Genomic DNA, 461,373 nt, shown 5'->3' on the forward strand with positions numbered 1-461,373 from the left:
TCTTGTTCGCCTACCAAAATGATCAACCTTTTTTATTCTCCTATAAATGTTGGGGAATATAATTTCTAATCAGGTTTGTTCTTCAAACATCACACCTTATGTTTCCAAATATAAGATATTCCGTATCAATTAAATCAAATAAGAGTAGGCAATTCCCATGTAAAGTTAAAAAGGAATTGCCTCTTTTTATTTGGCGCAAATGATGAATCATATAGGTTATAGAATAAGTGTTATGAACATACTTCTGAATTAGAGATGCCCTTATATAAACCATTTAAAAATATTGAGATAAAGCCTTTACTCTCTTGCAATAAATCGAAATCCTTTCCAAAAACTAGCCAGTCGTATAAAGAACCACGCATACAACGAGAAATATAAATAGCAGTTTGCTGAACGTCCGTTTGTACAGATAGTTCGCCATCCGTAATGGCTTTTTGTATAAAAGAATGGAGAATTTTATAGAGTTTGCGTTCGGAATGGGTAAAGAAATTTTCTTCGTTTTCAATTAAGCCACTTTTGTAAACGGACCGCATTAAATCCATTCCTAAATCTTCTTTTAAATACTTCATTTGTGCCTCAATTAATGCAATAACCTTTTCCTTGAAGCAAAGATTTGCTGGTAATGTCGTTGTAAATTCCTCGTAAAAAAGATCAATTTCTTTAAATTTCTCTAAGAAAATATCGTACTTAGAAGAGTAATGACCATAGAATGCTCCTTTCGAGCTTTTGCTTTCTAGAACAATTTCATCAACAGTTACTTGATCAAAGCCTTTCTCTTGGAATAATTGAAGTGCTGTTTCGTATATATGTTTTTTTGTTTCTACCGCTTGTTGTTGTCTTGTTTTTTTCATTTTCTGCTCACCCAATTTTTATCAATTTCGCCTTTGCGTAAATCCATGACATCCGCCGGAAGCTACATCTTCATTCAATAAGTGTTTGAACACCAGTTGAATGAAGATAATATATTCTACTTAACTTTAACATAATTTGCGCCTGTGAATAATTTTATTTTTTGGAATAATCAGAAAAATATTGACAAATAATCGTCTTGCCAATTAATATACAGACTATAGTCTATGAAACTATTTTAAAAGGGGTGTACATAATGGATTTAATTGGAAATAGAACATTATGTTCTGTTTTAAGAGAGAGCGCTGAACAACAACCTGAAAAAAGTTTTCTTCATTTCGAAGATCAAAGTGGCATACTTTTTGAAAAAAATTATGAGGATTTTTTTCAAGAGGTCCTACGTTTCAGTAATGCACTTCTTAAGCTTGGCATAAAAAAAGGGGATCATGTGGTGTTACATTTACCAAATAACATGGAATTTTTTACAGCATGGTTTGCTCTTGCTGAAATTGGAGGCATTATGGTGCCAACTAACATTTTATCACCAGCAGATGAGATGAAGTATATGATTACACATTCAGAAGCTGTCCTTGTTATTACGGAAGAGGCTTACATCGAAAAGTTTGTAAGTATTAAGTGCGAAACGCCAACTATACAAAATATCATCATAACGAGACATCAAGGTAAACTTGAGGGAGTGTTAAATTTCAATGAGCTTATTAATAATGAAAGCGTTAACAATTCGCATTTTCCAACCGTTTTGTCAGAGGACATTGTGGCACTTCTTTATACCTCTGGCACAACATCGAAACCAAAAGGTGTTCAACTGACACATGCTAACTATATTTTCACAGGTGAATTAATGGCTCGTACCATTGCATTAACATCAGAGGATCGAACTTTTATTGTCTTACCGCTTTTCCATGGCAATGCACAATATTACTCAACGATGTCTGCCATCATGGTAGGAGCGAGTATTGCTGTGACTGAGAAATTTAGTGCTTCGCGATATTTTAAGCAAGCAAAGACATTAGGAGGAACAGTTGGTTCGTTATTTGCGGCACCTATTCGGATGATTTTAGCAAAAGATTATGACGAAGATATCAAGGATAATCCGTTACGACTTGTCCTTTTTGCACAAGCAGTAGCCGAACACCAGCTAATTCAATTCGAAGAACAATTTGATGTGAAATTATTGCAACTTTATGGTATGACCGAAACAGTTGGGACACCGCTTATTAATCCTCTATTCGGTAAACGAAAAAATATGAGTATAGGTAGACCAAGCATTGGCTATGAAGTTCAGCTGGTTGATGAACATGGGTTCCCGGTGAGACAAGGGGAAGTTGGTCAAATAGCTGTTAAAGGGATTCCAGGAAGAACTTTAATGGAGGGATACTTTAAAAACGAAGAAGCGACTAATGACACATTGAAAGATAACTGGTTACTGACAGGTGATAATGCACGAATCGATGAAGAGGGATATTTTTATTTTGTGGATCGTTTAAAGGATATGATTAAACGTTCAGGAGAAAATATTGCAGCGCATGAAGTAGAGGGTGTATTAGCGAAACATCCAGCGGTATTTGAAGCAGCAGTCATCGGTATACCAGATGAGATGCGTGATGAAGCTATTAAAGCTTATGTCATTTTACAGGCCGGCGCTACTGTCAGTGAAGAGGCGCTGATCGAGAATTGTCGAGAACGTCTCGCAAAGTTTAAAGTGCCAGATAGCATTGAATTTATGATGGATTTCCCTCGTACAGCTGTTGGCAAAATTCAAAAGCATGTTCTACGTAACTCGTATTTGATGACCAAAAATTGAATGTAGAGAGAAGGGGCTATATGAAAAATGTCAAAATATTATTAGCAAGTTTAGCGGGCTCGATCATTGAGTGGTACGATTTTTATTTGTATGGGACTGCAACGGGATTAGTTTTTACTACATTATTCTTCCCTTCGACTAACCCTGCAATCTCTATTTTAATTGCTTTTGCTACATTTGGAGCTGGGTATGCAGCACGTCCAATTGGCAGTTTAATTTTTGGACATCTGGGTGACCGTGTCGGTAGGAAAGCCTCGCTAATGCTTACTTTAATAGGAATGGGCGGTAGTTCGTTCTTGATAGGTTTATTACCTACCTATGCACAAGTCGGGATACTCGCGCCAACGCTATTAGTCATTTTGCGACTTATTCAAGGAGTTGCTCTTGGTGGTGAATGGGGTGGTGCGGTGTTATTAGCTACTGAATCCGCTACGAAAGGTGTGCGTGGTTTTTTCGGTTCCATTCCACAGCTTGGTGTACCGATTGGCTTAGTGTTAGGAACATTTAGTTTTACACTTATTTCTTCATTAACGACAGAAGCGCAATTTATGGCATGGGGATGGCGCTTACCGTTTCTTTTTAGCGCTGTTTTAATTGTTTTAGCCATTTGGATTCGAAGCGGAATCGAAGAAACACCTGAATTTAAACGCAAAAAGGACAATGGTGAATTAGCTAAATTACCAATTGTCCAAGTATTTAAATATAACAAAAAAGATATTTTTCGCATTATTGGCTTAAAAATAGGAGACGGATTTTTCAACGTATTTTTAATGTCCTTTATTTTGGTTTATGCGACTACGTATATTGGCTATACAAGAGATGTCGCACTGTTTGCCCTGACAATAAGCTGTGCCACAATGATTGTAACGATTCCAATTGTAGGGTATTTATCAGATTTTATTGGTCGTAAGAAAATTTATATTGGCGGACTTATATCGATGTTACTCCTAGCCATTCCATATTTCGTCATGATTCCGATTCATTCAACTTATTTCTTTATTATGCAAGTCGTTTTACTAGGTGTCGTTTGGGCAGCTATTTTCGCAACTCAAGGTACGTTTTTCTCTGAATTATTCCCGGCGAATGTTCGATATACAGGATTATCCTTTGGCTATCAAATCGCTGCGGCTATAGTTGGTTTCGGACCTATGCTATGGACATCTTTAGCAACAGAATATGGGGCATCACCTTATTTATTTGGTCCATTAATGATCGTAGGCCTCCTTCTATCACTGCTACTTGCCGTATTTTCACCTGATACACGTACAATCACGCAATATGAAGAACCTGTTGAGAAAGTACATGAAGATGAACAGGTGGCAGATGCTCAAGTAGAAGTGGCGATGACCTCGGCAAAGTCGTAGCTTAATAAAGGAAATACGAGACAAGTAAACAATTAGGGGTGAAACAAATGGGAAAAGAAGTGGCAATTATTACAGGGGCTGCAAGTGGTATTGGACAGGCAATTGCTATTGCTCTATCAGAAAGAAAGATAAGTACAATTCTAGTAGATAAAAATCCATGTACAGAAACGATTCAGCAGCTTACAGGTGATTTCTTTGAACATAATGGTGATATCAATATTGAAGCCTTTATCAATGAGGTCATTACGAATACAATCAAGCATTTTGGCAAAATTGATATTTTAGTAAATAATGCAGGAACGTGCGGTAGAAGTTCATTGGAAACAATGACACTCGAAGAATGGACACGCGATATTTCAACAAATTTACAGAGTACCTTTTTATTTATTCAAAAAGTAGTGTATCCGCATATGAAAGAACAAAAATATGGACGAATTATCAATATTAGCTCTATTTCAGGTATGAATGGCGGTGCTATTTCTGGGAACGAAACAGTAGGAAGATCGGGCCCAGCCTATGCTGCATCAAAAGGTGGCATCATTGCGTTAACCAAATGGGTTGCAAAAGAAATAGGGACCCTTCATATCACGTGTAATTCTGTTGCACCAGGGGCTACTGAAACAGGCATCACAAAAGGTGTCAATTATGAAATTAGCAATCAGCCGATTAATCGTATGGGGCAACCAAGTGAAATAGCTGCTGCCGTTGCTTTTTTAGCAAGTAAAGAAGCAAGTTATATTACGGGGCAAGTGCTTGCGGTAGATGGCGGGTTATATATGTAGGAAGGATGACAATCTATGGAAGCGGGGAAGTAGTGATTAAAAGATTGAAGGTACTAGTTACTCAAATACAATCATTCATAGTTCAACATGATTCATTTACTTCATAAAATAACAGGGTTCTCCTTTTTGAATAGGAGAACCCTGTTTTGTGCATTAGTTTAAGCCTTGGCTATCTTTCCACTCTAAGAATTCATCATAAGTTAATAGTTTATCTAAAATTGTGCCGTCTTCACGGATTTCGATGACACGGTTCGCAATTGTTTGGATGAACTGATGGTCATGAGATGTGAAGAGCATCGCACCTTTGAAGCGCATAAGTCCTTCGTTTAGTGCTTGAATAGATTCAAGGTCAAGGTGGTTCGTTGGTTCATCTAATAAAACAACGTTTGCTGTGGCAAGCATCATTTTAGATAACATACAACGTACTTTTTCTCCCCCTGATAGTACAGAAGGGGATTTCTTTACTTCCTCACCAGAGAATAGCATACGACCTAAGAAGCCGCGTAAGAAGCTTTCTGTTTCATCATCAGGAGAGTATTGGCGTAACCATTCAACTAATGATTTCTCTGAACCTTCGAAGTATTTATCGTGATCATTTTCAAAGTAACTTTGAGAAGTTGTTACGCCCCATTTGAACGTACCAGCATCTGCTTTTCTTTCATCCATTAAAATATCAAGAAGAGCCGTTTTGGCCATTGGATTACCAAGTAAAATGATTTTATCTTCTTTGTTCATTGAAAAGCGAATATCCTTAAATAGTGTTTCGCCTTCATTGCTTGCTGTAAGACCTTCCACTGTTAACACATCGTTACCGATCTCACGTCCAGTTTGGAAGTTAATGAATGGATATTTACGGCTAGAAGGTTTAATGTCGTCAAGCTCGATTTTATCCAACATTTTCTTACGAGAAGTCGCTTGGCTTGATTTCGAAGCGTTCGCAGAGAAACGAGCAACGAATGCTTGTAGCTCTTTAATTTTTTCTTCTTTCTTCTTGTTTTGGTCTGCCATCATTTTTTGTGCTAATTGGCTAGACTCATACCAGAAGTCATAGTTACCAACATATAATTGGATTTTAGAGAAGTCTAAATCCGCGATATGCGTACATACTTTATTTAAGAAGTGACGGTCATGGGATACAACAATAACCGTATTTTCAAAGTTAATTAAGAATTCTTCTAACCATTGGATTGCTTTTAAGTCAAGGTGGTTGGTAGGCTCATCTAGTAATAGAACGTCTGGTTTACCAAATAAAGCTTGTGCTAATAATACTTTGACTTTGTCAGAACCTTCAAGGTCAGCCATTAGCATATAGTGAAGCTCGTCGCCAATCCCTAACCCGTTTAATAATGTTGCTGCTTCTGAGTCAGCTTCCCAACCATTTAGGTCAGCGAATTCACCCTCTAATTCAGCAGCACGCATGCCATCCTCATCAGAAAAGTCTTCTTTTGCGTAGATTGCGTCTTTTTCAGCTTTTACTTCCCAAAGACGTTTGTTCCCCATAACAACTGTATCTAATACATTGTATTCATCGTATTCAAAGTGGTTTTGTTTAAGGACTGATAAACGTTCGTCCTTACCCATTGATACGTGACCTTCTTGCGCTTCAATTTCACCAGAAAGAATTTTTAAAAATGTTGATTTACCAGCACCATTTGCTCCGATTAAACCGTAGCAATTCCCCGGTGTGAATTTTATATTTACGTCTTCAAATAGTTTACGATCGCCATAGCGAAGACCTACATTACTTACTTGAATCATGCAAGTTCCTCCTTTTTTTCACAATGCACCTAGTATATCATGAAATATGTTCCATAGTCTATAAACATTATTAAATCAACGTTTGACGTTATATAAACTATTTACAGTACGAATTACACCAAGATAAATTACCTTAACAGTATGCGTATGATGCAATACATTGAAAACGTATCATCAAAGGCATGCACGCTTGTATGTGTGCTACTGAATCGGTCGTCTCTTTGTATAATTATAGTACATTCCATTTATACTATCGTGTAGGTGAATGGAGGTGTTGACTAATGGAGTATGAATATAAAATGAAGTTTTACTTTGACGAAGGTCGTGAAGAAGATTATAAAATCAAGACAAATATTGAACAAGAAACATTTACAGAAGAAATGTCGAATAGATTCAATGAGAAACCCTGGTATTCATTTACGGAGACAGAAAATTATAAAACGATTTTTATTAGTACGAAAGATGTTTATAAGGTAGTAGTAGAAAAAGATGTTTTAACATTTGATTAATCCAATGTATTTAGTCACATCTCAATCAGGTGTGGCTTTTTATTATGTCTTGAAAGATCGAGTAGGATATAGAAAAAGGAAAGATATTAAAAGGGTTTTCGTTCTTTTAACAGATGCACATATTGCAAGTACTGATTCACCTTGATTTGTTAGCGTAGCATCAAACAGTTGGAGCTGTTTAGGCATTGCTCCTAAGTCAGCAAATATTAGTTTTTCTGTGATTGTGTTCGTGTCATGCAATACTTACAGTACATTAGTGCATATAAAAAAGCCACTTGAAGTGACTTTAAAAAACTATAACCCCGTTGAGTCAAAATAATCTTTTTATCGAATTATTGCGTTGTACTTTTTCTAACAAAATAAAGAAAAATCAGTTGAAACAGTACAACCACTATAAATACAATACCCAAAACTGCGAATGATATCATTTTAATTTCTGGCGTTTGAGCTACTCCTGCAGCATCGACTTCTCTTACTCCTATAAATATTGCTCCAACAGCAAAAATAATTAGCCACACAATATTTATAGCCCACCACATGATTTTAATAATAATCAACCTCTTTCTATAATTGTATTTGGTTCATCACCATAAATTAGAGTTGTTTTCCGTTCCAGCGGGGCACTTTCTAGGGTGCTTCCTGTAATCACTTTGGAGAAACCAGGAACGAAATCACTTAGTACTCTAAAATTCATACGCTCTTTAACCAAATGTCACTTTCGACTATTGGTGACGAATCGCAATCTTTTTTCGTATTTTTCCTTTTATGGTTTAATTATAATTCTTCTTCTTTTTATTGGAAACGAACTTGAGTCGGTGCTACCACTCAGCCTTAAGACTGATTTTCTTATCATTCACAAAATAAATGCAATAAACAGACAACCAAGAGTAGTTATCTGTTCCTTAATCTTAAATATTTCATTTATGTCTGTTTTTTAAATTAGTTCTTGCAAGACTTTGTTATTCAAGCACCCAAAAATCCTCGATATAGTTAGATGACAGCACTTTCTAATCCAATTCTGCGTTAACTCGATAGTACATCATGAAATATGTTCCATAGTCTATAAACATTATTGAATGAATGTTTATCATAAAATTAATGATTTGTCCTAGTTATTTGAAAATTATTGATTAATTCACCAATTTTGGAAATTATTTATGTATAATGAATTTGAAGGAGGGGAATTTTAACAAAAGTCTGACTGTAATGGTAAATGGATTGGCTTGTGACAAATAGCTGAGTTACTTCATTTCGAAATACGTATAGTTATTATGATAAGTATTCTTACATTATTTTCAAACAGACGCAAAAAGAAAGATAGCAAAAAATATACTAGACATAAATAGTAGGAGGAAACAATGAAACTGAAAACAATCGCAGCATTATTCGTTATGCTACTTTTAGCATTCAATTTTGAGGTAGCTGATGCGAGCTCATTTAAAGAAGTTAAAGTTATTACAAGTTCATCTATTGAAGTATATGAAAAACCCGATGCATCCTCAAAAGTATTAGGAACTGTGACAGAAGGAACGCTTGTAACACAAATCAGCGAGGGACATAATGGTACATTTTCACGTATATCCTATCTAAATAAAGATGGGAAAATAGTAAATGGCTATATAGCTGATATTGCACTTGATGATGCTCTATACGGTATTCAGATAGCTAGTTCTAAAAGTGGTTTGGTAGTGAAACAAACACCATCATTGAAAGGAAAAACAGTTGCGACTCTACAACATAAAATGGTTGTGAAAGACTTCGGTTCTGTTGGAAACGGATGGTCATTGGTACAATACGGTAATGTCATTGGCTATGCTACTACAAGTTTTATGAGTGAATCTAAACCAACAACAAAATATGTAGTAACACAAGGTCTTGTTGTTAGAAATATCGCTAGTCCTTCTGGAGATAATATCGGAGAACTTTCGAAAAACGAAGAAGTTTTAGTTCATTCTACAATTGCTGGTTGGTCATTTGTAACAACGCCACTGTACGGAGGTTATGTAATAGATTCACATTTAACTTCTAAAAATCCGTCGGCTAAAACTAGTAATGGTTCAAGTGGCTCATCAACACCTTCAAACGGAAGTAAGTCAAAATATAAAAATTGTACAGAACTTCGTAAGGATCATCCAAATGGAGTAGGTAGCGATCACCCAGCTTATGAAAAAAAGCATGATCGTGATGGAGATGGATGGGCTTGTGAAAGATAATAAAATTAGCTACCTGTAATTGGGTAGCTTTTTTTTGATCAATTATTTAAGTTAATAATGCTCGATTTTTTAAATATATGATTTTCTTCGATAAATACTCAGCGTCAAGCCGATAGCAACGCTTCCTAGGAGCATTGGAAAAAGACCATAGCTAATAAATGGGATTGGCATTGACATAACGGGTACAAGGCCAAATAACATGAATACTTGGTAGACAATTTGTGTTGTTAAAAAGGCAAGCCCACCTATAATTAATAAACGACCATATTCGTTATGAATGAAACCTAGTGTGTGTGCTATACGATAAATAATGAAGCCAAGAATACATAAAACGATTACTCCTGCAATAATCCCATATGATTGTAAAATCGTGAGTAATACAAAATCAGTATGTGCTCCACCCGCAAATGTTTGACTGCTGGAGCCAAACCAAGTGAGGTCCTTCATCGCAGTTGAAATAAATAGTACGTTAGAAGAATCTTCTAAACCTGGTGTAAAGATCGTCTTCATTCGTGCAAGCTGATACGGTTCTAATGGCGCAACCATTAAGTATCCGATAAAAACAACAAATAGAAAACTAAATGCTGCAGTAATGGCTAGCTTGTGCTTACGAGAAAAGCTGCTTGTAAAAAATAATGTGGCAACAATCGCTGTATAGGTACTGAGTAAAGAAATGTCCGATAATCGTAAGTAAAAATATACGCCTATCGCATAAAGAATAAGTAGAAACCATAATGATTTTTTTTGTTTAGCGAAAAGCCCAGCAAAAGAAATTAAAAAGAGAGGCAACGTCATCCAACCTTGAATTTCAAGAGGACCTGCTTTAAAGAAAATTACACCATTGATCGCTTCGTTCCCATTTAAGACAATGAGAAACAAAAGAAATGCAAGTATATACATATGCGTTGAATAGCGCTCTAGCTTGCGAAAATCGAATCGCATTAAGAAAATTGCCACAGCAATGCCAGCAATAACAATAACGAAATTACGTATGATAAAATCTCGTAACGAGAGCTCTGCCGGCAGGAGCGGTAAGAAGCTACACATTGCTGCCAGCACAAATGGAATAACTAGTAGCCAATCGATTTTCGGCTGATGTATCTGATTGAGCGAGATACCAAGTTTCGTTGCATTACCCATTTCAAGCACCGCCTGATGTTCCGCATCGGTATCGTTGTATCCATTTTCCTGCCAAGCCTGCTTCGACTTCGCTAAATGATACGTCAACTCCTTTTCAACCGAATCATGTGCCTCCTTATTGCGAATATGTCCCTTTACGTGTTGAATATAGTCCTTAATCGTTCGCATAGCGTGCCTCCTTCAGTAATTGCTGAATAGAAGGGAGTTTGTGCGTTTCTTTGTTAAGCTTTGTCAATAGCTTGACGCCCTTATTAGAAAGTACATATCGTTTTTCGTTCTCCTGCCATTCACTAACGACTAGCTGCTGTTGTTCGAGGCGATGAAGCATGGCATAAATCATCCCTTCATTTAAATGGACTGTCTGTTTGTTGTTAGTATAAAGTAGCTGCGTGAGCTCATAGCCTGTGCGTGTCGTTTGTAGCATTGATAATAGCATTTGATCAGAAAATTCCTCATGAATGCCTTTACGTATCGCTTCCCGATGTTGTTCTGTAAACTGCACTTTTTTAAAGTGATTTTTCATCGCTTGTTTAAAACGTGTTTCCGTCAAATGGATTCCCTCCTAACGCTTTTTGTAACAAAGTACGTGCCTTATGAAGTCTCGTTTTCACCGTGTTTTTATTCATTGATAAAATACTGGCAATTTCCTGAACCGAATACTCCTCAAAATAATAAAAGTAAATCACTTCACGATACTTAACAGGGAGTGCCATCACAAGGTCAAACAATGCCTCGTCCTCACTATTTTGAACGACCTGTTCTAACAAATTATCCGTTTCCAGTGTTTCCGCTAACACATTCGTTTCGGTAACATCAACGTTTTTCTTGTACCAGCTCTTGAGATAGTCCTTTGAATGATTTATAGCAATACGCCACAACCAAGTCTTCATACTAGCTTTCCCTCGGTAGCTAGGAAGGGCCTTATAGCACTTTATAAAAATCTCTTGTGTTAAATCCTCAGCAAGGGCCGCATCATGTACATATGTATAAACGAGCTGTAGAACTTCTTGACCATAGTCTGTCATTAGCTCCTCAATCACCGAATTTCGTGATAATGCGCTTATTTGAATCGTTTCCTCCATTTTCATCCCTCCTTACCTGTTCATACATTAGACGACTGCCAAATAGTACCGGTTTTGTTTTTATTATATAAAAAATCATCGATACTACTTCATTTTTAATTGAATCGAAGGATAGGCAATCATTTCATAGGATTTTTGATAGGAGTTGCGAGCCTTTGGAAAGTGTTCTAGATGTTTAATGTGAGGGGTACATTAATAGAAGTATGAACCAATGGAAAAAATCTAATAGAATTACCGCCATTAGAGAGGTTAAAGAATCAAAACTATTAGGAAGAGGGGTAAACTTTGAATAATTTTTTCGTTTTTTTGATAATTATTGTATTTATTTGTATAGTCTTTAGTAATAAAATATTTTCAATTGCTAATAGTCCTTCCGAATCTAAGCTTTACATAAATGTTTTTGATCCTAATAGCTTGATGTTTACATTTTATCAATACGACCAGATTCAAAATAAAAGTAAATTATTATTAAGTAAGGAAACGGCAGATTATACTTCTTTCGCTTATACTGAAGGTAATAATAAATTGTATTTTGCAGATGGTATATCAGATCGTACAATACAATTATTTGAAAATGACCTAAATACTAATCAAATGAAACAGTTAACCACTGTATTTAATAACGTTGACTTTATCCAAATAGACAAAGAACAAAAAATGATCTTTATGAGAGTCTTATTAAGAGATGAATTTAAAAATTTTCATATGGCTACCTATAATCTTGAAACACAGAAAATACAAATTTGGGAAGAAGAAAATAAGGATAGAAGTGTTTTAGATTTTAATTATAACCCAAACAATAATCAATTAATTGTAGTATCTTTCTCCCAGGACGAACATCAGAAGAAACTTGACGAGGCTAATAAAAATCAAACCAAATTACAACCAACCAAATACAGTTTAGATATTTATGATATTGAAGGACAAAAAAAGAAACATATAGCGAATGTGGAGAGATTTATAAGTGGAGCATCATTGGCGCCAGATGCTAATTCGGTTATCATCAGCTATGATGAAGCTATAGACAGTCCTATTTCGCATGTTGTAGAAATAGATATTAAATCAAAAAAGGTAAAGCCTTTACTAGATCGTAGTGGTATTTATTCGAAAATTCGCTTCGTAAAATTCGATGAAAAAAAAGAAGGGTTTTTTTTCTTATCTAGTGTGATTGATGAAGAAAAGGGTTATAGTATTTTGAAAATACCTAAAGAGAGCGTACTTTCATACTATGACATTACGAAACAGAAAGTTAAAAATATATGGCGGGCTGAAAAAAGTGTCATTGTAAACTATTCAGCTGATAATTTTTAATGAGTAAAGAGTGCTTAGTACAACGCCCAAATATAAAGAGAGCAATCTAGCTAAATTTTATTTGCGCGAAAAACATTACAAAAATACTCTCCATTGCCCTGAGAAGATGTTTTGGCGTTGTTTAATTAAATCAAATAATTCAGAAAAAACCATTGACTTTAGAAAGTTGTGCCTGTAAAATATTTCAAAATCAATAAAAAAATTCGATGAAAAAGAGAGTAGTTTATGGTGGGACTGGAAAGCGATTTAGGGACGGTGTGAGCCTAATGCAGCAGCCATAAATGAAACGCACTTTGGAGAAGATTCTCGAATGAGTAGTAGAGAATACCGGGGAGTCACCTCGTTAACAACGGAAAGTGGTCATATAATTTGGCAACTAGAGTGGTACCACGGGATAACTATGCTCTCGTCTCTATTTTAGAGACGAGGGCTTTTTTTATCTTCATTCAGCAGAAAACGCTTATCTCTAAAGGTAAGAGATGAAAAGGGGATTTGTTTCTTTATCAGTGAGTTTCCAACTCCATTGAATGAAGCCTTCGGACGCAATTCCATCAAGGCGAAATTGATTATATATTGGGAGGAGAAAAAAACATGCATACACAAATTGCGAAAAGCATTGCTGAGGCATTAAAGAATGAGCTTTCTGTCAACGAAATTCAACATTTACTGGAGAAACCGAAAAAATTGGACTTAGGGGATGTGGCATTTCCATGCTTTATACTAGCTAAGAAATTAGGGAAATCGCCTCACAGTATCGCTTCCGAAATTAAAAACAATATAAGTTGTGAAATAGTGCAAGATGTTCAAGTAGTAGGTGGTTACGTCAATATTTTTTACGATCAGCCGATGATTACAAAACAGGTAATTAGCCGAATAGTAAAAGAAAAAAATTTATATGGAACCCAACAGGAATCAAAAGGAAATGTAGTTTTTGATTTTTCTTCCCCTAATATAGCGAAGCCTTTTTCAATGGGCCATTTACGTTCTACAGTAATCGGTAATGCTTTGGCAAACATTGCCGAGAAAAATGGCTATAAAGCAATTCGTATTAATCATTTAGGGGACTGGGGAACACAATTTGGAAAATTAATCGTGTCCTATAAAAAATGGGGAGATCAACAAAAAATTGAAGCTGCTCCCATAAAGGAATTATTAAAAATATATGTGCAGTTCCATGAAGAAGCGGAGCAGGATGACACACTCAATGAACAGGCACGTGCCGCATTTAAAGCATTAGAGGATGGGGATGAAGGGACATTAGCTCTTTGGCAATGGTTTAGAGATGCATCACTTGTAGAATTCAAGACCATTTATCAACTGCTGGGCATTGATTTTGATTCATTTGATGGGGAAGCTTTTTACAATGATAAAATGGCTGCTGTTGTGAAAGAGCTAGAAGAAAAACAACTGCTAGTGAAATCGGATGGTGCGTATGTCGTTGAATTAGACAATATGCCACCATGCTTAATAACGAAAGCAGACGGTGCTACGCTTTATGCTACCCGTGATTTAGCAGCAGCTTTTTACCGACAAAAACAATATGGCCCTAAAAAGATATTTTATGTTGTAGGAAATGAACAATCTCTCCATTTTAAACAACTATTTAAAGTTATTGAGAAAATGGGCTATAACTGGGCAAAAGACTTACAGCATGTTCCTTTCGGGATGATTCTGCAAGAGGGGAAAAAAATGTCGACGCGTAAAGGCAAAATTGTTTTATTAGCAGATGTACTGAAGGAAGCGATTGCTACAGCGAAGCGAAATATCGATGAAAAAAATCCAATGCTTGAGCAGAAAGATAGCATCGCACATCAGGTCGGTGTTGGTGCAGTCATTTTTAACGATTTAAAAAATGATCGTCTACACGATATTGAGTTTTCCATTGAGGACATGATGAATTTTGAGGGAGAAACAGGGCCATATATTCAATATACTTATGCACGTATTTCATCTCTTTTAGAAAAAGCAGAAGACAACGGTAACGAAGTATTTTGTGAAACATTAGGTGAGCAAGCATGGCCAGTCATTTTATTACTAGAACAGTTTCCCAATGTAATTACCAACGCTTTTGAGCAAGCTGATCCATCACAAATTGCTAAATATGCCCTACAATTAGCGCGTCTATTTAATAAATATTATGCACAAAATAAAGTATTGGTCGATGACAACCAAAGAAGTTCACGATTAGCATTTTGTCAATGTGTATCTGTTGTTTTAAAAGAATCGTTAGCATTGTTAGGAATTGAAGCGCCTAAAAATATGTAGGCACTTCTATATCATCGTTGTAGATGCATTTTCAGTCATTTATTGCCATGAAATTGACCGCAACTAGAAAAAATGGTACAAGGAAATAGTGTGAAATTTAAGGTCTTATCAGCATGTTAGACTTTAGTGGAATTTTTCGAATTATATAGAGAGAAGGTTTTTAGAAAGTATGAAGAAAAAGCAATGGCGTGTTTCCGCGCTACTTGTGATTGTCAGTATTTTTTTCGTTGCACTCAATATGCGGCCAGCAGTCACAGGGATTGGACCACTATTTAATGTACTTTTGGAGTCACTCCATGTATCCAATACAAAAATGAGCTTTTTAACGTCTATTCCGGTGTTTTGTATGGGACTCTTTGCACCATTCGCTGTACCCTTACAAAGGAAACTCGGAACAAAAACAGCGATCACGCTACTACTAATCATCATCGCATTAGCAAATGGGCTACGCTTTTTTAAAGAAAGCTATGGACTACTTGTTGTCACAAGCTTTGCTGCAGGGTTTGCCATTGCGCTTATTGGTCCAATGTTAAATGCCTATATAAAAAAGAAATTCCCGACCCGTTTTACAACAGTTGTAGGTATTTATTCGTTTGGAATAGGAACAGGGGCAACATTAAGTGCAGCACTAACAGTAACATTTTATAATCATTTTCATGAGAGCTGGACTATGGCGCTTGGCAGTTGGGCAGTACTAGCAATGATCGCTCTTGTCATTTGGTTACTGACAATACAAAAAGACCAGGACGAGTTATCAGAAACAGATGTATTGAGTAAAAATGATGCGCGAAATCCATGGAATAATGTTCGTGCTTGGACTATTTTAATTTATTTTGGTTTACAAACATCTTTGTTTTTCTCAATGATGTCTTGGTTAGTACCGATGATACAGGATAAGGGCTATTCACTTGTCGCTGCAAGTTCTATGCTAACTTTTATGTCGATCGTTCAAATGATTGGAAATATCACTGTCCCTATACTAATGGAAAAGTGGGCGAATCGAATGGGTTGGCTTTTCTCTTTAGGAATCCTAGGTATTATCGGCTTTGCACTACTATGGTTAAGTTCAGGTGCTATGTTGTGGATTGCCGTATTAATAATAGGGATCGTTTTAAGTGGCTTATTTCCAATTGGTCTATTGTTACCATTGGACGAGGCAAAAAATGATGAGGAGGCCAATAGCTGGTCATCAATGGTGCTTTCCGGAGGCTTTATGATAAGTGCCATCATTCCTATACTAATCGGTTATTGCTATGATGTGACGGGTAATCATACATTTACCTATGCCATATTTATGCTGTTAATGCTTGGCATAGTAGCTACTACAATTATTCTAAAGAAAAAATAATTTTGAGGCATGCGAGAATTTATGCGCATGTCTTTTTTTTATAAATAATATTTCAAACGCGATTTATAAGTCATTTTTCATAGTAAAGCTAGAAAAGAGTCGTTTTTTATAGGTATAACGAATTGAATAAAAGGGATGAGTAGTATTTTCACAACATGTCTAAACTAATAATATTATTATGTAAACTTGAAACGTATAAAAACCTTGTTTATGATAGAGAAGAAAGATCTTTAAGAAAGTTTTGGTGAACGTATGCGGAAAAAGATGCTCATTCTTGGAGCAACAGCTTTACTATTAACAGGCTGTGAAAATGATTCATTGGCAGAAATGTTTCATACTAAAAAGGCCGAGGTAAAATCGGAAAAAGTTGTTATGAAGAAAGAAGAAAAAATTGTACCAGAAGTAAAAATAGTTGGAGAAAATGGAATCGGTGCAGGCATTATTGTAAAAAAAGAGGATGCGAAGCTTTATATTGTGACAAATGGTGCGCTCGTAGCTTCAAAGCCAGCTGCTCTCGTCCAATTTAATAATAATAAGCTTGTGGAAGCCAATGTGCACTATATGTCTACAGCATATAATATCGCCATTTTAGAAGTTACATACAACGCATCGGTAAAGGTGCCAACTGTTTATAACGGGGAATTAAATCAATTAGCTGTTTTTGTCGATAGTTTACCGCACGTCATTAAAAAATATAGTGACAGAAAAGCAGCTTATTACATAGATGCAGAACAAAACATACCTTTAGGGAGCCCTGTTCTAGAAGCGGAGAGTGGTGAAATTGTAGGCATCTATTTTAAACGCCAGCAAAACGATGTTTCACAGCCGTACATACTGCCATTTCAAGATATTGAGCAGTTTTTAGATGAATGGATTGAAGAAGGTATGAAGACAAGAGACCGGCTATCTCAGTCAAAAAATTTATATCCATATATAGAACAGGGTGACAAAGAAGCCGTCCAGCAAGCGATTGATCGATATGGAAAGAACATTTTTGCTTATAATAGTGATGAAGTAAAACTATTTATAGATACATTTCATAAGCATTTACAAGCAGCTGTTGAGATTTATGATGCTAGTGTAATGAAACCTTTCGCAGGTACAGACGAGTTACAAAGCACACTGAATAATATGGTTGCGTATTACGAATCCAAACACGCGAAAATTCAATTTTCCAATACGACGATTAAAAACATTAAAATGGATGGACAAACTATTGTAGTTCGTGCAAAAACGGAATATGTACTAACGAATGCTGCTGGTCAAGAAGCACTTGCAAATTCTTTGATGGTATATGAAATAAATAAAAATGAACAGGGCGAGTATAAGCTTATTCGTCTAACAACTGAGGAGTGAAAAGTTGGATGGAGCAAGCAAGACAAATGCTACAACATCATTTTGGCTATGATTCATTTCGCAATGGACAGGCACCAATTATAGAGCAAACATTACGAGGTCAATCAAGTCTTTGTGTGATGCCAACTGGCGGAGGTAAATCAATTTGCTATCAAATTCCGGCGTTGATGCTAGATGGGCTCACAGTCGTCATATCCCCCTTAATTTCTTTAATGCAAGATCAGGTAGAAGCATTACGTGCCGCCAATATTCCGGCCGCGTATATTAATAGCACCTTATCTGTACAAGAAGTAAATGAAACGATGCAGCTTGCGAGTGCAGGTTATTTAAAGTTACTTTATATAGCGCCAGAGCGATTAGAGAGTGCAACGTTTTTACAAGTATTAGCGAATTTATCTGTGCCATTGATTGCTGTAGATGAAGCCCACTGTATATCCCAGTGGGGGCATGATTTTAGACCGAGCTACCGAGCAATTCAAAAATTATTTACATTATGGCCCCAAAAGCCTACAGTCCTAGCACTAACTGCAACAGCTACACCAGCAGTTTGTGAAGATATTAGACAATTATTAGAAATTGACGAGCATTCAACGGTGATCACTGGCTTTTCGCGTGATAATTTAGCTTTCTCTGTGTTAATTGGTGAAAATAAAGAACGTTACATTAAAGATTATTTAGTGAAAAATAAAAATGAAGCGGGCATTATTTATGCAGCGACTCGAAAAGCAGTCGACGCCATATATGAGCTTTTAAGTCGTTTGGGTGAATCTGTTGCTAAATACCATGCGGGACTACCAGAGGACATGCGTACGTCAGAGCAGGAGCGTTTTTTAAAAGATGAGGCACGTATTATGGTAGCAACTAATGCGTTTGGAATGGGGATTGATAAGAGTAATGTGCGCTTTGTCATTCATTATCAAATGCCGCGCAATATGGAGAGCTATTATCAGGAAGCAGGGCGTGCAGGACGTGATGGCTTACCAAGTGCATGTATTTTGCTGTATGCATCAGGGGATGTCCAAACACAACGCTTTTTAATTGAACAGACGCAGGATGAAGCTCGCATTACGCAGGAACTAGCAAAGCTACAAACGATGGTTGACTATTGTCATACAGAAGGCTGTTTACAAAATGCGATCTTAACGTATTTTGGCGAAGAAGCAGGGGTGCCTTGTAGTCGTTGTAGTAATTGTAATGATGGACGGGAAGTCAAAGATGTGACAGTAGATGCACAAAAAGTGTTAGCCTGTGTCGTAAGGATGGGGCAAAAATTCGGCAAGACGATGGTGGCTCAAGTGCTAATTGGCTCCAAAAATCAAAAAATGACTGAATTTGGCTTTGCAAGGCTGTCTACCTATGGCATTTTAAAAGGCCAATACTCCTCGAAGGATGTCTCAAGCTTTATAGAATTTTTAATCGCTGAAGGTTTACTGGCCGTTAAGCATGGCACGTTTCCAACTATTTATGTACCTGAGGAAGGCAAGGAAGTGCTAATGGGTAAGCGAACGGTTATGCGAAAAGAAGCGGTTACTGTGCGTAAACTTGCAGACAATGACCCGTTATTTGAGCATTTACGAGTATTGCGTAAAGAGATTGCTGATGAAGAACAGGTACCACCATTTGTTGTGTTCTCTGATAAAACATTACGTGAGCTATGCGACAAAAAACCAATGGAGCTTGAAGGGTTGCGACATGTTAGTGGGATTGGTGAAGTAAAATTCGAAAAATACGGCAAGCGTTTCTTCGATGCCCTTCAGTCTTTTTTGAAAATAACATCAAATAGTTAGTTGAAAGTGATCGAGGAAAAAAGTAAGTGCTTAATTCAAAAGAATTATGCACTTTTTTTCTAAGTAGATGTGAACTTACTCAACTTGATGGCCGAATGCCATGATGTCCTTAAATCAACAAAACAAAAAACCCGGAAAGAATTTTCCGGGCTTGATTCTCACTTACTTATAGTGCTCCATGACACACTGCCTCGCTTCCGCATTGAATCTTAAAATTTTTTAAGAAATCTGTGCTTTAGCTTCATTCAGTTTTGATGGTCCTTCTGAGTTACCGGTCAGCCCCACTCATCGGGTTAACCCTCCTTGTCATTGGATTTGAAGTGAAATCTTTACTAGTATAGACCTTTAATTATTTTTTATACACGTCATTTAAATTTTTCGATTGAAAGAGATAAATTTTTATTCCAATGCTCAGTGATGAACTGATCTCGACCTGACAGCGCACGATCTTTCTTATAATGCTCCGACTCTTTTTTATAATAGTCCTGATGATAATCTTCTGCAGGATAGAACTGTTTGGCATCGCGAATTGTGGTTACAATAGGTTTAATAAAGCGACCACTTTTTGCTAGTTTTTCCTTGGATAATTCGGCAATGCGCTTTTGCTCTTCTGAATAAGTGAAGATGGCCGTCGTGTATGATTCACCACGGTCATGGAATTGACCATAGGCATCCGTTGGGTCGATTTGCATCCAGTAAATATCAAGAAGCTGCTCATAACTAAAAACGCTAGGATCGAATTCGATTTCGACTACTTCTAAATGGCCAGAAGTACCTTTTTTGACATCCTCATAAGTAGGATTTTTTAAATGGCCACCCATGTAGCCAGAAGTAACCTTATGTATACCATCCCATTCAACAAATGGCTTAACCATACACCAAAAACAGCCACCAGCAAACGTTGCTTTTTCAATCATATTGATCATCCTTTCCACTCTATTTTGAAGAAATTATAGCATTATTTTGCTCGTTATTGGCATTTTAGGTGTAAAATAACGAAAAGGTAGTTGATGATAGGCGCAGCAACGTTTAAAATGAAACTTTCCTTACGATGAATCGTTACATTAACTATAAAAAATAGAGGAGTTATTAGTTATGGAAGAGCAAGATTATACAAGACGCTCGCAACGTCCCAAAAAACGTCGATTGCGAAAAGGGAGAGTATTGTTCACATTGTTATTACTCTGTGTCATTGGCGGCGTGGGCTATGCTGTTACGCAATATCAAAATGGGCTAGAATTAGCAAGCGATACAAAGGTAGCTCAGGAGGATTTCAGCGGCGACACAGTAAATGGCGATATTGAAAACTATTTATTATTAGGAATCGATACACGTGGTGAAGAGAAATCACGAACAGATACAATGATGGTATTATCTTGGAACAAGAAAACAAATGATGTCAAACTCGTATCATTTATGCGAGATATTTATGCGGAGATCCCTGGTTACCAATCCTATAAGCTAAACACGGCTTACTATCTAGGTGGAGTTCAATTATTAAAGGATACGATTAGCAATATGTTTGGTCTTCCGATTCATCATTATGCGATTGTCGATTTCAAAAATTTTGAATCACTTGTCGATATTTTAGCGCCAAATGGAGTAAAAATCGATGTAGAGAAGGATATGTCTGAAAAAATTGGCGTTTCATTAAAGCAAGGTGAGCAAAACTTAAATGGTAAGGAATTACTTGGCTATGCACGATTCCGCCACGATGCTGAAGGCGATTTTGGTCGTGTCGCACGTCAGCAAAAAGTTATTGAAGCCTTAAAGAATGAAATATTAGCGCCTCAAAATATAGTGAATTTACCAAAATTCGTTGGTGCAGCACAAGGCTATATAACAACGGACCTTTCATCTAAAGAAGAGGTTCAACAAGTGCTTAAAATGGTGTCTAAAGGTAAAGTCAACATAGAAAAAGCAACGATTCCAATTGAAGGAAGCTTTAGTTACAAATACTTTAGTCATGCTGGGGATTCAATTGTTATTGATGTAGAGAAAAACAAAGAATTTTTACGTAAATTTTTAGGTATTTCTTTGGAGTGATGTTTCGCCAAAGCTAACATTTTCTTGTAAAATAAAGGTATAGGATTTGTATTGGGGTGAGTACATGGAAAAAGAAAGACCAAGAGAGCGATCGAATTTCTTTTCAACGAAGTTTATTCGCTTTTTAGGTGGTAAAAACTTATTTTTTACACTAATTATTTTAGTATTACTTGCGTGCGTTATTTTTATGTTCCAAAAAGTTGCCTTTATATTTACCCCGCTAAAAGTTTTATTTCAGGTAGTAATTCTACCAGGGGTACTTGCCGGTATTGCGTATTATTTATTACGCCCATTATTAGGGCTTTTAGAAAGGTGGCGTATCCCAAGAATTTGGGGTATTTTACTTCTGTATATCGCTGTAATTGGCATATTAACGTTATTAATATTACTTGTCTATCCGTTTTTGCGAGACCAGTTTACTAATTTAGCAAAGGAATTCCCAGAGTATTTTATGGCGTTAACGCAAAATGCGGTTGATTATCTCAATAATTCACGCATTACTGAGTACTTAGATAAAATGAATTTTAATGAAGTAGTGAAGAACTTTACTACGGATATGGTGAAAACAGTAAAAGATACGGCTACCAATTTAGCGCAAGGCGTAGCATCTGGTATTACTGGCTTCGTTTCAACATTAACGGGAATTGTTCTGTCATTAGTGACGGTGCCATTTATTTTATTTTACTTACTTAAAGATGGTGAAAAACTACCGAATTTTATTTTAAAAGCATGCCCACCACGTATGCGTAAAGAAGTACATGAAATTTTCCACGATATGGACAAGCAAATTAGTTCATACATACAGGGGCAAATTTTAGTATCCATGTGTATCGGTTCAATGGTAACAATCGGCTTTTTAATTATCGGTATGAAATATGCTTTATTGCTAGGGTTCCTTGCGATGATCACGAGTGTGGTTCCATACTTAGGGCCAGTCATTGCGATTACACCAGCTGTCATAATCGCTCTTGTAACATCACCGTTCATGCTATTTAAATTAGCCATTGTATGGACAGTTGTACAGCTGATTGAAGGGAAATTTATTTCTCCTCAAATTATGGGTAAATCACTAAGTATCCATCCAATTACAATTATTTTTGTGTTATTAACGGCAGGTTCATTATTTGGCGTACCAGGTGTTATTTTAGGGATTCCAGGCTATGCCATCTTAAAAGTACTAGTGACACATTTATTCAAGCTATTTAAGCAACGTTATAATCGTTATGAAGATGAGGAACAGCAAAAATATGAGGTGTAAGAAGAGACAGTTACTGCGAAAGTGCAGTAACTGTTTTTTTGATTAAAATCAAAGTTCACAAGCTTATTCAACGTGAAGGAATGAAAGCAACTGTGTCATTTTTTTATAGGGGGAGAAGTGTTTGAAGTTAGTCGATTTGTAAAAGTATGTAGTGCATCTAAAAATTTTTCATGTTCTTCAATAAAAGGGAAGTGGTTACTATTTTCAAATATTTGAAGGCTTGAATTTGGCAACAGGTTATGTAGTTCTTCAGAAAATTCAACAGGACACTGAACATCATATTTTCCGCATAAGATTAAAGACGGAACAGGATTATTATTTATGGTTTCACTGACATCATAATAACGTAATTCAGATGAATAAGCTGCCATTCTTGATTTATTAATAGCGACGAATTGCATTTCTTTGTAGTATTCATCAACTTTATCTTTAGAATGAATGCACAACTCGAAGAATTTTTTTGCTGCAGATTCTTTACTTTTCTTACTCATAAAAGGTAACATTTTAAAGAAGATTTTTATCATATCTTTTTTGTATTTACCATTTTCCACATTGAATAAATTGTTTTTAGATCGGTTTATTCTATTTGATACTGCTGTACCACATAAAATAATTTCAGAAAGTTTGTCTGGATACATAGAAAGATAAGTTAAACCTAAAAAACCTCCTGTTGAGTGTCCAGCAAAAGCCCAATTAGAATATTTAAGTTCCTTACGAATACTTTCTAAATCTTTCACAGTTTCTTCCATGCTTAAATCTTTTTTTGATCTAATTTTAGTGGAAGACCCCGTATTTTTTAAATTTACTAATATTACTTTATAACATTCTCCAATTGCAGCGGAATATGGCTCTTTACCAGATAAAAATTCTTGGTATAAATGTGCTATGCAAATTGGGTCTTTGCCTTTTCCACCAATAAATACTTCAAATTCTCCACGATCTGTTTTAATCATTTCTCTCAGCAAAAGACTTCATCCTTTCTTATTTAGAGTGGCAAAAAAATATAGCAATAGCTATAAATACTTTTTAAATGCGTTGTATAGTTTGTAAGATACGAGTTCATGTAGAAGTTGTAAGTTAGGAATATTGCATTTTGGTTGTGGGTTATACTTGAAACATCAATTTTTTTGAAGTACTTTAATATTAAGGTTAGTAATGTTTGGTAAATATTCCACTTTTCTAAGGTTAATTATATCACAAAAATTGGAAATAAACAGTTGGTTCAAATCATGTCTTAACTTATAGGGAGGGCTTTATGGGATATATAAAGGATTTGCGTAAATTAGTTGGAAGTAAACCATTAACTTCTTTCAGCGGGTGTCCAAAAACATTCGCTGAAAGAAGTTAATGCCTCCGGCGGATGTCACGGAATCGGAAAGGAGTGGTTTGTGCAAGCACAAAGCCGATTCCGGACGCAATTATGCCGAGGCATAATTGATTCATATGCGGTGCTTGTGTATTAGTCATCAATAATCTTCAACAAGTTTTATTACAGCTTCGAATAGACAACGGGTGTTGGGGCTTGATTGGTGGTTCAATGGAGCTAGGTGAAACTTTAGAACAAGTCGCCCATCGAGAATTATTTGAAGAAACAGGGCTAACAGCTAAAAATCTAAAATTAAAGAATACTTATTCGGGACAAGAATTTTATTATCAATATCCTCATGGTGATGAAGTGTATCGTAGTTACAGCTTTTGAATGTCAAGAATATAGTGGTTTACTCACTCATGATAGGAACGAGGCAACGATGCTTCAATTTTTCCCTTTAGATGATTTACCCAAAAACATTAGTCCCCCTGATCGACCGATACTAGATGATTACATAGTAAGCTACAGCAAAAACCCTTCCAACAAGTAAAGTTAGAAGGGTTTTCATATTGTTTACGTGTTTATTTTTGTAGGGTTACTTGTACTTGTGCTAATCGATCAATAGCTTCCTGTAACAATTCTTTTGGTTGTACTAAGGCTAAACGTAAATAGCCCTGTCCAGCAGAGCCGAATACTGTACCAGGAACTGTCACAATGCCGGCTTGCTCAATTAGTTTAAAGGCTAGCTCTGTACAGTCAATGTCGTACGGATATTTTGCCCAGACAAACATGCCACCGTCAGAAGGGGCTGCATCCCATCCTAAATCACGTAAGCCGTTCATTAGTGTTTTATGACGTTCTGAGAATGTTTCACGTAAACTTGCTGTAATTTCCTCTGCATTATCAAGCGCTACGACCGCAGCATCTTGAATCGGCTCGAAAATACCGAAGTCTAAGTTTGATTTTAATTGCTTGATGATGTCAATCATTTCAACGTTGCCGGCGATATAAGCGATACGTGTACCCGCTAGGCTAAAGCTTTTCGATAAAGAGTTAATTTCCATCCCAACTTCTTTTGCTCCAGGAGCGGCTAGGAAGCTAATTGGACCATCACCTGTAAAGTAAAATTCAGAGTAAGCCGCATCATGTAAAACGATAATATTGTACTTTTTCGCAAAGGTAATGACCTTTTCAAAGTATGCTAAGGAAGGCATTGCAGGCACTGGGTTTCCTGGTAAGTTTAAAATTAATAATTTTGCCTTTTGTGCAATTTCTTCAGGTACAGCGTCAAGATCTGGTAAATAGTCGTTGTCAGCTGTTTGTGGCATATAGTATGGAGTTGCACCTGCTAAATGAATCCCTGCATCATAGGCAACGTAAGCTGGGTTAGTGGATAGTACGATGTCACCTGGGTCACAAAAGGCGATTGGTAAATGCACTAAGCCCTCTTGAGAGCCAATCGTTTGAATGATTTCAGAAGCGGGATCTAAATCTACATTACTACGACGTTTATAGTAGCGGCTAACGGCTTCATAAAAACGTTGTGTGCCTGTTAATGTATACCCGTAAGATTCTGCTAAACCTGCTCTATAGGATAAATGCTCACGGATTTTAGCGTGTGGGGGAAGGTCAGGGCTACCTAAGCTTAAATCAATCATTGACATACCTTTAGCTTCTTGTTGTTTGGCATGTTTTTTTAAATCTCCGAAAATTGCTGGTGTAAATAAAGACATTTTTTTAGATGGTACGATTTTCAAACTAGTACACTCCTTATAGTTGTATAACAGAATAGTAGTACACATTTTATCATACTAAAACACATAAAGGGAAAGTTATTCTGAAAAAAGAATATATTTAAATAATGGACAAGATGTGTGCGTAGGCTAGCGGAAATAATTTTGCTAATGCTGGAAATAATAATTATGACGGAAAATGAATAACATTTCTGCTATGATAATGAAATGGAAGGGAGGCTATGAAAACTATGAATGTTTATTCGTTAAGTGGCCCAAGCGGAACAGGGAAAAGTACAAGCGCACTTGTTTTTGCCCATAAAATCGGTGTAGAGGCTCTTATTGATGATGGACTTTTAATTGTAAATGGTGTGAAGGTAGCAGGAATCTCGGCCAAGTTTGAGAAAAATACGATTACAGCAGTTCGTCGAGCCATTTTTACAGATGATGTCCACCGTGAGGAAGTAAAAAAAGCACTTGATACATATAAAGTACAATCGATTTTAGTAATCGGCACGTCCGATAAAATGACGAAGACGATCGCTCGACAGCTAGAGCTTGATCCTATCGAGAAATATTACTATGTCGAGGATGTACGTTCGCCGAAAGAAATCGCCAAAGCTCGCTTTATTCGACAGACGCAAGGGAAACACGTCATGCCAATACCGTACCGCCAAGTCGAGCAAAACTTTTTTAAACGGCTCGTGCAAAAAGGGAAGGAGATTTTCTCTTCAAAGCGTGAAAAAATAGGGGAGACGACAATTGTTCGCCCTGATTTCCAACAGGAATATATAGCTATTGACAGGCATGTTTATGTGCAGTTATTAACGTATTGCTGTACAAAACAAAATATTGTACACAAGGTCGAGCAAGTACAATTTCACTTTGGTGAGCTAGCACAAGCAACGATTACATTACAACTTAAGCTACCAATTAATTATTCATTACCAGACCGATTGTATGAATTACAGAGAACGATACAGGCAGAATTTTCTCAGCATTTTGGTTATGAATTAGATGCGATTCATCTTCACATAAAGTCGGTAGTAATTAAGCGAAAATCATAAAAAATAGGTACTCCATTCGCAACGATTAAGGCGAGCAGAGTACCTATTTTTTATTTTGATTGACGTGTAAATTGAGGCTGACGTTTTTCCACAAAGGCACGGCAGCCTTCTTCAAAATCGTTTCCTACAAACGGTGTTGAACCGTTCCATAATGTTGGCACACTATCCACGCATTCTTGAACAGATTGCTTCACGGCTAGTAACGATTCTGGTGACATCCCAGCCACAAGCTTACCCATGCGGATCATGTATTTATTTAAATCTTTTTCAGCAACTAAATAATTAAGCATACCAAGCTTAAAGGCTTCTTCCGCTTTAAACATACGACCAGTAAATACTAAATCCTTCGTAGTTGAAGGACCTACAAGTTGTACTAAACGCTGTGCAAATTTGTTATTTAAGGTAATCCCTAATTTACCGACAGGAATCCCAAGCTTAGCCTTCTCGGAGCCAATACGGATGTCACATGCTAAGGCGAGTTCTAAGCCAGCACCCATTGCGGGACCATTAATAACGCCGATCGTTGGAATTGGTAAACGTTCAATTGTGGAGATCGTTTTTTCCATATGTACAAAGGCTTCTTCCGCTTTTTCAAGGGAAATGGCGTTAAATTCTTTAATATCAGAGCCAGCAGTAAAGTTTTCACCAGATCCGCGTAAAATCAGTACTTTATTTTTCGGATTATCTAATACTTGAAGGGCAATTTTGGCTAATTGATCCCACATATTGGCTGTAAGTGCGTTTTTAGCCTGGGGGCGGTGAATCGTAATAATCGCTAGCCCAGCTGTTTCTTGATAAATAATTTTTGCTTCTTCTGCCTCAAGACGAGTTGTTTTTACTTGCATACTTGATAATCCCCCTATAGTTGAAATTTAATACACTTATTATATAACAGAAACCGTAATAAACACTAAATTATACGAATTTTCATGTAAATTAGCCGTGTTATACAAGAAAAGGGTCATTTTAAAGAAATTGTACTACTACAGAGTACGGGAAATTGCTATTGTAAGAAAACAAAAGATGTGAGACACTGCTATAGGAACATTTGTTTCTTCATTGTAAAAGGAGCATTTGAACACTTGAAGCGGGATCGTGTTTGAATAATACAGATTATCCGACATTGCTCTTTGTATAAATAAATTAAACGTACGCACACAAAATATAGTAAACTATTGATAAAACACGCACAGTTTACAAGGAGGGAGCCAGATGATCACACTAGAGGCGGCATGGAACAGCTATTTATTACTTTTAAACTCTTTAAAGAAAAGTGCTGCTACCAAAAAGCAGTACAATATCGATGGACAGCAATTTTTAGCGTTTGCTCATGAAAAAAACTACTTACATGTGGATCGTCATTTAAAAGAATTGTTATTTATATATAGTAATTATCTGAAGGAAACCTATGAAAATGTCAACACATATAATCATAAAATTGCTACATTGCGAGGCTTTGTAGACTTTGTCTTTTTACGAGAGTGGGTGGAGCCTTTTGATTACGAGAGCATTTTACAACCAAAAAAGAGGCACAAAGAGGCTTTAAAAGTACTGACAAAGAAGCAATTGATGCAAATTACAAATGTCTGGCCGACTTATTTTCAATTTGCGAAAACGATGGAACATGCTTGGCTAGCAAGACGTAATGGTTGTATTGTCCAAATGCTGATGGAAACAGGATGTAAACCAGCTGAGCTTGTTCGAATGAAATGGGCACATCTAAACATCGACTCTTCCTTCATCTACATTTCTAACCACAATGGGCGTCGAGAAATCAAGCTTTCTCCGATCTTAATGAATATGCTAGCGCATTATCAAGAGGCAACAGAGAAATTACATGAAGAAAAACTAAGTGAATGGGTATGGGTGAGCGAGGCTAGTCGATCAAAATCCATCTCAACGAAAACAATTGAGCGAATTTTCCAAACGATGTCAAAGGATATCGGAACAAATGTGAGAGCAACAGATTTGCGCTACACGGTCATGCAAAAGGCATTTCAAAGTGAAAAAACAATCGAAAATATTCAGGAAAAGATGGGCTATGTTCGAAAGTGGGTACTTACTGAAAGACAGGGGCGTTTTGAATAGAAAAGGATAGTTTTTTCGTCTGTATTGAAATGTTATAAAGCGTCCTTAAGGAGAACACATCATAAATAGTTGAGGTTATTCTGTTTGAAAAAATAGTAATGAATCTAAGCTCAGCAAAGTGTTTAGTGTACTACTAACATAAAGGACAGTGGTTTTTCCAGAGAAGCATTTATGGGAAGACTTTATAAAAAAAACATTTGACGTTTTGTACTATTTTAAGTATTATATTGAAAAAAGAATGCCCGGACTAGAACGGGAGAGGTTCATAGCTGATACCCTCTATAAAAAACTATGGAAACATGATAATATGCCATGTCCATATCGGACGTGGCTTTTTTTATGTTTTTACTTATGTTTTATTAGAATGATTGGTGATGCCTCTCTTGAAAAGTGTTGGGAAACATTTTACAAGGAGGTTTTTTTGTTTGTCCAAAGCCATGAAGAAGGACTAACGGATTTAACTTTATTGGGTAACCAAAGTACACAATATTCATATTTCATTTAATGAACCACGATCTTCATCCAGAAAAAATTGAAATGCGGACTTGAATAGTTCAATGAAGAAAGAGGTATTTAGCTATCCTCAAAAAAAACTAAGAAGAAAGCAGTACTTTTCTTAGAGTGCTGGTTTTTATACAAGGGAGTTTTATAGATGAAGCAGGGAAAAGCAATTGTTGTATTTAGTGGAGGTCAGGACAGTACAACTTGTTTGTTCTGGGCAAAAGAACGTTTTAAAGAGGTTGAGGCAGTAACCTTTGATTATGGTCAAAGGCATCTTCTTGAAATCGAATGTGCGAAGAGGATAGCAGAGGAGCTCGGTGTCAAGCATCACATTCTTGATATGTCACTCCTAAATCAACTTGCTCCGAATGCATTGACACGACAAGACATAAAGGTAGAAGACGGAGAAAATGGTGAGCTTCCATCGACTTTTGTACCTGGCCGAAATCTTCTCTTTCTTTCATTTGCGGGCGTTTTAGCGAGTCAAGTAGGGGCAAAGCATATTGTAACTGGTGTTTGTGAAACAGATTTTAGCGGATATCCAGATTGCCGAGATGTTTTTATTAAATCCTTGAATGTAACGTTAAATTTATCGATGGATGATTCCTTTGTGATAGATACACCATTGATGTGGCTTAATAAGGCACAGACATGGGAACTTGCTGATCAGTTTGGGGCACTTGAATTTGTTCGGGAAAAAACGTTAACATGCTATAACGGTGTAATAGCAGATGGCTGTGGTGATTGCCCAGCATGTACACTGCGAAAAAATGGGCTTGATGAGTATTTGAGTTACAGGAAGGAGTCGTAAGGCATGCCAGATTTTAGAATCGTCGATAAGCTCCAAAAAATAGATGAAGATATTCAAAGAAATCAATTAAAGTATCATGCAAAGCGTGTTCTCGTAAGCAAAGAATTTACCTTCGATGCTGCCCATCATTTACATAATTATGAGGGGAAATGTAAAAACCTGCACGGTCATACGTATCGCGTAGTATTAGGACTGAGTGGATACACAGATGAACGCGGTTTGATGATTGATTTTGGCGATATAAAAGGAATATGGAAAGAAAAAATAGAGATACATTTGGATCACCGTTATCTCAATGAAACGCTTCCACCCATGAATACGACGGCAGAGAACATTGTTGTTTGGATTTACGAAAAGTTGGCTGAGGCCTTGCTTGATGAACAAAAATATAACGGAGCGCGTATAGAGTTTATCCGGCTATATGAAACCCCGACAAGCTATGCAGAAGCGAGACGGGAGTGGATGGAAGTTGAGTAAGATACCGGTTATCGAGATTTTTGGACCGACGATTCAAGGTGAGGGAATGGTAGTTGGCCAAAAGACAATGTTTGTGAGAACTGCGGGCTGTGATTATTCCTGTTCTTGGTGTGATTCATCGTTTACGTGGGATGGCAGCGGAAAGCATCTTATTGTTCAAATGACGGCGGAAGAGATTTGGTCTGAGTTGAAACGTCTTGGAGGCAGTGGCTTTTCATTTGTCACGATTTCAGGCGGCAATCCTGCACTCATCCAAAATTTGGAGAAGCTCATTGCCATTTTAAAAGAAAATGATATAAAGATAGGGGTGGAAACACAGGGAAGTAGGTGGCAAAAATGGATGTATGAGATTGATGAGTTGACAATTTCACCAAAGCCACCTAGTTCTGGAATGACCACAGACTATTCGGTGCTCTCTGATATCTTCGAAAAACTTAAAAATCGAAACAGTAATCACCATATATCCCTCAAAATAGTCGTCTTTAATCAAGCGGATTACGATTATGCTAAACAAATTCACCACCGGTATCCAATGATTCCTTTTTATCTACAGGTCGGTAATGATGATCTCACGACGACTGACAATACACGATTAATACTACATTTATTAGATAAATATCATGCGCTGATTGATCAAGTGATTAACGATGAGGAATTAAGAGATGTTAAAGTACTGCCACAGTTGCATGCCCTTGTTTGGGGGAATAAAAGAGGTGTATAGTATGCCATTACAAGAAATTGTATAGTTTTATCATTATTCATTTTAAGCTTCCATCAAATACATGCTGTAAACTTTCAAATCGAAAGGGATGTAAATGTGGAAATAACAATGTACATTTTTGCTAGTCTAAGCATGTACACTTTCGCTGATCAACTACCTTTCTATACAAGTGCGTGAATCCGAGCCTTTACTCGCATGATTCGATAGCCTAGAACTCTGCTATATCAAGAGCTGGCTAACCGGTCAAGACTATCATGCTCGCCACTCCCTATAAAGTGGTAATATACAAAGAAAATTAAAAATGTACTTGGTTAAACAAGCATTTTTGTCCATATTTATTTCAACGTTTATAGGGAAAAGATCATAATTTGGGAAGGTGTGAAAGTATAGGCTAACTTGGCCTATACTTTTTTTGTGCGCCCAGCAGGATGTATGTAATCAATAGAATATATAGCTGAACTACGAAGCCAAGTGCAAGGGTGCTCGTGGCGATGTGGAATCTTAAAAAGCAAGCCGCAATTCTCTAGTCAGAGGAACACGAACTTCACTTAGTGAACATTAACAAAACCGTATTTACACAAATAATAAAAAATCCTACCATTTTATCTACTATCCAACCCACATTTGTGTTAACTTATTATTAAATTAAGTTAACACAAATTCAAGGAGAATAGGAGGAAATAACATAAAGTTATTACAAGTTAATTATGTGCAAATTATTTAAGATGGAGGAATAAAATGATTCGAAAATTTTCTACATATGATCTTGCCCAGATTTCATTGTTAGCTTGTCTTATTATCGTTTCAGGCATGTTTAAAATTCCAACAGGTATACCAGGCTCTGAGTTTCAATTATCAGCACCCATTGCAGTTGCGATTGCAGCTGTGTTTGGATTTAAGCGATATTTTCTAGCGGGCATCATAGCAAGTTTAATTTTATTTTTACTCGGTATACACTCAATCTTAAATGTGGAGATCTCATTAATTTTTCGATTGACTGTAGGTCTACTCATTGTTGTATTTGGGACTTCTATTCCGGTACTTGTTTTGGCAGGCCCAATTGGAACAACGATTGCTAGATTTGGTTTGGCCTTTACGTTAGGGACTCCATTTTTACCATTATTCGTTTTGGCTATACCAGGCATGATAATCACAGCTGTTAGTGTTTATCCAATAACGAAAATGTTACAGACAATTAATAGGAAAGTAGCAGGTAATAATCATGTTAAAAACGTGTTATAGCATACGAATGCGTGCGGCTGAAAGAAGTCCTGAACTAGGGGAAAAGCATATATCTGGTGGTGAACGGATAGGTAGTAAATCTCAGATAGAACCAATTGTAAAACAGTTATTGAACAAAGCAAGTAATCATTCACGTGGAGATGCTGACTTTATTCAAATTACCATTGAAAAAATTGCGCGTGATCAAATACAGTATATACCACCCTTAGAAATAACGACAGTTGAGGCGGCTTCAATTGAAAAGGCCCATAGTGAAGCAAGAAAAATACTAACCTCCTTAGGTGTTTCAGAAGAGGCATTGAATGTTGCTTTTCATCAACTTAGTAGTAATCAAAATCTCCGTGGGGCCATCATCTTAAATAGTAAAACCGGCTTACGGCTTGACGACCGGGGACAAAAAGGGGTTCGTGTATCACGAATCGATTGGCAAGATGCTAATGAGGACTTAAATGAGCGTGTCCGTGAAGCGTTGGCTCTGGCGTCGAAAGTGGCAAATTCTCCGTTTACTATTGCAGAATTATGTTGGTCTGATGATCCAGAATATGTGACTGGATATGTAAGTAGTCGTGATATTGGTTATGTCAGAATTACACCGTTAAAAAGGGAAGGCTGCGAGAGTGGGGGGCGTGCTTTTTTTGTGTCAGATGAAATTGACCTAGAATCTTTTATAAACTATTTAGAAAGCGTACCGGTTCTCATCAGGAGGGATTAAAAAATGGATCATTGGTTTCAAAAGGAACTACAATTAATAGAAGAGAAAGGATTGACAAGGAAGTTACGTTCGTTTTCAACTGGAAATGAAAGCGAGGTAATCATAAATGGTAAGAAATTTTTGCTTTTTTCATCTAATAACTATTTAGGTCTTGCAACAGATTTTCGATTAATAAAGAAGGCATCTGAAGGTATTAGTAAATACGGTACAGGAGCTGGTGGTTCGAGATTAACAACCGGAAATTTCGTCATTCATGAACAGCTTGAATCTGAAATTGCCGATTTTAAAAAAACGGAAGCTGCCATTGTTTTCAGCAGTGGTTATCTAGCAAACATTGGTGTGATTTCGAGTGTGATGAAGGCAGGGGATATGATATTTTCTGATGCGTGGAATCATGCGAGTATTATAGATGGTTGTCGACTTAGTCAAGCAAAAACAATTGTTTATGAACATGCGGATATGGTGGATTTAGAGTATAAATTAAGGCAATCACATGGAGATGGAAAGAAGTTAATTGTGACGGATGGCGTCTTTAGTATGGATGGTGATATTGCTCCACTTCCCGAAATCGTTGCGCTAGCAAAGAAATACAATGCTTACATAATGATTGATGATGCGCATGCGACAGGTGTCTTAGGAAATGACGGTCGTGGTACTGCTGATTATTTTGGACTGAAAGATGCGATAGATTTTACAGTAGGCACGTTGAGTAAAGCGATTGGTGCAGAAGGTGGTTTTGTGTCGACGTCGTCAATTGCAAAGAACTATTTACTCAAAGCGCCAGATCATTTATTTTCCAAACAGGTTTATCTCCAAGTGCGATTGAAGCAGCGCGAGAAGGAATTTCCATTATTCAAAATGAGCCCGAACGAAGGGAACAATTGCTGAATAATGCTAAATATTTACGTTTGAAATTGCAGGAATCGGGTTTTGTAGTTAAGGAAGGGGAAACGCCCATTATATCTCTTCTTATTGGTGATTCCCATGAAGCTATTCAATTTTCTGAGAAACTTATGGATGAAGGTGTCTTTATTCCAGCAATTCGACCACCAACTGTGCCAAAAGGGTCAAGCCGGTTGCGGATTACAGTGATGGCCACACATACAAAGGAGCAGCTCAATACAGTCATTGATAAAATCAAAAAAATAGGAAAAGAAATGGGTATTGTATAATCCTTATATAATAAAGAATGTCAACTCTTTTGAAAGATTATTATAGTTATTTTACCTTTTTAATAGAACTTAATAATATTAAAAAGATGTTTAATCGCTAAATTGCTGTTGGACAATTGTAAAATTGAAGATTAAAATCTGAAACAATAGATCTTAATAAACCCCTGATTCTTCTGCTTAACATAGAAAAATCAGGGGTTTAATTTATACCATTGTACGTTTTACTACAAATGATTCACTGCTTTGACGCTCACTTTAACTGTTAAATCATGTTTTCCACCTGAATAAACACCTTCAACCGGACTAATATCGGAATAATCACGGCCAATGCATAAAATAATGTGATTTTCTAATACTTCCACATTATTAGTTGGATCTAAGCCAATCCAGCCGATTCCTGGTATCATGACTTCTACCCAAGCGTGGGTTGCAATATCACCGACCAAAGCAGAGTTTTCATCAACATATAAATAACCACTAACATAGCGAGCTGGAATTCCTTTTGCTCTTAATACCGCAAGCATGACATGGGTGAAATCCTGACAAACACCTCGCTTAAGGGCGAAGGCTTGACTTGCAGTTGTCGTAACATCAGTCGCACCAGGATCATATTCAAATGTCGAGTATAAATATTGCATTAAATTCAGCGAAAATAACACGGGATTTTCTGCATGACCAATCGCATGATAAACTTCCTCTAACTGATTTTCTGTCATATACGTAAAATGTGTAGACTTTAAATAGGGCAAATAATGTTCATAAAACAGCTGAGAATGAAAAATTGTTTGCATCTCGTGTGAATATTGAATGCGATGAATAAAGGGTGCACGTTGAATGCTGACAATAGAGGTCGTTTGAATTTCTAGCTCTTGATGCTGCTCAGGTATATAAAAAGTGCCAACCGTATTGCCCCAAATATCTGTATGCTCACGCGTTAAAGATGAAGGTGTAATGGCAATTCGATAGGATAATAAGCGCTGACGCTCATCGCCTCTTGGTTTCAAGCGGATAGTATTTAAGCTTTGATCGACTTCAGACTCATATTGAAAAATATTAGTATGTTGAATTTCAAATTTCATGGTGTCCGCTTCCTTTTGATTACTGACTTGCTTGTTGAAAGGGAGCTGTGGGTGATTCCTTTCAAGGTTGTACGCTGGGTTCATATAAATGATAAATTGTTGCAAATGTATTTCCAAAATCAATACATTGACACAATCTTTCCTCCATTAACAGAATCGTTTCCTCTAAGGTAATATTCCATAAGTCCACATTCATCATGGCAAATAATAAATTCTTTAATGGGGTATGAAGCTCTATATATCTTGCTGAAATAGGATCATTTTCTAAACAACTTAACGATTCCTCTAATTTTTGTAAGCAAAACATCACTGAACGTGGGAAGTGCTTATCCTGTAATAAATATTGAATGACACAAAGTAAATTTGTTTGGCGATGCTTCCGCAAATAAGACTCCGTCGCCTCCGATAAATCAAGTAAAAACGTTCCGTCCACTTCAAATAAGGAGATAGCTACCTCCTTATGTTGCTCCAGTATAATTAAAGCCATACGAATCGTCTTTTCAGCTCGTTCTAACCATTTCCCAACGTGCATGAAATAATAAGGTAAATCTCGATCCATCGAGCCTTCGATAAGCCCAGTAACCGTTAATGAAGTCTTTCGAACATTTTGCAAAAAAGAATTCAGAACGATAAGTGGAATGGGTCTTTCACGTCCGATTATTTCTTGCTGTAAAGATAAATAAAAGGCATTTTGCAATTCCCAAAGCTCAATCGGGATGCTATCTCGGGTTACCCGCGCATTTTCCCTAACCGCACGTAAAGTAGCATGAAGGGCGTTACAGTTTTTATCAGAAAATAGAAGATATTCGATCAGTAGATTAACTCGAATGGATTCATAAAAAGTCAAATACTCTTCCTTCGAGGCACAAATATCTAACACCGCTTCCCAATGGTCGATGTATTCATTTTCTTTACCTGATTGCTCCAACATATTCAACAGCTGTACTTGTAATATATGTGCATTCGTTTGTGTTCGTTCACTATATCTTGCCATCCAATACAGTGCATCGGCTACTCGACTTAGCATACTGTAATTCCTCCTTTAATATCCATGTATCTTTTGCTCCTCCGCCCTGTGACGAATTCACGACTAAAGACCCTTCTTTCAGTGCCACACGGGATAACCCACCAGGGAGTACATAAATATCATCACCTTTTATGACATATACACGCAAATCGACATGGCAAGGGTAGAATTTCCCATCCTGAAAAGCAGGTGCTCTAGACAGGTTAATCGTCGGTTGTGCAATATATTGAAACGGGTTTTCTATAATTTTTTCTTTAAATTTAGTAATTTCTTCATCACTCGCATGCGGACCAATTAGCATATCATAGCCACCAGAGGCACTAACATTTTTTATGACAAGCTCTCTCATATGTTCAAGTACCCAAGCTCGCTGCTTGTCATCATCTAAATGATAGGTCTTCACATTTCGTAAAATAGGTTCCTCATTTAAATAGTAGCGAATCATATCTGGCACATAGGCATACATCGCTTTATCATCGGCCACACCGTTACCAACAGCATTTAAAATAGTAATATTTCCAGCTTTATAAACATCCATAATATGAGGGACACCAAGTAAAGAATCCTTTCGAAAAACAACAGGATCTAAGAAATCATCATCAATTCGACGATAAATAATATCGATTTGCTCTAGGCCATAAATTGTCTTCCTATACACCTTATTATCTTGAACGACTAAATCATGCCCTTCAACAAGCTGAATATTGAGTTGCTGAGCTAGGAAAACATGATCATAATAAGCTGAATTATACATGCCCGCTGTTAATAGAACAGCCTTAGGTTCTACACCTGGCTTCATACAAGCTGGTCGATGAGCAAGTAGTGCCTTTTTCATAAAGGCCATTTGTTTGTCGAGTGACTGAATGGAATGCTTAGAGAAAAACTCTGGATAGACTTCCTTCATGACATATCGATTTTGAAAAACATAGGAGATACCTGAAGGATTTCGTAAATTATCCTCTAACACGTAGTAAATACCGTTTTCATCACGAATCAAATCAATGCCTGCTAAAAAAATATGATTATCGATCGGTACTTTTATACCAAGCATTTCTTTATAGTAGTACGGATTGTTTTCAATAAGCCGTTTCGGAATAAGCCCATCCTCAAAAATGGACTGTTCATGATAGACATCATGCAAAAAGCAATTTAAGGCTTTGACACGTTGCTTCATACCAGCTTCAATTACTTCCCACTGTTCATGTGGAATAATAATAGGGATAAAATCAAAGGGCATTGTCCGTTCTGTACCACCTTGAGCTCCATATACGGTAAATGTAATGCCTTGTCTAAGGAAGCTTGATTGTGCTTGTTGGTATTTTTCATCTAACTGTTCCTTTGGAAAAGCATTAAGCTTATGATGGAAAGACCGATAATGAGGCTTCGGTTGATTGCCATCAAACATTTCATCAAAAAACATACCAGATTCATAGAACTTCATCATATGGATCGCCCTCCGAATTTAAGTAGTAGAGAAAACGTGTTACACTAAATAAGAATCAATTTCGCCTTGGCGTAATTGTTGCTGTCGCTTCGCTTTCGCACAGATAAACAATGCGTTCAGATTTTGAATTGTGTGTGCACAATACAAAATCCGTAATATCCGCCGGAGGCTTTATCTTCATTCAGTTGGTGTTAGGGCACTAATTGAAAAGGAACCACAACTGCATTCATTCTCCACTTTTAGAGGAATGAAGATAAATACATAAAAGGAGCTAGAAAAAATGACAATCATTAATTTAATGCAAGCTTATGAGCTAGACAAGCTTTCAAAATTAGGTTTAACTGATGAGGAGATTGTAGGCACATTGCATACAGGGGAAGTATCAGTCTGGCAAGAAAAAGTACCAAACTATGAATTTTCCGAAACAATGGCACTTTTTAAAGAAGGGGAACAATTGTTCTTAGATGCTCTGCATGGTAACTATCGTATCAAATATGTAACTTTGCCAGGCATTCAGCGTTTGCTGCATCTTCGTTTTTCATTAGAAGAAGATAAGGATTATCAATTATTAGAAACAGGAATCCAACATTTAACTTGTAATGAGGAAACTATCGTGAAGCTTCAACATATGCTATCAACAAACTGGTCTCTAGCAAAACAAGTAGATGGGACGTATAGTGTTTTTGTTAAGTAATTCACTTCCGCACAGAAAACATTGCGTCCGGAATCAACAAAGCCAGATAATTCCATGCGCATTGTGAGATAAATCGACACGTATAGTTACCCATCTTTTCTTTTTTCGAATCGTCTCAAAGCATTTTAGTACACTAGATTTAAATATTCATTTTCGTTGCACTTTATGCATGAAAAGGTAGATCTTTCAAAAAATCTTTCAAAAAGGTGATTTTCTTTATAAAGAGAATCATCTTTTTTTATTCTCAATTAAACAAACATATGTTCCGTTTTGCGGAAAAAAGGCACTTTTTTCACCATAAAGTTCCCAAATTTATATTTGGGAACGTTTTTTCGTGGTAAAATAGAGAAAATAGAGGTGATTTTATGGAAAAGACCAAGCTCCCTAAAATAATGAGGGACTTCCTTGTCTATTTAACGACGATTAAAGGGAAGTCTCCGCGCACAAGAAAAGAATACGAATATGATTTGACATTATTTTTCCGTTTCTACATAGCAATCCAGAATGATCTGGATATAACAGATATAACGAAAATAGATATTTCTACTATTACAATAGAAGAAATCCGAGAGATTACACTGGAGGATCTTTATTTATTTATGGAGTATTGCGAAGTACAGCGCGGAAATTCTGCATCCGCGAGAGCACGTAAGGTGGCAACGTTAAAATCATTTTTTAAATACCTTAAAGGAAAACGCCGACTTCTTGAGGAAAATCCCGCTGATGAATTAGAAACACCAAAGATTGGACGAAAAAGACCTATTTATATGAATCTTGAAGAAGCCACTCAATTTATTGATGGCATCCAGCCAAATAGTGCATCTCCAAGAAATTATTGTATGATGATGTTTTTCTTAAATTTAGGGATTCGGGTAACCGAGCTATGTCAGCTACATAGGTCATCTATACAAGGGCGCTACTTAACTGTTGTTGGTAAAGGTAATAAGGAACGGACCGTATACTTGAATGATAGCTGTATGCAGGCACTTGCAGACTATGAAAATAGTGGAAAGGCACCGTATAAAGGTGAGGGAGAAGAGCCTCTTTTCGTCTCACAAAAGGGCACACGCTTTACACGTCAAACCGTTGCTAAAATCGTTAAACGAATCAATCAGCAATCCGGGCTACAAAAAGAACGACTGACACCACATAAGTTACGTCATACATCCGCAACGATGATGTATAAATCAGGGGCAGATATTCGAAGTCTTCAGCATATACTTGGCCATTCAAGTGTTGCGACGACACAAATCTACACACATATTGAAGATGAAGAACTGCAACATGTACTCGAAAATAATCCGTTCAATATTGTGCGAGAATGATAAATTTCGAAACTAATCTCCAAAATTTTAAAGGAAATCAAAGTAATCGAAGAGAATACTTTACATTGTATAGATTTTATACTGAACTAATAACTTTTAGTGAGGGGAGTAGTTTATGAATCCATTAATAAATGATCATCTGCGTGAAACGAGAAATACTTTAGTGAAGGAAATTGAGTTATTAAGTGATCGTCAATTGAATGATAAGCCTGATTTAAAAAGTTGGAGTATCGCCCAAATTTGCCATCACCTAGCCTTAGTGGAAGAGTCTTCAGTAAAGGCGATTACATGGGGATTAACACAAGTAGAGAGTAAGCAAACGGAGCGTAAAAATGTTCAGCTTATCGTAGATCGAACAAAGAAAATAACAGCTCCAAAAATTGTTGAACCTGCTGAAGACTTCTTTACAGTTCAACAAATCATTGAGATGCTGAACGATTCGAGAATAAAATTAACAACTTTCCTTGATACAATTGAAGATAAATCCATCTTAGCCGAAAAATCCGTGAAGCATCCTGCACTTGGTGAACTACCTCTTGATCAATGGGTCGAACAAATTTATTTACATGAGCAACGACATATCGTGCAAATATTAGAAATCAAAATGTGTTTAGAGGTTGAGCATTAATGAATTCACAGGAGACGGAATACAAGCAATATAAGCCGGTTCGTTAAAGAAATGATACTAGCAAGCAAAAATTCAATCGTAATAGAACTTGTCTGGAATATGTTGATGTTTTTTTTTAAATGGAATAATAGATGGTGAAGGGGCCGATTTCTCAGTATTACTATTGAGAAATTGGCCTTTTTTTATTGAATCAGCCACTTGACGAAAGAAACAAACTGTTATATATTAAATAAAAATAACACAGACTGTTATAAAACAGTTTGAATCAGGGAGGAATTCTAATGCTAAAGTATCGTGTTGGTTATGATTTTTATTGTGAAATGTGTGAGCGTTATGGATTGGAGCCAATTTCATTCCGCTATTATGTATTACAGTTATCACAGCAGCAACTGTCAGCTTATAATGTGCAAGCAAAACAATTAGGTATTTAATAGTTATCGTTAATAAAGGATGTGGTTATGACGGAAGCTGATGTGAATATTTTATGAAAAGCCCAGCCATACTAACTAAAATGGACTGGGCTTTCGTATATTTAAAAGAAATATCAGATAATTCGTTGAAATAATAACCAAACTGTTATATATTATTAAAAAATAATAAAACTGTTATACAACAAAGAAGAGGGATGTATATGTCACATTATAAAGCTGGATATCAATTTTATTTAGAGAAATGCGAACAATTTGATTTAGAACCGATTAATTTCTATTATTATGTCAATCAATTATCGCAAGAACAATTAGAGTATTATAACGAAGCTGCACAAATGAAAGGAAGTTATTAGGATGACAGATTATCGTGAAGGCTATGAATTTTATCGACAAGTATGTGAGACACACGATCTAGAGCCAATAAATTTTCACTATTATATTTTAAACTTATCTCATGAGCAACTAAATGCTTACAATGAACGAGCCAAATCATTGGGAGGTCCAATAGAATATGAAGTCTCTTAACTTATAAAATGCCTTACTGCCGTATTGACAGTAAGGCATTTTATGTGCAAATCATAAATTAAGAAATTGCAAAACATCGAAAAATTACAGAAAATTCATAAATATAGGCTAAATATAATACATAGAATAGGTTTAATATTTGGGTTGAATTAACTGCTTTTCTCGGATTATAATAGAACTACAAAACTATGTACCTCGCTTTAATATAAATCAAAAGTACTAAACCCTTCTTATTTTAATGAACGGAGAATGAAAATTATGAATATCATGCCTAGCAATATCAATCAAGTTACCTACAGTCTAAAAGAAAAACAAGATATCTTTTCAGCAATGAATAGTTCAATCATCGTAGCGATTACAGATCGAACCGGGAAAATCACGTTTGTTAATGATCATTTTTGCAAAATTTCTAAATATACTCGTGAAGAATTATTAGCGCAGGATCACCGATTACTCAATTCAGGATTCCATCCAAAATCTTTCTATAGAGAGATGTGGAAAACTATAGGTAAGGGTGCAACGTGGAATGGCGAAGTATGCAATCGCGCAAAGGACGGCGGTCTTTATTGGGTGAAGACAACGATCTTTCCTTTTCTTGATGACTTTGGTAAACCGTATCAATATATTGCTATAGGGGTCGATATTACTGCACAAAAGGATATAAAAAAGGTTACCCATATTGCTTTTCACGATGAATTAACAGGGCTACCCAATCGTCGTAAATTAGACCAACGTTTAGAATATGAATTCCATCAATCTCGATGCACTGGCGAAAAGTTTGCGTTATTTTTCATTGATGTAAATCGTTTTAAAAACATAAACGATGGACTTGGCTATAGCATCGGGGATATGTTCTTAGTGGAAATGGCGAATCTTTTACGCAACGTTGATTTTACATCCAATTCTATTTACCGCCATAACAGTGATGAATTTGTTATTATACTAAACGATGTTGACCGTATTGAGGAAAAGGCCAAGGAAATAATCGACATCTTTAATGAAAGTTTAATTGTAGATACACATGAATTCTATGCAAGCATTAGTATGGGGATTAGTATTTTCCCAGATCATGCAAACTCCATAGAGGTATTATTTAAGAATGCCTATATAGCCATGAATGCTGCGAAATCTTCACGTGGTAATCAATATCACTTATACCGTCAGAATATGGATGAAATCAATGATAAATGGCTCTTACTTGAAACAAAATTACATCAAGCGTTAAAAAAAGATAGTTTTGAGTTACATTATCAGCCAAAAATCAATTTAAAAACGAATAAAATGACTGGCATGGAGGCATTACTTCGCTGGTATGATCCTGAACTAGGCCATATGTCACCAGATCGTTTTATTCCATTTGCTGAGGAATGTGGTCTTATTAATGACATAGGTGTATGGGTATTAAGAAAAGCATCTGCCCAGGCACGTACTTGGAATGCGATACATAATTCAAATTTACGAGTAGCTGTAAACATTTCTCCGATTCATATTAGTACATCAGGATTTGTCGATATGGTGCAAGAAGTGATTGCAGAAACAAAAATTAATCCGCACTTTTTAGAAATTGAAATTACAGAAATGAGTATGCTGGACTATACGGAAGACTTGCTCAATACAATTAACCAATTAAGAGCACTTGGTATTACAATTTCAATAGATGATTTCGGAACTGGCTATTCGTCGCTAAATTATTTAAAGACATTCCCGGTCGATGTCTTAAAAATAGATCGTGCATTTGTCCAAGATATTGTGCCTGAAAAATCAGGAATTGCCATGATTTCAGCCATGATTTCTCTAGCGCATGCCTTAAATCTTCAAGTAGTAGCTGAAGGGGTCGAAGAAGAAGCAGAATTAAACGTGCTGCGTGAGTATGGCTGTGAATTCGTCCAAGGCTATTACTTCAGTAAGCCATTACCCGTAGAGGATTTTACTCAGTTGATTGTAGATAGTTGTATGTAGGTAATACGGAGGATCTTGTCTTTAGTTTTGGACAAGATCCTCTAAGTGTTCATAGATTATTAAGATAAAATAACAAACATATTTATTAAGCAAAATTTTACAGTTGTTGAATAGTTTATGTCCCAATGAAAATTTAGGATTTCTTTCTCCCTAATTCGTCTTTCCAGTGTCTGGCCAAAACAAAGAAACAGGCATGTGAAACCTGTGAATGATAGAGATTTTGTTTGAAATTTAAGATTGATTGCCATTCTGCTTCTGAAAGTAAGTTTTGAATGAGCGTAAAAATCGTGTTATTCTTGTTCAAGAGAGATTCCTCATTTCGTAATTGTTTGTGTCGTAACTAACATTTCACACTGAGAATCTCTCTTTTGTTCATTTTTTATTGGAAGAAATTAGATAATCAACACGCGTGATAAAATAACTGATTCAATAATATTTATAGATTTTAAATAGTCAATTTTGACATGGATGATTTTTTTGTCATAGTCACTAATTAGAAATCAACCAGATTTGTTTATGTTGTAATTTTATTTTATGATTAATATAAAAATAAGAAAGAGATATACTATGCAAGAAACTTTTTTTCAATTATTAGAACAGGCTGGTCTGTTTGCAGTCTTTTTAAGTTTATTCATTAATATATTAGTGAGCATTATAGGTATATTACCAAGTGTATTTATTACAGCAGGAAACCTAACAATTTTTGGTCTATATAATGGCTTAATCGTTTCTATTATTGGTGAGGGGTTAGGCGCATTCATTAGCTTTATTTTATATCGAAAAGGGTTAAAGAAATGGAGACATACAGATACCCAACATCCTGTTATTTTAAAATTAAAGCAGCTTGAGGGATTTAATGCATTTTGGGTTATTTTATGCTTAAGAATTCTCCCATTTACTCCATCTGGTGTTATAACGTTAGGAAGTGCATTTTCAAAAGTTTCACTTGGTATATTTACAGTTGCTAGTACGTTAGGGAAAATCCCTTCACTTATTATTGAAGCAGGCGCAATATATGGTTTTATGCAAATTGATTCTAAGTGGAAATATGTAAGCATTGTTGTTATCTTGATTCTCTTTCTATTATGGAAGTTAAAAAATAAGTCTTCATGATGAAGTAAGCATTCGAAGGGAGCATTATTCCAGTCATGAGTATTTTGTGGCTCATCACCCTAACTTTGGTGATAAACCACTTTGTGGAATAACTCTAAGATTAGCAATAAAATAGAACGCTATTTTTCTTTCACTGGATCCACTTGCTATCGCGAATACAGAAAATGTCAATTAAAATGAGTGTCAAATTGCAGATGTATTTGACACTCATTTTTTATTGTTGTGGAACCCTTTTTTGTTAATTAAGAATGCTTTGAAATATTTATGAATTAGTTAAAAGCAATTCTGTTTACAAGCAATAGAAATAATTTTCTGATATTTCCCGAAAAATAATTGATATTATTTAACAGTTTTGCTAAAGTTATATGAAATATCAATCGATGATGTGGCCAAGTAAGTAAGAAATGTGAAACAGAAAATATAGCAATGGCTGAGAGCTATATCACCGCTTCTTATCTGAAACCTACCACGGAGATGTTATGCAAACATAACCGAGTCGTTTTCGTTACAAAACGTTAGAGGGTTTTAAGATTTTTCTTAAAACTAAATTCAAGGTGGTACCACGTTTATTTGGCACAAAGACGTCCTTATTTGGAGGACAGCTTTGTGCTTTTTATTTTTTCAGTAAGTAAAGTTACAGAAATGGAGGAGAGAATATGACAACACAACAAAATGATTTTTCAAAATGGTACATTGAGACAATCCAAAAGGCCGATTTAATGGATTATACACCAGTTCGTGGCTGTATCGCATTTAAACCAGACGGCTATGAAATTTGGGAACATATTCAGGAAGAAATGGATCGTCGTTTTAAAGAGTCAGGTCACCGCAACGCTTATTTCCCTATGTTAATTCCTGAATCCTTCTTCCAAAAAGAAAAGGATCATATCGAAGGTTTCTCACCTGAGCTTCCTTGGGTAACGGAGGCAGCAGGTGAGAAATTAGAAGAACGTTTAGCGCTTCGTCCGACATCTGAAACGATGATTGGACACCTTTATTCAAATTGGATCAAAAGTTACCGTGATTTACCTGTCTTGATTAATCAATGGGCAAATGTCTTTCGTTGGGAGAAAAAAACACTTCCGTTCATTCGAACATCTGAATTTTTGTGGCAAGAGGGCCATACAGCGCATGTTGATGAAGAAGATGCGCGTCAAGAAACAATGCAAATGTTAACTATCTATAAGGAAGTTGTAGAGGAGTTGCTGGCAATCCCTGTCTATGATGGACAAAAAACACCTTCAGAGCGTTTTGCAGGGGCTGTAGATACTTATTCTATCGAAGCAATGATGAAAAATGGGAAGGCCGTACAAGCCGGTACCTCTCATTATTTAGGGACAAAATTTGCTGAAGCCTTTGATATAAAATATTTAAATAAAGCCAATCAGCATGAATATGTACACACAACATCTTGGGGGACTTCCACACGTTTAATAGGTTCAGTAATTATGGTTCACGGTGATGAGCAGGGGCTTATTTTACCGCCACGAATCGCACCAACCCAAGTTGTCTTAATACCTGTAGGTCCATGGAAAAAGACCCCTGAAATTATGGAGAAACTAGATGACATTTATGCAGTCCTTAAGAAGAAGGGAATTCGAGTACGTCTTGATGACACCGACCAATCACCAGGCTTCAAATTTAATGAATGGGAGTTAAAAGGTGTACCGGTTCGAATTGAATTAGGACCTCGTGACTTAGAAAACAATCAAGCCATGTTAAAAGCACGCGATGAAGATGAGAAACAAGCAATTGATCTTAACAACATTGTTTCTGCAATTGAAGAAGAACTAACAACGATGCAAACTCGTTTATTTGACAAAGCGCGCCAATTCCGTGATGCAAATGCTCATACACATATTGATACGCTACCTCAATTACAGCAGCATATTAATACTTCCAAGGAAAATGGATCTATTTCAGGCTGGGTGCTTGCTGGATGGTGTGGAAATGATGCGTGCGAAGAAAAAGTGAAAGAAGAGACTAAGTATACTTCTCGTAATATACCGTTTCATCCACCAACTACTAAAACAACGTGTATTTGCTGTGGAAATGAAGCGAAACATACAGTTTGGTTTGCTCAGGCATATTAAGGTCAAATTTGCTCACACGCAAGTACTCAGCTTTTGTAATATCTTCATATTTCCAATCCATATACAGATTATCTGTGACGGCTGTTATTTTTTCTAAATCTTGTTGTTTAGTCTTGTAAAATTGTTCTAATTGTTTAGATTTCGTCTGAACGATAGACTGTTTATTATTCCTTAATGACGGTGGTCATATCAGTAGGGACATTCTTTCAATTTTGTTTTTGTTTGTTTACGACTCGTTTTCCCCTGCATTTCCATCTGGAAATGCAGGGTGTGTTTTTATCTTGATTCTACAATGTTTTTTCTGTGTTTTCAAAAAAATACTTGTATGCTAAAATAAAAACAGAACATATATTCTTTTTTTCGCGGAGGGTGAAAACAATGAGTTATGATTTAATGGTCTTTGATAAAGAGCAAGCTCCAAACAATAAAGAAACATTTTTGCAATGGTATGATGAACAAACAAAATGGGCTGAACCACATGATTACGCAACAATAAGAGTTACAACACCAGCATTACAAAAATGGTATCAGGGTATGGTGGAACAATTCCCCAATATGAATCTGGTGGATGAGGAATTATTGGATGAGGATGAAGATGACGAGTTAGAGAGTCGTTTGACTGAATATAGTATTGGTTATGCCGTGATTTACACAGCTTTTGCCTGGTCTGTAGCGGATGAAGCATATAGTACGATGAAGGAGCTTGCCAAAAAGCATGGAGTCGGTTTTTTTAATGTGAGTGGTGAGGGGGAGATTTTCTAAATCTTTAAATCGTATGTCGAGAGGTGGATAAGAAATGACAGAAAATCTTATTGCGCAATGGCAAGAGCAAAGAAAGACATTTGATGCAAAGAATGACAAAGCAATTAACGCCATGCATACGCTAAGGGAGCAAGTTCAAAAAGCGGAGCGAACAGAGGTAAATTTGCGCATGCTCGTCGAAATTTTCTGCATGTTGAAAATGTATGACGAGGCATACAAAATTTTTACATCCGTCATGGATTTACGTAATAAAAAAGATCAGAAAAAATACGGCGCGATTAAATATTGGATTGACAATCCACAAACTGTAAAGCCACTATTGCCACGTGTCATTCAGGAGCAAGCGGAGATGAAAATACCATTACCAACATTTAAATATATGCCGAATCCAATACAAGCGAATATTTTTAAAACGGGTGAATTAGTTGTTTGCGACTGCTGTGCGCAAGAAGTGGACATTTATTGTACTATAGGCATTTATGCAATTGAAGAGGTGGAATATCTTTGTCCAAGCTGTATTCATAGTGGGCTTGCTGCACAAAAATTTGACGGTCAATTTCAGCAAGATTTATTAAATGCCGAGCTTGTGAAGAATGATGACTATACAGATGAAGTGTTGCATCGAACACCTGGCTATATTAGTTGGCAAGGAAATGACTGGGTAGCCCATTGCACGGATTATTGCGCATTTATTGGTTATGTTGGCTGGCAAGAGCTAGTGGAGATGGGCATTACGGAGGAGTTTGAACATTTTAATGGTCATACCAAAGATGAGCTAGCCGCTACTTTGCGTAATAATGGTTCGCATCAAGGTTATTTATTTCAATGCTTAGATTGTCAGCAATACATTCTGTATTCCGACTTTGATTAAATCTAGGTTACATAGGTGAAGTATGGGGAAGTTGACCATGGCTCTGGAGAAAATCTACCAGAGTTACTACACTAGTTAGTGTGGAGAAATGACCAAGAAACAATAGATGAATTTCATGGAGATTATTTGTTTCATTTTAGCGAAATTCACTTGTTTTATAGATTGGAAGAAGTCTTTTTCAAGCATCTGGATAGTCGGTAAGGCATCGATTTCATCCTTGCGATAATCCTCGTCAATTGGCTGTTCAGGACGAACTAGTGTAATAACTCTATGTAAAAGAATGGTGAGTAAAAGTACATTGACTTCTTTTTGGTACAAGATTAATTGATGGATTTTGAAATGTAATACAAGGATAGTCGTGGTTTTGGTGCAAAAATTAGGTACTTGTAGTTTGATAATTAAGAAATCACGATTGTCCTTTTTTTGTGAAGTGAAGATAAATACTGACAAAATAATAATTACGGAACTTTATATCCAAACAATCGAATGGGGGAAATGAATTTGTCACAGTATATAGAACAGTTTTTGGCGAATGTGTGGCAACAGTTAGAGCGCTTTTATCAGCAGGAAAACGACCGAATTAGTAAAACGAAGGACTGGAGCCGGCTCCATATAGGGGTTACGGATTTTGTAAAGGTTAAATGGACATCAGAAAAATTGAATAAATTACAATGGGGAACCCCTCATTATGGAACGATTTCGATTTATACATACGAGCCATTTAGTTGGCGTGATGATGCTTATAAGTAGCAGCGGGCGATTACATGCAAGAAATAACAGACATCAACCAAATAGAAGAATTATTTTCCGCTTTATGTGCCAAAATGGATGCGGTTTTCCAATCCGATGAATATCATGCGAGGCTTTTTGATTATCGCCTTCAACTTATATTGGAATTTGAGCATGAGGGGCGTGCGATTTGCTTTCAAAAAGAGCTACTAAATAACGGCAAATTCACATTAGCGAAACAAACGTTAGCTACTTTTATTGAAACAAAAGTGATGGCTGATTTACCTGTATATCCTGCTAAGAAAGATGGATTTTTCTTTGCTCGTTTCCTAGTCAATCCTCATTTTTTCCATCAGCACGTAGCTGATATCGAACCATTAATGCAAAAGTTATTGGAGAAGTATAGCGGGAATGAAGAACGCTTAAAACAGTGGATATATGATTATACATTGGCATTTAAAGCTTGGGCAGAGGAGTATATTTTATCGGTTTATTTTGAGGAAACAGGAGAATATGCAACGAAATGGATACTAAACTCAGAGGCTAGACCTAAACAGAAGGAGCTAGAGTTCTTCGTTTATATTGCCTTACAAATCGGATCTAAAGAACCTGATACACGTATGCAATATCTTGAATTGGCGCAGCAACTTGGGTCACAAGAGGCGGAGGATTATTTACAAAATGGCAGTAATCATTTTGAACATAGTAGGAAAAGTGCGTGCTTTCAAGGAACAGCCAATGATATTCGAAAAATCATTTCAATTCACATCATTGTTGAGGAAGAAGAAGCCTATCGTGAAGCGTTACAATACATCATCGATTTGTTACAAGCGGGCTTTATCAAAAGCTATAGCTTACAGTTAGAGAGTCAGGAAGAAAATTATTTACCGATTCAAGGCCTTGCGAAAACTGAGCTGCATCAATTTTTTGCAAATTGCCTTGCGTATCCAAACCTGTTCCCATTGATTGCCGACTATGCAAAAGTGGCAATGGAGGAATATGCATGGTATGAAGACGTGGAGCCTAGCGAGCTATCCGCTATGCCTGGAACATATGCTGTATTTGGTTTAGGGCTTTATAGTGATGCTTATTTTCCCCTTGTGCAAAGCTATATGTCACTTGTTGATTCAGAGCACCAGCTTGTACAAAATAACTATGCAGAAGCTTTTCTTAACATGCACGAACTATCAGTAGAACGGATGCCTGTACTGATTGACATTTTACTTAGCGCAAATGAGGGGGAGCTCGAGCAGTTAAAAGGAATTCACGTTGATGAACTGGAATTGCTAGCTGAATTGATACATCAACTGGAGAACAAAGAAGATTACCAACGTAGCTATGTGTTATATCAAATTTTTGGTAGTATGGAGGATCTAGCACAGCGCATTAAAAAAGAATCAGCGCCAATCCAAGAAATGCTAGAAAAATTACTAGGTTGGATGGAAGATTATTAATGGGTTAGCTTTCCTTAGTACTTTAAAAGGCAGGACATCTCTGTAGAGTAGGAAGTGCAATGTTGAGGAGATGCTAGCAAAATGTCATTTTTAGCATCGAGAGTAAAAGAGCTGCAAGATAGTTAAAATCGCAGTTGCTTTTGCTAAAAAATCAAATTTTTTCACCACCTTCGAGTTGGTGAAAAATCAAGAAAGAGGAGGATTCTATTGTTAGATATTAATCATACTACTGCTTGGATCGAGTTGTTGTCCACTTATGAAGTTAATCCGAAATATGGCAATCCTGATGTAATTGATCAGTACCTGGATCAGCGGGATGCCGATCCGTTTGATTCACAATGGATGGCTGCACATGGCGACCTGACAGCTATCATTGACAGTATATTGGTGGCGGATCGAAAGGAGATAGAGATGCTTCAGGATCGCGCCAGTAAGCAAATTTACGAAACAATCATTGGACAGACTAGTCACTCTGATCTAGCCGCCTATGCATCCGATGATGTAAGGCTGATTGTTGGCTTCCTTGTGACGGGCCGAGTTAACAGTTTTGTTCTTGAAATGAAGGAAAGTTACGAACGCGGCGATTTACCCAATGTTGAAGAGAGTCCTTTTTCATGAGAAAAACCGTACCTGCTGATGTTTTAATCCGCTGTCGCACAGTGATACCCGGCAATCTAGGCATAGTTTGTTGCTTGATTTAGAAAAAGAATGTGTGCTTGTCAGTGATGGTTGGGGTGTAGCGTTTGCTGCATGGCGACTATGGGCTTTTACCTGAGGATGGACGCGAAATGGCATCTTCTATCTGTTAGAAAAGGAGCCTCAATCCGATTTCAATGTGATGGTCTTATGCCGGATAGTTGGCTTCGGTTAGGATGCGTTCAGAATAATGAGAAAAGCGTAAAACATGATTAGGTCAGTTAATTAACAAGGAGACTACTACAATGACAAATGATACTTTACAATTATCCCAGAAATGGCGAGATGAGGGGTTACGTTATGCAAGTGAGATTAATGCCTACGTGCGCAGAGGATTAGAAAGCAACTGGGAGACACCTGGAGAGGAGCCATCTGAAGATTCACGAAGACAATTAGCTTCGCAAGTGTATAAATTTATTAAAGAAGCGAATAGAACAAAGGAACTAGAAACGCTCCGTGAACAGTTTCCAGCTGCTTCTTGGCCTTTTCAGGAAACGCACGGCCAACTAATGCGAGCTGTTTATCCAATTGCGCTTCTACGTGATGGTGCATTCCTTGTTGCAGCGCAAAATGAAGATTTATCACGCACTGTCTATGTGATGGATAAACAGGAAGCAAACCGTATCGAGCATGTACAAGCGGCAAGTTGTTCTGCGGATGGGCGCGACATTGCTTTGATGGATGACCAAGGAGTTCGTATCGTACGCGAGCCTGATCGAGAGTTGAACGGTGCTCTGCTGGCTACATACACATGGGCGACAATCATCGACCAATTGCGCGAAAAATACCCCAACATTGAGACCTTACAGCCAGAAAGCTATCGAAGCGCAGATGTCATTCCATTCGCTGATGGCACGAAGTTGTTGATGGTGTCGCATGACGGCATCTATTTGATTGAGGAAACAGGTGCCCTCTTGTTACACCCGACAGTGGAAAATATACGGGAGTGGGCAAGGGAAGATGATGACTTGACAGCAAGTTTAGCGATGCCACATGGAACTGTTTCGCGAAGCGGCAGATGGCTGGCTTATGGAAGTCAAGACAGCGAGCATATGTTGCTGGATATGGAAAAGTATGTTACCCACTCGTTTGAACCGATGTCGAGTTATCCGCATTACAGCTTGTTCAGTGCCAATGATGAGCATGTTTTGTTCAATACATGTCATTTTTACAATGGATGTACGCTAGGTATTTCACTCCATGATCTAGAACAGTACAATAATCAAGAACCCCCTTCAATAGATAATAGTATGCGTGTATATGCCGGTGTTGCAGTGCAAGGGGGCAACATTATGGGTGACGCATATGGTTATTTACGAATGATTGATTTGGAGGGGAATGAACTTTGGCGTTACTTCGTATCTGGGACAATTAGTGGTATGGCATTAAACTCTGAGAAGACAATATTGCTTGTCGGTACATACAATGGAACGCTACATGTACTTGATTTGACTAGTACAGAGCCAAGTCCGTATGAGATTAGCACAAGCTCAATACGTGAATCGTACCGCTGGATCTTCTGGGATCATCAACAACCACTGTACTGGTAGTTTTATAGGCAAAATCGACGAAACGATAAGGTTTTTTTATCAACATCATATGTAAATGGATATTGAAGACACGCATTAAGGAACGTGAATGGTAGTGTGTCATGTTTAAAATAACTGTTACGATCTACGCAATACTCTATATTATAAAGGCTTTTATAGAGGGATTTTTTACTAATTAGAAACTCAAGATAAAGGGGAATGGACTATGCAAGATATTCGACCAACATCACGCTGGCGCAATGCTAAAAGAGAAGAAGAGGAAGAATTTACTGCTGGATTGATTGAGAAAGATGACTGTATTTACGCGGAATTGTTTCCAGATAGTTTTATTCATCAGACAGAAATGGTGCTAGAGCAGTATGCAGCATCCATTGCGAAACTACCAAATCACCCAGATAGCTATCCTGCAATTATGAAATCTATTGAAACGGCGGTACTTGCCCTAAATGAGATTAATGAGGTGGGTGGAGGCGGATTAATTGAAACTGAAGAACGAGAGGAGCTTTGCGACTATTTTGACCAAGTGCTGATTCATTGTGGACTTGATGTTGATGACCTTGCTAAAAGCCAGAATCTGGGGCGTTATGAGTTAACAGATGATTGGCGTGAGTGGTAATTAAAGAGAAGTGTATGTTTTGCTTGAATTGACGAGTGCAGTATGGGGAAATCTGACAGAACCAAAGGGCTCTGGAGAGAATGTGCCAGCGTTATTACAGGAATTGAAGCAAGCATACGACCAAGAAACAGTTGATGCGCTTTTTGAAGACTATTTGTTCATCAAAATACCATTTCGGAGCAGATATTTAGTGTATTTGCTGTGGAAATGAAGCGAAACATACAGTTTGGTTTGCTCAGGCATACTACTATCCAAACACCCTCTTACCAATCGAATAAGAGGGTGTTTAACATTTCAAAGTGTTTGACCATTATCAATTGTAAAAACTTGTCCTGTCACTGATTTTTGAGTCAATTGAAATAGTATAGCCTCTGCAATATCATCTGGTGTTGAAATTCTTTTCAGTGGTAAGTTACCTGCAAGTTGATACATTTTATCTTCATTACCAGACCACCATCTCGTTTCAATTGCACCAGGAGATATACAATTTACTCTAATAGAAGGCGCTAATGCAATAGCTAACGATCTAGTCATTGTGTGAATGGCAGATTTTGTTGCTGCATAGGGGATTGATGAGCCTATTCCGGTCATTCCCGCTACGCTCCCCATATTTACAATCACACCCGATTGTTGCTTCTTCATATAAGGAACAACAGCTTTTACGCAATGAAACATTCCTTTCACATTTACACTGAAAAGGGAATCCCATATTTCATCTGTTACAGCATCTAAATCATCTAAAGCTATTTGAGCAGTAATACTCGCATTATTTATTAATGCATCAATCGTCCCGAAAGTTTCTGCAATATAGGATACTAAATCATTCACCTCTTTTGCATTCGCCACATTTGCTTTATAAGCGACAGCAGTTCCTCCTAGCTGTGTAATTTCATTTACAACTTCGAAAGCTTCTTTTTCAGAACGGCTATAATTAATGACAACTTTTGCACCTGCAGCTGCTAACTTTACAGCTGTTGCTCTTCCAACACCAGTGCCGCCACCCGTTATTAAAATTACTTTATCTTTTAATTCCATGCTAAAACATCCTTACTTTATTTGGATTTTTAATATGTTTCTAGCTCATCACTATGACGTGTGGTTGATCTCCGTTCCAACCGTACGCTTTCCTAGGGGCGTCCGATAAGCAGTTTCGCTGCAAGGTCTCGGGCTAACAAATGATGTCTCCCACAACTTTTGGTGATGAATCATGTTTCTATTATATTTTTATGAATATGAAGTGTATAATACTGAATAATGAAGAAGGTATCATTTTAAATGATATCAATGAGAGGAATATAATTCTTGGAAAGTCATGATTTGTGGATTTTTAAACATGTTGCAGAACTACAGTCAGTATCAAAAGCTGCTGAAAAATTGGGTTATGTACAACCTAATGTTAGTCAGCGTATTAAAGCGTTGGAAGAAGAACTGGGGGTAAGATTATTTAAGCGTAATAATAGAGGAGTAACATTAACGGAGGAGGGAGAAGTCTTACTAGAGTATACAATTCAAATAATGCTTTTAATGGATGAAGCCAAGTCATTAGTTAATCCTAAAAAATGGAGAGAATCTCTAGCAATAGGTGCTTCTCAAACGATTTCTGCAGTTAAAATACCACAATTATTTTCTTCTTTTTTGAGTGAACAAACAAATATTGATGTAAAAGTAAAAACGAATGATCAGGAAAAGTTACAAGACATGCTTACTTTTGGAGAGCTCGATGGTGTTTTTATAAAGGGTCCATGTAATCACGCACGGTTTGAAACCGTTTATAGCTATTTTGAGAAGCTCGCACTTATTTCACCTAAAAATAAAGATTGTGAAAAGCAACATCGTCAAACTTTAATTGTAAATAGTGATAAAAATTGCCTATATAGAAATAAAACATTGGATCTTTTCAAAGAGAATCAATCCATACTAGAGTTTGATTCACTAGAATCTATTCTTCAAGCAGTTCACGATGGACTTGGGATCAGTATAATACCTGCAGACGTCGCAAATAGTCGAAAAAAATCAATTCAATATAAGGAGCTTTCTGAAACAATCAAGATAGACTTCATTATCAAACATAGAAAACAGCAATCGCAAAGTCTAAAGAAATTTATTGATTTTTTACAGAGGATATAACTTCTACTATACAGCGAGTTATTGAAAGATTAATAGCTGCTCAAAATTACTAAAAAAGCTAAAGGGTATGAATTGATAAAGGTTGAATACGACATAAATACTAGGAGATAAAAATGCATATTGTTGAAAGAATTAGCACTTTAGAAAAGTATTTAAAAGCATTCGATTTACATGATTATTGGGTAGGGTTTAAAATGATACCTTTTGCAATTTTTAATGACAGGATTGTCTATTTATTTAATCATCCTAATTATACAGATCATAATCCTAAATCATATGTAGTTCTTGAAAAAACGGATGATTTCAACGGGTGTACACTTATCTTATTTGAGAAAATACCTACTGCTATTATCGATATTTCATATTACGATACAGATGAATTATTATATTCAATTTTAGTGCATGAATTATTTCATGGTTTTCAATATCTTAATGAGGAATCAAGGTTTGCCAATGAAGTAGTGGGCGCTACATATACAAATCACCCAGAAAATATTGAAATAAGAAATCAAGAAAGGATCGCACTATGGAATGCACTTAACGTCCAAGAAATATATGAAAAAGAATACTATACTCAACAATTTGTATCTTTTAGAAAAAGTAGACAAGAGAAATTCCCAGAATATGTAGCGTATGAAAATTTTCTTGAAACAATTGAAGGCACAGCATTTTATGTAGAATATCAGGCTTATCAAAACGTCATGCCTGATGATATACTGAGTGATTTTATCCATGATCTGCACGATATTGAAGCTTCGACACTGAATATTCGACAAAGTTGTTATTCATCTGGATTAACGTGCTGCCTATTGCTCGATATATTTGAACCAAATTGGAAGAAAGATTTTTTCTGTACATCCAAGCCATTATTTGAAATCCTTTTACAGTATGTTAGTACCATTCGGGTCCCATCCATTGAAATCAGTGAAAAAGCATTTCAGTTATCGAAAGAAATGGATATACGTAAGCAAAAGGAAATCGAAAATTTTACAAAGAAAAATGTCTCAAAAATCGTAGCAATCGGTTCTATCAAAGTTGTAGGATTTGATCCAATGAATATGGTTGTAATGAATGAGCTGACATTCCATAAAACATTTGTAAAGCTACAAGTAAAAGATGATGTCATGACAATAAATCAACCAATTGTAATTAAAAAAGTGGATGAAGAAAACACCATATTTTATTTAGAACTAGCAAATCAACCTGCTGTTGATGAACCGTCAATATGCATAAAAGAAATGGGAAATTTAATAGGTGAATTGGTTTCGATGACTGAGAAAACCTTTGTGTTAAAAGTGTAAATTCGTGACATCATCCAGAGGCTTGATCTTGTCTAGTTGTTCATAAAACAATAAATATATTATGTAAACTAATGAGAGGATCGAAAATAAAGCACGAATTAGCATAGCATTTACAAAGTGATAAACTTTTAAAAAGGGGATAAGAAAATGGCTCATTTCTATTTATCTGATTTATTACAGCGTTGCAACTATAACATGAATAAAACATTACTTATTCGTCATTCATTAAAACACGAGCGATTTATCAAAGCGTATCGCGACGGATTTTTACGTGAATATACGCAAAAACAACCGCTTCATTTTTTTGATGCTTATGATAATGTGATTGTCTTTTCAGCAGATGATCGTACAACTGCTAAGTATTTAACATCGTATGAAGTGAGACATGGAGAGGTACCAAATGTTTCCGATGATTGTTCGCCATTTTTGCTAGAGCCTTATAAAGATGAAATCATGCACCCTTTATTTGAAATCCCAAATGATCCATTAAGTCCTTATGAAAATAAACTATTTATTGAATGGGGCAAAGCTGCTGTAAAATGGTATCAAAAAGGAACGAATAAAAAATTCATCACGCAGCTAGTTAATACGAGTCAATTTGTCTTTCCAGGATATGAAAATGTTCTATTAACTTTTGATAAGCTACAACAAATCGTGGATGATCCTCAAACATTTGCGGACTGGCATATTGCTTTAAGCTCGATTAATGCGATTTACGCTATCACAGATTGCTCTAACGGAAAAATATATATCGGTTCTTCCTACAATAAAAACGGTTTACTCGGTCGATGGTCAGATTATGCGACAACGATTCATGGAGGCAATCTAGCTTTTAAGCAGCTACATGCAAACAATCCCAAAGCGCATTTACAGTTCCAATATACAATTTTAAAAGTGCTTCCAAAAGATATCACAGCATTAGAAGCGATTGAAATTGAAAACAGTTTTAAACAGAAGCTACAAACCATTCCATTTGGCTATAACCATCATTAAAGACATTGAGGTGAAGACATGCTTGCTAATGTACACGGTAAAATAAATGAATCTAGTAATAACTTATTAGATTCATTAGTGGTGCTATTAGTAGGGAGCGAGAACAAGGAATTAGAATAAAGGAGAAAGATATTATGACAGAATGTATAGATTGGAAAAACAATGCTCGAGGGCATAGATTTATAGCTTCTTTTAGCGGAGGGAAGGATAGTGTCTTAGCTCTATATAAAGCAGCGAAGGTTGGGGAAGCGATTGGACTGATCGTCATGCTGGAGGAAGAAGGGAAACGTTCTAGATCTCATGGAATGCCTCCAGAGCTTATATGTGCCCAAGCAAAGTCTATCGGGTTGCCTGTTTATACTGCCGCTTCAAGCTGGACTGATTATGAAAAAGAATTTATGCGCCTTTTAGAAAATGCTAAAAATCAAGGTGCAGAGGTGTTAGTAACTGGCGACTTAGATATGCCTGCACATGGCTGTTGGCATGAAAAGGTTACAAACAATGCTGGATTAAAGCTTGGCATGCCTTTATGGGAAATGAACCATCGGGAAGCTGTTGAAGAATTCATAAATTTAGGATTTGTAACGATCCTTGTAACGGTAAATTTATCATTGGGAATGCGAGAGGAAGATTTAGGGCGGACGTTAACCCATGAATACGTGAAGGAGCTTGAAGCTCGTGGTATTGACCCTTGCGGAGAAGGCGGAGAGTTCCATACTACCGTATTAAATGGGCCAATTTTTAAAAATCCGATTCCAGTTCGTAAAGGGGATATTATTAAAGACGGGGAATATGCTTTTTTGCCTTTAGAGCTAGTTTAGAACGAAGGAAGAGCGAGAGGATGAACTAAACCCTTTTGCTTCAGCTCATATATTAGCTTTTTAAGGTGAAATGGCAAAATAGGCCGCTTCACGAAATAAGTTGTCAAAAAGGCGATTTACTAAGCCCATCAATATTGTAGCCTTTGAAGTATTTTTCTTCTTTCGCAAGTTATTTCTTTCCTTTTCTCCTTAAAATAATTTATAGTCAATGTAGTCGGATATTTAGGAGGAAATTATGGGAAGATTAGTTCATTTTGAAATTCATGTAAGTGACATGGAACGCGCAAAAGCATTTTATGGAGAGGTTTTCGGATGGACCTTTCAAGATTGGAGTGATTATGCCGGAATGCCTTACTTTGGTGCAGTGACTGGTAATGACGATGAACTTGGAATCAATGGTGCTTTAATGCAACGTCAAAGTTCTCCTCCTGAAACAAATCAAGCTTTGAATGGATTTGCTTGTACCATGGGTGTGGAAAATTACGATAGTACGGAAGCTAAAATTATCGAGAATGGCGGCACGGTCGCAATGCCAAAGTATGCACTACCTGGAATGGCGTGGCAAGGATACTATCATGATACCGAAGGCAATATTTTTGGCATTCATCAACCTGATGTAAATGCAAAATAGAATCTTTGAACTACACTCACCTCTATGAGTGGGAGTAGTTCAAGGATTTAGGACTGAAAACCCAAATTAACACAACAAAACGAATAGTATTATTCTTTAAAATACATACTACCAATCAGCATGCTAAAAGTATTTGATTATCTGGGCTGAATAGTCGTGCCAATGTTAGTTGTAGAAGGTAGTAGCTTATACAATCATGTAAAGGGTGAGGGGAAGCCCATTGTCTTTATTCATCCTCCATGACTGACATGCACAACTTTTGTTTATCAAGTTGAACAATTATCTAAAAAATATAAAGTGATCACCTTTGATATTGAAAAGCTACCTTACTCTGTAAAATTAAAGACAAGTGAATGTATTACAAAACAGTAGTATCAAGGGGTTGTCTTTAATGTCACACATTATATTAAATAATTTTAGTACATCACTCATAAAAAGTGGTGTACTTTTTTGTTTATTAGACCTCTAAATGAACTCATTTGCTACCACATTTCCCTAACAGTACCACTTATGGTATATTAACTTCAACGATTTATTACGTCATGGTGTAGCAATCATTCAGTCGGCAGAGGTGAACAGAATGAAGAATAGCAGGCGAAAAAACTGGGGGACTTTGCAGTATCACATCTCAATGAAGGATCAGGAATACTACCGCCGCAATAACTTGATCACTTCGTGGATGTCCGTATACGATGTACGCACTGCCAAAGGGATATACCGGCTCGATTTGGAAGACTATGCGCGTGAAGTGGTTGTGGCGAATTACTTGCTAGACTGCAACCGGGAGCGCAATGCGGAGAAGGTACGCAAATGGCAGACAGCTAAACAAGCGTTCCGTACGTCGGATCGGGTGACGTTCGGTACGAAGCGGAGGCTCGTTGTTTTCGAACAGCAGCCCCCTTGTATGACAATTGGACATAAGCGGCTGGAACTATCGTCCGTTCGTCGGATTGTCGTCGATCAGCAAGCGATAGCGCGCTTAGATTTAAAGCAAAATCTCAATTTTCCCTGTCCATTTTCTTGACATAGTATCACTTAACTTCATGGGTATGGGGTAGCACCACATCGCCATCAAGCTAAAGAATCAAAATCCCCACATAACGAAAATTTTATTCATTATTGACTACTGATAATGAGATTTATGTAAATTAAACGAAAAGGTTCGGAAAAATTCCGTGCCTTTTTATTATTTCTTCCTCTAGTTGTCATTTAATCCTTGACTTAGAGTTAAGTCTAAGTAGTAGCATGTAAAGAAAGGAGGAAATGAAAATGTATAGTATATCAGAAGCGGCTATAAAAATAGGATTCACGGCTCATACTTTGCGCTATTATGAAAAGATTGGTCTACTGTCTTCTCCATTAAGAAAAGGTGGGAAAAGAAGATATACAGAAGGTGAAATTAGATTACTTAAATTCATGAAAATGTTAAAGCAAACAGGGATGTCTTTAGAAGATATCCAAGAATTTTTAAAGGATGGTTGTCTTCTAGAAAATATTGATTCTAATGACATCCAGTTAAAAAAGATTCAAATCCGAGTAGATATTTTAAAGAAACACCTACTCCTTTTAGAAGAGCAGAGACAAGAGATTGAAACGGTTATGAATGTGGCGAAGGTGAAATTAGAGACATATGAAACGATGATTGGAGACTTAAAAGGTGAAGAGTAAGATATATCTTATGTTAATAGGCTTTGCTGTATTTACAGGGGCTACTTTCAACCTGGCTAAGTATTCTGTTCACTATTTCTCAGCTGCAAGTGCTGCAGCATGGCGATTTGGTATAGCTGCATTGGTTTTGGTACTTATCTTGGGATTTCAAAAACAAATAAAGATAAGAATCATTAAGACTCATTGGAAAATGTATATCTTACTTGGTATTATAGGCATCTTTGGATTCAACGCTTTTTTCTTTTTAGGGATGAAGTATACTTCACCTTTAAATGGGGCATTGATTATGGGAACTAATCCTTTAGTAACTGCACTTTTTTCATATTTTATTTTAAAAAATTCGATTACAAAACAGCAAATGCTTGGCATGGCTTTTGCTTTAGTAGGTGTTATATTAGTGCTTACTCAAGGTTCATTAGAAATTATTCGAACTTTATTTATTTCTAAAGGTGATTTACTTATCTTAGCAGGGAATATATGTTGGGCTTTATACGGTGTATTAGGAAGAAAATATTTAAATGGTAGTTCTTCAATGGAGACAACCACGTATACGATGGTAATTGGGGCTCTTTGCCTTACGATACTAGCGGTCTTTTTACCAAGTCCTCACCCTTTATCTTACGTTACGTTCTCAGCTTGGGGTGCTATTTTATTCATGGCTCTATTTACGAGCGTTTTAGGCTACCTTTGGTGGAATAAAGGTATGGCTACTATTGGTGCAAGTAACACGTCTTTATTTTTTAACTTAGTTCCAGTAGTCACGATGATTCTTTCTATCATAACTGGTGCTACTATTTCATTACCTCAAATAGTAGGTACATGTTTAGTTATTTTAGGAGTTCTAACAGCTTCTGGATTCTTACGTTTTGATGTTAGTCTAAATAATGGACACAGAGAATTGGGAGTTTATAAAGTATAATAATCTTAACAATTTACGAGGAGTGTCTAAGATGACAAAACGAAAAAGTTATGACAAAGAATTTAAATTAGAGGCAGTACAATTAGTTGAAAGTGGCAAGAGGGTTGCCGAGGTTGCACGTGAGCTGGATCTTGCAGAACAGACATTACACAATTGGGTAAAGAAATTTAGTAAAGATGGCGAAGCTGCATTTGTTGGTAGTGGGAATTTAAAGCCTGAGGATAAGGAAAATAAAGAATTAGAAAAAAGAATACGTGACCTAGAAGAGGAAAATGCCATCTTAAAAAAGGCTATGGGCATCTTTGCAAAAGACCGGAAGTAGTTTACAACTTTATTCAACAGCACCGACATGAATTCCGTGTGGCAAAGATGTGCGAAGTATTAGGTGTTTCAAGAAGTGGTTACTACGAGTGGCTGAACCGATCAAAGAGTAATCAAAAAGAACGGAAAGAAAAGTTAACAAGCCAAATAAAACGAGTGTATTTGGACTCAAGAAGAAATTATGGTAGTCCGAAAATCACAAAACAATTGAATTCAGAAGGAGTCTCTGTATCGCAAAAAACAGTATCGCGAATTATGAAAGAAGAAGGCATTCGCTCAAAAACAGTGAAAAAATACAAAGCGACGACGAATTCAAAACATAATCTACCGGTATATCCAAATCTATTAGACCAACAATTTAAAGTAGAACGCCCTGGACAAGCGTGGGTAGCTGACATTACGTATATATGGACCAGTGAAGGTTGGCTCTATCTAGCAACGATTATGGAGTTGTTTTCAAGACGAATCATCGGTTGGGCAATGGATGAGAGAATGACAAAGGAATTAGTGATCCTCGCCTTAAAACGAGCAATCAGAACTCAGACTCCAACGCCTGAGCTCATTCATCATTCAGATCGTGGGAGCCAGTATGCGTCGAAGGAATACCAACAAGTATTACGAACTAACAAAATGATTACAAGTATGAGCAGAAAAGGAAACTGTTACGATAATGCATGTATCGAGTCATTTCATAGCGTCATCAAAAGAGAGTTAGTTTTTCATGAAAAGTATAAAACGAGAGATCAAGCCAAGAAAAGTATCATTGAATACATCGTTAGTTTTTATAACTACAAGCGTATCCATTCTTTTACAAATTATATGTCGCCCATTGCATACGAAAAGCAATATTTCAAAACTTCACAGAAAACTAAGGTCATATAATTAAACCCCTTTAACCTTACAAATAATTTAAGGGTTACGCCCCTTAAATTGTTTGTGAGGCGAGCAAGCGATAGCGCGCTTAGATTTAAAGCAAAATCTCAATTTTCCCTGTCCATTTTCTTGACATAGTATCATTTGAAAAGAAAACAAAAGTTTCAGCTTCATTATAAGAATAAATTTAGATAAAGACTATATATGGGTAGCACCACATCACTATCAGGCTAAGGTTTTACACTACCCATAAAGCAAAAAAGACGTTATCCTTTCTGTAGAATCATAAGAAAGGAGGGCGTTTTTTATGGATCTTTCGATTCTTGACGAACTTCAACCGATTGCTGAAGAATTACAACGACAGTACCAACAAAACGCGAATTTCGTACGCTAAGGTACAATCGATCTTGATTCCTAAAAACACAATAGGAAGAAATTTATCAGAAATATTTTTAGTTTATTTAAAACAGAGAAACACCATAGTAAATGTTTCTTGTCCATTTAAGAAATCCACTCCTACACGTCCTTTTTCACTTTATGTTTTTCTCTTAATTGTCTCCTTTAACACCATTATTATGTGTTTGTGTCCCACACGGTTTTTCACGGCTAATCATTTGTGACGAAGCTAACATGATGGCGATTTACCAATTCCTTGAGGGAAATAAATAAACATAGAGCTAGATTCAGAAAACTCATTTTCAATGATAACTTGCAAATGAGTTTTATGTACTCTTGAATGTTTCCAGGTCAACTTTGTTTAATATAATAACGACAACCTTTAGATAAAAACGATCTTCGCTATAGCTTTACCTTACCGTATAATAATCGTGTGCACTTTCATGAAGAATGGATGAAAGGACTCGGTCAAAAGCTGAGATAGGGGACAAGACAAATTAATGGGGGCAGCATCATTATATGAAGCTCCAAATCTAAAATGGATTGAAGGAGATTAGAAACCAAATAGTTCAAACTAGGAAACGCACTAAGAAAATGTTTAAAAAAAAGTCGAATTCCTGTACGAAAAGGAACCGACTTTGTTAGATGTATAGAAATTAAAAGAATCCACAGTCAAAAAAATTATGTATAACACATTGAAACAAATAATCTTTTGTGTTAAATTTAGATAGATAGACATTATATAAATGAAATTCAGCTGGATATCCCTATTTTAATTATATAATGAAATCTATCCTTTCGTCAACTCTTATATTTATTTTTTTAAGGAGTGGTTGCTATGAATTCGAAAATTGAGCAGGAGAAAACAGCAAACAGATTGGAGGACCTATGTAGTTTGCATCCAGAATTCTGAAGGACGTTGGATGGAGATAACAAATTAGAGAGACTTCACAAAGAAGTAATTGTGATGAAAAACATAGAAATTATATAGAAAGTAGGAATGATTTTATTGTCGGAGAAAACCCATTCTTTAGAGAAAAAAGCGCCATACGGCATGATTGCCATTTTATTTATTGGTGCCTTTGTTGCTATTTTAAATGAAACATTACTAAACATTGCCCTTCCATCTATTATGGAAGAATTCGAAGTGAAAGCCACGGCAGTGCAATGGCTCTCAACGGGCTATATGCTAATTAACGGTATTTTGATACCCGCGAGTGCGTTCTTTATTCAGCGCTTTTCTGATAAAAAGTTATTTATAACAGCCATGTCATTGTTTACTTTAGGAACGTTCCTAGCTAGTATCGCACCTGCGTTTGGTGTGTTATTAGGGGCTCGAATGATTCAAGCTGCAGGATCCGCCATTATGATGCCGTTATTAATGAATGTCATGCTTACTGCTTTTCCAGTCGAAAAAAGAGGGGCAGCGATGGGGATGTTTGGACTTGTTATGATTACAGCTCCAGCGATTGGTCCGACTCTTTCAGGATGGTTGATTGAGCATTACAATTGGAGAATGTTATTTGATCTTGTTCTGCCAATTGCCATTTTAACCTTAATTTTTGCAGCCTTTAAATTAAAAGATATAACACCACAACGTGCTATTAAACTTGATGTTTTTTCTCTTGTTTTATCTAGCATAGGATTTGGTGGCTTGCTTTATGGCTTTAGTTCCGCGGGGGAAAAAGGATGGGATAGTCCACTTGTTTACGGCACGATTATTATTGGTACACTTGCTTTAATTACCTTTACACTTCGTCAACTTCGATTGGATGAGCCTATGCTTGAGTTTCGTATCTTTAAATATCCAATGTTTGCCTTATCTTCGGCCATTTCAATTGTCATTGCTGTCGCAATGTTCTCGGCCATGATCTTGATGCCCATTTATGTACAAACAATTCGTGGGATTTCACCAATGGATTCTGGCCTACTAATGCTTCCTGGAGCTATTGTTATGGGGATTATGTCGCCAATTACAGGGAAACTCTTTGATAAGTATGGAGCAAGAATTTTGGCTGTGATCGGTTTGACCATTACCATTGTGACAACTTATTACTTTAGTAAAATTAGTATGGATACAGCTTATTCTACACTTGTTTTGCTGTATACTTTACGTATGTTTGGGATGTCAATGGTCATGATGCCAGTCATGACAAATGGTTTGAATCAATTGCCAGCGCATAATAATCCTCACGGAACAGCTATGAATAATACACTACAACAAGTATCTGGTGCAATTGGTTCCGCGGTGTTGATTACCGTAATGAACCATCAAACGACTGCAAAAGCAGAGGAACTAGCTGCTGACGCAATGGCAAACATGAGTGCAAATGCAGTTCAACCATCAGCACAGGCTGCAGCTGAAATGCAACAACACATCATGAATGAAGCGATGTTACATGGTATTAATTTTACCTTTTTCATTTCAACATTAATTGCAGTTATCGCCCTTATTCTTGCATTCTTTATTAAAAGAGTTAAACCTCCTCACGAGGTTAAGACGGATGGGGAACATTTAGAAACTGTTAATGAGCAATAATTAAGCTAGAAAACGGGTGATGCTTACCTCAAGCAACACCCGTTTTTATTTGTTTGAAATTGTGCGCAGACTATTTCTTTCATGGTTTATCGAACTGAAAATATAAAAATAATTCTGGAAATTAAATTGACAATGGAAACAAATTACAATATAATCTGATTGATTCGTCAATCATTTTCTGAAAGGAGTTTCTAAATGGAGCCTAAACTTACTATTGATGAAAAAAAGAAAATAAAAAGATCTACTATTCTAAACGCCGCAATCAAATTATATAGCGAGAATGGTTTTGCAGAGACAAAAGTTGCCGAAATAGCGAAGGAGGCAGGCGTTAGTTTTGGTACTGTATTTACGTACTTTGATTCAAAAGAAGCTCTTTATGAATCAGCGTTTTTAGAGCCATTGGAGGAAATCAAAACATATTTTATCGAGATAGAAAAACACTTTAAAGGTGAGCCTCTTGAAGTCGTGAAGGAAATGATAGATTGCCATGTACAACTGTTTTCAAAGAGAAATGAATACCTTCGTATAATTCAGCAGGTTCTTGCGAGACCTGATCGATTTCCAAAACTTTTTAATGAACTAAACGATTTCGTAAATGGCTTTATCGTCAGTATTCATCCAGTTATTGAAGTCGGGCAAAAGCTTGGTTACTTTTATGAAGAACCAACGTCATTAATTGCTAAGTCATACTTATCCATCTTAAATGGGATGCGCTTAACGTTTGTAGATGAATCTACAAGCTTGATATGGAAGGATATAACGCGACAAGCACTAAGATTATTTGGTCCTATCACTAATGAGGGGTGATTGATATGAATTTGAGAGAGATCCATCCAAATGTCAAACTTCGTCTAGCTATGCAATTTCTAGGCGGCCTTATTTCGATGGCTGTCATACCTTTTCTAGCAATCTATTTTTCTCAAAAAATCGGCGCTACAAAAACAGGTATTATTCTTATTATCATTGTGATAAGTGGGGTCATTGGTGGATTAATCGGAGGTCATGTCTCAGACAGAATAGGTCGAAAAAAAATAATGATTTATTCTGAACTGGGTCTATTGCTTTCATATCTGTTTATAGCATTTTGTAATTCCCCTTGGTTTGACTTACCATATTTATCTGCAGCATTTTTTATCATCAATATGTTCTGGGGTGGAATGTTTCAACCAGCAGCACAGGCCATGATTATTGATATTACTAATTCCGAATCGCGTAAGGTTGTATTTACAATTTGCTATTGGTTAGCTAATTTAGCAACTGCTATTGGAGGAATTATTGGCGCATTTCTTTTCAAAAATTACTTATTCGAATTATTTATTGGGATATCACTCATCTCTTTATTATCTGTATTAATAACCTTATTTTTTATTACGGAAACCTACACACCCGAACCTTCTTCTAAGACTTCAAATCAAACACAAAAATTTGCATTAAAAGCGATGTTTAAAAACTTTTCTACCGTGTTAAAAGATAAGCTGTTTATGCTGTATATTTTGGGAGCAATTTTTATTTTTTCTTTGGAACAGTCATTAACTAACTATATTGGGATTCGTCTCGAAAAAGATATACCTCATCAGTCAGCTTCATTGTTTGGAATAGATTTCATACTTGATGGCACAAAGATGCTAGGTTTTCTTCGAACGGAGAATACAATTCTTGTAGTCCTCCTATCCGGTGTCGTATTATTCGTATTTAAAAAGTGGCGTGATCGTTGGACTTTAGTTACAGGGATGTTAATATTTTCGATCTGTTTTAGTGTTTTTGCCTTTACAAATAGCGTGTTGATTCTTTTTATTGCTATGTTTATTGGAACAATTGGTGAACTGATGTATGTTCCTATTAAACAAGCGATGATAGGGGAAATTGCACCACCAAACGCTCGTAGCACCTATATGGCTTTTAATAGTATGACGATCTATGGAGCAATAGTTGTTTCTTCGCTGCTGATCATCGTTGGGGAGTGGATTCCTCCAGTATATATGGGAGGATTGCTTCTTGTACTAGGATTAACGGGTACATTTTTGTTCTACATAATAACAAAAACACTAGAATCTAAAATAAGTGAGGAAAATGAAAGGAAAATACCTGTTTAGAATGAAAGGATATCCTCCTCAGAAAACAAAAAAGTAAATTTTTGTTTTCTAGGGAAAATAATTATGAATGCAATCGAGTAGTTTTCATAGTCAATTGTCTCAGGCTTTAAGTGGGGCGAATTCTAACAGGGAAGCCAGAATAATAAATCATACGAAAGTGAGTTGCAAATAATAGTGGAGATAATGAGTAAGGTTCATGTTTGGATGGGAATTAGCAACGTAGATAACGATACTTTTAATGCGTATTTTGAAATCGATTATAGTGATCCAGACATGGATATTGATGATCCAAAATATAAAATATGTGAATTTTGTAGGGATATTAATGAAAAATTTTATGACGAGGATTGGATTGGTGTCTACTGGCAAGATAAATTAACAGACGTGGATGAATTTATTGAGGAACTATCAGTAGAGGGTGAGAAGATGGTTGAAATAAAAAAGATCTGTATTCACAAAGGAATAGAGAAAGTAAACACAATGTTTTATTATTTTGATCCGGAAATAGAAATTACTGATGTTAACAAGCTTTATAATGGACTGCATTATATCGGATTATTCGATACCGACTTTTAGTGCAGTAAGTGTGTTAAAAGAGGAGGAAATTCCTTAGTAATAGGTGGTGTTTCTGCTCAAGAAAAGGAGCTGTTTCTAAGTTGCTTGGGAATATCCTTCTGCTCAAATGGCAAGAGATACTCGACATTTATAAAAAAGTTTGATTAAAAATCCTGTGTTGATAAATGCAGGATTTTTTCTTGTACCACAAACTTGTGAGTTTTCCTCGCAAAACAGGCGGTTAATAAGTTAATTGAGACCACAATGAATATCTTTTCCTTCGAAACGTCTAAAATGTAAGAATTGTAAAAATATTCATAATATCTTATTATAGTACTGTAAATGCTTTCATTGATAAGTGAGGAGGATGACAGTGTTAAGAGCATTAAGAGTAGGTCTAGTTATTGAGCGAGCGAATCGGAAAAATTTAGTCGCACTATTAGCTGTTGTTATGATCGTTTTTGGCTTTATGTTTTATATAAATGCACAAGCCGTTGGTAATCAAATTGTCGAGAAAAAGGGTGATTATTATTCAGCACAAGCTATACTATCAAAGTTTCAAATTAAAGATGCCTCAGAAACAGGTGACGGAAGCGACTTATATAAAAATTTAGTTAAACAAAAAAGCACTATTGCTTTACAAATAGCATCATTAACGATGGACAAACAATCTATGTATTATGAGACTTCACTTAAACTTGCAGAATTAAGACAAGAAGCATTCGAATTAGAAGGATATGAAAATGTTGCAGAATTATTACCTTCTAAATTGCAAAATTCGATGGACTATCTTTATTTTAAGAGGATGGTTGATGAGGGAAAGGATACAATATCCAATTTATTTCAGTACATGCCGTTTTTATTATTTTTCTTTTTACACGTTGGAGCAGGCTGGTACATATTTATTAGCTTCCATACAAGTTCTATTTTGCTTGATGATTTTGAGCATTCTAGTATAATTCAGGGCTTTCCTGTCCGATTCGATCACTATATTTTATCTAAATGCATCATTGCTTTTTTAACCATAGTTACAAGTATTTTACTCATTTTTATTTGTGCAATTCCATTGTGGATCATAAATGGACTTGGAAACCCATCAGAGCCTGTTGGGATCTATGTAGGAAATGCCACATTAATATCTACGATTCAATATATTGCAATGAGCGTTGGTTATATGCTATTAATTTCAATTTTTGTAATGCTATTGTCGATTATTTTAAATGTGTTACTGAAAAATATGTATTTAACATTATTTGTACACTTTATTTTATTCTTTTTACCGATGATTTTTCCATCTCTTATTAGTTTATTACCCTATAATCCTTTTAATTTCATGAATTTCAATGATATTTTACTAGGCGTACCAGTAGATTTAGCGAAGCCTGTAGATATTACTATGAATTTAGGCTTAATCATTATATGTATAAGTATTATTTTAATGTTATTCGTTATTAAAACATTTTTCTCAACAGGAAAAATCAATAGGGCATAGGGGGTATTAAGCATGTGGAGTTATTTTAAATTTGAATTCAAGCAGTTTTTTACGAATAAGAAAAACGTAGCCATCTATTTTTTACTTGCTTTTGCAACCTTTTTTTATGTATTTAAAATAGCGCCAACTTACAATCCGATAGAAAGAGTTGACTATGATGAAATTGAGGCGCGCTATTTAACACGTCAGGAATTTTTAGATCATATGGAAGGACAAGATTTAAATAATGTACATCCTTCCGTTATTTATGCTATTGAAATATTTAAGGAAATTAACCCTATAGATAAAGGAAGATTAGATGCATTAGATGAGGGCAATTTTAAAAAATATGCAGATTTAACTAGCGATTGGTACTACTTTACGAATTCGATTACATATAGAAATGAGGTATTTTCATATAACTCAAAGTATTTTATAAAAAATAACAAGTATGCAGAAGATGATGCCTTTTACGCCTATTTAGAGCAGGCTGTCCGTTATGATGCTTATTCGAAAGCAGATTATGAGTTATCATTGGAAATTTTTGAACAACGTACAGCGCTTCAAACGTTCGAACGCCTATTAAAGGGTGTACTTCCTATTATTTTAATTGTCTGTGTCCTTCTTTTATCAATTGATATTGTTAAAAAAGATCAACGTCATCCATCTATTTTAAAGGGATTTCCGATTAGTGATTGGAAAAAGCTACTTGTGAAAATGTTCGTTGCACTACTAGGTAGCATGGTATTATTTGTACCGCTTATAGTTGGCGTCTTTATCATAGGCTTACAATCCGGTTTTGGGAATTTCAATTTACCATCTCCTGTGTATGCAGCTCATCTTGATTGGCGTGTGGACGGTAAATTTGAAATGATGACATTAGGTACGTTTTTAGGACAATCTTTCATTTTGCTTTTTACCTGGTTTATCGTCATGATCAACGTTGTGCTATTATGCAGTATTATCTTCCGCAACGAGATGGTAAATTTCGCTGTTGGCTTGCTCCTTATTTTCGGCGAGAATTTTTATTCCAGCCGTTACGTCGGCTATTTTTGGGACGTTCAAAACTATCCGACATCTTACATTCAAGTCGGACAAATTATTTCAAAAAGGCGAAATTTTTATTATATGAACGATCAGTTAGATTTTACTTTAGGATTACAGCTGTTACTTGGACTTGCAGGGGTGATCATTTTTTTAATGATACTGATTGCATTGAATAGGCGATATAAGCTAATTAAATAGGAGGCGTAAAGATGCTTGAAGTTCAAAATATAACCGTGCAATTTGGGGGAAATAAAGTGTTAAATGATATTTCAATGACATTTGAGCAAGGAGAAATGATCGGGCTTGTTGCACCAAATGGAACGGGAAAATCCACATTTATGAATGTATTAATGAATTATGTGAAACCTATGAAAGGAAAGGTAGTTTTCAAAGATGGTCTAAGCTACTCGAATAAATCAAATGAAGTGAAAATTCATCAATTCGTGTCGATGATGCCAGATCAAAGTGACTTGTATAATCACTTAAGTGGGCGCGAGCATTTAAAAATGTTTGCAACCATGTGGCAATCCGATATAAAACTGATTGATGAAACAATCGAAGCATTAAATATGGGGCATTATGTGAATAAAAAAACCGGCACGTATTCCCTTGGTATGCGCCAACGTTTATGCTTTGCAATGCAAATCGTCTCAAATACGGAAATTATGATGATGGACGAAGTAATGAACGGACTTGATCCAAATAATGTAGAAATAATTTCGAAAATATTAGTAAAGAAAAAGGAGGAAGGTAAGATTATTATTATTGCCTCCCATTTACTTGATAATTTAGAGAAATATGCAGACCGAATTTACTTATTTAATAATGGAAAGCTAGTTAATACCAATCAAGTAATAGAAGGATTTAGTCAATCGCATATTAAAACTATTCGAGTAAAAAACATGGAAGGTAATACTATAAAACAACTTCTCGAGCTATTTCCAAATCTAGAACTTCAAACACTTACAAATGGAATGACACTAATTCATTTACCAAGTTCTGAAGCAAGTTTATTAAGTTCGCTTACATCTTTTTTAGTTGAGAGAAATGTGGTGGATTTTGCATTTGGGAAAGTTACATTAAATGATTTGTATTCGATGTATTATCATGAAGATAGCATTGGAGACAGCCAGTTAAAAAAGAACAACCACTTTAATTATGAGGACTAAAAATCAGCTTAATATAGGGATTTAAAAAAAGAAAGTCCTAACTTTTACGCCCTTGTATTTGGACAATAAAATTAGGCCTTTCTTTACTTCGAGACATTAAAGTAGGGATATTTGAAATTGAAATCTGTAGATTCTTGTCCATATACATTAAGATGGTTCAAGCAAAACTACAAGGATTAGGTTTTAAAATTCTCGCTCTTTTTATTGCGTACATTCCAGTTTAAGTTGTAATTATTCAAACTTGCTTTTCTCTGTTAGTGAAGCTGGTGCTAAAGCGAATGCATCTGTTTAAGTTTGGCTGAAACGGCAAAAGTAAACGAGATCAATAGTGAAACTTTGAAAATATTACCATATAACCTATAATTATTTACATAAACAAATTTCTAGTAAGGGCTTGTTTATAATAATTATTCGAGGTAACTAAATGAAAAGAAAATACAATCTCCTGTTTTCACCCTTGATAGTGGCGTTAGTTACTACATTCATTATTCAATTCATTGAAGAGAAGCCAGAATCGGAATTAATCGGATTCACAATGTTTGAAAATCTCATGTATCTGCATTCATTTTTTTAGGTCTCTATTTATTTACAATAATCGTTGCAGCACCTATTGATCTTTATTTAATGAATAGGTTAAAAAACAAAATACTATACTTTATCCTATTCAATAGCATCGGTTTAGTGTTGATCGTGTGTCTTAACGTGTGGGTATTGAAAAATAACGATCTAAAATCTTTGTTTTTAATTTTCCCATTATTTGCTATACTTTCATTATCAGTTGAAGTCTATTTCAAAAAATGATGTTGTGCTTTGAATTTATCATAAATCACAACATGAATATACTTTGTTGTGATGTTTGCAGTTTCATACTTTTCATCTCGTAAAACAATGGTTAATCATACTAGTATTTTATTAAACAAAAAGAAGGATTTTTAGAATTTGAGTAGAATATTTTATAGTATCCCAGGAAATGTTTGGAGGTAGCAATGATGTTACTTTATAATTGATCGATCATCTCCCTAAAAAATTATTAAATAATTTAGGAGTTGATATATGATGATTTATAAAAAATCTATAGATGGAATTTCTTCTGATATGTTGAATGGCTTTTTTGTTGATTGGCCAAATCCGCCAAATCCACAAACTCATTTAAAGTTGTTAAAAAACAGTAGTAAAGTGGTTATTGCTATAGATGATCACACTAATCAAGTAGTAGGATTTATAACAGCAATTAGCGATGGCGTTCTATCTGCCTACATTCCGTTCCTTGAAGTGTTGCCAGCGTATAAAAAGAAAGGTATTGGCAAGGAATTAGTAAAACAAATATTAAAAGAACTTGATGATATATATATGATTGATTTGTGTTGTGATGATGACTTAATTCCTTATTACGAGAATTTTGGCATGATAAAATCAAACGGAATGCTCGTAAGAAATTACGAAATGCAGTCGGGAATTTCAAATAAGTAGCGATCAGCAATAGCTCATTTAGCAACGAAAGAATAACGATTTAGACACCAAGGATTCTGCTTTGGTGTCTTTGTCATTTTATGATTTACATATAATTATCCACAATCTTGCTTTACAGAAATAAAATATTATTTGATAATAATTGCTTAACATAGATTTAACACAAACCTTTTTATAATAAGAAAATGAGGTGATGACGATATGAGAATTCTAGTTGTTGAAGATGAGATAGATTTACAGGAAGCTATCTCAGAGGGACTTAGAATTGAAGGGTATGCAGTTGATACATGTAGTAATGGAGAAGATGCTTATGAACTGGCGTACGTTGAAAACTATGACTTAATAATACTTGACTTAAATCTTCCGAAAATGGACGGATTAAAGGTTTTAGAAAAGATACGAGAAGAAAATAACGAATTAAAAGTCTTAATCCTTAGTGCAAGAAGTAGCGTAAACGACAAAGTTAAAGGCTTAGATATTGGTGCGAATGATTATTTAACTAAGCCATTTGAATTTGCAGAATTGGAAGCAAGAATAAGAAATTTATTAAGGCGAAAATTTGTGCAGGAAAATAGCCTTTTATCTTGCGGTAACATAAATGTTGATTTATCTAAACGCACCGCATTTGTGGATGAAAAAGAGCTGATACTCACAAAAAAAGAATTCGCATTGCTTGAATACTTTCTGCTAAATCAAGAAAAAGTAGTCAGTCAAGAAGAGTTGATTGAACACGTTTGGGATGGAAATGCCGATAGCTTTAGTGGTGCTATTCGCGTTCATATCGCTACATTACGAAAAAAAATGAAAGTTCTTTTAGATTATGATCCAATACGTACAAAGATTGGTGAAGGGTATTTTATAACTAAAAATGATGGTGACGCTTGATGTTCAAAAAAATGCCAATTCGGCTGCGATTTACTGTAATGATGATCATTTTATTAACGATTTGTTGTATAGGACTTACATTAATACTGAATTTTTCTGCTGGTATAATGGCTACAAGAATTGATGCAGCCACTTTACTACCTGCACAAGTGGTTGGTGAAGATAACAATAATATGGACAGTCTCCAAACGCCACCAGATGTCATGATGCTTACACCATCTGAAGAATCACAACAAGCAAGAACGGACTTTAAGATGAATAGTATTGTTTATCTGCTTATAGTTATAGTCGGTGGTGGCGTATTGACATACTATATATCGGGCAAAGTGTTAAAACCACTTGATATACTAAATAGTCAAATTAAAAATAGGACTGTACATAATTTATCGGAAACGATGGACATTCCTTCAACCAATGATGAAATAGCTGAACTAACACAGTCCTTTAATGAAATGACGAATAAGCTAAACGATACTTTTATGATGCAAAGTCGCTTTTCTGCAAATGCAGCTCATGAACTTCGAACGCCACTTGCGGTTTTAAAAACAAAGGTGGATGTATTTAAAAAGAAACATACACATTCTGCAGAAGAATATAATGCGCTGATTTATGTTTTTGAAAAGCAAATACAGCGACTTTCTGAGCTTGTTAGTAGCCTTTTGAATATGACAAATATGAATGATGAACTTGCGAATGAAACGATTTGCTTGAAGGATGTTTTAGAAGATATTGTTTCTGAGCTTTCTCATATTGCTGAAGAAAAAGATGTTACATTATATTTGGATTGCGATGAAAGCGTTGTTTACGGTAATACCGACTTACTATATCAAGCGCTTTATAATATTGTTGAAAATGGTATTAAATACAATATTGACGGTGGTATGGTAATCATTACTGTTAAAACGGATAAAAAGCAGGTAGTCGTTGAAATTAAAGATACGGGAATCGGGATCCCTGATGAGGAAAAAAAGAATATATTTGAGCCGTTTTATAGAGTGGATAAATCACGTTCTCGTGAAATGGGCGGTTCAGGATTAGGACTTTCTATTGTGCATAGTATTATACAAAAGCATAACGGAAACATCTTAATTACGGATCATGAAAACGGCGGTACTTGTTTCGAAATTACGCTTGGCAAAATAAAATAAGAAAAAGAAAAGGCTTTGAATGGCAGCTAAAACTGTTTATTTAAAGCCTTTTTTTGTGAATTTATAAAAACTATTCCTCTTAACATGGATTTAACATGAATTATTATAAACTGGTGATATCAAGTAGAAAGGTTGCAAGCTATGCCGATGAAGTCTGTGGTACAAACGATGGCAGACTTTCTCTTGTGAAGAAAATAGATGACTAAATCAGATAGGGGGATAGTAAAAATTACAGGTGAACCAACTCTAAGGTTACAATGAACATTTTAAGAGTAATTTCGAAAATCAGAACGGTTAACATAGTTACACATCTTGGGTAGTAACTAAAAACATTCTAGGAGGAATTTATGATGAAGAAAAAATTAACAATTACGACATTGGTGCTAGGATTATCGATTGTTACAGGATCTGCATATGCTGCTAGCAACAACGACATGTGGGCAACTACTAAATCCAGCGAACCTGTCAACTTAGAAGAGATGGCGAAAGAAAAAGGAATCACAGTAGACGAATTGATTGCTCAACTTGAAAAAGAAGGCAAACTAACAAAAGCGGCTAATGTAACTGAATCTACGAAAGCTGAAGGCACAATTGAGTCAGATACGGCCAGCAAAACTAGTGAAGTCACAAATTCTAGCGAACCTGTCAACTTAGAAGAGATGGCGAAAGAAAAAGGAATCACAGTAGACGAATTGATTGCTCAGCTTGAAAAAGAAGGCAAACTGACAAAAGCTGAAAAAGTAACAGAATCTATGCAAGCAGAAAAAAATAAGTAACATATAGAGAGTACCTGGAGCTGTCTCAAAAGTTACTTCTACTATGGAGAAACTTTCGAACAGCTCTGTTCACTTTGTTCAGCAATAAATGAAGGAAGGCCCAGTGAACAAACGGCAAGTAATTTGCAAAGTAATTCTTTGGGATTTCTTTACTAAAATTGGTAATTGCGATACCATATAAGCATGGAGATGTACGAAAGGAGCATGGACTTTAATGGGAGATATTCTTTAATGGCTTAGTAATTGTATGGAGTTATTGATTCCCCCTTCATTAAAAGAGGGGTAATTTTCCATTTTAATTTACACCATTTTAGGATTGCTGGGTTCATGTACTATAAACTCACCGAGCGAATGCCTATTAGGTATTCTTTCTTATTATCGAAATTTCCGATGGGACGACTCGGTGAACCTAGAGATGCTGCAAAGTTAGTCGTCTTTTTAGCAAGTAATGAATCTGAATGGATTACGGGACAAATTATTCATTCAGATGGAGGGTTCTGGTGATTTTAACGGCTTAAAACAGTTTCGGAATAGGGTACTATTCAGAAGTACTAATAAAAGTCCAATTTCCTTTAATATGGAGAAATTGGGCTTTTTATATTTATTTATGGTGCAAAATAATCCCTAAAGTGACAGTCTAAGGAATCGTGCTCCTAGGGATTTTCACTAAGAGGAATGTCTACAATTTAACCATCATGGTAAATAGAATACTCGAATGAGTAATGAAAATGAATAATTAATAATATCAATTCTCTAATTAACATTATTGATTTTTTTAATTAAAAAATTTAAATTTTATTATTTGTATTTTCTATTCCTTGTTGTATAATCAAGTTAACTAGAAGGAAGGGATTTCATTATGGCTTATCAAGTAATCACAAATTGTCCTGTTTGCAGTAAAACATTGAAAATCACAAAATTGCAGTGCTCTCATTGTCACACTACGATTGAAAATGAGTTTGAATTATCTAAACTGGCATCGTTATCAAAGGAACAGCTTCATTTTGTGGAAGTATTTTTAACATGCAGAGGGAATATTAAAGATGTTGAAAAGGAACTGGGAATCTCGTATCCAACGGTTCGAGGCAAGCTAACAGACATCATTTCATCTCTTGGATATGTGCAGAAGAAGAAAAATGAAGTAGACGAGAAAAAAGTTGTTACCATGTTGGAAAATGGCGAAATCACACCAGAAGAAGCCATTAAGCTCTTAAAAGAGGAATAGGGAGGAATTTATCATGAACGAGGAAATTACTAAAGTGTTAACCATGATACAAGATGGGAAGATTGATGCCGATCAGGGATCCGAACTGATTCAAGTGTTAAAAGAGAAAGAAGAGACAACTAACAAGCCCAAATATTTAGATAAAACATTAAAAATCCGTGTGGTATCAACCGAAAATGATAACGTCATGGTCAATTTGCCGATAAAACTTGTCAAGGCAGTATTAATGGCTGGACATAGCATCGCAGCGAGTATTCCTCAATCGGAAAAATACGTGAAAGATATTGACATAAACCTTCTTATTGAAGCAATCGAAAACGAATTAGATGGCCAAATTGTTGATATTAAATCAGCGAACGGGGATACCGTTTCGGTCATCATTGAGTAGTGATTTGCTTATGATGCATGTAAAAGTGAAAGCAAAAGACGTTCGGATTACCATCCCAATTCCATATGCTATTTTAAATATCGTGATTTCAATTTTGTCTTCAAAATTTATTCAGCAAAATGTAAACAAGTGGACGAAAGTGCACTTCGAAAGAAAAAAACTGGACTTTACCTTTCCGCTAATAGACAAAGAAACACTAAAGCCTATCGTCAAGGAACTTAAAAATTATAAGGGAATCGTGCTAGTAGATGTCAAAGCTAAGGACGGCACTGAGGTTAAGGTTAAACTATAATTTATAATAGAATACACCAACCACTGATGAAAAATAAATCACAAAGCGGCTGGGACATAACTGGTTAAATCCTTAAAAAGCGAGGGAAATCAATTTTAGAAACGTTGATTTCTCGCGCTTTTCTTATGTGAAATTTATTTCATTTTGCTTGGAAAATATACTTATGTCCCAGCCTGTTTTAGTCTTTTGCAAAAGAGCTACGTAATTCCCACAGCTATCTAATCATTAATTCATTGAGAACCTCATCAATATTTTTTCTCCTTTTGAGTTACTTTACATTAGGAACGTTTATTTTTTTAAGGCTTCCACAATTGTATAGGCAATACAAAGACAATTGATTGAAGCGTTATGAAATTGGATTAGTTAGGCATCATTGAAAAGGTAGCTTCTACTAAACTAATCGGCATTAAAGAAAAATTTATTTCCATTCAACTATTGCAAATAAAGGAATGGAAGCATAACATAAGCTTATAGTTATATACTAATTAAGTCATCTGTCTTTATCGGTGATTTTATTTTAGATACTATATAAGAGAATGATTATATAAGGAGAGCAGATAAATGGAAAACACACTAATTGAAAAACAATTAAAGGCGGCAGCTGACTTGAACCGCATTAAATTACTTGCATGTATGAAAAATGGGGAGGTATGTGTATGTGATTTTGTGGATGTTCTAGGGATTTCACAGCCAGCAGTTAGTCAGCATCTTCGAAAATTAAAGGAGGCAGGCATAATTACTGAGCGGAAGGTTGGTACATGGAAACATTATCGTTTAGTGGAGGATCAAACGCCACTTATGAAAGGTATTTTAGAACAAATTAAGCCTGTAACGGGATGCAATTGTAGCTCTGTTTGTACAAATATAGGGGAGGAAAATTAATGGGTAATGAATCTTTAACAAAACAGCTTTCCTTTTTAGATCGCTACCTTACTCTTTGGATTTTTGTTGCAATGGGTACTGGCGTTCTATTAAGTATCACAATGCCCAATATTGGTGAAGCATTAGAATCCATGTCGGTTGGTACAACATCGATACCTATTGCTATAGGGCTAATTGTGATGATGTATCCACCTTTGGCAAAAGTAAAGTATGAGGAAATGTGGCGTGTGTTCAAGGATTGGAAAGTTCTTGTACTGTCACTATTCCAAAACTGGTTACTTGGTCCATTTCTAATGTTCTTCTTAGCCATTATCTTCTTGCATGACTATCCAGAGTACATGGCTGGACTCATTATGATTGGCTTAGCTCGATGTATTGCAATGGTGATTGTTTGGAATGATCTAGCACGTGGTGACCGTGAATATGTAGCTGGTCTAGTCGCATTTAATTCTATCTTTCAAATCTTAACGTACTCAATTTTTGCTTACTTTTTCTTAAATGTATTACCTGGTTGGTTTGGCTTAGAGAATTTTAATGTATCGATTTCCATGTGGGAAATTACGAAAAGCGTCCTTATTTACTTAGGAATACCATTTGCTGCAGGGTTCCTCACTCGATCGATCGGTATTAAAACAAAAGGGAAACAGTGGTATGAGGAAAAGTTCTTACCGAAGATTTCACCACTCACACTAATTGCACTGCTGTTCACTATCGTGATGATGTTTGCATTAAAGGGTGAGAAATTAGTGGAATTACCACTTGATGTAGTTCGAATCGCAATTCCATTTTTTATTTACTTTGTTGTGATGTTCGCTGTTTCATTCTTTTCTTCTCGTAAAGTAGGAGCATCTTATCCTGTCACAGCAGCCCTTTCTTTTACAGCCGCTAGTAACAATTTTGAGTTAGCAATTGCTGTAGCTGTAGGTGTTTTTGGACTTCATAGTGGCGTAGCTTTTGCTGCTGTTATTGGTCCACTTGTCGAAGTACCAGTACTTATTGGACTTGTATGGGTTGCCTTACGCTGGGAGAAGAAATATTTTAAAACCACTAAATTATAGGGAGTACTTTTCATGATAAATACACTTTATTTCTTATGTACAGGGATTTCTTGCCGTCACTGATTGGGCAGTTAAAAGTGCTGGTATTGAAGCACATGGCGTAAATGTAAGTGCCACCAAATGCCATTCTAGAAATTGAGGCACTTAATCATCTTTTGGTATAATAAAGTATAGATTTTTTGGAACGGAGCGATTGATATGAATGGAACGCAAAAAGCGTTTTTTGAAGAAAAAGAGCGTTCACTTGGCGTTCGTCTAAATGATGTGCAGACGCAGGCGGTGTTGCAAACGAATGGCCCGCTGTTACTATTGGCATCTCCCGGTTCAGGAAAAACGACTACGATTATTATGCGTATTGGCTATATGATTGAGGCACTTGGTGTGAATCCTTCTCGCATAAAGGCTGTCACGTTTAGTAAGGCTTCAGCCGGTGATATGAAGGCCCGTTTTGCAAAGTTTTTCCCGCATTTGCCACCGGTTGATTTTTCGACGATTCATAGTTTAGCATTTCAAGTTGTACGGCAGACACTTGAACGTCAGGGCATTTCGTACGGTATCATTGAAGAATCGGACAAGCCTGGTGTTGTTTCAAAAAAAAGAGTACTTCGCGAGATTTATGAACAATTAAATGGCTCAAAAATTACCGAAGATCAGTTAGACGAGCTACTGACGTACATAACGTTTATCAAAAATAAAATGTTGCCAGAACAAGAATGGGCAATTGCAGAAGTAAAGGTGCCAAAAAAAGTCGAGATTTTACAGCGTTATGAAGAATATAAACGCACAGGTAGTGACCGTTTGTTAATTGATTTTGACGATATGCTATTAATGGCGAACGATATTTTTACGAAAAATCGAGAGGTGCTGGCGCAATACCGACGCCGCTACGATTATTATTTAACGGATGAAAGTCAAGATACATCGCCCGTTCAACATGCGCTCATCGCGAAGCTCGTCGCAGTCCATCAAAATTTATGCGTCGTTGCAGATGAGGACCAGGCCATATACAGCTGGCGCGGTGCAGAGCCAGATTATTTGTTAAATTTCCGAAAGATATATCCGGAGGCGCAGGTTTTACTTATGACGCAAAACTATCGTTCATCAGCGACGATTGTAGAGCCAGCCAATATATTCATTCAGCGAAATAAAAAGCGTTATAACAAACAAATGTTTACAGAAAATCCTGCAGCAGAGCCAATCTCGTTTAAAATCTTAGAGAATTACAATTTACAGGCCAAATATATAGTGGATCAGTTGAAAAATCTGTCTAAGCGTGGCTCAACGGCTATTTTATATCGAAATAATACGTCAGCCATTCCGCTTATGGACGCATTTGACAGAGCAGGTTTGCCTTTCTATATGAAAGATTCCACGATTCGCTTTTTCACGCATTGGGTCGTGGAGGATATTATGAACTTCATGAGGCTAGCGTACAACACAAAAAATATTACGATATTTGAAAAAGTTTATAGAAAAATGAATGCTTATATTACACCAACGCAAATGAAGGCGCTACAGAATTTGCCGGAGGATGGCTGTGTATTCACACAGTTGTTAGAGCATGTTGAGTTAAAAGATTATCAGCCTGAATATATTAAGCGGATTCGCAAAACGTATGATAGCATTCAATTTGATAAAACAACGCCAACAGCCATGCTAGAGCATATCCGTTTTGACTTTGGTTATGAGCGTACCTTAAAGAAAATGAGTGAGACACTCGGTTTTAATTATGAAAATTTACTAGATATTGTGGATGTACTTGGTTTAATTGCTCGTCATACGCCGACGATGACCGAATTTGCGGGTCGTTTGAAGCAACTTGAAAATTTAGCACGTTCGTCTCATATGGATAATGAATTGAATGCAATTACACTGACAACATTGCACAGTTCAAAAGGCTTGGAATTTGACCGTGTGTATTTGATTGACTTGATTGAGGGGATTTTACCTAGTGAGGTGGAAGAAGAAATCGAGGAAGAAACACGACTCTTTTATGTCGGTATCACGCGTGCGATCCGCCATTTGGAATTAATCTCGTATAGTAAACGCTTTAAAACAAGTGTGGTGCCATCGATTTTCATGAAGGCGTTAAAACAAATCGTCTCACCGCAGGAATTGCCAAAGAAAGCGCCGAAAAGTCCGAAGAAAGCACTAAAGCAATACCGTAATGAGCGGACGATTACAACCGAGTCGGCGTTAATTGTTGGCTCAAAAGTAAAGCATGTGATTTTGGGAGAAGGGGAAATATTAGCCGTTACGAGTAGCACGATTGAATTATCATTTGCTAGCGGGATTAAGCAGTTTCTGACGGATACATGTTTACAGCAAGGCTATTTAGAAACGATGGAAGATTAAATGAAGCGTATTCGAGATTTTTTCGAATACGCTTTTATTATGCTATTATGTAGCGGTACCTTGCTGGAAAAATAAACGTCATTGCTCATCTTTGTCTTACCACCAAATGGAACTTCTATTTTAAAGATGGATCGTAATTTGAAAGAGAATAAATAGTTGAGAGTTTTGATCAATCTTTTTCAAAACAGGCTCTTTAGATTTGTTTATATCAAGGTTAATATCATTAATTTAATCAAACTTTATTACAAAACTACAGGGATTCGGTAAAAATTCACTCTCTTTTTATTGAGAACATTCCGGATTAAGTTGTCATTTTTCAGTAAAGGACACGCCATAAATAAAAGGTAGCGTATGATTCCCAGTTTTTCCATGGAAACGATATTTCTAAAATTTCATCTTTCGTAGGCTTTCGGTTCATATTACATAATAGTTTTATCGAATTAATAAGACCCACATCATCGATTGGAAAGGCTGTCTGGAACCTAAGGCAGCGCATTAGCACATAATTGGCTGTCCAAGGACCGATTCCTCGTATTTTAATTAAGTTTTTTTCAGCATCTTTAAAGTTCATGTTCATTAATTTTTCCCTTGATAATTCTCCACTTGCCATTAATCTCGCAATTCCAATAATATATTCACTTTTTTTTACCGTCATTTTAATATCTGCTAGGTCAGTAGGTGTTAACTGTGCAATTCGTTCGTACGTTGGGAACACCCAATACTTTTTACCATTCCATTCGATAGAATCGCCAAATCCTTCTACAAATTGCTTCTTTAAGGAGTATGCAAAGGCTAAGTTAATTTGTTGCCCTAAAACTCCCCAGCATAAAGCTTCAAATAAATCGGGAATGCCAATAACTCGCAATCCATAGAATTTTCGAGCAGGCATGTTAAGTAATGGGTCTGCTTTTGCCATTTCATAAAATGGCGTTAAATCGTTATCAAGATCAAACCATTCATGAATATATTTTACAATCACTTCCCGTTTCCACTTTTCAATAGGTCTAGACTCATTTAGGAATTGAACATGCATTTGTTTATTATTGATTACGCTTAGCTGTACTAAGGACCGAATGCCCCCAATGGCTATAACTTTTGTAATGATATCGTTCTCTATTTCATACATGCATTCATTTTTTTCCCTTGTTAGATAGCCAAGATTTGCATTTATATCGAAATTTTCAGGTAATGTAATTACAATAACATCATTCTCTTCATGCCATGTCACTTTTTCATTCTCCTCATCTTATTACGATTTTCTATACTATTTAAAACTCACACTGACTGTAATTTTACTTTATCACAAAATAATCTTTACTAATTTTGTTATCTTGCTATTACATTCTAAATACCTTATTTTTTTCTATTTATGAGGTTATAGTGTTAGTTATCAAGAATGCTAAATAGAGGGAGTGGATAAAAATGGTCCAAGATATAAAAACGCGTGTCGAAAACTTAAATTGGGATTTCATCCAACATGAATTAGATACGCAAGGATTTGCAAAGCTTCCAGTGATTTTAACAAAAGAGGAATGTGAATTTTTCATAGCATTGTATTATGAGGAAGAGTCCTACAGAACGACAATCAATATGACGAGATATCGCTTCGGGAATGGAGAGTACAAATATTTTTCCTATCCATTACCTGATATCATCCAAAGTTTAAGAGAGTCCTTTTATCTAGAATTGGCCAAAACAGCCAATCGATGGTTAGGTTATTTAAAGAAAGCAGAACAGTTTCCAGATCAACTTCAAGATTTTTTGAACACCTGTGAAGAAAATGAACAAACTAGACCGACACCTTTACTATTAAAGTATGAAACAGGCGGGTTTAATTGTTTGCATCAAGATTTATATGGCGATATATTTTTCCCGTTTCAAGTAGTATTTGTATTAAACCAACGAGAGAAAGACTTTTGCGGTGGAGAATCTCTATTAGTGGAACAAATTCCTCGTGCTCAAAGTAGGGGACATGTCATTACTTTAGAACAAGGCAGTGCGCTGATCTTTCCTACTAACCATAGACCTGTTCAAGGTAAAAAAGGATATTACAAAAATACGGTTCGTCACGGAGTAAGCACAGTTACTGCTGGAGAACGATACGGTCTGGGGATCATTTTTCACGATTCTAAATAAAGTGAAATTTTGATCAGTGGGGATTTTCTTCATCCCCCACTGATCATTGGTTAAACCAATCGGGCTTTTACGGGCTGTTCATCTCCCACTTAAACTTCTTTGATTTCTTTATGTTTTGAGGTTGGAGTCTTACAGTCCGTTAATGCGGGATAAAAAATAAACTTCAATATCTTGCTATTCCATTCCCAGAATTGTACATTCTGAATTTATAGGGAGTATATTGTAAGGAGAGGTGAGATATATGCCGGATAGTATTAATGACGGACATAAAGAGAGCCATGATCATCGAATTTCGAATGATGTAGAAATGATAACAGATGAAAAGTGGCAAGCAATTATAAATAATGATACAGCGTACAATAATCAATTTTTCTACGCTGTCAAGTCGACAGGGATATTCTGTAAACCATCCTGTAAATCTCGCGTTCCGAAAAAAGAAAATGTATGCATTTTTTCAAACGCAGAACAAGCACTCCGCGCAAATTTTCGCCCTTGTAAACGTTGCAAGCCCACTAATGAAAATCTGCCAGATAGCGAGTGGGTGGATTTAATTACGGAATACATTGATAAAAATTTCACAGAAAAATTAACGCTGGAATTGTTAGCAAATATTTGTCATGGGAGTCCGTATCATCTGCATCGAACATTTAAAAAAATTAAAGGTATCACGCCGGTTGAGTATATACAACAAGTGAGAGTACACGCGGCTAAAAAGTATTTGATTCGGACAAATAAAGCGATTGGAGATATCGCCATATGTGTGGGTATGGCTAACGCGGCTTATTTTATTACTTTATTTAAAAAGAAAACTGGACAGACACCAGCACAATTTCGTCAATTGAGTAAAATGGAGGAAAAGCACAATGGAAACAAAGAATAAACCTACCCTTTATTGGTCTTTACTAAAGTTTAATGATTGGAATTTTTATATTGCTTCAACTTCCAAGGGGCTAGTATTTGTAGGTTCACAGAACAAACCCTTCGAGGAATTGTTCAACTGGGCTAAGAAACGCTTTCCAGGAAGTCCTCTTGTTGAAGATGATGAAAAGCTTGAACCCTATGTCGTTGAAATCGCTCAGTATCTAGAAGGAAAGCGGAAAACCTTTACTGTTGCATTTGAGTACGTAGGAACGCAATTTCAGTTAGCAGTCTGGAATGCACTTTGTGAAATTCCTTATGGACAGACGAAATCCTATTCCGACATTGCAAATGATATAAATAAACCAGCAGCTGTTCGTGCTATAGGAGCGGCTATTGGGGCTAATCCGGTATTAATTACTGTACCCTGCCATCGTGTAATAGGAAAGAATGGCTCATTAACTGGCTATCGGGGCGGATTAGAAATGAAGACACTGCTACTGGATCTAGAAAAGCGAGCTTCATCTAGCAATGAGTAATTATTACCGTACTATGAATGGAGGTAGCGTCATGAAAAGTGAATTATTCTATAAAAGTCCGAAAACCATTCTAAATAAAGGGACTGGCTTTCTTTCTGGATATACTCATTCACTAAATCCTTATACAGGCTGTTCATTTGGGTGTTCCTATTGTTATGTACGCGAAATGCCTGTATCTCTTTTTCGAGAAGGAGAATGGGGAAATTGGGTCGATGTTAAAAACGGAGCTGCGAATTTACTAAAAAAGGAGCTCCATCGCGCCAAAACCAAAGGAAATGTCACCATTTTCATGTCATCAAGTACAGACCCGTATCAACCAATAGAGCATAAGGAAAAAGTGACGCGATCTTTACTAGAAGTGATGGTAGAAGATCCCCCTGACTTCCTATTTGTACAAACTAGAAGCCCACTTGTAAGTCGAGATATCGATTTGCTGCAACATTTTAAAGATAAAGTTCGGGTAAGTATGACAGTAGAGACTGATAGGGAAGATATTCGCAAGCATTTTACACCCTATGCTCCTCCTATTCCAGCAAGGCTTAAAACACTCCAATTGCTTGCTGAATCCAGTATTCCTGCACAGGTTGCCATCGCACCTGTATTACCAAGTAGCGAGCGATTTGCAGAAATATTGCGTCCCTTGGTTAACCGAATATGTATTGATGATTATTTTATGGGGGACGGCAGTGGTGGTAAACGAACACACAAGATGGGCATACAAGCGTTATATAGAAATTTGGAAATGGAAGAATGGTATGATCCATCCATCTATCAAATGGTATATAAACGAATGCAGCAGTATTTTTCGGAAGAAGAACTTTTCATTAGCCAGAAGGGTTTCGAACCCTAGCGTTATAAATAGTAATCATCAGGTCATTTTGGAACTAAAATCACTTTTATAACAGGTTTTGATTTTTTCTGTGGGACAAACATTAGATGAAATAATAGGGGTGTATTATGAAAAATAACAAACAGTTTAATTTTCACAAGCTTTGGCTAGGGCAGTCTATAAGTTTGTTAGGTACACAGTTTACAGTAGTAGCTTTGCCTCTTTTTGCATTACAGGTGCTAGAAACAAGTGAGGCGAATGCGGCCTTGCTTCGCGGAATTATATTCATACCCTACCTACTTTTCGGATTAGTAGCCGGTGCTTTGATAGACATCCTACATAGAAAAAAGGTTTTGCTAATTTGTAGTATATGTCAAGGCGTTCTATTTTTATCAGTATTCATATTGACTGTAACAAATAAAATAACCTTCCCTTTATTGGTGTTACTCATGTTTTTAAACGGAATATTTACCACGTTTTACAATATTACAATTCCTTCTTTCTTACCGGAAATAATAACAGATAAAGACAACTTAAAAAAAGGAAATGCTCAGCTAGCCCTTTCGGAGTCTCTTTCTATAGTAATCGGACCTATGTTAGCAGGAATCGTTATTACTCTAGTTGGATTAACAGGCTTATTCACTGTTGACGCAGTAACGTATTTTGTTTGTTTTGTGTGTGTATTATTTATTTCAAGGTTTAAACCGCATACAGAAGGCTCTTTAAAAAACGTAAATATAAAATCAATCTATATAAACATATATGAAGGTTTGATCTATTTTAAAAGCCACCCTGTATTGGAACCAATTGTAAGCTGTGGCGCTGTTTATGGTTTTTTTAAATACATACTAAATAGCATTTTAGTAATCTTCCTTTATAAGGTAATGGGTCTATCTGAACTTGAAATAGGCTTTGTTATAGGCTCGGCAGCAGTCGGATTCTTGATAGGCAATACGATACTCGTAAAAAGAAGCCAACAAATTAATAATACAAAAATGCTTATTTATAGCGCAACTGTATCAGTTATCGGTCTGTTCTTTATACCGATAATGGGCTATTTCGGAACCGTTTTCGGTATAGTAGCTGCTAGTATCATACATGGGATGGGAGAAGGTGTATTTGGTCCTTACGCTGCAACCATCCGACAACTCGCCTCACCAAGTCACATGCTAGGCAGAGTAAATGCTGTACAGCGTACGCTTAATTGGGGAGCTTGGGCATTGGGAAGTTTTGCTAGTGCATTTTTAGTGTCTATAGTTGGGCTTCAAACAACGTTATTTATAGGGGGTTTCGGAACAACATTGTGTTTAATAGTGTTGTTAAGGCGAGGCGTAATAAAAGGAACCAACATTGAAAATACGAGTTCAATTTAGAGGAGATGATTATGATGAATAAGTTATCAAAAGGAACTGCTGACATAGAAAATAAACCACATGTTTTATTTATAGGGGGTTGGACAAAGCCTATACAGGATGCTTTAGACAGGGGGTACACTGTCTCGTATATGGGGTCTTACACTAAACACATATATTTCGATGGAACTGTCTTAGAAAAGTGTTTTTATAAAAAAGAAATAGATACAACAAACATACCCGTGTGTATATACTATGCTGAAGAATTGTACAAGGAGAAAGCGTTTGATGTGGTTGTATCTTTCAACGAAGTAGCCTTAGATACAGCTTCTATAATTGCAAAGATTTTTAATGTTAAAGGATTTTCTTACAACGCAAATATGATCACCCGCAATAAAGACATAATGCGTGAAATTCTAGCAGGCAAAGACTTTTCGATAGATTCGATCGTTTGCAACAACATAAAAGACATAGATGAATTTTTGAACAAAAAAGATAGTATTATAATAAAGCCCCCGATTGGCGCAGGTGGTAAAGGTGTATCTAAGCTAGACATAGGAGATGACGTAGAGGTATTTATTAAAGATAACGGGATTCAACTACCTATTTTAGTGGAAGAGTACGTTGAAGGAGACGTAGTTTATACGGTCGAAGCCGTTTCTTATAATAAAAAACATTCTATACTAGCTATATCAGCTGAAATATTTAAAGAAGGTTCGTTTTTAATAAACTATACTATTATGCCGGCACCTATAGATGAATCTCAAAAAAAGGTAATCATTGAGAAAGTAATGCTATTTTTGGACGATATGCAACTGGAAGACGGCATTACTCATACAGAAGTAAAGATTAACAAACAAAATAAACCAATAATCATAGAGTCTCAAGTCAGGATAGGTGGGGGTAACATTTGGAAAATGGTAGAATTAACAACCGGCATATCTCAGTTCGGATATTACTATGATGCGTTAGCTGCTAAAACTATAGATGAATTTAGATGTGTACCTTCAAAATGTCAAGCGATGTCTTTAAGTTTGATTCCAAAACCAGGTTGCTTAAAAGAAATCAAGTATGAAGGGTTAGCTAACATATCCGAGATCGTATTAATTGATCTATTAGTAAAAGAGGGCGACACCATACAAACTATTGTAGACAGTACTGGGCGAAAAGGATATATATTATTTACGGCCAATGATATAAAACATATGTACGAAGTTGCAGATAAAATTTGTGACAATATAACGTTTGTTTATCAGGATTTGTCAGAATGGAAACCTTCTTTTAAAAGAATTTAAAAAAGAATGTAGCACATGACTGGACTATGTCAAGAAAAAGGACAATACAAGTAAGCTTAAGAGGTGATTGTTCAATTAGAGCAATCGCTTCTTGTATTAACCGGGTAGTTTAGTGGAAAAAGGAATTAAAAACTTATGTTTGCAAAGGAACATCTTTTAATGAAAAAATTAAAGCCAAATGCCTATGTATTGTCCCGCAAGCCACTAATATACCTTTTGATTATTGTCATCATTGTTTCTACTCTATTTATCCCCCAATATTATTAGGACAACCATTTGTTCTAGGTGAAATTATAGTCCGGACCAAGATTTTTATCGATACATAGAAAAACAGCTCACTAAGTGGCCGAATGTACCATTCCATCAGGACAGGAATATTTCAGATAAGTTCATACCTGGGTCAACATCTAGCCAATCGACCTGTGGAAAATCAGTAGCTGTATATCTGATGATACTATCAAAGATATACAGCTACGCGTCATATGTTTCCAGATTTTTATGTTTTTAATAACGGTTCCCTAAATAATTTTAAAATTTTTGAACGAAATGAAGCATCGATGAGTCTAATTAGGGAAGGAGGCGAAAAGGATGGAATTTGAAATCGTGCAGCGTGCTATTCGTGGGGATCATCAAGCGATACTTTCACTTATTGAAATGGATGAAGAAATTTTATATCGCATGGCTTTTACATACATGAAAAATGAGCAAGACGCTTTAGACGTGATGCAGGACCTGGTTTACAAGGCCCTGAAAAAAATGCATACCGTTCAACAGCACGAATATGCCAGAACATGGCTCGTGCGCGTCTTAATCAATTGTTGTAAAGACCATTTACGAAAACGCCAACCAACCGTTTCAATTGAGGAACATCACCTAGTTGAATGGGTCATTTACTCTGATATGGAGCGGTTATTGGAACATTTATCCTTGTCGGAGCAGCAACTCGTCTATATGAAATATTTTCAGCAACTAAAAAACAAAGAAATTGCTGAGCTAAATCAAATACCTGAAGGTACTGTAAAGTCTAAGCTTCATCACATACTAAAGAAGCTTAGAAACTTCGCTGGAGAAAAGGAGGACTGGCTATGAGTAAACTACCGATTGACGTCCCAAAGGAGAAACTTCAACAAGTTCGGATGGATATGTTCCGTAAAGTACAGCGAGAAAAACGAACAAAGAAGCGCATTTTTTCGGCTGCAATAGTCTTTTTGTTTTGCTTAAGCCTTTTATTTTCAATTCGTGTTTCTCCTACGATTGCTAGCTATGTTGAAAAAATACCAGGCTTTCAAGCAATTGTATCTGCGGTTGTAAGAGATAAAGGGATAAAAGATATTGTGGATAATGACTACTATGAAGATATCAATGTGACGCAGTCTAAAAATGGCCTATCGCTTACATTGCAAGGCGTGATTGCAGATAATTCGGGATTAGTACTTTACTATGACGCAGATGCCTCATTTGATATTTCAGAATTACACTTGGAGGAAGTTCATTTGTTCCAAGGGGACGAAGAAATTAAAGGGGGGTCATTTACAAGCAATCAATCACATCAAACACACATCTCTTCTTCAGTAGAATATAATTTTTCAGAGTCTTTTGCTTACACTTCAAAGGATTTTAAAGTGGTTTTTCTTTTTAATGACAAAGATAAGGGGAATATTGAAATTACGATACCGTTTTCACTACAAAATGAAATCGCAAAGGAAAAAATTATTACTGCGAATCAAACTGTAGAAGTCGGTGGTCAGAAATTTACGATTACACAAATTCGCCGATCTCCTTTAAAAACGGCAATTGATATTGAAGTAGATGAAGCGAATACGATGCAAATTTTAGCGCTTGATGATATTACGGTCGAGACGGAAAATGGGGAGCGAAGAGAAGGCATTAAATATGGCTTGTCATTAGGTGGTGATATTCGCGACGGCAAATTCACGATGTATTTGCAAAGTAATTATTTCCATGATTCAGATTCACTCAAAATGTTAATTGGAGCTGTTCATGCCGTTCCAAAGGGCGAGGATTTTATCGAAGTTGATTTTGGTACAAAAAAAGTACTCACGAAGCCTGATTATTTGGATTGGGATATTTCTGTAACGCAGCAAAGTGTATCAATTGCTGCAAAGAAATGGGATGATAGAAGGTCACATTCGTTTCTAAATAGTGCTGTAAAAGCAGATGGCACGACGTTAGAATATAAAGGTAGCTCGTTCTCAGATGATGAGCAGTACCTATTTGAGACGGAGAACTTTGAAAATTATGATGGCAAAGCAAAATTATATATCAACTATTTCTTCAATCCTATTGGAGAAAATATTGAACTGAATATTCCAATGCGATAAAGTAAAGATGTTCAAAAAGCAGCGCCTTTTTGAACATCTGTTTTAATATTTTTAGTCTAGCTATGATTGGAGAAGTTTTCTCCATACCAATTCATGGTCAAGAACGTCTGGACATTCAAAATGGTATTAGATAAGCAATCTTTAATAATTTGTCTAAAGATTCTTGTCCATATACATCCTAGTACAGTTATGGGGAATTGACGTACGTATCCAAGCCGTCCTCCACGCCAAATAATTTTAGTTTAAATAAAAAAAATACCTTAGCCACAACTTTCAAGTAATCGGATGTTGCCTATTTTGAGTTAGAATAATTCGTAGCATTGCTAAAGAGTTTTAACAAAACCCATGATAAGTTTGTGAAAAGATGTTTTTACACAAACGATGCAGGTTAATGAAATGATATGGGGGGAGATAATTTGCGAAAGGTGGAAGTAAGTTCATACAATGAGAAATGGATCCAAATGTTTATAGAAGAGGCTGAAAAACTGAATCTTATTTTTGGGAACGAACTCGTAGACATATATCACATAGGTAGTACCTCTGTTCCAGGGTTAAAAGCTAAACCAATAATAGACATCATGCCTGTTGTGAAAGATATTAATAATGTTGAGAAATATAATATAGAGATGCAAGAAATTGGATATGTCCCTAAAGGTGAAAACGGGATAGTTAAACGTAGATACTTTCAAAAAGGTGGGGACAATCGTACTCATCACGTTCACATCTATCAGATCGGGAGTTGTGAAATAAATAGACACCTGGCTTTTCGAGATTATTTAAAATCGCACCCAGATGAAATGAAGAATTATGGAGAATTAAAAGAAAAATTGGCACAACAATTTCCTCTTAATAAGAAATCGTACATAAATGGGAAAGATTATTTTGTTAAAAATATAGAACTAAAGGCACTGGAATGGTATGAAGATAATCGAAATAAATAATAGAATAACGGATTATGTATTGCTAAGGTGAAAAATGCTACTTAACTATCGAAAAACGTGATTGGTTGCGTTCTAAAAAAGCTAATAGCTGTTTTAGATCTGTTAAAGTCATATCGACAGTAAGTTTATCATCGGTCTTTGGTGATTCAAGTCCATGCGAAAAATCATACGTCATGTAAGTGTTCTTTTAAACAATATTTGGTGAACGATTTTAAGGCAGAAATTTTTCGGTTCACTGAACGAGATTTTTGTTTTAATGATCCTAATAGATATTGTATTAACTTAATCACTAATATAAAACAAATACGTCAATGGCAGCATGTAGTTACATGTATAAAATATCCAGACAAACATGTTAAATTTTTTATTTAAACCAATAAGAAATAAGTGTTGATGGATAGATCAATCTCAGTTGGACAAAATATTTGTGAACGTGAAAAGTTCAAATTTCAAGGATTGTGAGGACTATATATGTCATCTGAAATGGGAGAAATGCATCGTACTGGTCAAGACATTAACGACGAAATAGTACATTTTGGTGGGCAAGCCGAGAGTGTTTTTAGTTCATTGGCTGAACAAGGTCGACTTTCAATACAAAAGAAAGCAGACGAATTAGCTGCACAGTATCTTGAAAGTAATCCTAATCCAGACTATTATGATTGCGTTACAATTGTAGCAGAGGGAGTTTTAACAGCAGGGAACGAAATAAAGGCTAACAGTGGTTCTTGGGGAGAATCAGTAGAAGCAGCACTTGGTGCTGGTGTTGAAATGCCAGCAGCAAAAATAGCTTGTAAAAGAATAACAATGTCTGAACATTAATTTTTGAAAAAGCGTAAGCATAAAAGCTTATGCTTTTTGATATTTATTGATTTTTTTTATCCTCTCCTCAAAGCGGAAAATTAAAACAAGATTTTTATAGTAAATTTTTTTTAAGCTATTTAAATTTAATTGAAATTTCGAGGCACACGTCTAACATGGCTTGTCCTTTAATTATGTTGAGGAAAGTAAAAGCATATTTTTATAATTCAATTGAAGTTGTGAAGAATTAAACTTATGTTCGTTTTGGCATTCATTCTAATTTCAATATAAAAAAACGCTAACCGAAAGATTAACGTTTTATACATGATGGTAGGGATCACGCAAGTGTATCTGGTGTTTACTGTATTTGATTCAAAAAACAATCTCTAATTATGAAAGTCCGCACGTTTCTAAAGTAAATCTGAACGCTTACAAAGGTCAGGAGCGGTTTTCTAATATGGAGTCGGAGTCGGAGGAGAACAACGGAAGGAGTCAATGTCTCTTAAAGCAATCGAATATTGATTCCATCTTCCACCGAAAAACCTGTAGCCATAAGCTCTTTCGTGTCCAACAGCAGTCAGAAAGAACCAGAAATTGTCACCATTTCTCAGCCACATATACGTGAAACGAAATATACAATTTTGAAGACCCCTTGTATTCTGGCCATAGAAAGGCATTTCTTCCATATATCGCATAAGTCAGATTCCCCCTTTCTAAAAGTATACATATAACCAGTTTATGCCTAATATCTGAGTTTGGGTTGGACGTATGACCTAAATAGTTTATTTAAGAGGATAGCAGCCACTGCTCGACAAGCTGCAATTCCTTGTTAAGTGATTCGAAGGCGATTGCTTTGTCATTGTTCAACCGTATGAAGAAACATATATTACAGGTATAAAACTAGTACTTTTGAAGTGGGCAAGATAATTGACTCCTTCATTTTCGTTTTTCAATCATTAAATAAATGCAATTCTATTTCGTGTTACAATAGATTCACAGCATCCAACTGACTCCTTTTTAGGAAGGAGGTGTGCTGCTGTGTCTTATCCATCACGCGTTAAAAAGGCCAAGGCTGAAACGAAAAAGAAACGTGAAAAAAGATTAGCCATTTTCGCCAAGTTACGGATTTATTCCGTTTTATCGATACTGTGTATCTTCTTTTTCGGATGATGCTGTAAAAAACTTACGTTTCACCGCTTTGTCTAGCCAACCAAGCGGTGTTTTTAGAAAAATAATCAAAAAAAGCGATTGGGAGCCACCCAATCGCCGCGTACTGCTGTAGATCCATCACGCATGAATCTTACTATCTTCATTGTATGCAAATAGAATAAACATATCAATGAATTACTTTAATCTTTGCAACAAAAGTCCATTTTATGCATAGATACTATGGACAGCTTCTATTGTCTTATTAAAGTTTAGCATATATTTATTATTAATTCCTTTGAGGTCTATCTTATTTTGGGGTGTCTTATTAAACTAGCAATTAGAATGTTAAATTTCCTTTTTTGGAGAATATATAATTTCAGCGCATAAAAGGAGACAAGCTGTTGCTATTTTGAGATTTGTTAAATACTAATTATTAAATATAAGGGGTACGATGAGTGAAAATGAAGAAATGCATTTTTCAACACATCTTTAAAGATGACATGTAAACCTCCCCGGCTCTAATGCTTTACGATTTTTATTTAGAAAAACAGGTTCTGATGGATAAATTTGATATGACCTTAAAGAAGCTTTATAGGATGCCAGAAGCGGGATTAAGTGTGGATGAAGGGGCAATATCTGTTCTTTTTTCCTTTTCCATCTATTCAAATCGTTTCATTAATCAAATCAATTTGCTCCCATGTTTAATGAAACAAGTTCAGAGCGTCCCAGACCTGTTGTTGCTAACAATTTGCTCATTCCGCATCGAAAAACGTGATTGAGCGCGTTCTAAATAGCTAAATAGCTACTTTAGATCCGTTAATGTCATATAAACAGAAAGATTTAAATTCATACGTCAGGTAGTGTTCTTTTAAACATTATTTTGTGAATGTTTTTATTGTAGAAATTTTTTGGTTGAACGAACGAGGTTTTTGTTTTAATGATCCTAATAGATATTGGATAAAGCGATGTACTTGGGTCTTTGTGATCTCGTTTAAACAGGTTGAACAGCCATAATCCGATAAAAAGGTTAAGAAGAGTTGTAAATCGTATTCATAACTAGTGACTGTATTAATAGTTGTATTATATATAGGCATTAAACACACTTTCTGCAACACAATAACAAGATCTTATTTTTTGAACAGAGGAGTGTCAATATGGAAGTAGTATATTTGGCAGGTGGATGTTTATGGGGAGTACAAGCTTTTATAAAAACTCTACCTGGAGTTACGTTTACAGAAGCAGGTAGAGCTAATGGAACAAGTCATACTCTTGAGGGCGATTATGATGGGTATGCCGAATGTGTAAAAACAGGATTTGATCCGACAGTTGTAACAATCAGTGAATTAATGGGATATTTATTTGAAATCATTGATCCTTACAGTTTGAATAAACAAGGACAGGATGTGGGCAAGAAATACAGAACAGGCGTATATAGTGATAATCCTAAACACTTAAAGGAGGCGAAGACATTTCTTAGTGAGAGAAATGATTATGACCTTATAGTGGTTGAAGTCTTACCTCTTACAAACTATGTAAGAAGTGCAGAAGAACATCAAGATAGGTTAGCTAGATGTCCAAATGATTATTGTCATATTCCAGAAGAAATATTAAATAAGTATATAGTATAAGTACGAGATTATTAGAAGATGGTTTATGGGATCTATCGTTTCAAAATTGTTTTTCTACATAATAATGGGAAACAGAACTGTTTAATCATTTTAACTATCGGACTCATTGTTTAATTAGCTTCTATGTTCTTCTTATACTCCCATGAAAAAACTTAATCATCTCTCATCTTCTGTGATGTAGCGCTTGTTTTTGCACTACATGGATGGCTAACGGGAGTGTTTGTTCAAGAAAGATTGATTTTGAGCGCAAATACATTATTTGATGGGAATTAAACAACTTTAAAGAGCCTTACTACAATAAAATGTAGCATGGCTCTATTATTTGTTGTTGCTAAGTAAGCCCGTAATCAAATAACGCATATAAATAGCCAGGCACCTCCGGTACGATTGATATGTATCAAAATTAGAGGAGGTGCTTCTTTATGTCAACTACCAAACTAACAATTGTCCCTGTGACACTAGATCCGATCACTGACAACTCTTCATCAACAACTTCACCACAAAACTCTCCTGAGCCGAGCTGCATCATTAAAACAACTAGTGCTGAAATTTCCTTCTTTAATGGCGTAGATGAGCACATCATCCAAACGATCCTGAAGGAGTTGAATAATCAATGAAGCAAGATTTTACGAGCGTGCAGAACATCTACATTATTTGCGGTAAGACCGATATGCGTAAAGGTATCGACGGTCTCGCAGCACTCATTCAGGATTCTTTTAAACTCGATCCATATAGTGATTCCATCTTCTTATTTTCTGGAACGAGTAAAGACCGTTATAAATGTTTGTATTTTGATGGAGATGGCTTCGCCATACTTTATAAACGATTAGATAATGGCAAACTGCAATGGCCAAAAGATGAAAAGGAAGTACGTAACCTTTCACAAAAGGAACTTCGCTGGCTTTTAGAAGGTTTATCGCTTCAGCAACCAAAAGCGATTATGAAATCTGCAAAAGGTGTCTTTTAAATCTTTTCACCAAAGTGGTATAATCATCCATGACTTATACTGAACGAAATGTGGTGAATACAGTGGGTAACGTATCTTCTGACCAAAATGAACGATTCATTCAATTACTTGAGCAACAATTGGCTCATTCAAATCAGCAAAATAATGAACTGACAAAGAAGTTGGATCAATCATTGAAACAAATCGAAGTGCTAACAGAACAAGTTCGCCAATTAACCAAGGCTTTATACGGTTCAAAATCGGAAAAATCAAAGTATCAAGCACCAGACGGACAAGCTTCTTTATTCGATGACGATGCGTCTTTTAACGAATCTGAGCACACAGAAGAACAAAGCACAGCGACGATTACTTACACTGTTAACCGTAAACTACATAAGAAAAAACGGAATGATTCTTTTCATGAAGGGATTGAAATAGAAGAAATTCATCATCACCCCACCAATACACAATGCGACTGTTGCCTTGGCCAAATGACCGAAGCCGGTACAACTATTGCGCGTGAAGAAGCAAAATTCATTCCGGCAAAAATGATGCGCATCCAGCATATTGAACATGCCTACGAGTGCAAGCACTGTAAAATGGATGCCACACAAAAAGCACAAATGAAACGTGGGAAAGCCCCACAAGCTGCCATTCAGCGAAGCATTGCGGGGCCTACCGTTCTAGCAAAACTCATCTATAATAAGTTCGTCCAATACTTACCTCTTTACCGTCAGGTAAAGGAGTGGGAACGATATGGCCTGCTTACGAATGATAAGAACTTATCAAACTGGGTGATCCGTGTAGCTGAAGATTGGCTTCTACCGGTTTATGAACAGATGAAGCAGATATTAACAGCAAAATCTGTTCTACATGTGGATGAAACCTATGCGCAAATAATCAATCGTTCAGACGGAAAATCCGGTCAATCGAACGCCTATAATTGGGTGTCCCAAAGTGTGCCAAGTCAAGGGCCGATCATCGTTCTTTTCCAAAGCGCTTTATCGAGAAGCCGTTCTGTATTAGCAGACTTTATAGCTGGTTTTCAAGGAACTGTGATTTGTGATGGTTATTCTGCATACGGGAATCTACCTGATGTCACGTTCGCCAACTGTTGGGCGCATGTGCGACGCTATTGGCTGAAAGCTGATAGCAAAAACGGGCAAATTGGCGTGGATTACTGTGATCAACTGTTTCACCTAGAACGTCAATTCAAGCATCTTTCACCAGGTAAACGCCGAAAATCACGGCAAAAACATTCAAAGCCGATTGTAGAGAAGTTTCTAAAATGGGTAGACGAATCGCCTTTCTTTGGGAAAAATGCGCTCGCAAAAGCTGCAGAATACACATTAAATCGTGTACACGGATTAAAGGCTTTTCTATTCGATGGTCGAATTGAAATCGATAATAATCCGGCTGAAAATGCGATTCGTCCAAATGTGATTGGTCGTAAGAACTGGCTTTTCTCTGTTAGTGAAGCAGGCGCTAAAGCGAATGCCATCTGTTTAAGTTTGGCTGAAACGGCAAAAGCAAACGGCATCGATTTCTATCAATACCTAGTGACGTTAATGACAGAATTGCCAAATTTACCGATTCATCAGCAGCCAGAGATTTTAAATAATTACATGCCTTGGTCGAAAAAAATCCAAGCCACATGTGCAAAATAGCCATCTATCCGAAAAAATTCAGGGTAGATGGCCATTAGTCGTGCGTACCGAGAAGGTGCGCTTATTTTTTTTATATTTCGGGCTTACGTTGCTAACAATTTAAACATTAGCTCATTCCGCATCGAAAAACGTGATTGGGGGTGTTCTACAAAACAAATTCATCAATGGCAGCATGTACAGAGAGGTTACTTATACATAAAAAAACGCAGCGTCGTCAAACGCTACAGCAATGTAGAATTTCTAGTAACTGTAAAAACATTAGTAGGAAAATCATAAATTTTAGGAATACTTTGTTATTACTTAATATGTGAGCTAATAAGAATAAGTGTTATTCCCGTAAATAGGCAAATGATTCTCGCCACAGGAATTTTATCAGCTAGTCCAAATAATGCAATTGCTGTCGTTACGATTAAAACTGTTGGACCAACCAATGCAAGCATTGTATTAATATAGAATGCTTTTTCTAAATTATTCAACTTTAGCATCAACAATCCAGCACTTACTTCGATACTTCCAGACAATACACGTAATATAACCATAGCAAGAACCGATTTTTCAATTATTATCATCATCCTATCTTTATAAAATCTTTTCGCTTATATTATCATTCCATCATTAGGATAACTATAGACTTCTGTTTTAATGAAATACTAAAAACAATATATGTCTGATTCATATCAAATATTCTTGTTATATTATGCTTTATAGTATTAATTTAATAAGTGATTTTCTAATTAAAAGTTCAAAGAATGTATTAATAGAATCAGTTTTATTAATCCATTTTCTAAGGAAATAGTATAGGTGCATATAATAAAATCCTAAATATTTATGGGAAAGATAGTACTTATAAAAGATGCAAGCTTTACAAATATCTCAATTGAAACGAAAAATAATTCCAAAGAATTTTATTCGTGAATAACTATTATTCAAGGTTTTATATAAAGGGTTTAATTAACTGCAGATCCCAATATAGAAGGGAAAATATTAGCCGTTACGAGTAGTACGATTGAATTGTCATTTGCTACGGGGATTAGGCAGTTTTTGACGGATACATGTTTACAGCAAGGTTATTTAGAAACGATGGGAGATTAAATGAAGCGTATTCGGGATTTTTTCGAATACGCTTTTCGTCGAGTAGCCCTACACTACAATCAGTTAAAATGGTAATATATTGGCAAAGTGGTAACAAAAAAATCTTTTCATCGCTCAATAATAAACCTATTTTTTCCTAATCAACACGCCTGAGATATTATTTTAAATCATCGAAAACGTTTCAAACAGGAGTACTCATTATTATTTTTATGATAAACAAAAGTTTAAACATGTAGTACATTTAATTACCATATGTTATACATTAAAGTTTAATAATGGTATTGTATAAAAAGATAGACTTTTCACTCAATTTTAAAAAGGAAGGAGTTTTCAGTATGTTATCTTTTTCTAAACCAGATGTAGAACAGTTTTTACGAACATTTTCGATTGGTGATTTTGCGGTTAGTCCAGATGAAAAACAACTAGTTTTCAGTACAAATTTAAGTGGCAAGTATAATTTATGGGCCATGAATTTACCAAATACGTTCCCGACGCCGCTTACTTTTATTAACCAGAGCTGTCAAGGCCTTCTCTATGATAAACAAGGACGGTTCATCATTGCCGGTTTTGACCAAAACGGGAATGAAAATACGCAATTTTATGGACTTCCACTTCAAGGTGGGACAATGAAGAAAATTATTTATGAAGAAGGAACTCGCAATTCTGGGCCAATTTTATCCGAAGATGGGAACAAGCTTTATTATACATCTTCGAAAGGAAATCCAACGTATTTAAATGCATATGCCTATGACTTGGTGACTGGCGAGGAAGAAACAGTTCTTGAGGGAAAAGATGCGCCAACTTTTTTAATCGATTTTAGCCCAAATGAAGAGGTAGCCCTCTACTATAAACATTTTGCTAATACGTATACACTCCTATACGCCAAACGAGGAGAGGAACATATTCTTCTGACACCACCAACAGATCAGCAACATACGGTCAGTGACGCAGTTTTTGTATCCGACGAGCTCATTTATTTATTAACGAATTACGATGCTGATTTTACGTATTTGGCTTCGTATAATTTAGAGACAAATGAGTTTGTAAAATTGAAAGATTTAGAGAATGAAAGCTTTACTACGTTGAAATATAACAAAGAAAAGCAGTGCCTGTATGTAATTAGTGAAAAAGGTGTAGAAGATCATTTATACATGCTTGATTTGCTATCGAATAATTGGGAAGAACTAGATTCACCCTGCAGTGTCATCGAAAAGCTTATAGTCACAAAATCCGGTAGTTTATATTTATTAGGAAGAAGTGCTACGAAGCCGATTAATATTTATCAATTTAAGGAAAATGGATGGACATCTTTAACGGAATACACAGTTCCAGGTGTAGATCAAAGCGAATTAGTTGAGCCGGATGTGATTACTTATTCTTCTTTTGACGGACTTGAAATTGAGTCCTTATTTTTCAAAGCTAAAAAGGAAAATGATAATGGTGAAATCATCTTTTGGCCGCATGGTGGTCCGCAAGCTGCAGAGCGTAAATTTTTTAGAGCTTCCTTCCAATTCTTTTTAAATCATGGGTATAGCATCTTTGCTCCGAATTTCCGAGGTTCGACAGGATATGGATTGGCATTCACGAAAATGGTAGAAGGGGATTGGGGACACGGTCCACGCCTTGATAATGTAGCTGGTCTCGACTGGCTCATTGATAATAAGTACGCGGAAAAAGGCAATATTTTATTGATGGGCGGAAGTTATGGAGGATACATGGCCTTATTGCTTCACGGTAAACATGCTGATTATTTCAAAGCCGTAGTGGATATATTTGGTCCATCTGATTTGTTCTCATTTATCAACTCGGTTCCTGAAGACTGGAAGCCAATTATGGATCAATGGGTAGGAAACCCTGAAAGAGACAAGCAAAAACTCATTGAATACTCACCATTAACGTATCTAGAAACCATGGTCAAACCAATGCTAGTTATCCAAGGGGCGAATGACCCACGTGTTGTGAAAGAGGAATCTGATCAAATCGTGCAAGCTTTAAAAGATAAAGGTCGTGATGTCGAGTACATGCTTCTTGAAGACGAAGGACATGGGTTCTCTAAAAAAGAAAATGAAATTGCTGTCTATCAAAAAATCCTCTCATTTTTGAATCAATTCGTTGGATCTAAAGTGAAAGCATAACGGAAATACTATTTGAAGTTAAATGAAAAAACTGGGTTCTACGATGGTAGGACCTAGTCAATTACATAAACCAATCAACATCCATTGTATTGCCCCATACACTCCGCACATGTTATATAGGGGATTGAAACAGACATTTATCCCACTTCAAGATATTTCATTAGCATATAAAAATAGGGAACGTATGCATATATTGAAAAATAAATTTAGACAATTGTTTATTGCTTATCCATATATAAAAATACAAAATTTGACATCGCCACTACTACCTTTATTATTTTCTTTTAAATGACTTCCCATAATAACATTCGTGTTTTATTCGATTTATGCACGATCCAGACGATGGACAAATAGCACTTTCAATAGCGAAAAACGAACATCCGTATTTATCTTTTGCGGAAAGTTCGTTTTTAATCCTCTGATAGGATTTTAGCAAACAATCGTCGCTAACTATATCAGGGTGAATCAAATGCTTCATGATTTTCATAAATGGTTGCATAAGTGTAACTTCTTTTCAGTATCTCTCTTAGCAAAGAAATTATAACATGTTAGAATATAGATTGATATATATGGTAAATGACGTAATGAACTATAATTCAATAATCTAATGTAAGGAGCAAAAATACATATGGCGAGGAAGAGAAAAACGTTACCGAAAAATTTTAATGAACTAATTGAAGCAGGTGATATTGCGGCATTACAAGAGGTATTTACAAAGTGCGAGCTAGATGCATATGGTGGTTATAGTAAAACAACAGCCTTAAGTTTTTTCAATGTACCGGATGAATTGGTTCGCTGGCTCGTGGAACAGGGGGCAAATATAAATGCGAGAGACAATTACAAAAGTTCGGCTTTACATAATCAGGCAATAAGTCGGCGGGGGAATATTGAATTGCTTCTTGAGTTAGGTGCAGATATAGAAGCCTTGGATTATCAAAACGAAACACCTTTATTTGCTGCGGCTGCTTTTTTTAAACCAAATGCGGTGCGCACATTAATTTCTAAAGGGGCAAATATTAGCGCGGTAAATATGATGAATGAGACGCCTTTGGACAAAGCTTTAGCAGTATGTAGAAATATAAATATTGTTGATCTAGTAGAAGTTTCTGAGATTTTTCTGAGCGCGGGTATAGCTGTAACGCCGAAAATGAAAAATTCTATTAAGCGAATTGGAAAAGACTTCGAATTTCACAGAGAAGGTTTTAATAAAGAATATTTGAACGAAACGGATGAGGCACTTTCCCGTCTTTATGAGCTATTTGATGTTCCACCAGTAGAGAAGCGAAAAACGCATGATGGTACGTCTCCAATAACAGTATCTACAAAGGGCTGGCAGGCGCAACATAATGAACTATGGAATTTATTAATTCCTTCGCAAGGACATGCGCAAACTGTACAAGGAGAGGTTATTCGTATTACTGGTAAAGTCTCATACGAAATTTTAGATAACGGCGGCATCAACTGGGATAATGATTTTCGTAAAATGCTCAAAAGTTTGAACCATTACTTTAGCTTAGGTACACCATTACATCCCGCTGTACTTCAGGAGTCTATCACTTTAGCGAAAGAACTTCACAAAGGCAATGGAGATGAGGAACCTGCGAGACTATGCGAGTTGGCAGTGCAATGGGTACTTAGCAATCCGAATCCGATTATTTTAGAACAGCCCGAATATAAGCGCTAACATATTTAACGAATCCAATAAACAATTTTATAAACAATACTATCCACTTTTCTAAGCACTTAACGGCTAAGATAAGTGGATAGTATGCCGTAAGTGATGCAACGTGAAGCGTGTAGGGATGTGTTAGAAGGTTAGCATTTACATCTTCGAAAATGTGAAGTGAAACAGTCAATGAAGTCAATGGATTTTTGCGATAATTTCTAGTGAAAGGGACTGGTGAAAGTTTACCAGCTTCACTCAACATCGGATTAATCAGTAATCATTTTCCATTTATTGAGATAATTGATGTAGCATGTCGAATATGCTGTACTGAAATGGGCATAAAAGCATCTCCTCTAAACAATTTAGTAACTACAAAAATAAATTCGTATGTATCTTCCAAAAAAACATATTTTTTTCTTTCAACAATATATGAATCTAGCGTTAAAACACATGTGAAAAATGGCAAGCCATCCAAAGCAGTTTTGGGGTTCAGTTCAACTTTGTTCAAAATGAGATTCATTTTTAGCAGTAAAATCAATTAAAGTATAGCTTTTTTGATCAATTTTTTTATTAAACTAACAAAAATACTTGCAACACCTATTATAGTACTGTACAGTACTAATTATAACAAGGAGAAAATTAATGAATCAAAAACGTGTGATTGAAGTAGCTGCAACATTATTTTTAGAAAAAGGGTTTGCTTATACAAGCATGGATGAATTAGTTCGTGTAAGCAAAGTTTCAAAGTCTAATGTGTATTATCACTTCTCTAATAAGGAAGAATTGTTGGAAGGGGTCGTTGATTATTGGATTGAAATGTATCAATCTGCAATTGATGACTTACTATCTCAAAACCAATTATTAGTTGAAGATCGTATCCAACTGTTTTTAAAGCAATTATCACAAGGAGTTCAGACGAGAGAATATAAGGGGAGCTGTCCATTTATTACGCTTTATATTCAAAGCCCTATAAATGCCACAAAAGTAAAAGAAAAAATAGCTCTTTTTTTTCAAGGATTACAAACGAAAGTTTCTCTATTACTTAAACAAGGGGTAGAGAATGGTGAATTTAGAAAGACAATAAATATTGACGAGGTTGCATCTCTTTTTATTACAAATCTTGAAGGAGCGCTATTTATTTCAGAAACACTGGAGGATGCAACTGTAATCATGAAAACAGCAGATAATTTGTTTAACTTGCTTCGATAAAAGAAGCATTTTTTTTACATCAAATTAGTACTAAACAGTACTACAAGGAGGATTTTTTATGAGAACAGTATTTTTAACTGGTGGAACAGGTTTTATCGGAAAGCAATTAGTCAAGGAATTAGCCAAAGAGCATGTTACAATTCTTCTTTTAGTGAGATCGAAAAGTAAAGCAACACGCATTTATCAAGAAAGAGGCATCTTAAAAGAGACAGATATGCACTTTATTGAAGGTGATTTAACGAAAATAGACTTAGGTCTAAGTGCTGAAGATAAGGAGTTGGTATTGAAAACGGATGTGATTATTCACGCAGGAGGCCCCATGGATATTCAAGCGACTAGCAAAGAGGCAGCTTCTGTATTTTTGAATGGTGCCCAACATATTAGTGAATTCGCAAAAAATATTCATCAATTGAAGGGATTGCAACAATTTATTCATGTTGTAGGCTATATGAGTCCCTTTGATGATACAAATAGCAAGATTGCGATAGATGTGTTTAAAGAAGGAAACAATTTTTTGAAAATAAAAAATCCCTATGAGAGAACAAAGTTTTTAGCAGATCTTTATATCCGTCAGCAGGCATCAACAGTAGGTTATCCGCTTTCAGTAATTAATCCACCAACTGTAGTTGGTAGTAGTAAAACAGGGAGTACGGAGCAAACAGAAAACTTAGGATTGCTTGTGATGAGTATGCGAAAAGGGCTCTTGCCAGTGATCCCTGGAGGTAAGAAATATAGATTACCACTTATTGAAAACGATGAACTAGCAAAGTTTATTGTGCAGGTTTTCAGATTGGAGCAACCAACTATACAAACATATACACTTGTTGAAGATAAACAACATGATCAGAATATTTCAGAATTATTAGATGCTATGTCAGAAAGTATGAATATGACTGCACCTAAAATTTCTGCCCCAATGCCATTTATGAAAACACTTATGAATAGTGGCGTAAGCAAAATAACCCATATTCCTGCTGATGGGCTAAACTTTATTACAAATCGAACATTTTCAAATGGTTCAGTGAAGAAGATTATGGGAGAAGATTGGTTTAAGGAGACAAATGTAATGAAATTTTTCCCAGCGGTAATAGCTGATCTGGATTATCGCATGATGTATCAAAATGGCCAGCACAGTCATTTATTTAAACGAACATTATGTAATAATACGACCATTTACCAATCACAAGGAGAGGGTATACCGTTTATTTTATTACATGGTTTATTAAGTGATGGAGAGGATTTATTTCCTTTAGGGAAAGAGCTTCATGAAAAAACGGGTCGACCTGTATGGATCATGGACCTTCCAGGTTTGGGACGTTCTCCTTTTAAACGAGAGAAAAATCTTTTAAATATCTATTTGAATGTAGTGAAAAAGTTATTAGAGAAAGCTACTAACGGTGCCCATCTAATTGGCCATTCATTTGGTGCGTATATTCTTTTGGAAGCATTAGTACAAAAGTATATAGATGAGAAGTTTACAATTACTTTACTTCAGCCACCTGTTGCTAAAAAAAATGCTAAATCGATAAATGTTCCTCAATTTATGTACAAATGGACATTGAAATTGGCAACTACTCATTTGATCGAGCGTTATTTATTAAGTAATGGTTTATTTGAAAGTACGGAGAGCATCCCTGAACATTATATTGAAAAAATAAGTAACAGTTTTACTTCTCCTAGAATTTTAAATACTACGGTTCAGCTTAACAGCTTACTATTGAAAAACGTTCAAGGTGATTTCAATGAAGTAACAAAGTATAATCTTCGCATTATTTGGGGGGATTATGACAGAGGCTATTCTGCTCCTTCGCATCTGGGTAAGGTTGATTTTGTTCCATATGGTCATCATTTTCCTCTTAACCATCCGAGTGAAACGGCTAATTTGATAATAAAAAATAGTAGTACTAGCAGATGAGAGTGTAGGATAAATAAAAAGCGTGTAGTAAGATCGTTGTGTCTTTGAAATAAAGTCGTACTGTTTGAAAAAAAGATTGTCTACTTGAACGCTGGATATATTTACTTAAGAATCTAACAGCTAATCAATTACAGCATACATATGAGTATCCTGAGGTAGTAAAATGCGAATTGAACAAAGTATGGCTCCTTACGCATGGCATGTAATCACCTTGTGAAAGTGGAGAAGAATGCAATAGGATTTTGTATTATTTAAAAGTAAGCGCTAAATACAACACACCTTCTACTAAAAGTCTGGGCATGAGTAAACTAGTCATTTCAGGACTTTTTTAGTAGATAAGAAAGGAAGAAAGGACATCATTTCGCTCTAAAATGGGCGAGATGTGTCCTTTTAATCTTCTACGTTACCGAACGGGCTAAATACATTAACATGTGGAACTTTTCATCCTTAACATGATAATCAAAAAAAGGTCCAGGATCTGTACAATAACCGATATGATCGCTTTGTGTTATTTGAAAGCCATTTACTAGTAAATTCTCCTCTATGTAATTAGGATATAAAATGTGTTGGTGAGAATCTGGATAGATGGATGAAATATTTTTCAATGAATTGGACGAACTTTCGTAATAAGAGTAACCCCCAACGATAATTGAATCGCTGTGGAAACGATCTTTTAGAATAGGTATAGGAAACTGTGGATTGAGTAATGAAAAATCATTTGTTGTAAAACTGTCCACAAAAACATCGATACTAAGTGGTTTTAATGGCAGGTTTAAATCGGAATTCAAAATATAAAGTACGTTAAGTAAAGGATTGATACATTCAATCCTTTTTCTAACCTTCTTGAGCATCTCAAGTGAGTAGCCACTGAATACATAGGATGCACTCAAGTCAAAATTATCACTATATTTGGGTAGTGTCACAAAAGCATCGATATTGGTTTCCACAATTAATTTGTTTTTCAAATCTATATTTTGCAGTGTTTTTTGAAACCAAAAGTTACTTTTTTCAAACAAATTTATCATTCCGTGATTCATCTCTTTAATGGTTTGTATGTCGTAAAAATAGGACGGGTATGGAGAAGTCTCATACAAGTTAGCAGTGATGATAATACCTTCTTCAATAACTGCTTCGTAATCACAAGTACAAGTTAAATAACCTTTTTGAATGGAATTATTACTAATCGACACATCTTTCATTTCAAGTGGGATGTGGCACTTTGGACAATAGAGAATATTTACAAAGGATAGCGGGACACCTTTTAAATATTCCTTTTCGGACGCAGAATTTTTAGTGTGAATCGATTTATCAATTAGTTGGATTGCCTTTAATAACTCGTCTTTTTTCCGGATTAACTGGTCCTTTTTGTCAATTAGCAAGGTATTGTAGTAGACGAGATCTTCAGGGTCCATGAAATTTGTAACACGCTGATACGATAGAATTTGTTGTATTTCTAGCAGTGAAAAATGGAGCTTTTTTAGCTTAGCAATAAAAATCATATCATTGTGGCTCGATTGATTCATTTGATATTGAGTGTTTTTTTTGTCTGGAAGTAACAAACCAAGTTCGATGTAATAACGAACAGTATCGATTGAAACATTGTAAATCTTTGCAAATGTACCGATTTTCATAAATTCCCCCCAGTAAAAAAGTGGAGTTACTCCACTTTTTTTTTTGAAATGTGTCTAAAAAGTGAAAAAAGACTATTGACCTTGAGTCAGCTCCAAATATTATGATAACTCTAATAAGTTTAAACAATCAGAATATTGTTAGGGTAATTTTAACATATTAGTCAACAAAGGAGAATTACAATATGAATAAAATGGATCGAATGGATACGCTTTCATTGTGGAAAGCGACTGAAAACAGCTATAAAAAAGAGAATTCTCTTGAAGGAAATCAAGAGGCAGATGTCATTATTATTGGCGCAGGATTTACAGGTCTTTCTTCTGCGTATCATTTACAAAAATTAGGGCGAAGCGTTATTGTGCTTGAACAAGAATCGATTGGATATGGTGCTAGCGGTCGTAACGGTGGAATGGTCTTACCAGGCTATAAACCAACAATGCAGGAACTTTCTAAAAAATATGGGTCTGTCGAGGCGGAACAACTAAATAATCTTTCATTACTTAGTGTTGAGCTAGTAAAAGAAATTATAGAAGAGCATCAAATTAACTGTGATTTTAGAAGGACAGGTCATATTGTAACAGCTTTCAAGGCGAAACATTTTGAAGGATTGAAAGCTGAAAGCGAATACTTAAATAAAAATTTCGGATATGAATCAAGTGTACTTGATAAAAGTCAGTTACATGAAGAGATTGATTCTCCAATTTATCATGGTTGCTTAGTTGACAATTCAAGCTACTCATTCCATCCGTTGAACTATGCAATTGGTTTGGCAGAAGCCGCTAAATCAGTTGGTGCAAAAATCTTTGAGTTTTCGAAAGCGCTATCAATTGAATATGACCAATCAAGTGTGAAAGTTGTAACAGCAAATGGGGTTGTTACGGCGAGGGATATTATTGTGGCTACAGATGGATACTCCGGGAAAATCGTAAATGAGTTAAACAAAGGTGTACTCCCTATTTCAGCACGTATTATTGCTACAGAACAGCTTCCGGAAGCACTGTTAAATGCCGTTATTCCTAAAGATCGTATGGTTTTCGATACAAGCAATTTTTTATACTATTTCCGTCGTACACCTGATAATCGAATGATTTTTGGAGGGGGGGATATCCGACCCAACTTAGGAGATAGCGTCTACCAGAGTGTTTATAATGCTATGGTTACAACTATGCCAAAATTGGCTGGAAGCAAGATCGATTACCAATGGGGTGGATTTATTGGAGTAACTATGGACACTTTTCCGGTTATAGGTAGATCTAAAGAAGGTGCCTATTTTGCAACAGGTTATTCTGGACATGGAGCATCGCTTAGCACTTTGTTCGGTAAGTTATTGGCTCAATGGATTGTTACGGGAGATGCAGGAGGATATCGTTTTGAAAAGGAACGTTTAAAAACAATCCCATTTTATAATCAAAAAACGATGTTGGTAAACCTCGCACATATCGGATTCAAAGTGCTAGATAAAATTAGATAAGGGAGAGATACAAATGAAAATTGATATGTTTATTGATGGGCAATGGAGAGAATCGTTATCAGGTGGAAGAAAAGACATTTTAAATCCAGCAACTGGAGAGGTAATGGCTTCGGCTGCTAGTGGAACAGTAGAAGATACAAAATTGGCAATCAAGGCAGCTCGTGTAGCGTTTGATAGTGGCATCTGGTCAAATTTATCAGCAGATGAAAGAGCGAATTATCTTTATAAGATAGCAGATCGTCTTGAAGAAAAGGCGGCAGAAATAGCACTCTTGGAAACGGAAAATAACGGTAAGGTTATCCGTGCAACGACAAATGTGGATATTCCCGCTACTATTCAAATTTTCCGCTATTATGGAGACCAGATCAAACTTATTAAAGAGACATCCTATAACCGCGAGGATTCTTCGGAAACGATTATTACTCAGGAGCCGATCGGTGTTTGTGGTTTAATTGTCCCATGGAATTTTCCACTTATGATAGCTGCTCAGTCTATTGCTCCGGCCCTTGCTGCAGGAAATACAGTTGTACTTAAGCCTGCTGAAGTCACTCCTGTAAGCGCATACAAATTATTTGAAATTTTCGAAGAGGTCGGTCTTCCAGCAGGTGCGGCCAATTTGATTTTAGGACCTGGATCCAAAATGGGGAACGAGCTTGCTGAGAGTTTTGAAGTTGACCAGGTAACCCTTACCGGCGGAACAACAGCGGGACAAAGCATATTGCGAGCTGCTGCTAGCAATATGAAAAATGTCACGCTTGAGCTGGGGGGGAAATCACCACTGATAGTATTTAATGATGTGGATTTTGAAACGGCAGTCGAAAATGCAATGTTCGGCATTTTCCACAATGCGGGTCAAGTTTGTACAGCCGCTTCACGTTTACTAGTACATGAGAGTATTTATGGTAGGTTTGTAGAGAGATTGGCAGAACGTGCAAACAAAATTGTAATTGGCAATGGGGAAAGTGAGGTCATTGAAATGGGGGCACTTACAAGTGAGTCCCATATGAATGAGGTTTTACAATACATTAAAGTTGGAATTGAAGAAGGCGCAAGATTAGTATGTGGTGGTAATCGCATAACGGAAAATGGGCTTGATAAAGGATTTTTTGTCGCTCCAACGATCTTTGCAGATGTAAATTCGAACATGCGTATTGTTAAGGAGGAAATTTTTGGTCCAGTTCTTGTAGTAGAGAAATTTAAAGATGAGGAAGAAGCAGTCCAAAAAGCGAATGATTCCATTTATGGATTAGCGGCTGCTGTATTTACGGAAGATATGGATCGCGCAAGACGTGTGGTTAGTAAATTGCGGGCAGGAATTACTTGGATAAATAGTTATCACTTAGCTTATATTGATAGCCCTTGGGGAGGGTATAAGCAAAGTGGAATTGGCAGATCATTGGGTGTTGCTGGACTAGAACACTTTATGGAATTGAAGCAGATTAATATTCATCAGAAAGCTAAGCCTGTAGGTTGGTATGAAAATTAGAGTTAACTTGCTAATAAAATTGAATATATAGGGGGATATGCCTATGGGGGATAAAGAAAATCGCCCTTCTCTAAAGAAAGATCAAGGAGAAGTATTAAATAACTTGGAGAAGGATTCAATACTAGGAACAAAAAGTATTCCTTCACTGTATTTTCGGTTTGCTTTAGCAGGAATCATGGCTAACTTGATTCTGGGGGTTTTTGCCCTTATTGATGGTCATTTCGTCGGCTATTTTTCAGTTTTAGAAATTGAAGGGATCGGAATTGGTTTCACAGTCATGGTTATTACTCGTATGGTAGGGATTCTTTTTGGAGTAGGAGCAGGAGCAGTTATTTCTCTCCGACTAGGTAAAGGGAAGGTAGAAGAAGGTAGATCAATAATGGGTCAAACCCTATGGTTCACACTATTCGTCTCTACTTTGATAGCTGTATTAGGATTGATCTTTGAAAAAGAATTGATGCTATTATTTGGTGCGAGCAGTGAGTCTCTTCCTTATGCGATAGAATACAGCCGCCTATTATGGATTTCACTGCCATTAACGATATTAGCTGTTGTACTTAGTATTCTAACTACTATCGATGAAAAACCTATATTATCCATGAACAGTTGGTTAGTGGCTGCTGTTGTTGCCGTAATTGTAGAATGGGTAATGGTTACGAAACTTGACATGGGAATGATGGGGTCATCGTGGGGCAACACAATTGCTCAATCAATTCCCGCCCTACTAATATTATATTTTTGGTTTGGTAAAACAAAACTAAAGCCAAAAATGAAAGATATTAAGATTCAACTCAAAAAAATCGGTGAAGTGGCTTGGACGGGATTTGCCTCTTTCTCGGGTCTAGTTATGATGTTTTTTGCCATAATATTCACGAATAATTTACTTCAAGAACACGGTGGTGGGTTGCACGTAGCCGCTTTCACTATTCAAAACGGCTATATTACAAACCTGCTCGCCTTAGCAGCGCTCGGTGGAATGACAGGACTTCAACCAATCATTAGTTATAATTACGGGGCTGGTAATTTTGATCGTGTTAAAGAGGCCATCAAGTTCGGACTCATTTTTACGACAATATTCTTTGTAATTTCTACTACTATGCTTATCATTTTTGTGGATCCAATCGTGGCGTTTTTCGCCAGCGGAGATCCAGAATTACATCAACTAGGTGTTTGGACAACTATCGTCTTTAATTTATTGTTTACATTTAATGCGATTAATACGCTTATTTCTGGCTATTACGAAGCACAGGAGCGAAACTGGACGGCAACATTTATTGTAGCAAGTAAAATGCTAGTGTTTATGATCCCGTTAATGTTTATACTTCCGAAATTCTGGGGTGTTGAAGGTGTTTGGTACTCAGCTCCTGTTGCAGAAATACCTGGTGTACTCATCGCCCTTTATTTTATTAGAAAAGAATTTAAATATTTAAATGGCATGAGTGCGAATAAAGAATTCAAATATTTAAATGAAATGAATACGAATAAGCTAAGTTTATAGAACCCTGCTAATCTATCAAACGAAAGAGGGATGTTAAAAATGTTTTTTGCGAAAGAAGTAACAGAGGAAGAAGCTAAACAACTACGTGTTGATACGTGGGAACCATGGGTAGGTGAAACTGATAAAGGAATGTGGCACCTAGAAGAACAAGAGGTTTTCTATGTAACAGATGGAGAAGTGTTCATTACCGTTGACGAAAAAAAATATCATCTTACGAAGGGATGGGTAGTTTCTTTAGCTAAAGATCTTGTCTGTGAATGGGATTGTCCTGTCCTTGTAAAAAAGAATTTTATATTAAACCAAGAAATTGATTTGAAATAAATTTGGAGGTGTACTATGGGCGTAACAAAAGGGGAAGCTGAAGTCGTATTTATTAATGGAGAAGTAATCACAGTAGATCAAAAGAATACAGTAACAGAGGCTGTAGCTGTTAAAGATAATCGCATTATCTTTGTAGGTTTAAATAGTGAGGTTAATCGTTTTATAGGAGAAAAAACGAGTGTCATCGATTTGCAAGGAAAAACACTTCTTCCTGGATTTATAGATTCTCATATTCACTTAACGTATTATGGATTGAATCAGTTGGCGATAAATTGCAAAGCTGAGCATATCGATTCCATTGAGGTTTTATTAGATGATTTGAAAAAGAAATCCTTAGAGACGCCTAAGGGTGAATGGATACGGGCTTTTGGATTCAATGAAACCGCTGTAAAGGAAATGAGGTATCCAACAATCGATGAACTGAATGCAATTTCAGTAGAACATCCAATTATGATATCGCGTACTTGTAACCATATCAGTGTTTTAAATAGTAAAGCACTTGAACTAGCGCAAATAAACGAAAATACACCAGATCCTGACGGGGGAGTTATTGAAAGAGATCTTGAAGGGAAATTGACAGGAAAATTAATTGAAGCAGCAAATATGGAAATGAGCGATGTTGCAAGACATACAGAAGATGAACAAAGACAGGCTGTAAAAATTGCATCAGATCATTTCATTGCTTATGGCTTAACAAGTGTACATGATGCTGGAGGACAAGGACCTGATAGTTTCCGCATACTGCAACAGGCTGTGAAAAGCAGGGATATTCGTGTCAGAGTATACGCAATGATATGTCAGATAAATAACTCCCAAAAATTTGTCCATAAAATGATGGAATCTGGTGTAGTAACTGGTACGGGAGATGAAAGATTTAAAGTAGGGCCGGCAAAAATGTTTACAGATGGAAGTAGCACTGGGCCTACCATTGCGACCCGTAAGCCATACGACAGTGACCCAAACAATTATGGCATTCTATATCAAAGTGAGGAAGAAATTTACGAAGTTTTAGGAGAAGCACATAAAAAAGGATATCAACTCACTGTACATGCACAAGGTGATAAAGCCATTGAAATGTATTTAAATTGTGTGGAAAAGGCGATTGAGGAATCACCAAGAACAAACCATCGCCATCGAATTGAGCATGCAGGAATCTCATCGCCAGATTTACAAGAAAGAATGAAAAAACTTGGAATTATACCGATACCAAATCCTCCATTTCCGTATGAATTCGGAGAGATTTATGTAAGGCATTACGGTGATCGCGTTCAACATATGTACGCTGCCCGTGATTATATTGATCAGGGGATCATTGCAGCAGGTGGATCAGATGCGCCAGTTACTGATATTAACCCTTTATTAGGAATTCATGTTGCTGTTAATAGAAAAAGCCGGTCGGGTATGGATATTGGTTCCAGTCAATGCATAAGTGTTATGGAGGCTATAAAACTATATACATGGAATGGTGCTTATGCGAGTTTTGAAGAAGATATAAAAGGGAGCATCGAGGTTGGTAAGTTAGCCGATTTAGTAGTCCTTAATGACAGCATTTTAAATGTCAGCCCAGACCAAATTAAAGATTTAAAAGTAGAAAAAACTATGATCGATGGTGAAATTATCTATTCCAAAGAAAATTTTGTGGAACTAAATCGAGTATAGATTATTAAATGATAGTATGCTGAATACGCCTATACGCCAGTTTGTAAGTATAAAAATCACGTGATTTATACCTATTAAATTATCAAGGTGAACCTTACTTTGAACGGAACCCCGAATAGTGGATCTATTCGGGGATGAGTCGCTATATTTTTAGATATTCTCGAGAATATAAACAACTTCGTGCAGCACAGATTTTACTGGAAACAGTTCTAGAGACTGCGTTAGAAATGGAAGATAGATTTGGTGTACCAATGGATTTAGAATCTATCTACGAACAACTACCAACTGCATATGAAAACCTATTAAAAAATTCATCCTATATTATTGTATTTAAAGATCAGCTAATTCGCCTTACTTTTTCGAAAATGGAACACGCAATGTTATCGAATCCAAGTACTTACTCTACTAATTATTTTACTAGTTCAAACGAAGGTAATATTGAAAAATCACCATTTCAGTTTGCTGAAGTAAACCCTAATTCTTATCATCAACAAGTCGGGTTTCAATCAGAAGGATTTTCAATGCCCTCAACAAATATGAATTATCCATATCAACCGCAGTCGATGACTAATCATTATCAACCTAATTATCCAACGCATTTAAACGGTTACGAAATATTTAATAAAAGATAACTACCCAATTACGGGTGTTTTCTTTCCTAGCAAGGGATCAAAAAATTCGAAAAGAATCAATTGCTTTCTTCTTCTGCTCATATTCAACATGTGTATAGACTTGAGTTGATGTAATACTTTCATGGCCAAGTAATTCTTGCAGTGTTCGTAAATCAACGTTTTCTTTATTTTGCTGTAACATCAATGTTGCAAAAGTATGCCTTAAGTGATGTAGCGAGAAGCGGGTAGGTGGAATGCCTGCTTTTTTCAATACATCTTAAAAAATGACATGTAAACCCCGCGGATCTAATGCTTTACGATTTTTATTTAGAAAAACAGGTTCTGTTGGATAAATTTGATATGATCTTAAAGAAGCTTTATAGGATGCCAGAAGCGGCATTAAGTGTGGATGAAGGGGCAATATCCGTTCTTTTTTTCCTTTTCCAGCAATTCGAATCGTTTCATTTACCAAATCCACTTGTTCCCATGTTAATGAAACAAGTTCAGAACGTCTTATACCTGTTGTTGCTAATAATTTAAACATTAGCTCATTCCGCATCGAAAAACGTGATTGGGAGCGCTCTAAATAGTCAAATAGCTGTTTTAGATCCGGTTAGTGTCATATAGACAGGAAGTTTATCATCGGTCTTTGGCGATTCAATCCCGTGCGTAAAATCATTAGCAAGGTATTGTTCCTTTAAACAATATTTTGTGAATGATTTTAATGAAGAAATTTTTCGGTTCACCGAACGAGGTTTTTGTTTTAATGATCCTAATAAATATTGGATAAAGCGACGTACTTGGGTCTTGGTGATCTCATTTAAACAGGTTGAACAGCCATGATCCGATAAAAAGGTCAAGAAGAGTTGTAAATCGTATTCATAACTAGTGACTGTATTAACTGAGTAATTTTTTTCAATCTCGATATACAAAACAAATTCATCAATGGCAGCATGTAGTTGCAAGTATAAAACCTCCAGATATCGTATTAAACAATAATTATTATCTGTACAAAATCATCCCATTATCGTAAAAAAGGAGAGTTATCGTTCACATGAAAATTATAAGGAACTTCAGAATTACAAGTCGAAAAGTACAGATATTATGGGTAGTTGACGTATCTAAGCCCTCCTCCACGTCAAATAATTTTAGTTTACATAATATAAATTATAGGAAGTTATGTTTCAATGAAAAGTATACTAATAATATTGAGACAGAATGATAAAAATTGGTGGAATTTTAACAGCATGTCAATCGATGAATCGACTCCATTAAATATACTATATATATTGGTCCATCGATAAGTCCTCATTCGACTGCATATTTTCATGGCAATTCGTTGAAATATCAATGTTCATCTCAAGTTGAACTTTCGCTTTTTATTTTATTTAATCTCTGACTTATATAGATTGTTTCAAATCCATTAGCACACACCAAATTTATCTTCCATGTCTAATGCAGTCTCACGAACTGTTTCAGTAAAATCTCGGTGCCATACCAAGCTGTTTCAATTCTCTAGAAGATCTTAACATTTAGTGATTTAAAGCAGTTTTTATGTATTCTCCTAATAAATTGTGTTTCATTATTCAGGCGTTACATCCTTAATCAGTAAAGAAATTACTTTTATATATAATGTTCGTGTTTTATTCAATCAGTGAAGTCTCCAGCTGGTGGACAATTCGCATTTTCACGAACAAAACACGAACATTATTAATTATTTATCGCTAAATAGTTCGTTAATTATCTTTTCAGGATTGATTACGAACACTCGTCTCTAACAATTCATAGCTTCAATCCCCTTCTTTTCAATTGCCGCTTCCAGAATTTCCACATAGCTTCCATTACTGAAAGACGAGCATACGTTGATTACCCGTGGTTCCACCGAATCCTCTCATACAAATACATCAGTAGCTCATTTGAATGCAGATAACGCCTGTACACGTTGTTAATTTCCAAGCGCAGCTCATATGAAATGAAATGATTCGTGTTCGCTTCTTCGTTTTTAATATTTATTTCAAATACTTCATCTCTAACGTTCTGGCACCAAAAAAGCATCGGTTTTTACACCGATGCTTTATCCATTTAACAAATGTTTATAGTTTTTGTTGCAACTGTTTGTTGAAATGCCTGATCATGCTCAACAATAACCATTGTCGGATTAAATCTTTGAATAAGCTCTTCAATCTGCATGCGAGAATAAATATCAACGAAATTTAATGGTTCATCCCAAATATATAAATGAGCTTTTTCACATAAACTTTTGGCTATAAGCAGCTTTTTCTTTTGTCCACCAGAATAATGAGCTATATCTTTCTCAAATTGAATTCGGTCAAAATCCATCTTACGTAGGATGGATTTAAACAACGTTTCATCAATCTCATGTTCTTCAATAAAGTCCGATAACAGTCCCTTCAAATGAGAAGTATCTTGTTGGACATAGGAAATAATGAGGCCTGAACCTAAATGTATTGAGCCTGAATGCTGTATCGGATTTCCTAGAATTAGTTTGAGGATACTACTTTTACCGCTTCCATTCTTTCCATCCAGTACAATTCGATCACCTTGTTCAACTTTAAAGCTAATTGGCTTATTTACGATTTGATCATCGTACTTAACAGACACATCCGCCAAAACAATCAATTCATTTGAATGTAATTCCAATGGTTCTATTTTTAATGACTCCGATTTTTCCACATTTTTTAGCAATTGTGACTTTTCCTCAATAGCTTTTTGTTGCCTTGATTGAAGATTCTTTGCTCTTTTCATCATCTTTGCCGCTTTATGTCCTACAAAACCCTTATCCAACTCAGAACCCGAATTCGTCGTCCCATTCTTGGAAGCTTCCACTTGATTAGACCATCCTGCTGAACGCTTCGAAGACTGTGTTAATCTCCCAATGTCTTTTTGTAGACGCTGATTTGTTGCCGCTTCGTGTTCCTGCTGTCTATCAAAATTTAACTTCCAAGAAGAATAGTTACCACTTTGCACCTCAATATTTGCCCTATTGATAGATAAAATATGGTCAACGCATCCATCTAAAAAGATTCTGTCATGTGAAATTAAAATAAACCCTTTTTTCTTCCTTAGATAATCAGAGACCGTCTTTCGTGCATCCGTGTCTAGATGATTGGTTGGCTCATCAATTAATAGAAATTGACCCTCAGTCAAAAAAAGCGCAGCAAGTAACACCTTTGTTTGCTCTCCATTTGATAATGTTTTAAATGGTCTGTACATGATCTCGGCATCAACATTCAGATAGGATATTTCACGAAGATATTCCCAATCTTCTGCTTGAGGACAAATTTCTTCAAAGATTTCATAAGTATATTTGTTTTTATCCGAAACTGGATAAGGAAAATAATTAAATTCTACAGAAGAAATGATTTTCCCGCTATACTCATAATTCCCTAATAATAAATGAAAGAATGTTGTTTTACCTCGTCCGTTTCTACCAATAAATCCGAGTTTCCAATCCGTATCTATTTGAAAGTTTACTCCTTCAAAAATATTATCAAAGCTACCTGGATAAGAAAAAGTTAAATCTTGAACTTTAATCATTGACATGATAATTCCTCCTTTGTATATCAACACTTTTTACTCTTTATACAAAGTCGGCACATCCATCTATTCTAAATTTCTCCGTATAAGTTTGATGGATATTAACGACTTATACGGAGTATTACATGCGTAACAATCGTGTCTGATTCGCTCATTTCTCTAGCTCCTTTATTTATTAGATTTTAGTGACTATGAGAGAATAAAAAATCCCCCCAATTTGTCATTGGAAGGATTAGACTTTCACTTATATTAAATAAGTTTTTTTTGCCATTAGAATCATGACAAAAAAGTATAAACTGATTTATAAAAATGGACAGACTAATCCTATATTTTGTAGTTTGAAGTTATTCATTTCAATTAAAATATAGATTAGTTAATCATTGTCCATCCATCAGTCCTCTCATAAATTGTATTTTTATCTTACCAAATTTTTTTATGGTTCACTTATATTAAATAAGTTTTTTTTGCCATTAGAATCATGACAAAAAAGTATAAACTGATTTATAAAAATGGACAGACTAATCCTATATTTTGTAGTTTGAAGTTATTCATTTCAATTAAAATATAGATTAGTTAATCATTGTCCATCCATCAGTCCTCTCATAAATTGTATTTTTATCTTACCAAATTTTTTTATGGTTCACTTATATTAAATAAGTTTTTTTTGCCATTAGAATCATGACAAAAAAGTATAAACTGATTTATAAAAATGGACAGACTAATCCTATATTTTGTAGTTTGAAGTTATTCATTTCAATTAAAATATAGATTAGTTAATCATTGTCCATCCATCAGTCCTCTCATAAATTGTATTTTTATCTTACCAAATTTTTTTATGGAATACAATTGACCAAAAGCCTATCCATTCCAAATTGACTTAATTGTCACATTAGTATCTGATGTTTATGCCTCATTATCTAATTTTGCAAGTAAGTTGATTGCGGTGCATAAGCGTCCATAAAGATGTAGTCACCCTTATCAACACCGTTATATATGCCTCGCCCTCTTAAAACGCAAGACCATGTTCTTGAGCGTGTGTTTCAATGTAACCATGTGAGTACCTGGTTTGAATGAAAGAATACAAATGTTCATGTCACAATAAGTCTTGGATTAATACTTCTTTGATGTCTTTTTCATTACCTGTAACAACTACTGGTGTATGCCCTTAAATTAGAAAAGACACTTTAAGCAACTTTATTTATCTACATTCATTAATTTGCTCCTGATGTCCTTTGACTGTGTTATGTATGGTAGTAATAGAATGTTCAATTTTTGTTTTATCAATTACAGCAAAAAAATAACTCAGAGGCCCTTCAAACCTCTGAGTTATCACTTTTTACTTAGTTAACGCCTTCATATCTGCCACAATCGTCTCAACTGGTACTTCTGTGTTACCGCTATAATCCTTCACAACAATCCCATCAGCATTGACTAAGTAATAACTTCCCATATGTATAACTTGGTCAGAATTCGGATCATTTTTTACGTGTGAATTAAACGATTTCATTGCAAACTGTTCAATGAACTTTTGATCATAGCCCGTTAAGAGCTGCCATTTACTTGCATCAGGCACTGAATATGATTTTAAGTAATTTGTTAACACATCTGGTTTATCAACCTCAGGATCCACACTAAAAGCTACGATTTGATAGTCTTCTACGCCTTCATCCTGAAGTGCCTTTTGTACCTCTGTCATGTTAAACGTCATTGGTGGACAAATCGTATTACAATTAGTAAAAATAAACATGGCTAACCATGGCTTACCTTTAAAAGTATCAAGACTAACCTGTTCATTTTTTTGATTTGTTACCGAAAAGTCTTGTACTTCTATATTCATTTCTGGTTCAAATTTATAACTACCACAAGCAGTTAACACGCTACTTAATGCTAGTATCAAAACAAGCATGACACTTTTCTTTTTCATTAATTTGCTCACTTCCCTTCAATTTACCATCGTTGTTAATTGTATAAATTATAGTAATCAAATACAAGATTATGACCATATCCTTTCATTTATTTATGTCAAAACTTTGTTCATTGTATGATTTTGGCATAAGAATTTATGTTTTTTTAAAAATTTTTTCGAAGCTTTTTTTACTATTTCAATTATTTCCCGAGACACCACATCCTTTGTTATATAACAAAGTTTTTTACAATTTACTATCTTCCGTTATTTAATGACACAATAACAATTTCCACAAAATTCTCTTTTATGTACATTTTTTCTCCACCATTCGAAATTATCATTATTAAACTATTTTAATAATATTATTCTTATAGATAATTACGTTCTCTTTCATACGGATTATTTCTATTAAATCCTTAATATTTCTATGTTATTTCCACATTCCAAAAGAGATTAAAAATTATAAAAACTCAAAATTTAGTATTGCATTATAAGAAACTACCCCATAAAATAAGTGAATATAACGACGACTTAAAAAGAAATATGTCGTTTAAAACAGAAATGTAACACTTTAGGGGGAATAATAATGGCTAACGTTTCTGGGAACAAACATATAGAATCAGTTGATTATCATGCAATTGAAGCTATGGAATCGTTCAACAAGTTCGTGAAAAAGAAGAATACCTTCCTTTTCTCGATTACAGCAGGGTTTTTAATACTTTATATTTTGCTACCAATCCTTGCTTTCCAACCTGTACTACAACAAAAAGTCTTCGGAAATATTACGGGGGTTTGGATTTATTCAGCAGGATTATTCATTATGACAATTGTTCTTTGTACAGTCTATGTGAAAAAAGCTTCTTCATTCGATAAAGCTGCAGCGGCAGTGCTTGCAGAGTATCACGCGAAAGGTGGAAAATAAATGAACTTAGTATCCGTTGGTTTCTTTTTAGCAATCGTTAGTTTAACACTTGTTGTTACATATATCGCAGCAAAGCGTACGTCTTCTGCCGCTGATTTCTATACTGCTGGCGGAGGCCTTAAAGGTTGGCAAAACGGCTTTGCGATCGCTGGTGATTATTTATCCGCTGCCGCATTCCTTGGGGTGTCTGGCGCGATTGCTTTAACTGGTTTTGATGGTTTCTTTTTCTCTGTAGGCTATGTAGTAGCTAACTTAGTGCTTCTTTATGTAATTGCAGAGCCAATGCGTAATTTAGGCCGTTATACTTTAGCTGATATGCTTACATCACGATTCAACGAAAAACGTATTCGTGGTGTTGCTGCGTCAGGAACAATTATCATCGTTATCCTTTATATGATTGCGCAATTAGTAGGTGCAGGTGCCCTTATTAAACTATTATTTGGTATTGAATACTGGATTGCGGTTTTAATCGTAGGTGTTATGATGACTACTTATGTATTATTTGGTGGGATGACAGCTACTTCTTGGGTGCAAATTATTAAAGCTAGTCTTCTATTATTCGGAACAGGTTTATTAGCTGCATTAGTATTAGCTAAATTCGATTTCTCTCTTATGAAAATGTTTGATACGGTTGCTGTGGAACATGGTGAAGAATTCCTTGTACCCGGTATTAAATATACAAGTACAATTGACTCTGTTTCGATGATGATGGCGCTTGTTTTAGGAACATCTGGTTTACCACATATTTTAATGCGCTTCTTTACAGTGAAAGATGCCAAAACTGCTCGTTCTTCTATTTCATGGACAACTTGGATTACAGCTATTTTCTTCTCATTAACTATCTTCTTAGGTTTTGGAGCATTAAACTTTGTAGGATTAGATAAAATTCTTGCTGAAAGTAAGGCAGGTAACACGGCTGCCCCACTTCTTGCCCACTATTTGGGTGGTGATGTGCTAATGGCATTTATCGGTGCAGTAGCGTTCGCAACTATTCTAGCTGTTGTTTCAGGCTTAGTTTTAACAGGTGCTTCTGCCATTTCTCATGATATTTATGGTGAAATTATTAAAGGTGGTAAATTAACGGAAAAGCAACAGGTTGTAGCAGCACGTACTGGCTCTATCTCTATTGCCATTGTTTCTATTATCTTAGCGTTATTTGCGCAAAACTTGAATGTATCGTTTTTAGTATCCTTTGCATTTTGTATTGGCGCTTCTGCAAATTTACCAGTTATTCTTTACACAATTTATTGGAAGAAATTCAATTCAACTGGTGCTATTACAGCAATGGTAACTGGTTTAGTATCATGCTTAGTTTTAGGTGCTATGGGACCGAACGTATGGAGTCCTGTTGAAGGTGCAGCAATCTTTGTTGGTAACCCGATCGTGCCTTTAGCAGTACCAGCAGTCATTACGATTCCACTTGGCTTTATCGCGGGTTACTTAGGCTCTGTTCTATCTTCAAACAAAATACCACAGGAAGAAGCAGATCGCATTTATAAAGAAATTCGCGTTAAAGCAAATACAGGTGTATCTGTTTCTGACGTTTCTCACTAAAAACCATATTATTACAATTATAACTATCGTTTTTCTTATCCATTTAATAAAAATATCCTATTAAAAAACTCGATTTTCGGTCGAGTTTTTTATTTTTTTATTACAAAAAATTTACCAATTAACTTATTGAACAATACTATTCACTTTTAAAAAAAACGAAGAAAAAACAATTCTCACAAAGTAAATAGTGTTTATTTTTTAAGAAAAAATCATTCTTTTTTTCAAAATGCAACCCTATTTTTTGCTTTAAAATCTAGAATTGACCTAACTTGTTTAGTTATCTGAATTTTCTATAACCCTTTAATTTCTAGGCTTTGTTGTATATTTTCTCTTTCAAGACTTTTTTTCTGAAAATTATTTTTTCATAATTTTTCTGAAATGTATTGCAATTTTGTGAACTCTCTCATAAAATGAAGATGTGAATTCACTAAACTAGCATATTTTAGTATTTAAGCAGTAAAAATAAACACAAAATGGGGAATGTTAATGGCGAACAATCAAACAAACAAGGCCGTCGTGATTGACTATGATGCAATTGCACATCAAGAATCATTTAAATCACTTGTACGAAAAAAGAATTCATTTCTTTGGTCAATAACTGTAATTTTTTTAGCAGCTTACATGTTACTTCCAATTCTTACTTCGTACACGACGATCCTACACCAAAAGGCATTTGGGGAAATTACTTGGGTGTGGGTATATTCAGCAGGATTATTCATCATGACTTGGAGTTTATGTCACTTATATGTAGCAAAAGCGAATAACTTTGATAAAGAGGCAAAGGCGATTATCGAAGAATATGAAAACGGAGGTGGCCGCCGATGACTAACGGAATGAGCTTTACAGCGATCTTCTTCTTCGTAGCTATTGTTGGTTTAACATTAGTTATTACATGGTGGGCATCTAAACGCACTTCTTCTGCAAGTGATTTCTACACTGCAGGTGGTGGATTAACAGGCTGGCAAAATGGACTAGCCATTGCTGGTGACTACTTATCAGCAGCTTCTTTCTTAGGGATTGCCGGAGCAGTTGCATTATTTGGATTTGATGGATTCTTCTTCTCTATTGGTTATTTAGTAGCTTACTTAGTGGTATTATACATCGTTGCTGAGCCATTACGTAACCTTGGTAAATTCACATTAGCTGACATGATCACTGCGCGTTTCGACAGCTCTAAAGTTCGTGGTACAGCAGCTTTAAGCACTATTACAATTGTTTTATTCTACATGATTGCACAACTAGTTGGTGCAGGAGCACTTATTCAATTACTTTTAGGAATCGACTATTGGATCGCAGTTTTAATCGTAGGTGTGATGATGACAACTTATGTATTATTCGGCGGTATGACGGCAACATCTTGGGTACAAATTATTAAAGCTTGTCTTTTAATGTTGGGTACTGTCATTATTTCATTCTTAGTATTAAAAGAGTTCGGCTTTAGTATTACGTCAATGTTCAAAGAAATGGGAACTGCTACTGATAGCGGTGCAGCTTATTTGAATCCTGGTCTTAAATACACAAATGGTATTGATACTATTTCAATGTTAGTCGCTTTAGTATTAGGTACAGCTGGTCTTCCACATATCCTAATGCGCTTCTTTACAGTAAAAGATGCGAAAACAGCTCGTTCCTCAGTTATCTGGGCTACTTGGATTGTAGGTATCTTCTATATTCTTACAATCTTCTTAGGCTTCGGTGCAGCTTATTTCGTTGGTAAAGAAGATATTATTGCTGCAAACGCTGCTGGTAACATGGCGGCTCCACTTCTTGCGGAAGCACTTGGTGGCGACATTCTATTCTCATTCGTATGTGCGGTAGCATTTGCAACAATCTTAGCGGTAGTAGCTGGTCTTGTACTTTCTGGCGCATCTGCCCTATCGCATGATATTTATGGTCAAATCATTAAAAAAGGCAAAGTTACAGAAAAAGAGCAAGTACTTGCAGCACGTATTGGTTCTATTACAATCGCTATTGTTTCTATCTTATTAGCACTTGGTGCACAAACATTAAACGTAGCGTTCTTAGTATCACTTGCATTCTGTATTGCTGGTTCAGCTAACCTACCTGTAATCATCTATACAATTTACTGGAAACGCTTTAATACAGCTGGTGCTGTAACGGCAATGTTAACAGGTTTAATCTCTGCATTAGTACTTGTGGCAGTTTCACCAAACATCTGGAATCCAGTTGAAGGAAAAGCCATTTTCGTAGGTGAACCGTTAATTATGTTAACGAACCCAGCTTTAATCTCTGTACCACTTGGTTTCCTTGGAGGTTTCATCGGAACATTACTTTCTAAAGAAACCGATGCCAAAAAATATCGTGAAGTGGAAGTTAAAGCAAACACAGGTATTTCTGTACAGGACGTATCTCACTAATCATATGACAACTGCCTCGTAAGTTATATACTTACGAGGTTTTACTTTTTCTTCCGTATTAGGTACTATATTTACAAAACCAGTTGGAGGTAACGATCATGACACAATCAAAAGCAAAAAAGAAACGCATGCATGTAAAACGGACGAAAGGTAAGGACGTTGAAAAAAATCGTCAGTTCTCTCCTTTCAGCACACATGAACGACTAACAAAAACGAAAAAAGAAAGCATCGACCAAAATTATACAAAGCATAGAAAACCCAACCACTCTGAAGATTATTAGTGGTTGGGTTTTGCTTTAAAAGAGCTATCCTGATGTGGCTGATCATAATGATAAAGTCATCCCTAAATAAATTAATAGCTGAAGAAGGTTCTAGAATTTTAATATGAAATTACTTTTTGCATCTGATCATTAGTTGAGTTAATAAATAGATCCCTTTTTAAACTTTCGCTTAATAGTGAACGTTCCTTTAAACACCTTCGTTACCGTATACAGACTATCGTGAATCTAATATTTTTATCAGCGATGTTTGATGCTTTATCAGCGATTTCTGGCACTTTTATCAGCGATGTTAGAGATTTATCAGCGATTCTAGCACTTTTATCAGCGATGTTGGAGATTTATCAGCGATGCTGGCACTTTTATCAGCGATTCTATTACTTTTAAAAAAACACAGCTACTCTTTAAAAGAGAACAGCTGTGTTTTTTGCTATAAATTATAAAATATTGTCGTATTATTTGTTACGATGTGTGCCGCTTCCCGCGTTGTAATCCCTTTGATAGAAGCAATAACCTCAATAGAATGATCCATCATCCAAGGAGACGTTCGTTTATTGTTAAAAGGGCCTTCAAACGGCCATGGTCCATCGGTTTCTACCATCATCAGCTCAATTGGGTATTTTTTGATAAGCTGTTGAATCTCCGCTTCATACGTACAATCAGGCGTGACAGAAATAAAATACCCATTAGAAATCATCCGTTCAATCACTTTGTCATCGCCTTTAAACCAATGAAAATGTGCTTTCGTTACATGATGCTTTTCCAGCAAATCACAAGCAATAGCCGCATGCTCATAAACAGCATGTAAAACAACTGGTTTATGTAAGTCCTTTGCCAGCATAATAAAACGTTCTAACAATGCCACATAAGGACGATCATCAATAGCCTTCTCTTGTTTCAAATAATAAGGTAACCCGACCTCACCAATCGCAACCATATCTTTAGCATGCTGGCGTATCCAAGTAAATAATGCCTCTTCCTCCTCAGCACTCGGTAACGCTTGTTCAGGATGAAAACCAAATGCAGCCTTGATCTTCGCATAGGTTTTCGACAACCTCAACGTTCTTTCACACGATGGAAGGTTCATACTCACGGCAATCACATAGTCAGCTTCCTCTAGCAAAGCCGGTATAGCACTTTCCTTATACTGCTCTAAATGAATATGCGCATCAATCAACATTTACGTCATCCTTTTCTTCTTTTAAATACATAAATAACTGTTGCTTTAAAGCAGTAAACGTCGCGGAATGGCGAATTTCCTCTGTTCGCGGTCTAGCAAAAGGAACGAGTATCTCATTTTTAACCGTAGCTGGTCGTTTCGTTAAGACAATGATGCGATCGGCTAAAAAAAGCGCTTCCTCGATACTATGCGTCACAAATAGAATTGATTTTCGGTATTCCTCCCATATCGATAAAAGCCACGCCTGCATTTCAAGCCTTGTAAATTCATCAAGTGCAGAGAACGGCTCATCTAGGCATAATATGGGCTTATCACTGATGATGGCACGAATAAATGATACCCGTTGTTGCATACCGCCAGATAGCTCATTTGGATACGCATTTTCAAACGATGCAAGTCCCACTTTCTCTAACCATTCCTTGGCACGTTCAATATTCGGTTTTTGCTGGAGCTCCTCAACAATCGTGACATTTTCTACTATCGTACGCCACGGCAGTAAGCATGGTTGCTGAGGCATATAGCCAATCGTTCCTCTTTTTTGCTGGATATCTGTACCGTTTAATAAGATAGCTCCTTTATCAATAGAAGACACACCACCCATTAGTTGAAAGAGTGTGCTTTTCCCACTCCCTGACGGACCAATAATCGCAACAAATTCCCCATCCTTCACTTCAAACGATAAATTACGAATAACTTGAAGAGAATCAAATGATTTATCAATGTTTTGAATGCTGAGCATGTAATCCTCTCCCCTTCACAACAAGCTTTTCTATTAATCGAATAACACTAAATAATAGTAAACTTAAAAAAACAATGGCAAAAATCGCAACAAATACGCGGTCTGTTCGAAATGAAGACTGTGCCAATGTCATATAGACACCAATCCCCTTTTTCGCCCCTAGCCATTCGGCAATAACAGCTCCCATAACGCTATAGGTCGCCGCAATCTTAATGCCTGAAAAAATCGCTGGATACGCGTACGGCCATTCAAGCTTCCAAAAGGTTTGTGCTTTCGTCGCACCAATCATCTCAAAATAATACTTCAGCTCTGGCGAGGTTTGACGGAAGCCATCCATTGCCGAGATCACAATGGGGAAAAAGCACACGAGACAAATAATAATAAGCTTTGGCAATAAACCAAACCCAAACCAAATGATTAATAACGGTGCTAGGACGAGCACAGGAACATTCTGCGACATAATGAGAATAGGGTAAAATAGCTCCCGAATAAACGTAAAACGATGTAATATCACAGCAACCGTTAGCCCGCACAATATCCCGATGGCAAGACCTAGAATTGCTAATTGAACAGTTGCTAATACATGCGGCAAGAACGTATCATACGATTGAAAGCCTTCTTTCAAAATGGCACTCGGTGCTGGCAATAACCAATGCGGAACGTCTGCAAAACGGACAATTAGTTCCCATATAGATAAGAGGAAGGCGATAAAAATTATCGTCCTTCCTTGTTTTATTGCCGACTTCATCAATGGTATTTCTCCGTTAACTTCTCCATTGTAATACCTGATGGCTGATATAAAATTTTCACTTGTGTAATAACATTGATCGCACCAAGTTCAATCATTTTAACATTCATTTTTTCAATGATTTGTAGCAACGACGATAGCTCACCCTCCATCGTCGTTTCGAGCGGGTGTACTTCATATTTCACTCCTGATGCGTCAATAATAGCAATTGCCGCATCGACATAAGGGATCACATCTTCATATTTTTCAGTTTTCGGGATAATTTGTACGCTTACTAATGAATTCGCCATACTATTTTGTCTCCTTTTTCGGTAAAAAGTCGTTTGTAAATGCTTGTTCTGCGTTAAATTCGCCCTCTAAAACCTTGTTGCTAGCCATCCATTTTGCGTAGTTTTCCCAAACAGTCAGCTTTTGCTCACCCCATTGAGCGGCATCGTCTTGATATTTATCTGCTAGCCATTCCTGACTTTTATGCACAAGCTCTTTATCTAAGTCAGGTACCGCTTCTAATAAAATATCAGCTGCCTCACTTGGATGACTTATCGCATATTCATAGCCCTTTGTAGTAGCAGCGACAAAGGCTTTTACCGTATCTGGATCATCCTTAATCATTTTTTCATTCGTAGCAAGTACAGGCGTATAATAATCAAGTTGATCGCTATAATCTGTTAAATAAAGCATGTTCAGCTTTTCACCACGAAGTTCTGCTTCAATGCCTGTCCATGCATAATAAATCCACGCAAAATCAATATCCTTTTGCATCATTGTGAAGAAATCTAAATCGCCTGCATTAACAATATCTAGCTTATTAATATCCGCATTTTCTGTTTGCATAAGTGATTGCAGGACAGCTTGTTCAACCGGTGCACCCCAACCACCATATGTTTTCCCTTCAAAATCTTTAGGTGACTTAATCCCTTTAGATGCAATTGACGCAAAGCCAGAAGTATTATGTTGAATAATCGCTGCAATTGATACTAAAGGTACACCCTGCACACGTGCCTGTGTAATTCCTTCCTGATAGCTTACACCAAACTGTGCCTTACCAGACGCCACTAGCTGATCAGCACCCGTTTCGCCAGGTAATAAAATCTCAACATCTAAGCCCTGTTCCTTAAAGTAACCAAGTTTCTCTGCTACATATAACCCCGTGTGATTTGTGTTCGGTGTCCAATCTAGCACGACCGATACTTTTTTTAATGCATTCGCATCGTTTTTATCCTTAGTATCTTTTGTCTCCTCTTTTTCGCTACAGCCCACAAGTGTTAAAAGCGCAGCCATTAGGATCAATAACCATTTTTTCATGCTGAATCCTCCTAGAAAGTAATTTGAAAGTGTTCATGAACGAATGTTTTAACCATAAGAAAGCGTATCCATAGTCAGTATGCACCCAAGGTTATCGCGTATAACAAAAACATAAAAAAACGCCTAGGATTCCCCCAGACGTTTTACAATCAGTATCAAAAACTTTCTTTTTTTGAATAGATGTTCCCTACGCTGGTACGAGCCAAATCAGGTTCAAAGGGTCAGCGTCTATCGGACACAATCTCAGCTGGCAACTACCAGCCCCCCTACATTCTTTCCATATGAACTTTTCGTGATTATTATAACCATACCTATCTTTAAAAGACAAGGCTCTATTTCATATTTAATGTAATGTCATTTCAGAAGGCAATGTGAAACACAGCCTTTATTCTATAATAACTTTATATATAAGTGTATACATTTGTGAGTACTCATTCGTTGTATAAGTGTAAGGAGGACCAACAATGAGAAAAGAAAATGAACTGACCTCCTATCTAATCCATTTAGGAGAGGAAGTGTTCAAACTATTACGAATGAAAGGAGCTAATAAAGAAGATGCAGAAGATATCATTCAAAACACCTTTTACAAAGTTTACACACTATTGGATGACCTAACTGAGACTAATCTGCGTCCATGGTTTTTTAGAGTAGCACTCAATCAGTATATTGACTTGAAAAGGAAAAAGGAGCATAAGAACATTTACATCACCAAGGAAATATATTCAAAGCTCCAACACATCGATGATCACTTTGATACGTTGCTAAATAAGGATGAAATTTTCTATTTATTAAAAGACATAAAAAAAGAATATAAAGAAATATTCTTTTTAAAGTATTACTATGATTTTTCATATGAAGAAATTGCTACTTTGTTAGATATTCAAGTAGATAGCGTCAAGCAAAAATTATATCGCGCACGTAAATGCATTCACTCAAAAACAGGAGGTACCTATTAATGGAAACTTCGTTAAATGTCGCTTTAAAAAAAGCTAAGCGAAAACAATTATTAAAAATTATCATCACTTCAATTATTGTAGTACTACTTCTCTGCCCTATCTTTTATAAAACCGGTAACTACTTTGCAGCAAAAAGTTCTAACAGACTGCACGAACAGCTTTTTTTACATAATGCTATTGCTGAACCTAATATACAAATCGACTCTCAAGTAACGAGTAATTCTTCCATGTTTGGTGGAAACATTATCACAAACCGTTCGAAGAATATTAATGGTTATGTCGTTCCATGGAGCACGCTTACAAGTTCATACGGTTGGCTTCGCCTCAATATTGATACGAACGAGTTAGTACCAGGGTTTTATTGGTCTGATACAGAGTACTATGAGTACGATAAACAGACAAAAACTAAATCAGCGACATTTTATCATCCATCCATTCAAAAATACTTTAACGATGTACCAAACGAACTCGGCGAAATTTCGCAACTGGAGAATCACGTTGCAGAAGTTGCCGTTTCTTTCAACAAACCTTATACATTACAAGAAATACAAGAGAAAATTCCTAGCAATTTAAACATCGTATGGTTATATATGACTTCCCGAATTACGGATGAAAGTAATGGACCTGCTGGTTTAGAGGTTTATGGCTTTGATCCAGCCGATTCACCGAAAGAGGCCTACGATGACTTTATTGATACACTTCAAGAATATGATGCGAATAAAAATGACGAAACCATCCAAGAGTTTTTAAATTCAAATAAAGATAAACGGTTTGAAGAAGTGAAAATTTTAGGGGTCATGCTCACTGGCAAAACAAATAATTTTAAAGCCTTAGAGAATCAAGATTTTATCCGTGGTGCTTCAGTAGGCGCCACTGCACCAATCGTTCCTTATATTAAGCCAGAAAAATAAAGTAAAATGACCAGATATCAAAGGTCTGATCGATCCCTAGATTATTCTAAAATAAATCTAGAGTGAAAATTTTACTGTTATAGTATGATAACGTTAAAGTTTTTTTCAGCATTTAGAAGATGATATTGAACTACGGAAAGAGGAAAGTATCTTTTTCTTTTATCTGGCGTCTTATAATGCTAACGTATATGTTATTTCTTTAGGCATGTGATGAAAAAGGGTTAACGGACTTCCCTTCATTTCTTAAAAATATTTTGTACAACATCATCAAACTGACATAGTAGATTTTTTGAGAACAAGTATAAAATAGAGACCTTTCTGATTTTGGGAAAGGTCTCTATTGTTCTCCATAAGTGTCGCAACTTACTATTAACAGGTTCGATACAGGGAGAAAACTTATATTAATTAGCATATTAATCAGTATTTGTTCACCTGTGATTACTTGGTAGAGTAGCTTCTTTTAGAATATTTACTTTCCAAGAAATTATGGTAGTACTATCTCTGACATTATTTTCTTGGATGTTTGTCAACATTGATTTAATGCTTTCTTCATCTTTAGAATGAAAGAAAGCATGATCAATTGTTGTTGGGTTTGAATATGGTTCATTAGGGCATTCAATTAGGCCATCTGTGGTCAGAAATAAGCGGTTTTCCCCTTGTCTCAATTCTTTTATTCCCACACTGTAACAAGGTACCTCTTGTTCAAAAGTATTAACTTGTCCTATCCATTCATAGAATTGTCTTTGATTGATTTGATATTGACCTAGTGCAGATAGTTCTGGGTGAAATACATAAAGGACACAATCCCCAACAGAAAACCACCAAATATATTTATCTTTTCTAACAACAATCAAACAAGCGGTTTCTCCTTTAACATTTCGACAAGTAGATAAGAATTCCTTAGATTGAAACATACTTAATACCTTTTCTTCTACCATCTTAAAAGTTTTTTGAGTTGTCGACATAGACAATAAATGCCTTATTTGAGGTTTTTCATTTTCGAACAATGCTACTACTCTTTCGGCACTCTCGGCTGTGTTATGTGCATCTAAAACAATAACGAATTCCCAATCTTCTCTTTCGTTAAACCATACTAGGCATCCATCTTCGTTCTTATATTGTCCTGCATTCGAATTGCCGCCATATCGACCCACAATTATATGTTCTATATGCTGAATGTTTACTTGATCTACAAAGTTTTCTTGACTTCCAACCCAACTAAAATCTTTGAAGTGATCATTCATATTGATTGTTCTCTAAATATGTTTTAATTCGATTACAAAGTTCAATAACATCATTGTTGTCACCCATAGGTGCATCTTCCCAATCGTAAACTTCCATCGGTCCCCAATGTTCTTTTGGTGTATTAGGATAACGAGCAACTAGGTGCATATGAAGATGCGGAACAGAATTTCCTGAAACAAGTGAGTAAATATGCTCTGCGTTTTCGGCTTCCTTTAGAGCTTTGCTGACTCTAGCCATTATGACACCGAATGCTTTTGCTTCTTCTACTGTCATTTCAGCAAGTGTCGGTACGTGTCTTTTTAGGTCAATCATAATATGACCTAAATAGTTAGGTTTTCCATTTCGATCAATGTGTCCTACATATACATATTCGTCTTCATAAATCATAACTCCAGAAGTTTCAATATTTCCAACGTGTTTATTGCAAATAAAACAGTCATTCATATGAATAATCCCCCTTTTTTTTGGTAGTTATAGAATTATAATATAAAAAACGTTGCATTTGCACAATTTTCTAAATATTTTTCCCTCCATGAAAAAACACCACCAAGTATGGTGATGTTATCTCAAATTAAAATCAATTGGTATTATTTCTCTTCTTTTTTTACTGTTAACACATGTGAAATGGCACCGTCTGTAGCAATATCTACTTTAAAGGAGCCGTTTGAATGACGATCTGCTCGAGTCAATGCTTGAACATCGAGAATCTCTTGCACACCTTTTTCTGTTTCAATTATTACTTGTTCCTCTTCAGTCGCCTTTACAACAGAGACGATACGGTGAGGATTCGCTTTTAATTCTGTTAACACTTTTAAGCCGCGTTTCGCACGACTTGTCATCTCTACTTCAGCTACATTCATTTTCTTCACAGCACCACGTTGCGTCACAATGACAACATATTCAGTGTTATTTGGCTGCAAGATATTGACCCCGATTAAAGCTTCTCCCTCTTTTAGCGTAATCCCTTTAACACCGCCTGTTTTGACGCCTGTTACTGGTAACTCCTCAATTGGGAAGCGAATCGCATAAGCTGTATCTGTCGTTAATAATAATTCCGCTTCATCTGTGACGAAATCCGCAAAAATCATTTCATCTCCTGCTTTGACATTCATCGTTTTAATCGGCTTCGAATAACGAGTTACAGCATAATCTGCTAGAGGTGAGCGTTTAATTTGTCCATCTTTCGTAGCTGTTAAAATATACGTATTGGCTTGTTCGAATGTCTCAAAACCGTATACAGCAAGAATAGATTCGTCTTCGCCAGTCGGCACAATACTTGAAATATGCTGACCAAGATCCTTCCAACGAATATCTGGTAGCTCATGGACAGGCTGATAAATGTAATTCCCTCGATTTGTGAACAGCAGTAAATGATGCTGCGTATTTAAGTTTTCCTCATATAATAAATAATCGGAATCTTTCATCGCAAAATCCTGGCCATTCGATGCTGCGTGTGAGCGTGTAGATGTACGTTTAATATAGCCATCCTTTGTGACTGTAACAACGACTTCCTCACTTGGTACAAGAACATCTAATGTAATTTTGATTTCTTCAATTTCTCGTTCAATTTTCGAACGACGTGGCTCTGTAAAACGTTTTTTAATATCAAGCAATTCTTGTTTAATGACACGTACAAGTTTTGCTTCGCTATTCAGAATGCCTTCAAGCTTGGCGATGAGTTTATTTAACTCATCTTGTTCATGGCGAAGCTCTGTAATATCCGTATTCGTTAAACGGTATAGTTGTAAGCTTACAATTGCCTCTGATTGCACTTCTGTAAAGTCAAACTTCACCTGTAAATTCGTTTTCGCATCTCGTTTATCGTTGGAAGAACGAATCGTTGCAATGACTTCATCTAAAATAGATAGCGCCTTAATTAAGCCATCAACAATATGTGAGCGATCTTTAGCTCTTTGCAAATCATAAATGGAGCGGTTTGTCACGACTTCCTTTTGATGGGCAATATACGCGTCCAGTAACAATGGCAATGTCATCATTGTCGGACGACGATTATGGATAGCAATCATATTAAAATTATAAGCTACTTGTAAGTCAGTTGTTTTGAATAAGTAATTTAAAATACCTTGTCCAGGTACATCTTTTTTCAGCTCAATCACAACGCGTAAGCCTGTACGATCTGATTCATCACGAATTTCCGCAATTCCTTCAAGTCGCTTATCCACACGCTGTTCATCAATTTTCTTCACAAGGTTTGCTTTATTAACATCATACGGCAATTCTGTAATAACGATTTGCTCTTTGCCACCCTTGATTGGTTCAACAGCTGCTTGAGCACGCACAATAATTTTGCCGCGGCCTGTCTCATACGCTTTCTTAATGCCATCGACACCTTGGATGATACCACCTGTTGGGAAATCAGGCCCTTTGATGACGGTCATTAATTCATCAACCGTAGCATTCGGGTTATCCAAGCGCATTAGAACGCCGTCTAGCACTTCATCTAACGCGTGAGGCGGGATATCTGTCGCATAGCCGGCAGAAATACCTGTCGAGCCGTTAACCAGTAAATTAGGGAAACGCGCTGGTAAAACAGTTGGCTCCATATCTTGATCATCAAAGTTCGGCACAAATTCAACGGTTTTCTTGCCAATATCACGTAGCATCTCGGCTGCAATGGCAGAAAGTCTTGCCTCTGTATAACGCATCGCTGCAGGTGGGTCACCATCAACAGAACCATTATTACCATGCATTTCAATGAGCATATGACGTGCCTTCCAATCCTGACTCATACGTACCATCGCTTCGTATACGGAGCTATCACCGTGTGGATGGTAGTTACCAATAACATTACCGACTGTTTTGGCTGATTTACGGAATGGTTTATCATTCGTATTCCCCTCTGTAAACATCGCATATAAAATACGACGTTGTACAGGCTTAAGACCGTCACGTGCATCAGGCAACGCGCGGTCTTGAATAATATATTTACTATAGCGACCAAAGCGGTCACCCATTACTTCTTCTAAAGGTAAATCTTGAAACTTTTCCGTACTACTCATGCTTGGCCCTCCTCTTGTTGGATGAATTCATTGTCTAAAATATTAGAATCATCCTCCATACCGAAGTTGACATTGGCTTCGATCCATTTTCGGCGTGGTTCAACTTTGTCGCCCATTAATGTTGTGACACGTCTTTCAGCACGTGCACCATCTTCAATTGTTACGCGAATTAATGTCCGCGTTTCAGGGTTCATCGTCGTATCCCATAGCTGGTCAGCATTCATCTCTCCAAGACCTTTATAACGCTGTAATATGTAACCCTTTCCAACTTTTTTAATGGCTGTTTGTAAATCACTTTCGGTCCAAGCATATTCAATCACTTCTTTTTTACCAGTACCTTTTGACACTTTATAAAGCGGCGGTAATGCGATAAATACCTTTCCTGCTTCAATTAATGGTCGCATATAACGATAGAAGAACGTTAGTAGCAGCACTTGAATATGCGCTCCATCAGTATCCGCATCGGTCATAATCACGACTTTATCATAGGATGAGTCCTCAACAGAGAAATCTGTTCCAACGCCTGCACCAATGGCATGAATGATCGTTGAAATTTCTTCATTTTTCATAATGTCCTGAAGCTTCGCCTTTTCCGTATTAATAACTTTACCACGCAATGGTAAAATCGCTTGGAACGTACGATCTCGCCCTTGTTTAGCAGAACCTCCTGCAGAATCACCTTCGACTAAATACAGCTCGTTTTTTGCAGCATTTCGAGATTGTGCAGGTGTTAGTTTTCCAGAAAGAATCGTACTGCCTTTTTTGCTTTTCTTGCCATTTCGTGCATCTTCACGCGCTTTACGAGCCGCTTCACGTACTTGTTGCGCACGAATAGCTTTTCGTACAAGCGATGCAGACAATTCAGCGTTTTCTTCAAGTACATATAAAATTTGCTCTGAGACAACACTATCTACCGCCGAACGGGCCTCACTCGTCCCAAGCTTACCCTTTGTTTGGCCCTCGAATTGTAGTAAGTGCTCGGGAATGCGAACAGAAACAATCGCTGCTAAGCCCTCTCGAATGTCTGTCCCTTCAAGATTCTTATCCTTATCTTTTAACAGACCAATTTTTCGTGCATATTCATTAAAAACACGCGTCAACGCTGCTTTGGCACCCGTTTCATGTGTCCCGCCATCTCGCGTACGAACATTGTTAACGAATGAAAGAATTGTTTCTGAATAGCCGTCGTTGTACTGGAAGGCGAACTCTACTTCAATTTCATCTTGAATCCCTTCCACATACTTTACAGGATGAAGTACATCTTTCTCCTCATTCAAATACGCAACGAAAGCTTCAATGCCGTTCTCATAAAAGAAAACATCACCTTTGCCTTCCTCGCGTTCATCGATTAACTCAATTTTTAAGCCTTTTAATAAAAATGCTGACTCGCGTAAACGTTCTGCAAGCGTATCATAATTATATTTTGTCACCGAGAAAATCGTGTCATCCGGTAGAAAATGGACCTGTGTTCCTGTCTGTTTTGTTTGTCCGATTTCTTCAAGTGTCGTCACAGGATGTCCACCGTTTTCAAAACGTTGTCGATACTTTTTACCGTCGCGGTGAATCGTCACTACTAAAAAGGAAGATAAAGCATTAACAACTGAAGAACCTACACCATGTAAGCCACCGCTCGTTTTATAGCCGCCTTGTCCGAATTTACCACCAGCGTGTAGGACGGTAAAGATAATTTCAGGAGTTGGTTTACCCATCTTATGCATCCCAGTGGGCATTCCACGGCCGAAGTCTCGAACGCTAATACTTTGGTCTTTATGAATAGTGACGATGATATGAGAACCAAAGCCAGCCAGTGCTTCATCCACCGCATTATCTACGATTTCATATACAAGGTGATGAAGTCCACGGCCATCTGTAGAACCGATATACATGCCAGGTCGCTTTCGTACCGCTTCTAATCCTTCTAATACTTGAATGGCGTCATCATTATAGACGCTTGGTGACTGTTTATTCGCCAAATATTTCCCCTCCAAAAAACAAACGCATGTTCTATTTATGTTCTCTTCCTAATAATAATAGCATTTCTTGTCAATAGCTAGTGGCAGGTCCAAAAAATTTTTAAAAATCCTTCACAACTTTTACTTTTTTATAGAATCATTTGCCATTATTGCTTCAGCTGTCCAATTTCCTTGACGCAGGCAATAAGTTTTAGTTGCATAAATACTGATGACTAATTGCTAACTGTCAACCGCATAATGGTTTTAATATCTTCATACAGAAGCTTTTCAATACCCACTGTAAAATATTCAGGTATGTTAATAACAATGTACTTCTTCCATTCCGCGAAATTAAAGATAGACTTCTATTCTACCAAAGGAACGGGTGAATGACAAAATTGCCATTTTACCTATATTTTAGACGCTCGGCCTACTGGAAATACTCATGTCAAAAAACCTAACTTATGTTCGAATAAACAGATAGAAATCTTTAAAATACATTTATCTTTTGTATTGAATTCAAGATACACTAGGAAATCTCCTTCATTGCATTGTAGATTAGAGAGAAAAAGTGTAAAATACTTGTTACATATTATTAGTACCAAGTTATAAATGAAAGGAGTCCAGCTATGCTTAATGGACTTATTATTTTATGTGCTTATCTAATCGGCTCTATACCTTCGGGATTATGGATAGGCAAAATTTTTTATAAAACAGATATTCGTGAACATGGTAGTGGGAATTTAGGGGCGACGAATACATTCCGTATTTTAGGAAAAAAAGCAGGAATAGTTGTCACAATTATGGATGTTTTAAAAGGAACAGCTGCAGTATTACTCGTATCTCTTCCTGTTTTTTCTGAAGTATCCATTCACGCATTAATTCTTGGACTTATAGCGGTTGTTGGTCATATGTTCCCTGTCTTTGCGAGTTTCCGCGGAGGGAAAGCTGTGGCAACATCAGCAGGAGTTCTCTTAGGCTATTCATGGCCTCTATTTGTTTTACTATTTATTACTTTTTTCGTTACATTAAAACTAACGAAAATTGTCAGCTTAACTTCTATGATTGCCGCTTTAGTAGCACTAATTTATTCAATCGTTTATTATTTTGTTACAGGTGATATTGCTTTAGGTTTTTTAGTAGCATGTTTATTTAGCTTTATCATTTATCGTCACCGAGCAAATATTGTCCGCATTAAAAATGGGACAGAGCCAAAGGTGAAATGGCTGTAACGAAGAAAGGAGCATTCTATTGAATATTGCACTAACAGATGAAGCCCTACAATGGTTTAAACGAGAGATGGAAGTAGAATCCGGAGATACGATTCGTTTTTATGCAAGATATGGTGGTTCCAGTCCCTTTCACGAAGGCTTTTCACTTGGAATGACTCGTGAAGAACCAATCGAAATTGGTGTTAAGACAGTTTTTGACGATGTCACCTACTACATCGATGAAAAAGATTTATGGTTTTTCAATGATCACAATTTACATGTAGATGTAGATGCTACAATAGATGAATTAAAGTATGATTATCGCAAATAAAGCAGTGTTTCCTTCGTTTATACGAGGGAAATACTGCTTTTCTTTTTCCTATGATTTATGTTTATTCCATCCCATACTTAGTTTATCTCTTCTGAAAGTTGTACATTCTATAGGTAGTGAACGCAAACTTGAGGAGGCAAGAAAAATGTCCATTTCTAAAGTTACGAATACCTCCCAATCAAATTCAAACAATGACCTACTGTATAGCTCATTATCTCAAAATATGAAGGTGATTAAACATACACTTGGGAATAGTAATGATATTATCATACGAGAAATTTCGATTGGTAAAGCTGAAAAAAATACAGTAACAAGTGAAATTACAATTGGTAAAGCTGAAAAACATGCGATGGTGATGATCAGTATTGATGGTTTATCCGATAAAACAACCATTTCTGATTCTGTGATTGATAAACTGATACAAGAAGTTGAAGAAGCTCAAAACCCAGACGTAGAGACTATAAAACAATATGTAAAAGAAACTTGTTTAACAGTCGGCGATGTCAATGAAATTTCGAATTTCTCAACACTTTACAATTCTATTTTGAATGGAGATACAGTCATCTTATTAGATGGTGTTTCGGCAGGCATCGTGACAAGTACAAAAAGCGCAAAAGATAGAGCTATTACTGATCCATCAACTGAATCGGTTATTAGAGGTCCGCGCGAGTCCTTTACAGAAACATTACGTACCAACACCGCCCTCATCCGTCGAAAAATTAAAAGTCCAAATCTTTGGATAAAGTCTCGTGTTATCGGTGAGGTTACTAAAACGGATGTTGCGGTTATGTATTTAAACGGCATTGCCAATGACAAAATAGTAGCAGAGGTTCTTGCGCGATTAGATCGTATTAATATTGACGGAATTTTGGAAGGTGGCTATATCGAAGATTTTATTCAAGATTCTAAATTCACTATATTCCCAACTGTCTATAATTCTGAACGACCTGATGTCATTGCGGGAGAACTATTAGATGGTAAAATTGCTATTTTAGTGGACGGTACACCCTTTGTGTTAATTGTACCTGCTCTTTTTACGTCCTTTTTACACTCTGCTGAAGATTACTATCAGCATTGGATCATTAGTTCTTTAGTACGCATATTAAGATTTTTTGGTATTAGTCTTGCATTAGTGGCACCTTCACTCTATGTGGCCATCACAACTTTCCATCAAGAAATGCTACCAACACCGATGCTCATCAGTATCGCATCTCAACGAGAAGGAGTCCCCTTCCCTGCAGTTGTCGAAGCACTCATGATGGAGCTTGCCTTTGAAATACTACGAGAAGCGGGTCTTCGAATGCCAAGAACTATTGGTCCAGCGGTATCTATTGTAGGAACTTTAGTCATCGGTCAAGCCGCTGTAGAAGCAGGGATTGTCTCAGCTGTAATGGTCATTATTGTAGCATTAACAGCGATTTGTAGTTTCTTGTTCCCTGCTTATGGCTTATCGAATACCATTCGTCTTTTACGTTTCCCATTAATGATATTAGCAGCGATGTTAGGTTTATTCGGCGTGATGTTTGGGATGATGATGATCATTATTCACTTATGTAGCATTCGAACTTTTGGTGTTCCTTATTTAAGTCCATTTGGGCCATTAATCTTAAAGGATCAAAAAGATGCTTTAGTATTGTTTCCTCGTAGAGCCCTATTAACTCGACCTAGTTTAATCAGTCAAAAAAACAATGTTAGAGGGCATAAATTTTTTAGTGTTAAAAAAAGGAATTAACAATGATATACAAGCGAGGAATGGACCATGTCAAAATATAAAACGATATGCTTACTTTTGATGGTTACCTTATTTTTAAGTGGTTGCTGGAGTAAACGTGAACTCAATGAATTAGCAATTGTCTCTGCACTAGGAATAGATAAAGTAGACGATGAATTTGAAGTCACTGTTCAAATTGTGGTTCCTGGTGAAATTTCATCAAAAGCCCCTACTAGCGGTCGATCACCTGTTATTACCAATTACGCAAAGGGCAAAACGATCTTCGAAGCTATTCGAAAAATGACAACATTATCGACTAGGAAGATTTATTTCGCCCATACACAAGTAGTTATTCTTGGAGAAGAATTAGCGAAAGAAGGCATTAGTGAGGCATTAGATTTAATCTCTAGAGATCATGAATTCAGAAATGATTTCAATGTTATTATCGCTCACGAGACAACTGCAAAAGAAGTCTTAAATATATTAACACCTATTGAAAAAGTGCCTGCAAATAAATTGATCAATTCACTTAATACATCTGAAAAAGCTTGGGGTTCAACGATTGCCATTAATATTGATGAATTAGTAAGTACTTTAAGTAGTTCTGAAACAAGTCCAATCCTTTCTGCCATTGAAATAAAAGGAGATGCGACATTAGGAATGGGTGCAACCAATGTTGATAAAGTAAAAACGCCAGTGGTATTAAAGTATGCCGGATTAGCAGTATTCAAAAAAGATAAATACATTGGGCTTTTAACAGAAGAAGAAAGTAAAAGCGTAAGTTTTTTAAGTGACAAAATAAAAAGTACGATTGAAATTATTGCTTGTCCTAAGGGAGGTACATTAGCAACAGAAATTACAAAATCCAAGACAAAAATAAAGGGAAAGTTTGAAAAAGGTACGCCAAAAATTAATGTTCATATAGATGTTGAGCAAAATGTCGGAGAAGTTGAATGTACTATTAACCTTACTTCCCAAAAATCCATTGATTACGTAAATAAAAAAACTGAAGAACTTATCAAAAAACAAATCGAAAAATCCATCAGTACAATTCAGCAAACTTATCGATCCGATATTTTGGGATTTGGTGAGGAATTACATCGTACAGACCCAAAAAAATGGAAAAAAATCAAAAATGATTGGCCAACCATGTTCCAAGATCTAGCGGTTAACGTTGAAGTACATGTCAAAACAAAAGGACTAGGAACAATGCAAAATTCAATATTGAACAAAAAAAAGAAGGAATAAGCTATGTTAATAACAATTCTCATACTCATTATTTCAATTGTTATTGCCTTTGCTTTTATTCCTAAACTTCAAAAAAATAACGAAACGAAAACGCTTGTTATTTTTTCGATTTTTTTATTCATCGGTACTGCATTAAATATTGGCGTTGCTTTAAATCTCAAAATTCCAAGCCCAACAGACTTGATTACCTTTATCTTTACTCCAATTAGAGAGTTCATCGTTTCACTATCAAAATAAATGAAGTAACTTTAAAAAGAAGGGGTAGTTCATGATGGAAAAAGAAATCATTAGTTCAAGACAATTTACAATCATTACCCTTCTTTTTACAGTTGGTACAGCCATATTAATTATCCCTTCAAGTGTAACAAGTGCAGCAAAGCAAGATGCATGGATCGCAACAATCATCGGTGTCGGTTTAAGTTTTCTCTTAGTGAAGCTACTTGTTACTTTAGGAAATCAGACTCCCACACTTACATTTACAGAGGCGAATGAAAAAATACTAGGTCGTTTTTTTGGAAAACTGACCGCAATTGGCTTTATCCTTCTTAGCTTTTTTGCTGCAGGCGAATTATTATATTTTATTGGGACTTTTATGTCTACAGAAGTGATGCCAGAGACGCCTTCTATGGCTTTTTCATTGCTATTTGGCATTATCATCATTTATGCTGCATACCAAGGAATCGAAGTCTTTGCGCGTTTAGCAGAAATACTTTTTCCGGTGTTTATCTTGGTTTTTATAATTTTTGTAGTTTGTATATCACCATTAATCAATTTTGAAAATGTACAGCCCATTTTGGAAACTTCAAAAAAATCATTATTTATAAGTGTTATTCGATTTATGAGTATTTGTTCATTCCCCCTTGTCGTGCTATTAATACTGTTCCCTTCCGCTGTCAATGTTCATAAATCAGCACAAAAAGGATTTTATATTGGCACAGCTATTGGAGGCATTGTTTTAATTATCATCGTCACACTATGTATCCTTGTCCTAGGTCCAGAACTTACCTCTAATCGGACATTTCCTAGCTATGCATTAGCGCAAAGAGTTTCAATTGGGAATTTTTTACAGCGTGTTGAAGTGATTATGGCAGCCATGTGGATCTTATCTATTTTTATTAAAACGTTTATGTATTTTTATGCCTCCGTTATCGGCATAGCGCAAATATGTGAAATCAAAGATCATCGTCCGCTCATTGTGCCAATCGGAATGACTATTATTGGCCTTTCGCAAATTATTCATCCTAATATCGTTCATTCAAATATTTATAATAAAGAAATTTTTCCTTTGTTTTCTGGTACTATTGCAATTTTGTTACCGATTATTCTACTAATCGCCGCGAAAATTCGCAATATTAATGGTAGTCAAGGGAATGAAAATGTTACAAACTGTAATTGTTGTCCACAGAATGCAAGTGGTAGTAATAACGGTAATACTTCTAATAACGCTAGTAATAACAACTGCCAAAATGCTGTACAGAATGGAAGTAATTGCAATTGCGGTAATGCTTCTAATAATGCTAGCAATAGCAACAGCCAAAATACTTCTACTAATGCAAGCAATAGCAACAGCCAAAATGCTTCTAATAACGCAAGCAATAGCAACAGCCAAAATGCTTCTACTAATGCAAACAATAACAACAGCCAAAATGCTTCTACTAATGCAAACAATAACAACAGCCAAAATGCTTCTACTAATGCAAACAATAGCAACAGCCAAAATGCTTCTAATAACGCAAGCAATAGCAACAGCCAAAATGCTGTACAGAATGGAAGTAATTGCAATTGCGGTAATGCTTCTAATAATGCAAGTGATAACAATAGTCTAAATTCTACTGCTAATGCGAGTAATCATAACAATCAAAATGCCACTACTAATGCTAGTAATAAGAACAGCCAAAATTCTACTACTAATGCTAGTAATTACAACAGCCAAAATGCTTCTAATAATGCTAGTAATAGTAACAGTCAAAATGCGACTACTAATGCAAGTAATAACAACAGCCAAAATACTTCTACTAACGCAAGCAATAGCAACAGCCAAAATGCTTCTAATAACGCAAGCAATAGCAACAACCAAAATGCTGTACAGAATGGAAGTAATTGCAATTGCGGTAATGCTTCTAATAACACAAGCAATAGCAACAGCCAAAATGCTTCTAATAACGCAAGTAATAGCAACAGCCAAAATGCTGTACAGAATGGAAGTAATTGCAATTGCGGTAATGTTTCTAATAACGCTAGCAATAGCAACAGCCAAAATGCTTCTACTAATGCTAGTAATAGTAACAGCCAAAATACTGCAAAGAACAAAAGTAATACAAACAGTCTAAATGATTCAATCAATGAAAATCCGTCAGAAAATTAACAACATATTAGAATAAAAAAAGATGACCATGAAATGATCAAGGTCATCTTTTTACTTTACATTTGCCATCGAGAGTTTACAGAACCCATGAACTAAATATGATATTCAAGTTCATCAACGAAATCCCATTCATATGGTGTTTCTTGGTAAACGTAATAGTTCAACCAGTTTGAAAATAATAAATGAGTATGAGCACGCCACGTATTAATCGGTTCATTTAATGGATCATCACTTGGGAAGTAATTCACTGGAACCTCAATATCCAATCCTTTTGCGACATCACGACTATATTCATCTGCTAATGTAGTCGCATCATATTCAAGATGTCCTGTAATCATAATGTTTTTATTATCCTTTGATTGCACAATAAAGACACCAGCATCTTCTGAGTAAGATAGTAATCGTAAATCAGGATGGTTGCGTACTTCGTCAATAGAAACAGAAGTATATCGTGAATGTGGAGCCGTAAATAAATCACTGAAGCCACGTACTAAGTCCACTGTTAAATCCGTAATGACATGGGAATAAACTCCTGAACATTTAGCGGGAAGCTCAATTTTGCCGATACCGTAATGATGGTATAACGCTGCTTGTGCACCCCAACATATATGAAGGACCGATGTCACGTTTTCCTTGGACCAATCCATAATTTCTGCAATTTCCTGCCAATAGTTCACGTCCTCAAAAGCCATTTTTTCAACTGGCGCACCCGTAATAATCATGCCATCATAGCGACGATGGCGAATTTGATGAAAGGTCGTGTAAAATAGCTGTAAATGTGATTTGCTCACATTTTTCGATTCATGTGTGGCTGTGTTTAAAAATGTAATATTAACTTGTAGCGGTGTATTACCGAGTAATCGCAGTAATTGTAGCTCCGTTTTTTCTTTTTCTGGCATCAAATTTAAAATTAATATATTTAACGGACGGATTTGTTGAGTTTTCGCTCTATCCTCTTCCATGACGAAGATTTTTTCCTCACGTAAATGTTCTCCAGCTGGTAAATTTTTTGGAATATTAATTGGCATCTTGCATTCCCCTCTCTTGAATTTCTCTACATATAAAAAATTTTATTAGTCGATCTAAATTAAAAAAATCCCCCTCATTCCATTTGAGATAGAATGAGAGGGATTTTAACCACGTTCACTCTTATCTCTCAAAGGACAAATCCTTTGCTGGAATTAGCACCTTTCTAACATTTGTTAGAGGTTGCTGAAGCGTCATCGGGCCAAATCCCTCAGCTTCTCTTGATAAGATTATTTAATTAAAAAGAATTGTAACATGAACAATTAAGAATATCAATAATACATAGAATATTTTGTTATTAGCATGCATGTTCTTCTCTAAATTGATGAACACTAATCTTGATGTAAATCATGTTGACGCTATGAAATATTATGGTAAACAAGCCGTAATTATGTTACCATATATCTTTAGTAATAGAGAGGAACGTGAAAAGTTTGATTAAAATTGAATTTCCAAAACCAGATTTAGTGATTCGCCAACGCGAACAAGATTTAAAGCCAGGTGATGTACCAATCACACCGTACCATGGTTTTATTGATTTCCATAAAATCACACGTGAAAAAGGTGGCATTTTCTTATTCTACAACGAAGAAAACGAGCTATTATTTGTAGGTAAAGCACGTAAAATTCGTCAACGTATTAAAAAGCATTTTGAGGACAATGTGTCACCGATGAAAAATCATCGTAATGAAATTTTCAAAATTGAAGTGTACGAAGTGGAAGATCCAATGGAACGTGAAATTTACGAGACATACGCGATTAATTCATTCCGTGCTAAATACAATGTCGATAAAGTATTTTATTAATCTTTAGCAAAAAAACCGAAATCTCCTTTAAGGGGTTTCGGTTTTTCTTTAGGTGTATTCTTCCTATAAACCTGTTATTACATGATTAAAATGTGTGGACTTACCGTTTATGTACACCACGTTAATTTCCTGTTTTAGGGTCTTTTGTAATTTTATAAACATTGTTGTTCAGCAACATCATCGGATGGATTCATTTCTTCGAATTTTATTTTTAATGTGTCTCCCTCTACCTCCAAATCAGCATGTGCCATTCCTTTCGAATAAAAATCAATGTAAAAAGTATCTTTTCCATCACTGATTAATTGGAGCTTATCATCGGAAATTATTTTCTTTCGCACTTCTGGAACAACAGCAATTTCACTAATACTAAATGCGGAAGTATTACATGCTCCTAAAATAGTTAAGGTCAACATGAATAAAATGATGATTTTTTTCACTATGTATCCCCGCCTTCTTATAACATCCATAATTATACTTATTTATTATATTTCAGGCTCATACCATAACGTATGGTTGATTGCTGTTCCGACTTATATACAAAACATACGTCTTTACAAATGAGGTAGTTTTATAAAAAAGATTGATCATTTGAGTTGTATCTATATAGTAAAATTTAAGCGGGTTATGAAGAAATCCAAAAAAATATATTGACAAAATAATTTTTTTCTGTAAAATGAAAAACAATTCAAAAATATTTGTATAGAACAAAGGCTATGAAAAGAAATAGTATCAATTATTTTTACGAACAGAAAGTTACCAGTTGATGAGAGGTGCATGTAAAACGATTGAGAATTCATCTTGGAGCTGTGTACCGAAAGGATCATTCTAAGTAGGCTACGCCGGCAAGCACCCGTAATCATGTGCGAGAGTATCGTCAAATGACCGTACTTCTTAAGGTAAGTAATGTGAATTGCTTATAAATTAAAGGTGGTAACACGAGTTGAATCGTCCTTTTGGTAAATCCAAAAGGGCGTTTTTTTTATTCCTTTTTTGAGCAAAGTATTTGAAAATCTAAACGTATGAGGAGTAAGACATTATGAAAGACAATCATCAAGATTCACAGCTAAAGCGCGGATTAAGTACTCGTCACATGCAATTAATTGCACTTGGCGGATCCATTGGGGTCGGTTTATTTTATGGTTCTAGTTCAACGATTCAAATGGCTGGGCCATCTATTTTACTTGCTTATTTAATTGGCGGATTAGTTATTTTCACAATTATGCGTGCATTAGGCGAAATGGCAGTAGAGGAACCTGTATCAGGCTCGTTCAGTACGTACGCGAATAAATATTTAGGACGCTTTGCTGGGTTCTTATCTGGTTGGACGTATTGGTTCATGTGGATTGTCGTTGGCATGGCAGAATTAACAGTAGTCGGTGTATACATTAACTACTGGTTCCCTGATATTCCACAATGGGTATCTGCCCTTGTAGTACTTATTATTATGACGCTTGTAAACTTAGCAAATGTAAAAGCTTACGGAGAATTCGAATTCTGGTTTGCGATGATTAAAGTTGTTGCGATTATCGGTATGATCGTTCTAGGATTAGCCATTATTTTCTTCGGTGTGGGCAACCACGGTGAAGCAATTGGCTTCGATAATTTATGGGCACACGGTGGCTTCATGCCAAACGGTTTCCATGGTATTTTAATGTCACTAGTATTAGTTATGTTCTCATTCGGTGGGGTTGAATTAGTTGGTATTTCTGCAGGAGAAGCAAAAAACCCTAGCAAGTCAATTCCTTCAGCTATTAACAACATCGTTTGGCGTATTTTAATTTTCTACATTGGTGCATTAGGCGTTATGATGGTTATTTATCCTTGGAACGAAGTTGGTTCAGAAGGTAGCCCGTTCGTTCAAATTTTCGATTACGTCGGCATCCCTGCTGCGGCTCACATTATTAACTTTGTTGTAATTACAGCAGCAATGTCTGCGTTTAATAGTGGTTTATACGGTTCAGGACGTATGCTACACAACTTATCGGTACAAAAAAATGCTCCAAAATATTTTAAAACAGTAAGCAAAAATGGTAGTCCGCGCAGAGGGATTTTATTTTCTTCAGCGGTGTTATTAATTGCGGTTGTCTTAAACTATGTAGTCCCTGAAAAAGTGTTCATCTATATTTCTGCTGTTGCGACTGTTGCAGTCATTACAAGCTGGATGATTATTTTATTAGCACAATTAAAATTTAGAAAGTCAAAAACGAAAGAGGAAGTAGCCGAACTGAAATTCAAAATTCCGCTTTATCCACTTTCTACGTATATTGCCATTGCATTCTTATTAATGGTTATTGTGTTAATGGCGTTTATTCCAGATATGCGTGTTGCTCTAACCGTCGCACCTGTTTGGTTTTTAATCTTATTTGTAGGATACAAAGTAATGGATGTTAAAAAGTAGTTTAATCATTTCATTTAACTGATACTTCTTTAACGAAGACCTATATTAAAAAGTCCTTTTGGTTAACTCGATTGGTTACATCTATCTCAAGATTAATATTTTTTATACACTAGTAAACGTTAATACGTTCCCAAATGAAAGTTTGGACATACACCAAAATGCCACGAATGTTGTGATATCAACGTTTCGTGGCTTTTCCTATGAACATTATTTATACAGCTTTTTATGAAAGAATAGCAAACACTGGATACATCAATATTTACACGTTTAGGGCTTACACGTTATTTCTAAACATTGTAAGTCTGTATTTTTCTGGCGCTACCCTTTTTGTAGTATTTTTTTGAAGACTTCTAATGTGGAAATGAATTTCCACGAGGAGAATGTAAAGTGCTTGTTAAGCAATCGGGCGCGATTGTTGAGCAACACCATGACGAAATGATCAAACTTTTAAAAAAACGAAACTAATATTTGCTGATAAGGAATCCATTTTGATCAAACTTTATTTCAAAGCAACAAATGTCATCCACAACTTTTGGCGATTAGCCATTTTTCACATAAAAATAAAAGAATCTGCGCACCATCTAAATAAATATCTCAGATGTCTTACAGATTCTTTTTTAATACCATTTTATTTACTCTACGAAAAAGGCTTTACGTTCTTTTGTAATCCATTCCTCAAGCCCCTTATCATCACGCTTTAACAAACGATTGACAAGGACGTCATGCCATATATAATCCTCTAATAAATAAATATGAACTGGATCATTTGTAATAAATGCCGTTTCTTGATTGGACGGTGAATGGCCGTAAATCATTTCCTGACCATCTACAGATAAGATAAACCAATGGGGCGTGGAAGCTTTCCTCGTATATTGCGTAATACGGTGCTGGTCAATGGAAGCTTCATTATCCTCCACATATAAGGTAATCCCATGAACAGGAATATGTTTTGCCACCTGATGAATGTCTTCCCGTAACGCATCGTACATATCTTCCCACATCGATAAAATAACCTTTTTTTTCGCTTTTTTGATTAATGATTGACAGTAATTGACGATTGCCTGTTTCCCTTTTAGCATGACAACCTTATGTTCCACTTCTTGCTCTTTCGTTTCTAATTTTTCTAATTGAGTACTAATCGACGTAAAACTCGATTGCCAACGTTGCTGAATTTGCTGTAAAAACACAGCGACAGGAATGGAAGAGTAAGTCGTTTGATCTGTAGTTTCTTCTTTCAGTACTAGCCCTTTTTCAACAAGTACACCAAGTATGTCATATATTCTAGCCCGTGGAATACCTGAGTTTTTGCTCACTTGATAGGCACTTACATGACTATTTTGTACGAGTGCTGTATAGGCCTTTGCTTCATATTCTGTAAATCCCAGTTCTTTTAATTGGGCGATTAATGCATCCATCCAATTCCTCCATAACTATATTTCGGGCTCCTCACCATAAGTGTGGTTGATTTCCATTCCCACTGGGCGCTTTCATAGGGGCGTCCGATGAGCCACTTGGGCCTACACAATGTAGGTCAAGAAAGCATTATCACGGGATGTGATGCTCTTAACCTTCGTTCCTCTATCGATGATCCCTAAGAAGTCACCCAGTCTCCACACCAATCAACCTATATCAATTTCGCTTTGGCGTAATTGCGTCCAGATTTTGAAAAAAACGCTTATTTTCGGGTGTACAAATAGTTCCTGTAATAAGCTCTATAATAATTACCAGACAGGTCTTATTTTCGTTGGTAATTCACCTTCATTTATTTCATAAACTAATTTACTTAAATCTTCTTTGAGCATTTGTAGTCGTTCCACACCTATTTTTTTAATCCACTGTTGCTCAATCTCATCCAGTATCTTCTTTTTTGCATTAACTACTAACCAACCTCGTTCGGTCAAAACAATAATTTTCCCTCTCTTATCAGTGGGATGAGCTTTGCGCATTACATAATCACGTTGCTCAAGATAATCCACCATTTTGCTCACAGCTTGCTTAGTAATGCCTAAATATTCGGCTATTTCTATACCTGTAGCTCCATTGGGAATGATGCTTTTAAACATAAAGCCATGTACAGGTCTAATATCCTCAAATCCCAATACACTCAATCTGTCATGCAGTTCATTAATTGATGTGCTAAAGGATAATGATAAAAGTGATGTAAGATCCAACTCATTAAATCCTTCATGATTCATACTTAAACCCTCCTCAAATAAAGTCAATTAGGTTGACTTTATTTGAAACACATTGTACTATACACAATGTAGTCAATCAAGTTGACTATAATTCGATTACAAAATAAATAGGATACACCCAAACAAATTTAGTAAATTAATCAAATAAATTATGGAGGTTTCCATGAATACTATCGTTAAAGTTAGAGCAAGTGTATTTATTCCAATGTCTTGGACTGAACCTAAGAAGGATACTCAAACAGGAAACGTGATTCAATTTGAAGGTGACTCACGTGAATTTACACCATATGCTGTAAACGCAATGCGTTCCAGAATTGAACAAGAAGTGGTTGTAGATTTTTATAAAAAAGACATATTCACATATGCAAATACAGGCATAACAACGGAAAGAATTATAACTCCCGATGGATCCGTTATTAAAAAAACTGGAAAAGCTAGTACTGACGGTATTTTGTGTACTGATATTATAAGGGGATCAGATGACGTCAAATTTCAAATGAGTGCTAGTGCCAGCAACCCATTAAATGTATATGCACCTCCCGTTGATTATCTATTAACTGTACATGTCAAAAAAGATGGTACTGTCGATATTCACGGTGAACATGACGGATTCCCTTGTTTTGAATTTTATAAGCAAGTAAATTTTGGTCCGTTTGAGAAAATTCATACACATGACTTCAGAGAAACTGGTGATACTGCTGAAGCTCTAGGTGGAGACATGGAGTATAGTTTCACAAAGAAACTGTAAAGATATATGGTTCCCTATTTAAAACAACATAAGAGTAGCACCAGGAGGAAAAGAAAATGACAACAGTTTTATTTGTAAAAGCGAACAATCGTCCCGCAGACCAAGCGGTGAGTGTGAAATTATATGAAACATTTTTAGCAAGCTATAAAGAATCACATCCAAATGATACAGTGGTAGAACTTGATTTATACAATGAAGAATTGCCATATGTAGGAGTAGATATGATTAATGGTACATTCAAGGCTAGTAGAGGATTAGATTTAACAGTACTAGAAGCAAAAGCTGTTGCTGTCGCTGATAAATATTTAGATCAATTCCTTGCAGCTGATAAAGTTGTGTTTGGTTTCCCATTATGGAACTTAACAATTCCAGCTGTATTACACACTTATATTGATTATTTAAACCGCGCGGGCAAAACATTTAAATATACACCAGACGGTCCAGTAGGTCTAATTGGAGATACGAAAATTGTATTATTAAACGCGAGTGGCGGTGTCTATTCTGAAGGACCAAAAGCAGAGTTAGAAATGGCTGTTAAATATGTAGCAAGCATGATGAACTTTTTCGGTGTAAAATATCTAGAGAAAATAGTGATTGAAGGTCACAATCAATTCCCTGATAAAGCGGAAGAAATTATTGCAACAGGACTTGAAAAGGCTGTTAAAGTTGCAAGTATTTTTTAATTAGCCAAAACTAGCACTCTTAATGGCAGTACAACACTATTATTTTTATATAAAGTATGGAGCGAAATCTAATTTCACTCCATATTTTTTATTCTTCCTTTTATTCAAAGGCTACTTCACAATATATGCCTTTTTAACCCTATCCTCTTTTCCCTTTACTTCAAGTGATGGGAATCTCTTTAATTCAACTTAGATACAAATACAGTCTAGACTTAATTTAATAGTATCGTTTTTAAAATAATAATACCCTCAATCTGTTTACATGAATCTAAATTTTGTAGATCATTTACTTACGAAAAAGTCTTTACAGCGACTCGAAATTTAGTTACTATTTCAGTAGTAACTAAATATAGAGGTGCAAACATGGCATTTGAATTAGATTTAAATTTAGTAATCTTATTAATATCTTTCGGATTTCTAGCTGCATTTGTAGACGCAGTTGTTGGAGGGGGTGGCTTAATTGCCTTGCCTGCCCTCATGTTTGCTGGTTTAAATCCGGCTGCAGCTGTTGCGACCAATAAACTTGCCGGTACAATGGGCGCTTTAACATCAACTATTTCCTTTTATCGTTCTGGACAGCTAGAAATCCGTCCCGTACTCAAATACTTTCCACTAGCTTTTGTCGGATCGCTACTTGGGGCATGGACAGTTCATTTAATCAATCCTGAATTATTAAAACCACTCATGCTCATCATGCTTGCTGCTGTTGCAATCTATACAATCTTTAAAAAAGATTGGGGCTCTGTATCTGCAGTTAAACATTTATCACGTACTCATTTATTTTTATTTATGATTTTGTTATTTAGCATTGGATTTTATGATGGGTTTCTTGGTCCTGGAACTGGCTCTTTTTTAATCTTTAGCTTTTTACTCATCGGGTTTGATTTTTTAAAAGCGGCGGGAAATGCGAAGTTTTTAAATTTAGCAAGTAATGTTGCGGGTCTTTTGATGTTCGCCTACTTAGGGCACATTCATTATGTTTATGGATTATTGATGGGGGTAGCTCAAATTGGTGGTGCAATGGTAGGCTCGCGCGTAGCGATAAAAAAGGGAGCGGCTTTGTACGTGTGCTGTTTATTATCGTAACGATTACATTGCTAACTAAAAATGCTTATGATTACATAATAGTTCATTAAAAAAACGCTGTAGATATGTTATCTACGGCGTTTTTGCATGTCAACAAACTTTTGGGGCGTTCTCCCCTTCATTTCGAAGGTTCTTTCCGTCGCTCCAGTGGTTCTTTCCGTCAGTTCGGAGATTCTTTCCGTCGCTCCAGGGGCTATCCGTCATTTCAGAGGTTCTATCCATCATTTCAAAGGTTCTATCCACAACTTTGGACGGTCTATCCATCATTTCGAAGGTTCTATCCGTCACTTCAATGATTCTTTCCGTCAGTTCGGAGATTCTTTCCCTCGCTTCAGGGGCTATCCGTCATTTCAGAGGTTCTATCCATCATTTCAAAGGTTCTATCCACAACTTTGGACGGTCTATCCATCATTTCGAAGGTTCTATCCGTCACTTCAATGGTTCTTTCCGTCACTTGAAAGGTTTCATCCGTCGCTCCAGTGGTTCTTTCCGTCATTCCGGAGATTCTTTCCGTCGCTCCAGGGGCTATCCGTCATTTCAGAGGTTCTATCCATCATTTCAAAGGTTCTATCCACAACTTTGGACGGTCTATCCATCATTTCGAAGGTTCTATCCACGACTTTGAACGTTCTATTCATCTCCAATAGAAAACGCCGTAGATATTCTATCTCTACGACGTTTTCTTAGTTAAATAAATAGCTTTTCATCTTTAAATTTATGACTAGTTAATAAGCTAACTAAAACAAATATGAATAAAGAAGCGACAATTGGAATTGTTACGGTATGCATACCAAAGACGGATGGGTAAAAACGATCAATAATAATATATAAGGTCATACCCGAAATCATCGACGCAATTGCACCATATTTATTGGCCTTTTTCCAGTATAGTCCTAATACAACGGACCAAATAAAGACAGCCTCAAGTCCACCGAAAGCAAATAAATTCAGCCATACTAATAAATCTGGTGGATTTAGTGCAAAAACGACAACGGCTAAACCAATAACTGTTGTGACAATAAAACTTGCACGCTTAATTTCCGTATCGTTTGCTGTCGGCTTAATATAATTTAAGTAAATATCTTTTACTACAGTGGAGCTTACAAGCATCAGTAGCGCGTTGACGGTAGACATTGTAGCTGCCATCGGTGCTGCTAAGACAATGCCCGCTAAAAACGGCGGTAAAACCTCCAATGTCAGCAGTGGCATAACTTTATCACCAATTTCTATGCCCGGTAAAACTGGTCGCGCAAATACACCAATTAAATGCATCCCAAACATAATTGTCCCTATGGCAATAGTGCCAATGATAATGGCTAAATGCATACTTTTTGAATCTTTATAGCTCATGGCACGAACTGCAATTTGTGGAAGGCCTACAACGCCAACCCCTATTAAAATCCAAAATGTAGAAACGTATAATGGCGTTAATTCACCTTCTGCTCCAAAAGGAGACACAAGATTTGGATTTTCCGCAACAAGGGAGGCCATAATATTATCGATTCCCCCACCAGCAATGATTGTCCCAATTAATAAAATAATTGTTCCAATGACCATAATCGAGCCTTGTACTGTATCCGTTAATGCAACAGCACGGAAGCCCCCAATGATAACATAAACTAATACGGAAATGGCAAAAATAAAGAGTGCAGTTGTGTAGTTTAAGCCAGTTAATGATTCGATTAGACGAGCACCACCTACCCATTGTGCCATCATCGCTGAAAATAAAAAGATGATAATACTAATGGCTGATAGAATAACAATGACATGACTCTTATAACGTTCTCGTAAAAAATCAATTAATGTGATGGCTTGATAACGTCTTGCGATAATAGCAAATTTCTTCCCTAAAATCATTAAAACAAAATAACCTGCAGGAAGCTGCGCCATCGCCAACAATACCCAGCCAAGCCCTTTCGTGTAAGCAACACCTGGACCACCAATAAAGCTACTTGCACTACCGTACGTGGCAATCATGGTCATGGCCAAAATGAAGCCACCCATTTCACGACCACCTAGAAAGTACTCCTGTAAAAATGAATTGGAAGCGCGTATATGCTTATTTGACCAGATACCAATACCAAAGATGATGACTAAAAATAATAACAGTGGAAAAATAACTTGCCAATGCATTATTGATCCACCTCCTCATCGTCAAATGGTACCTCTTTGAAAAAGAGTTTCATGACAACCCAGATTAAAATAATCATGAAGCCTGTCCCTGCGATACAGCTATAGAAAAACCATGCAGGGAAACCGAATACATACGTATAGTTTGTCGGATCACCAGAGCCTAGTCCGTAAGCAAAGCCAAACCAAATGGCAAAGTTGACAATGACAAGTCCGATGCCGATAAGCGCCTCTCGATGCGCAATTTTAAAGCGTTGATCTTTCAAAATAAAATCCCCCTAACCTACACTATTTTACTTGTATGTTCGTATTATGGGAACCTTTATGAAAAAAATAAATGACAGTTAGCAAATAAATATCTCTCCTTATCCTACTACGCATCTTAAATATAAAAAACGCCTGGAAATCCAAGCGTTTTTTAGACATTTTTAATATTGGAATTTTTTTAGTAAGCCTTGAAGCTCGTGTGCTTGTTGTGCCATCTCTTTGGCTGAAGACGCCATATTATCTATGAAAGCTAATTGCTCCTTCGCTGTTAACGTAACATGCTCCGTATTTTCAGTTGCCTTGCTTGCAATGCGTGCCATTGCTTCTGTTGAGGCAGTTACTTCTTCAACACCCGCGGACATTTGCTCTGTTACAGTAGAGACGTCATGTAACTGTGTACTAACTCTCTTAATCGACTGCATGATTTTGTGGAAGACCTGCTTTGTCTCATCAACAATATTCCTACCTGCTGCTGTTTCTTTCGAGTTACTCGAAATGGCCGTAATAACATTCGCCGTATTATGTTGAATAGAATGAATAAGTGATGCTATTTGATCTGCAGATTCCTTTGATTGTTCTGCTAATTTACGAACCTCATTTGCAACGACAGCAAAGCCTTTTCCTTGTTCACCAGCACGAGCCGCTTCTATAGCAGCGTTTAAAGCAAGTAAATTCGTTTGATCGGCGATACTTGTAAACTACCTGATATAGCAATAATAGCTCCTATGAATAACACTATGAGCAACTTGCCAATAAATGCAAAAATAATAGCATTCATCTCGTCTATAGGTTCACCGACAAACCACATCCCAATAATGTCTCCATTTGCATCTTTAATTGGTGCATAGAGTGTTAAGTATTTTGTTCCTACTACATCGGCTTCACCTATGAAAGTTTCCCCTTTATTCATCACATTTTCAACGACATTTGAATCTGCCTCTTTACCAACTAAACGTTCCCCATTTAGCTGTAAATTGGTAATAAGCCCTTTCGACCTTGGAAAATAGTTACACCACCTTCGATGCTTTCTCCTACCTCATCAACAAAGGCCTTCTGGTCAACTATTTTCGTATTCCCTTTGTATAGTTCCCCGTCTTTTATCGCCCAATCTCCCTTAAATCGTTCCTCTAGTAACATATAACCAACCTTCGAAACATAGGTTATACTCTGCTCGAAATTGTTATGCATAATTTGTTTCACTTGCATATAAGAGACAATTCCAATCATCATGCTTAAAAATATGATGACTCCCACTAAAAGCAAATTAAATTTTGTACTAATTTTAAAAGTGCGCAAAAAACCCCTCTCTCCTTTTTCATATTTTCCAGGAATATTATGTATAAAATGTAAACCAATTTTATTAAACATGATTCTGACTATAGTTTCAACACTTTATCAATAAATTACTATTATTAATCGATATGGACTGTTAGTGGTAAAAATGCAGCAATAAGGGAGAGGGTTTTTTCAATATTTGAAGCAATGAGGAAAATGACTCTTGGTCAGGAAATAGCTAAAATAACCGGTTTAAAACTTTTCCGTAGCCTTCGACGATATATTTAGTTCTTCATTTGTATGTTCTTCAACTTTAAAAGAAGTAATATGTTTTCTTATGAAAGCTCCCGATACTCTATTTAGTTAGATAAATAACGTTCATCAATCGCTTGAACAGCTAGTTTCAACGCTTTCATTCTTCTTTCTAAAAGCGTTTTTTGGGGACTACCAACCTTTGACTTACTATATATGTTCTCAATTGATGGAAATAAACCAGTAAGAACTTGGCGAGCTTCTACTAAATCTTCCTGGGTATAATGATGGGGGCTTTGATTCCAAACGTATTCTAACATTGCTAAGCCAATGCAAACAGCTTTAAGTCGCTTCTTTACCAAGGTAGTATTTGCACCTTTCTGAGTCATTTGGGACAAAGCGTTTTCGAGTTTTCTAATTGTCGATTGTAAAGATTTTATTGATTCCAATTTTTCTACATTTGATACGTTTTCCATAGTAGCACTACCTTTTCTTCGTTTCCGAATTTTATTCCTTGATACTAGATAAAAACATTAAGAACCTGATTTCACTCGCAATATTTTAACATAAATACATAAAGGATTCTCAAAGGATGAATCTAGGAAGAAGTTGCCTTGAGCATTAAGGAAGCATTTCATTTATAAAAGCGAAAAACGCCTGGAGACCCAAGCGTTTTTACTCAAGAAGATGCTTTCGCATACATTTGTAATGCTTTTTTATCAATTTTCCCGACACTTGTTTTTGGCAATTCGTCGATGAAAATAATCTTTTTTGGAATTTTGTAGCGACCTAGATGCTTACCACAGATTTCTTTAATTTCCTCTATTATCGAATCTCCCTGATCCTTGCAAGCAATAATTGCCGTCACGATTTCTCCCCAATAATCATCAGCCACTCCAATCACTGCAACTTCTTGCACTTGCTGATGGCGCAAAATACATTGTTCTACTTCTTGAGGATAAACGTTCTCACCACCAGAAATAATCATCTCCTTACTGCGACCGACAATATAAAAATCGCCATCCTCATCCATCATGGCTAAATCACCCGTTTTTAACCAACCATCATGCATGATTTTTTCAGTTTCCTGCTGATTATTCCAGTAAAAGCGAAACATATGCTTTCCTCTGACCAATAGCTCTCCCACTTCATTTGGCGCACAGCTTTCTCCCGCACTATTGATAATTTTAGCTTCATTGAATTGCATGCTCTTCCCCACAGCACCCTTTTTCAAATAAGCATCCTCTCGAGAAATATAAAAATTATTTGGACCTGCTTCCGTTAAGCCGTAGCCCTCTTTAAAAAATAGCCCTTTTTTATAAAATTCATCATAAATCGGATACGGACATGGTGCCCCTCCTGATAAAAATACTTTCACGGAAGGAAAATTACTCTCCTTAAAGTAATCCGTCGCAATCATCGCTTGGTACATCGTTGGCACAAAAAGCGAAATCGTCGCCTTATACTGATTAGTTGCTTTAAGTGCGGTTTCTGCGTCGAACTTATCACCAATAACAACCGTACCGCCAGCCATTAGCAGTGGAATACATAGGGCATTCAAACCTCCTGTATGAAACAACGGCATATAATTTAACGTACAATCAGTATCATTTAAACCCCAGCTAATAATTGTATTGATCGCATTCCAATTAATAGAATTAAAGGATAGGACAACTCCCTTTGCCTTGCCAGTTGTGCCCCCTGTATAAATCATAAACCAAGGATCATTAAGGTCTACTTCTTTAATGTTGAGCGCACCTACTTCATTAGCTAAACGAAGGGGATGCATGTTTTCTAAAATTAAAGGGCAATTCATTTCTTCATCGTAAAGCAGTAAGGAAGGCGTAGCATCCGTTAAAATATCATTTAATTCCTTCGTACTCATACGCCAATTTAATGGTACGTAGATAAGACCTCGTAATCCGCAGGCAAATACGATCGCTAAAAGCTGGATGTGATTTTTCGAAAATACAGTTACACGACTCCCTGCCTGTAAATTTTGACGCTCAAAAAAACAACTCCATTTTGTAATTTCCTTTGTTAATTGCTGATAAGTCCACTGTTCCTGTGTTTCTAAATTCACCAATGCTATACGCTTAGGTGTTAACGATGCTCGTTTTAAAATCCAGGCTTGCTCTACAAACATCTTGAAAGCCCCCTTATCACATCATAATTGCTCCATCCACATGAAGCGTGTGACCGTGGACATAGGAAGCCTCATCAGATGCTAAAAATAAATAAGCGTTGGCAATATCTCTAGGTGTGCCTAATCTTTGCAGTGGCACGATAGAGCGCATTTGTGCCAGCACATTTTCTGGCATTTTTTTCACCATGTCTGTTTCTGTAAAGCCAGGTGCCACTGCATTAACGTTGATGCCCTTACGCCCTAATTCCTTCGCCCATGTTTTGGTCATGCCGACGATAGCAGCCTTTGTTGCAGCATAATTCGTTTGGCCAACATTTCCATATACACCACTAACGGAAGATGTATTAATAATTTTGCCTTCACCGGCTGCCACCATATGTGGAATCACCTCTTGTGTACAGTGAAAAACACCTGTCAAATTCACATCGAGTACTTGTTGAAACTGCTCCTCTGTCATTTTAGATAGCATCGCATCACGAGTAATGCCTGCATTATTTACTAATATATCAACTCTGCCTGCGTGCTCTATAACGGTTGACACCAGTTTCTTAACAGACTCTTTTTCCGCAACATTTACTTGCACAAATAATGCCTGATCCCCTAATTGCTGTGCCGCTGAAACACCAGCCTCTTCATTAAAATCTGCAATGACAACGAATGCACCTTCTTCTATAAATCGTTCAGCAGCAGCATAGCCAATCCCATTCGCAGCTCCTGTAATAATGGCAACCTTATTGTTTAAACGCATAATTCTTTCCTCCAATTTCTAAAAAAGCTTCGATTTCAGATGTAAGCTGTGGTAAATCATCTATTAATGGGGAGTGACCGCAGTCTTTTAAGCTGACAAACTGTGCATTAGCACCTAAATCGAGCATTGTTTCATCATTCATTTCTTCCGTTATGACATAATCGCGATCCCCTCTTAACACTAAGACCGGAATGGTAATCTGTTGTACCTCTTGAGTTCCTTTTGCGACCTCATTATCAACTGCACTAATATTAAAGCCGTTTAATGCATGATAAACTTCAGCTAAATTTCTTTGCGTCAGCATATCCTCCACATATTCCTGATAGTGTTCCGCGCTAGGTTGCTGATGTGTGTAAATAAGTGCGTTCCAAATCGACTGTAAGCCTTGCACATTTTTCGAATCATAGAAACCTTGTACTAATTTTGTTTTAGATGTATCAACGAGCACCTCTTCATAGGTAAATGCTCTCTTCAATGATGTTTGATGGCCAGTACCTGAATCTGTGTAAAATGGATAGCCTCTCGTAGATGCAGTTGCTAGTAAAATAAGCTGCTGACAATAGCCTGGATAATTTGCGACAAACTGCATACATACTGCTCCGCCCGTTGACCAGCCAATCATGTCAAAGTGTTGCAATTCAATGGCATCCACAAATAGCTTTACATCATCGCTAAAATCTTTTATCGCAGAAATTGGTTTATGATAAGATGAACTACCAAATCCTCGTAAATCCATCGCGTAAATTGTATATTTCTCATCCAATGAATCTATTAAAACATCCCAATGCTTAGAGGATGTCATATTGCCATGAATAAGTAATAAAACATGTTCGCCCCCTTGACGTTTACGATATGCAATCGTTTCTCCATTTGATAGTTGAACCGTTTTTAACATCGCATTGCCCCCTTATCCCCATCGAATTGTCATAGCTCCCCATACATAACCAATACCAGCACTCACAAGTGTGATGATGTCCCCAGCGTGAATACGACCTTCTTCTAGCGCCAGCTGCAATGATAATATTTGATCAATCTGTCCGATATGACCATACTCCTGTAAATAGATGGACTGCTCCTGCTTTAGACCAAGTTCAGATAAAATATAATCATGAGCAGATCTTTTCATATGAAGCATCGCTAAATAGCTTATATTTCCCTCGTTCAATCCACTTTTCGCTAAAGATGTTCGAATGACCTTCAAAAAATTGCTTAAAGATTTTTGTTCTAAACGTTCCTTCATCCCTATTGGGTCAATGACATCAAGTTGATATAAATTATTCTCTAAATCAAAAGACGTCAACGGTTTCTTAGTACCACCAACGGGCACGACAACATCTTCCGAGAACGAGCCATCCGTCATAATAGCTGCCTCTAATAAATGATTTTTGTCATAGTTCTTTTGTAAAAGGATGGCGCCTCCACCAGCCGCTAAATTATACATAAACCGTGTTCTCGGATTGCTATAGTCGATAAAATCAACATTTCGATAGCCACCTGCTAATAGAATGGTTTGAATAGAATCGTCTGATGCCATTAAACTTTTTGCTAGTTTAAGAGCCATAATCGTCGTGCCGCATCTTAATTGCACATCAAATGCCCAAGCATTGACGGCCCCAAGCTCCTCCTGCATCTTGATAGAGGCCGTCCACAGAGGATACTCCTTATGCTCCTCTCCCATATAAATAACAACATCAATGTCCTTCGGCTCGATATTAGCCTTGCGTATTGCCTCCTGAGCTGCCCACACACCCATTTGCACTGTATGATCATGCTCACCCGGAATAGGCTTTTCATGGATGCCCATTTTTTGTCGAATAATATCTTCTGGAATAGTAGAACGGGCTGCTATTTCTTTAGATGTCATTTTTGTTTGTGGAATATAAATTCCGGTACTTACAATACCTACAGTCATTCAAATCGCTCCTTTTCCTGCGGCTGGGCAACTGATGTTTTGTCTTTTTCCTTTAGCTTTAATCGCCATTTCCAATACATCATGCGCAGTGACCCAATAATTCCTTTCGGGAAAAAGATAACAGCTAAAATATATAGAATCCCAAAGAAAATAATCCAACGCTCAAATATTGGATAATCACGGGCTAACCCTGAGAGTGTATGTTGTGCATATTCAATTACAGCCGCTCCGAGCAATGGTCCAACCAATGTGCCAACACCACCAATAATTGTCATTAGCAATGCATCTAATGTGATATCCATTGTCATCACACTCGTATTAACGAAGCGAAGTGATATAGCATATAAGGCGCCCGCTAAGCTGGCAACGGTACCTGCAACAACGGATGCAATCACTTTATAATGCAAGGTGTTGTAGCCTAATGATTTTGTGCGTTGTTCGTTTTCTCGAACAGCGATTAAAATCCGCCCTGTTGGTGAGTTAACGAAGCGATATAGTGCGATAAAAATAAAGACTAAGCATGCTAATACAAAGAAATAAAACGTTATTCTGTCTCTAAATATGTCTGGTGCTCTAAATGTAAAGCCATCATTTCCGTATGTGATAGAGCGCCATTTTTCCGCCACTACTAAAAATAGTCCCGAAAAGGCTAGCGTCAACATTGCAAAGAAATGACTTTTTAACCGAAGTGTTAGTAACCCCACTAAGAAGCTAATGAACCCTGCGATCAATATGCCGACAACGATTGACAATAGAAAGATCGACAGCGTGTTATCCATTTGTTTCAGCATGACAGATGTTGTGTACGCTCCTATACCAAAAAACATGGCGTGACCAAATGACACAATGCCTGTGTAGCCTAATAGAATGTCATAACTCATCGCTAAAATGCCGAAAATAAAAATCTGTGTTAATAAAATCATGAGTGTTCTTGAATCATTGACGAAAGGAAGGAGCACTAAAATGGCCAGCATGAGGAAAAAGCCTACATACTTTAATGACAGCTTATTTTTCATGTGGATCGCTCCTTTCGCATTGCAAATAAGCCTTGTGGTCGGAAAATTAAGACGATAGCCATTAAAATCATATTGACCGCAAGCGATAATACGGGAACATAATAAGCCATAAAGCTACCTGCTAAACCGACTAATATTGCCGCAAGTAGAGAGCCCGAAAAGCTACCCATTCCTCCAATAACGACAACGATAAAGCCCAAAATCGCATATTCCATGCCCATTTCTGCATAGATAACACCAGAATACGGAGCCATTAACATGCCGCTAAGTGCCGCTAATGCTGCACCAACCATGAAGACATATAGAAATACTCTTTTTATATGAATCCCGAGTGCCTGTGCCATTTCTTTATCCTGTACACCGGCCCGAACGATTAGCCCAATCTTTGTGCGCTTCAACATGTACTGGAAAATACCGAAAATCACAAAACCTACAACAATAATAAATAATCGATATTTAATGATAATAACGTCTCCAATTTCCCAACTACCTGCTAAATAACTTGGCGTTTTCACTGCCACACCATTAGGTCCAAAGACAACTTTAATCATCTCCTGTAACACAAGCATGAGCCCTAAAGTAATTAAAATTTGTTGAATATGATTGCCATAAACAGGGGTAATAATTAATTTCTCTGTAATAAGTCCTAAAAGTGCACCTGTGACAACGGCCCCTATAATGCCGATTAAAAAGCTCTCTGTGAACATATACGTAAATATTCCAGCATAAGCCCCCCAGACAAATAATCCACCATGTGCAAAGTTCAAAACATCCATTAATCCAAAAATTAACGTAAGACCGGCTGCCAATAAAAAAATTAACATGCCCGTCGCTAGGCATTAACGACTAAATTTACGAATAGCTCCAATGAAGTACACCACCCTTATCCTATTCCTAGGTATTTTCTTTTTAGTTCTTCATTATGGATAAGATCCTGCATTTTACCTGAGTGAACCGTTCTCCCATCATCAATCAATGTGTAGGTATCGCCAATTCGACTCGCCATAATAAAGTTTTGCTCAACAAGGACAATGGACGTTTGTTTCTTCATTTCAACAATAGCCTCCATTACTTTCTCCACCACTATTGGCGCCAGTCCTTTTGAAGGCTCATCAATCAAAATTAACTTACTATCATTTATAAATGCTCTTGCCATGGACAGCATTTGCTTTTGACCACCTGAAAGATGTCCACCAGCCTTTTTCCAAAATTTCTTTAAATCTGGAAACAGCTCTAGCACATAATTTTGTCGCTCTAAGGTAACCGCATCCTCTTTACGCATCGCCACTTTCATATTTTCCTCAACGGTTAAATCTGCAAAGATTCCTTGGTTTTCAGGCACATAACCTATACCTAATTTTGCCACTTTATAAGTCGGGCTTTTTTTAATAGAGTGTGAGTGGAAGTTTACCTCTCCCTTTGAGGCAGGCGTTAATCCCATAATCGTTTTTAAAGTAGTCGTTTTCCCTGCGCCATTCCTTCCAAGAAGTACGCTTACCTGCCCCTCCTTTGCCTCAAAATTGACTCCCTGCAAAATATGGTATTGGCCGATATATGTGTGGACATCATTTAATTTCAGTAAGGTGTTCATCGTAAAGACCCCCTAAATATGCATTTTGTACGGTTTCGTTTTTCATGATGTCCTCCGGGGTTCCATCCGCAAGAAGCTGGCCATTAAACAACACCATAATCGAATCCGACAAATCTAGAATCATATCCATCTTGTGTTCAATAAGGAGAATGGTTTTATCCCCCTGTTTTTTTATCGTGCGAATGATCTCTAAAATCGTTGGTACTTCCTCTAAGGACATGCCGGCCGTTGGTTCATCAAGCAATAGGATTTCTGTATCCAGTGCTAATAACATCGCAATTTCAAGCTTTCTCTTTTCTCCATGAGACAGCATGGTTGTTAGGGCATCTCTTTTATTGTCGAGTAATACAAGCGTTAATAGCTCCTCTGCTTTTTCTGTAATCGCCTTATAGCTTTTATAATGGCGAAATAATTGGTAACGCACTTTCTCCTTAGATTGCACAGCCAAACGGACATTTTCTAAAACCGTCAAGTTCGGAAAAACATTGGTGATTTGAAACGATCGCCCTAGCCCCATACGAGTTCTTTCTATAGCCGATTTTTGCGCAAGTGATTGTCCTTTAAAATAGACATCCCCAGCAGACGGCATTAATTCCCCACTGATTAAATTAAAAAAGGTTGTTTTACCAGCACCATTCGGTCCGATAATTGATTTCAAATGCTTTTCTGGCATATTAAAATTCACATGGTCGACAGCTGTGTGTCCGCCAAAACGAATCGTTAAATTTTCTGTTCGTAAAATAGGCTCCATCATATTCTCCTTTCTAGCACTTCTATCACTCTTCATCCATTCTCATTGAGATTAGATGAAGAGAGACAGAATTTTCTCTGTCTCCACCTTCACTAATTCATAACTGGAGGTGCCGTTTCTTCAGGACTCAGCTCGCGAATTAGAACTGGTACCGGATAATCTACCCCCTCTTGCTTTTCAAGACGGATCGAATACATCGACTGTAATGCTTGGTGGTCTTCTTCTCGGAAAGTCATCTTGCCTTTTGGCGTTTCAAATGACATTCCTTCCATAATGCCAATCAGTTTTTTCGCATCTGCATCCCCCTCTGATTTTTTCAGAGCCTCTACAATAGAGATTGCAGCTGACATCCCTCCTGGTGTAAATAAATCAGGAACCTCATTAAAGCGTTTTTGATGTTCTTCTACTAGCCATTTATTCACATCATTTTGAGGTAACGTATGATAATAAACTGAGAAGCCTTCCATACCTATTAACGGATTCATAAATTTAAGTGCGATAATATCAGGTGCACCTGTAGAAATTTTAATGCCCTTCTCTTGAATTTTTAGATCCGCGATTTGATTCCAAGGTGAGTTTGCTCCTGCCCATACAACAAATAAATAATCTGGTTTTGCATCAATTACTTTTTGCAAATTCGATGTAAAATCCGTTGCTGCAGGATCAGCATATTCCTCTAAGACAATTTCTGCGCCTAGTTTTTCCGCCGCGCTTTTAAATGCATTTACCCCGTCCCAACCAAAAGAATAATCCGGTGCGAAAGTGGCAATCTTAACACCCTTCCCAGCAATTGCCGCGGCAGCTGCATAGGCATCCTGAGAAGAATTTCGACCTGTACGGAAAATATATTCATTAAATTCTGCGCCCGTAATACTATCCGCTACCGCAGGCTCCACAACCATAATCTTTTCGTATTCTTCAGCTAATGGTAATACAGCGAGCGTATCACCTGAGCTAGAGGAACCTACTAAGAAATCCACCTTGTCATCTTCCAATAGCTTTGTCGCTTTTTGTACCGCAACCTCAGGCTTTGTTTCTGTATCTTCATAGACAACTTCAATTTTCTTACCGTTAACCTCCACCGTACCGCCAGTAGCATAATCAATCCCTAATTCAAAGCCACGCTGCGTTTGTTTTCCATACGACTCAAGAGCTCCCGTCAATGACGCAAGTACACCGATTTTAATAGTACCCCCTTCCTCAGCAGTCCCCTTTGTATCATCCTCCGATGCCTTACCATCTGTAGAACTATCCTTCGATCCATCTGAATTACAAGCCACCATCAACATCGCCAGCATCAATAAAAGCACAAATAACCAATGCTTCTTCATCCCATAACCCCTTTCATAATAAGTTAAAAAGAAAGCGCTTTCGTTGCTAAATCCACTATATAAAACTGTAGTTACAAATTAGTTACAAGATAGTTGGGTCAGTTTACTGAGTCAACTATCTCTGCAGCGAAAGTGTAGCTTTAGCGCAACGGCAGCTGCAAAATCTTTTAATGAGCTGCCCTTAAGGGAGCTCATTTTTCTGCGACGAGAGTGCAGCGGAGCGCAACGGCAGTCGCAAGTGTTCTCCGTCACGAAAGTACAGCGGAGCGCATCGGATGGGACAAAAAGAAAAAATGTTAGACCGATTGAAATGTCTAACATTTTTTTGATTTAGGAAGGAACACTCTACTCATTGAAGCGAAAAAGTTATTATCTGTTTTCGCTATTTTTCAAAATAATCGAGTTCTGTCCCAGCCTCATTTTTCTGCGACAAAAGAGTGGTTTTTCCGGGGAGGAGGGTTTATCGAAACAGGTTTGAGATTTATCGAGAACTTTTGATTGTTTATCGACCAACTTTATCAATTTATCACACAACTTTTGAAAAATATCGACATCTACCTTCATGTACGCTATCTGACCGCACTGATAGTTTGCGGTGCTTCACTTAATCAAAGGGATATTTCTAAAGTCATTTACTTTCCGCTTTTTCAGTAGCACCCTTTTATCATCAATTCCGGGGTTGAGAATTTTATCGTAATAAATTTGTGTTTTATCGGAACAATCTTGAGGTTTATCGGAACAATTTCAGGTTTTATCGGAATGTTTTATCAACTTATCGGAACATTAGAAAATACAGTATATCTGACCACACTGAAGTTTGCGTCGCCTACATTTAATTTAACAATTTAGCGGGTATTGTATATTTCCTGTTGTTGTTTTTACTAGACACTTCAAACTTTTGATATGTTGATACACTAGCACTCTCAGATTGAAGCTGAACATCATGTACTAAATAATGCGCATCCCCAAAATAGATTTCTTGTCATTCCTGATCTACTTTGCGCTCACCAGTAAAACCCGCCCTTCTACAGTCTTCGTGCTTCCGGGATTATCCTCTATAAATTTCGTTCATGATGGGGCATAAAAAAAGGACTCACCTAATTCAGTGAATCCTTTTAGCTTGGCATAAAGATTAAACATTATATCCCTCTACCCTATCTAACCATTCATGCATATGGCTATTAAATAGATCTGCTTGTTCAATTTGCAAATTATGTCCAGCCTTATCTAAAATTGTGAAGGCCGCTCTTGGGAACTTATCGATAATATCAAAAGCATCTTTATAACCAACCATAGAGTCCTGTTTGCCAAGCAAGAAAATGCTAGGTTTGTCAAAAATCATTTCGTCAACAGCAAAAGAAAAACCATAGCTTTTTTGGATTTTTTCTAAAAATTCCACATCCGCCATTTTCTGACCTGCTAACACTTCATTTGTGTATCGATGACAATTATTTTCATTTAAAACAACTAGATGTGAGCTCAAATCATCAAGTTCCTGTTTTGTCAATGTTGATAAAAATTCCTTATCTGCCGAGACAATACTTTGTTCTGCTACTGTTCGACTTGGTTTATCAGGAATAATCAATGGACAAATAAATGCAGCCCCTAATATTTGTTCATGAAACTCCCTCAGAATCCCTCGCACTAAATATCCACCATAAGATTCCCCCACCAATAGATAACGTTCATTTGGGATTAAAGAGTATATTAGTTCTACTACGGCCACTAGCATTTCATCCGAGTTATTGATTGTTTCATAGTCTGTTGTCTTGCCCATCCCCGGAAGATCAATATAAATTCGCTTCCAGCCTTCTCTTTCTACAAAAACAGGCTCCATACAACCCTTCATTAATCTATGATCAGGCGAATAGCCGTGAAGCATCACGATTGGTGTTCCAGTCCCAATGATTTCATAGTAAATATTCGCCTTCCTTACCTTACAAAATGCCATAGTAGTTCCTCCAAATATTATTATAAAAAATGGTTCATCACCAAAACGTGTGGTTGATTTCCGTTCCGACTGGGCGCTTTGCCGCTGACGCTTCGCTTTCGCGCAGAGCAGAGCTTCCTGGGGGCGTCCGATGAGCCGCTTCACTCGCGTTGCTCGCTCCAGGGTCTCATCTGTGACGCTGATCCCCAAGGAGTCACCCAGCCTCCACTCCAATCAACTAATTTACATAGTATATGTTTTAACAAATGTCACCCACGACTTTCGGTGATGAGCCTAAAAAACGGTATTTACTCCAAATATACACTAACCCATAATTAAATCATAAACAACCATCGTCGATTCCATTGGTGTTGTATTTAACTCTTTTTTTAATAACTTTACACATTTTTCATACCATTTCAACGCAAGGGAACGGTTTTGTAATTGATAGTAACTATACATCAACAATCGATAGCCTTCTTCCCATAACGCATCCTCACGAAGCATTTTTTCTGCATATAAAATAGCTTGCTTATAATTCTGTTGCCTTGTCGCATTTTGCGCTAATCTCTCAAGTACTTCAATATATAACGATTGCAGCTTTTCACGATCCTGCATGAGCCAATCTAACTGCTTTTTTTCAGCATAGAGTGCATCGGTATAACTAATCTCAGCAAGATGCAGCCAGTCATTTGACAATTGTGGATCGAACTCCTCCATCCCTAATTCATAAAAATAGAGAAAACGTTCAACATCAATCTGCAAAAATTGAATATGCTGTAATTGATACATATTATTTTTTCGCTGAATAAAAAAGCTATCTTGACGAGCACTTCTAGTTGGCTCTAGAACCTTTAATAACGCATTCAATACCACTTTAAAATCCCGATCTAGTGAATCAACATTCCGCTCTGGCCATAAAGCCTGCGCAATCTCTTCCTTTGGCGTAAATCGATTGCGATGACAATATAAATAAACGAAGAGCTCCTTCGATTTATCGCGCTGCCATTCTTTATCCTCTGCTTTCGATTCTTTCTGATTAAGTCTAAACTTCCTAAAAAATTTACTTGCACCTCTTCATGTGGATAAACGACACTTTCATCTACTTGAAAATAACGACACATTGCCGAAATAGCCGCATTTTCACCACCACTATTTCTACTAAATTGTAAAAGCTCATAAAAAATCATTCTATTAGGCGGACCGAGAATGGTTTTTCTTTGTAAAAAATAGTCATAGCCATTGGTGATACACAGTTGTGCAAATTGCTGAAAAGAAAGATTGAATTGTTGAACATCATTTTCTTTATAGGCAATCACAGATTGATAGAATAGTACATGCATCTCACCGTTCTGGTCGCCACAATTATGGAAAAGTCGCTGTGCTTTTATTAATAATTGCCCTGCTCGAGCAAATTCATGTTGAGAAAGAATGATTTTCACCTCAGCAATTAATATAAGGGCAGTCATCCATGCATCTTGTACTTGCTCCGTTTCCTGTAGACCAAGTGCTAAATATTTTTTAGCAGAGATCATATCTCCTTGTGCATGCTTGACAATTGCTAGCCCCATAAATGGTTCAGCCTTAACCCGAGAAATATTAATGGTATTCATCAATGTTAGGGCCTTCTCATAAGCGTTACAGGCTCCTTGATAGTCAGGAAAATCTACTAATAGTAAAGCATGTGCTTTGCGAATATAGCCAACCGCCTCAATAAAAATAGACTTTTCACGTTGCCCCCTACGAATCCCATGCTGAGCGGCATACCAAGCATCCTTGCCCAACCCTAATAGTGCATAGACAAATGACGCTAACAGCTCACTCTCTCTATGTGTCGCCACTAGCTGTGGTGGTAATTCCAATCTCTTCGCCAGCAAAGTTCTAGCTTCCAATAACTGTCCAGTTCTTAACAGTATTCGAACATCGACATTCGCTCTTTGCAGCACATCCTCCGTCAAGGCAACCTCCTCTGTAAATATATGTGCATGTTTTGCTTTTCCTAAATTAACTAAATTTTCTGCATATTGACGCTGTAATTCTAAAAGTTCCTCTTTATTTAACGGTGTATGATTCGCTAACTCTAATGCCTTTTTTAAATGCGGCTCTGCCAATGCTGGCTGGATTGTATCGAGATAAATATGCGCTAAACCTGCCTGCGCTTTTGTCATAAAGAGATAATCATTCTTACTTTTCGCGAACATTGCACAATTTTCATAGGATTGCTTCGCTTTTTCATAATACGCACGGTAGCGATGGCACTCACCTTCAAAATAATATATTTTGTAATATTCCGATTTTTCGGCAGCTGTAAATCGATTTATTTTTTCTAATAACCACTCAAATTGTCCAGCACGGACAAGACTTTCAGCATGATTTTGTAATAGCTCACCACAAAAGTTCTGATCATTCGTTTTAAATGCATGATGAAGAACAGCTTGTATATTGTTTTGCTCTACATAATACAATGCTGCTTGTTTATGTAATGCAATATACTGTAAAGCATGTTGTTGCCATTTCAACTCTAAAAATCGACTGAACAAGGCATGGAAACGATATAAACCATCTGTTGTTATAGTTTGAATAAATAAGTGCCGTTGTACAAATTGACTGAGCGCCTCCGCTATTTCAATACCATAAAATTGTGTAATAAACTCCTCTGAAAAAGTGGGGAAAATCGCCAACTTTAATAATGTCTCTTGCTCGAATGTAGACATCTTAAGATAAACTTCCTCCGATAAATAGGTGAAAAGATCATTTGTAGAGATATTTAACCAATGATCTAATGTCTCGTTGTTCCATTGCTCAGCTAATAAAGAAATACTAATTGCCCATCCCTCTGTAATTTCCAAAACCTTAGCAATTTCATCTTCTGTTAAACGCACAGCTACATAATCCTCAAAAAAAACAGCAATCTCCTCTGAAGAAAATGCTAATTCTGCTTCAGAAATAACGAGTAATTTTTTTTGCAGCTTTAATTTTCTTGTAATATCCCAATTTGGCAGTGTTCTAGACGCTATTATAAAATGTACATTCGGTGGTGAAAATTCAATAATTTTTTCCATCACATAATTAATATGAAATTCATGGTCAACGAGATGGTAGTCGTCAATGACGATTAAAATTGGCTCTTCAATTTCACATAAATTATTAACAAATAATTTATATAAGCGATTGAGTTCTTCTATTTTCGGAAAACGTGATAATAGATTCCATGCATCAAATCCTTGACCGAAACCCGGAACGACTCGTTTAATACTAAAAAACAAATGCCTTAAAAACGGCAAGATATTATCATCTTCTTCCGATACACTATACCAAGAAAATCTGCTAGCTTCAGTGTGTAGAAATTGTGTAAGGATGGTTGTTTTGCCATATCCAGCACCACTATGAATAAGTGTGCAAGAATGGTCTAGGCTTTTTTTTAATGTTCTCATTAATGTAGCTCTACTAATACAATGATTGGACGGCCGCGGTGGAATACATTTCGATTGGATAATAATGTCTGTGGTCATTTTGTGATAACCTCCCCATTCAACTGGTTATGTAAGGTTACAAATCTTCAAAGTTTAAAATTATGAGCCCATCACCATAACGTGGAATTGTTCCATTCAAAAATTACTTCTCGTAATCCTTAAACTCAGGCGTTTCCATTAGTCTTTGGAAAAAGATATCTTTGGCTTCCCTGTAAGCATCCATTGATTTGGCTTCGTATTCCTTCTTCAAATTATCATATGCATCTCGATATTTTTTATTTGCCAGTAAAACTTCTCTAAATTTCCAAAAGAAATCAAACTCAGAATCAATTACAGTTAATTGAACTCCTAAAGGAGGATTACTTGTATCATCCTTAAAGGCCCTAAATGTATCTGTTTTGACACTTTCATCATTTCTTTCATATAAAATTGATAGAATTTCTATTGCTTTCGAAAATTGTTCAGCACTAACACGTACTTGGATGTCTAAATCACCTTTAGTAACACTATTAGGAATTGCCGAACTACCTACATGCTGGATATCGGCCGCTGGTAGTAATTCTGTTATTTTATTTTTGTGTATCAAAAAAGCTTTCTCAGCATTTTTATGAAATAGTTCACTATTAAAAAAATTTACTTTCTCCATATAAAACTCCCCCAAATCTCCCCTTTTTTACAAAGCAGCAACGTTACATGGCACAACCAAATTAGTAGATCTTACTAAACTAATTCTATAGAAAGTGTAATATTTCCAATCGGTACTTTATCCTTTATTTTACCATCATAGCCTACTTTTACCCTATCGCCAATATGAAACATTCCATCTGGATTCATCGCAAGATTTACAATAATTATTCTTACTACCTAGTGGATGACGGACGGTCCAGAAAAATCAGTACTTTAACCAATAACCAGGATTTAAAAGATTTTTTTCTTTAAGTTTTTAACTTTAATCAAAAGAACTTTGAAACGTAAACTTAGGACTTCAACTTTTACCTTTGAGCTTTCAACTCAGTTTGTTTAACGTATCATTTGTTGTAGGCATGCTGGTATATCCAGTTTTAGAATCCTTTATTTCACTCCCAAAGTTGAGTGATTTACTTAAAATGAAAAATCCCGATTATCAAATAACATGATAATCGGGTAGAAATAGTTTACTATTATAAAAGTTCTTTACGTAATTCAGCAGCAGATTTTGGTGATAACAGACCGAATGGAATATCGAATACTGTTTTTGCACCTTTATCTCCAGCTTTGCTTAGACGATGCGCCGCACGAGCATAAGCAACTAGAACACTGGACGTGAAGTTTGGATTGCTATCAAGTTTTAATGAGAATTCAAGAATTTGTTTATCGTTAGCGCCGCTTTCGCCACTGCGAATAACGAAACCACCATGTGGCATACCTGTGTGATTCGCTTTAAATTCCTCTTCAGAAATAAAGTTAACCGTTGTGTTATATTCGTCGAAATAGTTTGGCATTGACACAATTTCTTGCTCAATTTTTGCTGCATCCGCACCTTCTTCAAGAACAACCCAGCATTCACGAGCATGTTTTTCACGTGTCGACAGCTCAGGATTTTCACCATTTCGAACGCGTTCTACAGCATCTTTAATTGGTAAAGTGTATTGTACAGCGTTTTTAACGCCCTCAATACGACGCACAGCATCTGAGTGACCTTGACTTAAGCCATCTCCCCAGAATGTATATGTTGTACCTACTGGTAAAACGGACTCACCAAGCAAACGATTTAATGAGAATAAACCTGGATCCCAACCAACAGAAATGACTGATACTTTACCAGATTTTTGTGCTGCTGCATCTACCGCTTCAAAAAATTCAGGAATTTTCGCATGTGTATCAAAGCTATCTATTGTATTAAACCATTGTGCAAAGTGTGGTCCTTGCTCTGGTAAATCTGTTGCAGAGCCACCACATAAAATCATTACATCAATGTCATCTTGGAATTTTTCAGCATCGTCCACTAAATATACGTTGGCATTACTTGCAACGTTTACAGTTGAAGGATCACGACGTGTAAATACCGCTACTAATTCCATATCTGGATTTTGTGAAATAGCATATTCTACTCCGCGCCCTAAATTTCCATACCCTACAATACCTACTCGAATTGCACTCATTAAAATTCCTCCTCACGATTACGTGACTATGTGAAGCCCTTCACGTTAAATCTACTTACAATAATACGTCGTGTTAGGAAAATTCACAATAGTTTGAGTACGTATTTTTGTCTAGTAAATTATGCAAATTTTCTATGATATCTATCCATTCATGACATGAATACGGTTACAACTTCTTACACCGGGTGTACAAACATCAGCTGAAATAAAGGAACTCAGTCTAAGAATGACCACGTCCTGTGGCAACGACTGAGTGACCAACATCATGCTGTCGCTTCGCTTTCGCACATAAAACATTTGTTGCTGTCGCTACGTTAACACTGCGCTTTCGCACATAAAACATTTGCTGGCCTAAGCACAAAGCCGATTCCGGACGCTATTAGGCCTCGGCATAATTGATAAACTAATCTTTAAGTTTTCGTAAAAGCCTTGTAAATAAAGACTTTTCCCACCACATGTCTTGTACAATAAAACTAACGACAAAAGGGGGCATGATGAATGAAAAGTAATTGTTACTCACCAAGCACAACATTGAAACAAGGAGAATTACTTGCTTGTCCATTCCAAAATGCACAAAAATCTGCTAAAACTCATGGTACAAACATCGAAAATAAGGCAATGCGTAAAAGATTTTCAACCGATCAATACCAATGTATAGGGGTTATACCTTTTGGCGTTATGGAAGAAACCTTAGACACCTCCACACAAAAACAAAGAGTCCATGAAATAAACTTCTACCATAGCGGTAAGGAGATTGCACGCTGGTTAGTTAAAAAAAGTGAATACAATAAGCTTTAGTATTCCTCACTGAATTTCCTGTGCCAAGTGCGCAAGACGCTTCTCATTAATAATGTGATAGCCATTCTTTCTCTTCTCTAAAATTTTTTCGTCACAAAATTGTGCAAGTACATATAATAAATGTCGATAAGAAACCCCTAAATATTCACAGATTTCAGTATGCTTTTCCTTATAAATCCCTTGATCAGACGATAATTGGATAAATGCAGCTAGCCGATTTTCAAGTGGATATGCCTGATTTTGTGTATATTTAGAAGTCATAATTGTCGCCTTTTCCCCTAAAAACACACAGAGTTTACGTAAAAAGAGCACATCAGTAAGTAACTTTTCTTTACAGGCCTGAGAAATAGAAAGACAAATCGTTTCGGTCACGGTCTGAATCCCCTTTGTATATCTTGCTTCATTAAGCAACTCAATTTCACCCATAAAAAGTGGAGCCTCAAGATACTCAATAAGCGAAACTTTACCGTTTTTATGCGTCATATATAGTTTCGCTTTTCCTTCGATCATGTAGTACAGCGTATCTGGAAATGATCCTTCCTTAAAAATCCATTCGCCTTTTTCAAATTTACACACTTCCAGAAATGGATCAATATCAAAGGAGAAAAAATCATCAATTGGATATTTTTCTAGATAATAGGAACGTTCTTCAGCTGTCAGTATATGCATTTATTACTCTCTCCTACAATAAAATGTGAGATATCTCACATTATTGTAGCGTTGAACGTGCTATTATTCAACATAGTTAATGGAGGTACGTAATAAATGAACAATCAACGATGGCTTTCTCAAAATTTCTTTGCATTTTTTATTACATGGGGTATTTTCTTACCTTATTGGACAGGTTGGCTTGTAGATGTTAAACACCTTACAGTATCACAGGCAAGTGTCGTGATGGGCTGTGGTCTTTTAGCACGAGCCATTTCAAATCTTTTTTTCTTCCCGACTCTTGCTAAATATGTGCATAATAAACGACTCAGTAGCATCCTAGCAATAGGTGCCCTAATTACAACTTTACTTTACATACCAAGCACAAACTTTATCTCGCTACTTATCGTTACCCTTTTATTTAACATTTTTTATCCAGCTTTGTTACCTGCTGTAGAAAGTAGTGCTGCAACACTAATCCAGCATGGACATGTACACTATGGTAAAAGTCGCTCATATGGCTCTATTGGTTTTGTCATTGCGGTATTAATTATTAGTATGCTAACTGGTGTATTTGGTCAGAACGTTATCTATTGGAGTTTGGTCATTAGCCTTATTGGTATGCTGTTCATGCAACAATTGGCTACACCAAAAGAGTTACTTGTTGTCCCAACAAAAGAACAACGTGCAAAATCATTGTCGATGAAATCATTATGGAGTATTAAAGGCTTCCCAATTGTTTTAGTAATCGTGATCCTATTGCAGGGCGCACATGCTTCTTATTACAGCTACGGCTATATCTATTTAGGTGATCTCCATGTCGATCCATTCTATATGGGAATGATTATTAATATCGCCGTTATTTGCGAAATTTTATATTTTCTGAAGGCTGATACACTATTTAAAAAATGGCGCTCATCTTCTTTATTACTTTTAGCAGCATGTGGTTCCTCATTACGTTGGTTACTGATTTACCTGTTCCCTAATGTCTGGGTATTTATCGCTTCTCAAACCTTGCATGCGTTATCATTTGCACTCGCACATTTCGCTTTTATTGGCTATTTAACAAAAACATTGCCGAAGGAACAAATTCCAAATGCTCAAGGTCTTTACTCAGCATTAGCAATGGGATTAAGTACAGCGATCCTTACATTTTTAGGCGGCTATTTATACGAAATTTCGCCTGGACTATCATTTGGCGCAATGCTTATTTGTACGATTCCAGCAATCGTTATTTTACTTACTACTAGAAATAAATATCAATATTAAAAAACAAGCAGGTGAAGACATTGTACCTTCACCTGCTTTTCTGTATGCTCACCTTCTTGGCCCTGTTCTCCAATGATCCACCTCTTCATAAAGAAATCGTTATTAAAAAAAGTATGGATTCATTACTTGAATTATTCTTTACGTGGTTCACGAAATAAAACCACCCAGTGTTGAAAAAATAATGACTTGTTTCCCTTTTAGTTCAATCTCTCTTTCCTTTTTCATGCCCATACTAATTGCTACTTTTTGAGATGCTGAATTGCCAATTTGAATAAGGGATATTAACTTATTTAATGATAATTCTTTTTCACCATAAGCTCTCAATGCTTTCGCCACCTCTGTTGCATAACCCATCCCCCAAAAATTGGGTGCAATCCAATAGCCTATTTCGATTTGTTCTTCCTCAATAACTCTTTGAGGCACAAGACCGGCATGTCCGATTCGTTCGTTGGTTGCTTTTAATTCAATTATTTTCAATCCATATGCTTCATTCTTTTCATAAGACTCAAAAATCCAATTAAAAAAAATTCTAGCTTGTTCTTCGTTACGAGTTTCGCCGCTTCCAATGTACTGCATCACCTGTGCATTTGATAAAAGTGATTGTAAAAAATCAAAATCCGCTTCGTTATAATCTCTAAGTTTCAATCTTTTAGTTTCTAACATGATAAACCTCACTTTCTAAAACCCTTAGCAATCAACATATTTACATGGCATACGTTTTAACAAAAGTAAAAAGTCACTCATTTAAAAAATAAAACATGAGTGAGTCCAACGCTTAATTTTTCATCCAAGTAAGTAATCTCACAATTTGAAATGGGTCGTACAAAGTAATGATGAAACTAAAAAGGAAAACTGTTAGAACAGGTAAAAACTTTATTTTTCCTTGTTCTCTTTTGAACACAGCACCAAAACTTAACAATAAACTGATAAATAATAAACTGAATCCAGATATCATAAGAATCTCAAAGTTGGTTGAATAAATGTAAGAGGAACTTAATACAACAGCACCAATTACTGCAAAAATAATGGATAGTTTGCTAAACATTTAAAAGCTCCCTTCTGAAAAAATCAATTCAATTTCCAATTTATTCTAACAAACTTTTTTGTTGATTTCTTCTGAAAATTAAGAAAAAACGAATGTTTATTGAAAATATCTAATTATACAAGAGCATATGGTAATCCGCATGAAAATTAGAATTTAATTCATTTTAGGGCTCGTCACTAAAAGTTGTGGAAGACTAAATGCTCTTTTGTTCAAAAAAAGACCAAAATGATTCATTTCATCTTGGTCTCGTATTTAAATTGCAGGTTTATGAATCCAATAATGCAAAGAATTTAAAATAAGCTTTCCTGAAGGTACAGTTATTGGAAGGAGTATAATACTGTAAATGACGCCCCATATCATTGAATCTTCTAGATTAAAAGTATTTAAATTACCGCGCAATATCATTTCACTAATTAAAATACCCAATGTGCCGGTTAATAAGCTGACAATTAAAGTTACAAAGAAACTAATCAACCACATTTTTTTATTTGGGATATTCTTTTGAGTAGATAGATAATACCCCATTATGACCATGGATAGAATCATAGGAATAGAAAATGCTATATATACCCAACTTGCTCCCCAGTAGTTTATACGACCTCCTGCGAAAGTATCCCCTACACTATTAAAAAGGTATGGAATGAAAATTGAACAAAAAATTCCTATAGTAATTCCTTTTAAAACACCTTTAACTTTCATTCAAGCCTCTCCTTTTTCCCTTGTAAATTTTACCACGCTAATACATTTCCTATTCTAGAAATCATTTTTAATAATTGCAATATTTTTCACTAAAATATTATGGTAAAATATCTCTTTACTCTATAACCATTTAGAAAGAAGGAAAGATATGGCGCATAACAAAGAATACAAAAAAAACTAAGAAGGATTTTTGCCCGAAAGACGCTGCATTTGTATTCTCTTCTTTCACATTCGTTTGTGTAGCTATCATTTTCGCTTTAATAGTTTATGATGTATTCACAATACAAAATTTCCTATCAATCGATCAGCCATTCAGAATGGTAATGAGCGTAGTTCTCGCTTCATTTGCTTTGCTTATGTTTGGGATAATTTTAACATTGTTTTTTCCCTCGAAATATATTGATGAAACTAACAAAAACTATCAACACTATTCGTTATTAGGCATTTTTGCCTTTATGTTTACGGGTGCGTTATTTGAAGAAGTTTTATTTAGAGGAATTATTCAAAATTTGCTTTTTGTATTTATAGAACATCAGTGGACTGCAATTGTAATAACAACTTTACTGTTCTTAGGGATTCATATTCAATACTTCAAAAAGCCAATAATGCTAATAAATATAACCGTTCCAAGTTTGATTTTAGGCTGGATATATTTTGAAACAAACAATATTTTAGTACCAATTCTTGCACACTTTTTGATGAATTTAGGAATAACACTATTATTCAAGTACAATTTACTAAGTACTAAAAGGTAATTATCTACTATTTAAAACATCCCGTTTGAGGTCGTGTTGTAAAATGGAGATAAAGGTATTTAATTTTAAAAGCCAAACAAGCATTACCCCGTTCTAAATTTAGGATAGGCTAATGCTTGTCTAATTTTTGAAATAAGATATTTAACTACACTACAAAATATAACAATAGCCACGTTACTTCAATAATTTCTATGCTAATTTAAAGATAGTCCTTTATGTGTTTAGTCTAATTTATAAATATTCCTCAAAAAAATGTATCCTTAATTTTCTCTGGCTTTTTTACATAGCTTTCGATTATAAATCCACATTCTGTGCAAATAATGTATGCAACATCTGAGCCTAAACTCATTTTATTTTCTGGGTACATAACTCCATATCCACTATGCTTGCCTTTCCCTAGTTCCTTCCCACCACATTTTGGACATTCAATTACTTTCGTAGTATTCTTCAATTCGAAACCCTCCCCTTATATATGTGAGCCAACTATTTTTTTGATATATCCTACTATCTAATATTACGAATGAGCTGTAAATTGGTTCCATTTTAAGAGAATTCCATTTCACTTATAAATTTTTTACTAAACAATATAGAATGACTCACATGCTTTACACAATTTTATTGTCAACAAACAATTTTTTTATTTCACAGATGCTTTATTCTTTATGTCGTTTTACAACCGCTTCAACCACGCATTCGTATACTATTTGCAAGCCAATCTTCAACTCTTCATCTGTTGCATAAGCATATGATAATCGAATATGCTGGGCATCTTGCGGATCGTAAATATAGCCAGGGTTAATGAGGATTTGTCGCTGCAATAGTTTGGTAAACAATTCTTTATCAACGATTGGTTCATCAAACTTTAGCCAAATATAAAAGCCCCCTTTGGATTGACTCCAGCTAGCAATTTCCGTAAAACTCTCTTGCAATATCCCCTCAACAAAATTAGCTCTTCGTAATAATTCTTTTCGTAAACTCTTGATATGCTTTTCGTACTTTCCAGTTTGCAGCCAATGCAGTACAATTTCCTGTGAGATCGCGCTTGAACCATAATCTGTTTGCATTTTTATATCTGCTAACCGCTCAATCACAGTTGTTGGACCGATTAACCAGCCAATGCGGAGTCCTGGACTTAATGTTTTTGAGACACTTCCAATGTAAAGGACTTGCCCGCTATCATCAATTGATTTTATGGTAGAAGTTGCCGCTTCAAAGAGCAATTCGTGATAGACGTCATCCTCAATAATGGGAATGCGAGATTGTTTACACGCTTCATAAAGCTGTTTTTTTTCAAGCTCTGTCCACACTTCTCCAGTCGGATTGTTTAACGTAGGAACTGCATAATACACAGCCTGTCTTTTTCTTTTCCTTTGTACTAAGGTTTTTGCAAGCTGTTCATCACGATTAATCGGCATCATTTGCATCCCGACTGATTGAAATGGATGGACTGAATTTAAATAAGACGTTTGTTCCTGGAACACAATGGAACCCTGCTCAAGCAATCCAACAGCAATAAGTTGCAATGCCTGAAGTGCACCAGATACAATGCAAACATTTTGCGGCTTTGCATGGATTCCTCTTTTTTTCACATATTCGCAAATCGCTTCTCGAAGTTGTTTGCTGCCTTGTGATGAGGAATAACCTAAAGCTTTTGGCTGTAAGGAGAGCTCCTTTAACGATGCCTCAATTTCAGTAGTTGGCAATAGACTTGGTGCGAGCTCACCCGTACCTAATCGGATGACATCATCGCGCTGCTCGTATTCATTAATTAATTGTATGGTAAGATAATTCGGCTTATGGAGACTTGTGTCAATATAGGTTTGCCAATTTGGCTGTGTTTGTTTAATGAGCGAATGCCAAGAATTATGAGCTACATAAATACCTGATCCTACCTTTGCCTCCAATATTCCAGCCGCCTTTAACTCCTCTAATGCCTGCTGAACGGTACTACGATTTACCCCGAGCTGCATAGCAAGCTGTCTTTGTGTTGGCAGCTTTGTTCCTGCTACCCAATCTCCTCGTTCTATATGCTCCGTAATCCACGTCTCGATTTGTTGCTGTAATGTAATTTCGCCCTGTCTGCTTGGCTGCCAGTTCATATGTATCACCTCAAAATTGGATGGGTGAAAAACCAACCAATTGGTCGTTTTCTTTTAGTTATATCACAACTAGAATGATTAATGTAATGAAAGGAGGAATTTCATTGGAAGCATTTCTTCATGGAATGATTTTAGCATTTGGCCTTATTTTGCCCTTAGGCGTACAAAATGTCTTTATTTTTTCACAGGGTGCTACACAGCCACATCTAGCCCGAGCCTTGCCGGCCAGCATAACAGCTGCCATCTGTGATACGCTACTTATCATACTAGCTGTTTTTGGATTATCTCTGATCGTGCTACAATTTGAGTGGTTACGTATTACCTTAATGACTGTTGGTATACTTTTTTTACTTTATATGGGCTATTCAATTTGGCGTTCAAAACCGGCAACTACCGATCAAAACGAAGCACTCCCTGTCAAAAAACAAATTTTATTCGCACTCTCTGTATCACTCTTAAATCCACATGCCATTTTGGATACAATTGGCGTTATTGGGACGAGTGCTTTAAAATATAGCGGCACCGAACAAATTCTGTTTACTACTGCATGCGTTGTGATTTCTTGGTTATGGTTTTTAGGTCTTGCAGTCGTAGGAGCAGCATTTAAAAAACTTGATAACTCTGGAAAGCTAATGATTATTTTTAATAAATGTTCCGCTATCTTTATCTGGGCAACCGCTATTTATCTTTTCACTGGCTTACTGTAAATTTTGTTTACATAAAAACGCTCAGGATACCCAAATCTTTGGGTACCTGAGCGTTGCCTTCGTTTAAAGAGCGTTTGAGGGGGATTACTCGATTACTTCTTCTGCTGACCTGAGTAATATAGTTTTCACAGCTTAAAATATACGGTTACCTTTTCACCAAACACTTCCGTTTGCAAATACCGTTCACTTTTGCAGTCACTTACATAGTGAATATCTTTTAACAATACATTTGCTTTCAATAACGATTCGTGCCGCTGGATGATCGTTGTTACTTTGGAACTTCCAGCAATCGAAATTGATACATACTGTTCAACAGGAAGTTTCCATTTTTTCCGTGTATCTTGAATTGTCCGAATTAGTTCCCTAATTTGCCCTTCTTCAAGTAAGTTAGTTGTCAGCTGTACATTCAAAAGGACTCGACATGAAGCATCTTCGGCTAAGATGTAATGTTCCTTCACAATAGATTCAGTTAACACATGCGCTTTTAACAAGGTTACCTGTTCTCCATCGATCGTTAACGTAACTGACCCTGTTTGCTGTAATAAATTTTTCTCCGCCTCACTTAAATTCATTACGTTATCTTTTACTTTGTTCACTTTAGCTCCAAATGCTGCACCTGCTGTTTTAAAATTTAGCTTATATTGAACGGTTTCGTATGCTGAGAAATCATTTGTCCAAATGCATTCTTTCATATTTAATTCATCTTGAATGAGCTCGCTATACGGTTGATAATCAGTTAGCTCCCCATCAACAGAAACAATGATTGCACTTAAAGGCTGCTTCACCTTGATGCTTTGACTATTACGTATGCTTCGGCCAAGCTCTACAATTGTTAAAATATTGGCCATTTCTTTTTCAAGCTTAGCATTCACGAGTGCTTCGTTGTAGTGAGGGTAGTCTTGTAAATGCACACTTTTTCCAGATAATTGTCGATATAAATCCTCGGCAATAAACGGTGTAAATGGAGCTAATAATTGACAAATTGCTGTGAGTAATTCATACAGCGTACTAAAGGCTCCTCGTTTATCCTCTGACAGCCCATTTGCCCAAAATCTTGCTCTTGAGCGTCGGATGTACCAGTTACTTAGCTCTTCCACAAGCTTGCCAATTTCACGTGTTGCCTGTGTGAATTGATAAGCATCCATACAAGTTGTCACAAGCTGAATGGTATGATGTAAGCGAGACACGATCCAATCATCTAACTTTGAGCGTATGCCAGTATTGGTAGCATCGTACTGGAAGCCATCTATTTCTGCATAAAGCTGATAAAACTTGAACGTATGATCTAGCGTATCGACTAGCTTTGACTTCGCATCCATCACAATTTTCTTAGAAAAACGTTTAGGATTCCAAGGAGAACTATCTACTAAAAACGCCCATCTTAGAGCATCTGCCCCGTACTGTTGAATTAATTCAACTGGCTCTAATGCATTTCCTTTACTTTTCGACATTTTCTGTCCATGTTCATCTAAAACATGCCCTAATGAAAGGACATTTTTATAAGGTGCCTTTCCTGTAAATAAAGTAGAAACCGCTAATAAGCTATAGAAAAAGCCTCGTGTTTGATCGATACCTTCGATGACAACATCCGCTGGAAATTGATTGTTAAAAGTTTTAAGATTTCCAAAAGGATAATGTTGCTGAGCAAACGGCATGGAACCACTGTCAAACCATACATCAATCACTTCAGGTGTACGTTCCATATCACCATTGCAATTCGGACAAGTACAAACAACCTCATCGATATACGGCTTATGAAGTTCAATATCCTGTAAAGTGCCCTTTGCTAATTCTTTTAAGGCAGCAAGACTATTTGGTGCCTCTTCATGATGACAATCCTGACAAACCCACACATTAAGTGGCGTACCCCAATAGCGATGACGACTAATATTCCAGTCCACTAAGTTTTCTAAAAAGTTTCCAAATCGACCGTGTTTAATGTGCTCAGGATACCACGTTACTTGGTCATTATTTTCTAAAAGCTGGTCTTTTAATGCAGACATGTTGATAAACCAGCTGTCAGTTGCATAATAAAGCAATGGTGAATCACAGCGCCAGCAATGAGGATAGCTATGCTCATATTTCTCCTTATCAAACAATAGCTCCTTTTTAGCGAGCATTTTTATTATATCGACATCACAATCTTTTACAAATTTACCTGCAAGCTCTGGAACCTCTTCTGTATAGCAACCCTTTACATCAACAACATTGACAAACGATAGCCCATTTTGCTGAACCGTTTTATAATCGTCCTCCCCGTATGCAGGTGCGATATGGACGATTCCAGTTCCACTATGCTCTGTAACATAATCCGCTAGTACAACGACATACCCCTTCTCAACTGTTACATAGGAAAATGGTGGGGTGTACGATACACCTTCAAATTCACGCCCTTCATGTTCACTTAACACTTCAACAGAATCAGCAAAAACTTTATTCACTAGTGATTTTGCTAAAATATAGACTTTATCGTGCTGCTTCACTCGAACATACATGAGCTTAGGATTCATGGCTAATGCAACATTGGCAGGTAATGTCCATGGAGTCGTTGTCCAACCAAGAAAATATTCATCTTTACCCTTTAGCTTAAACATTGCTGTGACAGATAAATCCTTTACATCCTTATAGCCCTGTGCAACTTCATGAGAGCTTAATGATGTTTGACAGCTAGGGCAATATGGTGAGACACGATGCCCCTTATATAAAAGCTTTTCCTTGTGCACGTGACTTAAAATATGCCAAACGGATTCGATGTAGTCATTACTTAGCGTTAAATATGGGTCATCCATGTCAATCCAATAGCCAAGTTCTTCTGTAAAGGAACGCCACTTTTTCTCATAGGTAAAGACACTTCCTTTACACTCCTGAATGAATTGTTCAACACCATATTTTTCAATCTCTTGCTTCCCAGAGATACCTAGCTTTTTTTCCACACCGAGTTCCACAGGCAAACCATGTGTATCCCAGCCAGCTTTCCGTTCAACTAAATACCCTTGCATCGTTTTATAACGAGCCACGACATCCTTAATTGTTCTGCCAAATGCGTGACCTACATGTGGTAATCCATTTGCTGTTGGTGGGCCTTCGTAAAATACAAAGGGCTTATGACCAGCACGATTCGCAACAGATGCTTGGAACGTTTTTTCTTGTTCCCACAACTGGCGAATCCTCGTTTCCCTCTCTACAGCCGTTTCTTTTTTCTTTTCACCTTGCATGTAATTCCCTCCTATACAAATGTATAAAAGGCATACAAAAACCCCGTCCCAAGCAAGGGACGGGGTTAACCGCGAATACCACCCTAATTCTATTGAATCAACCGTTCAATAGCACTCAGCAACGTACAATCATACGTGTTCTTTTTAACGGTAGACACCCGGATTAGCTTACTATGTTCAGCCAATCTTCTCAGAGAGGATCTTCATGTATCATGTGCACACCGACTTCCACCATTATGTCGGCTCTCTGTAGAACAAAATGAAACACTACTCTTTCTCATCAACGAATTTGTATGCTTTTATTGTCACTCATCTTAACAAACTAAATTTTGTCTGTCAATAATTTCAAAGTACTAATATTGGTAGTAATTTCTTATAATTCATCGAGACATGCTTCGATGCATTTATGAAGTGCTGCGAACTTAGGCTTCCCATTTGTTTTAATATAAAAGCTTTTCACAAAGGATTTACAGTTAAAAACTAAAATTCTGTGATGCTGTACATCGAGCTGTTCTTTTTTTACTTTTAAAGTTGCAGGTAATTCTTGCAGTAATCTAATGATTTCTTGCTCCTCTAAACCATGCTCAAGCATTGTGAAGATAGGTACTAAAATCCGTTCATCTTCATTATGTATGAAAGCATGATTTTCTTGCAAAACGACGTTGTATAATGCGCTTACAATTTCACTATAAGAGGCTTTATTTAATTTCGGATTTTTCACCAATTCATCGATTGCATCAGCCATATGGGCAACACTATGAGCCCACCCTTTCACCGGCACGTAGCCTCTTACATCCTTTTCTGCCGCTAAATAAGCGAGTACTTTATCTTTACAATCAGCGATTTTCTTTTGGGATAAAAAATCGTCTGCGTTATCTCTAAATAATATGAGGGCGATCAATAGCGACGTAAATGTACGGGTAAAAACTAAATCTGATTCACTTTCTTCAATACCCTTACATAATATATTATTCAAAGAATCCTCTAAAAGCTCCGTTAAAAGTGCATGCTCTAGTAAGTTTTTTTCATGGATCAATTCATAAAACGATCCATAAATTAAGTTATCTCGTAGTTCACTATCTAGTGAGCCGATATGTAGCATCATTGATTGTACGAGATGTGTTTGGTCTTCTTGTTGCCACGTTTTATTTCCACTGCTTATATCTGTTAATATTTTTTTTAATTCAATTTCCTTCAGTAAGTTTTTATTTAGTATCATATTCGATCTTTCTCCCCATACCTTTTTGTTTTAGTAAGAACTTGCATAATCATCCTTTACTACTCCCCCTGATTATACAAATACTTACAATAATTGTACCATAATGCAAATGTAAAAACAGCTTTCTAAAAAAAAGCTAGACATTCTTGAAGCTTTTGAATGTCTAGCCTTGATTCATGGGTATTCTTCGAGTATTTCCATGCTATCTAAATCCGCAATCCTTATTATAGAATCAGCATTTTTCCTGGGATCCCTGCTATATTTAACTTCTACATAATCCCCAGGTGACAATGTTTTAGGAACATCAATTAATGGGAACCACGTACCATTACCATGTTTTTGTACGATTTCATCTATTGATAATTTCCCAATATTTGATTCATCAGCATGTGAAACGACTAAAAATTCATGTTCTTTGATTGCTACGACTGCCCCACGTTTTGAATAGATTCCTTTTTCGCCCACTGGAATATCATATTTTTCACGTAGGTATGCTATTTCTTGACTATAATGTTCTTCAAAATAGTTCAAAGCATCTCTTTCCACTAGGAAAAGTAGCATCATTCTTTCTACGTCTTTGTATTGATTTTTTTCCTGATCTAATAGTGAATTGATAGTAGTATATTTATAATTCATTGGTTTAGTGTATTGTTCAATATATTCTTCTTTTGTAAGATTCACCTTCTCCAATTGTTCAGTGAATTTCGCATTGTTCTCATTTATACTAAATTCAATCAATGTTTCAAGCTCTTTATCTATTTTTTCTTGAGTAGGTACTATCCCCTTTGATTGTGCGTAAGCATATAAAGATTCCAACTCTAAATAGGATTCAAATTCTAGTTTTTCATCAGACGTTAATATTGGATCCTTTTCCTCAGGATCTATTCCCAGAGAGAACTTTAATAACTTTTCATCAAAAACAATTGGTATACTTGCTGATTGCTCCTGACTTCCACTGAATTGGGTATACAAAAATATGCCAATACAAACTGTCAATATTATAGACATTACACTATACTGCCAACGCCAAGACCTTTTTTTCATCTCACGCTGTTCTAAATGCTGTACAACATTGGTCATAACACGTTTTTTGCTTTCGGTTAAATCCTTTAATACCCTCACATCGACTTTACTCATGCAGTAGGACCTCCCATTCAATATGCTGAAGCTTTGGCTTTAATAGCTCTCGTCCACGACGTAGCCTTGTTTTCACTGTACTCTCCGGGATACTTAAAAGCTCGGCAATTTCAATAACAGGCATTTCCTCAAAATAAAAATAGATGAGGACCTCACGTTGTTTTAATGGTAGTGCTAAGATGGCGTTTTCGATTAAAGTTTGTTCGTCTTGCTGCACTAGCATGTCCCTTCTCGTGACAGCCTGCTTGGCAAAAATCTTCTGTTTCACTTGTATTTTACGGTATGTCCAACTGCGTAAATAGTCTTTACTTTTGTTAATGACGAGCCTCGATAAATAGGCCCGTAATTCTCCTCTTTCTTCATAGTTTTGCTGATTATCGTAAAATTTAATAAATACATCTTGCACGATATCTTCGGCACTTTGTAAATCCTTGACGTAATAAAAGGCAAGTCGGATGAGCCTTTCTGTATGCTGCTGCATTATTTCTTCGAGTTCTTTAATTTCAAGCAACATCTCTCCCCCTCTCTGCCCTATAAACGGTGCTCATAGTATAGAGGTTTGCTTTTTTGTATTTTTTTAAATTAAATTCTTGATTTTGGGTTTTCGAGAATGTATGAATCGATGTGCTATGCTGTTCTCCTTCCTTATCCGAGCAAATAAGGGCTTTTCCTGAGCGTATCCCTTTGCTACCCGAGCAATTCCAGACTCATTCTTCTAAATTTTTATCGGAAAAAGGCGTAATGACCGTTTTTTCAGTTGAAGACAGCACAATATTCGTTGAAGGCGTTCCATAAGGCATCGCATCATCGATAAATTGCTCTAATGTTTCCACTGAATTAGTTGCAATTTTTACAATATAACTAATTTCCCCCGCTACCCGATAGCATTCAAGGACATCGGGATGTGCGTTACAAAAATCCGAAAGACTTTTACAATCAATTGATTTAAATAAAATAATAGCTTGAATATCACGATTGATCTTTTTTAAATTTACTTTTGCTCTATAACCTTCAATAATCCCCTGCTCTTCCAGTTTTCTTACACGTTCAATAACAGCTGGAGATGATAAATGAACCGTCGCCGCTAATTCCTTCATCGAGATTTTCGCATTTTGCTGTAATTGCTGTAAAATTTCAGTATCTATTTGGTCCATATGTATCCACCTTTTTTTATAAATTAGATTAATTAAAATTCCTTTTATTATAAAGCAAATCATTCAAATTACATTATACAGCTTCTGTAAATGTAAAGCTTTATTCACTACAATTAAACGTACAAAAGGAGGCAAAACAATATGAAAAAAATTTTATTACTATTAGCAAATGGATTTGAAGCTGTAGAAGCGAGTGTTTTTACAGATGTACTTGGCTGGAATAAGTGGGAAGGTGACGGCACAACAGAGGTCGTGACAGTAGGATTGCATCAGCAATTGCAATGTACATGGAACTTTAACGTTACCCCAGAAAAATTACTTCACGAAATTTCATTAGAGGACTTTGATGCTCTAGCGATTCCTGGAGGGTTTGAGGAAGCTGGCTTTTATGATGATGCCTTTAGTGAGGAATTTCAGGCAATTGTTCGTCATTTTGATGAACATAAAAAACCTATTGCTACGATTTGTGTAGCTTCCCTAATTCTAGGTCATAGCGGAATACTACATAATCGAAAAGCTACAACTTATAATCATCCAACTAGTAAACGATTAGGTCAGCTACAATCTTATGGTGCAGATATCGAGAATGAACGGATTGTTCAAACTGGGCATATTATTACATCTTCAAATCCTGGCACTGCATTCGACGTTGCATTCCGCTTACTGGAAATGCTGACCTCCGCGGAAAATACAAAAAAGGTAAAGGATTTAATGGGGTTTAACTCATAAAAAATTGAAGCTGTCTTAAGGCGTTTAGTTGAGACAGCTTCATTCTATTTAATTTGATATTAATTGATATAATTTCGCTCCAAATTCTTTATTTTTCGTAACCAATGAAATTGTTCTAGTTCTCCCAAAATTATTGATCGGTAAGGCAAAAAGCTGAAGATGACCGATATTTTTAGCCAGTAACTCTGGTACAATTGTAATCCCCATACCTGACGTTACAGCCCCAAAAATAAAATCGCCAAAGTTCACTTCACTTTTGATATTAGGCTTATAGCCAAGCGCTTGTATTTGTTCTACTATATCCTTCCTTGAATCACAAGGAGCTTGATGAACAATAAGCGGCTCCTCACACAATTCTTCCAGATCCACTGCTGTTCTTGAATTAAAACGATGATTCAACGGAAACACAGCATAGTAAGGCTCCGTAAACAACTCGCAACTCCACAAAGATTCTTCGGAATATTTCACATCCACAAAGACTGCATCAAGTCTACCTTTTTGTAAAGATTGCAACAGTTCATTTGAAGTATTTTGAATCATTAATGTTATAGGCCGATCTAGTTGCTTAAGTTCATTCATCTTGTTTGGCAAATAGTAAGTTGCTAAGCTAGGCAGACCACCAATTGCAATTGGGTTGCTCTGACTAAATTGCTGTAATTCTTCACGAATAGCTGTTATTTCAGTCAAAACTGGTGTAATGCGAGTGTAAAAACGTTCGCCAGCCTCAGTTAATTCAATACCAATGGATGTCCTAAGAAATAGCTCGATGCCAAGATTATTCTCTAAGTTTCGTATATGTTTACTTAGTGCCGGTTGAGAAAGATTAGTGATTTGAGCAGCTTTTGAAAAACTTTTCTGATTGGCTGCAGCAATAAAACTGTGTAACCATTCTACATTCATTATATTCCTCCACATCCTATAACGATTTGTTATACCCTTATAAAATAGTGATTGTTCCATATTCTTGTTTTTCTAGTAACCTATTAAATATAAAAGGTGCTTCGATTATAACATAACGTTATAGGTCGTCTATACTTAACATCTTTAATATTTTATGGAGGTTCAATATATGAAAAATGTTTTATTATTATCTTTCGGTATGTTTGCACTTGGCTTTGATGCCTATGTAATTGCAGGTCTTCTTCCAGGAATTAGCGATACGTATCAAAAAAGCACATCACAAGTCGGCCAAGCTGTGAGCATTTTTACATTATTTTACGCTATCTCAGCGCCGTTATTTTCTTCTTTACTCGCGGGAAAACCAATAAAAAAAATCTTAATATGGTCAATGCTTATCTTCACAATAGCGAATAGCATTACAGCTTTAGCACCGACCTTTTCTATTCTTCTACTATCGAGAGCAATTGCAGGGACAGGTGCTGGTTTATTTTCACCATTAGCTGTTGCGGCCTCTTCAAAGTTCGTTTCTAGTGAAAAGAGAGGGAGCGCTCTAGGGTTGACTATTGGAGGAATGAGTATGGGAACAGTGCTTGGCGTTCCCTTAGGCATCTATATATCAAACTTATTTGATTGGAAAGTAACACTTTGGCTATTAGTTATGATCGGTGTCATTGCTGTTTTATGTATGTATATTTTCCTGCCCGATTTTCCAACAATGCCTCCCCCTGCACTTAACGAACGACTAAAGATGTTCCTCGATAAAAGAGTAACTATAACTGTAGGTATAACATTTTTCGCCAGTGTTGCAAGCCTAGGATTGTATACATATCTATCTCCCCTATTAGAAGAAATAGCAAGCTCAAGTAACTTAACGATATATCTTTGGGCATGGGGATTCGGTGGACTGGTTGGAAGTATAATGATCGGTTACTTAATCGACTATTTCGGAAAACCAAAAACTTTGGTTACAATCATTTTATTTACTTTAACTTTATCCATAATTTGTTTACCATTAATGATTAACTTACCAATATTAAAGTACTTACCGTTCTTTGTCTGGGGAGCAATGGGGTGGGCATGTGTAGCCCCTCAACAACATATTTTACTATCATATCAGCCGAACAACGGGAGTTCGGCAGTGGCATTAAACAGTTCTGTAAATTATTTAGGCAGCGCAATTGGTGCAAGCTTAGGTGGAATTGTATTGTCCTTACAGATGGGAACTATAACATTGATTTATTTCGCCGTTATCTCTATGTCATTCGCAATTTGTTTACAGTTTTATAGTTTGAAGAACAAACAAATTTAGTATTTAAACTTGTTTAATAATTACGGTTCTAACTATGGATTTGATGATCCTATTCATCACTTTGATGGTTAGAATCGCTATTTCGTGTTTCTATCCTTCTTTTCAGGGTGAGGCTTTCCGTCGGTTTAGCCGTTCTTTCCGTCGCTCTGATGATTCTTTCCGTCACTTCGATGAGACCTTCCGTCGTTGGAGATTCTTTCCGTCGGTTTAGCCGTCCTTTCCGTCGTTTTGATGGTTCCATCCGTCGCTCTGACGATTCTTTCCGTCACTTCGATGAGACCTTCCGTCGTTGGAGATTCTTTCCGTCGGTTTAGCCGTTCTTTCCGTCGCTCTGATGATTCTTTCCGTCGCTCTGACGATTCTTTCCGTCACTTCGAAGGAACCTTCCGTCGTTGGAGATTCTTTCGTCGGTTTAGCCGTTCTTTCCGTCGTTTCGATGGTTCCATCCGTCGCTCTGATGATTCTTTCCACCACTTCAGCCACACTTTAAAGACCCTATCCGTCACTTTGGCGTTTCTATCCACGATTTCGGAGGTTCTATCCATCATTTCAGCAGTTCTATCCACGATTTCGGAGGTTCTATCCATCATTTCAGCAGTTCTATCCACGATTTCGGAGGTTCTATCCATCACTCATAGTTCTATTCGCCATTTCAGAAGTTCTATCCGCTACTTAATTGATTTCTATACTGACCTAGGATGGATAAAAAAACCACCTTCCCAGGAAATCGGTTTTATATTTTAATGATTACTCATCATCCAACAAAAAACAATTCCCTGAAAAGTTAAACACTGACAATAATTTCGCCAGTAGTCGCGTCAATATACCGGATAGGTGATCTAGTATGCCGATCACAAGCTTGATAGACAAGGTGATAGGACTCTTTGTCATCATCGTAATTTTTGTCCCAAGCCAATTGAAAATCGACATTTTCTAGAAATTGACGATACGCTTCTTCCATAGAAATAGCTGGAACTGTAGGAATTTGGCTAAGTTCATCCATATCAAAATTTGGTCCACTATAATAATCAATCTGACCTGTTGTACGATTCACAACGACGATAACCATATCAAGAATAGCTACACCTTGATTATGGGCATGGAATATAAATGTTTTTGATTTTCTTTCTTCCTCTTCCTCATCTTCTTGAATTAATCGTTGAAGATACGGATAGTAGTCAGGGATTATTTTCAGTAAAAAGTCTATTGCTATTTGATAACATGCTTCTTGACTAAGCTGTAGATTTCCTAAACGTTCATGCAGCCAACCAAAGCTTCGTATTTTACCAGTTTTCTTTGAAATCATAGCTTTTACTGTATCTTCTGACCGCATTTTAAAAAAGCTATTCATCGATAAATCTTTATCGCTCATCTCCCAATCCCGCTTACGCCACACAATCCCTATCTCTGGTCCCATGTCTACTTCTCGAATCAGCTCTAGTTCATCTGTTATGCCAATGATTGCTTCCTTCGTAAATTCTTTGGCAATTAAGTTAGTTGGCAAAGGAGGAAGAGCAGCATAACTTTCAGGCTCATTTTCATCATGAATAATCGTTAATGATGGTTCTAGAGAATCTGCATGATACTTAAAAATTGAATTTACTTCATAAACTAGATAAAGTCCGTCTTTCTTCACATTGTAAACATCATGACTTAGATTTGTAATTACTAGTTGAAGCATTAATGTTTTTCGTACATGCTCCATTAAAGCTTCCTTCGAAACTAGCTTTGAAGGGATTGTAGGACTTATTTTCACTCCGTTGTATCTAAATCGAACAATATTTCCTAATGCATCAACATCTATATAACAACCAGCATGTTCTAACGGTAAATCCATGAAAATTTGTTCAAAATAAAAACGATCCACTCTAGATAGTTCTTTAGCTTTTGAAAACGTTAAATCTCCCAGAGCAGATGGATAATGACTAAGTAAAAATTGTTCGGCACTTTTTCTTTTTTCATCAATAGATAAAGAATCAGCCTCAGCAACAGAATCATTTCTTTCAATTGATAAGTATATGAGGTTTCCAGTGCAATCTAATTCTACAGTCATACTTTCATCTTGTTGTTCATTTACCCACGAAAACATCACAATTTTATCTTCTGAATACTCTTCTATCATTAGTTTATAATGACTTGTTAATGGAACCATTGATAAAGCCCGTTCTTTTAGTTCACCTTTGCAAAACAAAGCCCCCCAATACGAATTTTTTCTATGTATAGACAAAAACCGACCTCCTAAGAGATCGGTTTTTATATTTAAATGATTACTCAGCAGCTTTTGCGCGAAGAACCATTTGTAGGATACCACCATGACGGTAGTAGTCTACTTCTACTTCTGAGTCGAAACGAGCTAAAGCTTGGAAAGTTTTAACTGAACCGTCTTCAGATTTAGCAGTAACTGTTAAGATTTCACGTGGTTTTACGCTGTCAGTAATGTTAACAGAGATTTCTTCTTTACCAGTTAAGCCTAAAGTTTCAGCTGATTCACCTGGCATGAATTGAAGTGGAAGAACACCCATCATTACTAAGTTAGAACGGTGGATACGCTCGTAAGATTGTGCGATAACAGTTTTCACGCCAAGTAGGAATGTACCTTTCGCAGCCCAGTCACGAGAAGAACCCATACCGTAGTCGTTACCAGCAAGTACTACTAAGCCAGTACCTTGCTCTTGGTATTTCATACATGCGTCATAGATGTACTCTACTTCGCCTGTTGGCCAGTAAGTAGTGAATCCACCCTCTGTACCAGGAGCAACTTGGTTACGGATACGGATGTTTGCAAATGTACCACGCATCATAACTTCGTGGTTACCACGACGAGAACCGTATGAGTTGAAGTCACGGATTGCAACACCGTTTTCGATTAAATATTTACCTGCAGGTGTATCTTTACCGATTGCACCAGCTGGAGAAATATGGTCAGTTGTAATTGAGTCACCGAACTTCGCCATAATGCGTAAGCCTTCTAAGCCTTTAATAGCTTCTGGCTCTTTCGCAAGACCTTGGAAGAATGGTGGGTTTTGGATGTAAGTTGATTTATCATCAAATGTGTATAGAGACTCAGTTGATGTTTCAATTGCATTCCATTTTTCGTTCGCTGTGAATACAGTTTCGTATTCTTTTTGGAATAATTCACGGTTAACTACAGTACCTAATACAGCGTTAACTTCTTCAGTTGTAGGCCAGATATCAGCGAAGAATACTTCGTTGCCATCTTTGTCTTTACCGAATGAATCTTTTTGTAGGTCAACATCCACAGTACCAGCAAGTGCATAAGCAACAACAAGTGGTGGTGAAGCTAAGTAGTTAGCTTTTACAAGTGGGTGTACGCGACCTTCGAAGTTACGGTTACCAGAAAGAACTGATGTTACGAATAAGTCGTTATCTTTGATAGCATCTTCGATTTCAGGAAGTAATGGACCTGAGTTACCGATACATGTTGTACAACCGTAACCTACAGTGTTGAAGCCGATTTGGTCAAGGTATGTTTGTAAACCTGAATCTTCAAGGTAACCAGTTACTACTTTAGAACCTGGTGCTAAAGAAGTTTTTACCCATTTAGGCACTGTTAGGCCTTTTTCTACAGCTTTTTTCGCAACTAAACCAGCAGCGATTAATACGTATGGGTTAGATGTATTTGTACAAGAAGTGATGGCAGCGATTGCTACAGCACCTGTTGGGATTTCTACATCACCTTCAGCAAATTTAGCTACAGATGTTTTAGCGAATTCAGCATCAGTTAAACCGAAACCTTGTGTACCTTGTGGTGCCACTACTGCTTCTTTGTAACGAGTACGCATTTGAGATAGTGGAATTAAGTCTTGTGGACGTTTTGGACCAGAAAGGTTTGGTTCGATTTCAGCTAAGTTTACTTCTAATACGTCAGTGTAAACTGGCTCTAAAGTTGGATCGAAGAACATGTGGTTAGCTTTTAAGTAAGATTCTACAACCGCGATGTGCTCTTCGTCACGACCAGTTAAACGCATGTAGTTTAATGATTCTTCGTCAATTGCGAAGAAACCACATGTAGCACCATATTCAGGAGCCATGTTAGAGATTGTCGCACGGTCAGCTAGTGGTAATTTAGTTACGCCAGGTCCGAAGAACTCAACGAATTTACCAACTACGCCACGTTGACGTAATACTTGAGTTACTTTTAATGCTAAGTCAGTAGCAGTAGTTCCGTTTGGAAGATCGCCAACTAATTTAACACCGATAACTTCTGGGATTGGGAAGTATGAAGGTTGACCAAGCATACCTGCTTCAGCTTCGATACCACCAACGCCCCATCCAAGAACGCCGATACCGTTGATCATTGTTGTATGTGAGTCAGTACCTACTACTGAGTCTGGGAATGTTTCGAATGTACCGTCTGTATTTTCGTTTACGTGTACAACTGGAGCTAAATACTCTAAGTTTACTTGGTGAACGATACCAGTTGCTGGTGGTACAGCACGGAAGTTGTTGTAAGCAGTTTGAGCCCATTTTAAGAAGTTATAACGCTCAGCGTTACGTTCGAATTCAAGGTCCATGTTTGCTGCTAATGCAGATGCATTACCGTATTTGTCAACTTGTACTGAGTGGTCAATTACAAGGTCAACTGGAATAGCAGGGTTGATTTTGCTTGGGTCGCCGCCCATTTCTTTCATTGCTGAACGAAGAGATGCAAGGTCAACTACTACTGGTACACCAGTAAAGTCTTGTAATACAACGCGAGAAGGTTTGAATGGTACTTCTGCTTCTGGATCTGCACCGTTACCCCATTTTGCTAATTCGTTTACGTGCTCTTCTTTGATAACATATGCATCATATTGACGTAAAACAGATTCTAATAATACTTTGATTGAGTAAGGAAGGTTTGAAACTTTTGCAACGCCAGCTTTTTCAATCGCAGCTAAGTCATAATAATTATAAGTTTTACCATTAACTTCGAATGATGCGCGGCTGTTGTGTAAATTACCTTGTGCCATTTGCGGATCCCCCTAAATATCTTTTTGAAAAGGCCTATTTAAAAAAATTAAAGCATCTTTTCTCCAATACCCATGATAACGCATTAATATTCATAAGTAAATTACATTAATATTATCTTTTTCAATAAGTAATTCTTATGACCTTAATTTCTAATCTAATGCATTTGATTTTTAGTTGTGCATAATATGAAGGTTTTGCTAAAAGGATATTTTTATACATTTGAATGTGAATGTTTTTAACTGGCGTTTCTGAATGGACCGTCTATTTTACGGGTTCTTTGTTAATTATTTTACTACGACGATCATTAAGATTCCATCCTAGCAAGATTTATTTTGAATACCCACATAACCAGCGCCGCTCGTTACACATATTATCAAAAAACACGAATCAATGATTTCAGAATGTCACTAGGTTAATATACCTTTTGTATATTTGATGATAAAAAAATATCGGTTGTTTTCAATTAGAAACTAGGCTTAGTGTATGTTTCTTCTCACGGACTCCAGATTTATCTTAAATTATTCTTCCTTTAAACCACTCACATTTCCCTTTAATTTATAACAAATTGATTAATATGACTAAAGCAATTCAATAGAGTTTGAATACTATAAAAATGTAATCTGCAGATTATAAAACTTTGATTTGGCAAGGAGGTGAATTTCAAATGCCTTTAACTACTGGTCCAATTGAAAACACAGGAAATTTACCAGCTGATGCTGCTAGCGTACGTATTAAAGTCCTCAATCTCACTGGAGGCTTACTTTCCGGATTAATCAGAGTTTTTAGACTGAACGGTACTAGACAATTACTATCAACGACTGCTTTTAATGTAGGCGCTAATTCTTCTACTTTTATAAATGCAAGCGTAGGAAATGCGGCTCAATATGAAGTTGAAATTGCTCCAAATCAACCTGGCGGATTATATAGCGTTTACGGATTAACAGCTTCAGGTGTTATCATTACTGCCCAAAGAGTAGTGAACTCAGAGTTAACACAGATTCTTTAACTTTAAAAGCAGATCTTAACGGTTAAGATCGTCCAACAAGTCTCTATTAAAATAATTTGTGTGACATTAAAAAGGCAGAAATGTTGTTAAATCAACGTTTCTGCCTTTCCCTATTTACTGTTCCTTAGCAAAAATCCTCTTTTAGGACAGCCCTTTTTTAAATTAGACTATTCTCACAATGATTTGAATTATATGTGAAATAATAATTAAACAACCTAAAACAATACAACCTGTTGCTACCGTACTCTTTTTATCATTTTTTTGCTTTACAAGACCAAAAATGATCAAGCTTAATCCAATCATTATAGATACTATTGATAAAATTATAAAAAACGGAGTACTAAATGATGGATTGAAAAAAATACTTTCTAATTGCATCACAATCTCTCCTTAAAGTTAGATTTGATAAATGACTGCCCATTTGCACCTTCCTTTGATTGTCCGTACTTCAAGTTAAATCGCACCCTCTTTTTCAATAGTACGAATGCGATAATCGACCTTTTACATACCAACCAAAATCAAAATTTCTTCAATCCCTGCTTTAGTTGCTGTAACATGTCTCTCCTCTTCCATATAGTCATCTCACTGCACGGTCATTAAAGTAAGTATTGGTAAACCATCACTATGCTTGTATTCACCCAATAATATATGGAAAAACATAACAGCTAAAAAAATGATAAATGCGAATTTCAAGAGTATATTCATGAATGCTAAATATTTTGTAACCTTCAGTCCCATCCCAACTGTAGATCCTAATGCCATAAAGCTGGATGCAAGGGAAATGACTACAACCATTAGTTTAAGCACGGATTCGCTCTCCTTTCATTTTGTACTTTAATAGTACGAATCGATTTTCTCTTTTTTCTTACTCATTCCTTACAAATTTATTAATTTTAAAGATGAATACATAAAAAAGACCAGGATCTCATTTAGAGAATCCTGATCATTTCAATTTAAAGATATTTTATAGTTGGTAGCCTGCTATAGAAGAATTCATTATATTAGTTTAAAACTTGTGTTTTCTTAAACATTGAAATCATCGCCACTCCTCCTAATGACACAATCCCTAAGAAAACTAATAAATATCCAATTGGAATCAAGAAGAAAGGTTCTTCTAAAGTGCCATCAGCAGCTACATTACCTCCAATGATTGCCTTTGCAAGCAAGCAGATTACTCCTAAAAGAATTGGTGTAGATGCAATTACATATTTTATTTTCATAATATATTCCTCCATTAAAGTTAGTTTATTTTCTAACGACTTATTTGTTTTATCCTGTTTTAATTTTGAATCGAAAAATCATACTAATGTGCAAAACACAATTATAAATTTCAACCAATTTGACAATTCTTACTGTTTTATGCCCCACCGCTTTCTCAACTTTCTATAAACATAATATCCAAACCCTAATCCTTAGTCAATACTTTTTTATCGAAAAACAATAAATTATTATTGTTATGCATCGCACTTAAAAATCATAGTTGGGCTAAAAGAATTCTTCACCCTGGAAAAATGAAAACTTTGGAATCCTACTATTGAATATCAAGCAACAGACCATGTACATCGAATGGACAGTAATTCGTATGAATCTGATTAGTAGTAAAGGCTGTAGGTATGTCCACAGTTGTAGAGTCCGTGGTCAAATAAGAACAAAGAAATTATTGATGATCGAATAATGCATGAAAAAATTCATAAAAACAACAGTATTAGCTCAAATTATAAAAGGAAATATCTCAGGATAGCGCTAGTGCCATTTTTACGCAAAAAAAAAAGCACTTCATCACCTTCTATAGGAGGAAAAAATGAACATAAAATTACGTCTAAAAATAATGATTTTTCTGCAGTTTTTTATTTGGGGATCGTGGCTTGTTACACTCGGCTCTTATATGATCAATACGTTGAATTTTACTGGCTCACAAGTTGGAATTGTGTATAGTTCAATTGGTCTTGCTGCCATTTTTATGCCAAGTCTTATAGGCATTATTGCCGATCGTTGGGTAAAAGCAAATATTTTATATGGAATATTACATTTTCTCGGTGCGATTACCTTATTTGTCGCTGCTCAAATTTCAGATCCAACTTTCATGTTTTGGATCATGTTCTTTAACTCAATCGTTTATATGCCAACACTTGCCTTATCGAACACAATTTCTTATGTTAGCCTAGAAAAAGAAGGGTTTGATATTGTAAAGGACTTCCCACCTATTCGTGTCTACGGGACAATTGGTTTTATACTTGCAATGTGGATTATCAGTCTTGCTAAACTTGAATTAAGTAATATTCAGCTTTTCATAGCTAGTGGAGCGTCGATGTTACTTGCACTATACTCATTTTCTCTTCCAAATTGTCCAACTTCCAATGCAATAAAGGATAAGTCGTTGGTAAGCCTTTTGGGACTTGACGCTTTTATTCTTTTTAAACAAAAAAAAATGGCATTGTTTTTCCTTTTTTCAATGCTATTAGGTGTTGCACTTCAAATTGCAAATACATTTGGTGATCCTTTTTTACACGACTTCGCATTGAACCCAGAATATAAGGATAGCTTTGCTGTTAAATACCCAGCTATTTTATTATCAGTGTCACAAATTTCAGAAGTATTCTTTATTCTGACTATTCCTTTTTTCTTACGTAGATTTGGTATTAAGAAAGTAATACTTATTAGCATGGTTGCATGGACATTACGCTTTGCATTATTTGGATACGGAAGTCCAGTCGGTGTAGGATTCTTCTTGTTATTGTTATCGATGATCGTTTACGGATGTGCATTTGATTTCTTTAATATTTCGGGGGCCATTTTTGTAGAAAAAGAAGCCGATCCTCGAATGCGGGCAAGCGCTCAAGGATTATTCAGCACAATGGTCAATGGAATCGGCGCCTATGTGGGGGCTATCTTTAGCGGAACAGTAGTTGACTATTTCACAGTTGACGGAGTAAGGAATTGGCAAAATATTTGGTTATTTTTCGGAGCCTATACGTTCGTTTTAGCCATAATTTTTGCGATCACATTTAAATATACAAATGACAGCAATGAAATGAAAATTCAAAAAAGAATATAGATTATGAATTGAATTCTTTTGTCTCTCTAACACCAATAATTTGTTCACTTTTCGAGATGTCAAGGATGTCACCACAATGCTTACTTTCAAGTACAAATAAGAGCCTTACTGTTCATTGGTATAAGGCTCTTTTACTTTAGTAGAAATACTTGCTACCTACAGTTACTTCAGGATGCTGTTAAATGGCTTTAACGCTTTCTCCACTCTCCAAAAGACATCATTTTAAATTCTTCATCAACATCTAATCTCAATGGTGTAATTAATTCTAATGAATTCCCATCTGGGTCTGAGAAATAGATCGCAGCATGCGCATGAGGATTGTTTGGTAGTACTAGAGGTTGATGTTCGGAAGTAAAACCAAATTCTGTTCGAATTTCAATTCCAATTGAATTTAACCACCCTGCTACACGCTCAAGATCTTCTTCATCAATTTTAAACGCTATATGTCGGATTGATGGATGGTATTTTAATTGGACACGATCACTTTCCCATAAACCTAACCAGCTTTCACCTTTAACTATCCAAAAGAATGCAACTTTTCCTTTTTCATATGCAAGTTCTAACCCTAACTTTTTATAAAATACAATCGAGTTTTCTAGATTACTAACTGGTAGATGTGCTTCATATAAACCTTTAATCATTTTCTATATTCTCCTATTTCATCTCTATTAATGAAATAAATATATTAAAAACACTTTCCATTTACATCAATCTTTAGTCTGAACCTTTAAAAATCCTATTAAAACAGATAATAGTGAAAAACATACTAATATAAGTAAAATCGTCACCGATACTAAAAATACTTGAGATTAATTTAACGAAAGATAGGAAAACAACTGGTATCAAAATTGCACCGAATAATCCAATACGTATCAATGAAATATTTTTTAATTTATAGAAATGAATCAATTTCATAAATCATATTTTTCAAAAGCCTAGACTACTCCTATTAAGAAAACTTGCGTTTTTAAAAATTATGCTGCTTGAATTTGTACTTGTGAAAAAGCATTCAGACGATCCACCGCTAACTTGCAGGCATTATAAATAAACGTCACCAGGTTGAAATGTAGTTTAGCTTTTCTTCCTGTTCTGTGACGGACATTGTTTAACTGAAAATATTGCTTTAGGTATGCATTTACACGTTCAACGGCTGTACGTTCCTTATAAAGTTGCTTCCATAGTTCGGAGCCTCGTGCTGGATAAGTGAATTTTCGTAAATCCGTGTCACATTTGATTTTGAAACCTTTCTGACAGAGGGAATCATCACGTAACGGACAGGTTGCACATTGCTTTGGTCTTGTGAATTTTAGTGTACGGTACTTTTCATCGAAGCTGTCGTAACGGTAGCTATGTTCACGTACACAAGTCGGTCTGAAATTCTCATCAAATCCAAGATATTCGCCTTCATTGCGGACATTATAGGGAATGACTGCACGCATTTGATACTTATGTAGTTGACGGTAAATTGGTTCATAATCATACCCTGCATCGAATATAGCGGTCGTGAAATGTTCAGGAAATTGGTTTTCTACTTTCTTTAAAAGAGGAATCGCGGCTTTACTATCTGACAAATTGGCAGATGTCATAAGGCGTCCAACGATATATTGCCCTTTTGTTGTCACGGCGAGATGACCTTTAAAGCCAAACCAAAACGTATTTTTGCCGTCACTGTTCTTTTTGATGCCCCAATTCGGTTCGATGGGCGCATCTTGCCACAGTGTCTCCAGCGGTGTGTCGAGTTGGTCCTTGATTTCTTTTTCATAAGTTGACTGATTGGCTTTGATTTCTACTTGTTTCGTCAGCCAAGCATCGCGTTCTTTTTTTGATTTCCGTCCTCGTTTTTTAAGTGGTGTAGGTTCTTTTTTCTCAGAAGGTTTCGCTGCATCGCGTGATTCGAAATGCGTGGCATCAATCGCGAGGTGCTCATCACAAAGAAACCCTTCTATAAAGGCTGTTTCAATCAATGTATCTTGCATGCAATCGAGGACATCTGATTGACTAATGACGTCGATCATACGCGAATAAGACGCTTCAGAAGGCACAACATCTGAAACAAGAAAACCACAATCTAAGCGGAATAAAGGGTCATTGACCAAACGTTTGATTAAATCCTTAATCGTTGGAATACGCTCGACAATGCGAATAATCAGTGATTGGATCATCGCACCATAGTTTAGTTCACGTGGGGCACCACGCAATGTCCTTTTTAAAAATAACTGAAAAATAGGTTGTACGTCGAAAGTGGCAAAAATCGCATCAAAACGACGGGAACTTTCCATTTCCAATAATTCTTGGATGTCAAATAGGCTCATTTGCTTTACAATAGTCATAGGGCATTCACCTCATTCAGTATGTTAGTTTCGTCGCTATCATTATACCGAATTTGGGGAGGTGCCCGTTTTTTATTGTTTCAGAACCCCTGATGCTAAAGGGATTAGAATTATGAAATTAACTCAAATATAAAAACACACCATTAATTAAAAAAATTAAAAATAAAAAAAATCCAGCTATAGATATATCCATAATTAAACAAACGACCTCCAAAATTTAGCGTCAAAAGAACTCATATAATCCATTAACAAAATAATCATATATTTTGTCATCAATAATATTTTCACCATACCCTTCAAAAAAGATTTGTTTTTCGATTTCGTTTTCAAAGACATTTGGCTTTGGTCGAATCGCTAGTGAGACATCATATCTTGGATCTCCATATGCTCCACTCCCCCAATCAATCACACCTTTGATTTTCCCGTTGGAAACCAATACGTTATCAATTGTAAAGTCTCCGTGAATGAACGTCTGCATATAATGATCTGGTCTATTCTTTATAACCTGTTCCAATAACTCCTTCGTTCCATCTACTTCATTATTCATAAGATGATTGTGTGCTTGACTTATCATTTGCTCAAGCCAGTTTTTATTAGAAATTAGTTCCTTCGGGCAAGGCGTTGAATGAATATCAGCTAAGAGTTTGCCAAAGTTAAATATTATTTCTTGCCTAGTTTCCTTATTTTTCTCATCTTTTAAAGCAAGTCGGATCGTATCACCCTGTAAGTACTCAAAAAGTGCCCAACTTTGACTATTTTGCTTTTGTTCAACAAATAGCTTTACTTTCGGAATAAGTAGTTTTGTTTCCTTGGCCAAGCAGTTTAGTACTGAAACCTCTCTTTTTAACAAAGAACAAAAACATTCACCTGTTGTTCTTTTGAGGACATAAGAGCCTTGATGATTGTGAATAATCCCAACATCCGAGGTGTATCCTTGTCTTGGAAACTTAATTGAGTTAATGATTTTTAGATATTCTCCTATTTCATCTGGTATTTCACCTATCTGTATTGGCTGCAATTAAAACCCTCCTCTGAAAAGACTTTAGTCAAATGTTTGTGGAAGTTACATTTTGCTCAGTCATGTTATTCAGCTTTCTATCTTTGTTTGTATTCTACGACTGATTCCCCCTGAAAAAATGAATAGACACTCAGATTGTTTTTCTATTATTATAAAAGATAACAACTAATTTTCGAGATAAAAATTGCACCTTAGAGAATATTTCATACACATTCGAGGGGGGATTATTTAAATGGGGAGAGTCCAACAACTTGCATCAAACTTTTATTGTATTGATACACATGATTTAAATCGGGAACAACGTACAAGCTCCTATTTGCTAATCGATGAAAAAATTGCATTAATTGAGACTTCTGCTAGTCCGTCTATACCCTATATAATAGAGGGTTTAGAGGAATTACATATTTCTCTAGAGGATATTCAATATGTAATTGTTACGCATATCCATTTAGACCATGCTGGAGGTGCGGGATTATTTTTACAAAGTTGTCCAAATGCTTCATTCGTTGTACATCCACGAGGTGTCTCTCATATGGTTGATCCTAGTCGTCTAATCGAAAGTGCAAAAAGTGTTTATACTGCCGAATTCGAACGTCTATTTGATCCAATTGTTCCTATCGATGCTGAACGTATTATAGAAATTGGACATGAGGAAGTACTGTCGTTAGGTCAACATCAGCTAACGTTTTATCATACGGAAGGACATGCAAAGCATCATGTTTCCATGCTTTATTCTGCGACAAATGGTTTGTTTGTTGGAGATACAACAGGTGTACGTTACCCAGAGATGGACGGAGAGGCCATTGATTTAATCATTCCGTCCGCTTCACCAAATCAGTACGACCCAGATACAATGGAACAATCTATTCAGCTTTATGAGAAGCTCCATGCTACAGAATTGTATTTCGGTCATTACGGAGCGTATAAAAATCCAGCTGAAGCTTATAGACAAGTGCGCTACTGGACACCGTTCTTTCTAGCAGAAGGGGAAAAGGCACTAACTGTCTCAAGTGATTTGAAAGAACAAGTACAATTTTTAGATACTCGTTTAAAGAAGCTTTTACACAACTACTTACAGGAAAATGGCATTGAAGAAAGTCATCCCGTTTATCAAAACATCCCACTCGATACAAATGTTTCGGCAATGGGGATTCTCGGTTACTTAGAGAAAAAGAATTCCAAAAATTAAAGCATCGGCAGTGTTGTATTTTAGACTTACTTGGAGAGGAGTATTCCTCTCTGTTTTTTTATGTTCTTTTTTCTTGAATTGTTACGATATGTTTAATTTCAGTAGGCATGCAAGTAAGTTCTGATTTAAAGAACTCTGGGAATAGAAAGGCATCCTTAAGATTCGAAATAGGTAACCATTCTAATCTTTCTTCCATACCTTCACTGGTGTAGCTTTCACTTTTTACTTCGACTTCACTTGATTTCATCAAATAAAAGAATGATATTTCATGAAATTGCGTTTCTCCATATGGACCACTTTGAACGGGGAAAAAGTTTTCATGAATAAACACTAAACGCTCAACTTCAAAATGCACTTTCGTTTCTTCAAAGCATTCGCGGATGATGGCTTCTTCCATCGTTTCCTGTAATTTTACTCTTCCCCCGACAGAATAGTAGTAAAGGTCACGACTATTTTTAACCATCAGCACGTTACCATCACGGAGAATTATTGCGCCCACCCTCATATTGAATACACCATCTTTAGTCGGGAATGTAATGTCTTGCTTTTGTTTATCCATCTAAATCCCTGCCTTTCAAATGTTAGCATTATCACTCTATATAGCCATCTTTTCTCGATATTGAACTGGACTACATTTGAGTTTATTCTTGATACGCTTACCGTTGTAGTAGTGAATATATCCATTAACAGCGAGCTTTAAATATTCAAAACTAGAGTAAGCTTCCCTCCCTCACCTATAAATAAGCATAGATTACACTCTATTTAATAACTTCTCATATTTTACCATACAAAAACGCCATTCATTAAAGTGCAAGACGAATATGCATACAATCTTTTTATTAAGATGCAGAACAGCTTTGTTAATATCTAAAAGGTATTGTTTTAATCATGATCGAATATAGAAAATATAGGTAATTTAAATAAATACGGGGTGAGTTAAATGAACGATGCATTTTATAGTAAACACTTTACGCTAGAGCAAATTAGTAAAAGTATCTTTGCAGCAATAGCCAAAGAAGGTAGCGGGGCTGTGGCAAATGCAGGTTTTGTGGATCTAGGAGATAAAATTATCATTTTTGATACATTTAACACACAACAAGCATCTGAAGACTTAAAACTCATAGCAGAAAAAATTACTAATCAAACCGTTACATGGGTTTTTAACAGTCATTGGCACGGCGACCATATTCGAGGCAACCAAACATTTAAAGATAGTATTATTATTTCAAGCAAAATTACACACTCAAAAATAAGAGACATGCATCCTTCTAGATTCAGTAAACAGAAAAATGATATTCAAGGCTTAAAAGACTATATTCAATCCTTAAAAGACCAGCTAAATCAAACCAACGATATCAAAATACAATATCAGATAAATTCACTGAGTGAGTTAAAAGATTCTATACCTACTTTGGAATTAGTATTACCGAACCGAACATTTAACAATGAAATAACCTTACAAGGAACCAAACGCTGTGCAAAACTTTTCACATTAGGAGGAGGTCATTCTTTTTGTGATGCTATGCTTTATATTCCGGATGAGAAAGTAATATTTATGGGGGACTTATTATCTGTGAATTGTCACCCAACGTTTTTCGAAGAGTCTGACCCTGTGAAATGGAGCAAAATTTTAAAAGAGGTTGAAAGACTAGAAATTGATGTGGCGGTACCCGGACACGGTCCAACGGGTACAAAAGAAGATATCTCAAAAATAATCAATTATATTTCTAAATTAACTTCCATTGCAGAAAAGAGCAGCTCAAATGAGAATATTGAAATCCCTGAAATCTTTAAAAAATGGAGTTCACCGGAGTTTTACCTACAAAATATAAAACGAATAAGAGAGTTGTCAAAACTTTAGTTTTTGTAGTATTGCATTTACAATATTCAAGTTTAGTAAAAGAGAAGGCTTATAATTTGGCCTCCTCTTTTATTCATTTAAATGATCCAAGACAGATCGAAAATCCTGCTCCTCCCCTATTTCTCGAAAATTCCGAAATGGATTCTCCATCTTTTTCATTCGATCAAGTACAGCTGGAATTGTAAAGAGATCTGGCGTTAACTGTTCATTGACCTCCTCCCAGTGTAATGGGGTTGCCACTAAACCCATTTCATTACCTCTAGTTGAATATGGAGCAATAATCGTCTTACCTTCTGCATGCTGTACATAATCTAAATATAATTTTTTATGCCTATTCTTCTTTAAACGCTCAATTGTATACAAGTCCGGTTTTTGCTCACATAAAAATCGACAAATAAATTCAGTAAATACTCGTACTTCTTCATAGGAAAATACATTTTCAGGTAACGGTATATATAGCTGCAACCCTTTACCTCCCGATGTTTTAACAAAAGATTGTAGCTTAAAATAATCGATAATTTCCTTTAAATCTAGCGCCCCACGAATGGCCAGTGAAAATTGCTCTACGGATGGAGGGTCTAGATCGAAAACAATCTCAGTCGGATGCTCTGTTTGCAACGTTTGGAATGGGATATGTAGCTCTAACGCAAGCTGATTGCCTAGCCACAATAATGTTTCTAGATTGTTACATACAAGATAATTAATGTCTTCTACCCTTCCCGTTGATACAAATGCAGGTATTTTCTCGGGACTACTTTTTTGATAAAAGCTTTCACCCGGAATCCCATGTGGAAACCGAATTAATGTAAGTGGCCGATTTCTCAGGAAAGGTAATAAATACGGAGAAATCATTTGTAAATAATGCAAATACCCATCCTTCGAAATACCGATTTCTGGCCAAACAGGCTTATCAGGATGCGTAATCTGAACAGTATCTGGAATCGGAAAAAGTTGACGCTGCATGTGCTGCCATTGACAATCCTCTGGCAACATCTCCAGGCGAAATGCATGGAAACGTGGTTCTCGAAGTTTGCTTCCATCAAAATCAATACATGCTATATCAACACAAATGGATGGCTCCAGTTCCCATGTTTCATTATTCCTCTGTCCATTTGCTTGAAAAAATGCAATGAGTGTTTTACGCTCTTCCTCTGACATTCCATGTTTAAAACTTACTATTTCTACTAGCTCGTCATGTTGATAAACAGAGCCGTGAAAATAACCATTTCCATGATCATATTTAGTAACTATGACCGTTACATAGCGCCAATTTTTAATTTTCACCCAATGTGTAGAGCGAGAATTCTCCATCCATTTACTCGTTTTCTTCTTTGCAACTATTCCCTCCCCATTGTAAACCTTTATAGCATGCCAAAGTGTTTCACTATGCTCCACACTGCTAATCGCTTGCAAAGGGCGTTGATCCTCATAATTGACAGTCACAGGGAGCTTTAAGATCGTAAAGAGCTTTGAAAGTTGCTGTTTACGTGTTTTTAAATATTTATTTGTCAGTGACTCGCCTTTAAAGCTTAGTAAATCAAAAGCAATATAATGAAACGGAAAGGAGCTTGCATGCGCAGCAATCACTTCTCTATTTTGCATCCTCCCTCTTTTTTGAACTAACGAAAAATCACTGTTAAAATCATTCGTTAAATAAACTAACTCACCATCAAATGTTAATGGTAAATACTTTTTAATTTTATTTAGTATACTTTTACAAAAATCGAGTATCTCCGGAAACAAGTGATTTAAGTTGTTGCCATTTCTGCTTATTAACAATGGCTGTTCGTCCCAAACTAACATACATCTAAATCCATCATATTTTGTTTCGTACAACCATTCCTCACCAATAGGCGTTTCGAGTACTTCTGTTAATAGCATTGGTTTCATTTGAATACCTACTTTGCTTTTTACCTTCAGTTTTTGACGATTTCACTTTAAGATACATAAAAATAAGTAAAATATATCATAGTAAGAAAAACGAGGTGATACAAATGCATACAGTTTGGAAAGGCAGTATCTCATTTGGTCTTGTCAATATACCGGTAAAACTACATGCCGCTACAGAAAATAAAGACATTAAATTGCGACAGCTCCATAAAGAATGTCATACACCTATTAGCTATAAAAAGGTTTGTGAAGGCTGTAACCAAGAAGTAAAAGATGAGGATATTGTTAAAGCATATGAATATGCCAAAAATAAGTTTGTCGTATTAGATCAAGAAGAGTTAGAGAACTTACGGAAGGAAAATGAAGATAAGGCCGTTGAAATCATTGATTTTGTGAAATTAACCGAAATCGATCCTATTTATTTTGAACGCACTTATTTTTTATCCCCTGATTCGACTGGCGGGAAGGCTTACTCCCTATTACGTCAAACATTAGAGCAATCCGGAAAAATAGGCGTTGCTAAAATTATGATCCGTTCAAAAGAGCAACTAGCAATTGTACGCGTTTATCAAAACGCTTTAGTAATGGAAACGATTCATTACCCTGATGAAGTTAGAAGTGTTGGTGATGTACCAAATGTTCCAAGCGAACCAAACATTGTTCCAAAAGAGCTAGAAACCGCACTGATGCTTGTCGATCAATTAACAACAGAATTTAATCCTGAAAAATATACAGATGATTATCGCAATGCTTTAATGGAGCTTATAGAAGAGAAAAAAGCTACGAATACAATATCGACTAGTGATAAACGTCCAGTACCTGATAATGTAACGGACTTAATGACAGCACTCCAAGCCTCATTAGAGAAAACGAAAAAGCCAGCAACAAGAAAACGAGCAACCAAAACGAAGAAAAATGCTTAAAATGTACATTTAAGAAGCGTATCCATTGTTTTTGGATATGCTTTTTTAAAGAATTTGCCTCTTACTAGATACGACCAATAGCTTGTCACAATACATTTCAAATTTATGATAAAAATTGGGTTTGACAATCTCTTCAAAACGGCGATTCCATTTAAGCAAGTTAATGAATATTGCAAAAGTAGGTTTGTAATTCGACTTTTCCAAACCTAGTTTTTGTAACGTAAATCTCTTTATTATTCGATAGATTCTGATGAAATACTTTGTATCTAAGAAAATAATTAAGTCGGCATTCGAAAAGCTTTGTGTTACCCAGTCTTCATTATGAACACCCTCAATAATCCACGCATTTGTAAGAATGATATTATTTAAATATGCAACTTTTTGTTGTTCGGTTCTTCTAATGTCACCGGAATTTTGCCTTAACCAAACAACATTATCTAGTTCATAATAAGGGATATTTAATTTCGCGGATAATTCTTTCGCTAAAGTTGTTTTCCCACTCCCAACAGAGCCAATGATATGTATTTTGCTCGGAAATTTCTTGTTCAAACGAACCCTCCTATCCTTTATAGTTTATTATTTTGTAGCTCATCACCAAAAGTTAGGATGGCAATTTAGTAAAAAGATTCACTATATACGTTGATCTAAGGTCCGGCTAGACGACTCCTTGGATTAGTTAAGATGAGACCCTGGAGCACAAGTGAAGCGGCTCACCGACGCGTCCAAGCTAGAAAGGAAATCAACCCTACATTTATGGTGCAAATCTAATTTGTGTGAATATTGGATTTATTATACAATATCTATTAAATAAAGTTAACGGTGAAGGAGTTAGAGGTATGTATCAAAATGAATTTAGTAGAAATTTAGAAAAATATAAAAATCCTATTGAATATGATGCACTTCATGAAAATTACAACGAGGATTTACTTTTTATTGAAAATCTTCTTAGCAAGAATAACGATACGATAATTGAATTAGCCTGTGGCACTGGTCGGTTAGCTATTCCACTAGCCAAGCAAGGCTTCAATGTTTATGCAGTAGATATCCATGAAGGGATGCTTCAATTGGCAATTGAAAAAGCGAAAAAACAAAATGTACATGTGCATTTTACTGTGCAAGATTGCACGCAACTTCAACTACCAATCACATCAAATTTTGTCTATATGACAGGAAATGCATTTCAACATTTTTTAAGTAATGAAAGCCAAAATGCTTTATTCCAATCCGTAAAAAAGCACTTACATCCAGGTGGAGAATTTGTATTTGATACGAGAAATGCTCTTCTAAATGAACTGTCTATCGTGGATGAATACGAAGAAAGTTCAGTCAATAGTAAAGGAGAAAAACTAACCATTCAGCATAAGGAAGAATATAATCCTGTCACACAAATCTTAACTTGTCGTTCTATAAATAAGCTAGAACATTCAACTTTCGAAGATTCAATTCTACTTCGCTATACATATCCAATGGAATTGAAAAGGCTATTAGAACAAAATGGGTTTGAATTATTAAATCTATACGGTTCATGGAAAAAAAGTGAATTTACGAAGGATAGTCCTTCTATGATTGTACATGCGCGATTAACAAAACAAAACCCATAACACAAACATTCGTTCTGCTTTTCTGTTATAATAAAGAAAAAACCAGGAGCTAAATAGATGATAAACATTCTTGAACGCATGGAGCATTATCGAATAGCAGGTCTTAGCCTTGTAGCGATCGAAAAAGGAAAAATCAGTAAGGCAGATTATTTTGGTGTTTCTGAAGCAGGTACCGATCATAAAATTAATGAGCACACAATTTTCAATGCTTGTTCGATTAGCAAGTTTTTAACTAGTATTTTAGTGCTGAAATTAGTAGAACAAGGGCTAGTAGACTTAGATGAAGATGTCAATCAGAAGCTAGTTTCATGGAAGGTACCTGACAATGCATTTACAAAGCATAAAAAAGTTACATTACGCAACTTACTCTGTCATCAATCCGGTATTGTAGACCCGGAAGGCAGTTTTACGACGGTAGAAACTTTCAATGACATGCCATCCATGGTTGAAATACTGAATGGTAAAACTCCTTATTGCAATACCCCTATTGAGGTAACGTATGAACCCGAAAGTGAATTTCACTATTCGGATGCAGGCTTTTGCGTCATTCATTTACTTATTGAAGACACAATGAGCAAACCATTTTCAATTCTTATGGACGAACTTATTTTCAAACCGTTAAACATGACAAACAGTATATTTTCTACCAATATTCCAACATTCAATACGGCCTATTTAGCTTGCGGTCATGATCTAAATGGTGCGTTAATTTTAGGGAAATATTCTATTTATCCATATCTTGCAGCTTGTGGTATATGGACTACTCCAAACGATTTAGCAAAATTATTACTGGATAATATGAATGGTGTCAAAGGACGAAGTAAAATTGGTATTACGACAAAACAAGTAAATGAATTGTTTCAACCTCAAGGATGTAAGGAATGGTCAGGCCTTGGTGTATTTCTGGATGGGGCTGACAAGAAACTCGAATTTTCATCTCTTGGCTGGGGTGTTGGGTTTCAATGTATGCTCGTAGCCTATCCACATCTCGAACAAGGACTTGTTATGATGACGAATGCTGATACAGGGGTGCATCAAATGAAGGGAATTATGGGAGAAATCTATCATTCGCTTTACAAATAACCGAAAAAAAGCTGGATGATTTATCTTAGGGTGACAACAACTCACGGAATAGTTTAGTTGAATGAGGAATTTCTTACTAAGCAGATTTAGTTATAATTGAAGAAACAGCAGATGGAACGCTTATCTTTAATTATTTTGGAGAAAGTCATGCAGGTTCACATATGATACATCCTTTAGAAATTGAAATAGATGGAGATCAGAAGCTTTGGAAACCTTACTGTCCGATTTTATTAAGTTATTTCTAGTTGAAGAATTAGCGATTGATTCAACATAATATATAAAGATCAATTTACTTTGCCAGACAGTCAATACACGGACTCTATCTATTATGAAGAATTTGATCATGACAAAGTAACGAAAGAAAAAAAGCAAACATGGGAAGAGCCTCTACAACAAATAACGTTGATTTGGGAGAGTTAAAGAGGAACTGATTTGTATCAAATAGGGCGAGAAAATCAGAAAGAATATGTCACAGTTAGTTTAGTAAGGGATAATCTTTTTAAATCGATTGCTTCACAATAAATACAAAAAAGAGAAATTGCGCTGTGCAATTTCTCTTTTTTGCTTGAACTGAAAATAATTATAACTCATCCTCGGTAACTTCATTATTATTTTTATTACCATTTCCATTACCATTGCCATTACCATTGCCATTGCCGTTTCCATTGCCGTTTCCATTGCCGTTGCCATTGCCGTTTCCATTGCCGTTGCCATTTCCATTTCCGTTGTCATTCCCTGGCTTTACAACCAACACATCAAATGTTAGTGTATGCTCACCATACGTTACCGTAACCGTCGTATTACCTTGACCTTTTCCTTTTACAGCCCCTGCTTTTACAGTAGCTATTTTATCATTCGCTACTTCGTAGGTTGCAAGATTTGTAACATCTTTTTCTGTTGTTTTACCATCAAAAGTAGTTACTTCAGTAATCTTAACTGGAACTTCTTTACCTATTCTAGTTTCAACCTGAGCTTGATCAATTTCTAGTGTTACTATTGGTTTTTCTATAACAGGTGCTTTAACTGTAACATTTAAAGTAACTTTATTATCACCGTATGAAATAGTAATTGTAGTTGTGCCCTCACCTACTGCAGTTACTAATCCATTTACTATTGTTGCAACATTTTCATTTCCAACAACATAAGTAGCTTTTGAAGTTACGTCTTGCTTTGTTGCATCACCTTCTGCAGGCGTTGTCGTTTCTGTTACCGTAAGTTGTGCAGTTTCTCCAGCTGTTAGGTTTAGCTCAGTTGGATTTACTGAAAGTGTTACTACTGGTTCTACTACTTCTTTTTCATATATCTTCGCTTCACCAACATTCCCGGCAGCGTCTTTAATTATTACTGATACAGCATTAGTTTCTGCTGTTACTGGGAATGTGAAGCTACCATCTTGATTTAATTCAAAAGCAACTGGAGCTTGTACTTCGCCATTTACCGTCGAAATATAGGAAGCTTTTAATTTATCATTTAAATTGTAATTTAAACCATATGAATATAACTCTTCATTGTAGTCGATATACTTATCTGTTACCTGTCCTGTAGCGACACCTTTAGCTACTGAACCAGTAATTTCTGGTTTCGTCGTTTTCACGATAATTGGTCCAACATAATCGGAAACTACTCCTGATGCTGCAAGACCGGTGAAGTCAATTGTATACAGACCATCTGGAATCTTTGTGGCAGATGCTGTCCCCCATGGTTTGTACTGCCCACCAACCTTCAGCGTATAAGAGCCTTTTCCTAGTGAAGTACCTGCATGTAGATAACCAATGTAGCCGTCTCCGTATTCTCCACCTTTAGGATTCATAATATCCCAAAGCTCGATATAGTTAGTTGTTACATCTCCAGTTAATGTAAATGAAAGTACAGCTGAGTCTTTTACTCCATCTCCGTTAAAGGATAGGTCTGTTTCTGTAATCTTGAAATCTTTAATTTCAGTTGCTGCCGCGCCGCCAAAGTCAGCTGCGAATGGCAATGAAATTTCTGTATCTCCACCGCTGATGTCAATATATCCCAGTATTTCAGAGCCGTTTGGTGCTGTAGCTTGTGAAGCCGTTAATGTAATATTTAAAAGTTGCTCACCATCTAGATTAAATGTCGGCTGATCTACTGTAACAGTTGCATCACCAAAAGTTTTTGTTACATCTATTGATACGTTATAATTGCCGCCGTTCCCTTTAATATCTTTTACTAAAACTTGTTTTGTTACAGAAATATCTCGGTCTTTAAGCGATTGTGGACCGAAAGTAACTGTACCTTTCAAGTTTTCTGTAACTACACCAGTTCCATCTAAAATTGCGCTATCAAGTGCATAGGCAAGAATTTCTGGATGAGCTGCTGCATAAGGATCTACACGACCTGCACCTTGAGAAAACACATCGTATTTGGTTTTATCTATAACCTTTGCTGTATTAGAAAGCGCCACTTTTACATCGAACGCATTCCAATCCGGATTTGCTTGTTTAACTAATGCTGCAATACCTGCAATATGCGGTGTTGCCATAGAAGTTCCTGTTTTACGACCATATGCTTCCCCATAATCTGCATTAGGGAAATCTTTTTTATACATTGGAATCGTTGACATAATATTTGTTCCAGGTGCACTTACATCTGGTTTAATATCAAAGTTTGGTGTAGATGGTCCACGTGAACTTGAAGAGTTTACATCATCCCCTAGTGTCTTTGTGGAAGCAAATTTACTAAAGCTTACTTTTCCGGTTCCGCCTGCTAATGCAGCGCGAATTGCATCGCCATCCGTTTGGGACATATCAAATGTTGGCAGAAATTCAAAAGAATCACCAAGGAATGTACCTGAAATGTTCGGTGCATTCGTTCCACCGGCAAAGTTATGAATAATTGTTGCGACTGCTCCATTTGCCTTTGCATTCGCAATTTTATCAACGAATGCGATACTGCCACGAGAAATCAATGCCACTTTACCTCGTACATCAATTCCTTCATAGTCTTTTACTTCTCCGTTTCCAGGAACAGCAACTAGGTCAAATTCTCCTTGAAGCTGTGTTGCTAAATTTTTCGCAAAGGTCGTTCCCATTAATGGAAGCTGCTTTTTTAAGTTGTAGTTGCCAACTGTAACATTCACTTCACCGTTATACATTGTTTCAGGGTTTGTTGTGTTACCAACAGCAATTCCTAAACGAGCGGTTGCAGGCGTGCCCATTGTTCCGCGATTTGGACCATCGTTCCCTGTTGCAAGTACTCCGATTGTTCCAGCCATCATTGCATTATTAATAGCAAATGAACCAGCATCCGTTTCAGAGTTAGCTCCCCCGCCAAGTGAAAGGTTGATAATGTCCATTTTTTCGATTACAGCAGTTTCAATTGCTTTCACAATACCAGATGTAGATCCACTTCCGTATGCTCCAAGAACACGGTAAGCATAAAGGTCTACCTTTGGAGCAATTCCTTTAATACCAAATTCGTTAGCTCCGATTGCTGCAATTGTTCCAGCAACATGTGTACCGTGAGAAGTATAGAACGCGCTTCCCTTTTCATTAAATTCAGGTGTCCCGACTGGACGCTCCGAAGGCAATGTTTCCGATGCATCGTCATCTGCCCGAGGCTTCGTGTAAGTTGCTGAATTCGGAATGAAGTTCTTTCCACCTTTATAAATTCCGGCAAACTCAGGGTGATCTACATCAATACCCGTATCTAATACTGCTACTTTTATTCCTTGTCCTTCAAGTCCTTCCTTCCAAAGCTGTTCGATGCCAAGGAAAGAATTACTTGTATTCATTTGAGCTTCTAATTGATCTTCTTTAATAAGTTCCGATGATTTCTTTGTATTATCTTCTGATGCGTAAACAATTGCATCAGGTTCGATTAATGTAATTCCTTCTACTGTAAGCAGTTTCGGGAGATCATTTGCTTTCACAGTTGCCGCAAAACCGTTTAAAACAGTATCAAATGTGTATCCTTGAGTCATCTGAACTTTTTTAGCAGCTAACTCTTGTTTAACCTCTGCTTGTTGTGCTTTTACATTTGAACGAACTTCATTTGCTCGAGCATTAGAGAATTTTTTGCCTTTGACTTGGCTCATTCCTTGCTCTAGTGCCACAGGCATTTCAGATAAATGAACGATGACTGCAACATCTTGATTGCCTGATACATTTTGTAAGCTTTCGTGAAGAGTTGGACCATCTTTAGACAAGCTTAGCTGTTCAGCGATGGCCGCCTTTAGTTGAATTATACTTTCACTTTGACTATCCTGCTTAAATGGTTTCGATTCTTCAGCACTAGCGCTCGACAATGGAACCAATAGAGAAAGCACCATAACGAAAGCTAGAATACTACTTAAGAACTTCGTAAACTTAAACTTTTTCAAATCTCATTTCCCCCTTCTGCTTTTAGTTGTCGCACTTTTCAGTATAGTGCGATATTTCAAATTTATCACAAAATTACCAATACTAATATCGGAATATTTAAACATTTTAAAATATTGATAATTAGTATCAGTTTATCAAATATAGATTAAATCTATCTTCCTAGTAATTTTAAAAAAAGTAGAACTTTCATATGAGAAATGACTTACAGTAATTCATTAATTTTTTCAATTAATCCTATCAAGGCAAGAGTTGTAGGTGCAATCGCCGGTGTAGTTGCTGATAGAAAATTAGGAGGGTAGTAAGAGGCTTGATTGGAGGTGAATCGATTTAGTATGTGATCCGGGAAATTAAAATAACTGGTGATTATTAAAAAAATCGCCAGTTAATAGGTTGTGATGAATCATATCAAAAGCTATTAGTGTTATTGTAAATAAATGATAAAGTTTATTCTTTCGAAAATGCTTATTTTTTGATGAGAAATAACTACATTATGATGAACCTAATTAGTTAGAGATTGGTGATTGAGAAAATATATATAGCTCTACGTGTAAAAAAGCTCTAAATTCTGTAACATAATTAAATTCTAGAAGTTATATATGTGAGGGAGGTGAAAAGAATGGACTTTGAGGAGATCTATCTATTCCATACCCTTATATAAATCATCAAGCCTCTTTCATGACCATATAATGCATTTGCACCATTTGTCCATAGCGAGTCGTATGGATTAACTTCAAATCTTGAAATGGATTATTATACTTAAACAGCGGAATGCCAGTACCTAATAGATGTGGTGTGATTGTAATTATCAGTTCATCTATTAACTGTTCCTTCATAAATGCATCAAGTATGTCAGCTCCACCAACCATCCAAATTTTCGAGCCTTCCTGTTCCCTTAATTTTTTCGAAAACGCTACGACATCCTCATTCACAAACTCAACATGTTCGTTTTTACCTCTTAATGAAGTCGAGAAAACATAACATTTCTTATCGGGATATGGAAAAGTCTCCGAGTGCTCTATAACGTAATCATACGTTCTTTTCCCCATAATAATGGTATCGATGGCTTGATACATGTCGGAATAGCCAGCATCCCCTTCCACCTCTGCCTCTTCCAGCCATTGTAAATCATCATTTTCTTTCGCAATAAATCCATCCACACTAGTCGCAACATATAAAATGATTTCTCGAGACATATCGTCATCTCCCTTTCTCTTTTGAAAAACTCATGAACACTATCTATAATAAACCTAAAACATGACAATTACTGGCATGATTAAATGAAAAAAGGTGAGAAAATGTCAAAAGCAAAACGTTTATTAGATATTCTTCTATTTGTTAGCGCAAAAAAGAAATTTACTGCACAGGAAGTTGCTGATGAATTCAATATATCGATTCGCACTGTTCATCGATATATTTTAGATTTAAGCGATATGGGCTTGCCTATTTACGCAGAACAAGGACGAAACGGTGGCTATACTGTCCTAACGAGCAGACTTCTTCCCCCTATTTTATTTACAGAAGATGAGGTAGTTTCGATTTTCTTTGCGTTTCAATCACTGCACTATTACCGTGATTTACCTTTTAATACGGAAATTAAATCCGCTTCTCATAAGCTTTATAGCTCACTTCAAGAGGAAGCGAAGCGTAAAGTAGATAAACTTCAATCCTATATCGCCTTTTGGAATCCTAAAAGAGCAATTGAAACACCTTTATTGAAAGTTGCTTTAGTGGCAGCCATAGAAAATAATAATCTTTATATTCAATATGAATCCAAATCAGGTACTACTACGAAACATATTCATCCACTAGGTGTTTATGCACATGATGCGTTATGGTATATGCCTGCCTTTGATTTCACTAAACAAAAAATATTACTATTTCGTGTAGATCGTATTCTTTCTATCGTAGAAAGTGAAGAAAACAAAGAAAAATTCTTAAATTTGGAGGAGTGGTTTGGCAGTCCATATGAAACTAAACAACCCATTCGTTTACACGTTTTATTATCAAGGGAAGGTGTAAGACAATGTAAAAGCGATCCAAGCCTGGGGGATTTTGTCGTCATAACACAAGACGGCACAGGCTATATTGATTCCATCATAGACAAAGGTGAGCTTAATTTTATCAGCCCCCTCTTTTACCGACTTGGTGTGCATGCTCAAATTGTAGAACCTAAAGAATTAATCAATATTTTACGACAGCAGGCAAAAGACATTCTATCTCTGTATCAAGAAAATGATTAATGTTATATGACGATTTTGTAAGATTGGCGTAACATTCATCGTTACTACTTTATGGATAATTTCCTTATACTTTGTAAGTGAGGAGGAGATAACATGCAACCAATTGAATTAAATAAACGAATTGATACATTAGATTATTTAAGGGGATTTGCTTTATTAGGAATTATTTTAGTAAATATCCCAGCATTATTGTGGATTAATCCACCAGAAACATCTATAGATATTGCATACAATAGATTTTTAACACTTTTTGTGGAAGGAAAGTTTTTCTCCATTTTTTCATTTTTATTTGGTGTAGGTTTTTATATTTTTATATCTCGTGCAATGGCTAAAAATAATAACGCAAATCTTTTATTTATTAGAAGAATGATTATCTTATTGTTAATCGGGCTTGTACATTTTTATTTCCAACCTGGAGAAGCATTAACCGTCTATGCAATTTTTGGCTTAATAGCGTTACCATTTTACAAAGTTCGTAAAGAAATAAACGTAACTATAGGACTTATATTGTTAGCTGTGACAGCTTTTTATGGCATCAAAATTGCTATGCCATTTCCACTTATTTTACTGGGATTAGCTGCGGGACAGTATCAAATTTTTGAAAAGATCAACGACAATCGTAAAAGCATATTTATCTTTACAATTATAATGTTCTTTATTAGCATCGGGGGCTTGCTGTATCAATGGCATTATGTCCCAGAGGCAATGGTGAATGTTGACAATTTGACAAAAGTTGAATTTACAGAACATGTGACAAACATTGAGAAATTTTCATTAATCGGGCTTCAATTTAGCCCATTTGTATCTGCATTTTATGTGGGATTATTAATACTTTTACTGCAACACCCTGTATGTCAGTCTTTGCTTTCACCGTTAAAAAACTATGGCCGAATGGCATTAACAAATTATTTAGGACAAACAGCGCTAATCTTACTAATCGGCAATGCTTTTCACCTGATAGGCAACATTCGTTTTATCCAATCTCTTTGGATTTGCATAGGCATTTACATTTTTCAATTATTATTTAGCGAAATTTGGCTGAAATTCTTTAGATTTGGTCCATTTGAATGGCTGTGGCGAATGGGCACGTACTTGACAATACCATCATTACGTAATAGTTCAAAAAAATAGAATGAAGAATGGCATAGACCTAACAGCAAGTTTTTCATATAAACATAATGGTAGTGAACCTAATTTAATCCAATCTTTACTCAAACCTTCGACAAAAACAAACCTCATTATTTTGGGCATTTCTACTTAGGTAGTGACCTTTTTTGTTGTCCAATGCTTATGAAGATGATTATATTAAAAAATCGACAAAACCTTTGTGGTTTTTGTCGATTTTTACTTTTTATTTAGCGGCCCAAATATCAATTTCTATTTTAATATCAGGAAGTCCTAATGCAGTAATATAAGCGATTGTCATAGAAGGATAAGGATTGCCAAACATGGTTTCCCAGTGTTGATAGAAATCATCCCAATCAATTTCTTCTGTTGCCCAAATATTAGCTTTCACCACATTGTCTGCGTTTAGTCCTTCTGTTTCTAATATAATTTGGATGTTTTTTAATGTATTCTTAACCTGCTCAGTTAGTAGTGATGGTAATTCCCCGGTTTGCCCTACCCCAATCTGTCCGGATAATGCGTACATTGTTGCATCTTTAGGGATGATGGTCAGATGGCTGTAATTGCCAACAGGGCTAGGTACTTGGATTGGATTTTTACGTGTAATTCTACTTTTCATGTTCAATCTCCTCTAGGTTTTTATTTTTCTAAAAAAGGGCAGACTTCTCCCTATAAACTCAATTTTAGAAAAAAACAGCAGTTGAGAATCCAATACCCATACTTAAAAAACGCAATGATCTTTTTTTCATTTGGACTCTCCCCTTCCACCTAAAGTAGCTTTTACATTACCATATTTTTCATAAACAATCAAATCTCTTACTTATTTTCCTTTTTGGTAAAAATGCGCAATAACCCTAACAAATAAAATATAACACTTGTCACGATCGCATTATAAAATAACATAGAAATTGAAGTTGGACCCCATACTTTAATAAATTCCCAATTTACCCCTATTACAATTTTAGGGAACATCAATAAAAGTGTTAAAAATATTGCTACAACTAAAGAATGTATAATTAGGAAGAACGTCCTTTGTGCATTGAACGATACTCTAATTCGCTGTTTTTTAACAATCTTCCTCACCGTTGTTAGCAATAAAATACTTAAAAACATCACCAGTCCAACGACAATCACACACAAAAGCGTCATGATTTTATCTATCCTTTGTAAGTTGTCAGAATGATTATTGTTAACATTTTTCCCTTCCCACAGATCCATCACACCTTGACCAATAGCTGTTGTATAGCTCGAGTTCATATTGGACAGGACGGCCACTCCTAATTGTTCATCAGGCTGCATGATGAAATAAGATGTAAATGTTGGATTTTCACCTGCATGGAGGATATATTGTTTTTTGTCGCTTTCCATTACTCCCCATCCACTAGCGTAGTATGTATCCTTATCAAAAGGCTCTACAGACTGATCAGGAATATGCGATTCTTGAATTAATTTTTTATCAATAGAATAAATTTGGCTACTTTCTAACTGTAGTTTTAACCATTTCGCTATATCATTCGTGTTGCTTATCATATATCCAGCAGGTATATTTCCACGATAGATAGGCGGTGTGTAAGGCTGCTCTCTCATAAGTCCGATTTTATAACCAGACGCCATCTCATTAGAATTAACTTGATGAAGACCAACAAATGAATCATTCATATTGAGTGGCTCTAATATATGATGTTTGATATACACATCAAAGGGCTGTCTTGATACCTTTTCCACAATGAGTCCCAAAACATCATAATTGAGCGTTGCGTATTCAAATGAGCTACCTGGTTTTCGATCTAATGGCTGATCAAGTAATTTTCTCACAGTCAACTCAAGGGCATCACTTTCATTACTTTCAGGGATATTAGCTATAGTGATAGTTGGAATCCCACTTGTATGATATAGTAACTGATTAATCGTAATCGACTGTTGCTCCCCATTATATTTTAACTTCAACCATGGGATATACTTTTGGACATCATCAGATCGTTTTAACAATCCTTCCCTTTCCAATTGTAGAATGGCTAGTCCTGTAAATGCTTTCGATGTCGATCCAAGTTCAAATAATGTATCAGAAGTAACTGGTGTTTTGGACTTAACATCGGCATATCCGAAGCCTTTTTCATAGACCGTCTTCCCCTTTTCTACAATTACTAACGATATCCCTGGAATTTTACTAATCGCCATCTGCTCTTCGACAAATTGTTCAATTTTTTGAATTTTTTCATCTGAGTTTGCATTTACGATTATTGGCGAAAAACTATAAAACGCTACTATCATGGCTATCATAAACAGATAGATTTTGGATGATTTCATTTTCATTTCTCCTTTGGATCTATACTTTCAAAAAGTATCGCTAGGTATTAGCTAACAACATTGTTTACTATAACAGGCAATTAGTAGCGGAACCATCGTTCAACATGACTAAAAACGACACTACATGACAATTTTGTAACGTACAGGTCTTTTGCTACAAATCTGTATAGACGACCACATATTAGAAAGAGATCTTACGTAAACAAAAAAGACCAAGCTCAAAATTAATTGATGCATGGTCATCATCTTTTACGCAGCAAATTGCTGTGTTATCGTTTATTTTTAATCACAACTTCTGTAACAGTTAGTAATTTTCTTGGTTTAATATTATCCATGATAATATCCGCGATATCATTAGGATCCATTAAGTTCTTTGTACGTTCCTCCGAAAATATCCCGTCCCAAAACTCTGTTCTCATGCCACCCATGTATACAGCACATACATTAATGGCTGTTTCGTTTAATTCCAATGCTAGGCTCTCTGTAAATCCTTTAACTCCAAATTTACTTGCACAATAAACAGATTCCGTTACTTTCCCTTCTTTACCAGCTGTGGAAACTATATTGACGATCGTTCCTTCATTACGTTCTTTCATACCTTTTAACACTTCTTGTGTACAAAAAATTGTTCCTTTTAGATTAATATCAATCATTTGATGCACTGAATCTTCACTCAAGTTTTCAGCATTATCAAAATACCCAACACCAGCATTATTAATGAGTAATTGAATTGATCCAAATTCATCTTGTATAGTTTGAATGATCTGAGCGACCATTTGTTTTGAAGAAACATCAACCTCATAAATAGAATAACCATTGCTTAAAGTTTTAGCCGTTTCCTCAAGCTTTGATTTCGTTCTACCAAGCAAACAAATGTAATAGCCTAAACCTGAATATTTTTTTGCCAGTGCAGCACCTAATCCACTGCCAGCGCCTGTTATAACAACGATATTTTTGCTCAAATTTATCATCCTCTCTCGCAGTTAATTATAACAGAATAGAAATTTCTATCAATAAACGAGCGTTGAATTGTATGAGTTCCCTTGCCCTAGAACTGGCATGGTAAATCTCATAAATAGGATAAAGACATATCATTACTTATGTATAGTTACTAAAATACATGGATCCAGAATAGGTTTGCTTTCATATGTTTTCTTTTTATTTATAGCAAATTGATTCATATGTCTAAAGCATTACAATAGAGTTTGAATATTATGATTATGTAATCTGCAGATTATAAAACTTTTATTTCGCAAGGAGGTGAATTTCAAATGCCTTTGACTACAGGTCCAGTTGAAAATACAGGGAATCAACCAGCAAATGCAAATAGCGTTCGTATTAAAATTCTTAATCTCACTGGAGGTACGCTCACTGGAACAATCAGAGTTTTCAGACTGAATGGCACAAGACAACTACTATCAACAACTTCCTTTAGCGTAGGTGCAAATGCTTCTACTTTTTTCACTCGAGGTTTAGGACTCTCAGCACAATATGAAGTAGAAATTTCTCCAAATCAAACTGGCGGATTATTTAGTGTTTACGGGCTAACAGCTTCAGGTGTTATCATTACTGCCCAAAGATTTGTTAACTCAGAATTAACACAAATTCTTTAAGTGTTAGAACAGGATTTTTCATTTAAAGGTTAAAGTTAATTCAACACTTCCCTTTGTACCCACTCGAAATTTTTAAATATAATAGAAGAAAGTCACTTATTTTTATTTTTAAATGAGTGACTTCTTATTGTTCTAAGAAGATTTCTTTTCAACCTTGCTTGCTTATCTAAATATCCCGAATTGCTTGGATCATCTTTACGCTCAAGTCATTTCTTCTTTTTGTGAAAACCCCTCACTTGTACCCACTCAAAATTTATATATTAATAGAAGAAAGTCACTTATTTTTTAAATGAGTGACTTTTTATAGTTCTTATAAGGTTTCTTTTCAATCTTGCTTGCATATCTAAATATTCCTAATTACGTGGATCATCTTGACGCTCAAGTCATTACGTCTAATTTTTATTCATTTTTACGTATACAAGTTTCAAGTCATCTCGACTTCTTTCTATTAGTATTATTTTGTAATTTTTTGGGTATGCAATGCATATAATATTAATTAATATAAACGGCATACATTCATTGAATGAAGAATATAATTCTGGAGGGTGTTAAATGAATACAATTAAATCTTTAATTTTCCCCCAAGACTTGAATAGATTGACCAAAACTCTACTTAAAGAGGTTTGTAGTGATATGACTTTAGAAGCAACAGGTAATGTAAATGAACTAGCAAGTAGAGTATGGAACGCTTTTGAACGTATTGAAGGAGATGTTCTTACAACGATAAGCAATAATATTTTTACTGGGGCCGTTTCTTTAGTTTGGTATCGAACTACAAATCCAGCTGGTTTAACTGGGCTTAAACAAAGTATTATTAATAAAATGCCATTTAACCCTTTCGAAACAGTAATTACACCAAATTGCGAAAATGTTCCCATTGAACCTGCCATTATTGCTGCTACTGAAATCGATGGTTCACAAGCTTATTATTTAAGGTTTATTCATAGAACCGGGGTAAATGTAGATTACTTTTTAACTCATCGAAGAGAATACATTAAACATGAAATTACGACAGTTTATATTGATGAAGTTAAGGGAATAATTGAAGTACGAGCAAGTTCAGCAGTTGCAAAGAAAATTATTGCTGGATTAGCTAAAATTGTAGATGATGAATATGAATTCAAACAATATGATTTCTTACAGAAGTATGGCGGAACTCTTGAGCCTTTAGCTGATATTCTTCAAGGAAGGCTTATTGATGCTACAGGAAGACCAGCAGGATTAGTAAATACATTTGAAGAAACGCAAGGTAAATCTATTGTAAGAATACTTTCCGCAATTGATGAATACTATACTAATGGTGAATTATCAGCTCTTGAGCAAAACTTAAATAGCGAAGATATTACCAGTATTTTAGAAACAACACCTTTTACTTTGTTACTTTTAAGTGGTCTTGAAACAATAGGATTAGGAAGCATTAGAGAGTTAAGAGGCTTACCATTGTATAATTATTTAGAGCCTTATTTATCCAAACAAAAAGGATCAATACTATTTGAACATAGTGTTGGTGGTGTGGTACAAGAATATTCTATTCGAATTGGCGTAACTACAAAGACATTTAAGTTCAATGTATTTGCGTCTGAACATGTATTGGATTATATTAGAGAAAAATTGATTCTGCGAGGTAAAAGTTTTGAGCAATTTAAAACCATGGGAAATTTCTCAAAAAATAGATAATGCACTCGAAGCAATTGCTATAAGTAAAGTTGATAAATTTTACCATAGTTATATTGCAGAAATAACTGGCTTACCTCTTGGAGTAGTTATTGATAAATTATCTGAATTAGAAAAACAAGAAGCGCTCGTTATAGAATTAGAATTCCACTGTGAGGAATGTAGTAGAAGTATTTTAACCGCCAATAAACATGAATTGGAAAATATGGATTCACTTACTTGTAAGTATTGTGGGGCCGAAAATTGTTTTGATCCTTTAAACGCTATTCCAATCATCAAATTAAGTGAAGATTTCAAACAAAGTTTTTCTAAAAAAAAAATAATAACAAAAGGGCTAATGTCGGGTTAAGTAAAGAAAATAAACCTGAGAGTTTAAGAGAAATTATTGATATTTTAGCAAAAGAAAATTCTGGTCAATTATTAGATACAGTATCGAAACTCGGGCAAGTCACTATTATTTTAGGAGATGGTTATATGGGTGAATCTAGTAAATATGGTGGTTTAACTTTCGGAGAAAACAAAGGTAATATAACGATTGAGAACAACGGTACACTGAATCAAGGAATAGCTAGCCGATCTGATGATATTATTCTTGCGTTAAAACAACTTCACGAAGATATTCAATGCCTATCAGATGAACAACGAGAAATTGCAGAAGCGCATTTTGAACTCCTTCAAACTCATATAAACAATGGAGATAAAGAGAAAGCTAAAAAACCATTAGAGAAATTGACTGAAATACTTGGTGTAATTACCTCTCTTATAACTATTGCTTCTGCCTTAGGACTTGGAATTCCTTTAAAATAATAATTTATATGAGATTCAAAATTAAACTGCCCTTCAATTGTCGGACATAACTAACCCTAGGACACTAGGAGGTGCAATTTTTATGTGGAGAAATATAGTATATAACTATGGAATGATAAGCCTGACACACAGTCACGCTCAAGTATTTTGGACGCTTTCTCCACTTTACAATTGCCCTTTATTCTATAATTGTCATGTTATTAGATCCCTTTACATATATTAGTTTCGGGATAGCTTCTTTACATCGCCCCAAGCTGTAATCGCATTTTGCTATCCCACCACTTTTGTTAATTCCTTAGATCGGTAAGATTTTTGAAAAACAACTACCTATGGGGATTGAAGCTGGGACATAAGTATCCTTTCTCAGCAAAATAAAAAAGTCACATCAGAAAAGCGCGAGAAATCAACGTTAAAATTGATTTCTCGCGCTTTTTAAGGTTTTGACCAGTTACCTCCAATCCCCTTTCATTTAATCCTCATATTGTTTAGTAATAGAGGTATTAAAGTTCGCGTTATTGTGCTAATATTTACACAAATAAGAATATTAAAAGGAGACCTTTATGAATTCATATGAAACTAGAGTTAAAGAATTTTTAGACTCTAATAATGTAAAAGCTGAACACTTCGTATTTAATCAATCATGCCACTCCGTAAAAGAGGCTGCTGAAGCAGTTAATGGTTCGGAAGACGATTTTGTAAAAAATATTTGCATGATTGACTCAAATAATGAATTAATAGTTGCTATTGTAAAAGGAAACAATAGAGCTAGTACAACTCGTGTTGCCAAATCATTAAACATAGAAAAACCAAGACTTGCTAACGGAAATGAAATTATTGAACATACAGGTTTCCCCCCAGGTGGAGTTCCTTCGTTTGGTTTTCAAGCAAAGTTTTTAGTTGACCCCAAAGTAATAAATATGGATTACATATATACCGGTGGTGGTTCTGAGAACTCATTAGTTAAAATAAGTGTTCAAGACTTATTAAGAATCAATCAAGGTACTATCATTAAAGTAAGTAAATAGCAGTGCAAAACAACCGTATAAAATGACGGTTGTTTTGCATTGTAAGAACAACATACTCTTCTCTACTGCACATTTTCTTTCTGTTGCCCAAGCGGCTCATCAGACGCCCCTAGGAAGCTCTGCTCTGTGCGAAAGCAAAGCGTCAGCACCAAAGCGTTAAGTCGGAACGGAAATTAACCACACGTTATGATGATGAGCCTAAAAGGCAGAAACATTTTCCAATTATAATCGTTTATTACTTTGTAAAGGAGATATGAAAAAGTTCAGTTTACTTAATCTAGGAAGTCTTGTTCTTGGAATAATCGCTTGACTATTACCAATCGGAAATCTTTTGCATTCTAATAAGCAAGTTCATAATAATGGGATAATAATTTGTATGTTGAGCTACAGTGCTTGTACGACATCGATAAGTTTCCAGTTATTTTATTATGACCAACTAGTGAAAATTGAGGATTGGACTGCTCTTATGGATACATCAGGAAGTACAGTTGTTGCTGTAACCATCCTGCTCATCGGTACGATTCTCTTAAATATTTTAACTATAATTGTACATCGTATTAAAAAAGAAACCTATATTCGTAAACGGAGTGAAAAAATGTACAGAAATAACCGTTCCTACTACATAGTTGCTATAACAAATATAATTATTGTTTGTTTAGCCCAAATTTTTTACCAGTCACTACTTGAAGAATCAATAAATATTGCAATTTTTGAATTTTTGATTTTCCCTTTACTTTTTGTACTTATCAATTTTTTTCTTTGGTTTAGCCAATTCAAACTAGAATTTTATGAACACACATTATTTGCCTATCTAGCCTTCTTTGTTTACGTCATTGTATCTTCTATATTGAAATTAGTAATCATAGGACCTGCTCAAGAACTACCTCCAGGCGAAATCGTATTAGGGGCAGATTTGATAATGATTCTTGCCATCTCAATAATACAGTGTCTAATTTTACTGTTTTTAAATTTCATTTGTTATATAGGTTATCGAATCTTTGGAACTCAAAAAAAATAATAATTATTTCCAAATAAAGAATGATACGGGATCAGTAATTTTCCTTAATATAGAAAAGTAAATTACTGATAAACACCCTAATTCCTTTCTATCAGCAGCGAATAATTAATCATCAAGCTTTAACGATCTGTACTTCAATCCTGCGTATACTTATCTTATTCTAACTTATTACTCAATTTGTACTTCCACCATTTCCACTTCGCCATCTTTTGTTATTTTATCTGTCCCAGATTCTTTATTTGTTTTATTTCCCATTGCACATAATAAGCATTATTTTTTACCTCTACGAATACAAAATATTGTAACGGCAAATTTATTAATTAGTTCCATCAATATGTGTTACAATTTTCACGAAATTCATTATGAGGTGATATTATGGAGAGTAATAAATTAGTCTGCAAGGCTTGTGGTTACGACTCTTTTGCAACTGGTCAACTTGGTCATGGTAGTTTTACTACAGATAGTAATATTAGGCCTATAGGATCTTTAATTGCTTCTGGTTCCCCCCTCATTTTGTCATTTTGCAAAAATTGTGGGGAAGTAACTTCAATCAAAGTTGCTAAGCCCGAAAAATTCAAATAATCAGTTTATTATGGTCACTTTCAGCCGAGTGACCCTTTTCCCTCATACTTGTTCATTAGTTTTTATTTCCCTTTTTACTAAGATAACTTATACTTCATAGTAACGAAAGGGAAGATTTTCAATGAACAACAGTTTAATATCAAAATTAAAAGCCTTTGCAAAAAAATTAAAACAAAATTTATTTGTACTTTATCTGTCCTATAAAGATCCCAGAACACCATGGTATGCTAAGCTTGTGGCAATGTTCGTAGTTGCATATGCTTTTAGCCCAATAGATTTAATTCCAGATTTCATTCCAGTTCTAGGATATCTAGATGATTTAATAATTGTACCTTTTGGAATTATCCTCGCTTTAAAATTAATTCCTCCACATGTAATTGAGGATAATAAAGAAGCTGCTGAGAGGTTGAAACTATCTGCAAAACCAAAGAATTGGTTTGTTGGAATACTTTTTATAATTATCTGGATTATCTTTGCTGCTTGGATTAGTAAAATTATTATTCAACATATTTAAAGAAATGTGCAGCAAAATTTTTCCTCCCTTGCTGCACATGTTCTTTCAAGTATTCACTAAGAGAGCCTCATTCAAAATGCATTTACTAAGGCTCTCTATTATAAACCTCACTTACATATGATACGGTTCACCGAAACTAACTAACCTGCTTAATTAGCTCAATAAGAAAAGCTGCCTTTGACTTCGGCAGCTTGATCTTAAACTCTTGCCTTCGATAGTAGAACAAAACGAGCCTAACCTTTTTGTTACTTCACCTAAATTTATCCTTATTTATCGTAAGTGTTTCTTGTAAGATTGAGCTTTGGCATATAAGTACCTCCACCTGCTACCGTTTCTTTTGTTTCAACATCATAAATTGCATATCTTCCTCTAAATTCTTTTTCTGTGTCTTTAAAGGAATAAAAGAAATAAACTTGCCTATCAGGGCTAACAGTCTGATGGTAGTTAATATCTATATCAGGGTAGGAGCGAAGAATATTTCCATCCAAAGTTATATAATTTAATCTTTCTACCTCTTTAAACAATAACTTTTTTCTAATACTTACAGATGCATCAGGCATTTCTTTAAAAAGAACCGTATCCAAATGGATTTGCTGTTCCTTTGACCGTTGCTTATATCTTTGATAAACCTCCTGATGTACAGGATACTTTAAGTCCCTTAATGCCTGGTAAAATTCATCTACAGTTTCATCAAAAACTTTTTCCTTATTTACAGGATATAAATATTCAATTTTATCTGAAGGTGTAGATTGTGAATAAACAGAATTTCCTATTAACATGGAAAGACTGCACGAAAATATAAACGTAGACAAACTAATTAAGAATGGATTTTTCATATAGGTTACTCCCTTTTTAAAAGTAACGTACCCTAAATGTTCTTTAACTATCCTCCCTCTATAAACATTGATGTATCAACGGTTTCCACCACTCAGTGATGAAGAAAAAATATTTTTCCACTTGATTTATTAATCGTATTTTTAATTTATAGTTATAATTTACATTCTGAGTGTACGCTTCGCTAAAACTAATGGAAATCATTAGCTTTTTAATCCACTATGTGATGTATAATGGATCTCTGCGTTACTTATGACGACGTACCCTCCCCATCCAGTAGTGACCTATAGGCTCAATCCCTATTATTTCTTCAGTTCTCTTAGTTCCTTCATCGTTTGAAGAATCTTTTCATACAAGTTTTCGAAGCCTTCTTTCGATTGATGTACCGCAAAGGCTTTTTCTATTATTCACCCGCGTTCATCGACAAAGCATGCGTAATGAATACGCTTTGCAATATCTATACCGACAACGAGTGTATTTTCAGTAACTTGATTAAATTTATTATTCCATTTAAAATGCATAAAGGAGTCCTCCTTGTTTGATGATGGGTCAATGGTCGTTGACACTCATGCATCATACTAGAGAGCTCCTTTTCTTTTCAAGACCTTGAATATCCTTCAAACAGGACAGGAATGCTGCTCCGTTAGAATAATAAGAAAAAGAGCTACCTAAGCAGCTCAATGACCTTCAGTAAAGTATTCGATTAGTTCTTTAAGACTTATTCTAACCTTTTTGTTTTTGGTATTACTCTGACGGTATGAGATTCTCCAACCATTGTAAAAATACTTCCTCTGTATTTTCATTGACGTCTATCTGAATCCATCGTTTATCTTTTGGTATTCGACTGTACCAACTTAGTTCTTTAACGTTAAAATGTTGTTTTCCATTGTCACTGTATTCTTGTAAGAAAAGTATCTTTTTATCTTCATTATCTAAATAATAACAATAACCTTCATAATATACCCCTAGAACCCAAGCATATGGATGCTCGTGTTTTTCTTTACATAAGGACACATTTCCGTTTAAAGCTTTGAAGATGTTTAAGAATTTAGATAAATATTCTTTCTTCACTGGGATGACAGGACAAGCGTAAATAGGCTCTCTATATGTGAGACCAGTATACTGTTCCTCTATCCTTACATCACAATATCTATCTTCTTGAAAGCCTTCCCTGTTCATATCCCTTAAATAGTATTGACCATACTTATTTAGGATTTTCAAAATATGTTTAGATGGAGGTAATACATCACCGTATAAAATCATTACTTTTGTCACCATAAATTCATGATCATTCTCGTTTCTGTCCAATATTTACTTTTAATCACTATAAGAAATCTAATCATTAAATGCTGAATTTGATAATATCATACGAACAAATTAGTAAGCTAACCTGCTTCGTCGTAAAGATAATTCAATTTCTTTCATGGGAGTTGAATTAACGATTGGGATTACGGTCAATAAACTCATCGATTTCATCCGATAACATAAAAACAAGGTGAAAATAATCTTTTTCTGTCATTGGACCTTCAACTCTCCACTTTTGCATTTCTTTATAGTGGAAATCATAAAAATAACCCACCAAATCATGTCTCGATACTCCCTGTTTCTTTGCCATATCCGAAATAGAAAGTCCCTTTTTCCAATATTTTTTATATTGATCAAGACTTATTCCCAAAAATTTAGATATTGCATCATAATCGTATTTGACATGGTAAACTATAGTTCCTTCGTCACTTTTCCCTTGTTCTTGTTCATTTTTTTCCGCATGGACTACTAATGAATAAAATAAAGCTAAGGTAAAGAAAAGAAGTAATCCTTTAAAAATAGACTTCAATATCGAACCTCCTTTTTCTTTATTGTGTGAGGTTTTTGATATGTTATGTCCATCGTTTAAAAAACTTAAATATGCAATAGTAAACAAGCCTGCGCAGTTAGTTGACCCTATTAACTACCTAAAATGATGGATATCTCTAACTTATTATTAACCTAAATCGTCCGATAGCTTATATTGAATAAAAATGAAATATTTGGTTGAGATAAATTAATCTTTTACGAACAAAATAAACATAAAAAAGGAGATGCAAAAATGAAAAAAATTATTATAGTTCCTTATTTTTTTCACTACTATTACCCAATATCCAAGAAGCAGTCCTTTGGTGTATCTATAAGAAATAAAAATTATAAATTTGGAAATAATAGGAACAAGTTTTATGTTTTTAGTAACCCTCGAAGTCACTCCAGTTTTAGGTGCACATAACTCAGTAGGAAGAGACCAACTAACGTTTTCTATAAATCCAAATGAAATCAAGCTTAAAGATTTTAAACACATGGAAAATTTTGGACTTCCACCGCATTTACAAAATATCATAAAGAAAAAGTAAATGATTAATGATTAGAATTTTTGGATTCACTTCCCATTTTTTGGGTTTTTTATTCCTAACCTTCAAGTAATTTAGCCAATATCTTCAATTATTCTGCCTGTTAGTTCAACAATGAATTATAATGATCTTTTACAAAAATCCCTATATTCCGTAATACTTTTTATAAAAATTCAGGACTTCTTCTACATTATAATCCTCAAAATCTTCTTTACATTTCCGTAAATAGCTTAATTCTTCCTTTGCCTCTAAAGTATTCATTTTTTTGAGAAAACCCATTGTCTTTTCCAATCCTGCACCACATAATAGTTGAACATCAACATAGCCATGTGTATCAAAGTCCTTTTCCTTTGCTCTCCAAATTAACAGCGTATCGTCAACACATCCTAAAGCAAATAATTGAATACATAGTGTTTTTAAGTATTCATTATCTTCAGATGATTCATTCTCTATTTCTTCTTTTAATAAATTTCTGATTCTATCAACAAAATCTATCTTAGGTACTAAACCAAAATTTTTTAAAAGTTCTTCAGTTTTATCCATAAATCACAGTTCCCCCTGTTTTCCATTTGATGAACTAAATTCTCCTAATTCATTGTACTCCTTCTTGAACTAACCTTCCCGTTAGCCATCCATGAAGCGCAATTGTAGTCACTCCTATCAAATTTGTTACAGAATTTAAAAAACAATATCGTTGAAGTAAATTTTCTTACGTTACCTTGTTTTGGCCTTGACATTCCACCTTTTAACATAGGTGTGCTAATATTTTTGAGAACCTCAAACCCTGAGCTGTAGCGTGTGACGACGCTACGGCTTTTTATTTTATAATCTTATCCATTCAACTTTAAAAGAATCTAGCTCACCATCTTCATCAATCAAACAGTGTTCCGCGTAACCAATTTGATCAACAATTTTGCCATCTTCGTCATTAAAGCTGGTGGTCTCGTATAAAAGCAGCTTTAAGTGGAACTTCAGCAGAAGCACCTGTTAAAAAGTTAAAACTAACAAATAGTATTAATAATAATACCCTAATTGCCATTAATCACATCTCCATTTAATAGGATGTCTTGACGAATGACAAATATTCGACCAGTGAGCCTAACAATATCTGGCACCAATCAGTGACAAATAAATCATTTTGTCCACGAGTGTTTACGTCACGTGGTTCTATAATAAATAGTCGTTACTTTCCACCGCTTCCATATTGAACAACCTCCATCGTTAGCTCAAAAGCGATTGCTCTTATTGCAATCGCGCCCGTTTGTTGAATTAGGAAATTCCTCTTAAGGTTACAGAGTAGGTCTGTCCTTTTGCGTTAATCCTCGTCAATGATGTAAGAAAAAGAAACGTTATTCCAAAGCCAATCTCGGAAAAAAGACTCTTATTTCTTCCATCCTACCGCTATATCATTAGAGGGGAATTCAATAACCAATTTAATTTGAGGTGAATAAATATATCTGCCCCAATTTCTAACTTCTTCAATTCTGTGTATAATTCTAATCAGTTTTGTTTTAATAACATGTTGATAGTTAAGGTCAATAATATAGCATATTTCATTATTTACATTATGATTTTTAATGACTAGTTCTGCTAATGCACCTTCATAGTCAACAAAGTTAGAAAATAAAGTTTTGTAAAACATCAGTGTCCATTCAATTCCATTTCTGTAAAATGGAAATTCTTTGAATAATTCATCAGTAATTTTTTTTGAATCCTCTTTTGATAATATTTCTACTTTCTCTTCAGAACCAGTATTCGGAAATAACTCTTTAACTTCCTCTAAAACAGTTTCGTATTCTCTTTTTTCCTGTTCTTTAATTCCTTTTTGTTTTTGCTTGTCTAGCAACTCTTTTAAACGTTCCTTTTTATCCTTCACCATATTCACCTAACTATTTTGTTTATTATATTTGATAGTATATCAATTCCACCTCTCACTAACCTCCCCCGTTATTTCAATAAAAAAAGAGCTGCATATGCAACTCTTTGATCTTCAAGTAAATGTATCCGTTAGTTCAGAAAGTTCTACACTATCGGGTCTAGTAGTAAGTTTGTTTTAGGTTTTGCATTTGTTCCTTTTGCTGCAACAACGCATTACTTGTCCTGTAGCGTTTTTTTACAAAAGATAAAATGATCATTAGGGTTCCAAACGTGTAGATGATCAGCACAATATCCTCGAAGCCACAAAACACCGTTAATTCGTCTTAGGTAGAAGCCTTTCGGAAACTCATCATCTTCAGTTAGTATCTCTGATGCTATTGTGATGGAGCCTGATGGAGCTTGTTGTTGCTTTAAAGGATTTCCTGAATTACCCTCAAGCTGATCCAGATACTCCATCCTTAGATGCGGTCCCAGCTCAAGTGGACACAATTTCAACCCAAGTTCATCAGCTTTTTTAAAGATTCGATTCGTATTAGCTCCATCAGGAAAGCCAAGATTTCCAACAGTTAGTTCAACAGTCTGCAGGCTGTACTTCTTATTAGAAGTCGTAAATTTATCATCAGCAAATAACTTCTCTCCATACTCATTCATCAAAATAGAGTACTGTTGCAATTTCTGAATAAGCTGTGATTTAGTAAGTCCGCCAACTTCCACTATTCTGGTGATAAATGGACAATGAGGATATATTTCACCATCGTTTTCAAAGTGCAATGTATTCACTCCTATCTAATTTGTTACTGAATTTGAAAAAACAATAAAGAAGATTATATTTAATCATTTACAAAACCCATAATCCCCTTGTTCAACTGTAAGCCCGTAATCAAATAACGCATATAAATAGCCAGGCACCTCCGGTACGATTGATATGTATCAAAATTAGAGGAGGTGCTTCTTTATGTCAACTACCAAACTAACAATTGTCCCTGTGACACTAGATCCGATCACTGACAACTCTTCATCAACAACTTCACCACAAAACTCTCCTGAGCCGAGCTGCATCATTAAAACAACTAGTGCTGAAATTTCCTTCTTTAATGGCGTAGATGAGCACATCATCCAAACGATCCTGAAGGAGTTGAATAATCAATGAAGCAAGATTTTACGAGCGTGCAGAACATCTACATTATTTGCGGTAAGACCGATATGCGTAAAGGTATCGACGGTCTCGCAGCACTCATTCAGGATTCTTTTAAACTCGATCCATATAGTGATTCCATCTTCTTATTTTCTGGAACGAGTAAAGACCGTTATAAATGTTTGTATTTTGATGGAGATGGCTTCGCCATACTTTATAAACGATTAGATAATGGCAAACTGCAATGGCCAAAAGATGAAAAGGAAGTACGTAACCTTTCACAAAAGGAACTTCGCTGGCTTTTAGAAGGTTTATCGCTTCAGCAACCAAAAGCGATTATGAAATCTGCAAAAGGTGTCTTTTAAATCTTTTCACCAAAGTGGTATAATCATCCATGACTTATACTGAACGAAATGTGGTGAATACAGTGGGTAACGTATCTTCTGACCAAAATGAACGATTCATTCAATTACTTGAGCAACAATTGGCTCATTCAAATCAGCAAAATAATGAACTGACAAAGAAGTTGGATCAATCATTGAAACAAATCGAAGTGCTAACAGAACAAGTTCGCCAATTAACCAAGGCTTTATACGGTTCAAAATCGGAAAAATCAAAGTATCAAGCACCAGACGGACAAGCTTCTTTATTCGATGACGATGCGTCTTTTAACGAATCTGAGCACACAGAAGAACAAAGCACAGCGACGATTACTTACACTGTTAACCGTAAACTACATAAGAAAAAACGGAATGATTCTTTTCATGAAGGGATTGAAATAGAAGAAATTCATCATCACCCCACCAATACACAATGCGACTGTTGCCTTGGCCAAATGACCGAAGCCGGTACAACTATTGCGCGTGAAGAAGCAAAATTCATTCCGGCAAAAATGATGCGCATCCAGCATATTGAACATGCCTACGAGTGCAAGCACTGTAAAATGGATGCCACACAAAAAGCACAAATGAAACGTGGGAAAGCCCCACAAGCTGCCATTCAGCGAAGCATTGCGGGGCCTACCGTTCTAGCAAAACTCATCTATAATAAGTTCGTCCAATACTTACCTCTTTACCGTCAGGTAAAGGAGTGGGAACGATATGGCCTGCTTACGAATGATAAGAACTTATCAAACTGGGTGATCCGTGTAGCTGAAGATTGGCTTCTACCGGTTTATGAACAGATGAAGCAGATATTAACAGCAAAATCTGTTCTACATGTGGATGAAACCTATGCGCAAATAATCAATCGTTCAGACGGAAAATCCGGTCAATCGAACGCCTATAATTGGGTGTCCCAAAGTGTGCCAAGTCAAGGGCCGATCATCGTTCTTTTCCAAAGCGCTTTATCGAGAAGCCGTTCTGTATTAGCAGACTTTATAGCTGGTTTTCAAGGAACTGTGATTTGTGATGGTTATTCTGCATACGGGAATCTACCTGATGTCACGTTCGCCAACTGTTGGGCGCATGTGCGACGCTATTGGCTGAAAGCTGATAGCAAAAACGGGCAAATTGGCGTGGATTACTGTGATCAACTGTTTCACCTAGAACGTCAATTCAAGCATCTTTCACCAGGTAAACGCCGAAAATCACGGCAAAAACATTCAAAGCCGATTGTAGAGAAGTTTCTAAAATGGGTAGACGAATCGCCTTTCTTTGGGAAAAATGCGCTCGCAAAAGCTGCAGAATACACATTAAATCGTGTACACGGATTAAAGGCTTTTCTATTCGATGGTCGAATTGAAATCGATAATAATCCGGCTGAAAATGCGATTCGTCCAAATGTGATTGGTCGTAAGAACTGGCTTTTCTCTGTTAGTGAAGCAGGCGCTAAAGCGAATGCCATCTGTTTAAGTTTGGCTGAAACGGCAAAAGCAAACGGCATCGATTTCTATCAATACCTAGTGACGTTAATGACAGAATTGCCAAATTTACCGATTCATCAGCAGCCAGAGATTTTAAATAATTACATGCCTTGGTCGAAAAAAATCCAAGCCACATGTGCAAAATAGCCATCTATCCGAAAAAATTCAGGGTAGATGGCCATTAGTCGTGCGTACCGAGAAGGTGCGCTTATTTTTTTTATATTTCGGGCTTACGTTCAACTAAACTTAAATGTTAGGAAGAAAGGAAGAAAACAGACTAAAAAGAAGCAACCTTTTGGCTACTTCATCATCTGAACTAAAATATTGTTTCTTACTTTACATTAATGGTTACCCAAAATGATGAATTAATAGAATCGAATTTTATTTTACAGTCATCTATATAGTTTGTTCAGCTGGTGTACTTCATTAGTTACTTCTTAAGAAAATCAACGATCATTTTCTTTTCACGCTTTGGCAACATATGCATGTGTCCGCACCCTTTTAGCATATGAACTGTGTTATTTGGTATGATTCTTTTTGCTCTTGGTAATACTTTTCTCGCGGGAAATAAACAATCTTTTTCTCCTGCCATAATAAGTGTCGGTGCTTTACACTGTTGCATTAATCTCTCATTCACATTGGATGGCATCCCTACTTTTGTTTTCACATGATCAAAACTATCTTTCACCATATCCAAAGTATCTTTATCAAGAACTTCTTCTTTAAGAGCCATAAATAAAGCCGTTTCTTTTATATACTTTTCTATCTTTGTTAGTTTATATTTGAGTAGTGGTATCATCATTTTCACGGTACTGATTGGAAAGGCATTATTAATACCTGATGGCACAATTAATACGGATTTTTCTATCTTTTCCGGTGCGAAACACATCAGTTTTGCCAAAACTCCACCTCCAAACGAAACCCCAAAACAAGCTATTTTATCAAATCCAAGTCCTATTATAACGTCATTTGCCCACTTTCCATAATCATAATTTCTAGGAGAGAGGCTCACTTCATCGCTTTTTCCAGGGTGACCAATAATATCAACGCCATAGATGTGAAAATCCTTAAGCAAGAATCTATACATTAGTAAATTATAGGCAGTCGTACTATTCCCGCCATGAAATACAAGCAATGGTTCACCTGATAGATTGCCAGTTTCAATGATATGGGTTCTTCCAAAACGAGTATGAACGTAAACATCCTTACATGAATAATCCAATTTATTCAATTGAGCTTCATAAAGCTTTAAAGACATTTCTCTTCCCGATTGTGTTTTGTATATACTCATCTGGTCCTCTCCCTCCTATCATTGAATATTGCAGCGTTTTTAAACCAATCTTTTCTTTTTACATCTAACTGTGTTAAATCAGATTTTTCACCTAAAAGATATGCTGTGATAATTTCCTTACTTAGAATCATACAGTTTACATATTCATAGATCCCTATATTAGAATTTCTTGAATTCCCATGTGAAGCAGCGTTATTCCGAAGTCTAACTAATTTACCGCAATAATCAACCTCCCTCTCCAATTTTAAAAAAAGGAGGGTATTTTTAATTTTTCTACGTTGCGTTAATATTCCTTCTAACATCGGAACTATCAAGTTATTAATATCATCATCTTTTCCTTCCTCTTTAAATTCTTCATCAAATAATTCCTTGAGTAAATTAGGCATTACTGAAGATATGGCATCGTTAAAATCTTTTTGATGATGATTTTTGTAAACATCATTAGAAATTAATTTAATAGGTTTGTATACAGATAAAATGCTTCTTCATACAACTCAAGTTCTGATAACTTTAAAGAGCGAGAATAATAATGTAGAGATTTTTTGATAAGTTTTTGTTTCTTAGATTCCGTCTCAAATAACAGAGTTAGAGCATTATTTATTTTAATTATGTTTTTGTTTTTAGTTTCGTTAGAATGGATCCAATTGGTCATTGGTAAATTTTTCGTTTCTGAGATCATATAACTGGTAGTAATAGTTAAATCTATATTGTACATAAAATTTAATAAATCTATCATAAAACGTATATCTTTATTCGCTTTTTCTTTATCTTCTACATCTACATAAATAGATAAAGTATTTATAGAACCTGAACGATTAGTACTCCATTCACTTAGTAGATAAAAATTATGTATTTTAAACAAATTATTACGAGGTAACTTGATTAAAATCTTATTATCACTTAAATCTTCTAATTTTAATGTTGTGACAAACATTTTTATCCTCCCCAAATAATGAAAAGTTAAAATTCCAACCTCCAGAAAATTATACAACATTTAACAAAAACAAAGAACTGATGGTAGATTCTGTCTTTAAATAGTTTTCTCTACAGTAATATGTGTATGTCTTCATTCCATATTAGATGCTATCCATAAAGGGCATAAACCAATTCGAGCTGTAGCGTCTGATCAAGCTGTGGCTATTTTAAATGTATCAGTAACTTTAATTTGCATACACTAATATTGAGTGTATCGCACGCATTTAGAAAGGCTGTGGCGTTGGTTGACCGCCGTGGCTTTTTTTATGTATAAATAAACAAACTGTGTATTTATATTGTCATGAAGTTTTCTCTTGATTTAAAGCAACAGCTTTTCCCTTCGCTGTTGCTTTTTTTATTTTTTAACTAACTTTTCTCAAAACGTTCAAAACATAAGTTTTTCCATAACGGCCCAGACTTTATTGCATGTTGTATCACATTTATTTCGATTAAGCGTTTTGAATCGTTCGTTTTGAGTACCACGCCTTACTAAACGAAACCCTCTTGCTTCAAGATCAGCAATAGCAATATCTAACTCTGTGTCGTTTTTCCGCTGTATTGGTGGTAATCTAAATACGCCATTATGTGCTGATAAACGATTGAACATTAAATCCATCTCCTTGAGAAAATATTCAGCTTATCGTGAGCAACATTGCCATATTTTATTCTGTGAATATCTATGGATTTTTGGTTATTAAATATAGTTTGTTGATTCAGTAATTTTTCAAATCAGAAAAAATCTAAGGATAATAAAACATTTTCTGAACAGACTAAATTCGGGAGGTGAAATCCATGCCAAATAATAACAACAACCAATACGTTAACCAAATCAAACAACAAATCCAACAAGCAGAAGCTAACAAAAATCAAGCATCCGGTCGATTCGCAACTCCGAATGCAATGAACTCAATGAACGAAGAATTCGGGACTGAGACTGATGTTAACCAAGTCAGACAACAAATCCAACAAGCAGAAGCTAACAAATACCAAGCTTCTGGTAGCAATGCAAATAATGGTTACGATAACAATACAAATTAAGTTGATTGATCCTAAACCGGCAACCTTTTTTGCCGGTTTTTTGTTTTCACCTGCTGAACACTGAAAGTTGCTTACGCAGAAGTTTATAAGAAGTTATGAGGGAGGATTCTCCCCTTCTTATTCAACTAACGGTGCAGGTTAGTTAAATTCATAAAAAAACGCCATCCTTTCTTATAATTCCTACAGAAAGAATAACGTTTTTTGGGCTTTATGGATAGTGTAAAAACCTTAGTTTGATAGTGATGGTGGATGTATGGTGCCTGCCTCCTACTAGAGTGCATATCGAGTCTGTGTTCTCTTACTCTTACCATCTTTTTAAAGTCGCTATTACTTTAATTAATTTATAAATTAGTTAGCAACTTTTTAGCAACTTCTCTAGTTGAAAATGGATTTTGACCAGTTATTAGGTTGCCATCTTGCACCACAAAAGAACGAAAGGCTCTAGCTTTCTGGAAAATTGCCCCATGCTTAATAGCTATATCTTTGTTTAAAAATGGTACAATAGATTTTTTAGTACTTAAAATTTCCTCAGTTGTAGTAAAGCCTGTAATCTTCTTATTTCTGATAAGATAATCACCATTCTTATCTTTAATATTTAATAAACCTGCTATACCATGACAAACTGATGCAATATAACCACCGTTATTATAAATGGTTAAGCTAATTTGTTGTAATTCAGGATTATTAGGAAAATCCCACATAACACCATGGCCACCTGTATAATAAATCGCAATATAATCATTGGGATTAACATCTGAAGGGTGCATAGAATTTCTTAATGCTCGATTTTGAAAATCTTCACTTTCATAGATAGAAAATGTGGATTCATCAGCATATTTCATACTACGTGGATCAACAGGTACAAATCCTCCCTTAGGACTGACATAATCTACTTCAAGTCCACTTTTGGTAACTTCCTCAACAAATTCAGTAGCTTCACCAATCCATAATCCTGTAGCCTCAGTTGTATTTGCGTATCTTGTTATGTTAGTTAAAACTACTAAAATTTTCTTCATTATTTCCCCTCACTTTTTTCAATAATAGTTGTAACGTGATTTAATAAATTTTTTAACTTATCAATTTCGGTAGTTGTATGCGATAGAAAATAATAATTTTTAGTTCCTTCACTACGCATTTCGATAAGCCCAACTTGTTTTAAAATTTTCAAATGATGTGACACTGCTGGCCGTGATAATTGAGTCGCATCAGTTAAATCGTTGACACGTAGCCCTTTACATGAATTATTTTGTAAAAGCGTAATGATAATAGATTGACGTTTCTCATCACCTAAAGCAATGAGAAAGTCGCTAACATCGTTAAATTCTTTTTTTAATTGTTCTAATCTTTCCATAAGCCCTCTCCTTAGTTTGTATTTTTAAACCATTAAACCATTAAACCATCGGTCTTTATTATTGTCAAAAAATCAGTAGATGCTGCTATGGTTGACAATTTAAATATTCCACCGTAATATGTTTATTAGTTTAAATGATTAAACCTTTAAACCGAAAATGGAGGTTACAACAATGAATAAATATATGAATGCCGCAGTAATCCATCGCTATGGTCAAAAAAATTTAGAATTAACAAAAATAGAAATTCCGAAGATTTCTTCTGATGATGTATTAGTAGAGATCCATGCAGCAAGTATAAATCCCATTGATTATAAAGTACGTGATGGTAAAGTAAAGATGCTGTTAAGCGTAAGCCCGTAATCAAATAACGCATATAAATAGCCAGGCACCTCCGGTACGATTGATATGTATCAAAATTAGAGGAGGTGCTTCTTTATGTCAACTACCAAACTAACAATTGTCCCTGTGACACTAGATCCGATCACTGACAACTCTTCATCAACAACTTCACCACAAAACTCTCCTGAGCCGAGCTGCATCATTAAAACAACTAGTGCTGAAATTTCCTTCTTTAATGGCGTAGATGAGCACATCATCCAAACGATCCTGAAGGAGTTGAATAATCAATGAAGCAAGATTTTACGAGCGTGCAGAACATCTACATTATTTGCGGTAAGACCGATATGCGTAAAGGTATCGACGGTCTCGCAGCACTCATTCAGGATTCTTTTAAACTCGATCCATATAGTGATTCCATCTTCTTATTTTCTGGAACGAGTAAAGACCGTTATAAATGTTTGTATTTTGATGGAGATGGCTTCGCCATACTTTATAAACGATTAGATAATGGCAAACTGCAATGGCCAAAAGATGAAAAGGAAGTACGTAACCTTTCACAAAAGGAACTTCGCTGGCTTTTAGAAGGTTTATCGCTTCAGCAACCAAAAGCGATTATGAAATCTGCAAAAGGTGTCTTTTAAATCTTTTCACCAAAGTGGTATAATCATCCATGACTTATACTGAACGAAATGTGGTGAATACAGTGGGTAACGTATCTTCTGACCAAAATGAACGATTCATTCAATTACTTGAGCAACAATTGGCTCATTCAAATCAGCAAAATAATGAACTGACAAAGAAGTTGGATCAATCATTGAAACAAATCGAAGTGCTAACAGAACAAGTTCGCCAATTAACCAAGGCTTTATACGGTTCAAAATCGGAAAAATCAAAGTATCAAGCACCAGACGGACAAGCTTCTTTATTCGATGACGATGCGTCTTTTAACGAATCTGAGCACACAGAAGAACAAAGCACAGCGACGATTACTTACACTGTTAACCGTAAACTACATAAGAAAAAACGGAATGATTCTTTTCATGAAGGGATTGAAATAGAAGAAATTCATCATCACCCCACCAATACACAATGCGACTGTTGCCTTGGCCAAATGACCGAAGCCGGTACAACTATTGCGCGTGAAGAAGCAAAATTCATTCCGGCAAAAATGATGCGCATCCAGCATATTGAACATGCCTACGAGTGCAAGCACTGTAAAATGGATGCCACACAAAAAGCACAAATGAAACGTGGGAAAGCCCCACAAGCTGCCATTCAGCGAAGCATTGCGGGGCCTACCGTTCTAGCAAAACTCATCTATAATAAGTTCGTCCAATACTTACCTCTTTACCGTCAGGTAAAGGAGTGGGAACGATATGGCCTGCTTACGAATGATAAGAACTTATCAAACTGGGTGATCCGTGTAGCTGAAGATTGGCTTCTACCGGTTTATGAACAGATGAAGCAGATATTAACAGCAAAATCTGTTCTACATGTGGATGAAACCTATGCGCAAATAATCAATCGTTCAGACGGAAAATCCGGTCAATCGAACGCCTATAATTGGGTGTCCCAAAGTGTGCCAAGTCAAGGGCCGATCATCGTTCTTTTCCAAAGCGCTTTATCGAGAAGCCGTTCTGTATTAGCAGACTTTATAGCTGGTTTTCAAGGAACTGTGATTTGTGATGGTTATTCTGCATACGGGAATCTACCTGATGTCACGTTCGCCAACTGTTGGGCGCATGTGCGACGCTATTGGCTGAAAGCTGATAGCAAAAACGGGCAAATTGGCGTGGATTACTGTGATCAACTGTTTCACCTAGAACGTCAATTCAAGCATCTTTCACCAGGTAAACGCCGAAAATCACGGCAAAAACATTCAAAGCCGATTGTAGAGAAGTTTCTAAAATGGGTAGACGAATCGCCTTTCTTTGGGAAAAATGCGCTCGCAAAAGCTGCAGAATACACATTAAATCGTGTACACGGATTAAAGGCTTTTCTATTCGATGGTCGAATTGAAATCGATAATAATCCGGCTGAAAATGCGATTCGTCCAAATGTGATTGGTCGTAAGAACTGGCTTTTCTCTGTTAGTGAAGCAGGCGCTAAAGCGAATGCCATCTGTTTAAGTTTGGCTGAAACGGCAAAAGCAAACGGCATCGATTTCTATCAATACCTAGTGACGTTAATGACAGAATTGCCAAATTTACCGATTCATCAGCAGCCAGAGATTTTAAATAATTACATGCCTTGGTCGAAAAAAATCCAAGCCACATGTGCAAAATAGCCATCTATCCGAAAAAATTCAGGGTAGATGGCCATTAGTCGTGCGTACCGAGAAGGTGCGCTTATTTTTTTTATATTTCGGGCTTACTGTTAAGCTATAAAATGCCACTAGTTTTAGGTAATGATTTTTCAGGGGTTATTGTAAAAGTTGGGAAAAGTGTAACTGAATTTCAAGTAGGTGATGAGGTATATGGCCGACCAAGAAAGTCTAGAATTGGAACATTTGCAGAATACATTGCCATTCATAAAGATGATATTGCTATAAAACCAAAAAATTTATGTTTTGAAGAAGCTGCCGCTATTCCATTAATCGGCTTGACCACTTATCAAGCATTTTATGATATTATGCAAATAAAACCGAATGATAAAGTACTTATTCAGGCTGGTTCAGGTGGTGTAGGAACATTTGCTATTCAATTAGCAAAGTTAATGGGAGCATACGTAGCAACCACTACGAGTAGTAGAAATGAAGCACTAGTTAAACGTTTAGGTGCGGATAAAGTCATCAATTATAAAAACGAGAATTTTGAAGATATATTGTCTGATTATGATTATGTTTACGATACATTAGGCGGGGAAGCATTACAAAATTCGTTTAAAATTCTTAAGCCTGGTGGGAAAATTGTATCTCTTTCAGGTACACCTAACTATCGCTTTGCCAAAGCGTATGGTTTAAATTTATGGAAATCATTACTGCTTAAATTTGCTACTAGAAAACTGACTGATCTGGAAAAACAGTATGAAGTAGAATATCATTTCTTATTTATGAAGCCGAGTGGAACACAACTAGAAATTATCCGGGAATTTATTGAAGCAAAAAAAATTGTACCTATTATTGATCGAGTAGTATTAATGGATGACATTCAAAAAGCTTTTGAATATTCCGAGTCCGGTAGAGCTAAGGGGAAAGTTATTGTAAAAATAAAGTGATAGCTAATATAAATAAATACTTTGTAAGAGTAGAATTATTAGTGAGTGTACCTTTATAAGGGGAGCACTACATGCTCATCAACTTAATTTCACATGGAGATGCCAATTTTCTCGTTTTGGAGGATTAGCTTTTCTTAACAGATATTAGTGTGACAGAACCCCCATATAGATAATTCTTTGAACAAATTTTTAAAAATGCACTTAAAACAAGGGTGGAGAATTATATCATAAGTAAATACGTTTCTTTAGTAAGATTATCTTTTCTTATTCAACGGGTGCTTTAGTAAAAAAAGAAAGAGTTCTACATATTAGTCCTATCTAATATATAGAACCCTTTAAATTTCCTATCTTTTTTAAATGAGGTCTTGATAAGAAAGAAATTGTTCAGTAACCTTGTTTTTTTATAAGAATAAATTTTTTCATTTCATCCATACTATCCTTGTTTAAAAAAATGGCGAAAAACCAGAAAAGGAAGTGTAGGATGGGAATACTTAGCGGAAATCCAAAAGATGAACCATTGCATTATGGTGAAGTGTTTAGTGTTTGGTCAGGCTTAGTTGCAGACTATGGTATGATTGCTGGATATCAAACATTTTATAATCACGCAGGTGACGAAGATCTAAAAAAAATTATTGAAGATATAATCGAACTTTGCAGGGAAGAAGTAAAACAATTTGAAAAAATCCTAAAAACTAATGGTATTGGTTTACCTCCTGCTCCACCTGAACGACCTGTAGCCAGACTGGAAGATATCCCTCCAGGAGCAAAGTTTAATGATCCAGAAATAAGCGCAGCGCTTACTGCCGATCTAGCTGCTGGATTAGTTGCATGCAGTCAAGCGATGGGCACTTCTACTCGAGAAGATATCGCATTAATGTATGGTCAATTCCATGTAGCAAAAGCTCAAATTGGCGCTAAACTACTACGTCTTAATAAAAGTAAAGGTTGGTTAGTTCCACCACCATTACACGTAGATTATCCAGAAAAATAATATTTATTTACCTGACAAACCGTCTCCCCAGTATAAACTGGGGTTTTTTCCTTTTTATTACCTTATTCATCGCTCCAGAATGTTTTGTACAACGCTATCCCACTACTGCACATTTTCTTTCGATTAATCACAACGTCCATGTTTTTTCATCACTTCTACAATCACATCGATTAATGGCTCATCTGTATTAATCACAATGTAATGTTACTGCCACCTGGCTCTATTCCGTCTCTTCTCGCCCTTTTTCAATATTTTCTAAAAGATAAGTACTACCCACATTTCTTTTGGAGTGGATGGATCAAGTTCGTCTTATGGCTTAATATCGAGTAATTTCTTGATTTCCCTTCCAATACTGTTCCTTAGAAAACTTCATCTGTTTACTGCGCAATTGCTTCAAAAGCATTTTGCAATCGGCTTTTCTTTATGTTCTTTAGTCTCTTCACCAAAAGTTGCTGATGACATTTGTTTAGATATATGCCTTGGATATAAGTCCTAACGGAAATCAACCACACGTTATGATAATGAGCCGTTCTTTAACTTTGTTAACCATTACCAATAAACTAGTTTTCAAATTTGTCCTCCTGCACATTGTCTTTCCGTTATTTCGAATCTTTATCAAACAAGCACCAATACTTTCCAAAAACATATAATGCAATTGAAAGGAGTGGCAAACATGCCTTGGCAATATAAGATTAGATTTTTATTAGGTCAGCCAGTTGGTGTTTCCTTTACAAATGGTCAAGGAACTTCTGGAGTATTGTGTGGGGTTTCTGGTGGGAAATTACAAGTGATGGAATACTTATATCAAAGTCAATTTGCAATAAAACAATACGACTTTCGGATGATTAGCGATGTTAACGGGTTCCCATCTTGTCATATGTAACAACCGTTATATTAGCCGAATATAAATCAAAAGGCTGAAGCTTAAGCATCTCAAAAACGATATAAATATTGGTGTGCGGAAACAAAAGAAAGAATATGATAGTGAATTAGAAGAGGACAGATTACGTATTACTACCGCAAATCTAAAACCAATAAGTAGAGTTACATTGTGATAATGTTCAATGCCATAAAAAAACATCAAAGCGAAAGCTTTCTTCCCATATATTGAGTCACACTTTTTCTAAGCATTTGATTATGACATACTTTACATGAAAATAAAAAACACTCAGCTCTCTTAATAAGTGGCTAAGTGCTCATTTCATTATATTCTTGAATGGCTTCCTGAATCAGTTTATTCACTTCAACCATTTCATCATCTTGAATAGCTTCGTTCAAGATGTATTTCATTCTCTCAATCGTATATAATTTCAAAAATTTACGGTACTTTTGCATCGAATAACCTTCTCCTGCAAAATCAATCCATTCTGGAACACCATCGAGCGTATGTTGATATTCAAAAAGATTTTCAATGTATCGCTCTGGTAATTCTAAATTCATAAGTTCTTTCTTCACTTTATATTTCCTCCGTATAAACTACATTCCATAATATCTAGCAATCGCAACTTTTACATCAGCTTCAAAGAGCGAGTGCTTTCAAGATAATCATCAATGCCATCAACACCTTGAATACTTTGGTAAAATCATCAGTGAAATAGGCTTAGAGTTGTAAATACGCATTTTCCAGACGCTATCCTTTGAATTTACGTGTTCCGTCCGTTTTTGACCTACATTTCCAAGGGTATTCGCGGCGAAATTTTGCGCTCTCGCCTTGCACTACTGGATGACTTTCTCTCCTTGGGGGTTTTTGATCCTTTTGCATTTCCTGCCAAGTTCGATTCCATGTGGACCAATCCTTGATATCAACAGTTGTCACTATACTCCTATTTTTATTTTACTTACTTGTACTCAGTTCGTCCAATTGCTCTGAATATCTGAGCCGCAGACTTATAAATACTAAGACCAATGCAATGACCGTTAGGAAAACTCCAAGCAAACGAAATCCTGTAAAGTTGAACTCCCCTCCCATGATGATGCCTGTCATCAGTGAAGATAAAATTGTTCCCAAGTATCTCGAGGTATTAAATAGGCCAGATGCTACACCAACAATTTTTTTTGGAGAGCTATTAAACAAAGCCGCCTGCATACCAACAGCGTTTAGCCCGTTGCTAAAACCGAATGCAGCTAACGCCAGGCACACACTGATGACCGGTGAATTTTGCGTCCATGTCACGATCCACACTGAACCAACTACCATCAGTAATGAGGATACGATCAATGCAGGTCTGGGTCCCGATTTACCGACCCATTTTCCAGCTATCGGCGAAGCTACGATCGAGCTCAAGCCCAAGGTTAACATAAGAATACCTGTCTGAAATTCGCTGACATGCCGCACCATTTGCAGGTATGATGGGATCCCGAAAAAGAGTGCATAATAAAGCAAGTTAACGAGCATGTATTGTATATTGACCCAAGTCATCGCCGGATATTTGGCGAAGGTGTGCAAAGGAATAAAGGGCGACACCGTTCTTAACTCATGTCGTACGAATATCCCCAACGCAACGAGGCCGATTATCCCAACAACGATATTCCACATAGAGAAATGCCCGGATGATTTCGCTGACAGCAAGCCAACTAGAAGGGCAATCAGTCCCACCGCAAAGAGCAGAATTCCTGACACATCAATTACACTCCATAATTTTCGAAGCGACATGTCACGTGAAACCGATGCTACCGGCTCGTCTTTAGGAATCATTTTCCAAGCTAAAAGAAAGCTCGCCACTACAAACGGAATATTGACGATGAAGATCGCTGGCCAGTCCCACCACTGAATAAGTACTCCTCCTACAAAAGGTCCTATAGCTGCCGCACCGGATAGAAAAATCGATAATCCTGCCAACGCATCTGCTTGCTTATCTGTAATATGAATGCGTACAATTGCTGTTCCAACTGCGATCAGCATACTAGTTCCGATTGATTGCACGATTCGGGATACGATAAGCCATCCAAAATTCGGAGAAAACGGGGCCAGAATAGAAGAAACCAAGGATACAACAAGACCAGCCAGAAATATCTTCCTTCGACCAAATAAATCGCTAGCCTTCCCCATTACAGGTTGCGCGATAGCACTAGCAATATAAAAAGAAAATACAATCCAAGAAACAGTGGTAAAATCAATGCGATACACATGTTGCAACCTAGCAATAGCAACAGAAATCATCGATGAATTTAAAGGGTTTAATAATATTCCTAGTCCAACGGATATCATTAACCACCTACTGCAAGAATTCATTTTTATCCCCCCTCGTATATTTGTTATATTGATATCTTACTTGAAATTCAACATTCACTCCAACGCATTTCAAGTTATGTTATCATTGATCAAAAGGAATGAATGGAGAGAAAAAAATGGAACTTCTTCAACTACAATATTTTCTAGCGGTAGCTCGATTAGAGCATGTAACCGAAGCTGCACGAAGTCTCCACGTTACGCAATCATCGCTAAGTAAAACGATTCAACGCCTGGAAGAAGATTTAGGGGTACCATTATTTGATCGAACAGGGAGGAAACTGCGATTGAATGAGTTTGGCAACAAATTCCTTTGTCGCGTGGAAAGGGCTTTGTTCGAGTTGGAACAAGGGAAGCAGGAGATTAGCGATTTGTCCAGCGCAGAATTTGGCACACTCAAGCTGGCAGTAACCACAGCAAGCACATTGCCCCAGATTCTGCGAGAGTTTCGTAAAAAACGGCCTAATATCCAATTTCATGTGCAAATGCTCACCACGCTGGAAATGGTCACGCTTTTACATCGAGGTGAAGTCGATTTTTGCTTATCGTCCCCTCCTATCCAAGGGGAAGACATCGAATGTCAAGTTGTCTTCGTTGATCCCATTCTTGTAGCTGTTCCTATTGGGCATCGGCTAGCAGACCGAAGTAGCGTAACTTTGACAGAACTAAAGGATGAATGCTTTGTCGGTGTGAAGAGAGGCTACGGCACTCGCGATTTAGTGGACTCTGTATGTAAATCGGCCGGAATTGACCTTAAATATGTGTATGAGGGCGATGAACCTACACGGCTGATCAATCTTGTAGAAGCTGGAATAGGACTTGCTTTCATACCAAGCACAGCAAAGATGCCATGGGAAAAAATTAAATACCTTCAAGTTGAGAATCACGAACTTGTACGCGATATCGCTTTACTATGGCATAAAAGTCGGTACATGACGCAAGCTTCTTTGGAATTCCGCGAGGTCGTTCTGGACTATTTTGAAACAATATCGAACCAGTCCGATTAAATATTACAGCATGATTCATACTGATTCGATTGGTTATTATGTGGGTTGAGCACAATAATTACAACGGTAAAATTTTATTCAACTACTAAATCAGAACTTTGAGATTTTATGAGAAGAATGGTCGGAAGAAGAACACATCCAAAGTGAAAGTTGAAATGTTCAAAAAGGTTCGCGTCATCAGCCATTAATGAATCACTTTAATTACCCAAATTTGGGGTGCAAAATGGGGTACAAACATATATAACGTATTACAATACAAAAAGAATTAAGGCAAGATAAAAAGGCATGAGCCCGATACAATATCGAACTCATGCCCAAACCGCTGCTTAATGAAATAACCGTGTCTAACTTTTAGGGGTCACTTCAACTAAGAGTGGTTTTCTTCATTAAAAATTAAAGTTTTACGATGTTTGCAGCTTGTGGTCCACGTTGGCCTTCTTCTACTGAGAATTCAACTTTTTGACCTTCTTCAAGTGATTTGAATCCGTCACCTTGGATAGCTGAGAAGTGAGCGAATACATCATTCCCGCCTTCCATTTCGATGAAACCAAAACCTTTGTCTGCGTTAAACCATTTCACTGTACCTTGTGCCATTTAAATGACCTCCATTAATTGTATTAAATAAAATCATACTACTTCAAAAGAAAAAATTCACATATTACAAAAAGTATCTAACAAAACACGATTACTCTTTGTAATATGTGAATTCATTGTTCCTTTGTAAACGATTCTATTACATCAACTATATGTTAAAAAAACATATTTGTATAGTGTAAAAGCAAATTTATTAACTATCAACTAAGCTAAATGACTTTTAAGCGCTGTTCCAGCATCAGTAAAAGACATAGCTCTTAAAAGAGAAAGACGGACCGAACTTAGCTCTAGTCGCATCTACCGTATGCTGGGAGATACACCTGAAATGGCAATGAAAGCATATGCACATTCGCTTGATGATGAAGAATTAAAAGCCACTAAAATTCTTACATCATTAATAAAACTTGAGTAAATTACTTATTTTCACTCAAATTCAGGGGTACAAATTTAATTTGTACCCCTGAAACATTGATATATAAGCATTTAAAAGGCTATCTAAATATATTGTGTTCATAAAGGTAATCATAGGAAAGATCGACGAACAAATACTCATGCTCGTTGATAGCAATCGAAAACGTTCTCGTAATTTCCCCTGTCTCAATATCTCGATAAAGCTCTGAAATTTCCCCGCTTTGATCGTTGCGCATTTTAATGATGGTTTGTAGGAAATATGGACGCCAACTCCAGTTTTTCTTAATAGCACTAGGCTGCAATTCCCACTGTCCATCTATACGCATTACGTTTGGAGATAGCTGGAAGCCATCTTCATTACAAATATATAATCTGAATGAATAACTATCCAACAACTTAGCTAAATGCTCTAAATGTGAGATGTTATCACTAGAAGGTTTAATACGATGAACAATTGCCTCTAGCTCCTCCCGCAGTTTTTTCAGTTGAAAATATTGCGCATTTAATATTTTCTTTTCAGTAGTAATAAATTGCTGACACTCCTCTTTAAACCGCTCCTTTAAGATATCCTTCTCAACAAATGTTAGTGCAGGATTTGCTAAGTATCGCCCTTGATAGAAGCGCCCCCCATTTTTCCAGGCAAACTGTAATTGATAAACAGTTTCGATTCCTTCAAATAAGAGGTTTGCGCCAATTTTATAAGCTAGACTACCTATTGCTGATATCATATCCGACTGCGCAGACCAAGAATCATAATTTAAATCTCGAATATTAACCTTTAAAATTTGTGGGGATAATAGAGCAATATGTTCTAAATGACTCTCCGCTCCCACTTCTTGCACAGCAATTTTCACACCAAAAGTCGTAAAATAACGTAGTGCATGATGCAACTTATTAATGTCACCTAAAAAACGGTGTTCAGAAACAACTAACACAATACGATGTAACTCTTCTTCACTTATATATTGTTGAATAATATTAAAGTGACTTTCGCCAAAATCCTGCATCAGTACGTTCGGATTACTTGGAATATAAATATCAAATTCCGGTGCAATTTCTTCTATTCTGGCTAAAGCAGCATGTAGAATTTTATGTTCCATGTCAATACGGTACTCTTCTGGAATATCTTCATTATTTAAAAAATCTTTTAAATTAATTTGTTGACCCTCAATTTGTAACTGTCCGGAAATTTCGTAGGCAATCACCGTATGCGCATCTGCGCTAAATATAGGTTGAAAATACCCATGTATTTGATCTAAATTTGTTAACACTTCAATTGCGTCCATTGTCGAAACCCCCATACATGAATAACGCCAAAACTGTTACTCAAGAATAGCATTACATTCACAGCTCATTTCATAAAAAAAGCTCTCTGACTGTATAATAATTCGTTTATGGTAAATTCGCAACTTCACTTGGCAAAATTTGATGGGAATAACAGTTCTGAATTTTCAGATAAAAATCACCAAACTCTTTTTAAAACGAGGTAGCTACCAATTCATTTTCACAATAAGGGATCCTAAAACTTTATTAAGTTTCTAATACATTAAATTTGCTAAATTCACCATCACTTTAAATAAGGATCACTGTTTTTCTTGTACTGTTGAGTAAAGAATGTAAAAATTTCTTTATCACTATAATTTATGCAACTAACCGCCACGAATGCCGTGATAATTAGAGTTATTCATCCAATTTACTTATATTTTCGGTCGTTCACCCATTTATTCAGAGTAATTGAGCTATTGTCGCATTACCTTTTTTTCATGTTAAAAAAGTAAAATCCCTCACAATGATAAAATGATAGCCATTCTAACACGAAGCGGTGAAATGAAGGGATCTCCATATGTTTCATATTTTTCAAACAACATGCAAAAAAACGAGGTCATACCATCTGCTAGTATACCTCGTTTAATTTTGTTTAGATCGATATTTAATTGTTTCTTAAGCAAATGCTGAAATAGCAACTAGCACCCAGGCAACGATAAATAACATACCGCCTATTGGTGTAATCGCTCCAAGCTTTTTCACGCCTGTAACGGCTAAAACATATAAACTTCCAGAGAAAAACACAATACCAGCAAACATTAAATAACCTGCCCACGAAAGCATACTAGATGCTCCTAAAAGGGCGTCACTAGATAAAATACCAAGTCCCAATAAACCTAATGAGTGATACATATGATATTGTACCGCACTTTCCCAAATGGCCGCATAATGTGGTGACGCAAATTTATCTTTAAGTGCATGTGCCCCAAAAGCACCTAGCACAACACCAAGACAAGCCATAATAGCCCCTAAAACTAATAACATTTCCATATATACGTCTCCTATTTCGTCTCACATGCGATTTCTTTATATTTCGCATCCCATGCTGGATCAATTTTACTCAGGGATACCGGACGTAACGTATCTTTATGCGCTAAAATATGTACGGACTGAGCAGTCGCAGCTATTGTGCCATCTTCATGTAAAATTTCATAGCCATATGTTGTACGTAAACGATCATGTTTTTCCACCCATGTACGCACAGTTGCTACTTGACCATAATGCATAGCTGCCTTATAAGAAATGGATAAATCCATCACTGGTGATACATAACCATCTTTTTCTAATGCTGCATACTCAAAGCCTGCATCATTTACTAACTGTGAACGACCAATCTCCATCCAAATGATGTAGTTGGCATGATACACCACGCCCATTTGGTCAGTCTCAGCATATCGAATTTCAATTTGTTTCTCACTAACAAACATTTTCTTCACCTCGTCCTTCATTATAGCGTAAAAATATTGATTTGGCGGGTTTTTGCTCTATTGAATTTTGTGAGGTGAAAAACAATGGTTCGATTAAGTGTGATGATTAATGAAAAAACAAATTTATTATATGTTTATCTCTATTCCATATAAACTCGTATAAAATCTTTTAATTGGAGTACTTTCTGGGGTACCATTATTTTAAACATAAAATACAACAGCATTGAGCAGGTACAATACTATAAATATAAAATCATTAAAAAATCACTCATTTTTTTCGAATAAGTGATTTTTATGTCCATTTCTATTATCTGAGAACAACGAACTATCCATTAAATTAGTGGGTACCTTAAAAACAATACTGACAACACTTACCAATATTGATATAATTTTAATGTTGCAAATATATACAATAGAGGAGACTACTTTACAAATGAAGAAAAAACTAATTTTTAGCGCAGCACTGGTACTATCTTTAGGACTAGCTGGGTGTGGCGCAGATTCAGCTAAAGAGGAAAAACCGAAAGAAGAAACTCAAAAAGCTGTATCAGCTGAGGCTGAAAAACCTCAAGAGAAAGCTAAAGAGGACAGTGTTCCTAGAGAATATAAAGCAGCGTTAAAAAAAGCCGAGTCCTATGCAGAAAATATGCAAATGTCAAAGGCAGGGATTTACGATCAGTTGACTTCTGAACATGGAGAGAAATTCCCTGCAGAAGCAGCTCAATACGCTATAGATAACATTGTTTTTGATTGGAAAGAAAATGCATTGAAAAAAGCACAATCATACGCAGAAAATATGAGTATGTCAGATTCAGATATTTACGACCAATTGGTTTCTGAACACGGGGAAAAATTTACTGCAGAAGAAGCGAAATACGCAATTGATAATTTAAAATAAACTCAACTTCAATAACATATATGCGGTAGAAACAAAATGAGGCTGGGACATAACTAGCTTCAATTAGTGAGAAATCCGAATTTGAATTCATTCAAATTCGGATTTCTCTATTTTTTATGTTGTCTCCGGATAGTCCTTAGCTAATGGCTGTGAATTTTCTTAAATTCACGGCCATTAATGCGAGACCAATCTCGTTTTCAACCTTCGATTTTCCTCGTACAGAAAATCGAGTGAAACGCAAATTAGCCTTGAAGAATCCAAAAACTGGTTCCACGTCAATTTTACGTTGACGATAAATGGTACTCGTTTTTTCTTCTGAAAGCTTTGCTCGCACATATTCTTTTTGTTGTTCCCACTTCTCATTCACCATTAACTTACGATTATTTCCTTCTTTTGCTTTTGTACATAATGAACGGAGGGGACATCCGGAACAGTCTTCACATTCATATATCTTAAACTCACGCGTAAAATCAAATTTAAAACCGGTGAAATTTTACTGATCGTAAAATTTCACCGGCTTTTAGTTTAGAGATGGGTTTTGTCCCAGCCTCGTCTGTATGCTTTTATCCCATTTTCAAAAGGTTTTTTATTTCATTTTCGAGACACTCAACAGATCCACTTAAAGCTTCCTCTAAATCTTTATGAGCAGCATCATAATCTTTTATTAATTTATCTTGTACAACTCGTAATTTATCTGTCCGCACTCCTGTTTTTATGTCTTTAAATTCATTTGAATCAATTTCATAAATCATATTTTTCAAAAGCCTAGACTACTCCTATTAAGAAAACTTGCGTTTTTAAAAATTATGCTGCTTGAATTTGTACTTGTGAAAAAGCATTCAGACGATCCACCGCTAACTTGCAGGCATTATAAATAAACGTCACCAGGTTGAAATGTAGTTTAGCTTTTCTTCCTGTTCTGTGACGGACATTGTTTAACTGAAAATATTGCTTTAGGTATGCATTTACACGTTCAACGGCTGTACGTTCCTTATAAAGTTGCTTCCATAGTTCGGAGCCTCGTGCTGGATAAGTGAATTTTCGTAAATCCGTGTCACATTTGATTTTGAAACCTTTCTGACAGAGGGAATCATCACGTAACGGACAGGTTGCACATTGCTTTGGTCTTGTGAATTTTAGTGTACGGTACTTTTCATCGAAGCTGTCGTAACGGTAGCTATGTTCACGTACACAAGTCGGTCTGAAATTCTCATCAAATCCAAGATATTCGCCTTCATTGCGGACATTATAGGGAATGACTGCACGCATTTGATACTTATGTAGTTGACGGTAAATTGGTTCATAATCATACCCTGCATCGAATATAGCGGTCGTGAAATGTTCAGGAAATTGGTTTTCTACTTTCTTTAAAAGAGGAATCGCGGCTTTACTATCTGACAAATTGGCAGATGTCATAAGGCGTCCAACGATATATTGCCCTTTTGTTGTCACGGCGAGATGACCTTTAAAGCCAAACCAAAACGTATTTTTGCCGTCACTGTTCTTTTTGATGCCCCAATTCGGTTCGATGGGCGCATCTTGCCACAGTGTCTCCAGCGGTGTGTCGAGTTGGTCCTTGATTTCTTTTTCATAAGTTGACTGATTGGCTTTGATTTCTACTTGTTTCGTCAGCCAAGCATCGCGTTCTTTTTTTGATTTCCGTCCTCGTTTTTTAAGTGGTGTAGGTTCTTTTTTCTCAGAAGGTTTCGCTGCATCGCGTGATTCGAAATGCGTGGCATCAATCGCGAGGTGCTCATCACAAAGAAACCCTTCTATAAAGGCTGTTTCAATCAATGTATCTTGCATGCAATCGAGGACATCTGATTGACTAATGACGTCGATCATACGCGAATAAGACGCTTCAGAAGGCACAACATCTGAAACAAGAAAACCACAATCTAAGCGGAATAAAGGGTCATTGACCAAACGTTTGATTAAATCCTTAATCGTTGGAATACGCTCGACAATGCGAATAATCAGTGATTGGATCATCGCACCATAGTTTAGTTCACGTGGGGCACCACGCAATGTCCTTTTTAAAAATAACTGAAAAATAGGTTGTACGTCGAAAGTGGCAAAAATCGCATCAAAACGACGGGAACTTTCCATTTCCAATAATTCTTGGATGTCAAATAGGCTCATTTGCTTTACAATAGTCATAGGGCATTCACCTCATTCAGTATGTTAGTTTCGTCGCTATCATTATACCGAATTTGGGGAGGTGCCCGTTTTTTATTGTTTCAGAACCCCTGATGCTAAAGGGATTAGAATTATGAAATTAACTCTTAGGTATCTTTTATAACTATCAATTAAATTACTTGTGTTGTCATAGATTAATTGATAATCCAAATCATCCAGAACAAATATCTTATATTTTTTTAATGAATCCTTATACGAATCCAATTCTTTAATATCTAAGAGAGGTCAAATGCTCATCTTTAAAATCAAGTCATTTTCTTATTCTGTTCTAACTGTTGGTATATTAATTGGAGTAGCACTAGTAGCAATGTTTAAATTAATAGATAAAGAATATTTTATTTATTATGTAATGCTTGTGTTTTTCATTCAAAGTATATCATCATCTATTTATTTGGCCGTTGTTCGGAGAGTGTAAAACATTTTGTAAATAACCCTGTCTTAAAATGAGGACAGGGTTATTTTGGTTTACTTCATCATCATATCTAAAATACGCTCACGCACTCTTTGCACACTTGTATGACTCTTATTAAGTTTTGCACCAATCCAATGGAAAGGCATGCCCTCTAGCAACCAAAAAAGCACTTCTTGTTCAATGTCGCCAGTAACCTTGTCTGTTAGATTTTGAACCATTATTAATTCATCTTTAATTTTATTAATACGAACCTCACGTGAAGCTCTGATTTGAACATGAGCATGCACTGGATCACTTGTACTTCCTACAGCTTTTGGCATTGTTGCTTCAATTCCGTATTGTGCTGTAGATGCAGCAGCCGTTAAAGAATCAAGCTCGTCCTTCATCCTCATGAACTTACACATGATGTCGTGGTACTTCTTAATTGCCTTGTCTAGTTGGTAGCGATTTAATTCTGTTTTCTCTTTTAACATAGGTTTGCCCTCCTACGGTGTGTTATAATAATTTCGAGAAACCTCAAAGGGCATTACCAATTCTGAGCTGTAGCGTGTGACGACGCTGCGGCTTTTTTAATGTATAAGGAACTTCAATTTGCACAAATTAACGTTGAGTGTATAGCACGCACTTACTAGGTTGTGACGCTAGTTGACCGTCACATCATCCCTCTACAGGGTCACTTCCATCTTGAGTGACCCTTTCTTAGTTTCTTTCTTCAAAGTGTTCAGTAGTTTAATTTATAAATATATCTATTAATCAACCAATAATGTAAAATATTACTTAATCCAATTTATCAGTCTTCTGATATAAAAACACACAACGGAGGTATACTATGGAAATAAAAATTGCAACACTAGATGAAGTTCAACAAATTGAGGTTCTATACCAAGAGCTTTTTTTAGAAATGTCAATCTTACAACCAAAATATATGCAACCTGCTAAACAAGATGTGAACTTTATTAGGAACTCAATAAATGAAAACGAATCAGATATTTTAATTGCTGAAAAAGATAATCAAGTATTAGGCTTTTTGCTTATTAAAGAAACGATAACACCTCCATATTCATGTCTGGTTGAACACAAATATGCCTTTATTATCGATGTAATTGTTGGAAACCAATACCAAAGTAAAGGAATTGGTTCAGCTTTACTTTTAGAAGCCAAAAAATGGGCAGAAAATCGCAATTTGGAATACTTGGAGTTAAACGTATTATCTGAAAATATTGGCGCTATAACTTTATATGAAAAACATGGGTTCAAAGATATGAACCATAGAATGCGTTTTGAATTATAGACGTTGAACACAGAATTCATTATGATGAGGAGCTGTTAACTACGGCTCCCAATACATCACTTCTCCTATCCCTTCCTGCACAATTTCTTTCAATCGTTCAACAACTATTTGCTTTTGATTTCTATAATTTCGACTTCTACATTTTGTTCACTTTGGATAATTACCTGTGCATCTTCATCAGAATGCCGGTTTCTAAGCCCTTTACATGTTGTGTACCAATATGTGATGCCACATATCCCAATACTTCTTCTTGTTCATATCCTTTTAAGCCCCAATAATTTCGAACTTGTTCAATGGCTCCTGATAGGTTTTAGATTTTTTTGATCACTTACTAGTGTCATTGGTAAATGTTGGTAACTTAATGAGTATTACATAATAATTTCTAGTGATAATAAAACCTCTTCTGAACAGACTAACTTGAGGAGGTGAAATCCATGTCAAAAAATCGAAACAAGAACCGAACTGCTGACCAAATTAGACAAAGAATCCAGCAAGCTGAAGCTAACAAAAATCAAGCTTCTGGTCGTTTTTCAAATCAAAATTTTATGAGATCAACGAACAACGTAGAATTCGGAACTGAGACTGATGCGAACCAAGTAAGACAACAAATTCAAAATGTGGAAGCAGAGTACCTCCAAGGAGCTTCTGGCCCTAAAGCAAATTATGGTTTTGGAAATAACTTAAATTAATTTTTTATTCGGCAGATTTTTTCTGCCGGTTTATGATTTTAATCCCCAAAATTTACCACTCAATCGTCACCTCTGCTCTAGGCTGCTCTGAATAAAATTTTCTCACGGTCATATCTACAATCTGAGAATCATCATGCCAAATAATTTTGTTACACCCATCCTTGATACCCTTAATCAAGTTGTCGAGATTAGGCTTTGTCAATGGACGTAATTCACCACTTGCTATAAGCTTTCTCTTTGGACCTGTATGGTATTTCTTTGGAGGTATGAGAAAAATATCAGCTTTTAGTTTAATAGGCTCTGTAATCAGTTCAGACGGCTTATTTTTGCCATGCTACGATCTTTACGAAGTCTTTGAAGTCTTTGCTCTTTGGTGCGTCATGTGTGACAACTTTCTTACCTCGCTTACTAAATCGAGGTCGCTCTTGCGGTTGAATGACCCCTGGTATTTCAAATGTTAAAGTGTTCATATTTGTATCACCTCTTTTAAAATGGGAGATCGTCCTCAGATACCTCAATCGGTCCCTTGCTATTAGCAAACGGATCTTCATCTGCTCTCGTATAACTCGGCTGATTATTACCGCCATTTTGCCCCTGTAGATTACCTTGATACGCTTCACCTGTATTTGTTCTAGATTCGTAGTTTGAAGTGTTCTGTGAGCCTCCTGTGCCGTTTTTCGGCTCTAAAAACTGAATGCTGTCGGCTACAACGTTCGTAAAATAGATTCTTTGCCCGTCTCTCTCATACGAACCAGATTGTATCTTTCCATCAATCCCAAACAGTGATTCTTTCTTCAGAAAGTTAGCTGCATTCTCCGCCTGTTTTCTCCAAGGTTGTATTTGGATGAAGTCAGCCTCTCGTCACCACTCTGATTAGCAAATGCTCTGTTAACTGCTAATGTAAATTGAGCCTTTGCAGACCCTTGTGGTGTATATGCAAGGTCAACGTCTTTTGTAAGCCGACCAGTAAGGCAAACTCGGTTGATCATGCTGTTCCCTCCAGTAATTCAGGGTTTTCGTAGATGTTGCCGATTACTTGCAATCCATCGTTATATGCAGCAGGTGTAGATCATTCATCATAAGAACCACGGTAGTAATTTCCTGTATAACCAACAAGCCATTTGTAAGTTTGGTTCCAACCTTCTTCAACTAGGTTTTCAGACCATTTAACAATAGCTGCGTAACTTTCGATTCCTACGCCGTTGTCGATTTCCCAATAAATAATATCCCCCTCATAAATCTCTTGCCGTTCTTGTCCTTTAAGCCTGTGTATTGAATGTAAGTAATTTTGTTGTGAAGTTGATTTAATGGCTCTTTACCACTTGTGGCAAAAATATCGTTTATTAGCCCTCCCATAAATTCGATATGTTGGTTCATAAACGGATATGGACCATTTTTGACGTGTTCATTTTCAACCCAAGCACGAAACTTAATCTCTCTACTCATGCAGCAACCTCCCTTTCTCCAGCTTGGTAATAAGCATAGCCTCGTGGATCGTTTTAAACCCTTTGAATTCTTGAAGACGTAGCATCCACTTTTTAAACTCATTGAAGTAATGTTCATCACCATAGACGTAATGATTTCGATGATTTAAGACGATTTGAGTTATGATGTCCTTCTCGTTATTCATGATCTTCACCACCTAAAGCTTCACGAGCAATTTTGTAAGCAGGTGTTTCCAACCTTCCATGATAGGTGCAGCTAGTCTCTTATAGATTAATGCTTCCTACTGTCCAAGGAGTATTTCGAGTTTTTAAATCAGCGGTTTCCTATGCTGTTGAAGAAGAAATTCTTATTCGTGATCGTTTTAAAAAAATGGACTTTAGTGCTGCACCTACCAGTGATAAAGAAAACTACTATAATGAAGAAGAGTTAGAGGTTTTCTTATTACGTGTTAAAGAAAATGACCCTACTACTCGATATTCATCTATTTTAACTTTAGCAATGACCGGGATGCGTAAAGGAGAAATGATGGAATTAACATGGAATGATCTTGATTTTAAAAACAGGATTATTAACATTAATAAAGCGCGCACACGCACTGGACTTGGGCCACCAAAAAGTGATAATGGTTATCGGAAAATTAGTATGAATGATGAATTATTTGCCCAATTAAAGAAGTATAAAGCGTGGTGTATTAAAATGAAATGGGAACGGAGTTTGAAACACGAAGATTCAGACTACGTATTTATATCTCGTCAGGGCTGCCGTCCGATAGGATTGACTTATGTTGAGGATGCAATTGATATGATATGTAAAAAATACGAATTGAGAAGAATCTCTCCTCATGGATTAAGACATACAGTTGCGTCTGTTTTACTTTCACGTGGAGAAACACTTGTCACTGTGGCAAAGGTATTAGGTGATGATCCTAATACTATTCTAAAAGAATATGTTCACTCATTTGAAAAAGACGAAATAAAATCAATTGAATTAATGAATCAATTTGCAACAGGTGGATAACGAGAAAAAAGCCATATTTAGATGAATTTGGGGTACAAATTGGGGTACAGACTTTTTACGCAGCATTTGACTGACTTAGGTGTTAATAATGTAGTAGAAAATAACAGGCGGAAAGAACGCTATTGGAAATTAGTGTCCAGAGGGATTGAAATGATAAAATCGCTTAAATTGTAGTACCCCAATATTTAGATTTTTAGTCTAACTATTGGGGTGCAGTTAATGTCATCTTTAACAGTTGTATGAACTCTATCCTTTTTCACCACTTGCTTGTGCTAGCTTCGATAAATAATACTGTTCCTCCCTCCACATATGATCTGCCATTGGCGCTGTAAATGTTCCTAATACTTCAGCGCTAAGATCCATTTCCTCTAACTCTCGTAAAAAGGTCTTAAATAAAGTCATTTCTATCTCTACATCTTTATTAAAGCGCGTTAACGCCGGAAATGATTGTAAATTGGAACGTAAATAACCAGTTAGCTCTACTGCCTTTAAATAAAAGTGTTCAAAATGTTGGGTAAAAGCATTACTCTTTTGTTTCAGTCTTTTTTCTACACCATCTAACCCGTCATTAATGGCGCCAGCATGTCCTGATGCATCTAATAGCCAGACTAAGTGATGATGTAGTTCATGAAAGATCGGTGGAACTTCACCTTTTTTTAGATAACTAAGAACATTTTGATATTCCTCTAATTCATTGACCATATGATTGACAAAAGTAGGTGTTAAATGAATACCAATATCACCTGTCAGTTGGTGTCTAAGAATATGAAACTTAAATTGCTTGAATTGTTCAACAGTCTCATCGACAGTGATTGAAAAGGAAATTGCTACATCAGGGGCATTAAGTGAATTTACAAAGGCAAGTAGCTGGGAAAATTGCTGAATAAATGAATTTGCTCTTTTTATATCCTCCGTCTCTGAAGGATACAAAGAATCATGAATAAATTGACCATGATCTTTCATTATTTCTAACCAAAATCTATGTTCAAATAATGCATGCTGTACATAATTTGACAACCATTCTCATCCCCTTTATTCTTTACGTCCTTCCATTCTATTCTTCTTTAATATCTAATATTAATTCACAATATAAGTTGCTTAAACGTATTTCTGCTACTTGTTAAAAGGCCTCTGCTTTTTTCTATTACACTTGCCTATACAGAATTTATTTAAATAGCATATGTTATGTCTACATGACAAAGACAGGCAGAAGTTAATGGATCCACGTTTAGCACAATTACTTCAAAAGGTAAGTTTATATCTTTGGCAAATTACTATGAACATATTGATCCAGAAAAACATATGTATTTTTACGAAAAGCATTTTAAGTATGAAACCCAACTAGCTCAACTTTATTGGCAACTTCACAGAGAAACTCCTTATGTATACTAATCTAAATGACCAGGTACTCATTTTTGAAGTGAGTCCTGGTCATTTGTTTATATAACTTAAAATTAATTCCTCAACCTGTGTTTTCAGAGCATGATTGGCATATCGTAGCACTTGGTCCTCTTAAAAATGACTAAGATTTCAAGAAGTTGTTATTATCTACCACTTGATGTTTGTTTGGTAATTTTTAAATGTTGCTCTATTTTATGATGTACATTTTTCAGTCGCGCACTTAAAATGGGGATTGAAAGGAAGTGTAGGGAGTTGAAAAAACTATTTTATATTGGGGCATTATCCACACTACTACTTACAGCTTGTGGCGATGAAGCTGAAAAGCCAATTTCTGAAAATAAAACAAATGAAACATCGAAGCAAGAAGAAAAGGTAGAAAGTAAATACCCTTTCCCAAATAGTGAATTAATTGGGGACGCATCATTTATTATTAGCACTCCTGAAGATGATAGCTTAGATGGGAATGTACCAGTGCTATTTGTATCAAAAGATGATGTTCTAAAGGAAATTAGTATCTATTATGAAAACTTCGATAGTAGTGTTGAAACATACATATATATTAACGAAATATTTTATACTAAAGAACAAGTTGGAGAACTATCACAATCTGTATTGGAATTAAAAGAGGATAATTTAAAGGCTGGGGACTATACTATTACAGCTGTTCAATTCCCGGATAATGATCCAACCAAAAAGCCTATTAATTTAACTCAATCTAAATTTAAAATTGAAGAAAAATAAAGTAAATAAAACACAAAAAGCCCAGGCTCAAAATTAAATTGAGTACCTGGGCTTTATTGTGTCAATTTTGTCATCTTACTGTCATGTATAGAAAGTTTAAACGTTAACCCGTTTAGTTATAGTTAAAGTAATTACAATATCAAGGAGAGAAAGAAAAATGAAATTAATAAAAATATTAACTTTACTGAGCTGTTTAACTATTTTTACTTTAGTAGGCTGTAGTTCTAACGATGTAGCACTTGAAAAAGATTACTATGTTCAAATCCAAGGAAAAGCAGAGAAAACAAATAACGAAGGACAGTATGTATATAATTTAAACGGATATGATAAAGATGGAAATGAGAAAATAGTCTCTTTCTTCGTTGAAGAAATGTTCGAAGAAGGAACAATTCTACTAGTTCCAAGAAGCTATGATGGATACACAGGAGAAATTAAAGTCATTCACGAAGATGAATTACCTAAAGAAATTAAAAAGAAATTTAATTTTTAACAAAAAAGGCCCAGGGCTCAAAATTAATTGAGTACCTGGGCTTTAATCGTAAATTTTATTATAACGTTCGTTTCACTACTGAAATTAGTAAGCTTAACGCTTCTCCATCCGTCATAGAGCCTACTCTATTACTATGATCCACCTTTAAAATACCTCGTTTATGAGTTTCTTTCAGTAATCCTTTTAAATCCTCTTTACCTGTTGATGTTAATGAATTTGCCATCTATGTTTCTTCCTTTGGTTTAATAGTTGTTGCTGGCTCCATAGCCTGTTCGATTCGTTTCACGAAGCTATTCCAGCGGTTTTCACTCAAGATACGGTGCCGACAGTATTTCCCGTTCCAATCCTGATGTTAGGTGGTTCACTTGAGTTTTGAAACTCAAATGATTCAATTAAATTTTCAATAGGTATTTCTTTTAGTTGTTTTGTTATTTCTTTGTACTGTTCAGGTGAGATTTCTCCAAATGGATGAGCTTCCGTTTTTACTGCTAATCGCAATTGCGCTGCTGTCACCCATTTATACATAAAAGCGATTTGCCAGAATTTCATTATGCCCACCACCTTTCAAGGCCATTACTTCTAGCTTTAGCTTAGTAACTAGTTTCACCAAGACTATTAATAAGCAAATCTTTCTGAATACCCTTTAGTTTTTCTTGTGCAAGCTGCTCCCCTAGAGATGCCACTCGTTCCTCCAATTTCAATCCTGTGCCAATTTTGATTGGCTCACCAAGAGTCCCATCTTCTGTGCGTTTTTTATATTCCATTACTCAACAGCCCCCGATATTAAGTGGATTTTGTGACTCAATGATAAGTCAGTGAGCGAAACTTCAAACTCCCACTCTCCACCTTGGCCACTGTAAATTCCGACAGTATTTCCTGCATTAATGCGTCTTGTCACTTTTACACTTGATTAGCATCTTGATCCGATGCGGTACCGGTAATTTTGAATATATCAGCATCAACTACACCTAACGTGTGAAGCATCAACCTACGCAATATTTTTTAACTGTTTTACCAAAAGCTATATGGAAAGTGGTTTCTCAGGTAAAGAAATAAGAAATAATTTCCCGGGTAAGCGCAAGAAATGACAAGTTTAGTCTTACATTCCAGCAACAAGCGACTGATTTTATCATCACCCTCCGCATTTCTGAAAATCCAAGCCAGAAATAAATCTCTGGTCTGTACATCATTCATCCAATTGCCCCACCTAATCTAGTAAATTCTCAATTTCGAATGTACTTTCTAACTTCTTTGTAGCCGACAGTATTCGCACTTATCACATCGATGAGGTTTTTTATGTCCTAGTTTCGCTTTTACAATGCTAGGTAGCATCTTTTGGTTCCTTGTTCTTTTCTGCATCTGCTTGTACGGGTTGTGTAGTGTCTTTTTCTGTTTCTCCGCATCCAGCTAAACCTAAACTTAGTAATCATATGCTTTAGATAACAGTATAGGAGCCGTTGCCAGTGGTAAGAAAGTTCAAGAGTTCAACACTTTGGTATAATGGAAGGTGGAAAAATCGAAATTCATTATAAGCCTGTTATTTCATTCGATGATGCCACAGTATTTGAAATAGAAGTTAAATAGCATATCATTCTTCACAGACAATTGCGGTAGGCTTATCACAAGTCACTCAAAATAAAACACCCCAATCGTTAGATTTTTAGTCTAACGATTGGGGGTGGCAGTTCATAATGGGTGGTTTTTTTCATATAAAGCTATTCATGGCTTCTTTTGTCTCGATTGAAAACGACTCTTCCTCATGGAAATCTTTTTAGTTCTTTTAATAAACCTTCTATACTATTGGCACCTTAATTCTCTAAAGTAGCTTTTTCAATTACATAGCTTTGAGGTATGAAAAATGTTCTGGTGTAAAATTCTGGATGTGGTTCAGTTAAATTCACTGCGTAATAGTTGCCAATTTTAAAGCCTTCACTTTTTAGAACAGTTCCTGCTTTCAATTTACCAGCAATTCTTTGATAATAATCATTATTGTTAATTAAATATGGTTTTATATGCTGCACTGTATCCTTTGTTACAATAAATAATTTATCCGTATTAACAAGTTCAGGTTCTATTATTTGAATGTCAGTTGGATCAATTTTATTTCTTTCAATACCGCCACCTACAAAACCCATATTATAGGTATGGACAAGCTCTCCTTGTTCAATTTCAAAATCTCCCCAAATATTTAAATACGTGTAATAGGAATGTGTATGAGTCCCCGAACTATCATCTTCCATGTAAAATGATTCAAATGGTTTATCTCTATTTATCCACAAATATGCTGGGTTATCATAAAATTGTACACGCTGTTCAAATGGAATCGCCGTAAATACTGTTAAATTTGTGGCTTGTACACGATATCCAGAGCTCATCCAATAATACGTTTGCCCATTGTATTTTTCGATATTATATACGCGGAAGTAGTTTCCCTTTTTAACTAACATCGATTCAAACTGTCCATTGACGTTTTTCTTGTACACTTTCACATCTTTTGAAAACGTCATTTTCCCTGTTTGCCCTTTGACAATTTCTGCTCCATTATACACCACTTTTGCTTCTGATTTTATTGGATTTACTACCGCAAATACAAATGCTGCTAGGAACACAATAAATAATTTTTTCATTATTCTCCCCCTCACCTTTATTTTAGAAAGGATAATTTATTAGTACTATATACCAGTAAAGCTAATATTTTACCAATAGAAATTAAGGATGTCAAAAATCTAAAAAGTTGATTGTTTTTCCATAACATAACTTCATCTATCGACCATTCAAACCAATTTTCTAAATTTGATCTACTATTTATTTGTGTACGACTATCACGTTATGAAGCCAGTTATATAACGGCACTGGTTGTTCTCTATTTGCTGTTTCTTCCACAAACTCATATTCACTAATGCGTTGTCTTGCTTGCATACACTCGTAGTTGTATCTCAATCCATATATTTCACATTCCCCCAATTCTTTTAATTGTTTTTTAGCCATTTCTTCATTATTGTATTTTTAATACTAATCTTATAAAATACCAATAATACCCATTATTGATAGGAGTTAATTAAATGAATCCAATACTTGAAAAAATGAATCTACTACAAACAGTTTCTGATATCTCAGAGTATACAAATTTTATAGTCTCTGAAGTAAATGATCATGTTGTAAGAATAGCCGTTATAGACGGTGAGTATCATTGGCATGAACATGATACAGATGAATTATTTATGGTTCTTGAAGGAGAGTTATTTATTGATCTAGAAAATAACGAAACTATTTCTTTACTTCCAGGTGAAATATTTAAAGTACCAGCTTTCACCCAACATAGAACACGTTCAACTGGAAGAACAGTAAATCTATGCTTTGAAAAAAAAGAAAACGATATTAAAGGAAAATCTTAAGTGCCAGTAAATGGCGCTTTTTTTACATTTTTTTATTATGAATACTCCTCAAAATCCTCATATTGTGCAGTAATATTGATAGTCAGGAGCATATCCAGCTTTACTGTATAGCCTTTATTTTTTTCTACTCGTACGATGCTTCTACTCCATTGCGCCCTCTGTAATCACAATATTCTGAACTTATTCACAGACTTATTAACAAAATCCACAAATACTAGAAATAACAACCACCAGTATAAAGTTGACATCTAAACCAAAAAATATTAAGTTACAATAATCCAATAAGGAGGTTTTTATACAATTATGGAACTATTACTCGGTTTTATACCTATTCTATTTCTATTACTTTTCTATCTTGCACCATTAGTATTTATAGTTTGGTTTGTATTTAAAATTATTAACATACAAAATGAACAAACTGAAATTCTAAAACGTATAGCGGATAAACTAGATAAGTAATGGACTAATTGGAGATTACCTATAACAAGCTTTCTAACCTCTCGCATACCGCGAAACTATTACTTACTATGATAATTCGATAGTTTGGATACCTAGTCATGTATTCCAGCACCAAAAGTCTGATTTCAACTTTGGGCTCATTATAGTTGCAAAGATCTTTGCTTTTTTACATTGCCAGAATGAGAACAAGAGGTAGAGACAAAGCTGAACAAATCCTAAAAATGCGCGAGAAATCAATTTTAGAAACGTTGATTTCTCGCGCTTTTCTGATGGGATTTTTCGAATATGTACCTATGTCCCAGCCTCTTTTACATTTTTTTAATACCTACAAAACTAAATAATATTGAATATTAATAATGTACATTGTTAATTTTATTTTCAGTATAAAGCTGTTTTGAAACGTTTCGCGACATCAATGTCTGATTAAACAGCTTTTATGGTACGAACGTTATTTTACAAAAGTGATGCAGAAACCTTTTCCAATTCTTTTCGTTCTTTAATATATAAAGGGAAATGAATATGTTCGGTTTGCTTAATCTTGGACGCCCTGTACTTGGTTATTTCCAATCGGAATTCTTTTACGTTCTAATAAGCAAGTTCATACTAATGGGATCGTATTTTGTAAGATTTAAGGGGTTATATTAGTACATAAAAATACTATTATAATATGATAAACTATTACATTTTTGTATAAAACGATGTAATTTTTTATAAATTTCTTTTAAAATCATAGGAGGCTTTTATTATGGGATTATTTGATATGTTTAAAGGTGACAAAGAACACAACGAACAAGGTATGAACCCTCACTTCGCATTCGCAACATCTTTACTTTATATGATGGGTGCAGATGGAGAATACGATAACGAGGAGTTAGGTCAATTATTAGCAGTTCTCGGTGGGGCGAAAAAAGGTAACTCTGTATATATCGGTGGTAATAATGGTGATTTAATGGACAAAGCTATAAAATATGTGCGAACTAATTCTGTAGAACAATTTTTAAGCGAAGCTTCACCAGTCTTAACGGATGCTCAAAAAATGTGTATTTTAGTTAATATTATTGATTCTTCATTTGCTGATGGCGAAGCTGAAATTGAAGAACAACAATTATTCGGCAAATTCTTAAATGCTTTCGGAATTTCTGAAGAAAGATTCAAACCATTCTTTGAAGTTATTGTACTAAAGAATGACCGTTCTGTATTCATTAATCCAAACCACGCTAAAAATCAACCAGGATTTAAAGTAGAGCTTCCTGTTGGGTGACACTTAAAAAGACTAGGTACTCATATTAATGAGTACCTAGTCTTTTTATTTAGATGACTAGTAATTCTTCCACTTGTCTTTTAAGCGAATTAAATCTGCGTTTTTTGGAAATATAAACCTTGTCCTACTGGTTGAACAGTTTCAAGTACAATGTCAACCATTTTTTCATTAACAAGAGTTTTTATTATCCATGCTGATAAATCTTGTGCTGCAAAACAGCCAGCTGCAGTAGAGACATTGCCTTCATTTACGAAACTTTGTTCAATTACATCTACATGAAATTGTTTAAGTTGATCTACTACAGTCGGATATGTTGTTGCTTTTTTACCCGTTAACAAATTTTTAGCTCCTAGTAGCAGAGCACCTGAACACATAGAACCTATTAATTGTCTTTGAGGATCTATATGAATTTTATCGAGATATTCTTGATTTTTATATAAGTCTTGTATTCCCTTACCACTGGCAAATATTACAGCGTCAGCAATAGGAATATCGGATATGTTTCCTGTCATTGGTATTCTCAAACCTGACATAGATATATGTGTTGTTTCTGTCCCCAATAATTGGACATCCCATTCTGACATACCACCAACTAGACGTACACGATTTAATATATCCCATGGTAAAAAAACATCTATATCAGTGAAGTTATCGAAACAAACAATGGCAATTTTCATTCTCTAATCCTCCATTATTTTAATATTAAAATATTTCTATTATATTAATTATAAGCATAATCAAGGGAATTTAAGGCCCCTCATCATATTTTCGTTCCGACTGGGCGTTTTTATTCTGTAAGTCCTTCAAGGTAAAGCCTCTTGCTAAATTCGTTTTATAAAAGTGAATTATATTTTTTTACAACTAATGGAATAGATAGTACATATAAATCAATAGCATACGTAATAATCGTTATCCCTTTACCTTCTTCAGTAAATTTTGCTTGTTGAAACTCTTCTGAAACCTTTCTTTTTCCCCATTTTTTAGGTAACCATTCAAATCCTAAAAACATAACATTAATCTACCTTCTTTTCGCATAAATTGCACCATAAAGGGCCATTAATTCAAATTCCACTACTACACTGACTTATGTATGTAAAACTAAGAAATTTCCCACAATCTTTTGACCTCCACCAATTCTTGACCATCAAATTCCATTCTGTATATGTCCGGTTTTGTTGTTTGAAGTAAAAAGTTCAAATCGTACTTACTGTCATAATACCCCATCATCAAAGTCATAACAGCCCCATGCGTGCCAATCACTACTCTCTTTCCTTGATATATGTTTAATATATCTTTCAAAACTGTTATAGCTCGTTTCTGGCAATCAGCATTGGACTCTCCTCCCTTTAAAGCAAAAGTTGAATCAGAAAATGACTTTTGTATTAAAGGAAATAATTCCTTGTCAGACATCCGCGTGTCTTCAGCATTAAAAATTCTCTCTTTAAGGTCTTCAAAGACAATTACTTCTTTTTCAATTAGCTCAGCTACTTTTTGAACAGTTAGGATTGACCGACGATACGGGCTTGAGATAACAATGTCAATCCCCTCTTCTTGTAATATGTCAGTTATTAGATGAGCGTCTAATCTGCCTTTTTCAGATAATTCTCTTGTTCTTTCGTCCCCATATTTTGGCGAATCACCGTGTCGAACCATATATATGAATGTCTTCATAAATGCCCCCTATATTTTCATTGTTATTTACTATGTATTCTAAATCTTTACATATAAGAAAACAAAATGATATGCTTAAAAAAATTAACACTTATAATTTTTTGCCCCTTGACTATATAGTTACTATATAGCTTAAAGTGTGAAACGAACATAATTGATTGTATGTAAAACATACAACTTTATCATTTTAGGAGGATCATTGATTATGGGAGAAAGTATTAAGTTAAGACCGTTAGAAAGAGAAGATTTAAAGTATGTTCATAAATTAAATAATGATTCTAGAATCATGTCCTATTGGTTTGAAGAACCATATGAATCTTTTGTAGAACTCCAAGACCTATTTGAAAAGCATATCCATAAACAAAGTGAAAGACGTTTTATAGTTGAAAAAGAAAATGAAATTCTTGGATTAGTCGAATTAGTTGAAATTGACCTGATTCACCGCAATGCAGAATTTCAAATTATTATTGATCCTAATTGCCAAGGAAAAGGATATGCCTATACTGCTACTACTTTGGCAATGAAATACGCCTTTCATATTTTAAACCTACACAAATTATATTTAATTGTTGATAAGGAAAACGAAAAAGCTATTTACGTTTACAAAAAAGCAGGATTTCATATTGAGGGAGAACTTCAAGAAGAATTTTTTACGGAAGGCAAATATCGAGACGCCTTTCGCATGTGTGTATTCCAATATGAGTTTGATAATAAAAAATAACTATACATTTAATTGTATTTTTTCTATAGTTATGCCCTCCTATGACGAACAAGCCATAGAAGGGCATAACCAAGCTAAGCTGAAGCGTATTACGAAGCTATTCGAATAAGGAGATGATTGCAACAATCCACGCTGCTATCACAAGTAATAAAAACCACCAACCCATAAACTTTATAAACATCTTTAAAAATGGTTTCTTTTTGAATTTATCTGAAAAGGAACTCATCTGTATTGCACCCTCAGGATGCTTCAACAGCATATAAGAAATACTGCCAAAAATTAATGTAATCAATATTGCCACTATAAACAATTCCAATAGTCCCACCTTTACGTTTAATTCATTATCCCTCTGACAAGAACCTCGAAGTGTTTGTTCATTTTCATTAACACTCGTAAATTTCCCAAACAAATACTCTTTTGGCTATCAACTTGTATATTTTACTATTTTCTACTCTATAAATCTCCCCTTTTTTCGTAGAATAATTATTCTTCCATACAATCTTCATTCCATTTTGTTAGCAATGTAGCATTATGGATGCTTTTGGATTCGATTAGTGAGTCTCGACATTAACGATATTATTCCTTTTAAGATGACTTTCTCTTTACCCTTCTTGTTCCGCCTGAGCGTTTTTCCAATAAGTGTTTGCTCCATTACTTGTTAAAGTTGCATTTTTCGGTACTTGTTTCATTATTAGTAGAACATTTAGCAAATCCACTGATGATCCCATTGAGTTTAGTATGATCAAGAATTTTATTGTCGCAGTTAATAGTCCACATATACTTAAAATAAGTGGGAAAATTACTGAAATAATCGTAAAAGGAGCAATAGTAATGAACATATATCTTGGTTTTGAAATCTTTTCTTCTGTTATTACAAATGCTCCGAATAGAGTAAGCCCTATAGAAGTTTTTTTCGATTTCATAAAATTAGGAATGAACATCAAATGAAGTAATTCGTGAATTATTAATAGAAAGACTATCCCCAAAATTGCGCTTAAGTTTATGTTTATTGATATTCCACCGGATGTAAATCCAAAATCTCTCCAAGAAATACTAGAAAAAATATTAATTACCCCAATAGAGATCATTGAAGCGACAATCATTAAAGGGATAGATAACAATATAGCACTTATTAAATTCTTAGGTTCTTTCATAGGAATCCAACCATTTTTAATTAAATCTAAATGTAGATTTGGGTTACTTTTTGGCAATTTGTATAGTAATTTCATTTAACCCCTCCATCTAAATCAAGAACTTTACAATCTATTGATTTTTAATAATTTCTCTTAATTGAAAAATCCCTTCGTTAATTTCGTCGAGTGAAGCATAGCCATAAGAGATTCGTATAAACTGTCCTGATTTTTCAGCATAAATACTACCGGGATTTAGAAGAATATTGTTGGATAATGCTTTTTCGAATAGTCTTTTTACTTTAAATTCAGGTTTTATTTTAACCCATATGAACAATCCACCTTTTGGGATGTCCCATGTAGCGTAAGGACTCAAATATTTGTCCATTGCGTCTAGAGCAACTTTTCTACGAGTCTTAAGTTGTTCTCTTACTTTATGAAGGTGATCATCATAGAAATTACTAGATAACCACTCTGCTGCAACTAGCTGAGAAAGCGTACTTGATCCATAATCGGATTGCATTTTTAAATCTGCTAATCGATTAATGACTGACTCCGAACCAACTATCCAGCCAATTCGTAATCCCGGACTAAGGGTTTTTGATAAACTCCCAACATATAATACATTTCCGAAATGGTCCATTGCTTTCAATGGTATAGGTGGTGGATTATCAATCCATAAATCACGGTACACATCATCTTCTATAACTGGCAGCTGCTCTCTTTCACAGTATGCAATTAATTTTTCACGTCTGTCTTCCTTCATTAAGGCGCCGGTTGGAATCGTATATAAAATATTCTTCCCTTTTTCCTTTGTCGGATAAATGGAATCAATAATAATCCCCTCATTGTCCATCGTTAATCCTTGCAGCTCCATCCCTGCAGACTCAAAAACAGTCAACGAGTAAAGATAGGACGGCATTTCTAACAATACCGTCGAACCTCTTTTTAGGAGTCCGATTGAAATTAGATGTAAGGCTTGGAGCGCACCAGAAACTACAAGAATGGACGACGGAGATGCCTCTATTCCTCTTACCTTTAAATAGTCACTAATTGCTTGGCGTAATTTTATATTTCCTTTTGGCTCTTCATAGCCAAATGAAGTTAATTGATTCGATACCTTCTGCACGATGACTTTCATCTCTTCTAACGGGAACATCTCAGGTGATAGCTCCCCTTTACTCAATTGAATAAGATTCGAATTCGATTCCGCTTCGTTAATCTCCTGCACCATAGAAACACTAGGCTTATGAATGCCTACAGTGACATTTTCATTCCAGTTAGTTGAAGATTTTGACCCCATCAAAGTCCAAGTATTATTAGTGACGATTGTTGCCTTCCCTGCTTTACCTTCCAGTAGCCCGTCTGCCATTAGTTCCTCTAATGCTGTAATAACCGTACTGCGATTAACATCAAACTGTTTTGCCAGATTACGTTGACTTGGTATGGGGCTGCCGATTGCCCACTCCCCTTTAGCAATTTTTTCTTTAATAAAATCAATAATCAATTGATATTTTGGTTTTTTCATATGTATGCCCTCATTTAAATCAATTTTGCCTAGGCATAAGTGTGTCCGGAATCTGCTATGTGCTTAGGCCTGCAAATGTTCTTTGTGCGAAAGCCTAGTGCTAACGCAGCGGCAGCGGCAGCAACAGATGTTTTTTGCGCGAAAGCGTAGTGATAACGTAGCGGCAGCATCATGATGTTGATACTCAGTCGTATGTTGTTGTTGCTGTCGCTGCGCTTTCGCACAGAAAGATAACCTGCTGCTGTCGCTGCGCTTTCGCACAGATAAATTGCCACAGGACGTGGCGTTCTTAGACTGAGTTCCTCTATTCCGGAGGATGTTTACCTAACAGCTGAAAGAAGTTAAACTGGTTGTTTTTTTTCATTTTTACCTGTTGGAGAAATTTTACCAAAATCCTATTAATATTGAAAACATGAATTTAATTAGTTGGATAAAGAGGTGTATTCATGTTAAAAACATTAGATATTAAGATTATTTCGGCTCATTTCATAACAATCATTTTATGGGCTTCAGCTTTTCCAGGAATACGGGTGGCATTGACAGCATATTCTCCTGAACATATATCACTTTTACGATTATTAGTCGGCTCATTCATATTAATAATCATAGCAATTATTACAAAAACTCCTTTACCTGCGTTAAAAGATATCCCCATTATTTTATTTCTTGGCTTTTTAGGTTTCACCGTGTATCAAGTAGCGCTAAATTATGGAGAGCAAACGATTAGTGCTGGCGTTGCAAGTTTACTTGTTTCAACTACCCCTATATTCACCGCTTTATTAGCAGTAGTCTTTTATCGTGAGAAGCTTGGATTATGGGGATGGGTAGGTTCGTTGCTTAGCTTTTCTGGTGTAGCATTTATTACAGTTGGAGGTTCAACAGAAGGTTTTTCTTTTAATACGGGGATTATTATTGTTTTAGTAGCATCTCTTTCAGAAAGTATTTACTTTGTTTTTCAACATCGTTTTCTAGAAAAATACGGAGCTATTCCCTTCACAATGTACGCCATTTGGTCAGGTACCATTTTTATGTTAATTTTTTCACCTGGCCTTGGTGAAGCAATTTTGAATGCGCCGTTAAATGCAACATTAGTCACTTTGTATCTTGGAATTTTCCCAACAATCATTCCTTATTTTATGCTAGCCTATGTTACCTCACGAACAGGAGCAGCTGAAGCAACAAGTACGCTTTATTTAACTTCTGTTTTTGCATTTCTTATTGCATGGATTTGGCTTGGTGAAGTTCCGCATTCTTCTGCCATAACAGGTGGCTTAATTACTTTAGCAGGTGTAATTATTTCAAACATAAAGAAAGAAGATGTTAATAATGCTCAAAGTTTAAACTAACTTGAATAATTGCTCCGTTGATCATTACAACAGGTATTATTTCCATACCTGTTGTCATTTTTCAAGAGGCATTTTCTAACCTTTGTAGATGATGCTTGATTGGAACATGTACACCTGTTTGCCCTATTTAACTTTAAAAATGCTTGAAAATCATTACGCCCTCTTTTTCTCTTAAACCGCATAATAAAAACCCTTCACAATTATGTGAAAGGCAATTAGCGATTTAGATGCGAAAAAACTCACTTGAAATAAAAATTCATCGCGTTTTGATAAAGAATTTTTTCCGCAGCCATTGCATCAAACAATTCTTGAATTAGTTCAACATCCTCATAAGCAAAAGGTCTTTTTGCTCGTGTGGATGGCAAGTCTGTTCCGAACATTAACACCTCAGGATTGGTAGCATAAATGGATTTCAAAGCATTTTTTACATCAAGCTCCACACGACCAAAACCCGTCGCCTTTACTCGTACACCTTTTTCTACGAGCTTTAACAAATGAGGTAAGCCTTCCTCGGATAACCCTAAATGATCAATCGAAATAGCCGGTAATTTTTCAATCGTTGGGGCAATGTCAGGCAAGTCTTTTGCGTCTATATATAGTTCACTATGCCAACCGGCTAAATCATGAACTCGTCTCGCAAAGTAATCGAGCTTCGATAAATCTTCGGAGCCCCCACGCTTCACATTGAATCGTAGTGCGCGTACCCCTTTTTTATGTAAATCAATAATCTCATCATCGGTCACCGAAAATGGTAGTTGCGTAACACCACAAAATGCCGAACCCATTTTCTCTAAAGCATTCACTAAATAACCTTGGTCAAAACCTTGGAAAGAACCAGATACAATGGCACCCCCTCCAATAGTATAAGTCGCTGTGTCTTTTTGGTAATCTTCTACAACATAACTCGGTGGTACATATCCTTGATTTTCAGTAATAGGAAAATCAAAATCAATAATGTGAAAGTGTGCATCAAAAATTTTCATCTTTCCGCCTCCTTTCTTTTACGTTATCAAATATAAAACATAAAGAAAAGTGATGAATATTTATAGAATCACATAAGTTTATCTTATTAAGATACAGGTCATCTTAATAAGCCGCTCTGCTTAGCCACCAGATACAACTTTATAAAGCCCAATTTATCAAAACGAAAAAAGGGCAGGCTCACAAAAATTTGGTGATTGCCCGGGCTTTTGGTTTTATGCATGCTCATTTGTTCACCATGACATTGGTTTCCACATCATTCACAATTGATTCTGAACAGATCATGAAATTATTTACTGTAGATCACTTATTTTTAGATTGTTTGAGTTCTACGACCATATTAGAAAGCTTCATAAGCGTTTTCCAATTACGGACCGTTGCTGGAACCTCAAGCTTTTTTAGATTATTAATAAGTTTGGCATTGCGAATGCTGTCATAGAATAAAAGATACACATCTCTTCCATTTATGACACTGAGTTCTCTTTCATTTGTAAAAGATAAGAACTTGTCACTATCGACCTTAGTTGGAGCTTCAGGTAACAAAGCAACATGCAAACATTCCCCATTAGAGGAATTACTCGCTGCTGAAACCTCTTCCTCTGAAAATGGAGATTGACGAACAATTTGCTGTAATTCTTCTGCTGTCCTAATGACAACAACACTAGATACCCCAAAATCTTCTTTAATTTTATCGTGAATTTTCTTTTGCAAAATGTCCTCATGTTCATTTGATTCAAAAAGGATGTTTCCACTTTGGATATATGTCTTCACATTTTGTAATCCTAGTTGCTCCATGGAACTTCTTAATTCGGCCATGATTATTTTATTGTGTCCGCCTACATTTATGCCTCTAAGTAGTGCGATATAAATGGTCATACGATCCCGCCTTTTTATCTCCATTTTATTTACTAAAAATTTCTACATCCTTATATTCCTTCAAAGGTTGATTCTCTAGAAAGTCAATAATCATCTCGTTAAATATATCTCGGCGCATCGTACTTAATGGATCGAATGCATTTTTGAATAATGCCAGTTGTGCATGTTGAATATGGTTAAAAATAGTTCGGGATCCTTTCCCTTCATCAACGCCCGTCATCATTTTTCCTTCACCACCCATTACAAGCGTAGGCGATTTTATTCGATGCAATTGATCAGTATGCGTTGGAAATGGTGCTTTTTTCATTGCAAGAAGCATTTTCTTATCAATTGAAAAAGACTCCCTTAAAATCCGCTGAGTATAAGCGTCGTCCTTATAAAATTTCATCATGAGATTTATAATTGTACGGTATGGAAGTAGACTGAATATAAAATTTGATATGGATAGTACCCAGTTAGCTGCAATTGTCGGCATCTCACTATAACTATTAGAGACTACGAGCTTATCTACATATGTTGGATATTTTATCGCGAGCAGTGTAGCCAATTGGCCGCCTTGCGATACACCGACTACATGAATTTTGCTAATTCCAAGTACATCTAGAAAACATTTGATATCCTCCACAATAATATGATGATCGTATTTATTATTAGGGAAATCCTTTGTCGTTTCACCATGTCCTCTATAATCGGGCATAAGCATTTGATAGCGCGAAGAAAATGCTTCAAATTGAGGCTCCCACATTTTCCATGATGCTCCGCTCCCGTGCAAAAACAATATAGGCGTCCCTTGACCTTTAATTTCGTAATGGATCATGATACCGTTCGCATTAACTTTTGGCATAAAGATTCCTCCTACTTACTACCCTTTCGTTCTTCCCACTGAACTAAAATTTGCTGCGTCTGTTGAATAACAAATTCAAAAAACTCGATACTCTCATCGATGGTTGATACAGCCTGTTCCTCAAGAACTAACTCTTTCGCTCGACGCAAATATTGTCCCATCAATACACCCTGAGCAATGCTCGTATGCAAAGTTGATGCCCATGCGTCTGCATGCAGTTGATAGAAATCTCGTTTGCTACCAGGAATCCCTACTTTACGAAATAAAGAGATTTGAACACCCTGTCGAACGGACAATGACGCCATCCCTTTGCTAATTTGCAAATCGTTCACCATGTCATCGAGTGACTTCGGAATACCCGATATCAACAAGTAGCCCCATATCTTGCCAAGTGATCTTGCACCACCTGAGGATTCTATATAAGTTCCAAAATCCTCTATTAATACCTTCTGCTCATCGTTTAATAGTATGTTTTTCATGTCGTCCACCTCTTTATATTCATTACGTTTAATATATATTAAACATAATGAATGCAATTTGCAATAGGCGATATAATGTACAGTAAAGTTTTAATGCGCTAATTAGCATACAAATTAAAGTAGGCTAGGATAACATAAAAAGCGCGAGAAATCAATTTTAGAAACGTTGATTTCTCGCGCTTTTTTAATTTGAAATTTTTTATTTTTACTTTAATTATATACTATGTCCCAGCCTCTGTTAAAACATGTGCCAAAACTGGATAAAATAGTATAAATAACCATCGCAATCCGTCGAACCTATTATAATTTTTGTTTCGCATATAAATCTAACAGAACAATGGAAACGTCCGAACAACGATTAGGAATTGCTGATAAAAAATTCGATTTAAAAGATATAATTTATCTAAGGTGTTTAACTTTTTTAAGAGAATTAATTTTTTAATGTAATGGGAAATTTATGTTAAAATATTTTATAGATTATTAACGTCAATTGGTGGGGAGGATGACTTGAAGAAAAAGGTTATAATTATTGTTTCTTTTTTGGTTGTAATTATCTTGATGCATTCAACACCAAGTATGGCATTAAGAACACATATATTTTTTATGGGTTATCCAAAAGCCGCAATTTCTTCAGGAATTATTGAAGATAAAGAACATAATGAAATAGATAAAGATAAATTTGCTGAATTAAATGCCAAAGCGTACACCCTAACAAATCCTCCAATAGAAAAAGCTACTCAGGGCGAATTAAAAAACTTTCTTGTAAGGAAATTTGGATTTTTACATTTTGCAGAATACTACGGTGATACTTAATAACCTTAGTCAGTCAAACGGGGCATTAGTTCAATTAGGTTAATAAATTATTACACAAAAAAACGCTTAGATTACTAAGCGCTTTTTTTCTGCCGTTTATGCTACTAACTTACTATTAAAATGAGTGTCAATTAAGTTTTTTTTCACATTACTTTTAGTGTTTTTCTCCCCATCAGCCGAACCCGTAATCAAATATGAGTGCCTTTTGATATTTTTATCGATAAGAATCATGTGTAGGTTGAAATAAGTCTTCTTCTGCATTCCTAACAACAGAAAAACGGTCAACATTGTAATGACCATGAAGAGTTCTGTTATGATGCTTGATAATTTGCTCCGCACTTAAATCATCACTGTCCACTGTTGAATGCCCATCACCCACTAAGGTAACATCTAAACCATTAATTGTCGCGGTTCTTACTGCACTATCAATACAATGTTGCGTTGAACAACCCATCACAACAACATGTATAATCGATTGAGACTGTATATGATTTAGAAGCCCTGTCCCATGAAAGCAATTTGTTGCCGCTTTATCGAAAATCTTTGCTTCTTTAGGTACATTAATTCCATTATGAATATCAAACCCAGTACCTTTCCCTTCTGCAACATCGAGATCCCTTACAAACACAACCGGAACATTGGATTCCTTTGCTTTCTCAATCACTAAATTGATATTCCTAACAAGCTGTTCTTTATTAAAAACAGCTCTTTCCTCCTGATTACCGTCAATTAACTCTTGTTGAGCATCAATAATGAGTAATGCTTGATTCACACAATTTTCCCCTTTCATTTTGAGGAAACACTATATAATCAATAGTTAGACGTTTTCCTCTTTTTATTTATTACGTTAACATTATTTTTGTTTGTCATCATACATACCCCCTAAACAAAATTGTCTTTTAAAAATTTTCAGACAATAAAATTTTATCATAATTTTCCATGACAAGAAACTTAAATAACAGGTATTTGATTAACCATTTTTATCCACTCCGATTAATTTGAAGGCTCTAATTTCCGCTACGTTAGCACTCACGCTTTCGCACTGAAAACATCCGCTACGTACAAGGTCTCGTCTGTCTCGCTTTCCCGCGGGAAGCTTTGCTCTGCGACGAAAGTGAAGCAACTGGAGCACTCGAGTAGCCCTACGCTACAATCAATTAAAAATGAGAATATATTAGCAAAAATAGCGGAAAAATCCTTTTATCGCTCAATAATAAACTATTTTTCCCTAATCAACACGCTTAATAAATTTCTATTAAATTGGTTATGTGAAATAATGATGATTTCCTACTATTTCAATATTAATCACTATGAGGTAATCAATAGAAGATATACAGCATCCTCCGTTACGGCCTTTTTTTATAAGCCCTTCTAATACTTCCGTCATTACATTACTTTATTGTTGTTTTGGCAAAATTAATTTAATTGTTCATAGACAAATTGCCAATCAATCTTCATCTTAGAACCATATCTTACAAGTGTAAGGCTATTATTTCTTTAATAAACTAGTAAGGAGGATTGAATATGAGCATTAATAGAAATATTAATAGTAATACACGGAAAAAATGTTTATCTTGCGGTGAAAAAGAAAACCATGTTCAGAAAACTATTCATCGTTGTAGAGGTTGTGTTTGTAATCAATTAAGGAAATTACCAGTTCAGACAGAAGTAGATCTTTTCTTATTGGGGGTCAAATAATTGAAGATGTTGTATTTATTAACTTCGATCAAAAAGATTGTTGCGCGTTTTTCACAGATCCAACCACTGAACCTGGTTCAACGATTATTGTCGATTGCCAAGATATTCAAGCTTTCCGAATTGAATCTGACTAGTTTAAAGAAATGGTTCTTTCAACTAATATAGCCCTTACACCTATGAAATTTGTTACTAGGGTCACTGAAATCTATGTGGCTCTAGTATTTACTTTCGCTTACATGGACCTTGCGAATGGATTTTTTGGAAATTTACGAATTAGGAAACCAAAATCTCAATGATCCCAAGACCGAAAACTTGACAAAATAATTATTTTATGCAATAATTTACTTTTATAGAATAAATTTATATAATAGGATTCTCCTGGCCAGGGGAATCCTATTTTTTTTTAAAGGAGTGTATTAGCATGAACAAAGGTGAATCCAGTTTAACTTCATTAATCTCAGCCTTTAGCAGAGCTTATCATAGCCAATTCGATACCCCTAAAATTTTTGATGACTATATAGCAAAAGATTTAATCACAGAAAAAGAATTTAATGATATTCAAACAAATATGGTGCAAGGCATACAGTTTTTCAACAAAGAAATCGCAGAAAAACTAAACGGAAATACGAAAGAACTATTGAAATGGATTGTGCAAATTCAACTCTCCCCTACGCCCTTAGCACGTGCAGCATATTGTGAAAAGGTTTTACTGAATGAAGTAATGCTAGGCTTACAACAATATGTCATTCTCGGAGCAGGATTAGATACTTTTAGTTTTAGACACCCAGAACTTGAACATATTTTGGAAATCTTTGAAATCGACCATCCAGCAACACAGCAATTTAAAAAGACAAGATTAAATGAAGCTCATTTTAAACTTCCTAGTAATGTACATTTTGTTGCGATGGACTTCACAAAAAAATTTTTACATCAAAATCTAATAAATAGCGGCTTTGACAACAATAAAACTTTCTTTAGTCTACTAGGTGTTTCTTATTATTTAACGAAAGAGGAAACTTCAAGTTTGATCGAGCATTTGTTTGCCAATTTACCATCTGGAAGCTCTATAGTAATGGATTATGCAGACGAAAACTTATTTAAAGAAAAAGGACTCTCTAATCGAGTGGACAACATGGTGAAAATGGCTGCAGCAAGTGGTGAACCGATGAAATCGTGTTTTACTTATGAAGAAATGGAAAAAATGTTAGAAAATTCAGGACTACTTATTTATGAACATTTATCTCCAAGTAACATTAATGAGCTTTACTTTGACAATCGAGAAGATTATCTAACAGCCTTTGAAACGATCCATTACGTGCATGCTGTGAAAAAATAAATTGAAATTTTGGGAGGAATTTAATGAAGTATTTGTAAAAACATCTCACAGTTTAACTCAAAATTTATCATGTCTCGGATTATAAAAACCGATGCATCAGCTAGTATCGGTTGCATGTATTTAGAAGAAAACGGTATTATAGGCTATCATCAAGCTGTAGTCCCCCAGCTTCTCTTAATTTTAGATGGTGAGGGGTATGTAAGAAATGAACAGGAACAATATTTTAAGGTCCAAACAGGTGACGCAATTTTTTGGGAGAAGGACTGGAACAAAATTGGATAAAGGATTAACTGCCATCGTGATAGAATCTGAACAATTGAATCTTACAACTTTTATGGCTTTAAAGTGAGTTACTTATTTTCAAAATATTTCTCAGGCAATTAACTATGTAAGAATAACATCGTATCATATGTTAGTAATGTAAGATGGTTTAGTCTTACACCTCCAAAGCTTCGTTACTATGGGTCACTTATAATAATAAGTGACCCTCTATAAATATACTGTTCAGGAAATAGAGTTGCTAGATAGTTAATTGACAAACTCCCAGTGGATTTCCATCAGGATCATAAAAGGTGAAAAATTTTGTCTGTCCTTCTCCATCTATTTCATTAACTCTTACATTCTTTTCAATTAATGATTGATAAGTTTCTTCAATGTTTTGCGAAATAAAATTAAAGTATTTTCCGACGCCAAAATAATTGTCTTGGAAATTTAGTGGTGTATGATTTTTTGCTTTTACTAAACATACGACCGTTTGAGATTCTTCATCAATTTTCATAACTGCCGCGCCTTCTTCTATATATAGAAGTGTAAATCCCAGTTTCTCTTCATACCATGTAGCAGATAATTCAGGATCCTTAATCGGAATAAAAATGGCTTCTACTCCTTTCAATATAGGTTTACTCATTCTTCTCCTCCTTGAATTTTTCTTTAAAAGTAGGACTCAGCTCACTCCACACATCGAATTTATTTCCATTTAAATCCCAGAAATCAAAATTTCTTCCCGCATGTCCCCTATTTTCAACTTCTCCAACTGTAATACCTTTAGCGATAAAATCTTTATGGATAGTCGTTAATGCACTTAATCCATCCACCTCAAATGTTATCGAAAAATGTTCTTCCCCATAGCAATCAATGAAATTTGAACTTTGATTGCTCATTGACCTAACAAGAAAAAAACTTTGATTGGCAAAATTTAGAATGGCTTTATCATTATCTTGATAACTACATTTTGCTCCCAGATTATTTACATACCAATCACATGACAGTTCTACATTGTTAACTGGAATATAAGTAGTTCCTATTTTTATTAACGTTTCACTCATCCCATCACCCTCTCCTATGTCCTTAGTGAATTATTCTATTTTCGGGTTTTATATCCCTTTTAAGTCAATGCTACAATTTCATCCTCACAAAATGCTAAGTTTAGTCTGGAAAACAGTGTTTGACTACAGTCTAAAATGACCAGACTCAATTCCGAGTTCTGGTCTCATAAACTTTAAAGAATCTATAACATTTTCAATCATAAATAATTTATGTGTGCGTCTAATACGTAAATCCACTATCTATTATTTTTTTATCTATATTTCTTTTTTGTAGATTAACTATACTAATAAAAAAATTGATTCTATATAATATTGAGAGAGGATTGTATAAGGTACTTTAATATCCGAGTTATTTGATTCATAAATTTTTTGGAGGATGGATATGTACTGTCGGAGATAAACTATATTCTTTAGCATGGAGGAATTTTGAAATATGGAACAAAAACAATTAACCTTATGGCGCCCTAAAGGTTTTTTTCAGTGGCTACTTACAGGCTTTTCAATAGTACTAACACTTCTTATTGCCATGATAACATATGCCATTTTTAATACAACTAATATTCTTAGTGTAGTTGGTTTCCTTGGATCGCTTGCATTGTACACTCCATGGTTTTTATTAATGCTAACATTTTTTATCATAGTGCTATTAATACTTGCTTCTTGGAAGAAAGCTAGAATCGCTCAATTTATTTCGATCCCACTATTGTTAATAAATACATTTTTAATTATAGAGCCAATTATAGAAATGGAGAACTATGCTAAAAAAGAAAATGTTCAAGTTTCACTTTACTCTCACTTTTTTTACAAATCAGAAATATCATCAACGTTTATAAAAGATATCGTATACGGAAAAACTACAGATGGCGTTGAGTTAAAGCTTGATATGTGGCCCGCCAATGAAAAATTTAAAAAAACACGTACCCCCGCTGTTATTAAGGTACATGGAGGCGGATGGGTTGAAGGTAGTAAAGGGAGTGCCCCTTATTGGAATCAATGGTTAAGTGAATTAGGATTTACTGTTTTTGATATAGAATATCGCATGCCTCCCCAAGCAGAATGGAAAGATGAGGTAGCTGATGTAAAATCTGCAATAGGATGGGTAGTAGAACATGTGGATACTTACAAAATTGATCCTGAAAAAATAAACTTAATGGGTGATTCAGCAGGTGGAAATCTAGCTATGCTTGCTGCTTATAGTATGGGTGACACAACTTTACCACCGTCCACCGATGTACCTTCAGTACCTATTAATACCGTGATTAACTTTTATGGACCGTCAGATATGACAAAGTTTTATCAGAATAACCCTAGTCCGGGCTATGTGCAAAAGGTTATGAAAGAGTATATAAGGGGCACACCTTCACAATTTCCTGATCGTTATCAAAAGCTTTCTCCTGTCAATTATATTGGTGAACACACACCACCTACCATTATGTTTTTAGGAACGAGCGATAGTCTTGTCCCAACAAAACAAGCTATAATATTGGACAGGGAACTTTCAATGAATAATGTTTCTCATGAAATCTATTATCTTCCGAAAGCTGAACATGTTTATGATGGAGTACTAGGAAGTTTGAATACCCAAATTACTTACGAGAAGCTCAAGGTATTCCTTCAGAAATATAACAAATAAAATGATACAGAAAAAATTGTAGATAAAGTTGATTTTCAAAAGAGCCCTGAATATATCAATTATGCCACGGCATAATTACTTCCGGAATCGGCTTTGTACTTAGGCCTGTACGATGCAGGTCAGTTAGCCGTTATCGCATGGATGCGATGATTTTAGGCTAACATCCCCTAAGAACGCCTTTCCGATTCCGTGACATCCACCAGAGGCTTTAACTTCTTTCAGTGGGTGTTTAGATTCCTATTGAAAGAAGTTAAAGTGACCCCTGTCAAGTAGACAAAATTTTAAAAAACGAAACGAAGTAATCTGAGCTATAAAGCCTGTAGTGGACTTTCACCACCTAGTTGTTGAGTATGCTGTTGCACATTACAAAATGACCAGACTTAGAGTTCTGGTCATTTAATTTATTGCTTTTACAATTATTGATCACTATACTTAAATGTTTTTAAGGAAATAATTAGTGTCAAAGTAAGGCATCCTATTAAGAGGAGCAAAGATTCCCCCCATAAACTAAAATTATTTAGAAATGCAGCTTTAATGCCATTTAAAAACCATTCAAATGGATTTACTAGACTAATATATTGTATAAAGTCTGGCGCCTTTTCCATTGTAAAAAATGCATTACTACAAAGGAGCATTGGAATCATCAGAACATTAGCTGTCATACTCAAATGTCCCTCATTTTTCACGAGACTTGAAATAAAAAAGCTTAAAAATACAAAACTTAACGAAGCTATTAGAATAATTGGCGTCATATATAAGAGGACTGTAAAGGAAAATTTCAGTTGATTGACGACTAAAGCGAATAAAAGCACTATATATGATAGGATAATAGCTATGACAGACCATGAACTCGAAACACTGACGATATATTTCCATAAAGGCAAGGGTGTTGCGTGCAGTAAATTATAAACGCCTCGTTTTCTTTGTGATAACGCTATAAAAGCTGTAGTCATAAATGAATAAAAAAATACACTAACAGCAATGATTCCTTCTATATAATCTCCTGAATAGTTCGGTAAAAAAATCCTTAACGCAATAATTGCAGCGAACGGCATTAAAATTGACCAAAATAGTAAATACATATCTTTCATGCTAGATTTTAAATTTAATAAAAAAACAGTTTTCATCCTCTCGCTCCTCACTTTGTTAATTCAAAAAATAAATCCTCTAAATTTTGAGTTTGATATTGCACTATTAAACCATCAGGTGAACCATTTGCCATAATTTTACCGTGATGCATAATTAAAATTCTGTCAGCTACATTCATAACCTCCAACATATCATGGGAAGAAAATAACACGGCAACGCCACTTTCTTTTAAGCGCTTAATGATATGTTGAATTTCCTTTTGCCCCCTTGGATCCAATCCTGCAGAAGGTTCATCCAAAATGACTAGCTTTGGATTATGCAAAGTTGTCACGATAATGGCTAAGCGTTTTTGCTGTCCTAGTGACAGTTTGATTGCAGGCGTTTTTTTAACATGCAGTAGATCAAAGGCTGCGAGCTTGTCATCAATCTTCTTATTCGTTAATGTAATTCCATAAAATGCAGCAAATAATTTCATATTATCTTCTACGGAATAGCCTTCGAAAAATGGTGTTGATTGAAGTTGCGTGCCTATTTCCTTTTTATAATCGGATGTCCAGTATTCAATTGTTCCACTGTCCTGAGGAACAATACCAAGAAGCATACTGATAGTTGTTGTTTTCCCTGCACCATTTGAGCCAATTAAAGCAACTATCTCACCTTCTTGAATGTCAATATTTATATGATCAACGACACACCTTGCCTTATAATTTTTCGTTAATTGTCTAGCACTAATTAGCCTTTTCATATTTTCTCTCCTCCTATCAATTTTGCCTCGACATAATTGCGTCGAGAACCAGCCAAGCTTTAACTTTCTAAACACCTGCAGAAATGATTCAACGTTGTATATTCAACGTTGACTATATGGCTATTTTTTAACTCCCTCATTCGAGAGAGTTATTTTTTTTCATAATGTCAATCGCTTGATTAACAAACTTCGATTGTACTTTTACAATTTCTAACATATTATCAAATACTAGTTGTGTTAACGCTGGCATTTCACCTTGCATAGCAATCAGTTTAGCCTCATAACCAGCATTGATAGCCTTTTCTTCATGTTCTAAAATCTTTTTCTGCTTTTCTAATGCTTCAATAGCTCTATCATTTGGTAATTTAAACGCAAATGATACACCAGAATACAAAGTTGTGGGATAAACTACAGAAGATTTTTCAAGAGCCTCGATAATCAATTCTTGCTCATGTGCCCTTCCCTTTTCTGTAATTTGGTAAATTGCTTTTTGCCTATGACCCGTCGATTCAATACTAGCCACCTCTATATAGCCATCTTTTTCAAGCTTTTTTAAGGCATTGTAGATAGAGCCGATTAGTACACCACCCCATCGTTCAGCATCATTTAATTCAAGCATTGTTTTAATATCATAGCCAGTCATTGGTTTTAGACCCAACATAGCAAGAACTAATAACCTTGTCATAATAATCACCTTTTTATATTCAACGTTGAATAAATTGACTATAACGATTCTGCATTTTTTTGTCAATAGGTTTTTAGAGGTTAAGTTAAAATTTCGGAAAAAACAAAATACAACACAATAAATATTTTTATGATATAATAAATGATATTGCACCATCAAAGGGCATGAATCAATTTTAGCTGTAGCAAATTTATTTGCTACAGCTTTTTACATTTATGAAGGAAAATCGCCAAACCTCAGTTAAAGGATGGGTTTAACCCACCAGCATCCCCCTGTGTTCAATTAAATCAATTATCGCCCAAACATAATAAAAGTGACCGTTAGTCAAAATTAATGCTTGAGATCGATTCTTTGATCCAAACCCCTATCTGCTATTGAAATAATGTTATAGGCATTTTTTGGCATATCAGCCTCCACTAATACAAATTCACTTTTATTAGGTTCAACATAAAGCACAATATGAACAATTTGAATCGTATGCTGGTATTGATCAGACAATACTTCTATACCTTCTCCACTTAAAATTGAAGTTCTGGGAATATATTTAAAGTTGCTACCATAGTTCATATCTTTATGCATGGAAAACCCTACTTCCCATTGGATTGTAAAGAAATATAGCAAGCAAAAATTCAAAACTAGTGACTTTGTTAGCTAACTTCCTCTTCATGCCCCTCCCTTTAGTTCCTTTTAACCCATCGTGCAAACACCTCTACACCAATCAACAAATGTCATCCTCAGTAATGATAATAAGTAATAAAATAGTCACATTGTAAAACTATTTCTACAATTGTATAATTTTACTATACTTTACTGAAAGTGAGTGATTCTAATTTAAATGGCGCAAAATAAAAATATGGAGAGGAATGTGACAGTTTGAAGATTTTTTTAGTTATTGTAGGGATTATTGTAGCAATTGTAATTTTACTTATCGTCGGTTTAATCTCAGCGAGCAAGAAAATTGAAAAACAGAATAAAAAAATGCGAGCAGAAATGGAAAAGGCTAACCCTTTGCCGAAGGAAAAACAGCATTTGCTTGCCTACGGTGCTAATCTCGCCCTTTACCGCTCTGAGTCGCCACGGGTACTGCAGATGAAGGTAGATCACGAAGCTTTGAAAGAAGGCCTTTCTTCATATTGGGACATTAGTAATCCGGAGGAGGCTGTTCAAACGCTGGAATGGCTGCTTTCGGAAGGGCACCGTACGAAGTATGATGAGCTTCTTCTGGCGTTGAAAACTGGCCAATCTTTTACAGAGGAGGAAGTGGGTAAATCGCAGGAATGCTATGAATCAGCCCAAGAAGCGATGATAAAGAAGCTTTCCTTTACGAAATCCGATTTTGACCGGGTGGACACTATTGCTGCCTGGGATTTTGATAGAGCCATAAATATTGCAAGATGGAGCTACATACTTGGTTATTTAACCGAAGAACAGGCATGGAGCTATATAGAGAGAGCTGCTGATGCCGCTAGTCCTTACTTCCAATCTTGGAAGGACTATTTTATTTCATTTGCATTTGGCCGAGGCATTGCTTATGAGGGTGACATCTACGACATCATTTGGAATGGAAAGGAATTGCTGGGTGAAAAGGACTCAATCTGGAATGAATTTAGCATTAAGCTACCCGTAGCAGAAAGCCGATAATTTAGTATTGGACAAGTTTATACACTTAGAAAAATGGAATATGATAAAAACTATTAGAAAAAACCTGCTAGATTTTAGCGTTTTACTTAGCTAAAATCTAGCAGGTTTATTTATTTACGAACAGCTTCAAATGTAAGTAATGAATGTTCTTTTGAAGGTTTCTTGTTGTAAACATATTCAGCGGAGCAAGTAATATCAGAAAAACCTATGCTTGTTAATATATGCTGGAATTCTTCTATTCCGTACCATCGTAACGGAAACCTTTGTAATTCTGTATCCATTAATTTACCATTTCTCCATTTTTCATATTTTAAAATGGTTAACGTATATTGATCGATCCAGTTCATTTCAACGGATTTTCTTTCTAATGCAATTCCTTGCTCTTTCGAAATCTCATAGTAGGATGAAGCAATTTCCCCTGTTCGCCAGTCTGTAGGTAAAAGCAAGTCTACAATTAGGCGGCCTCCAGGTATTAAATGATTATACATACATTTTAATGCATCCATCGCATCTTTTGAATTCTCTATTAAACAAAACGAACCTGTCGGCATTACAATCGCTTCATATATCGAGCCTAATGAAAAATTGCTCAAGTCACCTTCATATAGATTTGGTTTAAATCCTCTTTCTTTACAGCGTTTTCGGCATAAATCTAACATTTCAGGCGAGTAGTCGATTCCCTCAACATTATATCCGTTTTCAAGTAAAGGGATTAAGAAGCGTCCAGAGCCTACTCCTGCTTCAAGTACTCTTCCCTTTGTTCCGTTTAATCGTTCAAGATAATATTCAATATCTCCACCAATAGAATATCCTACCGGTTTTGTCAAATCATAAAGTTCTGTACATAAAGGACCGTAATAACTATACATAAAATCACTCACTATCAGTAAAATATAGGAAAATTATACACTTTCAATCAACATAACACAATATGACTATTTTATATGTGCGAATGATTTCAAATTTGATTAATTTGAAGACCTTCCTTCTAAAAAAGGATTTATTTTCAATCATTTCTACAATATAATGTACGAATTAACACAAATTATCAAAAAAATATTGCCCGAACGAATCAGGCATTTACTAGCAGTAGTCTTCGTTGAATCGCTTTGATTCAACTTCATCAACTAAAAGTGGAGTTCTTACTCCCAGTTATTTACGATAAAAAAGCAAGGAGAGAATCATATGAATGTAGAAAAAGTGTTTGCAGCTTTCCCATTATTAAGCTCAGAAAATCTAGTGCTGAAAAAAATTGAAGATGCACATTTACAGGAAGTATTTGCAATCTATGATAATGACAAAATCTTTGAATATTGTGGGATAATCCCTAAGCATAATATCCAAACAGTGAGTAAAATGATTGGTCATTTTGACAGGGATTATCAGAAAAAACACAGAGTAAAATGGGGCATTTTCCAAAAGTCTCAATGCGATACGTTGGTTGGCATAATCGAAGCAATGGACTTTAATCAAAAAGTGAACATGGTGACGATTGGTTACTTTTTGGCAGAGGATTATTGGGGTAAGGGCATTGCATCTGAAGCTGTTAAAATTCTCATAAAATTTTTATTTGAGGAAGTTAATATTAACCGAATACAGGCTGAGGTTATGCCTTTGAATGAAACATCCAAAAAGGTTCTCCTGAAAAATGGCTTTTTAAAAGAAGGACTTTTAAGACAAGCAACGTTTTGGTCTGGTAAAGGCGTAGTGGATTTAGAAATATACGGATTGCTTAAAGAAGAGTAAAATGGAAATCATTAAATAGATAATTTTCTTAGAGTTTATTGGCTTGAATCTAAATTTATAATATCCCCCCTCTTATCACAATAGTATTGGGCCTTTGCTGATAGACATATTACCAATTCAGCTAGGTTTTTCAACATAAACTAATAATGTCTGGCTGGCGCTAGCATTACTTTCATACAAAAAGGGTGAAAAAATGGGTGATAATCGATATTTAGAGCGGATGGATAGGGATTTTAACAATTACCATAAATTTGAGAAATGCTATTATGATCCATGTCATAGCAAAGTAGACGACTATGAAGCTGTCGAAGATGATTATGATAAAATAAAATATTACAATCATAAGGATCTCAAACAAAAACGCAAGGACCTTGATAAGAAATATAGTCAAGAACTAGAAAAAAAAAATGAAAAATAACGATCATTGTAAGGGTTGCGTTTGCAATCATTTAAAATGCGTTGAACCTGGAACATTAGTAGATGTTTTCTTATCGAATGGCAGTAGTTTTATCAACCTATTCTTCCTATATTTTGATAGCCAAAGCTGCAGCGCACACTTCCTAGAAATTGGAGAAACTGCAATGCGACTGATGATTGACTGCGAAAAAATAGAAGCCATTCGTAATTAATATCTTTCTGGCTAAAAAGGATAAAAAAGTAACAATCTAGGCTCTTCTAATCTAGAAGCAGCCTTTTTGGAATGAAATAAAACCATCACGTCCTGTGAGAATGCCTTCGTTACTTGTTCGCTGACGCTTCGCTTTCGCACAGAAAATATTTTGTCCTTGGAAAGCGCCGAGTCGGAACGGAAATCAACTATATGTTATGGTGAAGAGCCAAATTAATACATACTATCCACACGCCGAAAGAGTGATTCTATTGACTAAAGAGCAAAAACCTATTAACCACCAATATCGTAACATGCGAATAGCTTATTTGATCGCTATTGTGATCACCATTTTATTAGGCCTAGCTTCTAGAAAATTTAGCCATCTACTTCTGTCATTTGTTGCGCAGAACGCGGGGGACATATTATGGGCTATGATGGTCTATTTCGGATTTCGATTGTTGCTAGTGCGTAAGAACACCCTCCCAGCCATTGTGCTCAGCTTTTTGTTTAGCTTCGGCATTGAATTTAGCCAGCTGTATCAGGAAGACTGGATTAATCAGATTCGTGGGACATTGCTCGGGGCTTTGGTATTGGGCAAAGGTTTTCTTACAATGGATTTGATTCGATATACAGCAGGGATAATAATCGCTACTGTATTAGATAAGGTGGTACTTAGGTTTACTCTTCGAAGATAAATAAACATTATAATTTTAGAATATAAAAAAACAACTCACCTTTTTTAACATTATCATTTCACTAGGTTTTATAGTCACTTTATATTTGGATTATTATTTCACTGACTACCCGCTCCTTGTGAATTGATATATGTTTTTTACAAAAAAATGTAATTTTCGTTTTAATCCTTATTCAACTATAGCCTCCTATAGTTGAATAAGGAAATTGGTTGTCTCTATCTTTTTTTGTGATAAAAATTCGTCAGATTATTTTATTACAGGCAATGTCATCTGATTTACCCAATCCTTTATGAATCGCTCTTGATGCGAATTCAAATGAGGTAGGTTATTACGAGGAAAGAATCGATGTTCGTGACTTTCTTCTGTGTTATGAGTTAATTCTCCTGAAAAACAACTTGAATGGAAAATAATCTGAACGCTAAAAACCTTATCTCCATTCTGGTATTCTGAAAATCCTTCTTTACCTGAATAAAGACCAAACAACTTTAATTGTTCAACTATCAATCCTGTCTCCTCAAATGTTTCTCGTACAGCAGTTTCAAGAAACGTCTCTCCAGGCTCCATAACGCCCCCTGGGATGCCCCAAACATCTCGATCTTTTCGATGTTGTAGTAAAATCTGATTCTCATGTTCAATAATAATTCCACAACCTACAGTCATTAGCATGTCATTTCCAATTAACTGGCGAATTGTTTGTATGTAGTTCATCATTTCCTCCATGAATCTCTAATTTTTAATTAATATACAAAGCATTTTACTTGGGATCCTACTTCAACTATCCTGTTCCTATAATCAGCTTTAAATTTGAGTTGCATAAATCTGTTTTTCTATTGGATCCCATATGACAATCCCAACATCTTGTTTTTGATCTATAATACGAATAGTAACCGGGATATAATCAGATAAAATAGTATTTATTCTAGTGCCAACCAACTGTAAAAGACCAATCAATTCGGTATCATTTATTAAAGGTACATTAACATCTATTTTTAAATCAATTAATTTCCCATTTTCATATCGAAGTTGACCAGTTATTTTAGGATTTAAATGTTTAAAACCTTCTTGAATATCTTCTTTGAAAATTAATAATTTTTCATATGTATCTTTGTCTAAACTAAATAATGAATCTGAAGGGAATGTATAATTTTTTATATCTATATCAGTCCATTTATCTATTTTATCCTCTTCTTCAGGAATAAATGTTTCAGCTAAAAATATTCCTGGAATTATATCATTTTTATTCGATTCTTGATACAAAGTTATATAAATAGGAACATTAGGTATTTTTTTGTTATTTCTAATATCTTTTATTATAATTTCGGCTATTTCCTTCCCATATTTTTCTACATCGTTTACATTATCATCGTTAGTATCTACTTTTACTTGATCTGTATAAATTAAACCTTTATCATCCGCTACCTTAATGTCATAAAATTCATTTAAGGATATGGCTAAAGACATCCCTTCTATTTCTCCATTTTCTTTGTTAATAAAATTTTGTTCTAATACATGAGATAATATCTTAGGATTATTTTTTTCATCCTCTAAAACATCTCCAGTACTATTTTTTATAGATGGGTTTAAACCAAAACCGTCTTTTGATTTTCGATCTAACCACTGATTAATAATCTTTTCATCTAAATATTGACCTTCCTGCATATAAAATTTTTTTGTAGAAAAGTAATTTACTGATAAATTCATTAGTCCTTTCTCAATTTCATTAATATTTAATGAATTGTTCATATTACCCAGTATCAATCCTCTAGAAACATTAACCTTTGCGGGTTGTTTAATTTCATATATTTCCTTTTCTTGAATTGATGATATATACGTTTTCTCATCACTTTTAACTTGTTCCTCTCCACTACAAGAAACTAAAAAAAATAGTGGCGATATAAAAAGCAACATACTCTTCCTCATATCCATTTATTAAATACTCCTTACTAATTTTGATACTAATGAAAAACCTTTAACAATATCAGTATACCAAAATTTACTATAATTTTCATTTTCATATATGTATAGCAAATTTTTAAAACCTAAAAAAACAACGAAAGGTGTTTTTTTCTAATTTAAGCTAGCCTTTTTACTTATAGAATCGAGCAAAGCGACAACACTGCACGTTCATTTTTTCCATTTTCCAACACACGCTTCATCATCTGTTTCTGCTCACTAGTCATTAAATGATCAATAAAAATGTTTCAAACTAACTTGGTATAAATTTCTAATTTACTTATCAGATGTTTACAAATAAAATGTATTGGTGCTAATTGATTTGAGAATTTACGGGGGAACAAAATGAAAGACAAGGGTTTTATATACGTACTAAAATTATTGCTTATACTCGTGTGCCTATACATGCTAATGCTTGTATTAGAATGTATTGTAGGTTCCATTTTGAATATTTTGTTATTTATTTCAATCATTCTTACAGTAGTATGGTGCTATTATAGAAAGAAAACAGAAAAAACATATGCCAAAGGAATCCTTTTACTTATAATATTAATTTTATTAGCCATTTGGTTTATTGGCCCCTGTGTCTACGAACGACATATTGCTGAAATGAAGAAAACAGAGTTAGAAGAAAAGCAAAAAGAAATTGAAGGTGAAAAGTACTTAAAAGAATTGGAAGAAGATATGAAGAAAGTTCATGAAGAAACACAGGAAGATCTTGCTAAAAGAAAGGTACAAGAAGACGAATCTAAACAAAATGAAAAAGCCAATGCCTCGTCTACTCCTATTTACAATTTTAAAGAAGATAAGGATTGTTCCGATTTTAGTAACGCTTCTGAAGCAACTAAATTTATGAAAGAATCAAAGGCTGCTGGCTTCGGAGACCATCGTTTGGATGCAAACCGAGACGGAATTGCTTGTAACTAAGAAATATTAAGAAATGTGCTCATCTTAAGGAATTGGGTCATTAACTTTAAATGGAAAATCGCTAGAGAATTATATTACTTCTCTAGCGATTTTATTTTTAGGGTGCCTGCCTACAAAACGACACGTCGTCTATTTGTACAACAAACATAAATGTTACTTGACCTTCTGATAAATAATGATCACCTATAAAGTATAACTACGATTTATTCATCCAATCAATTAATTCTCGATCAAAAGTATCTGGTTCTTCAAACATTGGATTATGGCCACTTTTTTCAAAAACGACTTTCTTCACATTTTCATAGGCATAACCAATTGAATCCCAGAGTGAAACTGGAGCTACTAAATAATCATACCGACCTAAACCTAAAAAAATAGGTTTATCGAAATGAGCCATTGATTGGATTAGATTTCGTTCAGCAAATGCTATCCCCCAGAGGTAATCAATAACTTCCATATTGGTATATACACCATCCCACATAGAAGCAGCGTTGAACGTATAATCATAAAAGCTATGGGCTCCCATCCGGATACACATATGCACAAAGCGTCTTTCCGGATCATTGTGTATATCATTTTCTAAGATTGCAATATCATGCTCAAATTGCTTTTTTCGTTCCGTACTGGCCGTCTCAGTAAAAAAGGAAAAACTTTGATTTTGTCTGTCTTGACTGTTTGTTGGTGCCGAATTTAATAAAATAACCTTTTGTACATACTGGATGCTTTGATAATTATTCATAATAATAGTCCTCTTTTCTTTTTATATAGAAGAGCGATCGTAAGTGCTCTTCTTTCTATCACATCCTTTCTTTTTTACATTCCCGCGTTTTCTCCATAGAACGTTCTAGCATTCGACTCACCTCGATTAAAATTTTCTATGTAATATTTAAAGTCAAAATAGAATTTTTAAAATAAGCACTTATTTCCTAATTATGCAATAATAAATTATAGCCTTACATACGTTTTTAGTAAACTTTAAGAGAAAAAGCCGACTAGAAGAAGCAAATGAACTAATGGTAGCACTAGTTAAAGAAGATCCTGAAAATGGATACTATCAATATCAATGTGCATGGACTTATGATTCATTAGGAAAAGAAAAAGAAGCTGCTCCCCAATATGAAAAAGCGATTCGATTAGGGCTTAATAAAAGCTTATTTAGGATTGGTTAGCACCTGTCGTAAATTAGGGCAATATGGTCAGGCAAAACGTTTTTTTGAACAAGTAATAAGCGAATTTCTAGCAGCTGAACATTTAGAGGTTTTTATACTATGGCGCTCTATAATCTCGGTGAACATTCAAATGCTATGGAAACTTTATTAAATACAGTAATTCCCACAACTAATCATGAAGGAATAAAAATTTAAGGTAGTTATTCTTTATTCACTTTAATCGATGTGCTTGTGTACCCACTGCTCAAATACTTTCAACTGTTCTTCAGTATGAAAGTAATGTTCACCTGCTTCCATGACTTCTAATTCACAACTGTGTTTTTTTGTAAAATAGTTAATAGTTTCATATTCGCACAGTTCGTCCTTGGCTCCATACATAATATATGTATTTGTATTCCATGTATTAATAGGATGTTCTTTTACATAGCATAAATAATCCCAATATAACTTTTGACCAATAGGTGTTTCTATAGTCATTTCTTTTTGCAAAAGCTCTGGTGTTACATTAAACCATCTCATCATATTTTCGATCATTCGTTCCATATTAATTACCGGTGATAAAAATAATGCCTTTTTTAACACATCGTTTTGATAAGCTAAAAGGCTAAAATAAGCTCCCATACTACATGCAAACACGCTTACTTCTTTCCAATGTTCTTTTGCGTAATTCATAATTATAGATAATTCACTAACACAAAACTGTACTTTACAAGGAGTATTATCATTTTTTCTTTCTCCATGCTCAGGTAAATCAAAGCTTAATACTTGATAACCTTTTTTATTGGCTTCTTCAGCTACTATTTGAATCACTGTATCTTCTTTATTTGACATATTTCCATGTACTGCAATAAAAATTTTTTCACTCTTTTCTCCCCATAAAACTGCGGGAATATTACTAATTTTAAAATTGTCTTTAAACATATTTCCTCCATAGAATAAGACGTATGGGATTTGCAAAAAATCACATACATTTTTTATTCTTCTACTTAGTTTCAAATCAAACTATTCATAACTTACCGCAAATTAATTATAATATCTCTCTATATCTGTATAACATAGTCTACTTTAGTTCAGTAACAGACAGTATGAAGAAAACAGTAAATTTAGCGGAATGTCTCCCATTCTTAATTCAGTTAATAATTGACGCATTTTCGTGTTGCCTCGCACATGCACTTAAATAAGAACCTTCCATCACTTTGTTTGGAATATGAACACTAATCTTCCGGCATTTGCCAACCCGTTTCCTCATCCCAAATGGCATCCGTATCATCTAGATGCACATGCCAATCCCCATTAGAAAGTCTTCTTCTAATATCCGTCAAACAAGTCAACCAATAAAACAGCGCATGCAATGTATCTTCAAAATCATCTGAAAAGGGTAGCTTTGTTGAACCTGCAAAAATCACTGTTGGTTCATCCTGATCATAGTCATAAACACAAAATGTTTCTCCAATATCCTTCATTTCAAAACCCGCATTGTATTTATCAATGATGGCCGTTATCTCTTGCTCCTCACTGTTGGTAAGGTTAAGGTTTCTCATACAAGTGTAATAAACAGAAACTCCCATGCTACATTTCTCCTTTTTTTGGTTTTTACAACAATCATTCATGAACTTACATCATCATTATTATTCCATATTAATCCATTTTAAGTATATATTCATCACATTAAACTGCCCGTTAGCCATCCATCTAGCGCAAAAACCAGCGCCACACCACAGAAAATGAAAGATGATTAAGTTCTTTCATGGGAGTTTAAGAGAACAGCAACGCTTATTAAACAATCGCTCCGATTGTGGAAGATCATAAGTACATGTCTTATACAATTAATCTGTCGTTAGTTGAAAAAGTTCACTTTATCCCTTTATATTCCCAGTAATTTTTTTCAAAAAAATTAATTATCTCATCTTTATAGTTAAATTTATCATTGAGCTTTTGTAATAACTCAATATCATGGGTATGAGTTTTACCTGTCTCAAGCATTTCTCGATATAAGTCAATATAAGGAAGTTTATTATTAATAGCGTTGTTTAATTCCTTTTCTACATCATAGGAAATTTTTTTAAATCTCACCTCAGCAATCCCCGTCTCATCAATTTCAAGAATTGCATACTGAGCACGTAGGTCAGTATGCAACTTGTCCCATTTATAAAAGGGCTGTCCTATAGTTCCTGGGTTAATAATCAATTGATCCTTGCTACTATAGCGTAACAATTGGTGATGGGTATGAGCATAAATTGCAATATCGTAATCATGCTCAAATAACTGATCAAAATTTTTCTGATTATTCGTGGGCCATAAATCCCCTCCATAATTTTTGTTTTGTAAATTATGGCTAATACTGATAGATAGATTATTAACTTGTCTTGTTAGATGTAATGGTAAATTCTTAATAAGATTAATATAGTTTTCATCCAAATTTTCACACTGATACTGGACTAACCTAGAAACATAGATATCAGAAGCATTATCAAAGTCAATCTCTTTATTCAGTACGTCAAGGAAGCAGTCCTCCCAATTTCCTTTAACATACGTAGCAACTTTAATACTATCTAATATTTCAAATAAATCATTTGCCCCAGGCCCAGGCATGATTAAATCCCCTAAAAACCAATATTCAGTGACACCTTCTTTGATCGAATCTTCGATAACTGCTTTTAAAGCACTTGCATTCCCATGGACATCTGCTAGTAAAGCAATCCTATGTTTCATGTCTTTCATTTGCCCTCCCCTAAAATTGACAATATAATCAAAATAGAATGTATATTCTTATTTTATCATTTTATGGTATTTTATGAAATTTATTTAACCTGTCCCCTTAGTTTAAGTACAAACCTTATAATGCTGGATTAATTACTAGAAGGGCAATTTTATCGTGAGGATAATCATACTCTAGAGGGCCATCCAGCGAGCAAAAAAAGAAATAAGAGATGCACAAAGTCAGCTAAATGGATGTTTTCTTAAGCACTATGTGCATTTTATTCAAACATTTGGCGGGGCATTTGCAGGACTAACAGTTCATGTTTTTCCAATGGCTTAAGTCTAGAAAAGGAAATGGTTGGTGATTTAACGCTTGAATTCCGAGAGCAATTCAAAAATCATTTTCCTGCAAAGATTGTAAATACCAGTTATGTAATCTCTTTGGAAGGTTCAGGCAATCCGATTTTTACCAATCAGGCAGGGCAAGTTTTTATTTGTTATAACGATATGGGAGAAATCGAGTTATTAGCTGATTCATTCGAGGAAATGATTGTTGAAAATTTTTTTGAATGGTAATCAGCCTCTTATTTAAATTAGATTCTAGAAACACAGATTGATACTTTTACTAAAAATAAAGCAAAGGATAAATGGTATGGATAAGCGATTACAACACATAATCACATTAAGAGAAACAGGTCGACTAGAAGAAGCAAATCAATTAATGGTAGCTCTAGTTAAAGAAGATCCTGAAAATGGATTCTATCAATTTCAATGTGCATGGACTTATGATTCATTAGGAAAAGAAAGAGAAGCAGTTCCTCACTATGAAAAAGCAATTCAATTAGGGCTTAAACCCGAAATATTAGTAGATGCTTATTTAGGATTAGGTAGCACCTATCGTACATTAGGACAATATGAACTGGCGAAAAATATTTTTGATCAAGCCATAAGCGAGTTTCCAGAAGCTGAACATTTAAAGGTTTTTTATGCTATGACGCTCTATAATCTTGGTGAACATTCAAAGGCGATGGAAACTATATTGAATACTTTACTACTTACAACAAATCATAAAAAGATTAAAGATTACAGTACGGCTATTAAATTTTACAGTGATAAGCTAGATCAAACGTGGGATTAGTAGCACAAAAACATAAAAGATCAGGCTCCTATTTGTGAACCTGATCTTTTGTCTTTTGAACATACTTTGAGTTTCTCGATAAAATGAGTAAAGAAAGTGAATCTTATTGGAAGAATTCATTTTCTCACAATTTATGTTGTGAACATTTTCTTCATGAATCATAATATGATATAATAAGAACATACATTCCCACTCTTTTAATTTCTTCACGGGAATATTTTGTTTTTTTATAAAAATAAATTTGGTGCGAGTATATATACTTAAGTATAATATATACTGTCGGATAATCTGTATTTTTCCATTTTAGGTTTATAGCTCCTTATTGGATGAAAAATGGTATTGTAAAGAAAATTCATTCACAAACAACAGTTCTTGTATAAGGAATTGTTTTCATACAATAGCTTTATCTTGATCTTCTAGTGCTCAAAAAACTGCACAATATCCGTAAGTAATTGGCGAATAGCCACAGGTAGATGACGATTTTTTAAGTACACTACATACACATTGCGTCGTAAATTTGGACAGTCTATTTCTTTTTGTACAATCGTTTTAGCTGTCGGGCCTTTTAAATAATTTTCAGGTAGAATGGTAATCCCTAAGTTTTCACGAACGAGAGACACAGCCGTCTCAAAACGTTCGATTTCAAATTGGATATTAATGTTTTTTTCAGCCTTGTCAAATGCATCTAAAATGTCACGTCTCGTTTGAAAGCCCTCTGTACCAATAATAAAAGGCTCATCACTTAAATCACCGATCGTCAGTTTATCTTTCTCCGCTAAAGGGTGATTTAATGGTAAAACAGCTACAAGTCGCTCTTCATATAAGCTCTTCACTTCGAGCTCTTCATCATTCATGATCTGGTTGGTAATAATTAAGTGTGTTTTATAGCTTTTGAGCGATTTTTTGACACGCTTACTTCCTAAAATGTCCACTAGATGAATCATCATTTGTGGATATCCCTTTTTATATTCTGAAATGACTTTTGGCAGCCAATGCTTAATCGATTCCATAGCGCCAATCGTTATTTCACTTGTGCCATGTACAATTACCTCATCCATTTCTATTTTTAAAACTTCCATGTTTTTCAATATAACTTTTGCCCGTTCATATAAAAGCTCACCTGCTTCTGTTAATTGCAGATTTCTCGTATTTCTTTCAAGTAATGGTGAACCAACTTCATGCTCTAACTTCTTTATAGCATTGCTTAAGGAAGGCTGTGAAATATGTAGTTTTTCAGCTGCCTTTGAGAAATTCATTTGGTCCGTCACTGCTATAAAATATTGTAATTGTTTAAAATCCAAAACATCCTTCTCCCCTATTTATAGTTAAAAGCTATAGATTAATATTAATTATATATTAGTAATTATAATTATGCGAATATATAATAAATTTATAACAATATTAACACTACAATAATATTGAAAACGGAGTTGATATAACTATGTATACAATGACAGAACAAAAACAATGGAAAGGTCGTATAGATTCAACGACAAATTTGAGTAGCTTTCGTTTACATCAAAAAGTAAAGAGAATTCCTATTAATGATGTAAGCGCTTCAAATCATCAGCATGCCGGAATTGTTGGCTTTATATGTGATGAAGGTGTACGTCGAAATCAAGGACGTATAGGGGCAGCGAGTGGCCCTAATGCTCTGCGTGAAGCTTTATCTAGCTTACCTTGGACATTTAATGATGAGCAGCAAATTATAGATGTCGGTAACGTTATTTGTCTTAACCATGCATTAGAAGAAGCGCAGCGTGAGCTCGGCGGAATTGTCGAAACATTGCTAAATAATAAATTACAATGTGTTGTGCTCGGCGGTGGACACGAAACACTATACGGACATTATTTAGGCGTTCGTGCCTCATTACCAAAGGACGCGAAAATCGGCATTGTCAATATCGATGCTCATTTCGATTTACGACCTTATGATGAACAACCATCGTCTGGTACAATGTTCCGTCAGATTTTAGAGCAGGACCCACATGCAGATTATTTTGTTCTAGGCATACAACGATACGGCAATACAAAAGAGCTATTTGAAAAGGCCGATGAATGGCAAGTGAATTATGTGTTAGAAGAAAATATGACACCAGAAAATAATGCGCAAATTATGGATGAGCTGCAGCAATTTATGGATAATCATGATTATGTTCTTTTAACACTATGTATGGATGTGCTAAATGCTGCATTTGCACCGGGTGTTAGTGCCCCATCACCGTTCGGCCTAGATCCAACGACTGTACGCATGATACTTCAAAAAGTAACTTCGCACCCAAATACACATTCTTTTGATATTTGTGAGGTCAATCCTTCACTTGATGAGAACGGACGCACAGTTAAATTAGGTGCTTATTTTGTCTATGAAGCACTTAACAACTTACTTAGGGGGCAAGGTTAATGATCGAATTCAATCAAATCACAACAATATTTCTAGCAGTCGCTCTATTCGCATTGGGCGGCTGGCTCATAAATAAAATAAGTTTTTTAAAACGCTTTTGTATTCCAGCACCTGTTGTTGGTGGCTTACTATTCGCCGCCTTGGCTACTATTTTAAAGACAACTGGCGTATTAGAAATTTCGCTTGATACGTCATTACAAAGCTTATTTATGATTACGTTCTTCACAACAATTGGCTTAGGGGCAAGCTTTAAACTTGTTAAGCTTGGTGGAAAATTATTAGTTATTTATTGGTTGGCTTGTGGTTTCCTTGCCTTAATGCAAAATGTTATTGGTGTCTCACTTGCATCGCTGATGGGCATTCATCCATTAATCGGGATGATGGCTGGTGCTGTTTCTATGGAAGGTGGTCATGGTGCAGCAGCAGCATTTGGACAAACTTTAGAAGATCTAGGTATTTCATCAGCCATGACAATCGGTGCGGCTGCAGCTACATGTGGTTTAGTCGCTGGTGGCTTAATCGGTGGTCCTATCGTGAAGTACTTAGTTAGTAAATATAATTTAACGCCAGATGAACAAGAAACGGAAGAAATTGAATATGAAAATAAACATGAACAAATTACATCTGATTCATTCTTTACACAAGTATTATTAATTACGTTCTGTATGGCAGTAGGTACATATGTTGGAACATTATTCTCAGAAGCTACTGGCTTCGTATTACCTAGCTATGTCGGTGCAATGTTTGTAGCTGTGCTAGTGCGCAATATTATGGATAAAGTAAAACCTGAAGCAATTAACATGAAAAGTATTTCTTTAATTGGTGATGTTACTTTAGGGATCTTCCTTTCAATGGCACTTATGAGTGTTAAATTATGGGAAATTGCCGATTTAGCACTTCCACTATTTATCATTGTGTTTGCACAAGTATTCTTTATTGTCATATTTAGTATCTTTGTATTATTTAAATTACTTGGGAAAAATTACGATGCTGCGGTTATGGTGGCCGGTTTTGCAGGTCACGGTTTAGGGGCAACACCAAATGCAATGGCCAATATGTCAGCGGTTGTCCAACGTTTCGGTCCATCTAAAAAAGCATTTCTTGTCGTACCAATCGTAGGAGCGTTTTTAATCGACGTATTCGGTATTCCGATTATTATTACGACGATCAATTTATTTAAATAATCAAAAAGCCGTGCAATTGTCATGTAGTGACAGTTGCACGGCTTTTCTATTAACCTATAAATTATTGTAATATTTCACTAACAGTAACAAATTCATAGCCTTGCTTTTGCAAATAAAGAATAACATTTTCAAGACCATTGGCTGTCGATTGATGAATATCATGCATTAAAATAATGCTTCCATCTTTCGCTGACGCTTTCACATACGATAAAACTTTATCAGCATTGCGATGTTTCCAATCTAGTGTATCGATTGACCATAAAATAGATGGCATCGTGATGACTGAACGAACTTTATCATTCGTTGCCCCATATGGTGGACGGAAAACTGTTGGATATTGACCGATTGCGTTATATATAGCATTGCTAGTTTTATCAACTTCTTGTTTAGCAGCTGCTGTCGATAAGCTTGTTAACTTCGGATGGTTCCATGTATGATTGCCTATCTCATGACCAGCCTCATAAACTTGTTCTACGATTGCCGGATTTTTCGATACATTTGTCCCAACCATAAAAAATGTGGCCTTTGCATCATACTTCTTTAAAATCGCTAAAACTTGAGGCGTTACTTTTGCATCCGGCCCATCATCAAACGTTAAAGCCACACGCTTCTTTTGCCCTTTCGCTACTGGTACACCTTTATTGTATACTTTGTTATCAAGTATTTGAATATTTGCTAGCTCTGAAGCTTTCACATAACCCTTTTGGTCACCTGCTTCTACATAAGCCCATCCTGCAATCGTTGTATAGTGCTGAACGACCGTTTTATTGGCAAGTGTCCCAACAATCTCGCCACTTGGACTAGCAGTTGCATGAAGCACAGCACCATTTACAGCATTTATTCGTTTCTTTGTTGCAACTGGTTTCTTTATTGAATTCGTAGCAACATAGCCTGTTTCATGACCATATTGGACAAAAGACCAACCTCCAGGTGCTGATCCATAAACAAAAATTAGCGTGTTTTCATTAAGCTGTCCTGTTTTTTGTGCACTTGGACTAGGATATGTAAATAAAGTTGTACCACCTTTTTTCGTCACTACATATTTTTCAGACGTCAGGTCTTTTAATGTTACCGTTTCTACGTATCCCTCAAGCTTTTGAACTTTAATATAAGTCCATTCCTGATTTACAGGTATAGCAGTTACATAACTCCCCTTTGCTACTTGCCCAATTACGGCACTATCTATGGAAGCTTCTGCATAAACTGCTGTGTCTTTTGCTACTGATTGAATAACGGTTGTACCCTCAGCCTTTGCTGAAGTAAAATCTACAAACACAAAACTGATTAAAAATGTCAAAAATATTGCATAGGGTAAAAGCTTTTTCATTGTTCAACACCGCCCTTATCATTACTGAAGTCTTTTTTCGTATGTTTTCTCTAAAAAATTCTAGGATTCGACTCTTATTATAGATGAATAGACTATTCCAGAAAATAGTAGGAATCAACTAGTTTTTGTGATTAAAAATTTCTCTATTAACGTTTTTTGGTAGCTAGGAACAACGGCATGTTGTTGAAATGTTTACTGATGCTTTTCTAAAAAATCTTTCATTGTTATTTTGATATAACACCTCCCCTCTTAAATTAAAATGGTTGATTGTATCCCCAAGCGTGAATACATTGTTAGCTATTTTATCGACATCCAAATGATTCCCAACATTTGTGCCAATCAAAGGCTCCCAAAATGCCTTCTCTTTTTGGGTGCATGAAGTCACCCTATTGATAAGACGATTGAAGGGCTTAAAAAAGTTATTAATTTTTTCATATTTTTTTCCTCTTATAGTGCATCAAACGCTGTAAGTGCATCTTCAATATGAAGTGGTGGTGTCCAAGCTTGCCCTGCCGCATTAGTCGTAACGAAAATATATTGTTCATCATGTTTTTCGATAATAGTGGCTAAGCAAAGACCAGCCTCAGGTGTGTAGCCCGTTTTCCCCCCCAATATTGCACTTTCTCCACTTGGAATTTTAGTGAAAAGTGAGCTTGATATTGTTAGCTCATTTGGTACATGGGTTATATAGCTTTTAGAAGTCAAAATTTGATAAAATGTAGGATTTTCCATCGCATAACGAAAAAGCTTACTAATATCACGGACACTTGAGACATGAGCATCATCATGTAATCCGCTGGCATTTACAAAATGTGTATCGTCCATCCCGAGTTCATGCGCTTTATTGTTCATTAACGTCACAAATGCCTCTTCACTACCTGCAATGGCATCGGCAAGTGTCCCTGTAGCATCTGCCCCAGAGGCAAGCAATGTCCCATATAATAAATCCTCTATCGTCACAAAATCCCCTGCCTTAAACCCAGCCATAGAAGCATTTTGAGCAGTAAATTTTGAAATCGTTTGTGCTTCTACAATTGTTTGCTTCTGTAGATCAGGACTCATCTCAATGGCAACGATTGCTGTCATAATTTTCGTTAATGATGCAGGATAAATAATGGCATCTGCATCTTTTTCGTATAATACATCTCCATTTTTATTCAGTAACAAAGCATTTTTGCTATGTAACGAAGATAGGTCTATTTGCGATTGTTCCGTTGTGTTATTTGTATAATAAAAAAAGATTGCTGCCGCACATAAACAACAAAATAAGATAAATTTTTTCATAAAAAAACGCCTCCCACACATTATAATAGGAGGCATTTCTGAATATTCCTGTAGGAGATTTATGAAGAAATTCTTAAGAATTGATTTTTCATTCATAAAAATCATCGAAATCTGAACAAATTCTCGTGATTGTTTTATTTGCTAATTTAAAAAATACATCCTGAGATACTTCTAGCTTCAGTGCATCTTCCTTTTTTAGATCAGCATATACGCCACGTAAGATGCGACCTGTTAGACCATGTGAAATAGCAATAACTTTCGGTATATGTTGAATGTCTTCTAGCCAAGCACTTAGTCTGCTCACTACCGAGTCATAGGCTTCTCCTTGAGGAGCATTAAAATACCAGTTATACACGTCTGTGTTATGAAAAAGGTTTGGCCAAGAACTTTCTATTTCTTTCGTTGTTAACCCAGCCCATTGCCCCACAGCGACCTCGGTTAAACGATCATCTTTTTCAACATTCTTCAAATCAAATCCAATTGTTTCACAAATTATTTCAGTACTTTGCATTGCTCTTCCTAATGGACTCGACACAATTTTCCATTCGTTAGGATCGCCAATCAAACTTTTCAGCATTAGAGCATTTTGTTGTACTTGCTGTATACCAACTTCTGTTAACGGAGAATCGAGCTCTCCCTGATATCGTCCTTGTGTATTGTATTCAGTTTCACCATGACGAAGTAAGTATAACGTTTGATACAATGTTGCTTCCCCCTTATAAATTCTCCCGAGTTGATATTAATATTAACACAACAGTAGTTTTATATTTTCAAATATTTTCATTTCTAATCCCAATATTATTCATTAGTATCGTCCCTTGTTTAGTAATATCAAATTGGAAATGGATCTTATTTAGCTTCAATGAATCAAACTGTGGATTCACTTCTTTAAAATCATTTAATGAAAATCCATAATATTGAAACACTGGTTCTGTCGTATTACCTGCATTGGAAAAGGGCTTTTTCAATAATTCCCCTTTTACAGCAGGTGTCAATTCGGAAATAAAGCTAAGAGGCAAGCTTGCCTTGTTGCCATTGCTGTCTTCTACGGTGACTGTCAAATCAATCAGCTCCTCCTGACTTTCCTTACTATCATCTGCAAGTGAAAATACGATAGAAGTGTTCTGCCTAATCTCCAATCCTTTATCGGGAAGAGTTAACGTGTAAAATGCTGGAGAAGATGGGTCATTTGAATTCCACCCTAAACGAACGGCACTATAATCCGCTTCGTCTAATTTCAATTTGACTTTTTCCTCTTTCCATTCTTTCAAATTCTTGCCGACCAGTTTGCCGCCTGGAACAGTGGTCGTATTTAGATCAATATCTTCATTAAACGTAGCAATAAAAGATGTTTGTGAATCATAGTAATTATTGATATACAGCGTGTCGGGAAGCCACTCTTTAGCATAACCTAAATCTTTAAAGATCTCTTTATATTGTTTCTTTTCTTTCAACGTACTATCTAAAAAAGCAGATATCAATACTTTCGCGATAGTTTCTTGCTGATTGCGCGGCATAATTTGTTTTAGGTTAAAAATTTGATTCGCTGTGCCAGCTCCATCGCCTCGTCCCCATTCTTCATTAAATTGCCCATGATTAGCTCCATATATATAGACGGACGCATTCATATAATCTTCCTTATTAGTATAGGAAATCCGATATTGCTGATTAGAGCTTTCGAAGCTGTTCACGTCCATATCATGCGCCCCTTGTAGTGCCAAATAGTTTACGTTTTTTAACGGAAGAGGTTTCCCTGCTGGCATATATTGACCATCAATTCCAGCAATAGAAATGAGCGTGCGGATAGAGAAATTATAATCAAATTGAATATTTCCGTTACTAGGTGGGTGTTGCATTTCGTTAAAAGCAGCTGCAATCGCGATAGCTTCCCCACCTCTGGAATGCCCGACCAACGCAATGTTTTCCATATCTACTTTTTGATAAAATGGATTGTTTTTAGTACTGTTCCATTCTTCCCATGTCTGTAAATGCTCCAGCAATAATAATCCTCTCGCTGGATTCTCATTCTTTAGCGGACTGACCAAAAACAAATCATTATATGGAGAAGCATTAAGAAAGTTTTCATCTACGGATACAACTATATAACCTCTACTCGCAAGAAGGTTACCTAAATATTCGTAACCTGGATCAGAGTACTCCGCCATTAAATGGTTTCCATGAACAATCATTACTAACGGAAAGTCTCCTTTCCCTTCTGGGTACCACACCTGACCGTTTAACGGCATTGCATCAGGCCCAAAACCAAGTGTTTTCGTCCGACCAGAAGACCACTTTTCTACAAAATCGGCAGCGTCTACTGTTTTAGTTGTCAAAGAATTTTCTTGGTTAAACTCTTCCCGATAAGTATTCGGACTGCCGTAAGTAAGCTTTTTAACTGGATAGCTGCCCAGTTTCGCTGGATTTTTAAGCAAGGTATTGTCATATCGTTTCGATGTTTTCAACTGCTTTAATACAACTTCTGGCGTGTTCACCTCCCCTGGATGAATCAGCCAATAACTCCATGTTCCAATTCCAATAGTCATCATAAATAAACAGGTGAGGACATTAACTTTTTTATATTTGGTTGCCTTTCTATAATTACCTTTTAACCATTTGGATAATAGCGCCCCCCACAAGGAAACGACAACCGCTACTAATAGAATAAATGGGATTATTACATCCAAAGGGAAGCAGAACAATAGAAATAGAAGTGAACTAAACAGGACCCATATATAACGACCAGGAATTTTTTTCACTCCATGTAATAGAAGTGTGATAAAACCACTTATGAGTACTACGGATAAAATAAAAACGAGTATTCCAATAGTGAAATCTAAAAAACTACGCTGCCCTAGTAACAACTTACCTTGAATTAAAATCAATAGAAGTGAGACGGTACTTAAAGCGATAGCTGCACCTTTCCAACCTAATGATAATGGCTTTAAACGCTTTCGTTTTGCATAGACCTTTCTAACAAAATAAGTAAGTTTCCTTTTTAATACTTCCAATTTTTAAGCCCCCTACCTACGATCTATTTCATAAATATTCTATTGTAGGTTACAGGATGACTCTTTCCTCTTGCTTTCATTTTCCTTTCAATAATCTTACAATTCTCCTTGTGTATATTTAGAACAATACATTAGTTAGATGGGAGGATATTTTTTTGGCAAGAAGAGTACGAAACTCGTCTCACCATTTGTTGTCAGCGTAATGTTTCCACCATGTTTTTCGATAACTTGTTTAGCAATCGCAAGTCCCAACCCTGTACCTCCATCGCTCTTGCGCGATTGATCCCCACGAACAAAAGCTTCAAATATGTTTTCTTTAATGGCTAGTGGAATCCCGACCCCGTCATCTTGAATATGAATTTCAACACCTTTTTCTGTTGTGAAAAGCTTTAATCGTACGGTTGTTCCTGGTGGATTATATTTTAATGCATTCGAAAGAATATTAGATACAGCTCGGTATAACCATGTATAGTTGAATGAAAAATTGATTTCACGTTTAGGAATCTCAAATTGAAATATAAAATTTTTTTCTGCAAATACTTCGTAATATTCTGCAGCGATTTCTCTTATGAATTCTGCTATATCGGCTATTTGAACGGTAAAAGGATAATTAGGGCTATCCAGTTTAGACAATTCAAAAATGTCGTCAATGAGTTCTGATACAAGCTCAGCTTTATCAGAGATTAAGCGCAAAATTCGCTGCCTTCGCTCTTCTTCATTAATTAGTCCTAATTCCATCGCTTCGATATAACCTCTAATGGTGGTCATCGGTGTCTTTAGATCATGAGAGAGATCCACAAGCATTCGTTGCTTGTTCTCTTCTAGGCACTTCTTTTCCTTTTCCATTCGTTCCAATTGTTTCGCCATGACGTTAAAATCCTCTTGGATTTGGGCAAGCTCATAACTTGTTTTTAAGTTTAGTCGTTTATTGTATTGACCACGAGCAATATCTCGGATACCATCTGCAATTGAACGAAGTGGGGTGGTGAGCCTAGAGGATGTCCATTTCCCAAAAATATAAACAGCAACTGTCAATAAAGAGAGAAAAAGAAGAAGAGTTTGCAAGAGCATTTTGTAAAAGATCTGTTCGTTATTTTCATTACCCTGACCATCCATAGTGTGATCCGTATTAGACGATAGGACTGTATCGTTTTCATGAGCTTTGTCTGCAAAATAATGAAGAATCTGCTCATTTAATACAAAAAATGAAAAGGCAGCAATCATTGCAATTGTAAAGAAGAAATAAATATATGTAATAATTAATAAGCGTTGGAGTCGATTCGGTGATTTCATGGAAGTAGCTCATCTTTCTTGGCAAACCGATAACCGAGGCCGCGAATAGTTTTTATAAAGACTGGTTTCCTAGGGCACTCTTCAATTTTTTCACGAAGTCTGCTAATTTGGACCATAATGGCATTGTCATCAGCAATATAATACTCATTCCATGCACGTTCAAAAATTTGTTTTTTTGTAAAAACGCGTCCCGGTTCACTCATCAAGAGTTTTAACAGTTCATATTCTCGAGCACTGAGCAGAATCGGTTTGTCTTTAATATATAGCACACATTCGTGGTGCGACAAACGTAAATCCCCCACCTTCAGCTGAGAGGGTTGTTGAACTGATAATGAGTCATTAAACTCATAAAACCTCCGTAATTGGGCTTGAATTCTAGCTGTCACTTCTAAAGGACTAAATGGTTTCGAAATATAATCATCTGCTCCTAATTTCAAACCTGCTATTTTATCGTAGTCCCGGCTTTTGGAAGAAAGTAAAATAACTGGGATTTTATATTCTTGACGGATCATTTGCAACAGTTGATAACCGTCGATGATTGGCATCATAATATCTAGAATGGCAAGGTCAATCGCCTGACTTTTCAATTGATCGAAAGCTGTTTTGCCGTCGAAAGCTTCTAATGTAATATATCCTTCCGCATGTAAGTAAAGCTTTAACAAGTCTACAATATCAGGATCATCATCAACGATCAGTATCGTTTTAGCCATAGTCTATCCTCCTTCACATATCCTTTAATGTATTCTAAGCTGAAATATTTTAGCCGTCAGGATCATAAAAAAAATGCCAGCTTCACATATTGTGACAACTGGCGGTCACTTGAGCATACTTTAAAAATAAAGATGTAGAATGACATAAATGGTTTCACTGTCAATCCCCTACACCTACAAAACTGACAGTATAATATTAGGAGCGATTCCCTTTGCTACCGCCCCGACCCTCGTCCTGACAGCAAACTTATTTTTAAGGGATTCATTTTAAAACAACAAAATGATATAGACAAAGCCTAAGAATAAACAAAATGGACTGTAAAGCCAAGTATCATATCTAGCAAACTGCGAATGTTTAATGTTTTTGAAAAACCCAACATACTTAAAATCACCAATTGCCCTAAATATGAAAACGAAAGCACAAACAATACTTCCAATTTTAGATAAATTATTTGCTTGGAACCCTTGCGAATAACCTGCTTGCACAATAATAATGACACTAGCTAGTAGAATGAGAATAGCTACGATTAATGTTCCCCATTTCTTCGGAGTAAAAGCCAGTTTCTGCTCTCCCTTTTTTACAGGAATAGCAACAACAGAGCCCCAACGACCTCCAAAAGCCCAATAAATATGCATCAAACTGATCAACCATAGAAGCCCTACAGCTATTAATATTAATAGTAATTTCATTTATTCGCCCCCCATGTCGTAATTTCAAGCAAAACATACACTACCGTATGTTATAGTAAAAAATTTTGTCCCTTCAGGTTTTATAACCCTATTAGGGACGTTTATTATCGTGTCAGGTATGTTGATTAGTAGGTTTATTATTGGCCCATAAAAGGATTTTTTCGTTGATATTATGCCAATGTATGCCTATTTTATTGTAGCAAAATTTAGTGTCCTCAAATTATTTCCAATGGATCCAAATGGTTAATCAATACACCTGTTATCGTGTATTAAAAGCTCAACCATTTTATCAATATCAAAATTAGGATTTGCTTCGAACCTTGTCATCCATCCTACATACGTTAAATAGGCAAGTCTCGCTCGATCAATTGATTCAGTCTCGTTTATGCCCAATTTTTGATACAATTTTGCAACACAAGAAATTCTCTGTTCTTCAATATCCACTAATCGCGCTGCCACAACAGGGTCATATTTAGCCCAAGTATAAATGCCAATTTCCATTTTTTTATCTCGATTAAAACTAATCTGTAGTAGCTGTTCTAATGAGGCATCCTGTTGCTCCATACTTTGAACAATTAGCTTTGTTGCATGCATTTCCCAATAATCGAGCATGGAATCTAACAGCTCTTGGTGGTCACGAAAATAGTGATAGAAGCTGCCTTTGCTTATTTTTAGCAATCGAGCAAGTGCTTCAATACGAACTTTATGTATTCCTTCATCAGCTAATTGTTGTAATCCTGCTTTTATCCAATCTTCCCTCGTTAATTGCATGTCATCTCTCCAATAAAATACGGTAGTGTATGTTTTACGTTATATTACAATTATTTTCATTTTTTGTCAATTATTCATTCTGATTATTTTTATGAACTTTAATGTTGTTGTTAATCGTAACATTGATCGTTATCACCCTTGGTAAAATACATGCACATAGTAAAATTATTGACACAAGTTTTTTCATTATTCATCCTCTTTTCTTATTTCTTTGTGGGAAAAGCCAAGGTTATTTAGTTACCTTGGCCATGGTTCACAACAACTAGAATGTATTATCAAATAGATTTTCTGTTATGCCTAGTAAAATATCTTCCTCTGTAAATTCCATTAATTTCTCTTTCGTAATATTCTCCTGTTGAATGAGGCGGTTGGATTGAATGGTTACAAGCTTTTCAAATAAGTTTCGGATATAACGACCGTTTGAGAAATTTGGAATCGATTCAACTGGAATTTGATGTAATTGGTCCTTCATATGGTGTGCAAATGCTTCACCATATTGATAATCATTATTTTTACATAGCATCGCGAAAATATCATAAAGCTCATCCGTGCTAAAATTATCAAATTTGACAAAATGATTGAAGCGCGATTTGAACCCTGGATTGGCAAGCAAAAATTCCTCCATGAGCTCTGTATAACCAGCAACGATGATCACTAAATCATCACGTAAATCTTCCATCGCCTTTAATAGGCTATCAATCGCTTCTTTCCCAAATGCGTCTTGTTTATCATTGATTAGTGAATAGGCCTCATCTATAAAAAGCACGCCTCCTTTTGCTCTACTCACGACTTCCTGCACCTTTAATGCCGTCTGACCCACATACCCTGCCACTAAGCCCGCACGATCTGTTTCCACAAAATGCCCGCTTGAAAGCACGCCAAGATACTTATATAGTTGGCCTATTATACGCGCCACAGTTGTTTTCCCTGTGCCTGGATTCCCAGAGAACACAAGATGATATGTTATCGGGAAGCTTGTTAAACCATGGTCAACACGCAAGCTTTGAATTTTAATAAAGTTAATTAAATTATGTAATTCCTTCTTGGCATTAGGAAGTCCTACAAGCCCATCTAGCTGCTTCTGTAATTTTTCAATCTCTCGCTCAATTTCTGGTGTAATTCGTAAACGTTCACCATTGATAAATTCACCACTATAAATAATCTTTCCCTCTTCATTAAAATAATCTCCCCGACCATGCTTTTCACCATTTGCAAGTTCCCCGATATAACAAGCCTGTCCATTAGCATAATAAAGCGTACCATGTCCTGTCATAGCATCCTCTTTAAATTGACCCTCCGCTTCGAGCTCACCTAGTCTAGAATAGATTTTTCCTTTTCCATGTTTCATATCCTCAAAGAAATAGCCTTCATACTGAAGCGTTGTTACACCATTTGCAAGCTCCTCTGCACTTGGCGACTCTGGTGCATAGTAAAGCTTTCCTGCTCCTTGCATATGGTGCCAAATAAAATCACCTTCATATTGTAAAAAACCACTTGGATAGAATTGTTTTCCCTTGCCTTTTTTCATGCCATGGACAAAATCACCCTCAAATAGTGGCTGATTTAAATGTGGATGCAGTGTACGAAGCTCTTTAAATGGGGCAATAACATCTTCCTCAAAATACAAAATTCCGTAACCATCCATTAAATCATTACGAAAATGCCCCTCGTAATAGACCTTACCGTCCCTATATAAAATTCCATTCCCTTGTTTTTTATTTTGAATAAATTCGCCTTGATATATCATTTGTCCTTTTAAATACATGATCCCGTTACCTTGCTTCATGTGATTGGCGAATTCACCCTCGAATAATAATTCACCTTCCTGGTCAAATATCGTCCCCTTTCCATCATAAATGTCATGCCCAAAGTCGTTCTTCTTCACACTGCCACGATACATTAATGTACCATTTGGATAAAATATCTCTTTTTCTTCATATTTATGTGTCATTTGATTGCCATCCTTTATCAATTCAGTATATGCTCAATTATAGCGTGGAAAATAATGCATATGTGCGAATTTTTAGAATTTAAGGAGTTTAACATGAAAAAAAGATACAAAATATTAATTGCGATCCTATTACCTCTTATCATTTTATTTGTTTCAACAATGCTACTAACTCGCGATTCAACTTTTGATGAAGAGGTTATTGAACGACTTGATATCAAGCAAATTAAGGAAATTGAAGTAATTCGAGCTTCGGATGAAAAAACAATCACGATTACAGATGCGAATAAAATCAATCAAATTATGCAACAATTTGATACCCAGCCACTTCGCAAAGTATATTTTGCTAATGCGGATTATGATGAGGCTTATTGGTTAACGTTACATATTAACGATAATCGTGAAATTGGCTTACGTTTGGATGACGCAAAGCATCTATTTGTTTATTTATATGAGGAAAACTATATGAAAGATTATGAGCTTTTAGGGGATTTAAATACGACCTTTATTGAGGAACTTTTTTAAGAACTATAAATACCATACCAATGGTAAAAATCCGCTTCAAGCCTACGCGGATTTTTACCATTTACATAGGAAGCTTCTAGCATACTTATGGACTGTCCGAATGTTTATATATAGCGATAATTTTGCTGCATCGATTGAATCGTTTCAATGATCTCTTCTCTAAGCTCAATTGGCTCTAACACCTCTATGTTTGCTCCTTGGCTCAGCAGCCACATTTTAATGCCGCGTCCAAAAACTTCTGCTTCAAATAAACATTGTCCATCTTTCTTGGATACTATTTTTGCAGTTGGCAAGCGATCTAATACAGCCTGCGGAGATGCTCCTTTAAAGACAAATTTTATACGCATCAACTCGCCAGCATGCATAAACTGGATGCGTTTACGAAACTCTCCTTCTTGAAAACGCTCGGCATAAGGTATTTGAAACTTTTGATTGAGCTCAAGAAAATGTTGTATACGGTCGACTCTATAGACAATGGGCGAATCCTTTTCATGCTTATTATCATCATAAGCAATTAAATAAAAGTAGTATTCTGAGAAAATAACGGCGAGCGGTTTTAAAATCTTTTCTCTAGGAATTGTTTCACATTCACGCAAATAATCAATTTTAATGATTTTCTTTTTTTGAATGGCCTCAGAAATCCCCCAAATTAAATGTAATAAAGATTTTTTATGATTTAAATCTACGTACAAATGTTTTTCATTTAAAATAATATTGTGAATAAATTCCTGTTTATCGGCTGCAACAATCGAAATAAGTTTATCTATAATATCACTCATTTCTGATTTTAGAAGGGCTCTAGATTCAATCAAAATTTTGACAATCGCCAACACTTGCTCTTTTGATAAAATACTTTTCCCTGTATTCGTCAGCCTGTACACCTTTTCTACTCGCACATATTCTAAATGGCAATTTAATTTAGCTTTATCAATATAATCGCGAATTTCATTCAAGTCCCGTTGTATGGTTTTTTCCCCAACATTATGTGTAAATGCTTCTTGTTTTTTGTTAATTCCTTGACCATCCATCAGTCTGTCAAACATTGAAATGACGCGATAGCCTTTATTTTGTTGTGAATCTACCATATATCCCACTCTTTCTTCATAGTTACTTCCCCATTATACAAAATGAGTTGGACACTATTAGTCCTTTTAACTACGGAATTTCTATATTATAGGTATAATTGGTACTATACTAATTTATCAACAAAATATCATAAAACAGACTAAATATACTATATTTTTGTTATAATTAACTTTAATTTTACAATGTATTGCGCCTTTACACATAAAAAGGACTTCAATCTTATTGATTGAAGTCCTAACTAGATTATTCCTTTACTCTTACTAATGTGCTATCCAGTACAGATGAAGTAAAAAACTCTTGCTTCTTCCTCCATAGCTTAGGTAGCGATTTCTCGGAAGCGAACGAGCATTTCTGTATACTCCTCCCCCCTCCTCCAACCATATTGCAAAGCCTCACTATGATATTACGACTATCGTTTCTTGATTGTATAGAGTTTGTTTCTACAATTTCTTTGCCTGCCACAAAATCTGTTGTTGAGCATACAAAACTTCTATTTTTTATATTTTTGAACGGCTTGAACAGCTTCTTCAATGGAAGATGTAATGATTCCATTACGTTTAATCAAGCCTATAACAAATAAATTCCGATAAACAAATTGATTTTCCATTCCATCACGTACAAGTGCCTCAATTTTCATCATATTGTCTCGACCTTGTTGACGAACATCTGTAAATACGCCAACGATTGGTCGATTCAGCATCGCAAATGCACCTATCTCTGCTGCTACACCCGAATCAATCTCAACACCATCTAAAACAGCTACTAATACATCACTATTTTGTAGCATCTCTAAATCCGCGTGTGCAATCGCCAAACTATCTGCGTATGCGGTTTTATCATTGATCGCATCATTCTCCTGTGGTACATATAATTCAATACCCGGCACTGCCTCTCTAATTGCCGTAGCAAGTTGTTCGTTGACTAAACGATCTCCTAAAGAAAATAATCCATTTGCTAAGTATGCTTTCATGCTAAAACTCCTCCAATATTTTTTTCAAACACTATTTTATGTCGACCTTTATGATCAACAAATGTTGAAACAATGTCAAATCCATGTTTAAGATTTGTGATAAGCATTGCCTTTCGCTCATTTCTACCATATGTACGAACTTTTTTAAAGCCAAGAGTCTGTAGATGTTCATGCTGCTGTCTCATTAACTGACTTGCAATCCCTTTACCACGTTGCGTTTCATGGACACCACCTAACCAGCTATAAAAAACACCATCAGGATGAGTGTAACCTAATTTAAAGCCTATTACTTTCTCATTCTCTACAGCTAATAAACAAATTAGCCCTTCTTTACTTTCAAGTTTTTCTAGTGGTAGATTTGTTCCATCAAATACATGGGCATGAATTTCCTGCAACTGCTTCAACCAATCATATGGTACGCCTCCAATTGTAACGATATGCATTTGTCTCACCCCTATCTGTATAGTCGTTAATTATAGCAGAAAAGGTTTATTTACATTACTGATTCATTCTACCTCTTAAATAGTAGGTATTCTCAAGACACCTACCATAGTTGGCTGACAAATACTCTCACAGGGTATGGTTTTTATAGACAGTGATCATACTAGGTACCTTTTGATTTGCTGCTCAAACACTTTTTCATAGTATAGTTTGCGCGGATAGCGTTCTTCCTGTAACACCTTATAGAGGACGGATTGGCCTTCTTCGTAGCGAACAGCATCTTCGCATTCATCATAAAATCGCCGTGATAACTGTCTTATTGATAGGTTAGCTTTCTTTGCGCTAACTCTCCACCCAAATTGAATCATAGCATGCTGGTCTGTGGGATTCCGATAGGTATCAAAGACAATACATGTATCTGGTTGTAGCTTATTAGCAAATACTAAAACATGCCCAGTATGTACAGATTGATTAAAATAATGTTCGTATATTTCATTAATAGGTACACAAATATCAAGGGCATCCATAATTTCCTGGAAATTCTCTTGAGGGGTGTAATCATCACTCTGTTCATCAGGATAATCAACAAGTTCTGTAATTGATGCCATAATCCAAAATTCATACTTCACATTCAGTCACTCCTCATATTTAAAATATCAGGTGTGTTGATTAACCATTTTTATTCACCCTAATTAATTTAAATGCTCTGATTTCTGCTACGGGCTACAATCAGTTAAAAACGAGAATATATTAGCAAAATATTAACAAAAAATATTTTTATTGCTCAATAATAAACCTGTTTTTTCCTAATCAACATACCTATTAAAATATAACAATTCTACAAGTGTCTTAATCTTTGCTTCTCTAAAAACTATGAGAGAAACTGCTAGGATCATATACATTATGGAGTTGCTCACTCAATTGTTAATTATTTCTAAACTAGAGTGCAGCTGTAAAAATAAAAGCACGTCCATCCGCATTTAAAATCTGTAGCCCGTGATTCGTTTCAACCAATGGTGTATCCCAATGAACATGTCCACAGCAGACCAAAAGCTCAGCAGAGTTCTGTAGTTCTTTCCAAATATGTGGATTTCCAGGTAGACCTTGTGAGCTAATCTTCGGACTTTCATGAAGTAGCAGGATGTCAGTAACTTGCCTTAAAATGTGTCGAAGTCTTGCTAAATAATCGTCTTCTTCCATTCGATTTGGTTTATCTACTCTACCAATAATTCCTCCGAGTCCTGCTACTGCAAGATTAGCGTACATCATCTTCCCTCCATCCGAAAAGTAATGAATACCTGTGGTAGAACCCAATTCAGCTTGTTCCTCATTTGTTAATAGATCGTGATTTCCAACTACACCCGTTACAAATCCAAAATAATTTCTAAAAGCACTCCATACAGGCAAAGGATTTCCACTAGCCCCCCTTTTGGTTAGGTCCGTATACAAGTCTCCACATAAACACACCATCACCTTAGCTGGGTCCAAATCTGACATATGGATTTGGAACAAAAGGGAAAGCACTTCCGCAAGTTCCTCACCTAGTAACTTTGGTGCTTGTTCTACCTGCTCTTGCTTATAATCCACGATGCCTTGTAAATCAGATGCAATAATCAGGGCATCTAGCTCCTCTGGCAATCCAAGTATCTCTCCCCAATAAATAGGAAGCAATTCAGAAGAAATCCCTGTTCCCTTTGATGTTGCGGTAACGTATGGTATTTTCTCTAAAGGCTCCCTAGCAATATCAACAATTTTCAATGCTCTTTTTGTATGTTTTTTCATTTAAATACCTCACCCTTAAAGTTCCCCTTACAAATAAGTGCCAAAGTAATATTTCATCTTTTCTTGCGAATAACCGTCTATACCTCTCCAGGTTGCCATTGACATAAAATCGGTACCCCGTCCACGCTCCTTACGGTAATCATCCTTAGATTCTAGTAAATCGATATACCCCCAAATCTCCAGCACTACGTCACGTTCATGCTGATTCGACGGTAAAATATCCTTCCAACGTTTCTCAAGCTGTCGAGCTGCATCTTTATCTCCACAAGATTCAATAGCCTCAATCATCCGTTTCAATATGTCCACATCTTCCTCACTAACTGTAAACGTCTGTTCTTTGCTAAGACATTCAAGATCCAACAGACAATAAACCAACCAGTTTAAACGAACGCCTCCCCACTTTACACGCTCGAAATTCAGTACATTCAAATCTTCGTCAATATAAGTTTCATCTGACATCAATTTGTGGTCATTGCAATACCCACAGGCACTGTAAGATGGCTGTTCTGCTAACCATTCATAGTATGTATGTTCAGGCAATTTATGCGTGAGGGCCCAACTTGACAGAGCACTGCGTAAATGCACTTTACGAGTAGATAAACTATGTAAAAATGCTTGCACTACAATTTCCTTCGTAATGACCTCTTGATGAAGTTGCCGAAGTCTTTTTACGCATTCACCATGTGTCAGCGTTAGTGGATCAAACATTAGTCCATGATTTTTGGCATACTGGAAATCTTCATCTGTAAACGTATATCCACCTCGCCTCCAACCGCCTGATTGCCAAAATGTATTAAACAGAATTTTCTTTGCTTTGCGATCCATTCATATCCCTCTTTTCATTGGTTCAAAACTCAAAAAGCGCTCTATTATCTTTCATTTGCTCATTTTTACAACTTCAACACTGAAGCTCTTTAGCCTTTTTCAAATAACCATACGCTTCTTTCAGCGGTAACTGCAGCATGTCAGCAATTTCTTTGATAGACATTCCACGCTTGCTCATTATCAGCACTTGCTTAGTCAATTCAACTTCCATGCCTCGGGCCGCTTGAAAAGCAGGGTTCAATAGAGACTCCCATAAATCTTTGTCGGCATATTCGTCTGCTGTTACAATCTCTTCAATTATTCGTTCAAGCTCCATACACGTTATTTTCCATGTCGATTGATTATCATTTTTCTGAGCAATTAGCTGTAGAAACCGCTGTAGAGCTACTTGAAGCTTTAAAACTGAACCAGCCAAATAACTGCCTGCATGCCAGTCACCCATACCATGCATGAGAACAGCTACTGGTTGCCCAGGTTCTGCCGTCTCTATAATCATTGGATCGCCTGTCAGTTTCATATGCCCAATCACAAGCCAATCAGCCTGCCATGCCCCCTCCTCTTCATGAATAAGAGAGTTCCCTTCAAGATCAATGCTATATCCTACCTGCTCACGTTCTATATATTCTGGATCAAACATTTCAACATCGATCCACGCCACAAGTTGCTTACTCACAATCTTCAATAGTTTTAACTGCTCAAAAAGCTCAACATCCAATCTCATATTCACAAATCACCTACATTTAATCAATTTAATAGCATTAATCTCTCGCCCCATTTATGCCTATACTAATCTTTCTCCTTTTGAACACTAAATGCGATTATTTAACAGATTGACTTTCTCCGTTAGCTCCTCTGCTAGTCTTCTCCAAGGACATTTCCAAGAGCTGCAATCATCGGCTCCGGTCCGTATCCCAGTTATAGCCGTTAACAACTGCGTGTAGTCGTACCGGAGAATAAAGTTTTCTGATCATATTACTCATCTTATCGAGAGATTCTTCATATAAAATATCATCTACTTTGCGTTGTTCTTCCGAATCTAATGTGGATAGCCCCTTTTGTATTCAGCAATAAATCAGCAATGACATCATTTATTCTTGCTGCGCTCCAAGCTGTCGCCAAAATACCTTTAGGGGAATTCAACTCCACTCCATACTCAAGTAGTAGCTTAATTACCCCTACTTGCTTGAACTTGACCGCTTTCTTTAGGACCGTATCTCCTAACTTATCTACCGCCTCTAACTCTACGTTTCTCTCAAGGAAGTTTAATTCCTTCAAGCGGCATTCGATTCGTGACAAAAAGCATTATAGGCGTTCTTCCCCTTGCATCCCGTTCATTCGGATCAAGCTGATTCACGCCTGCACGAACAATTTCAATATCTTTAGATTGACTAATTTCTAACCAGTCCATTTGTCTCCCCTTACCTGTCAATCACTGATGAAAAAATCTCCCGCACCAATTAAATCTACTAGCGGGAGACAACTCTCTTCATATTTATCCGATTGTTTCTACAACGTTTCCTTCCTGATCTTTAATGTAGGTTTTCATTATTTGGAACGAAAGCCCCGTTATAGTAGATAATTCGAATTCTTTTTCCTGCGGTAGCAAGCTTTGGCCAAGTTCCATGGCTGCCTTTTCATTCAACGAAATGATAATATCCTGATCCTCTACACGGAACTCGGATTTTTCCCCTGGTTTAAATACAACTCGAATTTCCCGACCAACGAGAGTGAGGTTTTTTCCTTTTAAAATTCGGCCGCGCAGTAGTTTGCCGATGATTCCCGCCTGCTTTGCCCCTAGCATGACTTTATCAGAATGTTTGCTGAACCATCCCTTTTTCCCCTGTTCCCATGCCAGTTGGTCCACGAATAAAAAGCCGGTGTTCGAACCTTCTTCTTCCATTCCTTTTTCTACCGCTTCCGCAATTGATGAAATCTGTAAAAGAGATGCCCGGTCTAAATCAGTAACGTAGCTTGGAATATACGCTAGACCTGCATTTAGCACACCTAATGTATTCCATGTTTGCATCGCTTCAAGCTCATCCCCTGTAATACCTACCATTTGAATAAACTCCACTTGTCCATTTGGTGTATCAATAGCAGGCAACTCAGGATCAAACGTAAAAGCAAGAGCCGTTAAAAGCGTATCTTCACCTAAGCAGATTGGACCGTTTGCATCCAAATAATCACCAGATTTAAAAACATTGCCACTATTAAAAACATATCTTCCCATGTTTTGTAGCAAATTCAACGCCCAAGCTGGTGGTTCCTCCTCATCCTTATTACGGACAAGTCGAAATGTTAGCTCAAACCCATATCCACTGTAATCTGCATCCTCTGATTCTTTTTCATATAACTCAGAAAACCCATATGTTACAAAATGCCAGTGTGGAACTGGTGTCTCACTTTTATAGGCACTAATTCCTTGCAGTGGATCGTCGCCTCCTAATGAATATGGAAGAATGGTGCCATAATGCTTTGGCTCTTGTTCCCCGTAAATTTTTAATAACTCCTCATCAATTGCATCCCAGCCAGTTGCCTTTACCTCTTCGCTCATCCATAACGCCTCCTATGTATTTTTTAAATTTTTTGTTTTAAGGTAATTTACGAATTCGTTTTTTTGATCTTTCAGGCTGCCAAGCTACTAAAATTCCTATTTCGCCTAATGCCATATTAACAGCCGTCAGATGCTCGTCCTTCACTTCCCATATCCAGCGATCTTTGCCGAGTAGACGAAGTACTCCTCGCTCTTTGTCATCATTGATCCAATCGAGCAATGTTTGATGAACTACTTTGATTTGCAAATGCTTCCCATTTAACACATTGTATGGATACACCATTCTCAGCATACTTGTCGTATATCGCCCAAGACCTGCATACATTCCAGGCGCTTCTTTTTGAAAAGCAAAGCCATTCTCAAACGGGAACATAGATGTGCAATTTTCTCCCGCTGCATAATGCAATGCAGCTGTGATTTTTTCAGCTGTATATACAATGCCATATGAAACATGAAATTGCTCTGCTACATTCTTAAGCCAATCAGTTATTTTCCCGTAAACCTCTTTAATGTTCCCGTCACAATGTGCTCCTATATGCGGAAAATTACCATATTCGCCAGTCTGATAGGTAAAAGCGGCATCCCAGGGTAATCCACCTCGTAAATCACTGTAAATCCAGTAAGAAGTAACCTTTCCATTTATAATTCGCTCTTCTAGTTCCTCTATAGCCACCTCAAAAAGATCATGATCCCCATCACTTAAATACTCGTAATAACTAGCTCCTGTAATCGACATTCCAATGGCAGCAAAAAAAGATTTTCCAATGTAAAAAGCGGCCAATGGACTACTATCACTAGTGTCGTAAAGCGCAACACCTGTACACAAATGTATTACCTCCTTTATAAAAATGATAAATGCTTAACTACGGAGGATTTCTCGTTATGTATATCTCACATACCATTAATTAAAGCATGGTCCCCCCCTAGAATTCTACTAATTAAACATTGATTTACACATAAAAGAGAATATTACCCATCCCATTACCGCAATATTATAACGGAATAGGTTTATTTTCATACAATCGTTAGCGGACATCTGGTAAATAAGTGCGATTCAAGGTTATAACCACTTAAAGGAAAAATGTTAACTTAGCGATATGAGGTAAAATACTAGTGAGATTATAAAGGGGTAAGCCCCGGTAGATGTTAGCATTTTGCTAATCTCTCCGAGGCTTTTTTGAAAGCGAGGTAAAAAATAAGGGTAATGATATAAGCCTTATCCATATAACATGGCTGGTGCACGAACACCTTGTAAATAGTCTGCAAGCTTCCCAGCGTATACTTTTTCTAAATAGGGTAATTGTGCGATACAATGCGGTGTCATTAATGCTGGGTTTTGATAAATTTTCAAACCACCCACCTTTAAAAGCATCGCCACAAATTGTGAGCAAAAATAGGCACGCTCTCTTCGAACCTCTCTTTGCATGACAACTCCAAAGAGTCCAATAAAATTATATTTATAGCGATCACGATTCAAATACATATAAGTTACGAATTTCATCATTTCTAAGAATTGATACTGTGAAACTCTGCAACGATAAATGACACAATCTGCGGTCTCAAACAATCCTCTTTCTGCATCTTCTCGCAAAAAACCACCGCTTAGAGGATTATTTAGCTGCTTACGTCCAAAGCTATACATATCGAAAAGCTCCTCATCGAACGCAATAGATGCATGATTCATCTCTTTCCCAGTATACATTCCAATAGCTTTTGATAATAATGTTCCTGTTTTTGTTAATACTATGTAAATGGTGTATGCCATTTCTTCACCTACTTTAATATTCTTTACTACTACCAATACGGATTGAATCTTCAAATAGTTTCGTTAATTTCCTTTTTTTATAAGTATATAATTCAAATCTTAATTTTTTCCTCTATAGAAACTTAAAAATTTCTTAATTTTTTTGTATTTTTAATAGGCTAACTATGATTAAATCAATCAATGTTTGCGTGCTTTTTATTTTTCTACTACCTTTATTTATATGTTTTGAATCTTAATCTTATGTGGTGCACAGATGGGGTGTGAATAATTTTTTACTGGGGGAGTCGGGTATAAAATATATCCTCTCATGGATGTACCTTAATCAGGTAGCTACGATAAATATTTATAAATTAAAGAAAGTCACTCATTATTTTTTCAAATGAGTGACCTTTTCATATTAGCAATTTTTCAACTTGTGTTTTCCATGCTGGATTTTCAAATCTTAATTCTTCATCATTTTCTGGGTGTTGCTACAATTATTTTGATATATTTTCATCGCTTCTTTTAAAAATATTTGCTCTTTTTCTGTAAAAGGATTCGGAAATTTGTATGATTCTGTGGATGGTAGTTTTTCTTCAATCAAATCTAACTTTCCCTTCAAGGTTTCATTCATAAGTACTAAAAGTGTTCCAACAGTTTCTTGGGATTCTTTAGAAGAAGGTATAGCTTCATTGAGCGTTAAATGTTTAATTTCAAATAAAACCTTTGTCCATTTTTTATCTAAATCGATTTCTTCGGATTTATTTATATTAAATAATTCATCAGTTATATCTTCTGAAAAGTGTTCTTTAAACCATATTTCAGTATTTTCAGCAAATATTAATTTTTGTAGCATCGCACAAAATATGTCGATATTGATAACTTCCTCATCTTTTACTGTTTCAATAAGATGATTTAAATCAGATAATGTATTCATAATTTCAAGTTTTTTTGCTTCAAATAACTGTTTTTGATCGATTAAAGATTTTAAGATTACTTCCCCTTTAACAGTATTTTTTTGAAGCATGTCTTTAATTTCTTTTAGCGACAAACCGAGAAACTGTAATGACTTAATGTTTTGTAGAATAGTTAAATCCTCATTTGAATAAAGTCTATGTCCACCCTCTGTATAATCACTTGGCTTAAGTAGGTCTATACTGTCATAATATCGAAGTGTCCTAATACTAACACCAGACTTTTGCACAAGTTCACCTATTGTAAATATACCTTTTCCCAACAAATTATTCTCTCCTCTATTCACTTAATGATTGACTTTAAAGTAACGGATAACGGGATAAGAAAACTTTTTTCCATTGAAAGTATAAATTGCCGCAATTACGATTAATATTGTTTCAAGTATAATAAGGACAAAAGAAAGAGTAGAAGCTGCACTCCATTTTTCGGAGATAAAAGTTAAAAACAAAAATACTGGGAAGAAAGTAAAATGAAGATTCATCCCTTCTTTTGCATGATCAGCAAAATATTTATTCTTATTCCTTGTTACTAAGTATACCAATATAGGTAAAACAAAAGTTAGTACTAGCGAGAACAGATGCATTAAACTTGCCAATCCTCGGTTTAATAAACGCTCTTTTTTCATAGTGCTGTTCCTCCAATATCATTATTTGATTGTTTACCTTTTAAAGTAAGTAACCAAATTCATCATAAAAGGTGACGTTACTGGAGATTCAAGGACAAATGATAATTTTTTTCAGATGTGTTGATTAACCATTTTTATACATTCGAAGAGGCTGATTTCCGTTATGGGCTACTCGCTTTCCTGCGAGAGTCGAGTAGCCCTACACTACAATCAGTTGAAGTGGTAATATATTGGCAAAGTGGTAACAAAAAAATCTTTTCATCGCTCAATAATAAACCTATTTTCCCCTAATCAACACGCCTGAATTTTTTTATTAAACTCTCAAATAACAGAATTAGCGTTTGAGTTTTAGTGATTTGTATCTATCTTTCGGTGATTCATTTTTATAAACTCACATGTGCTTATTAACCATTCATTAGATTACGCTGATTTTCGCAGCGGGTGAGCGTTGAAACGCTTCCTCCGCTTTGTCTTATTGCTGTCGCCAGACTGGTGGTAAAAAATCCTGATGTTTCATTTGGACTTCAATCATCCAATTGTATAATTTTAGTTATTCAACCTAACTAGATGAAAATAAAAAGACCAGATACGGAACTGCCCCCGTTGCTAGACAAATCTAACAAAGGGGGCAGTTTAGCATCTTGGTCTTAGTCATTACTACCGATTATAAGTCAAAAGCCTTCATCTTTTCTAATTCTCTCTGTCTTTTACTAGCTAAAATTTTTCTGCCACTCATCCAATATCCTACTAAAAATAGTTCACCGACAATCCCAAATAAAATGAACTGTATCATAGACCATTCAAATATCCCGTAAAACTGTACACTTATTAGCGTTGCTATGTATATAATTGGTAACAAGCCTCCCCAATACATATTATTTCTAGTAGATAAAAAATGTTGCACTGCAAAAACAATTAAAATTAAAAGTAGTCTATACCAATCGCTCACTATTTTTGTACCTCCATTTTATATTTTTCAATTATTAATTTAGCGTCCTCTAAGCTAATTCGATCATCAATTGACAGCCTCTTTATAAAACTTATGAATTCTTCATTTTCAGAACTCTCATTCACATTAATTTTATTTATCAGCTTATCTAACCGAATTCTTACAGTCGGATAGGAAACGTTATAATATTTCGCTATCTCTTTTAATGAACCTGAATTTATTACAAAATTTTTAATAAACTCCACATCTTCCTTTTCTAAAGATAAAAGCCAACTTGGGATTTCATTATTATTCAAACTACCCCTCCTTCATATTATTTAACTTTACTTTATCATTATCTTTAACTTTATTCAACTTTTATTTAATTTTATTTATTTTTTTAAAAGAATACTTCATTCTTTGCTAATGACATCGCTCAGAATAGATCACCCAATGTAATAAAGTTTTCCATTTACAAAAAAGAGCAGATACTCATATTTAATCGAGTACCTGCTTCTTTTTTGCTTACTTCTAAATTATAAATATCTATTTTATACTTCCTTTTATTTTAATTTTATTTCTCAGGCAATTCACTATATAAACATAGCATTCGAAGCATAATAATAGTAGTGTAAAGCAATTTAGCTTTGCACCTTCCGATTTGTTGGCTAGGGTCACTCTGGTCCAGTGACCCTTTTTAATTTACTTATCTCATCTCACTCCATAGGTGCGAATCAAAAAAATGGGAATAGATTTACTCTATCCCCTAATCGCTGTCTCTCTCGTTACATATTTTCAAATTGGAGGTATTCTAAAATATTTCCAAATGGGTCTCTGAAACTAATATATTTTCCTGGAGGACAATTAGTTGGTTCATCTACAATAAAATTTACTTCTTTCTCTTTTAAGAATTTAACTGTTTCATAAATATCTTTAGTTTGCAATCCTAATACAACGCCTGTAATTTTATTATCTTGATTATAGGTTGTATTATCGTTCTCCTCTAAAATAATTGGTAACTCTCCGTGCACAAGTGATGCAATATTTGGACCATACTGCTTGTTTAATTCAAAACCTAAAGTATTAGTATAAAAATCAATTGCTTTGCTTAAATTTGGCACATAAATGTTTATAACACAAACTTGATTCATTATTTTATACCACCTTTTTTTAGTATTATAGTAAAAATTCTACATAAGTTAATGGAAATCCTTTTTTGTCTTATTAAACGGGTGCGATCGTTCAACTAGAGCAATCGCTTCTTGTGCTAACGTTATCATTTTTTCAATACATCTTGTTACCTTTTCTGAATAAGGTATGTTCTTTAGTGCAAAGAATTTGATCTGCCACATAAAAAAAGAACATGTTTTGATCAATCTTTTTTCAAAACATGCTCTCTGGATTTTTTCTCATATCAAGGTTGATATCGTTAATTTATTCAAACTTTATTACAAAGATTACATCTAACACAGAAGGATGCGAGGTAATTTCGACATAATTAACTCTTCATAATATCGATTCTTTTTCCCTGTGTTTTTTCATCCAAAATAGCTGTTGTTATTTTTAGTTTGCCTTAATATATGATATAATTCCTTTACTGACTAACCTATGTAAGACAAAAACCAATTTTAAGCTGTAGCGATACCGTACGCTACAGCTTTTCTTTTGAAGGAAGTTAAAATATATTCGGACTTAATTCACCATTCGCGTTCTCTAATAGCTTCTTCCATATCGATATCAAGCCCAAAATATTGCAAAATTTCTTCTACAGTTGTACCAATTGAATCACGTGCAACCGTTTCAATTTCACTATCATTTTGATCAAACTCATTTTGTAGTTCATTAATAGCTAGCGTCATTTCATCTAACTTTTCCTGAACCTCTTCTACTGTATAAGTGTTCTCCTCAATAAAATGAACTACTTTAACAATATGTAATTTAAGTTTATCCACTAAAAATGTTGGAAAATAAGGATCTTCGTACATATCCACTAAATATTTGAATTCAGAATCAAGTTTCTTCACAATGTTTCCTCCTCGTTGTTGATGTAATCAGTAGATTACCACATTTCTTCTACTATTTTAAAACCATCTTTATTTATCAAGATCTACAGACTAATCAACCTCTTCATTAAACCAATTACACAATTTAGTTGAACCATTATCCATTTTCAAAGGGATTTCTCTTGCCCACATTTTAATGTCACTTATGAACATCTCTTTTTCAAGCCCTTCAAAGTTGTGTTTTTCTAACGCCCTGTTTAGAAACTCTAAAAATAGATTCCCCAAATGATACCGTTGCTCTATTTTATACATTTTTTCATATTCTTCTACCGTAACTGCCATATCGATTGTCAGATAGTTATCTTTTTTAGTATATCGAATAAACGACTTTCTTCCATAGGATTCAGGTAAGCATCTAAAGGCGATCCCGATCGAAACATCGACATTCCTATATTTTGAATTTATATTAGCTTCCAATGCGTCTGTTAATTCACTAGCTAATTCATCAACTCTTGCACCTGCAGTATCTGAAACTATTGAAAAATCCATTTAACGCACTCCCCCAACTTATTTCGTATTATTTCTATTCTGTAGGTTATACAGACTCAAATGTTGGTTTAAAATAAAGTTCGATCGTTTGTAAAAAAGATTAACTGTTTATAAAAAAGTTGCACCGTTTTATCCCTTTTGATGGTATAATTTTCTACATATTTTTTATTAGAAGGAAGTGAATTCATGAGTGATTTGGAAAAAATTAAACTCGTGAAGCCACCATTTCCCAAGCTACGATGTTTTTCTTTCAAACCTATAATTATCTAGGAGAGGATTATTTTGAAGAAAAACATCGGAAACAAAACACCTAGCTTATTATTACTGATTGTATTAGTAGGCTTCCCACAAATTAGTGAAACTATTTTTAGCCCATCATTACCTTCTATCGCAAAAGCGTTTGAAACTTCTATGAGTGATGCACAGCTTACCATGAGTGTGTACTTTATCGCTTTTGCCTTCGGAGTATTTTTCTTTGGTCGTTTATCCGATAAAATCGGTCGTCGCAAGGCAATGCTTTATGGGCTGTTTTTATATTTTGTTGGTAACTTACTTTGTTTAGTAGCAAATGAAATGGCGGTTTTATTAGTCGCACGCTTTATTCAAGCGTTTGGTGCAAGTGTTGGATCTGTCGTAACACAAACGATTTTACGCGAAAGTTTTTCTGGTGTTGAGCGTCATAAATTGTTTGCTCAAATCTCAGCTGCCCTTGCCTTCACACCTGCCATTGGCCCGTTAATCGGTGGCTTTACCGATTATTTTTTTGGCTTTAAAGTCGTTTTTTTGGTGTTAGTTGCTATGAGCGTTATTGTATTTTGCTATGCGTTTTTACGCTTACCTGAAACAGCCCTTACTACAATCGAAATGAAACCTATACTACCAATAGTGATGCGCATGATTACAAATAAGCGTCTATGGCGCTACGGCGTATTAATTGGCGGTATTAACGGTGTATTATTTAGCTATTATACCGAAGCGCCATTTATTTTTATGCAATACTTTACACTATCAAGTGCGATGTATGGTTTTTTAGGCATTATCGTTGCGCTCGCTTCTATCGCAGGTGCGATGCTATCTAAACGACTCGTTAACCACACAAAACCTGAGTTGATTATTGTACGTGGGTTAGCCATTATGCTCATCGGTATATTGCTCGCTACATCGGTACATTTTTTACAGGTTTCATTACAAATGCCAACCATGATTGTTAGTGTGTTCATTATTTTATTTGGTACAGGTACCGCTTTACCAAACTGTTTAAGCTTAGCGCTGCTTGACTTTCAAGACGTCATTGGTTCTGCGGGTGCGATATTTAGCTTAGGTTATTATCTACTCGTCAGCGCTACAATCTATGGTATGAGCGTTTTCCATAACGGAACAGTCCTTGCGATGCCACTATATTTTTTAGCACTAGGGATTATTATGCTTTTAATAAGCTTACCGTTACTTTATAAAAAAGATGCGATTTTTTGAATAATATCGCGATTCTTAAAAAAAGTTGCACCATTTAAAAAAAGATAAATGCTTAACCTTCACGCTACGTAATAGAAATCACTATATCATTTATAAGCCAAGCCGAAAATAAACTCTATGGGCACCTCGAAAGTGATTAAACTTTATTATAAAAACTAAACTTCAATCTGCTGGGTAAGAATCCATTTTGATCAATCTTTTTTTCAAAATGGATTCTTTTTATTTATCGTAAAATCTGGGTTTTCGTGATATTTTTTGATAAAACTGTATTTTAAAGCTACATCAAATACAAAAAAATCTATTCTTCTGCAGCTTCATTAAGCCAATCCAAAATATTTTCCCTTTTATTTAGACGTAATGCTCTGATTGTGTTTGTTTCATCAGGAGGCATCACCTCAACGTTCACATACACTTTACTTCTCGGTTGATTTAAAGCAAATATTTCCTTTTTATCTATTTTTTCCATAGCTAAAACCATAGCTTCTAATCTAAAGTCTATTTCTTTAAACCATTTATTTTCATCAGTATAGTCAAGTAAACGCTCATTAAATAGTGTTCTTACAGTTTCAAAATTCTCGCAACCAAAATTCCAATATGGAGAATCTGCATAGGACCATTTTATTAACTCTACATCTTCCTTTGAATATTTTTTAGCGACATTCTCCAATGCTTCCCAAGACCATGCTGAAATAACTGGTGCAACAGCCTCCCCTGTGGTCACCAGTGCACAATAATAATATATTTCTTTGTTTTGAAATAAATTTAAAAAGGATTTTTCTGTAGCGCGCGCTATTTCATCAACTAATAACTTTAAATCTTTATCCATCTACATTTTCCCTTTTTTCACCTTGAATTCGTCATATTGATGGCGCTTTAATACTTCAGCATGAAAAGTACTCTTGAGTATTTTGTAAGGAGTTGGATGTCCCAGTGGGAACTCTTGATTTCACCGCAAGTGTCATATTTTCAACTATTGCAAATGGTTTACCACATTCCATCTACTTATCGTATTTCAAATGTCAAAAAAAGGAATCTACACCAAACTCATTCTAGAGGTTCGCTACTTCAAAATGAATCTTGAATTCTATATCCCGCTTCTTGTGCCAACTTCTTAATTTCATCGATGTCAGATGATGGAACAGTGATTAAAACGTAACAGTCACTTTCAATATCCAAACATGCCAACGATATTCCCCTTTCCTTTAATTTTTTGGAAACTTCATTTAAAAACTGAGACGTTGGCAGCTCATCAAATTCTCCATCTTCAAACTCTCCCCAGCTTACGCACTCCATTTTTTTCCTATCCAATAATTCGTCAACAACATCGCAAATGTATAACCCTGTTTCTTTCCAATCGATTTCATATGCTAAATCTTGATCAAGAAGTGCATCAACTAAAGAAATCCATGCTAATTGTTCAATCGGGCTATCTATTCCTCTTTCATCAAGTCGATCTATGAACTTCTCGAAATAGGCTTCTGGCTTTTCTATAGCTAATGAAACCTCTGAAAAAATTTGTTCTTCCGCATCACATGAAAGCTTTTGCACAAGTAACAGCATTGCATTCATACACTCACTCCTCTTTTCCACTTAATAGTTGAAGGTATCTCCTATTCTTTTAAATCTCCCAATCAAATGCCTTTAACGTATAAGGCGTTGTGCATCCGGCACTTTTTCATTTTGAATGACGAATTGCAATATCTCATCCTCATCAAGTTTATACCCTGGTTTATCCTTTGGCATTTCAGCCAGAGGTGTTTGAAGCAACGGATGCTCTAAATTAGGTGTGGCTAGTCCCTCTTTTTCTCTTATTAACTGAATACAATAATAATCGTAGGGTATACAGTCGAACGATAAAATTTCACTTGATTTATCTGGCGTGTCGCTTAAACTATAGATGTGATAATCACATAGCTCATAAAGATGCTCTCCAAAATTATTTGTATCGTTCCAACTACGCATTAATTTTCGGTAGACATGATCTTCTGGTAAAATATTAAACAATTCAGGCATTTCACCAGTTTTCCAATAATGATATAGGCATGTCATAAAAACATGATGAGTCTTATTCTCAGAATAAAAATCTCGATCTTTCATGAACATATTAGTTGCATATTTGTATGTTAGCTCAGCAATATCTTCATAACCCCATAATAAAGAAAGCCCAATCAGTCCTCCTATTTGACTGCCCGATACACTTCCTCTACTAGGATTGCTTTTGATCATTTGTATCAACCAAAAAAGTTGCTGCTCTAATAAAATCCATGCCGTTGGTTCCCCATTTAGTATTCTATTTTTTGCATTCATTTCAAGATGAACACCTATTCCCATTTTTAAGCGATCAGCTAAACGATTTCGTTCATTTTTTTGAATTAAATCTTTCATTTCATTCAGTCGATTATCTAGTAATTCTTTTACTTCTTCATCTGAAATTACTCTTTTTTTGTAACCTTTCATTACTCGATCAAAATACTTCCAATACTTGTTGGTGCGCATATTTCCACCCCCTTTGATGTCCATCCAACAATGAAAAAATTGATTTTTAAGGTTTATTTTATTGTCATCTAATTTGACTGATTAAATGTTAATATACCTCCGTTGACTCGCCGAACTTTTCAATACATATTTCATCTGCAATACCGAATAGAATTTCACAATTTTCAGCTGTAAAAGGGATTTTCTTAGGATCATTAAGTATCTCTGCATAGTATTTCTTCCCCCTACTTACTACCAAATAACTTACATCTTCAATTCCGTCCTCTGACTCTTCTATATAATTCAAAAATGGTTCATCTTGTAATACAGCTGCCGCATCTAAAAATTGTTCCTGAAACTTTATAATACTCGCTTGATCCATTTCTCTTAATATTTCCCTTAATTTATCCTCATTCTGATTTGCGTTTCTAATAATATCCCAAAACCAATCCCTTAAAATGTCACTGATTTCTTCTGGTAAAACAAAATTAAAATTTCCCATAATATACTCCATTTGGATTTTCCTTAATTAATATTACCATTTTTCCGTAAACAAAATCACCTTTTCCATCCCAATCATGATTTTTACAAGTTTTCCTGATAGTCTAGTAGATAGCACTACTTAACCTGGTCTTCCAAGCTACAATTTGTGTTATCCAAAGCCATGAATGTCCTATTAGTATCTTCTTCGCAACATGGCTAATTAATATCTGAATTATTGATTCCACTAGTTTATGACTTTGATTTTATTCCAATCTGTGCATAGCAAAAAAACACCTAGACAATTGAAAGTTCTAGGTGTTTATATCGAATTGAATCGATTCAATTCAGCAGGTACTAATAGAATAAAGTACTCTAATCATTTCTGCACAGTATTTAAAAATCACTGCTTCCATCTAGCTCACCTGCACTTACTTACCACTACAAAACTTTTATTAATTGTTTTCGTCACGGAAAGCACGCTTTTTCATTAAAATATTTTATTTCGTCTCAGTTCTTACTTTTGCACCCATCGTCATAAAATAGTCAGCTAAAATTAAAGTATTTTCCCCATATCCCTCAGCGATAAGAAATTCATTACTATTTAATCGGTTTCGTATTTCATCGAATGATAGACCCATTTCTTTTTTTATTGCTAAAATCACTTTTGATTTATTTTTACCTGGATCATCAAGATACACATAATATTTTTTTACTTTTTCTCTAATTCGTTGCTCAATTGGAGGGAAATTTTCTTTTGATTTTGCAATAGGAAGGAATTCGCAAATATTTTTAATTTCATCATTCGTTAATTTAATTTTCCACTCCTTCTCCATTACTTCATAAAAATTAAATTGATATTCTCCACTTTTATAGTACCTATCATCATGTTTATCAAGCCACACAGCTAAAAAATAGTCGAACTTTTCCAGTGATTCTACTAGGAGTTTTGGGGAAAATCCTCCTCCAACATAGTCATAATATATTGGAGTTTCAACTTTACTTATATCTGCAATCACTGGATTCTCATTCCAACTGGAAATCATAATCCAATTTTTATTCCATTTCATTTTCTCCGAGAAATCTTTCCAATCTCCATCTTCTCTAATAAACCTGTAACCTTCTAAAGCAACCATTAGATTTTCCAAACCTATAATATAGAAATCATTGGTCCAATCAAACATTATGTCATTAGATTTAGGTAAATCACTGTACCATTTCAAAAGGGCTTGACTTAATAGGGGAAGTTGAAAATTTTCTTTTAACGCCCGTTTCGTTTCTTTTGATACTCCTAGATATCTAATTTTACTACCGTTTTCATTTTTAGAAATCGAATGAGCTAAGTATTTCATTGTTTTTACAGCCCCCTCTCTATTGCCATTATTGAGGATTGACTCACTGACCAAGGCTAGCATACCTACTCTCCATACGAACCCAAGCCTCCCAGAAAGAGCGAGCTTCTCATTTTCTAGTGGTATTCGGACACTGCAAGCTAATTATTATCCCATATCCTTACATGCAGTGAGCAAAATCCAACTACAACATCTAATAATTCGAGTATTCTATCTTCATAAGAATCATCCTTAACGACTGCTCTTAAACTTTCTAACACTGCATATGCATCATTTCGCTTACCACCGGCATCTTTATATTCCTTAAGGATTTTAAGCAAGTCAAATAATTCACAATGATTTAATAAACCATTGTGAATGTCAGTTTTCAATTTTTTATTATCATATTCTTTATTCATTCACTTTGCCCCATTTAATATATAGATAACCTTTTTAAAACTTAGTTCTAAACTTCATTCAAACAAAATCTCAGCCAATCTAGATATTTCGTGAACTGCATCTTCAAATAGCTCTTCTTCTTCTTTAGTGTACTTGCCCTCGTGAAAATAAAAATAATTACTTATATCTACAAAGCATAATGCGAGTTTTTTAGGAACTTCAGATTGATCTTTATATTCTTCAATCAGTTTTGTCATTGCTTCAATTAAGAGTTTGTAGCTTTCTTGATTTAATCCTTCCCCTGCTCGTAACTCCACCAATATTGAGTTATCACCAATTGTATAATCATAAACTACATTAAGTGCCTTATCTTTATTCATTGACTTCTCCCCCTTTATTGATATTATGTAATCGCTGAAGCTGGTACTTGACCTTGAACTAATCCTTCTTTTGATTTTACAGCAGCTCTACTCAACAAAATTATTAACTGATTCTGATTATATCTTTTCATAAACAGTTCTATCCTGTGGTGTTATGTCAACATTATCAGTAAATTCGTCATTTTCTTGATTCTGAAAGCTTGCAAAAAAATCCTCAAGCCTGCGAGTTATTCTATGAGGATATTATTAAAAAGTTTTGATATCCATATTTTTACTTCATATTCTATTCTAATTGAGAACACTCATATAATAAATTATTCTTAAAGTCATCAGCAGATACTCTTACAACTTCTGAATTCTCCGGAACTTTGAATACAACTACTTGCGTTCCTTCTTCTGATAGGTTAGGTAATATTTCTTCTATGAGTGTATGTAAGTCTATTTTTTGGGTTTTACAGTTTCCCCATTCATCTCCTACACATTTCATAGCATACTCTTTAAATGGCCAAATAGGCATCGACAGATTTCCCTCTTTATCTGAAGTTGTAACAAACCCTTCATTTAGTTTCAAAGACCACGCCTCTTCCCAGTCTGCAATACGTTTTACAGAGTAAATATATCTATCCCTAGCTGATTTTTTTATCATGGCTTTAAACTCTGGACTCGATTCAAATGCCTTACCCATAGTAAACTCCTCATTTCTATTTTTATTAACAAGGGGTTTGGTTACTCTCTCCCTCGTTATTTTTTCTTCTTTTGTGTCTACTCGTGATCAGTGAACGATTGCCTAACCATCATAATTATTCACAATCTAATGAAACATGTATACAAAAATCTGCCAAAAAAAGGAAAATAAACACCACAAAAAGATTAGCATAGTTCCTAAAGAATTTATGCTAATCTTTTGATGTAATTATAATTTTTTACAAATATAGCCCAAAGCTTTCTAATCTAAACGAATCCTATTGTTGTTTGAAAACATGCAACATTTCTTCTTTTTTATTTCATAGAGATTGCTGATTTCAATACCCGCATGAATATCAATTACTATCAGGTCAAACTAATAGTGAGCATATCAAGTAATTTTGAGTCTGGGTTTTTTATGTTTATTTATCATATGGTCTATATTTTATTTGTAGCTCCTTAACTGCTTCTTTTCGATTTTCAATATCTTCTTTTAAGAATAAACGATCTCGAGTTAATTCCTTTATTGGAACTAACTTTTCACGCTTTACAAGTGAGCTTAAAGCCTGGCGAGATATTTGTAATTCGGCCAATACCTCAGAAGAAGTTAATATTTCAGATTGAACTAATTTAATAAATTCATTTTTATTATCTACTTTGTATTTTGTCAATGGGTTAACCTCTTTTCTTCCTAAAATACGTGACTGTCCCAAAGACAAGTAATCGATGGTTCATTATCTCCTCTACTTAATAACTCGAAGACACTTGAGAAAAGATTAAAAGGAATAAATTTGCGTAGAAACCCCTTTCAATGCACTGAAAGTATACTAAAGATTTTTGGATGCCTTTGTTACAGTTAACAACTATAACAATCCTCACAAAAGCAAGCAAATCAACTTTTGCTGGTTCTTGAACATATTTTGATAAATAGATTTCCTTGCACTTTTACCTCTAATGATGTCGGCACTTCTTATTTTACTTTCGTTTTTCAACTGCAAACGAAAAAGAACCTGCTCGTTCGTTCCTGCAGCTTGTAAGTTAAGCAAATTCCTTGTAGACATTACAAGACATGCACTTACTAACATAGAAAATGAGCAGATTCTTATTATTTTATATTATGTCGGCCATAAGCCCTTCATCTCTCTTATAGTAAGACTTATAAACCAAGCACTCGGTACATAATAGTTGGCCTAAAATTCCCGTTTTCAGCGCCTAGTGCAATGTTATTCTTGACGTTAATCTTTTTTCACCCAAGTTGTGCAGCTTAGTGTTGACTATCCATTCTTAAAGTACTTTTGCTGCATAATCTGATTTCTTCATTTTAGATTCAACATTTCAGAGCCATTGTAATACTTCATTTTAATGAACTAAAGATATAGGCTCACATTGCCCTTTTGAAATAGTACGGAATAAATCATTCAGAAAAAAGTTCCATTGCCTTTTCCTGTAACTCAATTCCGATTCTCTCTAATTCTTCTAAAATCTCATCTTCAAAATATCCCGCTTGAAATGAAAATGCACCATAGATGTCAACCATAGCCAATGCTAACTTTTTTGGAACTGTCTTTTTATCTTTATAATAGTGTGTTAAAACATCCAGTGCCCCGCTCACTTGATTTAATAAATCAGAATCTAACTCCCTATTCATTCTTAATTTTACTGGTACTGAATTTTCACTAACTAACCCAATATAAATTATTTCAATTGCTTCCTGTATATCTATAATTTCACTTCCCCTTTTTAAAAAGTAACCTTATTCATCGGAATCTATCGAGAGCCAGTTTGAATGAGATTACTTTAATCATTAACATCTATTTATCTTTCTTCTTTTGTGCTGTACCTGTCGTTTTTGGCAAATAACACTGTATCCTTGCATGAGCTAATTTTGATCAAACTAACCCAAAATTCTCACCTTTTACTCCAATTAGAAGTTTTTTTTCATAGAAAAACTTCCCTAATTCATGTAGGCGTTCTTCCGGAACTATCCACAACCAATTTCCTTGCCCTAGTTCTTCCAAAACACCATTACTAGGAGCTTGTATCCAATTTTTAAATGAAAAAGTAGCATCTTCATACTCTAAAAATTCACGGTTTATGATGTTGACTGGATATATGTGTCTTAGTTTAGGAGAAGAATTGTAAAGTCTATCTCTGTTTCTAGGATTTAATGCAAGCCACCAAGTATGATTATCTTCCATATATAAGTCTAGACTCTCACCTTTTCCCCAGATTGTTTCATATGAAAAATATCCAAAATTGACTATTTTATCATCCAAGTAAGCTTTTAATAAATTTACAAGAATTTGTTTATGATTAATTTCTAAACTGGTATTAAAGAAAATCTGTAACTCTCTACTAGGTTGATCAAACCTTATTCCATATTCCCAGGAGCTTGGAACTTTCAGACTTTTGCCCTTAAATATCGTAAACGAAAATAAACTTTCCACATTTCCTTCATGCATCTCATCGAATTCACTTTGAAACTTTTCAAGACTCTTCCTCTCTAACTTCTGATAGTTCACATCATAACTAACACTTTTAAGAGGAAATCCATTGTTAGAAAACAGCTCAATAGATTTTTTTATCCATTCTGAAACACTGCCACAATAGCCATAAATATTACAATATATCCTACCATTTTCTGTATTCATATTGAACTTCCTCCATTGACCTTATTAAATTTAAAGAAAGAACAGCAAATAAATCCAGTTCGAGATTTATCACTGCTCTTGCCCTATCATGCCAAAATTAATTTATAATTTAAAAGAAGCTGTAGTTAATAATCGGTTGTATATTTTCTACCTTTTCTTCACTTCTTTGAAGAATATACATAGGGATTATTTCATTTCCGAGTGCGCCTGACCAAGTGCATAGCGAAAGATCAATTTTTTCACCAGTACCTTCCAATTTAATTATTGGCCATTTTTTCCCAAGACATGCTGGCCATGTAAGCAATTCGTCACCAGGAATAACAGATAACTCCTTTATCTCGCATGTAGAGTCGGATTTCCACCAGTAAGTCCAATTTGGATATATTCCAACACTTTTACTCCGAAGCTATTAATAATCTGCGAACATTTTCATATCTCAAAACTTCTAGCGATTTAAAAAAACATATGTAAAAGTAGTTCGTGTGAATGTATTCTTCATCTCTTCACATTAAGAATATTGCCAATAACTTTTTATGGGATTCTCAATCGAATCTTCTAAAATCTGTGCATATAAATATATAGCACCGAACGCAAAGGGATAACTTTTTCTTGGCTTTATCAGAGTGTCTGGATACCCTTCCTCATCGACCTGGAATATAAAACTAAACCCATCATCATGCAATTCCTTATAATAATAGTCTTCTTCCTGAATATGCTTTGGAGTTCCCAAAAATTTGATAAGAAAACTTTCTTTCAATGCATTTTTATCGCTTACAATATTAGCTTCCGAAATAAAATGCTTTACTAAATCAGGGTTGGTAAAAGTATCAAATTTACTTTCTTCTGTTCTAGGGTGTTTAATTGTTACTAATGAACAATTTGGATACTTATTTTTAGAAATACGTTCTTCAAAATTTTTAGGAGCAAAAATGGAAATCATTTCGTTTTTCTCAAAAGGATTAACTATAGACAAATAAAAATGCAACTCAGTTTCTCTATTTACTATGGCTTCCGATTTATCAAAATAAGCTGGTGCATTCCCTCCGATCCATCCATTACGGCTATCATTTTCACTCGCTTGAAAAATCATACACTCTTTTCGTTCTTTAAGGATTTTTAAATCTACCATTATAATCCCCCTCGTATATTTTTCGCATTACATGATACAAGCCCATGCTTTTTCCTTTTCTCCATGCTCGATAGCTGTAATCCTAAGTTCCATCGAATAAATACCGTTTTATCCTCCCATTTCGCTTATGCACTTATCGGAAACGTATCGCACAATTACAACTCTAACAAAATCTTAAGTACCATTAGTATTTAAAGTCGAACTAGAAACAAAAGAGTAGCAATAAAAATCCAATTTTAAGGAATTTTACGCTACTCTTTGACAAGGTAATTATTACAAATATGTCCACCAAATGCTACTATTTTGTTTGCAAAGCTACCATCTAATAAATACCTGTAGTTTCACCATACTTATCAAAATATACCTCATCTGCAACATGGGCAATACTTTCATTTGTCCTATCTTCTACGGAATAAGGGATTCTTTCAGGGTGTTTTAGAATTTCAGCATAGTAGGCTTTACCTTGACTCACAACCCAATTGCTAATATCCTCAATGCCGTCCTCCGAACTCTCAGTAAAGTTTGTGAACGGCTCGTATCTTAATTCAACTGCAGCCTCAACAAAAAAATCTTGAAACCTATATATATCATTTTTATCCATTCCTGTTAGTATTTCTCGGAGCTTGTTCTCATCCTGATCTGACTCGTTGACTATTTCCCAAAACCAATCGCTTATTCGTCCAATTCTTTCAGCCATCCATCTTAAACCACCTTTTAAATCTTTTTCTTCAATTTTTATTAGTTGAGAAGTTTAGTAAAAAAGATCATTTTGAAGGCGCGCTACATACGAGATATTTATTACTATTCCAAAGACCGCATTCTGTTATTAATGTTTCATGATCTCTTTTAAATATTAGCCCTGCCCCTTCTTGAGAATCGAATATCCATCCTTGTTTCTCTATTTCTTCTATAAATCTTTTTTGTCCTTCACCTTGTTCGAACAAAGTAAGATACCAATCATATTCCTCTGTTTTCCCAACTATTTCGATTTTTTTATTAGATTTTTCAAGTATATCCATTGCATCTGAAGATTTTATCTCATTTGTAGGAAATTCAAGTTGCTGGTGTCTAATTATAAAAACTAGTATTAAAACAACAATTAATATCCCTAAAATAGTTACAATTCTTTTCAAATAAAAACCTCCATTAAATTGAATGCACGATATGTTATTTATATCATATAAAGGTAGTAATTGTAATATTTGAATGATTGTTTTATCATCAACGTTCCATCGCTTCCAATTTATTAGCCATTAAATATTTGTTATTTTCATTTCACCCCTCACCTCAAGTTGACATAAATCATCTTTATATACTCAAAATGCGCCACCTTTATTCTCTAGCTATCGATTTAACAATATTCCCATAATTCGAAATCCGAATTTTACAAAACAAGAACGTATGTGCTATATTGATGTTAGACAAAAATGAGGGGGAATACACATGGAAAAGCTACGTTCTGCATTGCATGCTTTCGAGCTTGGAGAGGTGGCAGAGCAAATTTTGCAGTTCGCAAAAAATTCAATTCGTGTTACGACAATACCAACAGCAGATGACGCCATTCAAATCGGACATTCTAAAATTGGCGGTGCTCCCGATGTACCGACAGATTTTGTATGGCCCTATACAAATAATGATCAACCGTTATACTTTCTATGTCAGCTCAATTTAATGGAAGTAAAGCCATATGATTCATACAATTTATTACCGGATGAGGGGCTGTTATCCTTTTTCTATGATGCTGCTGGACAGCCTTGGGGCTATGATCCAAATAATGGCGATGGCTTTCACGTTTTCCATTTCACACAAGCGCCTGACCGTTTACAACGAATGCAGCAACCCACAGCATTAGATGAGCATATCGATAGCGCGGCGTTACAATTTAGAAATGAATGGACACTACCCTCATGGGCGTCTCCCTATGCTGAAAATTTAGAAGTCATTTTAACAGCGGAACAACAGGATGCCTACAATGATTTTTTATATGATTGGGTCGATGAAGAGTCAATGGCACAAACGACACATCGCATAGATGGTCATCCTGATACGATTCAAGGGGATATGTATTTACAATGCCAGCTTGTCACAAATGGTTTATATTGTGGGGATTCAACAGCCTACAATCACCCGTTACGCAGGGAACTTGAACCACACGTAAAGGATTGGCATCTCCTATTACAGCTTGATTCGGAAGATGACCTCGGCTATATGTGGGGCGATAGCGGCAAACTATACTTCTGGATTCGCAAGGAAGACTGTAAAAATAAAAACTTCGATAAGGCATGGACTGTTTTGCAGTGCTATTGACTAGTTGTATGTAATGATTTCAGTGGCTTTAATCGTGATGTTACATCAGTATTAATATATTTACATTTACAGAGGGAGGCAATACCATGATAGTTGAGCAATTCACCAAAAATGAAACATTATGGCTACAACTTGAACAAGAGCTACTTTCTAAACAATATAAAATTGAAACAGACGTCTATACTTCTAAAATCATCACCCCTTCTTTTTCACTAAACGACATCACGCTGCATGAAATACTTTGCCACTATCAACAGCTCGCATTGTTAGATGGATTTCGTCAAGAGCTTGGCTTTGAGACACAGCGCTACTGCCTTTCTAATTTCACTAACAAGCACCGATCATTAGCCTACTTACCATTGTTAACCTACTATGCAATAAATCTAAGAAAGTATGGTGCAAGTTTCGAATATTTAACAGTTAAAGAATTGTTAGCAACCATTAAAGAATTAGATACAGAAACTTACAACTCATTAATCACAATTGGCTCTGGTACTTTGCCAGTACATAAACAACAAATGGAATCCGACCTAATTTTTTGCCAAGCAAATGATGTGCTGGCAAAGATTACGATTCAAATTAAAGAGGAAAGCGAAGAGGCTTATCGCCAAGCATTAGCCTACTTGAATGCTTTATTAGAAGAAGATTTCCCTAAAAGCTATAGCATTCATTATGAAGGTAAGAGTAACTTAGTGCTACCAATCGAGCATTTACCTGTGACATCATCACATCACTTCTTCGCTAAAGCTGTCAGCTACCCTAGCCTACATGCCACACTAGCCGAGTATAGCTATAAGGCGATGGCACAATATCATTTTTATCAAGATGTCGATGAGGAACAGGCTGCGATGCCGAGTACATTCGCCGTTTTTGGTCTTGGTTTATACGATAAAACCTATGGCAAGCTCGTAACCGACTATATGTATGAATGCGATGGTGACCATTCACCAATGCCTGAATACTTTGCGAAAGCCTATGTTGAAACATTTGGGCTAACACCGGAAACATTGCCCGTCTTTGTATGTACGATACAATCTGTACAAGAAGTTCCGTATGATGCTTTTTTTGAACAAGCTATGAGCACAGATGATAACTTACAATGGCTCGAAAAATTTATGATGACACCACTTATAGAGCTTTGTCCATATATTCCTCCCGAACAAAATGAAGAAATTGAGGAATATAAAGATATGGCTGTAGCGCAGCTTTTATATACATGCTTTGGCATCATCCATTTGAATGACTTTACAAGCTCAGCATTCATGCGCATCCCAGAATCATATCGAACACGCTTTGAGGCGATTATAAAAGAACTTATATAAGGAGTATTTTCATGCAAATTGCCTATCAAGAAATGTTAACGATACCTTGGCATCGTTTAACAACTGCATACGGAAGAGGTACAAAAATTCCAGAATTAATAAAGATGGAGCAATATGATAAGCTTGCACAATTAATTGAACATCAAGGCACGCTATGGCAGGTTACACCATGGGTTATTCAACAGCTTTTACACACATTGCCGAATCGATCTGTAGAAAGTGTAAAGAAGGAAGAAATACAGTTATATATTGCAGTTGCTTCTGCTTTTACTTGAGAGGAACTTACATCTAGCCCTGTGCAGCATATGGATGAACTGCTACAGGAAAAATGGCTTTGGTCAGTAGTTGAAGAGGGAGATGAGGAAGAATGGGAAGAGAATGAACCACGCGGCTATGAAGAATGTGCTTTTATTAGCTACTATGTTTACAGTGAATATCAAATGCGTGCAGCGGTACCCTTATTCCAAAATATCGCAAATATGCGAAAAGATTTAGCTCCGAGTATTACAGAGTTAATTGAGCTATTGATGAACCGCCAAAAGCTATGGGAAACAATTTAACATTAAAAAGAGCGCACCTTTATGATACGCACAACGAATAGCCAGCTATCTGAAATTTTTTCGGATAGCTGGTTATTTTGCATATATGCTGACACAATCACTATAAAATATTGATATAAGCATCGCCATTTTTTTGCACTGTTGGCACATGGGCAAGGTTGTTCGCGTAACGTTTTTGGATGCTGTGGCAACTCATACGCCATACCTTTTAACCTTCGCTCTAATGTTTCTTTTGTACAATAATTACCATTCATGTACCTCTATTGAAAGGTTTCTAAATGAAAGGATTTAGTGTTAATGCATTAGTTGACTACGAGCTTAAGCCTACTAGTTTTTAATATATTTTAGCCATCCTTTTCCAAGTACTCCTCAGCTAGTTGTGGATCTTTGTATATTGCCATACCCGTTTTTAATTTTTTAAAGCCCATCTTTTCATAAAAAGGTTCATTACCTGTTGTTGCGATTAATTGAATACAAGAAACGTCCTCTAATTGTTTCATGATGTCCTCTAAAAGAATTCTCGCAATCCCTCTTCCTTGATAATCTTTATGCACTACAACATCGTAGATAGCAGCATTAAATACTCCATCTGAAAGAGCTCTTGCAAAACCTATTATTTTGTTATCTTCTACTGCGAAAACTTGGTGTGTACTCTCATTGAATACTTTTTTTATGATAGGTTCGTCATGTTTCATCCATCCTACTGATTGATATACTTCTTTTAACATCATTAGCTCTTTTCCATCTATCTCATATTTAAGGACAACCATTTGCATCCCCCTACTTATTGAAATATTAGTATATTCTACATTATATCTCCTTTTCCTGTTAAGCAATATCAAATATGTGTAAAGGTATTGAATGGTGTTCTATTAACTCGTTAGCCAGTTTCTTCTAAGGTTCCTTTCCGCTTCATTGCTCTATCACATCCTGTTTTGATAGTAGTATTTTAGCCATTTTTTATCATGCGTCTTTTTTATTGATCATTTTTGAATGGAAAGAACTTCAGGAACAAAGATTCATTTAAGTTCGTTTAAGTAAAAAAGGAGGATATATATGGGAATCAATTTAAATTTGTGGTCATTCTTCATGTCTTTATGCTGCATTTTTTTATTCTTCATAGCAAGTTTTTCTGCAACTTTTATAAACCTTTTTGTCTCCTATCTTCATTTCCATCCATTGAGTGTTGTTTTACTATTAACAATCCTATGTTTTTTCTTAACACTCATTGGAATGAAAGATGTTAACAATATAACGTCTATGATTAGAAGCTTTATCTCAATCGTTATCACATTGCTTCTAGCTAGCATCATATCCTTTATATTATTTTTTGGAAGCTTGTTCAATTAGCGGTACTATGTGAAGATCGGCATTGCCTTTATACGAATTTAGTTAGGATTTATCTTATGTACATTGACGAACATGTGTTCCTTTTGTTAAAATATTAAAAAAGGAGGAAATTTTTATGCAAAAAACTAACACCATTGAATTAGTACATTTCTCAGAAGACTTTGTGGATGTTTTGAATGACTTTGAACTTCCGGAAGAACAATGTCAATTTACTGCCCTTCCAAAAGAGATTTCGATCGACATGGTTGGACAGTATCCGATTGTTATTTTGAGCGATAATGTACCTGTAGGATTTTTTGTCCTGCACGCAACAGAAAGAGTAAAAGAGTACACTAGCAATCCAAATGCTATGCTGCTAACGGCATTATCTATTGATCATAAACAGCAAGGCAACGGCTATGCTAAAAAAGGGATGCTGGCATTATCTGAATTTATTAAGAAAGTATTTAAAGAATGTAATGAAGTGGTTTTAGTGGTCAACCATAAAAATATTCCCGCTCAAAATTTATATTTAAAAGTTGGCTTTGTCGATAACGGGGAAAGAAGAATGGGACCTATTGGCGAGCAAATTGTTATGAACCTAAACTTCTAATAGATTTTCAAAAATCACTCGTCATGACATGAGTGATTTTTTTCTGTTTGCCCCTTACTGACGGGCATCAGGATATAAGGAATTTGAACCTACACATATGATTGTCATTGCTGATATACTGTTTTGATAATCAGCTATTTAAAGAAGAAAATGTCAATGACATGTGTATGGATTACATACTCTTTTGAATGTTTTAATTGAATTATTCCACTTCATTTCAAACCTTTAATTTCTTTCTAATAGTTTACATAATATTTTTATTCAATGAATAATGTGTTCCTCTATTTGGTAAATTCTCATAGTAGCTCTTCTTGCTTCCATACTGCAAGATGTTTAAACTTATGGGGAACATTGCTGTCCCCCACCGTCATCAGCAGCTATACCTTCTACTAACCCCATAAGTTCAATATGTTCCACAAACTAAAAAACGAATTCCAATAATAGGAATTCGTTCTATATCAATTTTTATACTAACTTCAACAATGGCTATGTAGGAAGTTCCTATAACATACGATAGAACTTTCATTTTGTTTATATCCAAAGTCAATCCTTCTTTACTCAATACTGTTTAATCTTTCAAGCCATTTCAATATGCAGCCACTCTTAAAGAAATCTAATAACGCACCTTCGCAAAAGCGCTCAGCTCTAACAGCACCCATAATAAGTGCAAGCACACACTGTGCATTCAAATTTGAAACGTCCGCATTCTTCATAGAATCCGTATCCCACTCAAGATCGTTATCTTTGAGAATATCTCCATAGCGGGTAAGCTCCATATTTTTATTACTTTCTTCAAAGGTGTAAACATCGTTGATGAAGTTATGCACCATTTCGGAATAGCCTACAAAAGGCATATGTATCGGATGTTCTGACGTTCCATCGTTTTCTTTATCAATAATCCATTCACCAATGCTCGCCGTCTGGATCATAGGTATGTATTTTACCAAAATATCGAATTTACTCATCATCGTCCTCCTCAGTATCGTCTATGCCTAATAACTTCTTGAACAACACTCCATTAGATTCTAGTTTGAAATTGAGTCTTTTTTAGTTTTTCTAGAGTTTTCTACTATTCCGCAATAGAGGTTGCTTTTTGATTTGCAACCTCTATTCTTTGAGTGGATTCTCAATATATAGCCTTCTTCTTTTTAGTCTTAAAAAGTTGTTGAAACATATCGCAAATCCCTGGTAAATGCCAAATCTAAAGAAACCGTCTTGACGTAAAGCCCCCGTTAATATAATACTTAAACTTCCTCTTTTCTCATAATAGCTTTTATCCGTGCTTGTTCTTCAGTCTTATCTAAGTATTCAAAAAACCCAAGACGATTTCCCCAAGGGTCAGTAAATGTTCCCCATTTAGCTGAAACTTCTGGTCTTGAGTAAATTTCAAAGTTATCAATGTTAAGTTCTTTTATTAGTCTTTCTCTTTCCGCTTCGATATTTGTAACCCCTAAACGTAAAGGACCATTTCCTTCAGTAAGATTACCCTCTGCTACTTGTAACCAACAACCAGGTATGAGTTCCCACTCTACAAAACCATCATGTGGTATGAAATCTGGTTTCTTATCTAACAGTGTTTCATACCACTTATGCCCTTCTTCGATATTAGATACTCGTACTTGAGTAGTCATTTCAAAAATCATTTTACCCCCTCCGAATTATGGTATATACATTTTTCAATACAGTTGATTAAAAACCCTTTATTAAACGTAATTTTGGATTATAACTTTTTTCTTTGGTTCGTCAACTTTAACTGTATCAGTAAATGTGATAAGAAGGTTTTAAAAATGTTGCGTATGTATATCCCCTATTCCCATAGGGTCGTTTTCTGCGATTTCAAACTATCTCTACACACATTTGTTTAAACGGCTATGAATGAGCTCCTCTACCTGTGCTTTTAGTACTTGATTAGCATAACGTAGCACTTCATCCTCGCCGGCTGTTTTGATGCCATGTTTCCATCACTTTCCGAAACCTTCCTGGGCCTGGACCGTTTCGGAGATGGACTAAAATATTAAACGGCAACTGACGAAGGCAGGATCTAGGGATTGATGAGCGAGATATTTTTGTGGACCGTGCGAGTGGGAAGGATTTTAATTGTCCGCAATATCAGGCAATGAGAAAGTGTGATTCGTAATGGGGATTTTATTTATATTGATGCGTTGGATCAGTTAGGGCTAGGGCGTAATTATGATGAAATTATTCGTGTATGGAGGATATTACGAGTGCTGTTGGTGCAGACATTGTGGTGCTGGAGAATGGAACTCTGTTTGATAGTTGCAAGTTTAATGACATGAATACAGAGGATGACAAGCTTGGGTCGTTATTGGAGGAGAATGTATCTTTCAAGTATTCTAGATGTCTATATCAGAGAAATTGTAGCGCAAACAATTAATTCTACACAAGATATGTCATTCGTTTTGTATACTTTATATCAATTACCTGATTTACCGCAAGGCTGTATCTTGCATAGCGATCAAGGTTCTGTGTACACATCATATGCGTATCAAAAATCAGTCAAAGAAAAAGGAATTACCGTAAGCATGTCCCGCAAAGGCACGCCCACTGATAATTCCAATTGAAACGTTCTATCTCGACGGAATCTACCGCACGACAAATGCGCATATGATTCAAATCGTCGAAGACTACATTACCTATAATAACAATATCCGTATTCAAACAAAATTAAACAGCCAGTCCCACATACCTGAATGAAAACACGGCTATCATTCAAAAAATAACGTTACACCCGCCAGTTTACTTAAGCTAAAATGCTCTCTGACTGTATAATAGTTGGTTTATAGGAATTTCGCAACTTCACGTACCTACAATAATTTAGATTACAATTATGTTTATATAGTAACTAATTCAGCTTTCTTTTTCTTAAGTGGTGCAAGCTCTGCTAGACGTACCCAACTTAAACCAAGCGTTCCTTCACCTGCATGAACCGCTACACAAGCACTTAGTGGTAATACGGAGAAGTTTATGAGCGGATATTCGTTCTCTAAAGCTTTTTTCCAAGCGGTTGCGCCTTCTTCATCATTACAATGAATAATTGCAACTTCAGTGACAATACTTTTTTCTAGATCTGTATTTAAAACATTTTGTACATATGTTTTAGCTCTAGTCGTAGCGCGTACTTTTTCTTTCATAACGGGCTTCCCATCTTCAAATGATATGACAACTTTAATATTCAACAAGTTACTTAAAAATGCTTGAGTCCCTGAAACTCGACCACTTTTATGTAATTGTGATAAGTTAGCCGGAATAAATGAAAGCTCACTGTTATCTGCCATCTCATTGATTCTTTCAACAATATAGCCAGGTTCAAAACCTTCACGCTCTAACTGCTGACCGAGTTCAATCATTTTCATCATCGGAAATGACCCGATTTTTGAATCCACTGGATATACTTCAAATTCAGCTTGATCAGCTGCTGTGAAAGCGCTTTGATAAGTGCCCGAAAGATGTTGAGAGGTATGAATTGCAATTGCACATGTATACCCTTGTTCTTTTAATGATTTATATAAGTCTACAACTTCACCAATAGCAGGTTGTGATGTCTTTGGATTTTTTTTAGCATTTCGTAGTTTTTCGTAAAACTGATCATGTGTCATATCAACAGTTTCGCGTAAAGCCCCTTCTTCGAACACTATATTAAGTGGTAATACGTGAATTTGATTGTCCTGTATGAACTTTTCATCTAACAATGCTGCTGTATCTGTAACCCATGCAATTTTCTTTCCCATTTAAAAGTAATCCCCTTCATTTATCGTAGAATATATTCATTTTATAACTTATGTAACTATACACAGATAAGATCATCATGAGTAGTGACATTTATAATACTGTATTTATTTTTTTGCAATCTTCGACATTATTTCGACAATAATTGCGATAAAAAAGTAAGCCCGAAATATAAAAAAAGCGCACCTTTTCGGTACACACGACAAATGGCCATCTATCTGATTTTTTTCGGATAGATGGCTAATGGGGTGCTTTAGTTGAAGAAGACTCATTTAATTAATCAAATTTTTTATGAAAATCTCACACTTAGTTAGAAAGATTAACTCCATCTTGAACAATCTCTTTTCAAAATGGAGTGTTTTTGCATTTGCTGATAAATAAAGGTTGAAGGAAAAATTTTTAATCAATCTTTATTCTAAAGCTACACGTATATGATTAATCAACAACTTTTCCACTTGTGATTTAAGAGCTTGATTTGCATAACGGAGTACTACATCATTACCTGCAGTGGCAACTTGCACGTCACTAAAGTATTCATCAACTGGTTGCCAACCTACTACTCGTATACGTTTTTGTGCAAGTTCTCGTTTGAGGTTAAAATATTCTTGTCTTAGATCCTTTAGCAATGAATCCATCATTGGAAGAAATACCGTTTTCATTTTAAACTGCTCTAATTTACAATAGTCAACCTGCAATGATTTAACTGCTAGTTCTAACAAAAGATACTTATGAAGTAACTGTCTTTCGTCGGCTTTAATCATAATAATCAGCATCCAATTGAGCTGATTGAATACTTTGGATTGGAATACTTTTCGTTTTAAGTAGTGTTTCAAGTATGAGTTCATGAGTATTAATCGATTTAATTATTCCAGTCCACTGTGTGATTTTGTAGTCTTTCCACACTTCTAATTTTATGTCCAATTGCTGATTAAAAGCTTGATTGATTGTATTCTGTAGTTCTTCCAGTTCCCACTCAGTCAATTCTCTTGGCTGTTCTGTGCGCTCTTGTTTGTACTCTCTAAGAAGCTCCAAATGCTCTGGCAACATCATCGATGCCCATTTAATATTACCTCTGTCTTGTATCATAATAAATCACTCCTATGCCAAATGACCACCAACTAAGCGATCTCGATTAATAGCTGTACCAGCTTTTGTGAAAGAAACTGCTCTTAATATTGAGGTAGCTCCAAACCTGTTGCGTATTGCATCCATTGTAGGACCGATTATTTGACGCTGTGGCTTACGTTCATCAAATAAATCCAATTGAATGCTATGCTCTCTCTCTAAGTTGGATATTCGGACAGATAACTGCCGAGCTGGTTCACCTGCAAAATGTTTATCCAGTAATTCAATACAAGTTTTATACATCACAAGTGTTTCGCTTGTTGGTACTGCAATCGTTTTCGATCGATGGAACCCTTTGGTCATAGCATTTCGACTATAAGAAAGACCAATACTAATTGTACGGCCAACATACCCTGCATCCCGTGTTCGCTTCATTACGTCCTCACACATTTCAAGGAGCACTACAGAGATTTCTTTTCGTGTGTGGTAATCTCTCATCAGCATTTGGCCCTTCCCAAAACTTAAAGCTCCGTTTGTTATTAACGGCTCCCCTAATGTAGATAAATCGATTCCCCATGCATGGTAATAGAGTTGATTGCCCATTACACCAAAGCGCTTTTCTAATTCCTTTAGATCTGTATTAGCCAAACCACCGACTGTTTGTATCCCCATAGCATTTAGATTTGCTTCCATCTGTTTACCGATTCCCCACATTTCAGAAAGAGGTCGAACTGGCCATAATTTTTTAGGAATATCCTCATACGTCCATTTAGCAAAGCCTGTTTTCTTTGCTTCAAGGTCTAAAGCTAATTTGGCTATTAACATATTTGGTCCCATACCTACTGCACTAGGTATATTAAATTGGTCAAGAATAGCCCTTTGTATTTCCTTAGCCGTTTCTTCAGGTGAGCCCCAAAGCTTTTCAGTGCCGGTTAAATCTACAAAACTTTCGTCTACACTATACACATGTATAGCATCAACTGGGACGTAATTAGAGATCAATTTTGTAATCGTCATCGACATTTGAATAAAGAAACTCATTTTAGGCTCAAACAATCTAATGTCAGGATGTTTAGGTATTTCATAACGACGACTACCAGTTTTGATATTAAATTTTTCTTTCATTAAGGGGGATGCAGCAAGCACTACGCTACCTGGTTGGTCAAAATTTGCTACTACTGCAACTGGAGTTCTTAAAACATCTAGCCCATGTAACATCGCTACGATGCTGGCGTAAAAGCATTTCATATCGATACACATAATAGGTCTATTTGGCATACCCTCGTAGTTCATACATTTTCACTCTCTTTTCGGTAAACAGGAGTAACAGCGAGAACATTATTAATGATAAAGGAACGCTTTGCCTGCCTCGTAAAGCAAAATGCTGTAAAGGAATCACCAACAATCTTCATGATTTTCACACGCCTTTTCGTAATGGCACCCGACTTGGCTACATACATCATGCGAACTACTTGTTGACGCTGCATTGCTTTTATTAACTGTTCTTTCATCTTAGTTGCTCCTTTTCACTAGCTCTGTTAGATCTTTACTTCCCTCCCCCAAAAAACAAGTAAATATAACAGAGCTGTTTTTCATTACAGAACAAATGTTTGTATATCCATTATACGCACATACGTTCTTAATTAGAAGTGGTAATTTAAACTAATTTTTAAAGAGGATGATGTACCCTTAGAGGACAAATCAATTTCGCCTTGGCGTAATTGCGTTCGGAGGCTTTATTTTCATTCAGTAGGTGTTTGGATACCTACTGAAAAGAAACCACATCCCCATTCAACTCTCCACCTTCAAAGATAGGAGTCTTCTCTGAATGAAAATAAAATGGGCGTTCATGTAAGCCTAAACTAACATTGGTACATATTCTATGCTGATGACAAGTATTGAAGATTAATTAGAAAGGATGTAATTATTAGCTCAAATATTGATTATACTTCTCCGTCAACACAGTTCACTTTTGATGTAAATGACAGTACTCTTTTTAAAAAAGATCAACAGAATTATATTAATATCTTAGGTGTAGAACAATTAAATACATTAGAAAATACGTCCTTGCTTGATATTTTCCTAAGTAAGGACAATGTGGTAGAACCTCACTATCATCAAAATGCAGCCGAACTTGTTTATTGTATTTCGGGTGCTGCTATCGTATCTATACTTAATCCCTTTACAAAAAAAATTGAGAACTACCCTATAAAGCCTGGTCAAGTTGCAAATGTACCGCAAGGCTGGTGGCATTATGAAGTAGCTACTGAGGATGACACGCATTTACTAGCTATTTTTGATGCTCCAACTCCTGAAGTCATTTTAGGTTCAGATATATTAACATTTACACCTGCCAATATTATGGCTCACACTTATTGTTTAGATGAAAAACAGTGGAAGAAAACCATTGCGCCAATTGTACCGTCAACATATATTGGTCCACCTAAAAACTGCAATCGTGTAAAATCGGCTTCTGAAAAACAAAAAGAATCTGATTGTAAATGTAAACATAAACCTAAACCTAAACATAAGCCTAAACAGCCAAATTATATGAACCCATATCCATATCAATACCCCTATGTGTATCCTTATGGCTCCTATGGCTCCTATTATTAATTGCTAAACAATATCGCTTAACGGCTACACCTTCATCGAATAAAAATAAGTAAACAGGAAAATCTATAACTTAAAGTCATAGCTTTGTTACTACTTAAAAGAGGTGTAGAAAATGGAATTATTTCCAGTGATCCATACAAATTTTTGGGATGCCGTAATAGCCGTTCCAGCTGTGTTAATTATTACACAGCTCATTAAGGTATTTATGCATGTTCAGCCTAAATATGTTCCAACAATCGCTCTGGCTATTGGCTTGCTTATTTCTATCTTCATTAGCCATAGACACGATCTTATTGCAGGAATATTTATGGGCTTTTTTTATGGGTACGCAGCTATCGGAAACTTTGCCGCATTAAAAACAACCATTAATAGCTTTAAAAATAAGAAACGAAAGGAATAATTGTTGATTGGAGTGTTTGGGGATTAGCTTCACAGGTGGACCCTGCAGCGAAGAGACTCAGTCGGAACGGAAATCAACTTCACGTTATTGTGGTGAATTCATTTTTATAGGAATACTTTTAAGATTTATCGGAACAAAATCTCATTTTATCGGAACAATTTTAGCTTTTATCGGAACATTTTCTTGTTTTATCGGAACAATTTTAGTTTTTACGCAGCTCATCGGACGCCCCTGCCAGAACCTTTTATTGTAAAATACGATTAGAATTCCATTTATTAGCACATCCTAATCTCAAATAAATGAACGAAAAGATGAGTTAGGAAGTGTCACTATGGAATTGATAAATGGAAATTTAGAATCATTACGCTTTAAGGAGATTTTTAAGATTTGGACACAGCTCGGTGTTAATAATGGCTATATCGCTTCAAATCATGCATTTTTCAAACACGCTGTTGATAAAAATTTGAAGGCTATCATCGTAGAATTTATTCAATGTTTAAAAGAGGAAAATAAACAACTAACAGCGTTATTAAAGGACAACGGCGTGCTGGCCCCGCCTACAGCAATCGAATACGGAAAGTTGAAGATGGGAGATATTCGAGGAAAAACAGCTATTAATGATACAGAAATCAGCGCCATTGTATCAATGAATATTGCTTCTTCTGTTATTACAGTCAGCCAGGCTTTAGAAGTATCTGTTAAGAAGAAACATACTATAAAATATGGAGAGCTTCATATGAGGTATGCCATACTCGGTGCTAAACTAATACAGCTAAGTAAAGATAAAGGGTGGTTACTGGCCCCTGCTATAACTTAATGTAAAAGAGCTCTCGTTTTCACAAAGAGAGCTCTTTTACATATTATCTTCTTCTCACAAACAACAGCTTATACCACTGATTCACTAGGAATGGCAACACAGACAAACTATAAATAAATCCTAATTGCGCAGGGCTTAAGATAGCAACTTCAAACACACCTGTCAGCATTGGAATAAATAATACTGCGTGTAAGCTTAATAAACCGATTAAGAATGCAAGCCAAGTATATTTGTTTGAAAATATTCCAATGGCGAAGATGGATTCTTTAGCTCTGGAGTTGAAGCCATGCACTAATCGTGACAAGCATAATGTTGTAAATGCCATAGTACTCGCCGTTAACGTATCTCCCGTTGACAATCCGATCTGAAAAGCAATAATTGTAGAGATAGCAATTAATAAACCTTCGAGTACCACTTGAGTAGTAAATGCTTTATTTAATAATGGTGTATGAATATTTCGAGGCTTGTCCTTCATTGTTTTTTTATTATTCGGCTCTAGACCGATTGCAATCGCTGGCAGACTATCGGTTAGTAAGTTAATAAACAAAAGATGTACAGGTGCGAAAGGAACTGGCAAGCCTAATATTGTTGCATATAAAACAACAAAAATGGCACCAGCATTCCCAGATAATAAGAACAAAATAGCATTTTTAATGTTCGTATAGATGCTTCTGCCGTTTGCAATAGCCTTGACGATCGTTGAAAAATTATCATCCGTTAAGATCATAGAAGACGCATCTTTTGCCACCTCTGTGCCGGTGATGCCCATCGCCACACCAATATCGGCTTGTTTTAAGGCAGGGCCATCATTCACACCATCTCCTGTCATGGCAACGACCTTGCCGGTTTCCTGCCATGCTTTAACGATACGAATTTTTTGCTCCGGTGTGACTCGGGCATAAACAGAGAAATCTTTCACCTTTTCTTGTAATTGTTGATCCGTTAATCCTGCAATTTCATGACCTTCAATCGCTTCTGAGGGATCATTCAAAATACCGATTTGATGAGCTATAGCCATTGCTGTAATTTTATGGTCACCAGTAATCATCACCGGTTTGATGCCCGCTTTTATACAATTTTCAACCGCATCTTTGGATTCTTTTCTTGGAGGATCCATCATGGCCACTAAGCCAAGAAAGATTAAATCTTTTTCCGATCTTACATCAATTGCTTGATTTCCCTTTACCTCTTTGTAGGCAATTGCTAGCACCCTTAACCCATTCATAGAGAAATCGCGATTCACTGCTTCGATTTTTTGACGCTGTTGTTTTGTAATATTAACAATGCCATTTGAAGTTTCGATTTTCACAATTTTAGGTAAAAGGACATCTAATGCTCCTTTTGTAATCATGATAGATTGCTGATTGAAAGTATTTACCGTACTCATAAGCTTTCTATCTGAATCAAATGGGATTTCGGCCGTTCTTGGATAATGATCTCTTACAAGTAATTCGTCCAAGTCATATTGCTTCCCTAATTTAACAAGAGCAATTTCAGTAGGGTCACCGATTTCTTTACGGTCCCTTTCTACAGCATCATTACACAATATTGCCTTTACCATCAGATTTTTCTCAACTGCATTTCTAGTGTTTAAACGATCATATGGAATAATTTTTTCGTCCACATATACTTCTTGCACGACCATTTTATTTTCAGTTAATGTTCCTGTTTTATCTGAACAGATGACAGATACACTTCCAAGACTTTCAACGGCATAGAGCTTTCGTATAATGGCACTTTCCTTGGCCATTTTTTGTGTCCCAAAAGCTAGTACGATCGTAACAATCGAACTTAATGCTTCTGGAATAGCTGCAACAGCAAGTGAAACGGCGAACATAAACGATTCTACTAATGCACGTCCTCGAATAAGGTCAATTGTGAAAATAGCTAAACAGATTAGCGTAATACCTAAAGCTAATTTTTCGCCAAATTGATCCAAACTTATTTGTAAAGGCGTTTTCTTCTCTTTCGCCGTATCTAGTAAATTGGCAATTTTACCGATTTCAGTTTGCATTCCGATAGCTGTAACCATGACGATACCGCGACCATTTGTCACAAAACTTCCGGAGTATACCATATTCTTTTTATCAGCAACAGTTATATTGCTTTCTTTGATGGGGTCTATAATTTTCGCGACAGCAATTGATTCACCTGTTAGTGAGCTTTCATTAATATGCAAATTATAACTTTCTAATAATCTCCCATCCGCATTTATATAATCGCCAGCCTCCAAATAAAGAAGATCTCCTACAACTATATCTTCCGAAGAAACCTCTATTAGCTGATTATTTCGCATGACTTTTGCAATTGGAGAAGTTAAGGCTTTTAAATTATCCAAAGACTGTTCTGCCTTGACATGTTGTACAGTACCTAGAATAGCATTTAAAATAACGACAATCATAATTACAATCGTGCTTTCTACTTCCCCTAATAGAAATGAAACGAAAGCAGCAATAATTAAAATAATAACTAATAAATCTTTAAACTGTCCAAAGAAAACGGCAAATGTACTTGTTTTTTTGCCTTCCTCTAATACATTATAACCGTATACTTCTTGTCTCTTTTGAACGTCATAATCACTCAATCCTTGATCTGTCACGTTCAAAGTTTTCATAACTTCAGCTGACGATTGTTGATGATATTCTGACATTCGATTCCCCCTCCATTTGAAATGATTAGATGATCCTGCCAATTAAAGAAACTCTCAGTATCCACCCTATTCTGAACTCTTAGGGAGAGTATAAATTCACTTGAATATACATCCTAAAAATAGTCATCAATTATCAGAATCTCTATCTACTTGGCCTCTAAAATACTGTAACTACAACAATCTATTCCTTGTCCTATTCCAGTATGATAATAATCGATAGGGAAATTAATTATTTGTCAGATAGATGAAAATATGACGTAAATTCAATCTACTCTTGCTAGCTATAACACTAAAAAAAGACATTTGGAATATGGCTATTCCAAATGTCTTTGTCACATGCATAGACTCCCTATTAGACCAGTCTTGCAATTACTTTATTATTTTACTTGTTTCTCTTTATTCGCTACTAATAAATAATCAAGTGCACTCATTCTAGTAAGTTTATGCGTGAACTTTATAGCATCTGCTTGAGAGTCAAACATGAAGTTTTCGAGTTCGTCTGTTGGTATATATTGATCAGCGATTTTACGTTTTAGTTTTCGTACAGATAAAGTGTGGGAGTCTTCTTCATATAAAATAATAGCACCCACATTGCGGTAAAGCGTCTGGTCAATCGTGGCGACAACTTTCACATTTGAACTTTTAAATTCTGTTAAATCTATTTGCATGTATTTACCAACCTCCTCTAAACTTACATTCTATCTCTAGCTATCATTGTCCTTCTTTTTCAGCAGTATTTTTGGATATTCCATCCAAATTTTCTACTCTAACATCTATGAGTTGTTGTGAGCGGAGTTCAACCCTAGCTCAGTGTCATGTGAAACTGGTGCTCTTTTTAGAGAGAAAATAGCACAGCCTAAAGCACATAAAGCTAAAATGGCACCGAAGCTAGCTAAGTGCATAACAGACCCAGTAATAGTAAACATAGCTCCACCAACAGCTGAACCTATGGATATACCGATTTGTAACGCAGCTGTATTTAAGCTTTGTTGAATATCCGATGTTTTTGGATCAATTTGTATTAAATAATTTTGTAATGGAGGTGTAAGTGCCCAGCTAAGTGCACCCCATAAAACCGTCACGATTAAAAAGAGTGGTAAAGCGACAATCGTATAAGGAATACTAAATAATACAAGGGCAAATGTTGAAACAACAATTAAAATTGCTTTTCCAGTACCAATTGTATCACTTAACCAACCACCGAGAGCATTTCCACTGACAGAAGAGATCCCGAAGATCAAATAGCAAATACTAATCCAAGAGGCGTTCATATCAAATGCTTCTACTAAAAATGGTGTTAAATAAGCATATAGCATATAATGACCAGCTAGCATAAACATTGTTGTTAATTGCGCACTTAGGATTTTTAAATTTGCTAGTGATTTAATTTGTGCCTTTAATGGAACAACTTCTACAACTGGCATTTTTTCAAGTAGTAACGCAATAAGAATCATGGATATAGCTGAAAGAAGAGCGATCCCTAAGAACACAGCTCGCCAACCAAATGCCTCTGTCACAAATATCCCTACTGGGACACCGATGACAAGTGCCGAACTTACACCTACGAAAACAAGACCTAGAGCTTTTGCACGATGTCTTGGCTCAACAATTTTTGTTGTAATCGTTAAGGATAACACAATGACCAACGCTGTACTCATCGCGGTAAAAATTCTAGCAATCATAACTGTCATAAATGTCGTACTAAAATAAGTCATCACATTTCCTAAAGTAAAAATGAATAAAGAAATAAGATAAAGGCGCTTCCTTTCCACTTTTGCCGTTAATGATAAAAGGACAGGAGCAGAGATTGCATAGACGAGAGCAAAAATAGTAATCAATTGTCCTGCTGTTGCTAAGGACACATTTAAATCCTCTGCAATTTTTGGTAATATACCTCCAACAATCAATTCCACCAGTCCTACTGTAAAGGTAGTAACGGCAAGAATATAAACTCTCCAATTCATAATAATCACCCTTCTAACCTTCATTTTTGTAGAGAGGGTTTTCTATATGTCTAAACACCTACCGAATAAAGACAAAAAAATCCTGACTACAAAAATGAAGCAAAATTTTTGTAGTCAGGATTTTATGGTTCCTGGTAGAGACCCTCAATCCATATCATTGAGGTTATACAGTTCAAATATTTACTTTAGCTATAGTAGCATATTGAATTTTACATGACAACAATTTTTTATTGTGATTCTTCTCTCTTCTTTGTCATCCATAAACTCCAGTCATTCCGTAAAAAAAGTCCATGCAAAAGAGAGAAATTTTAGATTTTACTTATATTTTTTTAAGTTTGACCATACATAATAATAGAACGGAAAATTGCGAGGTGATTGTTTGCGTATATTAGGTTTAGTATGCTATTTTCTGATGTTGTTTTATGGCGTAGAACTAGTAGTAGAAGAGCTCACAATTGATGAGCCAACAATCATTTCCCCTAGTCTGAGCAAACAGCAAATCCCCCTAAAAGAAACTGTTGAAAATTCAACAGTTTGTGTTCATTATCCCGACTATAAAGTTTGTACGGCATTATCCGCTAACTAAAAAATCAAAGAAAGAGGCCACTCATGCGTAGCCTCTTTCTTACTGAAAGTCTTTATTATTTTGAACCAAGATGGAAGTTACTAAACGGATATAGTGTTACTTTCGCTTCACCATAAATGGCATCCTCAGAAATTAAACCATAATGGCGGCTATCGTAACTTTTTAGTCGATTGTCCCCAAGTACAAAATACATACCTTCAGGCACTTTTTTCTCTTTCAATAATTGCTCTAACGTGAAATTTTCTGTAATACGTAATTGATTAGGATCATCTGTTTGACGATTCACATAATCTTCTTCATAGGCTTTACCATTTACATACAAAACATCGTCCTTCATTTCAACTGTATCACCTGGTAGGCCAATTACTCGTTTAATATATAGTTCATCTTCTGTTGGTGATTGAAAAACAATTTGATCAAAGCGATCAATTTTACTCATTTTACTTACAATAATAATATCCTTATCATGATAAGTCGGGTACATAGAAGCCCCTTGCACTTTAATCGGTGCAAATAAAAATTGCTTACAGCCTAAAACAACTATAGCTGTAATGACGATAATTTTAAGATAGGATAGTAATTCTTTTTTAAAACTTGTTTTCTCTTCTTGCATGTTCATTCCCCGATACTGTTTTTTTATAGTATAACATTTTATACAGTGTATTGACGAATGAATCACATAAATAGTTTCGAGTTCACAAAAGTGGTTCTTCACCATATTGTGAAGTTGATTTCCGTTCCGACTGGGCGCTTTGTAGCTGTCGCTTTTGCTTTCGCTACAGAAAACATTTGCCGCTGTCGCTTCGCTTTCGCGCAGATAAAACATTTGCCGCTGTCGCTTCGCTTTCGCGCAGATAAAACATTTGCCGCTGTCGCTTCGCTTTCGCGTAGATAAAACATTTGCCGCTGTCGCACAGAGCAGAGCTTCATGGGGGCGTCCAGTCTTCACGCCAATCAACTAATATACAACGCATATATTTTAAAAAATGTCATCCTCAATTTTTGCTGATGAGCCACAAAAAAATAGACAAAGCTACATGATCACTTTGCCTAGATGTCTTCTATTTTTTTGTTTTCACGATTAATGGTTACTTTGCGTAGTAGAGTGATGCTGCTCATTCAATAAATCTACTGCTAAAACAATCCCTGCGTGTAATGCAACTGCTAATAAAATTGTGCCTATAATCATCACAATCACTCCCTCAACCATTTCTAATATTATTATACACCAAATTTTCTGATATTTCAAACAAAATAAAAAAATCATTCAACTAGGCATGCACACTACCTGAATGATTTTTTATGTTTCACATGAAAATTTTTAAGCACAATAGTTGTAAATGTCGAATAGCTGAGCTGACTGGAATTTTTTGAACTTTACGTTTAGGCACATAGCTTTGCATGCAATTATTGAGAGCTGTATACCTAAGCACCTGGGTCCTCCCATTCATTCATCTCCCTCCCTTCTTTGCCAAAAAATTCACAGCTATGATACCGAATTGATTCATTCTTATACTTTATTTCAAATGAGCTTTTAATTCCGATTGGATTTTACCTAGCTCCGTCTCATCAGGGATGTAATACCATATGTGATTAATTCTTTGGCCACCCTCAGCTTCAAATGACAGCTGATCGATATTGCCATCCATTTTTTTATAAATACTTTGTAGCTGGATTAAATCCTTCATCGTAAAATTCATGCGGACATTATCGCCTACTACATCAAGCATATCTGTAGCCTTTAATAAGATAGATGGTGTCGTTGAAGCTTTTTTCAGAACCGCCTCAATAATTTGTCTTTGGCGAATTTGACGACCAAAATCACCGCGAGGATCTTCATAACGAATACGTGAAAAAATTAGTGCCTCCTCACCGTTTAAAGTAATCTCTCCCTTTGGATAATGATGCTTATCATAGGTTAAATCCATGTCATTTTCAATTGTTATCCCACCAATCGTGTCGATAATTTGTAGGAAGCCATCCATATTGATATACACATAATAATCAATAGGAATATCTAAAAAATGCTCCACCGTATCGACCGCCATTGGGACACCACCAAATGCATAAGCATGATTAATTTTATCGACGGAATCATGGCCAATAATTTCTGTACGAGTATCTCGAGGGATACTAAGCATCTTCATCGTTTGTTTTTCAGGGTTTACCGTAACGACAATCATCGTGTCTGAACGTCCACTATCATCTTTACGTTCGTCCACGCCAAGCATTAACACAGAAAATGGCTCTTTTTTTGTCACTGTTTTTTGTTCTTTTTCTCCACTATCTGTCGTTTCTAATGGTGTATTTATTTTATTCATCGTTTTTTGGATCGAATAATAAGCAGTACCTATAAAAATTAAAAAAATTGCTATTAAGCTACCTACTATCCAAAGCCAGATTTTTTTCTTGCTCTTTTTTTCCTTAGAGCGCTTCATTTTTTTTTCCATACATAAGTCCTTTCTTGCTTACCAAATTTACCCCTCTTTTTGACGTTTTAAGTTGAAAAAAAGTTTATCTGGTCTATTTATATGCATACTAGACGAAAAAAAGACGTACACTAGTATTTACTAAATGTACGACAGACTTCCTCTATTTGCAAATTATCCCTCATTCAACTACATTGATCATAACCCGATAAACAAGTAATGAGGAATAAACCATCATAATAATGTTACTGAGTAAAACTTCTTTTTCTATAAGCTTTTGTCTTGTATTCCTTGCACTAATTTTTCTTGAATCAGCAAATATTGCGCAATTTCTTCATCATTCAATACATCAAAAAGCTGCATAAAAACCTCTTGACCAATTGATTGGGCTTTCGCTAAAGCTTTTTCACCTTCATCCGTTATTTGTAATCGAATAATACGACGGTCAGATGGGTCATACAGTCTTTCCGCTAAACCGAGCTTTACTAATTTTTCAGCAATACTCGTCATTGCCCCTTTTGTATAGCCGAGCGTCCCTGCTAACTCAGCCTGCTTTTGCGGACCTTTCGCGTGTAACTCACTTAATACTAAAATTGGTGAGATCCCCAACGGATACGGAAACGCTTTTGTAAAACGTATAATATTGGCATTATTCATCTGTTCAACCATATGGATAAGCTTAAAAATATTTGTTTCTTTCAAAAAAATCCTCCTCAAACACCTGAGAAATTAATGAAGCTTACTGACTCCCTGTCCACAATAATTGAGTGATATATTGAGAATTATCTGGAGCTAAGAAAACAGCTGCACATCTAATTTTATTGACTATCACCAAAAGCAACTAAAGGGATCTTATTTTTAGCCACTTCGTAATACTCAATGTCTGTTTTTTCAACCCTTGTACACCTGATCAATTAGCAAGTAACTAATTTCATCATTTAGTTTAACATTAAACTAAACGTAATGAAACTACGTTGTTCAACATCCTTACATTTCATTTGCAATCTGCTTGACAATCTCATCAATAGTTGGGATTGCTGAAGTTTTATTGCCCTGTGTTAAAATACTAAAAATATACCATTTGCCACTTTTTCCTTTTACATAACCACTTAAAGCATATGTACCAGAAATATAGCCTGTTTTTGCAGATACACTATAGCCCTTCATACGGTTTTCTAAAGTTGCACCAACAAGCTTACCCTTTCTCCCTGCATGCGGTAATGCATCTAAATATGAGTAATACCAGGATTTACTTCGAACTTTATATAATAATAAACTTTCTTGCATACTACTTGCTCGATTTTGATGACTTAAACCTGAACCATCTTCAAAAACCCATTGATCCATATTTAGCCCAATATCATTACCGTATGTACGAATTGCTTGAATGCCAGCAGACCAGCTTCCTTCTCCAAGTAGTTCTCGTCCGAGTTGTTTTGTAAACATATCACCCATACCATTATTGCTTACCTTCAAAAATTTAAAGTTAATATCTTTTAATGGCTTGGAATAAGAAATACCTACTTGCTGAGCATTTTCAGGTACTTGTCCCATATTAAGAGGCATTGTTTGAATACCTTTTGCCACTAATTTTTCCCGAAATACATCGAGTGTATACAAGGTTGGGTCATAGACCGTGACATATGTACTTTTCTCTGAACCTGCGGGTAAATTCCCTGTCACAACAATTCGATCTTTACCATATTCTCGTGTAATCTTTACAGTACTTTTCTCGCCCTTTTTAACAACTTTTGTTTTGTTAACAATGGGAATTGTACTAGCAAACGGTACAAGCTGAACAGTCGCTGTAGAGCCGACCTTTGAACCAGTCACTTTAACTTGGACAGTCGCAATATCGTATTGCTCATTTGGCGAAATCGTTAATGCAGAAATACGGGAAGCATAAGGTAATGCTTCTTCTTGCGGTACAATTCCCTTCGGTAAGCGATCTGTATCAAACCACGTATCATCCGCAATTAAGGAACCTGTAATTTTCGATATACCCATTTTTTTCAATCCACTGGCAAAAGAATCTAAATGAGAAGGCAACAGCGTTGGATCTCCCCCACCCTGTAAATAAATATTACCTTGAAGTACACCATTTTCAATTGGACCATCGACATAGACCTTCGTTTCAAAGCGATAATCAGGTCCAAGTAAATCTAATGCAGCAGCACTGACCAAAAGCTTATGAGAAGAAGCAGGACGTATCATTTTTTCACCGTTTTTATTGTAAAGTACATCCCCGGTTTCCATATCTCGTACGGTAATGCTGTACTCATTATTCTTCCAATTTTTCGCAAGAACACTATCCACCTTTGTTGTCATGGTTTGCTCGCTTGCTTCAGCCTTTTCAAGAAAGGTTATAGGTAAGCAGCAAACCGTCAAAATCATTGTTAATAAAATTATTTTCTTTTTCATAGTACCTCCTAATAACAAATTTCTCCTTTTCACGCTTCTATTCTACGGAAAAATTTAGTAATTTACAATTAAACACTTTTTAATTTTTCAGAGAATAATATGTCATCTTTTTTATTCGACAGAATAAACTGTAGTAGCTAGCTAAATCACTTTCGAGAAAGGAGTTGGTTACGATGGGTGCTAAATGGATAAAAATTTCAGTCATGTATTTGATGCTTGTTTTCGCTTTTGGACTATTTATGCATTATACAATTCAACTTCAATGGACGGCTACACATGCCCACATTGGTGTAGTAGGTTGGCTGACAACTGGATTTATCGGTTTAATTTATTCAATTTATAAAGATGCAGCGGAAACGGGGCTGGCCAAAGCACAATTTTGGTTTTACAATCTCGGTTTGCCGTTCCTCTTAATCGGTATGATGATGGTTCATATGGATGTGCCACACTGGTTATTTGAGTTGTTCGTATCTGGTGGCGGGATCGCTGTAGCAATTTCAGTGTTATTCTTTTTTGTCAATGTCTTTAAACATGTAAAATAATGTACATCTTAAATAGAAAGCCCCACTTTTTTTGTAAAGTGGGGCTTCATTTATGCCATTTTATAGGCACAAGCATTCAAAATATTATTATTGCAATGAATTCGCCTGCATTTGATACATCTTTTCGTAAATGCCGCCCTGTGCTAAAAGCTCATCGTGTGTGCCACGCTCAACAATTTTCCCTCGATCTAAGACAAGAATACGATCTGCATTTTTAATAGTAGAAAGTCGGTGAGCGATAATAAATGTTGTACGTCCTTTTTTCAGCACATCCATCGCATGCTGAATAATCTCCTCTGTTTCCGTATCAATATTAGAAGTAGCTTCATCTAATATTAATATAGCCGGGTCAAAGGCAAGAGCACGTGCAAAGGAAATTAACTGACGCTGCCCAGACGACAATGTGCTCCCCTTCTCTATAACAGGCTCATCATAACCATCTGGCAAATTCGCTAGGACACTTTCCCCACCTACAGCCTTTAACGAAGCTTCTATCTTTTCACGTGAAATTTTAGGGTTGTTTAGGCTGACGTTAGAAGCAATAGTACCTGTAAATAAGTATGGGTCCTGAAGTACAATGCCCATATGTTCACGCATTGTTTGACGAGGAGCCGAAGTAATATCAATTCCATCAATCGTGATTTTCCCTTTAGATGGGTCATAGAAGCGGAACAATAAGTTCATAATCGAACTTTTCCCAGATCCTGTATGACCTACTAAGGCAATTGTTTCGCCTTGGTGTGCTTCAAATGATAGGTTTTTCAATACATATTCATCATTTTTATAAGCAAAGGAAACATCTTCGAATACTACATTTCCTTTATAACGAGGTAAACTTTTTTCAGATACAGGTTCCCCATTAATATCTAACACCTCAAACACACGCTTCCCTGCAACAAGCGAGCGCTCAAGCTGAGAAAATTGATTGACAATATTCGTTATTGGATTAAATAATTTCGTTAAATAATCAACAAAGGCATATAATGTCCCCGCAGAAATAACTTCCGTTGCCGTAAATGACTGTGTACCAAAGTAGAGAATAAAGATCGTAAACATAATAAGTCTTAATGTATTAACAAGGTTGAAGGAAGTTGCAGAATCAAGGAAAAGTAGCTTACGCTCATATGCATAATGCTCATTATTCATGTCATCAAATTCCTTCGTCATTTGCTGCTCACGGCGGAATGCCTGAATAATCGTCATCCCCTGAATGGATTCATTAATCATGGCGTTAATATCAGCAATTTTCGTTCTGATCACATCATTATATTTCGAAGCAACTTTACGATATAAAATCATCCATAAATAAACGACTGGTACCATCGTTAATGCTAGGAATGCCATTTTCCAGTTTAAAATGAAAAGTGCGATATAAACACCCACAATTGAAATTAAGCTCGTAACGAAGTTTGAAAGTACCTGTACATATAAATTACGAACAGCCTCCGTATCATTCGTTACACGTGCTACAATTTTCCCCGCTGGTAAATTATCGAAGTATTGAATTGGCAATGTTTGAATATGCTCAAAAACATCCTTACGTAATTTTTGCACAACACGGTTGGCACCCATTTGTAAATAGATATACATAAAATAGCGTAAAACAGCTGTAGCTATTGCTAAAATTAAATAGACAAGTAATAGCCAAGTAATTGGTTTTAGTTCGATGTGGCCAATTGTCATATAATTATCAATGATGTGCTTTGCAATAAATGGCCCAACAAGCTCCGTAAAGACAGCGATTGTTAAGAAAAATAATCCAAGTAATATCGGTTTTTTAAAATACATTGCATAGCGCATTAAACGTTGACTCGTACTCATGAGGCACCTCCTTCAAGCTGCTGACGGTCAAATTGCTCTTTATACCATCCTTGTTGTGAAAGAAGTTGCTCATGTGTTCCCTGCTCTACAATTTGGCCTTCATCTAGCACGATAATTAAGTCAGCATGCTGAATTCCTGATAAACGGTGTGTTGTAATAATCGTCGTTTTGTCTTGTCGTTCTCGCTGTATATTTTCAATAATTTTTGCCTCTGTCTTGGCGTCTACGGCCGAAAGTGAGTCATCAAGCATTAAAATTTCAGGGTCTTTAATAAGAGCACGCGCTATTGACACGCGTTGTTTTTGACCACCCGAAAGTGATACACCCTTTTCACCGACAAGTGTCTCAAGTCCCATCGGTAAATTTTCCAAATCCTTTTCAAAGTATGCTGCACGAATCGCCTGCTGCAAATCAGCCTGTGTCGCATCTTCTTTCCCAAATAAAACATTTTCACGAATAGTACGTGAGAATAGAACATGATCCTGTGGGACATAACCAATCCAATCGAGTAACTGCTCCTTCGTCTGTGCCGTAATATCGACTCCATCAATCGTTAGCTGCCCCTCGCCCATTGGATACTCACGTAATAATTGTCGTAGGAAGGTCGTTTTCCCCGCTCCTGTTTTACCAACAATCCCAAGTGTTTGCCCCTTTTCCAACGACAACGAAATTCGCTGGAGGTTTTTCACCTGACTCATTGGATATTGGAATGTTAAATCATCAAAGCCAATCGCATTTGGTGTCGCAATTATTTGCGGATTCGCAATATTTTGAACATCCGCCTCGTAGTTTAGCGTTTCCTGTACACGATCAAGAGAAGCACTTCCTTGCTGCATGACATTGATAAGTTCTCCAATTGCAAATATCGGCCAAACTGCTAGCCCCAAGTAAACATTAAACGTTACAAGCTGCCCAACTGTCATAGCCTCAGTCGCTACTAAATGAGCACCATAGCCAAGCGCTACTACATAACTGATCCCAGTACCGACTTTTGTAATCGGTCCAAATAAGGCGTTAATTTTTGCAGTGTGCATATTTTTTTCATAGACACTTTCGCTCATCTCTGCAAAATTTGCCTCATCCTTTTTTTCTTGTACATATGCACGTACTACTCGCACACCTGCAACGGACTCAAGAACACTATCATTCAGCTCTCCAAAAGCATCTTGTGCCTTCATATAACGCTCATGCACAATTTTCCCTAAATATTGAATAAGGATGGCCATGATCGGCACGGGCAACATTGCAAAAAATGTAAGCTTCCACGAAATCAAGTAACCCATGGCGAAAATAATACAGCCCATATAGATCGTGGAATCAATCAGTGTCATAATCCCGAAGCCAGCAGTTAGTGACACTGCGTTTAAATCGTTCGTCGCACGTGCCATTAAATCTCCTGTGCGATTTTTTTCATAAAACGTTGGCGTCATGCGTAGAAAATGCTGCATAAGATTCCGACGTAAAATTTTCTCTAGGTTAATAGCTCCTTCAAATAATCTGAATTGCCACACAAAATTAAGGACATAACCACCAATAATGATGCCAACAAAAATCAAAATATACTTTGATAATATAGCTGGTGTCATTTCTCCCGCAGTCAATATATCAATAATTGACCCTAGTAAATACGGTGGAACAACTTCCAAGCAACTGGCAATTATTAAAAGTACAATTGCTACTGTATATTGCTTCCAGTATTTCTTAAAAAACCAACTTAATTTACTTAAAACATCAAACATACATTATAACCTTCTTTCTCCAGTGCTGTTGAGGCTTACTACCCACTATCTAGACATTCCTTTTTGAAAATCATTTTTAGTACTGTGTTTCGCATACTGCATACACTCCTTTTTTGTTATCACTACAACCTTTTTTACAACAAAAAAGACACATACCCCTAAAAAAGAGCATGTGTCTCTTAATAAAAGGCAAGATGTAACCCATGCCTTTTGCTGCAATGTAAAATACAAAGCTAGAAGACATGGACAATGTATGCAGTTGTGTGTTGATATGATACTGGTAAAACTAACATTGCCATGACCTCCTTCGCTTAATTTGTTATAGTGTTCTTGAAGGTTATCATACTTTAGAAATATTTGTCAACAACTCCACTGTTATTTTTTACTTTTTTCAGAAAATTATTAGCACTTTAAAGCAATGAATTATTACAGTCATAATCTTACCTTTAGCATTTTAATTCTTCAAAACAACATCAGGTATCAGATGAATTATTTAACCATACCGATCCACTTTTATTAATTAGAAACTGCTAATTTTCGCTATGGGCTGCTCACTTTCCTAGTTGAGCATCGGGCAGCTTCTTTCGTAGCAGGATGTGCTAATTATGTGCCATTACTTTAACTAATTACTCTTTCAACCTTCAACACTCTTTAAACAAGAACATATATTTCGTTTACACAAAAACATGCGTTTATTATTTAGCAAGGAAACTAATTGGAGTTTTTATGGTTCATCACCAAAACGTGTGGTTGATTTCCGTTCCGACTGGGCGCTTTGCCGCTGACGCTTCGCTTTCGCGCAGAGCAGAGCTTCCTGGGGGCGTCCGATGAGCCGCTTCACTCGCGTTGCTCGCTCCAGGGTCTCATCTGTGACGCTGATCCCCAAGGAGTCACCCAGCCTCCACTCCAATCAACTTATTTACATAGTATATGTTTTAACAAATGTCATCCACAACTTTTGGTGATGAGCCATTTTTATAAAAAATGCTTAAAAACTTCCTATGTTCAAGTTATATTATTAATAACAAAAGCGACAGTCCGCATAGGGAGGAGAATACAAATGGGAATGATCGGCTACTACACGGCTTTGCCAGAGTAAGAAATCCAGCAACTTGTATCCATTGAAGCCATGACACGAGACGAGATGCTTGAGGAGGCCATTTCCCCTCTCTACGGCGACGCGGAAGATGGGGAAGCAGAACAGTTTTTCGACTATCTATACAGTTATTTTAACGACATTCGCAAGTACAATTCTAAAACCATTGTTGAAGGAAAAGGACTTGTATTCTATATTTCATAATACTATGCATAATACAAAGTCTGGCACACGTACTTGTTTAATCCGAATTTGTTGAAACGTAATATACTACCCTGCCAAACGATCAGTTGTCATTGTCCCATTTTGTAAATCCTTCAGATGTGAAGCAGCTTGTACAATAAAATTTTCTGTTTTAATTTTCAAAGCTGGTGAATCGGGATTCCAATTTGTATTTGTCACTTTCATTTCCGCCCTTTTGTCTTCCCTAATGAATTGACTTGCATTTTACTGTTACTAAGAACGATTACTTGTCCTGATAAATTATTATTCCCTTTTAGTTCCAAATGTTGTCGCTCTCTATCTATGCCAATTCATGTGCTTCACTAAATTATTTCTTCAGATTTTATTATGTTTCCAAGTACCGCCCTTCTTATCATCATCATTATTTTTAGTAATTTATTAATTAGTAATTTATTAATTAGTAGTGGTGGATTTTCCGTTATCGGGTTTTCCGTTGACGGGTTTTCCGCTTCCGGTATAACCGTACACGGGTTTTCCGTTAACGGATATTTAGTAGACGGTGGAACATGAGATCATAATCACCCCTCCCTTTTATAAGTTATATACATATCAAACTATGAAATGGGGACAATAATTGCGAATTACGTGGCAGAATATTCGTATAGTTGAAGGGGTTTATGGCAGTCAATATGACATGCACCGGAGCTACTCTGTAAACTCTAAAAAGAGGTTGCTAAACACTTTATCAAGATAATTATTACACTTAGTTTGTAGCACGTAATAGGGACCGACCCAAACTCTAAAAATGCCACTACATCCTTTGAAATATTTGGATTCATATAACGATCGAAATATATCTAAAATTCATTTCTCATGATACACTTTTCTATATAGACAATTTAGTAAGGAGTCTTAAATTTGAAATCATTTTTAGCTGTTGGGATTGGCGGATTTTTGGGCGCCATCTGTCGATATAGCCTTAGTATTACACTCCCAAATACAGGAAGTTTTCCATTTACAACACTTTGTATAAACTTAATTGGCTGCTTTTGTTTAGCATGGCTTTTTACTACTTTTACAACACGTACACCTGTTGTTTTAGGAATTGGTACTGGCTTTTTTGGTGCCTTTACAACCTTTTCTACATTTTCTCTAGAAACATTATTACTTTTGCAAGATAGTAAATGGCTACAAGCTGTACTTTATACGTTAGTGAGTGTTTTTGGCGGTTTAGCTTGTGCATGGCTAGGATTTAAACTAGCAAAGGGGCGCATCGTATGATCATGGTTGGAATTGGTGGATTTTTGGGTGCATTAGCCAGGTTTTATTTAGGAAAATGGCTTGCCCATACATATCCATGGGCAACGTTTTTGATTAATATAACGGGTTCTTTTGCACTGGGCTTACTATTTGCTTTACAGCTAAGTGATTGGCTTTGGCATTTTATAGGGATTGGTTTTTTAGGAGCCTATACAACATTTTCAACATTCGGTTTTGAATGCTTGCAGCTCTTAGAACAGAAAAAATGGAGACAAGTAATTGTTTATATATTCACTACAGTTTTATTCGGTATACTTTTCGCAACTCTTGGTTTTCTACTCGTATAACAGCATTTATGAGGTGATTATTTGACACAACCATCAATCGAACAATTACAAGCACTCGAAGCTGAAATTGAACAAACATTATATAGATTAATCGACCTAGAATTAGAAGAAAACTTTCCAGAAATGAATACTCGCTTTGCACAATTACTGGCAAAGGTTCAGGCTGCTCAGTTAATTGATTACAAGCTTGACGTCCTCGTTGAGCCTCAAGCATTGCCAACAGAAACATGTATTCTGCTACAAAGTTTAATAGAGGCAAAGGCTAGACCACATAAAAGACAACGACTTCTCACGCATCGTATGATTTTGAAGATATGGCTACGTAAAAATCAACGTTTTATGAATGAATTTTTACCACAAATGTTTTAGACGCCTCTTGATTTCTCAAGGGCGCCTCCTTATATTTCCGATTGATATTACAGTCGATTTTCTTATTTTATCAGGTGTGTTAATTAACATTTTTACCCACTTTTATTTATTAGAAGAAACACTGGTTTCCTCTAGGAACCGTTCTTTCTTCATTCATATTTGGACCTTAATCGTAGGTTTTTCCACATATGATAGTAGACCCCACAAGAAGTCATCACGGCTGGAACTGTAAAAATAAATGAATATGTAAGTCCTTGCTGTGCAATGTATTGAATTGTCCCAGAGGTAAATGTCATAAATATCCATAAAAATATAGTGATAGCAAGAGCAACCGATGCTACTAAATTAACAGGCTTCGCAAGACGATTTAATTTATCTAAAGAAGATTCAGCATCACTATAAATAGGTGTAGTGCCTGGAGCGGCTTTAAAAATATGCATATCAGTACTTGAACAAACATGTGTCCAGCCACCGTAAGCAAAAAGTTCAAAATACTCCTCTTCTTCAGTAGCTCGTAATTTACGATAGTCGATATTGTAAATTACTTCTTCTGAATCGCCTTTCTCTAGCTCATAGCATGCAAATCGAAATCTTTTTAGATGCCAGCCCTTTGCCGCTTTTTTACTTAATTTTTTCATATCGCGTTCCTCAAAAAAAGCTAAACCATCTGATATCATATATCTCTTATCAAGCACTATATATTCCCCCTTTGTAATCCCTGCTCTGCTAAATGAATCATGACCTTTCTTCTTTCAATATCTTCATGTAATATTTCTCGACCTTTATCCGTTAAGACATAGACTTTTCTACGAGAATCTGAATCATCGTGTAGCTGAATAAGCTGTTCTGCTACTAGTTTTTTTATAATTGTATAAAGGGATGCTGGTCCAACTACAAAAGTACCCTTTGTCGTCTCCTCTATTAAACTCATGACAGCATAGCCATGTCGAGGCTCCGTTAAGGCCGCCATAATATAAAAAACAGAATCTGTTAACTGCTCTAATGATTTCATTGCCTACACCTCCAACATATCATAAAATGATATATCATAAAACAATATATCATTTTATGATATATCAAGCAACTCTTTAAAGCATTTACTCCAAAATATTAAAAATCCCCACCTAGCTTTGGAGGGGATAATTATAACGCTCTTTAATTTTCACGAACTGGACGATTCAACGTAGCTGATATCTGACCGTTTCTTTTCTCGTGTTTTAATCTAACAACAGAAAGTCATCTCCCGCTTTAATAATATATTCATTTAACTAAAATCAGAATAAAGGACATAGAGACCACATTCCAAACATTGAAATAAATACCCTTGATGATGCCCATTATTCATGAGGGATTCTGACAACTCTTCATTAGAAAATCCAGTATAATTCTCAAATTGATCTGTAATGCCTAGCTCCACTAACTCACTCCAGCCAACATAGCCAATAAATGCACAATAATCTGAGCAATGAGCCATCCAATTATTACCTTGCCAACTAACAAAACCTGGCGTTCTACACATAACTTCCTCAGTAAAATTTGCATTTACAACATTCTTATCGTTTATTAGATCTTGCTGGAAAGTACCGTCGTATTTTTTAGCAGCTGCACCAATATGTATACATGTAGGACAGAGATATTCAACCTCTTCAATAGCGTAAATACCCCCAGTATAATAAACATCTACTTCCTGTTCACAGCAATCACAGGTAACAACTGCTTCTGCTTCAAAGATTTTGGATTGCAATGGATTTGGTAAATATTTAAATTCAGGTATTACCGTTTTAGTTGTTTGATCCTCTCTAATTTTACAAGGATACAAGGCTTCACAAAATTCGGATTATCTATGTAATATTTTATTGATCCGAGTTTTTTCCGATCTTTCTTGTTCCCTAAATCCATAACTGAAGTGAAAATTTTATAAGCATCAGCATACATTCTAAGCATGCAGTAGACGTCTACAAGTATCCTTAGATTTTCCTCCGTTTGTTCTTCAAGTTTCAATTTTCCCTTGAACTCATGCATTTGATTAATTCTATCTGGATTTGAAGGATTGAAATTTTTCCTTTGTTCATGCCATTCTTCTAAAATAGATGTAGTCATATATTAACTCCCTCTAGAAGGATTTGACGTTCCTCAATTTAATTCATTGTAAAAGAATAATCTTTTATGACTTTACAAATTTCCACGTTATATTGTGTATACCATTTTTCTTTGCCAAATTGCTGTGCAACTAGATGTTTTGAATTCTCTTTCCAAGCCTGGATTGCCTCTAGTGATTCCCAATAGGATACAGTAATCCCCTTCCCTTCAACACTTCTAGCACTTTCTACACGGAGAAAACCAGGCTGTTTTTGTGCTAGTTCATCCATTACTTCTGCCATTTTGGCATAGCCCTCTCCATCCTTATCTGTTCTTTGTGATGTGAAAATTACGGCATAATATGTTTCCATAGCTATTTACCCCCACCTCTTTATGTATTATTGTAAACGATAAATACTTGTAAGAAAATCGAAATATGGAATACATCATTTATTGATAGTGAATGGAACTTTTTCAGTTTCATTTCATTATTTATGCGTATATTTAGCTGAATATAGTAAACAGGAGGAAGCTGCCTTGAAAATATTATTAGCAGAAGATGATGTACGACTGAGAAGAAATATCGTTCATATTTTAAAGAAAGAATTTCACAATGTGACAGAGGCGGGAAATGGGCAGGATGCGTTAGACCATACTCTTACAGAAAAATATGATCTTGTTATTTTAGATTGGATGATGCCGCAGCTTAGTGGAATTGATGTATGTCAGCAGTTAAGAGACACTGGATTCAATGGTAGTATTTTAATGCTAACAGCAAAAGACGACACAGAAGACATCATTAGGGGGCTTGATAGTGGTGCAGATGATTACATAGTAAAGCCATTTAAAATAGAGGAACTGTTAGCAAGAGTTCGCGCATTACTACGCCGAAAAGATAAAGTAATTGAACAGGTTATCCAAATAAATCATTTACAACTAAATATAGATTCCCGAGTATTTTTGTACAATAATGAAGAAATTGACCTAACTAAAAATGAATTTTTACTTTTAGAATATTTATTTATCAATAAGGGTCGTGTACTTACAAGGGAACAGATTTGTATTTATATATGGGGCTACGATTATGATGTTTCAAATAATTCCCTAGATGCTTTAGTGAAGCTTGTGCGAAAAAAAATTGATGATGGTCAATCCAAATCACGTATTCAAAATATCAGAGGTATTGGCTACAAACTGAGGGAAAACTAATGTTTCATAAAACGAGAAAAAAATTATCCTTTTTGTATGCAACGCTTTACTTTTTATTATTTTCATTATTCGTTATTGTTCTATACTTTTCACTCGTTAAATTAATGGAAAATCAACAAATAAACGAATTAGAAGACTTTTATGGTAAGCAAGAGCACGATTTTTTTGAACACGTCTATGCAAACACAAAAACTTTAAATTATAATCCTAATCGCAATTTTTTTTACTATATTTACACAAAGGATCATCAGTTTGTTCATGGCGACGAATCTTACAAAGGGCTGAAGAAACAGATTGAAAAAGTATTTGGCAATAGCGACCCAAGTGAAGAACTTATAAAACATTATGAATGGCAAGAAGAGCATTTTCTTCTTCTAAAAAAGCCAATTGTAGACAACGATACAGTAGTCGGGTATATTTTCGTTGGTAAATCAGTAACGTCACAGCATCACTTTTTCAAAAATGCAAAGTATTTACTAATACTATTAACTTGTATCTCGACAGTCTTAATCGGACTTCTGAGCTATTATATGGCAGGTAAAGCGATGATACCTATTCAATGGTCTTTCGATAAACAAAAAAAGTTTGTATCCGATGCCTCCCATGAATTACGAACACCACTCAGTATTTTTTATAGTTCACTTGAAATTTTAGAAGTTGAGGAAGCAAAACAGTTAAGCCCCTTTGGAAAAGAATTAATTGCGGATTTAAAAGATGAAGCTGAAATAATGAAAGATCTCATAGAAAAACTGCTGTTCTTAGCGAGACACGATCAGCATCAGGCTTCCATTCATAAAGAAATAATACCATTATCTACTTTACTCAATAAAATAAGCTCGAAATTTCAAAAGATTATGCCTCCTGACATACAGTTTTCCTCTGAAATTCAAGAGAACATCGAGCTACTTGGAGATCCTTCAAAAATACAAGAGCTGCTTTATATATTATTAGATAATGCGATAAGATATACAAATAGTGGAAAAATCACACTTACACTTTTAAAAAATCAAGGCTTTGTAAAAATTACTGTTGCTGATAGTGGAATTGGTATGACTGTACAGGAATTGCCTTTAGTGTTTGAGCGATTTTACCGGAGTGACTCCGCTCGTCAACGAAATGGAACTGGTTTAGGTCTTGCCATAGCAAAAGCAATAGTAGAGCAGCATGACGGAAAAATTTATGCAACAAGTAAAGTAGGTAAAGGCACTACATTTCATATTGAACTTCCTAGTTAACTTTATTGATCATCATAAAAGAATCGGGGCTTTTTAGGGCAGCCCCGATTCTCTTTAATGATTGTGCGATGTTGAAATATTTCCTTTATTCTTGAGCTTGCTTATTGTTCTTGCCATCAGTATTAACAAGGTAACCGCTCCAGAAGCTACATATAACATGATAACGAAAGCATTTTCTGAATCAGTTCCAATAAGTACTCCATGGGCAAGTGATAATACCCATGCTGGTAACACAAGAAAGTGAAGTTTTTTCCATAAGGAGCGATTCATCGTTCGCATCCATAAATCCGATGTCATGATTACCATTAGAAATAAATAGAATGCTATTGTTCCAAGTGCCGATGGTATAGACTCATATTCTGCCGAGAAAGGGACTAACGCCTCAACTAAACTATACGGCTTATAGTGATCAATTAAAAGCACTAACATATGCCCTATCACAGTGACTAACCCGAGCCATCCCGCATTTTGATGTATATGATAAATTAAATTCTTATGTGATTTTACAAATGATGATTTTCTCAATAAACCAAAAATAATAGAAATTGTAAAGTAAAAATACGCTAAAAACCCTAATAATCGAATCCATTCCCATGTACTTATTAGCATTTATTTCACTCCTGTCATCCTCCAACTTGCTGTTTGCCCTTCTTTCACAATAAAGCGGGCACTTTGCCGACAATTTTTTTCGAACCATTGCTGCAGCTCATCTTCCTTCATAAGGAAGCAAAGTTTTGCACCAACCTCTGCATCACATAAAGAGGACGTTACGACTGAAGCCTGTAATACTTCTGTATTTGCGATTTCACCTGTTTGTCCGTTCAATAAATGATGCTTCTTCTTTGTTCCTTGTATCCAACTTCGATAAACTTGATTGGATGTAGCAATGGCACCTGTTTTTATCTTAATTGAGCTAATTTCCTTGTCGATATTCCATGCATCTGCAACACCGATTGTCCAAGTCTTTTCTCCAGAAGACCACATTTTCATATCCCCTCCTCCGTCTATTAGTCCGAAATCAGAAGATACCTCATGCTCAAGCCAATTAGCCATTTTTTCAATGGCAAACCCTTTGGCAAACCCGCCTAAATCAATTTCCTGCTGTGCCATCTTCATTACTTGCCCATCACCTAGAAATTGAAATGGTTGAACTGTAACTAGAGATTTGTTTTGAAATGACTTGCTTTTAGCTGTTAAAAACGGGAAAGATTGATTGTAGCCATGCTGTTCTAATTGCAATTTAAGATATGGTGAAAATAAACCATTAGAAAGTTGATAATAATGATCTGCTTGCACTAAACATTCATATAATAATGAACTAATGTGTAGCGTTTCTCCCATTTTCAAATCATTAAGTTGTGATAATTCGTTGTTTGGTTGAAACCTTGACCACTCTTTTGCTACGTATTGTAGCCATTTCTCTGCTTTTTCTTTCCATGTGATATGCACACCTCTTGGCATAGCTATATAAAATTCTGTATTCATTATTTGTAAAGTGAGTGTATCCACACGACCAACTCCATTAAGTTCTTTTCGTTTTTCGCTCGCTTTTAACAGCGGGTTGACTTGTCATTTCAAAGTTCGTCCAATCAAGCTGTACTAGCTCTTTTTCTCTTTTTGTCATATTGTCCTGATCTACATCCTGACTATTATTTGTGCGTGTTGTTTCGGCTTGTGTTGGGCTGTTAATTTGGGTGATGATCGCTGCAGATAAAAGTATCCCTGACGCTCCTAATACCCACTTTGCCTTTTTCGGATCTTTCATAACGCTTCCTCCTAATTCGTAATTGGCTGGCATACAAACGTTTGATTACTTTCTTGCCATTCCGCTAAATAGCCTAAGCCGTTCGTTATTGCACTAATAGGTACATATAATTCTTCATTTACATAAAATGCTTGTGCTGGAGATGGTGTTTTCACGTTATTATCATAGACAACGTTTGTACCAGCACGGAAAAGTAATTCATTCGCTTGATATTGGATAGCTAAAATTTTACTTTCTTTGTAAAAGATCGCCTTTGCTCCTAAAACCTGTGCTACTGTTTTTCCCGGCACAAAAAATTCTCCGTCTTTTGGTATCACCGAAAAGTTCTGCTCCTTATTCGTACCTTCTACCTTTAATGTGACCTTTTGAGAGTTCGTGAAAGGTAATACGTCTTTATCTGCGACAACTGTTCGTGTCCAAATATTCCAAGTACCCTTTTCACTTACCGCATCTTGAAAATAGTAAGTTTCTTCCCCTTCTTCATCCTCATCATAATATTCCTCATCGTGCTCGTAATCGTCATCATCGTAGTCTTCATACTCTTCATGTTCTTTATATTCATGTTCATCATCATCTGCATATATGACTACGCCATTTGATATAACACCTGCCAATACTAGAACTAAAATAAGACCAATTTTTTTCATCTTCATCTACAACACACCTCGTTCCTTTGACTTCATTTTAGGTTTTAAAAATGAAAGGAGACTGAATTTTTCAAACAAATTTAGTCATACAAAAAGCCATTCCTATGGACAGATTTCTCTGCACCTAGCAATAGCTTGGTTTATCAGTTTATTATTCTTTGGATTTTCTCTTATTTCTGATCAACTTTGTTATTAATTGGGCCGCTTTTCTTTAAATATGAAGCAATTTCTGTGGGTATCTTTTGGTGCTAATCTTAAAGGAACAGACCAGACATATGCGGATGAAGCATATTATGAAAATCAAGATAAATAAAAATAGCTATCTACTAATTTGGACCTGAGTACAGCCCCAAGTTTATTTATCACCAAATACAAAAACTCCATTTTGAAAAAAGATTGATCAAAATGGAGTTAATTTTTCTAACTAAGTATGAGATGTTTATAAAAAAGTTTGGTTAATTAAATGAGCCTTATTCAGCTAAGAATGAATTGAAGCCTTTTCGCAGGTGATCCGTTCTCAAATTTAAATGTAGCTGTCAATGCAACAATTTAGACCCTTAGTGAGCCACGGAAACCCCTTGCAGCATAATAGGATTCTGCTCCGTTGTGGTACATAACTCAATCTTTTTCTCTTGCTCTCTGTGTATCTCTTATATTCTTTTGAACCGTTATAGCTGCAAATAAACTAAGAACAAATGCCATACCATAAAATCCTTTTTCGCTTAAAACAATACTCCCTGCATTGTATAAACCGATGGCAATTAATGAAATAGATACAATTAGTGCGAACCAACTAATACCATAATAAATACTCGTAACTGGTATTCCCTCATCTTTATCTCTAACTGCTTTTTGTAAAGATATCGCCGAATAGAGTCCGAATACTAAAACTGCAAAGTAAAATCCTTTTTCGTTCAATAGCATATTTGCATTAAACAAACCTATAAGATAAGACGAAACACCTACTAATAACGCTGCCCACGATGCCCCTTTGAAGGCTTGAGTCGGTTCTCCCTCTTTTCTTTCTTCTTTCACTTTTAATTCATTTCGTTTTCCTTTATCTAACAAAACTTCATTTTCATTGGTCATTCAATCTTCCGCCTCCATCTTTTCATCTAATAAAAATGGGGCACTAGAGACACTGTAGTGCACCTACATCTATTATATAGAAATCACTTGCAAATAATATATAACTTTATTATTATTTTCCATTCAGGATTTCTAGACTCATGACTTGCTACACTATCCTGTCATTAAGTTGAACAAAAAGTCTTGAGGTCATTAAAGACACAAGACTTTTCCCTTAATAATTGGTTTCCTCCTTTTATATGAAAATGTGTTCCGATCAACGCTAGAAATCGGTTACCCGTTAGCCATCGTTTAATCATTTTCTGCCTGAGTTACTCAACAATCACGCCCGATTATTGAATAAAAACGGCTCTAAGCGTTTCGATAATTTGCTAACATAATTTCATCATAATATTTATCTAATTGAGGCAAACCCAACTCTTCTGCGATCATAAGCTCAACCTGCCTGTCATAATCTACTCTAATAAATTGAATGGCATTGTTTGAATGTGTTCCATCTAAGATTGCATATGAAGCTGAAGTTAAGTCAAGTGAATTCCCGACACTGCCAACGTTACACAGAATACCCTTTTTATATGTCTGTAAAAAAGTTGTATGTATGTCGCCGTAGAATACAATATCAGGAAGTTTATTGTAATGGAGTGAATTTGTTATTTCACTATTCTCAAACATCGATAAACGCTTTTCAATTGGATGTCTAACCGAGATACGTTCAAATTCACTTCTTGGAGAAGCATGGAAAAATCTAATTAATTGTCCGTTTAATTCAAGATCAATATTGAATGGTAACAAACTTAGATACTGATAATCTTTTTCTGTTAATCTATCTTTGAACCACTGTATAAATTCATTATCAGTAGGTGATTGAATAAATACGTCCCAGTTACCTCGAACTACTCTTTCGCAGTTCTTTTGGATGAGTTCTATACATTCAGATCCTCGGGGACCTTTGCCGATTAAATCTCCTAAACAAAAAATTCTTTCAATCTTTCTTAATCGAATGTCTTTTAAAACTGCTTCTAATGCCGTTTTATTCCCGTGGATATCAGAAATAATTGCAATTTTCGTCACAAAGCTTCCCCCTCATAAATTCCATCTATTCCCTATAGTTGTTTCTCCATGTTATTCGACAAAATGCCTTTTAATCCCTTTAAAAACTAGATGGACCGAAAAAAAGACGTACATATTTCTGAAGTGCGTCTTTAACATAATGAAAAAGCACAGAACCCCCTTTAATGTACTTTGTCATTTTTCGCACTTATACCCTTACAAAAAAGTCGTTTTAAAAAGTAAAGTTGTTTAAAGAATGCGAGTGATTCTATTCAATAAGCGGGCTATGATGCAATCTCTCATAAATGACACCGTGAAACTGCATTCTAAAAATGAACAATGTACCATAATATTAGTGCAATCTATCATCAAACATTAATTGTATTTGAATACCAAACGGGTCTTCAATTATTCCGTATGCTTTGCTAAAAAGATTAGTAGCTAACGGAACAATAATTCTTACTCTCTTATCTGCTGTCAGACTTCTATAAAAATGTCTGATCTCTTCTAAGTCCGCACTTTGAATACACAGTGAAGTGTTATTTCCCACTACATATTTTTCTCTAACATCCATAGTATCTTCTGCCAACATTACTTTTGTTCTTCCAATGGATAAAACGGAGTGAGAAATATGATTTTTATTCTGTTCTGTAAGCTGCAGCGAGCTATCGCGTTTGGCCATGTCCTCATAAGTAACGACTAATAATTCCTCTGCATTAAAATGCTTTTTGTAAAAATAGACCGCTTCTCTAGCTTTTCCGTTCATGGATAGGAAAATGGCTACTTCTAGTGTTGTACTCATATTAAATCTCCTTTATAAATAATTTCGGTAGATACCTTCTCGATTGATATTACCTTGATCTTATTTTAAGATGTAAAGGTATCAAAACATGACACCTTTAAGGAGATTTGTATGAAGAAATCAGAAAGAATAAATGACATGATTAGATACTTAAATAATCGGGAGTACTTTAATTTAAGTGACCTAATGGCTAAATACAATATTTCCAAAAGTACAGCTCTACGTGATATTAGTTCATTAGAACAATTAGGTATGCCTATTTTTACTGAACATGGCAGGCATGGACGTTATGGTCTTTTAAAAAATCGATTACTATCCCCCATTATCTTTACGATTGATGAAGTATATGCTTTGTACTTTGCCATGCTAACGCTAGAATCATATCAATCAACTCCATTCCATTTAAGTGTTACTAAACTAAATGAAAAATTTGAAAACTGTCTGTCTAAAAATCAAATACAGCAAATTCACAAGATGAAAAAAGTTCTACAATTTGAAGTAAATCAGCATAATCATGTAAGTCAATTTTTAGATAAAATTTTAAAAAGCGTTCTTAATGAAAGCACCTGTAAGATTCAGTATTTGAAAAATAACGAGCACAAAAATTACCATGTTCAATTTTTCAAAATTTCTGCTAGATTTGGTCAATGGTATGCTACTGGAATAGAGTTCAATACGAATAAACATCGAGTTTTCAGATGTGATAAAATAACCTCTTTAGAAGAACAAGATATCAACTCACACTTTTCTATTGATCATCTTATTCGTCGGTCATTAGAAATTTATAAATCGGAGGAGAGTATTGACTTTGAAGTTGAGATTTCAGCACAGGCAAAGGATATTTTTTATAAAGAACATTACCCTTCTATGAAATTAGAAATTGGTAGTAAAACAGTCGTGAAGGGATTTTATAATCCTCGAGAAGAGGAATTTATTGCTAATTACTTTCTGAAATACGGTCATCATGTTCTAACAGTGAAGCCTGATTCATTAAAGCATGTTATCCAAGATGCCATACAAAACCTTTTCAATCACTATCAAAAATTATAAATCAGCTTGCGGATCACAATATAAAAAAGTTTGCCCTCAGGTTGCTAAAAAAAACTATGGAAGACAGAAAAGGAGCCAAACGAAAGATAAATGGACCCGCAAGCTCCGGCACACCAATAGAAACAGCAAACATTTGCTGAAAGAAGTTGAATAATCAATGAAGCAAGATTGTACGACTACGCCATTTGTTATAAAACCTGCCAATAATAGAACTAAAATAAGACCAATTTTTTCTTCTTCACCTGCACCACTCCCTTTCCTTTGACTTCATTTTAGGTTTTAAAAATGATAGGGGACTGAATTTTTAAAACAAATTTAGTCATACGAAAAAGCCATTCCAATGGACAGATTCCTCTGCACTTAGAAATAGCTCGGTCCCTAAGTCTATTATTCTTTAGAGTTTCGCATTGATTAGATATTTAACTCTACCTTTTCGAGACCAATCACAAAACTATTTTGGTAAAACTATCTTACAATTGCAAAAAGACCAAGTAACTAGGTCTTTTTTGATATACTCTTTACAAATATCGCAGTAACTTTTACTGTAAATAAATAAATTACTAAGAATCAATTTTGAAAGGATATATGTCTTAAATGAAAATAAACATTAAAATTATTGAAAAACTTAAAGAAGAATCATGTACATTTAACATTCATAAATTAACATCCTTTATTCAAGATATCGTATCAACTCTTGAAAAAAGCTCTGACAACTATTTAATAGCAAATTCCACATCAAAAAACGAACAAGAAAAGGTTCCTTTTTCCAATATATTTTATTTAGAATATCTTGAACGAAAAATATTCATTTATACAAATGATACTATTTTTGAAACAAAGAGCCCTTTATATAAATTAGAACATGATCTTCCCAATAACTTTATTAGAATCTCGAAAACTATCATTATCAATATTCATTTTTTAAATAAATTTTTGGTTAAACCTAATGGTAATCTTGAAGCATTTCTCACTAACGAAGAGAAAGTAATTGTGTCCAGAAAATATGTATCTTCTTTAAAAAGGACACTAACAATATATTCCAAAAGTCCACTTATGTATTGATTTTTACCACATATGTTAATACGTATTTCTTTATTCCCCCTTTGATGCCATTATGGATAACATCAAAGGAGGCATTAAAAAATGTATAACAACCTTACAGAAATATTTTTAAGAACGCCATTGTGGGTATGGATATTATTATTCATTTTAATAAAAAGAGGGATTGCTATTTCCCAGGAAAGACCAATCAATTTATCTAAAATGTTTTTAGTTCCTTTTATCTTTATGATATGGGGATTAGAAAAAATGATCACTCAATTTTCGCACTTAGAGTTATGTTTAATAAGCTATTCCCTTTTCATACTTCCAGGCACTTTAATTGGTTATTTGTTGTATAAAAAATATCAAATTTTTCACAAACAGGATTTAGTAATCACGAGAAAGAAATGCTATCTTCCATTAATCATTATATTGATTAATTTTATGATGAAGTATCTTTTAAATGTCACGTTAGGCATTTCTCCAGCATTTTATAATGACATTTCATTCAATATAATTTATTCTGCCATAAGTGGTCTTTCTATAGGGCTTTTCTTTGGAGGAATTCTTTATACATATAATGTACACAAAGAATTAAACAAGCCTATCTTAAAACCATAAAAATTTTGAGGGGGAGACATTTCATTGCAATTAAAAAATAGACTACTTTCAGGTTTAGGAACTGGTGCATTTATTTATATACTAGTTTTACTATCGAGAAAAAATATCATCTCTTCAGAAGCTGAGATTATTGGTGTGTTAATAATCTCAGCTTGCGCAGGTATTTTTACAATCATTTTTGAAATTGAAAAGATTAACTATTTGTTTGCTTTAGTCATCCATTTTATCTTGATGTTTTTATTAGTCTTCTCGATATCTTTATATAACAAGTGGACAGATAATTTTCTAAGTGCAGATTTTCTTGGTGGTTTTTTATTAATATATATATTTGCATGGATTATAACACTGATTAAGACTAAAAAAGAGGCGAATGAACTTAATGCCTTACTAAAGCAGATAAGAAATTTTTAAATTAAAAGAGTGTTTAAAGAAACCAAATCATATTTACCAATATTAATCGGCAACATCCAATCTCCTCTCTCGAGGAATAGATGATACAGAAGATCACTCATTTTGTAGAGTGGTCTTTTGAATTATCTCCAAAAACTTCACTCAACTAGTTTTTGATTCCTATCACTTAGTATTGTCCTTTTTCTTTCCCAACATCTTAACAGCGTCATACCTTGGTGTTTTTTCAACAGATACATTTAAAGATGCTATCCCAAAATATAATATAAAAACCCTATGACACTCAGACTCCCTTTCTAAATGCTTTCTATAGTTTCATCATTTTTAACAAATACTTTCCTTGTAAAAATACTAACCATTAAACTTACGAAAACATTAACACTCAATGCAAGGAAACCTATGTTGATATCTTGAATATAGGATGGCCAGCTTGGGAACAGCTTACTTAAATGAGCGCCTGTAGCTGCTTGCCAACCTACAATAACCCCAGCAAACACACCTTGTAAAGTTAATGGATTTTTCTTCATAAAGCTACATACAACCGCTGGTACAAATTGAGTTACTAGTCCATATCCCATTAAAAATAATAACGTAATTGCTCCCCCACCACTAAAAGTAAAGTAAAGTGCAACAAGTGCAATCACTGGAACTGAATAACGAGCAATGATACCAATTTGTTGATCGGTAGTTTGTGGACGAATAGGTTTTACAACATTTTTTGCAAATAATGTAGCTGCAGACATCAAAATCAATGAACCTGGAACAATTGCAGTTAATAGTCCTGCAGCTCCAATAAAGCCTACGATGACTGGGTTAAATGTTTGCGTAGAGATTTTAAATAAAGCTAAATCCACAGCACCTCCTTCTAACCCTGGAACTTGTAAAATTGCTGCTGCTCCAACAAATAAGATAAATAATAAAAATAATGCATAGATAGGAAGCATAATCGCATTTTTTCTTAGGGCATTTCCATTTTTCGCTGAAAAAGTAGCAACAAATGTATGCGGCCACATATAAAACCCTAACGATGTTAACATCATCGTTGAAATATACCATGAGGCACTAAAACCTGTATCTGGAAGTGTTAAAAACCCTGGTTTAACAACTTCTATTGCTTCCCACATTGCTTGAATGCCACCATAATAATGTATAGGTAAGTAGATACCAAGGAATAACACGACACCAAGAATAAGAAAATCTTTCATAACAGCTGTCCAAGCCGATCCATGAATTCCCGAAACCATTACATAAGCAATCATTGCAATTGTGCCAATCCAAATTGTTATTTTCGGATCGATCGCTCCATAGGAAGCTTCAGAAACGATAATGCCTAGACCTTTTAATTGAATGATTAAATACGGAATTAGGGCAGCTAACCCTACAACGGCTACGAGCATGCCAAGAAATCTACTATTATATGCCTTTTCAAAAAAATCAGATTGTGATAGTAGACTATGTTTCTTTCCTCCGGAATTGAATATTGAATTAACACCAAAAGGCAAATTAGTTTATGAATATCATAAGAAGCTAGGTCTAGAGGAATATAGGAAATATCTGAAAAACCTCGAGCAATTTACAGCTGAAGATTTTCAAAAGTATATTACAGTCTTAAACGTAATCAATCGTAGGACACAAAGCGTGCTTAATGACAAAAAATCAACGGTGTATTGATTATCTTTTCTATCCTACTCTAGATTAAGGAATTATTTATTATTAGTTATAAGAGTAGAATTGAAAAAAAATAGCGTTAAATTATTTCATTCAACATATAAAAAGGCTTGCCATGATGAAATTCAACATGGTAAGCCTTTTCTTCTAAAAGTTCCGTTAAGACTATAGATAGACCGTTTAAAGATTGTCCGCTCAGACAAATCGGGATGAGGGATTACATTGGAAAGGTGTGTTCACCTACTTATTCTATTAAGAACAATATTTCTTAAGTTTTACTCGCTTCAAATATAGAAATAAACTTGTTCCATCCTTAATATAACATATAAAAAGACAATTCAAGATAATGGTAAGATACCATAAAGCAATTAAACTTTATGATATCAAACACTCTTCTTGAACTGCCCAGCAAATTGCAACAGTTAATTAGATTCTCCATTTGCATCTTTGGAGTAATTATACTGAGAAGGATCAACTGGAGTATAACCTGTTGGCGTATAGAATCTCAATAAGTCACCATTCACGACTTTATCAGATAATTCCAATTTGTGATCGACTTCATCTTTAATAGTTTTCGCAAACTCTAATTGACTATCATCTAGTAGTAAACCTGTTTTATTATCATAATATTTCCCATTAACCGAATAAATAGTTGGACTGACAAAACCGCCATTTCTAAATGGTACAACTTCATCATGCTCTTTTGATAATAAGTCGGAACCGAATTGAACAAATTTTTGTGTATCTACTCCCAATAAATGTAAAACAGTTGGAAGAAGGTCTGTTTGGCCACCATAAGTATGGTTGGTTTCACCTTGCATTCCTGGAACATGTATTAATAATGGTACGCGTTGTAAATTAGCACTTTCAAATGGTGTAATTTCTTTTCCAATGACTTGTTCCATCGCATCATTATGATTATCTGAAATACCGTAATGGTCACCATAAAGAACGATCATCGAGTTATCATATAATCCTGATTCTTTTAATTGATTGAACATCTGTTCGATTGCTTCATCTGCATAACGTGCTGTTTGGAAATAACTATCTACACTTACATCTCCAGTAGCCGCTTTATCAATTGTTACTAAATCTTGATTCATTTGATATGGGAAGTGGTTCCCTACCGTAATAAATTTCGTATAAAAAGGTTGTGGTAACGAACTTAAAAGACTTTCAGATTGTTCAAAGAATGGTTTATCTAACAAACCATATTCAGCCATGTTTTCTGAAGAACTCGTATCATAATAACTAGCATCAAAGAAGTAATCGAAACCAAATGATTTATAAATCTCATTTCGATTCCAGAAGCTTCCGTTATTACCATGGAATACGGCTGATGTATAACCATAATCTTTTAAAATACTTGGAGCCGCTTGGTACGTATTTTGTGCTTTTGTAATATAAGCAGATCCTTGTGGTAACCCAAACAAAGAATTTTCCAACATAAATTCTGCATCGGAAGTTTTACCTTGACCTGTTTGATGGAAGAAATTATCAAAATACATTGTATTCTTATCTTTTGCTAATGAATTTAAAAATGGTGTAACTTCTTCACCGTTTAATTTATAGTCGATCATAAAGTTTTGGAATGATTCTAAATGTAAATAGATGACGTTCATTCCTTTTGCTGCACCAAAATATTCTGCATTAGGTTTGGCGTAATTAGATTTTGTATAGTTTATCACTTCTGTAACATCACTACTATCCGCCAAAGCTCTCTGTGAAGATGCTTTTATCGTTTCTACTGAATCATAAATCGTATAGTTATAAATACCTAGATATTTCACAATATAGTTTCTATCAAAACCTCGAGATAATAGTTGCGGGCGATCAGCTTCAGCTAGTCCTAAATTTAGGAATGATACTACTAATGCACACGCAATGATTGTCATTGCTTTTTTATATCCAAAACGATTGGTTTCTTTTTGTATTTTTTTTGAGAATCGTAGGTAAAACATTACAAATACATCCACAAAGAACAAGATATCATAAGGCTTTATCAAAGAAAGAACACTACTACCTAAATCTCCAAAGTTCTGCGATTGGAAAACTGTAGGTAATGTAATGAAATCACTAAAAAATCGGTAATAAACTACATTTGAATATAAAAGAATAGACATCAGCGTGTAAACTACAACTAGTGATGTATATTTTCTCTTCCCTCTAAATAAAAAGGAAATTCCTAGAAATAGCAATGCTGAACCTAGTGGATTTATTAGTAAAAGGAATTGTTGAAGGAATCCTTCTACTCCTAGGTCAAATTGTGTTGTTTGAGTGAGGTATGTTTTAATCCATAACATTAAAACAGCTAATAAATAGATCCCTAAAAAATTGTTTAATAGGCTATCTTTTTTACTTAATAAATTTTTCATTTTTTCCCTACCTTTTACTTACTTAAATTTAAATCTAGATATATATTAACTAAGATTATAAGTATATATTGCATTAAAAAAATGTTATTTCACAGTAGCTTTTTCGCAGCTATTGTATACTACTCCCCCATATAGACTTCTGTCAAGTTGTTAAATATAATTGAAGGCAGTTAGCACGTTTCTTCCTATTATTGTAAACCCCTTTCATAAAACCCCACGCATATGTTAGTTTTATAACGAACATTTACTTACGGGTCACTTTAGGCCGAGTGATCTTTAATATAGTTTTCAACAATAGCAATTTTAAAACACAATTTTAGTTTTAACAATTAAATTTAGTGACATGAAACTTATAATTTTGTAAGGTTTTAATTTCAGAATATTTTATTCAAATATAGTAATTTGGTTTGGTGTTAGTTTATTAAAAAGTCAATAAACGGTTAATATAGCACAACCTAAATATCAATTCCAATTACTATAGACGCAACACTTGCTGTGATACCCATCAATGAGAGTACGTAGAAATGGCCCCTTAAATATTAGAGATACAATGTTATGTCCAGAATTCCAACAAAAAAGAGGTTGGGGCACAACCTCTTTTTTCTGCAGCGACAAAAATCTTTAATGAGCTGCAGTTTTGAGATTTGTCGAGAACTTTTGATTGTTTATCGACCAACTTTATCGATTTATCACCCAACTATTTTAATTTATCAACCAAATTTGAAAAATATCGACATCTACCTTCATGCAACATTCTCTGACCGCACTGATCATTTACTTCGCTTATGACATAAGCATATTTTCTCCCAGCCACTTTTTTAATAATAAATATAAATTTCTGAATATATAATGGCGTCCTCCTTGTTTGATGATGGGTCAAATGGTCGTTGACACTCATGCGTCATACAAGAGGGCTTCTTTTCTATCAAGACCTCGAACATCCTTCAAATAGAAATGCTGCTCTGTTAGTTCAATAAAGAAAAAAAGAGCTGCATATGCAACTCAAAGTTCTTCAAGTAAAGCCTCTGTTACTTCAATAAGAACCCCTGAATATAAAAAAGCAAATATCGTAACAATAATACACGAATAAACTCATTCCTAAATAGAATATTGTAAAGAAATTACTGTATTTTTATTTTGAATGCATTCGTTTGAAACCATAATATTTCTCATTGGAATATTGTTAACTTGAGTCATCCCTAAATAAGACATAGCTTTAAATTCATTTTTCAATCTGTATAATCCTATTGTATGTAAGCTCTTTCCCAACCCTGTCCCCAGAAAATTAGGATGCATGCCTATCCAAAAAATGCGTCCTTCATTATCTGTATTTGGTTCTATATGAGGAAAAACTACACCAACAGGTTCATCGTTAACTATATACACTGTAAACATTTCATTCACTTGTGACGGAAGTTCGGTCTTCATTCCAGCCAAAAACTTCTCTGCATCATTAAAACTTGTACCCATCACTTTAGATAAAAATAAGATAGAGTTATTCTCAGAAAATGACCATACTTCATAATCTGGTATTGCAACATTTAATGGTGTATTTAAAGATCTTTTAAATATAACCCTTTCACCAATAACTTCCATTTTAGCCCTGGTACAATTTAAGCTATCTAAAAGAATTTTAGGACACTCAAACCTAACTTTTTTCAGTCTACTACTTTGTAATTTATCTAGAAGCTCATTTATAAGCACATCTATTTCAGAAGCAAGATGAAGTATATTCTCTAAAATTTCTAACATAATTACACGATCACTTTTTATGTAATGTACGCCAACCCTTTGTAAATGTTGAAGCAGTTTATCCACGAATTTTCACCTCTTTTTATTTATAAAATTCTTCTCTTTTCATCAATTTCCTTCTTCCACTATCTTGAGCCGTTAAATCAATAAAGCCCGGAAAACTTTACTGTTCGTAAAATTTCCGGGCTTTTTACTATATTTTATTGAAGTATTGTCCCAGCAATTTCTTTTCAACCATAAACCATCCGCTATTTCGAACTGTCATGTTACTAACAGTAAGAGCTGGCTCCTTATATACATGCCGAATAACAGGGAGTATCCTGCTTGTTAGAGTACATCTCTGAGGTTGTTTCTAAAATACTAACTATGTAATTTTTGCGAATTTAAGATAGTTATTCTTCATTTACTTTCTAAGATAATCTCCTCTTCATTATCATTCCTACTAATTGTGAAAACTGGTTTGTCCTTTTCGGTTAATACTCCTTTAAATTTTGCGGAATCAGAGCTTGTATATAGTCCATTTTCATCTAATTCAATAATACTTTGTCCCCATTTACCAAGTTTCGTTTGTACTGCAAATTCGAATTCTCCAATATTGCTTACATCTGAACCCCGATATTCCAATTCTATAGAACGTCGCACTTCTTCTTTACCTATATTATTGAGTGTATATTCAACTTTCCAATTTTCATTTTCCCCTTCATAAGTGATCTTTTCATCACTTCCACTTTGTCCAAATAGAAAATAACTCCCAATGCCTAAAATTCCTACTAAAATTTTTTCATTTATTCAATCCCCCACTCTCACGAAAATCACATAGAAATCATAGAGTAACAATCACAGGCTAAATAAGAAAAAAAGCTTACTTTTGAAGACTGCATCCTTATGTTTCCTGTGAGGATATCCATTTATTAATCATAAAACCCTAAAATCTTTCATACTTTCTCCAAGAATATAGTGTGAAAACCACATCAAATTCTGCTTCATAATAGCCACATTAATTCCTGGCTGGTCAGAACTATATGCCATTCCTTTAAATATAATTAATTCTGTATCAACTTCCATATCCCTTAATCCTTGATATAGCTCATATGCATTTGGAGTTGGGACTCTTATATCCTTTTCGCCATGTTGGATTAGAGTAGGCGTACAGGCTGATTTAATATATGTCATTGGTGATGTTTTGTTATAGATCTCTGGATCATTCCATGGATCATCTCCTAGATACATCCTAATAAAGTAAGGTATATCTGTATTTACGTAATGGGTACTCCAATTAGTAATTCCACCCCCAACTGAAATAGCTTTAAATCTACTACTAAATGTAGAACAGAAAGCTGATATATATCCCCCGTTGCTCCATCCCATAACCCCTACTCTATCTTGATCTGCAATCCCTTTTTCAACTAGTTTATCCACTCCAGATATAACATCATCGTAGTTAGCAATTCCCAGTTTTCTATAGTTTGCTTTTAAGAATTCATTACCATAACCCGAACTTCCCCTGTAGTTTGGTTCTAAAACGATAAAACCTTTTTCGATAAACTGTTCAATAGGATATTTCTCATTAAAACAGTCTGAAAATATTGGAAAAGATGCCCAAGCCGGACCACCATGGATTACTACTAATAAGGGATATTTTTTATTTGCTTCAAAGTCGACTGGGGTTGATAAAACGCCCTCTATTTCAAGACCATCACTACTTTGCCATGAGATTATTTCCCTGGTACTTTTAAGCTTTCCTTTGAAAAAGCTATTTTCATTCGTTATTTTTTTATCGTCTAAATAGATTTCAAAGGATTCATTTGTTATTGCCTTATTAAAGGCTAAATGATTTCCGTTCCTTGTTATAGAAGCATCCATTATAAAACTATTTTCTTTATCGCTTAATATTTCCACAGTGCCATTCTCAGATAACAATCCAATAAGATAATTCGTTTTATTCTGCCATCTAATTAATATTCCTTTAGCTGTCCACTGTAATGGAATAACCGTACTATCAAAATCTGTTAAAGGTTGAATTAGCTCCCCATTATTAATATCATATATTTCTAGCGTACTGTCTTGAATATGGGTCTTATAGTAATCCTTCTCCCTTATGCTTGCTGAGTAACATATTTTGCTGCCTTCAGGAGAAAAGCAAACACTCCCTCCCAACAACTTATCAATATACAACTTTTTCAGCTCTCTAGCTTCAATATCTAGTATGTATAGATCTCCATTAATAGTATCTCCCATATTTGGGCTTGGTGTAGCCATTAATACAATCTTTTTCCCACAATTTGAAATATCAAATTCATGGACATGAAAATCCTTACCATCAGTTAGTTGATCAACAACGCTATTTTCGTGTTCATCTTTATCATTTTGTATCATTTTTTCTATTTCAATGTAATATAAACAATTATTCTGGTATTCCTTACCTATATGATGGAAATCTCCATATAGTTCCTTACGTTTCTTTATCGTCTCAGATTCTTTTGACTGTGCAACATAATAAAAACCCTTGCCAGTAGGCGCCCATTTGAATTTACTGACCCCTTCTTTCTCATCAGTAATTTGAACCCCACTATTACCACCTATGCACTTAACAAAGATCTGATTTTTCTTATTATCCCCATCACCAACTGGGCTAAGGTATGCAATACTTCTAGAATCCGGAGACCATAATGGGTATGTACTATCTATATACATAGTTGTTAATGGGTAACACTGCCCCTTTTCTTTTTCATATATCCACACATCATTCCTATATTTATTGTCTTTCCAGTTAGCTGTCTTCTTGACAAATGCTACGTTTTTTCCATCATCACTTATGTTTGGATCTGATAAGGTTGGTAATGAAATAATCTCTTCTATACTTAGATATGTTTTTTCATTCATTTTCATTAATACCCCCCCTCGTTAACTCTCTTCCAATAAAGTTAGCAGGTACAGGGCTTAGTTCTAATTCTCTTGCCCAAACAGAAAGTTGACCTATGTGGTGAATTTCGTGAGCAATAATATGATGTAATATATCATTAAAAGTGTATTTATCTTCATCCCAAGAAACACTAACTAGTTTTTCATTTAAACCTTCCACATTTGTTTTTAAAAATTCAGCTATTTCATTTCGTGAATTATCTGAAAGTGATTTAACCTTTTCAAGTGTATTATAATCAGCAAACTGAAATACTACATCTTCTTTGCCTTGAATACCACGAATCCAACTATATTCCACATCAATTATGTGAAAAAGTGTAAATAATATATTTCCCACTCCACCCCTACGGTCTTTTAACAACTCTTTAATTGTCAGTTGATTGCACCAGTCAAACCATTCATCTCTAACCTGCCAATTGTATTCAAAGAATTTAATCATTGTAAGCACTCCAATCTAGCTTATTACATTATATTTCGATGTAAATGCAGTCATTTCCTTCTTCATACAGATAGGTAAGTATTTGGTATTATCGCGACTTTTCACCGCATACGGCATTCCAACTAACCCAATTTATTCTTTCTATGTCTAAGCAGACGAGTGCTTTTCTTTCATCATTAGATTATTTAGCAGGAGTAGGGTTACAGGAATGATTGAGAAAGCATAACAAAAGGACTTGCAGATTTGAGTAATATTCATAGTCAAGCCCCTAGATTAAGCCATTTGTGGGGCAATAGGAGCGATTGAGGAAGCATAACAAAAAAGACTTGCGTATATGAAGATTAATCATAAACACAAGTCCTACCCTTATTAAATTATAGCACCCCTTACTCTAAGTACATTTCTTTCCAATCTGCTAATATTACAAAAGATTAGTTTTATGGTAGTTAAAAAATATGTTCGAGTTCGGGGACTATTTTTGTTGCTAAGTCTAATTCCCTTTAATATTGTGCCAAGCACCATTCTTTAGTTTCTTGGTCGGCAAAGGATGCTTCTACACTATTTAAATAAATTTGGCGATAATCTTCTTCGCTTAAATTAAATTCATTGTTAACTAAATGGATTTCTTTTGCCATTGTAGTATCTGATACTGTTCTGTTATCTGTATTAAATGTCACTTTTATTCCATCTTTATGAAACTTATAAATCGGATGTTCAGAATAATGATGAACAGCTTTCGTTTGAACATTACTTGTTGGACACATTTCAAGCACTACCTGTCTTTCTTTCACAATCTTATAAGCCTCGGCGCAATCTTTAATAAATACTCCGTGTCCTATTCTTTCTGCACCCAACAGTTCAACAGCCTCTAGAACGTTTTTACCAATTCCCGTTTCACCTGCATGAATAGTGACTCTGTAGCCATATTCTTTGGCTAATGCGATTGGATCTACAAATTTTTCACAAAAGCCTTCTTCTTCAGATGCACATAGATCAATTGCCACCACACCTTTTCCAAGGAACTTTTTCCCCTTTTCAACCACTTCAAATGCGCTTTCTACAGACATCGTCCTCATGCAAGACAGGATTATATTTCCCTTTATTTCGTAACAGCTTTCAGCGTCCCTCATCCCCTCTATAACCGATTGAATAACTTCTTCAACACCAAGACCTTGTAATGTGTGAAGTAACGGGGCAAATCTGACTTCTAAATATTTCACATTTTCTCTTGTTGCATTCTCAAATAGCTCGAAAGTAATTCTTCTTAAGTTCTCCTTGGACTGCATGACCATATTAGGAAGAGAAAATCTTTTTAAATACTCATCAAGGGATTCACATTCTAACGGAGCAATCAATTCCTTTTGCAGTTCATCCTTATCAAAAGAAGGTAACTGAATACCTTCCTTCTGTGCAATATCGATAATAGTTTCAGCTCTAAGGCTTCCGTCCAAATGACAGTGAAGTTCAATTTTTGGCAATGCTAAAAAGTTCATTTTTGATCTCCTGAAATAAATTTTTTGATTAAAACACAAAAAAATTCCTGACTACAAAGAAAATACAAGTTTTGTACTTGTACTTTCTTCGTAATCAGGAATTTCGGTTCCTGGTAGAGACCCCCAAACCATATTATTGGGGTTATACGGAATTTTATTGAATTCATTAATGTTTTTTTACATGATAATAAATAAATTTCGGATTGTCAACATGGTCCCTAACACCGATAAATCATTTGTGGTAATAAGTCTATCGGAATATCACAAACAAAAATGGTAGGGATTCCGGTATTTGATAGCATATCTGATATTCACCATATATGTTTTTAACTAATTTAGCAGCAATTGTGGCAAGGTATTCACTCCCCCCAACATAAATAGTGTCCGCTTCCTGAGGGGTTCTTTCTTGAACAAACTGAAATAGACATACTTGGAATCGGAAGCTTGCAATGCAGAGTCGTTAAATTAGGAGAACCTGATCTGTTAAGGTTCACCGTTATTTCGAGGGTTCGTCTTAATAATGCGAATCTACAACGCTAAGAAATATACGTGATTTTATGCAAAAGGAAGAACAAGTCTATCGAGTGAAAATATTGGTATATCTGTGATTTACACTATTTGTATAAATGTTGTATAAACAGTTTTCAAAAGAAATACCGAGAAACACTGATTTAACAGCATTTCTCGGGATTTAATGTGCATCCAAACTTTCATTTGGGAACGTTATTTTGAATAGGTATGTATTATTTACTAATCAAAATTCCTTTTTCACGAGTCTCTAAAAACGCCTTAATTACTAAGTAATCTGGGGGACTAATTCGAGAAGGTAAGTCTGTTAAATCGAAAAATCGTATATCTATTGCTTCGCTTTCATCGAATTTTAAAGAGCCATTATAATTTTTACAAATAAATGCAGTGACTACGTTATAAACTTCATCACCATTAGGATATTTATAATAAAAATCTTTACCTGAAAATGTTTTTAATAAATCTAAACTTATTGGAATTAATCCAGTTTCTTCTACCATTTCTCTTTCTGCAACTTCTTCCAAACTTTCTCCTAATTCCATAGACCCACCAGCAAGTCCCCAACATTGATTGTCTTTTCTATGTTGTAAAAGTAATTGATTTTTTTCATTCAGTATTAAAACACAAGCACCAACCATGATAATGGGAGCTGTACCAATCTTCTTTCGTAAATCCATTATATAATTCATTAAAATCACCTACTGTTAGTTTAATAAATCTTACGTTTTGGGATTCTTAAGGTTCCCAAAGCGTCCTTTTCTATGAGATTCTATTTATATGTTATCGCCATTCAGAACAAGTGGATCGAACAGTCTTCTTTAAAATTGAAGTACCAACAAACCACACACAAAAATACTAATGTTAATAAACCCGTCCATAAAGCACGAATAAATTTTTCCTTGTTGTCTAATTCCCAAAAGAGAAATTTCATAGTACCACCAACCTTTTAGTAAATTTTATTTCCATAGTGTATGTTCATCTTAACTTTGTTCAACTCTTTATCAATTTTGGAAATTAACATATGTAACTCTTCATTTTCTGAAGCCGTAAAGGTTTTACCTCTTTGTTTGCTTAAAATTACAGTTTGATTAATCAGCCTCAAACAAGATTTAATCAATGCCAAATCAACATTTATTGCTTCTTTGCTTGTGTCTAATCCATACATTTATACCACCTCTTATCATAAATTATATGACAGCAGCATTTACTTTTCTACCAAATAATAGGAATGTTTAACTAAATGAAAAAATGCACTAGCGTCAGACTACAATGAGACCTATAGAATAAGTACTTGAAAAAGTTCATCTTATAGGGTTATTTTTTAGTTGATAGTAAACAAGTTACCAAACCCTCGTTTGGTAACTTTCATTCCAGTTAAAACAGTCCAATCCCGTTCCCAAAATCGTATTTGTGTACTTTTCTATCCTTGACATTGTAAATCCGCATAAATCTGACGGAAAGTCACCGTAAATGACACTATTTTCCGTAAAATCTCTAATAGTTAAATAAGCATTACACGTTGAATTTCGATCACCGTAAACTTCGATAGGTTTTGTCATTTCAAAAACAAAGGACGTCAAAAGAAATTCTTTAATATTATGTTTTGTGCTTTCATTACTATAACTATCTACAAATAAAAACCAAGCAAGGTACTCGTCTGATTTAATGCGGTAGTGTTCTATCCCTTTTTCATTTGCATACGTTTTATAGGCTCTCCAAGCTTCTGTTACAAGTTACATTATTAGATGTCAATTTAGTGCCTATAATACCGTCAATTTTCGTCTTCACAACAAGCCCCAAACAAGCTACATTAACCTTTAACAGAGCAAAAAAATAAGAAAGTAACAAAGAGTCGTACTTTCTTTTCAAGTTAACATTACTTATTTGATTTCCTCAGCCAACTCCAAAATAATTCCTTCTGGACCACGAACGTAGCATAATTTATAACTTTCTTCATATTGCTGTATCTCGCTAAAGATTTCCGTATCCTTCTTTTTCAATTTAGCAACAACAGCTTCAATATCTTCAACAGTAAATGCAATATGTCGGATACCCAGTGTATTTGCAAAGGGTTGCTGAATATCTTTTTCATCTGCCGGAGTATAAAATTTGATTAGCTCTATCCATGTCTGACCGTCTGTCGTTCCCAAACCTACACACGCTACTTTAACGTCATTAAGCCCAGCTGCATATCCCATTAAATCTCCTTCCATTTCCCATTCCCCTTTCACCTCAAGTCCAAAATCGAGAAAAAACTCTTTAGCTGCAGAGAGATCATTTACGATTACACCCACATGATCTATTCTTTGGATCTTCAAATTTCATACCTCCATTGTTTTTGTTTTTTTGCAATATCCTGTATTCAAATTCTAGTATTAACTAAATCTGTTTGTTTGTATTAACAGCTACATAAAACAGAAAACTCGATAATTATCTAGGCCTCTTTATTTCTCATGTCGCAGTGATATGGAATCTTCCTTGTGTAGTTTTAATTTCAAAGTAATATTTTTCATTATTAGCGTGATTTGTGATCTCCTTATTCCACAAAACGCTATGTTATATCAGTTAATCTTTGTCATTTCCCCGATGCTTTTTGTTCTGCGCTATTAATCTCACCGCTTCCTTAATCCCAGTTATTTATCTTTTTATTCTAAAATATAAATGTCCTTCTTCAACTAAACGGCTTCTGCTTTATTTGGTAAATGGCCCCAAATCATTCTCCCTAATCCTTTACCGATATAATTAGGATCTATAAACAATGCATATAATTTCCGTTCACTAATTGTAAAGCTATAAAAAGCTACTATCTTGTTATCACTCTCCATTAAATAAACGGGATTTTCTTCTATGTATTCTTTAGTTACAGTCAAATCATCTTTACATTGTTGTAGAAAATCTTCTGTATATCCCCAGTAGGCTTTTGATTTATAGGCTAAGTTTGTTAGAAAATTGCAATCTTTTATTTTTGCTCTCCTAATTAACATTATAATTCCCCCTGAACTAATTTTTCCACACCACTTCACTTGGAAAATTTAATTTAAAGTTCCACAATATAGGCTCATCACCAAAAGTTGTGGATGACATTTGTTAAGACGTATGCTTTGTATATTAGTTGATTGGAGTGGAGACTGGGCGACTCCTTGGGGATTAGCGCTAGAGGAACGAAGGCTAAGAGCATCACGTCCTGTGATAACGCCTTCGTGACCTACATCGTGTAGACCCGAGACCCTGGAGCGAGCAACGCGAGTGAAGCGGCTCATCGGACGCCCCCAGGAAAGCGCCCAGTCGGAACGGAAATCAACCACACGTTATGGTGATGATCCACAATATAACTATACCTCGATACTTAAAGCTAAAAAGTTGATCTTGCCATTGCTGCTGTTTCTGGTGAAGGAAAAACGAAGAGGACCCGAGAGTAATAGTGGGTATCATGCAGTCGGTGATGAGTTTACGCCTACACAAAAAATAAAATGGGGATTATATATTCCCAATTGTGAAGGATAAGATAATTGAATTTGTCATAGAAGGTTTATTAAAAGAATAGAATTAGTGAGTTATCGAAATTCGATTACATACTTGGTGAAAAAAAATAATATAGAGATAAAAATATGTAGATACAAGTATTAAAGTGTGTTATTTTAAATGGTAATAATAGTTAAAGGAGGAGTTTACTGTGAGCAAACGAATGTTAGCAAAGGGCAAATTTTTCAAGGGGAAAACGCATAGCTAGCCCTCTAAACTGCGAACCCCCCTACTATTGAGAGGGGTATTATTTTGAGCCAATCATCAACAGAGTTTTTCATTCGTAACTTCAAACATGGGGATATGCCTTTACTTGGTGAGTTGTACCAATCAGTAACAGCAAAAGACAACGCGACATTTTGGTGGGTCGGGGACGAAGATAATTGGAGTAACGTTTATTGCGCATTTGAAGATGGGAAAATGGTCGCTAAGGGGCAAGTTAGCATCATTAACGTTGTTCCTCCTGGTCGTTCAAAAGAGAACAATCACTCTATATATATTAATCTGAAAACCATTTCTGAAAGAGAACAGGACATTACTCTGCTCGACAAAGTCTATCAATATCTTTTCACAAGAGCAAAGCAATTAAAGGTAACTTTACCTCAAGAATATGGAACAATACTTTGTGTTGGTAACGATTCGAAAGAAACAGCAAACAATCAGTTTTTTATCCAAAAAGGATATCTCCCTCTGAATAGTTTGTATAGCATGAATAGAGATTTGACTGAACCGATTCTTGAGTTAAAACTTCAGGAGGAGTTGCAATTCTCACACTGGAGCATGGAGACATCTAGCGAGGAAAGAGATTACCTTGATATTGAAGCTGAAATTTGGCCAGACGCTCCACTTGGTCTTAATAGGTTATCTGAATACAAAAATAACAAGTTATGGACATCCATGGTCATACGTCAAATAGACACTATTGTCGGCGGACTAATGACATGGCAGGAAGAAGACTATGGTGTAATTGAGGACGTTTTTGTCCGTGAACCATGGAGAAAGCGTGGGATTGCAAAGTTTACGCTTACACAGGCTTTGAAATATCTTCAATCTCATAAGCTACAAAAAGCTACTCTCATGGTACTAACGACAAATAAATCAGCCTTATCTCTATACGAATCAGTTGGATTTTATACGGATAAAGAAGAAATAAGATACTTCACAAAACTCAATTAGGTAACAAAAAGAGGGGTGGACTGCCCCTCTTTACTATTTCCCTCAATACATTACCGATTTAATTATCCATCCGAGCCAACAGTGAATAATACATGTATGTATAAACAGCATCTGGCTAGTGTTCGTAAGGAGCATCATTGCTGTCCACTTAATATTATTACCACTATCATTTCCACCTATCATCAAGAACGTTTGTTTGTGTATATTATTGAACTAACGTTCTGTTTATAAAAAATTGACCAGTATCACAAAATAATGTGAATATCTAGTCATAGTTATTCGTTATAACGTACGTTGTACAACAGAAATTAATAAGCTCAATGCCTCTTCATCTGTCATAAGCCTAATTTTTCGCTATGGTCAACCTTTATAACCCCTTTTTGAAATGTCGTTTTTAATAATGATTTTAAATCCTCTTTTGCGGTTGAAGTTAATGAGTTTGCCATATTAGTTTCCTCCTTTGGTTGTGCTGGTGTATATTGTTTTAAAGATTTCCCTAAATACTTTGCTAGTTCAGATGCTATCGCAAAGCATATTTTTTCGAAGTCGCGTCTATAAACAACTTTCCTGAAGTCTATCAGCAATTATATCAACACTGAGTTTGGAATCTTAGCGTGTTCAAATAAAATTTCAGCTGCAAATGGGGATGTTTTCTTATTAACCCAAGAGGACTGAGCCATTTAGAATACGTGAGCATTGAAAAGCTTGCCTTTTTTAATGTGATGTACTAGGTCGAGTGACGGTTGATAGTTTAAATATCCGCCAAGAAGCTAACGCTACTTCTGCAGTAGTAAGTAAGCTAAAAAAGGGCGAATATGTTCAAGTAAAAAGTGTTAAAAGAAGCAAGAAACCCTACATACTTAACTCTGTAGGGTTTCTTGTTCATGAATTATATCAACATGACAAGTAAGTAAACCTTCATGAATTGTAACTTCAAGTTGTGTATTTGTAGAAATCCAACCCATAGTATGGGAATGTCCAATAATGTTGAATATTATTTTCGCGAATTATAACAAAGTCTAAAAAACAATCAGGTTGAGTACCAGTGAAAAATCAATAGCATTCTTCATTATTTTCCCCTGCTTCAAGAATTAGAACAGACGTTATTTATCATTTTTCAATGTTTTAGCCATAACAGCACCAGCAGGTCCGGTTTCGACAATAATATAATCAAAGTGTTGGTGATAAGAACTTGACTCACTCATCGCCATGATACTTTTTACAGTCACAATGTTTGAGTTCTTGGTCGCAGCACTGGGTAAATGAATCGTCCCGGCATACGCCTGGAATAGGGATGCATGGATCAAAATCATGATTTTGAAGTACTTGGTAAGGGCGCATCATATCATGATCCTCATGTTCAATGATATGACAATGCCATACATAAGTTCCGGTAAACGGCCCAAAACGTGCAATGATACGGGTAACTTCTCCAGGGTTTGCACGTACGGTATCTTTCCAACCCATTTCATTCAGATCCGGTTTCTTTGCTTTCCCTACTTTAATTATATTCCCATTTTCATCCACGGTAATTGGTGCTCTATTGAGAATCTGAAATTGAACTAGATGCAAATGTATTGGATGGGTATCGGGGGTTAAATTATAAAGTTCCCAAATTTCTATTGTTCCATTATATGGTGTTTCTGTAATAGGATCGACCCACATCTTGTTATTGAGTTCAAACAACGGTCGGCCATATTCATCAGTAGTTTCAACTAAAAAGTTTTTTCTTACATATATAGCATCTTTAGGTTCGAGTTTTTCTAAGCAACTTAATCTTTCAGGTACTGTACTTGTATCCGGCTTGGAAGATTTTTGTTTAACTTTAAATTCCATAATTTGCGAAAGATCTGGAGAAGGAGGAACTCCATCAGGAAAAGGTGCCGGAGCATCATTTGTCAGTATGATATTTTGCCCTCTATGTTTTGAAAAATCAATGATTACATCTGCTCGTTCTGCCGGAGCCAGTATGATTTCAGAAACCAGTACAGGTTTTTCTAATAATCCGCCATCCGTACCGATTTGAACGAAATCTTGACCAGAACTCAATCGCATACGGTAAAAGCGGGCATTAGAACCATTGAGGATTCGAAATCGGTATTTTCTCGGTTCAACTCTAAGGTAGGGCCATATTTTTCCATTTACTAAAATTGTATCTCCAACAAAACTCGGAACAATCGATGGATTCGGAAGATCAGGATCTATTGGAGGTGGTGGTTGTGGTGCAGGTGGTGGTTTTTGTCCGGGCTGAGAAGGATAGAACAGTTGACCGTCATCATAGAAGGAACGATCCTGGATAACTAATGGAATTTCAAATTCACCTTTGGGCAGATTTAGTTTTTCTTCTTCTTTGTCTCGAATAAGGTAAAACCCTGCTAATCCGGCATAAACATTTAATCGAGTGATTCCAAGGGCATGGTCGTGATACCAGAGAGTTGTCGGACGCTGACAATTCGGATAGTAGTAAACTTCATGCACGAATTTGCTGCCAAAGTTTTCAAAGTTTTTGGTAAACCATGCTTCTGGATATCCATCATTTTCAGGGCGAACACGTCCCCCATGCAAGTGAACTACCGTTCTCACAGGAGGTTGACTAGGTTCAGCACCGTGAATAGTAGTATCTACTGGCAGAAGGTGTGTAAAAGGTAGTTTATTTTCCCACTTCACAAGAATTGGAAGGTCCCTGAGAACATCAAATGTCGGCCCAGGATACATACCATTATATCCCCAAACTGTTGTCGGTGGTAAGGCCCGATGTAGCTTTTGTTTTATCTGCTGCATCAACACCTCATAGTAAGGGATTCCATCATGTATTCCAGCTGGTTTAATAGTAGGTGGAATCGGTAATGCATCAATAAACTTTTTTAATTTCAAATTAATTCCCTCCTTAATCAATAATTTATCCCATAGTCATTGTTAGTCATAGAATCAACATGACTTACTTTATTAAATGTATAAGCAGATAAAAATGTTTAGGTAAAGGAGGAAGGACAACATAAAATCTCAGAATTTTTCTACTAAGACGCCGTTAGTTGCGTTAAAGGTATTTATTTTTATTGAGATAAATGTTTGTAATCAAATATTTCAATTTTGAAACCGAGAGTACATTTATCCATATCACCTGTTAGCCATCTATGTAGCGCAAAAAGCAGCACCTCATCACAGAAAGATAATTAAATTCTTTCATGGGAGTTGAATAAGAACATTGACACATTAAACAATCGCAACCGATTCTTGAACAGTGTAAAACCGTTGATTTCCGTTCCAGACGGACACGTTCCGGAGGGCGTGCTGTGAACCAACCCGTTTGCTTCGCTTTCGTTGTTTGTTTCACCTGTCCCCTCGCCCTCCCATAGTCGCCGTCTTCCACTTCAATCAACTTTGAATCTGCTCCTTCATTTTGTTGGATATTCATATTCTTTTGGTTGCCTGCAAGACTTCTTTAACATGGGCAATATTGCCCCAAAACTTTGATAATTTTTTCTTGCTTCAGTCAATGTTAAGCCATTGTTTTGGTCACTTGCCTCAACATTACTTTGAATAAACAAATCCATCTCCCAAAAACATACGGGGCAAATGTAAGCAGGGGCATCGCCATTATTCGGAATTGTAATAAACTCGCAGCAAGGGCATGGTGAATTTCCAACTACTATATCAGATTCAATGTCATGTTCGCAGTTAGTTGTATCATCGTAGTTTATTTTTGGCACGTATTTTTTTGTCTTATTTTCTTCGTTTTTCATTTTTCATAGACCTCCAACATACCCGTCAACTTTATCCTCATTAATTTATCAAAAATTGTGGTAAAACCCTTCAAATTCTCTTTACCTAAGTTCTGGAACAACAATCTTTATGAAAAGCACTTTCCTTATTCCAGAAAAGCGAACGTTTGAAGATCATTGCTGAGCATTGATTAAGAAAAACACCTTTTCAATAAAGTCTTTTTGTATAACTTTCCTGAAGTCTTTCAGCAATTATATCAACACTAGAGTTTGGAATCTTAGCGTGTTCAAATAAAATTTTAGCAGCAGATGGTAATGTTTCTTTATTAGCCCAAGTAGACGGTTCCCATAATTTTGACCTCTTAAAAGCTTTTGCACAATGTATGAAACATTCCTCTACTTCCACTCCAATACCTACAATAGGTTTTTGTCCTTTAACAGCCATCTTTTCAAGTAGTTCATCATCTTTTACCAAATAAGCCTTACCGTTAACTCTGAGTGTTTCCCCTAATCCCGGAATAAAAAATAAAAGACCCACTTTCGGATTTAATATAATATTACGCATAGAATCTATTCTTTTGTTTCCTGGTCTTTCTGGAATAATTAAATGCTTATTATCTAGTACACGAACAAAGCCAGGCATATCCCCTCTTGGTGAAACATCACAGAAACCTAAATTATCAGAAGTTGAAATCACCAAAAAAGGTGACTTAGAAATAAAATCATAACAATGATGGTCTAAATCTGTAATCACCTTTCTTATTACTAAATCACTCGGAAATCCAATAATTGAACGTAATTCTTCTTCAGTTTCAATAGTATTTTTAAATTTTATATTTTGTTTCAAACAGACTTCGCTCCTTCGATTTAAGACTAACATATGAACTGATAAAACCATTCTTCTTAAATTAAATGAACCTTAAAAGCAAAAAGGGAGCAATTCTTATTCCATGAAAGCGCCCTTTTACGGAATAACTAAACTTCATTTTGTTGACTTTAAGTGTGTTTTCAAACTTTCATTTGGGAACGTTTATTGAATTTATAATGTATTTAGTATTTATTATTCAAGAATAGACATTACAGTAACACTTCAGACAATTAATACTAAAGTACCTGTTTTTTTAAGCACATTTGAAGCCAACAGTTATCCAAAGTAATTATGAAAACACCAAACAACAAGAAAAATACTTACTATCCCCCAAGCAGTGGTACTCCATATCCACCAAATTACGGATTTAGCTTTTGATGGATTTTCCTCTTCTTCCATATTTGCTTTTATAAAAGCGACCTTACTTTCCATACCTTTTTTTATAGAAGTGAGAACAACAAATCCAGCGAGAAGTCGCTACCATATACAGCACGTTGGAGAGGTAGTAAATTTATCAACATAAATCGCAATGTTTAAAATGCTTTATTCAACCACTAATCCAACCTTTTTCTTTTATATAAAATGAAAAACACAACAATGCCAATAGCTACTGCCACTGCAGCCCAAATATATATATGATTTCTATTATGTTTACCACTTAAATTAACTTCTTCAATCGGGGGCTGTCCTTCTCCAAGTACCTCCAAATCCTCCTGTGAAGAACTCAACACACCGGTACGATCACACATGGTTGATACAAGCGATTTTGCCTCGTTCATAATTGATTCGTTAGCATAAACCAAATATTCTTCTCCCTTTATAAAATTATATCCACAATCGCCTCCACCTTGACCAGTAGTAATGATAATTTGTGATTGTTCAATACCCTTCCAGGTGTTCGTTACCTCAAAAAGAACTGATTTAGTTGTATATCCTTTTAAACTTAGTTTCTCTTTTATATCAACAACTTTCCCACTAAATACGGCTTTTGAACGTTCATATTCTTCTTCTACACTTGGTAAATCTGCACACGAACAAGCACTTGTAATCGAAGGAAAAGAGCCTATCATAAAAATGCCAATAAAAATGAAAGCCAGAAGTGTCATCGCTTTCTTCAAATAAATCACCTCAATCTCTCCTACTATCACCCGGGTTTAGTATTTTTTATAATCTAATACTAATATTAACATAGAGATCTAGTTTTGCTTGGTAATATTATTCCATTAAATGGCCCGATTGTTGGACACCTATTAAACAATGGTGCACCCATTGAAGTAATTCAAAGTTTAATGGGGCATAAAAAAAGTGAAACTACTCGGATTTATGCACAACTAAGTGGAAAGCTTAGGAAGGAATTTAACAGAAATATTTTTAGTTTATTTAAAACAGAGAAACACCTTAATAAATATCTCTCTGTTCAATTAACGCACCAGTTAGTTGAAGTAAAAATCTTCATAGTCTTTTTTTACCTCAACAAAATTTTATCCCTCAATGTATAGGGCATATTTTTTCGCTGTAAAGTACCATCTCACTTCTTTAGTTATTTATTTCGGGACCGATACCTAGCAGTCTTCTACCCATTAACCATATTGCCCGACCAGTTCTCCACAAGATTAGGGCAGAGCCAAAGCCTACCACAGACATAAATGCATTTATTTGATGTCCCCCTAGTGTGATCTTCGCAGGCACAAACAGTCATGTAATAATAGCAAGTAAACAAAGGAGTGCACCTGTAAAATAATAGAATTTAACTTGGAATAGAGGGGCCAATGGGATAAAATGAACACCGACAATAATAGCTATTAAGACAGGTAAAAGTTCAGTGTGACGAGTAGCGTTACAGACAGCAATTGTAATTGCTATTGCTAAACCCTCTGCCGCGAAAATAATGTTAAACCAAAACCTCGTACGATTCCCACATAACAATCAAATCAATATTCAAAACAATAATAATATAATAAAAAACAAAATAAATTTATTGATAATCGATAAACATTATATTAAAATCAAATAATCATTAAATCAGTGAGGTGCTTTAGATGAATGGTAAACTAGGTTCAACTTTTTTCTTAAAGGTTGTTGCTTTTCTTATTGGAATTGCGGTAGTTGTCGTGTGTATATTTTTGTTGCCTGAAGCAGCCAGAAGAGATGCTATAGAGCGTCCAGGAGATTACTCGATATATCCGTTGTTAATATGTGCGTATGGAGTATGCATTACGTTTTCTGTAGCTTTGTATCAAGCATATAAACTATTGAGTTATATCGATAGTAACAACGCTTTTTCTGAGTCATCCCTTAAATCCTTGAAGGTTATAAAAAAATGCGCTTTTACAATTATTTTCTTAATTTTATTAGTAATAGTTTACTTAAGGGTGTATGCCATGTTCACGGGTGATGACCCAGCAGGTCCAATAGCACTTGGACTAATAGGGATATTAGCAACAGCTATCATCACTGCCATTATGGACGTACTTCAAAAGCCATTAAAAAATATCCTAGAAAAAAAGAAATAAAAATGCAGATGTTTATTTTGCAGGTATAATATCTTTTTTCCCTATTAAATTAAATGGCTCTTAAATGAAAAATTGGCGCCTATTCTTTTTCAAGAATTGCGCCCGATTGTTGAATATCAAAATCGTGATTTCTCCTTTTTACAAGATACTTTTATGATCTCGGAAGAGGAGAAAAACCCCTTTTCATTTGTTTAAATGTCTCATTCATCCTTCCAACTACGTAAAAGTTCTTCGAAAAAGAGTTTCGGTGCAGAGGACTTGTCATCTTGTAGATAGCTACTACTTTGAAAAGGTGCTTAGTAATGACGGCCATACGGAAATTTTCTCACTGCAGGATGGACATATTGTTTCCCCCGCTAAATAATGCAAATGCTCGGTCAATATTTGCTCTCCGATAGCTGCTGCCCGCTCCGTTAATGTTCGTACTTCTTCATCAGCAAATGAAGTGACTGGGACAATCACTTGTGGTTCTTGACCCGTGTGAAAGACGGGATCGTGTTCATAGGCTTGAAGAATTCCTGCTTGGTCTTCAATAGGCCATAAATAAACCTCTCCCTCGCAAGCCGGACAGACGGCGACATACTCATCACCTTCACTGAACGTCATTAACATATTGGCAGGGATATATGAGCCGCGATAAGCAGCATCCGCCATAAGGATGTAACGCTTCTTTATCTCATCCATAGTTTGTTGGGATGCATAGTCGAACACTTCCTTTGTAAGCGTCCTTAGCTTGTCAATTGCCTCTACATATTCTCTATACAATTCAGTGCAAACAGAGCTACCTACATCCTCAGCTAGTTCAGCCCATGTTGCCGGGAATGGTGCCTCATCTCTCCCATCACGGCTTGCCTCGATGATACCGCAATTGATATACAGTTCTTTGCGCACTTCCGCATCCGAAGTGGAGCATGCTAGCTGTGCTAAAAACGGCATCGCTGCGTAAGTAGCCGTATATATCGTGTTTTGATGGAACAAATATTCCTGAAAGAGTTCGTCAAAAACCTCCTGGCTATACTCCTGCATCAGTTGCTGCAATAACACAGGTACGTTGTCTGCAGAACCATACGGACCTTTCAGCTTACCCCATACATCGCTATCCCACTTAATCAAACTTTCCCTCCGTTCCTAATTGCCAACTTCATCATTCTACTTAATTGTATCAAATAAAAAAACTGGAACCACAATATGTTGGTGTAGTTTCTAAATAAAGTTTGATCAATAAAACTGAAAATGTTATTCAAGGAAAGGATCATATTGTGGAATAGAATTTATAAGTAGATTAGAAGGTCGCGTGTTGATCGATACTGATAACGAACCGATTGAAGCATATTGGGGCACAATGAAGTGAAGGAAGTATTATTTAAATAAGTACGATTCATAGGGAGAGTTAATACAAGCTATTGATGACTATATTCATTTTTATAATCACCATCGCTACCAGAAACGATTAAACGGCTTGATCCCTTTAGCATTCAGGGTTCAAGCCGCAAAGTGGTTAAACTCAATGCGTTACACTTGGCACAAAATCATTATTACTGCTTTAATCGCCATGATAGAAGATTAAACTTTTGAGTATTTAAAAACATCTACAACATTTCGTCTCTCATTATAGTTTAGAGGAATCTCAAGCTTTTCTAGACCAAATGACAACAGGAATAAGTAATAAGGATAAAAGCCCTCCAGCTAAAGATAATACTGCATAACTTGCATTAGCCACTACCATCCCCGAAAGAGCACCACCAGAAGCTCCTGCTAGTGCAACTAAAACATCAATTTTCCCTTGCGTTTTTGCACGTGTAGAAGGCTCTGTCGAATCAACTATTTGAGCAGTACCACTAATTAAGCCAAAGTTCCAACCTAATCCTAGTAAAGAAAGAGCAACTATTAATAGAACCATAGAATCGCTCGGTGCGAATGCAGCTAATAAACCAGCGAATAACAAAGTCACTCCTGACGCAATACTCATAGCTGTTCGTCCAATTTTATCAACAAGAATACCTGTTACAAGCGAGGGAAGATACATGGAACCTACATGAAATCCTATAACAATACCAACTGCCGCCAAACCATGACCATGATGTTTCATATGTACAGGTGTCATTGTCATAATTGCAACCATTACAATTTGAGTAAGTACCATCACCGTTGCACCTACTGTAAGACCTCTTTTATTGATTTCTTTATTAAAGGATTCCGTCATATTTTTTTGTTCATATTTTTGTTTATGCGCTTCAATCCTTTTTGCAATCTCTAATGGATCAGGACGCAACATAATAAAAAGAACAAGACCTGCTAAAATAAATGCTGTAGCTGATAAAATAAATGGATCTGCAAGCGCCGGCACACCAATAGAAACCGCAAAATTGCCCATAATTTCTACTAAATTCGGACCTGCCACAGCCCCAAGTGTTGTTGTTTAGTAACCAATTTACAAACTAAAATAAAAATCTACTGCTGTGACACTTTTTAGGGAGAGTCTCTTGCCTGTTGCGTTATGTGCAAGTCTGCTAGCAATTTGTGTACCTAACGCCAACAAACGAATCTTTTTGAACACATAAGAAATCAATGCTATATTCATAACCTTTTCTTTCACCGAAAACCTCCAAAAAGACTTAGAAATAACTCCTAAGCCTTTAATCTTTCTATTATAAATAATTATAAAGTAAAAATACCTCGTTCCTCGTTAACATATTTTTCGAAGAATCCATTTTGAAAGAAGATCATCAAAATGCATTCTTCTTCGGTCGATTTAAGTTCAGCTTTTAAAAAAGTTTGATCATTTTTACCTGAGTTTTCCTACAATAGCTTCTTCTTAGGTTGCCTGTTAAAGTACAATTCTTCACAATCTCACATTCAATGTAAGAAAAAAGCTACCCTATTTAAATGTGTCGCACATCCAGTTATAAAATTTTTCCTTCTCTTCAAATTGTGGATAATGAGCTGACTCCTCAAAAGAAATGAACCCATTTTGATCCGCTTCAAGTATATCAAAATATTTTTTTGCTGCATTCGATGAAGTCATTGCGTCGTATTTACCCATTACAAAATAAAATGGTAACTCAAGTTTGGTAACGATCTTAGATAGCGGCTTATCCAAGGTTTCTTTTACAAGCCGTTCTTGAGAATTAGCAGCTCCATTGTTATAGCGAATAAAATCCAACAAATTATATTCACGACTTAATAGTATATCGCCATCCGACATATTAATAAGTCTTGTAGCGCCGCCGTACTTATACACATAACCTCTTGGAGTCACTGCCTCTCCAGCATGTATTTTTTCAGCGACCCCCTCTAAGTACTTCACATCTTCTGTATTTCCGGCTTTTTTCGCTTCACTTATCGTATTATTCAAATTATCTATTTCACTTTCTTGCATATTACTCATCTGACCAATCCCAATATAGGCTTCATATTTTTCTGGAGCTTTATAAGCAGCCATTGTTCCTAAGTATGTGCCGTAAGAATGACCCATTAAGATCACTTTCTCTTTACCAAAGCGTTTCGAAATATAATCCGTAAGTTCTAATAAATCATCTACTAGTAACTCTGCCGTTAAATTAGAATAATCCTCATTAAAATGATACGATTTGCCGCTTCCTCTTTGATCGTAATTAACGACAGTGAAATCCTTTTCTAATAAGTCTTCGTACTTATCTGCATAAGGAATTTCGGACATACCCGGCCCCCCGTGTACATAAATAATGACCGGGTTATTTTGATCACGACCTCGAATCATGATTTGCTGTTTGGTACCGTTGATCTTAACTTGTTCTAAGACGCTAATACTGTTATTCCCTTTTATATTCGAAGTCCATGTGGGCCTGAAAAGTGCGATTACCAGTATTATAATAATGAATACACCGACATATTTTATTAATCTCTTTAAGTTTTTCATCTAATCCCTCCTTACCCAATACACTACAATTGAAAAGTAATATATTGTAGTGCCGGTAAGTCACTAATAAGTCATATATATTTATAAATAAAACGACAAATTATGACTTTTGGCAAATATTTTAAAATAAGGGGCTGCAATCAAAAAAAGAGCATAGACAAAGTCAATTTAACTTCATCTACGCTCTCTTATTTAATGTTTCTTATCTTCTATAAGACTCTCTTCCATTGCTTTAGTAATAGCGGAAGATCTGTTTTTTACATTCAATTTCGAATAAATGGTAGAAACATAGTTTTTCACAGTTCCCATAGAAAGAAACATTTTTTCTGTAATGTCTTTATTGGACAATCCTTGGGTTAAACATTTGAGAACTTTTATTTCTTGATTATTTAAATCATAGGGATGAATCATAGAGTTATGGTCTTGATCCGTGTATGAGTTATTTTTTAATTGTATTTGACCAAACACCTCTTTTGCTAATTGTTGAGGAATGAGGGAGCCTCCGTGATACACCATTTTAATTCCCTGAACTAAATATTCTGGATCAACAGCCTTTAATATATAACCCTCTGCTCCAGCATTTAAGGCATTCAACACATGAGTGACATCTTGAAAAGTAGTAAGGATGATCACTTTTATATTGGGCCAACGTTTTTTTATTTCTTCTGTTGCCTTAACCCCATCCATCACCGGCATTTGAATATCCATTAAAAGAATATCAAGGTTTTCCCTTTCGCATAAAGCAATTGCCTCTTCTCCATTTTCTGCAGTTCCAACAATCTCAATGTCAGAAATATTTTCAATCACAATTTTTAAACTTTTTCTTAGAATCTCTTGATCTTCAACGATTGCCGCTTTAATCATGATCATTAAACTTCCTTTGCCATAGGTATGTTACACGTGATCCTCATACCATTATTCAATTTAGAATCAAAGTTAACCGTACCCGCTAATTCCGATATTCGATCTTTCATGGAACGTAAGCCAAATCCTAAATTTAATTTATGACAACCATTTCCATTATCTTCGATAAGAAAAATCAATTCTTCTTGTTCAAACGAAATATTTACTTTAATAAAAGTAGCCTGACCATGTCTTTTCGCATTTGTAAGTCCTTCTTGGATACAACGAATAATGGCAAACTTTACTCTTTCACTGATTTTGGTCGCTTCCCCTTTGACACTCAGTTGTATATCTGTTGATGTATGTTTCATAAAATCAGCAATCAATTCTTTCACTGATTCAACAAGTGTCTGATGGTCCATTGGAGACATATGGTGAATTGTCTTTCTCACATCGTTCAAGCCATTCCGTGCTAAATCTGAAATCTCTTTTATACTTTTTTCTGCTTCTTTTTGATCTGCCTGATATAGAAAAGGAAGGGCGTCTAAGCTTGTTATGACCGATGTGAAAATATGGCCTACCGTATCATGCAAATCTTGTGAAACTCTATTTCGTTCTTCCTTTATCGTCAGTTCCTCAATTTTTTTTGAGTAATACTTCAAATCCTTATTTTTTTCCTCTATAGAGGCAATTAACTCTTTATTAGCTTTATTGACGATGGTCATCCTTCCTAAGCAAAACCCAATACCATAAAAAATAGTAGTATCAATGAAGAGTTTAAAGAAATCCTGATTAGTGAAGAGACTGCCTGCCCATGTACTAGCAGATACGGCGAAAGGTCCTAACCAAATTAATGGCTTAACTTGACATGCATAAGCAAGAGTAAGGATAGGCACAAGTAAAAAACTGTAAGTCACTGATATATCATACTGACTTGATAAGTAAATAAACAAAGACCCCGTTAACAACACCTCGGCCATTAAATAATAATGGAACTTTATAAGCCCAGGCCGATAAAATAGATGGGGTATGATATAAGAACAACTAGCCCATAAAAAAACAATCCACTTTTCCGAACCAATCGTACTAACGAATATCGCGTATCCATTAAAAGAAAACCATACCGTACGCATAAGAAAAAGAAAATAGTCGGGCCAATGCCATTTCCTTTGATCTATTATTGCTTCCACTTTTATTCCCCCATCTTCGGTGTATATACCATCATTCCTAATACTAATCATTTTCAAATCCTACCTGGAGATTATAAATTGCCTGCAATTGCAGTTTCAAAGAAGTAAACATTTTCAATTCTTTGTATTTATTTAGTATCTCTAAACTCCAAGCTACTATCTTTTATTACAATTCCGATTAATGTCCCTTTTTTTTTAATTTCTCGCCCACTAAATAATTTAGAGATGATATCTCCTTTTGTTAAATTAGGTTTTTACAGATAATTACCCATTATATGTATTATTAATTGGAATATTTATCATATGCATTTTTTAATTATACCATTTCCTTCTTCAACTGAACTCAAAATAAACAATGTTGTGATCATGGACTAAGTACTGACATACAACATTGTTTTCCATGACTGAGTATGGTAGAGGACTAATACCAGTGTTAGTTTCTATGAAAACTTGGGGACTCAAACATCTTGAGCATCTAGATAAAATATATGCGAGGATAATAAACTAAAGCATTTAAGGAAAAATTAAATTCTTAGTGGTCAAAATTAAAAAAGTTCACAAATATGAACTTTTTTAATTTCAACTAAACTGCCCAGTTCGTGTCATAAGCAATGTTTCTGAGGAAAGGCTATATCTAACAGATGTTCTTATTAATAAAATACTTGCTTGTTCGGACAGTATCATGCATTGAAACGTATCGTCATCTCAAGCTCGTCTCGACCAAATGACAACAGGAATAAGTAATAAGGATAAAAGCCCTCCAGCTAAAGATAATACTGCATAACTTGCATTAGCCACTACCATCCCCGAAAGAGCACCACCAGAAGCTCCTGCTAGTGCAACTAAAACATCAATTTTCCCTTGCGTTTTTGCACGTGTAGAAGGCTCTGTCGAATCAACTATTTGAGCAGTACCACTAATTAAGCCAAAGTTCCAACCTAATCCTAGTAAAGAAAGAGCAACTATTAATAGAACCATAGAATCGCTCGGTGCGAATGCAGCTAATAAACCAGCAAATAACAAAGTCACTCCTGAAGCAATACTCATAGCTGTTCGTCCAATTTTATCAACAAGTATACCTGTTACGAGCGAAGGAAGATACATGGAACCTACATGAAATCCTATAACAATACCAACTGCCGCCAAACCATGACCATGATGTTTCATATGTACAGGTGTCATTGTCATAATTGCAACCATTACAATTTGAGTAAGTACCATCACCGTTGCACCTACTGTAAGACCTCTTTTATTGATTTCTTTATTAAAGGATTCCGTCTTATTTTTTTGTTCATATTTTTGTTTATGCGCTTCAATCCTTTTTGCAATCTCTAATGGATCAGGACGCAACATAATAAAAAGAACAAGACCTGCTAAAATAAAAGCTGTAGCTGATAAAATAAAAGGACCTGCGAGTGCCGGAACACCAATAGAAGTAGCAAATTGACCCATAATTTCTACTAAATTCGGACCTGCCACAGCCCCGAATGTTGTCATAACCATTGTCGTACTGATAGCGGTTGCTCGTTGTTTATTATTTGCTAAATCTGTCCCTGCATAGCGAGCTTGTAAATTTGTCGCAGTCCCTGCACCATAGATTAGTAGAGAAGCAAATAATAAAATGACACTATTCATCATGGCAGCAATTACAACACCAATTGCCCCCAGTCCACCTACAATAAAACCTGTCGATAAACCTGTACGACGTCCATAACGTTGAGATAGTTTACCTACGATAAAAGCTGCTATTGCTGACCCTAACGTGAATAAAGCAGAGGGCACCCCTGCATAGGCATCCGTGCCAAGCATTTGTTGAGCTAAAAGAGCACCAACCGTAATCCCTGCTGCAAGCCCTGCCCCACCAAATATTTGGGAAAGACTCACAACAAACAGCACACGCCTATATAAATTTTTTAGCTTTTCAGGTGAATCTATATAACTCTCAATAGAATCTTGTGATTGACCAAACACTTATATACACCTTCTTTCTACTTAATATAAATGATTAAAATTATACCCATTTTTTAAGCCTATTCGACAACTTCAACTCTAATTTAATTATTTCGCAAATTGTAGCCATTCTTTAACGCCCTGTTCCATTCGAAATGCCTTAATTCCGTTTGCCTTAAGAATCTTTACCGCATCTGCAGACATTAAACAATAAGGTCCTCTGCAATAAGCAACCACATCACAATTTACTTGTAAAGACGAAAGTGTATCCTCCAATTCTTCAATAGGAATCGAAATAGCACCTGGAATATGCGCCTCGGCAAATTCTTCTTTCGGTCTTACATCCAATAGTAAAACCTCACCTTTCTCCATTCGAGGAATAAGCTCTGAAAGTGTTATTCCTTCTAAGCCAAGTTGTTCATTTAAGAATTCTTCTTTAATTTGTTGAACTTGGATAAGCTGCTTTTCTGCTAAAGCATGGAATGTGATTAAAAAATCAGAAATAACTTCATCTGCTAGTTCATAAATAACAAAATTTCCTTCCTTCTTAAATTTAACCAATCTCGAATTAAAAAGTGTTTTTAAATGTTGAGACACATTGGCAACTGACATATCCGTACTTTTGGCTAAAGCATCTACAGACTTTGGGCCTTGTGATAATATATCAAGAATTTCCAATCGTTTAGGACTTGATAAACTTTTTCCAATCCTTGCGAACTCTTGATATAACAAATCCTTTAAATTTCGTTCATTCAATACAGATGACCACCTTTAAACTATTCAATTAATTTATTGAATAGCTGAATAATAATTCTAAATTTTACTATTGTCAATACAATAGCCTCGAGATATTGCGCATTAGCCTAGACGACAACTATGCCCTTAGTTATTCACACCTTCAACAATAAAAATATCCGGATAGAACTCCATTCTATCCGGATACAGAAGCATTATTTTACCAATAACCAAGAAGCTTCCACCATAATCCTCCGACTATAGTAAAAATCAGAATGGTAACAACGGAAACGACAAATCCAACTGTCCACCACTTTTTTTGTTCAATATAACCTGCACCAAAAAAGACCGGTGCTGGACCAGAACCATAATGGGTAGTGGCGCCAAATAAATTACTAAATGCTGCTAATAATATAGCTGCTAGCATAGCTGGTGCCCCTGCTTGCAACATAACAGATAAAAAGGCTGCATACATCGCACTAATATGAGCAGTGGAACTCGCAAAGAAATAATGGGAGTAGAAATACACTAATGCTAATATTACAACAGCCCATACCCAACTATACCCAGATACAAGTCCACCAACTTCATTACTAAACCATGGAATTAGTCCTAGCTTGTTCATAAAAGATGCCATCATAAATAATGTTGCAAACCAGACAAGCGTATCCCATGCCCCTTCTTCCTTTTTGATATCTGCCCATGTTAATACATTTAACAATAAAAGCAAGGAAAGACCGATTAGAGCTGATGTAGTGGCACTAATTCCTAAAGAGTCTCCGCCAATCCATAACGATAACACAACAATAAATACTACAATCATTCGCTTTTCAGAACTTTTCAGTGGACCAAATTCATCCAGCTTCTGTTTAGCGATAGCTGCTGCTTCTGGTGTCTGCTTGATTTCAGGCGGATAGATTTTATAAATAATATAAGGAACAACGATTAAAGCTGTTAGCCCAGGGACAATCATAGCCACCGCCCAGCCAAACCAAGTAATCGTTACTCCAGCTGTATCACTTGCCAGCTTTACAATTAAAGGATTCGCTGCCATGGCTGTCATAAACATAGCAGATGTTATTAAATTACCTTGAAAGCCTACCGTCAAAAGAAAGGCCCCCATCTTACGCTCTGTACCGTCTTCTGGTTTAGATCCAAAGGTATGAGATAATGATTGGATGATTGGAAATATAACACCACCAGCACGAGCTGTATTACTAGGAATAGCTGGCGCTAATATTAAATCACTCGCTAGTAATGAATAAGACAGACTCAAGGTTTTTTTCCCAAAAAGACGAACAAATAGATAGGCAATTCGTTCTCCTAGTCCCGTTTTAATAAATCCACGTGAAATAAAGAAGGCAATGACAATTAGCCAAATTGTTGAATTGCCAAAACCGCTTAATGTCTCTTCAATGGTTAATGTATTTGTTATGGCAATCACAGCCATAGCAATAATGGATACAGCACCCATTGGCAACGGTTTAGTAATAAATCCTATAATTGTCGCAACAAAAATAGCAAATAGATGCCACGCCTTTTCATCTACTCCTGAAGGTACTGGACAAAACCAAATAGCCACACCAACAGCAAGGGTAATTAAGAAAGGAACCCATTTGACTGCACTTTTTTCTTCTTTCATGATGTAAATGCTCCTTTACCCCAATGTATTTTCAAAAGTGATTTCTCCCATGTTTTAATATTTCCCCATTATCTAAAAAACATAAGTATTATATATGCTTTATGTAATAGATGAAAAGAGTTTTGGTACATTTTTTAGAAAAAAACGGTCTCGAATTAGAAATATTTATCTATTATGTTAATCTATTGATAAAAACAAACTTTTTATAGGATTTTTTTTACAATATATACTTACAGCAGGTGGAATGGGGGTTTTAAAAATGTGAGACACTAGAGAAGAAATCAAAAGTTTTATGACCTATTACAATCATGATCGAGGTAGTGGAACCTAAAAAAGATGACAACTGCACAATGCAGACATCATCTTCTTCAAGTTGCCAAGAGCTTTTTAAAATGACCTTTACAAAGAGCACACTTTATTTTGGTTAGAAATATTATTTTGTTTTCATCTGTGTTGTAATTGTAAAACTTGCAAGGCCATCGCTTGTTTCATCTGCTTCAGATAATATTTTAATTCCTTTTGCTTTAAGATGTTTCTGAATGTCTCGAATGTCTGTAAACGAATTTAGATTTTCGGCATTTTCATTCCATTCTGGATTAAAAGTTAGAATATTCTTTTGGAACATTCCTTGGAATAGACCAATTATACAGCTTTCATTCTTCATAATGAGCCAATTTTGAGTAATATCCCCCCGAATACTTGAAATCCAAGATTTTCGTAAAATGTTTTTGATTTGTGAATGTCTTTTACACTTAAACTTACAGAGAATGCACCAAGTTTTATATTTCCTCCAATAAATTAGGATCATCACCATAACGTGTGGTTGATTTCCGTTCCAACTGGGCGCTTTGTTGCTGTCGCTTCGCTTTCGCACAGATAAAACATTTGCCGCTGACGCTTCGCTTTCGCGCAGAGCAGAGCTTCCTGGGGGCGTCCGATGAGTTGCTTCACTCGCGTTGCTCGCTCCAGGGTCTCGGGCCTACACGATGTAGGTCACGAAGGCGTTATCACAGGACGTGATGCTCTTAGCCTTCGTTCCTCTACCGCTAATCCCCAAGGAGTCGCCCAGTCTCCACTCCAATCAACTAATATACAAAGCATACGTCTTAACAAATGTCATCCACAACTTTTGGCGATGAGCTATAAATTAGTTAACATAGCAAGTTTTTACATAAATCGAGTATATATTACTACTTTGAAAAATACATTTCAGTTTGTCCAATTTTTCTAAAATAAAACCAAAGTTAACTCAATAAGCCATATTCCATTAATTGATCCGATTCAAAAAGGTTGTTCTCTTCATTCAAATAATGTGCCTATAGCTAAATACCTCTCTCTTCAAATATAGTGAAAATAAGAAAGAACTGTCAAAAGTACGACGAAGATTGACAGTTCCTAAAAAAGAAATATTAATTTTTACTCACTTAATGCACATGCATGACAACATTCTTTTTCTTTGAATATAGTAAAAAAGATATTGTTAAACTTAAACTAATGACGCCGAAAACTAGCCCCATACCACTTAGACCAATTAAATCTAACATCATGCCTGTCGACAATAATACGACTTGAAAGATGACGGAATCGATCATATTTCGGAATGAGAAAAATCGTCCGTGAAAATCTTTTGGTACTTGCTTTTGAAAAATCACCATTGTCGTTGGGAAAAAACAGCCTACTGAAAAACCAAAAATGCCAAATGTCATGAGCGCAAAGAATTTAATATCCGATAATAATAGCATTAGCTCCATCGAACCAATGATAAATGCTAATGAAAAGAGCAGTGTTCCTATTTTCACCCGTTCAGTAATCAATTTTAAACCTGCTGCACCTAGCATAAAACCGATACCTTCAACCGTATACAATAATCCTGATATCGTCGTTGACTGATGGATTTCAGAAATTTTCATAATAACTAAATTAAAGGACCCTAAAAATAATGTTGGAATTAACATTAGAACAAGTGTCATCAATACAACAGGGTGCTCCTTCACCATTGGTAATACCTCTTTAAAACTACCCTTTTCCTTATTTGTTTTCGACTCATTAGCCGTTTCCTCTAATTGTAGGAAGCTCGTAATAACAAACATCATCATATAGACGATCAATGAAATGATGTACAACCATTTAAGCTCAAAGAAACTTAACATAAATCCTGCCGCAGCAGTTCCAATAATTCTAGATATCGTTCGAGCATTCATTTGCCAAGCATTTAATGTAATTAAATCCTTATCCTTGACAATCATTGGAATGATAGATTGTAGCGCCGGCATATAAAAGGCAGCTGCTATTTGCAATGTTATTAAAAAAAGAATCATCCAAATAACCGAATTTGTATAAAGTGCCATAAACATAAATAACACACTTATAATTCGTCCTATACTTGCCTGCTGCACCACTGTTTTTTTCTTCGACTGGTCAATAATACGACCCGCCAACGGACCTACGACTAAACCTGCTAGTATACCGCAAGCAATAATTAATGATTTGTGAAAGTCAGAGGGAACAACCTCTTGCATAAAAGCTAGATTCCCTATAATCCCAGCCCACAAGCCAAGACCTACGACAAATTCACCTAATAAAATTATCCATACATTCCGATTATGCCACATGCGCATCTCCTTGTTGATTCACTTTCAATTAATTACTTCAATAGTAACAAAATTACAAATATTCGTACATATAAATCTGGCTCATCACCATAACGTGTGGTTGGTTTCCGTTCCGACTGTGCGCTTCATGATGAATTCCATCAACACTTGTAGTCGTTACAAAAGTCCAGTCTTCACTCCAATCAACTTACAAAACATACGTCTTAACAAATGCCATCCACAACTTTCGGTGATGACCCTCAAAAATTACAAACTTTGAAATTTTTGTGTTCCTATAAAATATTTTCTACTTACATGCATATGTATTTTGTTACTAATTCTTGCTCATCCACCATTTTTATAAAACATCTAACCATCCGGTTGTCTCCCCTTTTCCATTTACTCTCAAAAGTATACTGTTTTTACAGAAAATAAGTATCATGCAAAAGTTTGAAATAGACACAATAAAATAACAAAAAAGCATCGTTTGAATACATGATCAAACGATGCTTCCACATAATAGAACTTCTAATTTACGAACGAGCGATTTTCTACGGTACTCGAAGATTGTTGACTTACTAATGTAACGACGAAAAAAACTCCCACAGTTGTTGCCTTGATCCCTGCAATGGACGTATCCCCAAGCTTCGCTAAATAATATCACAGTAGTAAAGGAAATTGTTGTCATAAAACCATCATATAGAAAAACAACTGGAATGCCAATGGAGGCAGCATAGACTGGGTTAAAGGTCATTAACTTCATTTCTTTAAAGTATAATAGCAGGAACGTAATATTAATTATCAGGACAAGGAGTAACATCCATACAGCCTTTGGCATTGTAATCGAAAGCAATGTCCTTCTATCCCTCTTAATTTATAATAATTTCCTTATAAGCTGGCGCCAGCTTATCCAGAAAACAATTACCATCATTCCCGCTCCGACAGACTCTGTTAGTTTCCATAAAAGTGTAAGAATTATCAAAATACTCAACGGAAGAATTGTTAGCTTCACATCATCTAACTCTTTCATTCACTCACTCTTCTTTCTCGGACGATATTTTGTTTCCTTTAGGAAAGATATATGCTTAATGTAAAAAAAATTCAACCATTTTATGAAATTTTCTTTTAAAAATTTTTTCTTATTACTTTCGCCTAGCACAAAAAACACCAACATTTTTCGTAAAAAATACTGGTGTTTAGTCATTTGTTTGTATCAATACACTCTTTTTAATTACTCGATTCATCAGCATAAAACACGACACAAAAACGAATAGCTTGTGTCAAACCCTCATGGATTTTTCTACTTTTATAACAGTTCCACTTCACTAATTCCTTCTACAACTTCATATTTCATCCGTCATATTAGTTGGTATTCTCCTGATACAAATACCTTAGTCACAATCTATTTCGTTTAGTAGTTTAATGCTTGGCAGTTTGCGATCGATTTGTGCTGTTTAATTATTTACTTCTTCATAACAGTCGGGTTCTATGTGTTGTTTTTTAAATATCCAGAAACATAAAAAAAAGACGACTCCATCCTATCTTAGAATGAATCGTCTGAGATTTTCACGTTCCCAAAAAATAAGGGGGGTTTTAGGAGCGTAATCATGAACTAGCAATACTTCTGGAGAAAAGTAGCTAAAGTTCATCCTCTCTACACTGTTTTGTAAATGAGGAATAATCTTTATATGAAAATGATAACCATTATCAATTGAAACGTCAACAATAATCTAATAAATTTTTCTATCTTCATGCAGTAGAAGATTCTCTCTCTATAAGTGTTGAGATGAATACCAGTATAATCTTTTTTCAACGGGCACCCAAACATGCACTTAAATAATAAATGGTCAGGATTTTTCAGCACTTCCGAAAAATATCAATTTACTTTTGACTAATCTAAAAATACAGATTTTCAATTTTCCTGCTTTCTTAAAAGAATCGTCTCCTTTAATAGTTTCCTCCCTCGTCCTTTACTAGAAAAATTTGCAGTTTTTATCCGTATACTGCAAACTATTAACATACCTAGCTAGAAAGGATGTCTGAAACTAATGAAAAAATTAGTATGCGCTTTAATGCTTTTTATACTTGTTGTGACAAGTGGTTACACAGTACAAGCTGCTGGCTTTAAAGATGTACCAGAAGATCATTATGCATATGAAGCCATTATGTGGGCCGAGGAATATGAAATCGTTAACGGCTATGCAGATGGTACATTTAAACCTAATGCAACAATTACAGAGCAACAATTTGCGAAACTACTTGCCAATTTTTATGAGCTTGAATCGCCGAATGATGAATTAAAAAAACAGACCCCTGCTGCAAACTGGTCTGATGAATATTACAATCGTCTTGCAAGCTATGGTGTGCCATTAAATGGATATTTCGATAACCATATTCGAGCAGCTACTGTAAAGCGTGGTGTTGTGGCACAGGCAATATCACATTTAACGAATGGTAAAAGTGGATTAGATCAATCGATTCAATTTTTACTCGATTACTACATTTCTACTGGTCAAAATCCTCAGTATGAAAATCGTAATTTGCAGAAGTTTTTCGGCGTTACAAACAATATGACACGTGCTCAAGTCGTTACAATGCTCCATCGTATGGATGAAAGAAATTTTTATGCCATTTCAGAGGACGCGCAAGCCATTCATGAAAATGCTACCAATGCTTCTTTAAATACACGAGCAAAAAATGGCCAAAATCAGCTAGATAAAACAATGCAGCTCACAACACCATCAAAAAGTGCTTGGGAAGGTACCTATTCGTATTACTATAAATGGGGTAAAGGTGCGACTGATTTCAATCGCCGTGATGCCATCATCTCCAATGCAACAAGTAATAGCTTTAATATTTTCATTACTGCCAATGATGGAACAGCGGCCGGGAGTGTCGATGGGACAGCAACGATTACTTCTAGCACGAAGGCCGTGATGAACAAATCCTCAAACGGCAATCGCTGTGTACTAGAATTTGAGCGCCTTCATAATGCACTTAAAATTACCGAGGTTGATTGTAGTGCAGAGCATGATGAAGGAACCAATTTTTCTGGGACTTTGAAGAAGCAATAGGTTGTATGTCCGACTCGTAATCTCTTAACTTATTATGAATATCACAATGTTGAATTACTACACCGTTGAGGTACTTTTATAAGTCAAAATTGTGCAGATCAACTAAAAAGTGCGAAATGAATTATAGTATTCATTCGCACTTTTTTAATAACTCAACTAGCACTTTTATCACTGATGCAATCTTTATAAAAACAAGCGTGTTGATTAGGAAAGTCAGGCTTATTGCTGAGCGATAAAAGAATTTTTTTGTTGCTATTTTGCTAATATCTTCCCATTTTAATTGACTGTAGCCTGTGGCGGTAATAAATTCAGTGAAATGTGGTTTCTCTTTTATAAACAGTACAACCCTTATTTTAAATCGACTTTTAGAGTGTTGTCGATTCAATGGCCAGCACCTTTTTGCTAATCAGTCGCTAGTTGGGGGCTCTTAAAACTTCTTATAACTATTAATGGCAATCTCAATAAAATCCGAGAGGTACGGAGATATATGTTTATTCTTATGCCAAGCAATATCCGTAAAAATATCTGCTAAATTCATGGATGTCGTCAATTCTTCTAAACGATGGTTTTCTAACTCCTTTTCCACCACCATTTTCGGTAAGAATGAGATGCCTAAGCCAGCCATCACACATTGCTTAATGGCTTCAATACTAGCAAATTCAATCATTTGGTATGGTAGTGCACCTTCCTGCTGTAACTGTATTTCCAATTGATTACGGTAGGAACAACCACATTCGGTCAAGAGCAGCGTTTCATTTATTAATTGTTGTGAAGAAAATACACCCTTCGCAAAGTGATCATCGGTAGGTGCTGTGACAAATACTAATTGCTCTTGTAAAAGTCGTTCCCTATGTAACATAGGCGTCTCTCTATAAATATCTGTAATAAACGCTACATCGAGATTGCCTGACTGTAATAAATCTTTGGCAATTTCGGTTGTGTGTACGGGCTTAAAAATAATTTTTACTTGGGGATGAGATTTTTGAAATTGTTGTAAAATACTTGGAAGACGATATACACACTGACTTTCCTGTGCACCTATTTTTAACACCGCTTGTTCCTGCTCGTTTAACATTGCTTTTTTCATTTCCATATCTAAGTCGAGCATTTTTTGGGCATACTGTTGTAATCGCTTTCCCTCTTCTGTCAAAGTAATACGTTTTCCTAGCCTCTCAAAAAGAACAACTCCAAGCTCCTCTTCAAGTGATTTAATTTGTGCGGTAATAGTCGACTGTGCATAATCCAGTAGCTGTGCTGTCTGCGTAAAGCTTAACGTTTCTGATGCTGTTAAAAACGTTTGTAGCTGTTTAATATCCATCTCTTTCACCTCTAAATCGCCTTTTTCGATATATTCCATCGAAACATTCATCTTTATCGATAACAAACATAAGTTTACACTAGTTATAACCTGAAAAACAGAGGAGGATTCAAATGAACATTACCGCTTTTATTGGAAGCTCTAGAGCCGATAGTAATAGTGAGCAACTAGCTGACTATGTATTAGAGGGTATAAGACATGAAAAAATAGACCTTAAAAATTTAACGATTGAGCCTATTCACGATTTGCGCCATGATGATAATGGCTTTCAGTTTGTAGATGATGATTATGATCAAATTATTCAAGCATTTTTAACAAGTGATCTCGTTATTTTTGCAACACCGATTTATTGGTACAGCATGTCAGGAATTATGAAAAACATGGTGGATCGACTGAGTCATGCTATTCGTGATGAGCGCTTTCCACAACTAAAAGAAAAACTACAAAATACTGAGGCAATCGTTCTTGCTGTCGGAGGTGATGACCCATATATAAAGGGTCTACCAATGATTCAACAATTCCAATATATCTTTGATTTCTTAAAGATGCAGTTTTCCTCATATATTATTGGAGAAGCAAACATACCTGGTGAGATTCATCATGATGAACAGGCACTAGCACAGGCAGCCATATTAAATAATCAGTTAAAAGCACGTATAAATGTTCAATAAGAAAACGACCTGAAAGCGGTTATGCTTTTAGGTCGTTTTTCAAATGTTCGATTTTTCCATGTGACGTCAAAATATTTTGTAGTAAAGATTTATCGTTAAATGAAGAAGCCCATTGTATAATTTCCATTATCACCCCGAAAAAACGACCACATCTTAATAGTCGTTTGTAAATTCAAGCTCTTTAGGTGGCTCCCCTTTTTTATTCATCAGGCGCATACGAATCGGCTCGATTTTTAAAGTAATCATTTCATCTTGATTACCAACGAAAATACTTGTAAAAAACTCAGCTAACTTATTTTTTAGTCCTTCCTCATGAATTTCTGTTAGCTTTCCTTCAATTTCAACATACGAATCACCAAATCCTCCATTTTCGTACCCAAATAAAATATGTGTATATGGATTATTGTGAAGCTCTTCCATTTTTTCTGAATGTTTATTCGTTACTGTATATAACACAAAATTTTCATTTTCGAACGTCATATAGCGTGAAAAGGGTTTACCATTTCTCACAGTTGCCATCGTTCCTATTTTTTCTCGATTTAAAACTTCTAATATTTCGTCACGTACAGAGCTCATGTGATCCCATCCTTTCTTATCCCCTTATATTTTGTCCTTATTTAGTTAAGTTAACCGTAAAATTTTTAGAAAAATACGAAATATCAATCTTCGGAGTTATTCTCAATCTATTGTTATAATATCTTTTTGGACACAAGAATTTTCAGAATGAGGGTATTTAATGATGAAGCAAGCTTTTTTCACACGCTGTCTGTTCTTTCTTACAGGCATTTTGGTTTTATCTCTTGGTATAACGTTAACGATTAAAGGGCAAATTTTTGGTGTTGGTTCGTGGGACGTTTTACATATTGGACTAACGAAAACGTTCGGGTTAACAATTGGTACTTGGTCAATTATAATTGGACTAGCTATTCTAGCAATTGATATGATCGTAACGAAGAAGTTTCCACTGCCAGGCACATTTATAGATATGTTTTTAGCAGGTATTTTTATTGATATTTTTAACTATTGGCTTCCTGATATAAATGGCTTTTGGATGCAACTGCTTGCTTATATATGTGGCTTAGTATTACTTGGTTGGGGCTGTGGTATGTATATGGTGGCGAATTTAGGTATTGGTCCTCGTGATTCATTAATGCTTCTTATGGTTCATAAGCTTGGCTGGAGTGTCACGCGCGCTCGTACAACGATGGAAGTTACAGTAGCTATACTTGGTTTTTTACTTGGCGGACCTATTGGGGTTGGAACGGCTCTAATGGCCTTTGGGCTTGGACCAATTGTACAATTGGCTTTAACATACAACGAGAAATTATTTACAAAATGGACAGGCGTGAAGAGCGCTGTTATATAAAGTGAAAGTTTATTCCGTGGGGTGTTCTTCATCCCATTTTTATGGGCAATTCATGCGGGATTAACTTTAAGGACAATGCATTTTAAGATGCATTGTCTTTTTTTGTATACAGTTGCATTATACAGTTGGACTATATATAATCAAACTATACAGTTGAACTGAATAAGAGGTGTGACATAGTGAAAAAGCATAAATTACTCCCTTTATCGGAAACGATGCACTATATTTTACTAGCTTTACGCGAACCGCTTCATGGTTATGCAATGATGCAAAAAATCGAAGAAATGAGCGAAGGTAGTGTAAGGATTGCTGCTGGGACCATGTATGGGGCAATTGAAAATTTGTTGAAATATCATTGGATTTCGCCTGTAGAGACCCAAGATACGAGGCGTAAGGTTTATCAAACAACAGCTGAGGGACTAGAAGTATTAGCGGCCGAGCAAGAAAGATTGCAGCGAATTTTATCTTTATATGAGAGAGCTGATGAACATGATCAAGTTTAAACTCTTTATTGATATCGAAAAGGAAGAAAAATGGTTAAATCATATGTTGTCCAAAGGATGGGTTTGTACAAATGTGATTTCTGGCGGTTTTTATACATTTAAAAAGACAGATGATCTTGAACAAGTTATCCGTATTGATTTTCAGCAAGATCTTAAGAAAGAAGAGCGATCTAACTATAAACAGTTATATGAGGATTTTGGATGGCAAACATTAAAAGAAACATCGTATGATGGTTCTTATTATTGGTTTAAAAGAAAAGATGGCAATGATGAATTATTTTCTGATAATGATTCGCAAATTGCTAAATATAAACGATTAATGAAACATTCCAGCTATTGGGCTATACTCTTTTTTATATGGCTAATGATGTTTTATTCCAATGATAACTTTTACCCTTTCAATATAAAAGATGCTTATTTTACGCCAGGTTTATGGGAAAAAGAAGGTTTTTCTTTCCTTTTTTCTTTTTTATTTGAAACACCCCTTGCCATCATGCGGTTTATCCTACCTTGGCTATTTTCCGCAACTTTCGGTATGTATGTTGTGACTTATTTCCGTTACCGCAAATCTTTACAGCAGTTTATGCAATAAACAGCAAGGAACCACTTACAGCACGTGTAAGATGGCTCCTTTTTTGTTTCTATTCTTCTGATGCAGGTGTATTTTTCCCAGTAGCCTCGATTACTTCTGGGGTACCATCCACTGTGTCGTCCTCCTGTACATTTTCAGCAGCAGGCGGTGTAATTGTCACTAATGTATAGTCATCTTCTTGTAAAATTTCAAAGGAAAACTTTTGACGAATATCTCCTACATAAAGTGATGTTCCGATGGCTACATCAGTCACATCCACCTCTATTGTTTCAGGGATTTTAGTTGGATTTACTTTTATTCGAACTTCACGATTAGGCTGTAGTAGGAATCCACCATCTGCAACTCCAATGGCATTACCGGTAACCGTTACTGGAATATCAACCTCTAGTTCCTCCGCCATATTAATGGACTTGAAATCTACATGCTTAACATTGCCTTTTAATGCACAACGTTGCACTTCTGTTAGTACTGCGTTGATCCGATTACCGTCAACATCTAATTGAAAGACACTTTTATTTCCGAATGCCGCTAACATTTTTGCAAATACTCTAGCATCAAGCGATATTGCTGTTGGCTCCATTTGATAGCCATAAACAACACCTGGAATAGCACCTTTCTGCCTAAGCTGAGTTAATGATGATTGACGCCCTTTTTCACGTTTATTTGCGGTTAAAACAGTACTCATCGTCATTTTCCCCTTTCATGGAAACTAGTCTCATAAAAGGTTTTGCCCGTTCTATAGATTTTTATACATTTAATCAATTTCTACAATCAACGCGAAGCTTCCAAAATGTTCCGGCGGCTGTCTCTTCATTTAAAAGGATACTCCAACAACAACATATTTTAAAAAGATTAAAAGCCGAGACGTATTTATGCTCGGCTAATTTTATCCTATTATAACCTTCCAGCAGCGCTCAATGTCACCACTAGCATTTTGGCAAACTCTTCACGTGTAATATATTGATTTGGCGATAGATTTTCATTGTAGTCTAGAGCACCAATTGCATACAATGTCTCCGTATGACGCAATGTTTCCCCTTGGAGATTGTAAGTATCTCGATAAGGTAAAACGGCATATTCTTCTTGTACAAAATCAACAGCATCTAATGTCCGCCCTAGCATTAAAATTGCCTGCTGGCGTGTTATTTTTCCATTTGGATCAAATAATTCTTGCGTTTTCCCTTTAATAATCCCTAGAGAATGTAAGGCACCAACATATCCACCATACCAAGATTTTTTGGCATCAATGTCTTTGAATTGTGTTGGTTGTACTTGCTGAAAGCTGAATGCACGAGCTAGTAATGCACTAAATTGAGCACGCGTTAAGGAATCATTAATGCCAAAATTATTTGCGGTTCTTCCTTGAACAATTCCCCGCTTCGCTAAAGTACTAATGTACGTACTGTATGCTGAATGACCTGTATCACGAAAATAATTGGGCTGTGGATTCACAAATTTTAATTCCGCATTATTATGAAGCGTTACAATCACTCGGTCCCCTAAATCTCGATAAGCAACTGGCTCCATTACGCCTTTTTTAGCAACTTGCTTTAATACACCATCCTGACCATTTTTGAAGATTTCCACTTCAAGCGGCTGACGGTTATTGACAATATCTGCTTTAATGCTAAAAATATCTCCTTTTTCAGATGCATTAATGGTAGCACCATATGCAGAGTAAACTGTCATATTAGGCGTTTTCATATGTACATAATTCGTTGGCTCTTGATAGGCATATGCTTGTAGGGGGGTAGCAAGTGATAAACCTAACATTCCTATTAACACTACCTTTGGAATTTTCCCTTTCATATTACTCCTCCTTCTTTTCATCTAGAACTATCATACTGGATTTCTCTATGTAAAAATATAGTATTTTTAGCACATTCACCAACACTTTAGTGCCATTTAAAAACTACGCTTCAATTGTTTAGACTTCCGAGCAATTGAAGCGTAGCTCAAACATGCACTTACAGAATTGCTATTTTATTATCTAATAATACATGTAACTCATAAAGCTTTTTAATTTCAAAATGTGGTTGAATATCGCTTGTATTTTCTATATTACGTATATTAAACCAGCATGTATCAATACCGGCCTGTAATCCGCCTTTAACATCCGAAGTTAAAGAATCCCCAATAATTAGGGTTTTATCTTTATTTAGATCTTCGATACGTTCAAAAACATAATCGAAGAATGCTGGCATTGGTTTTTGATAGCCAGTTTGCTCCGAGATAAAGATACCTTTGAAAAATTGCGCTAAATTAGCATCCTCTAATCGTTTATTTTGAGTCATTGTTTTCCCATTTGAAACGACATATAATTCATAGCTATCTGCAAGCTGTGCGATTACTTCATAGGCACCGTCTACATAATGATGTGCCTCTTTCAAATATTTTTGGAAGATTGCTTCAAAGTATTCCCCATCTACATCTAGGCCGAATTCCTTTAACGCAATTGAAAATCGAGTGTTATGTAGTGTATCTTTAGACACCTCTCCCCGTTCAAAAGCACGCCACATCGATTCATTAATCTCTTTATAACGAGCAATCATCGTTGGAGTAGTTGCAATATTTTCCTGTTTAAATAAACGGTCAAGGGCTGCATTTTCAGCTAAGTCAAAATCTAATAATGTGTCATCCACGTCGAACAATAATGTTTCATATTTAGTCATGTCATTTCCTACTTTCTTTGGTGCAATATTACCATCTTGGTACTTCTATCATAACGTTTTTTAAAAAAAATAACAGGAAATGTACCCAACCTCTCTTTTTACAGAATTTTTGGAAATGTCTTTTAAAAAAGTCGTTAAAATTATTTCCTTAATTGGGTAATAAATATGATCATCTAACCTAAAAATAGCCCTTTCGATAATTTCGTATTTGAAATTTTTAGCGAATATGAGACAATAGAATGCTAGAAAGGAAGATGTACGAATTATGACGACCCTACAAAAAATTACGCCTGTCTTTGATCCATGGGAAGCGTATTTAGATGTTGAACAACATGGGCATATGACCCTATCTAATATTGAATTTACAACGACAACACTTTGTAATATGCGCTGTGCACATTGCGCGGTTGGCTATACATTGCAAACTAAAGATCCTGAAGCACTTCCAATGGAGCTGATTACAAAGCGACTGGATGAAATTCCGCACTTAAAAACGCTAAGCATTACTGGTGGAGAACCGATGATGTCTAAGAAATCCGTTCAAAACTATGTATTGCCTTTATTGAAATATGCACATGAACGAGGCGTGCGAACACAAATCAACTCAAATCTAACAATAGAGCCCGAACGTTATTTAATGATTGCACCGTATTTAGATGTGCTACATATTTCACATAACTGGGGCACGGTTGATGAATTTGTTGAAACAGGCTTTGCCATGATGGAGCGAAAACCAACGTATGAGCAGCGTGCCGCTTTATTCCAACGCATGATCGACAACTCAAAAATGCTTGCAGAACACGGTGTAATGGTATCGGCGGAAACAATGTTAAACAAAAAAACTTTACCATACTTAGAACATATCCATAATCAAATCATTAACGACATGAAATGCGCACGCCATGAAGTGCATCCTATGTACCCTTCAGACTTTGCAAGTGCCCTTACGTCTTTATCACTTGAGGAAACACGTGAAGCTATTCATCATCTACTTGATGTTCGAGATGAAAACACGTGGATGCTATTTGGCACGCTTCCGTTCTATCCATGTAGCGTGAATGAAGAAGATCAAAAGCTCTTAAAACGACTAAGAGAAGCAAAAAACGTTACGATGCGTAATGATCCAGATGGTCGCTCACGCTTAAATATCAATATCTTTACAGGTGATGTCATCGTGACAGACTTTGGCGACACACCTGCACTTGGAAATATTGTGAACGATGAACTGCCTGCAATTTTTGATAAATGGATGGCAACAGATTTAGCGAAATCACTAAACTGTCATTGTCCAGCAGTAAAATGCTTAGGTCCAAACGTTCTTGTTAAAAATATGTATTATAAAAATGCACAGTTTGTTAGCGGCTCTGCTACAGTGTAAAAATGAAAAATGTCCAATGCAAAAGTCTATATGCATTGGACATTTTTTATACTATAGTATTGTTTAATAAATATTTCGGTTGCATTGAAAATGAAAAAGCATCGGGTCACTATAAATTTTATGAAAAAGTGAATATATCCATACTTTATATGTGTTTCTTACAGTAAATCTAAGCTTTTTATTCTTTCAATTTCTTCTCTCGATAAGCCTAATAAATCCATTATTTCTTCAACCGTTTCATGACGTTTCAGCAATTTTTTCACTAACTCTATTTGCGCTTGTTTACGCCCTTGCTCTATTCCTTGCTCTATTCCCCGCTCTATTCCCTGCTCTATTCCTTGTTCTCTCCCTTTATTGATTCCATCAATGTAGCGAGCTTCTTCATCTAAGATATACTTTAAGCGAGACTGATAAGCAAGAATTGTTTCAGGGGATTGACTAATTTCTCCCCATGTATCAAATGCTGCACGTAAGTTTTCATCTTTCATTGCTAACTCCTCCAATTCACGATATATCTCTGCATATACTTTCTTTTTCCGACCATCGACCATACCAAGTAATAACAACCATCGAATTAAGATATCATCAAGTGCATCCAATTTTTCTTCATGCCAGAGAGTAATAAACTTGTTCATCTCGATAAAGTGGATTTCCAGCACATCTTCGTCTGGCATTAGCCTTGATAATATTCTGTCTTCATACAGATGATAAGTACTATGATAATCTTTGATGTCTTTAAACATTGTAAAATTGCATATATTGATCGTAATGGTTGGGCGTAATTCACTATATCCCATACCTCTGACTAGTTGGGTTTCATACATTTTTGCCCAATAATATAGGGTTCTCTTTGTCATATCTTGCTGATTGGATAGTTGAATTTCCACATTGATAAAATCACCATTTTGTGTTTTCACAAGAATATCGAGCCGAGATTGTTTATCGTCCTGATATTCACCGCCCATATCATGCTGAATAAATATTACTTCTTTAATAGTATCTCGCCCAGTAAGCTTTAAAACTGCATTCAAAAAAACTATCGTAATTTTTTTATTCTTTTCACTACCGAACAATTGCTTGAAGGCAAAATCAACCTTCAAATCAAAAAACTTATCTAACGGAATTCTTCGTATTGCTTTTCGATTCATCAGGCATCACCTCTTTTTTATTACTATCATTATAGCACGGGTTACTATTAGACCTCTGGATCTACGTCAAGATTATAGACACACTCAAGTTAATTTTTTGTGTGTTGCGCAACGTCCATTTTTGGAGTGTTCCACATCCCGAGTAGCCCGTCAAAGTGAAAAGAGCCTTTGACCGCCTACTCGGGATGTAGAGCGGAAAATATATGGAAGTTGCGCCCGAAAAATGTGGAGGGGTAGATTTTTTTGTACCCCTTTTTTACGCTGCTGCTCGGCACATTTTCTCATACGCATCGGGTGTGAAATAATCAATGCTACCGTGGATTCGCTTGCGATTGTACCAGCCTTCGATGTACTTAAATAAAGCTACGCGTGCGGTTTCAAAGCGGTCGTAACGTGTTCGGTATACTTCTTCTTTTTTGAGTGTTGCGTGAAATGATTCGATGCATGCATTGTCATAAGGGCATCCTTTTCGACTAAATGATGGGATCATTTCGTATTTCTTTAAGCGTTCACCAAAAATTTCACTTGTATATTGAGAGCCTAAATCAGTGTGTACAATTAGTCCTGGTGCTGGATTTTGCGCTGCTACTGCGTTATCAAGGGCTTCTAAAACTAGGTCAACCGTCATTTTACGACCAAATTTATACCCAATAATTTTCTTGGTGTGACAATCTAATACCGACGCCAAATAATACCAACCATCTTGTACAGTATGGATATACGTAATATCTGCCACCCATTTTTCATTGATAGTTTCGGTTGTAAAGTCTTGTCGCAACACGTTTTCACGCTCTTCCAAGGGTTTCTGTGTTGGCGTCGGACGGTACTTTTTTGTGATGTTTGAACGAATGCCTGCATTTCTCATAACGCGTTGAACGCGATCAATACTACCTGTATAGCCCTCTTGTTTAAGGATTTGAAATATTTTCGGTGCACCATAACGACCGTCACTTTCCTTATGAATGACGCGAATGCGTGCGAGTAGCTTTTCATTGGCAGCATGATAGCTGTTCGGCTTTTTATGAAATGATTGATAATACGTACTTTTAGGCATCTTTAAAATGCGACACATCAATTGAACGGGTTGATGTTCGCTTTCTTTCGTAATGTGGTCGATTAGCTCTTGGTCATCTATTTTTTCGCGAATATGGTCATAGCCTTTTTTAGGATATCTACCTCTTGTTTTAAACGAAGATTTTCTTTCTGGATGGCGGCTATTTCAGCTGCAGTTAACTCCCCAGTTCCTTCAATTGGAGAATGAAGTTTAATCCATTTGTAAATTGTGACTTCTGACACACCATATTCGCTAGCTAATTGATTGACCGGTGTACCCGAGCGATAAAGCTCGACTACTGTTTGTTTGAATTCTTTATTGTACTTTTTTTGACTCATGGTCGGACACGTTCTCTCTTTACTCAATTCTATTGATTTAACCGAGGTGTGTCCACTCATCTATAATACATCCACTCTATAAAACATCAAAAACGAATTATGTTACTTACAAAACCTTAAATATGTGTAAAGAACTATTAATCTCAATTACAGAGCCATCGAAGAAGATGATAAAGTTTAGTATGAAAAAGAAGCCATGTTCATTTTACTGAAACATAGCTCTTTTTTCGTTAATTTCCAAAACACTTCTTATATTTCTGCTACTATCAAAGGAACGGATTTTTGTATCTTTATATATTACATGCCACCATACTTATGATTCTATATTTTGAAATGTAAAGTTTAATATATACTTACATCTGTAACTACATTATTTTTACAACAATTCCTTTGCAAGTAGCTTATAGGAATTCATGCGACTTTTTAGTGCATATTGATTGCAATTAAGCATCACTTCGTCAAATCCATACTGCTCTTGCTCTTCCACTAAAAATTCAGCGATTTCCTTAGGAGTTCCAACAAGATTGGCTTTACGATTATCGGCAATTGTCATTTTATCCAATTCCGTAAGTGGGTAATCCTGTGCTTCCTCAGGTGACATTACCTGAATGATTTGTCCCTTCATAAGCTGGAGACGAGTAATATCAATAGGTCTAGCCAAATATTCCGCTTCCTCTAATGTATCTGCAACTGTCGCCGCATAGGTAACGATTATTTGTGGTTTCTCCATGTAATAGGAAGGTGTAAAGTAAGTTTTATACGCATCAAAAATATCCTTTGTCATATTTCCAGTGAAAAACTGCGCATATGAATAACCCACACCTAGTCGTCCTGCCTGCATAGCGCTTTGACCACTAGAACCAAGTAACCAAGCCTCTGGTAATTGAATATTTACTGGTGCCGCTATCACTTGGTCATAAACATTTTCGCCCGTTTTTTGATTATTCATCAATTTTAAAATGATTTCAAGCTTATCATATTGCTCTGTAAATCGTTCTCTTCGGCCTTCTGCTAGTGCATAAATAGAGGCATGGTCGCCACCAGGGGCTCTGCCTACACCAAAGTCAATTCGATTCGGTGCCAAGCCACATAATGTTTTAAAGACCTCTGCCAGTTTATACGGTGAATAGTGCATCATCATCACGCCACCTGTACCGATGCGAAGACGCTTTGTTTTCGCAGCTAAAAAAGCAGCTGTCACCTCGGGCGCTGAACTTGCCAATGAATGACTATTATGATGCTCCGCTAGCCACATTCGATGATAGCCAAGCTCTTCACCTAAAAGCGCTATTTGTTCTGTGCGCTGAAATGCTTCCTCCGCAGTATGGCCTTTTGGTACAGGCATTTGATCTAAAATACTTAATCTCATTGAACACACCTCTTTGTCTCTATGTCCTCCTCTTCACTCTAATATAGGAAGTTCGTTTTACAAAGTAAAAGACCTTACTCATAGGCAAGCTGCTCCATATGCCATGTTTCATAAACCATGCCAATAAGCATTCGTCTTTGTTCTGCACTCAATACTTCATCATTAAACTTCGTCGCATAAACAGTAAATTGCTGGGTTTGTTCATCTACTACAAACTGTAAAATCGCATGCCCCTTTTCACCTTGAAATGTAATATCACCTGATAATTCGACAACATGCTCACCCGTTTTAGCCTGATAATATCGCCAATATGGTTCAAAAAATGCATAATTAAATGCATTACGAACAGCTACATCCGAAAAATTTTCCAAATATCCTTCTTTCACTATATTGATATACTCATGATCTGTAATATCTTTTTTAGCATTATAAACATATCCGACAAGTAGCCCCATAAGGACAACACAAATAAATACTCTTACATGATTTGCTAAACTCAAATGTCATCACGTCCCCTTTACGTAAAAAACACTATCACCTACATAATACATTAAAAAATGCACTTAAAATAGAATATTTTTGATTTTTGTAGAATTTTAAAATATTAAATTAAATTTCAATACTACTCTATTAAAAAAATAATAGAGAAATACTATTTAAGCTATTTACAGTTATTTTTCATTTCGCTAATATCAAATTATTATCATAGAAAAGAGATGACCTATTGTGCCTTTCGATTTAGATGTAAACATTTTACTCATTCTTATCTTTTTTGGCTTTCTTGCTGCATTTATCGATTCTGTTGTAGGAGGCGGCGGGCTTATTTCATTACCAGCGCTTATGTTTGTTGGTCTTCCACCATCTGCGGCCGTGGCAACCAATAAATTAGCAGGTACAATGGGGTCACTAACAAGCACTTTGACTTTTTATCGCTCTGGACAATTAGATATTAAATCCGTTTATAAATTGTTCCCGTTTGCTTTTATAGGTTCAATGATTGGTGCATGGATTGTCCATCTGATGGATCCTAGCGTTCTCAAACCATTAATGCTTGTAATGCTAGCAGCCGTAGCTATTTACACTATTTTCAAAAAAGACTGGGGTAGCATGTCTACCCATAAAAAATTGACACCTAAACGTTACGCATTTTTTGTGGTGATCATTACCTTAATTGGGTTCTATGACGGCTTTTTAGGGCCAGGGGCAGGCTCATTTCTACTATTTGCCTTTTTAATGGTTGGCTTTGACTTTTTAAAATCAGCAGGCAATGCCAAATTTTTAAATTTCGCAAGTAATATTGCCGCCCTTCTTATGTTTATATACTTAGGGCAAATAAATTATGCCTATGGTTTACCAATGGGACTTGCACAAATTGCTGGAGCCATTGTTGGTTCTAAATTTGCCATTAAACGTGGTAGTGGGTATGTACGTAAATTATTTATCGTAGTGACAATTCTATTACTATTGAAAAATACATATGACTATTTTTCATAATTGGTTCGAAGGGAGACTTCTGTACCTGTCGCTTTCGGTACAAAAATTATCTGCTGAAGGAAGTACAATTATTTTCATCACAACACTTAAATGGTTGTGTATGATCGCTTTTGTTTTTGTATGGTACTACTTTAGAATGATAAAACTTATCTCATAGTAGAGGTAAGTTTTTTTATTGCTATCAACTTTTTCTCCCCTTTTGCACGTCTAGTAGTTGTATACAATTTGAAAATTAAAAAGGAGCTTCTTTGGACATGAAAACAAGAAATGCATTTCAACATGAAGAAATATTTGTCCAGCTTATTCGTGAACAGAAAGAACGGTTTTATTTGCTCGCGTATAACTATACGAAAAATGAACAGGACGCACTTGATGTTGTACAAGACAGTATTCAAAAAGCAATGCTTTCACTTGATCGACTAGAAAATGTCGAGTATATGAAAAGCTGGTTTTATAAAATCGTCGTACGTACTGCTATTGATTTTTTACGTAAGCATAAACGCTTACAGGTGACAGACGATGATACATTGCAATATTTAACACCTGCACAAGAGGATGTCTACGAAAACGTTGACTTAGAGCATGCGTTAGAGGACTTACCTCAAATGTATCGTGAAGTTGTCATTTTACACTATTTTGAAGATTTAAAGCTCGCTGATGTAGCAGATATCCTTAACATTAAGCTAAGCACAGCCAAATCTCGCCTTTATAAAGCGTTAAAACTGCTAAAAATCCAAATGCAAGATGTGAAGGGAGAAACAGCACATGGATGAAAAATTAAAACAATTAGAAAAACAATATAATGAAATACCTATTCCAAAGGAGCTTGATTTTGTAGTTGAGAAAGCACTAAAGCAAGGTAAAAAGAAGAGAAAAAATCGAGCACCACAATGGTTACTTGGATCGGCAGCGGCTGCAGCCCTTTTTACAGCTAGTTTAAATGTTAGTCCAGCAATGGCACGAACTCTTTCAGAAATTCCTGTTGTTGGTAGTATCGTAAAAGTTTTAACATGGACTGAATATGAGGTAAAAGAAGAAACATTTGATGCTGACATTAAAGTACCTTCTATTGAAAACTTAGAAAACAAAGATCTTGCCAATACTTTAAATGAAAAATACCGTTCAGAAGGTAAGGCTCTTTATGATGACTTTGTTTCTGAAGTTGATTATATAAAGGAAATTGGAGGCGGTCATGCAGGGATAGATAGTGGTTATGAAATTAAAACAGATAATGAGCAAATCTTATCGATTGGCCGTTATACTGTCAATACAGTTGGATCATCTTCTACAGTTATGCAGTACGATACAATTGATAAACAAAATGAAATATTAATTACATTGCCGATGCTATTTAAAGATGATAATTATATTAAAACGATCAGTGAAAACATTATTGAACAAATGCGTGAGCAAGCGGCATCCGACTCAGATAAAACGTACTGGGTAAAAGGAGGAGGCATTCCTGACGAAGAGCTTTTTGACGAATTTAAAGCTATTAAAGCGGATCAACAATTCTATATTTCTGATAAAGGAAAGCTTGTTATCTCCTTCGATAAATACGAAGTAGCACCTGGCTATATGGGTATAGTAGAATTTGAAATCCCAACAGATGTCCTGAAAAAGGATCTTGTAAGCACAGAATATATTCATTAATCATTTTGTTATAAATATAGTTCCAAAACACGAGGTATTTGACGATAAATTGTCAAATACCTCGCTTTTTTATGTATCATACACTCTTTTAAGAGGAGCCTGTCATGCTTATAATCCTCACTTTTTGTCAAAGCTAAAGTGTATCAATTAACGTTAGAGGGTTTTCATATGAAAGGTGTAGGAACAATTAGTATTTTACATGTTATTTTTTTATCCATGACTGTCATTGGCTTAAAAAATCACGTGACAATTATTCCCCCACTACTTGATGTTGCAGGAAGGGACGGATGGATCTCTGTACTAATGGCCTCAGCTATTATATTCTTTTGGCTATTTCTTTTAGTTTATATACAAAAAAAGACAAATCAGGAGCCAATCAGGGACTGGTTAGATGAAAAAATCGGAAAAACAGGCTCAACAATTATTATTTATAGTATCGCTATATTTTTATTCATCCTCAGTGCTTTTACGATGGTTGAAACACTGCAATGGGTAAACACAACATTTTTACCCCAAACTCCAGTCATTATGTTATTACTCATATATACGGTTCTTTGTATTTTACTCGTTACAACAAGTTTACAAACCATTGCTATTTTAAATGTCTTTGTATTATTCGGTGTAGTAGTCTTTGGCTTTTTTGTCGCATTTACAAATCTACAGGTAAAAGAATACGAGTTATTACGCCCATTTTTTGAGCACGGATTCACCCCTGTTATGAAAGGGATGATTTATCCAGCTTCAGGATTTATTGAACTATTAATGCTTTTATTTTTACAACATCAATTTAAAGAGCGTATTCGTTGGTATCATTTTGGCATCATGCTTTTCATTTTAATGGGACTTACTTTAGGTCCGCTGATCGGTGCAATTACAGAATTTGGTCCAACTGAAGCAGCAAAGCAAAGATATCCTGCTTACGAGGAATGGGGATTAGTATCGATTGGTCGCTATATTGAGCATCTTGACTTTTTCTCTATTTATCAATGGCTTACTGGAACATTTATACGAGTTGGCTTCTTTTTATATGTAATAGCGGATTTACTGAAAATGACTGGGGATCCAAAACGAATATGGAAAATGCTAGCTCCCCCCTTCTTTCTACTTTGTTTGCCGTTAATTATTTTAAATGAAAACATATTTTTGAAAGTGAAAGGGAACTATATATTAACAGCTACTTTTATTTTCTTTTTTCTTTTATCCATTTTTTTCGTACTAGTAGCTTTCTTTTCAAATAAATCTTCTAAAAAAGGGAAACCTGAAAAACAAGAAATGGAAAGTGGTGAGTTATAATGCCTCAGCAGGAGAAGGCTATAGACCTAAACACCTTAAAAAAACTATTTCAAAAATCAGCAGATATTCAATTTCAGGAATATACATTTAATCAACAAAAGGTTCAATTCATAACTTGTGATGCAATGATAGACCAACACCTGCTCAATGAAGTCATTATTAGGCGTATCCAATTTCTTTATGATCATTTAGCTGATACATCTTTTGAAGAAAATATTACAAATCAACTTCATATCCCGACTCTTCAAAAAGTCAAAGATAAAGAAGAAGCTATTACCTTTGTATACACTGGTTTCTTATTACTTTACTTTGAGGAAGAAGAACTTTTATATGCTAGTAATATCGCTAAAAAGCCTAATCGAAATCCGGAAGAGACGAGAATGGAAGTTCTTGTTAAGGGACCTAGAGATAATTTTATTGAAGATATTCGCGTCAACATTGCACTATTGCGCAAACGTTTACCAACGAATTCGTTTTGTGTAGAAAAAATGGAAGTAGGTAAACGTTCAAAAACAACCGTGGCCATTCTTTATTTCGATGATATTGTCGATATGGATATTTTACATGGAATAAAAAAACAACTAGCATCTGTAGATACAGATATTGTCTTTAGCGGGGATATACTAATGGAGCGGATTAACAAAAACTCTAAGCTTTTCCCGAAATTTGATTATACTGGACGGCCCGATTATGCTATTCAGTCACTAATTAGAGGACGCTTTCTCATTCTCGTTGATGGTGTAGCATATGCCGTCGTCACACCTGTAAATTTATTTTTACTGCTGAAATCTGCAGAGGATAATGAATATCCTGTCATTTTCAGTTCTGTTGAACGACTTTTGAGGATCTTAGGGATTTTAATTGGGTTACTGTTGCCCGCATTTTGGCTCTCGCTAACGACTTATCACCAAAATCAACTACCATTTCAGCTCTTAGCAACAGTTGTCCAAGCAAAAACAGGGCTACCTCTCCCCTCCTCTCTCGAAATGTTACTAATGCTATTAATGTTTGAATTGTTTCGTGAAGCTGGCTTACGTCTGCCTTCTGTTATTGGAGGGACGATAAGCGTTGTTGGCGGTTTAATTATTGGTGATGCAGCCATTCGCGCAGGTGTGACAAGTCCAGAAATGATTGTAGTTATTGCTATCTCTACAATTGCAACATTTACACTTGTAAACCAATCTCTTGTCACAACCATCAGTATATTGCGTGTTGCTTTCATTCTTGCCAGTGCATTTTTTGGTTTATTTGGATTTTTTATATCCCTTTACCTTACACTTCTTTACTTATGTAATATCCGAATCTATGGTTACTCTTACATGAATCTTGCCACAGATTTAAATTGGTCAACTATTAAAAAATCGATCTTCCGCTTATCTGCAAAAAGTTACACTGAGCGTAATAAAGCACTTGCACCTCAAGATTACACTCGTACCGCTGAAACCAAGGAGAAGAAATGAAGAAAAAAAGGCAATAAGAAATATCCCCTCAAATGAGCATATCTATTTGAGAGGATATTTCAATTTAAGTAATGCCATTTTTAGTTTAATTCAACATACTCCTGCATGGATGGCTCCCCTTGTCCTTTACGAAACTGAATATGATGAAGCTTAGCGAAAATGCCATTTTGTGCAACAAGCTCATCATAAGTTCCATCTTCTTCAATTCCATTTGGTGTCACTACTAGGACTCGATCAGCATTGCGGATGGTTGCCAGTCGATGGGCTATAACTAGGGTTGTTCGATTTTCAGCAAGCTCAGTTAATGACTGTTGGATAATCATCTCTGTTTCTGTATCCAAAGCAGAGGTTGCTTCGTCTAATATTAAAATCGGTGGGTTTTTTAGGAACATTCGAGCAATGGCAATTCGTTGCTTTTGTCCACCGGAAAGCTTTAAACCACGCTCCCCGATTTGCGTCTCATAGCCATTTGGAAGCTCTGCGATAAATGCCTCTAAATGTGCCCTTTTAGCCGCCTCACGAATTTCTTCCTCACTAGCACCTAATTTTCCATAAGCAATATTTTCTCGAATAGTCCCTGTAAATAAAAAGACATCCTGCTGTACGATACCAATTTGCGAACGTAATGAAGCCTGTGTCATATTTCGCACATCAATCCCATCAATCGTAATGGCACCGCTACTTACTTCATAGAACCTTGGAATTAAAGAACAAATCGTTGTTTTACCAGCTCCGGATGAACCAACAAATGCAATCGTTTGTCCAGCAAGTACGTCAAAGGAAATATCCGTTAACACCGTTTTGGATGTGTCATAATTAAAGTGAACATTGTTAAATGAAATATCTCCGTAAAGATGTTGAACTGCCTTTGCCCCTTCACGATCCAGGATTTCTGGTTCCTGTTCTATTAATTCACGGAAGCGTTTAAAGCCTGCCATCCCCTTTGGATAAAGCTCTAGCAATGCACTAATTTTATCGATTGGTTTAATTAGAACATTTGTATATAAAACAAAGCTAACTAGCTCACCGTAAGATAGTTTGCCACTAAAGCTTAGCCATGACCCCACAACAAGCACAACTAACGTTAACAAACGTGTCATCATATAAATACTGGAGTGCGTTCCTGCCATAATTTTATAAGCATACAATTTGGCAGAGCGGAATAAGCCGTTTTGCTCCTTAAAGCGTTCAATTTCAAAAGCTTCATTTGTAAAGGATTTGACCACGCGTACGCCAGATACACTATCCTCTACACGACCATTCACATCAGCGATTTTCCCATACATTGTTTTCCATGCATTGTTCATTTTAATATTGCTAAATGTAACAAGCCATGTTAAAAACGGCACCATTATTGCGGCAATTAACGCTAATGTTGGATTAACATTAAACATAATAGCAAAGGCCCCGACAAATGTCATAATCGCAATAAATAAATCCTCCGGTCCATGATGGGCAAACTCGCCGATATCAAATAAATCATTTGTAATACGGCTCATAATATGACCTGTTTTCGTATTATCAAAAAAACGGAATGATTGACGCTGAACATGTGTAAATAACTCTTGTCGCATATCTGTCTCGATGTTAATACCTAGTTTATGTCCTAAATAGTTGACAATAAAGTTAAGGATTGTGCTAATTACATAAACAAGTAATAATAGCACACTTACTTTGACAATCATGCCCCAGTCACCTGTAGGTAATAACTCGTCAATAAACCACTGAACAGCTAGAGGAAAAGCGAGTTCTAAAATTGCTACAATGATCGCACTCGAAAAATCGATCACAAATAATCGTTTATGTGGTTTGTAATATGAAAAAAACTTTCTATACATGTATGTCTCCTCTCTATGCTGCTAATATTTTCGCATCTCTCCAATAGTACCACTTGTTTAAACTGTTCGGTAAAGGATTTTTTCACTTTATTTTCACATTTTTATTTGCAATGGATTAGAAACATGTTATAATCCATGTATAAAGAATTGAATAGCTTTTGACAATTTTGTCAAAGGGGAGTAGCTAGCAGATGTAAATGAAACATCTGATTTCACATTCGTCATTACATGGTCATATGCCATCGGGTGTGAAGGCATTTTTTGTCGTACACGATATTTTTCTGTGCAACTAACAGTTAATTGCTTAGCAAGACCTTTGCCTATTTTTTAGGCAGAGGTCTTTTTATTTTGCCTAAAATGCAAAGAATACGTTAAAAGCAGCACATTCATTTCTGTTCGAAGTACAAAGGAGGAAACAAATTTGGAGGCAATTTTATTAGAGTACGCATGGGTACTCATCGTATTAATTGTACTAGAAGGTTTATTAGCTGCTGATAATGCAGTTGTTATGGCCGTTATGGTAAAACATTTACCTAAGGAACAACAGCAAAAAGCACTATTATATGGTTTAATAGGAGCATTTATTTTCCGCTTTGCTGCACTATTCCTTATTACAACGCTCGTTAATTTCTGGCAAATTCAAGCTCTTGGTGCTGCATACTTATTATTCATGTCAGGTAAGCATATTTATGATTCACGGAAGGCTGTACAAAACCCCGAAGAAATTCAAGAGCCTAAAAAACAATCTGGCTTCTGGATGACTGTTATGAAAGTTGAGCTTGCCGACATCGCCTTTGCGGTAGATTCAATTTTAGCAGCGGTTGCTATTGCAGTAACGCTACCACATGTCGGAGATTTTGATATTGGCGGCATTAATGTTGGTCAATTCTCAGTGATGTTCTTAGGTGGTATTATTGGTGTTATCATGATGCGTTTTGCGGCTCGTTGGTTCGTGCAAGTTCTTGATAAATTCCCATCACTTGAAACAGCTGCCTTCCTAATCGTAGGCTGGGTTGGTGTAAAGCTGGCTGTTCTAGCATTAGCACACGAAAAACTAGCTATAATTCCACATGATTTTCCACACTCAACAACGTGGAAGCTTATTTTCTGGACTGTATTAATTGGTATTGCCCTTGGTGGATACTTAGTTGGCGTGAAAAACCAAAAGAAAAATGCAAAATAATTAATCAAAAATTCGCCTAGACATACCATCTTGGCGAATTTTCGATTTTATACAATTTCTCAGAGGATTCCCTATCACCCTGCCAAAAAACTGGCTAGTCCAGATCCGTCATGATTGTTTCCACAAACCGAAGAAGCTGTGGATGACATTTGTTAAAATATACGCCCTGTATATTAGTTGATTGGAGTGGCGGCTGGGCGACTCCTTGGGGATTAGCGAAAGAGGAACGAAGGCTAAGAACATCACGTCCTGTGATAACGCCTTCGGACCAACATCCTGCCGCTACGTTAGCACTAAGCTTTCGCGCAAAAAACATCTGTTGCCCCAAGCGGCTCATCGGACGCCCCCAGGAAGCTCTGCTCTGCGCGAAAGCGCAGCGTCAGCAACAAATGTTGTATCTGTGCGAAAGCGAAGCGGCAGCAACAAAGCGCCCAGTCGGAACGGAAATCAACCACACGTAATGAGCCAAATTTTTATAAATTTGAATCTTTTTAGAAACTGGTTCGTATAATTATAGATAATTATTTTACAAAAGAAAGGATTTTTCAACATGGCATATGCTAACCGCAATCATAACTTGAACAAAATTTTGAAACACTTTGCCTTTATGTGGGTGTTAACAGTAATCGGGATGTACATCGCAACATTTTTACCCCCTGCTATTATCATGCCGATATCCATTATTACAATTGTGCTTCTTATCATTGCCTGCTTTGTGCGAAGTCTGAAACTCGCTAATTCCATTATGTATACGATCCCCTTCTTAATGGGGATTACACTATTTTGGACAACACAATTTTTCATTGCAGAGCTAGGACAACAGCTTGTGTTACTTGTTTTCGTAGCGACCGTAGCCATCTTCATTGTGCTAGCACTTGTTGGTATGATGATGAATAAAGACATTTCCAATTGGGGAAGCTATTTATTCACCGTATTAATCGTTGTACTCGTATTTTCTCTAGTTTTTATGTTTATCCCTGTAAGCAATATGGTTGGACTGATTATAGCGGGAGTAACTGTACTACTATTTAGTCTCTATACAGTTTATGACTTTAACCGAATCCGACATAATCACGTTTCAGATGATGAAGTCGTTGGTATGGCCTTAAATCTTTACTTAGATTTTATTAATTTATTTACTAATCTATTAGAAGTAATTTGGCGATTAAAAAATGAATTTGAATAAAATTGAAGATTTCTTCAGTGGGGTTGGGGTTCGCTTCATCCCCCACTGGATAGAAGGACACAAACATTTCCAATGAAAGTATTTGTGTGACCGACATCCTGTTGCCCCTCACCAATCGGGCTTTTACAAGCAGTTAACTTCCCATCTTTCTCCTTAATTTTGAGGTAGGAATCTTACTACGGGATTTTTTAATTGAGAACAAATATCATTTGTATAACCCCCTACCTTCGTTGTATACTATAAGACATCAACAGGTATTTACTACTAAGGGAGGAAAACTTTTATGTTATCTGAAAAACTACACACAGCACTAAACGAACAAATGAATTTTGAATTTTTCTCAGCGCACGCCTATATGGCAATGGCAGCATACTGTACAGACCAAGATTATGATGGCTTTGCCAACTTCTTTTTAGTACAGGCTGAAGAAGAGCGCTTCCATGCTATGAAATTTTATAATTTTCTAAGTGATATGGGCTACCGCGCAACAATCCACGGCTATGATAGCCCTGAAAATAATTTTGATTCGATTCTACATGCTTTTAAATCTGCTCTTTCACACGAAAAAGAAGTGACTCGCCGCATTTACAATTTATCCGATATCGCTTTAGATGAACGTGAGCATGCAACAATGGCTTTCTTAAAATGGTTCATAGACGAGCAAGTAGAAGAAGAATCAACGTTCGATACGTTAATTCGTAAAATTGAACGCATTCAAAGTGATTCCAACGCAATCTTTATGCTTGATGCTGAATTAGCTAGCCGTACTTTTTCACCAGATGCTGAAGCATAAAATTTATATTTAATTAAAAAAGAATCTGCCGTATGAGCAGATTCTTTTTTGACTATTTCAATGGAATTTCAACCGTTTGAGTTCCATCTAAAAAGTTTTCATAATGGGTGAAATAAATGCGGACTGGATTGGCAACTTCCTTTATGTCATATGTTTCTGTTTGTTCGATTATGTTTTCATCAGGTCTATGGAAACTTGTTGAATTACTGTAAACAGTTTCGCCATTTGCATCAATTGCTGTGCCAAGTAAACTGATATTTTTATCTTTATAAGAAGTTGGAACATTTATTGTTACCATTCGCTTATTAACTTGAACCTTTAAGCCCGGGAGTGGTGGTTTGGATAGTACTTTCTTTTGCTTAAAATCTACTTCTATAAAATCCTGTCCTTTTGGCAATGCTTTTACTTTACCAATGGATAAGGTCAACTTTTTGGGCTCTCTAAAATAATTACTTTGCATAAAGACCGTTTCTTCTTCATCTATAAGATTACCTGTAGCTGTTAAGCCATTACTGATTGTCGTCCACTCCTCCCCTTTTTCATCCAATAGACGTATGTCATCAAATCCTAAAATACGCATTTCATTATTTGGATCAAGAACGATTGTAATACCTGTACGAAGTGGTGAAATAGAAACGGACTTGACGATGATATGCTGTTCTTCAAAGCTCATTTTTTCATTCAATTCATAGATCTTCGTTTTCGCAATTGGCTTTTTAAGTAAAAATGGAATCGTAAATTCTGTTTGTTTTTCATCATCAAATTGTATATTTAATTCAAATTTGGCATTGTCATAACTAATAGGATCCTTAAATGTAGCCTCAAGTTTTTCTTCAATCAAAAATGTTTCCTTTTCGTCATACCCGCTGTAACTCATTCCTGCAGGTAATACCCTACCATTTTGGCGGAGCTCTATTTCCTTGATTTTTAAATGACGAACATCAAACGGTGCGGAAAATGTATAAGGTAAAATCATACCTGTTTCATCAGCAATAACCCCTAGTAGTGTAAAAGTTAAACCATTTTTCGTTTGTGACAATCCTAGTTCCTCATAATAGTTATTATGGAGTATATCTTCGACACCTTTATCGTACGTGATCATCTGAACTAGTGGAGCAAAGCCTGGGATTTTTGCGATGGCACTAGCAAAAGCTGGAGATATACGAATGGACGTTACAAATAGCAATAGTAATGCACAAGTAACAACGATGCCCTGCCATTTACGTTGTCGATTACGCTTCTCTTTTTGAAAGCGTATGATACTTTTTATGTACGACTCTTCTAATTGTTCATGCGGAATGTCAATTTGTTCCAACTCTTTGACGAAAGTATCATAATCATGCTTTTTTACCTGTTTCATCTACAGCTCTCCCTTCTCCATAAAATAGAGTTTTAACTTTTTCAATGCCCCATGCAACCTCGATTTCACTGTTCCTTCTGGAATATTTTGAAGTGCAGCAATATCTTGATTTTTATAGTCTTGAAAATATTTCAAAAAAATTAGCTCCTGTTGCTCTTTTGGTAGCTTTGTAATGATATCAGTCATTTCAAAACGCTCATGATTCGATGCAGTGTTACCGATATCTATGTTCTCCTGTAAATCTAGACGCTTACTTTTTTCCCGCATATCATGACAAATATTGAGTAAAATTCGGACAAGCCACGTACCAAAATAAGCTGGTTCTTTTACGGTATGTATCTTTTTTAAGCTACGGTATGTTGCTTCTTGCACTGCTTCAATGGCATCATGTTCATTCTTTAAATAGGCGAATGCCATACGGTACATTGTCTGTTCATATTGATTAAGTAATTGTAAAAATGCTAGTTCGTCTCCAGCCATCGCACGCTTTACCAATGCTTGTTCATCCAACACATTCACTCCCTTCTATTTATTAGACAAACGAGCTGACACTTTCGTTCATTTTATTTTCTTTTAATGCAAATAAAAATGCGAAGTTCTTCTCAAAAAGAAAACATATCCCAAAAAACACGGATATGCTTCATCAACAAGTTTTTTATTCATTCACAGTTTACTTTCGTCGCTCATATGGCTTTGCTACTTCGCTAGCTTTAAAATTATAAACGGGTGTAATCACTTTTAATATATCAGCAGTTTCCTCGAGAACAGATGTAATTTCTGACATCGGCTTATAAGCCATTGGCGCTTCATCCAACGTTTCTTCGTTTACGGATGTTGTCCAGATACCTCGCATCGTTTCTTTAAAATCTTCCATGTTTAGCGCTTCTTTTGCAGCACGTCGAGAATACATACGTCCCGCTCCATGTGGTGCCGAGTAATTCCATTCTACATTCCCTTTCCCTATACAAATAAGTGAGCCATCTCGCATATTCATAGGAATAACCAGCTTCTCTCCTTTATTTGCTCGAACGGCTCCTTTTCTTAACGTCATTGTTTCCGTATCAATATAGTTATGGATCGTATCAAACGTTTCGTTAAAGTGCCAGTTCATATGCTTCGCAATTGTTTCAGCAATTGTCCAACGATTCATCCGAGCATACTGCTGAGCAATTTTCATATCGTGAATATAATCATGGAAATACTCACCCTCTAAATACGCCAAATCTTTTGGTACAATAGGATTTTGCTCTTTATAAGCTTGAATCATCGCTTGAATTTCTTTTTCCCGCCCCTGATTTTTCAGTTCGCCTATTTTTTCTTTTAAATCTTCTCGTTGCAATGTTTCATAGGCTCTTTTTTGATGCCAATTTGCTACCTTAGCTCCGACATAACGCGAGCCAGTATGGATAAGTAAATAATGTGTGCCGGCTTCGTCTTTTGCAAGCTCTATAAAATGATTGCCTCCCCCAAGTGTACCTAGTGATAAATTCGTATAGTCATCCTTTAAGCCACTCGCTACAAACTGTTTTCCTTCGAATTCTACAAAATGTCGGGCAGGCGATACTTCCTGATGGATATCCTGTCCGCTTGGTATATGTGCTCGAATTGTAGCATCAAGTTTAGAAAAATCTATACCCGTCTCATTTAACTCAGCTACAAATACACCGCAACCTACATCAATACCTACAAGGTTAGGCACTACACGATTCTGAAGCTGAATCGTTGTGCCAATAACACAGCCCTTCCCTGCATGATAATCTGGCATAATCCGTACTTTTGTTCCTTCCATAAAGGCTTGATTTGCCAATTCTTTAATTTGATCGATAGCCGATTGTAATGCTGTATTAGAATAAATTTTCACTTCCGTAAAACGTCCGTTAATTTGAATCATTTTAATCCCTCCTTCTATTTATACGAAAAAATACCATATTTTGTTTCATCCCTCATCATAAAAAATGCCCTAAAAGTTTAAATTACTTTTAGGACATTTCCTTTTACAGTCTATTCTTCATATTGGATATCTAATTTTTTCGGAATTTCTGGTATATCGTTTGATTTTACATCTGCTTCTACTAAAGCTAACGTATGTAACGGATATTTTTGCTGAGCTTCAAAAGGAATTGCCGTACTTTCCATTTTTTTGTTCATTTGACTACGTGCAAGTAAACCATTATTTGTTAAGTCAATGCTCACTAAACTGTTTATTGTTTCTTTTAGCATTTCAATATCCTTTGTTCTAAGGGGCATTTGCTCGTCCATTAAAAATGGTTGAACCTTTTCTTTAATATAGCCCTGTGCCTCAATCAAACAAGAAAATTCATTTAATTTGTTAGCGTATAATTGTAATTGGTGCTTTTCTCTTGAACGTTGTTGATTAAGTTCTTGCACTTTTTGCTCAATACGTGCCAAACGGTTTCTCGATAAATCCATTAGATGACTTTGTATGGATTGAATGGACTGAAGAATCAATGTCTCCGTTTCGTGTACTTTTTCAAAATGTGCAATACATAGTTCTTGCTGCTCATTTAACTTGTCGACACGTTCCTTGAAAAAGTCATTTTGTGTATGCTGACCAAAGATAGCCTTGATCAGACCTTTTCCATGAATTTTTTTATGTTGTGCGTCCAATCGATCATATTCACGCATATATTCGCTCTGCATATTGCGGTATTCCCGTACCTTTAGTTGATAATAAATAGCCTTTTCTGTAAAGCTTTCCACAATTTCATCTTGTAAATAATCATTTTGTGAAATGGTTTGTAAAAGCTGGTATAATGTTTGAACATTTTTAAATACATTGGCAACCTGTTCGTATTCTTGCTCATATTCAGTCACAATCGTTAAATCACGTTGATAGCGTGAAAATTCATATTGTGTATCGCCTGCGTACTTTTCAATGTTCTCAACAGCAGATTGGAAAGGATCTCTTTGTGGAATAACAGTTAATTCGAAGCGGAATCGTTCAAGCCATTGTAAAAAGCGAATTAAAATGGCATACGTTTTCTTATCACTATTTTCTGCAACTCGTTGAATTTCTGTAATTAAATGCTCGTACTGGCTTTTTTGCCAAAGTTCATCACTGTTAGTCTGTTTAGCTTCAAGTGCTTCTGTTGCAGAGATAGCAACAAAATTACTTGTTAAATGGCCAAACCGCTCTCTCTCTGAATTGATAAACATCTCCGTATTTTCATTTGAATCAATACCATTGATGACACAAAGAGGCTCAACACCTTTGTTTTTTAAGGTCTCCATCAATAATATTTCTGGATAAATAGCCATTGAACCTGAGCGTAATACCCAAAAGATTTCGTCAACACGGTTCATCAACGCTTCTGAGAAATAGGCCATTTCTCCTCCCCCTGCCTCCAATGAAACAGAATCTATGATTGTAACTGATTTTAATAAATCATTTTTCAAATATACTTCTAGGTAATCTAAATGCTCGCGTAGTATTTCAGATGCAAAAGTATCGCCAGTAGTCAATAATTCTAGCTTACTCATATCGAATGTGGCTACAACGCCATCTAAAAAATACGCTTTTATTTCTTCATTTTCACCGTAACGCAAGAATGTATTTACACCTGTAGAATGCTGATCACTAACAGACAAAACTTGACGTCCTAGCAGTCCATTCACTAGTGTTGTTTTTCCAACACGCTCTTTCCCGACAAGAAGAATCATCGTTTCGTTGTTAGCATCTTGAATGATACGGTTTAAGTGTTTAGCTGTATCTTTCACATATGTATTTTGTACAATAATGCCATGTAATTGGCGTAAATGATCCACAAACTGTGGCAAAATATTATTCGCTGAGGTCGTATTTTCAATTGGCAGATTGTCAATGTTCGTCATCCTCATAACCTCTTTTCGTATGTATATATATTCATTATAAATGAAACTAGCCCTTCTCTAATACATAGTACTTAGAATTAATAATAAAAAAGGATAATTTACTTACTTTCAGTTGTCACAAATAGGAGTTCATACTTATACTATTAAACCTATAATCTCAAATATTATTCCCCACTAAGACTAAAAGAAATACTATATATATAACTATTATAAATTAAATAGGAGAGTTAGTCTTTCAGCACCTACTCTCCTGCTCTATTTTATTAAAGTGACTTTTATACTATAAATCTGTCATTGTACTTTATTCTTCTCCAGCCATACGTGCGTAAACGGCTTCAAGTGTTGGCATCCCGCTTTGGGCACCGTATTTCTCTACAGATAAAGAAGCGGCAAGATTTGCGAAGTACACGGCCTGATCCAAAGATTGTCCTTCTACTAATGCATAAGCGAGTGCACCGTTAAACGTATCCCCTGCGCCAGTCGTATCTACTGCATTTGTCATAAAACCTGGAACATGTATTGGATATTCGCCATCAAAATAGCGTGCTCCATTACTACCTAACGTAATAATCATTTTATTAGGATATTTTTCTAATAGTTGATCAAAATGATCGCCAAACAATTGCTTACACTCCGTTTCATTTGGTGTGATATAAGTGATATCATCCATCCACTGCACATCAAAATTAGCCGCTGGTGCTGGGTTTAATAAAACAGGTACATTAGCTTCTTTACATAATTTTATTGCATACGCAGTCGTTTCCATTGGGATTTCTAGCTGCATAATGACCATCTGACTTTTTTGAATGATTTCTTTCGCTGCCTCTATATGGTCAGGCTTTAATTCATAATTAGCGCCAGGTACGACAATGATGCGGTTATCATTATTGTAGATTAGAATATTAGCTATCCCAGTAGGTACTGAAGTGCTTGCAATCGCTTCTGTTTGAATGTGCTCTTGCTGTAAAACAGTGCGCAATGTTTCACCAAAACTATCAGAGCCTACACACCCTATCATTGCGATTTCACTTCCAAGACGTGCAGCAGCAACTGCCTGATTAGCCCCTTTTCCTCCTGGCATTGTTTGAAAATCTTTACCAAGGATTGTTTCACCCTGCTTTGGAAAAGCTTCCATTTGTACAACTAAATCCATATTTAAGCTACCTATAACTGTAATCATCTGTTGACCTACTTTCTTTTTATTTTTCCATTCTAACCGAGAAAACAGTAGAAAGACAGGATCATTTACATTTGATCATTACGATGAGGTATTTAGCTTCTCATCTGATATTCTCCAGCTTTTTTAATGGGACCCATATATTTTTACCTATAAAATAGTAAGCTGTCTTGAAAGAAGTCTACAATAAAAGTGAAGTTAATTATTTCGATACACCTATTTTCAATTTATAGTTTTCCCAATAAACCTTTCCTTGCCTCTAATTCAATTCTTCGATCACAATCTTCACAGGAAAATTTCCCTTGCATATTTTGTTTATACAGTCTGTATTTCTTTGATCCTTCTACCACTTCAAATGTTTTCTTACAAAAAATACAATGAAGCGAATAACTAATCATAATGTTTCCTCCTTCAAACCTATGTGGATTTTTTTGGAATATAGCACAAAGCATAATGAAACCGAAAATATGATACTTATAATACCTAAAATAATTGCAGTCATTTGAAGCGTAAATAATTCTGCAAACAAACCTAATAGAAACGTAAAGGTAATTTGTAAAATATTTTGAAATATATTTGAAATACTACCGAATCTCCCCATCATTTCTGGCGGTACATTTTGCTGATAAAATGTTTCATAACCTGTATTACTAAATGCCATAAAAAAGCCTAGAAAAATAAAACTTACACATGCCAATATACTTGATGTCGAAGCATAAAAGGCTGTATAAAACACCATTGTCAAGAACAAGCCAAAAGCCATATATGAACGGGTGGACCATTTCTTCGCAAAGCTTGCAGCAACCAATCCACCTAAAATCGCTCCTGCTCCTGCAATACTCACAAAAGCTCCATATATGCTATCCGATAAAGCTAAATCTTGTTTTATAAATGTCGCTTCTTGAGAATCAAGCGCAAATGCAATCATTAACGCACTTTGGAACAATAAATAAATCGTAATAAATAACGGATTTTGTCGGATGAAAGCCACTACAGTTACATAATCACTTTTTAATATTTGCCAAGTAATACGTTGCCTCTTCGAAGTTTCCTTCACATCATCTACATTAGGTAATAAGTAAATAATTATCGCACATACAAAAAATGTAAAGCTATTGAACCAAATTGTAACTGTTGTATTAAAAAGCATGATGAGAAGACCCGCTAGTGCTGGACCTACTAAAAACGAACCTGAATTGAACGTGCCAAGTATTGCATTGAATCGTTGTCTATCTTCTGAGGGAATAAATTTTGTAATATAATATGTACTACTAGGTCCAAAGAAACTACTCGCCATATTTGCTAAAAACAACAGCGCATAGATGAGCCAAATAGATTCCATAAACGGCATACAAAAAACGATAACACCTCGTATCATATCAGTTGTAATCATCAACTTGCGTTTATTCATACGATCAATGAAAGAGCCTGCGACCAAGTTGGTTAAAACTCTAGCGATAGGACCGACAATAAAGATCCCGGCCATCGCTGCAGGTGATTGTGTTAAATGCCATACAAATAAATTAAGTGCAACGAGGTAAATCCAGTTCCCTAAATTGGAAAAACCTAAGCCCCCAATTAACAGACTGTATTTTCGAATGATATTCATGATAAGTTCCCCCTTTCAAAATAACTAGCCTCATCATCATCCGAATCGTTTCACTGCCCCCCTACTAAACAATCCATTTATTCCCTCATAAATATATTATCAAAATATTTCATTAATTTGTTGTGTATTTTTACAAAACATTAACTTATCAATTATACCTCGACAGAATTGTGTCCGGAGGCATTAGGGCAACAGATGTTTTTTGTGCGAAAGCGCAGTGTTAACGTAGCGACAGCAACACGTTTTTTCTGTGCGAAAGCGAAGCGACAGCAACACCAACACGATGTTAGCAGGTGTGTTGATTGACCATTTTTATCCATCCCAATAACTAGAAGGCTCCGCATTAATGAGCTTTGATTATTCAGTGTTCGGGTGTGCTTTGAACGATATCCCCCTTCACATCCCTTGAAGTAGGAGTCTTCTGTCGGGAAATAAAAAAACGATAAAAAGACCGAAGACATCATCAAGTATGTCTTCAGTCTAAAGGAAATCGCATCAACGATTAATAGGCAATACGTTTTGCTTCGTAAGCAGCGATTTGTTCTTCGTATTTAAAGGTTAGGGCGATTTCATCCCAACCATTTAACAGTGTTTCTTTATAGTAAGGGTCGATGCTAAAATGATACACTACCCCATCTTCACATGTTACTGTTTGTGCCTCAAGATTGACTTCCACCATGTACGGTTTTTCTAAGCCCTTAGCTAATATTTCATCACACTCTGCTTCTGTTAACTTAATTGGTAATATCCCATTTTTGAAACAGTTATTATGGAAAATATCTGCAAATGATGGTGCAATCACTACATTGTAGCCGTAATCTAAGATTGCCCACGGTGCATGTTCACGAGAAGAACCACAGCCGAAGTTATCTTGTGCTACTAAAATTTTGGAGTCTTTAAATTCAGGTTTATTTAACACAAAGTCCTTGATTTCATTACCATCTGCATCAAAACGCCAATGGTAAAATAAAAACTGTCCAAAACCTGTACGCTCAATACGTTTTAAAAACTCTTTCGAAATAATTTGGTCTGTATCAACATTTTTACGATCAAGTGGTGTTATCACACTATTTACGATATTAATTGGTTCCATTTTCAATCATCCTTTCTGTGCTAATCAATTTCGCCTTGGCGTAATTGCGTCCTGGATTTTGAATTGTGCTTAGGCCTGCACGAGGCAGGTCAGTTAGCCGTTTTCGCAGGATGCGAAGGTTTAGGCTAACATCCTTATTTTGGCCCCTTTCAAAATCCGTGACATCTGCCAAAGGCTTTATCTTCATCCAGTCTTATTTTTGTATTTGGTAACCTACT

The 461,373-nt window shown here is 35.6% G+C and carries 458 protein-coding genes, 24 pseudogenes, 5 riboswitches and 4 other annotated features; of the genes and pseudogenes, 213 read left to right on the forward strand and 269 right to left on the reverse strand.

From position 1 onward, the window contains the following. Positions 1-230: 230 nt before the first annotated feature. Entirely contained in the window at positions 231-851 is a 621-nt protein-coding gene (locus tag AB9L17_RS12090) for a TetR/AcrR family transcriptional regulator (RefSeq protein ID WP_068984199.1), read from the reverse strand. Between the two features lie 254 nt (positions 852-1,105). Here AB9L17_RS12090 and AB9L17_RS12095 point away from each other — a divergent pair, with 254 nt between their 5' ends. Genes AB9L17_RS12095 through AB9L17_RS12105 form a run of 3 tightly spaced genes read left to right on the forward strand, consistent with a single transcriptional unit; the run spans position 1,106 to position 4,820 of the window. Beyond that, positions 1,106-2,674, forward strand: a complete 1,569-nt coding sequence (locus AB9L17_RS12095; RefSeq protein WP_375200715.1) for an AMP-binding protein — start codon at positions 1,106-1,108, stop codon at positions 2,672-2,674. Positions 2,675-2,694: 20 nt separating this feature from the next. Next, entirely contained in the window at positions 2,695-4,038 is a 1,344-nt protein-coding gene (locus AB9L17_RS12100) for an MFS transporter (protein WP_375200716.1), read from the forward strand. A 47-nt stretch (positions 4,039-4,085) separates the two neighbouring features. Beyond that, positions 4,086-4,820, forward strand: coding sequence for an SDR family NAD(P)-dependent oxidoreductase (locus AB9L17_RS12105; protein ID WP_375200717.1), 735 nt, complete (start codon positions 4,086-4,088; stop codon positions 4,818-4,820). 153 nt (positions 4,821-4,973) lie between these two features. Here AB9L17_RS12105 and AB9L17_RS12110 read toward each other — a convergent pair whose 3' ends face one another. Then, positions 4,974-6,578, reverse strand: a complete 1,605-nt coding sequence (locus AB9L17_RS12110; protein ID WP_068984202.1) for an ABC-F family ATP-binding cassette domain-containing protein — start codon at positions 6,576-6,578, stop codon at positions 4,974-4,976. Positions 6,579-6,859: 281 nt separating this feature from the next. Here AB9L17_RS12110 and AB9L17_RS12115 point away from each other — a divergent pair, with 281 nt between their 5' ends. Further along, entirely contained in the window at positions 6,860-7,087 is a 228-nt protein-coding gene (locus AB9L17_RS12115; RefSeq protein ID WP_068984203.1) for a hypothetical protein, read from the forward strand. Positions 7,088-7,419: 332 nt separating this feature from the next. Here the strand turns inward: AB9L17_RS12115 and AB9L17_RS12120 are convergent, their stop codons facing one another. Further along, positions 7,420-7,644, reverse strand: coding sequence for a DUF3923 family protein (locus AB9L17_RS12120; RefSeq protein WP_375200718.1), 225 nt, complete (start codon positions 7,642-7,644; stop codon positions 7,420-7,422). A gap of 801 nt (positions 7,645-8,445) precedes the next feature. Here AB9L17_RS12120 and AB9L17_RS12125 point away from each other — a divergent pair. Next, the gene (locus tag AB9L17_RS12125) at positions 8,446-9,300 is read left to right on the forward strand and encodes an excalibur calcium-binding domain-containing protein (protein WP_068984204.1); all 855 of its coding nucleotides are present in this window, start codon (positions 8,446-8,448) and stop codon (positions 9,298-9,300) included. Positions 9,301-9,369: 69 nt separating this feature from the next. Here AB9L17_RS12125 and AB9L17_RS12130 read toward each other — a convergent pair whose 3' ends face one another. From AB9L17_RS12130 to AB9L17_RS12140, 3 genes are read right to left on the reverse strand one after another with little or no spacing between them, the layout of a single operon-like run. After that, positions 9,370-10,608 carry an FtsW/RodA/SpoVE family cell cycle protein gene (locus AB9L17_RS12130; RefSeq protein WP_375200719.1) on the reverse strand — a complete coding sequence of 413 codons (1,239 nt, stop codon included), beginning with the start codon at positions 10,606-10,608 and terminating at the stop codon, positions 9,370-9,372. Continuing rightward, positions 10,595-10,990, reverse strand: coding sequence for a helix-turn-helix transcriptional regulator (locus AB9L17_RS12135; RefSeq protein ID WP_068984206.1), 396 nt, complete (start codon positions 10,988-10,990; stop codon positions 10,595-10,597). Before AB9L17_RS12135 ends, AB9L17_RS12130 begins: the two co-directional genes overlap by 14 nt. Beyond that, positions 10,971-11,522, reverse strand: coding sequence for a sigma-70 family RNA polymerase sigma factor (locus AB9L17_RS12140; RefSeq protein ID WP_375200720.1), 552 nt, complete (start codon positions 11,520-11,522; stop codon positions 10,971-10,973). Before AB9L17_RS12140 ends, AB9L17_RS12135 begins: the two co-directional genes overlap by 20 nt. Positions 11,523-11,807: 285 nt before the next feature. Here AB9L17_RS12140 and AB9L17_RS12145 point away from each other — a divergent pair, with 285 nt between their 5' ends. The 5 genes from AB9L17_RS12145 to recQ all read left to right on the forward strand — a co-directional run bounded on the left by AB9L17_RS12145 (position 11,808) and on the right by recQ (position 19,589). Next, positions 11,808-12,833: a hypothetical protein gene (locus AB9L17_RS12145; protein WP_375200721.1), complete on the forward strand. Its 1,026-nt coding sequence runs from the start codon at positions 11,808-11,810 to the stop codon at positions 12,831-12,833. A gap of 197 nt (positions 12,834-13,030) precedes the next feature. Further along, positions 13,031-13,250: a binding site (T-box leader), on the forward strand. A gap of 174 nt (positions 13,251-13,424) precedes the next feature. Further along, positions 13,425-15,098 carry an arginine--tRNA ligase gene (gene argS / locus AB9L17_RS12150; protein WP_375200722.1) on the forward strand — a complete coding sequence of 558 codons (1,674 nt, stop codon included), beginning with the start codon at positions 13,425-13,427 and terminating at the stop codon, positions 15,096-15,098. 169 nt (positions 15,099-15,267) lie between these two features. Continuing rightward, positions 15,268-16,446 (forward strand): CynX/NimT family MFS transporter, encoded by a 1,179-nt coding sequence (locus AB9L17_RS12155; RefSeq protein ID WP_375200723.1) that lies wholly within the window; start codon positions 15,268-15,270, stop codon positions 16,444-16,446. Positions 16,447-16,710: 264 nt separating this feature from the next. Next, positions 16,711-17,802 carry a TcaA NTF2-like domain-containing protein gene (locus AB9L17_RS12160; RefSeq protein ID WP_375200724.1) on the forward strand — a complete coding sequence of 364 codons (1,092 nt, stop codon included), beginning with the start codon at positions 16,711-16,713 and terminating at the stop codon, positions 17,800-17,802. Between the two features lie 8 nt (positions 17,803-17,810). Next, entirely contained in the window at positions 17,811-19,589 is a 1,779-nt protein-coding gene (gene recQ, locus AB9L17_RS12165; protein WP_375200725.1) for a DNA helicase RecQ, read from the forward strand. 365 nt (positions 19,590-19,954) lie between these two features. Here the strand turns inward: recQ and msrA are convergent, their stop codons facing one another. Next, positions 19,955-20,506, reverse strand: coding sequence for a peptide-methionine (S)-S-oxide reductase MsrA (msrA, locus tag AB9L17_RS12170; RefSeq protein WP_375200726.1), 552 nt, complete (start codon positions 20,504-20,506; stop codon positions 19,955-19,957). 178 nt (positions 20,507-20,684) lie between these two features. On the opposite strand from msrA, the gene AB9L17_RS12175 reads away from it, so the two are divergent. Further along, positions 20,685-21,635 (forward strand): LCP family protein, encoded by a 951-nt coding sequence (locus AB9L17_RS12175; RefSeq protein ID WP_375200727.1) that lies wholly within the window; start codon positions 20,685-20,687, stop codon positions 21,633-21,635. 64 nt (positions 21,636-21,699) lie between these two features. Continuing rightward, positions 21,700-22,893, forward strand: coding sequence for an AI-2E family transporter (locus tag AB9L17_RS12180; protein WP_068984214.1), 1,194 nt, complete (start codon positions 21,700-21,702; stop codon positions 22,891-22,893). 95 nt (positions 22,894-22,988) lie between these two features. Here the strand turns inward: AB9L17_RS12180 and AB9L17_RS12185 are convergent, their stop codons facing one another. Next, positions 22,989-23,858 carry an alpha/beta fold hydrolase gene (locus AB9L17_RS12185; protein ID WP_375200728.1) on the reverse strand — a complete coding sequence of 290 codons (870 nt, stop codon included), beginning with the start codon at positions 23,856-23,858 and terminating at the stop codon, positions 22,989-22,991. A 476-nt stretch (positions 23,859-24,334) separates the two neighbouring features. Between AB9L17_RS12185 and AB9L17_RS12190 the strand changes: the two are divergent. Further along, positions 24,335-24,752 (forward strand): annotated as a pseudogene (locus tag AB9L17_RS12190) (NUDIX hydrolase). A gap of 31 nt (positions 24,753-24,783) precedes the next feature. On the opposite strand, the gene AB9L17_RS12195 reads toward AB9L17_RS12190, so the two are convergent. Then, positions 24,784-25,959, reverse strand: a complete 1,176-nt coding sequence (locus AB9L17_RS12195) for an aminotransferase class I/II-fold pyridoxal phosphate-dependent enzyme (RefSeq protein ID WP_375200729.1) — start codon at positions 25,957-25,959, stop codon at positions 24,784-24,786. A 227-nt stretch (positions 25,960-26,186) separates the two neighbouring features. Between AB9L17_RS12195 and AB9L17_RS12200 the strand changes: the two genes are divergently transcribed. Further along, complete coding sequence (locus AB9L17_RS12200) at positions 26,187-27,002, forward strand: hypothetical protein (RefSeq protein ID WP_068984217.1); 816 nt, start codon at positions 26,187-26,189, stop codon at positions 27,000-27,002. Between the two features lie 50 nt (positions 27,003-27,052). On the opposite strand, the gene AB9L17_RS12205 is transcribed toward AB9L17_RS12200, so the two are convergent. After that, on the reverse strand, positions 27,053-27,847 hold the full coding sequence (locus tag AB9L17_RS12205) for an enoyl-CoA hydratase/isomerase family protein (RefSeq protein ID WP_375200730.1): 795 nt from the start codon (positions 27,845-27,847) through the stop codon (positions 27,053-27,055). A gap of 367 nt (positions 27,848-28,214) precedes the next feature. Here AB9L17_RS12205 and AB9L17_RS12210 point away from each other — a divergent pair, with 367 nt between their 5' ends. The 7 genes and pseudogenes from AB9L17_RS12210 to bioF all read left to right on the forward strand — a co-directional run bounded on the left by AB9L17_RS12210 (position 28,215) and on the right by bioF (position 34,726). Further along, positions 28,215-29,090 carry a tyrosine-type recombinase/integrase gene (locus AB9L17_RS12210; protein ID WP_375200731.1) on the forward strand — a complete coding sequence of 292 codons (876 nt, stop codon included), beginning with the start codon at positions 28,215-28,217 and terminating at the stop codon, positions 29,088-29,090. A 252-nt stretch (positions 29,091-29,342) separates the two neighbouring features. Further along, positions 29,343-29,389, forward strand: a riboswitch (PreQ1 riboswitch). A 353-nt stretch (positions 29,390-29,742) separates the two neighbouring features. Further along, positions 29,743-30,402: a 7-cyano-7-deazaguanine synthase QueC gene (gene queC / locus AB9L17_RS12215; RefSeq protein ID WP_375200732.1), complete on the forward strand. Its 660-nt coding sequence runs from the start codon at positions 29,743-29,745 to the stop codon at positions 30,400-30,402. A 3-nt stretch (positions 30,403-30,405) separates the two neighbouring features. Next, positions 30,406-30,879, forward strand: a complete 474-nt coding sequence (queD, locus tag AB9L17_RS12220) for a 6-carboxytetrahydropterin synthase QueD (protein ID WP_223556637.1) — start codon at positions 30,406-30,408, stop codon at positions 30,877-30,879. Continuing rightward, the gene (gene queE, locus AB9L17_RS12225) at positions 30,872-31,600 is read left to right on the forward strand and encodes a 7-carboxy-7-deazaguanine synthase QueE (RefSeq protein ID WP_375200733.1); all 729 of its coding nucleotides are present in this window, start codon (positions 30,872-30,874) and stop codon (positions 31,598-31,600) included. Before queD ends, queE begins: the two co-directional genes overlap by 8 nt. Before the next feature lie 738 nt (positions 31,601-32,338). Further along, the gene (locus AB9L17_RS12230) at positions 32,339-32,842 is read left to right on the forward strand and encodes a hypothetical protein (protein ID WP_068984227.1); all 504 of its coding nucleotides are present in this window, start codon (positions 32,339-32,341) and stop codon (positions 32,840-32,842) included. Further along, positions 32,823-33,554 (forward strand): 6-carboxyhexanoate--CoA ligase, encoded by a 732-nt coding sequence (bioW, locus tag AB9L17_RS12235; RefSeq protein ID WP_223556645.1) that lies wholly within the window; start codon positions 32,823-32,825, stop codon positions 33,552-33,554. Before AB9L17_RS12230 ends, bioW begins: the two co-directional genes overlap by 20 nt. Before the next feature lie 3 nt (positions 33,555-33,557). After that, positions 33,558-34,726: pseudogene (gene bioF, locus AB9L17_RS12240) on the forward strand (8-amino-7-oxononanoate synthase). Between the two features lie 224 nt (positions 34,727-34,950). On the opposite strand, the gene AB9L17_RS12245 reads toward bioF, so the two are convergent. The 3 genes from AB9L17_RS12245 to AB9L17_RS12255 all read right to left on the reverse strand — a co-directional run bounded on the left by AB9L17_RS12245 (position 34,951) and on the right by AB9L17_RS12255 (position 38,276). After that, positions 34,951-35,805 carry a transglutaminase family protein gene (locus tag AB9L17_RS12245; protein WP_068984230.1) on the reverse strand — a complete coding sequence of 285 codons (855 nt, stop codon included), beginning with the start codon at positions 35,803-35,805 and terminating at the stop codon, positions 34,951-34,953. A gap of 61 nt (positions 35,806-35,866) precedes the next feature. Continuing rightward, positions 35,867-36,832, reverse strand: coding sequence for an alpha-E domain-containing protein (locus AB9L17_RS12250; RefSeq protein WP_083226965.1), 966 nt, complete (start codon positions 36,830-36,832; stop codon positions 35,867-35,869). Next, on the reverse strand, positions 36,786-38,276 hold the full coding sequence (locus AB9L17_RS12255) for a circularly permuted type 2 ATP-grasp protein (protein WP_375200734.1): 1,491 nt from the start codon (positions 38,274-38,276) through the stop codon (positions 36,786-36,788). Before AB9L17_RS12255 ends, AB9L17_RS12250 begins: the two co-directional genes overlap by 47 nt. 280 nt (positions 38,277-38,556) lie before the next feature. Between AB9L17_RS12255 and AB9L17_RS12260 the strand changes: the two genes are divergently transcribed. The 17 genes from AB9L17_RS12260 (at position 38,557) to AB9L17_RS12340 (ending at position 53,933) form a co-directional block, all read left to right on the forward strand. Further along, positions 38,557-38,970, forward strand: a complete 414-nt coding sequence (locus tag AB9L17_RS12260) for a hypothetical protein (RefSeq protein WP_223556653.1) — start codon at positions 38,557-38,559, stop codon at positions 38,968-38,970. A 365-nt stretch (positions 38,971-39,335) separates the two neighbouring features. After that, positions 39,336-40,295 (forward strand): tyrosine recombinase XerC, encoded by a 960-nt coding sequence (locus AB9L17_RS12265; protein ID WP_223556654.1) that lies wholly within the window; start codon positions 39,336-39,338, stop codon positions 40,293-40,295. Positions 40,296-40,410: 115 nt separating this feature from the next. Beyond that, positions 40,411-40,923 (forward strand): DinB family protein, encoded by a 513-nt coding sequence (locus AB9L17_RS12270; RefSeq protein ID WP_223556656.1) that lies wholly within the window; start codon positions 40,411-40,413, stop codon positions 40,921-40,923. A gap of 281 nt (positions 40,924-41,204) precedes the next feature. After that, positions 41,205-41,354, forward strand: a complete 150-nt coding sequence (locus AB9L17_RS12275) for a transcriptional regulator (RefSeq protein WP_375200735.1) — start codon at positions 41,205-41,207, stop codon at positions 41,352-41,354. Between the two features lie 200 nt (positions 41,355-41,554). Next, the gene (locus AB9L17_RS12280; protein ID WP_068984236.1) at positions 41,555-41,707 is read left to right on the forward strand and encodes a transcriptional regulator; all 153 of its coding nucleotides are present in this window, start codon (positions 41,555-41,557) and stop codon (positions 41,705-41,707) included. A gap of 1 nt (position 41,708) precedes the next feature. After that, positions 41,709-41,879, forward strand: a complete 171-nt coding sequence (locus tag AB9L17_RS12285) for a transcriptional regulator (protein ID WP_068984237.1) — start codon at positions 41,709-41,711, stop codon at positions 41,877-41,879. Between the two features lie 258 nt (positions 41,880-42,137). Next, entirely contained in the window at positions 42,138-43,838 is a 1,701-nt protein-coding gene (locus AB9L17_RS12290; RefSeq protein WP_375200736.1) for a sensor domain-containing protein, read from the forward strand. Positions 43,839-44,405: 567 nt separating this feature from the next. Further along, positions 44,406-44,951, forward strand: a complete 546-nt coding sequence (locus AB9L17_RS12295; RefSeq protein WP_068984238.1) for a TVP38/TMEM64 family protein — start codon at positions 44,406-44,408, stop codon at positions 44,949-44,951. A gap of 371 nt (positions 44,952-45,322) precedes the next feature. Next, positions 45,323-45,543: a binding site (T-box leader), on the forward strand. Between the two features lie 64 nt (positions 45,544-45,607). After that, a complete protein-coding gene (proS, locus tag AB9L17_RS12300) occupies positions 45,608-47,044 on the forward strand; it encodes a proline--tRNA ligase (protein WP_375200737.1) in 1,437 nt (478 codons plus the stop codon). A gap of 378 nt (positions 47,045-47,422) precedes the next feature. Then, entirely contained in the window at positions 47,423-47,806 is a 384-nt protein-coding gene (locus tag AB9L17_RS12305; protein ID WP_375200738.1) for a hypothetical protein, read from the forward strand. Positions 47,807-47,840: 34 nt separating this feature from the next. Next, the gene (locus AB9L17_RS12310; protein ID WP_375200739.1) at positions 47,841-48,677 is read left to right on the forward strand and encodes a CbrC family protein; all 837 of its coding nucleotides are present in this window, start codon (positions 47,841-47,843) and stop codon (positions 48,675-48,677) included. Between the two features lie 501 nt (positions 48,678-49,178). Next, positions 49,179-49,427, forward strand: coding sequence for a DUF6138 family protein (locus AB9L17_RS12315; protein WP_375200740.1), 249 nt, complete (start codon positions 49,179-49,181; stop codon positions 49,425-49,427). A 14-nt stretch (positions 49,428-49,441) separates the two neighbouring features. Then, positions 49,442-50,860 (forward strand): DUF6138 family protein, encoded by a 1,419-nt coding sequence (locus AB9L17_RS12320; protein WP_375200741.1) that lies wholly within the window; start codon positions 49,442-49,444, stop codon positions 50,858-50,860. Positions 50,861-51,067: 207 nt separating this feature from the next. Next, on the forward strand, positions 51,068-51,478 hold the full coding sequence (locus AB9L17_RS12325; protein ID WP_374966661.1) for a hypothetical protein: 411 nt from the start codon (positions 51,068-51,070) through the stop codon (positions 51,476-51,478). A 323-nt stretch (positions 51,479-51,801) separates the two neighbouring features. Next, entirely contained in the window at positions 51,802-53,106 is a 1,305-nt protein-coding gene (locus AB9L17_RS12330; RefSeq protein WP_375200742.1) for a PQQ-binding-like beta-propeller repeat protein, read from the forward strand. A gap of 205 nt (positions 53,107-53,311) precedes the next feature. After that, positions 53,312-53,722 carry a hypothetical protein gene (locus AB9L17_RS12335; RefSeq protein WP_068984245.1) on the forward strand — a complete coding sequence of 137 codons (411 nt, stop codon included), beginning with the start codon at positions 53,312-53,314 and terminating at the stop codon, positions 53,720-53,722. Between the two features lie 19 nt (positions 53,723-53,741). After that, a complete protein-coding gene (locus AB9L17_RS12340) occupies positions 53,742-53,933 on the forward strand; it encodes a hypothetical protein (protein WP_068984246.1) in 192 nt (63 codons plus the stop codon). Between the two features lie 83 nt (positions 53,934-54,016). Here AB9L17_RS12340 and AB9L17_RS12345 read toward each other — a convergent pair whose 3' ends face one another. Then, complete coding sequence (locus AB9L17_RS12345) at positions 54,017-54,757, reverse strand: SDR family NAD(P)-dependent oxidoreductase (protein ID WP_068984247.1); 741 nt, start codon at positions 54,755-54,757, stop codon at positions 54,017-54,019. 267 nt (positions 54,758-55,024) lie between these two features. On the opposite strand from AB9L17_RS12345, the gene AB9L17_RS12350 reads away from it, so the two are divergent. The 27 genes and pseudogenes from AB9L17_RS12350 (at position 55,025) to AB9L17_RS12480 (ending at position 83,125) form a co-directional block, all read left to right on the forward strand. Further along, a complete protein-coding gene (locus AB9L17_RS12350; RefSeq protein WP_068984248.1) occupies positions 55,025-55,849 on the forward strand; it encodes a LysR family transcriptional regulator in 825 nt (274 codons plus the stop codon). Between the two features lie 113 nt (positions 55,850-55,962). After that, on the forward strand, positions 55,963-57,150 hold the full coding sequence (locus AB9L17_RS12355) for a hypothetical protein (protein ID WP_223556677.1): 1,188 nt from the start codon (positions 55,963-55,965) through the stop codon (positions 57,148-57,150). 147 nt (positions 57,151-57,297) lie between these two features. After that, positions 57,298-58,143 (forward strand): GIY-YIG nuclease family protein, encoded by an 846-nt coding sequence (locus tag AB9L17_RS12360; RefSeq protein ID WP_375200743.1) that lies wholly within the window; start codon positions 57,298-57,300, stop codon positions 58,141-58,143. A 134-nt stretch (positions 58,144-58,277) separates the two neighbouring features. Beyond that, positions 58,278-58,964 carry a diphthine--ammonia ligase gene (locus AB9L17_RS12365; protein WP_068984251.1) on the forward strand — a complete coding sequence of 229 codons (687 nt, stop codon included), beginning with the start codon at positions 58,278-58,280 and terminating at the stop codon, positions 58,962-58,964. Positions 58,965-59,199: 235 nt separating this feature from the next. Beyond that, complete coding sequence (locus AB9L17_RS12370) at positions 59,200-59,595, forward strand: VOC family protein (protein ID WP_068984252.1); 396 nt, start codon at positions 59,200-59,202, stop codon at positions 59,593-59,595. A 580-nt stretch (positions 59,596-60,175) separates the two neighbouring features. Beyond that, entirely contained in the window at positions 60,176-60,619 is a 444-nt protein-coding gene (locus tag AB9L17_RS12375; protein WP_223556682.1) for a hypothetical protein, read from the forward strand. A 239-nt stretch (positions 60,620-60,858) separates the two neighbouring features. Beyond that, a complete protein-coding gene (locus tag AB9L17_RS12380; protein ID WP_375200744.1) occupies positions 60,859-61,263 on the forward strand; it encodes a MerR family transcriptional regulator in 405 nt (134 codons plus the stop codon). A gap of 10 nt (positions 61,264-61,273) precedes the next feature. Further along, positions 61,274-62,182 (forward strand): DMT family transporter, encoded by a 909-nt coding sequence (locus AB9L17_RS12385; RefSeq protein WP_375200790.1) that lies wholly within the window; start codon positions 61,274-61,276, stop codon positions 62,180-62,182. 31 nt (positions 62,183-62,213) lie between these two features. Continuing rightward, positions 62,214-63,385 (forward strand): IS3 family transposase gene (locus tag AB9L17_RS12390; protein ID WP_375199370.1). Its coding sequence is split into 2 segments (ribosomal slippage): positions 62,214-62,475 and positions 62,475-63,385, totalling 1,173 coding nucleotides; the frame shifts between segments, so codons are not numbered across the junction. 1,387 nt (positions 63,386-64,772) lie between these two features. Continuing rightward, entirely contained in the window at positions 64,773-66,311 is a 1,539-nt protein-coding gene (locus AB9L17_RS12395) for a DHA2 family efflux MFS transporter permease subunit (protein WP_375200745.1), read from the forward strand. A 195-nt stretch (positions 66,312-66,506) separates the two neighbouring features. Then, a complete protein-coding gene (locus AB9L17_RS12400; protein WP_375200746.1) occupies positions 66,507-67,118 on the forward strand; it encodes a TetR/AcrR family transcriptional regulator in 612 nt (203 codons plus the stop codon). Positions 67,119-67,123: 5 nt separating this feature from the next. Beyond that, entirely contained in the window at positions 67,124-68,404 is a 1,281-nt protein-coding gene (locus tag AB9L17_RS12405; protein ID WP_068984257.1) for an MFS transporter, read from the forward strand. 183 nt (positions 68,405-68,587) lie between these two features. Then, positions 68,588-68,980 (forward strand): immunity 22 family protein, encoded by a 393-nt coding sequence (locus AB9L17_RS12410; RefSeq protein WP_223554071.1) that lies wholly within the window; start codon positions 68,588-68,590, stop codon positions 68,978-68,980. Between the two features lie 346 nt (positions 68,981-69,326). Beyond that, a complete protein-coding gene (locus tag AB9L17_RS12415; RefSeq protein WP_223554075.1) occupies positions 69,327-70,451 on the forward strand; it encodes an ABC transporter in 1,125 nt (374 codons plus the stop codon). A gap of 12 nt (positions 70,452-70,463) precedes the next feature. Continuing rightward, entirely contained in the window at positions 70,464-71,675 is a 1,212-nt protein-coding gene (locus tag AB9L17_RS12420) for an ABC transporter (protein ID WP_068984260.1), read from the forward strand. An 11-nt stretch (positions 71,676-71,686) separates the two neighbouring features. Continuing rightward, positions 71,687-72,646, forward strand: a complete 960-nt coding sequence (locus AB9L17_RS12425) for an ABC transporter ATP-binding protein (RefSeq protein ID WP_068984261.1) — start codon at positions 71,687-71,689, stop codon at positions 72,644-72,646. Positions 72,647-73,702: 1,056 nt separating this feature from the next. Further along, a complete protein-coding gene (locus AB9L17_RS12430) occupies positions 73,703-74,116 on the forward strand; it encodes a GNAT family N-acetyltransferase (RefSeq protein WP_068984480.1) in 414 nt (137 codons plus the stop codon). Between the two features lie 201 nt (positions 74,117-74,317). Then, positions 74,318-75,001, forward strand: a complete 684-nt coding sequence (locus AB9L17_RS12435; RefSeq protein WP_068984262.1) for a response regulator transcription factor — start codon at positions 74,318-74,320, stop codon at positions 74,999-75,001. Then, positions 75,001-76,149 carry a sensor histidine kinase gene (locus AB9L17_RS12440; RefSeq protein WP_068984263.1) on the forward strand — a complete coding sequence of 383 codons (1,149 nt, stop codon included), beginning with the start codon at positions 75,001-75,003 and terminating at the stop codon, positions 76,147-76,149. The genes AB9L17_RS12435 and AB9L17_RS12440 overlap by 1 nt, the downstream gene beginning before the upstream one ends. 347 nt (positions 76,150-76,496) lie before the next feature. Further along, a complete protein-coding gene (locus tag AB9L17_RS12445) occupies positions 76,497-76,925 on the forward strand; it encodes a hypothetical protein (RefSeq protein WP_375199175.1) in 429 nt (142 codons plus the stop codon). A gap of 366 nt (positions 76,926-77,291) precedes the next feature. Then, positions 77,292-77,429: pseudogene (locus AB9L17_RS12450) on the forward strand (SDR family oxidoreductase); the annotation flags it as partial. A 355-nt stretch (positions 77,430-77,784) separates the two neighbouring features. After that, complete coding sequence (locus AB9L17_RS12455; protein WP_068984265.1) at positions 77,785-78,150, forward strand: DUF2089 domain-containing protein; 366 nt, start codon at positions 77,785-77,787, stop codon at positions 78,148-78,150. 13 nt (positions 78,151-78,163) lie between these two features. Continuing rightward, positions 78,164-78,538, forward strand: a complete 375-nt coding sequence (locus AB9L17_RS12460) for an SHOCT-like domain-containing protein (RefSeq protein WP_068984266.1) — start codon at positions 78,164-78,166, stop codon at positions 78,536-78,538. Between the two features lie 10 nt (positions 78,539-78,548). Beyond that, a complete protein-coding gene (locus AB9L17_RS12465) occupies positions 78,549-78,830 on the forward strand; it encodes a hypothetical protein (protein ID WP_375199176.1) in 282 nt (93 codons plus the stop codon). 561 nt (positions 78,831-79,391) lie between these two features. Next, positions 79,392-79,712 carry an ArsR/SmtB family transcription factor gene (locus tag AB9L17_RS12470; RefSeq protein ID WP_068984268.1) on the forward strand — a complete coding sequence of 107 codons (321 nt, stop codon included), beginning with the start codon at positions 79,392-79,394 and terminating at the stop codon, positions 79,710-79,712. After that, entirely contained in the window at positions 79,712-80,770 is a 1,059-nt protein-coding gene (arsB, locus tag AB9L17_RS12475; RefSeq protein WP_375199177.1) for an ACR3 family arsenite efflux transporter, read from the forward strand. The genes AB9L17_RS12470 and arsB overlap by 1 nt, the downstream gene beginning before the upstream one ends. A 198-nt stretch (positions 80,771-80,968) precedes the next feature. Then, the gene (locus AB9L17_RS12480; RefSeq protein WP_068984270.1) at positions 80,969-83,125 is read left to right on the forward strand and encodes an ATP-dependent helicase; all 2,157 of its coding nucleotides are present in this window, start codon (positions 80,969-80,971) and stop codon (positions 83,123-83,125) included. 316 nt (positions 83,126-83,441) lie between these two features. On the opposite strand, the gene AB9L17_RS12485 is transcribed toward AB9L17_RS12480, so the two are convergent. Further along, the gene (locus AB9L17_RS12485; RefSeq protein ID WP_375199178.1) at positions 83,442-84,353 is read right to left on the reverse strand and encodes a DNA glycosylase; all 912 of its coding nucleotides are present in this window, start codon (positions 84,351-84,353) and stop codon (positions 83,442-83,444) included. A gap of 194 nt (positions 84,354-84,547) precedes the next feature. Between AB9L17_RS12485 and AB9L17_RS12490 the strand changes: the two genes are divergently transcribed. From AB9L17_RS12490 to AB9L17_RS12535, 10 genes are all read left to right on the forward strand, one after another. Next, on the forward strand, positions 84,548-85,261 hold the full coding sequence (locus tag AB9L17_RS12490; RefSeq protein WP_375199179.1) for a 2OG-Fe(II) oxygenase: 714 nt from the start codon (positions 84,548-84,550) through the stop codon (positions 85,259-85,261). A gap of 241 nt (positions 85,262-85,502) precedes the next feature. Continuing rightward, positions 85,503-86,141, forward strand: coding sequence for a bifunctional transcriptional activator/DNA repair enzyme AdaA (locus AB9L17_RS12495; RefSeq protein ID WP_068984273.1), 639 nt, complete (start codon positions 85,503-85,505; stop codon positions 86,139-86,141). Continuing rightward, complete coding sequence (gene adaB, locus AB9L17_RS12500; RefSeq protein WP_068984274.1) at positions 86,125-86,658, forward strand: methylated-DNA--[protein]-cysteine S-methyltransferase; 534 nt, start codon at positions 86,125-86,127, stop codon at positions 86,656-86,658. The genes AB9L17_RS12495 and adaB overlap by 17 nt, the downstream gene beginning before the upstream one ends. A gap of 31 nt (positions 86,659-86,689) precedes the next feature. Next, positions 86,690-87,508 carry an SPL family radical SAM protein gene (locus tag AB9L17_RS12505; RefSeq protein ID WP_223554081.1) on the forward strand — a complete coding sequence of 273 codons (819 nt, stop codon included), beginning with the start codon at positions 86,690-86,692 and terminating at the stop codon, positions 87,506-87,508. A gap of 107 nt (positions 87,509-87,615) precedes the next feature. Continuing rightward, the gene (locus tag AB9L17_RS12510; protein WP_223554083.1) at positions 87,616-88,860 is read left to right on the forward strand and encodes an MFS transporter; all 1,245 of its coding nucleotides are present in this window, start codon (positions 87,616-87,618) and stop codon (positions 88,858-88,860) included. 14 nt (positions 88,861-88,874) lie between these two features. Continuing rightward, the gene (locus tag AB9L17_RS12515; protein ID WP_223554085.1) at positions 88,875-90,134 is read left to right on the forward strand and encodes an ATP-grasp domain-containing protein; all 1,260 of its coding nucleotides are present in this window, start codon (positions 88,875-88,877) and stop codon (positions 90,132-90,134) included. Positions 90,135-90,722: 588 nt separating this feature from the next. Further along, positions 90,723-91,223: a sigma-70 family RNA polymerase sigma factor gene (locus AB9L17_RS12520; RefSeq protein ID WP_223554087.1), complete on the forward strand. Its 501-nt coding sequence runs from the start codon at positions 90,723-90,725 to the stop codon at positions 91,221-91,223. After that, complete coding sequence (locus tag AB9L17_RS12525; RefSeq protein WP_223554088.1) at positions 91,220-92,476, forward strand: DUF4179 domain-containing protein; 1,257 nt, start codon at positions 91,220-91,222, stop codon at positions 92,474-92,476. Before AB9L17_RS12520 ends, AB9L17_RS12525 begins: the two co-directional genes overlap by 4 nt. A 416-nt stretch (positions 92,477-92,892) precedes the next feature. Further along, positions 92,893-93,417 carry a GrpB family protein gene (locus AB9L17_RS12530; protein ID WP_223554090.1) on the forward strand — a complete coding sequence of 175 codons (525 nt, stop codon included), beginning with the start codon at positions 92,893-92,895 and terminating at the stop codon, positions 93,415-93,417. A 471-nt stretch (positions 93,418-93,888) separates the two neighbouring features. Continuing rightward, positions 93,889-94,236 carry a hypothetical protein gene (locus AB9L17_RS12535; protein WP_068984281.1) on the forward strand — a complete coding sequence of 116 codons (348 nt, stop codon included), beginning with the start codon at positions 93,889-93,891 and terminating at the stop codon, positions 94,234-94,236. 2,003 nt (positions 94,237-96,239) lie between these two features. Here the strand turns inward: AB9L17_RS12535 and AB9L17_RS12540 are convergent. Continuing rightward, positions 96,240-96,458, reverse strand: coding sequence for a site-specific integrase (locus tag AB9L17_RS12540; protein ID WP_223554092.1), 219 nt, complete (start codon positions 96,456-96,458; stop codon positions 96,240-96,242). A 60-nt stretch (positions 96,459-96,518) separates the two neighbouring features. Here AB9L17_RS12540 and AB9L17_RS12545 point away from each other — a divergent pair, with 60 nt between their 5' ends. From AB9L17_RS12545 to tnpC (AB9L17_RS12560), 4 genes are all read left to right on the forward strand, one after another. Then, positions 96,519-96,992: a peptide-methionine (S)-S-oxide reductase gene (locus tag AB9L17_RS12545; protein WP_068984283.1), complete on the forward strand. Its 474-nt coding sequence runs from the start codon at positions 96,519-96,521 to the stop codon at positions 96,990-96,992. Between the two features lie 422 nt (positions 96,993-97,414). Then, positions 97,415-97,609, forward strand: a complete 195-nt coding sequence (locus AB9L17_RS12550) for a hypothetical protein (protein ID WP_068984461.1) — start codon at positions 97,415-97,417, stop codon at positions 97,607-97,609. Next, the gene (gene tnpB, locus AB9L17_RS12555) at positions 97,606-97,959 is read left to right on the forward strand and encodes an IS66 family insertion sequence element accessory protein TnpB (RefSeq protein WP_068984462.1); all 354 of its coding nucleotides are present in this window, start codon (positions 97,606-97,608) and stop codon (positions 97,957-97,959) included. The genes AB9L17_RS12550 and tnpB (AB9L17_RS12555) overlap by 4 nt, the downstream gene beginning before the upstream one ends. Before the next feature lie 29 nt (positions 97,960-97,988). Beyond that, positions 97,989-99,605 (forward strand): IS66 family transposase, encoded by a 1,617-nt coding sequence (gene tnpC / locus AB9L17_RS12560; RefSeq protein ID WP_068984463.1) that lies wholly within the window; start codon positions 97,989-97,991, stop codon positions 99,603-99,605. A gap of 296 nt (positions 99,606-99,901) precedes the next feature. On the opposite strand, the gene AB9L17_RS12565 is transcribed toward tnpC (AB9L17_RS12560), so the two are convergent. Further along, on the reverse strand, positions 99,902-100,177 hold the full coding sequence (locus AB9L17_RS12565) for a YqhV family protein (protein WP_223554093.1): 276 nt from the start codon (positions 100,175-100,177) through the stop codon (positions 99,902-99,904). Positions 100,178-101,032: 855 nt separating this feature from the next. On the opposite strand from AB9L17_RS12565, the gene AB9L17_RS12570 reads away from it, so the two are divergent. The 4 genes from AB9L17_RS12570 to AB9L17_RS12585 all read left to right on the forward strand — a co-directional run bounded on the left by AB9L17_RS12570 (position 101,033) and on the right by AB9L17_RS12585 (position 107,622). After that, positions 101,033-102,832: a S9 family peptidase gene (locus tag AB9L17_RS12570; RefSeq protein ID WP_223554096.1), complete on the forward strand. Its 1,800-nt coding sequence runs from the start codon at positions 101,033-101,035 to the stop codon at positions 102,830-102,832. A gap of 628 nt (positions 102,833-103,460) precedes the next feature. Then, positions 103,461-104,516: an ankyrin repeat domain-containing protein gene (locus tag AB9L17_RS12575; protein ID WP_223554098.1), complete on the forward strand. Its 1,056-nt coding sequence runs from the start codon at positions 103,461-103,463 to the stop codon at positions 104,514-104,516. A gap of 624 nt (positions 104,517-105,140) precedes the next feature. Further along, positions 105,141-105,707: a TetR/AcrR family transcriptional regulator gene (locus AB9L17_RS12580; RefSeq protein WP_375199180.1), complete on the forward strand. Its 567-nt coding sequence runs from the start codon at positions 105,141-105,143 to the stop codon at positions 105,705-105,707. A 58-nt stretch (positions 105,708-105,765) separates the two neighbouring features. Further along, positions 105,766-107,622: an alpha/beta fold hydrolase gene (locus tag AB9L17_RS12585; RefSeq protein WP_223554102.1), complete on the forward strand. Its 1,857-nt coding sequence runs from the start codon at positions 105,766-105,768 to the stop codon at positions 107,620-107,622. A 398-nt stretch (positions 107,623-108,020) separates the two neighbouring features. On the opposite strand, the gene AB9L17_RS12590 is transcribed toward AB9L17_RS12585, so the two are convergent. Continuing rightward, positions 108,021-109,253 (reverse strand): MerR family transcriptional regulator, encoded by a 1,233-nt coding sequence (locus AB9L17_RS12590; protein WP_223554103.1) that lies wholly within the window; start codon positions 109,251-109,253, stop codon positions 108,021-108,023. Between the two features lie 182 nt (positions 109,254-109,435). On the opposite strand from AB9L17_RS12590, the gene AB9L17_RS12595 reads away from it, so the two are divergent. From AB9L17_RS12595 to AB9L17_RS12620, 6 genes are all read left to right on the forward strand, one after another. Further along, positions 109,436-110,722: an NAD(P)/FAD-dependent oxidoreductase gene (locus AB9L17_RS12595; protein WP_223554105.1), complete on the forward strand. Its 1,287-nt coding sequence runs from the start codon at positions 109,436-109,438 to the stop codon at positions 110,720-110,722. Positions 110,723-110,735: 13 nt separating this feature from the next. Next, entirely contained in the window at positions 110,736-112,208 is a 1,473-nt protein-coding gene (locus tag AB9L17_RS12600; RefSeq protein ID WP_223554107.1) for an aldehyde dehydrogenase family protein, read from the forward strand. 43 nt (positions 112,209-112,251) lie between these two features. Beyond that, on the forward strand, positions 112,252-113,706 hold the full coding sequence (locus AB9L17_RS12605; RefSeq protein ID WP_223554109.1) for an MATE family efflux transporter: 1,455 nt from the start codon (positions 112,252-112,254) through the stop codon (positions 113,704-113,706). Between the two features lie 39 nt (positions 113,707-113,745). Then, positions 113,746-114,027 carry a cupin domain-containing protein gene (locus AB9L17_RS12610; RefSeq protein WP_068984293.1) on the forward strand — a complete coding sequence of 94 codons (282 nt, stop codon included), beginning with the start codon at positions 113,746-113,748 and terminating at the stop codon, positions 114,025-114,027. 15 nt (positions 114,028-114,042) lie between these two features. Then, positions 114,043-115,686: an amidohydrolase gene (locus tag AB9L17_RS12615; protein WP_375199181.1), complete on the forward strand. Its 1,644-nt coding sequence runs from the start codon at positions 114,043-114,045 to the stop codon at positions 115,684-115,686. A gap of 134 nt (positions 115,687-115,820) precedes the next feature. Beyond that, complete coding sequence (locus tag AB9L17_RS12620) at positions 115,821-116,318, forward strand: hypothetical protein (protein WP_375199182.1); 498 nt, start codon at positions 115,821-115,823, stop codon at positions 116,316-116,318. A 37-nt stretch (positions 116,319-116,355) separates the two neighbouring features. Here the strand turns inward: AB9L17_RS12620 and AB9L17_RS12625 are convergent. The 5 genes and pseudogenes from AB9L17_RS12625 to AB9L17_RS12645 form a co-directional block, all read right to left on the reverse strand. Then, positions 116,356-116,856, reverse strand: a pseudogene (locus tag AB9L17_RS12625) (tyrosine-type recombinase/integrase). Between the two features lie 31 nt (positions 116,857-116,887). After that, the gene (locus tag AB9L17_RS12630; RefSeq protein ID WP_375199183.1) at positions 116,888-117,262 is read right to left on the reverse strand and encodes a site-specific integrase; all 375 of its coding nucleotides are present in this window, start codon (positions 117,260-117,262) and stop codon (positions 116,888-116,890) included. Positions 117,263-118,379: 1,117 nt separating this feature from the next. Continuing rightward, complete coding sequence (locus tag AB9L17_RS12635; protein ID WP_375199184.1) at positions 118,380-119,861, reverse strand: Lsa family ABC-F type ribosomal protection protein; 1,482 nt, start codon at positions 119,859-119,861, stop codon at positions 118,380-118,382. 923 nt (positions 119,862-120,784) lie between these two features. Next, a pseudogene (locus AB9L17_RS12640) lies at positions 120,785-121,020 on the reverse strand ((S)-ureidoglycine aminohydrolase); the annotation flags it as partial. A 171-nt stretch (positions 121,021-121,191) separates the two neighbouring features. Then, positions 121,192-121,779: an SCO family protein gene (locus tag AB9L17_RS12645; protein ID WP_068984299.1), complete on the reverse strand. Its 588-nt coding sequence runs from the start codon at positions 121,777-121,779 to the stop codon at positions 121,192-121,194. A gap of 568 nt (positions 121,780-122,347) precedes the next feature. On the opposite strand from AB9L17_RS12645, the gene AB9L17_RS12650 reads away from it, so the two are divergent. The 5 genes from AB9L17_RS12650 (at position 122,348) to AB9L17_RS12670 (ending at position 126,896) form a co-directional block, all read left to right on the forward strand. Continuing rightward, entirely contained in the window at positions 122,348-122,683 is a 336-nt protein-coding gene (locus AB9L17_RS12650) for a DUF485 domain-containing protein (RefSeq protein WP_068984300.1), read from the forward strand. After that, positions 122,684-124,237 carry a solute symporter family protein gene (locus AB9L17_RS12655; protein ID WP_068984301.1) on the forward strand — a complete coding sequence of 518 codons (1,554 nt, stop codon included), beginning with the start codon at positions 122,684-122,686 and terminating at the stop codon, positions 124,235-124,237. A gap of 486 nt (positions 124,238-124,723) precedes the next feature. Continuing rightward, a complete protein-coding gene (locus AB9L17_RS12660) occupies positions 124,724-125,062 on the forward strand; it encodes a DUF485 domain-containing protein (protein ID WP_068984302.1) in 339 nt (112 codons plus the stop codon). Positions 125,063-125,070: 8 nt separating this feature from the next. Further along, positions 125,071-126,615 carry a solute symporter family protein gene (locus AB9L17_RS12665; protein ID WP_068984483.1) on the forward strand — a complete coding sequence of 515 codons (1,545 nt, stop codon included), beginning with the start codon at positions 125,071-125,073 and terminating at the stop codon, positions 126,613-126,615. A 98-nt stretch (positions 126,616-126,713) separates the two neighbouring features. Continuing rightward, complete coding sequence (locus AB9L17_RS12670; protein WP_068984303.1) at positions 126,714-126,896, forward strand: hypothetical protein; 183 nt, start codon at positions 126,714-126,716, stop codon at positions 126,894-126,896. Between the two features lie 427 nt (positions 126,897-127,323). Here the strand turns inward: AB9L17_RS12670 and AB9L17_RS12675 are convergent, their stop codons facing one another. Genes AB9L17_RS12675 through AB9L17_RS12695 form a run of 5 tightly spaced genes read right to left on the reverse strand, consistent with a single transcriptional unit; the run spans position 127,324 to position 130,865 of the window. Next, complete coding sequence (locus tag AB9L17_RS12675) at positions 127,324-128,073, reverse strand: TatD family hydrolase (RefSeq protein ID WP_223554125.1); 750 nt, start codon at positions 128,071-128,073, stop codon at positions 127,324-127,326. Beyond that, a complete protein-coding gene (locus AB9L17_RS12680; RefSeq protein WP_223554127.1) occupies positions 128,063-128,812 on the reverse strand; it encodes an ABC transporter ATP-binding protein in 750 nt (249 codons plus the stop codon). The genes AB9L17_RS12675 and AB9L17_RS12680 overlap by 11 nt, the downstream gene beginning before the upstream one ends. Continuing rightward, positions 128,790-129,560, reverse strand: coding sequence for an ABC transporter permease (locus AB9L17_RS12685; RefSeq protein ID WP_375200791.1), 771 nt, complete (start codon positions 129,558-129,560; stop codon positions 128,790-128,792). The genes AB9L17_RS12680 and AB9L17_RS12685 overlap by 23 nt, the downstream gene beginning before the upstream one ends. Next, complete coding sequence (locus AB9L17_RS12690) at positions 129,560-129,850, reverse strand: thiamine-binding protein (RefSeq protein WP_068984307.1); 291 nt, start codon at positions 129,848-129,850, stop codon at positions 129,560-129,562. Before AB9L17_RS12690 ends, AB9L17_RS12685 begins: the two co-directional genes overlap by 1 nt. A gap of 1 nt (position 129,851) precedes the next feature. Beyond that, positions 129,852-130,865 carry an ABC transporter substrate-binding protein gene (locus AB9L17_RS12695; RefSeq protein ID WP_223554129.1) on the reverse strand — a complete coding sequence of 338 codons (1,014 nt, stop codon included), beginning with the start codon at positions 130,863-130,865 and terminating at the stop codon, positions 129,852-129,854. 167 nt (positions 130,866-131,032) lie between these two features. Then, positions 131,033-131,143: riboswitch (TPP riboswitch) on the reverse strand. Between the two features lie 186 nt (positions 131,144-131,329). On the opposite strand from AB9L17_RS12695, the gene AB9L17_RS12700 reads away from it, so the two are divergent. Both AB9L17_RS12700 and AB9L17_RS12705 read left to right on the forward strand, forming a co-directional pair. Then, entirely contained in the window at positions 131,330-131,821 is a 492-nt protein-coding gene (locus tag AB9L17_RS12700; protein ID WP_375199185.1) for an RNA polymerase sigma factor, read from the forward strand. Continuing rightward, on the forward strand, positions 131,821-132,732 hold the full coding sequence (locus AB9L17_RS12705; protein WP_223554133.1) for a sigma factor regulator N-terminal domain-containing protein: 912 nt from the start codon (positions 131,821-131,823) through the stop codon (positions 132,730-132,732). The genes AB9L17_RS12700 and AB9L17_RS12705 overlap by 1 nt, the downstream gene beginning before the upstream one ends. 428 nt (positions 132,733-133,160) lie before the next feature. Here AB9L17_RS12705 and AB9L17_RS12710 read toward each other — a convergent pair whose 3' ends face one another. The 4 genes from AB9L17_RS12710 to parE all read right to left on the reverse strand — a co-directional run bounded on the left by AB9L17_RS12710 (position 133,161) and on the right by parE (position 138,970). Beyond that, positions 133,161-133,976, reverse strand: a complete 816-nt coding sequence (locus tag AB9L17_RS12710; RefSeq protein ID WP_223554135.1) for a protein phosphatase 2C domain-containing protein — start codon at positions 133,974-133,976, stop codon at positions 133,161-133,163. Next, positions 133,969-134,421: an HIT family protein gene (locus AB9L17_RS12715; RefSeq protein ID WP_368634865.1), complete on the reverse strand. Its 453-nt coding sequence runs from the start codon at positions 134,419-134,421 to the stop codon at positions 133,969-133,971. The genes AB9L17_RS12710 and AB9L17_RS12715 overlap by 8 nt, the downstream gene beginning before the upstream one ends. A 143-nt stretch (positions 134,422-134,564) precedes the next feature. Continuing rightward, positions 134,565-136,997 carry a DNA topoisomerase IV subunit A gene (parC, locus tag AB9L17_RS12720; RefSeq protein ID WP_375199186.1) on the reverse strand — a complete coding sequence of 811 codons (2,433 nt, stop codon included), beginning with the start codon at positions 136,995-136,997 and terminating at the stop codon, positions 134,565-134,567. Beyond that, on the reverse strand, positions 136,994-138,970 hold the full coding sequence (gene parE, locus AB9L17_RS12725) for a DNA topoisomerase IV subunit B (protein WP_068984313.1): 1,977 nt from the start codon (positions 138,968-138,970) through the stop codon (positions 136,994-136,996). The genes parC and parE overlap by 4 nt, the downstream gene beginning before the upstream one ends. A 608-nt stretch (positions 138,971-139,578) precedes the next feature. Here parE and plsY point away from each other — a divergent pair. The 6 genes from plsY to AB9L17_RS12755 all read left to right on the forward strand — a co-directional run bounded on the left by plsY (position 139,579) and on the right by AB9L17_RS12755 (position 145,815). After that, positions 139,579-140,181, forward strand: a complete 603-nt coding sequence (gene plsY, locus AB9L17_RS12730) for a glycerol-3-phosphate 1-O-acyltransferase PlsY (protein ID WP_068984314.1) — start codon at positions 139,579-139,581, stop codon at positions 140,179-140,181. A gap of 19 nt (positions 140,182-140,200) precedes the next feature. Then, positions 140,201-140,491, forward strand: coding sequence for a HesB/YadR/YfhF family protein (locus AB9L17_RS12735; RefSeq protein WP_068984315.1), 291 nt, complete (start codon positions 140,201-140,203; stop codon positions 140,489-140,491). Between the two features lie 145 nt (positions 140,492-140,636). Further along, positions 140,637-142,223, forward strand: a complete 1,587-nt coding sequence (locus AB9L17_RS12740) for a spore germination protein (protein ID WP_068984316.1) — start codon at positions 140,637-140,639, stop codon at positions 142,221-142,223. A 27-nt stretch (positions 142,224-142,250) separates the two neighbouring features. Next, the gene (locus AB9L17_RS12745) at positions 142,251-143,450 is read left to right on the forward strand and encodes a Ger(x)C family spore germination protein (protein ID WP_375199187.1); all 1,200 of its coding nucleotides are present in this window, start codon (positions 142,251-142,253) and stop codon (positions 143,448-143,450) included. 3 nt (positions 143,451-143,453) lie between these two features. Beyond that, entirely contained in the window at positions 143,454-143,687 is a 234-nt protein-coding gene (locus AB9L17_RS12750) for a hypothetical protein (RefSeq protein ID WP_375199188.1), read from the forward strand. Positions 143,688-143,718: 31 nt separating this feature from the next. Next, on the forward strand, positions 143,719-145,815 hold the full coding sequence (locus tag AB9L17_RS12755) for an endospore germination permease (protein WP_375199189.1): 2,097 nt from the start codon (positions 143,719-143,721) through the stop codon (positions 145,813-145,815). Between the two features lie 92 nt (positions 145,816-145,907). On the opposite strand, the gene metA is transcribed toward AB9L17_RS12755, so the two are convergent. Beyond that, positions 145,908-146,843, reverse strand: a complete 936-nt coding sequence (gene metA, locus AB9L17_RS12760) for a homoserine O-acetyltransferase MetA (protein ID WP_068984321.1) — start codon at positions 146,841-146,843, stop codon at positions 145,908-145,910. A gap of 118 nt (positions 146,844-146,961) precedes the next feature. After that, positions 146,962-147,072, reverse strand: a riboswitch (SAM riboswitch). Between the two features lie 203 nt (positions 147,073-147,275). Here metA and AB9L17_RS12765 point away from each other — a divergent pair. Next, positions 147,276-147,647: a nucleotide excision repair endonuclease gene (locus tag AB9L17_RS12765; RefSeq protein ID WP_068984322.1), complete on the forward strand. Its 372-nt coding sequence runs from the start codon at positions 147,276-147,278 to the stop codon at positions 147,645-147,647. 152 nt (positions 147,648-147,799) lie between these two features. Here AB9L17_RS12765 and AB9L17_RS12770 read toward each other — a convergent pair whose 3' ends face one another. Beyond that, positions 147,800-148,084, reverse strand: a complete 285-nt coding sequence (locus AB9L17_RS12770; RefSeq protein ID WP_375199190.1) for a hypothetical protein — start codon at positions 148,082-148,084, stop codon at positions 147,800-147,802. A gap of 267 nt (positions 148,085-148,351) precedes the next feature. After that, positions 148,352-148,603, forward strand: a binding site (T-box leader). A gap of 80 nt (positions 148,604-148,683) precedes the next feature. Between AB9L17_RS12770 and AB9L17_RS12775 the strand changes: the two genes are divergently transcribed. Beyond that, positions 148,684-150,045 (forward strand): amino acid permease, encoded by a 1,362-nt coding sequence (locus tag AB9L17_RS12775; RefSeq protein ID WP_223554159.1) that lies wholly within the window; start codon positions 148,684-148,686, stop codon positions 150,043-150,045. Positions 150,046-150,677: 632 nt separating this feature from the next. Here the strand turns inward: AB9L17_RS12775 and AB9L17_RS12780 are convergent. Together AB9L17_RS12780 and AB9L17_RS12785 are read right to left on the reverse strand one after the other, a co-directional pair. Continuing rightward, a complete protein-coding gene (locus AB9L17_RS12780) occupies positions 150,678-151,460 on the reverse strand; it encodes a TrmB family transcriptional regulator (RefSeq protein WP_223554161.1) in 783 nt (260 codons plus the stop codon). Positions 151,461-151,766: 306 nt separating this feature from the next. After that, positions 151,767-152,240, reverse strand: coding sequence for a MarR family winged helix-turn-helix transcriptional regulator (locus tag AB9L17_RS12785; RefSeq protein WP_068984326.1), 474 nt, complete (start codon positions 152,238-152,240; stop codon positions 151,767-151,769). 163 nt (positions 152,241-152,403) lie between these two features. Between AB9L17_RS12785 and AB9L17_RS12790 the strand changes: the two genes are divergently transcribed. From AB9L17_RS12790 to AB9L17_RS12805, 4 genes and pseudogenes are all read left to right on the forward strand, one after another. Beyond that, positions 152,404-152,988, forward strand: coding sequence for a DUF3238 domain-containing protein (locus AB9L17_RS12790; RefSeq protein ID WP_375199191.1), 585 nt, complete (start codon positions 152,404-152,406; stop codon positions 152,986-152,988). Positions 152,989-153,044: 56 nt separating this feature from the next. Then, positions 153,045-153,671 carry an FMN-dependent NADH-azoreductase gene (locus AB9L17_RS12795; protein ID WP_375199192.1) on the forward strand — a complete coding sequence of 209 codons (627 nt, stop codon included), beginning with the start codon at positions 153,045-153,047 and terminating at the stop codon, positions 153,669-153,671. A gap of 363 nt (positions 153,672-154,034) precedes the next feature. Further along, positions 154,035-154,807, forward strand: a pseudogene (locus AB9L17_RS12800) (sulfite exporter TauE/SafE family protein). A gap of 37 nt (positions 154,808-154,844) precedes the next feature. Next, positions 154,845-155,444 (forward strand): hypothetical protein, encoded by a 600-nt coding sequence (locus AB9L17_RS12805; protein WP_375199193.1) that lies wholly within the window; start codon positions 154,845-154,847, stop codon positions 155,442-155,444. On the opposite strand, the gene panF is transcribed toward AB9L17_RS12805, so the two are convergent. The 21 genes and pseudogenes from panF to AB9L17_RS12910 form a co-directional block, all read right to left on the reverse strand. Continuing rightward, a complete protein-coding gene (panF, locus tag AB9L17_RS12810; protein WP_068984332.1) occupies positions 155,445-156,890 on the reverse strand; it encodes a sodium/pantothenate symporter in 1,446 nt (481 codons plus the stop codon). It lies immediately after the preceding gene. After that, positions 156,890-157,153 (reverse strand): YhdT family protein, encoded by a 264-nt coding sequence (locus AB9L17_RS12815; RefSeq protein WP_068984333.1) that lies wholly within the window; start codon positions 157,151-157,153, stop codon positions 156,890-156,892. The genes panF and AB9L17_RS12815 overlap by 1 nt, the downstream gene beginning before the upstream one ends. A 162-nt stretch (positions 157,154-157,315) precedes the next feature. Then, positions 157,316-157,849 (reverse strand): annotated as a pseudogene (locus tag AB9L17_RS12820) (methyl-accepting chemotaxis protein); the annotation flags it as partial. Continuing rightward, positions 157,813-158,136, reverse strand: a complete 324-nt coding sequence (locus AB9L17_RS12825; RefSeq protein WP_083226973.1) for a cache domain-containing protein — start codon at positions 158,134-158,136, stop codon at positions 157,813-157,815. The gene AB9L17_RS12825 and the pseudogene AB9L17_RS12820, both read right to left, overlap by 37 nt. Continuing rightward, entirely contained in the window at positions 158,118-158,450 is a 333-nt protein-coding gene (locus AB9L17_RS12830) for a hypothetical protein (RefSeq protein WP_068984336.1), read from the reverse strand. Before AB9L17_RS12830 ends, AB9L17_RS12825 begins: the two co-directional genes overlap by 19 nt. A 338-nt stretch (positions 158,451-158,788) precedes the next feature. Beyond that, positions 158,789-159,157, reverse strand: coding sequence for a hypothetical protein (locus AB9L17_RS12835; protein ID WP_068984337.1), 369 nt, complete (start codon positions 159,155-159,157; stop codon positions 158,789-158,791). Positions 159,158-159,360: 203 nt separating this feature from the next. Then, a complete protein-coding gene (locus AB9L17_RS12840) occupies positions 159,361-160,827 on the reverse strand; it encodes a class I adenylate-forming enzyme family protein (RefSeq protein ID WP_375199194.1) in 1,467 nt (488 codons plus the stop codon). A 16-nt stretch (positions 160,828-160,843) separates the two neighbouring features. Then, a complete protein-coding gene (fabG, locus tag AB9L17_RS12845) occupies positions 160,844-161,575 on the reverse strand; it encodes a 3-oxoacyl-ACP reductase FabG (RefSeq protein WP_374966558.1) in 732 nt (243 codons plus the stop codon). Continuing rightward, entirely contained in the window at positions 161,559-162,470 is a 912-nt protein-coding gene (locus AB9L17_RS12850) for an alpha/beta fold hydrolase (RefSeq protein ID WP_375199195.1), read from the reverse strand. The genes fabG and AB9L17_RS12850 overlap by 17 nt, the downstream gene beginning before the upstream one ends. A 12-nt stretch (positions 162,471-162,482) precedes the next feature. Beyond that, complete coding sequence (locus tag AB9L17_RS12855) at positions 162,483-163,487, reverse strand: 3-oxoacyl-ACP synthase (RefSeq protein WP_068984341.1); 1,005 nt, start codon at positions 163,485-163,487, stop codon at positions 162,483-162,485. After that, the gene (locus AB9L17_RS12860) at positions 163,484-164,503 is read right to left on the reverse strand and encodes a branched-chain amino acid ABC transporter permease (protein ID WP_068984342.1); all 1,020 of its coding nucleotides are present in this window, start codon (positions 164,501-164,503) and stop codon (positions 163,484-163,486) included. Before AB9L17_RS12860 ends, AB9L17_RS12855 begins: the two co-directional genes overlap by 4 nt. Then, positions 164,500-165,371: pseudogene (locus AB9L17_RS12865) on the reverse strand (branched-chain amino acid ABC transporter permease). Before AB9L17_RS12865 ends, AB9L17_RS12860 begins: the two are co-directional and overlap by 4 nt. Positions 165,372-165,386: 15 nt before the next feature. Continuing rightward, positions 165,387-166,094 (reverse strand): ABC transporter ATP-binding protein, encoded by a 708-nt coding sequence (locus AB9L17_RS12870; RefSeq protein WP_068984344.1) that lies wholly within the window; start codon positions 166,092-166,094, stop codon positions 165,387-165,389. Continuing rightward, entirely contained in the window at positions 166,069-166,845 is a 777-nt protein-coding gene (locus AB9L17_RS12875; RefSeq protein WP_223554182.1) for an ABC transporter ATP-binding protein, read from the reverse strand. Before AB9L17_RS12875 ends, AB9L17_RS12870 begins: the two co-directional genes overlap by 26 nt. Positions 166,846-166,937: 92 nt before the next feature. After that, complete coding sequence (locus tag AB9L17_RS12880) at positions 166,938-168,176, reverse strand: substrate-binding domain-containing protein (RefSeq protein ID WP_375199196.1); 1,239 nt, start codon at positions 168,174-168,176, stop codon at positions 166,938-166,940. A 1,132-nt stretch (positions 168,177-169,308) separates the two neighbouring features. Continuing rightward, positions 169,309-170,127 carry an alpha/beta fold hydrolase gene (locus tag AB9L17_RS12885; RefSeq protein WP_375200792.1) on the reverse strand — a complete coding sequence of 273 codons (819 nt, stop codon included), beginning with the start codon at positions 170,125-170,127 and terminating at the stop codon, positions 169,309-169,311. Between the two features lie 303 nt (positions 170,128-170,430). Next, positions 170,431-170,976, reverse strand: coding sequence for a bacterial transcriptional activator domain-containing protein (locus AB9L17_RS12890; RefSeq protein WP_375199197.1), 546 nt, complete (start codon positions 170,974-170,976; stop codon positions 170,431-170,433). A gap of 20 nt (positions 170,977-170,996) precedes the next feature. After that, entirely contained in the window at positions 170,997-173,540 is a 2,544-nt protein-coding gene (locus AB9L17_RS12895; RefSeq protein WP_375199198.1) for a transcriptional regulator, read from the reverse strand. 181 nt (positions 173,541-173,721) lie between these two features. Beyond that, a complete protein-coding gene (locus tag AB9L17_RS12900; protein WP_223554192.1) occupies positions 173,722-174,225 on the reverse strand; it encodes a GrpB family protein in 504 nt (167 codons plus the stop codon). Between the two features lie 514 nt (positions 174,226-174,739). After that, positions 174,740-175,720: a diaminopimelate dehydrogenase gene (locus tag AB9L17_RS12905; protein WP_068984350.1), complete on the reverse strand. Its 981-nt coding sequence runs from the start codon at positions 175,718-175,720 to the stop codon at positions 174,740-174,742. A gap of 220 nt (positions 175,721-175,940) precedes the next feature. Next, the gene (locus AB9L17_RS12910; RefSeq protein WP_375199199.1) at positions 175,941-176,063 is read right to left on the reverse strand and encodes a hypothetical protein; all 123 of its coding nucleotides are present in this window, start codon (positions 176,061-176,063) and stop codon (positions 175,941-175,943) included. Positions 176,064-176,218: 155 nt separating this feature from the next. Here AB9L17_RS12910 and AB9L17_RS12915 point away from each other — a divergent pair, with 155 nt between their 5' ends. Next, a complete protein-coding gene (locus AB9L17_RS12915; RefSeq protein WP_374966548.1) occupies positions 176,219-176,518 on the forward strand; it encodes a hypothetical protein in 300 nt (99 codons plus the stop codon). Between the two features lie 6 nt (positions 176,519-176,524). Here AB9L17_RS12915 and yeiL read toward each other — a convergent pair whose 3' ends face one another. Next, positions 176,525-177,187, reverse strand: coding sequence for a transcriptional regulator YeiL (gene yeiL / locus AB9L17_RS12920; RefSeq protein WP_375199200.1), 663 nt, complete (start codon positions 177,185-177,187; stop codon positions 176,525-176,527). Positions 177,188-177,283: 96 nt separating this feature from the next. Between yeiL and AB9L17_RS12925 the strand changes: the two genes are divergently transcribed. Further along, entirely contained in the window at positions 177,284-178,435 is a 1,152-nt protein-coding gene (locus AB9L17_RS12925) for an MFS transporter (RefSeq protein WP_223554197.1), read from the forward strand. Positions 178,436-178,582: 147 nt separating this feature from the next. Here the strand turns inward: AB9L17_RS12925 and AB9L17_RS12930 are convergent, their stop codons facing one another. Next, positions 178,583-179,098 (reverse strand): GNAT family N-acetyltransferase, encoded by a 516-nt coding sequence (locus AB9L17_RS12930; protein WP_375199201.1) that lies wholly within the window; start codon positions 179,096-179,098, stop codon positions 178,583-178,585. A gap of 634 nt (positions 179,099-179,732) precedes the next feature. Beyond that, positions 179,733-180,179, reverse strand: a complete 447-nt coding sequence (locus tag AB9L17_RS12935; RefSeq protein WP_223554201.1) for a hypothetical protein — start codon at positions 180,177-180,179, stop codon at positions 179,733-179,735. 155 nt (positions 180,180-180,334) lie between these two features. Here AB9L17_RS12935 and AB9L17_RS12940 point away from each other — a divergent pair, with 155 nt between their 5' ends. Continuing rightward, complete coding sequence (locus AB9L17_RS12940) at positions 180,335-180,934, forward strand: CPBP family intramembrane glutamic endopeptidase (RefSeq protein ID WP_375200793.1); 600 nt, start codon at positions 180,335-180,337, stop codon at positions 180,932-180,934. A gap of 244 nt (positions 180,935-181,178) precedes the next feature. Here AB9L17_RS12940 and AB9L17_RS12945 read toward each other — a convergent pair whose 3' ends face one another. Together AB9L17_RS12945 and AB9L17_RS12950 are read right to left on the reverse strand one after the other, a co-directional pair. Then, positions 181,179-181,385 (reverse strand): transcription initiation factor TFIIIB, encoded by a 207-nt coding sequence (locus AB9L17_RS12945; RefSeq protein WP_375199202.1) that lies wholly within the window; start codon positions 181,383-181,385, stop codon positions 181,179-181,181. A 202-nt stretch (positions 181,386-181,587) separates the two neighbouring features. Continuing rightward, positions 181,588-183,033 (reverse strand): PLP-dependent aminotransferase family protein, encoded by a 1,446-nt coding sequence (locus tag AB9L17_RS12950; protein ID WP_375199203.1) that lies wholly within the window; start codon positions 183,031-183,033, stop codon positions 181,588-181,590. Positions 183,034-183,137: 104 nt separating this feature from the next. On the opposite strand from AB9L17_RS12950, the gene AB9L17_RS12955 reads away from it, so the two are divergent. After that, a complete protein-coding gene (locus AB9L17_RS12955; RefSeq protein ID WP_375199204.1) occupies positions 183,138-183,740 on the forward strand; it encodes a LysE/ArgO family amino acid transporter in 603 nt (200 codons plus the stop codon). Between the two features lie 125 nt (positions 183,741-183,865). On the opposite strand, the gene ileS is transcribed toward AB9L17_RS12955, so the two are convergent. From ileS to AB9L17_RS12980, 5 genes are all read right to left on the reverse strand, one after another. Beyond that, positions 183,866-186,955 carry an isoleucine--tRNA ligase gene (gene ileS, locus AB9L17_RS12960; RefSeq protein ID WP_375199205.1) on the reverse strand — a complete coding sequence of 1,030 codons (3,090 nt, stop codon included), beginning with the start codon at positions 186,953-186,955 and terminating at the stop codon, positions 183,866-183,868. 52 nt (positions 186,956-187,007) lie between these two features. Next, positions 187,008-187,248: a binding site (T-box leader), on the reverse strand. Positions 187,249-187,328: 80 nt separating this feature from the next. Beyond that, entirely contained in the window at positions 187,329-188,174 is an 846-nt protein-coding gene (locus AB9L17_RS12965) for a DUF2785 domain-containing protein (protein WP_375199206.1), read from the reverse strand. A 174-nt stretch (positions 188,175-188,348) separates the two neighbouring features. After that, a complete protein-coding gene (locus AB9L17_RS12970; protein ID WP_375199207.1) occupies positions 188,349-189,311 on the reverse strand; it encodes a hypothetical protein in 963 nt (320 codons plus the stop codon). After that, positions 189,304-189,822 (reverse strand): sigma-70 family RNA polymerase sigma factor, encoded by a 519-nt coding sequence (locus AB9L17_RS12975; protein ID WP_223554214.1) that lies wholly within the window; start codon positions 189,820-189,822, stop codon positions 189,304-189,306. The genes AB9L17_RS12970 and AB9L17_RS12975 overlap by 8 nt, the downstream gene beginning before the upstream one ends. Positions 189,823-190,018: 196 nt before the next feature. Continuing rightward, complete coding sequence (locus tag AB9L17_RS12980) at positions 190,019-190,465, reverse strand: Lrp/AsnC family transcriptional regulator (protein WP_068984363.1); 447 nt, start codon at positions 190,463-190,465, stop codon at positions 190,019-190,021. 141 nt (positions 190,466-190,606) lie between these two features. On the opposite strand from AB9L17_RS12980, the gene AB9L17_RS12985 reads away from it, so the two are divergent. Beyond that, complete coding sequence (locus AB9L17_RS12985) at positions 190,607-191,194, forward strand: DJ-1/PfpI family protein (protein WP_068984364.1); 588 nt, start codon at positions 190,607-190,609, stop codon at positions 191,192-191,194. A gap of 48 nt (positions 191,195-191,242) precedes the next feature. Here the strand turns inward: AB9L17_RS12985 and AB9L17_RS12990 are convergent, their stop codons facing one another. Further along, the gene (locus tag AB9L17_RS12990; RefSeq protein ID WP_375199208.1) at positions 191,243-192,094 is read right to left on the reverse strand and encodes a LysR family transcriptional regulator; all 852 of its coding nucleotides are present in this window, start codon (positions 192,092-192,094) and stop codon (positions 191,243-191,245) included. 169 nt (positions 192,095-192,263) lie between these two features. Between AB9L17_RS12990 and AB9L17_RS12995 the strand changes: the two genes are divergently transcribed. The 3 genes from AB9L17_RS12995 to AB9L17_RS13005 are packed head-to-tail and all read left to right on the forward strand — an operon-like array spanning position 192,264 to position 194,147. Continuing rightward, positions 192,264-193,403 carry an MFS transporter gene (locus tag AB9L17_RS12995; RefSeq protein ID WP_375199209.1) on the forward strand — a complete coding sequence of 380 codons (1,140 nt, stop codon included), beginning with the start codon at positions 192,264-192,266 and terminating at the stop codon, positions 193,401-193,403. Between the two features lie 34 nt (positions 193,404-193,437). Next, positions 193,438-193,614 carry a hypothetical protein gene (locus AB9L17_RS13000; protein WP_375199210.1) on the forward strand — a complete coding sequence of 59 codons (177 nt, stop codon included), beginning with the start codon at positions 193,438-193,440 and terminating at the stop codon, positions 193,612-193,614. After that, complete coding sequence (locus AB9L17_RS13005) at positions 193,590-194,147, forward strand: hypothetical protein (protein ID WP_375199211.1); 558 nt, start codon at positions 193,590-193,592, stop codon at positions 194,145-194,147. Before AB9L17_RS13000 ends, AB9L17_RS13005 begins: the two co-directional genes overlap by 25 nt. A 40-nt stretch (positions 194,148-194,187) precedes the next feature. Here AB9L17_RS13005 and AB9L17_RS13010 read toward each other — a convergent pair whose 3' ends face one another. Together AB9L17_RS13010 and acnA are read right to left on the reverse strand one after the other, a co-directional pair. Next, the gene (locus tag AB9L17_RS13010) at positions 194,188-195,630 is read right to left on the reverse strand and encodes a YcdB/YcdC domain-containing protein (RefSeq protein ID WP_375199212.1); all 1,443 of its coding nucleotides are present in this window, start codon (positions 195,628-195,630) and stop codon (positions 194,188-194,190) included. Positions 195,631-195,670: 40 nt separating this feature from the next. Further along, positions 195,671-198,376, reverse strand: coding sequence for an aconitate hydratase AcnA (acnA, locus tag AB9L17_RS13015; protein WP_375199213.1), 2,706 nt, complete (start codon positions 198,374-198,376; stop codon positions 195,671-195,673). A gap of 665 nt (positions 198,377-199,041) precedes the next feature. Between acnA and AB9L17_RS13020 the strand changes: the two genes are divergently transcribed. Continuing rightward, complete coding sequence (locus AB9L17_RS13020) at positions 199,042-199,383, forward strand: ATPase (protein WP_375199214.1); 342 nt, start codon at positions 199,042-199,044, stop codon at positions 199,381-199,383. 162 nt (positions 199,384-199,545) lie between these two features. Here the strand turns inward: AB9L17_RS13020 and AB9L17_RS13025 are convergent, their stop codons facing one another. The 3 genes from AB9L17_RS13025 to AB9L17_RS13035 all read right to left on the reverse strand — a co-directional run bounded on the left by AB9L17_RS13025 (position 199,546) and on the right by AB9L17_RS13035 (position 200,603). Beyond that, positions 199,546-199,761, reverse strand: a complete 216-nt coding sequence (locus AB9L17_RS13025; protein WP_068984370.1) for a hypothetical protein — start codon at positions 199,759-199,761, stop codon at positions 199,546-199,548. A gap of 204 nt (positions 199,762-199,965) precedes the next feature. Beyond that, positions 199,966-200,190, reverse strand: coding sequence for a hypothetical protein (locus AB9L17_RS13030; protein WP_068984371.1), 225 nt, complete (start codon positions 200,188-200,190; stop codon positions 199,966-199,968). 194 nt (positions 200,191-200,384) lie between these two features. After that, a complete protein-coding gene (locus tag AB9L17_RS13035; protein WP_068984372.1) occupies positions 200,385-200,603 on the reverse strand; it encodes a DUF3955 domain-containing protein in 219 nt (72 codons plus the stop codon). A gap of 581 nt (positions 200,604-201,184) precedes the next feature. Here AB9L17_RS13035 and AB9L17_RS13040 point away from each other — a divergent pair. Beyond that, positions 201,185-202,438, forward strand: a complete 1,254-nt coding sequence (locus tag AB9L17_RS13040) for a nucleoside permease (RefSeq protein WP_068984373.1) — start codon at positions 201,185-201,187, stop codon at positions 202,436-202,438. Between the two features lie 188 nt (positions 202,439-202,626). Here the strand turns inward: AB9L17_RS13040 and AB9L17_RS13045 are convergent, their stop codons facing one another. The 3 genes from AB9L17_RS13045 to AB9L17_RS13055 all read right to left on the reverse strand — a co-directional run bounded on the left by AB9L17_RS13045 (position 202,627) and on the right by AB9L17_RS13055 (position 205,786). Next, positions 202,627-203,079, reverse strand: coding sequence for a VOC family protein (locus tag AB9L17_RS13045; RefSeq protein ID WP_068984374.1), 453 nt, complete (start codon positions 203,077-203,079; stop codon positions 202,627-202,629). A 333-nt stretch (positions 203,080-203,412) separates the two neighbouring features. Beyond that, the gene (locus tag AB9L17_RS13050) at positions 203,413-204,768 is read right to left on the reverse strand and encodes a transposase (protein WP_375199215.1); all 1,356 of its coding nucleotides are present in this window, start codon (positions 204,766-204,768) and stop codon (positions 203,413-203,415) included. A 223-nt stretch (positions 204,769-204,991) separates the two neighbouring features. Continuing rightward, positions 204,992-205,786: a phosphotransferase family protein gene (locus tag AB9L17_RS13055; protein ID WP_068984376.1), complete on the reverse strand. Its 795-nt coding sequence runs from the start codon at positions 205,784-205,786 to the stop codon at positions 204,992-204,994. 232 nt (positions 205,787-206,018) lie between these two features. On the opposite strand from AB9L17_RS13055, the gene AB9L17_RS13060 reads away from it, so the two are divergent. Beyond that, positions 206,019-206,975 carry an MBL fold metallo-hydrolase gene (locus tag AB9L17_RS13060; RefSeq protein ID WP_068984377.1) on the forward strand — a complete coding sequence of 319 codons (957 nt, stop codon included), beginning with the start codon at positions 206,019-206,021 and terminating at the stop codon, positions 206,973-206,975. 58 nt (positions 206,976-207,033) lie between these two features. On the opposite strand, the gene AB9L17_RS13065 is transcribed toward AB9L17_RS13060, so the two are convergent. Beyond that, positions 207,034-207,534, reverse strand: a complete 501-nt coding sequence (locus AB9L17_RS13065; protein ID WP_223554235.1) for an NUDIX hydrolase — start codon at positions 207,532-207,534, stop codon at positions 207,034-207,036. Between the two features lie 36 nt (positions 207,535-207,570). Next, positions 207,571-207,687: pseudogene (locus tag AB9L17_RS13070) on the reverse strand (IS3 family transposase); the annotation flags it as partial. Between the two features lie 228 nt (positions 207,688-207,915). Between AB9L17_RS13070 and AB9L17_RS13075 the strand changes: the two are divergent. Beyond that, complete coding sequence (locus AB9L17_RS13075; RefSeq protein WP_068984379.1) at positions 207,916-208,836, forward strand: MBL fold metallo-hydrolase; 921 nt, start codon at positions 207,916-207,918, stop codon at positions 208,834-208,836. Positions 208,837-208,905: 69 nt separating this feature from the next. Here the strand turns inward: AB9L17_RS13075 and AB9L17_RS13080 are convergent, their stop codons facing one another. Beyond that, the gene (locus AB9L17_RS13080) at positions 208,906-210,726 is read right to left on the reverse strand and encodes a DNA ligase D (protein ID WP_068984380.1); all 1,821 of its coding nucleotides are present in this window, start codon (positions 210,724-210,726) and stop codon (positions 208,906-208,908) included. A gap of 104 nt (positions 210,727-210,830) precedes the next feature. Here AB9L17_RS13080 and AB9L17_RS13085 point away from each other — a divergent pair, with 104 nt between their 5' ends. After that, positions 210,831-211,649 carry a Ku protein gene (locus AB9L17_RS13085; protein WP_068984381.1) on the forward strand — a complete coding sequence of 273 codons (819 nt, stop codon included), beginning with the start codon at positions 210,831-210,833 and terminating at the stop codon, positions 211,647-211,649. A gap of 45 nt (positions 211,650-211,694) precedes the next feature. On the opposite strand, the gene AB9L17_RS13090 is transcribed toward AB9L17_RS13085, so the two are convergent. Beyond that, entirely contained in the window at positions 211,695-212,198 is a 504-nt protein-coding gene (locus tag AB9L17_RS13090; protein WP_068984382.1) for an AAA family ATPase, read from the reverse strand. Positions 212,199-212,485: 287 nt separating this feature from the next. Between AB9L17_RS13090 and AB9L17_RS13095 the strand changes: the two genes are divergently transcribed. After that, positions 212,486-213,250, forward strand: coding sequence for a class I SAM-dependent methyltransferase (locus tag AB9L17_RS13095; RefSeq protein ID WP_375199216.1), 765 nt, complete (start codon positions 212,486-212,488; stop codon positions 213,248-213,250). A gap of 57 nt (positions 213,251-213,307) precedes the next feature. Next, positions 213,308-214,333, forward strand: a complete 1,026-nt coding sequence (locus tag AB9L17_RS13100) for a serine hydrolase domain-containing protein (protein WP_175401723.1) — start codon at positions 213,308-213,310, stop codon at positions 214,331-214,333. A gap of 580 nt (positions 214,334-214,913) precedes the next feature. On the opposite strand, the gene AB9L17_RS13105 is transcribed toward AB9L17_RS13100, so the two are convergent. Together AB9L17_RS13105 and AB9L17_RS13110 are read right to left on the reverse strand one after the other, a co-directional pair. Then, on the reverse strand, positions 214,914-218,678 hold the full coding sequence (locus AB9L17_RS13105) for a S8 family serine peptidase (protein WP_375199217.1): 3,765 nt from the start codon (positions 218,676-218,678) through the stop codon (positions 214,914-214,916). Between the two features lie 663 nt (positions 218,679-219,341). Beyond that, entirely contained in the window at positions 219,342-219,872 is a 531-nt protein-coding gene (locus AB9L17_RS13110; RefSeq protein WP_223554245.1) for a dihydrofolate reductase family protein, read from the reverse strand. Between the two features lie 102 nt (positions 219,873-219,974). Here AB9L17_RS13110 and AB9L17_RS13115 point away from each other — a divergent pair, with 102 nt between their 5' ends. Beyond that, the gene (locus AB9L17_RS13115) at positions 219,975-220,919 is read left to right on the forward strand and encodes a helix-turn-helix transcriptional regulator (protein WP_223554247.1); all 945 of its coding nucleotides are present in this window, start codon (positions 219,975-219,977) and stop codon (positions 220,917-220,919) included. A gap of 93 nt (positions 220,920-221,012) precedes the next feature. Next, a complete protein-coding gene (locus AB9L17_RS13120; protein WP_223554249.1) occupies positions 221,013-222,050 on the forward strand; it encodes a DUF418 domain-containing protein in 1,038 nt (345 codons plus the stop codon). A 220-nt stretch (positions 222,051-222,270) separates the two neighbouring features. Here AB9L17_RS13120 and AB9L17_RS13125 read toward each other — a convergent pair whose 3' ends face one another. The 3 genes from AB9L17_RS13125 to AB9L17_RS13135 all read right to left on the reverse strand — a co-directional run bounded on the left by AB9L17_RS13125 (position 222,271) and on the right by AB9L17_RS13135 (position 225,322). Beyond that, positions 222,271-222,663, reverse strand: a complete 393-nt coding sequence (locus AB9L17_RS13125; RefSeq protein WP_223554251.1) for a RidA family protein — start codon at positions 222,661-222,663, stop codon at positions 222,271-222,273. A 197-nt stretch (positions 222,664-222,860) separates the two neighbouring features. Then, positions 222,861-224,357 carry a serine hydrolase domain-containing protein gene (locus AB9L17_RS13130; protein WP_375199218.1) on the reverse strand — a complete coding sequence of 499 codons (1,497 nt, stop codon included), beginning with the start codon at positions 224,355-224,357 and terminating at the stop codon, positions 222,861-222,863. Positions 224,358-224,620: 263 nt separating this feature from the next. After that, on the reverse strand, positions 224,621-225,322 hold the full coding sequence (locus AB9L17_RS13135; RefSeq protein WP_068984389.1) for an SDR family oxidoreductase: 702 nt from the start codon (positions 225,320-225,322) through the stop codon (positions 224,621-224,623). A 300-nt stretch (positions 225,323-225,622) separates the two neighbouring features. On the opposite strand from AB9L17_RS13135, the gene AB9L17_RS13140 reads away from it, so the two are divergent. The 8 genes from AB9L17_RS13140 to AB9L17_RS13175 all read left to right on the forward strand — a co-directional run bounded on the left by AB9L17_RS13140 (position 225,623) and on the right by AB9L17_RS13175 (position 231,584). Continuing rightward, entirely contained in the window at positions 225,623-225,964 is a 342-nt protein-coding gene (locus AB9L17_RS13140) for an ATPase (RefSeq protein WP_068984390.1), read from the forward strand. 552 nt (positions 225,965-226,516) lie between these two features. Beyond that, positions 226,517-227,641: a hypothetical protein gene (locus tag AB9L17_RS13145; protein ID WP_068984391.1), complete on the forward strand. Its 1,125-nt coding sequence runs from the start codon at positions 226,517-226,519 to the stop codon at positions 227,639-227,641. Then, on the forward strand, positions 227,598-227,987 hold the full coding sequence (locus tag AB9L17_RS13150; protein ID WP_068984392.1) for a hypothetical protein: 390 nt from the start codon (positions 227,598-227,600) through the stop codon (positions 227,985-227,987). Before AB9L17_RS13145 ends, AB9L17_RS13150 begins: the two co-directional genes overlap by 44 nt. Before the next feature lie 125 nt (positions 227,988-228,112). Further along, complete coding sequence (locus AB9L17_RS13155; protein ID WP_068984393.1) at positions 228,113-228,445, forward strand: hypothetical protein; 333 nt, start codon at positions 228,113-228,115, stop codon at positions 228,443-228,445. 560 nt (positions 228,446-229,005) lie between these two features. Further along, entirely contained in the window at positions 229,006-229,470 is a 465-nt protein-coding gene (locus AB9L17_RS13160) for an aminoacyl-tRNA deacylase (RefSeq protein WP_068984394.1), read from the forward strand. Between the two features lie 466 nt (positions 229,471-229,936). Continuing rightward, positions 229,937-230,488, forward strand: coding sequence for a hypothetical protein (locus AB9L17_RS13165; protein WP_223554255.1), 552 nt, complete (start codon positions 229,937-229,939; stop codon positions 230,486-230,488). A 375-nt stretch (positions 230,489-230,863) separates the two neighbouring features. After that, complete coding sequence (locus AB9L17_RS13170; RefSeq protein WP_375199219.1) at positions 230,864-231,070, forward strand: hypothetical protein; 207 nt, start codon at positions 230,864-230,866, stop codon at positions 231,068-231,070. Between the two features lie 121 nt (positions 231,071-231,191). After that, positions 231,192-231,584, forward strand: coding sequence for a YkvA family protein (locus tag AB9L17_RS13175; protein ID WP_068984397.1), 393 nt, complete (start codon positions 231,192-231,194; stop codon positions 231,582-231,584). Between the two features lie 266 nt (positions 231,585-231,850). Here AB9L17_RS13175 and AB9L17_RS13180 read toward each other — a convergent pair whose 3' ends face one another. The 4 genes and pseudogenes from AB9L17_RS13180 to AB9L17_RS13190 form a co-directional block, all read right to left on the reverse strand. Further along, on the reverse strand, positions 231,851-232,420 hold the full coding sequence (locus AB9L17_RS13180; protein WP_068984398.1) for a hypothetical protein: 570 nt from the start codon (positions 232,418-232,420) through the stop codon (positions 231,851-231,853). Between the two features lie 268 nt (positions 232,421-232,688). Continuing rightward, a pseudogene (locus tag AB9L17_RS25370) lies at positions 232,689-232,939 on the reverse strand (IS110 family transposase); the annotation flags it as partial. A gap of 223 nt (positions 232,940-233,162) precedes the next feature. Continuing rightward, positions 233,163-233,726, reverse strand: a complete 564-nt coding sequence (locus tag AB9L17_RS13185; protein ID WP_375199220.1) for a hypothetical protein — start codon at positions 233,724-233,726, stop codon at positions 233,163-233,165. A 127-nt stretch (positions 233,727-233,853) separates the two neighbouring features. Beyond that, entirely contained in the window at positions 233,854-234,252 is a 399-nt protein-coding gene (locus AB9L17_RS13190) for a hypothetical protein (protein ID WP_375199221.1), read from the reverse strand. A gap of 346 nt (positions 234,253-234,598) precedes the next feature. Here AB9L17_RS13190 and AB9L17_RS13195 point away from each other — a divergent pair, with 346 nt between their 5' ends. Continuing rightward, complete coding sequence (locus tag AB9L17_RS13195; RefSeq protein WP_368072741.1) at positions 234,599-234,799, forward strand: DUF3888 domain-containing protein; 201 nt, start codon at positions 234,599-234,601, stop codon at positions 234,797-234,799. Between the two features lie 141 nt (positions 234,800-234,940). On the opposite strand, the gene AB9L17_RS13200 is transcribed toward AB9L17_RS13195, so the two are convergent. From AB9L17_RS13200 to AB9L17_RS13210, 3 genes are all read right to left on the reverse strand, one after another. Next, positions 234,941-235,339, reverse strand: a complete 399-nt coding sequence (locus AB9L17_RS13200; RefSeq protein ID WP_068984401.1) for a hypothetical protein — start codon at positions 235,337-235,339, stop codon at positions 234,941-234,943. An 838-nt stretch (positions 235,340-236,177) separates the two neighbouring features. Further along, complete coding sequence (locus AB9L17_RS13205) at positions 236,178-236,672, reverse strand: hypothetical protein (protein WP_223555468.1); 495 nt, start codon at positions 236,670-236,672, stop codon at positions 236,178-236,180. A gap of 215 nt (positions 236,673-236,887) precedes the next feature. Next, complete coding sequence (locus AB9L17_RS13210; RefSeq protein ID WP_068984403.1) at positions 236,888-237,445, reverse strand: helicase; 558 nt, start codon at positions 237,443-237,445, stop codon at positions 236,888-236,890. 184 nt (positions 237,446-237,629) lie between these two features. On the opposite strand from AB9L17_RS13210, the gene AB9L17_RS13215 reads away from it, so the two are divergent. From AB9L17_RS13215 to tnpC (AB9L17_RS13225), 3 genes are read left to right on the forward strand one after another with little or no spacing between them, the layout of a single operon-like run. Then, positions 237,630-237,824 (forward strand): hypothetical protein, encoded by a 195-nt coding sequence (locus AB9L17_RS13215; protein ID WP_068984461.1) that lies wholly within the window; start codon positions 237,630-237,632, stop codon positions 237,822-237,824. Then, positions 237,821-238,174 carry an IS66 family insertion sequence element accessory protein TnpB gene (gene tnpB, locus AB9L17_RS13220; protein ID WP_068984462.1) on the forward strand — a complete coding sequence of 118 codons (354 nt, stop codon included), beginning with the start codon at positions 237,821-237,823 and terminating at the stop codon, positions 238,172-238,174. The genes AB9L17_RS13215 and tnpB (AB9L17_RS13220) overlap by 4 nt, the downstream gene beginning before the upstream one ends. Before the next feature lie 29 nt (positions 238,175-238,203). Beyond that, the gene (gene tnpC, locus AB9L17_RS13225; RefSeq protein ID WP_068984463.1) at positions 238,204-239,820 is read left to right on the forward strand and encodes an IS66 family transposase; all 1,617 of its coding nucleotides are present in this window, start codon (positions 238,204-238,206) and stop codon (positions 239,818-239,820) included. A 283-nt stretch (positions 239,821-240,103) separates the two neighbouring features. Here the strand turns inward: tnpC (AB9L17_RS13225) and AB9L17_RS13230 are convergent, their stop codons facing one another. The 4 genes from AB9L17_RS13230 to AB9L17_RS13245 form a co-directional block, all read right to left on the reverse strand. Further along, positions 240,104-240,964, reverse strand: a complete 861-nt coding sequence (locus AB9L17_RS13230) for an alpha/beta fold hydrolase (RefSeq protein ID WP_375199222.1) — start codon at positions 240,962-240,964, stop codon at positions 240,104-240,106. Beyond that, the gene (locus tag AB9L17_RS13235; RefSeq protein ID WP_375199223.1) at positions 240,961-241,350 is read right to left on the reverse strand and encodes a hypothetical protein; all 390 of its coding nucleotides are present in this window, start codon (positions 241,348-241,350) and stop codon (positions 240,961-240,963) included. Before AB9L17_RS13235 ends, AB9L17_RS13230 begins: the two co-directional genes overlap by 4 nt. Positions 241,351-241,412: 62 nt before the next feature. Next, the gene (locus AB9L17_RS13240; RefSeq protein ID WP_375199224.1) at positions 241,413-241,898 is read right to left on the reverse strand and encodes a hypothetical protein; all 486 of its coding nucleotides are present in this window, start codon (positions 241,896-241,898) and stop codon (positions 241,413-241,415) included. A gap of 426 nt (positions 241,899-242,324) precedes the next feature. Then, positions 242,325-242,546 (reverse strand): hypothetical protein, encoded by a 222-nt coding sequence (locus AB9L17_RS13245; protein ID WP_068984407.1) that lies wholly within the window; start codon positions 242,544-242,546, stop codon positions 242,325-242,327. 185 nt (positions 242,547-242,731) lie between these two features. On the opposite strand from AB9L17_RS13245, the gene AB9L17_RS13250 reads away from it, so the two are divergent. Further along, positions 242,732-242,977, forward strand: coding sequence for a gamma-type small acid-soluble spore protein (locus AB9L17_RS13250; protein WP_083226976.1), 246 nt, complete (start codon positions 242,732-242,734; stop codon positions 242,975-242,977). 341 nt (positions 242,978-243,318) lie between these two features. Here the strand turns inward: AB9L17_RS13250 and AB9L17_RS13255 are convergent, their stop codons facing one another. Together AB9L17_RS13255 and AB9L17_RS13260 are read right to left on the reverse strand one after the other, a co-directional pair. After that, complete coding sequence (locus tag AB9L17_RS13255) at positions 243,319-243,993, reverse strand: type 1 glutamine amidotransferase domain-containing protein (protein ID WP_375199225.1); 675 nt, start codon at positions 243,991-243,993, stop codon at positions 243,319-243,321. Beyond that, entirely contained in the window at positions 243,993-244,328 is a 336-nt protein-coding gene (locus AB9L17_RS13260; RefSeq protein ID WP_375199226.1) for an ArsR/SmtB family transcription factor, read from the reverse strand. Before AB9L17_RS13260 ends, AB9L17_RS13255 begins: the two co-directional genes overlap by 1 nt. 184 nt (positions 244,329-244,512) lie before the next feature. Between AB9L17_RS13260 and AB9L17_RS13265 the strand changes: the two are divergent. The 7 genes and pseudogenes from AB9L17_RS13265 to AB9L17_RS13295 all read left to right on the forward strand — a co-directional run. Beyond that, positions 244,513-244,674 (forward strand): annotated as a pseudogene (locus AB9L17_RS13265) (NADP-dependent oxidoreductase); the annotation flags it as partial. A gap of 90 nt (positions 244,675-244,764) precedes the next feature. Then, the gene (locus tag AB9L17_RS13270) at positions 244,765-244,959 is read left to right on the forward strand and encodes a hypothetical protein (RefSeq protein ID WP_068984461.1); all 195 of its coding nucleotides are present in this window, start codon (positions 244,765-244,767) and stop codon (positions 244,957-244,959) included. After that, positions 244,956-245,309, forward strand: coding sequence for an IS66 family insertion sequence element accessory protein TnpB (gene tnpB, locus AB9L17_RS13275; protein WP_068984462.1), 354 nt, complete (start codon positions 244,956-244,958; stop codon positions 245,307-245,309). Before AB9L17_RS13270 ends, tnpB (AB9L17_RS13275) begins: the two co-directional genes overlap by 4 nt. Positions 245,310-245,338: 29 nt before the next feature. Continuing rightward, positions 245,339-246,955, forward strand: coding sequence for an IS66 family transposase (gene tnpC, locus AB9L17_RS13280; protein WP_068984463.1), 1,617 nt, complete (start codon positions 245,339-245,341; stop codon positions 246,953-246,955). Between the two features lie 83 nt (positions 246,956-247,038). Next, a pseudogene (locus AB9L17_RS13285) lies at positions 247,039-247,884 on the forward strand (NADP-dependent oxidoreductase); the annotation flags it as partial. Positions 247,885-248,365: 481 nt separating this feature from the next. After that, complete coding sequence (locus tag AB9L17_RS13290) at positions 248,366-248,875, forward strand: DUF3231 family protein (protein WP_068984411.1); 510 nt, start codon at positions 248,366-248,368, stop codon at positions 248,873-248,875. 673 nt (positions 248,876-249,548) lie between these two features. Beyond that, the gene (locus AB9L17_RS13295; RefSeq protein ID WP_375199227.1) at positions 249,549-249,758 is read left to right on the forward strand and encodes a hypothetical protein; all 210 of its coding nucleotides are present in this window, start codon (positions 249,549-249,551) and stop codon (positions 249,756-249,758) included. Positions 249,759-250,063: 305 nt separating this feature from the next. Here AB9L17_RS13295 and AB9L17_RS13300 read toward each other — a convergent pair whose 3' ends face one another. Together AB9L17_RS13300 and AB9L17_RS13305 are read right to left on the reverse strand one after the other, a co-directional pair. Then, complete coding sequence (locus AB9L17_RS13300; protein ID WP_068984413.1) at positions 250,064-250,330, reverse strand: hypothetical protein; 267 nt, start codon at positions 250,328-250,330, stop codon at positions 250,064-250,066. A gap of 379 nt (positions 250,331-250,709) precedes the next feature. Further along, positions 250,710-252,107 (reverse strand): MFS transporter, encoded by a 1,398-nt coding sequence (locus AB9L17_RS13305; protein ID WP_375199228.1) that lies wholly within the window; start codon positions 252,105-252,107, stop codon positions 250,710-250,712. Between the two features lie 116 nt (positions 252,108-252,223). Here AB9L17_RS13305 and AB9L17_RS13310 point away from each other — a divergent pair, with 116 nt between their 5' ends. Further along, entirely contained in the window at positions 252,224-253,111 is an 888-nt protein-coding gene (locus AB9L17_RS13310; protein ID WP_223555474.1) for a LysR family transcriptional regulator, read from the forward strand. A gap of 393 nt (positions 253,112-253,504) precedes the next feature. Here the strand turns inward: AB9L17_RS13310 and AB9L17_RS13315 are convergent, their stop codons facing one another. From AB9L17_RS13315 to AB9L17_RS13330, 4 genes are all read right to left on the reverse strand, one after another. Further along, positions 253,505-253,705: a cold-shock protein gene (locus AB9L17_RS13315; protein WP_068984416.1), complete on the reverse strand. Its 201-nt coding sequence runs from the start codon at positions 253,703-253,705 to the stop codon at positions 253,505-253,507. Between the two features lie 491 nt (positions 253,706-254,196). Next, positions 254,197-255,402 carry an EAL domain-containing protein gene (locus AB9L17_RS13320; RefSeq protein WP_068984417.1) on the reverse strand — a complete coding sequence of 402 codons (1,206 nt, stop codon included), beginning with the start codon at positions 255,400-255,402 and terminating at the stop codon, positions 254,197-254,199. A 655-nt stretch (positions 255,403-256,057) separates the two neighbouring features. Next, positions 256,058-256,432, reverse strand: coding sequence for a DUF423 domain-containing protein (locus AB9L17_RS13325; RefSeq protein ID WP_375199229.1), 375 nt, complete (start codon positions 256,430-256,432; stop codon positions 256,058-256,060). A gap of 11 nt (positions 256,433-256,443) precedes the next feature. Next, positions 256,444-256,869 carry an acyl-CoA thioesterase gene (locus AB9L17_RS13330; protein WP_068984419.1) on the reverse strand — a complete coding sequence of 142 codons (426 nt, stop codon included), beginning with the start codon at positions 256,867-256,869 and terminating at the stop codon, positions 256,444-256,446. Positions 256,870-257,302: 433 nt separating this feature from the next. Here AB9L17_RS13330 and AB9L17_RS13335 point away from each other — a divergent pair, with 433 nt between their 5' ends. Further along, the gene (locus AB9L17_RS13335; protein ID WP_375199230.1) at positions 257,303-257,767 is read left to right on the forward strand and encodes an Ltp family lipoprotein; all 465 of its coding nucleotides are present in this window, start codon (positions 257,303-257,305) and stop codon (positions 257,765-257,767) included. Positions 257,768-257,912: 145 nt separating this feature from the next. Here AB9L17_RS13335 and AB9L17_RS13340 read toward each other — a convergent pair. The 4 genes and pseudogenes from AB9L17_RS13340 to AB9L17_RS13355 all read right to left on the reverse strand — a co-directional run. Further along, positions 257,913-258,236, reverse strand: a pseudogene (locus tag AB9L17_RS13340) (transposase); the annotation flags it as partial. A 94-nt stretch (positions 258,237-258,330) separates the two neighbouring features. Next, a complete protein-coding gene (locus tag AB9L17_RS13345) occupies positions 258,331-258,528 on the reverse strand; it encodes a hypothetical protein (RefSeq protein ID WP_375199231.1) in 198 nt (65 codons plus the stop codon). Positions 258,529-258,571: 43 nt separating this feature from the next. After that, positions 258,572-259,927, reverse strand: a complete 1,356-nt coding sequence (locus tag AB9L17_RS13350) for a transposase (RefSeq protein ID WP_375199215.1) — start codon at positions 259,925-259,927, stop codon at positions 258,572-258,574. A 504-nt stretch (positions 259,928-260,431) separates the two neighbouring features. After that, positions 260,432-260,851, reverse strand: coding sequence for a hypothetical protein (locus AB9L17_RS13355; protein WP_375199232.1), 420 nt, complete (start codon positions 260,849-260,851; stop codon positions 260,432-260,434). A gap of 356 nt (positions 260,852-261,207) precedes the next feature. Between AB9L17_RS13355 and AB9L17_RS13360 the strand changes: the two genes are divergently transcribed. Further along, the gene (locus tag AB9L17_RS13360; RefSeq protein WP_068984425.1) at positions 261,208-261,669 is read left to right on the forward strand and encodes a GNAT family N-acetyltransferase; all 462 of its coding nucleotides are present in this window, start codon (positions 261,208-261,210) and stop codon (positions 261,667-261,669) included. Between the two features lie 434 nt (positions 261,670-262,103). Further along, entirely contained in the window at positions 262,104-262,358 is a 255-nt protein-coding gene (locus AB9L17_RS13365) for a hypothetical protein (protein WP_068984426.1), read from the forward strand. Between the two features lie 52 nt (positions 262,359-262,410). Here the strand turns inward: AB9L17_RS13365 and AB9L17_RS13370 are convergent, their stop codons facing one another. The 6 genes and pseudogenes from AB9L17_RS13370 to AB9L17_RS13395 form a co-directional block, all read right to left on the reverse strand. After that, a complete protein-coding gene (locus AB9L17_RS13370) occupies positions 262,411-262,668 on the reverse strand; it encodes a RusA family crossover junction endodeoxyribonuclease (protein ID WP_375200794.1) in 258 nt (85 codons plus the stop codon). 10 nt (positions 262,669-262,678) lie between these two features. Next, positions 262,679-262,828, reverse strand: a complete 150-nt coding sequence (locus AB9L17_RS13375) for a hypothetical protein (protein ID WP_375199233.1) — start codon at positions 262,826-262,828, stop codon at positions 262,679-262,681. Positions 262,829-262,844: 16 nt separating this feature from the next. Beyond that, positions 262,845-263,347, reverse strand: a pseudogene (gene ssb, locus AB9L17_RS13380) (single-stranded DNA-binding protein). Then, positions 263,344-263,412, reverse strand: a pseudogene (locus AB9L17_RS13385) (YopX family protein); the annotation flags it as partial. The pseudogenes ssb and AB9L17_RS13385, both read right to left, overlap by 4 nt. Positions 263,413-263,552: 140 nt before the next feature. After that, the gene (locus AB9L17_RS13390; RefSeq protein WP_375199234.1) at positions 263,553-263,804 is read right to left on the reverse strand and encodes a hypothetical protein; all 252 of its coding nucleotides are present in this window, start codon (positions 263,802-263,804) and stop codon (positions 263,553-263,555) included. Further along, entirely contained in the window at positions 263,797-263,988 is a 192-nt protein-coding gene (locus AB9L17_RS13395; RefSeq protein WP_375199235.1) for a hypothetical protein, read from the reverse strand. The genes AB9L17_RS13390 and AB9L17_RS13395 overlap by 8 nt, the downstream gene beginning before the upstream one ends. A 65-nt stretch (positions 263,989-264,053) precedes the next feature. Here AB9L17_RS13395 and AB9L17_RS13400 point away from each other — a divergent pair, with 65 nt between their 5' ends. Next, positions 264,054-264,821 (forward strand): site-specific integrase, encoded by a 768-nt coding sequence (locus AB9L17_RS13400; protein WP_375199236.1) that lies wholly within the window; start codon positions 264,054-264,056, stop codon positions 264,819-264,821. Positions 264,822-265,067: 246 nt separating this feature from the next. On the opposite strand, the gene AB9L17_RS13405 is transcribed toward AB9L17_RS13400, so the two are convergent. Then, a complete protein-coding gene (locus AB9L17_RS13405) occupies positions 265,068-265,838 on the reverse strand; it encodes a DUF2935 domain-containing protein (RefSeq protein WP_375199237.1) in 771 nt (256 codons plus the stop codon). A 636-nt stretch (positions 265,839-266,474) separates the two neighbouring features. Between AB9L17_RS13405 and AB9L17_RS13410 the strand changes: the two genes are divergently transcribed. After that, a complete protein-coding gene (locus AB9L17_RS13410; RefSeq protein ID WP_068984430.1) occupies positions 266,475-266,963 on the forward strand; it encodes a hypothetical protein in 489 nt (162 codons plus the stop codon). A gap of 157 nt (positions 266,964-267,120) precedes the next feature. Continuing rightward, complete coding sequence (locus AB9L17_RS13415; RefSeq protein WP_068984431.1) at positions 267,121-267,453, forward strand: YxeA family protein; 333 nt, start codon at positions 267,121-267,123, stop codon at positions 267,451-267,453. A 58-nt stretch (positions 267,454-267,511) separates the two neighbouring features. On the opposite strand, the gene AB9L17_RS13420 is transcribed toward AB9L17_RS13415, so the two are convergent. The 4 genes from AB9L17_RS13420 to AB9L17_RS13435 form a co-directional block, all read right to left on the reverse strand. Next, positions 267,512-267,676, reverse strand: a complete 165-nt coding sequence (locus tag AB9L17_RS13420; RefSeq protein WP_175401726.1) for a hypothetical protein — start codon at positions 267,674-267,676, stop codon at positions 267,512-267,514. Between the two features lie 86 nt (positions 267,677-267,762). Beyond that, positions 267,763-268,002, reverse strand: coding sequence for a hypothetical protein (locus AB9L17_RS13425; protein ID WP_068984432.1), 240 nt, complete (start codon positions 268,000-268,002; stop codon positions 267,763-267,765). Between the two features lie 41 nt (positions 268,003-268,043). After that, a complete protein-coding gene (locus AB9L17_RS13430) occupies positions 268,044-268,217 on the reverse strand; it encodes a hypothetical protein (protein WP_175401727.1) in 174 nt (57 codons plus the stop codon). A gap of 1,044 nt (positions 268,218-269,261) precedes the next feature. Beyond that, a complete protein-coding gene (locus tag AB9L17_RS13435; RefSeq protein WP_068984434.1) occupies positions 269,262-270,080 on the reverse strand; it encodes a hypothetical protein in 819 nt (272 codons plus the stop codon). Positions 270,081-270,515: 435 nt separating this feature from the next. Between AB9L17_RS13435 and AB9L17_RS13440 the strand changes: the two genes are divergently transcribed. Both AB9L17_RS13440 and AB9L17_RS13445 read left to right on the forward strand, forming a co-directional pair. Next, positions 270,516-270,848, forward strand: coding sequence for a cupin domain-containing protein (locus tag AB9L17_RS13440; RefSeq protein WP_068984435.1), 333 nt, complete (start codon positions 270,516-270,518; stop codon positions 270,846-270,848). 1,204 nt (positions 270,849-272,052) lie between these two features. Next, positions 272,053-272,568 (forward strand): TerB family tellurite resistance protein, encoded by a 516-nt coding sequence (locus AB9L17_RS13445; RefSeq protein WP_068984436.1) that lies wholly within the window; start codon positions 272,053-272,055, stop codon positions 272,566-272,568. Between the two features lie 89 nt (positions 272,569-272,657). On the opposite strand, the gene AB9L17_RS13450 is transcribed toward AB9L17_RS13445, so the two are convergent. From AB9L17_RS13450 to AB9L17_RS13460, 3 genes are all read right to left on the reverse strand, one after another. Beyond that, positions 272,658-273,245, reverse strand: a complete 588-nt coding sequence (locus AB9L17_RS13450; protein ID WP_375199238.1) for a DJ-1/PfpI family protein — start codon at positions 273,243-273,245, stop codon at positions 272,658-272,660. A gap of 155 nt (positions 273,246-273,400) precedes the next feature. Further along, the gene (locus AB9L17_RS13455) at positions 273,401-273,577 is read right to left on the reverse strand and encodes a hypothetical protein (RefSeq protein ID WP_175401728.1); all 177 of its coding nucleotides are present in this window, start codon (positions 273,575-273,577) and stop codon (positions 273,401-273,403) included. A gap of 89 nt (positions 273,578-273,666) precedes the next feature. After that, positions 273,667-274,239, reverse strand: a complete 573-nt coding sequence (locus AB9L17_RS13460; protein WP_375199239.1) for a histidine phosphatase family protein — start codon at positions 274,237-274,239, stop codon at positions 273,667-273,669. Between the two features lie 205 nt (positions 274,240-274,444). Here AB9L17_RS13460 and speG point away from each other — a divergent pair, with 205 nt between their 5' ends. Then, positions 274,445-274,960, forward strand: coding sequence for a spermidine N1-acetyltransferase (gene speG / locus AB9L17_RS13465; RefSeq protein WP_375199240.1), 516 nt, complete (start codon positions 274,445-274,447; stop codon positions 274,958-274,960). 97 nt (positions 274,961-275,057) lie between these two features. On the opposite strand, the gene AB9L17_RS13470 is transcribed toward speG, so the two are convergent. From AB9L17_RS13470 to AB9L17_RS13480, 3 genes are all read right to left on the reverse strand, one after another. Beyond that, positions 275,058-275,276, reverse strand: a complete 219-nt coding sequence (locus AB9L17_RS13470; protein WP_083226978.1) for a hypothetical protein — start codon at positions 275,274-275,276, stop codon at positions 275,058-275,060. A gap of 286 nt (positions 275,277-275,562) precedes the next feature. Further along, positions 275,563-276,189: a DUF3267 domain-containing protein gene (locus tag AB9L17_RS13475; RefSeq protein ID WP_375199241.1), complete on the reverse strand. Its 627-nt coding sequence runs from the start codon at positions 276,187-276,189 to the stop codon at positions 275,563-275,565. A 34-nt stretch (positions 276,190-276,223) separates the two neighbouring features. Beyond that, a complete protein-coding gene (locus AB9L17_RS13480; protein WP_375199242.1) occupies positions 276,224-277,618 on the reverse strand; it encodes a PLP-dependent aminotransferase family protein in 1,395 nt (464 codons plus the stop codon). A gap of 446 nt (positions 277,619-278,064) precedes the next feature. Here AB9L17_RS13480 and AB9L17_RS13485 point away from each other — a divergent pair, with 446 nt between their 5' ends. Then, positions 278,065-278,964, forward strand: coding sequence for a DMT family transporter (locus AB9L17_RS13485; protein WP_375199243.1), 900 nt, complete (start codon positions 278,065-278,067; stop codon positions 278,962-278,964). A gap of 239 nt (positions 278,965-279,203) precedes the next feature. Here AB9L17_RS13485 and AB9L17_RS13490 read toward each other — a convergent pair whose 3' ends face one another. The 4 genes from AB9L17_RS13490 to AB9L17_RS13505 form a co-directional block, all read right to left on the reverse strand. After that, positions 279,204-279,947, reverse strand: coding sequence for an amidohydrolase family protein (locus tag AB9L17_RS13490; RefSeq protein WP_068984443.1), 744 nt, complete (start codon positions 279,945-279,947; stop codon positions 279,204-279,206). 301 nt (positions 279,948-280,248) lie between these two features. After that, positions 280,249-280,821, reverse strand: coding sequence for a DUF1697 domain-containing protein (locus AB9L17_RS13495; protein WP_375199244.1), 573 nt, complete (start codon positions 280,819-280,821; stop codon positions 280,249-280,251). Positions 280,822-280,846: 25 nt separating this feature from the next. Continuing rightward, positions 280,847-281,665, reverse strand: coding sequence for an alpha/beta fold hydrolase (locus AB9L17_RS13500; RefSeq protein ID WP_068984445.1), 819 nt, complete (start codon positions 281,663-281,665; stop codon positions 280,847-280,849). A gap of 11 nt (positions 281,666-281,676) precedes the next feature. Further along, positions 281,677-282,144, reverse strand: coding sequence for a GbsR/MarR family transcriptional regulator (locus AB9L17_RS13505; RefSeq protein WP_375199245.1), 468 nt, complete (start codon positions 282,142-282,144; stop codon positions 281,677-281,679). Between the two features lie 507 nt (positions 282,145-282,651). Between AB9L17_RS13505 and AB9L17_RS13510 the strand changes: the two genes are divergently transcribed. Next, entirely contained in the window at positions 282,652-282,957 is a 306-nt protein-coding gene (locus AB9L17_RS13510; protein ID WP_083226979.1) for a hypothetical protein, read from the forward strand. Positions 282,958-283,171: 214 nt separating this feature from the next. On the opposite strand, the gene AB9L17_RS13515 is transcribed toward AB9L17_RS13510, so the two are convergent. Further along, entirely contained in the window at positions 283,172-283,729 is a 558-nt protein-coding gene (locus AB9L17_RS13515) for an isochorismatase family protein (RefSeq protein ID WP_068984447.1), read from the reverse strand. A 752-nt stretch (positions 283,730-284,481) separates the two neighbouring features. Here AB9L17_RS13515 and AB9L17_RS13520 point away from each other — a divergent pair. The 3 genes and pseudogenes from AB9L17_RS13520 (at position 284,482) to AB9L17_RS13530 (ending at position 286,340) form a co-directional block, all read left to right on the forward strand. Continuing rightward, entirely contained in the window at positions 284,482-284,655 is a 174-nt protein-coding gene (locus AB9L17_RS13520) for a hypothetical protein (protein WP_375199246.1), read from the forward strand. A gap of 421 nt (positions 284,656-285,076) precedes the next feature. After that, positions 285,077-285,991, forward strand: a complete 915-nt coding sequence (locus AB9L17_RS13525; RefSeq protein WP_375199247.1) for a class I SAM-dependent methyltransferase — start codon at positions 285,077-285,079, stop codon at positions 285,989-285,991. A gap of 30 nt (positions 285,992-286,021) precedes the next feature. Beyond that, positions 286,022-286,340, forward strand: a pseudogene (locus AB9L17_RS13530) (cupin domain-containing protein). A gap of 171 nt (positions 286,341-286,511) precedes the next feature. Here the strand turns inward: AB9L17_RS13530 and AB9L17_RS13535 are convergent. Both AB9L17_RS13535 and AB9L17_RS13540 read right to left on the reverse strand, forming a co-directional pair. Continuing rightward, the gene (locus tag AB9L17_RS13535) at positions 286,512-286,898 is read right to left on the reverse strand and encodes a VOC family protein (RefSeq protein ID WP_068984449.1); all 387 of its coding nucleotides are present in this window, start codon (positions 286,896-286,898) and stop codon (positions 286,512-286,514) included. Then, on the reverse strand, positions 286,891-287,316 hold the full coding sequence (locus AB9L17_RS13540; RefSeq protein ID WP_068984450.1) for a VOC family protein: 426 nt from the start codon (positions 287,314-287,316) through the stop codon (positions 286,891-286,893). Before AB9L17_RS13540 ends, AB9L17_RS13535 begins: the two co-directional genes overlap by 8 nt. 433 nt (positions 287,317-287,749) lie before the next feature. Between AB9L17_RS13540 and AB9L17_RS13545 the strand changes: the two genes are divergently transcribed. After that, positions 287,750-288,949, forward strand: coding sequence for an alpha/beta hydrolase fold domain-containing protein (locus tag AB9L17_RS13545; protein ID WP_375199248.1), 1,200 nt, complete (start codon positions 287,750-287,752; stop codon positions 288,947-288,949). Between the two features lie 416 nt (positions 288,950-289,365). Here AB9L17_RS13545 and AB9L17_RS13550 read toward each other — a convergent pair whose 3' ends face one another. From AB9L17_RS13550 to AB9L17_RS13565, 4 genes are all read right to left on the reverse strand, one after another. Continuing rightward, positions 289,366-290,076, reverse strand: a complete 711-nt coding sequence (locus AB9L17_RS13550) for an ABC transporter permease (RefSeq protein WP_375199249.1) — start codon at positions 290,074-290,076, stop codon at positions 289,366-289,368. An 11-nt stretch (positions 290,077-290,087) separates the two neighbouring features. After that, entirely contained in the window at positions 290,088-290,783 is a 696-nt protein-coding gene (locus AB9L17_RS13555; protein WP_375199250.1) for an ABC transporter ATP-binding protein, read from the reverse strand. Between the two features lie 136 nt (positions 290,784-290,919). Beyond that, positions 290,920-291,468: a PadR family transcriptional regulator gene (locus AB9L17_RS13560; protein ID WP_375199251.1), complete on the reverse strand. Its 549-nt coding sequence runs from the start codon at positions 291,466-291,468 to the stop codon at positions 290,920-290,922. Positions 291,469-291,798: 330 nt separating this feature from the next. Next, positions 291,799-292,047, reverse strand: coding sequence for a hypothetical protein (locus AB9L17_RS13565; RefSeq protein ID WP_375199252.1), 249 nt, complete (start codon positions 292,045-292,047; stop codon positions 291,799-291,801). 294 nt (positions 292,048-292,341) lie between these two features. Here AB9L17_RS13565 and AB9L17_RS13570 point away from each other — a divergent pair, with 294 nt between their 5' ends. Continuing rightward, a complete protein-coding gene (locus AB9L17_RS13570) occupies positions 292,342-293,109 on the forward strand; it encodes a DUF1266 domain-containing protein (RefSeq protein ID WP_375199253.1) in 768 nt (255 codons plus the stop codon). A gap of 110 nt (positions 293,110-293,219) precedes the next feature. On the opposite strand, the gene AB9L17_RS13575 is transcribed toward AB9L17_RS13570, so the two are convergent. Then, positions 293,220-293,978: a class I SAM-dependent methyltransferase gene (locus tag AB9L17_RS13575; RefSeq protein WP_375199254.1), complete on the reverse strand. Its 759-nt coding sequence runs from the start codon at positions 293,976-293,978 to the stop codon at positions 293,220-293,222. A gap of 316 nt (positions 293,979-294,294) precedes the next feature. On the opposite strand from AB9L17_RS13575, the gene AB9L17_RS13580 reads away from it, so the two are divergent. The 3 genes from AB9L17_RS13580 (at position 294,295) to AB9L17_RS13590 (ending at position 296,160) form a co-directional block, all read left to right on the forward strand. Beyond that, on the forward strand, positions 294,295-294,855 hold the full coding sequence (locus tag AB9L17_RS13580; RefSeq protein WP_223555521.1) for a GNAT family N-acetyltransferase: 561 nt from the start codon (positions 294,295-294,297) through the stop codon (positions 294,853-294,855). A gap of 193 nt (positions 294,856-295,048) precedes the next feature. Then, entirely contained in the window at positions 295,049-295,273 is a 225-nt protein-coding gene (locus AB9L17_RS13585; RefSeq protein ID WP_254660147.1) for a hypothetical protein, read from the forward strand. A 452-nt stretch (positions 295,274-295,725) separates the two neighbouring features. Beyond that, positions 295,726-296,160 carry a DUF2809 domain-containing protein gene (locus AB9L17_RS13590; RefSeq protein ID WP_375200795.1) on the forward strand — a complete coding sequence of 145 codons (435 nt, stop codon included), beginning with the start codon at positions 295,726-295,728 and terminating at the stop codon, positions 296,158-296,160. A gap of 246 nt (positions 296,161-296,406) precedes the next feature. Here the strand turns inward: AB9L17_RS13590 and AB9L17_RS13595 are convergent, their stop codons facing one another. Both AB9L17_RS13595 and AB9L17_RS13600 read right to left on the reverse strand, forming a co-directional pair. Then, entirely contained in the window at positions 296,407-296,868 is a 462-nt protein-coding gene (locus AB9L17_RS13595; protein ID WP_375199255.1) for an NUDIX hydrolase, read from the reverse strand. 90 nt (positions 296,869-296,958) lie between these two features. Continuing rightward, on the reverse strand, positions 296,959-298,086 hold the full coding sequence (locus tag AB9L17_RS13600; RefSeq protein ID WP_223555525.1) for a CamS family sex pheromone protein: 1,128 nt from the start codon (positions 298,084-298,086) through the stop codon (positions 296,959-296,961). Positions 298,087-298,557: 471 nt separating this feature from the next. Here AB9L17_RS13600 and AB9L17_RS13605 point away from each other — a divergent pair, with 471 nt between their 5' ends. Further along, positions 298,558-299,040, forward strand: a complete 483-nt coding sequence (locus AB9L17_RS13605; RefSeq protein WP_223555527.1) for an excalibur calcium-binding domain-containing protein — start codon at positions 298,558-298,560, stop codon at positions 299,038-299,040. 196 nt (positions 299,041-299,236) lie between these two features. Here AB9L17_RS13605 and AB9L17_RS13610 read toward each other — a convergent pair. Continuing rightward, positions 299,237-299,755: pseudogene (locus AB9L17_RS13610) on the reverse strand (alpha/beta fold hydrolase); the annotation flags it as partial. Positions 299,756-300,053: 298 nt separating this feature from the next. On the opposite strand from AB9L17_RS13610, the gene AB9L17_RS13615 reads away from it, so the two are divergent. Then, positions 300,054-300,209, forward strand: coding sequence for a hypothetical protein (locus tag AB9L17_RS13615; protein WP_223555531.1), 156 nt, complete (start codon positions 300,054-300,056; stop codon positions 300,207-300,209). A gap of 216 nt (positions 300,210-300,425) precedes the next feature. Here the strand turns inward: AB9L17_RS13615 and AB9L17_RS13620 are convergent, their stop codons facing one another. The 3 genes from AB9L17_RS13620 to AB9L17_RS13630 form a co-directional block, all read right to left on the reverse strand. After that, complete coding sequence (locus AB9L17_RS13620; protein ID WP_068984498.1) at positions 300,426-301,130, reverse strand: alpha/beta hydrolase; 705 nt, start codon at positions 301,128-301,130, stop codon at positions 300,426-300,428. 293 nt (positions 301,131-301,423) lie between these two features. Then, positions 301,424-301,777, reverse strand: coding sequence for a hypothetical protein (locus tag AB9L17_RS13625; protein ID WP_068984499.1), 354 nt, complete (start codon positions 301,775-301,777; stop codon positions 301,424-301,426). A gap of 283 nt (positions 301,778-302,060) precedes the next feature. Next, positions 302,061-302,921: a metallophosphoesterase family protein gene (locus AB9L17_RS13630; protein WP_375200796.1), complete on the reverse strand. Its 861-nt coding sequence runs from the start codon at positions 302,919-302,921 to the stop codon at positions 302,061-302,063. A gap of 342 nt (positions 302,922-303,263) precedes the next feature. On the opposite strand from AB9L17_RS13630, the gene AB9L17_RS13635 reads away from it, so the two are divergent. Further along, a complete protein-coding gene (locus AB9L17_RS13635) occupies positions 303,264-303,485 on the forward strand; it encodes a hypothetical protein (protein ID WP_223555533.1) in 222 nt (73 codons plus the stop codon). A 76-nt stretch (positions 303,486-303,561) separates the two neighbouring features. After that, positions 303,562-304,047 (forward strand): tetratricopeptide repeat protein, encoded by a 486-nt coding sequence (locus AB9L17_RS13640; protein WP_068984500.1) that lies wholly within the window; start codon positions 303,562-303,564, stop codon positions 304,045-304,047. Between the two features lie 416 nt (positions 304,048-304,463). On the opposite strand, the gene AB9L17_RS13645 is transcribed toward AB9L17_RS13640, so the two are convergent. Then, positions 304,464-305,348, reverse strand: a complete 885-nt coding sequence (locus AB9L17_RS13645) for a LysR family transcriptional regulator (RefSeq protein ID WP_068984501.1) — start codon at positions 305,346-305,348, stop codon at positions 304,464-304,466. A gap of 140 nt (positions 305,349-305,488) precedes the next feature. On the opposite strand from AB9L17_RS13645, the gene hutG reads away from it, so the two are divergent. Next, entirely contained in the window at positions 305,489-306,451 is a 963-nt protein-coding gene (hutG, locus tag AB9L17_RS13650; RefSeq protein WP_068984502.1) for a formimidoylglutamase, read from the forward strand. Next, positions 306,451-307,635: a sodium/glutamate symporter gene (gltS, locus tag AB9L17_RS13655; protein WP_068984503.1), complete on the forward strand. Its 1,185-nt coding sequence runs from the start codon at positions 306,451-306,453 to the stop codon at positions 307,633-307,635. The genes hutG and gltS overlap by 1 nt, the downstream gene beginning before the upstream one ends. Positions 307,636-307,696: 61 nt before the next feature. On the opposite strand, the gene AB9L17_RS13660 is transcribed toward gltS, so the two are convergent. The 9 genes from AB9L17_RS13660 to AB9L17_RS13700 all read right to left on the reverse strand — a co-directional run bounded on the left by AB9L17_RS13660 (position 307,697) and on the right by AB9L17_RS13700 (position 318,669). Next, positions 307,697-308,962 (reverse strand): polysaccharide deacetylase family protein, encoded by a 1,266-nt coding sequence (locus tag AB9L17_RS13660; RefSeq protein WP_068984504.1) that lies wholly within the window; start codon positions 308,960-308,962, stop codon positions 307,697-307,699. A gap of 447 nt (positions 308,963-309,409) precedes the next feature. Next, positions 309,410-310,246, reverse strand: a complete 837-nt coding sequence (locus AB9L17_RS13665) for a D-alanyl-D-alanine carboxypeptidase family protein (protein ID WP_068984505.1) — start codon at positions 310,244-310,246, stop codon at positions 309,410-309,412. A gap of 88 nt (positions 310,247-310,334) precedes the next feature. After that, positions 310,335-310,949 carry a histidine phosphatase family protein gene (locus tag AB9L17_RS13670; RefSeq protein ID WP_068984506.1) on the reverse strand — a complete coding sequence of 205 codons (615 nt, stop codon included), beginning with the start codon at positions 310,947-310,949 and terminating at the stop codon, positions 310,335-310,337. Positions 310,950-311,016: 67 nt separating this feature from the next. After that, entirely contained in the window at positions 311,017-313,254 is a 2,238-nt protein-coding gene (locus AB9L17_RS13675) for a chlorophyllase/cutinase-like alpha/beta fold protein (protein ID WP_068984507.1), read from the reverse strand. Between the two features lie 135 nt (positions 313,255-313,389). Beyond that, positions 313,390-314,547, reverse strand: coding sequence for a sensor histidine kinase (locus tag AB9L17_RS13680; protein ID WP_375199256.1), 1,158 nt, complete (start codon positions 314,545-314,547; stop codon positions 313,390-313,392). Then, entirely contained in the window at positions 314,544-315,257 is a 714-nt protein-coding gene (locus AB9L17_RS13685; RefSeq protein WP_375199257.1) for a response regulator transcription factor, read from the reverse strand. The genes AB9L17_RS13680 and AB9L17_RS13685 overlap by 4 nt, the downstream gene beginning before the upstream one ends. 267 nt (positions 315,258-315,524) lie before the next feature. Further along, positions 315,525-315,947, reverse strand: coding sequence for a DUF3995 domain-containing protein (locus AB9L17_RS13690; protein WP_068984510.1), 423 nt, complete (start codon positions 315,945-315,947; stop codon positions 315,525-315,527). A gap of 243 nt (positions 315,948-316,190) precedes the next feature. Further along, the gene (locus tag AB9L17_RS13695) at positions 316,191-316,718 is read right to left on the reverse strand and encodes a TetR/AcrR family transcriptional regulator (RefSeq protein WP_068984511.1); all 528 of its coding nucleotides are present in this window, start codon (positions 316,716-316,718) and stop codon (positions 316,191-316,193) included. Positions 316,719-316,980: 262 nt separating this feature from the next. Further along, positions 316,981-318,669 (reverse strand): AAA family ATPase, encoded by a 1,689-nt coding sequence (locus AB9L17_RS13700; protein WP_068984512.1) that lies wholly within the window; start codon positions 318,667-318,669, stop codon positions 316,981-316,983. A gap of 93 nt (positions 318,670-318,762) precedes the next feature. Here AB9L17_RS13700 and AB9L17_RS13705 point away from each other — a divergent pair, with 93 nt between their 5' ends. Beyond that, positions 318,763-319,191, forward strand: a complete 429-nt coding sequence (locus AB9L17_RS13705; protein WP_068984513.1) for a hypothetical protein — start codon at positions 318,763-318,765, stop codon at positions 319,189-319,191. Positions 319,192-319,295: 104 nt separating this feature from the next. On the opposite strand, the gene AB9L17_RS13710 is transcribed toward AB9L17_RS13705, so the two are convergent. The 18 genes from AB9L17_RS13710 to AB9L17_RS13795 form a co-directional block, all read right to left on the reverse strand. Beyond that, positions 319,296-320,276 carry a helix-turn-helix transcriptional regulator gene (locus AB9L17_RS13710; RefSeq protein ID WP_068984514.1) on the reverse strand — a complete coding sequence of 327 codons (981 nt, stop codon included), beginning with the start codon at positions 320,274-320,276 and terminating at the stop codon, positions 319,296-319,298. A 491-nt stretch (positions 320,277-320,767) separates the two neighbouring features. Next, on the reverse strand, positions 320,768-321,247 hold the full coding sequence (locus AB9L17_RS13715) for a nucleoside 2-deoxyribosyltransferase (RefSeq protein WP_068984515.1): 480 nt from the start codon (positions 321,245-321,247) through the stop codon (positions 320,768-320,770). After that, positions 321,244-321,690 carry a GNAT family N-acetyltransferase gene (locus tag AB9L17_RS13720; protein WP_223555561.1) on the reverse strand — a complete coding sequence of 149 codons (447 nt, stop codon included), beginning with the start codon at positions 321,688-321,690 and terminating at the stop codon, positions 321,244-321,246. The genes AB9L17_RS13715 and AB9L17_RS13720 overlap by 4 nt, the downstream gene beginning before the upstream one ends. A gap of 156 nt (positions 321,691-321,846) precedes the next feature. Continuing rightward, positions 321,847-322,317 carry a hypothetical protein gene (locus AB9L17_RS13725; RefSeq protein ID WP_068984517.1) on the reverse strand — a complete coding sequence of 157 codons (471 nt, stop codon included), beginning with the start codon at positions 322,315-322,317 and terminating at the stop codon, positions 321,847-321,849. Positions 322,318-322,627: 310 nt separating this feature from the next. Then, positions 322,628-323,470 (reverse strand): metallophosphoesterase family protein, encoded by an 843-nt coding sequence (locus tag AB9L17_RS13730; protein WP_375199258.1) that lies wholly within the window; start codon positions 323,468-323,470, stop codon positions 322,628-322,630. A gap of 27 nt (positions 323,471-323,497) precedes the next feature. Beyond that, on the reverse strand, positions 323,498-324,295 hold the full coding sequence (locus AB9L17_RS13735; protein ID WP_375199259.1) for a hypothetical protein: 798 nt from the start codon (positions 324,293-324,295) through the stop codon (positions 323,498-323,500). 73 nt (positions 324,296-324,368) lie between these two features. Then, positions 324,369-325,016: a hypothetical protein gene (locus AB9L17_RS13740; RefSeq protein WP_068984521.1), complete on the reverse strand. Its 648-nt coding sequence runs from the start codon at positions 325,014-325,016 to the stop codon at positions 324,369-324,371. Positions 325,017-325,547: 531 nt separating this feature from the next. Next, on the reverse strand, positions 325,548-325,703 hold the full coding sequence (locus AB9L17_RS13745) for a hypothetical protein (protein WP_375199260.1): 156 nt from the start codon (positions 325,701-325,703) through the stop codon (positions 325,548-325,550). Between the two features lie 84 nt (positions 325,704-325,787). Continuing rightward, positions 325,788-326,849 (reverse strand): suppressor of fused domain protein, encoded by a 1,062-nt coding sequence (locus tag AB9L17_RS13750; RefSeq protein ID WP_375199261.1) that lies wholly within the window; start codon positions 326,847-326,849, stop codon positions 325,788-325,790. Positions 326,850-326,886: 37 nt separating this feature from the next. Then, positions 326,887-327,675 (reverse strand): hypothetical protein, encoded by a 789-nt coding sequence (locus tag AB9L17_RS13755; protein WP_375199262.1) that lies wholly within the window; start codon positions 327,673-327,675, stop codon positions 326,887-326,889. A gap of 390 nt (positions 327,676-328,065) precedes the next feature. Then, a complete protein-coding gene (locus AB9L17_RS13760; RefSeq protein WP_375199263.1) occupies positions 328,066-328,668 on the reverse strand; it encodes a hypothetical protein in 603 nt (200 codons plus the stop codon). Positions 328,669-329,056: 388 nt separating this feature from the next. Beyond that, entirely contained in the window at positions 329,057-329,830 is a 774-nt protein-coding gene (locus AB9L17_RS13765; protein ID WP_375199264.1) for a MerR family transcriptional regulator, read from the reverse strand. 24 nt (positions 329,831-329,854) lie between these two features. Then, positions 329,855-330,193, reverse strand: a complete 339-nt coding sequence (locus AB9L17_RS13770; RefSeq protein ID WP_068984525.1) for a DUF4870 domain-containing protein — start codon at positions 330,191-330,193, stop codon at positions 329,855-329,857. 664 nt (positions 330,194-330,857) lie between these two features. Continuing rightward, the gene (locus tag AB9L17_RS13775) at positions 330,858-331,142 is read right to left on the reverse strand and encodes a hypothetical protein (protein WP_068984526.1); all 285 of its coding nucleotides are present in this window, start codon (positions 331,140-331,142) and stop codon (positions 330,858-330,860) included. After that, entirely contained in the window at positions 331,142-331,438 is a 297-nt protein-coding gene (locus AB9L17_RS13780) for a DUF2089 family protein (protein ID WP_068984527.1), read from the reverse strand. Before AB9L17_RS13780 ends, AB9L17_RS13775 begins: the two co-directional genes overlap by 1 nt. Positions 331,439-331,906: 468 nt before the next feature. After that, a complete protein-coding gene (locus tag AB9L17_RS13785) occupies positions 331,907-332,272 on the reverse strand; it encodes a VOC family protein (protein WP_375199265.1) in 366 nt (121 codons plus the stop codon). 546 nt (positions 332,273-332,818) lie between these two features. Next, positions 332,819-333,145, reverse strand: coding sequence for a DUF5713 family protein (locus AB9L17_RS13790; protein ID WP_223555574.1), 327 nt, complete (start codon positions 333,143-333,145; stop codon positions 332,819-332,821). A gap of 90 nt (positions 333,146-333,235) precedes the next feature. Beyond that, complete coding sequence (locus AB9L17_RS13795) at positions 333,236-333,673, reverse strand: hypothetical protein (RefSeq protein ID WP_375199266.1); 438 nt, start codon at positions 333,671-333,673, stop codon at positions 333,236-333,238. Positions 333,674-333,955: 282 nt separating this feature from the next. Here AB9L17_RS13795 and AB9L17_RS13800 point away from each other — a divergent pair, with 282 nt between their 5' ends. Then, a complete protein-coding gene (locus tag AB9L17_RS13800) occupies positions 333,956-335,146 on the forward strand; it encodes a multidrug effflux MFS transporter (protein WP_375199267.1) in 1,191 nt (396 codons plus the stop codon). Positions 335,147-335,444: 298 nt separating this feature from the next. Here AB9L17_RS13800 and AB9L17_RS13805 read toward each other — a convergent pair whose 3' ends face one another. From AB9L17_RS13805 to AB9L17_RS13870, 14 genes are all read right to left on the reverse strand, one after another. After that, positions 335,445-335,972 carry a DUF4303 domain-containing protein gene (locus AB9L17_RS13805; protein ID WP_375199268.1) on the reverse strand — a complete coding sequence of 176 codons (528 nt, stop codon included), beginning with the start codon at positions 335,970-335,972 and terminating at the stop codon, positions 335,445-335,447. A 239-nt stretch (positions 335,973-336,211) separates the two neighbouring features. Further along, positions 336,212-336,715 carry a DUF6630 family protein gene (locus tag AB9L17_RS13810; protein WP_068984533.1) on the reverse strand — a complete coding sequence of 168 codons (504 nt, stop codon included), beginning with the start codon at positions 336,713-336,715 and terminating at the stop codon, positions 336,212-336,214. Positions 336,716-336,787: 72 nt separating this feature from the next. After that, the gene (locus tag AB9L17_RS13815; protein ID WP_068984534.1) at positions 336,788-337,642 is read right to left on the reverse strand and encodes a hypothetical protein; all 855 of its coding nucleotides are present in this window, start codon (positions 337,640-337,642) and stop codon (positions 336,788-336,790) included. Between the two features lie 88 nt (positions 337,643-337,730). Continuing rightward, complete coding sequence (locus AB9L17_RS13820; protein WP_223556467.1) at positions 337,731-338,123, reverse strand: DUF4240 domain-containing protein; 393 nt, start codon at positions 338,121-338,123, stop codon at positions 337,731-337,733. A gap of 478 nt (positions 338,124-338,601) precedes the next feature. Then, positions 338,602-339,516 (reverse strand): hypothetical protein, encoded by a 915-nt coding sequence (locus AB9L17_RS13825; RefSeq protein WP_375199269.1) that lies wholly within the window; start codon positions 339,514-339,516, stop codon positions 338,602-338,604. A 77-nt stretch (positions 339,517-339,593) separates the two neighbouring features. Further along, the gene (locus AB9L17_RS13830; RefSeq protein WP_068984536.1) at positions 339,594-339,851 is read right to left on the reverse strand and encodes a hypothetical protein; all 258 of its coding nucleotides are present in this window, start codon (positions 339,849-339,851) and stop codon (positions 339,594-339,596) included. A 54-nt stretch (positions 339,852-339,905) separates the two neighbouring features. Further along, positions 339,906-340,211: a hypothetical protein gene (locus AB9L17_RS13835; RefSeq protein ID WP_068984537.1), complete on the reverse strand. Its 306-nt coding sequence runs from the start codon at positions 340,209-340,211 to the stop codon at positions 339,906-339,908. Positions 340,212-340,494: 283 nt separating this feature from the next. Continuing rightward, the gene (locus tag AB9L17_RS13840; RefSeq protein WP_223556470.1) at positions 340,495-340,896 is read right to left on the reverse strand and encodes a DUF2750 domain-containing protein; all 402 of its coding nucleotides are present in this window, start codon (positions 340,894-340,896) and stop codon (positions 340,495-340,497) included. A 421-nt stretch (positions 340,897-341,317) separates the two neighbouring features. After that, a complete protein-coding gene (locus tag AB9L17_RS13845; protein WP_068984539.1) occupies positions 341,318-341,566 on the reverse strand; it encodes a hypothetical protein in 249 nt (82 codons plus the stop codon). Between the two features lie 743 nt (positions 341,567-342,309). After that, on the reverse strand, positions 342,310-342,543 hold the full coding sequence (locus AB9L17_RS13850) for a hypothetical protein (RefSeq protein WP_217492394.1): 234 nt from the start codon (positions 342,541-342,543) through the stop codon (positions 342,310-342,312). 241 nt (positions 342,544-342,784) lie between these two features. Continuing rightward, positions 342,785-343,546 (reverse strand): hypothetical protein, encoded by a 762-nt coding sequence (locus AB9L17_RS13855; protein WP_068984541.1) that lies wholly within the window; start codon positions 343,544-343,546, stop codon positions 342,785-342,787. Between the two features lie 508 nt (positions 343,547-344,054). Further along, the gene (locus AB9L17_RS13860) at positions 344,055-344,675 is read right to left on the reverse strand and encodes a hypothetical protein (RefSeq protein WP_223556472.1); all 621 of its coding nucleotides are present in this window, start codon (positions 344,673-344,675) and stop codon (positions 344,055-344,057) included. Positions 344,676-344,997: 322 nt separating this feature from the next. Further along, entirely contained in the window at positions 344,998-345,372 is a 375-nt protein-coding gene (locus tag AB9L17_RS13865) for a DUF4240 domain-containing protein (protein WP_068984544.1), read from the reverse strand. 67 nt (positions 345,373-345,439) lie between these two features. Continuing rightward, the gene (locus tag AB9L17_RS13870; protein WP_223556474.1) at positions 345,440-345,808 is read right to left on the reverse strand and encodes a hypothetical protein; all 369 of its coding nucleotides are present in this window, start codon (positions 345,806-345,808) and stop codon (positions 345,440-345,442) included. 310 nt (positions 345,809-346,118) lie between these two features. Here AB9L17_RS13870 and AB9L17_RS13875 point away from each other — a divergent pair, with 310 nt between their 5' ends. The 4 genes from AB9L17_RS13875 to AB9L17_RS13890 all read left to right on the forward strand — a co-directional run bounded on the left by AB9L17_RS13875 (position 346,119) and on the right by AB9L17_RS13890 (position 348,864). Then, a complete protein-coding gene (locus tag AB9L17_RS13875) occupies positions 346,119-346,982 on the forward strand; it encodes a YwqG family protein (protein ID WP_068984546.1) in 864 nt (287 codons plus the stop codon). Between the two features lie 86 nt (positions 346,983-347,068). Then, the gene (locus AB9L17_RS13880) at positions 347,069-348,304 is read left to right on the forward strand and encodes a DUF6138 family protein (RefSeq protein ID WP_223556476.1); all 1,236 of its coding nucleotides are present in this window, start codon (positions 347,069-347,071) and stop codon (positions 348,302-348,304) included. A gap of 11 nt (positions 348,305-348,315) precedes the next feature. Then, complete coding sequence (locus AB9L17_RS13885) at positions 348,316-348,579, forward strand: hypothetical protein (RefSeq protein WP_375199270.1); 264 nt, start codon at positions 348,316-348,318, stop codon at positions 348,577-348,579. Positions 348,580-348,609: 30 nt separating this feature from the next. Next, a complete protein-coding gene (locus tag AB9L17_RS13890; protein ID WP_375199271.1) occupies positions 348,610-348,864 on the forward strand; it encodes a hypothetical protein in 255 nt (84 codons plus the stop codon). A 344-nt stretch (positions 348,865-349,208) separates the two neighbouring features. Here AB9L17_RS13890 and AB9L17_RS13895 read toward each other — a convergent pair whose 3' ends face one another. Continuing rightward, positions 349,209-349,640 (reverse strand): GNAT family N-acetyltransferase, encoded by a 432-nt coding sequence (locus AB9L17_RS13895; RefSeq protein ID WP_068984550.1) that lies wholly within the window; start codon positions 349,638-349,640, stop codon positions 349,209-349,211. Between the two features lie 689 nt (positions 349,641-350,329). Here AB9L17_RS13895 and AB9L17_RS13900 point away from each other — a divergent pair. Then, positions 350,330-350,806, forward strand: a complete 477-nt coding sequence (locus tag AB9L17_RS13900; protein ID WP_068984551.1) for a GNAT family N-acetyltransferase — start codon at positions 350,330-350,332, stop codon at positions 350,804-350,806. A 554-nt stretch (positions 350,807-351,360) separates the two neighbouring features. On the opposite strand, the gene AB9L17_RS13905 is transcribed toward AB9L17_RS13900, so the two are convergent. Together AB9L17_RS13905 and AB9L17_RS13910 are read right to left on the reverse strand one after the other, a co-directional pair. Further along, positions 351,361-351,771 (reverse strand): DUF6508 domain-containing protein, encoded by a 411-nt coding sequence (locus AB9L17_RS13905; protein ID WP_068984557.1) that lies wholly within the window; start codon positions 351,769-351,771, stop codon positions 351,361-351,363. Positions 351,772-352,050: 279 nt separating this feature from the next. Next, positions 352,051-352,449, reverse strand: a complete 399-nt coding sequence (locus AB9L17_RS13910; protein WP_223556479.1) for a VOC family protein — start codon at positions 352,447-352,449, stop codon at positions 352,051-352,053. Between the two features lie 687 nt (positions 352,450-353,136). On the opposite strand from AB9L17_RS13910, the pseudogene AB9L17_RS13915 reads away from it, so the two are divergent. Further along, positions 353,137-353,521, forward strand: a pseudogene (locus AB9L17_RS13915) (DDE-type integrase/transposase/recombinase); the annotation flags it as partial. 137 nt (positions 353,522-353,658) lie between these two features. Here AB9L17_RS13915 and AB9L17_RS13920 read toward each other — a convergent pair. The 5 genes from AB9L17_RS13920 to AB9L17_RS13940 all read right to left on the reverse strand — a co-directional run bounded on the left by AB9L17_RS13920 (position 353,659) and on the right by AB9L17_RS13940 (position 357,129). Beyond that, a complete protein-coding gene (locus tag AB9L17_RS13920) occupies positions 353,659-354,555 on the reverse strand; it encodes a DegV family protein (protein WP_068984560.1) in 897 nt (298 codons plus the stop codon). 408 nt (positions 354,556-354,963) lie between these two features. Beyond that, positions 354,964-355,314, reverse strand: a complete 351-nt coding sequence (locus tag AB9L17_RS13925; RefSeq protein ID WP_068984561.1) for an aconitate hydratase — start codon at positions 355,312-355,314, stop codon at positions 354,964-354,966. Further along, a complete protein-coding gene (locus tag AB9L17_RS13930; protein ID WP_068984562.1) occupies positions 355,307-355,639 on the reverse strand; it encodes a YolD-like family protein in 333 nt (110 codons plus the stop codon). The genes AB9L17_RS13925 and AB9L17_RS13930 overlap by 8 nt, the downstream gene beginning before the upstream one ends. Before the next feature lie 12 nt (positions 355,640-355,651). Beyond that, positions 355,652-356,911 carry a DNA polymerase thumb domain-containing protein gene (locus AB9L17_RS13935; protein WP_068984563.1) on the reverse strand — a complete coding sequence of 420 codons (1,260 nt, stop codon included), beginning with the start codon at positions 356,909-356,911 and terminating at the stop codon, positions 355,652-355,654. Beyond that, positions 356,908-357,129, reverse strand: coding sequence for a transcriptional regulator (locus tag AB9L17_RS13940; RefSeq protein WP_068984564.1), 222 nt, complete (start codon positions 357,127-357,129; stop codon positions 356,908-356,910). The genes AB9L17_RS13935 and AB9L17_RS13940 overlap by 4 nt, the downstream gene beginning before the upstream one ends. A 415-nt stretch (positions 357,130-357,544) precedes the next feature. Between AB9L17_RS13940 and AB9L17_RS13945 the strand changes: the two genes are divergently transcribed. The 3 genes from AB9L17_RS13945 (at position 357,545) to AB9L17_RS13955 (ending at position 359,451) form a co-directional block, all read left to right on the forward strand. Further along, the gene (locus AB9L17_RS13945; RefSeq protein WP_223556514.1) at positions 357,545-358,234 is read left to right on the forward strand and encodes a cupin domain-containing protein; all 690 of its coding nucleotides are present in this window, start codon (positions 357,545-357,547) and stop codon (positions 358,232-358,234) included. A 112-nt stretch (positions 358,235-358,346) separates the two neighbouring features. Beyond that, the gene (locus AB9L17_RS13950; RefSeq protein ID WP_068984566.1) at positions 358,347-358,634 is read left to right on the forward strand and encodes a hypothetical protein; all 288 of its coding nucleotides are present in this window, start codon (positions 358,347-358,349) and stop codon (positions 358,632-358,634) included. A gap of 331 nt (positions 358,635-358,965) precedes the next feature. Then, a complete protein-coding gene (locus tag AB9L17_RS13955; RefSeq protein ID WP_068984567.1) occupies positions 358,966-359,451 on the forward strand; it encodes a DUF3231 family protein in 486 nt (161 codons plus the stop codon). Positions 359,452-359,494: 43 nt separating this feature from the next. Here AB9L17_RS13955 and AB9L17_RS13960 read toward each other — a convergent pair whose 3' ends face one another. From AB9L17_RS13960 to AB9L17_RS13970, 3 genes are all read right to left on the reverse strand, one after another. Beyond that, positions 359,495-362,101 carry a cation-translocating P-type ATPase gene (locus tag AB9L17_RS13960; RefSeq protein ID WP_223556481.1) on the reverse strand — a complete coding sequence of 869 codons (2,607 nt, stop codon included), beginning with the start codon at positions 362,099-362,101 and terminating at the stop codon, positions 359,495-359,497. Between the two features lie 377 nt (positions 362,102-362,478). After that, entirely contained in the window at positions 362,479-362,769 is a 291-nt protein-coding gene (locus AB9L17_RS13965) for a hypothetical protein (protein ID WP_068984569.1), read from the reverse strand. A gap of 105 nt (positions 362,770-362,874) precedes the next feature. After that, entirely contained in the window at positions 362,875-364,065 is a 1,191-nt protein-coding gene (locus AB9L17_RS13970) for an MFS transporter (RefSeq protein ID WP_068984570.1), read from the reverse strand. Between the two features lie 91 nt (positions 364,066-364,156). Next, positions 364,157-364,256, reverse strand: a riboswitch (purine riboswitch). A gap of 188 nt (positions 364,257-364,444) precedes the next feature. Between AB9L17_RS13970 and AB9L17_RS13975 the strand changes: the two genes are divergently transcribed. Next, complete coding sequence (locus AB9L17_RS13975) at positions 364,445-364,651, forward strand: hypothetical protein (protein ID WP_139114419.1); 207 nt, start codon at positions 364,445-364,447, stop codon at positions 364,649-364,651. Positions 364,652-364,706: 55 nt separating this feature from the next. On the opposite strand, the gene lepB is transcribed toward AB9L17_RS13975, so the two are convergent. From lepB to dacB, 6 genes are all read right to left on the reverse strand, one after another. Continuing rightward, complete coding sequence (gene lepB, locus AB9L17_RS13980) at positions 364,707-365,264, reverse strand: signal peptidase I (protein ID WP_223556482.1); 558 nt, start codon at positions 365,262-365,264, stop codon at positions 364,707-364,709. 98 nt (positions 365,265-365,362) lie between these two features. Continuing rightward, positions 365,363-365,581, reverse strand: a complete 219-nt coding sequence (locus AB9L17_RS13985) for a hypothetical protein (protein WP_375199272.1) — start codon at positions 365,579-365,581, stop codon at positions 365,363-365,365. Positions 365,582-365,732: 151 nt separating this feature from the next. Next, complete coding sequence (locus AB9L17_RS13990; RefSeq protein ID WP_068984572.1) at positions 365,733-365,840, reverse strand: transcriptional regulator; 108 nt, start codon at positions 365,838-365,840, stop codon at positions 365,733-365,735. Positions 365,841-366,168: 328 nt separating this feature from the next. Beyond that, the gene (locus tag AB9L17_RS13995) at positions 366,169-367,101 is read right to left on the reverse strand and encodes an LCP family protein (RefSeq protein WP_068984573.1); all 933 of its coding nucleotides are present in this window, start codon (positions 367,099-367,101) and stop codon (positions 366,169-366,171) included. Between the two features lie 246 nt (positions 367,102-367,347). Then, entirely contained in the window at positions 367,348-367,782 is a 435-nt protein-coding gene (locus AB9L17_RS14000; RefSeq protein WP_068984574.1) for a MarR family winged helix-turn-helix transcriptional regulator, read from the reverse strand. Between the two features lie 285 nt (positions 367,783-368,067). After that, positions 368,068-369,501 (reverse strand): D-alanyl-D-alanine carboxypeptidase/D-alanyl-D-alanine endopeptidase, encoded by a 1,434-nt coding sequence (gene dacB, locus AB9L17_RS14005; protein WP_068984575.1) that lies wholly within the window; start codon positions 369,499-369,501, stop codon positions 368,068-368,070. Positions 369,502-369,674: 173 nt separating this feature from the next. Here dacB and AB9L17_RS14010 point away from each other — a divergent pair, with 173 nt between their 5' ends. After that, a complete protein-coding gene (locus AB9L17_RS14010) occupies positions 369,675-370,043 on the forward strand; it encodes a hypothetical protein (RefSeq protein ID WP_068984576.1) in 369 nt (122 codons plus the stop codon). Between the two features lie 87 nt (positions 370,044-370,130). Here AB9L17_RS14010 and AB9L17_RS14015 read toward each other — a convergent pair whose 3' ends face one another. From AB9L17_RS14015 to AB9L17_RS14030, 4 genes are all read right to left on the reverse strand, one after another. Further along, on the reverse strand, positions 370,131-371,864 hold the full coding sequence (locus AB9L17_RS14015) for an ABC transporter ATP-binding protein (RefSeq protein ID WP_068984577.1): 1,734 nt from the start codon (positions 371,862-371,864) through the stop codon (positions 370,131-370,133). Beyond that, entirely contained in the window at positions 371,861-373,603 is a 1,743-nt protein-coding gene (locus AB9L17_RS14020; protein WP_068984578.1) for an ABC transporter ATP-binding protein, read from the reverse strand. The genes AB9L17_RS14015 and AB9L17_RS14020 overlap by 4 nt, the downstream gene beginning before the upstream one ends. A gap of 724 nt (positions 373,604-374,327) precedes the next feature. Next, positions 374,328-374,489: a hypothetical protein gene (locus tag AB9L17_RS14025; protein ID WP_223556486.1), complete on the reverse strand. Its 162-nt coding sequence runs from the start codon at positions 374,487-374,489 to the stop codon at positions 374,328-374,330. A 480-nt stretch (positions 374,490-374,969) separates the two neighbouring features. Then, the gene (locus AB9L17_RS14030) at positions 374,970-375,101 is read right to left on the reverse strand and encodes a hypothetical protein (RefSeq protein WP_375199273.1); all 132 of its coding nucleotides are present in this window, start codon (positions 375,099-375,101) and stop codon (positions 374,970-374,972) included. A gap of 699 nt (positions 375,102-375,800) precedes the next feature. Between AB9L17_RS14030 and crcB (AB9L17_RS14035) the strand changes: the two genes are divergently transcribed. From crcB (AB9L17_RS14035) to AB9L17_RS14045, 3 genes are read left to right on the forward strand one after another with little or no spacing between them, the layout of a single operon-like run. After that, positions 375,801-376,163, forward strand: a complete 363-nt coding sequence (gene crcB / locus AB9L17_RS14035; protein WP_375199274.1) for a fluoride efflux transporter CrcB — start codon at positions 375,801-375,803, stop codon at positions 376,161-376,163. Next, positions 376,160-376,489 (forward strand): fluoride efflux transporter CrcB, encoded by a 330-nt coding sequence (gene crcB, locus AB9L17_RS14040; protein WP_223556494.1) that lies wholly within the window; start codon positions 376,160-376,162, stop codon positions 376,487-376,489. Before crcB (AB9L17_RS14035) ends, crcB (AB9L17_RS14040) begins: the two co-directional genes overlap by 4 nt. Before the next feature lie 21 nt (positions 376,490-376,510). Beyond that, a complete protein-coding gene (locus AB9L17_RS14045; RefSeq protein WP_223556496.1) occupies positions 376,511-376,858 on the forward strand; it encodes a hypothetical protein in 348 nt (115 codons plus the stop codon). Between the two features lie 149 nt (positions 376,859-377,007). On the opposite strand, the gene AB9L17_RS14050 is transcribed toward AB9L17_RS14045, so the two are convergent. From AB9L17_RS14050 to AB9L17_RS14070, 5 genes are all read right to left on the reverse strand, one after another. Continuing rightward, complete coding sequence (locus AB9L17_RS14050; protein ID WP_223556498.1) at positions 377,008-377,553, reverse strand: DUF2812 domain-containing protein; 546 nt, start codon at positions 377,551-377,553, stop codon at positions 377,008-377,010. Beyond that, entirely contained in the window at positions 377,553-377,870 is a 318-nt protein-coding gene (locus AB9L17_RS14055; protein WP_223556500.1) for a PadR family transcriptional regulator, read from the reverse strand. Before AB9L17_RS14055 ends, AB9L17_RS14050 begins: the two co-directional genes overlap by 1 nt. Positions 377,871-378,122: 252 nt before the next feature. Then, complete coding sequence (locus AB9L17_RS14060; RefSeq protein ID WP_223556502.1) at positions 378,123-378,677, reverse strand: CbrC family protein; 555 nt, start codon at positions 378,675-378,677, stop codon at positions 378,123-378,125. Beyond that, entirely contained in the window at positions 378,632-378,958 is a 327-nt protein-coding gene (locus AB9L17_RS14065) for a hypothetical protein (RefSeq protein WP_223556504.1), read from the reverse strand. The genes AB9L17_RS14060 and AB9L17_RS14065 overlap by 46 nt, the downstream gene beginning before the upstream one ends. Positions 378,959-378,996: 38 nt before the next feature. Continuing rightward, complete coding sequence (locus AB9L17_RS14070) at positions 378,997-379,308, reverse strand: antibiotic biosynthesis monooxygenase family protein (RefSeq protein WP_068984584.1); 312 nt, start codon at positions 379,306-379,308, stop codon at positions 378,997-378,999. Positions 379,309-379,474: 166 nt separating this feature from the next. Here AB9L17_RS14070 and AB9L17_RS14075 point away from each other — a divergent pair, with 166 nt between their 5' ends. Together AB9L17_RS14075 and AB9L17_RS14080 are read left to right on the forward strand one after the other, a co-directional pair. Then, positions 379,475-380,146 (forward strand): response regulator transcription factor, encoded by a 672-nt coding sequence (locus AB9L17_RS14075; protein WP_068984585.1) that lies wholly within the window; start codon positions 379,475-379,477, stop codon positions 380,144-380,146. Then, positions 380,146-381,381, forward strand: a complete 1,236-nt coding sequence (locus tag AB9L17_RS14080) for a sensor histidine kinase (RefSeq protein WP_375199275.1) — start codon at positions 380,146-380,148, stop codon at positions 381,379-381,381. Before AB9L17_RS14075 ends, AB9L17_RS14080 begins: the two co-directional genes overlap by 1 nt. A gap of 54 nt (positions 381,382-381,435) precedes the next feature. Here AB9L17_RS14080 and AB9L17_RS14085 read toward each other — a convergent pair whose 3' ends face one another. From AB9L17_RS14085 to AB9L17_RS14120, 8 genes and pseudogenes are all read right to left on the reverse strand, one after another. Then, on the reverse strand, positions 381,436-381,990 hold the full coding sequence (locus tag AB9L17_RS14085; protein ID WP_223556508.1) for a ferric reductase-like transmembrane domain-containing protein: 555 nt from the start codon (positions 381,988-381,990) through the stop codon (positions 381,436-381,438). Beyond that, positions 381,991-382,890: an FAD:protein FMN transferase gene (locus AB9L17_RS14090; protein ID WP_223556510.1), complete on the reverse strand. Its 900-nt coding sequence runs from the start codon at positions 382,888-382,890 to the stop codon at positions 381,991-381,993. It lies immediately after the preceding gene. Positions 382,891-382,903: 13 nt separating this feature from the next. After that, positions 382,904-383,146 carry a hypothetical protein gene (locus tag AB9L17_RS14095; protein ID WP_068984588.1) on the reverse strand — a complete coding sequence of 81 codons (243 nt, stop codon included), beginning with the start codon at positions 383,144-383,146 and terminating at the stop codon, positions 382,904-382,906. Between the two features lie 11 nt (positions 383,147-383,157). Continuing rightward, entirely contained in the window at positions 383,158-383,799 is a 642-nt protein-coding gene (locus AB9L17_RS14100; RefSeq protein ID WP_139114420.1) for a copper amine oxidase N-terminal domain-containing protein, read from the reverse strand. A gap of 543 nt (positions 383,800-384,342) precedes the next feature. Next, positions 384,343-384,408 (reverse strand): annotated as a pseudogene (locus AB9L17_RS14105) (DUF4256 domain-containing protein); the annotation flags it as partial. 3 nt (positions 384,409-384,411) lie between these two features. Further along, on the reverse strand, positions 384,412-384,882 hold the full coding sequence (yiaA, locus tag AB9L17_RS14110; protein ID WP_068984589.1) for an inner membrane protein YiaA: 471 nt from the start codon (positions 384,880-384,882) through the stop codon (positions 384,412-384,414). A gap of 351 nt (positions 384,883-385,233) precedes the next feature. Then, entirely contained in the window at positions 385,234-385,953 is a 720-nt protein-coding gene (locus AB9L17_RS14115) for a metallophosphoesterase family protein (protein ID WP_375199276.1), read from the reverse strand. Positions 385,954-386,284: 331 nt separating this feature from the next. Continuing rightward, complete coding sequence (locus tag AB9L17_RS14120) at positions 386,285-386,734, reverse strand: VOC family protein (RefSeq protein WP_375199277.1); 450 nt, start codon at positions 386,732-386,734, stop codon at positions 386,285-386,287. Positions 386,735-386,845: 111 nt separating this feature from the next. Here AB9L17_RS14120 and AB9L17_RS14125 point away from each other — a divergent pair, with 111 nt between their 5' ends. From AB9L17_RS14125 to AB9L17_RS14140, 4 genes are all read left to right on the forward strand, one after another. Continuing rightward, complete coding sequence (locus AB9L17_RS14125; RefSeq protein WP_375199278.1) at positions 386,846-387,784, forward strand: helix-turn-helix transcriptional regulator; 939 nt, start codon at positions 386,846-386,848, stop codon at positions 387,782-387,784. Between the two features lie 594 nt (positions 387,785-388,378). Next, complete coding sequence (locus AB9L17_RS14130; RefSeq protein WP_375199279.1) at positions 388,379-388,846, forward strand: LytTR family DNA-binding domain-containing protein; 468 nt, start codon at positions 388,379-388,381, stop codon at positions 388,844-388,846. Positions 388,847-388,927: 81 nt separating this feature from the next. Continuing rightward, entirely contained in the window at positions 388,928-389,446 is a 519-nt protein-coding gene (locus AB9L17_RS14135; protein WP_375199280.1) for a hypothetical protein, read from the forward strand. A gap of 24 nt (positions 389,447-389,470) precedes the next feature. Continuing rightward, the gene (locus AB9L17_RS14140) at positions 389,471-389,857 is read left to right on the forward strand and encodes a DUF3021 family protein (RefSeq protein WP_375199281.1); all 387 of its coding nucleotides are present in this window, start codon (positions 389,471-389,473) and stop codon (positions 389,855-389,857) included. A gap of 293 nt (positions 389,858-390,150) precedes the next feature. On the opposite strand, the pseudogene AB9L17_RS14145 reads toward AB9L17_RS14140, so the two are convergent. The 12 genes and pseudogenes from AB9L17_RS14145 to AB9L17_RS14200 form a co-directional block, all read right to left on the reverse strand. Continuing rightward, positions 390,151-391,317: pseudogene (locus AB9L17_RS14145) on the reverse strand (sodium:solute symporter family protein); the annotation flags it as partial. Between the two features lie 627 nt (positions 391,318-391,944). Beyond that, positions 391,945-393,897: an LTA synthase family protein gene (locus tag AB9L17_RS14150; RefSeq protein WP_375199282.1), complete on the reverse strand. Its 1,953-nt coding sequence runs from the start codon at positions 393,895-393,897 to the stop codon at positions 391,945-391,947. Between the two features lie 1,098 nt (positions 393,898-394,995). Beyond that, positions 394,996-395,715, reverse strand: coding sequence for a GNAT family N-acetyltransferase (locus tag AB9L17_RS14155; RefSeq protein WP_375199283.1), 720 nt, complete (start codon positions 395,713-395,715; stop codon positions 394,996-394,998). Between the two features lie 333 nt (positions 395,716-396,048). Next, on the reverse strand, positions 396,049-396,291 hold the full coding sequence (locus AB9L17_RS14160; RefSeq protein ID WP_068984593.1) for a hypothetical protein: 243 nt from the start codon (positions 396,289-396,291) through the stop codon (positions 396,049-396,051). 273 nt (positions 396,292-396,564) lie between these two features. Next, positions 396,565-398,538 (reverse strand): S9 family peptidase, encoded by a 1,974-nt coding sequence (locus tag AB9L17_RS14165; protein WP_375199284.1) that lies wholly within the window; start codon positions 398,536-398,538, stop codon positions 396,565-396,567. Beyond that, entirely contained in the window at positions 398,525-399,010 is a 486-nt protein-coding gene (locus AB9L17_RS14170; RefSeq protein WP_375199285.1) for a DinB family protein, read from the reverse strand. Before AB9L17_RS14170 ends, AB9L17_RS14165 begins: the two co-directional genes overlap by 14 nt. A 500-nt stretch (positions 399,011-399,510) precedes the next feature. Further along, positions 399,511-400,503, reverse strand: coding sequence for an adenosine deaminase (gene add / locus AB9L17_RS14175; protein ID WP_375199286.1), 993 nt, complete (start codon positions 400,501-400,503; stop codon positions 399,511-399,513). 71 nt (positions 400,504-400,574) lie between these two features. Beyond that, positions 400,575-400,673, reverse strand: a riboswitch (purine riboswitch). Positions 400,674-401,246: 573 nt separating this feature from the next. Then, positions 401,247-401,720 (reverse strand): NUDIX hydrolase, encoded by a 474-nt coding sequence (locus AB9L17_RS14180; RefSeq protein ID WP_068984597.1) that lies wholly within the window; start codon positions 401,718-401,720, stop codon positions 401,247-401,249. 257 nt (positions 401,721-401,977) lie between these two features. Then, positions 401,978-402,196: a phosphoglycerate mutase gene (locus AB9L17_RS14185; RefSeq protein WP_068984598.1), complete on the reverse strand. Its 219-nt coding sequence runs from the start codon at positions 402,194-402,196 to the stop codon at positions 401,978-401,980. Between the two features lie 365 nt (positions 402,197-402,561). Continuing rightward, positions 402,562-402,840: pseudogene (locus AB9L17_RS14190) on the reverse strand (IS1595 family transposase); the annotation flags it as partial. 71 nt (positions 402,841-402,911) lie between these two features. Next, complete coding sequence (locus AB9L17_RS14195; RefSeq protein ID WP_068984599.1) at positions 402,912-403,349, reverse strand: VOC family protein; 438 nt, start codon at positions 403,347-403,349, stop codon at positions 402,912-402,914. A gap of 357 nt (positions 403,350-403,706) precedes the next feature. Further along, positions 403,707-404,015, reverse strand: coding sequence for a GNAT family N-acetyltransferase (locus AB9L17_RS14200; protein ID WP_068984600.1), 309 nt, complete (start codon positions 404,013-404,015; stop codon positions 403,707-403,709). Between the two features lie 262 nt (positions 404,016-404,277). Between AB9L17_RS14200 and AB9L17_RS14205 the strand changes: the two genes are divergently transcribed. Beyond that, the gene (locus tag AB9L17_RS14205; protein ID WP_375199287.1) at positions 404,278-404,535 is read left to right on the forward strand and encodes a hypothetical protein; all 258 of its coding nucleotides are present in this window, start codon (positions 404,278-404,280) and stop codon (positions 404,533-404,535) included. A gap of 270 nt (positions 404,536-404,805) precedes the next feature. Then, on the forward strand, positions 404,806-405,729 hold the full coding sequence (locus AB9L17_RS14210) for a GNAT family N-acetyltransferase (RefSeq protein WP_223556419.1): 924 nt from the start codon (positions 404,806-404,808) through the stop codon (positions 405,727-405,729). Between the two features lie 1,197 nt (positions 405,730-406,926). On the opposite strand, the gene AB9L17_RS14215 is transcribed toward AB9L17_RS14210, so the two are convergent. The 5 genes and pseudogenes from AB9L17_RS14215 to AB9L17_RS14235 form a co-directional block, all read right to left on the reverse strand. Beyond that, on the reverse strand, positions 406,927-408,603 hold the full coding sequence (locus tag AB9L17_RS14215; RefSeq protein ID WP_068984603.1) for a multicopper oxidase family protein: 1,677 nt from the start codon (positions 408,601-408,603) through the stop codon (positions 406,927-406,929). Between the two features lie 521 nt (positions 408,604-409,124). After that, positions 409,125-409,472, reverse strand: a complete 348-nt coding sequence (locus tag AB9L17_RS14220) for a CPCC family cysteine-rich protein (protein ID WP_083226994.1) — start codon at positions 409,470-409,472, stop codon at positions 409,125-409,127. Positions 409,473-409,659: 187 nt separating this feature from the next. Then, complete coding sequence (locus AB9L17_RS14225) at positions 409,660-410,286, reverse strand: pyridoxamine 5'-phosphate oxidase family protein (protein WP_254660161.1); 627 nt, start codon at positions 410,284-410,286, stop codon at positions 409,660-409,662. Between the two features lie 309 nt (positions 410,287-410,595). Then, positions 410,596-410,793: pseudogene (locus AB9L17_RS14230) on the reverse strand (hypothetical protein); the annotation flags it as partial. An 80-nt stretch (positions 410,794-410,873) separates the two neighbouring features. Beyond that, complete coding sequence (locus AB9L17_RS14235) at positions 410,874-411,446, reverse strand: hypothetical protein (RefSeq protein ID WP_375199288.1); 573 nt, start codon at positions 411,444-411,446, stop codon at positions 410,874-410,876. A gap of 75 nt (positions 411,447-411,521) precedes the next feature. Between AB9L17_RS14235 and AB9L17_RS14240 the strand changes: the two genes are divergently transcribed. Beyond that, the gene (locus AB9L17_RS14240) at positions 411,522-411,818 is read left to right on the forward strand and encodes a tyrosine-type recombinase/integrase (RefSeq protein ID WP_068984604.1); all 297 of its coding nucleotides are present in this window, start codon (positions 411,522-411,524) and stop codon (positions 411,816-411,818) included. A 196-nt stretch (positions 411,819-412,014) separates the two neighbouring features. On the opposite strand, the gene AB9L17_RS14245 is transcribed toward AB9L17_RS14240, so the two are convergent. Then, a complete protein-coding gene (locus AB9L17_RS14245; RefSeq protein ID WP_375199289.1) occupies positions 412,015-412,245 on the reverse strand; it encodes a DUF7010 family protein in 231 nt (76 codons plus the stop codon). Between the two features lie 113 nt (positions 412,246-412,358). On the opposite strand from AB9L17_RS14245, the gene AB9L17_RS14250 reads away from it, so the two are divergent. Further along, positions 412,359-412,832, forward strand: coding sequence for a DUF2975 domain-containing protein (locus tag AB9L17_RS14250; protein ID WP_068984605.1), 474 nt, complete (start codon positions 412,359-412,361; stop codon positions 412,830-412,832). A gap of 279 nt (positions 412,833-413,111) precedes the next feature. On the opposite strand, the gene AB9L17_RS14255 is transcribed toward AB9L17_RS14250, so the two are convergent. Next, positions 413,112-413,858 (reverse strand): hypothetical protein, encoded by a 747-nt coding sequence (locus AB9L17_RS14255; protein ID WP_375199290.1) that lies wholly within the window; start codon positions 413,856-413,858, stop codon positions 413,112-413,114. 367 nt (positions 413,859-414,225) lie between these two features. On the opposite strand from AB9L17_RS14255, the gene AB9L17_RS14260 reads away from it, so the two are divergent. Then, the gene (locus tag AB9L17_RS14260; protein ID WP_083226995.1) at positions 414,226-414,399 is read left to right on the forward strand and encodes an IS3 family transposase; all 174 of its coding nucleotides are present in this window, start codon (positions 414,226-414,228) and stop codon (positions 414,397-414,399) included. 60 nt (positions 414,400-414,459) lie between these two features. Here the strand turns inward: AB9L17_RS14260 and AB9L17_RS14265 are convergent. From AB9L17_RS14265 to AB9L17_RS14320, 12 genes and pseudogenes are all read right to left on the reverse strand, one after another. Then, positions 414,460-415,248: pseudogene (locus AB9L17_RS14265) on the reverse strand (MFS transporter); the annotation flags it as partial. Positions 415,249-415,263: 15 nt separating this feature from the next. Then, positions 415,264-415,428 (reverse strand): hypothetical protein, encoded by a 165-nt coding sequence (locus tag AB9L17_RS14270; RefSeq protein ID WP_375199291.1) that lies wholly within the window; start codon positions 415,426-415,428, stop codon positions 415,264-415,266. A 282-nt stretch (positions 415,429-415,710) separates the two neighbouring features. Further along, entirely contained in the window at positions 415,711-416,730 is a 1,020-nt protein-coding gene (locus AB9L17_RS14275) for an alpha/beta fold hydrolase (RefSeq protein ID WP_223556425.1), read from the reverse strand. A gap of 192 nt (positions 416,731-416,922) precedes the next feature. After that, positions 416,923-417,594 (reverse strand): response regulator transcription factor, encoded by a 672-nt coding sequence (locus AB9L17_RS14280; RefSeq protein WP_223556434.1) that lies wholly within the window; start codon positions 417,592-417,594, stop codon positions 416,923-416,925. Between the two features lie 5 nt (positions 417,595-417,599). Then, positions 417,600-418,763 carry a sensor histidine kinase gene (locus AB9L17_RS14285; protein ID WP_223556436.1) on the reverse strand — a complete coding sequence of 388 codons (1,164 nt, stop codon included), beginning with the start codon at positions 418,761-418,763 and terminating at the stop codon, positions 417,600-417,602. A gap of 705 nt (positions 418,764-419,468) precedes the next feature. After that, positions 419,469-420,734, reverse strand: coding sequence for an MFS transporter (locus AB9L17_RS14290; RefSeq protein WP_223556438.1), 1,266 nt, complete (start codon positions 420,732-420,734; stop codon positions 419,469-419,471). A gap of 87 nt (positions 420,735-420,821) precedes the next feature. Then, on the reverse strand, positions 420,822-421,469 hold the full coding sequence (locus tag AB9L17_RS14295; protein WP_223556441.1) for an ArsR/SmtB family transcription factor: 648 nt from the start codon (positions 421,467-421,469) through the stop codon (positions 420,822-420,824). Positions 421,470-421,668: 199 nt separating this feature from the next. Continuing rightward, the gene (locus AB9L17_RS14300; RefSeq protein WP_068984608.1) at positions 421,669-423,090 is read right to left on the reverse strand and encodes an anion permease; all 1,422 of its coding nucleotides are present in this window, start codon (positions 423,088-423,090) and stop codon (positions 421,669-421,671) included. Between the two features lie 433 nt (positions 423,091-423,523). Continuing rightward, positions 423,524-423,873 (reverse strand): annotated as a pseudogene (locus AB9L17_RS14305) (VOC family protein). Positions 423,874-423,897: 24 nt separating this feature from the next. After that, positions 423,898-424,041: a hypothetical protein gene (locus tag AB9L17_RS14310; RefSeq protein ID WP_223556417.1), complete on the reverse strand. Its 144-nt coding sequence runs from the start codon at positions 424,039-424,041 to the stop codon at positions 423,898-423,900. Positions 424,042-424,514: 473 nt separating this feature from the next. Then, entirely contained in the window at positions 424,515-425,702 is a 1,188-nt protein-coding gene (locus AB9L17_RS14315) for an MFS transporter (RefSeq protein WP_375199292.1), read from the reverse strand. A 478-nt stretch (positions 425,703-426,180) separates the two neighbouring features. Beyond that, a complete protein-coding gene (locus AB9L17_RS14320) occupies positions 426,181-426,534 on the reverse strand; it encodes a metal ABC transporter permease (RefSeq protein WP_068984611.1) in 354 nt (117 codons plus the stop codon). A 1,195-nt stretch (positions 426,535-427,729) separates the two neighbouring features. Between AB9L17_RS14320 and AB9L17_RS14325 the strand changes: the two genes are divergently transcribed. Further along, positions 427,730-428,755 (forward strand): S-layer homology domain-containing protein, encoded by a 1,026-nt coding sequence (locus tag AB9L17_RS14325; protein ID WP_068984612.1) that lies wholly within the window; start codon positions 427,730-427,732, stop codon positions 428,753-428,755. 130 nt (positions 428,756-428,885) lie between these two features. Here AB9L17_RS14325 and AB9L17_RS14330 read toward each other — a convergent pair whose 3' ends face one another. Together AB9L17_RS14330 and AB9L17_RS14335 are read right to left on the reverse strand one after the other, a co-directional pair. Next, entirely contained in the window at positions 428,886-429,140 is a 255-nt protein-coding gene (locus AB9L17_RS14330) for a hypothetical protein (protein WP_223556445.1), read from the reverse strand. Between the two features lie 42 nt (positions 429,141-429,182). Continuing rightward, positions 429,183-430,073, reverse strand: a complete 891-nt coding sequence (locus tag AB9L17_RS14335; protein ID WP_068984863.1) for a LysR family transcriptional regulator — start codon at positions 430,071-430,073, stop codon at positions 429,183-429,185. Positions 430,074-430,186: 113 nt separating this feature from the next. Here AB9L17_RS14335 and AB9L17_RS14340 point away from each other — a divergent pair, with 113 nt between their 5' ends. Then, positions 430,187-430,744 (forward strand): flavodoxin family protein, encoded by a 558-nt coding sequence (locus AB9L17_RS14340; RefSeq protein WP_068984614.1) that lies wholly within the window; start codon positions 430,187-430,189, stop codon positions 430,742-430,744. Between the two features lie 153 nt (positions 430,745-430,897). On the opposite strand, the gene AB9L17_RS14345 is transcribed toward AB9L17_RS14340, so the two are convergent. Continuing rightward, entirely contained in the window at positions 430,898-431,320 is a 423-nt protein-coding gene (locus AB9L17_RS14345; RefSeq protein WP_068984615.1) for a pyridoxamine 5'-phosphate oxidase family protein, read from the reverse strand. A gap of 163 nt (positions 431,321-431,483) precedes the next feature. Here AB9L17_RS14345 and AB9L17_RS14350 point away from each other — a divergent pair, with 163 nt between their 5' ends. The 3 genes from AB9L17_RS14350 to AB9L17_RS14360 all read left to right on the forward strand — a co-directional run bounded on the left by AB9L17_RS14350 (position 431,484) and on the right by AB9L17_RS14360 (position 433,205). Further along, entirely contained in the window at positions 431,484-432,110 is a 627-nt protein-coding gene (locus tag AB9L17_RS14350; RefSeq protein ID WP_068984864.1) for a YczE/YyaS/YitT family protein, read from the forward strand. Positions 432,111-432,325: 215 nt separating this feature from the next. Then, entirely contained in the window at positions 432,326-432,613 is a 288-nt protein-coding gene (locus AB9L17_RS14355; protein ID WP_375200797.1) for a PadR family transcriptional regulator, read from the forward strand. Beyond that, entirely contained in the window at positions 432,600-433,205 is a 606-nt protein-coding gene (locus AB9L17_RS14360) for a DUF2812 domain-containing protein (RefSeq protein ID WP_068984616.1), read from the forward strand. The genes AB9L17_RS14355 and AB9L17_RS14360 overlap by 14 nt, the downstream gene beginning before the upstream one ends. Positions 433,206-433,254: 49 nt before the next feature. Here the strand turns inward: AB9L17_RS14360 and AB9L17_RS14365 are convergent, their stop codons facing one another. From AB9L17_RS14365 to AB9L17_RS14375, 3 genes are all read right to left on the reverse strand, one after another. After that, positions 433,255-433,890, reverse strand: a complete 636-nt coding sequence (locus AB9L17_RS14365; RefSeq protein WP_068984617.1) for a 50S ribosomal protein L25/general stress protein Ctc — start codon at positions 433,888-433,890, stop codon at positions 433,255-433,257. A 209-nt stretch (positions 433,891-434,099) separates the two neighbouring features. Next, the gene (locus AB9L17_RS14370) at positions 434,100-435,014 is read right to left on the reverse strand and encodes an S-layer homology domain-containing protein (protein WP_375199293.1); all 915 of its coding nucleotides are present in this window, start codon (positions 435,012-435,014) and stop codon (positions 434,100-434,102) included. A 158-nt stretch (positions 435,015-435,172) separates the two neighbouring features. Next, on the reverse strand, positions 435,173-435,877 hold the full coding sequence (locus tag AB9L17_RS14375; protein ID WP_068984619.1) for a YjjG family noncanonical pyrimidine nucleotidase: 705 nt from the start codon (positions 435,875-435,877) through the stop codon (positions 435,173-435,175). Between the two features lie 265 nt (positions 435,878-436,142). Here AB9L17_RS14375 and yfkAB point away from each other — a divergent pair, with 265 nt between their 5' ends. Next, positions 436,143-437,255 (forward strand): radical SAM/CxCxxxxC motif protein YfkAB, encoded by a 1,113-nt coding sequence (gene yfkAB / locus AB9L17_RS14380; protein ID WP_068984620.1) that lies wholly within the window; start codon positions 436,143-436,145, stop codon positions 437,253-437,255. Positions 437,256-437,413: 158 nt separating this feature from the next. On the opposite strand, the gene AB9L17_RS14385 is transcribed toward yfkAB, so the two are convergent. The 4 genes from AB9L17_RS14385 to AB9L17_RS14400 all read right to left on the reverse strand — a co-directional run bounded on the left by AB9L17_RS14385 (position 437,414) and on the right by AB9L17_RS14400 (position 441,664). Further along, positions 437,414-438,403, reverse strand: a complete 990-nt coding sequence (locus tag AB9L17_RS14385; RefSeq protein ID WP_375199294.1) for an Rpn family recombination-promoting nuclease/putative transposase — start codon at positions 438,401-438,403, stop codon at positions 437,414-437,416. 256 nt (positions 438,404-438,659) lie between these two features. Next, positions 438,660-439,795, reverse strand: a protein-coding gene (locus AB9L17_RS14390; RefSeq protein ID WP_375199295.1) for an IS3 family transposase whose coding sequence is annotated in 2 segments (ribosomal slippage) — positions 438,660-439,570 and positions 439,570-439,795 — 1,137 coding nt in all. Because the reading frame shifts where the segments join, the coding sequence is not laid out codon by codon here. A 376-nt stretch (positions 439,796-440,171) separates the two neighbouring features. Further along, on the reverse strand, positions 440,172-441,164 hold the full coding sequence (locus tag AB9L17_RS14395) for an LLM class flavin-dependent oxidoreductase (protein WP_375199296.1): 993 nt from the start codon (positions 441,162-441,164) through the stop codon (positions 440,172-440,174). A gap of 74 nt (positions 441,165-441,238) precedes the next feature. Then, positions 441,239-441,664 (reverse strand): hypothetical protein, encoded by a 426-nt coding sequence (locus tag AB9L17_RS14400; protein ID WP_375199297.1) that lies wholly within the window; start codon positions 441,662-441,664, stop codon positions 441,239-441,241. A 226-nt stretch (positions 441,665-441,890) separates the two neighbouring features. On the opposite strand from AB9L17_RS14400, the gene AB9L17_RS14405 reads away from it, so the two are divergent. From AB9L17_RS14405 to AB9L17_RS14425, 5 genes are all read left to right on the forward strand, one after another. Next, positions 441,891-442,658, forward strand: a complete 768-nt coding sequence (locus AB9L17_RS14405; RefSeq protein ID WP_068984624.1) for a TSUP family transporter — start codon at positions 441,891-441,893, stop codon at positions 442,656-442,658. Positions 442,659-442,912: 254 nt separating this feature from the next. Further along, the gene (locus tag AB9L17_RS14410) at positions 442,913-443,431 is read left to right on the forward strand and encodes a sigma-70 family RNA polymerase sigma factor (protein WP_068984625.1); all 519 of its coding nucleotides are present in this window, start codon (positions 442,913-442,915) and stop codon (positions 443,429-443,431) included. Beyond that, on the forward strand, positions 443,424-444,311 hold the full coding sequence (locus AB9L17_RS14415) for a DUF3298 and DUF4163 domain-containing protein (RefSeq protein WP_068984626.1): 888 nt from the start codon (positions 443,424-443,426) through the stop codon (positions 444,309-444,311). The genes AB9L17_RS14410 and AB9L17_RS14415 overlap by 8 nt, the downstream gene beginning before the upstream one ends. 168 nt (positions 444,312-444,479) lie before the next feature. Continuing rightward, positions 444,480-445,604 carry an endospore germination permease gene (locus AB9L17_RS14420; protein ID WP_068984627.1) on the forward strand — a complete coding sequence of 375 codons (1,125 nt, stop codon included), beginning with the start codon at positions 444,480-444,482 and terminating at the stop codon, positions 445,602-445,604. Beyond that, positions 445,604-447,064 (forward strand): spore germination protein, encoded by a 1,461-nt coding sequence (locus AB9L17_RS14425; RefSeq protein ID WP_068984628.1) that lies wholly within the window; start codon positions 445,604-445,606, stop codon positions 447,062-447,064. Before AB9L17_RS14420 ends, AB9L17_RS14425 begins: the two co-directional genes overlap by 1 nt. An 80-nt stretch (positions 447,065-447,144) precedes the next feature. On the opposite strand, the gene AB9L17_RS14430 is transcribed toward AB9L17_RS14425, so the two are convergent. After that, positions 447,145-448,902 (reverse strand): ABC transporter ATP-binding protein, encoded by a 1,758-nt coding sequence (locus tag AB9L17_RS14430; RefSeq protein ID WP_375199298.1) that lies wholly within the window; start codon positions 448,900-448,902, stop codon positions 447,145-447,147. 421 nt (positions 448,903-449,323) lie between these two features. On the opposite strand from AB9L17_RS14430, the gene AB9L17_RS14435 reads away from it, so the two are divergent. From AB9L17_RS14435 to AB9L17_RS14450, 4 genes are all read left to right on the forward strand, one after another. After that, the gene (locus tag AB9L17_RS14435) at positions 449,324-450,085 is read left to right on the forward strand and encodes a TerC family protein (protein WP_375199299.1); all 762 of its coding nucleotides are present in this window, start codon (positions 449,324-449,326) and stop codon (positions 450,083-450,085) included. Between the two features lie 149 nt (positions 450,086-450,234). Continuing rightward, positions 450,235-450,546 (forward strand): hypothetical protein, encoded by a 312-nt coding sequence (locus tag AB9L17_RS14440; RefSeq protein WP_375199300.1) that lies wholly within the window; start codon positions 450,235-450,237, stop codon positions 450,544-450,546. An 89-nt stretch (positions 450,547-450,635) separates the two neighbouring features. Continuing rightward, positions 450,636-451,271: a Bax inhibitor-1/YccA family protein gene (locus AB9L17_RS14445; protein ID WP_223557073.1), complete on the forward strand. Its 636-nt coding sequence runs from the start codon at positions 450,636-450,638 to the stop codon at positions 451,269-451,271. A 283-nt stretch (positions 451,272-451,554) separates the two neighbouring features. Next, the gene (locus AB9L17_RS14450) at positions 451,555-452,064 is read left to right on the forward strand and encodes a ferritin (RefSeq protein WP_068984633.1); all 510 of its coding nucleotides are present in this window, start codon (positions 451,555-451,557) and stop codon (positions 452,062-452,064) included. Positions 452,065-452,116: 52 nt separating this feature from the next. On the opposite strand, the gene AB9L17_RS14455 is transcribed toward AB9L17_RS14450, so the two are convergent. The 8 genes from AB9L17_RS14455 to leuD form a co-directional block, all read right to left on the reverse strand. Then, on the reverse strand, positions 452,117-453,424 hold the full coding sequence (locus AB9L17_RS14455; RefSeq protein ID WP_375199301.1) for a DUF4179 domain-containing protein: 1,308 nt from the start codon (positions 453,422-453,424) through the stop codon (positions 452,117-452,119). Further along, positions 453,425-453,937: a sigma-70 family RNA polymerase sigma factor gene (locus AB9L17_RS14460; protein ID WP_375199302.1), complete on the reverse strand. Its 513-nt coding sequence runs from the start codon at positions 453,935-453,937 to the stop codon at positions 453,425-453,427. Positions 453,938-454,094: 157 nt separating this feature from the next. Beyond that, on the reverse strand, positions 454,095-455,315 hold the full coding sequence (locus tag AB9L17_RS14465; RefSeq protein WP_068984635.1) for an RtcB family protein: 1,221 nt from the start codon (positions 455,313-455,315) through the stop codon (positions 454,095-454,097). Positions 455,316-455,425: 110 nt separating this feature from the next. Further along, positions 455,426-457,276, reverse strand: a complete 1,851-nt coding sequence (locus AB9L17_RS14470; RefSeq protein ID WP_223557061.1) for a GTP-binding protein — start codon at positions 457,274-457,276, stop codon at positions 455,426-455,428. A 301-nt stretch (positions 457,277-457,577) separates the two neighbouring features. Then, positions 457,578-458,456 carry a ribokinase gene (gene rbsK / locus AB9L17_RS14475; RefSeq protein WP_375199303.1) on the reverse strand — a complete coding sequence of 293 codons (879 nt, stop codon included), beginning with the start codon at positions 458,454-458,456 and terminating at the stop codon, positions 457,578-457,580. Between the two features lie 224 nt (positions 458,457-458,680). Next, positions 458,681-458,851, reverse strand: a complete 171-nt coding sequence (locus AB9L17_RS14480) for a hypothetical protein (RefSeq protein ID WP_175401731.1) — start codon at positions 458,849-458,851, stop codon at positions 458,681-458,683. Next, positions 458,848-460,062 (reverse strand): MFS transporter, encoded by a 1,215-nt coding sequence (locus tag AB9L17_RS14485; protein WP_223557059.1) that lies wholly within the window; start codon positions 460,060-460,062, stop codon positions 458,848-458,850. The genes AB9L17_RS14480 and AB9L17_RS14485 overlap by 4 nt, the downstream gene beginning before the upstream one ends. Before the next feature lie 502 nt (positions 460,063-460,564). Further along, positions 460,565-461,155 (reverse strand): 3-isopropylmalate dehydratase small subunit, encoded by a 591-nt coding sequence (leuD, locus tag AB9L17_RS14490; protein WP_223557057.1) that lies wholly within the window; start codon positions 461,153-461,155, stop codon positions 460,565-460,567. Positions 461,156-461,373: the final 218 nt, after the last annotated feature.

Origin of the sequence: Lysinibacillus sp. RS11 (genome assembly GCF_042019215.1) — a bacterium.
Classification (GTDB): domain Bacteria; phylum Bacillota; class Bacilli; order Bacillales_A; family Planococcaceae; genus Lysinibacillus; species Lysinibacillus xylanilyticus_A.

Excerpts from the sequence above, each read along its gene's own strand:
- AB9L17_RS12090 (WP_068984199.1), bottom strand. The coding sequence starts at position 851 with ATGAAAAAAACAAGACAACAACAAGCGGTAGAAACAAAAAAACATATA.
- AB9L17_RS12095 (WP_375200715.1), top strand. The coding sequence starts at position 1,106 with ATGGATTTAATTGGAAATAGAACATTATGTTCTGTTTTAAGAGAGAGC.
- AB9L17_RS12100 (WP_375200716.1), top strand. The coding sequence starts at position 2,695 with ATGAAAAATGTCAAAATATTATTAGCAAGTTTAGCGGGCTCGATCATT.
- AB9L17_RS12105 (WP_375200717.1), top strand. The coding sequence starts at position 4,086 with ATGGGAAAAGAAGTGGCAATTATTACAGGGGCTGCAAGTGGTATTGGA.
- AB9L17_RS12110 (WP_068984202.1), bottom strand. The coding sequence starts at position 6,578 with ATGATTCAAGTAAGTAATGTAGGTCTTCGCTATGGCGATCGTAAACTA.
- AB9L17_RS12115 (WP_068984203.1), top strand. The coding sequence starts at position 6,860 with ATGGAGTATGAATATAAAATGAAGTTTTACTTTGACGAAGGTCGTGAA.
- AB9L17_RS12125 (WP_068984204.1), top strand. The coding sequence starts at position 8,446 with ATGAAACTGAAAACAATCGCAGCATTATTCGTTATGCTACTTTTAGCA.
- AB9L17_RS12130 (WP_375200719.1), bottom strand. The coding sequence starts at position 10,608 with ATGCGAACGATTAAGGACTATATTCAACACGTAAAGGGACATATTCGC.
- AB9L17_RS12140 (WP_375200720.1), bottom strand. The coding sequence starts at position 11,522 with ATGGAGGAAACGATTCAAATAAGCGCATTATCACGAAATTCGGTGATT.
- argS (WP_375200722.1), top strand. The coding sequence starts at position 13,425 with ATGCATACACAAATTGCGAAAAGCATTGCTGAGGCATTAAAGAATGAG.
- AB9L17_RS12155 (WP_375200723.1), top strand. The coding sequence starts at position 15,268 with ATGAAGAAAAAGCAATGGCGTGTTTCCGCGCTACTTGTGATTGTCAGT.
- AB9L17_RS12160 (WP_375200724.1), top strand. The coding sequence starts at position 16,711 with ATGCTCATTCTTGGAGCAACAGCTTTACTATTAACAGGCTGTGAAAAT.
- recQ (WP_375200725.1), top strand. The coding sequence starts at position 17,811 with ATGGAGCAAGCAAGACAAATGCTACAACATCATTTTGGCTATGATTCA.
- msrA (WP_375200726.1), bottom strand. The coding sequence starts at position 20,506 with ATGATTGAAAAAGCAACGTTTGCTGGTGGCTGTTTTTGGTGTATGGTT.
- AB9L17_RS12175 (WP_375200727.1), top strand. The coding sequence starts at position 20,685 with ATGGAAGAGCAAGATTATACAAGACGCTCGCAACGTCCCAAAAAACGT.
- AB9L17_RS12180 (WP_068984214.1), top strand. The coding sequence starts at position 21,700 with ATGGAAAAAGAAAGACCAAGAGAGCGATCGAATTTCTTTTCAACGAAG.
- AB9L17_RS12200 (WP_068984217.1), top strand. The coding sequence starts at position 26,187 with ATGAATGTTTATTCGTTAAGTGGCCCAAGCGGAACAGGGAAAAGTACA.
- AB9L17_RS12205 (WP_375200730.1), bottom strand. The coding sequence starts at position 27,847 with ATGCAAGTAAAAACAACTCGTCTTGAGGCAGAAGAAGCAAAAATTATT.
- AB9L17_RS12210 (WP_375200731.1), top strand. The coding sequence starts at position 28,215 with ATGATCACACTAGAGGCGGCATGGAACAGCTATTTATTACTTTTAAAC.
- queC (WP_375200732.1), top strand. The coding sequence starts at position 29,743 with ATGAAGCAGGGAAAAGCAATTGTTGTATTTAGTGGAGGTCAGGACAGT.
- queD (WP_223556637.1), top strand. The coding sequence starts at position 30,406 with ATGCCAGATTTTAGAATCGTCGATAAGCTCCAAAAAATAGATGAAGAT.
- AB9L17_RS12230 (WP_068984227.1), top strand. The coding sequence starts at position 32,339 with ATGATTCGAAAATTTTCTACATATGATCTTGCCCAGATTTCATTGTTA.
- bioW (WP_223556645.1), top strand. The coding sequence starts at position 32,823 with ATGTTAAAAACGTGTTATAGCATACGAATGCGTGCGGCTGAAAGAAGT.
- AB9L17_RS12245 (WP_068984230.1), bottom strand. The coding sequence starts at position 35,805 with ATGAAATTTGAAATTCAACATACTAATATTTTTCAATATGAGTCTGAA.
- AB9L17_RS12250 (WP_083226965.1), bottom strand. The coding sequence starts at position 36,832 with ATGCTAAGTCGAGTAGCCGATGCACTGTATTGGATGGCAAGATATAGT.
- AB9L17_RS12255 (WP_375200734.1), bottom strand. The coding sequence starts at position 38,276 with ATGATGAAGTTCTATGAATCTGGTATGTTTTTTGATGAAATGTTTGAT.
- AB9L17_RS12260 (WP_223556653.1), top strand. The coding sequence starts at position 38,557 with ATGACAATCATTAATTTAATGCAAGCTTATGAGCTAGACAAGCTTTCA.
- AB9L17_RS12265 (WP_223556654.1), top strand. The coding sequence starts at position 39,336 with ATGGAAAAGACCAAGCTCCCTAAAATAATGAGGGACTTCCTTGTCTAT.
- AB9L17_RS12270 (WP_223556656.1), top strand. The coding sequence starts at position 40,411 with ATGAATCCATTAATAAATGATCATCTGCGTGAAACGAGAAATACTTTA.
- AB9L17_RS12275 (WP_375200735.1), top strand. The coding sequence starts at position 41,205 with ATGCTAAAGTATCGTGTTGGTTATGATTTTTATTGTGAAATGTGTGAG.
- AB9L17_RS12280 (WP_068984236.1), top strand. The coding sequence starts at position 41,555 with ATGTCACATTATAAAGCTGGATATCAATTTTATTTAGAGAAATGCGAA.
- AB9L17_RS12285 (WP_068984237.1), top strand. The coding sequence starts at position 41,709 with ATGACAGATTATCGTGAAGGCTATGAATTTTATCGACAAGTATGTGAG.
- AB9L17_RS12290 (WP_375200736.1), top strand. The coding sequence starts at position 42,138 with ATGAATATCATGCCTAGCAATATCAATCAAGTTACCTACAGTCTAAAA.
- AB9L17_RS12295 (WP_068984238.1), top strand. The coding sequence starts at position 44,406 with ATGCAAGAAACTTTTTTTCAATTATTAGAACAGGCTGGTCTGTTTGCA.
- proS (WP_375200737.1), top strand. The coding sequence starts at position 45,608 with ATGACAACACAACAAAATGATTTTTCAAAATGGTACATTGAGACAATC.
- AB9L17_RS12305 (WP_375200738.1), top strand. The coding sequence starts at position 47,423 with ATGAGTTATGATTTAATGGTCTTTGATAAAGAGCAAGCTCCAAACAAT.
- AB9L17_RS12310 (WP_375200739.1), top strand. The coding sequence starts at position 47,841 with ATGACAGAAAATCTTATTGCGCAATGGCAAGAGCAAAGAAAGACATTT.
- AB9L17_RS12320 (WP_375200741.1), top strand. The coding sequence starts at position 49,442 with ATGCAAGAAATAACAGACATCAACCAAATAGAAGAATTATTTTCCGCT.
- AB9L17_RS12330 (WP_375200742.1), top strand. The coding sequence starts at position 51,802 with ATGACAAATGATACTTTACAATTATCCCAGAAATGGCGAGATGAGGGG.
- AB9L17_RS12335 (WP_068984245.1), top strand. The coding sequence starts at position 53,312 with ATGCAAGATATTCGACCAACATCACGCTGGCGCAATGCTAAAAGAGAA.
- AB9L17_RS12345 (WP_068984247.1), bottom strand. The coding sequence starts at position 54,757 with ATGGAATTAAAAGATAAAGTAATTTTAATAACGGGTGGCGGCACTGGT.
- AB9L17_RS12355 (WP_223556677.1), top strand. The coding sequence starts at position 55,963 with ATGCATATTGTTGAAAGAATTAGCACTTTAGAAAAGTATTTAAAAGCA.
- AB9L17_RS12360 (WP_375200743.1), top strand. The coding sequence starts at position 57,298 with ATGGCTCATTTCTATTTATCTGATTTATTACAGCGTTGCAACTATAAC.
- AB9L17_RS12365 (WP_068984251.1), top strand. The coding sequence starts at position 58,278 with ATGACAGAATGTATAGATTGGAAAAACAATGCTCGAGGGCATAGATTT.
- AB9L17_RS12370 (WP_068984252.1), top strand. The coding sequence starts at position 59,200 with ATGGGAAGATTAGTTCATTTTGAAATTCATGTAAGTGACATGGAACGC.
- AB9L17_RS12375 (WP_223556682.1), top strand. The coding sequence starts at position 60,176 with ATGAAGAATAGCAGGCGAAAAAACTGGGGGACTTTGCAGTATCACATC.
- AB9L17_RS12380 (WP_375200744.1), top strand. The coding sequence starts at position 60,859 with ATGAAAATGTATAGTATATCAGAAGCGGCTATAAAAATAGGATTCACG.
- AB9L17_RS12385 (WP_375200790.1), top strand. The coding sequence starts at position 61,274 with ATGTTAATAGGCTTTGCTGTATTTACAGGGGCTACTTTCAACCTGGCT.
- AB9L17_RS12395 (WP_375200745.1), top strand. The coding sequence starts at position 64,773 with ATGATTTTATTGTCGGAGAAAACCCATTCTTTAGAGAAAAAAGCGCCA.
- AB9L17_RS12400 (WP_375200746.1), top strand. The coding sequence starts at position 66,507 with ATGGAGCCTAAACTTACTATTGATGAAAAAAAGAAAATAAAAAGATCT.
- AB9L17_RS12405 (WP_068984257.1), top strand. The coding sequence starts at position 67,124 with ATGAATTTGAGAGAGATCCATCCAAATGTCAAACTTCGTCTAGCTATG.
- AB9L17_RS12410 (WP_223554071.1), top strand. The coding sequence starts at position 68,588 with ATGAGTAAGGTTCATGTTTGGATGGGAATTAGCAACGTAGATAACGAT.
- AB9L17_RS12415 (WP_223554075.1), top strand. The coding sequence starts at position 69,327 with ATGACAGTGTTAAGAGCATTAAGAGTAGGTCTAGTTATTGAGCGAGCG.
- AB9L17_RS12420 (WP_068984260.1), top strand. The coding sequence starts at position 70,464 with ATGTGGAGTTATTTTAAATTTGAATTCAAGCAGTTTTTTACGAATAAG.
- AB9L17_RS12425 (WP_068984261.1), top strand. The coding sequence starts at position 71,687 with ATGCTTGAAGTTCAAAATATAACCGTGCAATTTGGGGGAAATAAAGTG.
- AB9L17_RS12430 (WP_068984480.1), top strand. The coding sequence starts at position 73,703 with ATGATTTATAAAAAATCTATAGATGGAATTTCTTCTGATATGTTGAAT.
- AB9L17_RS12435 (WP_068984262.1), top strand. The coding sequence starts at position 74,318 with ATGAGAATTCTAGTTGTTGAAGATGAGATAGATTTACAGGAAGCTATC.
- AB9L17_RS12440 (WP_068984263.1), top strand. The coding sequence starts at position 75,001 with ATGTTCAAAAAAATGCCAATTCGGCTGCGATTTACTGTAATGATGATC.
- AB9L17_RS12445 (WP_375199175.1), top strand. The coding sequence starts at position 76,497 with ATGATGAAGAAAAAATTAACAATTACGACATTGGTGCTAGGATTATCG.
- AB9L17_RS12455 (WP_068984265.1), top strand. The coding sequence starts at position 77,785 with ATGGCTTATCAAGTAATCACAAATTGTCCTGTTTGCAGTAAAACATTG.
- AB9L17_RS12460 (WP_068984266.1), top strand. The coding sequence starts at position 78,164 with ATGAACGAGGAAATTACTAAAGTGTTAACCATGATACAAGATGGGAAG.
- AB9L17_RS12465 (WP_375199176.1), top strand. The coding sequence starts at position 78,549 with ATGATGCATGTAAAAGTGAAAGCAAAAGACGTTCGGATTACCATCCCA.
- AB9L17_RS12470 (WP_068984268.1), top strand. The coding sequence starts at position 79,392 with ATGGAAAACACACTAATTGAAAAACAATTAAAGGCGGCAGCTGACTTG.
- arsB (WP_375199177.1), top strand. The coding sequence starts at position 79,712 with ATGGGTAATGAATCTTTAACAAAACAGCTTTCCTTTTTAGATCGCTAC.
- AB9L17_RS12480 (WP_068984270.1), top strand. The coding sequence starts at position 80,969 with ATGAATGGAACGCAAAAAGCGTTTTTTGAAGAAAAAGAGCGTTCACTT.
- AB9L17_RS12490 (WP_375199179.1), top strand. The coding sequence starts at position 84,548 with ATGGTCCAAGATATAAAAACGCGTGTCGAAAACTTAAATTGGGATTTC.
- AB9L17_RS12495 (WP_068984273.1), top strand. The coding sequence starts at position 85,503 with ATGCCGGATAGTATTAATGACGGACATAAAGAGAGCCATGATCATCGA.
- adaB (WP_068984274.1), top strand. The coding sequence starts at position 86,125 with ATGGAAACAAAGAATAAACCTACCCTTTATTGGTCTTTACTAAAGTTT.
- AB9L17_RS12505 (WP_223554081.1), top strand. The coding sequence starts at position 86,690 with ATGAAAAGTGAATTATTCTATAAAAGTCCGAAAACCATTCTAAATAAA.
- AB9L17_RS12510 (WP_223554083.1), top strand. The coding sequence starts at position 87,616 with ATGAAAAATAACAAACAGTTTAATTTTCACAAGCTTTGGCTAGGGCAG.
- AB9L17_RS12515 (WP_223554085.1), top strand. The coding sequence starts at position 88,875 with ATGAATAAGTTATCAAAAGGAACTGCTGACATAGAAAATAAACCACAT.
- AB9L17_RS12520 (WP_223554087.1), top strand. The coding sequence starts at position 90,723 with ATGGAATTTGAAATCGTGCAGCGTGCTATTCGTGGGGATCATCAAGCG.
- AB9L17_RS12525 (WP_223554088.1), top strand. The coding sequence starts at position 91,220 with ATGAGTAAACTACCGATTGACGTCCCAAAGGAGAAACTTCAACAAGTT.
- AB9L17_RS12535 (WP_068984281.1), top strand. The coding sequence starts at position 93,889 with ATGTCATCTGAAATGGGAGAAATGCATCGTACTGGTCAAGACATTAAC.
- AB9L17_RS12540 (WP_223554092.1), bottom strand. The coding sequence starts at position 96,458 with ATGCCTATATATAATACAACTATTAATACAGTCACTAGTTATGAATAC.
- AB9L17_RS12545 (WP_068984283.1), top strand. The coding sequence starts at position 96,519 with ATGGAAGTAGTATATTTGGCAGGTGGATGTTTATGGGGAGTACAAGCT.
- AB9L17_RS12550 (WP_068984461.1), top strand. The coding sequence starts at position 97,415 with ATGTCAACTACCAAACTAACAATTGTCCCTGTGACACTAGATCCGATC.
- tnpB (WP_068984462.1), top strand. The coding sequence starts at position 97,606 with ATGAAGCAAGATTTTACGAGCGTGCAGAACATCTACATTATTTGCGGT.
- tnpC (WP_068984463.1), top strand. The coding sequence starts at position 97,989 with ATGACTTATACTGAACGAAATGTGGTGAATACAGTGGGTAACGTATCT.
- AB9L17_RS12565 (WP_223554093.1), bottom strand. The coding sequence starts at position 100,177 with ATGATGATAATAATTGAAAAATCGGTTCTTGCTATGGTTATATTACGT.
- AB9L17_RS12570 (WP_223554096.1), top strand. The coding sequence starts at position 101,033 with ATGTTATCTTTTTCTAAACCAGATGTAGAACAGTTTTTACGAACATTT.
- AB9L17_RS12575 (WP_223554098.1), top strand. The coding sequence starts at position 103,461 with ATGGCGAGGAAGAGAAAAACGTTACCGAAAAATTTTAATGAACTAATT.
- AB9L17_RS12580 (WP_375199180.1), top strand. The coding sequence starts at position 105,141 with ATGAATCAAAAACGTGTGATTGAAGTAGCTGCAACATTATTTTTAGAA.
- AB9L17_RS12585 (WP_223554102.1), top strand. The coding sequence starts at position 105,766 with ATGAGAACAGTATTTTTAACTGGTGGAACAGGTTTTATCGGAAAGCAA.
- AB9L17_RS12590 (WP_223554103.1), bottom strand. The coding sequence starts at position 109,253 with ATGAAAATCGGTACATTTGCAAAGATTTACAATGTTTCAATCGATACT.
- AB9L17_RS12595 (WP_223554105.1), top strand. The coding sequence starts at position 109,436 with ATGAATAAAATGGATCGAATGGATACGCTTTCATTGTGGAAAGCGACT.
- AB9L17_RS12600 (WP_223554107.1), top strand. The coding sequence starts at position 110,736 with ATGAAAATTGATATGTTTATTGATGGGCAATGGAGAGAATCGTTATCA.
- AB9L17_RS12605 (WP_223554109.1), top strand. The coding sequence starts at position 112,252 with ATGGGGGATAAAGAAAATCGCCCTTCTCTAAAGAAAGATCAAGGAGAA.
- AB9L17_RS12610 (WP_068984293.1), top strand. The coding sequence starts at position 113,746 with ATGTTTTTTGCGAAAGAAGTAACAGAGGAAGAAGCTAAACAACTACGT.
- AB9L17_RS12615 (WP_375199181.1), top strand. The coding sequence starts at position 114,043 with ATGGGCGTAACAAAAGGGGAAGCTGAAGTCGTATTTATTAATGGAGAA.
- AB9L17_RS12620 (WP_375199182.1), top strand. The coding sequence starts at position 115,821 with ATGAGTCGCTATATTTTTAGATATTCTCGAGAATATAAACAACTTCGT.
- AB9L17_RS12635 (WP_375199184.1), bottom strand. The coding sequence starts at position 119,861 with ATGTCAATGATTAAAGTTCAAGATTTAACTTTTTCTTATCCAGGTAGC.
- AB9L17_RS12645 (WP_068984299.1), bottom strand. The coding sequence starts at position 121,779 with ATGAAAAAGAAAAGTGTCATGCTTGTTTTGATACTAGCATTAAGTAGC.
- AB9L17_RS12650 (WP_068984300.1), top strand. The coding sequence starts at position 122,348 with ATGGCTAACGTTTCTGGGAACAAACATATAGAATCAGTTGATTATCAT.
- AB9L17_RS12655 (WP_068984301.1), top strand. The coding sequence starts at position 122,684 with ATGAACTTAGTATCCGTTGGTTTCTTTTTAGCAATCGTTAGTTTAACA.
- AB9L17_RS12660 (WP_068984302.1), top strand. The coding sequence starts at position 124,724 with ATGGCGAACAATCAAACAAACAAGGCCGTCGTGATTGACTATGATGCA.
- AB9L17_RS12665 (WP_068984483.1), top strand. The coding sequence starts at position 125,071 with ATGAGCTTTACAGCGATCTTCTTCTTCGTAGCTATTGTTGGTTTAACA.
- AB9L17_RS12670 (WP_068984303.1), top strand. The coding sequence starts at position 126,714 with ATGACACAATCAAAAGCAAAAAAGAAACGCATGCATGTAAAACGGACG.
- AB9L17_RS12675 (WP_223554125.1), bottom strand. The coding sequence starts at position 128,073 with ATGTTGATTGATGCGCATATTCATTTAGAGCAGTATAAGGAAAGTGCT.
- AB9L17_RS12680 (WP_223554127.1), bottom strand. The coding sequence starts at position 128,812 with ATGCTCAGCATTCAAAACATTGATAAATCATTTGATTCTCTTCAAGTT.
- AB9L17_RS12685 (WP_375200791.1), bottom strand. The coding sequence starts at position 129,560 with ATGAAGTCGGCAATAAAACAAGGAAGGACGATAATTTTTATCGCCTTC.
- AB9L17_RS12690 (WP_068984307.1), bottom strand. The coding sequence starts at position 129,850 with ATGGCGAATTCATTAGTAAGCGTACAAATTATCCCGAAAACTGAAAAA.
- AB9L17_RS12695 (WP_223554129.1), bottom strand. The coding sequence starts at position 130,865 with ATGAAAAAATGGTTATTGATCCTAATGGCTGCGCTTTTAACACTTGTG.
- AB9L17_RS12700 (WP_375199185.1), top strand. The coding sequence starts at position 131,330 with ATGAGAAAAGAAAATGAACTGACCTCCTATCTAATCCATTTAGGAGAG.
- AB9L17_RS12705 (WP_223554133.1), top strand. The coding sequence starts at position 131,821 with ATGGAAACTTCGTTAAATGTCGCTTTAAAAAAAGCTAAGCGAAAACAA.
- AB9L17_RS12710 (WP_223554135.1), bottom strand. The coding sequence starts at position 133,976 with ATGAATGATCACTTCAAAGATTTTAGTTGGGTTGGAAGTCAAGAAAAC.
- AB9L17_RS12715 (WP_368634865.1), bottom strand. The coding sequence starts at position 134,421 with ATGAATGACTGTTTTATTTGCAATAAACACGTTGGAAATATTGAAACT.
- parC (WP_375199186.1), bottom strand. The coding sequence starts at position 136,997 with ATGAGTAGTACGGAAAAGTTTCAAGATTTACCTTTAGAAGAAGTAATG.
- plsY (WP_068984314.1), top strand. The coding sequence starts at position 139,579 with ATGCTTAATGGACTTATTATTTTATGTGCTTATCTAATCGGCTCTATA.
- AB9L17_RS12740 (WP_068984316.1), top strand. The coding sequence starts at position 140,637 with ATGTCCATTTCTAAAGTTACGAATACCTCCCAATCAAATTCAAACAAT.
- AB9L17_RS12745 (WP_375199187.1), top strand. The coding sequence starts at position 142,251 with ATGTCAAAATATAAAACGATATGCTTACTTTTGATGGTTACCTTATTT.
- AB9L17_RS12750 (WP_375199188.1), top strand. The coding sequence starts at position 143,454 with ATGTTAATAACAATTCTCATACTCATTATTTCAATTGTTATTGCCTTT.
- AB9L17_RS12755 (WP_375199189.1), top strand. The coding sequence starts at position 143,719 with ATGATGGAAAAAGAAATCATTAGTTCAAGACAATTTACAATCATTACC.
- metA (WP_068984321.1), bottom strand. The coding sequence starts at position 146,843 with ATGCCAATTAATATTCCAAAAAATTTACCAGCTGGAGAACATTTACGT.
- AB9L17_RS12775 (WP_223554159.1), top strand. The coding sequence starts at position 148,684 with ATGAAAGACAATCATCAAGATTCACAGCTAAAGCGCGGATTAAGTACT.
- AB9L17_RS12780 (WP_223554161.1), bottom strand. The coding sequence starts at position 151,460 with ATGGATGCATTAATCGCCCAATTAAAAGAACTGGGATTTACAGAATAT.
- AB9L17_RS12785 (WP_068984326.1), bottom strand. The coding sequence starts at position 152,240 with ATGAATCATGAAGGATTTAATGAGTTGGATCTTACATCACTTTTATCA.
- AB9L17_RS12790 (WP_375199191.1), top strand. The coding sequence starts at position 152,404 with ATGAATACTATCGTTAAAGTTAGAGCAAGTGTATTTATTCCAATGTCT.
- AB9L17_RS12795 (WP_375199192.1), top strand. The coding sequence starts at position 153,045 with ATGACAACAGTTTTATTTGTAAAAGCGAACAATCGTCCCGCAGACCAA.
- AB9L17_RS12805 (WP_375199193.1), top strand. The coding sequence starts at position 154,845 with ATGTCAACAAACTTTTGGGGCGTTCTCCCCTTCATTTCGAAGGTTCTT.
- panF (WP_068984332.1), bottom strand. The coding sequence starts at position 156,890 with ATGCATTGGCAAGTTATTTTTCCACTGTTATTATTTTTAGTCATCATC.
- AB9L17_RS12835 (WP_068984337.1), bottom strand. The coding sequence starts at position 159,157 with ATGGAAAACGTATCAAATGTAGAAAAATTGGAATCAATAAAATCTTTA.
- AB9L17_RS12840 (WP_375199194.1), bottom strand. The coding sequence starts at position 160,827 with ATGTTTGTAGAGCAAGCCTGGATTTTAAAACGAGCATCGTTAACACCT.
- fabG (WP_374966558.1), bottom strand. The coding sequence starts at position 161,575 with ATGCGTTTAAACAATAAGGTTGCCATTATTACAGGAGCTGCGAATGGG.
- AB9L17_RS12850 (WP_375199195.1), bottom strand. The coding sequence starts at position 162,470 with ATGTTAAAAACGGTTCAACTATCAAATGGAGAAACGATTGCATATCGT.
- AB9L17_RS12855 (WP_068984341.1), bottom strand. The coding sequence starts at position 163,487 with ATGACTGTAGGTATTGTAAGTACCGGAATTTATATTCCACAAACAAAA.
- AB9L17_RS12860 (WP_068984342.1), bottom strand. The coding sequence starts at position 164,503 with ATGAAAAATAAGCTGTCATTAAAGTATGTAGGCTTTTTCCTCATGCTG.
- AB9L17_RS12870 (WP_068984344.1), bottom strand. The coding sequence starts at position 166,094 with ATGAACACCTTACTGAAATTAAATGATGTCCACACATATATCGGCCAA.
- AB9L17_RS12875 (WP_223554182.1), bottom strand. The coding sequence starts at position 166,845 with ATGGAGCCTATTTTACGAACAGAAAATTTAACGATTCGTTTTGGCGGA.
- AB9L17_RS12880 (WP_375199196.1), bottom strand. The coding sequence starts at position 168,176 with ATGAAGAAGCATTGGTTATTTGTGCTTTTATTGATGCTGGCGATGTTG.
- AB9L17_RS12885 (WP_375200792.1), bottom strand. The coding sequence starts at position 170,127 with ATGGCATTTTGTAAGGTAAGGAAGGCGAATATTTACTATGAAATCATT.
- AB9L17_RS12895 (WP_375199198.1), bottom strand. The coding sequence starts at position 173,540 with ATGAGAACATTAAAAAAAAGCCTAGACCATTCTTGCACACTTATTCAT.
- AB9L17_RS12900 (WP_223554192.1), bottom strand. The coding sequence starts at position 174,225 with ATGGAGAAAGTAAATTTTTTTAATAGTGAACTATTTCATAAAAATGCT.
- AB9L17_RS12905 (WP_068984350.1), bottom strand. The coding sequence starts at position 175,720 with ATGAGTGCAATTCGAGTAGGTATTGTAGGGTATGGAAATTTAGGGCGC.
- AB9L17_RS12910 (WP_375199199.1), bottom strand. The coding sequence starts at position 176,063 with ATGTTTTATGTGCGAAAGCGCAGTGTTAACGTAGCGACAGCAACAAAT.
- AB9L17_RS12915 (WP_374966548.1), top strand. The coding sequence starts at position 176,219 with ATGAAAAGTAATTGTTACTCACCAAGCACAACATTGAAACAAGGAGAA.
- yeiL (WP_375199200.1), bottom strand. The coding sequence starts at position 177,187 with ATGCATATACTGACAGCTGAAGAACGTTCCTATTATCTAGAAAAATAT.
- AB9L17_RS12925 (WP_223554197.1), top strand. The coding sequence starts at position 177,284 with ATGAACAATCAACGATGGCTTTCTCAAAATTTCTTTGCATTTTTTATT.
- AB9L17_RS12930 (WP_375199201.1), bottom strand. The coding sequence starts at position 179,098 with ATGTTAGAAACTAAAAGATTGAAACTTAGAGATTATAACGAAGCGGAT.
- AB9L17_RS12935 (WP_223554201.1), bottom strand. The coding sequence starts at position 180,179 with ATGAAAGTTAAAGGTGTTTTAAAAGGAATTACTATAGGAATTTTTTGT.
- AB9L17_RS12950 (WP_375199203.1), bottom strand. The coding sequence starts at position 183,033 with ATGAACTGGCAGCCAAGCAGACAGGGCGAAATTACATTACAGCAACAA.
- ileS (WP_375199205.1), bottom strand. The coding sequence starts at position 186,955 with ATGCAAGGTGAAAAGAAAAAAGAAACGGCTGTAGAGAGGGAAACGAGG.
- AB9L17_RS12965 (WP_375199206.1), bottom strand. The coding sequence starts at position 188,174 with ATGATACTAAATAAAAACTTACTGAAGGAAATTGAATTAAAAAAAATA.
- AB9L17_RS12970 (WP_375199207.1), bottom strand. The coding sequence starts at position 189,311 with ATGAGTAAAGTCGATGTGAGGGTATTAAAGGATTTAACCGAAAGCAAA.
- AB9L17_RS12980 (WP_068984363.1), bottom strand. The coding sequence starts at position 190,465 with ATGGACCAAATAGATACTGAAATTTTACAGCAATTACAGCAAAATGCG.
- AB9L17_RS12985 (WP_068984364.1), top strand. The coding sequence starts at position 190,607 with ATGAAAAAAATTTTATTACTATTAGCAAATGGATTTGAAGCTGTAGAA.
- AB9L17_RS12990 (WP_375199208.1), bottom strand. The coding sequence starts at position 192,094 with ATGAATGTAGAATGGTTACACAGTTTTATTGCTGCAGCCAATCAGAAA.
- AB9L17_RS12995 (WP_375199209.1), top strand. The coding sequence starts at position 192,264 with ATGAAAAATGTTTTATTATTATCTTTCGGTATGTTTGCACTTGGCTTT.
- AB9L17_RS13000 (WP_375199210.1), top strand. The coding sequence starts at position 193,438 with ATGGATTTGATGATCCTATTCATCACTTTGATGGTTAGAATCGCTATT.
- acnA (WP_375199213.1), bottom strand. The coding sequence starts at position 198,376 with ATGGCACAAGGTAATTTACACAACAGCCGCGCATCATTCGAAGTTAAT.
- AB9L17_RS13020 (WP_375199214.1), top strand. The coding sequence starts at position 199,042 with ATGCCTTTAACTACTGGTCCAATTGAAAACACAGGAAATTTACCAGCT.
- AB9L17_RS13025 (WP_068984370.1), bottom strand. The coding sequence starts at position 199,761 with ATGCAATTAGAAAGTATTTTTTTCAATCCATCATTTAGTACTCCGTTT.
- AB9L17_RS13035 (WP_068984372.1), bottom strand. The coding sequence starts at position 200,603 with ATGAAAATAAAATATGTAATTGCATCTACACCAATTCTTTTAGGAGTA.
- AB9L17_RS13040 (WP_068984373.1), top strand. The coding sequence starts at position 201,185 with ATGAACATAAAATTACGTCTAAAAATAATGATTTTTCTGCAGTTTTTT.
- AB9L17_RS13045 (WP_068984374.1), bottom strand. The coding sequence starts at position 203,079 with ATGATTAAAGGTTTATATGAAGCACATCTACCAGTTAGTAATCTAGAA.
- AB9L17_RS13050 (WP_375199215.1), bottom strand. The coding sequence starts at position 204,768 with ATGACTATTGTAAAGCAAATGAGCCTATTTGACATCCAAGAATTATTG.
- AB9L17_RS13060 (WP_068984377.1), top strand. The coding sequence starts at position 206,019 with ATGGGGAGAGTCCAACAACTTGCATCAAACTTTTATTGTATTGATACA.
- AB9L17_RS13065 (WP_223554235.1), bottom strand. The coding sequence starts at position 207,534 with ATGGATAAACAAAAGCAAGACATTACATTCCCGACTAAAGATGGTGTA.
- AB9L17_RS13075 (WP_068984379.1), top strand. The coding sequence starts at position 207,916 with ATGAACGATGCATTTTATAGTAAACACTTTACGCTAGAGCAAATTAGT.
- AB9L17_RS13080 (WP_068984380.1), bottom strand. The coding sequence starts at position 210,726 with ATGAAACCAATGCTATTAACAGAAGTACTCGAAACGCCTATTGGTGAG.
- AB9L17_RS13085 (WP_068984381.1), top strand. The coding sequence starts at position 210,831 with ATGCATACAGTTTGGAAAGGCAGTATCTCATTTGGTCTTGTCAATATA.
- AB9L17_RS13095 (WP_375199216.1), top strand. The coding sequence starts at position 212,486 with ATGTATCAAAATGAATTTAGTAGAAATTTAGAAAAATATAAAAATCCT.
- AB9L17_RS13100 (WP_175401723.1), top strand. The coding sequence starts at position 213,308 with ATGATAAACATTCTTGAACGCATGGAGCATTATCGAATAGCAGGTCTT.
- AB9L17_RS13110 (WP_223554245.1), bottom strand. The coding sequence starts at position 219,872 with ATGTCTCGAGAAATCATTTTATATGTTGCGACTAGTGTGGATGGATTT.
- AB9L17_RS13115 (WP_223554247.1), top strand. The coding sequence starts at position 219,975 with ATGTCAAAAGCAAAACGTTTATTAGATATTCTTCTATTTGTTAGCGCA.
- AB9L17_RS13120 (WP_223554249.1), top strand. The coding sequence starts at position 221,013 with ATGCAACCAATTGAATTAAATAAACGAATTGATACATTAGATTATTTA.
- AB9L17_RS13125 (WP_223554251.1), bottom strand. The coding sequence starts at position 222,663 with ATGAAAAGTAGAATTACACGTAAAAATCCAATCCAAGTACCTAGCCCT.
- AB9L17_RS13130 (WP_375199218.1), bottom strand. The coding sequence starts at position 224,357 with ATGAAAATGAAATCATCCAAAATCTATCTGTTTATGATAGCCATGATA.
- AB9L17_RS13135 (WP_068984389.1), bottom strand. The coding sequence starts at position 225,322 with ATGATAAATTTGAGCAAAAATATCGTTGTTATAACAGGCGCTGGCAGT.
- AB9L17_RS13140 (WP_068984390.1), top strand. The coding sequence starts at position 225,623 with ATGCCTTTGACTACAGGTCCAGTTGAAAATACAGGGAATCAACCAGCA.
- AB9L17_RS13145 (WP_068984391.1), top strand. The coding sequence starts at position 226,517 with ATGAATACAATTAAATCTTTAATTTTCCCCCAAGACTTGAATAGATTG.
- AB9L17_RS13155 (WP_068984393.1), top strand. The coding sequence starts at position 228,113 with ATGGGTGAATCTAGTAAATATGGTGGTTTAACTTTCGGAGAAAACAAA.
- AB9L17_RS13160 (WP_068984394.1), top strand. The coding sequence starts at position 229,006 with ATGAATTCATATGAAACTAGAGTTAAAGAATTTTTAGACTCTAATAAT.
- AB9L17_RS13165 (WP_223554255.1), top strand. The coding sequence starts at position 229,937 with ATGGATACATCAGGAAGTACAGTTGTTGCTGTAACCATCCTGCTCATC.
- AB9L17_RS13170 (WP_375199219.1), top strand. The coding sequence starts at position 230,864 with ATGGAGAGTAATAAATTAGTCTGCAAGGCTTGTGGTTACGACTCTTTT.
- AB9L17_RS13175 (WP_068984397.1), top strand. The coding sequence starts at position 231,192 with ATGAACAACAGTTTAATATCAAAATTAAAAGCCTTTGCAAAAAAATTA.
- AB9L17_RS13180 (WP_068984398.1), bottom strand. The coding sequence starts at position 232,420 with ATGAAAAATCCATTCTTAATTAGTTTGTCTACGTTTATATTTTCGTGC.
- AB9L17_RS13200 (WP_068984401.1), bottom strand. The coding sequence starts at position 235,339 with ATGGATAAAACTGAAGAACTTTTAAAAAATTTTGGTTTAGTACCTAAG.
- AB9L17_RS13215 (WP_068984461.1), top strand. The coding sequence starts at position 237,630 with ATGTCAACTACCAAACTAACAATTGTCCCTGTGACACTAGATCCGATC.
- tnpB (WP_068984462.1), top strand. The coding sequence starts at position 237,821 with ATGAAGCAAGATTTTACGAGCGTGCAGAACATCTACATTATTTGCGGT.
- tnpC (WP_068984463.1), top strand. The coding sequence starts at position 238,204 with ATGACTTATACTGAACGAAATGTGGTGAATACAGTGGGTAACGTATCT.
- AB9L17_RS13230 (WP_375199222.1), bottom strand. The coding sequence starts at position 240,964 with ATGAGTATATACAAAACACAATCGGGAAGAGAAATGTCTTTAAAGCTT.
- AB9L17_RS13235 (WP_375199223.1), bottom strand. The coding sequence starts at position 241,350 with ATGCCTAATTTACTCAAGGAATTATTTGATGAAGAATTTAAAGAGGAA.
- AB9L17_RS13240 (WP_375199224.1), bottom strand. The coding sequence starts at position 241,898 with ATGTTTGTCACAACATTAAAATTAGAAGATTTAAGTGATAATAAGATT.
- AB9L17_RS13245 (WP_068984407.1), bottom strand. The coding sequence starts at position 242,546 with ATGTTCAATCGTTTATCAGCACATAATGGCGTATTTAGATTACCACCA.
- AB9L17_RS13250 (WP_083226976.1), top strand. The coding sequence starts at position 242,732 with ATGCCAAATAATAACAACAACCAATACGTTAACCAAATCAAACAACAA.
- AB9L17_RS13255 (WP_375199225.1), bottom strand. The coding sequence starts at position 243,993 with ATGAAGAAAATTTTAGTAGTTTTAACTAACATAACAAGATACGCAAAT.
- AB9L17_RS13260 (WP_375199226.1), bottom strand. The coding sequence starts at position 244,328 with ATGGAAAGATTAGAACAATTAAAAAAAGAATTTAACGATGTTAGCGAC.
- AB9L17_RS13270 (WP_068984461.1), top strand. The coding sequence starts at position 244,765 with ATGTCAACTACCAAACTAACAATTGTCCCTGTGACACTAGATCCGATC.
- tnpB (WP_068984462.1), top strand. The coding sequence starts at position 244,956 with ATGAAGCAAGATTTTACGAGCGTGCAGAACATCTACATTATTTGCGGT.
- tnpC (WP_068984463.1), top strand. The coding sequence starts at position 245,339 with ATGACTTATACTGAACGAAATGTGGTGAATACAGTGGGTAACGTATCT.
- AB9L17_RS13290 (WP_068984411.1), top strand. The coding sequence starts at position 248,366 with ATGGGAATACTTAGCGGAAATCCAAAAGATGAACCATTGCATTATGGT.
- AB9L17_RS13295 (WP_375199227.1), top strand. The coding sequence starts at position 249,549 with ATGCCTTGGCAATATAAGATTAGATTTTTATTAGGTCAGCCAGTTGGT.
- AB9L17_RS13305 (WP_375199228.1), bottom strand. The coding sequence starts at position 252,107 with ATGAATTCTTGCAGTAGGTGGTTAATGATATCCGTTGGACTAGGAATA.
- AB9L17_RS13310 (WP_223555474.1), top strand. The coding sequence starts at position 252,224 with ATGGAACTTCTTCAACTACAATATTTTCTAGCGGTAGCTCGATTAGAG.
- AB9L17_RS13315 (WP_068984416.1), bottom strand. The coding sequence starts at position 253,705 with ATGGCACAAGGTACAGTGAAATGGTTTAACGCAGACAAAGGTTTTGGT.
- AB9L17_RS13320 (WP_068984417.1), bottom strand. The coding sequence starts at position 255,402 with ATGGACGCAATTGAAGTGTTAACAAATTTAGATCAAATACATGGGTAT.
- AB9L17_RS13325 (WP_375199229.1), bottom strand. The coding sequence starts at position 256,432 with ATGGAAATGTTATTAGTTTTAGGGGCTATTATGGCTTGTCTTGGTGTT.
- AB9L17_RS13330 (WP_068984419.1), bottom strand. The coding sequence starts at position 256,869 with ATGTTTGTTAGTGAGAAACAAATTGAAATTCGATATGCTGAGACTGAC.
- AB9L17_RS13335 (WP_375199230.1), top strand. The coding sequence starts at position 257,303 with ATGAAGAAAAAACTAATTTTTAGCGCAGCACTGGTACTATCTTTAGGA.
- AB9L17_RS13350 (WP_375199215.1), bottom strand. The coding sequence starts at position 259,927 with ATGACTATTGTAAAGCAAATGAGCCTATTTGACATCCAAGAATTATTG.
- AB9L17_RS13355 (WP_375199232.1), bottom strand. The coding sequence starts at position 260,851 with ATGTTAAAAGAGAAAACAGAATTAAATCGCTACCAACTAGACAAGGCA.
- AB9L17_RS13360 (WP_068984425.1), top strand. The coding sequence starts at position 261,208 with ATGGAAATAAAAATTGCAACACTAGATGAAGTTCAACAAATTGAGGTT.
- AB9L17_RS13365 (WP_068984426.1), top strand. The coding sequence starts at position 262,104 with ATGTCAAAAAATCGAAACAAGAACCGAACTGCTGACCAAATTAGACAA.
- AB9L17_RS13375 (WP_375199233.1), bottom strand. The coding sequence starts at position 262,828 with ATGAACACTTTAACATTTGAAATACCAGGGGTCATTCAACCGCAAGAG.
- AB9L17_RS13390 (WP_375199234.1), bottom strand. The coding sequence starts at position 263,804 with ATGAGTAGAGAGATTAAGTTTCGTGCTTGGGTTGAAAATGAACACGTC.
- AB9L17_RS13395 (WP_375199235.1), bottom strand. The coding sequence starts at position 263,988 with ATGAATAACGAGAAGGACATCATAACTCAAATCGTCTTAAATCATCGA.
- AB9L17_RS13415 (WP_068984431.1), top strand. The coding sequence starts at position 267,121 with ATGAAATTAATAAAAATATTAACTTTACTGAGCTGTTTAACTATTTTT.
- AB9L17_RS13420 (WP_175401726.1), bottom strand. The coding sequence starts at position 267,676 with ATGGCAAATTCATTAACATCAACAGGTAAAGAGGATTTAAAAGGATTA.
- AB9L17_RS13425 (WP_068984432.1), bottom strand. The coding sequence starts at position 268,002 with ATGAAATTCTGGCAAATCGCTTTTATGTATAAATGGGTGACAGCAGCG.
- AB9L17_RS13430 (WP_175401727.1), bottom strand. The coding sequence starts at position 268,217 with ATGGAATATAAAAAACGCACAGAAGATGGGACTCTTGGTGAGCCAATC.
- AB9L17_RS13435 (WP_068984434.1), bottom strand. The coding sequence starts at position 270,080 with ATGAAAAAATTATTTATTGTGTTCCTAGCAGCATTTGTATTTGCGGTA.
- AB9L17_RS13440 (WP_068984435.1), top strand. The coding sequence starts at position 270,516 with ATGAATCCAATACTTGAAAAAATGAATCTACTACAAACAGTTTCTGAT.
- AB9L17_RS13445 (WP_068984436.1), top strand. The coding sequence starts at position 272,053 with ATGGGATTATTTGATATGTTTAAAGGTGACAAAGAACACAACGAACAA.
- AB9L17_RS13450 (WP_375199238.1), bottom strand. The coding sequence starts at position 273,245 with ATGAAAATTGCCATTGTTTGTTTCGATAACTTCACTGATATAGATGTT.
- AB9L17_RS13455 (WP_175401728.1), bottom strand. The coding sequence starts at position 273,577 with ATGTTTTTAGGATTTGAATGGTTACCTAAAAAATGGGGAAAAAGAAAG.
- AB9L17_RS13460 (WP_375199239.1), bottom strand. The coding sequence starts at position 274,239 with ATGAAGACATTCATATATATGGTTCGACACGGTGATTCGCCAAAATAT.
- speG (WP_375199240.1), top strand. The coding sequence starts at position 274,445 with ATGGGAGAAAGTATTAAGTTAAGACCGTTAGAAAGAGAAGATTTAAAG.
- AB9L17_RS13475 (WP_375199241.1), bottom strand. The coding sequence starts at position 276,189 with ATGAAATTACTATACAAATTGCCAAAAAGTAACCCAAATCTACATTTA.
- AB9L17_RS13480 (WP_375199242.1), bottom strand. The coding sequence starts at position 277,618 with ATGAAAAAACCAAAATATCAATTGATTATTGATTTTATTAAAGAAAAA.
- AB9L17_RS13485 (WP_375199243.1), top strand. The coding sequence starts at position 278,065 with ATGTTAAAAACATTAGATATTAAGATTATTTCGGCTCATTTCATAACA.
- AB9L17_RS13490 (WP_068984443.1), bottom strand. The coding sequence starts at position 279,947 with ATGAAAATTTTTGATGCACACTTTCACATTATTGATTTTGATTTTCCT.
- AB9L17_RS13495 (WP_375199244.1), bottom strand. The coding sequence starts at position 280,821 with ATGACCATTTATATCGCACTACTTAGAGGCATAAATGTAGGCGGACAC.
- AB9L17_RS13500 (WP_068984445.1), bottom strand. The coding sequence starts at position 281,665 with ATGCCAAAAGTTAATGCGAACGGTATCATGATCCATTACGAAATTAAA.
- AB9L17_RS13505 (WP_375199245.1), bottom strand. The coding sequence starts at position 282,144 with ATGAAAAACATACTATTAAACGATGAGCAGAAGGTATTAATAGAGGAT.
- AB9L17_RS13520 (WP_375199246.1), top strand. The coding sequence starts at position 284,482 with ATGAGCATTAATAGAAATATTAATAGTAATACACGGAAAAAATGTTTA.
- AB9L17_RS13525 (WP_375199247.1), top strand. The coding sequence starts at position 285,077 with ATGAACAAAGGTGAATCCAGTTTAACTTCATTAATCTCAGCCTTTAGC.
- AB9L17_RS13535 (WP_068984449.1), bottom strand. The coding sequence starts at position 286,898 with ATGAGTAAACCTATATTGAAAGGAGTAGAAGCCATTTTTATTCCGATT.
- AB9L17_RS13540 (WP_068984450.1), bottom strand. The coding sequence starts at position 287,316 with ATGAGTGAAACGTTAATAAAAATAGGAACTACTTATATTCCAGTTAAC.
- AB9L17_RS13545 (WP_375199248.1), top strand. The coding sequence starts at position 287,750 with ATGGAACAAAAACAATTAACCTTATGGCGCCCTAAAGGTTTTTTTCAG.
- AB9L17_RS13550 (WP_375199249.1), bottom strand. The coding sequence starts at position 290,076 with ATGAAAACTGTTTTTTTATTAAATTTAAAATCTAGCATGAAAGATATG.
- AB9L17_RS13555 (WP_375199250.1), bottom strand. The coding sequence starts at position 290,783 with ATGAAAAGGCTAATTAGTGCTAGACAATTAACGAAAAATTATAAGGCA.
- AB9L17_RS13560 (WP_375199251.1), bottom strand. The coding sequence starts at position 291,468 with ATGACAAGGTTATTAGTTCTTGCTATGTTGGGTCTAAAACCAATGACT.
- AB9L17_RS13565 (WP_375199252.1), bottom strand. The coding sequence starts at position 292,047 with ATGCATAAAGATATGAACTATGGTAGCAACTTTAAATATATTCCCAGA.
- AB9L17_RS13575 (WP_375199254.1), bottom strand. The coding sequence starts at position 293,978 with ATGTATAGTTATTACGGTCCTTTATGTACAGAACTTTATGATTTGACA.
- AB9L17_RS13580 (WP_223555521.1), top strand. The coding sequence starts at position 294,295 with ATGAATGTAGAAAAAGTGTTTGCAGCTTTCCCATTATTAAGCTCAGAA.
- AB9L17_RS13585 (WP_254660147.1), top strand. The coding sequence starts at position 295,049 with ATGGGTGATAATCGATATTTAGAGCGGATGGATAGGGATTTTAACAAT.
- AB9L17_RS13595 (WP_375199255.1), bottom strand. The coding sequence starts at position 296,868 with ATGAACTACATACAAACAATTCGCCAGTTAATTGGAAATGACATGCTA.
- AB9L17_RS13600 (WP_223555525.1), bottom strand. The coding sequence starts at position 298,086 with ATGGATATGAGGAAGAGTATGTTGCTTTTTATATCGCCACTATTTTTT.
- AB9L17_RS13615 (WP_223555531.1), top strand. The coding sequence starts at position 300,054 with ATGGTAGCACTAGTTAAAGAAGATCCTGAAAATGGATACTATCAATAT.
- AB9L17_RS13620 (WP_068984498.1), bottom strand. The coding sequence starts at position 301,130 with ATGTTTAAAGACAATTTTAAAATTAGTAATATTCCCGCAGTTTTATGG.
- AB9L17_RS13625 (WP_068984499.1), bottom strand. The coding sequence starts at position 301,777 with ATGGGAGTTTCTGTTTATTACACTTGTATGAGAAACCTTAACCTTACC.
- AB9L17_RS13630 (WP_375200796.1), bottom strand. The coding sequence starts at position 302,921 with ATGAAACATAGGATTGCTTTACTAGCAGATGTCCATGGGAATGCAAGT.
- AB9L17_RS13635 (WP_223555533.1), top strand. The coding sequence starts at position 303,264 with ATGGTTGGTGATTTAACGCTTGAATTCCGAGAGCAATTCAAAAATCAT.
- AB9L17_RS13640 (WP_068984500.1), top strand. The coding sequence starts at position 303,562 with ATGGATAAGCGATTACAACACATAATCACATTAAGAGAAACAGGTCGA.
- hutG (WP_068984502.1), top strand. The coding sequence starts at position 305,489 with ATGTATACAATGACAGAACAAAAACAATGGAAAGGTCGTATAGATTCA.
- gltS (WP_068984503.1), top strand. The coding sequence starts at position 306,451 with ATGATCGAATTCAATCAAATCACAACAATATTTCTAGCAGTCGCTCTA.
- AB9L17_RS13660 (WP_068984504.1), bottom strand. The coding sequence starts at position 308,962 with ATGAAAAAGCTTTTACCCTATGCAATATTTTTGACATTTTTAATCAGT.
- AB9L17_RS13665 (WP_068984505.1), bottom strand. The coding sequence starts at position 310,246 with ATGAAAAAATTTATCTTATTTTGTTGTTTATGTGCGGCAGCAATCTTT.
- AB9L17_RS13680 (WP_375199256.1), bottom strand. The coding sequence starts at position 314,547 with ATGAAATCACCGAATCGACTCCAACGCTTATTAATTATTACATATATT.
- AB9L17_RS13685 (WP_375199257.1), bottom strand. The coding sequence starts at position 315,257 with ATGGCTAAAACGATACTGATCGTTGATGATGATCCTGATATTGTAGAC.
- AB9L17_RS13690 (WP_068984510.1), bottom strand. The coding sequence starts at position 315,947 with ATGAAATTACTATTAATATTAATAGCTGTAGGGCTTCTATGGTTGATC.
- AB9L17_RS13695 (WP_068984511.1), bottom strand. The coding sequence starts at position 316,718 with ATGCAATTAACGAGGGAAGATTGGATAAAAGCAGGATTACAACAATTA.
- AB9L17_RS13700 (WP_068984512.1), bottom strand. The coding sequence starts at position 318,669 with ATGACACATAAATATGAAGAAAAAGAGATATTTTATCCAAATGGTACA.
- AB9L17_RS13705 (WP_068984513.1), top strand. The coding sequence starts at position 318,763 with ATGAAAAAAAGATACAAAATATTAATTGCGATCCTATTACCTCTTATC.
- AB9L17_RS13710 (WP_068984514.1), bottom strand. The coding sequence starts at position 320,276 with ATGGTAGATTCACAACAAAATAAAGGCTATCGCGTCATTTCAATGTTT.
- AB9L17_RS13715 (WP_068984515.1), bottom strand. The coding sequence starts at position 321,247 with ATGAAAGCATACTTAGCAAATGGATTATTTTCTTTAGGAGATCGTTTA.
- AB9L17_RS13720 (WP_223555561.1), bottom strand. The coding sequence starts at position 321,690 with ATGCATATCGTTACAATTGGAGGCGTACCATATGATTGGTTGAAGCAG.
- AB9L17_RS13730 (WP_375199258.1), bottom strand. The coding sequence starts at position 323,470 with ATGAAAAAACATACAAAAAGAGCATTGAAAATTGTTGATATTGCTAGG.
- AB9L17_RS13735 (WP_375199259.1), bottom strand. The coding sequence starts at position 324,295 with ATGGATCGCAAAGCAAAGAAAATTCTGTTTAATACATTTTGGCAATCA.
- AB9L17_RS13740 (WP_068984521.1), bottom strand. The coding sequence starts at position 325,016 with ATGAGATTGGATGTTGAGCTTTTTGAGCAGTTAAAACTATTGAAGATT.
- AB9L17_RS13745 (WP_375199260.1), bottom strand. The coding sequence starts at position 325,703 with ATGGACTGGTTAGAAATTAGTCAATCTAAAGATATTGAAATTGTTCGT.
- AB9L17_RS13750 (WP_375199261.1), bottom strand. The coding sequence starts at position 326,849 with ATGAGCGAAGAGGTAAAGGCAACTGGCTGGGATGCAATTGATGAGGAG.
- AB9L17_RS13770 (WP_068984525.1), bottom strand. The coding sequence starts at position 330,193 with ATGAAAAAAGAGCGTTTATTAAACCGAGGATTGGCAAGTTTAATGCAT.
- AB9L17_RS13785 (WP_375199265.1), bottom strand. The coding sequence starts at position 332,272 with ATGAATCAAGTTTGTGTTATAAACATTTATGTGCCAAATTTAAGCAAA.
- AB9L17_RS13795 (WP_375199266.1), bottom strand. The coding sequence starts at position 333,673 with ATGGATTTTTCAATAGTTTCAGATACTGCAGGTGCAAGAGTTGATGAA.
- AB9L17_RS13805 (WP_375199268.1), bottom strand. The coding sequence starts at position 335,972 with ATGGATAAAGATTTAAAGTTATTAGTTGATGAAATAGCGCGCGCTACA.
- AB9L17_RS13810 (WP_068984533.1), bottom strand. The coding sequence starts at position 336,715 with ATGAATGCAATGCTGTTACTTGTGCAAAAGCTTTCATGTGATGCGGAA.
- AB9L17_RS13815 (WP_068984534.1), bottom strand. The coding sequence starts at position 337,642 with ATGCGCACCAACAAGTATTGGAAGTATTTTGATCGAGTAATGAAAGGT.
- AB9L17_RS13820 (WP_223556467.1), bottom strand. The coding sequence starts at position 338,123 with ATGGGAAATTTTAATTTTGTTTTACCAGAAGAAATCAGTGACATTTTA.
- AB9L17_RS13825 (WP_375199269.1), bottom strand. The coding sequence starts at position 339,516 with ATGCTAGCCTTGGTCAGTGAGTCAATCCTCAATAATGGCAATAGAGAG.
- AB9L17_RS13830 (WP_068984536.1), bottom strand. The coding sequence starts at position 339,851 with ATGAATAAAGAATATGATAATAAAAAATTGAAAACTGACATTCACAAT.
- AB9L17_RS13835 (WP_068984537.1), bottom strand. The coding sequence starts at position 340,211 with ATGAATAAAGATAAGGCACTTAATGTAGTTTATGATTATACAATTGGT.
- AB9L17_RS13840 (WP_223556470.1), bottom strand. The coding sequence starts at position 340,896 with ATGGGTAAGGCATTTGAATCGAGTCCAGAGTTTAAAGCCATGATAAAA.
- AB9L17_RS13850 (WP_217492394.1), bottom strand. The coding sequence starts at position 342,543 with ATGAATAGGGAGTTAGATTCTGATTTATTAAATCAAGTGAGCGGGGCA.
- AB9L17_RS13855 (WP_068984541.1), bottom strand. The coding sequence starts at position 343,546 with ATGAATACAGAAAATGGTAGGATATATTGTAATATTTATGGCTATTGT.
- AB9L17_RS13860 (WP_223556472.1), bottom strand. The coding sequence starts at position 344,675 with ATGGTAGATTTAAAAATCCTTAAAGAACGAAAAGAGTGTATGATTTTT.
- AB9L17_RS13865 (WP_068984544.1), bottom strand. The coding sequence starts at position 345,372 with ATGGCTGAAAGAATTGGACGAATAAGCGATTGGTTTTGGGAAATAGTC.
- AB9L17_RS13875 (WP_068984546.1), top strand. The coding sequence starts at position 346,119 with ATGGAAAAGCTACGTTCTGCATTGCATGCTTTCGAGCTTGGAGAGGTG.
- AB9L17_RS13880 (WP_223556476.1), top strand. The coding sequence starts at position 347,069 with ATGATAGTTGAGCAATTCACCAAAAATGAAACATTATGGCTACAACTT.
- AB9L17_RS13885 (WP_375199270.1), top strand. The coding sequence starts at position 348,316 with ATGCAAATTGCCTATCAAGAAATGTTAACGATACCTTGGCATCGTTTA.
- AB9L17_RS13890 (WP_375199271.1), top strand. The coding sequence starts at position 348,610 with ATGGATGAACTGCTACAGGAAAAATGGCTTTGGTCAGTAGTTGAAGAG.
- AB9L17_RS13895 (WP_068984550.1), bottom strand. The coding sequence starts at position 349,640 with ATGCAAATGGTTGTCCTTAAATATGAGATAGATGGAAAAGAGCTAATG.
- AB9L17_RS13900 (WP_068984551.1), top strand. The coding sequence starts at position 350,330 with ATGCAAAAAACTAACACCATTGAATTAGTACATTTCTCAGAAGACTTT.
- AB9L17_RS13905 (WP_068984557.1), bottom strand. The coding sequence starts at position 351,771 with ATGAGTAAATTCGATATTTTGGTAAAATACATACCTATGATCCAGACG.
- AB9L17_RS13910 (WP_223556479.1), bottom strand. The coding sequence starts at position 352,449 with ATGATTTTTGAAATGACTACTCAAGTACGAGTATCTAATATCGAAGAA.
- AB9L17_RS13920 (WP_068984560.1), bottom strand. The coding sequence starts at position 354,555 with ATGGGAAAGAAAATTGCATGGGTTACAGATACAGCAGCATTGTTAGAT.
- AB9L17_RS13925 (WP_068984561.1), bottom strand. The coding sequence starts at position 355,314 with ATGATTAAAGCCGACGAAAGACAGTTACTTCATAAGTATCTTTTGTTA.
- AB9L17_RS13930 (WP_068984562.1), bottom strand. The coding sequence starts at position 355,639 with ATGATACAAGACAGAGGTAATATTAAATGGGCATCGATGATGTTGCCA.
- AB9L17_RS13935 (WP_068984563.1), bottom strand. The coding sequence starts at position 356,911 with ATGAACTACGAGGGTATGCCAAATAGACCTATTATGTGTATCGATATG.
- AB9L17_RS13940 (WP_068984564.1), bottom strand. The coding sequence starts at position 357,129 with ATGAAAGAACAGTTAATAAAAGCAATGCAGCGTCAACAAGTAGTTCGC.
- AB9L17_RS13950 (WP_068984566.1), top strand. The coding sequence starts at position 358,347 with ATGGAATTATTTCCAGTGATCCATACAAATTTTTGGGATGCCGTAATA.
- AB9L17_RS13955 (WP_068984567.1), top strand. The coding sequence starts at position 358,966 with ATGGAATTGATAAATGGAAATTTAGAATCATTACGCTTTAAGGAGATT.
- AB9L17_RS13960 (WP_223556481.1), bottom strand. The coding sequence starts at position 362,101 with ATGTCAGAATATCATCAACAATCGTCAGCTGAAGTTATGAAAACTTTG.
- AB9L17_RS13965 (WP_068984569.1), bottom strand. The coding sequence starts at position 362,769 with ATGCAAATAGATTTAACAGAATTTAAAAGTTCAAATGTGAAAGTTGTC.
- AB9L17_RS13970 (WP_068984570.1), bottom strand. The coding sequence starts at position 364,065 with ATGAATTGGAGAGTTTATATTCTTGCCGTTACTACCTTTACAGTAGGA.
- lepB (WP_223556482.1), bottom strand. The coding sequence starts at position 365,264 with ATGCAAGAAGAGAAAACAAGTTTTAAAAAAGAATTACTATCCTATCTT.
- AB9L17_RS13985 (WP_375199272.1), bottom strand. The coding sequence starts at position 365,581 with ATGAAGCTCTGCTCTGTGCGACAGCGGCAAATGTTTTATCTACGCGAA.
- AB9L17_RS13990 (WP_068984572.1), bottom strand. The coding sequence starts at position 365,840 with ATGATTATAGGCACAATTTTATTAGCAGTTGCATTACACGCAGGGATT.
- AB9L17_RS13995 (WP_068984573.1), bottom strand. The coding sequence starts at position 367,101 with ATGGAAAAAAAAATGAAGCGCTCTAAGGAAAAAAAGAGCAAGAAAAAA.
- dacB (WP_068984575.1), bottom strand. The coding sequence starts at position 369,501 with ATGAAAAAGAAAATAATTTTATTAACAATGATTTTGACGGTTTGCTGC.
- AB9L17_RS14010 (WP_068984576.1), top strand. The coding sequence starts at position 369,675 with ATGGGTGCTAAATGGATAAAAATTTCAGTCATGTATTTGATGCTTGTT.
- AB9L17_RS14015 (WP_068984577.1), bottom strand. The coding sequence starts at position 371,864 with ATGAGTACGAGTCAACGTTTAATGCGCTATGCAATGTATTTTAAAAAA.
- AB9L17_RS14020 (WP_068984578.1), bottom strand. The coding sequence starts at position 373,603 with ATGTTTGATGTTTTAAGTAAATTAAGTTGGTTTTTTAAGAAATACTGG.
- crcB (WP_223556494.1), top strand. The coding sequence starts at position 376,160 with ATGATCATGGTTGGAATTGGTGGATTTTTGGGTGCATTAGCCAGGTTT.
- AB9L17_RS14055 (WP_223556500.1), bottom strand. The coding sequence starts at position 377,870 with ATGAAATCATTAGAGCAGTTAACAGATTCTGTTTTTTATATTATGGCG.
- AB9L17_RS14065 (WP_223556504.1), bottom strand. The coding sequence starts at position 378,958 with ATGACTACATCTATTTTAGAAGAATGGCATGAACAAAGGAAAAATTTC.
- AB9L17_RS14070 (WP_068984584.1), bottom strand. The coding sequence starts at position 379,308 with ATGGAAACATATTATGCCGTAATTTTCACATCACAAAGAACAGATAAG.
- AB9L17_RS14080 (WP_375199275.1), top strand. The coding sequence starts at position 380,146 with ATGTTTCATAAAACGAGAAAAAAATTATCCTTTTTGTATGCAACGCTT.
- AB9L17_RS14085 (WP_223556508.1), bottom strand. The coding sequence starts at position 381,990 with ATGCTAATAAGTACATGGGAATGGATTCGATTATTAGGGTTTTTAGCG.
- AB9L17_RS14095 (WP_068984588.1), bottom strand. The coding sequence starts at position 383,146 with ATGAAAGATCCGAAAAAGGCAAAGTGGGTATTAGGAGCGTCAGGGATA.
- AB9L17_RS14100 (WP_139114420.1), bottom strand. The coding sequence starts at position 383,799 with ATGAAGATGAAAAAAATTGGTCTTATTTTAGTTCTAGTATTGGCAGGT.
- yiaA (WP_068984589.1), bottom strand. The coding sequence starts at position 384,882 with ATGACCAATGAAAATGAAGTTTTGTTAGATAAAGGAAAACGAAATGAA.
- AB9L17_RS14120 (WP_375199277.1), bottom strand. The coding sequence starts at position 386,734 with ATGAGTACAACACTAGAAGTAGCCATTTTCCTATCCATGAACGGAAAA.
- AB9L17_RS14125 (WP_375199278.1), top strand. The coding sequence starts at position 386,846 with ATGAAGAAATCAGAAAGAATAAATGACATGATTAGATACTTAAATAAT.
- AB9L17_RS14130 (WP_375199279.1), top strand. The coding sequence starts at position 388,379 with ATGAAAATAAACATTAAAATTATTGAAAAACTTAAAGAAGAATCATGT.
- AB9L17_RS14135 (WP_375199280.1), top strand. The coding sequence starts at position 388,928 with ATGTATAACAACCTTACAGAAATATTTTTAAGAACGCCATTGTGGGTA.
- AB9L17_RS14150 (WP_375199282.1), bottom strand. The coding sequence starts at position 393,897 with ATGAAAAATTTATTAAGTAAAAAAGATAGCCTATTAAACAATTTTTTA.
- AB9L17_RS14165 (WP_375199284.1), bottom strand. The coding sequence starts at position 398,538 with ATGAAAATGAATGAAAAAACATATCTAAGTATAGAAGAGATTATTTCA.
- AB9L17_RS14170 (WP_375199285.1), bottom strand. The coding sequence starts at position 399,010 with ATGATTAAATTCTTTGAATACAATTGGCAGGTTAGAGATGAATGGTTT.
- add (WP_375199286.1), bottom strand. The coding sequence starts at position 400,503 with ATGAACTTTTTAGCATTGCCAAAAATTGAACTTCACTGTCATTTGGAC.
- AB9L17_RS14180 (WP_068984597.1), bottom strand. The coding sequence starts at position 401,720 with ATGAATTATATAATGGATTTACGAAAGAAGATTGGTACAGCTCCCATT.
- AB9L17_RS14185 (WP_068984598.1), bottom strand. The coding sequence starts at position 402,196 with ATGTATGGATTAGACACAAGCAAAGAAGCAATAAATGTTGATTTGGCA.
- AB9L17_RS14200 (WP_068984600.1), bottom strand. The coding sequence starts at position 404,015 with ATGTTAATTAGGAGAGCAAAAATAAAAGATTGCAATTTTCTAACAAAC.
- AB9L17_RS14220 (WP_083226994.1), bottom strand. The coding sequence starts at position 409,472 with ATGAAAAACGAAGAAAATAAGACAAAAAAATACGTGCCAAAAATAAAC.
- AB9L17_RS14250 (WP_068984605.1), top strand. The coding sequence starts at position 412,359 with ATGAATGGTAAACTAGGTTCAACTTTTTTCTTAAAGGTTGTTGCTTTT.
- AB9L17_RS14255 (WP_375199290.1), bottom strand. The coding sequence starts at position 413,858 with ATGCAGGAGTATAGCCAGGAGGTTTTTGACGAACTCTTTCAGGAATAT.
- AB9L17_RS14275 (WP_223556425.1), bottom strand. The coding sequence starts at position 416,730 with ATGAAAAACTTAAAGAGATTAATAAAATATGTCGGTGTATTCATTATT.
- AB9L17_RS14280 (WP_223556434.1), bottom strand. The coding sequence starts at position 417,594 with ATGATTAAAGCGGCAATCGTTGAAGATCAAGAGATTCTAAGAAAAAGT.
- AB9L17_RS14300 (WP_068984608.1), bottom strand. The coding sequence starts at position 423,090 with ATGAAAGAAGAAAAAAGTGCAGTCAAATGGGTTCCTTTCTTAATTACC.
- AB9L17_RS14315 (WP_375199292.1), bottom strand. The coding sequence starts at position 425,702 with ATGTGGCATAATCGGAATGTATGGATAATTTTATTAGGTGAATTTGTC.
- AB9L17_RS14325 (WP_068984612.1), top strand. The coding sequence starts at position 427,730 with ATGAAAAAATTAGTATGCGCTTTAATGCTTTTTATACTTGTTGTGACA.
- AB9L17_RS14335 (WP_068984863.1), bottom strand. The coding sequence starts at position 430,073 with ATGGATATTAAACAGCTACAAACGTTTTTAACAGCATCAGAAACGTTA.
- AB9L17_RS14340 (WP_068984614.1), top strand. The coding sequence starts at position 430,187 with ATGAACATTACCGCTTTTATTGGAAGCTCTAGAGCCGATAGTAATAGT.
- AB9L17_RS14345 (WP_068984615.1), bottom strand. The coding sequence starts at position 431,320 with ATGAGCTCTGTACGTGACGAAATATTAGAAGTTTTAAATCGAGAAAAA.
- AB9L17_RS14350 (WP_068984864.1), top strand. The coding sequence starts at position 431,484 with ATGAAGCAAGCTTTTTTCACACGCTGTCTGTTCTTTCTTACAGGCATT.
- AB9L17_RS14355 (WP_375200797.1), top strand. The coding sequence starts at position 432,326 with ATGCACTATATTTTACTAGCTTTACGCGAACCGCTTCATGGTTATGCA.
- AB9L17_RS14360 (WP_068984616.1), top strand. The coding sequence starts at position 432,600 with ATGATCAAGTTTAAACTCTTTATTGATATCGAAAAGGAAGAAAAATGG.
- AB9L17_RS14365 (WP_068984617.1), bottom strand. The coding sequence starts at position 433,890 with ATGAGTACTGTTTTAACCGCAAATAAACGTGAAAAAGGGCGTCAATCA.
- AB9L17_RS14370 (WP_375199293.1), bottom strand. The coding sequence starts at position 435,014 with ATGAAAGGGAAAATTCCAAAGGTAGTGTTAATAGGAATGTTAGGTTTA.
- AB9L17_RS14375 (WP_068984619.1), bottom strand. The coding sequence starts at position 435,877 with ATGACTAAATATGAAACATTATTGTTCGACGTGGATGACACATTATTA.
- yfkAB (WP_068984620.1), top strand. The coding sequence starts at position 436,143 with ATGACGACCCTACAAAAAATTACGCCTGTCTTTGATCCATGGGAAGCG.
- AB9L17_RS14385 (WP_375199294.1), bottom strand. The coding sequence starts at position 438,403 with ATGAATCGAAAAGCAATACGAAGAATTCCGTTAGATAAGTTTTTTGAT.
- AB9L17_RS14395 (WP_375199296.1), bottom strand. The coding sequence starts at position 441,164 with ATGAGATTAAGTATTTTAGATCAAATGCCTGTACCAAAAGGCCATACT.
- AB9L17_RS14410 (WP_068984625.1), top strand. The coding sequence starts at position 442,913 with ATGAAAACAAGAAATGCATTTCAACATGAAGAAATATTTGTCCAGCTT.
- AB9L17_RS14415 (WP_068984626.1), top strand. The coding sequence starts at position 443,424 with ATGGATGAAAAATTAAAACAATTAGAAAAACAATATAATGAAATACCT.
- AB9L17_RS14420 (WP_068984627.1), top strand. The coding sequence starts at position 444,480 with ATGAAAGGTGTAGGAACAATTAGTATTTTACATGTTATTTTTTTATCC.
- AB9L17_RS14425 (WP_068984628.1), top strand. The coding sequence starts at position 445,604 with ATGCCTCAGCAGGAGAAGGCTATAGACCTAAACACCTTAAAAAAACTA.
- AB9L17_RS14430 (WP_375199298.1), bottom strand. The coding sequence starts at position 448,902 with ATGTATAGAAAGTTTTTTTCATATTACAAACCACATAAACGATTATTT.
- AB9L17_RS14445 (WP_223557073.1), top strand. The coding sequence starts at position 450,636 with ATGGCATATGCTAACCGCAATCATAACTTGAACAAAATTTTGAAACAC.
- AB9L17_RS14450 (WP_068984633.1), top strand. The coding sequence starts at position 451,555 with ATGTTATCTGAAAAACTACACACAGCACTAAACGAACAAATGAATTTT.
- AB9L17_RS14455 (WP_375199301.1), bottom strand. The coding sequence starts at position 453,424 with ATGAAACAGGTAAAAAAGCATGATTATGATACTTTCGTCAAAGAGTTG.
- AB9L17_RS14465 (WP_068984635.1), bottom strand. The coding sequence starts at position 455,315 with ATGATTCAAATTAACGGACGTTTTACGGAAGTGAAAATTTATTCTAAT.
- AB9L17_RS14470 (WP_223557061.1), bottom strand. The coding sequence starts at position 457,276 with ATGACGAACATTGACAATCTGCCAATTGAAAATACGACCTCAGCGAAT.
- rbsK (WP_375199303.1), bottom strand. The coding sequence starts at position 458,456 with ATGATTACAGTTATAGGTAGCTTAAATATGGATTTAGTTGTACAAATG.
- AB9L17_RS14480 (WP_175401731.1), bottom strand. The coding sequence starts at position 458,851 with ATGATTAGTTATTCGCTTCATTGTATTTTTTGTAAGAAAACATTTGAA.
- AB9L17_RS14485 (WP_223557059.1), bottom strand. The coding sequence starts at position 460,062 with ATGAATATCATTCGAAAATACAGTCTGTTAATTGGGGGCTTAGGTTTT.
- leuD (WP_223557057.1), bottom strand. The coding sequence starts at position 461,155 with ATGGAACCAATTAATATCGTAAATAGTGTGATAACACCACTTGATCGT.